Annotated in this window: 273 protein-coding genes, 4 tRNA genes, 1 rRNA gene and 1 pseudogene (1 of these 279 cut by a window edge); 132 read left to right on the top strand and 147 right to left on the bottom strand. The window is 38.9% G+C overall.

Annotated elements, in window-relative coordinates:
• A 16S ribosomal RNA gene (locus tag MED134_RS11680) occupies positions 1-1,377 on the bottom strand; it reaches 147 nt to the left of the window's first position.
• Positions 1,378-2,129: 752 nt separating this feature from the next.
• Positions 2,130-4,136, bottom strand: coding sequence for a putative porin (locus MED134_RS11675; protein ID WP_038599327.1), 2,007 nt, complete (start codon positions 4,134-4,136; stop codon positions 2,130-2,132).
• Between the two features lie 67 nt (positions 4,137-4,203).
• Here MED134_RS11675 and MED134_RS11670 point away from each other — a divergent pair, with 67 nt between their 5' ends.
• The gene (locus MED134_RS11670; RefSeq protein WP_038599324.1) at positions 4,204-4,842 is read left to right on the top strand and encodes a ribonuclease HII; all 639 of its coding nucleotides are present in this window, start codon (positions 4,204-4,206) and stop codon (positions 4,840-4,842) included.
• A gap of 94 nt (positions 4,843-4,936) precedes the next feature.
• Entirely contained in the window at positions 4,937-7,393 is a 2,457-nt protein-coding gene (locus MED134_RS11665) for a hypothetical protein (protein ID WP_038599321.1), read from the top strand.
• Between the two features lie 35 nt (positions 7,394-7,428).
• Here the strand turns inward: MED134_RS11665 and lipB are convergent, their stop codons facing one another.
• The 3 genes from lipB to MED134_RS14970 form a co-directional block, all read right to left on the bottom strand.
• Entirely contained in the window at positions 7,429-8,145 is a 717-nt protein-coding gene (gene lipB / locus MED134_RS11660; RefSeq protein ID WP_038599319.1) for a lipoyl(octanoyl) transferase LipB, read from the bottom strand.
• An 82-nt stretch (positions 8,146-8,227) separates the two neighbouring features.
• Positions 8,228-9,076, bottom strand: a complete 849-nt coding sequence (locus MED134_RS11655) for a hypothetical protein (RefSeq protein WP_038599316.1) — start codon at positions 9,074-9,076, stop codon at positions 8,228-8,230.
• A gap of 2 nt (positions 9,077-9,078) precedes the next feature.
• Positions 9,079-9,237, bottom strand: a complete 159-nt coding sequence (locus tag MED134_RS14970) for a YqaE/Pmp3 family membrane protein (RefSeq protein ID WP_081965011.1) — start codon at positions 9,235-9,237, stop codon at positions 9,079-9,081.
• Positions 9,238-9,375: 138 nt separating this feature from the next.
• Between MED134_RS14970 and lysS the strand changes: the two genes are divergently transcribed.
• The 3 genes from lysS (at position 9,376) to MED134_RS11640 (ending at position 12,431) form a co-directional block, all read left to right on the top strand.
• Positions 9,376-11,070, top strand: a complete 1,695-nt coding sequence (lysS, locus tag MED134_RS11650; protein WP_038599313.1) for a lysine--tRNA ligase — start codon at positions 9,376-9,378, stop codon at positions 11,068-11,070.
• A gap of 277 nt (positions 11,071-11,347) precedes the next feature.
• A complete protein-coding gene (locus MED134_RS11645) occupies positions 11,348-11,758 on the top strand; it encodes a carboxypeptidase-like regulatory domain-containing protein (RefSeq protein WP_038599310.1) in 411 nt (136 codons plus the stop codon).
• 4 nt (positions 11,759-11,762) lie between these two features.
• Entirely contained in the window at positions 11,763-12,431 is a 669-nt protein-coding gene (locus MED134_RS11640) for a transglutaminase domain-containing protein (protein ID WP_052084228.1), read from the top strand.
• A gap of 5 nt (positions 12,432-12,436) precedes the next feature.
• Here MED134_RS11640 and MED134_RS11635 read toward each other — a convergent pair whose 3' ends face one another.
• Both MED134_RS11635 and MED134_RS11630 read right to left on the bottom strand, forming a co-directional pair.
• Positions 12,437-13,600 carry a serine hydrolase domain-containing protein gene (locus tag MED134_RS11635; RefSeq protein ID WP_052084227.1) on the bottom strand — a complete coding sequence of 388 codons (1,164 nt, stop codon included), beginning with the start codon at positions 13,598-13,600 and terminating at the stop codon, positions 12,437-12,439.
• A 57-nt stretch (positions 13,601-13,657) separates the two neighbouring features.
• Positions 13,658-14,461, bottom strand: a complete 804-nt coding sequence (locus MED134_RS11630) for a helix-turn-helix domain-containing protein (RefSeq protein WP_038599307.1) — start codon at positions 14,459-14,461, stop codon at positions 13,658-13,660.
• Positions 14,462-14,568: 107 nt separating this feature from the next.
• Between MED134_RS11630 and MED134_RS11625 the strand changes: the two genes are divergently transcribed.
• Complete coding sequence (locus MED134_RS11625) at positions 14,569-14,955, top strand: thiol-disulfide oxidoreductase DCC family protein (RefSeq protein ID WP_038599303.1); 387 nt, start codon at positions 14,569-14,571, stop codon at positions 14,953-14,955.
• Positions 14,956-15,028: 73 nt separating this feature from the next.
• On the opposite strand, the gene yiaA is transcribed toward MED134_RS11625, so the two are convergent.
• Positions 15,029-15,490: an inner membrane protein YiaA gene (gene yiaA, locus MED134_RS11620; RefSeq protein ID WP_038599300.1), complete on the bottom strand. Its 462-nt coding sequence runs from the start codon at positions 15,488-15,490 to the stop codon at positions 15,029-15,031.
• A 153-nt stretch (positions 15,491-15,643) separates the two neighbouring features.
• Between yiaA and MED134_RS11615 the strand changes: the two genes are divergently transcribed.
• From MED134_RS11615 to MED134_RS11605, 3 genes are all read left to right on the top strand, one after another.
• Positions 15,644-17,116 carry a tetratricopeptide repeat protein gene (locus MED134_RS11615; protein WP_038599297.1) on the top strand — a complete coding sequence of 491 codons (1,473 nt, stop codon included), beginning with the start codon at positions 15,644-15,646 and terminating at the stop codon, positions 17,114-17,116.
• Positions 17,117-17,179: 63 nt separating this feature from the next.
• The gene (locus tag MED134_RS11610) at positions 17,180-19,657 is read left to right on the top strand and encodes a zinc-dependent metalloprotease (protein WP_038599293.1); all 2,478 of its coding nucleotides are present in this window, start codon (positions 17,180-17,182) and stop codon (positions 19,655-19,657) included.
• 240 nt (positions 19,658-19,897) lie between these two features.
• Positions 19,898-20,338 (top strand): hypothetical protein, encoded by a 441-nt coding sequence (locus MED134_RS11605; RefSeq protein WP_038599290.1) that lies wholly within the window; start codon positions 19,898-19,900, stop codon positions 20,336-20,338.
• Between the two features lie 76 nt (positions 20,339-20,414).
• Here the strand turns inward: MED134_RS11605 and hemL are convergent, their stop codons facing one another.
• The 4 genes from hemL to MED134_RS11585 are packed head-to-tail and all read right to left on the bottom strand — an operon-like array spanning position 20,415 to position 23,835.
• Positions 20,415-21,701: a glutamate-1-semialdehyde 2,1-aminomutase gene (hemL, locus tag MED134_RS11600; protein ID WP_038599287.1), complete on the bottom strand. Its 1,287-nt coding sequence runs from the start codon at positions 21,699-21,701 to the stop codon at positions 20,415-20,417.
• Between the two features lie 56 nt (positions 21,702-21,757).
• Complete coding sequence (locus tag MED134_RS11595) at positions 21,758-22,591, bottom strand: glucosaminidase domain-containing protein (protein WP_035327328.1); 834 nt, start codon at positions 22,589-22,591, stop codon at positions 21,758-21,760.
• A 4-nt stretch (positions 22,592-22,595) separates the two neighbouring features.
• Positions 22,596-23,504, bottom strand: coding sequence for a 1-aminocyclopropane-1-carboxylate deaminase/D-cysteine desulfhydrase (locus tag MED134_RS11590; RefSeq protein ID WP_052084226.1), 909 nt, complete (start codon positions 23,502-23,504; stop codon positions 22,596-22,598).
• 4 nt (positions 23,505-23,508) lie between these two features.
• Complete coding sequence (locus MED134_RS11585; RefSeq protein ID WP_038599280.1) at positions 23,509-23,835, bottom strand: hypothetical protein; 327 nt, start codon at positions 23,833-23,835, stop codon at positions 23,509-23,511.
• Between the two features lie 117 nt (positions 23,836-23,952).
• Between MED134_RS11585 and MED134_RS15280 the strand changes: the two genes are divergently transcribed.
• The 3 genes from MED134_RS15280 (at position 23,953) to MED134_RS11575 (ending at position 26,804) form a co-directional block, all read left to right on the top strand.
• Entirely contained in the window at positions 23,953-24,126 is a 174-nt protein-coding gene (locus MED134_RS15280; RefSeq protein ID WP_158407710.1) for a DUF5522 domain-containing protein, read from the top strand.
• A gap of 115 nt (positions 24,127-24,241) precedes the next feature.
• Positions 24,242-26,227, top strand: coding sequence for a urocanate hydratase (locus MED134_RS11580; protein ID WP_038599277.1), 1,986 nt, complete (start codon positions 24,242-24,244; stop codon positions 26,225-26,227).
• A 10-nt stretch (positions 26,228-26,237) separates the two neighbouring features.
• Complete coding sequence (locus tag MED134_RS11575; RefSeq protein WP_038599275.1) at positions 26,238-26,804, top strand: DUF4136 domain-containing protein; 567 nt, start codon at positions 26,238-26,240, stop codon at positions 26,802-26,804.
• A 71-nt stretch (positions 26,805-26,875) separates the two neighbouring features.
• Here MED134_RS11575 and MED134_RS11570 read toward each other — a convergent pair whose 3' ends face one another.
• The 3 genes from MED134_RS11570 to MED134_RS11560 are packed head-to-tail and all read right to left on the bottom strand — an operon-like array spanning position 26,876 to position 31,408.
• Positions 26,876-28,957, bottom strand: coding sequence for a thiamine pyrophosphate-dependent enzyme (locus MED134_RS11570; RefSeq protein ID WP_038599273.1), 2,082 nt, complete (start codon positions 28,955-28,957; stop codon positions 26,876-26,878).
• Positions 28,958-28,992: 35 nt separating this feature from the next.
• Positions 28,993-30,039, bottom strand: coding sequence for a branched-chain amino acid aminotransferase (locus MED134_RS11565; protein WP_038599270.1), 1,047 nt, complete (start codon positions 30,037-30,039; stop codon positions 28,993-28,995).
• 49 nt (positions 30,040-30,088) lie between these two features.
• Positions 30,089-31,408: a dihydrolipoamide acetyltransferase family protein gene (locus MED134_RS11560; RefSeq protein WP_237747112.1), complete on the bottom strand. Its 1,320-nt coding sequence runs from the start codon at positions 31,406-31,408 to the stop codon at positions 30,089-30,091.
• A 141-nt stretch (positions 31,409-31,549) separates the two neighbouring features.
• On the opposite strand from MED134_RS11560, the gene MED134_RS11555 reads away from it, so the two are divergent.
• Positions 31,550-32,020: an Lrp/AsnC family transcriptional regulator gene (locus MED134_RS11555; protein ID WP_038599266.1), complete on the top strand. Its 471-nt coding sequence runs from the start codon at positions 31,550-31,552 to the stop codon at positions 32,018-32,020.
• On the opposite strand, the gene MED134_RS11550 is transcribed toward MED134_RS11555, so the two are convergent.
• Positions 32,017-32,616: a transferase hexapeptide repeat family protein gene (locus MED134_RS11550; protein WP_038599264.1), complete on the bottom strand. Its 600-nt coding sequence runs from the start codon at positions 32,614-32,616 to the stop codon at positions 32,017-32,019. The two genes, MED134_RS11555 and MED134_RS11550, sit on opposite strands and share 4 nt — an antisense overlap.
• A gap of 91 nt (positions 32,617-32,707) precedes the next feature.
• On the opposite strand from MED134_RS11550, the gene MED134_RS11545 reads away from it, so the two are divergent.
• Positions 32,708-32,998, top strand: a complete 291-nt coding sequence (locus tag MED134_RS11545; RefSeq protein ID WP_038599261.1) for a hypothetical protein — start codon at positions 32,708-32,710, stop codon at positions 32,996-32,998.
• Between the two features lie 18 nt (positions 32,999-33,016).
• Here MED134_RS11545 and MED134_RS11540 read toward each other — a convergent pair whose 3' ends face one another.
• The 14 genes from MED134_RS11540 to MED134_RS11475 all read right to left on the bottom strand — a co-directional run bounded on the left by MED134_RS11540 (position 33,017) and on the right by MED134_RS11475 (position 46,071).
• Positions 33,017-33,769, bottom strand: coding sequence for an enoyl-CoA hydratase/isomerase family protein (locus tag MED134_RS11540; RefSeq protein WP_038599258.1), 753 nt, complete (start codon positions 33,767-33,769; stop codon positions 33,017-33,019).
• Positions 33,770-33,821: 52 nt separating this feature from the next.
• Positions 33,822-36,359, bottom strand: coding sequence for a phenylacetic acid degradation bifunctional protein PaaZ (gene paaZ, locus MED134_RS11535; RefSeq protein WP_038599255.1), 2,538 nt, complete (start codon positions 36,357-36,359; stop codon positions 33,822-33,824).
• 81 nt (positions 36,360-36,440) lie between these two features.
• Entirely contained in the window at positions 36,441-37,043 is a 603-nt protein-coding gene (locus MED134_RS11530) for a short chain dehydrogenase (RefSeq protein ID WP_038599252.1), read from the bottom strand.
• 12 nt (positions 37,044-37,055) lie between these two features.
• Positions 37,056-38,267 (bottom strand): 3-oxoadipyl-CoA thiolase, encoded by a 1,212-nt coding sequence (pcaF, locus tag MED134_RS11525; protein WP_038599249.1) that lies wholly within the window; start codon positions 38,265-38,267, stop codon positions 37,056-37,058.
• Positions 38,268-38,321: 54 nt separating this feature from the next.
• Positions 38,322-38,732, bottom strand: a complete 411-nt coding sequence (locus MED134_RS11520; protein ID WP_038599247.1) for a PaaI family thioesterase — start codon at positions 38,730-38,732, stop codon at positions 38,322-38,324.
• 13 nt (positions 38,733-38,745) lie between these two features.
• Complete coding sequence (locus tag MED134_RS11515) at positions 38,746-39,930, bottom strand: 3-hydroxyacyl-CoA dehydrogenase NAD-binding domain-containing protein (RefSeq protein WP_038599245.1); 1,185 nt, start codon at positions 39,928-39,930, stop codon at positions 38,746-38,748.
• A 92-nt stretch (positions 39,931-40,022) separates the two neighbouring features.
• A complete protein-coding gene (locus MED134_RS11510; protein ID WP_038599242.1) occupies positions 40,023-40,802 on the bottom strand; it encodes an enoyl-CoA hydratase-related protein in 780 nt (259 codons plus the stop codon).
• A gap of 28 nt (positions 40,803-40,830) precedes the next feature.
• Positions 40,831-41,331, bottom strand: a complete 501-nt coding sequence (gene paaD / locus MED134_RS11505) for a 1,2-phenylacetyl-CoA epoxidase subunit PaaD (protein ID WP_038599239.1) — start codon at positions 41,329-41,331, stop codon at positions 40,831-40,833.
• Positions 41,332-41,420: 89 nt separating this feature from the next.
• Positions 41,421-42,176, bottom strand: coding sequence for a 1,2-phenylacetyl-CoA epoxidase subunit PaaC (paaC, locus tag MED134_RS11500; RefSeq protein WP_038599236.1), 756 nt, complete (start codon positions 42,174-42,176; stop codon positions 41,421-41,423).
• A gap of 94 nt (positions 42,177-42,270) precedes the next feature.
• A complete protein-coding gene (gene paaB, locus MED134_RS11495) occupies positions 42,271-42,555 on the bottom strand; it encodes a 1,2-phenylacetyl-CoA epoxidase subunit PaaB (protein ID WP_035327289.1) in 285 nt (94 codons plus the stop codon).
• A 1-nt stretch (position 42,556) separates the two neighbouring features.
• Complete coding sequence (gene paaA, locus MED134_RS11490; protein ID WP_038599233.1) at positions 42,557-43,519, bottom strand: 1,2-phenylacetyl-CoA epoxidase subunit PaaA; 963 nt, start codon at positions 43,517-43,519, stop codon at positions 42,557-42,559.
• Positions 43,520-43,554: 35 nt separating this feature from the next.
• Positions 43,555-44,628 (bottom strand): 1,2-phenylacetyl-CoA epoxidase subunit PaaE, encoded by a 1,074-nt coding sequence (gene paaE, locus MED134_RS11485; RefSeq protein ID WP_038599229.1) that lies wholly within the window; start codon positions 44,626-44,628, stop codon positions 43,555-43,557.
• 138 nt (positions 44,629-44,766) lie between these two features.
• Positions 44,767-45,345, bottom strand: coding sequence for a TetR/AcrR family transcriptional regulator (locus tag MED134_RS11480; protein WP_038599225.1), 579 nt, complete (start codon positions 45,343-45,345; stop codon positions 44,767-44,769).
• A 126-nt stretch (positions 45,346-45,471) separates the two neighbouring features.
• Positions 45,472-46,071 carry a hypothetical protein gene (locus MED134_RS11475; protein WP_038599222.1) on the bottom strand — a complete coding sequence of 200 codons (600 nt, stop codon included), beginning with the start codon at positions 46,069-46,071 and terminating at the stop codon, positions 45,472-45,474.
• 349 nt (positions 46,072-46,420) lie between these two features.
• Here MED134_RS11475 and MED134_RS11470 point away from each other — a divergent pair, with 349 nt between their 5' ends.
• Both MED134_RS11470 and MED134_RS11465 read left to right on the top strand, forming a co-directional pair.
• Complete coding sequence (locus MED134_RS11470; protein ID WP_038599219.1) at positions 46,421-48,148, top strand: aromatic amino acid hydroxylase; 1,728 nt, start codon at positions 46,421-46,423, stop codon at positions 48,146-48,148.
• A gap of 3 nt (positions 48,149-48,151) precedes the next feature.
• Positions 48,152-48,463 (top strand): rhodanese-like domain-containing protein, encoded by a 312-nt coding sequence (locus tag MED134_RS11465; RefSeq protein WP_038599216.1) that lies wholly within the window; start codon positions 48,152-48,154, stop codon positions 48,461-48,463.
• Between the two features lie 20 nt (positions 48,464-48,483).
• On the opposite strand, the gene MED134_RS11460 is transcribed toward MED134_RS11465, so the two are convergent.
• Both MED134_RS11460 and alaS read right to left on the bottom strand, forming a co-directional pair.
• On the bottom strand, positions 48,484-49,428 hold the full coding sequence (locus MED134_RS11460) for a GSCFA domain-containing protein (protein WP_038599213.1): 945 nt from the start codon (positions 49,426-49,428) through the stop codon (positions 48,484-48,486).
• On the bottom strand, positions 49,428-52,040 hold the full coding sequence (gene alaS / locus MED134_RS11455) for an alanine--tRNA ligase (RefSeq protein WP_038599210.1): 2,613 nt from the start codon (positions 52,038-52,040) through the stop codon (positions 49,428-49,430). The genes MED134_RS11460 and alaS overlap by 1 nt, the downstream gene beginning before the upstream one ends.
• A 116-nt stretch (positions 52,041-52,156) precedes the next feature.
• Here alaS and MED134_RS11450 point away from each other — a divergent pair, with 116 nt between their 5' ends.
• Together MED134_RS11450 and MED134_RS11445 are read left to right on the top strand one after the other, a co-directional pair.
• The gene (locus MED134_RS11450; protein WP_038599207.1) at positions 52,157-53,128 is read left to right on the top strand and encodes a M23 family metallopeptidase; all 972 of its coding nucleotides are present in this window, start codon (positions 52,157-52,159) and stop codon (positions 53,126-53,128) included.
• The gene (locus MED134_RS11445; RefSeq protein ID WP_035327266.1) at positions 53,128-53,457 is read left to right on the top strand and encodes a MerR family transcriptional regulator; all 330 of its coding nucleotides are present in this window, start codon (positions 53,128-53,130) and stop codon (positions 53,455-53,457) included. Before MED134_RS11450 ends, MED134_RS11445 begins: the two co-directional genes overlap by 1 nt.
• Here the strand turns inward: MED134_RS11445 and MED134_RS15210 are convergent.
• The gene (locus tag MED134_RS15210) at positions 53,441-53,620 is read right to left on the bottom strand and encodes a hypothetical protein (protein WP_148305664.1); all 180 of its coding nucleotides are present in this window, start codon (positions 53,618-53,620) and stop codon (positions 53,441-53,443) included. The genes MED134_RS11445 and MED134_RS15210 overlap by 17 nt on opposite strands.
• A gap of 179 nt (positions 53,621-53,799) precedes the next feature.
• Between MED134_RS15210 and MED134_RS11440 the strand changes: the two genes are divergently transcribed.
• The 7 genes from MED134_RS11440 (at position 53,800) to MED134_RS11410 (ending at position 60,140) form a co-directional block, all read left to right on the top strand.
• Positions 53,800-54,408 (top strand): LemA family protein, encoded by a 609-nt coding sequence (locus MED134_RS11440; RefSeq protein WP_038599204.1) that lies wholly within the window; start codon positions 53,800-53,802, stop codon positions 54,406-54,408.
• The gene (locus tag MED134_RS11435) at positions 54,409-54,849 is read left to right on the top strand and encodes a TPM domain-containing protein (protein WP_038599201.1); all 441 of its coding nucleotides are present in this window, start codon (positions 54,409-54,411) and stop codon (positions 54,847-54,849) included.
• Entirely contained in the window at positions 54,849-55,679 is an 831-nt protein-coding gene (locus MED134_RS11430) for a TPM domain-containing protein (RefSeq protein WP_084811669.1), read from the top strand. The genes MED134_RS11435 and MED134_RS11430 overlap by 1 nt, the downstream gene beginning before the upstream one ends.
• A gap of 195 nt (positions 55,680-55,874) precedes the next feature.
• Positions 55,875-56,078, top strand: coding sequence for a dodecin family protein (locus tag MED134_RS11425; RefSeq protein WP_038599198.1), 204 nt, complete (start codon positions 55,875-55,877; stop codon positions 56,076-56,078).
• Positions 56,079-56,228: 150 nt separating this feature from the next.
• Positions 56,229-58,268 carry a thioredoxin domain-containing protein gene (locus MED134_RS11420; RefSeq protein ID WP_038599195.1) on the top strand — a complete coding sequence of 680 codons (2,040 nt, stop codon included), beginning with the start codon at positions 56,229-56,231 and terminating at the stop codon, positions 58,266-58,268.
• A 69-nt stretch (positions 58,269-58,337) separates the two neighbouring features.
• The gene (locus MED134_RS11415) at positions 58,338-59,183 is read left to right on the top strand and encodes a mechanosensitive ion channel family protein (RefSeq protein WP_038599180.1); all 846 of its coding nucleotides are present in this window, start codon (positions 58,338-58,340) and stop codon (positions 59,181-59,183) included.
• Positions 59,184-59,321: 138 nt separating this feature from the next.
• A complete protein-coding gene (locus tag MED134_RS11410; RefSeq protein ID WP_035327247.1) occupies positions 59,322-60,140 on the top strand; it encodes a mechanosensitive ion channel family protein in 819 nt (272 codons plus the stop codon).
• 71 nt (positions 60,141-60,211) lie between these two features.
• On the opposite strand, the gene tsaB is transcribed toward MED134_RS11410, so the two are convergent.
• From tsaB to MED134_RS11375, 7 genes are all read right to left on the bottom strand, one after another.
• Positions 60,212-60,889 (bottom strand): tRNA (adenosine(37)-N6)-threonylcarbamoyltransferase complex dimerization subunit type 1 TsaB, encoded by a 678-nt coding sequence (tsaB, locus tag MED134_RS11405; protein WP_038599176.1) that lies wholly within the window; start codon positions 60,887-60,889, stop codon positions 60,212-60,214.
• 4 nt (positions 60,890-60,893) lie between these two features.
• Positions 60,894-62,174, bottom strand: coding sequence for an efflux RND transporter periplasmic adaptor subunit (locus MED134_RS11400; RefSeq protein ID WP_038599173.1), 1,281 nt, complete (start codon positions 62,172-62,174; stop codon positions 60,894-60,896).
• Between the two features lie 5 nt (positions 62,175-62,179).
• Positions 62,180-63,637 (bottom strand): TolC family protein, encoded by a 1,458-nt coding sequence (locus tag MED134_RS11395; RefSeq protein WP_038599170.1) that lies wholly within the window; start codon positions 63,635-63,637, stop codon positions 62,180-62,182.
• 136 nt (positions 63,638-63,773) lie between these two features.
• Positions 63,774-64,940: an efflux RND transporter periplasmic adaptor subunit gene (locus MED134_RS11390; protein WP_038599167.1), complete on the bottom strand. Its 1,167-nt coding sequence runs from the start codon at positions 64,938-64,940 to the stop codon at positions 63,774-63,776.
• Between the two features lie 22 nt (positions 64,941-64,962).
• Positions 64,963-66,222, bottom strand: coding sequence for an ABC transporter permease (locus MED134_RS11385; protein WP_038599163.1), 1,260 nt, complete (start codon positions 66,220-66,222; stop codon positions 64,963-64,965).
• Between the two features lie 44 nt (positions 66,223-66,266).
• Positions 66,267-67,511, bottom strand: coding sequence for an ABC transporter permease (locus tag MED134_RS11380; RefSeq protein WP_035327234.1), 1,245 nt, complete (start codon positions 67,509-67,511; stop codon positions 66,267-66,269).
• Positions 67,504-68,205 (bottom strand): ABC transporter ATP-binding protein, encoded by a 702-nt coding sequence (locus tag MED134_RS11375; protein WP_038599160.1) that lies wholly within the window; start codon positions 68,203-68,205, stop codon positions 67,504-67,506. The genes MED134_RS11380 and MED134_RS11375 overlap by 8 nt, the downstream gene beginning before the upstream one ends.
• 273 nt (positions 68,206-68,478) lie before the next feature.
• On the opposite strand from MED134_RS11375, the gene MED134_RS11370 reads away from it, so the two are divergent.
• Positions 68,479-68,841 carry a hypothetical protein gene (locus tag MED134_RS11370; protein WP_148305663.1) on the top strand — a complete coding sequence of 121 codons (363 nt, stop codon included), beginning with the start codon at positions 68,479-68,481 and terminating at the stop codon, positions 68,839-68,841.
• A gap of 89 nt (positions 68,842-68,930) precedes the next feature.
• Positions 68,931-71,150: a TonB-dependent receptor gene (locus MED134_RS11365; RefSeq protein ID WP_038599154.1), complete on the top strand. Its 2,220-nt coding sequence runs from the start codon at positions 68,931-68,933 to the stop codon at positions 71,148-71,150.
• Between the two features lie 145 nt (positions 71,151-71,295).
• On the opposite strand, the gene MED134_RS11360 is transcribed toward MED134_RS11365, so the two are convergent.
• From MED134_RS11360 to cyoE, 9 genes are all read right to left on the bottom strand, one after another.
• Positions 71,296-73,761 (bottom strand): outer membrane beta-barrel family protein, encoded by a 2,466-nt coding sequence (locus tag MED134_RS11360; protein WP_038599151.1) that lies wholly within the window; start codon positions 73,759-73,761, stop codon positions 71,296-71,298.
• Positions 73,762-73,889: 128 nt separating this feature from the next.
• Positions 73,890-74,159, bottom strand: coding sequence for a hypothetical protein (locus MED134_RS11355; protein ID WP_038599148.1), 270 nt, complete (start codon positions 74,157-74,159; stop codon positions 73,890-73,892).
• Positions 74,160-74,705, bottom strand: a complete 546-nt coding sequence (locus MED134_RS11350) for a DUF420 domain-containing protein (protein WP_035327222.1) — start codon at positions 74,703-74,705, stop codon at positions 74,160-74,162.
• 1 nt (position 74,706) lies between these two features.
• Complete coding sequence (locus MED134_RS11345) at positions 74,707-75,441, bottom strand: SCO family protein (protein ID WP_038599145.1); 735 nt, start codon at positions 75,439-75,441, stop codon at positions 74,707-74,709.
• Positions 75,442-75,467: 26 nt separating this feature from the next.
• Positions 75,468-76,145 (bottom strand): hypothetical protein, encoded by a 678-nt coding sequence (locus MED134_RS11340; RefSeq protein ID WP_038599142.1) that lies wholly within the window; start codon positions 76,143-76,145, stop codon positions 75,468-75,470.
• 138 nt (positions 76,146-76,283) lie between these two features.
• Complete coding sequence (locus MED134_RS11335; RefSeq protein ID WP_038599139.1) at positions 76,284-76,667, bottom strand: cytochrome C oxidase subunit IV family protein; 384 nt, start codon at positions 76,665-76,667, stop codon at positions 76,284-76,286.
• 25 nt (positions 76,668-76,692) lie between these two features.
• Positions 76,693-77,670, bottom strand: coding sequence for a cytochrome c oxidase subunit 3 (locus tag MED134_RS11330; RefSeq protein ID WP_038599136.1), 978 nt, complete (start codon positions 77,668-77,670; stop codon positions 76,693-76,695).
• Between the two features lie 120 nt (positions 77,671-77,790).
• Positions 77,791-78,372 carry a heme-copper oxidase subunit III gene (locus MED134_RS11325; RefSeq protein ID WP_038599133.1) on the bottom strand — a complete coding sequence of 194 codons (582 nt, stop codon included), beginning with the start codon at positions 78,370-78,372 and terminating at the stop codon, positions 77,791-77,793.
• Positions 78,373-79,266, bottom strand: coding sequence for a heme o synthase (gene cyoE / locus MED134_RS11320; protein WP_038599130.1), 894 nt, complete (start codon positions 79,264-79,266; stop codon positions 78,373-78,375).
• 165 nt (positions 79,267-79,431) lie between these two features.
• Between cyoE and MED134_RS11315 the strand changes: the two genes are divergently transcribed.
• Both MED134_RS11315 and MED134_RS11310 read left to right on the top strand, forming a co-directional pair.
• Complete coding sequence (locus tag MED134_RS11315) at positions 79,432-80,319, top strand: MBL fold metallo-hydrolase (RefSeq protein WP_038599127.1); 888 nt, start codon at positions 79,432-79,434, stop codon at positions 80,317-80,319.
• A 4-nt stretch (positions 80,320-80,323) separates the two neighbouring features.
• A complete protein-coding gene (locus MED134_RS11310; RefSeq protein ID WP_038599125.1) occupies positions 80,324-80,692 on the top strand; it encodes a glyoxalase in 369 nt (122 codons plus the stop codon).
• Between the two features lie 2 nt (positions 80,693-80,694).
• Here the strand turns inward: MED134_RS11310 and MED134_RS11305 are convergent, their stop codons facing one another.
• From MED134_RS11305 to MED134_RS11190, 24 genes are all read right to left on the bottom strand, one after another.
• Positions 80,695-81,114, bottom strand: coding sequence for a hypothetical protein (locus tag MED134_RS11305; protein WP_038599123.1), 420 nt, complete (start codon positions 81,112-81,114; stop codon positions 80,695-80,697).
• Between the two features lie 82 nt (positions 81,115-81,196).
• Positions 81,197-83,320: a hypothetical protein gene (locus MED134_RS11300; protein ID WP_038599119.1), complete on the bottom strand. Its 2,124-nt coding sequence runs from the start codon at positions 83,318-83,320 to the stop codon at positions 81,197-81,199.
• Positions 83,321-83,415: 95 nt separating this feature from the next.
• The gene (locus MED134_RS11295) at positions 83,416-84,207 is read right to left on the bottom strand and encodes an energy transducer TonB (protein WP_052084225.1); all 792 of its coding nucleotides are present in this window, start codon (positions 84,205-84,207) and stop codon (positions 83,416-83,418) included.
• Between the two features lie 151 nt (positions 84,208-84,358).
• Entirely contained in the window at positions 84,359-85,087 is a 729-nt protein-coding gene (locus tag MED134_RS11290) for an energy transducer TonB (protein WP_035327197.1), read from the bottom strand.
• A gap of 54 nt (positions 85,088-85,141) precedes the next feature.
• A complete protein-coding gene (locus MED134_RS11285; protein WP_084811668.1) occupies positions 85,142-85,552 on the bottom strand; it encodes a VanZ family protein in 411 nt (136 codons plus the stop codon).
• A complete protein-coding gene (gcvH, locus tag MED134_RS11280) occupies positions 85,530-85,910 on the bottom strand; it encodes a glycine cleavage system protein GcvH (protein ID WP_038599116.1) in 381 nt (126 codons plus the stop codon). The genes MED134_RS11285 and gcvH overlap by 23 nt, the downstream gene beginning before the upstream one ends.
• Positions 85,911-86,020: 110 nt before the next feature.
• Positions 86,021-93,490, bottom strand: a complete 7,470-nt coding sequence (gene sprA, locus MED134_RS11275) for a cell surface protein SprA (protein WP_052084224.1) — start codon at positions 93,488-93,490, stop codon at positions 86,021-86,023.
• 7 nt (positions 93,491-93,497) lie between these two features.
• The gene (gene ruvA / locus MED134_RS11270; RefSeq protein ID WP_038599111.1) at positions 93,498-94,079 is read right to left on the bottom strand and encodes a Holliday junction branch migration protein RuvA; all 582 of its coding nucleotides are present in this window, start codon (positions 94,077-94,079) and stop codon (positions 93,498-93,500) included.
• Positions 94,080-94,302: 223 nt separating this feature from the next.
• The gene (locus MED134_RS11265; RefSeq protein WP_038599109.1) at positions 94,303-96,597 is read right to left on the bottom strand and encodes an NADP-dependent malic enzyme; all 2,295 of its coding nucleotides are present in this window, start codon (positions 96,595-96,597) and stop codon (positions 94,303-94,305) included.
• A gap of 88 nt (positions 96,598-96,685) precedes the next feature.
• Complete coding sequence (locus tag MED134_RS11260; protein WP_038599107.1) at positions 96,686-97,639, bottom strand: carbohydrate kinase family protein; 954 nt, start codon at positions 97,637-97,639, stop codon at positions 96,686-96,688.
• A gap of 13 nt (positions 97,640-97,652) precedes the next feature.
• Positions 97,653-99,509, bottom strand: a complete 1,857-nt coding sequence (locus MED134_RS11255; protein ID WP_038599104.1) for a trehalase family glycosidase — start codon at positions 99,507-99,509, stop codon at positions 97,653-97,655.
• A complete protein-coding gene (locus MED134_RS11250) occupies positions 99,493-100,719 on the bottom strand; it encodes an MFS transporter (protein ID WP_035327180.1) in 1,227 nt (408 codons plus the stop codon). Before MED134_RS11250 ends, MED134_RS11255 begins: the two co-directional genes overlap by 17 nt.
• Before the next feature lie 257 nt (positions 100,720-100,976).
• Positions 100,977-102,329: an MFS transporter gene (locus MED134_RS11245; RefSeq protein ID WP_038599101.1), complete on the bottom strand. Its 1,353-nt coding sequence runs from the start codon at positions 102,327-102,329 to the stop codon at positions 100,977-100,979.
• Positions 102,330-102,441: 112 nt separating this feature from the next.
• Positions 102,442-103,368 carry a tRNA epoxyqueuosine(34) reductase QueG gene (gene queG / locus MED134_RS11240; protein WP_410470302.1) on the bottom strand — a complete coding sequence of 309 codons (927 nt, stop codon included), beginning with the start codon at positions 103,366-103,368 and terminating at the stop codon, positions 102,442-102,444.
• 1 nt (position 103,369) lies between these two features.
• Positions 103,370-104,695, bottom strand: coding sequence for a cytochrome P450 (locus MED134_RS11235; RefSeq protein WP_038599098.1), 1,326 nt, complete (start codon positions 104,693-104,695; stop codon positions 103,370-103,372).
• 37 nt (positions 104,696-104,732) lie between these two features.
• On the bottom strand, positions 104,733-105,755 hold the full coding sequence (ruvB, locus tag MED134_RS11230) for a Holliday junction branch migration DNA helicase RuvB (protein WP_035327173.1): 1,023 nt from the start codon (positions 105,753-105,755) through the stop codon (positions 104,733-104,735).
• 180 nt (positions 105,756-105,935) lie between these two features.
• Positions 105,936-107,759 (bottom strand): cbb3-type cytochrome c oxidase subunit I, encoded by a 1,824-nt coding sequence (locus tag MED134_RS11225; RefSeq protein WP_038599095.1) that lies wholly within the window; start codon positions 107,757-107,759, stop codon positions 105,936-105,938.
• Between the two features lie 36 nt (positions 107,760-107,795).
• Positions 107,796-108,878: a cytochrome c oxidase subunit II gene (locus tag MED134_RS11220; RefSeq protein WP_035327169.1), complete on the bottom strand. Its 1,083-nt coding sequence runs from the start codon at positions 108,876-108,878 to the stop codon at positions 107,796-107,798.
• Between the two features lie 27 nt (positions 108,879-108,905).
• Positions 108,906-110,270 (bottom strand): hypothetical protein, encoded by a 1,365-nt coding sequence (locus MED134_RS11215; protein WP_038599091.1) that lies wholly within the window; start codon positions 110,268-110,270, stop codon positions 108,906-108,908.
• A gap of 29 nt (positions 110,271-110,299) precedes the next feature.
• A complete protein-coding gene (locus MED134_RS11210; protein WP_038599088.1) occupies positions 110,300-110,998 on the bottom strand; it encodes a c-type cytochrome in 699 nt (232 codons plus the stop codon).
• A 9-nt stretch (positions 110,999-111,007) separates the two neighbouring features.
• On the bottom strand, positions 111,008-111,538 hold the full coding sequence (locus tag MED134_RS11205; protein WP_035327164.1) for a DUF3341 domain-containing protein: 531 nt from the start codon (positions 111,536-111,538) through the stop codon (positions 111,008-111,010).
• A gap of 6 nt (positions 111,539-111,544) precedes the next feature.
• Positions 111,545-113,308: an NrfD/PsrC family molybdoenzyme membrane anchor subunit gene (nrfD, locus tag MED134_RS11200; protein WP_084811667.1), complete on the bottom strand. Its 1,764-nt coding sequence runs from the start codon at positions 113,306-113,308 to the stop codon at positions 111,545-111,547.
• A gap of 30 nt (positions 113,309-113,338) precedes the next feature.
• Complete coding sequence (locus tag MED134_RS11195) at positions 113,339-116,410, bottom strand: TAT-variant-translocated molybdopterin oxidoreductase (protein WP_038599085.1); 3,072 nt, start codon at positions 116,408-116,410, stop codon at positions 113,339-113,341.
• A gap of 81 nt (positions 116,411-116,491) precedes the next feature.
• Positions 116,492-117,790, bottom strand: coding sequence for a c-type cytochrome (locus MED134_RS11190; protein ID WP_038599082.1), 1,299 nt, complete (start codon positions 117,788-117,790; stop codon positions 116,492-116,494).
• A 221-nt stretch (positions 117,791-118,011) separates the two neighbouring features.
• On the opposite strand from MED134_RS11190, the gene MED134_RS11185 reads away from it, so the two are divergent.
• A complete protein-coding gene (locus MED134_RS11185; protein ID WP_038601211.1) occupies positions 118,012-118,401 on the top strand; it encodes an SPOR domain-containing protein in 390 nt (129 codons plus the stop codon).
• Between the two features lie 294 nt (positions 118,402-118,695).
• Here MED134_RS11185 and infB read toward each other — a convergent pair whose 3' ends face one another.
• The 3 genes from infB to rimP are packed head-to-tail and all read right to left on the bottom strand — an operon-like array spanning position 118,696 to position 123,238.
• Positions 118,696-121,476, bottom strand: coding sequence for a translation initiation factor IF-2 (gene infB / locus MED134_RS11180; protein ID WP_038599079.1), 2,781 nt, complete (start codon positions 121,474-121,476; stop codon positions 118,696-118,698).
• Positions 121,477-121,529: 53 nt separating this feature from the next.
• Entirely contained in the window at positions 121,530-122,762 is a 1,233-nt protein-coding gene (gene nusA, locus MED134_RS11175) for a transcription termination factor NusA (RefSeq protein WP_035327153.1), read from the bottom strand.
• An 11-nt stretch (positions 122,763-122,773) separates the two neighbouring features.
• Positions 122,774-123,238, bottom strand: coding sequence for a ribosome assembly cofactor RimP (gene rimP, locus MED134_RS11170; protein WP_038599076.1), 465 nt, complete (start codon positions 123,236-123,238; stop codon positions 122,774-122,776).
• A gap of 214 nt (positions 123,239-123,452) precedes the next feature.
• Between rimP and MED134_RS11165 the strand changes: the two genes are divergently transcribed.
• Positions 123,453-124,286, top strand: coding sequence for a universal stress protein (locus MED134_RS11165; protein ID WP_084811666.1), 834 nt, complete (start codon positions 123,453-123,455; stop codon positions 124,284-124,286).
• A 170-nt stretch (positions 124,287-124,456) separates the two neighbouring features.
• Positions 124,457-124,804 carry a hypothetical protein gene (locus MED134_RS11160; RefSeq protein WP_038599073.1) on the top strand — a complete coding sequence of 116 codons (348 nt, stop codon included), beginning with the start codon at positions 124,457-124,459 and terminating at the stop codon, positions 124,802-124,804.
• Positions 124,805-124,910: 106 nt separating this feature from the next.
• Here the strand turns inward: MED134_RS11160 and MED134_RS11155 are convergent.
• Positions 124,911-124,983 (bottom strand) — tRNA-Gln (locus tag MED134_RS11155).
• A gap of 256 nt (positions 124,984-125,239) precedes the next feature.
• On the opposite strand from MED134_RS11155, the gene MED134_RS11150 reads away from it, so the two are divergent.
• The gene (locus tag MED134_RS11150; protein WP_038599070.1) at positions 125,240-128,545 is read left to right on the top strand and encodes a DUF2723 domain-containing protein; all 3,306 of its coding nucleotides are present in this window, start codon (positions 125,240-125,242) and stop codon (positions 128,543-128,545) included.
• Between the two features lie 12 nt (positions 128,546-128,557).
• On the top strand, positions 128,558-129,223 hold the full coding sequence (locus tag MED134_RS11145) for a polysaccharide deacetylase family protein (RefSeq protein ID WP_038599067.1): 666 nt from the start codon (positions 128,558-128,560) through the stop codon (positions 129,221-129,223).
• A gap of 1 nt (position 129,224) precedes the next feature.
• On the opposite strand, the gene MED134_RS11140 is transcribed toward MED134_RS11145, so the two are convergent.
• The 3 genes from MED134_RS11140 to MED134_RS11130 all read right to left on the bottom strand — a co-directional run bounded on the left by MED134_RS11140 (position 129,225) and on the right by MED134_RS11130 (position 131,864).
• Positions 129,225-129,524: a thioredoxin family protein gene (locus tag MED134_RS11140; protein ID WP_035327138.1), complete on the bottom strand. Its 300-nt coding sequence runs from the start codon at positions 129,522-129,524 to the stop codon at positions 129,225-129,227.
• Between the two features lie 64 nt (positions 129,525-129,588).
• Positions 129,589-130,815 carry a metallophosphoesterase gene (locus MED134_RS11135; RefSeq protein ID WP_038599063.1) on the bottom strand — a complete coding sequence of 409 codons (1,227 nt, stop codon included), beginning with the start codon at positions 130,813-130,815 and terminating at the stop codon, positions 129,589-129,591.
• Between the two features lie 77 nt (positions 130,816-130,892).
• Positions 130,893-131,864 carry a type I phosphomannose isomerase catalytic subunit gene (locus tag MED134_RS11130; RefSeq protein WP_038599060.1) on the bottom strand — a complete coding sequence of 324 codons (972 nt, stop codon included), beginning with the start codon at positions 131,862-131,864 and terminating at the stop codon, positions 130,893-130,895.
• A 90-nt stretch (positions 131,865-131,954) separates the two neighbouring features.
• Between MED134_RS11130 and MED134_RS11125 the strand changes: the two genes are divergently transcribed.
• Positions 131,955-132,896 (top strand): ABC transporter ATP-binding protein, encoded by a 942-nt coding sequence (locus MED134_RS11125; protein WP_038599057.1) that lies wholly within the window; start codon positions 131,955-131,957, stop codon positions 132,894-132,896.
• Here the strand turns inward: MED134_RS11125 and MED134_RS11120 are convergent, their stop codons facing one another.
• Positions 132,897-133,355, bottom strand: a complete 459-nt coding sequence (locus MED134_RS11120) for a 3-oxoacyl-ACP synthase (protein ID WP_038599055.1) — start codon at positions 133,353-133,355, stop codon at positions 132,897-132,899.
• A gap of 44 nt (positions 133,356-133,399) precedes the next feature.
• Positions 133,400-134,515: an NAD(P)/FAD-dependent oxidoreductase gene (locus MED134_RS11115; protein ID WP_038599052.1), complete on the bottom strand. Its 1,116-nt coding sequence runs from the start codon at positions 134,513-134,515 to the stop codon at positions 133,400-133,402.
• A gap of 67 nt (positions 134,516-134,582) precedes the next feature.
• On the opposite strand from MED134_RS11115, the gene MED134_RS11110 reads away from it, so the two are divergent.
• From MED134_RS11110 to MED134_RS11095, 4 genes are read left to right on the top strand one after another with little or no spacing between them, the layout of a single operon-like run.
• A complete protein-coding gene (locus MED134_RS11110) occupies positions 134,583-135,065 on the top strand; it encodes a toxin-antitoxin system YwqK family antitoxin (protein WP_038599049.1) in 483 nt (160 codons plus the stop codon).
• Positions 135,066-135,069: 4 nt separating this feature from the next.
• The gene (locus MED134_RS11105) at positions 135,070-135,762 is read left to right on the top strand and encodes a glycosyltransferase family 2 protein (RefSeq protein WP_035327121.1); all 693 of its coding nucleotides are present in this window, start codon (positions 135,070-135,072) and stop codon (positions 135,760-135,762) included.
• Positions 135,762-137,252, top strand: coding sequence for a cellulose synthase family protein (locus MED134_RS11100; protein WP_038599045.1), 1,491 nt, complete (start codon positions 135,762-135,764; stop codon positions 137,250-137,252). The genes MED134_RS11105 and MED134_RS11100 overlap by 1 nt, the downstream gene beginning before the upstream one ends.
• Positions 137,249-138,676 (top strand): mannosyltransferase, encoded by a 1,428-nt coding sequence (locus MED134_RS11095; protein WP_038599030.1) that lies wholly within the window; start codon positions 137,249-137,251, stop codon positions 138,674-138,676. Before MED134_RS11100 ends, MED134_RS11095 begins: the two co-directional genes overlap by 4 nt.
• Here the strand turns inward: MED134_RS11095 and MED134_RS11090 are convergent.
• From MED134_RS11090 to MED134_RS11075, 4 genes are read right to left on the bottom strand one after another with little or no spacing between them, the layout of a single operon-like run.
• Positions 138,654-140,312, bottom strand: a complete 1,659-nt coding sequence (locus MED134_RS11090) for an ArnT family glycosyltransferase (protein WP_038599027.1) — start codon at positions 140,310-140,312, stop codon at positions 138,654-138,656. The two genes, MED134_RS11095 and MED134_RS11090, sit on opposite strands and share 23 nt — an antisense overlap.
• Complete coding sequence (locus tag MED134_RS11085; protein ID WP_035327115.1) at positions 140,309-140,929, bottom strand: lipid-A-disaccharide synthase N-terminal domain-containing protein; 621 nt, start codon at positions 140,927-140,929, stop codon at positions 140,309-140,311. Before MED134_RS11085 ends, MED134_RS11090 begins: the two co-directional genes overlap by 4 nt.
• On the bottom strand, positions 140,922-141,641 hold the full coding sequence (locus MED134_RS11080) for a glycosyltransferase (RefSeq protein ID WP_038599024.1): 720 nt from the start codon (positions 141,639-141,641) through the stop codon (positions 140,922-140,924). Before MED134_RS11080 ends, MED134_RS11085 begins: the two co-directional genes overlap by 8 nt.
• A 6-nt stretch (positions 141,642-141,647) precedes the next feature.
• Positions 141,648-142,538, bottom strand: a complete 891-nt coding sequence (locus MED134_RS11075; protein WP_038599021.1) for a pseudouridine synthase — start codon at positions 142,536-142,538, stop codon at positions 141,648-141,650.
• 203 nt (positions 142,539-142,741) lie between these two features.
• Between MED134_RS11075 and MED134_RS11070 the strand changes: the two genes are divergently transcribed.
• Positions 142,742-143,365 carry an ExbD/TolR family protein gene (locus MED134_RS11070; protein ID WP_038599018.1) on the top strand — a complete coding sequence of 208 codons (624 nt, stop codon included), beginning with the start codon at positions 142,742-142,744 and terminating at the stop codon, positions 143,363-143,365.
• A gap of 47 nt (positions 143,366-143,412) precedes the next feature.
• Here MED134_RS11070 and MED134_RS11065 read toward each other — a convergent pair whose 3' ends face one another.
• Complete coding sequence (locus MED134_RS11065; RefSeq protein WP_038599015.1) at positions 143,413-144,372, bottom strand: carbon-nitrogen hydrolase family protein; 960 nt, start codon at positions 144,370-144,372, stop codon at positions 143,413-143,415.
• Between the two features lie 178 nt (positions 144,373-144,550).
• Between MED134_RS11065 and MED134_RS11060 the strand changes: the two genes are divergently transcribed.
• Complete coding sequence (locus tag MED134_RS11060; RefSeq protein WP_038599012.1) at positions 144,551-145,837, top strand: putative DNA modification/repair radical SAM protein; 1,287 nt, start codon at positions 144,551-144,553, stop codon at positions 145,835-145,837.
• Position 145,838: 1 nt separating this feature from the next.
• Positions 145,839-146,609: a TIGR03915 family putative DNA repair protein gene (locus tag MED134_RS11055; protein WP_084811665.1), complete on the top strand. Its 771-nt coding sequence runs from the start codon at positions 145,839-145,841 to the stop codon at positions 146,607-146,609.
• Positions 146,610-146,655: 46 nt separating this feature from the next.
• Here MED134_RS11055 and MED134_RS11050 read toward each other — a convergent pair whose 3' ends face one another.
• On the bottom strand, positions 146,656-147,105 hold the full coding sequence (locus MED134_RS11050; RefSeq protein WP_035327102.1) for a nucleoside deaminase: 450 nt from the start codon (positions 147,103-147,105) through the stop codon (positions 146,656-146,658).
• 53 nt (positions 147,106-147,158) lie between these two features.
• Between MED134_RS11050 and MED134_RS11045 the strand changes: the two genes are divergently transcribed.
• Positions 147,159-148,922 carry a 1-deoxy-D-xylulose-5-phosphate synthase gene (locus MED134_RS11045; RefSeq protein ID WP_038599009.1) on the top strand — a complete coding sequence of 588 codons (1,764 nt, stop codon included), beginning with the start codon at positions 147,159-147,161 and terminating at the stop codon, positions 148,920-148,922.
• 54 nt (positions 148,923-148,976) lie between these two features.
• Here the strand turns inward: MED134_RS11045 and MED134_RS11040 are convergent, their stop codons facing one another.
• Together MED134_RS11040 and dgt are read right to left on the bottom strand one after the other, a co-directional pair.
• The gene (locus MED134_RS11040; RefSeq protein ID WP_038599005.1) at positions 148,977-151,679 is read right to left on the bottom strand and encodes a T9SS-dependent M36 family metallopeptidase; all 2,703 of its coding nucleotides are present in this window, start codon (positions 151,677-151,679) and stop codon (positions 148,977-148,979) included.
• Between the two features lie 83 nt (positions 151,680-151,762).
• A complete protein-coding gene (gene dgt / locus MED134_RS11035; RefSeq protein WP_038601204.1) occupies positions 151,763-153,094 on the bottom strand; it encodes a dGTP triphosphohydrolase in 1,332 nt (443 codons plus the stop codon).
• A gap of 230 nt (positions 153,095-153,324) precedes the next feature.
• On the opposite strand from dgt, the gene MED134_RS11030 reads away from it, so the two are divergent.
• Positions 153,325-154,587: a hypothetical protein gene (locus MED134_RS11030; protein WP_038599001.1), complete on the top strand. Its 1,263-nt coding sequence runs from the start codon at positions 153,325-153,327 to the stop codon at positions 154,585-154,587.
• A gap of 85 nt (positions 154,588-154,672) precedes the next feature.
• Positions 154,673-157,492 carry a TonB-dependent receptor gene (locus MED134_RS11025; protein WP_038598998.1) on the top strand — a complete coding sequence of 940 codons (2,820 nt, stop codon included), beginning with the start codon at positions 154,673-154,675 and terminating at the stop codon, positions 157,490-157,492.
• 104 nt (positions 157,493-157,596) lie between these two features.
• On the opposite strand, the gene MED134_RS11020 is transcribed toward MED134_RS11025, so the two are convergent.
• Entirely contained in the window at positions 157,597-157,962 is a 366-nt protein-coding gene (locus MED134_RS11020) for a toxin-antitoxin system YwqK family antitoxin (RefSeq protein WP_038598995.1), read from the bottom strand.
• A 330-nt stretch (positions 157,963-158,292) separates the two neighbouring features.
• Between MED134_RS11020 and MED134_RS11015 the strand changes: the two genes are divergently transcribed.
• Both MED134_RS11015 and MED134_RS15345 read left to right on the top strand, forming a co-directional pair.
• On the top strand, positions 158,293-160,530 hold the full coding sequence (locus MED134_RS11015; protein WP_038598992.1) for an inorganic phosphate transporter: 2,238 nt from the start codon (positions 158,293-158,295) through the stop codon (positions 160,528-160,530).
• Between the two features lie 200 nt (positions 160,531-160,730).
• Complete coding sequence (locus tag MED134_RS15345; RefSeq protein WP_169741093.1) at positions 160,731-160,883, top strand: hypothetical protein; 153 nt, start codon at positions 160,731-160,733, stop codon at positions 160,881-160,883.
• Positions 160,884-160,959: 76 nt separating this feature from the next.
• Here MED134_RS15345 and MED134_RS11010 read toward each other — a convergent pair whose 3' ends face one another.
• The 6 genes from MED134_RS11010 to MED134_RS10985 all read right to left on the bottom strand — a co-directional run bounded on the left by MED134_RS11010 (position 160,960) and on the right by MED134_RS10985 (position 172,078).
• Positions 160,960-163,584, bottom strand: coding sequence for a ribonucleoside-diphosphate reductase subunit alpha (locus MED134_RS11010; RefSeq protein WP_038598989.1), 2,625 nt, complete (start codon positions 163,582-163,584; stop codon positions 160,960-160,962).
• Positions 163,585-163,769: 185 nt separating this feature from the next.
• Positions 163,770-164,756, bottom strand: coding sequence for a ribonucleotide-diphosphate reductase subunit beta (locus tag MED134_RS11005; RefSeq protein ID WP_038598987.1), 987 nt, complete (start codon positions 164,754-164,756; stop codon positions 163,770-163,772).
• A 742-nt stretch (positions 164,757-165,498) separates the two neighbouring features.
• Positions 165,499-166,245, bottom strand: a complete 747-nt coding sequence (locus MED134_RS11000; RefSeq protein WP_038598984.1) for a succinate dehydrogenase/fumarate reductase iron-sulfur subunit — start codon at positions 166,243-166,245, stop codon at positions 165,499-165,501.
• 9 nt (positions 166,246-166,254) lie between these two features.
• On the bottom strand, positions 166,255-168,267 hold the full coding sequence (locus MED134_RS10995) for a fumarate reductase/succinate dehydrogenase flavoprotein subunit (RefSeq protein WP_038598981.1): 2,013 nt from the start codon (positions 168,265-168,267) through the stop codon (positions 166,255-166,257).
• Positions 168,268-168,278: 11 nt separating this feature from the next.
• On the bottom strand, positions 168,279-168,947 hold the full coding sequence (locus MED134_RS10990) for a succinate dehydrogenase cytochrome b subunit (RefSeq protein ID WP_038598978.1): 669 nt from the start codon (positions 168,945-168,947) through the stop codon (positions 168,279-168,281).
• Positions 168,948-169,204: 257 nt separating this feature from the next.
• Positions 169,205-172,078 carry a WD40/YVTN/BNR-like repeat-containing protein gene (locus MED134_RS10985; protein ID WP_038598975.1) on the bottom strand — a complete coding sequence of 958 codons (2,874 nt, stop codon included), beginning with the start codon at positions 172,076-172,078 and terminating at the stop codon, positions 169,205-169,207.
• Between the two features lie 165 nt (positions 172,079-172,243).
• Between MED134_RS10985 and MED134_RS10980 the strand changes: the two genes are divergently transcribed.
• The gene (locus MED134_RS10980; protein ID WP_038598972.1) at positions 172,244-173,536 is read left to right on the top strand and encodes an aminopeptidase P family protein; all 1,293 of its coding nucleotides are present in this window, start codon (positions 172,244-172,246) and stop codon (positions 173,534-173,536) included.
• A gap of 75 nt (positions 173,537-173,611) precedes the next feature.
• Here MED134_RS10980 and MED134_RS10975 read toward each other — a convergent pair whose 3' ends face one another.
• Positions 173,612-174,937 carry an aspartate kinase gene (locus MED134_RS10975; protein ID WP_038598969.1) on the bottom strand — a complete coding sequence of 442 codons (1,326 nt, stop codon included), beginning with the start codon at positions 174,935-174,937 and terminating at the stop codon, positions 173,612-173,614.
• Between the two features lie 99 nt (positions 174,938-175,036).
• Between MED134_RS10975 and MED134_RS10970 the strand changes: the two genes are divergently transcribed.
• Positions 175,037-175,693 carry a hypothetical protein gene (locus tag MED134_RS10970; protein WP_035327077.1) on the top strand — a complete coding sequence of 219 codons (657 nt, stop codon included), beginning with the start codon at positions 175,037-175,039 and terminating at the stop codon, positions 175,691-175,693.
• Here the strand turns inward: MED134_RS10970 and brnQ are convergent.
• Positions 175,690-176,958, bottom strand: a complete 1,269-nt coding sequence (brnQ, locus tag MED134_RS10965; RefSeq protein WP_316930961.1) for a branched-chain amino acid transport system II carrier protein — start codon at positions 176,956-176,958, stop codon at positions 175,690-175,692. The two genes, MED134_RS10970 and brnQ, sit on opposite strands and share 4 nt — an antisense overlap.
• A 41-nt stretch (positions 176,959-176,999) precedes the next feature.
• Here brnQ and MED134_RS10960 point away from each other — a divergent pair, with 41 nt between their 5' ends.
• Entirely contained in the window at positions 177,000-177,791 is a 792-nt protein-coding gene (locus MED134_RS10960; protein ID WP_038598963.1) for an alpha/beta fold hydrolase, read from the top strand.
• A 155-nt stretch (positions 177,792-177,946) separates the two neighbouring features.
• Complete coding sequence (locus tag MED134_RS10955; protein ID WP_038598960.1) at positions 177,947-178,201, top strand: hypothetical protein; 255 nt, start codon at positions 177,947-177,949, stop codon at positions 178,199-178,201.
• On the opposite strand, the gene thiL is transcribed toward MED134_RS10955, so the two are convergent.
• Positions 178,198-179,250 (bottom strand): thiamine-phosphate kinase, encoded by a 1,053-nt coding sequence (thiL, locus tag MED134_RS10950; RefSeq protein ID WP_038601201.1) that lies wholly within the window; start codon positions 179,248-179,250, stop codon positions 178,198-178,200. The two genes, MED134_RS10955 and thiL, sit on opposite strands and share 4 nt — an antisense overlap.
• A 146-nt stretch (positions 179,251-179,396) precedes the next feature.
• On the opposite strand from thiL, the gene MED134_RS10945 reads away from it, so the two are divergent.
• The 6 genes from MED134_RS10945 (at position 179,397) to MED134_RS10920 (ending at position 185,683) form a co-directional block, all read left to right on the top strand.
• Positions 179,397-180,824 (top strand): choice-of-anchor B family protein, encoded by a 1,428-nt coding sequence (locus tag MED134_RS10945; RefSeq protein WP_038598957.1) that lies wholly within the window; start codon positions 179,397-179,399, stop codon positions 180,822-180,824.
• A complete protein-coding gene (locus MED134_RS10940) occupies positions 180,821-182,062 on the top strand; it encodes a choice-of-anchor B family protein (protein WP_038598954.1) in 1,242 nt (413 codons plus the stop codon). The genes MED134_RS10945 and MED134_RS10940 overlap by 4 nt, the downstream gene beginning before the upstream one ends.
• A gap of 2 nt (positions 182,063-182,064) precedes the next feature.
• The gene (locus tag MED134_RS10935) at positions 182,065-183,513 is read left to right on the top strand and encodes a hypothetical protein (RefSeq protein ID WP_052084223.1); all 1,449 of its coding nucleotides are present in this window, start codon (positions 182,065-182,067) and stop codon (positions 183,511-183,513) included.
• 8 nt (positions 183,514-183,521) lie between these two features.
• A complete protein-coding gene (locus MED134_RS10930) occupies positions 183,522-184,271 on the top strand; it encodes an MbnP family protein (protein ID WP_038598951.1) in 750 nt (249 codons plus the stop codon).
• On the top strand, positions 184,272-185,339 hold the full coding sequence (locus MED134_RS10925) for a cytochrome-c peroxidase (RefSeq protein WP_038598949.1): 1,068 nt from the start codon (positions 184,272-184,274) through the stop codon (positions 185,337-185,339).
• A gap of 122 nt (positions 185,340-185,461) precedes the next feature.
• Positions 185,462-185,683 (top strand): hypothetical protein, encoded by a 222-nt coding sequence (locus tag MED134_RS10920; protein WP_035327058.1) that lies wholly within the window; start codon positions 185,462-185,464, stop codon positions 185,681-185,683.
• A gap of 8 nt (positions 185,684-185,691) precedes the next feature.
• On the opposite strand, the gene MED134_RS10915 is transcribed toward MED134_RS10920, so the two are convergent.
• Genes MED134_RS10915 through MED134_RS10905 form a run of 3 tightly spaced genes read right to left on the bottom strand, consistent with a single transcriptional unit; the run spans position 185,692 to position 189,616 of the window.
• Complete coding sequence (locus tag MED134_RS10915; protein WP_038598947.1) at positions 185,692-186,759, bottom strand: ThuA domain-containing protein; 1,068 nt, start codon at positions 186,757-186,759, stop codon at positions 185,692-185,694.
• 55 nt (positions 186,760-186,814) lie between these two features.
• Positions 186,815-187,573 carry a sulfite exporter TauE/SafE family protein gene (locus MED134_RS10910; RefSeq protein ID WP_038598944.1) on the bottom strand — a complete coding sequence of 253 codons (759 nt, stop codon included), beginning with the start codon at positions 187,571-187,573 and terminating at the stop codon, positions 186,815-186,817.
• 3 nt (positions 187,574-187,576) lie between these two features.
• Positions 187,577-189,616 (bottom strand): TonB-dependent receptor family protein, encoded by a 2,040-nt coding sequence (locus MED134_RS10905; protein WP_038598941.1) that lies wholly within the window; start codon positions 189,614-189,616, stop codon positions 187,577-187,579.
• 85 nt (positions 189,617-189,701) lie between these two features.
• Between MED134_RS10905 and MED134_RS14775 the strand changes: the two genes are divergently transcribed.
• The 15 genes from MED134_RS14775 (at position 189,702) to MED134_RS10830 (ending at position 203,349) form a co-directional block, all read left to right on the top strand.
• Positions 189,702-192,083 (top strand): hypothetical protein, encoded by a 2,382-nt coding sequence (locus MED134_RS14775; protein ID WP_148305661.1) that lies wholly within the window; start codon positions 189,702-189,704, stop codon positions 192,081-192,083.
• A gap of 139 nt (positions 192,084-192,222) precedes the next feature.
• Positions 192,223-192,552 (top strand): HesB/IscA family protein, encoded by a 330-nt coding sequence (locus MED134_RS10895; protein ID WP_038598937.1) that lies wholly within the window; start codon positions 192,223-192,225, stop codon positions 192,550-192,552.
• A 55-nt stretch (positions 192,553-192,607) separates the two neighbouring features.
• Positions 192,608-194,053 (top strand): Fe-S cluster assembly protein SufB, encoded by a 1,446-nt coding sequence (gene sufB / locus MED134_RS10890; RefSeq protein ID WP_038598934.1) that lies wholly within the window; start codon positions 192,608-192,610, stop codon positions 194,051-194,053.
• 29 nt (positions 194,054-194,082) lie between these two features.
• The gene (locus MED134_RS10885) at positions 194,083-194,967 is read left to right on the top strand and encodes an N-acyl homoserine lactonase family protein (protein WP_038598932.1); all 885 of its coding nucleotides are present in this window, start codon (positions 194,083-194,085) and stop codon (positions 194,965-194,967) included.
• Positions 194,968-194,969: 2 nt separating this feature from the next.
• Positions 194,970-195,389 carry a hypothetical protein gene (locus MED134_RS10880; RefSeq protein ID WP_052084221.1) on the top strand — a complete coding sequence of 140 codons (420 nt, stop codon included), beginning with the start codon at positions 194,970-194,972 and terminating at the stop codon, positions 195,387-195,389.
• Between the two features lie 23 nt (positions 195,390-195,412).
• Positions 195,413-196,165 (top strand): Fe-S cluster assembly ATPase SufC, encoded by a 753-nt coding sequence (sufC, locus tag MED134_RS10875; RefSeq protein WP_035327044.1) that lies wholly within the window; start codon positions 195,413-195,415, stop codon positions 196,163-196,165.
• Positions 196,166-196,223: 58 nt separating this feature from the next.
• On the top strand, positions 196,224-197,537 hold the full coding sequence (gene sufD, locus MED134_RS10870) for a Fe-S cluster assembly protein SufD (protein ID WP_038598930.1): 1,314 nt from the start codon (positions 196,224-196,226) through the stop codon (positions 197,535-197,537).
• Positions 197,538-197,662: 125 nt separating this feature from the next.
• Positions 197,663-198,877, top strand: a complete 1,215-nt coding sequence (locus MED134_RS10865) for an aminotransferase class V-fold PLP-dependent enzyme (RefSeq protein ID WP_038598927.1) — start codon at positions 197,663-197,665, stop codon at positions 198,875-198,877.
• A gap of 9 nt (positions 198,878-198,886) precedes the next feature.
• The gene (locus tag MED134_RS10860; protein ID WP_084811664.1) at positions 198,887-199,306 is read left to right on the top strand and encodes an META domain-containing protein; all 420 of its coding nucleotides are present in this window, start codon (positions 198,887-198,889) and stop codon (positions 199,304-199,306) included.
• Positions 199,290-199,838, top strand: coding sequence for a GNAT family N-acetyltransferase (locus MED134_RS10855; RefSeq protein WP_038598921.1), 549 nt, complete (start codon positions 199,290-199,292; stop codon positions 199,836-199,838). The genes MED134_RS10860 and MED134_RS10855 overlap by 17 nt, the downstream gene beginning before the upstream one ends.
• Positions 199,839-199,906: 68 nt before the next feature.
• On the top strand, positions 199,907-200,332 hold the full coding sequence (locus tag MED134_RS10850) for a SufE family protein (RefSeq protein ID WP_038598919.1): 426 nt from the start codon (positions 199,907-199,909) through the stop codon (positions 200,330-200,332).
• A gap of 77 nt (positions 200,333-200,409) precedes the next feature.
• Positions 200,410-200,727: a DUF59 domain-containing protein gene (locus MED134_RS10845; RefSeq protein WP_035327034.1), complete on the top strand. Its 318-nt coding sequence runs from the start codon at positions 200,410-200,412 to the stop codon at positions 200,725-200,727.
• Between the two features lie 10 nt (positions 200,728-200,737).
• Positions 200,738-201,247, top strand: a complete 510-nt coding sequence (locus MED134_RS10840; protein ID WP_038598916.1) for a DUF2480 family protein — start codon at positions 200,738-200,740, stop codon at positions 201,245-201,247.
• 65 nt (positions 201,248-201,312) lie between these two features.
• Entirely contained in the window at positions 201,313-202,269 is a 957-nt protein-coding gene (locus tag MED134_RS10835) for a DUF3078 domain-containing protein (RefSeq protein WP_038598912.1), read from the top strand.
• A 153-nt stretch (positions 202,270-202,422) separates the two neighbouring features.
• Complete coding sequence (locus MED134_RS10830) at positions 202,423-203,349, top strand: DUF3078 domain-containing protein (protein WP_038598909.1); 927 nt, start codon at positions 202,423-202,425, stop codon at positions 203,347-203,349.
• Between the two features lie 143 nt (positions 203,350-203,492).
• Here the strand turns inward: MED134_RS10830 and MED134_RS10825 are convergent.
• Both MED134_RS10825 and MED134_RS10820 read right to left on the bottom strand, forming a co-directional pair.
• Positions 203,493-203,567: transfer RNA gene (locus MED134_RS10825), tRNA-Pro, on the bottom strand.
• Between the two features lie 70 nt (positions 203,568-203,637).
• Positions 203,638-204,084, bottom strand: coding sequence for a hypothetical protein (locus MED134_RS10820; protein WP_038598906.1), 447 nt, complete (start codon positions 204,082-204,084; stop codon positions 203,638-203,640).
• A 134-nt stretch (positions 204,085-204,218) separates the two neighbouring features.
• Between MED134_RS10820 and MED134_RS10815 the strand changes: the two genes are divergently transcribed.
• Together MED134_RS10815 and MED134_RS10810 are read left to right on the top strand one after the other, a co-directional pair.
• A tRNA-Pro gene (locus MED134_RS10815) sits at positions 204,219-204,293 on the top strand.
• A gap of 120 nt (positions 204,294-204,413) precedes the next feature.
• The gene (locus tag MED134_RS10810; protein ID WP_038598904.1) at positions 204,414-205,307 is read left to right on the top strand and encodes a metallophosphoesterase family protein; all 894 of its coding nucleotides are present in this window, start codon (positions 204,414-204,416) and stop codon (positions 205,305-205,307) included.
• 24 nt (positions 205,308-205,331) lie between these two features.
• On the opposite strand, the gene MED134_RS10805 is transcribed toward MED134_RS10810, so the two are convergent.
• From MED134_RS10805 to trmB, 7 genes are all read right to left on the bottom strand, one after another.
• A complete protein-coding gene (locus MED134_RS10805; protein ID WP_038598901.1) occupies positions 205,332-205,664 on the bottom strand; it encodes a 2Fe-2S iron-sulfur cluster-binding protein in 333 nt (110 codons plus the stop codon).
• A gap of 28 nt (positions 205,665-205,692) precedes the next feature.
• Positions 205,693-206,745, bottom strand: coding sequence for an NAD(P)/FAD-dependent oxidoreductase (locus MED134_RS10800; RefSeq protein WP_038598898.1), 1,053 nt, complete (start codon positions 206,743-206,745; stop codon positions 205,693-205,695).
• Between the two features lie 33 nt (positions 206,746-206,778).
• Positions 206,779-207,021 (bottom strand): NifU family protein, encoded by a 243-nt coding sequence (locus MED134_RS10795; RefSeq protein WP_035327017.1) that lies wholly within the window; start codon positions 207,019-207,021, stop codon positions 206,779-206,781.
• Between the two features lie 2 nt (positions 207,022-207,023).
• Positions 207,024-208,160 carry an Mrp/NBP35 family ATP-binding protein gene (locus MED134_RS10790; protein ID WP_038598894.1) on the bottom strand — a complete coding sequence of 379 codons (1,137 nt, stop codon included), beginning with the start codon at positions 208,158-208,160 and terminating at the stop codon, positions 207,024-207,026.
• A gap of 180 nt (positions 208,161-208,340) precedes the next feature.
• Positions 208,341-208,679, bottom strand: coding sequence for an MGMT family protein (locus MED134_RS10785; RefSeq protein WP_038598891.1), 339 nt, complete (start codon positions 208,677-208,679; stop codon positions 208,341-208,343).
• Entirely contained in the window at positions 208,676-209,305 is a 630-nt protein-coding gene (locus MED134_RS10780; RefSeq protein WP_038598889.1) for a LysE family translocator, read from the bottom strand. Before MED134_RS10780 ends, MED134_RS10785 begins: the two co-directional genes overlap by 4 nt.
• A gap of 9 nt (positions 209,306-209,314) precedes the next feature.
• Complete coding sequence (gene trmB / locus MED134_RS10775) at positions 209,315-209,989, bottom strand: tRNA (guanosine(46)-N7)-methyltransferase TrmB (RefSeq protein ID WP_035327006.1); 675 nt, start codon at positions 209,987-209,989, stop codon at positions 209,315-209,317.
• Positions 209,990-210,624: 635 nt separating this feature from the next.
• On the opposite strand from trmB, the pseudogene MED134_RS15390 reads away from it, so the two are divergent.
• A pseudogene (locus tag MED134_RS15390) lies at positions 210,625-210,984 on the top strand (glycosyltransferase); the annotation flags it as partial.
• 105 nt (positions 210,985-211,089) lie between these two features.
• On the opposite strand, the gene MED134_RS10765 reads toward MED134_RS15390, so the two are convergent.
• Together MED134_RS10765 and MED134_RS10760 are read right to left on the bottom strand one after the other, a co-directional pair.
• Positions 211,090-212,145: a sensor histidine kinase gene (locus tag MED134_RS10765; RefSeq protein ID WP_038598886.1), complete on the bottom strand. Its 1,056-nt coding sequence runs from the start codon at positions 212,143-212,145 to the stop codon at positions 211,090-211,092.
• Positions 212,145-212,828, bottom strand: coding sequence for a response regulator transcription factor (locus tag MED134_RS10760; RefSeq protein WP_038598883.1), 684 nt, complete (start codon positions 212,826-212,828; stop codon positions 212,145-212,147). Before MED134_RS10760 ends, MED134_RS10765 begins: the two co-directional genes overlap by 1 nt.
• Positions 212,829-213,024: 196 nt before the next feature.
• On the opposite strand from MED134_RS10760, the gene MED134_RS10755 reads away from it, so the two are divergent.
• From MED134_RS10755 to MED134_RS10745, 3 genes are all read left to right on the top strand, one after another.
• Positions 213,025-215,355, top strand: a complete 2,331-nt coding sequence (locus MED134_RS10755) for a DUF5689 domain-containing protein (RefSeq protein ID WP_038598880.1) — start codon at positions 213,025-213,027, stop codon at positions 215,353-215,355.
• A gap of 83 nt (positions 215,356-215,438) precedes the next feature.
• Positions 215,439-216,416, top strand: coding sequence for an acyltransferase (locus tag MED134_RS10750; RefSeq protein ID WP_038598878.1), 978 nt, complete (start codon positions 215,439-215,441; stop codon positions 216,414-216,416).
• An 81-nt stretch (positions 216,417-216,497) separates the two neighbouring features.
• Complete coding sequence (locus MED134_RS10745) at positions 216,498-216,947, top strand: YHS domain-containing (seleno)protein (RefSeq protein ID WP_038598876.1); 450 nt, start codon at positions 216,498-216,500, stop codon at positions 216,945-216,947.
• A 97-nt stretch (positions 216,948-217,044) separates the two neighbouring features.
• On the opposite strand, the gene tyrS is transcribed toward MED134_RS10745, so the two are convergent.
• Positions 217,045-218,340 (bottom strand): tyrosine--tRNA ligase, encoded by a 1,296-nt coding sequence (gene tyrS / locus MED134_RS10740; RefSeq protein ID WP_038598873.1) that lies wholly within the window; start codon positions 218,338-218,340, stop codon positions 217,045-217,047.
• A 123-nt stretch (positions 218,341-218,463) separates the two neighbouring features.
• Here tyrS and MED134_RS10735 point away from each other — a divergent pair, with 123 nt between their 5' ends.
• Entirely contained in the window at positions 218,464-219,453 is a 990-nt protein-coding gene (locus tag MED134_RS10735) for an NAD-dependent epimerase/dehydratase family protein (RefSeq protein WP_038598870.1), read from the top strand.
• Here MED134_RS10735 and MED134_RS10730 read toward each other — a convergent pair.
• Genes MED134_RS10730 through MED134_RS10720 form a run of 3 tightly spaced genes read right to left on the bottom strand, consistent with a single transcriptional unit; the run spans position 219,450 to position 222,012 of the window.
• On the bottom strand, positions 219,450-219,947 hold the full coding sequence (locus MED134_RS10730; RefSeq protein WP_084811663.1) for a DUF4296 domain-containing protein: 498 nt from the start codon (positions 219,945-219,947) through the stop codon (positions 219,450-219,452). The two genes, MED134_RS10735 and MED134_RS10730, sit on opposite strands and share 4 nt — an antisense overlap.
• The gene (locus MED134_RS10725; RefSeq protein ID WP_038598864.1) at positions 219,947-221,287 is read right to left on the bottom strand and encodes a dihydroorotase; all 1,341 of its coding nucleotides are present in this window, start codon (positions 221,285-221,287) and stop codon (positions 219,947-219,949) included. The genes MED134_RS10730 and MED134_RS10725 overlap by 1 nt, the downstream gene beginning before the upstream one ends.
• A gap of 2 nt (positions 221,288-221,289) precedes the next feature.
• Entirely contained in the window at positions 221,290-222,012 is a 723-nt protein-coding gene (locus MED134_RS10720; RefSeq protein ID WP_038598861.1) for a polyprenol monophosphomannose synthase, read from the bottom strand.
• Positions 222,013-222,120: 108 nt separating this feature from the next.
• Between MED134_RS10720 and MED134_RS10715 the strand changes: the two genes are divergently transcribed.
• Positions 222,121-222,777 (top strand): DUF4271 domain-containing protein, encoded by a 657-nt coding sequence (locus tag MED134_RS10715; RefSeq protein ID WP_038598858.1) that lies wholly within the window; start codon positions 222,121-222,123, stop codon positions 222,775-222,777.
• Positions 222,778-222,805: 28 nt separating this feature from the next.
• Complete coding sequence (locus tag MED134_RS10710) at positions 222,806-223,552, top strand: uroporphyrinogen-III synthase (RefSeq protein ID WP_038598855.1); 747 nt, start codon at positions 222,806-222,808, stop codon at positions 223,550-223,552.
• A gap of 78 nt (positions 223,553-223,630) precedes the next feature.
• Here MED134_RS10710 and MED134_RS10705 read toward each other — a convergent pair whose 3' ends face one another.
• Positions 223,631-224,404 carry a DUF3050 domain-containing protein gene (locus MED134_RS10705; protein ID WP_038598852.1) on the bottom strand — a complete coding sequence of 258 codons (774 nt, stop codon included), beginning with the start codon at positions 224,402-224,404 and terminating at the stop codon, positions 223,631-223,633.
• A gap of 228 nt (positions 224,405-224,632) precedes the next feature.
• Between MED134_RS10705 and aspS the strand changes: the two genes are divergently transcribed.
• From aspS to MED134_RS10690, 4 genes are all read left to right on the top strand, one after another.
• Positions 224,633-226,381: an aspartate--tRNA ligase gene (gene aspS, locus MED134_RS10700; protein WP_038598849.1), complete on the top strand. Its 1,749-nt coding sequence runs from the start codon at positions 224,633-224,635 to the stop codon at positions 226,379-226,381.
• Between the two features lie 12 nt (positions 226,382-226,393).
• Positions 226,394-226,525, top strand: a complete 132-nt coding sequence (locus MED134_RS15435) for a hypothetical protein (RefSeq protein WP_262485468.1) — start codon at positions 226,394-226,396, stop codon at positions 226,523-226,525.
• Complete coding sequence (locus MED134_RS10695) at positions 226,526-226,792, top strand: hypothetical protein (protein WP_038598846.1); 267 nt, start codon at positions 226,526-226,528, stop codon at positions 226,790-226,792.
• 92 nt (positions 226,793-226,884) lie between these two features.
• Complete coding sequence (locus MED134_RS10690; protein WP_035326968.1) at positions 226,885-227,079, top strand: cold-shock protein; 195 nt, start codon at positions 226,885-226,887, stop codon at positions 227,077-227,079.
• An 84-nt stretch (positions 227,080-227,163) separates the two neighbouring features.
• Here the strand turns inward: MED134_RS10690 and MED134_RS10685 are convergent, their stop codons facing one another.
• Genes MED134_RS10685 through MED134_RS10675 form a run of 3 tightly spaced genes read right to left on the bottom strand, consistent with a single transcriptional unit; the run spans position 227,164 to position 230,156 of the window.
• Positions 227,164-228,069, bottom strand: a complete 906-nt coding sequence (locus tag MED134_RS10685) for a geranylgeranylglycerol-phosphate geranylgeranyltransferase (RefSeq protein ID WP_038598843.1) — start codon at positions 228,067-228,069, stop codon at positions 227,164-227,166.
• Positions 228,070-228,105: 36 nt separating this feature from the next.
• The gene (locus tag MED134_RS10680) at positions 228,106-229,044 is read right to left on the bottom strand and encodes a mevalonate kinase (protein ID WP_038598839.1); all 939 of its coding nucleotides are present in this window, start codon (positions 229,042-229,044) and stop codon (positions 228,106-228,108) included.
• A gap of 29 nt (positions 229,045-229,073) precedes the next feature.
• Positions 229,074-230,156: a diphosphomevalonate/mevalonate 3,5-bisphosphate decarboxylase family protein gene (locus MED134_RS10675; RefSeq protein ID WP_038598836.1), complete on the bottom strand. Its 1,083-nt coding sequence runs from the start codon at positions 230,154-230,156 to the stop codon at positions 229,074-229,076.
• Between the two features lie 92 nt (positions 230,157-230,248).
• Between MED134_RS10675 and MED134_RS10670 the strand changes: the two genes are divergently transcribed.
• Positions 230,249-230,725: a TspO/MBR family protein gene (locus tag MED134_RS10670; RefSeq protein WP_038598834.1), complete on the top strand. Its 477-nt coding sequence runs from the start codon at positions 230,249-230,251 to the stop codon at positions 230,723-230,725.
• Here MED134_RS10670 and MED134_RS10665 read toward each other — a convergent pair.
• On the bottom strand, positions 230,718-231,248 hold the full coding sequence (locus tag MED134_RS10665; RefSeq protein ID WP_038598831.1) for a DUF1697 domain-containing protein: 531 nt from the start codon (positions 231,246-231,248) through the stop codon (positions 230,718-230,720). The genes MED134_RS10670 and MED134_RS10665 overlap by 8 nt on opposite strands.
• A gap of 11 nt (positions 231,249-231,259) precedes the next feature.
• Positions 231,260-232,495 carry an NAD(P)/FAD-dependent oxidoreductase gene (locus MED134_RS10660; RefSeq protein WP_038598827.1) on the bottom strand — a complete coding sequence of 412 codons (1,236 nt, stop codon included), beginning with the start codon at positions 232,493-232,495 and terminating at the stop codon, positions 231,260-231,262.
• A 523-nt stretch (positions 232,496-233,018) separates the two neighbouring features.
• Between MED134_RS10660 and MED134_RS10655 the strand changes: the two genes are divergently transcribed.
• The 9 genes from MED134_RS10655 (at position 233,019) to MED134_RS10615 (ending at position 251,357) form a co-directional block, all read left to right on the top strand.
• Positions 233,019-236,156 carry a SusC/RagA family TonB-linked outer membrane protein gene (locus tag MED134_RS10655; protein WP_038598824.1) on the top strand — a complete coding sequence of 1,046 codons (3,138 nt, stop codon included), beginning with the start codon at positions 233,019-233,021 and terminating at the stop codon, positions 236,154-236,156.
• Positions 236,157-236,175: 19 nt separating this feature from the next.
• Positions 236,176-237,792, top strand: a complete 1,617-nt coding sequence (locus tag MED134_RS10650; protein WP_038598821.1) for a RagB/SusD family nutrient uptake outer membrane protein — start codon at positions 236,176-236,178, stop codon at positions 237,790-237,792.
• Positions 237,793-237,878: 86 nt separating this feature from the next.
• On the top strand, positions 237,879-241,169 hold the full coding sequence (locus MED134_RS10645) for a VCBS repeat-containing protein (RefSeq protein WP_038598818.1): 3,291 nt from the start codon (positions 237,879-237,881) through the stop codon (positions 241,167-241,169).
• A 4-nt stretch (positions 241,170-241,173) separates the two neighbouring features.
• Positions 241,174-244,515 carry a VCBS repeat-containing protein gene (locus MED134_RS10640; RefSeq protein WP_038598815.1) on the top strand — a complete coding sequence of 1,114 codons (3,342 nt, stop codon included), beginning with the start codon at positions 241,174-241,176 and terminating at the stop codon, positions 244,513-244,515.
• A gap of 2 nt (positions 244,516-244,517) precedes the next feature.
• Entirely contained in the window at positions 244,518-247,763 is a 3,246-nt protein-coding gene (locus MED134_RS10635; protein ID WP_038598813.1) for a VCBS repeat-containing protein, read from the top strand.
• A complete protein-coding gene (locus tag MED134_RS10630) occupies positions 247,763-249,118 on the top strand; it encodes a vanadium-dependent haloperoxidase (RefSeq protein ID WP_038598810.1) in 1,356 nt (451 codons plus the stop codon). Before MED134_RS10635 ends, MED134_RS10630 begins: the two co-directional genes overlap by 1 nt.
• Positions 249,119-249,128: 10 nt before the next feature.
• Positions 249,129-250,019 carry a GyrI-like domain-containing protein gene (locus tag MED134_RS10625; protein ID WP_038598808.1) on the top strand — a complete coding sequence of 297 codons (891 nt, stop codon included), beginning with the start codon at positions 249,129-249,131 and terminating at the stop codon, positions 250,017-250,019.
• A 1-nt stretch (position 250,020) separates the two neighbouring features.
• Positions 250,021-250,590: a pentapeptide repeat-containing protein gene (locus MED134_RS10620; RefSeq protein ID WP_038598805.1), complete on the top strand. Its 570-nt coding sequence runs from the start codon at positions 250,021-250,023 to the stop codon at positions 250,588-250,590.
• A 161-nt stretch (positions 250,591-250,751) separates the two neighbouring features.
• Positions 250,752-251,357, top strand: a complete 606-nt coding sequence (locus tag MED134_RS10615) for a DUF4230 domain-containing protein (protein ID WP_038598802.1) — start codon at positions 250,752-250,754, stop codon at positions 251,355-251,357.
• Between the two features lie 13 nt (positions 251,358-251,370).
• On the opposite strand, the gene MED134_RS10610 is transcribed toward MED134_RS10615, so the two are convergent.
• From MED134_RS10610 to MED134_RS10600, 3 genes are all read right to left on the bottom strand, one after another.
• Positions 251,371-253,665, bottom strand: coding sequence for a glycoside hydrolase family 65 protein (locus MED134_RS10610; protein WP_038598799.1), 2,295 nt, complete (start codon positions 253,663-253,665; stop codon positions 251,371-251,373).
• A 62-nt stretch (positions 253,666-253,727) separates the two neighbouring features.
• Complete coding sequence (gene pgmB, locus MED134_RS10605) at positions 253,728-254,384, bottom strand: beta-phosphoglucomutase (protein ID WP_035326923.1); 657 nt, start codon at positions 254,382-254,384, stop codon at positions 253,728-253,730.
• Positions 254,385-254,466: 82 nt separating this feature from the next.
• A complete protein-coding gene (locus MED134_RS10600; protein WP_038598796.1) occupies positions 254,467-255,507 on the bottom strand; it encodes a LacI family DNA-binding transcriptional regulator in 1,041 nt (346 codons plus the stop codon).
• A 206-nt stretch (positions 255,508-255,713) separates the two neighbouring features.
• Between MED134_RS10600 and MED134_RS10595 the strand changes: the two genes are divergently transcribed.
• From MED134_RS10595 to MED134_RS10585, 3 genes are read left to right on the top strand one after another with little or no spacing between them, the layout of a single operon-like run.
• The gene (locus tag MED134_RS10595) at positions 255,714-257,258 is read left to right on the top strand and encodes a glycoside hydrolase family 32 protein (protein WP_038598793.1); all 1,545 of its coding nucleotides are present in this window, start codon (positions 255,714-255,716) and stop codon (positions 257,256-257,258) included.
• Between the two features lie 38 nt (positions 257,259-257,296).
• Entirely contained in the window at positions 257,297-258,643 is a 1,347-nt protein-coding gene (locus MED134_RS10590) for a sugar porter family MFS transporter (protein ID WP_038598790.1), read from the top strand.
• Positions 258,636-259,574 carry a carbohydrate kinase family protein gene (locus MED134_RS10585; protein ID WP_038598787.1) on the top strand — a complete coding sequence of 313 codons (939 nt, stop codon included), beginning with the start codon at positions 258,636-258,638 and terminating at the stop codon, positions 259,572-259,574. The genes MED134_RS10590 and MED134_RS10585 overlap by 8 nt, the downstream gene beginning before the upstream one ends.
• Positions 259,575-259,597: 23 nt before the next feature.
• On the opposite strand, the gene MED134_RS10580 is transcribed toward MED134_RS10585, so the two are convergent.
• Genes MED134_RS10580 through MED134_RS10570 form a run of 3 tightly spaced genes read right to left on the bottom strand, consistent with a single transcriptional unit; the run spans position 259,598 to position 261,824 of the window.
• Positions 259,598-260,119: a DUF3124 domain-containing protein gene (locus MED134_RS10580; protein WP_038598785.1), complete on the bottom strand. Its 522-nt coding sequence runs from the start codon at positions 260,117-260,119 to the stop codon at positions 259,598-259,600.
• Positions 260,120-260,133: 14 nt separating this feature from the next.
• Positions 260,134-260,814: a LytR/AlgR family response regulator transcription factor gene (locus MED134_RS10575; protein WP_038598782.1), complete on the bottom strand. Its 681-nt coding sequence runs from the start codon at positions 260,812-260,814 to the stop codon at positions 260,134-260,136.
• Positions 260,811-261,824: a sensor histidine kinase gene (locus MED134_RS10570; RefSeq protein WP_038598779.1), complete on the bottom strand. Its 1,014-nt coding sequence runs from the start codon at positions 261,822-261,824 to the stop codon at positions 260,811-260,813. Before MED134_RS10570 ends, MED134_RS10575 begins: the two co-directional genes overlap by 4 nt.
• Before the next feature lie 191 nt (positions 261,825-262,015).
• Between MED134_RS10570 and MED134_RS10565 the strand changes: the two genes are divergently transcribed.
• The 6 genes from MED134_RS10565 to MED134_RS10540 all read left to right on the top strand — a co-directional run bounded on the left by MED134_RS10565 (position 262,016) and on the right by MED134_RS10540 (position 266,241).
• Positions 262,016-262,312, top strand: coding sequence for a hypothetical protein (locus MED134_RS10565; RefSeq protein ID WP_035326904.1), 297 nt, complete (start codon positions 262,016-262,018; stop codon positions 262,310-262,312).
• Between the two features lie 218 nt (positions 262,313-262,530).
• Positions 262,531-263,382, top strand: coding sequence for a YHYH protein (locus MED134_RS10560; protein WP_038598776.1), 852 nt, complete (start codon positions 262,531-262,533; stop codon positions 263,380-263,382).
• A 169-nt stretch (positions 263,383-263,551) separates the two neighbouring features.
• Positions 263,552-263,974 carry a toxin-antitoxin system YwqK family antitoxin gene (locus MED134_RS10555; RefSeq protein ID WP_052084280.1) on the top strand — a complete coding sequence of 141 codons (423 nt, stop codon included), beginning with the start codon at positions 263,552-263,554 and terminating at the stop codon, positions 263,972-263,974.
• Positions 263,943-264,608, top strand: coding sequence for an SCO family protein (locus MED134_RS10550; protein ID WP_202807057.1), 666 nt, complete (start codon positions 263,943-263,945; stop codon positions 264,606-264,608). The genes MED134_RS10555 and MED134_RS10550 overlap by 32 nt, the downstream gene beginning before the upstream one ends.
• A gap of 18 nt (positions 264,609-264,626) precedes the next feature.
• Positions 264,627-265,622: a YHYH protein gene (locus MED134_RS10545; protein ID WP_038598770.1), complete on the top strand. Its 996-nt coding sequence runs from the start codon at positions 264,627-264,629 to the stop codon at positions 265,620-265,622.
• Between the two features lie 10 nt (positions 265,623-265,632).
• A complete protein-coding gene (locus tag MED134_RS10540) occupies positions 265,633-266,241 on the top strand; it encodes a hypothetical protein (protein WP_148305658.1) in 609 nt (202 codons plus the stop codon).
• An 89-nt stretch (positions 266,242-266,330) separates the two neighbouring features.
• Here the strand turns inward: MED134_RS10540 and MED134_RS10535 are convergent, their stop codons facing one another.
• The 3 genes from MED134_RS10535 to MED134_RS10525 are packed head-to-tail and all read right to left on the bottom strand — an operon-like array spanning position 266,331 to position 267,832.
• Positions 266,331-266,963, bottom strand: a complete 633-nt coding sequence (locus MED134_RS10535) for a low molecular weight phosphatase family protein (RefSeq protein WP_038598752.1) — start codon at positions 266,961-266,963, stop codon at positions 266,331-266,333.
• A 23-nt stretch (positions 266,964-266,986) separates the two neighbouring features.
• Positions 266,987-267,454: a DUF6428 family protein gene (locus MED134_RS10530; RefSeq protein ID WP_038598749.1), complete on the bottom strand. Its 468-nt coding sequence runs from the start codon at positions 267,452-267,454 to the stop codon at positions 266,987-266,989.
• Positions 267,455-267,502: 48 nt separating this feature from the next.
• Positions 267,503-267,832, bottom strand: coding sequence for an ArsR/SmtB family transcription factor (locus MED134_RS10525; protein WP_038598747.1), 330 nt, complete (start codon positions 267,830-267,832; stop codon positions 267,503-267,505).
• A gap of 254 nt (positions 267,833-268,086) precedes the next feature.
• Here MED134_RS10525 and MED134_RS10520 point away from each other — a divergent pair, with 254 nt between their 5' ends.
• From MED134_RS10520 to MED134_RS10455, 14 genes are all read left to right on the top strand, one after another.
• Complete coding sequence (locus MED134_RS10520; RefSeq protein ID WP_237747109.1) at positions 268,087-269,052, top strand: polysaccharide lyase family 7 protein; 966 nt, start codon at positions 268,087-268,089, stop codon at positions 269,050-269,052.
• A 46-nt stretch (positions 269,053-269,098) separates the two neighbouring features.
• The gene (locus MED134_RS10515) at positions 269,099-271,402 is read left to right on the top strand and encodes a chondroitinase-B domain-containing protein (RefSeq protein WP_038598744.1); all 2,304 of its coding nucleotides are present in this window, start codon (positions 269,099-269,101) and stop codon (positions 271,400-271,402) included.
• A complete protein-coding gene (locus MED134_RS10510; RefSeq protein WP_038598741.1) occupies positions 271,402-273,621 on the top strand; it encodes a heparinase II/III family protein in 2,220 nt (739 codons plus the stop codon). The genes MED134_RS10515 and MED134_RS10510 overlap by 1 nt, the downstream gene beginning before the upstream one ends.
• 6 nt (positions 273,622-273,627) lie before the next feature.
• On the top strand, positions 273,628-275,925 hold the full coding sequence (locus MED134_RS10505; RefSeq protein ID WP_038598738.1) for an alginate lyase family protein: 2,298 nt from the start codon (positions 273,628-273,630) through the stop codon (positions 275,923-275,925).
• Between the two features lie 5 nt (positions 275,926-275,930).
• On the top strand, positions 275,931-276,278 hold the full coding sequence (locus MED134_RS10500; RefSeq protein ID WP_038598735.1) for a cupin domain-containing protein: 348 nt from the start codon (positions 275,931-275,933) through the stop codon (positions 276,276-276,278).
• 265 nt (positions 276,279-276,543) lie between these two features.
• Positions 276,544-279,612, top strand: coding sequence for a SusC/RagA family TonB-linked outer membrane protein (locus tag MED134_RS10495; protein ID WP_038598732.1), 3,069 nt, complete (start codon positions 276,544-276,546; stop codon positions 279,610-279,612).
• Positions 279,613-279,623: 11 nt separating this feature from the next.
• A complete protein-coding gene (locus tag MED134_RS10490) occupies positions 279,624-281,087 on the top strand; it encodes a RagB/SusD family nutrient uptake outer membrane protein (RefSeq protein WP_038598730.1) in 1,464 nt (487 codons plus the stop codon).
• 17 nt (positions 281,088-281,104) lie between these two features.
• Positions 281,105-281,941, top strand: coding sequence for a PKD domain-containing protein (locus MED134_RS10485; RefSeq protein ID WP_035326860.1), 837 nt, complete (start codon positions 281,105-281,107; stop codon positions 281,939-281,941).
• Between the two features lie 5 nt (positions 281,942-281,946).
• Positions 281,947-282,855: a polysaccharide lyase family 7 protein gene (locus MED134_RS10480; protein ID WP_038598726.1), complete on the top strand. Its 909-nt coding sequence runs from the start codon at positions 281,947-281,949 to the stop codon at positions 282,853-282,855.
• A 71-nt stretch (positions 282,856-282,926) separates the two neighbouring features.
• On the top strand, positions 282,927-283,628 hold the full coding sequence (locus MED134_RS10475) for a FadR/GntR family transcriptional regulator (protein WP_038598723.1): 702 nt from the start codon (positions 282,927-282,929) through the stop codon (positions 283,626-283,628).
• 136 nt (positions 283,629-283,764) lie between these two features.
• Positions 283,765-285,036, top strand: a complete 1,272-nt coding sequence (locus MED134_RS10470; RefSeq protein ID WP_038598721.1) for an MFS transporter — start codon at positions 283,765-283,767, stop codon at positions 285,034-285,036.
• Between the two features lie 14 nt (positions 285,037-285,050).
• Complete coding sequence (locus MED134_RS10465; RefSeq protein WP_038598718.1) at positions 285,051-285,815, top strand: SDR family NAD(P)-dependent oxidoreductase; 765 nt, start codon at positions 285,051-285,053, stop codon at positions 285,813-285,815.
• Between the two features lie 7 nt (positions 285,816-285,822).
• A complete protein-coding gene (locus tag MED134_RS10460) occupies positions 285,823-286,845 on the top strand; it encodes a sugar kinase (RefSeq protein ID WP_038598715.1) in 1,023 nt (340 codons plus the stop codon).
• 2 nt (positions 286,846-286,847) lie between these two features.
• A complete protein-coding gene (locus MED134_RS10455; RefSeq protein ID WP_038598712.1) occupies positions 286,848-287,522 on the top strand; it encodes a bifunctional 4-hydroxy-2-oxoglutarate aldolase/2-dehydro-3-deoxy-phosphogluconate aldolase in 675 nt (224 codons plus the stop codon).
• A gap of 265 nt (positions 287,523-287,787) precedes the next feature.
• Here the strand turns inward: MED134_RS10455 and MED134_RS10450 are convergent.
• Positions 287,788-287,869: transfer RNA gene (locus tag MED134_RS10450), tRNA-Leu, on the bottom strand.
• Positions 287,870-288,000: 131 nt separating this feature from the next.
• Between MED134_RS10450 and MED134_RS10445 the strand changes: the two genes are divergently transcribed.
• From MED134_RS10445 to MED134_RS10420, 6 genes are all read left to right on the top strand, one after another.
• Positions 288,001-289,389, top strand: a complete 1,389-nt coding sequence (locus tag MED134_RS10445; RefSeq protein WP_038598710.1) for a dipeptidase — start codon at positions 288,001-288,003, stop codon at positions 289,387-289,389.
• Positions 289,390-289,652: 263 nt separating this feature from the next.
• Positions 289,653-290,024 (top strand): BlaI/MecI/CopY family transcriptional regulator, encoded by a 372-nt coding sequence (locus tag MED134_RS10440; protein WP_035326836.1) that lies wholly within the window; start codon positions 289,653-289,655, stop codon positions 290,022-290,024.
• Positions 290,021-292,801 (top strand): M56 family metallopeptidase, encoded by a 2,781-nt coding sequence (locus MED134_RS14770; RefSeq protein WP_052084220.1) that lies wholly within the window; start codon positions 290,021-290,023, stop codon positions 292,799-292,801. Before MED134_RS10440 ends, MED134_RS14770 begins: the two co-directional genes overlap by 4 nt.
• A gap of 81 nt (positions 292,802-292,882) precedes the next feature.
• Positions 292,883-294,154 (top strand): mechanosensitive ion channel family protein, encoded by a 1,272-nt coding sequence (locus tag MED134_RS10430; RefSeq protein ID WP_038598706.1) that lies wholly within the window; start codon positions 292,883-292,885, stop codon positions 294,152-294,154.
• A 214-nt stretch (positions 294,155-294,368) separates the two neighbouring features.
• Entirely contained in the window at positions 294,369-295,472 is a 1,104-nt protein-coding gene (locus MED134_RS10425) for a DUF4407 domain-containing protein (protein ID WP_038598694.1), read from the top strand.
• Between the two features lie 52 nt (positions 295,473-295,524).
• The gene (locus MED134_RS10420; protein ID WP_038598691.1) at positions 295,525-295,959 is read left to right on the top strand and encodes a YybH family protein; all 435 of its coding nucleotides are present in this window, start codon (positions 295,525-295,527) and stop codon (positions 295,957-295,959) included.
• Here the strand turns inward: MED134_RS10420 and dinB are convergent.
• Positions 295,956-297,068 carry a DNA polymerase IV gene (dinB, locus tag MED134_RS10415; RefSeq protein WP_038598688.1) on the bottom strand — a complete coding sequence of 371 codons (1,113 nt, stop codon included), beginning with the start codon at positions 297,066-297,068 and terminating at the stop codon, positions 295,956-295,958. The two genes, MED134_RS10420 and dinB, sit on opposite strands and share 4 nt — an antisense overlap.
• 3 nt (positions 297,069-297,071) lie before the next feature.
• Here dinB and MED134_RS10410 point away from each other — a divergent pair, with 3 nt between their 5' ends.
• Genes MED134_RS10410 through MED134_RS10390 form a run of 5 tightly spaced genes read left to right on the top strand, consistent with a single transcriptional unit; the run spans position 297,072 to position 299,504 of the window.
• Positions 297,072-297,794 carry an NAD(P)H-binding protein gene (locus MED134_RS10410; RefSeq protein ID WP_237747108.1) on the top strand — a complete coding sequence of 241 codons (723 nt, stop codon included), beginning with the start codon at positions 297,072-297,074 and terminating at the stop codon, positions 297,792-297,794.
• Positions 297,778-298,146, top strand: coding sequence for a VOC family protein (locus MED134_RS10405; RefSeq protein ID WP_052084219.1), 369 nt, complete (start codon positions 297,778-297,780; stop codon positions 298,144-298,146). The genes MED134_RS10410 and MED134_RS10405 overlap by 17 nt, the downstream gene beginning before the upstream one ends.
• Positions 298,147-298,151: 5 nt before the next feature.
• On the top strand, positions 298,152-298,529 hold the full coding sequence (locus MED134_RS10400) for a VOC family protein (protein ID WP_038598685.1): 378 nt from the start codon (positions 298,152-298,154) through the stop codon (positions 298,527-298,529).
• Between the two features lie 23 nt (positions 298,530-298,552).
• Positions 298,553-299,020 (top strand): CYTH domain-containing protein, encoded by a 468-nt coding sequence (locus tag MED134_RS10395; RefSeq protein WP_038598682.1) that lies wholly within the window; start codon positions 298,553-298,555, stop codon positions 299,018-299,020.
• A gap of 1 nt (position 299,021) precedes the next feature.
• Positions 299,022-299,504: a YciI family protein gene (locus tag MED134_RS10390; RefSeq protein ID WP_038598680.1), complete on the top strand. Its 483-nt coding sequence runs from the start codon at positions 299,022-299,024 to the stop codon at positions 299,502-299,504.
• A gap of 7 nt (positions 299,505-299,511) precedes the next feature.
• Here the strand turns inward: MED134_RS10390 and MED134_RS10385 are convergent, their stop codons facing one another.
• Genes MED134_RS10385 through ruvC form a run of 4 tightly spaced genes read right to left on the bottom strand, consistent with a single transcriptional unit; the run spans position 299,512 to position 302,332 of the window.
• Positions 299,512-299,826, bottom strand: a complete 315-nt coding sequence (locus MED134_RS10385; protein WP_038598678.1) for an antibiotic biosynthesis monooxygenase family protein — start codon at positions 299,824-299,826, stop codon at positions 299,512-299,514.
• Entirely contained in the window at positions 299,826-300,584 is a 759-nt protein-coding gene (locus MED134_RS10380) for a cyclase family protein (protein ID WP_038598675.1), read from the bottom strand. The genes MED134_RS10385 and MED134_RS10380 overlap by 1 nt, the downstream gene beginning before the upstream one ends.
• Positions 300,585-300,627: 43 nt before the next feature.
• Positions 300,628-301,761, bottom strand: coding sequence for a radical SAM family heme chaperone HemW (gene hemW / locus MED134_RS10375; RefSeq protein ID WP_038601172.1), 1,134 nt, complete (start codon positions 301,759-301,761; stop codon positions 300,628-300,630).
• Positions 301,762-301,777: 16 nt separating this feature from the next.
• Positions 301,778-302,332 (bottom strand): crossover junction endodeoxyribonuclease RuvC, encoded by a 555-nt coding sequence (gene ruvC / locus MED134_RS10370; protein ID WP_035326806.1) that lies wholly within the window; start codon positions 302,330-302,332, stop codon positions 301,778-301,780.
• Positions 302,333-302,375: 43 nt separating this feature from the next.
• Between ruvC and MED134_RS14765 the strand changes: the two genes are divergently transcribed.
• Positions 302,376-303,338 carry a lysylphosphatidylglycerol synthase domain-containing protein gene (locus MED134_RS14765; RefSeq protein WP_052084218.1) on the top strand — a complete coding sequence of 321 codons (963 nt, stop codon included), beginning with the start codon at positions 302,376-302,378 and terminating at the stop codon, positions 303,336-303,338.
• Entirely contained in the window at positions 303,338-304,474 is a 1,137-nt protein-coding gene (locus MED134_RS10360) for a glycosyltransferase (RefSeq protein ID WP_038598672.1), read from the top strand. Before MED134_RS14765 ends, MED134_RS10360 begins: the two co-directional genes overlap by 1 nt.
• A 17-nt stretch (positions 304,475-304,491) precedes the next feature.
• Here MED134_RS10360 and MED134_RS10355 read toward each other — a convergent pair whose 3' ends face one another.
• From MED134_RS10355 to MED134_RS10335, 5 genes are read right to left on the bottom strand one after another with little or no spacing between them, the layout of a single operon-like run.
• Positions 304,492-304,983 (bottom strand): hypothetical protein, encoded by a 492-nt coding sequence (locus MED134_RS10355; protein WP_148305656.1) that lies wholly within the window; start codon positions 304,981-304,983, stop codon positions 304,492-304,494.
• Between the two features lie 54 nt (positions 304,984-305,037).
• The gene (locus MED134_RS10350) at positions 305,038-306,240 is read right to left on the bottom strand and encodes a tetratricopeptide repeat protein (RefSeq protein ID WP_038598666.1); all 1,203 of its coding nucleotides are present in this window, start codon (positions 306,238-306,240) and stop codon (positions 305,038-305,040) included.
• A gap of 3 nt (positions 306,241-306,243) precedes the next feature.
• Positions 306,244-307,692, bottom strand: a complete 1,449-nt coding sequence (locus MED134_RS10345) for a M56 family metallopeptidase (protein WP_038598663.1) — start codon at positions 307,690-307,692, stop codon at positions 306,244-306,246.
• A 31-nt stretch (positions 307,693-307,723) separates the two neighbouring features.
• Positions 307,724-309,325, bottom strand: coding sequence for a M56 family metallopeptidase (locus tag MED134_RS10340; RefSeq protein WP_038598661.1), 1,602 nt, complete (start codon positions 309,323-309,325; stop codon positions 307,724-307,726).
• Between the two features lie 2 nt (positions 309,326-309,327).
• Entirely contained in the window at positions 309,328-309,687 is a 360-nt protein-coding gene (locus tag MED134_RS10335) for a BlaI/MecI/CopY family transcriptional regulator (protein ID WP_038598658.1), read from the bottom strand.
• 133 nt (positions 309,688-309,820) lie between these two features.
• Here MED134_RS10335 and MED134_RS10330 point away from each other — a divergent pair, with 133 nt between their 5' ends.
• A complete protein-coding gene (locus MED134_RS10330; protein WP_038598656.1) occupies positions 309,821-310,339 on the top strand; it encodes a DUF456 domain-containing protein in 519 nt (172 codons plus the stop codon).
• Between the two features lie 92 nt (positions 310,340-310,431).
• Here the strand turns inward: MED134_RS10330 and MED134_RS10325 are convergent, their stop codons facing one another.
• From MED134_RS10325 to MED134_RS15205, 3 genes are read right to left on the bottom strand one after another with little or no spacing between them, the layout of a single operon-like run.
• Positions 310,432-312,384, bottom strand: a complete 1,953-nt coding sequence (locus MED134_RS10325) for an OmpA family protein (protein WP_084811662.1) — start codon at positions 312,382-312,384, stop codon at positions 310,432-310,434.
• Positions 312,385-312,417: 33 nt separating this feature from the next.
• Positions 312,418-313,359, bottom strand: coding sequence for a type IX secretion system membrane protein PorP/SprF (locus MED134_RS10320; RefSeq protein WP_038598653.1), 942 nt, complete (start codon positions 313,357-313,359; stop codon positions 312,418-312,420).
• A gap of 57 nt (positions 313,360-313,416) precedes the next feature.
• Complete coding sequence (locus tag MED134_RS15205; protein ID WP_038598650.1) at positions 313,417-327,204, bottom strand: Calx-beta domain-containing protein; 13,788 nt, start codon at positions 327,202-327,204, stop codon at positions 313,417-313,419.
• Positions 327,205-327,254 lie beyond the last annotated feature (50 nt).

Below are 327,254 nucleotides of genomic sequence, written 5' to 3'. Positions count from 1 at the left end.
CCGGGAACGTATTCACCGGATCATGGCTGATATCCGATTACTAGCGATTCCAGCTTCATGGAGTCGAGTTGCAGACTCCAATCCGAACTGAGATAGGGTTTATAGATTCGCTCCTTATCGCTAAGTGGCTGCTCTCTGTCCCTACCATTGTAGCACGTGTGTGGCCCAGGACGTAAGGGCCGTGATGATTTGACGTCATCCCCACCTTCCTCACGGTTTGCACCGGCAGTCTGGCTAGAGTTCCCGACATTACTCGCTGGCAACTAACCACAGGGGTTGCGCTCGTTATAGGACTTAACCTGACACCTCACGGCACGAGCTGACGACAACCATGCAGCACCTTGTAATCTGTCCGAAGAAAACTCTATCTCTAAAGCTGTCAGACTACATTTAAGCCCTGGTAAGGTTCCTCGCGTATCATCGAATTAAACCACATGCTCCACCGCTTGTGCGGGCCCCCGTCAATTCCTTTGAGTTTCATTCTTGCGAACGTACTCCCCAGGTGGGATACTTATCACTTTCGCTTAGTCACTCAGTCCGAAAACCAAACAACTAGTATCCATCGTTTACGGCGTAGACTACCAGGGTATCTAATCCTGTTCGCTACCTACGCTTTCGTCCATCAGCGTCAATATATTGTTAGTGATCTGCCTTCGCAATCGGTATTCTATGTAATCTCTAAGCATTTCACCGCTACACTACATATTCTAACCACTTCACAATAATTCAAGACATACAGTATCAATGGCAATTCTATGGTTAAGCCACAGACTTTCACCACTGACTTATATGCCCGCCTACGGACCCTTTAAACCCAATGATTCCGGATAACGCTTGCACCCTCCGTATTACCGCGGCTGCTGGCACGGAGTTAGCCGGTGCTTATTCTTATGGTACCGTCATCGATCTACACGTAGACCTTATTCTTCCCATATAAAAGTAGTTTACAACCCATAGGGCAGTCTTCCTACACGCGGCATGGCTGGATCAGAGTTGCCTCCATTGTCCAATATTCCTCACTGCTGCCTCCCGTAGGAGTCTGGTCCGTGTCTCAGTACCAGTGTGGGGGATCTCCCTCTCAGGACCCCTATCTATCGAAGTCTTGGTAAGCCGTTACCTTACCAACTAACTAATAGAACGCATAGTCATCTTATACCGCCGAAACTTTAATTATTTAATGATGCCAAAAAATAATACTATGGGGTATTAATCTTCGTTTCCAAAGGCTATCCCCCAGTATAAGGTAGATTCTATACGCGTTACGCACCCGTGCGCCGGTCGTCAGCAAATAGCAAGCTACTCCTGTTACCCCTCGACTTGCATGTGTTAAGCCTGCCGCTAGCGTTCATCCTGAGCCAGGATCAAACTCTTCATCGTGTGTTGTTAATAATATTAACTCCTCACAACTCGAAATATCCGGTCAATAATAAACTTCTAGTTTTCAAATTCTTTGTAATAATACCCGAAAGTATTAATACGCGCTGTCAATTCAATAAGTCAATGAACTTTTCCTAATTCCTAAAAACTAGAAAATCAATGTTAATGCAAGAGGAATCGAACCCCTTTTTACCCTTCCAAAACATTCAAAAAAAATTACCTGAACTTCGCTAGATATGTTACTGTTTCTCTAAGCGGGTGCAAATATACAACTGTTTTTAATACTGACAACTTTATTTTGAAAAAAAATTATTTTTTTCTGAAGCAATAAAACAACAATCTTTAAGAACAACTCTTACAAATAAACCTCCATTTGTTAGCGGCTGCAAAACTACAACCTTTTTTGACTTTACAAACTATCTTTTGAAAATAATTTGAAATAAATTTTAAAGCCAATTAAACAGACACTTATAAGAACTACCGCTCACATTTAAACGGACGGCAAAGATACACAGAAGTTCAAGCCTGACAAGTATTTTTTGATATTTAATTCAAATAAAAACCTAACCCTTTGACCTTGTTTAGGCTAGCTTTATTATTTTTTTATTGAAGCATTATTCTTACCCAATTTACCACTAAGAAAGATGCCCACCAATAGACCACAAAGACTGTTTTCTTCCTACAAATAGTAAAGATGTCTTATTATAGAGCTTTTTGTGAATCTACTTAAGCTTTCGCGAAAGCGTAATTATTTAGAGAAAGAAGTTCCAAACGATACCAAAACGTATATTAAAGTCTCTATATGGATACCCTGGTGCGCTATAAAAGTCGTTACCTGTAAAGCTACTATTAAAGTGTTCGGCCTTGAGAAAGATTCTGGTCTGGCGAACTTTCATATTAATAAAGAAGTCTAGTAGGGGAAAGTTTCCAAACTCTTGAGAGTTTTGCACATAAAATTCTGCAAGTATGGGGTCATATGCATTGAGATTATACTTTGTAAAGTAGTTTGCAGTAAACCCTGTTTGTAAAAAGAGTGCTTTTTTAAACAAACGGTCTGTGAAATATAAGCTTCCTCTACCCACAAAGTCTGGAACATTGAGTACACCATCTGCCCCACTCACGTTTTGATATGTGGCGGTGAGATCTAGATTAAACTTCTTATACTTGATATTTTTACTAGCTGTGACCTGAAGATGATTTATGGACTCACTGGTTTGAAAAGAGTTTACAAGTGAGTCTACAGGATCTAATGCAAAATATGCATAGTCTTTGATAGTAGCAGCAGAGGCTTTGAGGTTTACCCACTTTTTTGAATCTAACTGAGCCGTGAGTGTATTAGTCTTTACAGTTGCATAAGCTTCTTGATTAGACCAGTTATAGTTTATATAGTTGCTCTGAAAAAGTAGATGGTTAAATCCTGCTGGTCTTGCATTGCTCAATATACTTGCCGAAAAGCGCTTGTCTTTATCTATAGCATATCCTGCTTCTCCATATATATTGTATCCATCAAAATCTCCTGAGACATTTACTTGAGCATCTCCCAGTATATCAAAACCACCTATTTTATTTTTATACCCTCCTCCTACTGCAATTGTGGTGGTTTGTATTCTATTAGGTACTCTTACCGTTTGCTCGTCTATACCATCACCATCTTGATCTATACCTTGTATAAGTACTGCATCATAGCCATAATTAAAATACGTAGCATTTGCTTGAAACTTGAGCTGCCCTAGTTTTTTATCTTCATAAACAAGGTTAAGTTCGTTATAGGTTTCTTCGTGATCTGTTCTATCAGAAAAGTCGGTTTGTCTAAATGCTTCTCCAAAAAGATCATTTGCTGCATCTTGGCTATATCTATAAAATTTATTCTCGCTATTAAAAATGTGACCTACTCTCAAACTATAGTCCTTAAGACTATCTTGTTTTTGAATAATATTATAGTGATGGTTTACATACACTCTTGTACCATCTAGTATATTTTCGGCATCTTCAAAGTTTACTGGCAATCTTGATCTATCATCAAAATCTTCGTCACCACTATTAAACTGCTCTATACCTAAAGTGGTTAATCCTCCGTTTTCTTGATTACTTAAATCTTGAGCAACCCAGTGTGCCTTTATATAGTATCGCTTATTTTTTGTGTTATAGCTACCCGCAAATCTAAAATTACCCGAACTGGTTAATGCATTTTGATATTTACCTAAGCTACGCACTCCTTTATAAGCTATAGACATATTAAGTCTAGGGTGTATATTAAGGGTAAAGAAAGCATCTAGTTGTTGTCCTTGCTCAAAAGCGCTCTTATAAAACAACTCTGTGAGCGGTGTAGGTAGGTAGTGATACTTTATATCTTCTACCTCTTGATAAGCAAAGTGTCTAGCATTTGCAATATAGCCAGGCGTTGTGCGCCTGTTATCAAAATGATGTATAAGTGTATTGTTAGTTTGCCCGGTGTTTGCAAACGGCAATAAACCATACCGGTCTTTACGCAGGTAATTAAATTTATAATCCTTTTCTATAGTAAGAGTAGTATCGACATATAAGGTATCTCTTTTTACAGAGATAATCTTATAATCCTCTACAGGTGGTCTTTCAAACTCTTTAATATTTGTAGATTTTGCATCTCTAGCATTAAGCGGGTCGTTATTATCACCAAGACCTTCACTTCTTTGCAATGTAGGTGTTTGCTGTATAGGTGATGTTTGCCCAAAGACTGCTACTTGCGCTAGACAAAAAATAAACCCAAAAATCTTATTCATATAAACAATTTGATGTATCAAAATTACATTATTTGCACCGATTCTAGTATTTTGACCCGTTCAATATATGCTTAAACTTAAATATCATACTCATCTTATAGAATGTGGCACAGACGAGGCTGGTCGTGGCTGTCTTGCAGGACCCGTTACGGCAGCTGCTGTGATGCTGCCCGATAGTTTTATAAACGAGATTCTTACAGATTCAAAACAACTCACAGAGAAGAAACGTGATTTACTCAAACCTATTATAGAGCAACAAGCAATTGCCTACTCTTTTTCTCACGTGATGATGGAGGAAATAGACGACATTAACATCCTTAACGCCTCTATCACTGCTATGCATCGTAGTATTGAGGGTATGATAAGTACGCTTTCGCGAAAGCAAAAAAAACCGCAACACATACTTGTAGACGGTAATCGCTTTAAACCATTTACTGGCCTAGATCACACAACTGTTATTAAAGGTGATGGAAAATACCTCCCCATAGCAGCGGCATCTATCATTGCCAAAACAGAGCGTGACCTATTTATGGACCGCATACACGAAGAGTACCCAATGTATAACTGGAAAAAAAACAAAGGATATCCTACAAAAGAACATCGAGAAGCGATACGCACCTATGGTATTACAAAATACCACCGCAAAAGCTTTAAACTATTACCCGAACAATACTCGCTAGACTTTTCTTTTAAAGACCATAAGTAATATACTGTTGAAAAGGTGGTCAATAATATTATGACCACAAAGGCCGTAGGTCTCACACAAGACTGTATTTTTGAACAACCAGTCTTTACTATTTATGAAAATTCTATTATACCTCTCTGCCGTAGTTGTATTGCTAGCTAGCTGCACAACCTCAACAAAGAACTCGTCTTCACTCACAAAATACATTCCTCGCAAGGCATCTGTTGTTGTAAAAACTACAGATCTTAAAGATTTTAAAAGTGCGCTAGTCAATAATGATTTCATACAAGAGCTGGGCACCACTAGTCTATACAAAACACTAGTAGATAACCAAGCCGCATTTGCAGCTGTACAACCAGATGGAGAGACACTGTTTTGCTATACTAAGCTAGGTCGCAAAGCCTACGATTTGAGCATTATTACAAAAAACCACCTAGGCCTTTTTAAAAATGACTCAACGCTTATAAGAGAAGCCTCACTCAATGACAAAAAAATTAAGTCACTAGGAGCAAATGCTCATTACCTTATATATAACGATGTTTTTATAGCAAGCACCTCAAAAATTTTACTTGAGAATGTGCTAAGAGAGAAAAATAGAGAAACGTACACAGACCCTTTGTTTGACCGTGCCTATAATTCTTCTAGTAACAGTGCGACTGCTTCTATTTTTATAAAAGGATCTGAAGGAGGAGATTTATACAAAACACTCTTTCCTGCAGCTGGCGTAAATGCGCTTAAAGACTCCTTTACTTGGGCCACGGCAGATATTGACCTTGACCAAAATGATGTACGTCTCAATGGCGTGGTACTGGTACAAGACTCTACAAACTTGCGTCTCTCCCTACTCAAGAACACAAACCCTGTGGTAAACAGAATCACTAGTATCACTCCCACCGCTGCCGTAGCTGTAGAAGCTATAAGCTATGATAGCTGGGAACAACTTAAATCTAATAAAGCAGACTTGCTCAAGGTAGACCTTGCTCAATATAACATCCCGCAAGAAGACCTCTTTGCTAGTTTTACAGAGATAGGTGTTATTCATCTTGCAAAGAGTATGGTGATTGTGGGTGTTTCGGCAGATGTGAGTGTTACAGATAATGTGCTTGCAAGCGGATCAGAACTAGCGACCTTTAGAAAAGTTAAGATATATGAAGTTGGGAATGCTTCCGCTTTCGCGAAAGCGTACTCACCTCTACTCAACCTCTCTTCTCCAAAGATGTATGCCACCATAGATGACTTTTATCTCTTTGCCGAAAATCAAGAAGCACTAGAAACTGTTATTGCAAATTATCAAAACCAAGCAATATTAGCTACCAGTGCGGCATTTTCTCCTACAAAAAACGCATTGAGTCGTGCCTCAAGTTACTTGCACATCACAAATCTTGATAGCAAAAACTACCAGCAACTTGTATCAGAAAAGGGACAAAAAAACCTAAAGGAAACTACGCTAGAAGGCTATCACTATGCCGCTCTACAACTCGTGCAAGAGAAAGATTACCTACTGCTCAACACGACAATACTTAAAAATGAAGATAACACTACAGATGCTAGCATTGCACAAATTGCAAATGTGAAGCTTAGCGCACCTATTACAATGTCTCCACAACTGGTAAAAAATCATCGTACAGATGGACAAGATATTGTGGTACAAGACATAAATAATACCTTATACCTTATAAGTAATGCTGGCAAAGTATTATGGCAAAAGGATCTGGATGGTCAAATACTAGGCGATATGCAGCAGGTAGACATCTACCGCAACGGGAGATTACAGCTAGCCTTTACCACAGAGAAGTCTTTCTATATTCTGGACCGTAATGGTAATGATGTGGGACCATACCCACTGTCTTTTAAAGATACCATCACACAACCACTTGCGATATTTGACTATGATAACAATAGCAACTATCGTTTTGTAATTGTGCAGGGTGAAAAAGTACTTATGTATGATAAAAAGGCAAGCCCTGTTTCTGGATTTACCTTTAAAGAAGCTACGAGTACAGTTATATTTCCACCAGCACACATACGTATTGCAAATAAGGATTATATCGTAATTGCCGAAAACAATGGAAAACTCAACATCTTGAGTCGTACTGGTACTTCTCGCATAGAGGTGAAGAAAAAAATAAACTTTGGCGATGTGCCAGTTTATAGAAACAGAAATACGTTTGAAACATATACCGTAAACGGAGAGAAGATAAGAGTCACTACAAAGGGAGAAATCGTACAGACCATCTCAGATTTTGACTCAGACTCACGTATAGCGCTAGGCAAGTCTCTTGCGGTAGGACAGCGAGAGAATCTACTATTAATAAACGGTAAGAAAAAAGAAATAGCTTATGGTTCTTATAGTGCTCCACAAGTCTTTGAAGCTGCAAAAAAGCAATACATCACACTTACTAATACAGAATCTAGTGAGGTTTATCTATATGACAGCAAAGGAAATCTACTTCCTAACTTCCCTATTTACGGCACATCAAAAGCCTCTGTAGGTTTACTAGAAAAAAACAAGTCACTAGGTTTTGTCACACAGGGTGGTGACAAGTCTATCCTTATTTATAAAATAAACTAGTAAAATGGGTTTCAAGTAATTGAGAGATATGGAGATTACTCTGCAACTTCTGGAGTAACAAACTCCGCTTCAAAAAGGGCTGTAAAATGCTTTTTAAGCTTAGCCTTCACCTCCTCTTGATCTACTGTAGCTTTACCTAGCTCTACATTAAGTGAGGTAACGGCCTTATCTTTTATACCGCAAGGTATCATAAGATCAAAGTAACCCAGATCTGCATTTACATTAAGTGCAAAGCCGTGCATAGTAACCCAGCGGCTCGCTCTCACACCCATAGCACATATCTTTCTGGCAAATGGCGTCCCTACGTCAAACCAAACTCCTGTCTCCCCTGGAGAACGCTCGGCTTTGAGCCCGTATTCGGCTAGAGTGAGAATAACCATCTCTTCAAGTAGGCGTAAATATTTATGTATATCTCTAAAGAAGTTATCAAGATCTAATATAGGATATCCCACTATCTGACCCGGCCCGTGGTAGGTAATATCACCACCCCTATTTATTTTATAGAATGTAGCATTTTTTTCGGCTAGCTCTTTTTCACTCACAAGCAGGTTAGACATATCACCACTCTTACCTAACGTAAAAACGTGTGGATGCTCTACAAAGAGAAAATGGTTAGGAGTTACTAATCCTGCATCTTCTCTTCTGTTTGCAATTTTCATCGCAACCGTTTTCTTAAAAAGCTCATCTTGATAGTCCCAAGTTTCCTTGTAATCGCGATGTCCTAAATCCTGAAAAATGATATTTTTATTCACGCCGCAAAGGTAAGAATTACTTCACATTAAAAAACCTCCTACCAGATGGTAGGAGGTTATAAATTATAGTTAAAAACAGCTCTTACTGCTCTTCAAGAACCACCTCAAAATTTTCTAAAACCTTACTTTTATTATTAAGTAAGCTATGATAGTCTATTTCAAAAGTAACCGTCTTACCATCTGCTCCTATACTCGCTCCATCTGGCGTTACAGAAATAACTTTTCTAGGAAACACATACTCAAGTGTCATTGTAGACTTACTAAGCTCCTTATCCATCTGGGCGAGCATACCAGACATCATATCATTTTCATCTCCTCCTTCTCCGCTTGATCTTTGCCCTATAGTTTCTTGCGTCTTTTGTGACAAGACAACCTCTTCTCCTAGGTGTTCTGCAAGTGCTTTTGGGTCTGTTCTTCTAAAGGTATTATCTGTAAATGTATATATTACCTTATCTGTACTAAGCATACTACTTGCAGGACTGCTAGTAGCTTTCTCACTTCCTGGTGTTGTTTTCTTTGCTGTATCAAATACCTTCTCTATATCATAAGCGATACGCTCTATCTCATTAAACTGCTTGAAGTCCTTTATGATGGTAAGTACCATAACACCATTATCCTCATCTATATTCATTTGCATAGAGAAATCTCTTAGCGCTTTTATATCCTCTTGTTTAGCCGCTGGTAAGGTTGCAATACTATCTTTGTACGTCTCCAGAAAATCATTAAACACAACAAGTGTGTCCATCTTTTCCTTTTTCTTGTCTACAGATGCTGGTCTTCCTTGGGCTCCCAGCGCCATAAGTTGAGACAAGTCTACTACAGACTCATATCGACCACCCATATTTTCATTAAAGACAATACGCTCTTGCATACTACAACTCACCAGTAATACAAGTAGCACTACTAGTGATAGGTATTTTTTTTTATTCATTTTTAATTTTTGGGATTGTTTAAAATAACGAGTGCTGCAATCACGCCAGGCACCCAGCCACAGAGCCAAAGTAAGAAAACTATTAATACAGACCCACACCCTTTACCTATAACAGAAAGGGGCGGAAAAAAGATGGCTAGTAAGACACGCCAGATACTCATATAAATTGGTTTTGATAGATTACCACAAAGGTAACGCTTGATTGATGTACTTAATATGTCTACATATTATTAGAATTGTTACAAGCATTTCATTTCTGACCCTGCTATGACTATCTTTGCAAGCTTAAAAATTACCGTATGCAACTGTCAGAACAAGAACAAGTACGCCGCCAGAAATTATCTCGCTTACGCGAAATAGGAATCAACCCCTATCCCGCAGCACAATACCACGTGACTCACGCTTCCGCGAAAGCGAAAAATGACTACACAGAAGGTGAAAAAGTAGTAATGGCTGGAAGGCTAATGTCAAGACGTATACAAGGAAATGCCTCTTTTGCCGAAATACAAGACGGTGAAGGTCGCATACAAGTATACTTTAACCGTGATGAAATCTGCACAGGAGAAGATAAATCTAAGTATAACGAGGTTTATAAAAAGCTTCTTGACATAGGAGACTTTATAGGCATAGAAGGTGAGATGTTTACCACTAAGGTAGGAGAGATCACTGTGCTAGTAAAAGACTTCACGCTATTAAGTAAAGCACTCAAGCCATTACCACAACCACGTACAGATGATGAAGGTAAAGTGCACGATGCATTTACAGATCCAGAGATGCGTTACAGACAGCGATATGTAGACCTTACTGTAAACCCGCACGTAAAAGAAGTTTTTGTAAAACGTACAAAGCTCTTTAACGCAATGCGTAATTTCTTTAACGACGCAGGATACTTTGAGGTTGAGACACCAGTATTACAACCTATCGCAGGTGGTGCAGCTGCAAGACCATTTATAACGCACCATAACTCACTAGATATGCCATTATATATGCGTATTGCAAATGAGTTATACTTAAAACGTCTTATTGTAGGTGGTTTTGAAGGAGTATATGAGTTCTCAAAAAACTTCAGAAATGAAGGAATGGACCGTACGCACAATCCAGAATTTACCGCAATGGAAATTTATGTAGCCTATAAGGACTACAACTGGATGATGGACTTCTGTGAGCAATTACTAGAGACTTGTGCCATTGCAGTAAATGGCACAACAGAGGCTACCTTTGGAGAGCACGAGGTAGACTTTAAAGCTCCATATGCCCGCGTTACTATGGCAGATAGTATCAAGCACTTCACAGGTTTTGACATTAACGGTAAGACCGAAGATGAGATACGCGCCGCTGCAGAGGGTATGGGTATCGAGGTAGATGATACAATGGGTAAAGGAAAACTCATAGATGAGATTTTTGGAGAGAAGTGCGAGGGTAACTACATACAGCCTACCTTTATTACAGATTACCCTAAAGAGATGAGTCCGCTTTGTAAAGAGCACCGCGACAACCCAGAGCTTACGGAGCGTTTTGAACTTATGGTATGTGGTAAAGAAATTGCAAATGCATACTCAGAGCTTAACGACCCTATAGATCAAAGAGAGCGTTTTGAAGCACAGCTAGAACTTGCAAAGAGAGGTGATGATGAGGCAACAGCCTCTATAGATTATGATTTCTTAAGATCATTAGAGTACGGAATGCCACCTACATCAGGTATGGGAATAGGGATGGATCGTTTAATAATGTTCTTAACAAATAACCAGTCTATACAAGAAGTACTTTTCTTCCCACAGATGAAACCAGAGAAGAAAGCTCTTGACCTTAATGAAAATGAAAAAGCCATTTATGAACTACTCAAAAAGGAAAGTCCGCAGGAGCTTAGTGTTTTAAAGACAGCTGCCGGATTAAGTAACAAGGCTTGGGATAAAGGAATAAAAGGACTTACAAAAATGGGCGCCGCAAAAGTTTCAAAAACAGATGATGGTTTATTTGTAACCATCGCAGACTAAGGCAATCGCCTTTCTTACTATATAAAACCTCTGTCTATCGGCAGGGGTTTTCTTATTTTTAGTGATGTGCTCAATGTTATAATTGATAACTACACCTTCATAATATGAGTTTATGGGTATTTATTACGCTTTCGCGAAAGCGTACTTACACCTAGCAGCATTATACTTCCCTAAGTGAAAAGGACAGTTTACAGTCATATAACTGGCATTTGCGCATTTATAATTTTAAGAAAGGGCATCTCCCCATAGTTTTGATATAAACAAAAACACATTTATTATGAAAACAAAACACATCACAACAAAGAAGAAGGTAACAGGCGCCATTACGACTATCTGTATGATGCTAGCCCTCGTGTTTACATCTCAAACAGCACAAGCACAAGCTGTAGAGCGCACGGTATCTGGCGTAGTAAAAACACATAATAGCGTTGTACCGGGAGCGGCAATCGTTCTCAAAGGAACAAACATAGGTGTTATGGCAGATGACGATGGCGCTTTTACCTTTCCGCAACCGCTTAAGGATAATGATATTCTTATTGTAAGCTCAATGGCTTTTGAAGATATGGAGGTAAAAATTGAACGTGGCACTACGTACATCGAACCATTTTTAGAAGGTACAGCCATTGTTATAGTAGGGGCTTTGAGAACCGCACCTGCCCAAAAGAAAGCTATACCTAAATCTCTGTAACTTTATGTACAAGCTTACGTTCTTTATATTCTTCATCTTCACAACTGTGACAAGTGCACAGCGCTCAGACTTTGCACACATTGACTTTACAACTGCCGATTATAAGGCATCACTTCTTGAAGGTGAAGAATTATACAATCTCCCACTATTAAGCCACAAACTCACCTCAACGCTTACTACAGATGTTGAAAAATTTAGAGCAATCTATTACTGGGTTACTCATAATATAAAAGGCAATGATGCACTTACACGCAAGAGCAAGAAGATGTATCTGGATAAAAGTTACTCAGATGCCAAGCGTTCTTTATTTAAGCAAGAAGTTCTTACAACGTTAGTTAATGATAAGGAAACCCTGTGTACGGGATATGCCTATTTAATAAAAAAGCTTGCCCTATTATCTGGAATTACTTGTGAGGTCATAAATGGGTATGACCCTACAAGTACATTTAAATCAAATGGGAAACTTATTGCAAATCACGCGTGGAATAGCGTACGACTTGACGGGAAATGGTATGTATGCGATGCTACCTGGTCTAGTGGATATACTGATGTTAAAAGCCAGCTTTTTATTTACGACTTTGACCCTAGCTACTTTTTAATGGAACCAGAGGAGTTTTTAAAAAAGCATCACGCTATTAATCAACAATGGAACGACTTACTTGTAATGCAATAATGATATTACATTTTACCACTGGGTTGTTTATCTAGCCACTGCAGGTAATAAATTACGTTTGTTAACACATCACCATCTACATCACCATCTTGTGTATTATTTATTGCTATACTAGCATTAAAACTGGGGATATAAACAAACAGTGTTCCCCAAAAACCAGAATGCAAATAGGTCTCTACGTCTAGTTTTTTACTGTAATAGCTATCAAAACCTAGACGCTGCTTAGGGATATTTCCTTCCTTATACCTGCCATCTAGTAATAGCATTGTGTCTAAGGTATTTTTATTTTCAAAAACACGATTATTAAAAACCGCTTGAAGAAATACACTTAAATCTCTTGTAGTAGAAACCAGACCACCTCCTCCATATAAATCTACAGAGTTATGCCACTTTGTAGCATCAAGACTACCTACATAGCGATGTACTTCTTGTGGTAACTCTTGCGTAGGTTCTTCTAGACTTTGTAAATAGGTAGAAGTCATACCTAGATCGTCAAACTTAAGTAATGACCTAAGTGCAGCCGCAAGATCAAGCTTAGTTGTGCGCTCTATGATTTCGCCAAGTAAGATATAACCTGTATCGCTATAATTATTTTCTTCTCCGGGAGCAGCATAAGGACTCCCATTATCTATTGCAAATTGTATTTGCTCTGTACGGCTCCATATTTTGTTTGGAGTTTTTGAGGCGGCTTCTATATATTCTGGCCCTCCCTCTGCATAATCATATAAACCACTTGTATGACCTAGACAGTGGCGTATAGTTATTTTATCTGGGTCATAACCGCCCTTTTTAAGTAATGCGATATGCTCCTCAGAGATATATTTTGAGATAGCATCTTCTAGCGATACTTCTCCTTGCTCATACAGACGTAATATAGCCACGGCTACAAATACCTTAGTCACACTCGCTATTCTAAAAGGCTGGTTTGCCTTTAACAACGCATCCTTATCTATACTATCATATCCAGCCGCTCCAGAAAAATCTATTTCGGCAAAAGGGGCAATTACAGATAATGAGACACCGGTTACATCTTGCTTTGTATCAGTAAAAGTGTCATCTAGAAAAAATTGCAGCTGCTTATCAGTATCTTGAGTATAGTTTACCTCTTGTGTACTGTTACAGCTTAGGGTTATAAAACAAAGTGCAATTAGGTATGGGATATATTTCATTCGTGTTATTTTTTACAAAGATTACGCTTTCGCGAAAGCGGTCATTGTAAATTTTCGTCAAAAGTAGTTAGGTCTTACTTCTATAAAAGATGGTGTCTTTAAGAGTTGCGACGGTGTATGATTTGTATATCTTTTTATCTCTTTAATAAAATGACTCTGATCGTAATATCCATACTTTACTACATAATGCTGCCAGTCGCTATTGCGAGTGACATATAACTCTCGTATGGCTTTTTTATATCGCTGGAGTGATTGAAACTTTTTTGGAGTGAGACCTGTATCCCTCTTGAAGTGACGCTCTAGTGTAGAATAGGAGTAATTTGTAGCCTTTATAATAGTTTGTATATCACAACTAGCACTCACTTCTTGTGCCATTGCTACTACAAAACCTTCTCGCTCCTTTTTATACCTCTCTGCAAACCATTGATCTAATTCGCTTGCAATTTCTGAAGGTGATAATGTAAGTAGATGAATTTTAAGTAGCTCGACATCCATCCCAAAAACATCATCTGCAAAGGCGACGCTGTCTTTCATAATGGCTTCTGTCTTGAGATCTAAAAATGGTTTGAGCGAAGACAGTCCCCTGCTTTTAAATTTTATGATGATACAACTTTTAAGATGCGAGAGATCTACAACCACTTCCTTATGAATAAAGCTATACAGCTTGCTTCTATTAGATGTATAGGTTTTACCCATATAGCTCATTGTGTAATGACCATCTAGCACAATAATCATATCTGGAGTAATGCCAGGGTATGCATACATTGTGGGGCTTCCCATAGACAAGAGCGCAGCATCTTTTACAATCCAATAATGGTCTATGTGCTTTTTTACCTCTGCTATATGTGGCTCAAAAATCATAAGACCAAGCTACTCATTAAAAAATAGAAACCTACTCTTAAAAAACTGTTTTTGAAAAGTTTACTATTTTTTTTCGACTCAATGGTTAATTACAAAATTGATTTACTATGAAGAGTCCAGCTACTAAGAGCCTTATAATTTTTGACGGAGAGTGTAACCTTTGCAATGGCGTTGTGGGGTGGTTGTTAAAATTTGCTCCAGCAGATCTCTTTGAATTTGTAGCGTATCAATCTCCTAGAGGTCAACATATTTTGAGAGATAACAACAGACCTACAGATAGTCTAGACACGGTAATTCTTATAGATAATAATGTATTGCACACACACTCTGATGGATTTTTAAAGATTGTATCAAAAATACCAAAGTGGCAGCGTGTTGCCGCCTTACTCGCTTTTATACCTAGAATGCTTAGAGACTTTGTATACCGTACGGCTTCTCGCAATAGGGTACGATGGTTTGGCACATCTTCCTCTTGTACTATTAATTTTAAATAATAAACCCAACACTCCCTAGGGAGCATCGGGTTATCAAACAACAAAATGCGGTGCCCTAGAGCACCGCATTTTGTTACTTATCTTCTTGATTATCTATAAATTTTACATCTCTCGTGTTTTTTTGAACTGCAATAGCAGCAAAGAGACTTAGCGTAAATGACATCCCGTAAAAACCTTTTTCACTTAACTCTAGATCTGCGTTCCATAAACCTACTACGAGTAATAAGATTGAAATAATGGTCACAAACCAACTTATGCCATAATAAATGTCTGTAACAGGTACTCCCTCTAGCCTATCGCGTACACTTTTTTGCACAGAGACTACTGCAAAAAGACCCAAGAGTAAAATTGTAAAATAATATCCTTTTTCATTGAGATACATATCTGCGTTCCATAAACCTACACAGAACGATATCATCCCAACAAATAAGGCACTCCAAGATGCACTTATAAAAGCGCCGGTAGGCTTATTTGAAAATGAAGGTTTTTCTTTTACTTTCTTCTCAGTTACTGGTGTTTCAAATTGATTTTCCATAATGTTTTGTTGTTGTTTAACGAGGTCAAAGATGCAACCCAACCTCACATCAAAAAATCAATAATTTCATTATTGCTTACGATATATAATATACTAATATTACATTTATACAATTAAAATAAGCCTTTACCCACATATAACTTACGATATAAAATGTCATTATTCTCTATTATTACTAGTTTTTCTAAAGAAGAAAGTGATCTTTTTATACAATACATACGCTCCAGAAATAAAAGAAAGGACACAAAAAACATAGATCTCTATATGCTCTTGCGTAAAGGAGTACCTGTAAATGATATCATCACCACATTATATGGCTCGTCAAACAGAAATGCCTATCACGCATTATCAAAGCGACTGCAAGACTCACTCATAGATTTTATTGCTACACGCAGTTTTGAGACAGAAACCTCAGAAGATATGACCATCTTTAAGTGGATACTTACAGCACGTATACTTTATGAGCAAGACCAGATTGACCCTGCCCATAAACTACTCAAAAAAGCTATTAAAAAAGCAAAACAACTAGACCTCTACACAGCACTAGTCGAGGCATATCATACACAAATACAATACAGCCACCTTCACCCTGAGCAAGATCTACCTGAGCTTGTGGCAGCGGCACAGCAGTGTCACAAGCTCTTTTTACAGCAAGAAAGGCTCAATATGGCATATGCTCACATTAAGAGAACCGTCCAGTTTAACACAGCCCTATTACAACAAGGCGTACAAGAAACTATAGAACAAATTCTAGCAGATTTTAAAATAGACATACAAAAAGATCTTACCTATAAGTCCCTCTACCAACTCCTTGAGATTATTAATACAGCAGCACATCTAGATCATAACTTTAGCAAGGCATTACCGTTTATAACAAAGGTTTATAAACTTATAGAGCAGAAGGATCACGTTGCTGCAAAGCATCGTTTTTACCATATACAGGTCCTCTATTTTATGGCAAATGCACATTTTAGAGTGCGTGATTTTACACAGGCTCACTCATATCTCAAGCTTATGGACGAGCAAATAGGTGCAGATAGAAGAAAATGGGAATCCCGTTTTCGCGAAAGCTACCTACTCATACACAGTTTTGTTATGAATTATAGTGGCAGTTATACAACCGCCATCACCTCTTTAGAAGAATACATAAAAAATACTAAAGGAAAATCCCACCCAGACACCAGACTAGCGCTTGTTGTTTTTCTCACCCAGCAAGGTTTATATAAAGAAGCCTTAGGCCAGCTTAATAAATTAAAACACTCAGACCAATGGTATGAGACGCAATTAGGCAAAGACTGGTTAATAAAAAGAGATCTTATCACCCTTATTATTTATTATGAACTAGAGTATGTAGACCTAGCGCACGCTACTTTGAGAAGTTTTAAGCGCAAGCATAAATCTATTATTCGCTCTGAGGCGAGGTTACATTCTTTTATTGCAGTTTACACGGCTATGCATAACAATCCTCTCGTGATAGATGAAGACCGCTTTCGCGAAAGCGTAAAAAATAACTTTACCACCTCCACCCTCAAAGAAGAAGACATCTTTATGGTGAGCTTTTTTGCCTGGATAAAATCTAAGCTTGACAATACACCACTTTATGACACTACCCTTCACTTGTTATGATTTTCTTAACAAGATAGGCGGGTTCTGGGCAGTACCTTTTACCCTTGTAAAACATCCAATTGAATGAATAGAAAATTATCCTACGTAATTGCTACACTACTAGCTATTACAATTGCAAGTTGTGGCGCATCACAATCTAAAGTTGCCAGTAAGGCAAGTGCCTCAAAATCTGCAAAAAAAGACAAGAAAGGTGCCATAAAACCTTATGGCAAAGTAATCACAAAAGAAGCAAAAACAGACGAAGGTCTCTTTACCGTACATAAACTAGACGGCAAGTACTTTTATGAGATTCCAGACACATTGATGGGGCGCGAGATGCTTATGGTCACTCGTATTGCAAAGACTGCCACAGGACTTGGCTTTGGGGGAGGAAAACAAAACACCTCTGTACTACGCTGGGAAGTAAAAGATAAAAAGGTGTTACTACGTGTGGTGTCACATCAAATTTATGCCGCAGACTCTCTTCCTATCTCTGAGGCTGTAAAGAACAGTAATTTTGAGCCGGTACTGTATGCTTTTGATGTAAAGGCATATAAAAAGGACTCTGTTTCTGGCAATAAGAATATTGTGATAGACGCGAGCCCTTTATTTGAAACAGATGTTAAACCACTCGGTTTACCACAGAGACGTCGTAAAAGTCTTAAAGTGTCTAAGCTAGATGCAAAGCGCTCTTACATAGATACAATAAGAAGTTACCCGCAAAACATAGAAGTACGTACCGTAAAAACATACAGCGGTAGCGCATTACCGTCTAATAATGCTACGGGTACACTCTCACTTATGATGAGTAACTCTATGATTTTATTACCAGAAGTACCTATGCAACGCCGTATGTTTGATGAGCGTGTAGGGTGGTTTGGACGCGGCCAAACAGATTACGGTCTAGATTTACAAAAAAGTAAAACCATACGTTACTTAGACAGATGGAGATTAGAAGTTAAGGACGAAGATATGGCAGCCTTTAAAAGAGGCGAGCTTGTTGAGCCTAAAAAGCAAATCGTTTATTATATAGATAGAGCAACACCAAAAAAATGGGTGCCATATATCAAACAAGGTATAGAAGACTGGCAAGTAGCTTTTGAAGCTGCTGGATTTAAAAATGCCATTATCGCGGCAGATCCTCCTTCTGTAGAAGAAGATCCAGACTGGAGCCCAGAAGATGTACGTTATAGTGTAGTGCGCTACCTTGCGTCTCCTATTCCTAATGCAAATGGACCTCACGTGAGTGATCCTAGATCTGGAGAAATTTTAGAAAGTGATATAAACTGGTACCATAATGTTATGACCTTATTACATAACTGGTACTTTGTACAGACAGCAGCGATTAATCCAGAAGCAAGATCTAACGAGTTTAAAGATGAGATTATGGGACGATTAATTCGTTTTGTGAGTTCTCACGAGGTAGGTCACACACTAGGCCTTCCTCACAATATGGGAAGTAGTGTCGCATATGCTGTAGACGATTTACGTGATCCTGAGTTTACAAAAAAGTATGGAACAGCACCTTCTATTATGGATTATGCTCGTTTTAACTATATCGCACAACCAGGTGACGGTGATGTAGCCTTGATGCCTAACATAGGTATTTATGACAAGTATGCTATTAAGTGGGGATACCGTCCTATACTTGAGGCAAAAAGTGCCGAAGACGAAAAGAAAACCCTAGACAGCTGGATACTTGAGCACGCTGGAGATCCTATGTACCGTTTTGGGAGGCAGCAAAGAGGCGTTATAGACCCTAGCTCTCAAACAGAAGATCTAGGTGATGATGCTATGAAAGCTAGTGCTTACGGTATTGCAAACCTTAAACGTATTGTACCTAACCTTATCACTTGGACTGCCGAAGAGGGCCAAAACTATGATGAGCTAGATAAAATGTATGGTCAAGTACTCTCTCAGTATAACCGCTATATGGGTCACGTTGCCGCAAATGTAGGTGGTGTGTATGAGATGTATAAAACATATGATCAAGATGGAGCTGTATATACACACGTACCTAAAGAGAAACAAAAAGAAGCACTTACCTTCTTACAAAAAAATCTTTTTGAGACACCAGAGTGGTTACTAGACACAAATATTTTTGATAAAATAGAAAATGCAGGTAGTGTAGAACGTATAAGACGTTTCCAGACTAGAACGCTTAACAACCTTCTAGATTTTGGAAGAATGGGACGTATGCTAGAGAACGAAACTCTTAATGGCAACAGTGCATATACCTTTATGGATATGATGGAAGATACTCGTGATGGCCTCTTTAGTGAGTTAAAGTCAAGAAGCACCATAGACATCTACCGCCGTAACTTACAGCGTGCATATGTAGAGCGTCTAGCATACTTAATGACTAGAGAGCAAGGAGCTTCTAGCCGTTTTAGCACTAGAACTTCTATTGATGTAAGCCAGAGTGACATTAGAGCCGTAGTACGTGCAGAGCTTAAAGATCTTAAACGTGATTTACAAAACAGCAGACTGCGTGATCGTATGAGTCGCATTCACACAGAAGATCTTGTAGAGCGTATCAATTTAATACTTGACCCTAAATAAGGGATAATTTACCCCTAAGATTTCCCCTTCCCATATAAGCCGGCTGTTGTTGACAGTCGGCTTTTTTTATGTAAAAAATTCTCGTTACCAGACTACTCTAGAGTTCATAAATTAATGAAGATATATACGCTTTCGCGAAAGCGTAACAAATCACAAATAAATCCTAAAAATAAAAATGGATTAAACTTTGTGCATTTTACACAGTCATATAAGTGTTCAGTAATTAAAAAAATAAAGAATATGAAAAAGTTAATAATGGCATTTTTAGTACTAGCTACTATATCAATGTCTGCACAAAGAGGACCAAGAGGCGGAGAAGACAGAAAAGGAAAAGACCTTACTGTAGAACAAATGGCTACGCTTAAAACTAAGAAAATGACCCTAGCACTTGCTCTAGACGATAACCAGTCTAAAAAAGTGTATAATGTACTACTTGCACAAGCAAAAGACCGCAAGCAAGCGATGGAAGCTCGCAAAGCTCAAACAGAAAAACCTGAGCTTACAAAAGAGCAAAAATTTGCTAAGTCAAATGAACGTCTAGATAAGCAAATTGCTATGCAACAGGAGATGCAAAGTATCTTATCTGAAGACCAATTTAAGCAGTTTAAGAAGATGAGCGCAAAGCGCAAAGGTGAAGGAAGACGCGGTGGCAAACGTGGTAGAGGCCAGCGTGGTAAATAATGTTTTTATTGATTGATTAATTTGGTTTGAGAACGGCATCCTTTAGTTAGGATGCCGTTTTCTTTTTTATGTAAACTTATAAGGTTTTACTCACCTTTGCTACAGCAGCAATTGTATCATCAAGATCTTGATAAGACAGTGCATCGTTTAAAAACCAGCTCTCATAAGCACTAGGTGCTATATAAATACCCTCTGCAAGTAAACCGTGAAAGAATTTTTTAAAGGTATTATTATCTCCAGCGGCCGCAGTTTTAAAATCTACTACAGCGTCTTTTGCAAAGTGCACAGAGATCATAGACCCTAGTCTATTTATTGTAAAAGTCACCCCGCTTTCTGTAAGTGCCTGCTCTATACCCTTATGTAAATACTCGGTCTTGTCTTTAAGGCTTGTAAATACTTCTGGGTTCTCATTAAGTTCTGTAAGCATAGCAAGACCTGCAGCCATCGCTAGCGGGTTACCACTAAGTGTACCAGCTTGGTAAACGGGACCTTCTGGTGCGAGGTGACTCATAATCTCTGCTCGAGCTGCAAATGCTCCTACAGGGAGACCACCTCCTATTACTTTTCCAAAGGTTACAATATCTGCTTGCACATCCATAAGTTCTTGAACACCTCCCTTTGCAAGGCGGAAGCCGGTCATCACCTCATCAAATATGAGCAGTGTTCCATTTGCATCACACAGCTCTCGAAGTCCTTGTAAAAAGCCTTCGGCTGGGAGTATGCACCCCATATTACCTGCAACAGGCTCTATAATAATGGCTGCAATCTCTCCAGGGTTTGCTGCAAAAAGCGCTTTTACTTGATCAAGATTGTTATAGTCTGCTAGTAAAGTATCTTTTGCCGTACCGGTAGTTACTCCCGGACTATTAGGAGAGCCAAAAGTCACTGCACCACTCCCGGCTTGTATTAAAAATGAGTCAGAGTGACCGTGGTAGCAACCTGCAAATTTTATAATTTTCTCTCTTCCAGAAAACCCTCTCGCAAGTCGTACCGCACTCATACAAGCCTCTGTACCACTATTTACAAAACGTATTTTATCTATACCTGGTACCATTGAGATAGCAAGCTCTGCTATTTTTGTCTCTATCTCTGTAGGCATTCCAAAAGAGGTTCCTTTTTGAGCTTTTTGCACTACGGCATCTACCACAGGCTTATGCGCGTGACCTAATATCATAGGCCCCCACGATGCGATATAGTCTATAAGCTTGCGACCATCCTCGTCATATAAATAAGCTCCTTTTGCTTCTTTTACAAAAATAGGATCACCACCTACAGATTTAAAAGCTCTTACTGGGCTGTTTACTCCACCTGGTATTACTTTTTGAGCCGCTACAAATAACTCACTACTTCTCTTATAAATCATATGCTATATATTTCACTCTGCTAGAGTGCTTTTTTCCTTTATGCCTTACTAAAAATTTAATACCCTCTATCAAACGGCTTGATGTATAACACCTGCCCTTCAAAGATATTATCGCCATCGATACCATTCCATTCTTTAAGTTGGTCTACAGTTACGTCATACTTTTTTGCTAGACGATACAGCGTTTCACCCTTCCTTACAGTGTGCTGGTTATTATTATCTGTTACTTTCTTATAATCTTCTACAGGCTTACCTAGTACCTCGCCGTCGTACGTATATAACTTATAACGCTCTATAAGACTTATTAACTTTTGAGGATATTTTTTATCTGTTGCATACCCTGCTCTACGTAGTCCTTTTGCCCAGCCTTTATAATCGTCTTTTGGTAGTTTAAAGAGGTCTGTGTATCGCTTGCGTCCAGTTAAGAATAAAGAGTGATCCCTATATGAGAATTTTGGTAAGCTATATTTTCTAAAACACTCACCTTGCGTATCGTCATCGTGATATACTTTTTGACCTTTCCAGTCGTGACATTTTATACCAAAGTGATTATTTGCCTTTTTTACAAGCTCCCCTTTTCCTGCACCAGATTCTAGAATTCCTTGTGCTAGCGTAATAGATGCCGGGATGCCGTAAAGCTCCATCTCTTCTTTTGCAATGGCAGCATATTGTTCTATATAACCGTCTACACCACCCTTTGGAACAGGATTTACACCATTATCAAGATTATCATCTGGTGTGGCAGCTTCTTCTACATCTAGCTCTGAGTTAGTCCTCTCAACCGTGCGAATTTTTTTTGTGCGTTTTGTGCTGCGTGTCGCCTTTTTTGAACCACCGCAACCCACTGTAATAATTGCTATTACCAGAAGTACAGTTAATCTTTTTAACATAAATCTATTGTATGAGTGGGAGTCCCTTTTTTGCAAGTCGAGTATTCATACCCGAGATGCCTTGTAAACCTCCCGTATGAATGGCTAAAATACGAGAATTCTCTGGGAAATACCCACGATTCATCAAGTCTGAAAGCCCAAAAAGCATCTTACCCGTATACACAGGATCAAGCGGAATGCCGTATGCTTCCTTAAAGTCATTTATAAAAGTGATTAACTCTCTATTTACTTTTGCATATCCTCCACAATGATAGTCGGCTATGATTTCCCATTGCTCACTATCCACATATTGTGCTACCTCATCACGTACCCAATCTCCTTTTAGCGCGGGGAAACCAAGTACCTTTTGATGTTTACCAGCACTATTTATGATACCAGATATCGTACCCGCCGTTCCTATAGGGCAACTTATATAATCAAACTGACTGTCCTCTGTAGTTAGAATCTCTTCACATCCTTTTATTGCAAGCGCATTTGTACCTCCTTCGGGTATAATAAATGGGTTATTAAAGGTTTTTTTTACGCTTTCGCGAAAGCGTAATTTATCCTTCTCCTTATACTCAGCCCTAGTAACAAAATGAAATTCCATCCCACAAGAGTGGGCAAATGCAAGCGTAGGGTTTTGAGCTAGTGTTTTTTTAAGATCACGGCCCAACTCCTCACCCCTTATAACCCCTACAGTTTTAAAACCTTCTAGTTTACCCGCCGCCGCGGTTGCAGCAATATGATTTGAGTATGCACCACCAAAGGTGAGTAATGTATCGTGACCAAGTGCTCTGGCTTGAAGTAGGTTATACTTAAGCTTTCTAAACTTATTACCAGAAACGGTGGGGTGTAACTCGTCCTCACGCTTTATGAAAAGCGTACAGCCATTTTGCTCAAAGACAAATTGATTTTTTGAAGTAAAATTCACAAGTTTATAAATAAGCTATAAAGCTCCAGAACGGGCGTTCTCTAAGATAATTAATTTCACACTCACGAGCATAAGCCTCTCGCTCAAAACTTATATTAAGATATGCCACATAATTATCTCTATACTGTATAAGCCTGTATAGGTACTCTATTGCATACCATATAAAGAAAGGAATCACCAGCATCTCGGCTTGCTGTCTTATGTGTATTTTTTCGTGATTAATAAATACCTCATCCTTTTTAAGATCTGGTGTGCGCATAACAATAAATGGCCAGAGTGTAACTCCCACAAAGCGCCTGCGCAACAAGTATTTATTTACAACAAAAAACATAGGTCAAAAGTACTTTAATATCTTTTTTAAAGAACAACGCCAGCCATATATTTATCTACCGCATTGTTAACAGGTTAAGCTGTATTCAAAGTTTGTGCCGTATCCTTATCTTTGTATATGTCTTACTTAAAAAAACATATCCCTATAGAAGACGGCGACTATTACTTAACGCCAGAAGGCTATAGATGTTTTACACAACAGTATCATCTCAAAAGAGGATACTGTTGTGAGAGTGGCTGCCGTCATTGCCCTTATGGCTATAGTAAAAAGACAAATACTCAAAATGGATAGACTGCTACTCTTATATCGTAAGTGTGTTTATAGAAGCTACCATAGAGTAGATATACGTTATCCATAGTGTGTGAGTAAGAGTTTTTAAACTAGTACTTACTTAATATCACTACTTATGACATTTCAACAACAAATACTTGAAGGGATTCCTGCAGTACTTCCTACACAAAAGGAATATGACCCAGCTATAAACCACGCCCCAAAAAGAAAAAAGATACTCTCTCCCAGTGAAGAGAAACTCGCACTTCAAAACGCCCTGCGCTATTTTGAACCCCAGCATCACGCAACACTATTACCTGAATTCAAAAATGAACTAGAAACGTATGGCCGCATTTATATGTATCGTTTTACTCCAGAATATAAAATATATGCGAGACCTATAGAAGAATATCCGGCTCAATCTAAGCAAGCGGCAGCTATTATGCTTATGATTCAGAACAATCTAGATCACGCTGTGGCACAGCACCCGCTAGAACTTATCACTTATGGTGGTAATGGAGCAGTTTTTTCAAACTGGGCTCAGTATCGCCTCACGATGCAATATCTCGCTCAGATGACAGATGAGCAAACACTGGTTATGTACTCTGGTCACCCTATGGGCTTGTTCCCATCTCACAAAGAAGCACCTAGAGTAGTTGTCACAAACGGAATGATGATTCCTAACTACAGCGCACCAGACGACTGGGAAAAATACAACGCCCTAGGCGTCACCCAGTACGGCCAGATGACGGCTGGCAGCTATATGTACATAGGTCCTCAAGGCATTGTACACGGCACCACAATTACTGTTCTTAACGCTTTTAGAAAAATAGGCAAATCACCCAAGGGAGGGATTTTTGTCACTTCTGGATTAGGGGGTATGTCTGGGGCACAGCCTAAGGCTGGTAATATTGCAGGCTGTATCACCATATGTGCAGAGGTAAATAAAAAAGCGGTACACACTAGGCACTCACAAAGATGGGTAGATGAAATAATTAACAACACAACAGCTCTCGTTACCCGTGTACAGCAGGCACAACTTGATAAGGAGACGGTCTCCATCGCATATCACGGTAATGTGGTAGAAGTATGGGAGGCTTTTAATGAGCACAATATAAAGATTGATATAGGTAGCGATCAGACCTCTTTACATAATCCTTGGGCTGGTGGTTACTACCCTATGGGATACACTGTTGAGGAGGCAAATGATATGATGGCAAATGATGTAGAGCGCTTTCGCGAAAGCGTAAAAACCACCCTTTGTCGTCACGCCGCAGCAGTAAATGCACACACCGCAAAGGGCACCTACTTTTTTGATTACGGAAATGCTTTTTTACTAGAATCCAGCCGTGCAGGAGCAGATGTACTCGCCGAAAATGGCATTGACTTTAAATACCCCAGCTATGTACAAGACATAATGGGGCCTATGTGTTTTGATTATGGTTTTGGACCCTTTAGATGGGTTTGTGCTTCTGGAAAGGAAGAAGACCTTGCAAAAACAGATGCCATAGCCTGCGATGTTCTGGAAAAACTAGCAGTAAATGCTCCACCAGAAATAAAACAGCAATTACAAGATAACATTACCTGGATAAAAGGCGCACAACAAAACAAGCTCGTAGTAGGCTCACAAGCACGTATACTCTATGCAGATGCAGAGGGACGTGCAAAAATCGCACAAGCCTTTAACGGTGCTATTGCTCGCAACGAGATAGGATTAGTTATATTAGGTCGTGATCATCACGATGTATCTGGTACAGACTCTCCTTACCGCGAGACGAGTAATATTTATGACGGCAGTCGCTTTACGGCAGATATGGCAATTCACAATGTAATAGGTGATAGCTTTAGAGGTGCTACTTGGGTGAGTATTCACAATGGTGGTGGTGTAGGCTGGGGCGAAGTTGTAAATGGTGGTTTTGGTATGGTAATTGATGGTAGTAAGGAAGCCGAAAGACGCTTACAATCAATGCTTTTCTGGGATGTAAACAACGGAATTGCAAGAAGAAGTTGGGCTCGTAATGAAGGTGCTGTTTTTGCCATAAAAAGAGCAATGGAAATCGAACCAAATCTTAAGGTCACCATACCAAATATTGTAGAAGAAGATTTATTTAATAACATTTAAAAAAACTACTATGAAAGCATTAAGACTTTTACCCTTACTAGGAGCCGTATTATTACTCGCTTCTTGTAGCACCGTGCGCGTAGCATCAGACTACGACAAAGACACAAACTTTAGTGATTACAAAACATTTGCCTTCTACAAGCCAGGTATAGATAAAGCAGAGATATCTGATCTTGATAAAAAACGTGTGCTACGCGCCGTAGAGGCACAAATGCTCGCAAAAGGTTTTACAAAATCTAGCAACCCAGCTGTGCTTGTAAGCATCTTTACAAAAGCAAAAGAGCGTGTGGATGTATATCAAAACAACTTTGGCTTCAACGGTGGTTGGGGCTGGGGAGGCGGCTTCTGGGGCGGCCCTTGGGGATGGAATAACGGCTTTAATAGCAATACCGTCTCAAGAACTACGCAAGGAACATTGTACATAGACCTTATAGATGCAAATAAGAAACAACTTATATGGCAAGGGCAAGGTACAGCACCACTCGTATCTGGAGATGTAAACAAACGTGAGGAGCGCATTAACCTCATCGTACAAGAAATTATGGAAGTATACCCACCACAAGTTGCAGGTAACTAACTCATACTTTATTAGTAACAATAAGAAAAGCACCCATCTGGGTGCTTTTCTTATTACTCACGCTAGCTATACTAGTAAGCAATTAGCTCTTGTATCTTTTTCTTTACCTTCTCAGTGCTAGGTATCATCGTTTGTTCTAACACACTATTGAGCGGTATTGCTGGCATATTTTCAGATCCTATGAGCATTACTGGCGCATCTAGATATTGAAAACATTCTTCTTGTATACTTCCTTGCAATCCTCTGCTAAAGCCATTATTAGAAGGCTCTTCTGTTATAACAAGACATTTACCACATTTTTTTACAGACTTAAATACCGTCTCATAATCTAACGGATGTAATGTTCTTAAATCTACCACCTCAACGCTATCTTGTAGCCCTAGCTCTGCACTAGCATTCATAGCCCAGTGTACACCCATACCGTAAGTGATGATAGAAATTGTTTCTTCATCTTCTTGCTTCCAGATTTCTTGTAGCACATTTGCTTTCCCAAAAGGAAGCACATAATCTTCATCTGGCATTACAGATGTAGCGCCTTGTGTTCCTTTTACCTTAGACCAATAGAGCCCCTTGTGCTCAAAAATCACAACTGGGTTAGGATCATAATAAGCCGCCTTAAGAAGTCCCTTAAGGTCTGCTCCATTAGAAGGATATGCAATTTTAAGACCGCGTATGTTAGTCACCACACTCTCAACAGAAGATGAGTGATACGGCCCTCCAGAACCATAAGCTCCTATAGGTACTCTCAAAATCATTGAGACTGGCCATTTACCATTACTCAAGTAACACGATCGAGACACCTCTGTAAATAGTTGATTGAGGCCTGGCCATATATAATCTGCAAATTGAACTTCTACAATAGGCTTGAGCCCTACGGCGCTCATTCCTACTGTAGACCCTACGATAAAAGCTTCTTGTATAGGTGTATTAAAAACACGGTTATCACCAAATTTTTGAGCAAGTGTCGCCGCTTCTCTAAAAACGCCTCCCAGTCTACCTCCTACATCTTGACCATACATCAAGCATTCTGGATGTTTACGCATAAGCTCCTCTACGGCAAACAATGCACAGTCTACCATCACAACCTTTTCCCCATCCTTTGGAGAGCGCTCGCCACGCTCTTCGGTGATAGGTGTTGGGGCAAAATCGTGTGTAAATAAGTCTGCTGGAACGGGATCTTCGGCTTGTTGTGCTTTGTCAAAATCTTTTTGGACTTCCGCTTTCGCGAAAGCGGTCATCTCCTCAATCTCTTTTTTATCAAATCCATTATTGAGTAGTAGCTCAATCATTTTTGGATACGGGTCGCGGCTTTGTGCCTCTTCTAAATCATCTCTGTACCACTCCATACGCACGCCAGAGGTATGGTGATTAAGCAGAGGAACTTTTGCGTGTACTAAAAATGGTCTACGCTCTGTCCTGATGGTCTTAATGACCTTCTCGAGCGTTGTATAACTCTCTTCAAAATCTGTCCCGTCTATAGTTACTGCTTCAAGACCGTGAAAACCTTGTGCGTACTCAAATGCATTTTGAGCACGGGTCTCGGCAGCATTTGCAGAGATGTCCCAGCCGTTATCTTGTACTAAATATAAGATAGGTAACTGCTTGAGCGCTGCCATCTGGAATGCTTCGGCGATTTCACCCTCAGTCACAGATGCATCTCCTAGTGAGCAAACCACAAAAGGGGCTTCTGTGCTGGAACTTACATTTTCTGTCTCATTGAGCACTGTCGAAAGCTTTTCAGACAGTCCTTCTTTATAATAAAAACCCATTGCAACACCCGTTGCTGGTATGGCTTGCATACCTGTAGCACTACTCTGGTGTGGTATTTTAGGCTTATCATCATCTCGTAAACTTGGGTGCGAGTAATACGTACGCCCCGCCGAAAATGGATCATCCTTCTTTGCTAGCACTTGTAACATTAACTCATAAGGCTTCATCCCTATGGCAAGTAGCATACTATCATCTCTGTAGTAAGGAAAAGCATAATCTTGTGGTTGCAACTGCATCCCTATAGCGGTTTGTATCACCTCGTGACCACGGCTTGTAGCGTGTACATACTTTGATACCACCTTAAAATTTTCTTCATATAACTCTGTGAGTGCTTTCGCCGTACTTACGTTATGAAATGCTTTTTTTAATACCTCCTTATTCATCTTACAATGTATTAATGTGCTGTAGTAAACTATTATTAAAGTACCGGTGTCATCCAGTTAAAAGGATCTTCGCCCCCTGTTTTGATATCGTTAAGCATATCATTTACCGCCTTACCTACAGGGAACTCTGTAGAAACAGGTATTACATCATCACCCCAACCTATTTCTTGTATATGAGCAATACCTACTGCAGTACCTGTACCAAAAGCTTCTTCAAGCCTTCCCTGTGCTGCAGCTTCCTTTATTTCTTGTATAGCTATTTTACGCTCTGTAACCGTATAGCCTTTGTGCTTTAAAACATCTATCACACTTTTACGAGTGATACCGTGCAGTACAGAACCGTCTAGAGTAGGCGTTATAAAGTTGCCATCTACTTTAAAGAAAATATTCATTGTACCTACTTCTTGTATGTAGGCGTGCTCCTGTGCATCTAGCCATAGCACTTGATCATATCCTTTAGACTTTGCAATCTCTGTAGGGCGTATGGCGGCAGCATAGTTTCCTGCGGCTTTTGCCTCTCCAGTTCCTCCACTGGCAGCACGTATATAATGCTTTTCTGCCCAAAGCTTTACAGGCTTTGTAAAAAATGGTCCTGCTGGTGAGCCTATGATGATAAACTTATAACTAGTGGCTGCACGCATCCCTATAAAAGGTTCATCTGCATACATAAATGGTCTTAAATATAATGCACTACCATCTACCGGCGGAATCCAGTCTTGCTCCATACTAACTAGCGCTTTTAAACCGTCTACAAAAAGATTTTCTGGAAATGCCGGCATCCCCATACGCTCAGCACTCGCGTTAAGACGGGCAGCATTTTCATATGGTCTAAAAAGTAGGGGTTCACGCTTTCGCGAAAGCGTACTCTTCATCCCTTCAAAAATTGCTTGACCATAGTGAAGCGCCATTGCCGCGGGGTGTGTAGGTATCATTGCTAAAGGTTCTACACGGGGGTTTTGCCACTTACCATCTTCATAATCACAGATAAACATATGATCTGTAAAGGTTCTTCCTAGTGGGATGTTATCAAAATCTATACTCGCTAGTTTAGAATTTGTAGTTTTTATGACTTCTATTTTCATAGCAATAGGTGTTTACCACCGCGTTATGCAGTGGCGTGGTGGTTGGTTTTTATAATGCTCTAGTGGTATCAAACTGCTCGAGATGATCTGCTATTTTACGCAAGAAGCTCCCGCCCAGATAACCATCTACTATACGGTGGTCAAAACTTAGAGACAAGTACATCATCTGGCGTATCTCTATGGTATCACCTTCTGGGCGTTCCATTACCTCGGCTCTTTTCTTAATAATCCCTGTGGCAAGAATCGCAGCCTCCGGTTGGTTTATAATAGGTGTTCCCATCACACTCCCAAAGGTCCCTACATTACTTATGGTAAAGGTGCTTCCTTTTACATCATCACCCCCTAGTTTGTTTTCTCTAGCAAGTGACGAAAGTCTGTTTACCTCTGCTGCGATTTCTACAAGGTTTCTTTGATTTGCATTTTTTACTACTGGTACAATCAAGTTTCCAGAGGGTAATGCAGTCGCCATACCTATATTTATATCTTCTTTGACAATGATATTTTTACCATCTACAGAAACATTGATCATTGGGAACTCTTCGACGGCTTTTGCAACGGCTTCCACAAAAAGAGGTGTAAACGTAAGACGCTCACCGTGTTTTTCTTGAAAGGCAACCTTATTATCATTACGCCATTGTACCATCTCTGTTAAGTCTGCCTCTACATATGCGGTCACGTGCGGGCTGGTATGCTTACTGTAGACCATATGATCTGCAATCATCTGGCGCATACGGTCCATCTCTACTATTTTACCTTTACCCTTATCGAGTTTAAGATTTGGTATTTTATAAGCATCTGGATCTGGTTGAGCTACTGGCTGTGCAAATTGAAATGGCCTACCGTCATCTATATATTGCATTATATCTTTTTTTCTTAATCTGCCTTTAGTACCCGTACCAGGTATTCTAGCGATTTCTTCATAAGATATATGATGCTTGCGCGCAATACTATCTATAAGCGGACTCACAAAGACATTCTCGTTTGAGACAATTGCTCTTGTAGCTGGTGCTACTTTTGGTTTTGCTTGTTTTTTTGGTGTTTGCGCTTTAGTAGGCTGCGCTTCTTTCTTTTCTGAAGGGTTGATAGCTTTTTCTGCATCTCCTCCTTGTGCTAGATAGGTTGCGATAGGCTCGCCTACGGCAACAACGGCATTTGCATCATAAAGATGCTTTTGCATCACACCTGCGCTGGTAGCAGGCACCTCATTATCTACTTTATCTGTAGCAATCTCTACAAGGATATCACCTTCTTCAAAAGATTCACCCTCGGCAACAAGCCAGTTTATGATGGTTCCCTCAGTGATAGACTCTCCCATTTTGGGCATTAATAAAGATGTAGCGCTCATAAGTATAGGTATTTCTATATCCATACAAATTACTACAGAATAAGCTAATTTTATTAATAAAATCTACTTTATACTTTCATAATAGAATAAACCACTATCTTATCTTATTTATTGTTTTTTTATTCTAAATAGCTCATCTTTACAGTCTAAATAAAGTGATTTATTATGCGACTAGATGCTACAGACCAGCAATTACTCATATTACTACAAGAGGATTCTAACCAAACGGTAAAAGCCTTGGCAGAAAAGCTAGGTAAGTCTACAACGCCCATTTTTGAACGTATTAAAAAGTTAGAAAAAGAAGGATTAATAGATGGCTACTCTGCTCGTATAAATGCAAAAAAAGTTGGGCTTAAACAAACCGTCTTTATCGCTATATCGCTGCAAGGACACACGCGTAGTTACCTAGAGAAATTTGTAAATGAGATAAACAGCTTTCCAGAAGTAATAGAGTGTCACCGTGTGAGTGGAGGTTTTGACTACCTACTCAAACTTGTGGTTGAAGATATAGAAGCCTATGAGCGCTTTATCATCACAAAGCTTACCCTGCTCCCATACATAGGTAATTTACAAAGTCACATTGTACTATCAAGTAGTAAGGAAACTAATAGGCTAGACTTGAGTTCCTTGTTTTAGTTTTCTTTTCTAAAATCTTGCAGCGTTTTATAAAAATCTTCTTGCTCTGGTCTGTCTAGGGGTATCTCTCGTAAAGGCTCCACCTCTCTTAAACTCTCGTGACAATCTGCAGGTAACTGCTGGTATAACCTTGTTCCTGCAGTTTTCCAAGCTATCATTTGATCTGTAACCTCTTTAATAACCTTTGCAGGATTTCCTACGATGAGCTGGCGAGATTCAAAAACACTTTCGGCTTTTACAAATGCCATTGCACCTACTATACATTCATCACCTATAACAGCATCATCCATAATCACGCTATTCATCCCTATCAAGCAGTTACGCCCTAGGTTTGCTCCGTGTATGACGGCTCCGTGACCTATATGTGCGCTTTCGCGAAAGCGTATACTTTTACCTGGAAACATATGTACCGTACAGTTTTCTTGTACGTTTACACCATCTTCAAGAATGATCTCACCCCAATCACCACGTATTGCGGCACCTGGGCCTATGTAGCAATTTTTACCAATAATGACATTACCAGTAACCGCCGCCAGCGGATGTACAAAACTACTCTCGTGAACTATCGGTATATGTCTGTTAAAAGAATATATCATTATGCTAAAGTTGTTTTAAAGTGTGAATGGTACTCACTAGGACTTGTTAGTTTTATTATAAATATACGACGTATATAAAAAGAGAAGGATTATGAAAGGAGATACAGAAATATACCACACTACAAAAGAGCGACTACATTTACACCAATTTGCAGAAGACGAGGTAATCAACAACGAAACTGATAAACGTAGGAGGTCACTTGCGCTCATACGAGCAATGCGACTGGGAAACCTCTTTAAAAATAAAGTCTCAATTTATTTTAGAGATTCTTTAAACCGTCTTATAAGAGTACACACCACAATTTGGGGTGTTACTCAGAGGGATGTTATACTTAAAAAAGGTACATTGATCCCTATACACAGTATAGAGCGCATAGATTAAAAAAAAGCTCTCAAGCACTTATTTAAAGCGCTTGAGGGTCTCTTTTGTAAAATCTGATAACACAAGCTTTCCGGATATAGCTGCACGCTCTGCAAGTAGCTCATCCCAGTGCTCAGTACCAGCCCACATCATCTTTTTCATCTCACGCATTGCCTCTGGATTATACTTGCAAAGATTTTCGGCTGTGGCTTGTACGGCAGCATCTAGCTCTTCTGTACTATCATAAACGTGTGCATATAATCCTTTTTGCCTTGCCCACTCTGCATCGTAAAATGTATTTGCATCGATAGCGATTTGAGACATCCCTGTAAGTCCTAATTTACGCTCTACAGCTGGACCTACCACAAAAGGGCCTATCCCTATGTTTAGTTCGCTCAGTTTTATACTGGCAAATTTACTAGCCATACAGTAGTCTGTAGCACTAGCAACACCTACGCCGCCACCTACAGTTTTACCTTGCACGCGACCTATAATAAACTTAGGACACTTGCGCATTGCATTAATCACATTTGCAAAGCCCGAGAAAAACACACGTCCCGTCTCTTTATCGTTAATACTTATAAGCTCCTTAAAACTTGCTCCTGCACAAAAAGTACGGTCACCTCCAGATTTAAGTACAATTACTTTTACGTCATCATTTTCACCAGCTTCTTTTATAGTCAAGGCTAGTTTTGCAAGTATATCACCTGGCAAACTATTATGCGCTGGGTGAAAAAACTCAATGGTTGAAATTCCGTTTTCTATATGTTCTTTTACGTGTGGATCACTCATATTGTAAAATTACTATTATCGTTGCTTGTAAAAATCACAGGCAATACGTTTATTAATCTAAAAGGTTAAATTGTTCAAAGTGGTGATTAAGATGCTTGCGCTCCATTAAGTACCACTCATATTTGTTAAGCTTGCCAAAGACTGCATTGTTAGTCGTTGCCTTTTTATTCTTCTTGTAAAAATCTAGATATGCCTTTCTTGCGTTTAGCATCGCTTTTTTTGCTTCATCTAGGTCTTTGTGTTGTAAAGCCGGTTGAATTCCTGCTTCATATAGCGGGAAGTTGTAATCTCTAGGCATTTTATTATAATCCCAGAGTGTTGCAGCCACCTTGTCAAGTAATTTATCTGGTGTGGCCACCTCAAAATCTTGTATTTCACCAGCGGCTATACGGTAGGTTAACTCAAGGTGCTCTACCATTTGTTGTGGCGTCATTGCTCCCCAGACTGGCTTTGTATCTTGATTAAGTTTTGAGAGACAAGTATCAATGCGACTCTCTGTCATTTCAACAAAGGTAGTTTGTTTCTTTTCTACCATTGTAAGGATGGTCGCCACTGCTACTAGCGCCTCTGCCTCTTCATCTGTCTTTCCATTTTCATAATCTACTGGCTCTGCGTCAAACACCTCAACATACCATTTTACAATACCGCTAGGGTGCTCCCTACCGCTCACATCTCTCTCACGCTTTTCCTTACAGGTAAGGCGCACATAGATGGTATCATTGTGATATAACGGTCTCAAGAAGCGAATATCTTCAAGCCCATAGTTTGCACTCACCGGACCTTTGTTAGGATACACAAATAATCCTGCCGCAGCCGAAATAATAAAGTAACCGTGTGCCGTTCTTTTCTCAAATATACTCCCATCTAAACTTGTAATATCAGTATGTGCATAAAAGTGATCCCAGGTAAGATTTGCAAAATTCTGTATATCATTATCAGTAATCGTACGCTTATGAGTTTTTAAACTCATCCCTGGTTTAATATCTTCATAATGGTATGCAAAAGGATGCTGTTCTGCCTCCTTGTAATCTCCATTAGGCTGGTAGATACCTGTAATTTCAGTAAGGCTTGTAGGGCTTCCCTGCACGGCACAACGCTGCATATAATGTTTTATACCACGTATTCCTCCCATCTCTTCACCTCCACCGGCACGACCTGGACCTCCGTGTACCAGTAATGGTAATGGTGAGCCGTGACCCGTACTTTGTGGCGCACTGTCGCGGTTAAGTGTTAATATTCTTCCGTGGTGTGATGCTGCTTCTATGGTGTACGCTTTCGCGAAAGCGTCATCTGCAGTAACCACACTACTCACAAGAGACCCCTTACCCATCTGGGCGAGTTCAATTGCTTCTTCTACACCGTTATATGGCATAAGTGTCGTTACAGGGCCAAAGGCTTCAATCTCGTGCACCTGTGTATTTTTAAACGGATTATTTTCACGCATCACAATAGGGCTCATAAAAGCACCCTTTGCTCCGTCTGCACCCATCGCCTCTATGGTATCTGTAGATCCATACACCATATCTGCTGTTTGGGCTATTTTGGCAATTTGCGTTTTTATAGCATCACGCTGGTCATTATTAATGAGGGCTCCCATTCTTACCTCACGCAATTTTGGATCTCCTATAACCGTGCGTTCTAGCTGTTTGCCTAGAGCAATCTGTACATCTTCCATCAAGTTTTCTGGTACAATCACACGGCGTATTGCCGTACATTTCTGACCACACTTAGACGTAATCTCTTTACGTACCTCCTTAATAAAAATAGCAAACTCTGGTGTACCCGGTACAGCGTCTGGACCAAGTATTGATGCGTTAAGACTATCTGCCTCCATTGTAAAAGGCACACTCTCTTCTGTAAGTCTAGGATGTACTTTTAACTTTCTACCAGTATGCGCGCTTCCAGTAAAGGTTACCACGTCTTGACTATTTACGGTATCTAGTATAGATGTTGTAAGACCTGATAGTAATTGTAAAGACCCCTTAGGTAATATACCGCTGTTTATAATCTCTCTCACAACAGCCTCTGTTAAGAAAGCAGTTTGTGGTGCTGGCAATACGACTGCTGGCATACCTGCCATCCAGTTTACAGCACATTTTTCTAACATACCCCATACAGGGAAGTTAAAAGCGTTAATATGAACCGCAACACCTTTTTTTGGAACCAAAATATGGTGCGCCATAAAACGCCCTCCTCTTGATAAATCTATTGCATCACCTTCTACAGCATAGCTTTGATCTGGAAAGAGCTTACGCAGGCTAGCATTTGCAAAGAGGTTTCCAAAACCTCCTTCTATATCTACCCAGCTATCTGCTCTTGTTGCTCCGGTTTTGTAACTAATCTCATAAAACTGTTCCTTGCGCTTGTTAAGGTAAAGCGCCAGTTTTTTAATCATATTACCACGCTGCTGAAAGGTCATATCTCGTAACGCCTTTCCATTATCACGTCCAAATTGTAATGCACTGGCAATATCTAGACCTTCGGTACTTGTGAGGCCTATTACATCTCCCGTGATGGCGTCATACATATTACGTGTATTGCTGTCATCGCCTTTTACCCAATGGCCATTTATATAAGATTCTAAAATCATAAAACGCTCGTTTTTGAAATCGGAAACTGAAATAGATATCAGCGCCGATGTTATTCTTTTTTTTGCTTTCGCGAAAGCGGTCTACCCTCGTATACGAATGACAGCTCCATTAATTTTTCCTTTTACAGACTTTATGTAACCAGCAACCACTTTATCCATAGGTACTGGCGTATTGCCTGGGAAGAAATCTTTATACTTCTCAAACGCATCTTCTACAAGATCTGCAGAAACTACATTTACTCTCAAACCACGATCTAACTCTAATGCCACGGCCATTACAAAACTTTGGATTGCTCCATTAACCATTGCGGCACTTGTAGTCATATACACAGGCTCATCTGCAAGAATCCCTGTTGTTAAGGTTATGGATCCACCATCGTTAAGATATTTTCTCCCTAATCTCACAAGATTAACCTGGCCCATCATTTTACTTTTAATACCTATGTAAAAATCCTCTTCACTTAGGTTATCAAATGTATCCCACTTTGCATCTCCAGCTACGTTAATAATTGCATCTACTGTACCTACAGTTTCAAACATTTTTATGATAGAACCTGCAGATGCTATATCTACAGTGACATCTCCAGAACTTCGGCCAGCTACAACCACCTCATCTTCTTTAGAAAAGTGTGCTGTTATAGTTTTACCTATAGTCCCATTACCACCTATTATCAAAATTTTCATAAGATTTAATTATTAAACAGCCACATTTTCGATCACTGCGGCATAGCCTTGACCTACACCTATGCACATTGTCACAAGTGCATAGCGTTTCCCTTGTTCTTTAAGCTCTACAGCCGCCGAATATGCAATACGCGTCCCTGTTACACCTAGCGGATGACCTATTGCAATAGAGCCTCCGTTAGGGTTTATTCTCGCATCATCATCTGCCAGTCCCCACTCACGTATACAAGCTAGGGCTTGTGAGGCAAATGCTTCATTAAGTTCTATAACGTCCATATCTTCTAGTGTAAGACCGGCTTTTTGAAGCGCCTTGTTTGAAGCTTGTACTGGGCCTATTCCCATAATGCGTGGCTCGACACCTACCACTGCAGAACTTACAATTCTTGCAAGTGGTGTAAGGCCATATTTTTTTACAGCAGCTTCACTTGCTACAATGGTTGCAGCTGCACCATCATTAAGCCCTGAGCTGTTACCTGCGGTTACACTTCCGCCCTCCTTTTTAAAAGCTGGACGAAGCTTTGCAAGCACTTCCTTTGAGCTATTAGGCTTTATAAATTCGTCATCCTTAAAGATGATGGGATCTTTTTTACGCTGTGGGATTTCTACAGGTAAAATTTCCTTTGCTAGACGGCCACTTTTTTGAGCAGCTGCAGCTTTCATCTGGCTGTGATATGCAAAGGCATCTTGATCTTCACGTGAGATGTTATATTTTTCTACAAGATTTTCGGCAGTGGTTCCCATTCCATCTACTCCGTATAGCTCTTTCATCTTTGGGTTAATAAAACGCCACCCAAAAGTCGAGTCATACATCTTACTATCACCACCAAAAGCTGTAGAAGGCTTTGCCATCACATACGGGCCACGTGTCATATTTTCTACACCACCAGAGATAAATAGGTCTCCGTCACCAGCTTTTATAGCACGGTTTGCGTGTATAATGGCCGAAAGTCCAGAACTACATAAACGATTTACGGTCTCTCCAGGTACGGTAAAAGGTAGTCCAGCAAGTAGCAAACTCATACGCGCTACATTACGATTATCTTCTCCAGCCTGATTTGCACACCCCATAATCACATCGTCATATGCTTCTTTTGGGATATTTGGGTTACGTCTTACGACCTCGCGTATCACTTGCGCTCCCAAATCGTCTGTGCGCACAGCACTTAATGTTCCTTTATAATTTCCTATAGGAGTACGAACTCCGTCTATGATATATGCTTCCATATTTTGAAATTGAAGTCGAAATCGAAGTCGAAATCGAAGTTCTTTTTTTATTATTTAATCTATTTCCCAATCTTTTGAAGTACGATAAACTACCCCTTTAAAAAGTGCAACAAGCTCATCACCTCTTTTAATTTCAACAATATTAAAACCTACTTTAGTTTTCTGGAGGTTTACCGTTGCCTCTGCAGTGATGTAATCTCCTTCTTCTAAAGCTTCTATATGATTTATACTTGTCTCAATAGACACGGCATACTTTCCGTGGGTGTTTGCAGTAAATCCAAAAGCCGTATCTGCCAGTGAATAACTTATCCCACCGTGAGCCTTGCCCATACTGTTGAGCATCTCCTTGCGTATAGTCATCCCCACTTTTACAAAACCTACTTGTGCCTCTATAATCTCAATACCTAGCCAACTGCTGTATGCGTCTTGAGATAACATTTTATAAGGTATTTGCGCTCCAGTCATAACAGCATCTAGATTAGGTAAAAAATTGTTTTCCCTCTTTTTCCATCCTTCTTAAAAGTGGGCTGCATCTGTATCTATCTTCTCTATACTCATCATACAGAGCATCCATTTTTTGTACACACCAGCTTATTCCTTTCTCATCTGCCCAGGCTAGTAATCCTTTTGGATAGTTTACCCCTTTGGTCATCGCATTGTCTATATCTTCGGCACTTGCTACATTCCAGAACAAGGCATCTGCTGCTTCGTTAATAAGCATTATAAGAATACGCTCAAAAATTGCTTCTTTATCTTGAGTAGCTGTTACTGCTTGTGATGGCGCTTTCGCGAAAGCGTTATCTGCCTCCACATTTTTATAATCGTAATAACCGCGTCCCGATTTACGACCTAGATATCCCGCCTGGCTATATCGCTGTTGGGTAAAAGACGGCTTGTATCTTGGATCTTGATAAAAGGCATTAAACACGGTTTCTGTAACCGTATAATTTACATCGTTACCTATAAAATCCATCAACTCGAAAGGTCCCATACGGAAACCTCCCACACTTTTCATAGCTGCGTCTATAGTTGCAAAATTTGCCACACCTTCTTCATACATACGTAACGCCTCCCCATAAAATGGTCGTGCAACGCGGTTTACAATAAACCCTGGAGTATCTTTTGCGATGGCTACAACTTTTTTCCAACGTGTAATTTCGGCAACGCAAGTGTCTAAAACGTTTTGCGAGGTTTGTACCGCAGGTATCACCTCAACAAGCTTCATTAATGGCGCAGGATTAAAAAAGTGAATCCCAATGCAACGCTCTGGATTTTGCAATGATGCTGCAATAGATGCGATAGAAAGACTTGAAGTGTTTGAGGCTATTATCGCTGTGTCAGAAACGTAGGTTTCTAACTCTTGAAATACTTTTTTCTTGACCTCCAGATTTTCTACAATAGCTTCGATTGTGAGATCTGCGTTTGCTAACTCTTTAAGCGTAGTAACATACGTAATATTAGCTTGTATTCTATCTTTTTCTGAGGCGTCTATGCGTCCCTTCTCTATGAGACGTTTTAGTACTTTTTCTAGTGCTTCCTTTGCTTTATCAAGCGCCTCTTGATTTACATCAAAGAGTTTTACAGCACAACCAGCAGTTGCAGCTACTTGAGCAATGCCAGAACCCATTGTACCAGCGCCTATAATTCCTATGTTTTTTATCATAAACAATGCTTATTTTTTGAACACCGAATATCGATTAATGAATATCGAATGTAGAAGTTTTTCTCACTCGTATAAAAACGGTTCGTCAGTCTCTACTTCCCTTTAAAAACTGGGCGTCTTTTATTTACAAAAGCGTCTACACCTTCTTTAAAATCTTCACTCTCTGATGCTTCTATTTGTAATTTACCTTCTAGCGCAAGTTGATCTTCAAGATTATTAGTCATAGATACATTAAGTAATCTCTTTGTAAGACCTATTGCCTTTGTAGGCATTTGTGCTAGTGTCATTGCAGTCGTGGTTACAGTATTATTAAACTCGTCTAGCGTAGTTACTTTATAAATCATACCCATCTTCTCTGCCTCTGTTGCAGAGATTTTATCACCCAGCATCATCAATGCGCTTGCTTTACCAAAACCTATGAGCCTAGGCAAGAAAAACGTACCTGCACTATCTGGCACAAGGCCTATCTTGCTAAAGGCTTGTATAAAACTCACCTTTTCGTGTGCAATAACAATATCACAGGCTAGTGCAATATTTGCCCCAGCTCCAGCGGCAACACCATTTACAGCAGCAATGATAGGTTTTTCAATCGCTCGTATTTTTTCTATAATCGGGTTGTAGTGCTCTTCTAGTATTTTCTTAAACCCTGGATTTAATTCTGGATCTGTAATTTCTTTTAAATCTTGACCGGCACAAAATGCCTTCCCACTACCGGTGAGAATAATGGCTCTTACTTGTGTATCCTTATTACAAGCATCTAACTCATCTTGCAGTAAGAATGCCATCTCACGGTTAAAACTATTAAATACTTCTGGGCGATTAAAGGTGAGCGTTGCTACACCATTCTCTATTGATTTCTGTATACTACTCATATAACAAAGAATCCCGCTGCTGCGGGAATTATTTTAAACATTTAAAATAGTCAAAAGGTTCTTGACACGTATCACATTTAAACAATGCTTTACAGGCGGTAGACCCAAACTGACTGACCAGATGTGTCTCTGTAGAGCCACAGTTGGTACATTTTACTATCTTCTTATTTCCTAGCAGGGCTTCTTTATCTGCTTCTGGAGATAATGGTGCTGCAATACCGTATTTTTCAAGCGCTTCTCTGCCACGTGGAGTTATCCAGTCTGTGGTCCAGGCCGGAGCGAGTACGAGCTGGATTTTTGCGGTTTTTCCCGCTTTCGCGAAAGCGGAAACAATATCATCTCCTATAACATCCATTGCAGGGCAACCGGAGTAAGTAGGTGTTATTTTTACACTTACAATACCGTCTTGCTCTATTGCCTCGCGTACCACACCCATATCCATAATAGACAACACAGGAATCTCTGGATCGCTTACTCCTTCAAGGATTGCGATTAAATGCGGTTGTATGTTTTGCGTTTCTAATATCAATTTTTAAATATCGAATAAAGAATAACAAATATGAAACGCCGAAGTAATACTTCGATGTTCAAAATTCGATATTCTGTGTTCATAATTCTCTACCATTCCATATTTGGGTAGGTGCGTTGCATATATTGCATATCTGAAAGTATATATCCCATATGCTCTGTATGTATTCCTTGCTTACCTCCCTTGTGCCAGTACTTACTTTCTGGAATAGGTAATGTAGCTTCTTCAAGAACATCTCCTATCATTTTATAATAGGTCTCTTTAAGTGCTAAGGTATCTACTCCTACGCCTTGGGCTATCATAGCCTTATCTGCCTCTGTCTGGTGGAAAAGCTCATCTGTATACATCCACAATTCATTTACAGCTTCAAGAACACGAGTGTGACTCTCTTCTGTACCGTCACCTAGCCTGCGCACCCAGTCTGATGAGAAGCGCCAGTGATAGCTTACTTCTTTAATAGATTTTTTTGCAATAGCTGCTAGCGTCTCATCTTTGCTAGTTTCTAACGCTTTAAGAAACAAGAGATGAAAGGCATCAAAATAAAACTGACGTACAATTGTATATGCAAAGTCTGTATTGGGTTGCTCTACGAGTAACACGTTTTTATACTCTCTTTCTATACGTAAAAACGCAAGGGTATCTTCTGTAGCATTCTCATCACCTGAGACTTGTGCCGCATACTGAAAATAACTGCGCACTTGTCCAAACAAATCTAAAGAGATGTTTGTACCTGCAATATCTGTCTCTAGGCTAGGGCCGTGACCACATAATTCTCCCAGACGCTGCCCAAGTATCAAGCTATTATCTGCAATACCTATGATGTAGTTATATAAATCTTTGTTCATAATAAACTTTTAAAAATAAAACTGAAATTGAAACTATAATTGACCATCTTAGGTCTATGTCTTCATTTTTTGGGTTTCGATTTCGATTTCACTATTACATATGTTTTACCTCATCTGGCAAATCGTAAAATGTAGGGTGACGGTATACCTTATCTGCAGCTGGTTCAAATAGCTCTCCATTATTTTCTGGATTGCTTGCTGTGATATTATTACTTTCTACTACCCATATGCTCACTCCCTCACTGCGACGTGTGTATACATCGCGCGCGTTCTCCATTGCCATTTCAGCATCTGCAGCGCGTAGACTTCCAAAGTGTCTATGCTCCAATCCGTTCTTGCTTCTTACGAAGACTTCCCAAAGGGGCCAATTCTTGCTCATACTAGACTGCTTTCTTAGTTTGATTTTTTCTTTCTTCTTTCTTTTTGGCGTGTGCCATTGCTGCATCACGTACCCACTCACCACGTTCCCAAGCGCCTACTCTATCTTTCATACGCTTTTTATTACTTGGCCCGTGACCTTTTACTACTTGCCAGAACTCATCCCAGTCTATTTCTCCAAAATCGTAGTGTCCCGTCTCCTCATTCCATTTTAAATCTGGATCAGGTATGGTAAGTCCAAGCAACTCTGCTTGCGGTACAGTTTGATCTATAAATTGCTGGCGTAGCTCGTCATTAGTTTTACGCTTTAATTTCCATTTCATAGACTGTGCTGTGTGTACAGACTCTGCATCTGTAGGACCTAGCATCATAAGTGACGGCCACCACCATCTATTAAGTGCATCTTGCGCCATATCTTTTTGCTCCTGCGACCCGTTTGAGAGTTTAAGCATAATCTCAAACCCTTGACGCTGGTGAAAACTCTCTTCTTTACACACTCTTATCATCGCTCGTGCATAAGGACCATAAGAAGTACTACAAAGCGGTACTTGATTTATAATGGCCGCACCATCTACTAGCCAGCCTATCGCTCCCATATCTGCCCAAGTAACCGTAGGGTAATTAAATATAGAAGAGTACTTTGCCTTACCAGAGTGTAGTTGCTCATATAACTCCTCACGCGATACACCTAGAGTCTCACAAGCCGAGTATAAGTATAAACCGTGACCTGCCTCATCTTGCACCTTTGCAAGTAACGCCACTTTACGACGTAACGATGGGGCACGTGAGATCCAGTTGCCCTCTGGCAGCATCCCTACAATTTCAGAATGTGCGTGCTGACTTATCTGGCGTATGTGAGTTTTACGATACTTCTCAGGCATCCAGTCTTTTGGCTCTATCTTTTCGTCACGCGCAATGCGGGCCTCAAAAAGATCTTCTAGGTTTTTTACTTCTTTATCACTCATAGCAATTTGTATTAGATTTCCGCTTTCGCGAAAGCTTAAACATCAAAATTTACTTTTACACGCTCTGTTGTAGGTACTGCCTGGCAACTTAATACTAGGTTTTGTGCTACCTCGTCTTCTTCTAGCGCATAATTTATTTTCATCTCTACATTTCCTCCTTCTACCTTACACTTACAGGTAGAACACACTCCTCCTTTACAAGCAAATGGAAGATCTGCCCCAGCACCTAGTGCTGCATCAAGTATATTATCATATTCATCGGTCATTGTGAAGTGAAATTCTTTACCACCATCAATAATGGTAACTTCTACTCCCTCTACCTTTTGCTCTGCCAGTCGTGCAGCACGTTTTTTATCTTCTTCTGAGAGTCCAGTAACAAAAAGCTCATAGTGTACTTTTTCTTTTTCTAAACCTGCCGCCACTAGCTCATCACGTATTAAGAAAATCATCTCCTCTGGACCACAAATAAAAACCTCATCTGTACTACTTACATCGATAAGCGTTTTAGTAAGCGTCTGTAATTTTTCTGAATTAAATCTACCGTTAAAAAGCTCGATATCGCGTTGCTCTTTTGTGAGAAAATAAAATATCTCAAACCTTCCAAAATATTGATTACGAAGCTGTTCTACCTCTTCTTTAAAGATAATAGATTTAACCGTGCGGTTCAAATAAAACAGCTTGAAGGTCGCGTCTGGCTCTGCTGCTAGATGTGTCTTTATGATAGACAGCATAGGTGTTATACCACTTCCTGCTGCAAAGGCTACATAGTTTTTTTTCTTTTGTGTATCTACTGGCACTCCAAATTTTCCACTAGGCGCCATTACCTCTAGTGTGTCTCCGGCTTGCAACTCTTCATTTACATAGGTAGAAAAGAGTCCTCCAGGTATTTGCTTTACAGCTACCTTCCACTGCTGCTCCAGCGGACTAGAACAGAGACTATATGAACGTCTTACATCTTCTCCATTTATAATAGCTTTAAGAGTTAAATGCTGCCCAGCATTAAAACTAAAATCCTGATAGAGATCTACAGGTACCTCAAAGGTTACAACAGAACAGTCTGTGGTTTCTTTATAAATATCTTTTACTCTTAGAGAATGAAAAAGTGCCATAGTATAGTTTAGAACTATGTAAAACTAACGATTGTTAGTTAATATTACAACTATTTAACATAAACCACAAAAGCACAACAAGTTAACCCTAAAAAATAGTGGCTTATGATATGTATTTCAATAAAAGTAAAGAGTGAGTTATGCCGTTTTAACTCCATTAAGTAGGGTCTCACAGAGAGAATCTATGAGCTTTGATCGCTGTAAATCTGCCTTTTTAGGAATCCACAGATAGAGATTTCTTAAAGTTCCTAAGGTTGAAAAGAGAATTACTTCCTCATCTATATCCTTAAGTACATTTTGTGCTTTACCCTCTTTTATAATTTCCCTAAAGTGCTGCTCATAGCTACTACGTAAGGCAAGATACTTTTCTTTGCCCTCGCCAAGATGCATCCAGTCATTATTGAGCGATGCCATTCCATAAGGATTATCTGCTGTGAGGTGCACGTGCTGAGCTATAACGGCTTCAAGTTTTTCTGCCACCTTTGTATCTGCAAGGCGTATGTCTTTTATGCCTTCAGTAAAGCTTTCGGCTATGTTTACTATTACCTCGTTAAGTATTTCTTCTTTTGAGGCAATGTGATTATATAAACTTGCCGCTTTTACACCTACCTCTGCAGCGAGATCACGCATTGTTACAGCGCTATACCCCTTCTGTTTAAAAAGTCTAGCGGCTGTGATACAGATTTCTTGTTTTCGCGTAAGCGTAGTAGATTTCATTATGTGCAAGATAATGCACAACGACTTACTGTAAAAACATCTTACCTATTACAGCCAGATTATTACCCACTCAACATAAAAAAAGCCACCCTTAACGGGTGGCTTTACAATTATATCAAAATAATACTATTGGTTTGTTTTACCATCACGTATTTTCTTGAGGTTCTTAGTCTCCTCTTTATATTCTTCTTGACCATCTTTGCCATTCATCATTTTAGAACGGTTTTTTTCGATTTCTTCTTTATACTCTTTATTACCATCCATTACGGTCTTACGGTAGTCAATAAAAGTTTCCATCGCCTCTTCTCTTAGATCTTCATACTGCTCTGAGATTTCCTCAAGATTTTCTCTGAACTCATCATTATCTACACTCATCTCTGTAGTGAGTTCCATATACTCTTTCTTAAAATCTGCTACATCTTCATTAATCTCTTCTGTGTTCATCCACGTAGGCTTTGTAGCTTCTAGTGACATCACTGTAGGCTCCATAGCGCGTATCGTTTTAATAGTATTAAAGTAGTTTGCTCCTTTGAGTTTATACATCTGTGAGCTCAACTCATTAAAACTTGTCCAGCCGCTTATCCCTACCACGCCTGTCTCATTTATATCATCTTGGGTGCCGTTCATCTCAACTGGCGTACTATTTACTGCCATTGTTTCGGTTTGTGCTTGTATTCCTGTTGCTATTGCAATTGCAAATAACGATGTGATTATTGTCTTCTTCATAGTCTTATATTTTTGTTTGATACAAATGTATAAGGACATCGAGGCTACATAAAATATATAGTTATAAGCCTATGCTAAAGTCTGGAGACATACTTAACATAACCCTACCGTCTCTTAACAAACGCAAGAGCATTAGTATAATTTTTCCAAATATTAACGAGTACTTATGATACTCCTTATTCTTAAAATGCGGCTAATGGGCTTTATAACGCTTTCGCGAAAGCGAACTTATGAGATTCACTACCTAATGGAGAGCAAAGCGATAAAGCGCAACAACACTCCCCACAATTATCAAACAAATCTTGAAATTATATGAGGACAACCACGACTTATGAATTAATTTTACGCTATGCATACAAACGTCGAGAGTAATCCGCTATTAGACAGGCTTCCGCCGCACTTAAAACAATATATCAAAGCACAAGATTATGAGCAGTACACGCCCATAAATCAAGCCGTATGGCGATATGTGATGCGTAAAAACGTAGACTATCTAAGTAAAGTAGCTCACGAGAGCTATATAATGGGATTAGAAAAAACCGGTATCTCTATTGATAACATCCCTTCTATGTACGGGATGAATCGTATCCTTAAAGAAATAGGATGGGCAGCCGTAGCCGTAGATGGTTTTATACCACCTAATGCTTTTATGGAGTTTCAAGCATACAAAGTGCTTGTCATTGCCAGTGATATACGCCAGCTAGAAAACATAGAGTACACCCCTGCGCCAGACATCATACACGAGGGAGCCGGGCACGCGCCTATTATTGCAAGTCCAGACTATGCAGAGTACTTAAGAAGATTTGGAGAGATAGGTGCAAAAGCCATCTCTAGTGCCCACGATATGGAAATGTACGAAGCTGTACGTACACTATCTATTCTTAAAGAGGCAGATGGCATCACTCAAGAAGCGATAGATGCCGCCGAAAGAAGTGTAGAACAGTTACAAAACAAAGAGGTACAGCCTTCTGAAATTGCACTTATACGCAACCTACACTGGTGGACGGTAGAGTATGGAATGGTAGGCACTGTAGAAAACCCAAAAATTTACGGAGCAGGACTACTCTCTTCTATAGGTGAGAGCACCTGGTGTATGACAGACGAGGTAAAGAAAATACCTTACTCGATAGATGCTGCATACCAAGAATTTGACATTACAAAACCGCAACCTCAACTCTTTGTCACACCAGACTTTGCATACCTAATGCAAGTCTTAGAAGAATTTGCAGGTACAATGGCAGTACGTAAAGGTGGCTGGCGCGGACTAAAAAAACTCATAGAATCAAAGCAAATAGGTACACTAGAACTCAACACAGGTTTGCAAGTAAGTGGCATTTTTACAGAGATGATTCAAAATGACGATAACGAGGTGGTTTACTTTGCTACTCAAGGTGAAACAGCACTTTCTTATAGAGAGAAAGAACTTATAGGTCACGGAGTAAACCGTTACAAAAACGGTTTTAGCTCTCCTCTAGGTAAGCTTAAGGGCATAAATCTCTCTATAGAAAATATGGGACCAAGAGACTTAAAAGCTTATGACTTTTATGATGGTAAGCCTATCTCTTTTGAATATGAAAGTGGCATCACCGTAAGTGGATTAAATGTTACCGGGATGCGTAACCTAGGTGGGCAGTTAATGCTTATACAGTTTACAGATTGTACGGTAACTTATGGTGACAAAATTCTACACGACCCAACTATGGGAGACTTTGACCTAGTGATAGGTTCACAAATTGTCTCTGCCTTTGCCGGAGCGGCAGACTTCTTATCTTTTGATCTCATTACACACGTCGCCGAGACTAATACGGTAAAACCTACGCTCTCAGAAAAAGAAGACACGCTTAACAGGCTCTACCAGCAAGTACGATTACAAAGAGAAAGCAATCAAATAGACAAAGAAGCACTTCTTGAGGTATTTACAAGCTTACAAAAAGACTATCCTCAAGACTGGTTATGTGCCTTAGAAATTTATGAACTCACAAAAGACACCGCCGTACTCACACATCTTAAAGAGGTGCAAAAACATAAAGAGAAGGTAGCACACCTCATCACAAACGGCCTAGAATTAATACAGTAAACTATGGGATTTTTAAGTAAGCTCTTTGGTAATAAAAAGGATAAACTTAATGAGTACATCTCTCGTGGTGGCATCATTATAGACGTTCGCTCAAAAGCCGAGTATGATAGCGGCGCCATACCAGGCTCAAAGCACATACCTGTACAAAACATAGCCGCCCAAGCCACAACGATTAAAAAATGGAACAAACCTGTAATATGCGTTTGTGCCAGCGGTGGCCGCAGTGCTACCGCCGCAGCCGTCCTTAGATCAAAAGGTGTTGAAGCTATGAATGGAGGTGCCTGGATGAGTGCTTATAAGAAAATGAATGGGTAATCCTTTTTTACTTTAATTATCTAGAAGTTCATAAAAGGATAGACTTCAGTTAAGGCTTGCTGTTTTTTTGCAAGATCAGTAATAAATTTTTGATGCGCAGCGCTGTCTTCATTAAAAGGTTTGTGAGCCAACCCTTGTTGGACTTGAGCTACTTTTTTCATTGTTTGTTGCGCTTTCGCGAAAGCGTACACTTCTACAAAACGCTCCCATACATAGGTAACAGCCTGCTCAGATGGGTGTACCATATCACTTGCATAAAAGCGATAGTCACGTAACTCATCCATCACAATCTCATAAGCCGGAAAATAACTCGCCTCACGACTATCTACAAGTTGATGAACTGCTGTAAGTAAATGTGACTTGCTACGAGTATTTTCTACTATACCATCTTTAATATGACGCACTGGCGACACCGTAAAGGCAATCTCAATTTGTGGGTTAAGTGTTTTTACAAGCTCACAAATACGAGACAGACTCTCTTGAATTTCAGTGACAGAAAGGAGTTTTTTAGTAAATGCCTGTTGAGGAACCTTGTGACAGTTGGCCACCACCTCATCCCGTTCAAGATGTTTATAAACCCAAGCAGTACCTAATGTAACAAACAGATGAGAAGCCTCTATGAGCTGTTGCCTGAGCAGTTGCTGCGCCTCTTGTAAGTGTATCACAGCTCCTAGTCTCGTAAGGGCGTTTTTGTCACTATGTGCATAAAATGATTTCCAGACGCCGTCTAGTTCAAAGACATCTGCTTCTGTATAGGTTTTATTTGCAACAGCATCTGCTACTAACCGTTCTAGTGCGACGGGATTAAAAATAATTCCAAACGGATTTGTAACCGCTTGGAATTTATAATATGCTAGCTTGTCACCTATATTCTGCGCAAAGCAAGAACCTAACAACAATAATTTATGATCATACCCAAATTGACGAGCAGCAGGCTCTAGCGGTATTTGGGTCTGTAGTTTCATTATACAAGATAGTTCTTAACCTCTGCAATGGCAGCGTCTATACCTGCTGGATTTTTACCTCCTGCAGTTGCAAAGAAAGGTTGTCCTCCACCTCCACCTTGGATGTGCTTTCCTAGCTCACGCACAACAGTACCTGCGTTCAGATTTTTTGAAGCGACAAGCTCTTTTGAGATGTAGCAACTTAGCAATGCTTTACCGTTTTGCTCTGTTCCAAATAGCAAGAATACGTTGTCTTTATTCTCTCCTAATTTAAAAGCAAGATTTTTAATAGCTCCCGCATCTAGATCTACCTTTTTTGCTAAGAAATCTACACCATCTATGTCTTCAAATTCTTTTGCAAGATCACCACTTAGGTTTTGAGCTTTCTCTTTTATAAGTGCTTCTACTTGCTTTTTTAAAGCAGCATTCTCATCTAGTAGGCTAGTAATTGCCTTTACTGGATCTTGATTCCCTTTAAGGGTTGCTTTTACTTGATTATAGGCTTCAGTTTCTGATGTAAAGTAATCTTTGGCAGCATCGCTAGTAATTGCTTCTATACGGCGTATACCAGATGCCACTGCCCCTTCTGAAGTGATTTTAAAATGCCAGATGTCTCCTGTATTTTTTACGTGTGTACCACCACAAAGCTCCATAGACTTCCCGAAGCGTATGGTTCTTACAGCATCACCATACTTCTCTCCAAATAATGCTATCGCTCCTTCTTGAATAGCTTGATCATAAGGAATACCACGTTGCTCTTCTAGAGATAAATTTTCTCGTATGCGTGCATTTACAAAATCTTCTACCTCTTTTAACTCCTCGCTTGTCACTTTAGAAAAGTGGGAGAAGTCAAAACGTAGGTTTCTGCTATGTACCATACTTCCCTTTTGCTCCACGTGTGTTCCTAGTATCTTACGAAGCCCTTGGTGCAATAAGTGTGTTGCAGTATGGTTTGCAGCCGTACGGCTACGTTGCTTCACATCTACCACTGCCTTAAACGTTCCCTCGGTAGATCTTGGGAGGTTTTTGGCAAGGTGTATAATAAGGTTGTTTTCTTTCTTTGTATCTATGATATAAACCACCTCTCCGCTTGGAGTTTCTAGATATCCTTTATCACCTACTTGCCCTCCTCCTTCTGGATAGAATGGCGTAAGATTAAATACCAGTTGATATAACTCCCCGTCTTTTTTACTCTCTGTTTTACGGTAGCGAGTGATTTTTATAGATGCTTCCAGAGTATCGTAGCCTATGAATTCCTCTTCGCTATCTTCTTGTAAGATATTCCAGTCATCTGTTTCAACCTTAGTTGCAGCTCTGGATCTATCTTTTTGCTCTTTAAGCGCAGCTTCAAAGCCAGCCTCGTCTAGTTTTAGATTTTTCTCACTAAGTATAAGTGCTGTAAGATCTATTGGGAAGCCATAGGTGTCATAAAGCTCAAAAGCTTTATCACCAGAAACAGTATCTCCAGAGGTATTTGCAATTACATTATCTAATAAGATGAGTCCTTTATCAAGCGTGCGCAAGAACGAAGCCTCCTCTTCTCGTATCACATTTGTAATAAGATTTTTTTGTGCTTCCAGCTCTGGAAAGGCATCTCCCATCTGGTTTACAAGTGTAGAAACCAGTTTATATATAAATGGTTCCTTAGTATCAAGAAACGTAAACCCATAACGAATGGCACGACGCAGTATACGTCTTATCACATACCCAGCACCTGTGTTAGACGGTAACTGTCCATCTGCTATAGAAAATGAGACAGCTCTCACGTGATCTGCAATCACACGTACAGCGATATCTGTTTCTTCTGTCTCGCCACATTTTGATGAAGTAATAGTTTCTACCTCACGCATAAGCGGTGTAAACACATCTGTATCATAATTAGATTGTACACCTTGAAGAACCATACACAATCTCTCAAAGCCCATTCCCGTATCTACGTGCTGGTTAGGAAGCTTTGTGAGCGACCCGTTTGCCAGACGGTTGTATTGCATAAATACCAGATTCCAGATCTCGATTACGAGCGGGTGATCCATATTTACTAGTGACTTACCATCTACGGCTGCTTTTTCTTCGGCAGAGCGTATATCTACGTGTATCTCAGAGCAAGGTCCACAAGGGCCTTGAGCACCCATCTCCCAGAAGTTGTCTTTCTTGTTTCCGTTTATAATGCGGCTCTCGTCTATATGTTTTGTCCATATATCATATGCCTCTTGATCGCGCTCAAGCCCTTCAGACTCGTCACCTTCAAAAATCGAAACATATATACTGTCCTTATCTACCTTTACTACCTCTGTAAGAAACTCCCAAGCCCAAGCAATCGCTTCTTCCTTAAAGTAATCTCCAAAAGACCAGTTACCCAGCATCTCAAACATCGTGTGGTGATACGTATCTTTTCCTACCTCCTCAAGATCATTATGCTTACCAGATACACGTAAACACTTTTGGGTGTCAGTAAGTCGTGAATTTTTTGGCGTAGCGTTTCCTAAAAAGTATTCTTTAAACGGAACCATTCCAGCGTTTGTAAACATCAGGGTCGGGTCATCCTTCAAAACCATTGGCGCAGAGGCGACTATGGAATGATTTTTGGACTTGAAAAATTCTAAAAACTGTTTACGTACCTCTTGAGATTTCATACGATAGAAGGTGTGGATAATTTATTTTATATTTGACTGTTATGAAGTTGAGAAATCACGCTTTCGCGAAAGCGCACAGCTCCATAAATAAACCTCAAAAATAAGCATTTTAACTTATGTCTAAGGTAAAATATTACTATGATAGTGAGACACTATCTTACCGAAAAGTAGAGCGAAAAAAGGGACGCACCTTTGGAGCCGCACTTATATTTATTGCTTCTTCTGCTCTTATGGGGCTTCTTATAACAATTGCTGTATTTAACTCTGGTGTAGATACGCCTAAAGAACGTAAGTTAGAGAGAGAACTTGCAAATATGTCTCTACAGTTTGAGATGCAAGAAAAAAAACTCGATCAGATAGAACGCGTGCTTGCAAATGTAGAAGAGCGTGATAATAATGTATACCGCGTACTCTTTGAAGCAAGTCCTATACCTAATGATGTGCGTCTAGCCGGTTTTGGAGGAGTAAACCGTTATAAAAACCTTGAGGGTTATGACAACTCTGCTCTAATTACAAATAGCGCTAAGCGTATAGACCAGATTACAAAACGACTTGTTATACAATCTAAATCACTAGACGAGATTGCAAAGCTCGCCGAAGAAAAAGAAGCTCTTCTCAAAACTATACCAGCCATACAACCGGTACAAAACAAGGACCTCTCTAGAGTTGCCTCTGGTTATGGTATGCGCGTACACCCTATTTTAAAGTATAGAAAAATGCACAATGGGATGGATTTTACAGCCCCTCCAGGTACACCTATTTATGCAACCGGTGATGGTACTGTAACAAAAGTAGGATTAGGTAGCGGTTATGGTAAGATGGTTATTATAGAACACGGTTTTGGGTACAAAACCTACTATGCTCATATGAGCAAGTACAATACAAAAGTAGGACGCAAGGTAAAACGTGGAGAGATCATAGGTTATGTAGGTAACACAGGCCTCTCATCTGGACCACACCTACATTACGAAGTTTGGAAAAACGGTAAGGTGGTAAACCCAGTAAATTTTTATCACAATGATCTTACTCCTGAGGAGTATGATATTATGCTAGCTGCCGCTGCACTAGAAAATCAATCACTTGACTAATGCACATAGATCTTCCAGAAAAGCGATATTATAGTATAGGCGAGGTTGCAAAGGCCTTTGATGTAAACGCATCGCTCCTACGCTTCTGGGAGAAAGAGTTTGATGTGCTTCAACCAAAAAAGAATGCGCGTGGCACTCGTAAGTTTACTCCAAGTGACATTAAGAATTTAGAGCTTATATATCACTTAGTAAAAGAGCGTGGCTTTACACTAGAAGGCGCAAAAATCCATCTTAAGGAAGGAAAAAAGGAAATCTTGAGCAACTTTGACATTATACGCAAACTAGAAGGCGTAAAGGCGCAGTTACTAGAGATTAAAGGTGACCTCTAGACTGCCTTGCTATATCTATTATAGCGAGTATGATAAATAATGTACTTACTAACACAGCGCAAAAACTCATCACAGCATAGTCTCCATATACGAGATGGTATAGTCCAGTAAAAACACCGAGCAATCCCATAGAGCCGAGTATGTGTATTAGTTTTAAGGTCATAAACAATTTATTCATTAAGTCGATAAGAGTGCAAAAATCATACATAAAATGTTATGACTAGGCCCTCTTAACAAAACCTTATCCTTAATAGTTACATAAATTAGTACCTTGCTACTAGAATGGTAGTGTGTAACAAATACTACTATAAGACAACTAACAATCAAAACCAGTATTATATTATGAAAAAAGGACTTATTGCTGTCATTGCCATTATCGCTCTTATAGCTATCGTAGGATTTATGGTAGGGCCTAAATTTTACAACACCGCAATTGATTTACAAGAAAATGCAACTTCACAGTGGGCAAATGTTGAAAGCTCATACCAGCGAAGAGCAGACCTGATACCGAACATTGTAAACACTGCAAAAGGATATGCAGAGTTTGAGCAGTCTACACTTATAAAAGTAACAGAAGCACGATCTAAAGCTACCTCTATTCAAATAGATCCTTCTAACATTACACCAGCACAACTCAAGCAGTTTCAACAAGCGCAGCAAGGACTTACCTCTGCCCTATCTAGATTACTTGCCGTTTTTGAGCGTTACCCAGACCTCAAGGCAAATGAAAACTTTAAAGAACTCATAAACGAACTTGAGCGCACAGAAAACCGCATAAACGTGGAGCGCAACAGATTTAACGAGACGGTAAAACCATATAACAAACACCTTAAAACGTTTCCTAATAACGTGATAAACTCATTTATAGGAAACTTTGCAGAGATGGATTACTTTGAGGCAGACGCTGGATCTGAAGATGCTCCAAATGTAGAATTTGATTTTGGAAGCTAGATGGCATCTACGGTAGAAGACTTTTTAAGCAAAGAAGATGAGCAGGCTATCATTACAGCCATACGCGAGTCTGAGCAACAGACCTCTGGAGAAATAAGAGTGCACCTAGAGCATCATTCTAAAAAGGATGCTCTAGTACGTGCTCAAGAGTTATTTCACCTACTTAAAATGGACAATACTAAAGATGAAAATGGTGTGCTCATTTATGTAGCTGTAGATGATCATAAACTTGCCATTTGTGGCGACAGGGGGATTAACAACAAGGTCCCTGCAGACTTCTGGGAGTCTACAAAAGACAAAATAATTGCTCAGTTTAAGCAAGACAACTTCCGTGATGGACTTATAGATGGGGTGCGCTGTGCTGGTGAGAAGCTTGCACAATACTTTCCGTGGAAGCACGGAGATGTAAATGAACTTCCAGACGAAATAACGACTTCTTAATGCTAGAAAAAGAATTTTTTATGGGATTCCGCTTTCGCGAAAGCGTACTCACACTTCTTCTCTGTATTGTGAGTATGACGGCAGTTGCACAATACACAATACCAGATAAACCCACCAAGGCAAATCCAGATGCTGTTTATGACTACATAGGTTTACTCTCTGAAGGTCAAAAAAACGCTTTAGAACGTAAACTTATTAAGTATAGTGATACCACCTCAACACAAATTGTAGTTGCTGTAATCTCATCATCAAACGGTGAAGGTCTCGATATGCTAGGTGCAAAATGGGGGCAAAAATGGGGAATAGGCCAAGCAGATGAAGACAATGGGATTCTTATACTCCTAGCAAAAGACGACCGAAAGATTGATATCAATACTGGCTATGGTATTGAGGGTATTATCTCAGATCGTGACGCAGAGCAAATCATAAACCGCATAATGATTCCGCAATTTAAACAGGGTAATTTTTATGCAGGTCTAGACCAAGGTACAGATGCAATTTTTCAAGGGTTGCAGGGTAATTTTACAGGCTCTCGACCAGAGGATAGCGGTTTCCCCATACAACCTATCTTAATGTTTATCTTCTTTGTCATCATATTGATTATCATAAGTCGTAACAATCACCGTGGTGGTGGTCGTGACGGTGGTAATGGTACCAGAAGAACTGGCTCACTACTAGACGTTATTATACTCAGTAATATGGGGCGCGGCGGTTTTGGCGGCGGTGGCGGTTCCTTTGGAGGTGGCGGCAGCTTTGGAGGCGGCGGTGGCTTTGGGGGAGGTTTTGGCGGTGGCGGCTTTGGCGGCGGTGGTGCTTCTGGAGGTTGGTAAGTTCTTATTTTATCTACAAAGGCCTATTGCATCTTTTATTTAGAAAATGAACTGAGTATCGATAAGCTGCATAAACTCACGATGTAACTCACAATTAGACTAATCTTAATATTCTAAACACCTCGCACTCTTATTACTAACATATTGCTTAACTTTAAGGAAAACAACAATTTATTAATTCTTAAAACCAATAAAATGGCAGTATTAAAAGTAATAGAAGTATTAGCAAGTTCAGAAAAAAGCTGGGAAAACGCAGCAGAAAATGCGCTTAAGCACGCAAGCAAGTCTCTTAAAAACATACGCTCTTTATATGTAAATGAGCAAAACTGTGTAGTAGGTGAAGACGGAAAAATTAAAGAATACCGTATGAACTGTAAGATTACTTTTGAAGTAAAATAATAAGAGGCTTTTTAAATAGCTATATAAGGTCCCGCTCTAAAGTGGGACTTTTTTTGTTTGTATTTTTACCTTATGAAATTACATATCCCTGTACTTGCCTTTATTACTGCGATTCTCATTACAAGCTGTGAGGGGAAAACCGACACTACTATGCAACACGATTATACAAACGACCTTATAAAAGAAACAAGCCCTTATCTTTTACAACACGCCCACAACCCTGTAGACTGGAAAGCCTGGAACGACGAAACGCTCGCTCAAGCAAAAAAAGAAAACAAACTCATACTGGTAAGTATAGGGTACTCATCGTGTCACTGGTGTCACGTGATGGAGCACGAGAGCTTTGAAGATACTCTAGTCGCTCAGTTTATGAATGAAAATTTTATAAATATAAAAGTAGACCGCGAGGAGAGACCAGATGTAGATAATGTATATATGAATGCTGTACAGCTTATGACAGGTCGCGGTGGCTGGCCTCTTAATGCTGTAGCATTGCCAGATGGAAGACCAGTTTGGGGTGGCACTTATTTTTCAAAAGAAGACTGGCTCAACGCGCTAGGTCAAGTTGCAGACATCTACACATCAGACCCTAACAAGCTGGTGGAGTATGCAGATAAGCTAGGTACGGGGCTTGCACAAATGGACCTTGTAACACCTAACCCTAATAAACCCAGCTTTGTTATAGACACACTCCAAACATCTATTGAGAAGTGGTCACGACAATGGGACACACGTCAAGGTGGTCTCAACAGAGCGCCAAAGTTTATGATGCCTAATAATTATGAATTCTTACTGCGCTACGCACATCAAAATAATGATGACGAGATACTTGAGTATGTAAATACCACACTAGAGCAAATCGCCTTTGGCGGGGTAAATGATCAAGTGGGTGGTGGCTTTGCGAGGTATAGTGTTGACACAAAATGGCATATCCCCCACTTTGAAAAAATGCTATATGATAATGCTCAGCTCGTAAGTCTATACTCAAACGCTTACTTAAAGACTAAAAATCCGCTTTATAAAGAAACCGTGTATGAGACACTCGAGTTTATAAAGCGAGAGATGACTACTTCTCAGGGAGGTTTTTACAGCGCGCTAGATGCAGACAGCCTCACCCCAGACGGTGAGCTAGAAGAAGGTGCTTATTATGTATGGACAGAAGAGGAGCTTAAGAACCTTGTAGGAGATGATTTTAAACTCTTTAGCGCTTATTACAACATCAATGATTACGGTAAGTGGGAGAATGATCACTATGTGCTTATAAGGCAAGATCTAGATACAGATTTTGTAAAGGAGCACCAGATTTCGCTAGAAGAGCTTACTACTAAAAAGAGTAAGTGGCGTGAGGATTTATTACGCTTTCGCGAAAGCAAAAAAGAAAAACCGCGCCTAGATGACAAAATTCTCACCTCTTGGAATGGCTTAATGACCAAAGGTTATGTAGACGCCTACCGCGTTTTTGACGAAAAGGAATTTCTTGACGCAGCTCTTAAGAATGCAAATTTTGTGGTAGACAATCTGCTTCGTAAAGATGGGGGGCTTAATAGAACCTATAAAGATGGCAAGAGCACTATAAACGCATACCTTGAAGATTATGCTGCAACTATAGATGCTTTTATTGCCCTTTTTGAAGTCACTATGGATGAGCAATGGCTAGAGAAGGCAAAAAGTCTAACAGACTATACGTTTACTCACTTTCAAAACGCCGAAAATAAACTCTTCTATTTTACCTCAAATGAAGACCCTACACTGTCTTCTAGAAACACTGAGTTTTATGATAACGTGATCCCGTCATCAAACTCGATAATGGCAAAAAACATTTTTACCCTATCGCACTATTATCTAGATAAAACATATACAGATACCGCAGCTGCTATGCTCAATAATATGCAGCCTAACTTCACACAAAGCCCTACTAGTTTTTCTAACTGGATGGACCTTATGCTCAACTACACAAAGCCTTATTATGAGCTTGTAGTGGTAGGGCCAGATGCTCAAAACATTCTCGCAGAATTAGAGCAAGAATATTTGCCAAATAAATTAATTGCTGCCACTACTACCGCTAGCAAACAAGAAATTTTTGAAGGCAGATACCTAGAAGGTGAAACATTAATTTATGTATGCGTTAACAATGCGTGTAAACTACCAGTAAAAACAGTTAAGGAAGCCTTAAAACTCATAGAACTTTAACAGAAGTTTATCCCCACATTTTATAGAACCTTAGGGGTTATTTTCAACTTTGTAAAAAAATACATTGTTATGAACGACCCCTTAAGTACACTAAGCCAGTACGAAGAATATATAAAACGCGCTGCAAACTGGATATGGGCTTTTATCCCAGGGTTTATAAGTGCACTTATATTGTTATTTGTAGGTCTCTGGATTATACGCCTCATAAAACGTTTTACTCGCAAGTTTTTTGAGCATAGAGACTATGATCCTACTTTAGAAAAATTTGCACAAGACCTTATAAACTGGACACTTAAAATTATACTTTTTGTTACTGTAATCACTCAACTAGGAGTAAAAACCACATCGCTTGTTGCGATTATAGGTGCTGCAGGTCTTGCTATAGGTCTTGCGCTACAAGGGTCACTTGCAAACTTTGCTGGTGGTGTGCTCATACTATTACTTAGACCATTTAAAGTAGGAGATTTTATAAAAGCCCAAGGACAAGAGGGAACCGTAAAGGAAATTTCTATTTTCCAGACCAAGCTCAATACTTTTGGAAACCAACTTGCTATCATTCCTAATGGACAATTATCTAATGAAACCATTGTAAACTTTACAGAAGAGGGAATACGTAGAGAAGCCCTTACTTTTGGCATAGGTTATGACGACGATGTGAAGCTTGCAAAAAACATTCTACTAGATTTAGTAAATGAGCAAGAAACTGTGTTACAAATAGAAGGAAAAGAACCTATGATAGTGCTCGCAGAACTAGGCGATAGCAGCGTTAATCTCTCATTAAGATATTGGGCACATATAGATGATTTTTGGAACTTACGATGGACCGTGCTTGAAGAAGGAAAAGAAAGACTAGAGGCTCAAGGCATCACAATACCTTACCCGCAGCGTGATGTGCATCTGTACAAACAAGAATAGTTATAGATGAAAGACACATAAGTATAGACCTATGCTTATTATTAAATAATTACAAGAATATAACGCGCTCATAATTTTTATTATGAGCGTTTTTTTTAGTTTTAAAGTATCAAAACAACTTAAACTAAAAACATTGTAATGGAAGACTATCAAAAATGGATTGATCTAGCTATCGAAAAAGGATCAGAATACGGGCTTAAAATACTTATGGCCGTTGTCATATGGATTGTAGGTAAATGGGTTATTGGAAAACTTATGAAAGTTTTCAAAAAAATGCTCGAGAAGAATAAAAATATGGACAAGACCCTAGAAAAGTTCTTGTCTAACCTAGTAAGAACCATATTGCTAGTACTTCTTATCATTGCTATTTTAGGTCAGTTAGGTATAGACACCGCTTCTTTTGCAGCGATACTTGCTGCTGCTGGTCTTGCTGTAGGTCTTGCTCTACAAGGATCATTATCTAACTTTGCTGGAGGTGTACTTTTAATACTTTTTAAACCTTTTAAAGTAGGAGATCTTATAGAAGCTCAAGGCGAAATAGGTGTTGTGACAGAGATTCAAATCTTTACTACAAAAATATCTACACCAGGTAATAAGCTAGTAATCTTACCTAACGGCGCACTATCTAATGGTAACATAAAGAACTATACAGAGCTAGGAGAACTACGTGTAGACCTTACAATAGGTGTATCATACGATGCAGATATTAAAGCTACCAAAGAAGCCCTAATGCGTGCTATGGAGTCTCAAGAAAATGTACTTAAAGTACCTGCTCCATCTGTAAATATGGGTGAACTTGCAGAGAGCTCTGTAAACTATGAGGTACGCCCGTGGGCAACACCAGAAAACTACTGGGATGTGTACTTCCAAACTATTGAAAACTGTAAAATCGAGCTTGACAAAGCTGGAATTGAAATACCTTACCCTCACGCTGTCGAGATACAGAAAGAGGCATAATATCAAGTCCCTCATAATGACAACGCCCTTAATATTTACATTAAGGGCGTTTGTCATTTATAAAACTGTGCTTATTTTTTCTTAGGCTTGCCAGCAATAAAATCTTTAAGGTAATAAGGTTCAAAATAGGCTACATCTTCAAATAATCCTTCTTGAAACTTTTGGTTTGAAATCCCCGCCATTTGCGCAGCGCTAGGCAATTCACTAGTTACAAATCTCGCATTAGGGTGTGTACATACTTCTTGAAATTTTTCAACTCCATTACCTATAAAGTGTACAATGCTCTTATCTAAATATTCGGTAAATGAGGTTTCATCTAGTATTTGTGCTTCTGTACCTCTTATAACATTGCCCTCACTATCATAAATAGCGCTATACACTTCCATACGGCGGGCGTCTAGCATAGGTGCTACAAGCTCATTATGAGTAAGGTTTTGCTTTCGCGAAAGCGATCTAAGCGTCTCTACAGCAATTAAGGGTATGTCTAGCGCAGCACAGAGACCTTTTGCCGCCGAAACTCCTATGCGCAGCCCCGTATAACTCCCTGGGCCTTTACTTACCGCTATGGCATCTAGTTTTTCTTGAGCAACACCTGCTTTATCTAAAACTTCTTTAATAAAAGTGTGCAGGCGCTCTGCGTGAGAATACTTTTTTGCATTATCCTCCTGAATCATCACGACTTCTCCATTAATAGACAAAGCCACCGAACAATTTGTGGTGGCTGTCTCTAGACATAATATGTGTGTCATTCTTTTATTCTTCTGTATTCTTTTCTTCTTGATTTTCTAGCTCTACCTTATCGCCTGTTTTGAGTGATTTTGCTACTAAGCTATAAGGCCCTGTAATGATCTCATCTCCTTCTTCAAGGCCCGAGAGAATTTCAATTTTTGAATCATCTTGTATACCTGTAGTTACAACTTTAAGCTTTGCGGTGTCACCATCTTTTATAAATACGCACTCAAACTTCTCATCTGAGGTAACATCACTTGCTATTGCACTAGATCTCTTAGTCGCACTAGTATCACTTTTTACAACTATAGCGCTTATAGGAGCAGCTAGAATATCATTACGTTTTTTTGTTATAATATCTACCGTTGCCGTCATCCCTGGTCTAAACGGTGAGTAAGTATCTTTTTTACCCTCTAGAAGATCTTTATACGACTCCTCAAGGATACGTACTTTTACTTTAAAATTTGTAACCTGATCTGCTGTGAGAGTTGCTTGAGCAGAGTTTGCAATCTCTGTAACTACTCCTGCAAATTTCTTTTTAAGATATGCATCTACCTCAACAATGGTAGAGTCACCTACTTGTATTTTTACGATATCATTTTCGTTTACATCTACCTCTACCTCCATATTTTGAAGGTTTGCAACGCGCACAATTTCTGTACCTGCCATTTGTGCTGTACCCACTACTCGCTCACCTAGCTCAACATTAAGCATAGAGATGGTACCATCTCGCGGTGCAAAGATAGAGGTACGGCCTAAGTTATCTGTAGCTTGCTTCACTTGTGCAGCTACACTCTGTACATTATAAAAGGCACTCTGACGATTAGCCTGTGCTATCTGATAGTCAGACTCTGCACGCTCAAAATCTGCCTTTGAAATAACCCCTTTATCAAAAAGTGGTTTGTTACGTTCAAAAGTAAGTTTTGCCTGGTTGAGCGTGGCCTCTGCTTGTGATAAACCAGCACGACTATTTTGCAAAGCTGCTTGAGACTGGCTCACTTGTGCTTGTACTAAGTCTGGGTTGATTTTAACCAGCAGGTCACCCTTCTTAACATCTTGCCCCTCTTTAATAGGTAAATCTATTATCTCTCCAGATACTTCAGAAGAGAGCTTTACTTCTATTTCTGGTTGTATTTTACCTGTGGCTGCAACTGTTTCAATAATAGTTGCTCTCTCAATTTTTTGAGTCTCGACAGCCTTAAAGTTTCCGGTTTTACCGAACGCTCCAGATTTCTTGCCGGCTATTAATGCTACAATTACAATGGCAACAATACCTAGTAAGATGAAAAGTGTTTTTTTACTCATTTTGGTTAGAATTTTAGTTCGGTAACTGGCACTCCAAAATAGAGCTCCAATACCTTTATACGGAAAATATAATCATACTTAGAACGTGCAAGTTCTATCTGTGCGTTATCATAACGTAATTTACTCTGGCTAAAATCAAAAGCATTAGTAAGCCCTACATCATACCTATCTTTTGCATATTGATAAGCTAGCTCTTGCGACTCTACAGCAAGTTTTGCTGCTTCATAACTTTCTTTTGCAGCTTTTGCATCTGTATACGCTTGGTAAACTGCTGTTCTTAAGTTTTGCTCTGCAAGCTCTTTTTGATACTCTGCACGCATCACGTTTACCTTGCTACGCTTTATTTGATTTTTTGTACTCCATCCATTAAAAACAGGCACTCGCAAAGATAAACCATAAGAAATACCATCATTAAGATATAACTGCTCTATAAATGGTAGAGGACCTATCTCATTGCCTCCTATAATATTAGGCGTTAAGCTGGTTACCACATCTCCTGTAGCACCTACTACTCCTATAGGGTTACCAGAATCTATAACTGGATTATCTGGATCAAGAATCGTATTAAAACCACTTGCTCTGTTAGACTCTCTAGTATTATAATTAAAAAATGCATCTAGTGTGGGGTATAGACCAGTCTTGCTTATCTCAAGATCTTTTTGTGCAATCGCCTCATTTTGTTCGGCGATTTTTACGTCGTATCTATTGTCTTTTGCAGAACTTATAAGTACTTCTGGTTGTGTATCAAGTATACTCTCGCCTTGTACAGTATAATTACCATCTGCGATATCAAAATTTTCAAAATCTGATATATTTAGTAGCTGTGCAAGATTTACAAGTCCTATCGCTATTGAATTCTCGGCAGCAACGATACGTTGTCTTTCGCTTGCATTTGTAGCTCTTATCTCAAGTAAGTCACCTCTAGGTAACACACCTCCGTCTACCAGCTCTTGAGTACGATCTATTTGCTCTTGTGTAACCGCGTTTTGTGTGATTATCACCTTTGCACTTTCCTTTGCAAGTAGTACTTGTAGGTAAGCTACGGCAACATTAAGTGCTACATCATCCTTGAGCTTTGCAATATTATAGTCTGCCGCTATTTTACTAAGCTCTGCTCTATCTAGTACTTTATGGTTTCTAAAACCATTAATTAATCGTACTCCTGAGCTTACTCCAAAAGACGAGTTACGTGTTTGTTGTGACTCTAGTACCCCGGTAAGAACGTTTTGCGTTAGACCTGTCTGCCAGCTGTTACTAGCAGTACCATTAAGTGTAGGTAAAAATGCTCCTACGGCATCAGATTTATCTATAGCTGCTGATTCAAGGTCTAGCGTAGTTTGCTGTATGTTGATATTATTCTCTATCGCATACTGCACACATTCTTGAAGAGTCCACTTTCTCTCCTGCCCGAAGGTGGTAAGAGCTAGTAAGGCTGTGATACAAAATAAAATGGCTTTTTTCATAATCTAGATTGATGTCCAATATGACTATTGAAACGGTTATATGTTACAAAAACTGTTAATTATTTTTTTTCGGTATAGGTGTACGCTTTCGCGAAAGCGTAAAAAAGAAACTCCTACCCACTCTTAATCAAGGGTTTTATCCCCTTCCACCAAATCCTGCTGGTGCTTTAAGTTGATTCCAAACTTTGATATTATCATCTGCTGTGATACCGCTCTTTACCTCTACAAAGATGCCATCGCTTACTCCTACTTCTATATCACGTCTCTTAAACTCTTGATCTCCCGTTGCCACCTCAACATAAGGTGTTTTTGTTTTTGGGTCGTATTGTACAAGCGCTTCTTTTATAGAGAGTACATCTTCTGCCTTTTCTAAAATAATACTTGCATTTGCACTAAGGCCTGCACGTATGAAGGTATCGTCATCCTTCTTTGCTAGGGTTCCTTTTATTTCAAATTGTATGGCGCCATTTTCGGCAACGCCCTTTGGAGCGATGTAATCTAGGGTAGCATCAAAAACTTTATTTTCTATAGCTCCTACCGTAATCTCAAGTGGTAAATCTTCTTTTATTTTACCCACTTCGCTCTCGTCTACCTTACCTTCAAAGATCATCTTTTCAACATCTGCTAGCGTAGCAACGGTGGTACCATCATTAAAGTTATTTGCCTCTATTACCTGGTTACCGGCTTTTACTGGCACGTCCAGAATCATACCTGTAATAGTAGATCGTATTTGAGTAGTTGCTGCGTTACCTAAGCCACTGGTGGTTCCCGTTTTTATAATGTCATAATTTTGAGAAGCGCTACGCAGGTTTACCTGCTCTTGCTTGAGTCTTTGCTCTGCAGCGTTATAGGTATTTCTAATATTATCAAAATCATTTGCAGAGATAACACCTTTATCAAAAAGCGCTTTCTGTCTATCATAAATGCTCTTTTGATTTGCAAGTGCTAGTCTTGCTGTCTCTACGGTAGTTCTTGCTCCTGCAATATTATTTTTTGCATTAGTAAGTGATGATACATTAGGCACTACATCTATCTGGGCAATAAGGTCACCAGCTTTAATATTATCTCCAGCCTCTACATATACCTCTTTTATAATACCTGAGATATTAGGTTTTATGAGCACCTCTTCTTTTGGGACAATACTTCCTGTCGCAACTGTTTTCTTTACAATTGTACGGTTAGTCGCTTGCTCTGTGGTATACACCACTGGGTCCTGCTTATCTTTTGTGTAGATATACCAGATACCTATGGAGAAAAATACTGCGATTAGTACGAGCGTGAAAATGGTTCCTGTGCGTTTCATTCTATTATATGATTGGATTGTATTATTCTATTCTTAATGCGTCTATTGGTTTCATTTGTATAGCTCTTGTTGCAGGTATAAAACCAGCGAGTAATCCAGAGATGATGAGTATGGCGAGGGCGATAAAGATTACTGTAATATTTACAGAAGGATTTGCAAAGTTATCTACTTTACCTACTTGATCTAGTATACTATTCATCACCCATATAAATCCAGCAGCAACTGCAATACCTGCCATACCAGAAATTATGGTGAGTACTAGTGACTCCTGTAATATTTGAGATTTAATCTCCCAAGGTGTTGCACCTAGAGCGCGACGTACTCCTATCTCTTTGGTACGTTCTTTTACTACTATGAGCATAATGTTACTTATCCCGATCACTCCAGAAAGTAGTACAAGAGACCCCACGAAGTATCCTACAAAAGTGAGTATTGAGAATAGCCCCATCACTCTCCCAAACTCTTCGGCAAGGTCAAAATGGCCTATGGCTCTTTTATCATCTGGATGAATAGAGCGCTGCTCCCTCATTGTCGTAAAAACTTGTTCTTTTATGCTCGTGATACTTGTACCGTCGTGCGCCGTTATAGCCATCCACCCTACATTATCTGCACGATTAAAAGCTTGCGAAAATGTAGTAAAAGGAACAAAAATTGTATTTGCAGACTCCTCTGCATCTCCACTACTCTTTGGGTCTTTAAATGTCCCTACTACTAAGAAGTTGACACCATTTATTTTAATATAGGTATTAAGCGGTTCTTCACCTTTGTCATAAAGACCCTTTACAACATCTTCACCTATGATGCATATTTTTCTTTTCTCTTCTATATCAGAATAAGAGATGTAGCGACCAGAAGTAATATCTTGTGGTTGCTGTTTTATAAATTCTGGATAATCACCGTAAACGCTATAAGCGCCTGTCTTCTCTTTATAGGTAACATTATTTGCACCATTATAACCTCCTAGCTGATTTCTAGGTGAGATGTATTTTAACTGTGGGTACTTCTCCCGTAAAACATCTACATCTTCTAATTTGAAATTGAAATAACGTCCCTTAGGCAAACCCTTATATGACATCGAGGTTCCTTGTGACCACATAAACATCGAGTTTGTGGCAAAGTCACCAAAATCTGCCGAAACGCCATTCTTCAACCCATTAGTAAGTGCAAGTAGTAAAACTAAAATAAGTATACCCCAAAACACACCAAATGCCGTAAGCAGGGTTCTAAACCTGTTTGCGTTAAGTGCTTCTAGTATTTCGTTCCAACGATCTTTACTAAACATTATATTCTTTTTTTGCTTTCGCGAAAGCGGTATAGCTCTCCATACTACTCATCTCTTAATGCTTCTATAGGTCTAATATTTGCCGCTCTTCTTGCTGGTATGTAACCTGCAAGAGCCCCCGCTACAATAAGAATAATTACTGTTGACATCGCAGTCACAAAATCTACCTGAGGAAACTTGATGAAATCACTATCTATCTGTGGGCCAATTAACTCTAATAAACCAACACCTAAAAACAGCCCTAAGAAGCCAGCTATTGCGGTTATAAAAATAGACTCTTGCAATATCATCCCGATTATAGAGCTTGGTAATGCTCCTAGTGCTTTGCGCACACCTATCTCCTTAGTACGTTCTTTTACAATGATGAGCATTATGTTACTTACACCTACCACGCCTGCTATAATTGTACCTATGCCTACAAACCAGAACACCATACGTATGGTGTCTATGAGGCTATAAATTTTTTGTGCTTCTTCCAAATTATAACGCACACGCACGGCGCTACGATCATCTGGTGAGATTTGATATCTAGACTTAATCTCATCTTCTATACCTTGACTCACTGCTGCCGAAAGTGCTACGGCTTCGTCAAAATTATCAGACATTTTTACTGTAAATGCCATAGACCTTAACTTGTCTCCTGCATTAAAAACGCGTTGTGCCGTGCTGAGTGGTATAAAAATACGAGACTCCTCACGCTCTCCTCCAGGGTCTGTAAATACTCCCGCTACTAGAAAGTTTATACCCATAATTTTAATAGTTGCTCCTACTGCTTGCTCTGTTTTAAAAAGGTCGTTTTTTACCTTCTGGCCTATGATGGCAACTTTAACACCTTCTTCTTCGTCTTTTTGAGTTAAGAATCTACCTGCAGATAGCCCAGCATTCTCAATAAACTGCTGTCCATAGTTTGCACCTTCTATTCTATAATTACCAGTTTCGTTGCCATAGTTAACAAGTCCTCCCCAGATATTGTATAAACCAGTTTGATGTTCTATTGCTTCGCCAAATTTTTGATCTACATTTTCTAAATCACTATTGTGCATCTGGATACGACGGCCAGGATTGAGACCTGCGTACTCTTTTGTAGTAACACCTGTCCATACATTTACTCGGCTCTCTGCATCTTGAGCAAATTGTGTTTTTACCCCTTTCTGAATACCCGTACTAAAACCTAGAAGAATGACTAATATAAATATACCCGAAGCTACAGATAGCCCAGTGAGAAAGGTGCGAAGCTTGTTCTTACCTATAGTTTCAAATATTTCTTGCCAGCGCTCTACATCAAACATGTAAACTTGCTTTTACTTGATTTACAACAGAGTCATCTATGATACGACCGTCTTTTAGATTTACAATGCGCTTAGTCATCTCTGCAATATCTGGTTCGTGTGTTACCACAAGTATGGTCTTACCCTCATCATTTATACCTTGTATGAGATCCATTACTTCGTAAGAAGTTTTTGTATCGAGTGCTCCCGTAGGCTCATCTGCCAGTAGTACTTTTGGGTCACTTGCTAGTGCTCTCGCGATGGCAACTCTTTGCTTTTGACCTCCAGACATTTCACTAGGCAGGTGTGTTGCCCATTGTGCAAGGCCTACCTTTTCTAAGTAATGCATAGCTCTATCTGTACGCTCTGCGCGCTTCATACCTTGGTAATAAAGCGGCATAGAGACATTATCTAACGCATTTTTATAGTTGATAAGATTAAATGACTGAAAAATGAAACCTAGAAATTTGTTTCTATACTGTGCGGCAACCTTTTCATTAAGATTTTTTATAGGAACATTATCTAGGTTATATGTTCCCTCGTCTGCCTCATCTAGCATACCTAAAATATTGAGTAATGTAGATTTACCAGATCCTGAAGAACCCATAATAGAAACTAGCTCACCCTCCTTTACAGAAAAGTCTATTCCTTTTAAAACGTGAAGCGAGTTGCTCCCCATTTGATACGATTTATGAAGATCTTTTATTTCTATCATAGTCAACACTTTATGACAATATAGACAGATAATCTGTCACTAATTGTGAAATTCTTGTTAAGACTACTTCGGGTTGTTTTGGTTAGTCGTCGGTAGCGTATAGTCTTATAGACTATACAGATGATTATCTGTTACAGTTAAATTTGTTAGGGTTTTGTTAAAACGAAACCCTACCTAAGAAATAAACGTAGATTCAATAATTAACAACCAAACATTCTGAAACAAAAGCAACACATATCAAAATTATTAACCGCATTAATCTTGTGCATTGCAGTGATATGTTTTGTCTCTTCTACTAAGGATGCTTTTGTACAACTGACCCACACTATTGAGCACGCTATAGCACAAAGTGCACACCACGGTGCTCACCATCATAACGAGCACTCTAATCTGACAGGAAATAATATTCAACACAACCATCAAAGCATCGACTTACTCGTCAAGCTATTTGATACAGATTTAGACAAGGGGGCTCCTCAAAAAAAAGAAAATTATAATACAGAAAAAAGATTATCTATCTCTAGATATACAACACCTTCAAATCCACAAGCTCATACCAAAAAAGACAATTACTACTATCTTTTAAAACCATATACCTCTATGAGATGGTTGCCTTTTGAGCCCCCACAAGCATAAATCACCTTTTATCAAGCTTATCTCTAAACCCGCTCGGGACTGGGGAAGCTATATGCCATTCTCAAAATTCAATTATCAAATTATATTATATGAAATTCCTTATTGGAGCATTTGCTATGCTCTTTATTATACCGTTATACGGGCAATCTATAACAGGTGTCGTGTTAGACACTAACTCGTCTCCTCTAGAAGATGTAAACATTTTTAATAAAACCTCTGGACAACATAGTCATACTAACACTACAGGTTATTTTGCCATACCTAATACAAAAAAAGGCGACTCGTTATACTTCTCACGCATAGGTCACGAGACCCTGCTTGAAGTAATAAAAGATCAACAAACGTCGTTGCAAGTAATACTAACACCCTCATCGGTCTCTCTAGATCAAATTGTGATAGTTTCTGAAGTAGATCAACTAAGTCGCATTGTTGATATAGATGTAAAAAACAACCCTGTTAAGTCCTCACAAGAGATTTTAAGGAAAGTACCTGGCCTCATTATAGGTCAACACGCTGGTGGCGGTAAGGCAGAACAGATATTTTTACGAGGTTTTGACATAGATCACGGTACAGATCTCGCGCTTAGCGTAGACGGGTTACCCGTAAATATGGTCTCTCACGCTCACGGCCAAGGGTACTCAGATCTACACTTTGTCATACCAGAAACTATAAATAATATAGAATTTGGCAAAGGACCTTTTACTGCAAGTCAAGGTAATTTTGCAACAGCTGGATATATTGATTTAAAGCTAAAAGATGTTTTAGAAAAAATCCAAGTCACGCTAGAAGTTGGCCAGTTTAATACGCAACGCTTTACTGGTTTATTTCCTGTTATCAATAGTGAATATAATTCGCTATACCTAGCCTCTGAAGTTTATCTTACAGATGGACCTGTAAACTCACCTCAAAACTTCAACCGTATTAACCTTATGAGTAAGTACGTTTATGACCGCCCTGGTGAAGAAAAGCTAGACCTCACTGTATCGCACTTCCAAAGTAAATGGGACGCTTCTGGACAAATACCACAGCGCGCTGTAGACGCAGGGTTAATAGATCGTTTTGGAGCTATAGATGACACAGAGGGCGGCAACACAAGCCGCAGTAATGTGTCTCTAAGCTACACCAAGAACTTAAATGAAAACGACTCGTTTACCACAAATGCTTTTTTATCTAAATATGACTTTGAGTTGTTCTCAAATTTCACCTTCTTTTTAGAAGATCCTATAAACGGAGATCAGATAAAGCAATATGAAGATCGTTTACTAATGGGAGTTAATAGCACCTTTGAGAGAAAAGGGAAAGAACTTGCTAGTTTTGATCTAGATTATCAAGCTGGTGCTGGCTTTAGATATGATGACGTAAACGATGTTGAATTATCACGCACAAAAAATCGTCGTGAGACGCTTGAAAGACTTTCTTATGGCGATGTAGATGAGCTTAATGCGTTTGCATTTTTTAATGCCAAGTTTAAAAAAGGTAACTGGAATATTAACCCTTCACTACGTCTTGATTATTTTAAATTTGATTACAATAACAAGCTTAGCCCGGTTTATGACAACCGTAGCGAAAACAAAGTTGCTGTAAGTCCTAAGCTTAATGTAATTTATACACCCTCTAGCACCTTTCAATATTTCTTAAAAACAGGTGTAGGTTTCCACTCTAATGATACACGTGTCGTTGTGGCAAATGAAGGGGAAGATATATTACCCGCTGCTTATGGTATTGACATAGGTACAATTATAAAACCTGCGAGCAGGCTAGTGGTAAATGCAGCGCTATGGAGCCTTTTTCTAGATCAAGAATTTGTGTATGTAGGCGATGCAGGTATTGTAGAACCTAGCGGTCGCTCCCGTAGAGTGGGTGTTGAGCTTGGGGCTCGCTACCAGTTTAACGACTGGCTATATGCTTACTCAGATGTAAATTACACCTATGCTAGGAGTACAGATGAGCCAGACGGAGCAGATTTAATTCCTCTCGCACCAGATTTTACAGCTGTAGGGGGTATTAATGTAGATAACCTAGGAGCCTTTTCGGGTTCTCTAGCGTATCGATATATAGATGACAGAGCTGCAAATGAAGACAATTCTATTATTGCAGAGGGTTACTTTATTACAGATATGAACCTTAATTATAAAGTAAACAACTGGACTTATGGAATCATTATAGAAAACCTATTTGACACGGAGTGGAATGAAACACAATTTGCAACAGAAAGCAGACTTTTTAACGAGCCGGCTCCTGTAGAAGAGATTCATTTTACACCGGGTACTCCTTTCTTTATAAGAGGAAAAATAGCTGTGACTTTTTAGAATCACTAACTCACATTTTTTAAGGGAGATTTATATAATCGCCCTTTTTTATGGGTTTTATATACGCTTTCGCGAAAGCGTATATAAAAAAAATCTCCCGATAAACGCGGGAGATTTTTCTAATATCTTAATCTATTAACAACTGTTATCCTTCAAAATCACCATCATCATCACCACCACCGCGGTTACCTCTTGATCGTTGCTTTTTCTGATTAAAACGGTATGTAAATGCTAGGTTAAATGAACGCACTCTAAACTGAAATTCACTATCACTCACAAAGGAATCTGTTTGAGTTAATGATTGTCTCTTACTTGAGTTAAATACGTCACTTACGTTAAAAGCTATCGTAGCGTTATCATTAAGAATGTCTTTACTAAAAGCGAGGTTGGTAAACAAGAATCCTTTTGTTTCCGTTTGAGCATTGTTTCGTGGCCCTCTATAAAACACATTAGTTTGCCAGTCTATTTTATACGGTAATGTCACTTTTGCACTACCCCTTGTAAAGAAACTAAAGTTACTTGCCCCATAATCCACACCATTAAACTCACCCTCCGTTTCAAATAAAAATGCATTTGCACTAAAGTTAAGACGTAACCATTTTTTTGGGTTATAAAGAACGCCCATCTCCGCTCCATATCGCTGGTTTGTGCTCAAGTTAATAGGCAGGGTTCTAATAATAGGAATTCCGTTTGCCGTGACTAGTCCTGTATCTTCTTGTATACGCTCAAAAGAGTCTGTCTCATACTGATAATAGATAGATGAAGTAAGTGTTACTTTATCCCATCTTTTTAAATACCCTATATCATATGCACTTGCAAATGATGGTACGAGATCTGGATTACCTTGAAAAATGTTTGCCTCACTAGAACGTGACGGGAAAGGGTTTATAAAACGCCCTCTAGGTCTGTTTATCCTTCTATTATAACCTAGTGTAAGGTTCTCACGATCGTTAAACTCATAGGTTAAGTTAAGTGTAGGAAATAAACCATCTGTTTTATTATCAAAATCAAGATTAGTACCCAGATCGCTATCTTCTACAACAGCATCTACAGCTCCTTGCTGTCTTGTGTTCTCATAACGCAGACCAGCTAAAAATGAGAAGTCCCCAAATTTATTACCATACTGTGTGTATATAGCGTGTACATCTTCTTTATAGGTAAAGATATTAGAAAGACCATCATCACGTATAAAAGCGCCGCCGGCTTCTTCTTGTTCTAGTAGTGTATAATCTGTAACTGTTTCTTCAAAATTACCTCTGTAACCAAACTCAAACTGGGCATTCTCGCCTATAGGTCTTACATAATCTACCTGTGCAAGGTACTCTGTTTGATCTTCTATTTGAGTAATATCTTCTGCAGGAAGGGTTACATCTGTTGGAAAGGTGTTAAACTCTGTAATGGTAGAAAGTTCTGTTTCTTCATTTACTGCATATTGAAATGCAGAAGTAAGCTCGTGACCGCTCTCATCAAACTTTGTAATAGAGTTTAAAGATAACTGGTAGGTTTTATCATCTTCTATCTCGCGCTCTAGACGTGTTCTAGAGATAGCGAGGTCACCGTTTGTATCAAACTCATCTGTAAAGTTATCTGTTCCAGAAGAGTTATCGCTTAGTCTTAAAAATCCGCTTGCGGTAACAGAAGTCTTTTCTGTTAAGAAGTATTCTATCCCTAGGTTAGTGTTGAAACCACCACGGTTTCTATCAAATTCTCTTGTTTCTTCTATAAGAGGATTTGTCACATCATCAGAAAGGAATCTGTTTTCAAAAAATGCATTACCCGGCGATGTACGTTTACTATAGCCCGTTGTATTAAAGATATTAAACTTATCTGTACGTAAGTTTATATTACCTGTGATACCATAACGTTCTGGATCACCCACGTTAGTTTGTATAGATCCATTAAGACCTAGTGTTTTCTCTTTTCTTAGTATGATATTAAGTATACCTGCCGTACCCTCTGCATCATAACGTGCAGATGGTGATGTGATTACTTCTACACGCTCAATAGCATCTGCCGGTAGCTGGCTCAATGCATCTACAGAGCCAAAACCTGCAATAGCAGATGGACGACCATTAATAAGGATACGCACGTTTTCATTACCACGTAGCGCGATTGCCCCATCTACATCTACCGTAACAGAAGGTACATTACTCAAAGCGTCACTTACCGTGGCACCACTTGTAGTAAGATCTTTACCTATGTTATATATTTTTTTATCTAGTCTCACTTGCACCTCTGTAGTTTCGGCACGTACAATTACTTCATCTAGTGATTGTGAATCTATTGCCAGTGCTTGTGTAGGTAGCGTTGTGCTTTTAAATAGCTTTTGACCAGGTAGAACTTTGGTCTCAAAAGAGATAAACTCAAATTTTACATCATATACTCCAGCAGCTACTTCTATACTATAGTTTCCGTTTGGGTCTGTGATTCCTCCAGTTACAACTTTACCTTCACTATTTGTAAATGATACCGTTGCATACTCTAGTGGCACGTTAGTCTCTGCCTCTAGTACTTTACCAGTGATAGTTACATCTGGTCTTCCTCCCTCTGGTCTCTGTGCAAACACTAGCGTAGTAAATGCAAGTAAGGTGAGGGTAAATAAATATTTCATCTCTTTGATAATTTGGTTCTGTTATGAGACACGCAAATTACGGCTGGGTTTAGTCCAGTTATACTAAGGTTTTGTTAAAGAATAAAACCTTATCACAAAAGATGTAAATATATGGAGAGAACTATTGATTATTCATCTTCCCCATTCTCGGCAGGGACCTTCTTTTTTGACTTATAAATAAAGTAAAATACGCCTCCTACTAAGATGTACGGTATCACCATTAGATACTTGATACCGTTGTTTATTCCTTTTGCAGTACTATTATCTTCTTCAGACTCAAGAACGGCGCGACACATTGCACACTGTGTGGTTGCGGCAGTGGTGGTTGCCTGTAAGTCCGCTTTCGCGAAAGCGCAACAAAAAACAATTACAATAGCGATGTACTTAATATATTTCATCTAGTGCACGTAGTATGGAGATATCATAAGGTAAACGATTACGCCAGTTATGGCAACATATAACCATATAGGGTAAGTGATGCGAGCAAGTTTTTTATGCTTATCAAATCGCTCTGCAAGCGCACGAACATAGGTAAATAGCACAAGCGGAATGATAATAATAGATAGTGCGATGTGTGTGATAAGTATAAAGAAGTATACATATCTTATAAAACCTTCACCACCGTATGATGTAGAGTCTGACGTCATATGGTATGCCACATACATTAAAAGAAAAAGTACAGACAGACCTATGGCAGTCTTCATTAATCGCTCGTGTGTTGCTCTATTACCATTTTTTATAGCTCTTACTGCAAGAATAAGTACAAGTGCCGTAAGCCCATTAATACCAGCGTAGATAGGTGGCAAGAAGGTAAGTGGTTCTACATCTAGTCCAAAATCTTTGAGCTTGATGGTAAAAAGCACAGCGACAGCTACGGGTATCACTACAGAGAGTATAATAATCCAGTTTCTGTATTTCTTTTCGGTGGGGTTTTGGGTACTCATACTATTTTAATAATTTATTTATGTCTTCTATTAAGATATCTACTTCTGAGGTTTCGCCTCCTTCTGGAACGACTTTATCCATAGGTACAAAACCACGGTAATATGGCTTTGGGTTTCCATAAGGGTCCAGTCTAGATCTTATAAAACCGTTTTGATCTACAAGTGCAAAAAGTCCCGAGTGATATAAATCTGTCTCATCTCCTTCTTCATTTGTTGCTAGGTAAAAACCTTCATTAGACAACTTGCGTATCACAGATCTATCACCTGTCATAAAATGCCAGTTAGGGTTAGTTACCCCATAATCTTGTTGATATTGTTTAAGCACCTCTGGCTGGTCGTGCTCTGGATCTATAGAGAATGAGGCAATTCCAAAATCATCACGACCTTCAAACTTCTTTGCTATAGCCTGCAGGTTATGACTCATAGGGATACAGATATCTGTACACCTTGTAAAGAAAAACTCCACTAGATATACTTTACCCTTATAATCTGCATTGCTTATGGTATCGTTATCTTGATTTACAAACTTAAAAGGCGGCACTTTACGATCTACACCATTTTGAGTAATATACACAAGACCATCTGGTGCATCTTCTATAGGCACACCACCTTCTTGGTGCATTCTTCCGCCGCGAGATACATCATCATTTGCGAGGCGCTTGTATATTTTTGGGATTACAATAATTCCAAAAATTAATACGATGGCCGCGATGCCTATGTAGGTGTTTTTTCTCATTGGTTTTAAAAATCTATAAACGACTGTTAATCTCTGCGTTGTTCTATCTTAGGACTCGCATTGTTATTTTTCTTAAGCGCTAGTCTATACTCGGCTAGTAATATTTTAATATCATCCTTAAGGTATCCCATCTCTACAGCTTGCGTAAAATCATAGCCATAAGCATTTGCTTTTTTGTCTTCGTGACCAGAGCGTAGTGATAATGCTTTATCAATCAAGAACACATTAGGGTGACCTCCATCACTCATCATAGATAAACCTGTGTCAAGTGATTTAAAATGTGCTGCCGTTTGCTCCTTTGTTGCAACTACAAAACGCATTTTTGAGGTGTCAAAAATACGAGCAAGCTCTGTTTTAAGAGCTTCTACCACCTCTTCACTGCCTTTATTTACAAAGAGTACCATTTGAAAATCATCATACCTCTCAAAGTATTTAAAGATCATCAAATTAAGGTTTGCGGTATATCCTTCATTTTGCATTAAACCATCACCTAGGTAACCTACCAGTGTAATATGGTTATTTAATGTGAGTGGTACCTCTGCCGTTTGCACAACTTTGTATTCTTGACTTACATAACGGCTTACATCTTCCACCTTTTCTGTAACAAGTGGCAAGTTTGCAAAGTTATACACTCCAGATGCAAAGAAGAGGTAAGCAACTATAGGTAAGACAAAAAGCGATACCAGTACGAGTTTCTTTTTCATAATTACAAAGATAAATCCCAGACGGGAATAGAGCGAGGTATTCTTTTCAATATTTGTGAAATAACGCTTTCGCGAAAGCGGAATTAAAACGCATAAAAAAAGCGACCCGAAAGTCGCTTTATAAATACTGTTTGATTCTTAAAAATCCCAACTCTGGAAACCGTTGTTGTAAACCTCAAAGATGTAATCTCCTTCTGTAAGTAGTATAAATACTAAGTAACAAATAAGGAATATACCTGTCCAAACTACAGCTCTTCTTAATCCCTTAACCTCATCACGCATATGCATAAAGTCCCAAGTGATATAGTAAGCCTTAACTATAGTAAGTATAATGAAGATCCAGTTAAGAAGCTTCATTCTTATAAATGTAGTTTCTATTAAGAATTCTGGCTTAAAGATACCTAGCACAACCTCTACAGCTGTTACTAAGGTTAAGAATATAAGTACACCCCAGATTTTCTGAATGTTATTTTTGAACTTTAAAGTTCCTCTAAATATTGCAAGTTTATGTTCGTGTGCCATAATATATAACTGTCTGCGTGGTAAATTAAACTAGGTAGAAGAATGTAAATACAAATACCCATACAAGGTCTACAAAGTGCCAGTATAACCCAACCTTTTCAACCATCTCATAGTGTCCTCTTCTCTCGTAAGTACCTAACACCACATTAAAGAAAATAATGATATTAATTAGTACCCCAGAAAATACGTGGAAACCGTGAAAACCTGTAATAAAGAAAAAGAAATCTGCAAATAGTGGCGCTCCGTACTCGTTGTGTATAAGGTTTGCTCCTTCTACTACTTGCTTACCATCTTTGTTAAGCTTAGCAAGTGACGCTTCTCTAGAGAGTACCGTTTTCTCACCATCTTGTGTAAGTGTTTGTATACGTATAAGTGCATTAGGCGTAGCGGCAAATCCTGCTTTTACCTCCTCTATAGAGTATGTTGTAGGTGTAGCCTCTTGATCATACCAGATACCGTTTTTACCTAAGTGTTGCTCACGCTCGCTAGCCTGCTCAATAGCAAAGTCTGCAAGGGCAAGACGGTTACCTTCTGTATCTACAAACTGAAGGATTTTACCACCCTTAGTCTCTACTGCTCCAAAATCTCCCTTGATAAAAGTTGCCCACTCCCATCCTTGTGATCCTACGAAGATAATACCTCCTATAATCGTTAAGAACATATAGAATGCTACACTCTTATGCTTTAAGTGATGACCTGCATCTACGGCAAGCACCATAGTCACAGAAGACATAATTAATACAAATGTCATAAATGCCACATAGATCATAGGGAAGTTACCGTGTACAAAAGGTACGTGGGTAAAAACCTCATCTGCAATAGGCCAGGCATCTATAAATTTAAATCTTGAAAAACCGTAAGCCGCAAGAAACCCAGAAAAGGTTAATGCATCAGATACGATAAAAAACCACATCATTAGTTTTCCGTAGCTTGCTCTTAGTGGTTGATTTCCACCACTCCAAGTTCCTTCCTCAGAGTTATTATGTGTCACAGTCGTGTCCATTCGTAAGAATTGGTTAATTTAATGGTTGCAAAAATAAGTATTTTCTATTCGGAATTCAACACTCAGACTCCGATTTATAATGGTTTTAGATACGCTTTCGCGAAAGCGTTCTCACAATCTCTATTTTGTCACAAAGAGTAATACAAATAAAAAGACCCATAAAATGTCTAAAAAGTGCCAAAACGTGACTCCCAGCGACAATCCTAAATGGCTCTCTGCCGAATACTTACCTCTTAAATGATTGATAATTACAACCAAAAGAGCAATAAACCCAGCTACTACGTGTGCGATGTGAACCGCTATAATTAAAAATAAAAATGTCGTGGTAATATTACTAGAAGCTCCTGTAAAATAAAAGCCTTGCTCTTGAAATGATGCAAAACCAGCAAATTGCGAGGCCACAAAACCTAAGCCTAGTAAAAAAGTGATTAATAATAGCGCCGTACCCAGACTCTTCTTATTATTAATTATCGCATTTTTAGCTAAATGCATGGTCACACTACTTATCACAATAAGCACTGTAGATATGATAAGTGCCTGCGGAAAATCATAGGTTTCTAACCAATCCCGACGCTCCATACTCACTATGTACGCACTTGTAAGCCCAGCGAAAGTCATACATAAACTTATTATTCCAAACCAGAGCATTTGTTTTTTTGCACGCTCTTCTTTTAATCGTTCTCCTCCTTGAGTATAATCCATCTATCTTAAAAATTTATCTACAACAAAAACAATTTGAAGTAGTGTAATATACGTTACACTTGAAAGCATTAGTCGTTTGGCTGTTTTTGCATCTCTGTTCTGGTACAATTTTATTGCCCAGTACAGCATAAATAATCCCAGAGCACCCACTACAATAGCAGATATAGGTGATAAAAATAAATCTCCCGTCACTCCAAAGGCAGGAACAAGTGAGATAAGCACCGTCCAGACCGTGTATAATACGATCTGTAAGGCCGTACCCTTATCACGTTTTCCCGTAGGTAACATAGCAAAGCCTCCTTTTTTATAGTCATCAAAAAGAAACCACCCTATTGCCCAAAAGTGAGGAAATTGCCAGAAAAACTGTATCATAAACAGTGTGCCTGGCTCTATACCAAAATCATTTGTCGCAGCTACCCAACCCAGCATATATGGTATCGCTCCTGGAAAGGCTCCTACAAAAACAGATAATGGTGTTTTAGTCTTAAGTGGCGTGTATAATAGTACGTACATAAAAATAGAAATCCCACCAAACATTGCTGTCTGTGGGTTTACGTACCACAACGCACCTAGACCTAATATGGTAAATAGTATTGCTATTGCAAGCGCCGTACTTACAGACATACGCCCAGAGGCTACGGGTCTGTTTTTAGTACGATCCATAAGTGCATCAAGATCTCGCTCTAGCACTTGGTTATAAGCATTAGAGGCTCCTACCATAAAGTAACCACCTACAGACAAGAGTGCCACTACAAGCCAGTCTATAGTATCTGCCGCAAGAAAGTAACCAGCAACACTAGAAAAGACAACACTTATAGATAAGCGCATCTTTGTGATTTCCTTAAAATCGTACCAAGCCGAATAGGTTTCTGTATGTACTGCAACGTCGCTCAAAGACTGTAATTTTTGCTTTAATTTTTGTCGTGCAAAGATACCTCACAAAAGCAATCTGTACAACTCATAAAAAATGAAAGCTTTACACAAGGGATTGTTAAAATTGCGCTTTCGCGAAAGCGTAATTAATAACTTGCGACTACAAACAAAAATAGACTCACAATTATGAAGTATATTACGCTCTCGCTTGCCCTTTTACTCACAACGATAAGTGTCGCTCAAGGGCGCTTTGATAATGTAGAAATAACAGTAAAAGAAGTGTCAGACCACATCTATATGCTACAAGGTGCTGGCGGAAACATAGGCATATCTACCGGTGAAGATGGTGTATTTATGATAGATGACCAGTTTGCGCCACTTAGTGATAAAATTACCGCAGCTATAAAAACCATCTCACCACATCCTGTAAAATTTCTTGTAAACACACACTTTCACGGTGATCACAGTGGTGGTAATGCAAATTTTGAGGCGGCCGGCGCAATGATTGTTGCACACGACAATGTGCGTAAAAGACTATCAGAAAATGAAAATACTGCAAATGCAGGACTACCAGTAATCACCTTTAGTGAGGATGCAACCTTCTATCAAAATGGAGATGATGTGTTTTTAACACACGTGCACAATGCACATACAGATGGTGATGCTTTAGTTTATTTTGCACAGAGCAACGTACTTCACACAGGCGATACGTTCTTTAACGGGAGATTCCCATTTATAGATATAAACAGAGGCGGGAGCATAATAGGTGATATTGCCGCTGCAAAAAAAGGATTAATGCTCATAAATGATGAAACAAAAATCATCCCTGGTCACGGGGCACTCGCAACAAAGGCAGACTACCAGAAATATCACGATATGCTCGTTGCTGTATATAGTGAGGTAAAAAAAGCTGCTCAAAACAATGTATCTTTAGAGGAGATTACCGCAATGGAGTCTATAACCGGTCCGTTTTTTACAGATGCAGAAACAGCAAAAGATTTTATCTCTGGACCAAAATTTAGAAGTACAGTTTACAAAAGCATTCTACAAGAAACAGAAATCACTAAGCATTAATTATATGAGTTCAGAACTGAATATTAAATCCATAAGGCCTTTTATAGGCTCAAAAGACTTTAAAACCTCAAGTGCCTTTTACAAAACCATTGGATTTGAAGAACGTATGATCTCTCCAGATATGACACTGTTTACACGAGAAGGCTTTGGCTTTTATTTACAAGATGCCTATGTAAAAGACTGGGTAGATAACACAATGCTCTTTTTTGAAGTAATACAGCTTGATGAGTATCTCTCACACCTACAATCATTACAACTTGGTGAGCGATTTAAAAATGTAAAGCTCTCTAATATTGTAAATAACGACTGGGGACGCGAGTTCTTTTTACACGACCCCTCAGGTATACTATGGCACATAGGTGATTTTAAGTAAAATCAATCTACTAGATACTCCATAGAGTCATACACGAGACTCGATAAGGCATAAGCAGTTTCTTTCTTTTTATACTTTAGACCTATAAGCTGCGCGCCTTGATAACCTTTACTAGCGTCTATGGCTATGCGAGAAGCATCCTCTTCTGAGATGGCCAGGCAGAGCTTACCACAAAAAGCATCTCCATATGCACTCACTACAAGATACACTTGACCAAAAATCTCTTCCCTCATCTCATAGTAGTAATCTACATCTGGGCTTTCTTTTATAAGTCTATACAGCTCTGCTTGATATGCTTTGCTAGAGTAAATATTTGAGGCAAGTATTGGGTTGCGTTGGGTATTGTGACACTCTTTTTTTTGAGCACAAGAGACAAGAAGCACAACGACAACCACCCAGAGAAGGTTGGTTTTGGATAACATAGCACATTGGATTGATAAAGTAGTTTCTCGTCTTTACAAATAACGAGCACTTTTATTCAAATAGTATGTGCTACCTATTTATCTAGTAATCGTAATACCAGTTAAATAGATCTGTTCTAAAGCCCACATTAAACCATAGTGTTTTAGTATCAATTCCAAGTGGCGCTTCTTGAACATCTGCCGTTTGAGAGCGATATATTGGGTTTACATATACTTTTAAATTTGTTGCAGGGTTTATGAGATACCCTAGCTCCAGATCGCCATACACACTAGTTACCTTGTTTCCTTGAAAAAATGCAATCCCGTTATCTGAGGGTCTATTCTCATCATTACCATAAATGCTACCTCCATAATACACCTCGTTTATATCACCTATCTCAACTCCTCGAGCACCTACAATAAGCTTTGCAGTTCCATACCAGCGATCACGCTCGTATCTAGCAATACCTATGAGCTCCTTAAAGTTTGCTCCCCATTGATGTGCTAGTGACTGGTTAGTGTGACCATAGTTGAGCTGTATCTCATTATTAGAGTACACATATGGTCTCACTTGATTATACTCACCTTGTAGTGTAAGATTTTTAATTCCAAAGGCGTCATAATACTTTGCTCCTAGCTGAAAACCTTGCTTATTTTTATAACTCTGGCTACCATTCAAAACGTCTCCCGCCGAAAATTCGTCAATTACAATCTGCCCGTAAACGTTTACTCGGTCATTTACCTTGTATTTACCTGTAAGACCTATAAGTGCATTTCCTCCTCTTGACCCTGTAGAAAACTCAATGGCTCTGTAAAAAATTACTGGGTTTAAGAAATTAAAATCAAAACCTCTACCATTTTCATTTTCCCATATTACAGACTCAAAGAGACCTACGTTTAATCGTTTTGAGACATTCCAGCTTAGATAGTGGTTGCTCATATACTTTGTGCGGAAAGCACCATCTGCAGTCACCTCTGGTCGCACGTCACGCAGCGAGGTCCAAGTATTTGTATACTTAAACTTCCAGAATGTAGTATTGAGTTTTAAGTAAGGAAAGTAACTGGCATTATCACTAAGTAACAATGATCTATACCCATCTCCTATAAATTGCTTACCGTGCCCTAGCTGTATATTAAAATACTTAGACGGTGTGTATGACACATAGCCCTCTGCAACCGGATAATCAAGATCTCCATTTGTCCCCTCCTTTGCAATACCTCTTCCCGGTATAACAGCTGGGTTTCCTCCATCTGGTCGTAATGACCTAGCTATGGCGTCAAAATATCTTGGAAACCGCCCTTGACTCTCATACACGGCTGCAAAGAAATTTATCTTCTTACCAAGCCCTCCTTGCACGTAAACAGCCCTGGTGTTGTTATAAGTAAAGTCATTAATTTTTGCATCATCGGTTTCATAACCTAGTTGCAAATCTGCTGCAGGGTCTAGAGTGATCCAGTAATCTTCACCTTGTATTTGCACCATATGCTCGTTAGACCACTTTCTCCCAAACCACGTAGACTTCTCCTTAAGCAGTGCATCTTTCTTCTCTTTAAAATTATAATACGGGTTTACCGTGTTATATAAGAAAGGCTTGCTTGCCGTGTGTGCATTTGTCCCCACAAGATTAAGCTCCTGGTCAAACCTACTATATACTTGATGTGAGAAAGGGATATTTAGCCCACTCGTATATTCATTTTGATCATCAAACTTGAGGTTTTTAATGCGGTCATACTCTTGCTGCATAGGATTTACGGTTTCTTTTTCCGCTTTCGCGAAAGCGGAATTACCACCATCCTCCACGATCATCGTATCCACAACATTTCTATCTAGTGGTAATAAAACAGGCATTGTAAACTGCAGGTACGTAGGCTCTCCATTATAGGTAGCCGGAGCAACTTGAGGCAGCGTCTCAAAAACATCCTGAGCAGCGGTCTTAAGCTCTGGATACATCGCATCTGTATAGAGTAGCTTAAAATCACCTGTTTTAGTAACCTCAAAAAGGATTACCATTTTACCTTGAAAGTTATCTTGACTCACCACAGCTGGCACCTCAAAATTGTCAAGTATATGCGCAATAAACTTCTCATTAAAACAATCTTGCAGTTGTGCGATATCTATAGTCTCACAGCCTGGAAAAACAGGATATTTTTCAAAATCACTAGTCGTAACCTGAGCTGTTATAGTAGTTGCTATAAAAGAGACAAAAAGAAGGAGGTATTTATGCATAATAAGCCGTGATGTTTGCAGCCGAAAGATAGGGTTTATTGCACAAAAAATCCCGTCACCTCAGGTAACGGGATTCTTAACGTAAATTAATTCATTTAGTCTCTGATTTCAAAGATTATAGGTAATGAGAATAAGACAGCTACATCCTTCCCTCCCTGCTTACCAGGAGTCATATCTGGTAATGATCTTGCTACTCGCAACGCTTCCTTCTCTAGTTTAGGGTGCGGGGCCTTTGCCATTACATCTACCACTTTACCAAACTTATCTATCTTAAAGTTTACGTAAATACGGTTTACTCCCTCTAGACCTAAGCCCTCTCCTCTTTCGGCTCTAAACTTTTTAGAGACAAATTTTGAGATGTTTGCACTCATACAGTCACGGCGCTCGTCATTATCACTAAGACCTTCACAACCTGGAAAAAGCGGAACGGTCTCAATAGCAACAAAGGGAACCGTCTCCGGCTCTACAGGCTCCTCTACCTCTGTAACACTACCAGGTTCTACCATTTCTGTATCGTCTGGCTCTGAGTCTGATGTAAGATCTTCTACTAAGTCTTTTACATCATCTTCTTGCTTTTTGATATTGTCAAGTACTTTAGGTTCTTGCTGCTTTTTAGGCTGCACCTTTTTCTTGACTTTTACCTCCTTCTTCTCTACCCGGACTTCACCTATCGTATAGACTTCGTCATAACTTTCGGTAGGCTCAACTACTGCAAAATCCTTTTCTACAGTGCGCATTTCTATAAAGAAGATGGATGCGAGAAGTGCTAAGATTAACCCAATTTGAAAATGAAGCGTGGGATTTCTTCGTAAATTTGCCTCGTGTTCGCGGCTTGATGTGTACGTGCTGTTTTGGCGAACAGTCGTACCTTCTTTGGAATTTTCCATAAGATATGGTTTTAAAAATGTTGAACAATTCTTAAAACGAATCAAGAAGTAAGCCAAACTAAGAGATCACCTAGCGGTGGTCTCTTTTTTTTGACACAAAAAAAACTGCCTCATTGCTGAGGCAGTTTTTATATAAATTAAGTGGTATGGACTAGTCTTCTACTTTAAATGTAATAGGTAGAGAGTATAATACTCCTACTGGCTTACCACGTTGCTTACCTGGTGTCATTTTAGGTAACAATCTAATTACACGCTCTGCTTCTGTTTGAAGTCTAGGGTGCGGTGCACGTGAACGTATGTTTGTAATGTTTCCTTTTTTATCAATCTTGAAACTCACAAAGATTCTGTTTATTCCAGAAAGACCAAGGTCACTTCCTAATTCAGTATTAAACTTCTTATTTACAAGTTTACTTACCTTTTCAGACATACACTTTTTACGCTGGTCGTTGTTCTTCATAGACTCACAACCAGGGAAGATAGGCACGTTTTCAATAACTGCAAATGGTACATCTGCAATTTCTTCTTCTTCTTCTACTACCTCTACTTCTTCTACTTCAACGATTTCCTCTTCGGCATCTGTCTCTGTAGACTCAATTACGGTTTCCTCTATTTCTTCTTCATCTTCTACAACCTCGATAATTTCCGGCGCTGGTGGCGGTGGAGGTGGTGGTGGTGGTGGAGGCGTATTTAACTCCGTGATTGGAATTTCTTCGTCATCAAGATCATCAAGATCTAACTGCCCTATATCTACAGCAGCGTTGTCATACGTTTTCCACTCTATAGTGATATACGTAAGTGCTAGAACTGCGATGAGTCCTAACTGAAAAAAGAGCACACTCCTTTTACGAAGATCTGCTTTTGGATTTTTCTTGGGTTCCATAATTAATGTATTAAGTAGATAGCTAAAATAGCAAAATTATTATCACTATAGAAATTAATATCGCGTATTTAACGCTTTAAATTTCTTAAAAAACAAAGCAAAGCACAAACATCCACAAAGGACACCTATTGTATTTGCAAGCACATCCCAGCCATCTGGTTGTCTATAAATGGTTAAGCTCCCTTGCATCACTTCAATCACTATGCCGTAACCTATTAAAATTAAAGCGATAATGAGATAGCTCTTAAGCTGTGTACTCTTTTTTACTGTTATCTTCTTATACATAAAGTAATACAATAACCAGAGTAAGGCAAGACCAAAATAAGCTCCTGCGTGCAGGAGCTTATCAATGTTAGTTACTTTAGGAACTACATCTACAGGCTTAATAAGTGAGCCTATAGTTAATAGTATTGTATAAAGAGTAGCAACAACTCCTATAATTTTACCCACCGATGAGCTCTCCATAAGCTTCTGCACTTAAAAGCTCTTCTATTTCAGAAGCATCAGAAAACTTAATTTTTATCATCCAGCCAGCTCCATATGCATCACTGTTTACTGTCTCTGGTTCATCTTCAAGACCTTCATTAAAAGCAACTATCTCTCCAGAAAGTGGCAAGAAAAGATCAGAAACTGTTTTTACAGCTTCTACTGTTCCAAAAACTTCATCTTTATCTAAGGTCTCGTCAAGAGTTTCTACCTCAACGTATACGATGTCCCCTAGCTCTCCTTGAGCAAAATCTGTGATTCCTACTACGGCTACATCTCCTTCTATACGTACCCACTCGTGGTCCTTTGTATATTTCAACTCTGCTGGTATATTCATTTCTTGGTGGTATTAATTATGTGTTTAAAGTATGCTTACGCGAAAATAATTATAATCTTTTATTAAATATAAATTATATAGCATCTAGCTTTCGCGAAAGCGTAATTATTTTAGTTTCCAAAGTTATATCTCAAGGTAAATCCTGATCGAATGGTAGTTTGTGGAAATGCCGTTGATATAGCAAATGTCGAAAATGTATGGTCGTAATAGAAAAGCGCTGTTAAGTTTTTAGTGAGCGCATAGTCTGCTGTAAAGCGCAAGCCATATATGTCTTGACCCTGCGTGGTCTGACTATTATCGATATCTAGATATCTTATAATAGTCTCGTTTTGCCTAAGGGATAAATCTGCCTTAAAGTTTAAATCACTTTTAAGCACTCTACGTGAACCTCCAAAGTTTGTCACAAAACGAAGGTCTTTGATACGATACCCTAGTCCTAGTATGTACTCATTACCTTTAATCTCTGTGAGCAGGTTATTATCAAAGCTTAAGCCAAGTGCTCTATCGCGCTTAACCTCTGCAAGTATTTTGACTGAGTTTTTCATTTCAAAGTCTATACGTACTAGTGGTGTAAATTGCTCTGTGAGTGTAACGTTGCCTAGTAATGTTTGGTTTAAGAAGTTACCCGCTTGATCTCTCTGGGCTGTTTCTGGATCTCCATCTGTACTTCTATCATAAGCTAGGTTAGTCTGGAAATTATTTACAGAATACCCTGCTGTATAACCGTGTTGTATTGAGAACCTTTTAAACTTGCTTCTAAACCAGTCTAAGTTCATTAGTCCCGTGTACTTAATATTCCAGTTAGGAAGTGGCACATTTCTTAAGAAACCAGAATCTGTCTTGTTTACATCTTTACCTGTATAAGCAGATAAAAATGCTGGTAATAATACACGCTGGTTTGTTCTTCCAAAACCTTCTGGGAAACCGTTTTCATCTCTTTCAAAACCTGCTCCTCCATAAAAATCTGTGGCGAGTCTATCTGCAACTGCTAATCTGTTTTCTCTAAACGTATTAAATGTTTCAGAAAAATCTGATGTGCTCTCATTAAAGGCTGTTGCAATGAGTAACGTTGAAATATTAAATCTACCGAAGCTATTACCCGTAAGAGACTCATACTGCAATGTCTCTGGATCTACACGGTAATTTTCTTGATAATTTTCTTGATACACTCTATTCATATTAAGATCAATATCAAGATCTTTTAAGAGTCCTATTCTTGCCTGGACACCTAAGTTTCTACTCTCGACCTCACGATACTGCTCATTAAAATCTTGAAATAATGTAAGCCATCCATTACTAGCTGCTAGTTCTCGCACCTCTGCCTGACTACCAAAGATAAATCCTGGTGTAGGCTTTAAACTTCCTGTAAATCCAACAGATGGTAAATACCCTGGCAAGTAAATTCCATTATTTTCTTCGTAGTTGAATTGCACTCGCTTTATTGCTGTAAGTAAACTTACACCTGTGTTAAGGGCCTTATCTGAACCGCTTAAACCGCTACTATTCGAACCTTGGTCCTCGGCGATTTTACGTTCTCTATCTGATGTTTTGCGGGTATCTTCTGGTGATGGTAGCCCTCTAGGCCTAGAGGCTGTTGCTCGCTTCTTTTTCTTCTTATTAAGTCCTACATATTTATAGAGCTTTTCCATATCTAATGTACCATTTATGGCGTGGGTATTTGTGTTTTCTACACTATTCCCAATCTCTGGTATATTATCTAAAACTTGAAATTGCTGTGAGCCACGTTGCCATCTATAGTTTGCTGTATATGCATATGTAGCAGTTATCCACTCTGTAAACGGAAACTTCTCAAATGGTAAATCATAGTTAAGCTGTAAAACTCCAAAGTGTGTGTCTGGCGTACCTACATCTAAGAATCCATCATATATACCAAAACCAGCTACCTCTTGACCTTCATCATCTAGAAATGAAGGAGAACCATCACTATCGAGATAGTTTCTCACCACACGATTATGATTCATATTGTAGTTGAATCTTAGACTTTTTGTGATAGGAAAGTCAATGGCATACCCCCAGTCAAATAAATAATTGCGCTGAAATAAACGTGGTAAAGCTATATCACCATCATTTGCAAATACATCTCTGAATTTTTGCTCGTTACGCTGTCGCACTATGTTAGATTGCACTGCCACACTAGAAGGTAGGTAGTTAAAATTAAAATCCTTTAAGAATTTATAGTACTTCCCTGTAAAAAGGCTATCGTTCTTTGCAAATGGTTCGATAGGCTTTGAGTTAAAATTAAAATTGTACGTCCCTCCCAATCTCACATTTTGATCTAAAGATTCTTCAATCTCAAAATCCTTATGATCTGTCTGGCTATATGAATATGAGAAAGTAAGGTTTTCTATATCATATGGCATAGGTTTACGGTCTGTGTTTGTGCGCTCCTTACGCACACCTATTGCATTAAAGCTTTGACGCTTTGTATAGTCTATAGCATAGTCTTCTATCTGATCTCTCTGCTCTTGATCTGCCGCATTATCAAGCGAGGTATCTAGCTCAACATCTTCATAAAGGGGATCAAACTTAGGTGTGATACTCTGCTCTCCTATAGAATAGTTAAGTGGTAATTGCACACCCCATTTTTTAGGTAATAGTTGTCCAGCGTTTAGGTTTGTAACTACATCATACTGCATTACATCTTCCAGACTACGCTCTCCAGCATTTTGCTCAACACTTCCAAAACCAACTGTGCTTACTCTACCGGTAGCAGATACATTTGCAAAGTCTGCAATGTTACCATCAAGACTTACAATACCTGCATATCCTCCATCATTAGTAAGGTCAGACAAACGAAGTTCATTAAACCACACCTCGGCGCCAATTTCTCCAGGCGAACATCCCATTGCCTGATTACTGGTAGGGTTACCATTTTTAACCCCCAGCATTAATGTTCTTACATCTCCAAAACTAGGAAGACCCTGTATACCTATACGAAGTTGCCCTTCCTCATAACAAGTTTCTTCTGGATTAAGAATACGATCTCCATTTTGATCAAAATAAGTTATGTCATCTGGGTCTGATTCTACATCTCCTGCAATTACTTTAGACTTTATGGTTTGCAGCAATTCTAATGACAGATTTAATTCATTTGCCGCTGGCCAAATCGCCTCTCTATCTTGATTTGAAACATTAAATGGTGTAGGTGCGAGTGGCAGCTCTATTTGATAAAAATTAGAATTAAGGTCGGTTCCCATTCTAATAAACCCTACAACATTTTGATTATCTAGCCCATTTTCAATAATAGGCTCTGCGTGCATAAACATCTTAAGATTTTTATACTGTCGCATATCAAGCGAGTAATACTTATATACTCCTCGCGCATCTTGCTCTTCAAGGTTTTCAACTCTTAAAGAAAGAGACTGCTCGTTTTGTCTTATATTATTATTGTTGTTGTTAAGGCGCTCTCTTATTACACCTGGAGGTAATGCATAAGGAACAGGCTCTCTAGTTTCGTTTGCCTCAATATTTACGGCAGCAACTTCAAAAAGTGTGTTGTCACCATCATTTATCTCTGTATTTTCATTAGGATCTAATGAAAGTAAGTATCTTCTAAAATCTCCACGCACAAGATCTAATGTTCCAAAACGAAGTACAACATCTTCTTGCCACCCACTCATATACATACGCATAAAACGGATTGCTCTAAAATCATTAATACCTCCTACCACATTTGTGGCTTGATTTATAGGCACTCTAAACTGAACCCATCTCGTAGGTAATTGCGAACCATTTTGAGTTGTTACTGTAAGCTCTCTTACATCTGTAACAAATGGATTATTTTCAACACTAAGTGAGGAAGGGTTAATAGGTAATTCATACTCAAAATATGCATCTACCGTGTTCATTGTATTATCACGGTTTACATCTTCTACATCTGGAAAAGTAGTCGAGCCACGATTAGTTTGTGTCACCTCTACAGGTGAGTTCCCTTGATTATTATTATAATCTCTATAACGCTCTACAACTCCCCCCTCTGTATTAAGAAAGTAATTATAGTTATCACCAGCTGGGTCAGGTAAGTTTGCAAAGTTTGGAAACTCTATCATTTCTTCTGCATCACTAAGACCATCATAACCTATATCTTGATTTGCACGTTCTTGACCTTCTGTATCAAAAGCATATACTAATGACTGGTTAGTGGGTACTTTTCCCCATACAGTTTCTGAGGTTCCTACCTCACCACCATCGTTAGGTAATCCATTTTCATACTGTTTACGACCATCCTTAAGGATATCTTCAGAAATACTACCTAGGTTTATGGTTAGATTTCCTCCTGGGCTTGTTGTATCGCCATCTGCATAAAATGGATCTAGTAACCAGAACTCAACAAACTCAACATTTGCTTGCTCAAAATCTGTAGAGGTCAACTGTCTTGTTATACCTCCAAAATTCTCTTGAGGGTTAGATAATGTTCCGTCTACAGCATCTGGACTGAAGTTATAAGGCCCCCTTTGATCTGGAAAATAAGCTAAATCAAGTGTGAAAAGAGCTTGCGTTTGACCAGATATTATATCTTGTTGTGGGAAAATTTCATCTCTGAACACACGACGTGTTTCTGGTAACGACAAGTCATCATCAGAGATTCCATCAGGTCTCTGGTTGTTATAAAAAATAGGATCAATAGTATACCAAGCAAATTTTGCACGACGATATCCTGTTGCAAGGTCACCATTTGCAAATTCACCACCAAAACCTACTGGAGGTGATGACAAACTCCACTGCAATGGCCCTCCTACGTCTATTGATGTCTGCGCTCCTTCAAAGTCATCTATATAAGAAGTAGCCTCACCATTAAAATCTGTTCCTTTAGGTTGACCTGGGAGCAAGTAAGCAACTTCTCCTCGCACAGATAAGTTAGAAGGTACATCTGTATCAATGTTAGGCAACTTATTCACCCATCTCGTTAAGAAAGGGAGCTCAGTTGAGTAGCTTGCATTAAGACCTACAATAGTATTATTTATAGGCTCAAAGTTATATGTGGCTTTTTGCGTAAGCGGTCTTTCATTTAAATTTAAAAAAGTACCTCCTACTATGAAGTTTTCACTAAACTGGTGTTCTACATTAATTCCTGTAAAGCGCTTATTTTGCTGTCCAAAAATGGTGTTATTCTCAACAGATGCAGAAATAGGAATTCCAGATGCCTCAAGTGATTTGTCTAAAATAATAACACGCCCTAATTGATAATTTACAGTATAATCAAGACCTTCTACAAGTACACGGCCACCAGCCGTTACCCTAACAGAACCCTGAGGAATATTAAAAGCCCCTAATGGAATACCTTGCTCTTGTGCAGATTTATAGCGCCCCTTTAGTAAGAACTTATTTTTTTCTGCATTATCACGTGCTATTGTTTTTGTAGACTGATAGAGTGAGCTATAAACATACTTATCTTGGTGTGCATTATAGGTGTCTTCATTTTCATAATTTTCCGCACCATCATTAACACTAAGTAACTCAAATAGATTTTCTCCAAAAGGCTCAACCGTGGTAAATACTATACTTCCATTTTGAACGTGTACAGTAACACCCGGTACAAAATCAAAAAAACCATCTCCTCCTACTTGTGGATCACCAAAAGTGGTAAGTCTATCAAGATTAAAAAGTCGCAATAACGTATTGCTCTCAAGCGCGCCACGATCTTGACCTTCATCCATCGTATTGTCATTATTTACACCATCAAAGAGTGTAGGTAATGGCTCACCAGCGACTGGTGAGATAAAATTAATAGGCGAAGGATCTGCATAAACTATATTAAGTCTAAACCCATCTTGCTCTAATTGAAAAGCACCTAGTGGGTAAATATTCTTCATCATCAAGTCCCAAATAGGCTCCTCAACATTTGTGAGGTTACTCTTAAGCATTTTTACGACAAGATTTACAGGGCTTCCTGCTTGACCTGCGGGTATAACAGTATCTAGTATACCGTCACCATCTGCATCTTGACCGTTTAGAATACCATCCCCATTACTATCTGCATCTGCCTCATTTGCAATACCATCATTATCATCATCTGGTCGTGTAACCGGGCTATCTGCATCTGCGATATCTGGTATTCCGTCCATATCTGCATCTGGTCTATTACCCTCGGTAGCATTTACACCATCATTTGCAAATTCTCCTACTTGATACACTTGTCCTCCTACGGTATACTGGAAAGCGACTCCCAGCACCTCATCATTATTAAGGCGCTGGTTTAATGAGATATAACCAAGACCTGGATACAAAGTAAATTGTGAGTTATCTAGTTTACGAGCATTTTCTAAAAGCACATAATCTGTCCCATCTTGTACAGTTATATTCCCAAAACCTTGCCCTACTGTTGCAACATCTCGTATAGCTGGAGATAACTGCGACTGCACAGAAGCATCATTAATACCTCTCGGGTTGAAATCATTATTTGCATTATCTGGAAAAGCATTAAAACTACTGTTTATAAAACCAGGGTTTGCTCCAGCGTTAACACCTATATTATCTGGGTTAGACTCACCTATATCTTGTATTGCAACAATGTTACGTGCATTTGTAGTTTGATTTTGTCTATTTGTAATCCATACTTCTACTCGAGTTACTTGCACCCCACTGTTATCTATAAAGGGATAATTTTTAAGCGCGTCGTTATAACTGTCTCTAAAATAATGTGCTAAGAAGAAGTGACGATTCTCATCATAGTTAAGCGCCGGAACTTCAAACTCTTGCACCGTCGCACCACCCTCTGCAGTAACAGTTTTGGGTTGTGACTGATTTTCTGAGAATACTGCGGTCACCCTAGTTTTACCAAACTGCAACTCAGTCTTAACACCAAAAAGGCTTTGCGAACCCTGTATCAATGCACTATTAAGAGGCATAGACACGTTACCCACTTCTATCTTCTGGATGATGTCATCCTCAGTAGGCGTGTATTCTAGTTTTATTTGATTCTGAAAATTAAAGGTAGATTCCGTATCATAGTTTGCCGTAATCTGGAGACGTTCACCTACCTGACCTAATAAACTAAGACTTATACGCTGGTCAAAATCAAATGTAAAATTTCTTCTATTACGAGGAGAAAAGGCTGGATTATCTTGCTTTGTAAATAACAGTCCGAGATCCATCTCTACAGAACCTTGTGGTGTAAACGTAATCTCATCTCCTCCGAAAATAGATTCAAAAAGATCATTTTTTACATACAGAGATTTTACAAGACTATTTCTAGAGTCATCCTCATCTGCACGACCATCTATTGCTGTGATTTTTTCTCTAAAATATTGACGCATTTGTTCATCACGCACGCGTTTTTCATACTCTTCTGGAGTAAGTATAAGTGGGTAGGTTACATTAAAAGCACCTAGTTCTTCGGTATAAATGTATCTATCTAGTACAGGGTCATAGGTGTACTTTGCTACAATGCTATTTGGGTTAGGTAACACAAGGCTTCCTAAAGAAAAAGTAACAGGTGCGGTGCTCTCTTCACTTTCACTAGGGTCCTCTTCTTGTGCTATAGCACTTAGGTTACCTATAAAAATAACCGCAATAAACAATATCGCTACACGTAAATTCAAGTAATAATTTCGCTTCAAAATAGACCTACAGTTTTTTTAATGCCTCTTTAATAATAGTCTCTACGCTCGCGTCTGGCTTTTCTTTTGTGATAGCTAGACATACTTTCTCTGCCTGCTTACGCGCAAATCCTAAAGTCTCTAAAGCAGATAACGCCTCTTCTTTATTAGTATTGCTTTGCACAGCACTTTCAGTACTGATATCGTATACTTTAAGTATTTTATCCTTAAGATCTAAAATCACACGCTGCGATGTTTTTGCCCCTATTCCCTTTATGCTTTGTATGGTCGCCACATCATTTGAAGCGATAGCCTGCTTTATTTGATTAGGCTCAAGTGAAGATAACATTGTTCTTGCGGTACTCGCTCCTATTCCAGAAACAGAGAGTAATAGTCTAAATATCTCACGCTCCATCACCTCCATAAAACCATATAGTGTATGGCTATCTTCCTTAACCTGGAGATGGGTATACAGCTTGAGCGCCTCACCATCACCTAGTTGCCCAAAAGTATGCAAGGAGATGTTTATAAAATATCCCACTCCATTGCAGTCTAATACAACGTGTGTAGGATTCTTCTCAATAAGTCTACCGCTTAGGTGCGTAATCATTTAACAGTATTTTAAGGTGCGTAAATGTAAGAAATATATGTCTAGGAGAAATGTTATTTATATCCTTACGCTTTCGCGAAAGCGCACAACCCCACCACACCGAAAAATTAGGCACTTACACCGTCATTTCTATTCTATTTTCAAAACAAAAAAAGGTTCAGAAATAAATCTGAACCTTTAAATTATGAGGTATCATTACGCTTTCGCGAAAGCGTACAACCGCTTACTCCTGCTGCTTGTTAAAAAAGTTTTCCTTCTTTTGAGCATCAATTACTGTGATAGCAGTCATATGGACCATCTCGTCTACACTTGCACCCAGTTGCAAAATGTGCACAGGTTTGCGCATACCAAGCATTATAGGTCCTATGTTATCTGCATTTTCTAGCTCTTTAATCATCTTATACGTGATGTTTGCGCTATCTATATTTGAAAACACAAGCGTGTTTACTTTCTTACCGGCAAGTTTTGAAAACGGAAACTTACTTTGCAACATATCTCTATTAAGTGCAAAATCTGCCTGCACCTCTCCGTCTACAATAAGTTCTGGGAAGTTGCGGTGTAAGTAAGATACAGCGTCGCTTACCGTTTTTGCCTTCTCGTGTGTAGATGACCCAAAGTTTGAGTAAGACATCATCGCCACCACTGGCTCTAGTCCAAACATCCTTACAGCCGTCGAAGTCATCTGGGCAATTTTTGCCAGTTCCTTTGCATTAGGATCTATGTTTATAGAGGTATCTGCAAGAAAGAGTGGTCCTTTTGAGGTAACCATCAGGTTGCAAGCGGCTACTTTTTGCACACCAGGCGCAGTACCTATTACTTCAAGAACCGGTTTTATCACAGATGGATAACTACGGCTAAAACCAGAGAGCATACCATCTGCATCGCCCTGACTCACCATCATAGAGGCGAAGTAATCTCGCTGTCTAAGTAGTTTTTGTGCTGCATAGAGCGTGATACCCTTGCGCTTTCTTGACTCCCAGTATATCTCACCATACTTTGCCACGTGAGCTTTCTCTTCGTCAGATTTTGGATCTATAATCTCTACATCTGCATCAAAACCTATCTCTTCCTTAAGTTCTAATATCACATCACGGTTTCCTAATAAAACGGGTATTGCGATACCCTCTTCGTGAGCGATTTGTGCAGCTTTAAGCACATCTAGTTGATCTGACTCTGCAAAGACTATACGTTTTGGGTTGCGGCGTGCTCGATCCATTAGTAATCTTACAATCTTGTTATCTTCACCCAGTCGCTCTAGCAACTCATCGTGATAAACTGCCCAATCTTTTATAGGTTCTTTTGCTACTCCAGACTCCATCGCTGCTTTTGCAACCGCCGGCGGTATTGTAGTTATTAATCTTGGGTCAAATGGTTTTGGGATAATATAATCGCGACCAAAGGTAAATCTAGTCTCTCCATATGCGATATTTACCTGTTCTGGAACAGGCTCCTTTGCTAGTTGAGCCAGCGCTTTTACCGCCGCCATCTTCATCGCTTCATTTATTGCAGTTGCACGCACATCTAGCGCACCTCTAAAAATAAATGGAAAACCTAGCACATTATTAACTTGGTTAGGATGGTCAGACCTTCCCGTTGCCATTATTAAGTCTGGTCTTGATGCTATCGCAACATCATAATCTATCTCTGGAGTTGGGTTTGCCATTGCAAATACAATAGGATCATTTGCCATAGACTGTACCATTGTAGGTGTTACAATGTTACCCACAGAGAGACCTAAAAACACGTCTGCATTAACCATTGCCTCTGCTAGCGTGTTAAAACTCTCTTTACTCATAAACTTAAACTGCTCTGGAGATAAGTCTGTACGATCCTCTTTAAGAAGACCATTTATATCAAACATCGCAATATTCTCTAGCTTAGCACCAAGTAAATGATACAAGTTCATACACGAGATAGCTGCACTACCCGCGCCAGACACTACGATACGCACATCTTCTATGCGCTTACCTGCTATTTCTAATGCATTGAGCATCGCTGCGGCAGATATAATTGCCGTACCGTGCTGGTCATCGTGCATTACTGGTATATCTAGCTCTTCTTTGAGCCTGCGCTCAATTTCAAAAGCTTCTGGTGCCTTAATATCTTCAAGGTTAATCCCCCCAAAGGTCGGAGCAATATTTTTTACAGTTTCTATAAAAGCATCTACATCTTTTGTCCCCACTTCTATATCAAAAACATCTATCCCAGCAAATATTTTAAAGAGTAAACCTTTACCCTCCATAACAGGTTTTGATGCTTCTGGCCCTATATCTCCCAGACCTAGCACCGCAGTACCATTTGAGATTACAGCTACAAGGTTACCCTTTGCTGTATATTTATAAACGTTATTAATATTTTTTTCTATCTCTAGACACGGCTCTGCCACCCCTGGAGAATAAGCAAGCGCAAGATCACGCTGGCTTGAGTACTTTTTTGTAGGAACTACCGCAATTTTACCTGGTTTTGGCTTTGCGTGATATACGAGGGCTTCCCTCCGTCTTTTGTTCTGCTGACTCATAAAGTTGGTTATCTATTGACTTGCAAAAGTACTGAATTCCGTATCGGTTATACACCTAGTCTTGTTAACATCTACCTAATGGAAGTTATTATTTAAAATCTAGCAACTGGGTGAGTATATCAACATTTTGAGGTAATCTACCCACGTGCTGTAATTTTATAGCGGCCAGTGACAGCGCCACTTTGAGACATTTTTTGATGTCATACTCTCTTATGTAAGCAAATAAGAATCCACTCCAAAAAGCATCTCCTGCTCCCGTAGCATCAAGTATTTGCTCTACTCTTGCCGCTGGCTCAACAATCATTTCTGGAGGGTGATTTTTACGCTTTCGCGAAAGCTTAACCCCTTCTGATCCTAGGGTGAGACAAACAAGCTCTACTCCAAAATCATTGTGAAAGAAATCAAAAATAGCCTCGTGACTTCTTTTCTCACCAAAAAGGCGCTCCATATCATCCTCACTTATCTTCACGAGCGGATTATATGAGCAATACTCTCTAAAGGTTTTTATCGCCTTCTCCCTATTAGGATAAATACGAGGAGAGTAATTAAGATCTATGCTAAGTGTACAACCAGCTTCGTAAGCTTTTTTTGCTTTGGCTAAAATTGTAGTTCTTGCAGGCTTCTTACTTAGAGCAAATGCTGTGGTATGAAAAATAGTAGTTTGCGCTAGTAAAGCATCAGACACTTGGGTTTCTGAGATCTTAGTGTCTGCATATCGATAAGGTATAAAATCTGGTGTGCCCGTAGTTTTTGACACAAAAATTACACTCGTAGGATTTTCAGGATCTGTCGCAATGAGATCTGTTTGTACGCCATTTTCGGTAAGTTTATCTTTAATGTAAACGCCTAGCCCATCATCTCCTATGGTGGCGGCAAGTTTTACATTCATACCCAGTCGTGCCAGATTCATCGCTACATTAGTAGGACTACCACCTAAGTACCTGTGGTAATCACGTGTTTTATCTATACGCACTTCTTTTTGATGCCCTATAAAATCTATAAGCACCTCACCTACACATAAAATATCTAAGTCTCTTTTCACTTAAATCTAATTTTTAATTAAATACTTCTTCTGGATCTTCAAGGTTATCTAGGGCTTCTCTCAATTTAGGATTCAGTAATGAAAGCCCTAATTGATAACTAGCATTCATCCACCCAAAACCACTAGTTGTTATATAATCAAACTCGGTCCCCACGTTACCATACTCTGCAAAAACTTTATGCGTTGCAGACACGACATCGTACTTCTCAGGTATAACCCCATTATAGTCTACGGCATTTCTAGTAATCATCCACAACCACCTGTACACAAGCTCTTGTAATTCTTTATCAAAACCATATGCTTTAAGTCCTCGCCATATCATCATCTGGTGCGGAGCCCAGCCGTTAGGATAATCCCACTGGCGCTGTACTGCTCCTTCTGGGATAATTGTATTCATAGCGCGACTTGTACCTGCTACACCTCCCTTTTCTTTAAGATCTATCATAAGACGTCTTACGGTCTTCATTGCTTTATCATTATCTAGCAGACCTGCCCATAATGGAAAGTAATTTGAAGCACTTTCAAATTCAGTTTTCTGCTTTGTGACAAAATTATAATCAAAGTACTGACTCCTATCTTCATCCCACATAAGGGTATCCATACGCTCCTTGCGAGCTAGCGCACTTTCTTTATAATATCTAGATTTTTTGCCTTTAAAGTCACCCGCAAAATAAGTAGCAATGAGGTACTCAAAGTCTATCTCATATTTATATAATAAACTATTAAGATCTACCGTGTTTAGATCTGCACACACATCGTCAAGTCGCCACGAGGTGTCGTGACCGCTCTCACGTAAACTTCTATCGTGTGTAAAGTAACGATCTAACTCAGGTAAGTCTAGACTTCCATTTTGATAGTTGCTCACCAGTTCTTCTATACTACAACCTTCTTTCTTTGCCACAACGGCTAGATGCTCATCAAAATGACCTTCTTCTGTCTCTGGCGGCACTCCTACACCTTGTGCATAATAACGATTGAGACCATTATCTGTATATCTAGGCGCTCTCATCCATACAGTTTCATACTCTTGTATTGCAATAGCTAGAACACTTGCAAGCCACTCCTTACCTAGGCTTGGATCTTTTTCAAAAGTTTCTCTTATAAACGAACTCAAAAATGGAGGCTGTGTACGAGTGAGATAATAACTCCTATTTGCATTTAATATCTTACCATAATGTGTGATTTGATAGCAAAAATTATCAATCATAGCTTTAGCTAGATCTACACGGTTATCTAACAGTAACCCTACACCTTCAAAATAGCTATCCCATCCATACATCTCATTAAATCTTCCTCCGGGCACTACAAACGGAATTCCGTTTTTACCCTCAAGACCCAATGCCAGAATACCTGGCTTCTCATTTATAGACTTTACATACTCTGGAGTAATCTCTAGAGGAAGCACCACAACCTCTAGATTAGGAAAATCTGTCTTTAGATTATTATAATATGCTATACCCTCTTGATCTGTTCCAGGTACGTACATACGTTGCACGCTATCTCCAGCTTTTGTATCTGTGAGGATATTTGCAAGCCCCTTCTTATCTATTGTACGTGTAAGGTCGTCCCAGAAGTAATCACGTATCATTCGGTTAATGCGGCTAGTGGGTTGCTCCTCTATTTTCCACAAAGGAATTACAGCTTCGGTTTTACTAAGCGCTCTTTCTAAAGCGAGCTCCTGTAAAAAATTAGAAAGATGGTAGGTTCCTTTTATAGTATACGCTTTCGCGAAAGCGTTATCATCTCCATACAGAGATATGTCAAATTGCTTAGGCCCTTGATCTTCTACTGTGATTTTCTTATCTCCATCTGTGTCTTCTTGCTCTAGCAAGTGACGAAGTGTTTCTTTTATATTACCCTTGAAGTGCATCTTTTTCTGTAAGTTTTTTAAGAATAAAGTAAAATACAAGTAGCACCGTCATAGGAATAAGTGTAAAGTAGAAAGCGTTTTCTGGGCCTTTTGTTTCAAATAAATATCCTATAATCCTACTACCAAACGTCCCTCCCAGTGCCGAAAATATCACTATAAGCCCTGTCATAGGGCTGTGTACTCTCTTAGGCAGCGCACTTAAGACAACAGAGTTGAGCAACGGATAAATAGGCGCTATAAACAACCCTACTAATGGAAACGCAAAGCCTATAGCTGGTATGTCCCTTAATGAACTTATCTCACCCACATTAAGGCCAACGGTTTTAGGCAACACAAACACTACGAGAAGCATTGCTCCTATTGTACAGGCAGAGAGGACATAAATCCAAGATATTTTACGAGTAAGAACACCTGCAAGTAATCGTCCAGCAGCTAGAGATAACGCAAGAATACTAGACATCATAATCCCTAAATTTTCAGTTAGGCCTAACACTTTATTATTAAATGTAGGTAGCCACGACATTATACCTTGCTCTATCATTACAAATAGAAATGCACTTATAACAAAAACGATAATGAGCAATCTTGCTAGTAACTTAAACATCTCAAGAAAATCTTCTTTAAGATCTGCGCCAGGTATCTCTGCTTCTTTTTCAAATTTGGTAAATAATAAGATAACAAAAGACACCGCAGAGAGTGCTGCTAGTAGCCAGTAAACGTTAAGCCACGCGTCTGGTTCACCTTCTGTATTAAATGCAGGAAAAAGAAAATAAGCAAGCGCAATACCTACCATAAAAAAACCTTCTATAGAACTCATTAAACTATTATGCTCTTTTGTAGAGTTAGTCACAAGACCTATGGTAGAGTAAACAGAAACTTTTATGAGTGCAAATGCTGCTCCTACGGTAGCAAAAAGAATCTTTGCCGTATCAAATGTATTCCCATAATACATAGCGATACACGCTACGGTTACCATAGCTAGACCTATGAGCATTGCCTTTTTATATCCTATTCTAGGTAAAAAGGAAGCAATAGCAAATGAGACAATAGCTATAGGCAAATCCTTAAATGCTTCTAGCACACTAGCCGTAGTTTCATCTACACCATAATTGTTGAGTGACTTGAGTATAACAATACCCACACTATTAAGAAGAATAGCAAAGACAAAATAGTTGAGATACAATGAGAGTTTTACACCTATATGTTTCATAAAAAAGGGATTAAAGTATGAAAGCACCAGCGCGAGCCAGTGCTTTCAGTTGGGTATTAACCACTTATCAGCCTCAAACGCCATATGATTATTGGATTTAATCTTACGAACAAGATGCTGTAAATCTTAGCAATAATAGGACAGTTTTATAACTGTCATACAGTTCTTTTATAGTGGCTCAAGAAAAAGAACTTCTATTGTTCTACTAATATACTAATAAGTTATTAGTACTAGAGGGTTTAATGAAAACAAAGTGTTTATTCAACAACGCCCTCATTTTCTACGTCATACACTTCTTGTGCTTGTTTGGGTGTTAAACGCAATGCTAAAAATGCTGAGATTAAAAAGAATACTCCTGCAAAAAGAATAGCATTAATGGCGTTATCACCTAACAAATATTTATAGATAGGTCCAAATGTTACCGTCTCTATTGCCATAGGTATTACAATCATCATATTAAGAATACCCATATAGATACCACGTTTACGCTGCGGTACTATTTTTGAAACCATTGTATATGGGATTCCCATCATAGCTGCCCACCCTATTCCAAATAAAATCATAGGTGCCAGTACGAGATTTGCATCTGTTATATACGGTATTAAAAACATAGCGAGCGCAGTCCCAAAAAGACTAGCTGCATATATCTTTCTTCCTCCATATTTCAATGTTAGAGGTACTAATACAAGTGCAACTAGTATGGTTGCAGAGTTATAAGTCAAACTCATCTTAGCCGATTGTGAAGCAGCCTCACCTATACTAAAGTTAAGAGTATCTCTAAACATAGGCACATTAAACTGCCAGTAAACAAATAACGCATACCATTGAAAAAGGTATACTCCAGCAACCTTCCACATAAACTTAGGCATAGTTTTTACCGTACTAGCAATCTCTATAAATGGCTCTTTAAATTTTTCTGCAAAAGTGAGCCTTCTAAAGCCCTCTATTTCTTCCATTTCTTCTGGTGAAGGCGGTATCTCTTTAGTCTTATACACAGACCATAATATAGTCGTGATAGAAAGTACGGCTCCTATAAAGAATGAATAATACAACCATAGTGGGATACTTCCCGCAACTTCTTCTGCGAGACCTAGTATGTCTTGAAAATAAATAATTGAGATCATTGCTATTACTGTCCCTGCACCCACAAAAAGACTTTGCATCTGGTACCCAAGACTTAATTGAGTCTTTGGGAGCTTGTCTCCTACTAGTGCTCTATATGGCTCCATTGCCATATTATTCCCTATATCAAGTATCCACAATAAAGAAACCGCAACCCACAGGGCTGGACTAAAAGGAAATGCAAACAAGCAAAGACTACCCAGTAGAGCTCCTATTAGAAAGAATGGTTTTCTTCTACCAAATTTAGGAGACCACGTTTTATCACTTATAGCCCCAATTATAGGCTGTACAATAAGACCTGTAATAGGTCCTGCTATATTTAAAATAGGTAGCAAATCTTCGGCTGCGCCTAGGTATAAAAAGATAGGGTTGATGGCTGTTTGTTGTAGCCCAAAAGAAAATTGTATTCCTAAAAAGCCAACATTCATATTAAATATTTGCCAGAAGGACAGGTTGGGCTTTTTGATACTACTGAGTATTTTGTTCATAAAATATGCTGGATTTTAATTATGATTCAAGACAGTAATATCCGTAAAAATATTAAGATAACGTTAAGTGTCTGTAATTTTAAGGATTTCGCAATTGAGGCGTCAATTACGACTATTTTTTTAATGCATCGATATTTCGCTTCAAGCCAGAAAATTTGGTTCGCTTTACAGCAGATTTTCTAAATATTTCTGAGAACACCTCTTGAGTTATTTCTTCCCATTGTTTTTTATCATAAGTGAGCAGCTTAGGGTTTGGGTTAAATAACGGCTCACTATGTGCTTTTGAAAATCGATTCCAAGGGCATACATCTTGACATACATCACAACCAAATATCCAGTCATCTAGTTGACTCTTTGCATACTCAGGTATTTCATTTTTAAGCTCTATCGTAAAATAGCTTATACATTTACTCCCGTCTACCTTATACGGCTCCACAATAGCCTGTGTGGGACAAGCGTCTATACAAGCAGTGCAGCTCCCACAGTGATCTGTAACAGGTGTATCATACTCAAGGTCTAGGTCTACTACAAGCTCTGCAATAAAATAAAATGACCCTGCCTTTTTTGAAAGTAAATTACTGTGCTTACCTATCCACCCCAGACCACTCTTTGCTGCCCAAGCTTTATCAAGTATAGGAGCGCTATCTACAAAAGCACGGCCGTGCACCTCTCCTATCTGTTCTTGTATAACGTGCATAAACTCTTTGAGTTTATCTTTTATCACAAAATGATAATCACGGCCATAGGCATACTTAGAGATTTTATAAGACTCCTCATTCTGCAACTCGTGAGGGTAATAATTAAGTAGGAGTGATATTACACTCTTAGACCCTTCTACAAGTTTTGTAGGGTCAAGGCGCTTGTCAAAGTAGTTTTCCATATACTGCATCTCGCCGTGCATATTTTTATTGAGCCAAGACTCAAGACGAGGCGCTTCTTCTTCAAGAAAACCTGCTTTACTTATACCGCAAGACATAAAACCTAAGCGTTGTGCTTCTGCCTTAATAAATGCTGTATGTTTTGATCTATTCTCTATCACCCTATCTTGCAGTAAACTCTAATATTGCATTTTTTGGCTTGAGGGTAATGAGCGGTAATATTTCTATAGGTGTGTTTATAGGAGTGATTTTAAAACGGGATACCATTTCGGTAACCGCAAGAATCATCTCATACATTGCAAAGTTATTACCTATACACATTCTAGGTCCCGCCCCAAATGGGAAATAGGCATCGTGATACATCCCCGCATTGTCATCAAATCGAGTAGGGTTAAATTGTAATGGGTCTTCCCAAAAATCGTTATGCTTGTGAATCTCAATACACGAAAACAATAAATTAGAACCTGCAGGTATCTTCATCCCCATATATTCGTCTTCTTCGATATTTACTCTGTCTATGAAGTAGGCTGGTGGGTAAAGTCGCATTGTTTCCTCTAGCACTTGCTTAGTGACTGTACAATGTCTTAAAAACTCGTTTAATGATGTTGAGTACGCTTTCGCGAAAGCGTACTCCTCATAAATTTTATCTTGCCACTCTGGATGTCTTGCAAGTAATGAGACGGCAAATGTAAGCGCATTTGAAGTTGTCTCGTGACCCGCTGTAAAGAGTATGAGAATCTCATCTATGAGCTGCTCATCATCCATACCTGTGCCATCCTCATAAGTAGACTCCAGAAGCATATCTAGTAAGTCTCCTACCTTTTGTTGTGATGCTCGACGTTCTTCTACGAGCTCCATTAGTATGTCACGCGCCTCTTGAGTAAGAGCCAGGTGCTTGTCTATAGGCCCAGCATACTTAAAATACCAAGATTTATAAGGCTGTCTCAACTCTTTTACGAGCATCTTTTGGGCTTGCTCTGTAATGTATTGTAAGCGGTTTATCTTTTTACGATCTACCTCGGTCTGAAAGAGTGACTTTGCAACTGTATTAAAAGCAAGGTCATTAAATATCTCAAATACATCAAACGCCTCTCCTGTCTTTATGCTTTGTAACTCCTCCTTTATTACTGTATGCATAGCTTCTATAAGCTGTGCAAGCTGTTTTTTATGAAAGGCTGGCTGTATGAGTTTGCGTTGTTTTTTCCATAGAGAACCTTCTGAGGTTAAAAGTCCCTCGCCTACATACTTTGCAAGATCTTTAGTTTGAATGGGTGACTTTGTATAGTTGCGCTGGTTTTTTTGCAATGCATACTTTGCAAAGCCCGGATCTCTAGAGAAGACAACTTCATTGCCAAAGCCCAACTGCAACTTAAAGGTATCACCCTTACTCTCAAAATTATCGTGATGAAAAGGAAGCGGATTCTTTAAAATACTCCCAGCATTTGCCAGAAATTTTAAGACCGAAACTGCTGGAATATCATTAGACATAGGGTGCTTTTATATAATATTTTAAAATAGAATGTTCCTAAAACAGACCTCCCTGCACAGGGCCTTTTACTCTACCTAGATGCTTGTATGCATCCTCTGTAACTTCACGTCCTCTTGGAGTACGCATAATAAAACCTTGCTGTATTAAAAAAGGTTCATAAACCTCCTCAATAGTTTCGGCGCTTTCAGAAACGGCAGTGGCAAGTGTAGTGAGTCCCACAGGCCCGCCTTTAAACTTATCTATAATCGTAGCTAGTATTTTATTATCCATCTCATCCAGCCCGTGAGCATCTACGTGAAGTGCTTCAAGACTATACTTAGCAATCTTAATATCGATACTACCATTTCCTTTTATTTGTGCAAAATCACGCACTCTACGCAATAAGGCATTTGCTATACGAGGTGTACCACGACTTCTACCAGCTATCTCTATAGCAGCTTCCATAGAGATAGGCACTCCTAGTATACTAGAGCTACGCTGTACGATGGTTGTAAGAAGTTCTGTTGTATAATATTGCAATCTACTAGATATACCAAAACGTGCGCGCATAGGCGCTGTAAGAAGACCTGAACGTGTAGTTGCTCCTACGAGTGTAAAAGGCGCAAGGTCTATCTGAACGGTACGTGCATTTGGCCCGGTCTCAATCATTATATCTATACGATAATCCTCCATAGCCGAGTACAAATACTCTTCTACTATAGGACTAAGTCTATGTATCTCATCTATAAATAGCACATCGCGCTCATCTAGATTAGTAAGTAATCCAGCGAGATCGCCAGGCTTATCTAGAACAGGACCAGAGGTTATCTTAATATTTACCCCAAGTTCATTTGCAAGAATATTTGCAAGGGTAGTTTTACCAAGACCTGGAGGACCGTGAAAGAGGGTGTGATCTAATGCCTCTCCTCTAAGATTTGCCGCTTGTACAAAAACCTTGAGATTTTCAAGCACTTGATCTTGTCCTGCAAAGTCGTCAAACGACAAAGGTCTTAACGCTTTCTCAATATCTACTTCTTCTCTTGAGTAACCTTCGTTTGTAGGATCCAAGTGCTCATTCATACGTCTAGGTGATTTCTATCAAAGATAAGAAATTGTCTTGTTTGAAACTTTACAGCACCCTTCCATTTAAGACTAATAAAGGATAATGTTACGCTTTCGCGAAAGCGTAAAACTAAAAAACCCACTCGTTAAGAATGGGTTTTAAGTAATCATAAAAGTATGATATATGTTATGACATCTCTAGTGATGCATTTCTTCTTCATTGTCTTGAAGCGGAACTGTTTGCGGTACATAATCTTGACCAGCAATTACATAATCTGACTCATCCTTATTCAACTTAGAATAATCATATGGCCAGCGGTGTACTTCAGGAATTGCACCTGCCCAGTTACCGTGTATATGTTTGTGATCTGTTGTCCACTCTAATGTATTAGATTTCCAAGGGTTTTTAGAACCTACTTTTCCATAGAACATTGAGTGTATGAAGTTGTATAAGAATACTAACTGTGCAGCCGCTGTAATGAAAGCAAAAATAGATATCGCTTTGTTTACATCTACAAGATCATCAAAATACGGGAAAGCGGAGTTTGTATAGTAACGTCTAGGTAAACCTGCCATACCGATAAAGTGCATTGGGAAGAAAATACCATAAGCTCCAATAACTGTAATCCAGAAGTGAACGTAACCTAGGTTCTTGTTCATCATTTTACCTTCAAACATTTTTGGGAACCAGTGATACACACCTGCAAAAAGTCCATATAATGCAGAGATACCCATTACTAAGTGGAAGTGAGCTACTACAAAATACGTATCGTGTACGTTTATATCTAACGTTGAATCTCCAAGTATGATACCCGTAAGTCCACCAGAAATAAAGGTAGAAACTAATCCTACTGAGAAAAGCATACCAGGGTTGAACTGAAGGTTACCCTTCCACAAGGTTGTGATATAGTTAAAAGCTTTTACTGCAGATGGTATTGCAATTAATAGGGTTGTAAATGTAAATACAGATCCCAAGAATGGGTTCATACCTGAAATAAACATATGGTGACCCCATACAATAGTTGATAAGAACGCAATTGCTAAAATAGAAGCAATCATCGCTCGGTAACCAAATATAGGTTTACGTGAGTTTGTAGATATTATCTCTGATGAGATACCTAGTGCTGGTAATAATACAATGTATACCTCAGGGTGACCTAAGAACCAGAAAAGGTGCTCAAATAATACTGGTGAACCACCAGAGTTATGTAATACTTCTCCTCCAATATAAATATCAGATAAGAAGAATGATGTACCAAAGCTTCTATCCATAATAAGCATTAAAGCTGCAGATAGAAGTACTGGGAAAGAAACCACACCGATAATAGCTGTCACAAAGAAAGCCCAAATTGTAAGTGGTAATCTTGTCATAGTCATCCCCTTTGTACGAAGGTTAAGTACTGTAACAACATAGTTAAGTGAACCTAATAGTGATGATGCAATAAATATTGCCATCGCTACTAACCACAATGTCATACCCATTCCTGAAGCAGGTATACTGTTAGGTAGAGCAGATAGTGGTGGATAGATAGTCCAACCTGCTGCTGCTGGTCCTGACTCTACAAATAATGATAATACCATTATTACAGAAGAAAGGAAGAAGAGCCAGTAAGATACCATATTAAGGAATCCAGAAGCCATATCCCTCGCTCCAATCTGAAGTGGAATCAATAAGTTACTAAAAGTACCACTCAGACCTGCTGTAAGTACAAAGAATACCATTATGGTACCGTGTATGGTAATAAGTGCAAGATAAATGTTTGGATCCATCACACCGTCTTTACCCCAGTCTCCTAAGAGCACCTCATAGATAGTAAATTGGTGGTCTGGCCAAGCCAGCTGTAAACGGAATATCAATGACATCCCAATACCTATAATACCCATTATCAAACCAGTAATTAAATACTGCTTTGAGATCATCTTGTGATCAGTACTAAAGATATATTTCGTTATAAACGTTTGCTCGTGGTGGTGCTCGTGATCATCGTGACCGTGATCTGCTGTTGCTGCGTGTGCTGCCATACCTAGATTCTTTAGTTAATTTTTCTTTTTCTTTTTTTATTCTTGAGCTGCTGCTATAGAGCTGCCAAATGTTTTTTGAGTTGCAATCCAAGCGTCATATTCTTCTTGAGTTTCAACAACAATCTTCATCTGCATATTATAGTGTGATGCTCCACAAATCTTATTACATAGCAAGTAATAGTCAAATTCATCATAAGCGTCTATTGGACCATCTCCTGCCGCTATAGAAGCTTTATTTTTTTCTTTTCTAATCTCTTTGATAGTCGCCATCTTATCTTTCATATAATCCGTATCACGAATCTCTGCAGTAGTTTTAGATGGAGTAAAAGAGAATTGAGTTATCATACCTGGCACAACGTTCATTTGCGCTCTAAAATGAGGCATATAAGCAGAGTGTAATACATCTTGAGAACGTAATTTAAAGATTACCTGACGCCCTACTGGAAGGTGAAGCTCTGTTGTAATTTTATCATCCATTGCATCAGCATCACTTTCATCAACACCTACTGTGTTTGCTCCCTCAATAAAACGAACATTTGCGTTACCTAAGATATTATCCTCTCCGGCATAACGTGCTTGCCAACCGAAACGCTTTGCATATAATTCTACAACTATAGCATCCTCGTCCTCTTCAAAGTTCATTATATCTGACCAAGTAAAGAGACCATAGATAATAAGACCTGCAAGAACGATTACTGGAATAATAGTCCAGATAAATTCTAGCTTATCATTATCTGCATAGAATAATGCTTTTTGACCTTTCTTACCTGAGTACTTATATGCAAAGTAATGAAGTAATGCTTGTGTGATTACTTGTACGAACATTATAAGTGCAAGAGAGATAAATAACAAGGTGTCATAATCTGCTCCGTGCTCAGAAGATGGTTCTGGCAAATAAAACTTACTGTAATTCCAGAAACAGTAAATAGTTATGGCATATAAAAATGTGATAAACATCAACATCAATTTACCATTGATTCTGTTGTCTTTATCGTCTGCTACTTGAGCATTTTCACTATTGGTCTTCTTATTAAACTGAGATAGTTTAAAAATCTTTGACATTTGCCAAAGTGTGACTACAAATAGAATTACTACGATGAGTGCTAATAAACCTGTCATTGCTTTCTAACTTCTTTAATCTATATTCTAATAGTGAAAGTGTTTACTTTCTTCAATAAGCGGATTACGCTTAGGCTCTAAAGGACGTTTTGTAAGTGAACTGAAAACAATCAGTACAAACAATCCAAAGAAGAACATAAGTGATCCTATTTCTACAAATCCAAACGACCAAGCCTGTCCTACTGTACCTGGCATAACCATATTGAAGATGTCTACATAGTGACCTAATAAGATTACTATACCAGCCATTACTACAAACCAGTTAACTCGTTTGAAATCGCTATTCATTAATATTAATAATGGGAAAAGGAAATTCATTACTAACATACCAAAGAATGGTAAGTTATAATCTTCAATACGTTGTATGTAATACGTTACCTCTTCTGGTATGTTTGAGTACCATATAAGCATAAACTGTGAGAACCATAAGTACGTCCAGAAAATACTGAAACCAAACATAAATTTAGCAAGATCGTGTATGTGACTATCATTTACACTCTGTAAGTAACCTGCACCCTTAAGTATCATAGTTATAAGAGCGATGGTAGTTATACCACAAACCATCATACCTGCAAGTACGTACCATCCAAAGAGAGTACTAAACCAGTGAGGATCGATAGACATAATCCAATCCCAAGACATCATTGACTCAGTGTATAAGAAGAACACTAAGAATGCTGCAGCAAGTTTAAATGACTTTTTGTGTGATTTGTTATCAGATGCTTCATCCTGCTCTTTTGAGAACTTTACAGCAAAGAATCTATAGATGTTCCATCCAGCAATAAAAATTGCAGCTCTAATCAGTAACCAAGGCACATTTAACCATCCTGATTTACCAGCAATAAGCTTATCATAGTTATCACTTGCTGGATCAGTAATTCCATCTGCCATCCAGTGGAACATATGGTTAAAATGGAATCCAGATAATGCTAGCAAAACAAACATTATAATACTTCCAGGTAAAAGATATCCTGTTATACCCTCCATTACTCTAAGTAATAAAGGCGACCATCCAGCCTGAGCAGCATATTGTACTGCGTAGAATGCAAGACACCCTAGAGAAATCATAAAGAAGAAAAAAGCAGCGATATAAACAGCAGACCAAGGTTTATTTTGGTAACCCGCTAGTAAGTGCTCATTATGCTCTTCTTCGGTCATTACGTGACCGTCTTCTGCGTGTGCATCATCGGTTGCTACGTGGTGTGTATCTGCTTCGTGAGCATCTGCAACTGTTGCATCACCGTGACCACCTCCGTGAGAGTCACCTGCGTGCATTGCTTCAACATCTGCTATTGTCTTTGGTAAGAAAACGTAATCTACAGCAAATAGGACAAATCCTACTACCATAAAGATAATCGCTGATAATTTTAAGTTTTTAGATAATGTGTACATATCTTAAATATCGGTTGTTCCGTTAGTTATTAGTGTTCGTTACCTGCTGCATTCATTGGCTCAGACACAGGACCTGGTATAGCATCTACTGCACCTTCGTTAAGATCTGTATCAATCTTACCCTCTGTCATTTCCTCAATAATTTCTGCTGCTGTAAACGCTCTCTCAGGTTTTCCATCTAATGCATCTTTAAGACCCATTACGTAATGATCAACCATCCAAAGTTCGTCTTCTGTCATCTGCGACGCATAAGATCCCATAGAGTTAATACCGTAATACATCACGTGGTATACACTACCTTCTGTGATAGCTCTACCAGCATCGTTATATGCAGGGACACCTAGTATTTTCTCTCTTTTTGCTAATGTTCCTTTTCCGTCACCTTTTACACCGTGACATATAGAACAGTAAATGTTATATAACTCATTACCCTTAACATAATTCTCCTCTGTATAAGGTAATGGGTTTTTCAGGTTCGCTTTCGCGGAAGCTTTTCCTTCAATAGTATTTTCATAATCATATGGCAACCATCCTCTCATCACCGAACCTTCTGCCGGTTTTAAAGCTTCATACCCTTCAGGAAACACCTCGTACTTACCGTAAGTTTCATAACCTACAGATTCGTACATATTAGGCATATACTGATAGTTAGGTTTATTATCATCTTGACAAGAAATCATACTGCCAAAAGCGATAAACAAAACAGCTATTTTAAATATATTCTTCATTGCGTTGACTTATGCTTCGTTTGCAATTAAATTAATCTCTACAGCTCCAGTTGTTACTAAAAAGTCTGCAAGTTCCTTTCCATCTTTTCCAGTTGCATCAATCTCCATAAGGAAGTGATCATCTGTCGTGCGTACATCTGGATTTTCAGCTTTCTTAAAAGGCCATAATTTACTTCTCATATAGAAAGTAATAACCATTAAGTGAGCTGCAAAAAATACCGTAAGCTCAAACATAATAGGCACAAAAGCTGGCATATTCTCAATATAGCTGAAAGATGGCTTACCACCAATGTTTTGTGGCCAGTCTTCGATCATAATGAAATTCATCATTAATGTTGCTACTGTAATTCCCACACATCCATATAAAAAGGCAGTAATAGCAAGACGAGTAGGTGCAAGCCCCATAGCCTTATCAAGCCCGTGTACAGGGAATGGTGTATACACTTCATTAATATGAAGATGTTTTTTTCTAACCTCCTTAACAGCGTTCATTAGAACGTCGTCATCAGAGTATATTGCGTGTATAACTGTAGATGCCATACTTAATTATTTAAGATTGTTAGCTTGACCCGCCCAATCATCACGCTCTGCGCGACCAGGAAATGATCCAGTTAGATTATCTAATAAATTGTACTCAACAGAAGTCATTTTACCTACTTGCTCGTACGTATAAATTCCTAGCTCGTTAAGCTTCTCTTCCATTTTTGGTCCTATACCATTAATTACCTTAAGATCATCTGCCTTTTGAGTAGCAGCATCAAAGGTTCCTAAACGGCTCACTAATGAATCACTACCGTGGTTATCTTCTGGAATAACTGTTTCACCTTCGGCAACCTCTTGAGGTTTTGCAATGTATGCTCCATCAAGGTTAATCTTTACTGGCCCACCAGATGTACGAGGATCTGCTCCTGTACCTACTAATGATTGTCCAGACTCACGTAATTTTTTATAACGCTCACCAGATGACTTCATAATAGTTTTAACCTCTGCTTGTGCAATCACTGGGAATGTACGCGCATATAATAAGAACAATACAAAGAAGAAACCAATAGTACCTATGAAGATACCTATATCTACAAATGTAGGTGAGAACATTGTCCAAGAAGATGGAAGGTAATCACGGTGAAGTGATGTTACAATAATTACAAAACGCTCAAACCACATCCCGATGTTTACAACAATTGATATGATAAAAGAGAACATTATAGATCTTCTTAATTTCGGGAACCACATAAACTGCGGAGAGAAAACGTTACACGTCATCATTGCCCAGTAAGACCAAGCGTAAGGCCCTGTTGCTCTGTTTAAGAATGCATATTGCTCATATTCCACTCCAGAATACCAAGCCATAAATAACTCAGTAATATAAGCTACACCTACTATAGAACCTGTAATCATAATTACAATATTCATAAGTTCAATGTGCTGTATTGTAATGTAAGCTTCAAGACTTACAACTTTACGCATTATAATAAGAAGCGTGTTTACCATTGCAAACCCTGAGAATACCGCTCCCGCAACAAAATAAGGAGGGAAAATCGTGGTGTGCCATCCTGGTATAACAGACGTAGCAAAGTCAAAAGATACAATCGTGTGTACAGAAAGTACAAGTGGTGTTGCCAGACCTGCAAGAACAAGTGACACCTCTTCAAAACGCTGCCAATCTTTTGCTCTACCAGACCAACCAAATGAAAGTAAACTATAGATTTTCTTCTGGAAAGGCTTAACAGCTCTATCACGTATCATTGCAAAGTCAGGTAATAATCCAGTCCACCAGAAAACTAATGACACAGAAAGGTACGTTGATATTGCAAATACATCCCAAAGTAGCGGAGAATTAAAGTTTACCCATAAAGAACCAAACTGGTTAGGTATAGGTAATACCCAGTAAGCTAACCAAGGACGACCCATATGTATAATAGGGAATAATCCTGCTTGAACTACAGAGAAAATAGTCATCGCCTCTGCAGAACGGTTAATTGCCATACGCCACTTCTGACGGAATAATAATAGTACTGCAGAAATTAGTGTTCCTGCGTGACCGATACCTACCCACCATACAAAATTGGTAATATCCCAAGCCCAACCTACGGTTTTATTTAGACCCCAACTACCGATACCGTTTGTTACAGTATAGATAATACAGCCTATTCCCCATAAGAAAGCTACTAGTGCGATAGAGAATACGAGCCACCAAGATTTATTTGCACGTCCCTCCACTGGAGCAACGATATCTAATGTTACATCGTGATAGGTCTTATCTCCGGTAACTAGTGGTCTTCGTATAGGTGCTTCGTAATGCGCCATAATCCTATATAATTAGTCTTTAGATTAGTTGTTTTATACTTCTTCTGTATTACGTACCATTGTCTGGTAGAATACATTTGGTTTTGTTCCTACGTGCTCAAGTAAGTGATACATACGATCATCTTCTTTAAGCTCTGCAATCTTGCTATCCTTGTCGTTTATATCTCCGAAGGCAAGTGCTCCAGTTGTACAAGCATTAGAACAAGCGGTTGCAAACTCTCCGTCTTTAACCTTACGTCCTTCGCGCTTAGCATCAAGAATAGTCTTTTGTGTCATTTGCATACACATAGAACATTTCTCCATAACCCCTCTAGAACGAACAGTAACATCTGGGTTGATAACCATACGTCCAAGATCATTGTTCATATGATAATCAAACTCGTCATTACCATTATAAAGAAACCAGTTGAAACGACGTACTTTATAAGGACAGTTGTTTGCACAGTAACGCGTACCTACACAACGGTTATAAGCCATATGGTTTTGACCTTGGCGACCGTGTGATGTTGCCGCAACTGGACACACAGTCTCACAAGGAGCGTGGTTACAGTGCTGACACATTATAGGTTGGAAAGCAACCTGTGGATTTGCAGCTGGATCTTCAAGCTCTCCAAATCCTCCAAGAGAACCTTTATCACCACCTAATCCATCAAACTCTTCCTTCTTAGTATCATCTTGAGCAAATGTATCCTCAGATGAATAATATCTATCTATACGTAACCAGTGCATATCACGGCTACGACGTATTTCAGACTTCCCTACTACAGGAACATTATTCTCAGCGTGACAAGCAATTACACAAGCTCCACACCCAGTACAAGCATTAAGATCAATAGCAAGGTTAAAGTGATGCCCTACTGAGCGATCAAACTCCTCCCAAAGATCAACTTCTGGCGAAGTCACTTCGTACTCTACGTGTGCTTTACTCACCTCAGGAACCGCGTTCCAGAAATGCTTATCTTTTGTATTGAATATCTCAAGAGTCGTCTCTTTTACGATATCACCACGACCCATAAGTGTGTTGTGCTGTTGTACAGAAGCAAACTCGTGTACACCACCTACTTTTTCAATAGTAACACTTTGAGTAGTCTGGAAGTTTTGCATTAACGGGAATGCATTAACACCCGTTTGCATCTCCTCTTGTATGCTTTCTTTACGACCATAACCTACCGCAAGACCTACAGATCCTTTAGCTTGTCCTGGCTGTATCATTACCGGTACTTTCTCAATAGTAACACCGTTCACAGTAACGTTAGCATAGTGACCATTAAGACCACCATTTGCATCGTGACGTGCTTCTGTAAAGAATGAGCTTCTATCAAACCACAAACCAAGCTCTTTAGCATCTGCCTCAGACATTGTTAAGTAGTTATCCCAAGTACAACGTGTTAATGGATCTGGCATCTCTTGTAACCAAGGATTGTTTGCCTGAGTTCCATCACCCATTGAAGTTTTTGTATACAACGTAAGTTCAAAACCTCCATTACCCTCTTGCAATGTACTCGCAAGACCAGCATCTGAAGCTATAGAAGTGTTTGATGCGGTTACCGCTTTCGCGAAAGCGCTAGTCTCAACAACTCCTGCTTGAACAGACTTATTAAATGCGATACCTGCCGAAGACATAGTCTCTTTAAGGTAGCTGTAATATGTTTTATCTACACCCATCCAGTTAAGTAGACTTTGCTGGAACTGACGTGTATTAAATATCTCTTTTATTGTAGGCTGCTGTAAACTTACTTCACCCATTTTAATCTGCACATCTCCCCAAGACTCAAGGTAGTGTGGTACCGGTGCAATATGAGTAGAAAGTGCCGCTGTCTCATCTGCTCTTAATGAACAAGCTACAGAAACATCAACCTTTGCAAGACCAGCAACAAACTCATCTGCATTAGGAAGACTATAAGCAGGGTTTACTCCAGCCATAATAAGTGTTCCTACTTGACCAGCGTTCATCTCTTTCACAAGTTGCATCACTTTACGAGCATCTCCAGATCTTGTAAGCTTAGGCTTAGCAGTATCCATTACCACTTTACCTTCGTTAAAGTCAAGCGCGATTCTCTGCGTAGAAACATCTTGCACACCTGTTACAAGTAATCCTTTACTACCAGCAGCAAGAAGTGCCTTACGTGCTTGAGCAACTTTAGCCTTCACCCCTTCTGGAAGACCAGAAGCAGATCCACCTGCTAGTGCTTGCACTATTAATTTTTGTTGCGATGGTGTAGCTGGAACACGTACATCTGCATTTGCACCAGAAAGTGACATATTTGCCTCAAACTGGAAGTGCTTAGACATCTTTCCATTTTTAGGTACACGAGACTTACCATAAGAAGAGTCGTATCCACCACCATTCCAATCTCCTAAAAAGTCTGCCCCTACAGAGACAATCACTTCTGCATCACCAAAATTATAATCTGGTAATGCACGGAAACCGTATTTTATTTCAAAAGCATCTAAAGCAAATTGCTCTCCAGCAGCGTCATAAGCTACGTGAGAAACATTTGGATATTTTGCTATAAATTCTCCTATAAGTTTATCTGTAGATGGACTTGCAAATGTCTGAGTAAGCAATACTGCTTTCTTACCACTCTCAAGCGCAGCAACAACACCCTTATCTATATCTGTCCAAGAAACTTCTTCTCCTCCTGCTGTTGGAAATTGCGCACGCTTTGTATCGTACATTCCAAGAACAGATGCGTGTACACGAGCGTTTGCCCCAAAACCTGCTTTTGCAAGGTCATTGTTTTCTATTTTAATAGGGCGACCCTCACGAGTCTTTACAAGCACACTTGCAAAGTCAAAACCATCTGCAATAGTAGTCGCATAATAATCTGCAACTCCCGGTATTATTTGCTCTGGCTGCACCACATAAGGCACAGACTTTACAACAGGACCTTCACAAGCTGCTAGCGATGCTGCCGCTGTAGAGAAACCTACGTACTTCAAGAAGTCACGACGTGTAGTTTCTGTATTTTCAAGTGTTTCCTTATCACCTAAAAATTCATCTGTCGGAATTTCTTGTACAAACTCATTCTGTCTTAGTGCCTCGATAGATGCATCTCCGTGGAGCTCATCGACACTTTTCCAGTATTTCTTGTTTGATGACATATAATTGATTTATTAATTTGTGCCTCGACTACGCTCAGCAACCTTTATTAAGAGTTTCTTTCGAAACTTAAATTCTCTTTACTAGTAGTGACATTTACCACATTCCAGACCACCCATTTGAGCAGCTGTCACTTTTTCAACACCATACTTCTTTGCAAGTTGCTCGTGAATCTCTTCGTAATATGCATTACCTTCAATCTTCACATTAGTCTCACGGTGACAGTTTATACACCATCCCATAGTAAGAGGTGCGTGTTGATACATAATCTCCATCTCCTCTACAGGACCGTGACATTTTTGACACTCTATACCAGCTACACTTACGTGTTGTGAGTGATTAAAGTATGCAAAGTCAGGAAGGTTATGAATACGCACCCACTCTACCGCCTGCGTTTCCCCAGTATATGATTGTGTTGCCTCATCCCAACCTACAGCTTTGTAAAGCTTTTGGATTTCTTTATCATAAAACTCTTTAGAGTAATCTTCAGTAACAGAGCTAAACTCAGACTCAGGTCCAGCAACTTCTGCGATAGACTTGTGACAGTTCATACACACATTAAGAGATGGAATACCAGAATGCTTAGACACTCTTGCAGAAGAGTGACAGTACTTACACTCTATTGCATTCTCTCCTGCGTGAATTCTGTGCGAGTAGTGTATAGGCTGCACAGGCATATACCCCTGATCAACCCCTACTTGTGACATCCACCCGTAAGCAAAGTATGCACTTCCTAATAATAAGAAGATTACCGAAACTAACACTAAGAATTGATTTTCAACAAATGCTTTCCAAATAGGCTTGCGCTTCTCCGCTACCGGCATTTCAATTCCTTGAGCAGAAGCAAATTTGTTAAGTGTGTTGTTTACTAAAAACAATACAGCAACAAGAAGCAACAACACAAATCCAAGAATCGCAAGGATAAGGTTATTTGAAACTCCACCTCCTTGATTTCCATCTGCACCTCCAACAACAGCTGTTGGTGCTGGCGCTTCTGGTTTTGGCGTATCTGTATACGCAAGAATGTTATCTATATCTGCATTAGACAATGCAGGAAAAGAGTTCATCACTTTATTACCATTCTCCTCATATACTTTTACAGCAAGAGGGTCTCCAGACTTAATAAGTCCCTGGCTATTCTTGATCCACTTATATAACCACTCACGGTCGTACTTCTCAGAAACCTGATGAAGTAACGGCCCAGTCATAGGCTTATATAATTTGTGACAAGCTGCACAATTTGCTTTAAATAAAGCCTCACCAGCCTTAGCATCTGCCGCAGGTGCATCTTGTGCAAAAAGAGAACTAGATAAAGTGAGAAGCACTACCGCAGCTAGGGTAAGTATTCTCGAGAATGAATTTTGGCGTTTAACCTGTATCATATTAATATTGAATTAGCTTCAAAAAGATGGCACGGTTTTTATACTGTTAAGCTCGTTAAGAACCTGTTAAACCCGCGCACAAAATGGTATGCAAAAATACTACACAAACTGCATTTTTTGGGGCACCTTACAGGGGTTCTTACTAATTTATAATAGTTCTAAATAATAATATTAATTTGTTTAAGTTTTTATCTTTTACCTTTGTTCAAAATCAGCAAATTATGAGCGTACAACCGTTTCAACATATCGTAATTGCCATAGCAGTTACCATTAGTTTTTCCGCTTTCGCGAAAGCGCAAACTGCACAAGTAACCGTAAATCAAGACAATAGAATTACCGAATTACTTGATTTAAAAAGCAGCCTTACAAAAGACAACAAACTAGCAGACAGATATAAGATACAACTATACTCAGGGAGCTTAAACACTGCCAGCGCTACACTTAAGAAGTATCGTAACCGCATAGGCACCTGGACATCTGCCATTAAACACGAAACACCTAACTATAAAGTATGGATAGGAAACTTTAGAAATAGGCTAGAAGCAGATCGCGCTCTTATGGAAATAAGAAAGGAATTTTCTAGTGCTTTTATTTTTAAGCCAGATAACTAGCCCACACGTAAAGACCCTATAAAACATCCTCAATACCTTGTTGATATTGAGGATTTTTTTATGCTTTTAATTTAAACAAAACTCACACTCACAGCACATAATTTAACAAGCTCAAACTACCAAGCAAACGTGCTCTCACAAACGACAGTGCAATCCGTATGATAAAGCCATTTAAAAGGCCTAAAACTGCTCAAAAGGATGTTATTTAAGGTAATAATGCGCTTTCGCGAAAGCGCATAAAAAAATCGCCTTAGATATACTCTAAGGCGATTATATATTAAATATAGCTTTCTATTATTTAAGCTTCTTCTTTACAGCTACCTCTTGGAATGCTTCTATAACGTCATCCAGCTTGATGTCATTGTAGTTTTTAATCTGCATACCACAATCGTATCCTTTTGAAACTTCCTTTACATCATCTTTAAAACGTTTAAGGGCAGCAAGCTCACCTGTGTAAACTACTACACCATCACGTATAAGACGTATGTTTGAGTTTCTAAAGATCTTACCATTAGTAACCATACAACCTGCTATTGTACCAACTTTAGATATCTTAAATGTCTCACGTATCTCTGCCGTACCTGTAATCTCCTCACGCATCTCTGGTGATAACATTCCCTCCATCGCATCTTTAAGATCATTGATCGCATCATAGATGATAGAGTATGTACGGATATCGATTTCTTCCTTATCGGCTACCTGTCTAGCATTACCTGCTGGACGCACATTAAACCCGATTATAATCGCATCTGAAGCAGAAGCAAGTAATACATCACTTTCTGTAATAGCTCCTACACCTTTGTGTATAATATTTACAGCAATCTCCTCTGTAGATAATTTTTGGAAACTATCTGTAAGTGCTTCTACAGATCCATCCACATCACCTTTAAGGATAATATTAAGTTCTTTAAAGTCTCCAAGAGCAATACGTCTACCTATCTCATCAAGTGTTATGTGACGTTGTGTACGCACGTTCTGCTCACGTTGCAGTTGTGTACGCTTAGTAGCAATATCTTTTGCCTCACGCTCATCTGTCATTACAACAAACTTATCACCTGCTTGTGGTGCTCCATCTAGTCCTAAAACAGACACCGGAGTGGAAGGTCCAGCCTTCTTAATTTTCTTACCACGCTCATCGTGCATCGCTTTTACTTTACCAGAGGTAGTTCCCGCTAGTACGTAATCACCCACTTCAAGCGTTCCTGCTTGTACAAGTATGGTAGATACATATCCTCGACCTTTATCTAAGAATGCCTCTACAACTGTACCGTTTGCATTTCTATCTGGGTTTGCTTTAAGCTCTAAGAGCTCAGCTTCAAGTAATACTTTCTCGAGTAATTCTTTAACTCCCGTACCTTTCTTTGCAGATATTTCTTGTGATTGGATTTTTCCACCCCAATCTTCTACAAGAAGATTCATTTGCGCAAGTCCTTCTTTAATCTTCTCAGGGTTTGCCGCTGGAAGGTCAATTTTATTTATTGCAAAAACTATAGGCACTCCGGCCGCCTGAGCGTGAGAGATTGCCTCTTTAGTTTGTGGCATTATATCATCATCTGCAGCGACTACAATAACAGCAATATCTGTTACTTGAGCACCACGAGCACGCATCGCCGTAAAGGCCTCGTGACCTGGAGTATCTAAAAAGGCAACTTTTTTACCATCTTCTAGCTGTACACCATATGCACCTATGTGCTGTGTTATACCTCCACTCTCGCCTGCAATTACATTTTCCTTACGGATGTAATCCAGTAACGATGTTTTACCGTGATCTACGTGACCCATAACGGTTACAATAGGAGCTCTTTCTACTAAGTCTTCTGGAGAATCTTCAACATCTTCTATTGCATCTTCAAGATCTGCAGTTACAAACTCTACAGAGTATCCAAACTCATCTGCAACAATAGATAATGTTTCCGCATCTAGACGCTGGTTCATCGTTACCATCATACCCAGTGACATACACGCAGATATAATTTGTGTTACACCCACATCCATCATTGTAGCTACTTCACTTACTGTAACAAACTCTGTTACTTTAAGGATTTTGCTTTCTGCATCTTGTTGAGCTAGATCATCTTCTGTCTTTTGACGGTGCTGATCCCTCTTATCACGACGGTATTTTGCTCCTTTACCTTTATTAGACTTTCCTTGAAGTTTTTCAAGAGTCTCACGTATTTGTTTTTGTACTTCTTCTTCTGTAGGCTCTGCCTTAACAACACGCCCTCTACCCTTTCCAGAATTACCACGGTTGTTGTTATTATTGTTTCCGCCACGGTTATTTCCTCCCGGCTTACCTCCACCTGTACCAGGCTTTGTAATACGACGGCGACGTTTTTTCTTATCGTCTGAAGATGATTTCTTTTCTGGCTTCTTAAACTTAGAAAGGTCAATTTTTTGACCTGTGAAGTTAGGTCCGTCCAGTTTTTTATAGTCAGTCTTGATAACTTCATCACCTAGACCCACTTCTTTTTCTGGAGTATCAGCCTTCTTAGGCTCTTCCTTTTTAGCCGCAGGAGCCTGAACTTTCTTTGCTTCTTTTTCTATAGGAGCAGCTTGTTTTGGCTTTTCTTCTTTTTTCTTTTCTTCTACAGCAGGTTTTGGACTAGGTTTTATATCCTCTTTTACAGGAGCAGCAGGAACTTCTGGCTTTTTAACCTCTTCCTTCTTGACCTCTGGCTTTTTCTCTTCCTTAACAGGTGCTGGTTTTCCAGATCCCTTTGAAAGATCGATTTTTCCTACTTGCTTTGGTCCATCTAACTGTGCTTTAGCTTTAACGACCTCTTGCTTTTTAGGCGCTGCTGCTTTCGCTTCAGCTTTTGCCTCAATTTCTACTTCACGAGCGGCGCGCAATGCTTCCTTCTCCTTTTCTTTTGCCTCTGCAACCTCCTTAGAAGCTACTCTCTTGTTGGCATCCGTTTGAAACTCACCCGAAAGCACCTCGTAAATTTCAGTCGAAATTTTCGTAGTCGGACGTGCCTCTATCTCCACACCCTTAGAATTTAAAAATTCTACGGCACGATCAAGAGAAATGTTCAATTCCCGTAATACCTTGTTTAATCGCATTGTTGCTGCCATAAACTGCTCTAAATTATTATCTATACCTACTTTACTATTGAGAGTAGGATACTTTATTCTTCAAATTCTTCCTTGAGGATACGCATCACATCAAGTACTGTTTCTTCTTCTAGATCTGTACGTCGTACAAGATCACTAACTTCTTGCTCGAGTACGCTACGCGCTGTATCGAGTCCTATTTTCCCAAAAGCTTCGATTACCCACGCTTCTATCTCGTCTGAGAATTCTGTAAGCTCAACATCTTCTTCTACCCCTTCTCTGTAAACGTCAATTTCATAACCAGTAAGCTGCCCAGCAAGACGTATATTATGACCTCCACGACCTATTGCTTTACTCACCTCTTCTGGCTTAAGCACTGCTTGCGCAGTCTTATTTTCTTCATCTATCTTAATACTCGTGATACGAGCAGGACTTAAAGCCCTTGTAATATATAAATTAAGATTAGTCGTGTAATTAATAACATCAATATTTTCATTACCCAACTCTCTTACGATACCGTGTATACGAGATCCTTTCATACCTACACAAGCTCCTACTGGATCTATACGATCATCATAAGAATCTACTGCTACTTTTGCCTTTTCACCTGGGATACGCACTACATTTTTAACAGTAATTAAACCATCAAACACTTCTGGTATCTCTGACTCAAACAACTTCTCCAAAAACAATGGAGATGTTCTAGACATAATAATTGCAGGTTTATTACCCTTAAGTTCAACACTTTCTATCACCCCACGTACATTTTCTCCTTTTCTAAAGAAATCTGAAGGTATCTGACGGTCCTTTGGTAATATAATTTCGTTTCCATCATCATCAAGCAATATTATTGCTCTGTGACGTATATGGTGAACCTCTGCTGTATACAAATCACCTTCTAGCTCTTTAAACTGCTTGTATATGTTTGTATTATCGTGCTCGTGTATTTTACTTATTAAGTTTTGACGTAGTGCCAAAATAGAGCGACGGCCTAAATCTATAAGCTTCACTTCTTCCGATACATCTTCACCTACCTCAAAATCTTCTTCAATCTTACGTGCATCTGTTAATGAGATCTCTTCATTATCATCTTCCACCTCTCCATCTGCAACAACCACACGGTTACGCCAGATCTCTAGATCTCCTTTATCTGGGTTTATAATTATATCAAAGTTATCGTCACTTCCAAAACGCCTCTTTAACGTACTTCTGAACACCTCTTCTAAGATGGCCATTAGGGTCACACGATCTATTAATTTATCGTCCTTAAATTCTGAAAAAGAATCGATTAACGCTAAATTCTCCATATCAACTTTTGTTAAAATTTAATCATCACTTTTGCTTGCACTATCTCACTATAAGAAATCGTTTCTGTCTTTTGAACAGTGACTTTCCCCTTTCCAACAGGTTTTGGCTCTCTTGTTTTCCAAGTGAGCGTTACATCTGTATCTGTAGCATCGGTCATTAATCCTTCGATTTTTGTCCCATCCTCTTTCTTAACCTCAAGATGCCTTCCTACATTCTTTTTATACTGCCTAGGTATAGCCAAAGGGCTTGTAGCACCAGCAGACATTACCTCTAAAGAAAAATCTTCTTCTTCCCTATCTAGGTTATGCTCTACCTTGCGACTCACCGCAATACAATCTTCCACCTTTACACCATCATCTCCATCTATGATAATTTTAATCTCGTTATTCCCTTGAATATCAAGACTAATCAAAAACAAATTAGGATTTTCATCCAGTGCCTCTTGTAGTAAATTGGTTACTTTTTCCTTCAACATATAAGCCTATAAAAAGAGGGGACCGCTGTCCCCTCTGTATTCACTGCGTCTTTCAACGGTGCAAATATACTATAAATTATCCGTTATTAAAAGCCGTAATAGCTCCCTATTATTTTGTAAATTTAAGAGACCCTTCTTTTAAAGTATTTAAAGCCATATAACTAGCCTGCAAGGCATAGTACTATGGTATTGTTTAACTATAAACTATGCTCTTATGATCAAAAAAATACTTGTACCCACAGACTTTTCAGAACAGGCCGAAAATGCCCTAAGAGTTGCAGCAGATCTTGCAAGGAGACACAAGGCCTCCATAAACCTTCTTCATATGGTAGACTTACCTATGCAACTGGTAGATGCTGTGTCTGGACAACAAAGCGATTTACCAGAAGCTATTTTCTTTATGAAACTCGCACATCAAAAATTTGAAGCAATGATGAATGCTCCATATCTAGATGGTATCACTGTAGAAGAAACTGCCGAGTTTGATGGAGCCTTTGAAGGCATTATGGACTACGTAGACAAGTACAAATCTGATATAATCGTGATGGGATCCCACGGCGATAGCGGGTTACACGAATTTTTTATAGGCTCAAATGCCGAGAAAGTAGTAAGAAACTCAAAAGTGCCCGTTCTTATTATTAAACAAAAGCACGAATTGTTCAAACTAGACAAGTTTGTGTATGTATGTGATTTTAAAGAAGAAAATCATACTGCCTTTAAAAAAGCAGCTGCTTTTGCACAAGACAGCGATATAAAACTACATATGCTCTATGTAAACACTCCTAGCAACTTCCAAACAACCCACGACATAGAAGAGATAATGAAAGAATTTATGGCAAAAGAACCAGACATTAAAAATTACTCTCTAAATATTTATAATGACAATAGTGTTGAGAGTGGAGTTCTTCATTTTGCCGAAATGATTAATGCAGGAATAGTAGGCATAGGAACTCACGGCCGAAAAGGACTCTCCCATTTTTTAAACGGCTCTTTAAGCGAGGGGCTTGTAAACCACGCCAAAAGACCCATCATCACTTTTAGAATTTAACTTCAATAATTGTTATTATTTACAAGACACTTTCACTCCCTATGAAGGTGTTTTTTATGCTTTCGCGAAAGCGTAATCACACCACACAACAGTGTTAACTAATTGCTAATTAGCATTTTATTACGATTTTACAAAGAGAGATGTGAGTACTTTTATACAAAATATTGGTTATGAACAGATCATTAAAACACACCGTTCTCACAGAATTGCATAATCTTATAGATTATAGTTGCAAATCACACCCTAGCCAACCTGTAGATTTTACAAGTCTTCACAAAGCGCTTATTAAAAAATATTTTCAAGCAGAGGCAGTACATTTTGAACCAGAAAATCAAGTAGTTATCCTTGAAGTAATGGTAGACAGCGCTCTTAAGGAGACCGCACGTGTTCAAGTACCTGTAGATTACAGAAGATTTAATGACTTTTTAAAACCGTGTATAGAAGATACACATAGCGCATTACGCTTTTATAAAAATATGCTCACTTATTACCACGTGATACAGCCACTGTCTGCATAGACTTTTTGTCAGACAAGCCGCACGAATAACCGCTTAATTTCCCCAATTTATTTCGTGATTATTGAAATAAAAAAAACCCGACCTAATTAAAGGTCGGGTTTTTAAGTTGGCCCACTAGGTCTCGAACCTAGACTCTTCTGTACCAAAAACAGACGTGTTGCCAATTACACCATAGGCCACTATGTTTTTTCAATAGCGAGTGCAAATTTAAAGGAAAGTTTTACATTCACAAACATTATTTAAAAAAAAATAGCTCATTTTTCAAAAATTACTTTTCACATCACAAAAATCCTGCGATAACCAGCTATAAATGAAGCTCAGAGCATAATTGTTAAAATTTCAAATTTTTATTTTTAAGAAATAATTAATGCCCCACCTACGTTACCACAAATCAGGGGTATTGCTTAACTTCGTCCCTTTACAAAATATAACATAATGAGCGACTTCAACTTTGCGAAGTATAACAAGATTCTGGGCTGGACTGTATTTGCCATTGCCCTTATAGTATATTCTCTTACCGTAGAGCCTACGGCTAGTTTTTGGGACGCCGGAGAGTACATATCTACCTCGTCAAAACTTGAGATAGGTCACCCGCCGGGAGCACCTCTTTATCAAATACTAGGAGCCTTTGTTTCTATTTTTGCTCCAGATCCAACTTATATTGCCCTTGCAGTAAACTACCTATCTTGTTTAAGTAGTGCATTTACCATACTGTTTATGTTCTGGTCACTCACTTTATTGCTTACTAGAACACTTACAGAAGAAAAGGAACTCATCACAAAAACTAAGCAGCTTGCCATCCTCGCAAGTGCTGCCATAGGATCACTTGCATTTGCATTTACAGATAGTTTCTGGTTTAATGCTGTAGAGGCAGAGGTTTATGCACCTGCTGCAGTTGTACTATCCCTACTATTCTACCTTGGGCTATTATGGGAACGTGATATGCACAAACCTCGTGGTAACCGCTGGCTTATACTTATCTCATTTATTGTGGGACTCTCTTTTGGGATACACTTTATGGGATTACTTACCATACCTGCTATAGGTCTTCTTTACTTTTTTAAAAATACAGAAAAGGTTACCCCAAAAAACCTTCTTATCGCCCTAGTTATTGTGGTAGCCATATTGATGTTTATTTTTAAACTACTTCTACCTTATACCCTGTCACTTTTTGGATACCTAGAAGTATTCTTTGTAAACTCTATAGGGCTTCCGTTTAATAGTGGGACTATTATTGCTGGCTTACTTCTAGTAGGATTGTTTTATTATGGGTTAACCCTTTCGCGAAAGCGTAACAAACCCCTCATACATACAATGCTATTATGTATGTTATACATTTTTATAGGATTCTCAAGCTGGATGATGTTACCTATACGTGCAAATGCAGGAACAACTATAAATGAAAACAATCCTTCTAATGCACGATCACTGCTCTCTTACTATAATCGTGAGCAGTATCCAGAAACAAAACTGTTTTACGGACCACAGTTTACAGCAGACTATGCTGGACTAGATCCAGATACTCCCTACCTAGATAAGCCAAAACTTTATGAGAAAGATGAAAAACTAGGCAAGTATGTAGTTGTAAACCAGTGGCGCAATGCAAAGCAAAATCTTGATGATGCACACAGTGCCATTTTACCAAGAATGTGGAGCCCAGAAAATAATGCAAACTATATGCAGTATACAGGGCCACTTAAGTTTAGCATTAAGTATGACCCTAGTATGCCAGAAGAAGATCGCCAGTATCTTCAAGATGTCGTAACTCAGTTTAAAATAGATTATAGAGAAGGTAAAGTAAATTATGAAGGATATGATGCTTTCTTAAAGAGCCAGATAGGTCAATATCTTGATGTAGAAAAACCATCTTTTGGTGATAATATGAACTATATGTTTAGCTTCCAGTTTGGGTATATGTACTGGCGCTACTTTATGTGGAACTTTGTAGGTCGCCAGAACGATATACAAGGTAAAGGAGACGACTTTAATGGTAACTGGATTTCTGGTATAGACTGGCTAGATGGTATCTTTTTAGGCCCGCAAGAGAACCTACCGTCTGATGTTGAGAACAACAAGGCGCGCAACACGTACTACTTCTTACCATTATTATTAGGATTACTAGGTCTACTCTTTCACGCAACTAAAGACTGGAAACGCTTTGCAGTGTTACTCGTGTTTTTCTTGTTTACAGGCCTTGCCTTAAAAGTATACCTCAACGAGCGTGCTTTTGAACCTCGTGAGCGCGACTATGCGCTTGTAGGTTCCTTTTATGTGTTTGCAATGTGGATAGGTTTTGGCGTTTATGCTCTCTTTGATATTGTAAAAGATTTTATAAAACCTAAAATAGCAATGCCTATTGTGGCTGTAGTATGCTTACTAGCTGCACCTGTACTTCTAGCATCTCAAAACTGGGATGACCACGATCGTTCTGGCAGAAAGACAGCGCTAGCAATGGCTAGAAAATATCTAGACTCTGTAGATGAGAATGCCATCATATTTACCATAGGTGATAATGACACCTTTGCCCTATGGTATGTACAAGAGATAGAAGGCTATCGTACAGATGTGCGTATTGTAAATACAAGTTTAATAAACACAGACTGGTATTTTGACCAGATGAAGCGCGCTGCATATAAAAGTCCGCCGGTGCCTAGCACCCTCACTCACGACAAGTATGCGGCAGATAATAGAGAGGCGCTGTTTTATCAAGAGACAAAAGACTCCATTATCCCAATCGCACAATGGATGAACTTTATCGCAAGTGATGACCCAAGGACTAAGGTTGAGTATGCAAAGGGACAGTTCTTTAATACCTTCCCTAGTAAGAAAATAAGAATCCCAGTAGATAAAGAATCTGTACTTAAAAACAAGATTGTCCCTATAGATGATGCAGATGAGATTGTACCTTACATAGACATTGAGTTAAGTGGCAATGTGCTTTACAAAAACAGACTGCTTATGCTAGATATAATAGCAAGTAACAACTGGGAGCGTCCTATCTACTTTACGGGTGGAAGCTTTGGTGATGATGATTACTTATGGATGAAGGATTACCTGCAGCTAGATGGTGTTACCTACAAGCTCATCCCTATACGCACACCTATAGACCCTCGTAACCCGTATGATATGGGTCGAGTAGATGCAGATAAGATGTATGATATTGTAAAGAAATGGTACTGGGGTAATAGCGGTAGTCCAGACATTTATCACGATCGTGAGACGCGCACAAACGCAATTACCTACAGAGGTAATATGGCACGTCTAGTAGAGCAATTACTAGCCGAAAATAAGCCAGAAAAGGCTAAAGAGGTTATGGATCTCGCGATGGAGAAAATGCCAGTAGACATCTTTGAATTCTACACACTGGTTGAACCATACATCACTGGCTATTATGAGATAGGAGAAAAGCAGCGCGCTCAAGCCATATGGCAAGAAGTAGCTACAAAGTACCAAGAGCAACTCAAATACTTTAGCGCGCTAGATGCAGAGCTACAATACAAGTACTATGAAGAGATACTTACAAACATTGAGAAGTATAGAAGCCTTGTAGACCTACTTATCATAAATGATGATAGAGAGCTCTTTGAAAAAGAGGCTCAAATTTATGACAACTATATGCGCTCGTTCCCCTATCTACTAGGAGACGATGAGGAGCCAGAAAATGGTGCTGTAGAAGCGCCATTAGAAACTGTACCAGCAACAGGTGGTGCAATTAATGCAGACTCAATTATAGAGGAGTAGAGATATTAGCACGTGTACTTAAAACTGTCCAGAGTCCCAGCATTCCTTAAGTGGTTATATCCACAATGGTATGTTTGGGACAAAAAGACTAGTAAGAAAACGGTCTATCTCACTTTTGATGATGGCCCGGTACCGGAGGTGACAGAGTTTGTTTTAAATACGCTTTCGCGAAAGCGTAAAAAACCCATCTCCGCTACCTTTTTCTCTATAGGAGATAATGTACGGAAGCATCCAGCAATTTTTAAACGCATATGCCAAAGCGGTCACTCCGTAGGAAACCACACCCAACATCACTTGAATGGTTGGAAAACAAGCACAGAAGCATATATAGATAGCGTTAGGCTCGCCGAAGAGGAAATATCGACATATCTGCCTAAGACAATAAACACCCCTACTACGCCGCTCTTTAGACCACCCTACGGAAAGATAAAACGCAAGCAAGCTAGAGTCTTAAAAAAACTTGGTTATACAATTATAATGTATCGCGTGATTGCCTTTGACTGGGATGCGCATACTTCTCCAGAACAGTGTCTTGATAATGTAATTAAGAAGGCAAAAAATGGAGATATTATCGTTTTTCACGACAGTGTAAAAGCCTTTGAAAATATGAAATATGCACTACCGCGCGCTATAGCGTATTTTGAAAAAGCGGGCTTTACTTTTGGAAGGTTAAAATAATCTAAGAGGCATATTCTTGCATAATACCTATAATGGTATTTGCATCTAGCTCACCACTCTGGCGCCATATCATCTCGCCGTTTTTATAGATAATGAGCGTAGGCAAGCTTTTGATGCGTAGCGCATCTGCTAGTTCATTGTTCTTATCTACATCTATTTTTATGACTTTACCCTTATCTCCTACTGCTGCAGCAACATCTCTTAGTATAGGATGCATTGAGACAGAGTCTTCATTCCACTCTGTGTAGAAGTCTAAAAGAACCGGAATATTAAGATCAATAAGTTCACCAAATTTTGACATACCCTACAATTTTAATTAAACAATCAGGCGTTTCAAGCTTCGTAAAGATAGTATATTCTCCTTACTATGCGTTTTTACCACTTTTTTTCAACTCTATAACAGTTATCTCTGGCCAGATCCCTACCCTACCCGGAAAGGCTAGATACCCAAATCCTCGGTTTACATTTATATACTGTTTTGCATCTTCATAAATACCTGCCCAGTACTTGTAACGCCACTTTACAGGGCTCCACTTAAACCATCCAGGTATCTCAATACCAAACTGCATACCGTGGGTATGACCGCTCAATGTAAGGTGAAAATGTTCTGGGTGATCTTTTACCTCATACTCCCAGTGTGATGGGTCGTGACTCATCAATATTTTAAAGTCATCTTGAGCAAGACCAGAGATTGCTTTGTTAAGATCTCCAGCTTTTTTAAATCCGCCTTCACCCCAGTTTTCTACACCTACTATAGCGAGACGTTGCCCATCTTTTTCAATATAATGATGCTCATTAAGGAGAAGCTTAAACTCCATCTCTTTTTGAATTTCTTTAAGTCTATCAAGATTTGCAATCTTAGCTTCTGGCGTAGGCCAGTCTATGTAATCTCCATAGTCGTGATTTCCTAGAACAGAAAACTTTCCGTCACGTGCCTTGAGTCTTGCAAAGGTCTCTTTCCAAGGCTCCATCTCTGCGGCTTCATTATTTACCATATCTCCAGTAAATAATATAGCATCACTTGCCTGCTCATTTATTAAATCTATAGCGTAGTCTAGCTTTTCGGCATTATCAAAACTACCACTGTGCACGTCACTTATTTGAGTAATCTTGTATCCATCAAACGCTTCAGGCAAATCATCAAAACTGAGTGTATACTTAAGTACCTTAAAGTTATAACGCCCCTTAATCACACCATATAGAATAGATGCAAAAGGTATCGCTGCTAGACCAAGTGCAATCTGGCTTACAAACTTACGTCTGGATGGAATTGCACCGCCCTGTGTGTTTCCAGTAAGCTTATTGAGGCCTCCCTTTATAAGTCTGAATATATCCTCGCCAAACATTGTCGCGATAATGACCAACTTACAAACTATCAAAATAACAAAAGAGACAATAAAGAACTGTGTAAGTGGGCTCATATTGCGCCTACCTCCTGTAGAGAATTGATAAATCATCCCTCCTATTATAAATAAGGTAATAAGAAAGTATAGTATCGTACCCCATCTTCCTTTTACTAGGAATCTGAATGCTTGGTAAGCATAAATATCTAGGGCTATAATAAAGGCAATAAAAAATATGAGTCTAAGCACAAATAAAGAATTTTAACAAAAATAGCTGGTCACAACCTCCCAATACTGTATTTCACTTTTCTTTAACTATTAGTGAGCTATACAGTCACTTCAAGAATAGTAGCGCGGGCACTTATAAATTGTACAGTATCAACCTTAGCTGGAAGCACAACTGTCTGACCTTGCTTAAAATCATAGGTCTTATCATCATACATAAAAGAAGTACTTCCTGCCACACACATTAGTATGGTAAAAGAATCTTGATGACTATAATCTCTAAGTAATTCACCTTCTAGATCTAACACAGCTGTCGTAAAGTAATGATCTTCTATAACTGGAACAGAAGTATTAAGCTTAGCCTTATAAGGAGTCTTGTAATATTCACACCCATTATAATCTAGCACATCTGTAGCCTGCTCTGTATGTAGGTCTCGTTTTTTACCAGTCTTTACATCTACTCTATCGTAATCATACACTCTGTATGTCACATCTGAGGTTTGCTGTATTTCGGCTAGCATAATACCAGCTCCTATTGCGTGTATTCGTCCTGCAGGAATATGAATAATATCACCTTTAGAAACATTTTCCTTGTGAAGTAAATCGATTAAAGAACCCTCACTAACTGCCTTAGTATAATCTTCTGGTTTTGTATCATTCTCAAAGCCCACTATAATCTCTGCATCTGGCTCTGCATCCATAATATACCACATCTCATTTTTACCATAAGAGTCGTGACGCGCTTTTGCTATCGCATCTCCAGGATGTACCTGCACCGAAAGTGGCTTTTCTGTATCTAAAAACTTTATGAGTAGCGGAAAATGACTTCCAAATTTATCAATCACTGCTTCCCCTAGAAAATCTGCACCATAACTAGCTATCAACTCATTAAGCGTTTTACCTGCAAGTGGCCCATTTGAGACAATAGTCTCACTGCCAGTAACACCAGAAACTTCCCAAGACTCACCTATATGATCTCCATCAAATTCTTTATGAAGAACCGTACGTAATTTTGTACCACCCCAAAGGCGATACTTAAAAAGCGGAGTAAAAAATAAGGGGTATAAATTCATAATAGTATAAGACTGCAAATATACGTATAGCTTACTAAAGTCGCTCTCTGCGTTTATATCTTGTCGGTGATCTGTATTTTTGTAAACGCTATGCTTATACTTACAGATGTCTTATTTTCTATTTCTGAACGCTTTAATGTGGGACCTATACAACTTCAAATTGAAAAGGGTACACACGCAGCTATTATAGGCGAGAGTGGTTGTGGCAAGACCACTCTATTGCAAATGATTTACGGTCTTTATGATTTAGACCAAGGCTCTATAACTTTTGACAATAAAAAGGTCACTGGTCCCGAAGAAAATCTTATTCCAGGGATGCCATATATCAAATATCTTTCGCAAGATTTTGACCTAATGCCTTATACATCTGTGACAGAAAATATTCATAAATATTTAAGCAGACTAGAGCCAGAAACTAGTCAGGCCAGAACCGAAGAATTACTAGAAGTGGTAGAAATGACTCCCTTTGCCTCTGCTCACGTAAAAACGCTCTCTGGAGGACAAAAACAACGGGTAGCACTGGCACAAACACTAGCGAAAGAACCAGAGCTCCTATTACTAGATGAGCCATTCTCCCACATTGATAACTTTAGAAAAAACAAGCTGCGCAGGCGTCTCTTTGCATACCTAAAAAAGCAAAACATTACCTGCCTAGTTGCTACACACGACAGCACAGACGTTTTATCATATATGGATAAGACTATTGTTATGCGAGATGGAACTATAATCGCTCACGAGCAAACTCAAAGGCTATATGACAACCCTCCTTCATATTATGTAGGCTCCCTTTTTGGAGATCTTAATAAGGTACCTAAGCAATGGTTTTTTCCAGATGCACAAAAAGATGAGCAGCTACTGCGCTACCCACATCAGCTCACAATCTCTCCAGAGGGTATAAAGGTTGAGATTACCAAAAGTTATTTTATGGGAACCCATTATTTGATAGAGGCTTTGTGTGACGGGCAATCTATACTTTTTAATTCTGAAAGCAACCTTGTTAAAGGAGACACTACATACATTAATCTCAAGTAACTAGTAAATTGTAGTGATCTTTATTACGCTTTCGCGAAAGCGTACTTCATCACCTTCTCGTTTACCCATTAGTAATTGACCTATAGGTGAGCCTATACCTATAGCATAAAAAGTGAGACCATCTACTTTTATAGCTCCTACAGGAATAGAAATAAAATAGCAAGCCTGCGAAGTAACGACAACGCTACCCAAGTGCACTGGACCTTCTGAAAGATCAAGCTTTATTCTAAGAAAGATTTGTTCTAGTTTTTCTATAGCTGCCAGTTGCTTGCCGGCATTCTCACGTTCTAATTGCAACATCGCTCTGCCGGTCTCGTGTTTATCTCCAGCTGTACTCTTAGTTTCCTCTCTTAATGAAGTCGCTACATTATCTAGAATTTGCTGCACCACATCTCTGCGTTGCATAAGATGTTCTTTACAAGCTTTGAGAAGTTCTTCTTTTATTTCAGGATGGGTCATAAGTGATATTACGGTCTGTAAAAATAGTCTATTATAAACCTACACTACGCAATAAGATTTGCCAAGTCTTCTCCCACCGTTGCGCCTATGGCAACGCCCATACCTCCTAGCCGAACCCCACAATACGTGTGGTCTGATAATTTTTTAAGTAAAGGCTGTTTCTGGCTACCTACTCCCATAATACCACTCCACCTATGTGCTATTTCAAACTTAGTATGTGGCAGTATAACTTCTTTAAGTAAGCGTTCTAGCTCTTGCTGTATGACTTCTGTTTGTGCGATTACAGTAGTTTCCTCTCCTTTAAAATCGAGGTTGCGACCACCGCCTAAAAGTATCCTGCCATTTATATTTCTAAAATAGTAATACCCTCTATCAAGATGAAAAGTCCCTTTAAGATGCAAATCAGGTATTTTATTAGTTATTAAAACTTGTGCTCGTGCAGGTTTTACTTGAGTAAGACCTAGCTTTTTTGCAAAGCCATTTGTAGCAATAAGGAGCTTTTTTGTTTTGAACTGTACAGAGCTAGTGACAACGGTTACTTCACTAGCATTTTCGGCATAAGAAATTACGTTTGTATTATTCAAAATCAAGACACCTTTAGACTGAGCGAGTTGCAAAAGTGATTGCATCATACGCCCAGTATCTATTTGCCCCTCACTATTATTAAAGATAACTTGGTCGTGGATTCCATCACATTGCAGGTCATTTGATTTTAAGCTATATACTTCCTTTTTAAAAATAGGGAACAGCAATTTATTTATAGTAGGTATGGCTTCAATACATTGCTTATAAAGACTGTTGTCCTTCTTTAAAAATAGCTCGTAGCCTCCGTTTTCTTGATAGTCGATACTCTTATCAGTAAGCAACGCTCGCAGTTTTGTGAGGCCTTGTATTCTTTTTTTTACAAGCGCTACGACCTCATCTTCTGAGTGTGATGTTAGATCATCTAGTATTTCTGAAATACTACCAAAACAGGCGAAACCCGCATTTTTTGTACTTGCACCATTAGGAAGCACTCCTCTTTCTAACACGAGTACCTTTGCTTTTGGAAACCTTCCGCGTAAGCGTAAAGCACACGTAAGCCCTACAATACCGCTTCCTACTACGGTATAATCTACATTAGTAAACCACGTTTCTTGCTCCCAAAAACTAAACTCCATACATCTGTTTTTGTATAAAAATACATTTTATGTGTTAGTGACTCTAACTTCTCTCGTCTAAGGTGCTATGACAGCCAAAGGTTTTATCATCTTTATTTTTACAACTCAACTGCTTTTTATAGCAGAACCAAATAGTTACCATAAGGAGTATTATAACAATGGTACTATTAAGGCCGAGGGCTGGGTTATGGGTGAGCAAAAGATTAAGTACTGGAAATTTTACCATAGTAACGGCGAGCTTATGTCTCAAGGTCACTATGCAAACAACCTTAAAACCGACTATTGGTATTTTTACAATTCCCAAGGAAAACTAGTGCGCGAGGGGCATTATGAGCAGGGAAAAGCGCAAAATTGGTGGATTTTTTACGATATTGCGCGGCAAGAAACACGCAAAACTCAATATGTTAATAATGAGCAAGAAGGTTTTTGCTTAGTCTATAAAAACAACAAACTCATCAAAGTAGAAAAATACGAAGCAAATCAATTAAAAGGTGAATGGACAAGTGTAAGAGCTTTTCGCCGTGATAATCCAGACATCTCTTTCTACTAGCATTATGGAGCCCCTTATAAAAGTTATTATACCAGCCTACAATGAACAAGATTCTATAGGACTTGTTCTGCAAGACATTCCCGCTATTGTTAATGAAGTAATTGTAGTAAGTAATGCCTCTACAGATAACACAGAGCAAGTAGCTCAAGAAAATGGAGCTACCGTTTTAAGAGAAGAGCAAATGGGTTATGGCTATGCTTGCCTTAAAGGGATGAATTATATTGCGAGCCATACTCCTAAGCCAGACATCGTTGTTTTTTTAGATGGTGATTATAGTGATTACCCAGAAGAGCTTACTAAGATAATAGCACCTATTGTGCAGGACAACTGTGATATGGTGATTGGTGCTAGAGATAAACGCTTTCGCGAAAGCGGGTCTATGACAGGACCACAAATTTTTGGAAACTGGCTAGCAACAACGCTTATGAGTCTATTTTTTGGCGCACGTTTTACAGATCTTGGCCCGTTTAGAGCAATGAAATATGATAGCCTCCTCGCCTTAGAGATGGAAGATAAAACATATGGCTGGACTGTAGAGATGCAACTTAAGGTCTTAAAAAAGAAAATGAAATATACCGAAGTACCCGTAAACTACAGAAACCGCATAGGCGTTTCAAAAGTATCTGGTACTGTAAAGGGCGCAGTTATGGCAGGAGTAAAAATATTAGGGTGGATTTTTAAATACAGTTTTAAGTAATGATTTTAGAAATATCTATCATAGTTATCTACACGATATCGCTAGTTATCATATTTGCCTACAGTCTATCGCAACTCAACTTGCTTTTTAATTACCTAAGAGCGCAGCGCATTAAAGACGATGCCCCAAAGTTTAATTTTAAAGACCCGGCTCAAATCCCACTAGTTACTATACAGCTACCTGTATATAATGAACTCTATGTGATGGAGCGATTACTAGACAATATTGCGTTGCTAGACTACCCAAAGGAAAAGCTGGAGATACAAGTACTAGACGACAGTACAGATGAGTCTTTTGAGCGTACAAAAAATCATATTGAGAGACTTAAAAATCAAGGTTTAGACATAAAGCACGTTACTCGTGAAGACCGTTCTGGCTTTAAGGCTGGTGCTCTTAAGGAAGGACTTAAGGTTGCAAAGGGAGAATATATAGCCATCTTTGATGCAGATTTTCTTCCCGAGCCCAACTGGCTGCAACGCACGGTGCCTTACTTTAAAGACCGAAACATAGGTGTAGTACAGACTCGCTGGGGGCATATTAATAGAGAGTACTCACTACTTACTCGAGTACAAGCTTTTGCTCTAGATGCTCACTTTACACTAGAGCAAGTAGGTCGCAACAGTAAAGGTCACTTTATAAACTTTAACGGTACCGCAGGGCTATGGCGCAAGCAGTGTATAGAAGATGCTGGCAACTGGGAAGGAGATACACTTACAGAAGACCTAGACCTAAGTTATAGAGCACAGCTTAAAAACTGGAAATTTAAGTACCTAGAGGACGTAAAAACTCCAGCAGAATTACCTGTGGTTATAAGTGCAGCACGCTCACAACAGTTTAGATGGAATAAAGGTGGTGCAGAGAACTTCCAGAAGATGTCTAAAAAAGTGGTCACAAGCAAGAGCCTTTCTACAAAAACAAAGATGCACGGCATACTGCACTTACTCAATAGCACAATGTTTTTAAACGTGCTCATTGTAGCGATACTTAGCATCCCTATGTTATATATAAAGAACGAGTATGCACACCTTAAGCCTTACTTTTACGTGATGTCTTTCTTTGTCATAAGTAGTGTGATATTCTTTATATGTTACTGGTTTATGTTTAAGAGTATTTACGGTGGCGGTTTAAAGCAATTTATACGTTATATAGGGATGTTCTTTACATTCTTTAGTATCGCAATGGGCTTCTCATTGCATAACTCTATAGCAGTAATAGAAGGGCACTTAGGGAAACGTAGTGACTTTATACGCACCCCAAAATTCAACATAAGTGAACTCAAGGAATCTTGGAAAGGCAACAAATACATCAAGAAAAACATCTCTATAAATGTGATTTTTGAAGGGCTATTAATGCTATACTTTGCCTTTGGGATGTACTCTGCCTTTGTGGTAGGAGATCAAGGAGGAGATTTTGGATTATTCCCTTTTCACCTAATGTTATTTATAGGTTTTGGGTTTGTATTCTTTAAGTCGTTAACGAGCAAAGCGTGATAGCAACCCTGTGGAAATATCAAAAAACCTCATTGCTTCTTGCAGTTGTTTCCCTTGTTGTTTACCACCTATTTGCACATCACTTACAACGATCAGATTTTCCTCTTCTAGTAAGTCTTTACAGCATCTTATTTGCCTCTTTTTATCTAATCGTAAAGAGAAGTAAAAATGATTTTGGCTTCCTCTTTTTAATTGCCATTCTAGCTAGATTAATTTTTATAAATGCCACGCCTAACCTCTCTCAAGACTTCTATAGATTTATTTGGGATGGCCGTATGCTCATACAGGGTTACAACCCGTATTTAAGTACTCCACAGAGTTATATTGATGCGGGCACAACAAGCATAGTAGCACAAGCTCAAGAGCTCTATTCAGGTATGGGCACACTCAATGCTAGTCATTTTACAAACTACCCACCAGTTAACCAGCTCATATTCTTAGTTGCAGCACTTTTCTCAAGTAAAAGTATCCTAGGAAGCGTTATCACATTTAGAATAGTAATTATACTAGCAGACATAGGCACAATCATCTACGGTAAAAAATTACTTACCAAGCTAGGTTTACCCATTTATAACATCTTCTGGTATGCCTTAAATCCTTTTATCATCATCGAGATGACGGGCAACTTACACTTTGAGTCTGTGATGCTTTTTCTTGTTGTACTATCCCTTTACAAGTTATCGCAAGGCAAATGGATTTTGAGTGCTGTGTTCTTAGCACTCTCCATATCAACTAAGCTATTACCGCTGTTATTTTTACCCCTATTTATGCAATACTTCTTAACCAGAGGTGGCGGTAAGACAACCCACTTTAGAAGTTCATATCCTTGGAAAGTCCGCTTTCGCGAAATAAAAACAAACACACCTAGACTCATTTACTTTTACGTCATCACTCTAGGAGTTGTGGTGCTTACATTTATACCATTTTTAAGCGGTGCTTTTGCTGAAAATTTTGGCACCACCATTGCCTTATGGTTTCAAAAATTTGAATTTAATGCAAGCATCTATTACATCATAAGGTATATAGGCTATCAAGTTATAGGCTGGAATATTATAGGAGATGTAGGTCCCTTGTTACCCAAAATTGTAGTTGTACTTCTTGTACTACTCGCTTTTATACGCAACAATCGAAGCTTGCAGGCTATGATAACAGCCATCCTCATAGGGATGTTTTTTTACTTCTTATTATCGACTACCGTACACCCTTGGTATGTAGCGACACCATTATTACTCTGTGTGTTTACTCGCTATCGCTTTCCTTTAGTCTGGAGCGCTACAATCATATTAAGCTACGCCGCCTATGGTGCAGATGGCTTTAATGAAAACCTATGGCTTGTCGCTATAGAGTATATCACTGTTATAGGATTTTTTGTTTGGGAAGTGTTTTGGAAGCCAAAACCCGCTACTCAACTAGATAAACACTAGCCACTTTTCTATCTGTATAATTGCGACTAGCTGGGTCTGCTGTATTAAGTTCTAAAGTAAACATAAACTTATGTTGCATATCTGGAAAGGTTTCAGATACGAGCCAATCGTCATCAAAGAAAACAAGTGTATAAAACCTATCTTCACCTGGCATCACAAGCTCATCATCTTTACAAAGCCTTGGGATTTTTTGACCTGCAGCCCACACCATTTCTGGAGTGGCGCCATTAAGTCCATACACAGCTAGTGCCGGTAAGTTCTCAAAGGCTTTAAAAGAAGTCTCAACTCGATTATCTAGTGAGCTACTCTTGACAGACTGGTGCGCATACTCTTTAAATTGAGATCGTTCATTAAAACCGACATTTACGAGGAATACAAGAGCAATAACAAGCGATAGTAAGCTCTTATAGAGCTCCTTTTTTACTAGAAAGTAAATGATACAAACCCCAGCTAAAACAACAAAAACACCGGGTAGGATATCTAATACAGAGAGGTAAGCCAATTGCCACCCCAGTGTAAGCAACGCTAAACCTCCCAGTATAATTAAAGTACCTATTAACCCAATATTGAAATAAACCGGCAAGATCTCTCTTCTATCTGTAAGCTTACTAAAGCTCCTTACCAGATAATGTATATAAAAACCTATTGTAAATGCAAGCGGTATTAAAACAGGCATCAAGTAACGCGACTTTTTCTCTGGTATGATAGAGAGTAAAACGACAGCCAGTAAGGTCCACAACAAGGTAAATGTGTACTCTTTACGGTGTAACACACGCGTTTTTAAATAAGGATAAAGGAGACTTATAAAAGCAGGTATCGTCCAGAGACCACTTTGTACAAAAAAGCTCCAGTAGTAATAAAAAGGACGCACATTATAACTTGTCCAGTTACCTGTCTCCCTTTCGGCGATTCTTGCAAAGGTTACGGGATCTGCACTTCTTACATAAATATACCAAGAGAAACCTATCACGAGCCCCATACATATGGTTATTATAAAGGGCAACCACTTTTTACAACTCGTTTCTCTCCTATATTGTATTAGGTAAGCTATCACAAAGGGTAAAAACAGTGCATAAAGCGACACAGGCCCTTTGCTTAATATAGATGCACCTATGCATAATGCTGCGACTACCCACTTCAAGGTGTTACTTTCTCCAGATGGACTTCTTAAATTACTAAAAAGGCAATAAATCCCAGAGAGCATAAATGCGTGTGCATAAATATCCCAAGGAGCCTCAAAAATGATGAGTACCACATAAAGAGATGTAACACTTATCAATCCATTAAGTAAACTATGACGAGGAGAAAGAGTAAGCTTTCGCGAAAGCGTAATAACAACACTCCCTAATAATACAACCATAAGTACTGCAGGAAGTCGCATTGCCCAGACACTTTTTATGCCAAACACATAGCCTGATAATGCTGTAAGCCAGGTAGGCAATGGTGGCTTTTCATAACGGGGCTCTCCGTTCATTGTAGTGAGTAGCAAGTTATTATCTGTGAGCATCTCTCTTGCAGAGATAAAATTGCGCGCCTCCATTATGGTTACTTCTAGCGCATCTAGAAAAGGCAATAACATACCAAGCACCACAAAGGTGATGACGAGTACAGGACGCTTTTCTAATTGCTCTATCACGCTGTTTTTGATGTATAATAAAGGTAAATATTACGTGCGTAAATGAAAGTACCTAGCGAGTAAGAGAGAACCATCACATAATCTACCCGGTATAAAAAGTATACGAGTGACAGCAGTCCTCCAGTAAAAGAAAATAGCCAAAAGCCTAAAGGTAGTGTCGCCTCTTTATTCTTTTCTGCATAAAACCATTGGTATACAAAGCGCAGGGTAAATAATACTTGTGCTACAATACCTAAAGTAAGTAGCCAGGTAGCCATCTCATCTTTTGAGAAGAGAGCGGCTAGATCAAACTTTCCATTATTCCAGCCATATGCAATGATGCCTATGGGTATAGCTATTATGAGAAACTGAGACCATTTAGGCAAGAGTTTCCACTGCTTTTGTATCTGTAGGTTTCTTATGTAAATGATGTATCCCAGCACTTGCCCCAGCATAAGCGGGAAGTCTGTACGGAAGTAACCATATATAAACAGTACAAAAGATCCAGAAAGACTAAGCCACCAGAAGGTTAAAGGTGTTACTACCTTCTTGCTCTTTTCTGAAAGTAACCACTGCGAAAGCATTCTTCCTCCAAAGAGGATTTGGGCAAGCACAGCAAGTAACGACAGACTATCCACGGCTGGAGTTTCCTACTTTATAATTAATATACTTTTTCTTCATCCATAGATAAGCAAAGCAATCCATAAGCGGCCCTAGAAGGCGGTTCCAAACCCCAAATTTTGCCTCACCCGCCACTCGCGGAAAGTGACGCACTGGCACTTGTTTTACTTTACCTTCTTGTAATAATATCATTGCAGGCAAGAAGCGGTGTAATCCCTTAAACATAGGGATGCGCTGTGCATAATTTGTTTTGATAATTTTGAGCGGGCAACCTGTATCATCCATCCCATCGTGAGTAAATGAACGACGTATGCCGTTTGCAATTTTTGAAGACATATTCTTAACAAAAGAGTCTTGCCTATCTGCACGTACACCCGTAACTAGATCGTAAGGTCCTATCTCTTCAATAAGTATATTAAAATCATCTGGAGCCGTTTGTAAATCACTATCTATATAGCCTACTAGCTCTGTATCTGCGTGATCAAAACCTGCTTTTATAGCGGCACTTAAGCCACAGTTTTCTGTAAAGGCAATGTACTCAAAATCTGTGCTGCGTGTACAAATGTCTTTTATGATATCTAGACTCGTATCCTTAGACCCATCATTTACAAAAAGTACTTTACTCTTTGCTTTTGCGGTTTTAAAATAGGCGTTAAATTCAGATTCTACTCGTAAGAGATTATCTTCTTCATTATACACAGGTACAACAATGGTGAGACGATACTCCATAGACTATTAACCGTTTTTAAGATTGATCACCTCTTGTTTTGTAAGGTGACGCCAGTGACCACGTGGTAAGTCTTTCTTAGTTAATCCTGCTATAGTAACACAATCTACACGCACCACCTCATAATTAAGGTGTTCAAAAATAGTACGTATAATACTATTACCTGTATTTTTAATACGAAGTCCTACTTCTTTCTTAGGAGCTCCATCTACAAAGCTTATTTCCTCTACCATTATCGTCTTACCTCCTATTTTGAGGCCTTCTCTTATACGCTCTGCATCTGCAGCTTTAAGGTTATTAGATAATTCTATATGGTATAATTTATCTACTCCCTTTTTTGAGTTTGTAAATCGTTGTACAAGCTCATCATCGTTAGTAAAGAGTAGTAACCCCATTGCGTTGCGCCCTAGTCTACCTATAGGTTGTATACGTGATTTTGTAGATCCCGCTACGAGGTCCATCACCGTATTACCTTTATCATTACTTGTAGTGGTTGCAAACCCTTTAGGCTTATTAAGTAACACATATGCCTTTGCCTCTGGGTTAATACGACGCCCGTCAAAACGCACATCATCTTCAATTTTTACTTGGTAACCCATCTCATTAATCACTTTACCATTTACGGTAACTTGACCTATAGATATATACATATCTGCCTCTCTACGAGAACACACTCCAGAGTTTGCTATATATTTATTAAGACGCATCGTCCCATCATCTTTCTTACGTTGCGTTTGTTTTTTTGGTGCATCAAAGGCTTTATCTTTTGCCTTTGCGGTAGGTCTTCCTCCTTGTTTACGTACGGGTTGTGTACCACGAGAACCGCTTTTTTGCTTTCCTCCTGCGCCACTGCGTCCAGATGGTTTTCCTTTTCCTCGATTATCTGCTCCTCTGCTCATTACATTTTATTTAAGCTACAAAGGTAAGATTTAGTCTGTTGTGATTAGTAGTATGTGTGTAGAATGTTGTGATAACCGCTTTCGCGAAAGCAATATAAGCCCACCACACCGCCTCAATATCATAAGTCACTCATTTTAAAACAGCTGCTTCGGCACAGAACTTGATTCTGTATAGGTGTTCAACATTTTTAAAACTTTATATTATGAGAAGACGTACTACTCCAGAAGTAAATGCGGGGTCTATGGCAGACATTGCATTCTTATTACTTATTTTTTTCTTAGTCACCACCACCATCGAAAAGGACAAAGGCATCGCCAGGCAGCTACCACCAGCACTCACAGATGCTACCGAAGCTCACGTAAAAGAAAAAAATCTATTACAAATTATGGTCAATCCTGAAAATGAAATTCTTGTAGAAGAAAAACGAGTCTCTATTACAGATCTAAAAGAGGTGGTAATTGCATTTTTAGATAACGGCGGCATACCACTGGGTATGGAAGGCCATTGCGACTACTGTCTAGGTGAGCATAGCCTACTCTCTTCAGATAATCCTCAAAAGGCAGTAATATCCATCGCTCCAGATAGACTTACAGACTATAACACCTATATACAGGTGCAAGCTCAACTCACTGCGGCTTATGAAGATTTGCGCCAGAGAGCATACAAGCGATTATACAAACAAGACTATTCATCTATTAACAAAGCGGTGCGAGAAGGCACCTATGATGGCAATCTAGAGAAAGTAAAAATGCAACTTAAAAAAGTGCGTTCCCTTTACCCGATGCTCATCTCTGAAGCTACTACAAAAAGAGAGTTAAGGTTGTAAACTCACAAAAGAGGTGTAATCATAATCTGGATTACACCTCTTTTACATTAATCATTAAACTTAACTACCCGCTGGCGTTCTCTGTTTACTGTAAGCTGAGTTACATCTGGACGTGAGTAGTGACCTGATGGGTCAAAGTTTTGTCGCTCTTCATATACCTTATTAAAATCCAGCGTGTGATAAATATTACCTTCTGTTGTGATATCTGGTGGCAGTATAAACTCTCCATCTGGGCCGGCAATACAAGAACCTCCATTTGAAGAAACTTCTGGAGCACGTTTTAAAACTTCTTGTAAATGAGGTGTCTCCTTTGGAAAATCTGTTGCGATTGCCATTCTACTTGATACAGATATAACATAACTGCGCGACTCGCGAGCAATGAATCGTGTGATGTCTTTTGTATTATAATCACTGCCTGGCCATACGGCTATGTGCAAGTTTTCTCCTTGTGCATACATTGCAGCACGCGGTAGCGGCATCCAGTTCTCCCAGCAATTAAGTGCACCTACAGTAAATTGTTTAAGCGGGTGTACTCGTAAACCGTGACCATCACCCGGAGCCCAGGTAAGGCGCTCATCATACGTAGGCTGTAACTTGCGGTGTACAGATTGTATAACGCCTTCTTGATCTATATACACAAGAGAACAATATAGACTAGCTCCACCCCTGTCCATTGGTTTTTCTATAATTCCAAGATATATTGCAATATTATAATTTTGAGCAAGATCACATATCTCTTGTAAATCCCCTCGTTCTATATCTACCGCATTTCTAGTATAGTGTGCGTGAAGCTCTTTTACCACCTTTGTATCCCAAGCGGCTCCATCTGTAAGTGATAACCAGTATGGGTAACCTGGCAAAAGCCCCTCACCAAAAACGATGAGCTCTGCATCATTTGAAGCCGCTTCTATTATAGCTGTTTTTATTTTCTCAATCGTGGCATCTCGATCTCCCCAGACTGGAGCGATTTGAGCAAGAGCAACTTTAAGGTGGTTAGGCTGTGACATATAGTGGTTATGGTTTGTTTAAATAGGTTATCATCATTAAAAATACATAATAGTAGTCGATGATAAGTGATTACGCTTTCGCGAAAGCGCACAAAAAGATTTCAATATCGTTCACTATAATTAGGAATTTACCTCATTGTTAGGAATATTTCCATAATTTTGACATAAATCCCAAATTATGAATTTTGAACGTATTAAAGAAAAACTAAACATCCTCGCAGATGCTGCAAAGTATGATGTCTCTTGCTCCTCTAGTGGTAGTAAGCGTGCAAATAAAAATAAAGGTTTGGGAGACTCAAGTGGTATGGGCATTTGTCACACGTACACAGAAGATGGTAGGTGTGTGTCTTTACTTAAAATTTTACTTACCAACCACTGCATCTTTGACTGTGCATACTGCGTCACTCGCAAGAGTAATGATATAAAACGAGCTGCATTTAAAGTTCAAGAGGTGGTAGATCTTACCATTAACTTTTACCGCCGTAATTATATAGAAGGATTGTTTTTGAGCAGTGGCATTTTTAAAAATGCAGACTATACAATGGAGCGACTTGTTGCTGTGGCAAAAAAGTTGCGCGAGGAAGAAAACTTTAATGGGTACATACATCTCAAATCTATACCAGGAGCCAGTGACGAGCTTATGCGAGAGGCAGGCCTGTATGCAGATAGATTATCTGTAAACATAGAGATTCCATCAGAAAAGGGATTAAAACTACTTGCGCCAGATAAGAAACGGGAAGATTTTATAAAACCTATGCAAAAGGTAAAAAATGAAATCATACAGTACAAAAGCGAGAAGAAACTCATAAAAAGCACACCTATTTATGCACCGGCAGGCCAGAGCACACAAATGATTATAGGTGCAAGCGGCGAGACAGATGCAGAGATTATGTATACCAGCGCATACTTTTATAAACAGTTTAAAATGAAACGCGTGTACTACTCTGGCTACATACCTATAAGTTATGACGAGCGTCTACCATCTATAGGCACAGAGGTACCTATGATGCGAGAAAGCAGATTATACCAAACAGACTGGCTGTTGCGTTTTTACGGGTTTGATATACGTGAGTTACTCAATAAGGAGCACCCTAATCTTGAGACAGACATAGACCCAAAGCTAAGCTGGGCACTACGTAATCTAGAACACTTTCCCGTAGATATTAATAAGGCAGACCGGAGAATGCTCGCACGCATACCAGGTATAGGGATGCAATCTGTGCATAAAATTATACAAGCACGCCGCTATAGAAAACTAAACTGGGAGCACCTTAAAGCGATAGGCATCTCTATGAACAGAGCGCAATATTTTCTCATATGTGACTCTGCAACTTTTGAGACCAAAGACCGTACTGCCGCACAATTAAAGAGCTTGATTATGGGTGCATCTGGCAGCAAGTGGCGTGGTGCATATAGTAACCAGCTCAACCTTTTTGGCTCAAATGCTCCTTTAACCACCTCTTAATATGGGAATGATAGATCAATACATATATGATGGCACCTTTGAAGGTTTTCTTTCGGCGGTGTTTGAGGTATATGAGCGCAAACCTTTGGTGGTAAAAATAGTAAGCAAGCGCATCGCTACCGAAAATTTCTTTGATGAAGAGCACACTATTTACACAGATCAAGTAAAAGCAGACCGCGTATGGAAAGGCATACAAACCAAAATAGGCAAAAAAGCAGGCGACTGGATTTATCGAGCTTTCCTCAGTGAAAAACCAGATCGTGAGCGCGTGCTTCTGCGCATTATAAAAAAAGGTTTTTTAGGACATCGGGTTACAGAAGATTATGCAGATGTAGATGTTCTGAGACTGAGCAATCTTGTAAAAATGGTGGGTCGAGAAAAACACAGAATGGATGCCTTTGTACGGTTTAAACTCACAAAAGACAATGTTTACTTTGCAGAGATAGAACCAGATTTTGACACGCTACCACTTAATGCGATTCACTTTAAAAATAGATATGCAGACCAAAAATGGCTCATTTATGACAGGTGCAGACATTATGGAGTGTACTACGACCTGCATAAAACCTCATACGTAAAGCTAGAGATTTCAAAAGATATAAATACGAGTGAGGCAGCACCTTTTTATTTCACCCACGACGAGATGCACTATCAAGATCTTTGGAAAAACTATTTTAAGAGCACTAATATTCCTTCAAGAAAGAATATGAGACTGCATTTACAACACGTACCTAGAAGATACTGGAAGTACCTTAGTGAGAAGCAGCCATAGCGATGGTTGCAATACTTAGTTCGCTTTCGCGAAAGCATAACTACTACTAGTTGAGTCCGCGTTTATCAATAAAGAAGCGTTTCATTATTTGCTCACACTCGTGCGCGAGAATACCGCGCTCTACTTTAGTTTTAGGATGCAAAGTTGTGCCCATTTTCTCATAACCACGACGTTCATCACTCGCTCCATACACAATACGACCTATCTGGCTCCAGTACAATGCTCCAGCACACATCTGGCAAGGCTCCAGTGTTACATACAAGGTGCACTGCTGCAAATATTTACCTCCTATATAATTTGAAGCACTGGTAATAGCCTGCATCTCTGCGTGCGCAGTTACATCTGTGAGACGCTCTGTAAGATTATGGGCTCTCGCAATAATCATATTATCTATCACAACAACAGCTCCCACGGGTATCTCACCTTGATCAAAAGCGGCTTGAGCCTCTTGTAGTGCTTTTTTCATAAAGTAGGTATCGTCGTATGGTTCTAGCATCTGTTGTGTTTTATAGGATATAAAAATACAGATTCAAGACGTACCTTTGTGCGATGCAAAAAAGTATTCTAGATACCATTTTAAGTCCAGCGGACTTGCGCGCTTTAACTCCGGAGCAATTACCAGTACTTGCCCAAGAGTTACGTAGGTTTATCATAGATATTATTGCTACCAAAGAAGGGCACCTAGGTGCAAGCTTAGGAGTTGTAGAACTTACCATAGCACTACACTATATATTTAACACACCTAGCGATAACCTGATTTGGGACGTAGGTCACCAAGCTTACGGGCATAAAATCCTTACAGGTCGTAAAGGCATCTTTCATACTAATAGACAAAAAGATGGTATAAGTGGTTTTCCAAACAGAGGTGAGAGTATTTATGACACCTTCGGCACAGGGCACAGTAGTACATCAATAAGTGCTGCACTGGGTATGGCGATGGCTGCTGGTCTCAAAGGAGCGCATAACCGTCATCACATAGCGGTAATAGGCGATGCATCTATAGCCAGTGGAATGGCTTTTGAAGGGCTTAATCACGCTGGAGTTACAGACGCAAACTTGCTTGTAATACTTAATGATAATGCTATAGGCATAGACCCTAGCGTAGGTGCTCTCAAGAGGTATCTTACAAACGTAAAAAAAGGTACCGCTCGTGAAGAAAATATTTTTGAGGCGCTTAATTTTAGTTACTTTGGGCCTGTAGATGGGCACGATTTAAATGCCTTAACTGAGGTTTTACAGGAGTTAAAGAAAACTAAAGGCCCTAAATTTTTACACGTAATCACTACAAAAGGTAAAGGTCTCGCTCTAGCAGAGCGTGAGCAAATCACCTATCACGCCCCAGGCAAGTTTGATGCTACAACAGGCATTAGAGTGGTAAAAGATAGCACTCCGCAGCCTCCTAAATATCAAGACGTTTTTGGCCGCACCATCGTTGAGCTTGCTACTTTAAATAAAAGAATTATAGGTATCACACCAGCAATGCCTACTGGCAGCTCTCTCAAGTATATGATTGAAGCATTTCCAGATAGAGCTTTTGACGTGGGTATTGCAGAGCAACACGCAGTAACACTTTCGGCAGGACTGGCAACGGAGGGTATGGTGGTTTTTTGCAATATATACTCAACGTTCTTACAACGTGCTTATGACCAAGTGATACACGATGTAGCGCTTCAAAACCTACCTGTTATCTTTTGTTTAGACAGAGCTGGGCTTGTGGGGCAAGATGGTGGCACACATCAAGGAGTTTATGATCTAGCCTATCTCAACTGTATTCCTAATCTTATTATTTATGCGCCTAGCGATGAGATTGCTTTGCGTAATATAATGTACACTGCCCAGCAGGGTCTCGACCATCCTATTGCGATACGTTACCCTAGGGGGAGAGGTGTTCATATAAACTGGCAATTACCATATAAAGAAATCACTATTGGTAAAGGTTACAACGTTATCAAAGGAAAGAAGACTGCAGTTGTAACTCTAGGTAGCATTCTCAAAAATGTACTGGCTGCGGTAAACGAGGTAAATGCAAGTTGTAGTGTCTATGATATGGGGTTTTTAAAACCGCTAGACACGTTTCTACTAGACACTATTTTTACTACTTATGACCATATCATTACTGTAGAAGATGGTTCAAAAATAGGCGGTCTAGGTAGTAGTGTGGGTGATTACGCTTTCGCGAAAGCGTACAAAGGATCCCTTACCATCTTAGGCATACCCGATACTTTTATAGAACACGCTACGGTAGAGCAGCAATATGAAGAAGCTGGTATTTCTGTAGCTTCACTTTCTTTACTTCTTAAAAACTTAGCATAAAAAAATCGGCAGGCTTGTGACCTACCGATTTCAAATAATCTGGACTTAACGCTACTACTCAATAATAAGTTTTGTAGTCTCCGTCCCTAGGTCTGTCTGTACTTGTAGTAAGTATATACCTGTTGCTAGACCTTCTGCCTGTAATCTTACTGTATCTTGAAGAACAACATCTTTTGAGTATACTGTACGACCATTAATATCTACAATCTTCACCGTACCTGCTCCTTGAGGAGCTGCTACTGCAATATTTATCTCTCCATTAGTAGGGTTAGGGAAGATACTAAATACACCTTCTCCTAGCTCTGCAACAGAAAGTGGACCATTACAAGGGTTTAAGTTATCTGGTGGTAGATCTGTAGCAGACGTACCATCTTCTCTTTCTCTCCAGTCTCCTTGATCTGCAGACCATCCTAAACCTCTATTTGCAAAAGAATTCCAGATGATACAACCCACGGCTGCTTTTTCATCTTCATCTGCTAGGTAAGGACTCATCTCTACGGCTGCTAGTATGGCATCACGACCATCTACAAATCCTGGGTTACAAGGTTGTAACTTAAGACCGTCTATCACTAATTGTAATGCGATATTATTACCACCAGTACCGTTGTAAATATCTGCATCAAAACCATATTCTTCTATAAGATTCCACGTCATATCCCAGATCATAGTCGTCCAAACATAACCTACTGGGTGAGGTGCTGTAGTACTTTCAAAAACAGCAACGCTATCATAAGTTGAGTTGTTTACCGCAAAGTCTGTACTATAAGGAGTAGGTCTTATTCCTCCCCCATCTGTATCTTCTCCTATTGCAAAGGTCCCTATACCACGAACATCTGCCCCAGTATCTCCTTCTTCCATTGTAAGCATTAGCCCGAAATAATCTGACCATCCTTCACTCATCACCTCTGTAGCCTTACCAGCAACACATCCATTTGCGTCAAACTGAACGCAGGTACGCATACAGTTGGAATTATTTCTTCCCCCTGTAAGTCTGTTAGACACACCGTGCCCATACTCGTGCGCAATTATACCATTATCAAGATCACCATCTACTTGGTAAGGCCCTGCAAATAAAACAGATGCATTAATAGTTTCGCCAGCAATTAGTGCTGCTATAATCGCCTCACCATCTTCTAATGACACCATCAGGTTAGGTATTGTTACCTGATCTCCTACGGCTCCAGGAGCCATTGCAATAGGTGCATCTGCGACATTATTTACTACAATAACGGCTACAGCACCAGCATTTTCGGCAGCAAGAACTTTTACCCCGAATTCACAAGCGCCTCTTCTTAATACAGCAATTTTACCTGCTAGGTCTGCCTCATTTGTAATAACATCACAAGCATCTAACTCATCTGTAGACTCTCCTCCAGAGTTATCATCTATGGCAAGAGCAAGGTCTGCGACAAGGGCCTCCTCTTCTGGAATAGGCGCTCCAAACTGTGAAGGAACTCCCACATAACCTCCAGCTAGGGGTCCTTCGGCAATAGTAACTAGATCACCAGGAGGGCCTGATGCAGAAAATAAGAACATTTGCATTCTTGGATTAATTCCGTCTGGAGGCGTTGCAAAGTTTGCGTTATTTAATCCAGATCCATCTTGTGCATCTGCAACTACAAAGTCGTCACCATCTGCCATACCCGTATAGTTGGTTTGTTGAAAATTTCCATTTTCTTCATCAAAACCATATTGATATAATATATCGTGTACGATGTTATTCCAATAAAACAAGTTAGTTGTCGCTGCATCTAACATATTTACAGGGTTTGTATCAAAGTTGTAAGGAAAGTCAAAATTAAGGGCATCACCTCCGTCTGGTGACGCTCCTATGGTTTCTTCATTATCTCCTGCGGTATCATCAAGTGCATATACATTATTACCTCTTGTAATTGTAAACTCTGCACCCTCTACTCCATCTGTATCGTGCCACCCGAAAGGTGATGCAACAGGGTCTTGAGGTTCTACTACTAAAGCAGCGTCTCCGTGGTTGGGGCTTTCTAAAGGAAGTGGATATACAAAATACTGTTCTCCAGCTAAGGCTGCATTTGCTTCATTTGCCTTAAAAAGTGTAAAGTTGTTTTCTTCTTTTACTTTTCGGCTTGTAACAGCTTTGTGGTTATGCGTTCCAAAAGAACAAGACACCACCCAGTCATTCTGGTCAAGAATCTCTCCGCTGCTTGCATCTATGCGCACACTCCACCAGTGTTTACCATCTAGTGTATGGATGTTAAGGTCCCAAGCAAGCACAAGTGCATCACCTACCGGCACGTAAACAAGCTCTACAGGTACATCTTCTAGAGAAACATTACCCGTATTAAGTAAGAACTCCTTGGTAGTAACGGTTTCAATTATTGAGAAAGAACCTGTACCTAATCCTAATCTCGTTGCTGCAGATGCTGCCGCTTGCAAAGGATTAAGTTGTGGAACTGTTGCATTAACACGTGAAGCTACGTTTGCCTCTAGTGTATTTGTCATATAAATGAGCTCTTGACCATTAAAAGCACCGTTTACAGCAGCATTAAAAATAGAAATATCATTGTATTTCTGTCCGGCATACACGTGTGTGATGCCTGTTTTTTGCGTTCTAGACTGACTGTATACATACAAGTCGTCTACATCTGAGGTTGTAATTCCAGACTCAGATCTTTGATTGATTAATTGTTCTTGCAATAGGGATACATAATCTTGGGCCTGCAAACCAGCAGCACCAAACAAGAAAAGAATAGCAAGAAATTTTGAGTAATGTTTAAGCATATATTTAGGATTTTAGTAAGCTGGGTAAAGTTATGTTATCAAATGTGTTAATACAAATGCAAAATAATGATTAACAGTCTTGTTTAACTAGAAATATTCATTCCCTTAAGCTGTTCAAAAATTTTCAACGACTTGCTATCTGTCATAACAGATACCTGATTGCATATTTCCAATAATTCTTGATAAAGAGAATTATCTTCTCCAGTACGTGTTTTAAATAATTGTATCACCAGCTTATCGTAGTGTGTCGGCTTTTCTGTAATAGCCTTACAACGCGCTGTTAATAATGTATTTAAAATTTCATATCCAGCAATCTCTTTTGAGATCACCTCGTCACTCTGGTAAATATTTGAGACACTTATTTTAAGTACGTCGTTAATTTGTGCCTCATAACTAGATTTATCTAATAAGCCTTTTGCAAAAGTACCATTGAGTATAGCCTCTTCATTATCCATAAATATAGAAACGGCTTCATCTATTAAAGTTCCTATAGCAAGCGCACGCAAGTAACCTACTCGTGCAGACTTCTCAGAAAGTGCCGCATACTTAGACCTATTAATATGAGGAACTAATTTAATAAGATACTCTAATGCATACTCTTCTGGTATGAGTCCAAGGTTTATACCATCCTCAAAATCTATAATTGTATAGCAGATATCATCTGCCGCCTCTACTAGAAATGTAAGTGGGTGTCTTGCATAACTTATATCTTCTCCTGTACGAGTCTGGATAAGTCCCAGTTCCTCTGCAACTTCTTTAAAAGCTTCCTTATCTTCTTGAAAGAAACCGTATTTCTTATCGGCTATATGCTTCGTAGGTTTATGAGGTAGTGACTCTTTTGGATATTTCATAAAAGTACCCAGAGTCGCATAAGAGAGTCTCAAGCCACCATCTGCACCAGGTCTTGACTCGGTGAGAATTTTAAATCCATTTGCATTACCTTCAAAGCTACAAAGGTCTTCATACTCCTTTTCTGTAAGCTCAGACTTAAATCGTTTACCATCTCCATTTTTAAAAAAATCACCTATAGATTTCTCTCCAGAATGACCAAAGGGAGGATTACCTATATCGTGAGCAAGCGCAGCCGCAGCGACTATAGCACCAAAATCATTCATCTTATAACCGTGTACTTCTGCCAGATGCGGGTATTTTTCTAAAATACGCTTCCCCACCTGCCTTCCTAAAGATCTTCCCACAACAGCAACTTCTAGACTGTGTGTGAGACGTGTATGAACAAAATCTGTTTTAGACAAAGGGATTACTTGTGTCTTGTCTTGTAGACTCCTAAAAGCCGATGAAAATATAATACGGTCATAGTCTACCTCAAAACCCAATCTAGTTTCATCTTGCTCTGCTCGTAATCTTTTATTTGTATCTCCCTGTCTTTTGAGTGAAAGCAGGCGTTCCCATTGCATCATAGTTATCTATTTCTTTAAGGTAGACAAGATAGTGGGTTTTACGCTTTCGCGAAAGCGTAATCTACATCTCCTCACAAATGTTAAGTAAAACAAACCCTCTTAACATTTAACTAACATAAATATTACCTGTTAATAAAGGAAGCGTAACACACCCATAACTCACCCGCTAGAAAATGTGATGATATTTGCAGCGAACAAAACAAGATTCAAAACTAACTCGATTAACAATGAAAAAATTCTTTTTAAGCGTAGCATTCGCAAGTGCACTACTAGTAAGTTGTGGAGATGATGACCAGCCAATAGTTATCACTGAAACTCCAACTGAAACTCCAACGGATACACCAGATGATACTGTAGATGCTACACTTTCTGGTGAGATTAATGAAGATCTTACGCTTACAGCAGATACTATCTGGGAGCTAGACGGTCGTGTAACGGTTACTGCTGGTAACACGCTTACTATAGAGCCGGGTACAATTATAAAAGCTTTTGCAGGACAAGAGGCAAACGCATCTGTTCTTGTAATCGCAAGAGGAGGAAAAATTGAAGCAAACGGAACTGCAGACGCACCTATCATTATGACATCTGCTGCAGATGGTATTGCAATAGGACAAACTGTAGGAACTCTTGATGAAAACACTCGTGGTTTATGGGGAGGTCTTATCGTACTAGGAAGAGCACCTATCTCTGAAGATGGTGATATAGAAGCAACACAAATTGAAGGTATCCCTGCAGATGACACAAACGGGCTTTACGGAGGTACTGATGCTGCAGATGATTCTGGAACTATATCTTATGTTTCTATCCGTCACGGAGGAACTTTAATAGGAGAAGGAAACGAAATTAATGGTCTTACACTAGGTGGTGTAGGTACAGGTACAACTGTAGATCACGTAGAGGTTGTAGGAAATGTAGATGACGGAGTAGAATTCTTCGGAGGAACAGTAAACGCTTCTAACCTATTAGTATGGGCACAAGGAGATGACGGTCTTGATATCGACCAAGCTTACTCTGGAACTATCACAAACTCTGTAGTAGTAGCTGGAAACATTTCTGACCACGCACTTGAAATAGACGGACCAGAAGGATCTTTAAACGGTGCTTTTGTAATAGATGGTCTTACTATCATAGGTAGCGCTGATGCTTCAAATGGTGAGTATGCAGATTACCGTGATGGTGCTCAAGGAGCAACAAACAACGTATATGCTACAGGATTCCAAGATGGTAAAGATGTAGAGCTTGACAACAATGGAGTTGCTCAAAACTACATAGACGGTTTAGTAAGCTTCTCAAACTGGGTAGTAAACGGACCAACAGAGGCAAACAGCATCTTTGTAGAAAAAACTGGAGACGGTGAGTCTACAATAATCACTCCTTCATTTACAGATCAAGCTGCAGACTGGGCAACAACAGGAGCATCTGGTGGTGCAGACCTTACAGTATTTGGATGGACATTTGCAGCAGCAAGTACATCTGGTGTGATTGACTAATTAATATAATATCACAATACACCAAAATTATCAATTGAGATTTGCCCGCTAGCTATAGCGGGCAATCTTATGAATTATAACACCTATGAAAACTTTAATTTATTCATTCTTTCTTTTAGTAACTGCCATAAGTTTACAAGCTCAAACTGGTACCATTGCAGGTACTGTAAATGACGGTCAACTTAATGACATTTTACCATTTGCAAACATCCTCGTTCAAGGAACTACTAAAGGAACCACCTCAGACTTTGATGGTAAATACACACTGGATGTCGAGCCAGGAACGTATGTAATCGAATTCTCGTTTGTGGGATACACTACACAACAAATTTCTGAAGTTGTGGTAAAAGAAGGAAAAACCACTGTACTAGACGTAACACTTTCTGGAGCGTCACTAGACGAGGTTGTCATCACAACTACTGCACGTAAAAACACAGAACAATCTGTTTTGAATCTACAGAGAAAATCTGTGCAGTTACTAGATGGTCTTTCATTAGAAAGCATCAAGAAAAGTGGAGCAAGTAACGTAGCCTCTGCTGTACGTAATGTACCAGGGGTATCTGTACAAGGAGGTAAATATGTATACGTACGTGGTCTTGGAGATCGCTACACAAAAACAATACTTAATGGTGTAGATGTACCAGGTTTAGATCCAGACCGTAATACACTACAACTAGACATCTTCCCATCGTCACTACTTGAAAACATTATCGTAGTAAAATCATCTACTGCAGATCAACCTGCAGATTTTACAGGTGGAGTTGTAGATATCGTAACAAAAGACATTCCTAACGGAAAACAGTCTAGCGCATCTATTGGGTTAGGTTACAATCCAGACTTTCACTTTAACAGTAATTATATCACTAACGAGTCTAGTGGTACTGACTTTTTAGGTTTTGATGACGGTTTACGTAGCAACCCTTTTAATGAGAACCAAGAATTCAACTTTCCTACGACTACGCCAAATACGGCAGAGTTTCTTGCTGGAAGACTTAACCCTACCCTGGCAGCAGCACGTGAAAATAGTGGTGCAGATATGAGCCTGTCATTTACCACAGGTAACTCTTATGATGTAGGTGACAACAAACTCGGTTTCCTTGCTTCTGTTTCTTATAAGAACGAAACTACTTATTATGATAATTATGTAGATGGACAACGTTTTAGAAAAGATACAGATCCTAGTATTTTTGAGTTAAATACTGATAGAACGCAACAAGGTGAAAGAGGAGAAAACAATGTACTAATAAGTGCACTAGGAGGCCTATCGTACAAGACAGACCGCTCTAAGTATCGCTTTAATGTACTACACATACAAAATGGTGAGTCTGGAGCATCTCTCTTGACACAAACTAACCGTATAGATAACAGTAACACGGTTAAAAAAGACGTTCTTATTTACACAGAGCGTGCTCTTACTAACCTCTTTTTTAGTGGTAAACATACTAATGAAGATGCGAGCTGGACAACAGAGTGGAAATTATCTCCTACGTTTTCAAATGTAGATGATAAAGATTTCAGATCAACTCCTTTCTTAATTAATGAAGATTCTGGAGATTTTATTATAAGTCCATCTGAGTCTGGTGATGCTTCACGTTTTTTTAGAGAACTAGATGAAATAAATGTAGCAAGTAAATTAGACTTAACACGCAAGCACCAACTTTTTGAAAAAGATGCTAAGCTTAAATTTGGAGGAGCATTTACATACAAACAACGTGATTTTGCCACAATACGTTTTTCTACACCATTTAGAAACTTTGACTCTACTTTATTAAACGGAGATCCAAATGCTATTTTAGGGCAATATGCTTACAGCGCTACAGATGATTCTGGATTTTTTGTAAGAAAAGATTCAAACGAAAATGATTCTTTTGATTCTAATATGAATATTGCTGCGCTTTATGCGTCAGAAGAGTTTAGACCTTCTAGCTGGTTTACAGCAATTGTAGGTTTACGTGCAGAGAAGTTTGATCTTATTTATTCAGGACAAAACCAGAATGGACAAATCTTTGATGGTGAGAAAATTTTAGACAAATTTGATTTTTATCCGTCTGCAAACTTAATCTTTGATATGAATGAAGAAGGTGCTCAAAAACTGAGAGCTTCTTTTGCAAGAACAACGGCGAGACCATCATTTAAAGAAGCGTCTAATGCACAAATCTTTGACCCGATAAATAGTCTCTTGTTTATAGGTAACATAAATCTACAGCCTTCATATATAAACAACTTCGACCTTCGTTATGAGATTTACGGAGAAGAAGAAAAGAAGTTTGGACTAGGTGACTTCGTAGCACTTTCTGGGTTTTATAAGGAATTCAAAGATCCTATAGAACTAACATTCATTAAAGAAGCGACTGGGCAAATAACACCCAGAAACCTTGGTGACGCAGAGGTCTATGGTATAGAGCTTGAGGTACGTAAAAGTCTTGATATTATAGGACTTGACAATTTCTCTCTTAACGTAAACACATCTATCATTGAGTCTAATGAAACTTACAATGCTGATGAACTAATTTTTAGAGAAAACCTTTTAAGAGAAGGTGAAAGTCTAGGAGATGGCCGTGTACTACAAGGACAATCACCTTATTTACTAAATGCAGGTATTGCTTTTGAATCTAAAGAAACAGGATGGAAATCAGGCCTTTTTTACAACGTACAAGGTAAAACACTACAAATTGTTGCATCTGAAGAAGTACCAGATGTATATACACTTCCATTTAACGATCTTAAGTTTAACCTTTCAAAGTCCTTTGGAGAAGATCAAAATCAAACTATCACCTTTAAAGCTGGTAACTTACTTAATGATGACCGTGAGAGTGTTTTCCAATCGTTTGGAGCAGAAGACCAGTTATTCTCTAAGTGGAGCCCTGGACAAGATTTTAGCTTAAGCTACAGCTTTAAGTTTTAATCAACAATTATTTGAATTAGCCACAAAAAAAAGGTCTCCATAGCGGAGACCTTTTTTTTATAATATATGGGGAAAATATGTTCGCTTTCGCGAAAGCGTAAATATTATCTATTGCTTACTACTCGTGTCCCTTCGTTTTTCCAAGTGTTTACCTCTGCAACTCTAGAATCTCTGTAATTAACCTCTGTAAGCTTCTCTGATGACCAGAAAAACCAAGTACCTACTTTTTGTCCCTTATCGTATTGAGCTGTTGCTGTTTTGTTTCCATTACGATCAAAACTTGTCCATTCTCCTGTAATTTTACCATCCTTTGTAAAGTAACCCGTCTGACTTACCTCTCCTGTATCAAAATGAATTGTCGCTTCAATGACATCTCCATTTTCTACGTATGTGTTTTTTACAACATCATCTTGTGCCTGTACAGAAACTACCATTAAAAGTGCCGCCGCTATCATCATTATCTTTTTCATATTCTTCGCTTTTTAATTATTTACCCTGTAAAGATAACTTAAACTTTACCATTAATCAACAATAAGGTAACTTTTTATTTACATAAAGTTTACATTAAATCTATATTTATCTCATTTTCAATGATTTATATAATTTTTTTTAACAATTATAATTTACATACAGACAGATAGTTAGCATTAAAAAAGTCCATTTTACCATCACATTAGTAATAGTAATATTGTTCTTCACGCTATAAAACTTCTTATCTTTCGCACGACTTAACCTTTAGATAATACCTAGGGTTTTTAGATTTAAGATTTTTGCACTTTTAGTCTTTTCAGTACGTTTTTATGGATAACATTTACATATTTATGATTGCCGCTCTTGCAATTCTTGCCATTGCAGATCTTGTAGTAGGAGTGAGTAATGATGCGGTAAACTTTTTAAACTCGGCTATAGGATCAAAAGCTGTCACGTTTAGAACAGTGATGATTGTTGCTAGTGTAGGTATTGCCTTTGGGGCTTTATCATCAAGTGGTATGATGGAGGTTGCTCGTAAGGGTATTTTTGACCCTAGTCAGTTTTACTTCAATGAGATTATGATCATATTTATGGCAGTAATGATTACAGATATCATACTGCTAGATATTTTTAATAGTCTAGGTATGCCTACCTCTACTACTGTATCTATTGTATTTGAGCTTTTAGGTGCAGCCGTAGTAATGTCTATTATTAAGATTTCTAACAATAGTGACTCACTCTTACAACTGGGCGAGTATATTAACACTGATAAGGCTACAGAGATCATTTTAGGTATTTTACTCTCCGTCTTTATTGCATTTTCTGTGGGAGCTATTATACAGCTCATTACAAGAGTACTCCTTACTTTTGATTTTCAGAAAAAGGCATCTTGGGTTGCAGCTGTTTTTGGTGGTATTGCGGTATCTGCAATTTCTTATTTTATCATCATAAAAGGGCTTAAAGGTGCAGATATACTTCCTCCTGCTTTTAGTAGCTGGGCAAATGAAAACCTTATACAATTTCTAGGTGCAAACTTTATTGTGTGGACCATACTATCTTGGGTATCTCACGCAATATTAAAACAAAACATTTATAGACTTGTAATCATACTAGGAACCTTTGCTCTTGCAATGGCATTTGCTGGTAATGACCTAGTAAACTTCATAGGTGTCCCTATGGCAGCTTATAACTCTTTTGGGGCGTGGTCTGGCTCAGGTATTTTACCAGAAGCTTTTAGTATGGAGCAACTAGCCGAAAAAGTACCTACACAACCTATACTCCTCCTCATTGCAGGACTTATAATGGTGTTAACACTCTGGTTTAGTAAAAAGGCTAGACGCGTAGTAAAAACCTCTGTAGATTTATCACGTCAAGACGAGGTAAAGGAGCGTTTTAAACCTAACTGGGTTTCTCAAAATCTAGTACGCCTAGTTATCATCGCAAATACCGGGGTTAATAAAATATTACCTGCTCCTATTAGAAATAGAATAAACAAAAGCTTTACCCCTGTCTTAATGACAAGCACAAAAGCAATAGACGCTCCAGCTTTTGATATGGTGCGTGCAGCAGTAAACCTAGTTGTTGCGAGTGTACTTATCTCAATAGCTACGGGTCTTAAATTACCATTATCTACCACCTACGTTACGTTTATGGTTGCAATGGGAACTTCTCTTGCAGATCGTGCGTGGGGAGCAGAAAGCGCCGTATATCGTGTTGCGGGAGTACTTAATGTAATAGGAGGATGGTTCTTAACAGCATTTAGCGCATTTACAGCGGCTGGTATATTTGCATACCTAATGTACTTAGGTGGCAACCTAGCTATAATAGGTCTTTTTATACTCGCCATAGCTATGCTCGTACGTAACTATATAGCAACAAAAAAGAGTAATAAGGAAGCGCAGATAGAAGAAGACTTACGTAAAGCAGAGAGTCACACCATCTCTGGAATTATAGAAGAAAGTGCAGACAATATTGCAAAAACAATCTTACGTACCAATAAGATCTACACTGGTACTCTTAAAGGTCTTGCAAAAAATAAAGTGGGCAGCCTTAAGAAAAGTAGAGGCACCGTAGAGAAGCTCAATGATGAGATAGATGAACTGCGCAACAACATCTTTTACTTTATAAAGAATCTTGAAGAAACCTCTGTACGTGGCTCTAACTTCTACATTGAGATATTAGGCTATCTAGAAGATATCACGCAATCACTTGAGTACATCGCAAAGTCTAGTTACAAACACGTAAATAATAACCACAAGCCACTGCGCTTTACTCAAATTAAAGACCTACAAGAGATAGATAACAAGCTTAGTGAGTTTTTACAAGAAACAGCCACTGCCTTTAATGATCGTAACTATATGCGTATAGAAGCTCTTTTAGGTAGAAAAGATGAACTCTATGGCCAGGTTACAGATAAGATTCAAAAGCAAGTAGAGCGCACACGCTCTGAGGAGTCTTCTCCTAAGAATACCACTCTTTACTTTGGTTTACTACTAGAGACAAAAGACCTAATTGAGGAAATTCTAAATCTTCTTGATTTATATAATTCAGAGCATAAGAGATCTTAATCTCATAATTTAGTTTACAAAAAGCCCTATACATCGCGTATAGGGCTTTTATTATATAGGAGACAAGTACGCTTTCGCGAAAGCGTAACGCCTCTAAAAACGTTAATGATACGTCAAAACTCTTGTTAATAATACTTAACACACATCATATGCCGGACACCTCATTGTAACTTACGTATCTAACCAAAATATAGATAGATATGTCAGATATAATAAAAGATAAAGAAGACCCAACTGAAGAGTATTTACTTCAAGATAATAAGAAAACTCGTTTTGGAGCTACGTTTATAATTATCACATTAGTGATTCTTATAATCGCCGTAGCAGCGACCTATTTTGTATTAGGATTCTAAAATTAAAACTGTTTAAATAAAAAACGGCTCTCTATAAAATAGAGAGCCGTTTTTTTGGTTAGTTATGTTTGACGGTTTATGATCCGCACATTAAACAATCGTCATCACCTTCGGCAGCTTTTGCTTGTGCTATGATAGCCTTCATTTCTTCTGGCGTCATAGGGGCTGTGTTAGGCTGCTGTGCAGTAGTTTGCTCTTTAAGTTGTGCTTGCTGTGCTTCATAAGCAGGAGCTGGCTCTTCTAAGCTCATTTGCACTTGCATATCTGCAACGTTTTGCGCGTGTTGAGCGATAGCATCTACCTTAGATATCTCTGCTTGTGGAGCAGGTATAGGTGCTGGTGCTGGCGCTTGAGTTGCTGTAAGCGTTTGTGCAGCTCTTGCCGCTACTTGCTGTTTTGGCGCTGTAGGTGCAGTAACCGGAGCTTCTTTTTTCTTTGCAGAAAGTGTAAACTTCTTAGCATCTACCGCAGATTTTGTACGGAGGTAATACATACCTGTTTTTAATCCGCTTTGCCACGCGTAGAAGTGCATAGAGGTAAGCTTTGCAAAGTTTGCCCCTTCCATAAATAAGTTAAGAGATTGTGACTGGTCAATAAAGTACCCTCTCTGGCGAGACATATCTATAATATCTTTCATAGACATTTCCCATACAGTTTTATACAGTTCTTTTAAGTCTGCAGGTATCACATCTATCCCTTGTATAGATCCATTTGCACGCATAATAGCTGCTTTAAGATCATCATTCCAAAGGTTAAGCGCTACAAGGTCTTCTAGTAAGTGCTTGTTTACCACAATAAACTCTCCAGATAGTACACGACGTGTATAAATATTAGAAGTATATGGTTCAAAAGCTTCGTTATTACCAAGTATTTGAGAAGTAGATGCTGTAGGCATAGGTGCTACAAGTAGCGAGTTACGCACACCGTGCTCCATTACTTCTTTACGAAGTGATGCCCAGTCCCAACGACCACTTAATTCCTCATCTTTTATATTCCATAGGTTATACTGGAACTCTCCTTGTGATATAGGTGATCCTTCAAAACTTTGGTAAGGTCCTTCTACCTTAGCCATATCTTTTGAAGCTGTTACCGCTGCAAAATATAGTGTCTCAAAAATCTCTTGGTTAAGCTTTTTAGCCTCGTCACTTGTAAAAGGTAAACGCAGTTTTATAAATGTATCTGCAAGACCCTGCACGCCAAGTCCAATAGGACGGTGACGCATATTAGAGTTTTCTGCCTCAATTACTGGGTAGTAGTTACGGTCTATCACCTTGTTAAGGTTCTTAGTAGCGCGTACTGTGATATTGTAAAGTTCTTGGTGGTCAAAAGCACCATTCTTTACAAACATAGGCAGTGCAATAGATGCAAGGTTACATACTGCCACCTCGTCTTCTGATGTGTACTCAAGAATCTCTGTACATAAGTTTGAAGAACGTATGGTACCAAGATTTTTCTGGTTAGACTTACGGTTTGCAGCATCCTTGTAGAGCATATATGGTGTACCTGTCTCTATTTGAGACTCCATAATTTTCTCCCACAGTTCACGTGCTTTTATAGTCCTGCGACCTCTTTCTTCTTGCTCGTACTTTGTATAAAGCGCTTCAAACTCTTCACCGTGTACGTTAAAAAGGTCTGGACATTCATTAGGACACATAAGTGTCCACTTTCCATCCTCTTGTACTCGTTTCATAAACAAGTCTGAGATCCACATTGCATAAAAAAGATCACGGGCTCTCATCTCTTCTGCTCCGTGGTTTTTCTTAAGATCTAAGAAGTCAAAAATATCTGCGTGCCAAGGCTCCATATAGATTGCAAAAGAACCTTTACGTTTTCCTCCTCCTTGATCTACATAACGTGCCGTGTCGTTAAACACTTTAAGCATAGGCACAATACCGTTAGACGTACCATTAGTACCTCCTATGTATGCTCCCTTTGCACGTATGTTGTGTATAGATAATCCTATACCTCCTGCGCTTTGAGAAATCTTTGCTGTTTGCTTAAGTGTATCATATATACCTTCTATACTGTCATCCTTCATTGTAAGTAGGAAACAAGATGACATTTGAGGCTTAGGTGTACCTGAGTTAAATAATGTAGGTGTAGCGTGTGTAAAGTACTTCTTAGACATTAACATATATGTCTCCTTTGCTGCCTCTAGATCGTTAAGGTGAATCCCTATAGATACACGCATTAACATATGTTGAGGACGCTCTGCTATCTGGCCATTGATTTTAAGTAGGTATGAACGCTCAAGTGTTTTAAAACCAAAGTAATCATATCCAAAATCACGGTTATAGATAATTGTTGAGTCTAGCTCATCTTTGTTGTCCATTATGACTTTATACACCTCGTCTGCAACCATAGGTGCTTTTTTACCAGTACGTGGGTTAACGTATTGATAAAGGTCTGTCATCACTTCAGAAAATGACTTCTTTGTGTTCTTATGTAGGTTTGATACAGAGATACGTGCTGCCAGCTTTGCATAATCTGGGTGACTTGTAGTCATAGACGCTGCAGTTTCTGCTGCAAGGTTATCTAGTTCACTTGTAGTAACACCGTCGTACAACCCTTCTATAACACGCATTGAGATCTTTACCGGATCTACAAAATCACTTAGCTCGTAACATAACTTCTTTACCCTTGCGGTGATTTTGTCAAACATAACCGGTTCCTGACGGCCATCTCTTTTTACTACATACATAGACTTAAAATATTGTGAATTCTCATAAGTTTCCCCCTTTTTGAGAATTCGGTTAGAATTAGGGATGACAATCTCTCTTGGAGAATGTATCCATTGGTTAATGTTATGGCGATTACGTGTTGTTACGCTTTCGCGAAAGCGGAAAAGAAAACCTCTTCCACCTATTAATTATTTATTATAATGCTTTAGAAAGATGCATCAAAGCTTATAGACTGACCACTACCGTCGTCATCTTTATCTTTTACAACTCCTGCTTTTTGATACTCTCCTACTCGCTTCTCAAAGAAGTTAGTTTTACCTTGAAGTGAAATCATATCCATAAAGTCAAATGGATTTGCCGTATTGTATACTTTCTCACAATCTAGTTCTGTAAGTAAACGGTCTGTCACATACTCTAAGTACTGTGTCATTAAGTTTGAATTCATCCCGATAAGACTTACCGGAAGTGATTCTGTGATAAACTCACGTTCTATATCTAGTGCATTTACAATAATCTCTGTAATACGCTCTTTTGGCACTTTATTTACAAGGTGGTGATTGTGCAGGTGTACGGCAAAATCACAGTGTACGCCCTCATCACGAGAGATAAGCTCGTTTGAGAATGTAAGTCCTGGCATAAGCCCTCTTTTCTTTAACCAGTATATAGAACAAAATGCTCCTGAGAAAAAGATTCCCTCTACAGCTGCAAATGCAATAAGACGTTCTGCAAAGCTTGGTGAGTCTATCCATTTAAGAGCCCAATCTGCTTTTTTCTTAATTGCAGGGAAGTTCTCAAGTGCGTTAAAAAGTTTGTCTTTCTCTACTTCGTCTTTTACGTAGGTATCGATAAGTAATGAGTAGGTTTCTGAGTGTATGTTTTCCATCATAATCTGGAAACCGTAGAAGAATTTTGCCTCAGAGTACTGTACTTCGTTTACAAAATTTTCTGCAAGGTTTTCATTTACAATTCCATCTGATGCGGCAAAAAATGCGAGAATGTGTTTTATAAAGTAACGCTCATCATCTGTAAGTTTTCCTTTCCAGTCTACGAGATCTTGGTGAAGGTCTATCTCTTCTGCAGTCCAAAAACTAGCCTCAGACTTTTTATACCACTCCCAAATATCGTCGTGCTGTATAGGGAATATCACAAATCTATCTTTATTTTCTGCCAGGATTGGTTCTACGAAGCTCATACTTTTTCTTTTAACTATTAATCTTTTTCTTTCTACTTGGGACTAACAAATATCAAGAAAAAAGAGCCGGAGGCTTCAGAATTAACAGTGTCGTTATTCACAAAGTTTTCAACACAGCCTAATTTTTACTTTTCATAAAAATTTCTAAAAATTAATACGTAAAATACTGATATTTAGATAATTAAACTCTGCAATAAATCTTATTAACAATTATAATTTTAACGGTTCAAAACTAGCCTAGCAAGGGGTTTTAGGCTTGCTTAGAGCTGTTTTTAATAACGTCTTAATAAGAATTTGCAGAACCCATTTGTAGGTCTGACTAAAAAGAATCATGACAAAAAAAAATTCCGTTCAAGAACGAAATTTTTAAAATCTTTTAAGGGTTATTTAATTAATAAAATGAGCAATGAAATCTCATATTATACTTTGCCAGGCAGTCTTAATAAATCCTTTATTTAAGAAATGAAAGCAAGTGCAAGCAGTAGAATAACAATAATAATGATCGTAATTTTCATAAATAGGTAAGTGTTTATTGGGGTTGCTTATACTACAAATATCGTCTTTACTAACTTTTTCTACTAGGGTCAAAAGCCCCCTTTTTAAAATATGCCTTAAACCACAACTACCTAAAATGCAAGGAGTTGTGTTTATTTCGCTTTCGCGAAAGCGCAAAAAAAATCTCAAACCTATATAGTTTGAGATTTTTATATCAATAATTTGTTAGGCTATAACACCTTATATATTATCCTTTTAGACTAGCAGAAAGATACTCACGATTCATACGTGCAATGTTCTCAAGAGAAATCCCTTTAGGACACTCTACCTCACAAGCTCCTGTGTTTGTACAGTTTCCGAATCCTTCTTCGTCCATTTGTTTTACCATATTAAGAACACGATCTGTAGCCTCTACCTGACCTTGTGGTAATAAAGCAAACTGGCTCACCTTTGCAGATACAAATAGCATTGCACTGGCATTTTTACAACTTGCAACACAAGCACCACAACCTATACAAGTTGCTGCAGCAAAAGCGTCGTCTGCATCTGCCTTTTCAATTGGAATTGAGTTTGCATCTTGTGTATTACCAGAAGTGTTTACAGAAATAAATCCTCCAGCGTGCTGTATACGATCAAAAGCCGAACGATCTACCATAAGATCTTTTATCACTGGGAATCCATCTGCTCTAAAAGGCTCTATTGTGATAGTCTCACCATCTTTAAACTTGCGCATATGCAATTGACACGTAGTTACAAGACGATCTGGCCCGTGTGCCTCACCATTAATAAACATAGAGCAAGACCCACAGATACCCTCACGACAGTCGTGATCAAACACTACTGGCTCTTCTCCTTCATTAATGAGCTTATTGTTAAGCACATCCATCATCTCTAAGAAAGACATATCTCCATCGATACCATCGATAGGGTATGTCACCATTTGTCCTTTAGCTTGTGCGCTTTTTTGACGCCAAATTTTTAACGTTAGTTTCATATATCTTTCTTATTTATAGCTTCTTTGTTTTACTTCAATATTCTCATAGTTGAGCTCTTCTTTATGCAATACTGCATCTTTTGGCGCTCCTTTGTATTCCCAAGCAGATACGAATGTGAAGTTTTCATCATCACGTAGTGCTTCGCCTTTTTGTGGTCCGTCTAGCTCTACAGATTCTTCTCTAAAGTGACCTCCACAAGACTCATTACGAGTAAGTGCATCTTTTGCAAATAGCTCTCCTAACTCTAAGAAGTCTGCCACACGCAGTGCTTTTGCAAGCTCTTCGTTAAACTCATTTTGAGTACCTGGCACTCTTACTTCTTTATAGAACTCATCACGTAATGCAGAAATCTCATCTATGGCGCTCTGTAGGTCTGTCGCGTTACGAGACATACCACATTTGTTCCACATAATCTTTCCAAGCTTTTTGTGGAAATAATCTACCGGTTTAGATCCTTCATTATTAATAAGCGCACCTACCTGCTTACGCACGTTTTGCTCTGCTTCTTCAAACTCTGGAGTATCTGTAGAGATAGGTCCCGTACGTATATCGTGTGATAAGTAGTCACCTATTGTGTATGGTAATACAAAGTATCCATCTGCAAGACCTTGCATAAGTGCAGAAGCTCCTAAGCGGTTTGCACCGTGGTCTGAGAAGTTTGCTTCTCCTATTGCATATAGTCCCTCTACAGTAGTCTGTAAGTTATAATCTACCCAAAGACCTCCCATTGTGTAGTGTACCGCTGGGTAAATCATCATAGGCGTGTTGTATGGATCTTGATCTACAATCTTGTTGTACATCTGAAATAAGTTACCATACTTTGTTTTTACAACTTCTTGACCTAGCTTCTTTACAAGTGCTTTATCATTTGCACCAAGGTGTTGTACATATGCTTGCTCTTTACCATAACGCTCTATTGCCGAAGCAAAGTCAAGGTAAACAGCCTCTCCTGTTTTATTTACTCCAAAGCCTGCATCACAACGCTCTTTTGCCGCTCTTGAGGCAACATCACGAGGTACAAGGTTACCAAATGCTGGGTAACGACGCTCTAGGTAGTAATCTCTATCTTCTTCCTTAAGATCTGTAGGCTTAAGACGCCCCTCGCGTATTGCGATTGCATCTTCTTTCTTTGCAGGTACCCATATACGACCATCATTACGTAATGACTCAGACATAAGGGTAAGCTTAGACTGGTGATCACCAGATACTGGGATACACGTAGGATGTATTTGAGTATAACAAGGATTTGCAAAGTAAGCACCACGTTTGTGAGCTTTCCAAGCAGCAGTTACGTTAGACCCCATCGCGTTAGTAGAAAGGTAGAACACATTACCATATCCTCCAGTTCCTAATACAACGGCGTGCGCACTGTGACGCTCTATCTCACCTGTTATTAAGTTACGTGTTATAATACCACGCGCTTTACCGTCTACTTTTACGATGTCTAGCATCTCGTGACGGTTATACATTTTGATCTTACCACGACCTATCTGGCGGTTCATCGCAGAGTAAGCACCTAGTAATAATTGTTGTCCTGTTTGACCTTTTGCGTAGAAGGTACGACTCACAAGCACCCCTCCAAAAGAACGGTTGTCTAATAGCCCACCGTAATCACGTGCAAAAGGAACTCCTTGTGCGACACACTGGTCAATAATATTTGCCGAAACCTCAGCAAGACGGTATACGTTAGACTCTCTAGAGCGGTAATCACCACCCTTTACCGTATCATAAAATAAACGGTATGTTGAGTCTCCATCTCCTTGATAGTTTTTTGCGGCGTTTATACCTCCTTGTGCAGCAATAGAGTGTGCACGACGAGGTGAATCTTGAAAACAAAAAGCTTTCACGTTATACCCAAGCTCTGCAAGCGTTGCTGCTGCAGATCCTCCGGCAAGACCCGTACCTACAACGATTACATCTATAAGACGCTTGTTTGCAGGGTTTACAAGATTAATGTCATTTTTATGTTTTGTCCACTTATCAGCTAGTGGTCCTTGAGGTATTTTAGAATCTAATGCCATAGCTATATTTTTTAGTGAGGGATTTGGTTAAGGTGTAAGTACACAGCAATAAGTATAAAACCTACTGGTATTGCAACTGCCCAAACCTTTGCAAATTTTGAAAGTGCTTTTGAGTATGCATTATTAAAACCAACAGACTGAAAAGTAGAAGCAAACCCGTGCCATAAGTGTAAAGCAAGTAATACAAATGATATTACATAAAGTGCCACTCGCACTGGGCTTTCAAATTTATGCACAGTCTCTGCATAATATCTTGTAGGATCTTCTGGTGCAAACTCAACATATTTATGAATCATCTCTGGAATCCAGAAATCATAAAAGTGAAGACCTAAAAACGCAAGAATCACAAGTCCTGATAAAATCATATTACGAGAAGTCCAAGGCGCTGCTTCTCCTCCTTTGTAGTTTGCATACTTAACAGGACGCGCTTTTCTGTTTTGTAATTCTAACACAAAGCCCATCACAAAGTGAAAAACCACTCCAAAGATTAATACAGGTTGCAACGCAAACTGTACTAATGGGTTTGTACCCATAAAGTGGGACCAAGCATTAAACGTATCTGGATCAATTACAGCTGTACTGTTGATCACGAAGTGTTGTGTCAAAAAGATCACAAGAAAGAGTCCGGAAAGTGCCATTGCTACTTTACGCCCTATTGAAGATTTTAATAATCCGCTCATTTAGTTTTAGTTTGGAATAATCCCAACAAAAATACGGCGCAAACGTTGTTTTGGCAACCTTAGAGCGTTTGTATTCTTACTATTTAGAATCATTATAAAAACCTTAACGCAGCTGTTCAAGATTTAACAATCACCTCCTACCTAAACCTATATATGATTAAACACTTTCAAAATTTTTGAAAAGGACTTACGAGACATTAAAAAACCCATTACATCTTAAGAGGCAATGGGTTCTAAAAAAGATTTTAAAAGTGCTACTAATCAACTAACAGCGTGGTAGTTGCAACTTCTGTATTACCACCTCCACCGTCTAAAACGACAGTATATGTTCCTTTAGGGAGATAATATTTCCCGTTTTTAGTTTTCTTAATATTAAGAGAACTATCTGCTTTTTCAAGATATTTTTTTCCTTTTTCAGTAATCGTTAAGTCATACGAGACTTGGTTAATTCCCGCTGCTGGATTTAACGCCATACGGTTTAACTCCTTTCCTTCTGTACTTTTTACGACTAACTCGTATTTACCTGCGTTGCTCGTGTAGTAACTTATAGGCGTAGATGGCTCAAAAGGATCAGACCAGTTACTCCAGCTTGTTCCCCATCTTCGGCTATGCTCAACTTCGGCGATATCAAAAATCTCTGCCGTTTTATCAAGAGACACGTTTTGAATGGCACTAAGATCTGTTCTGTAGATGCTTCTTCCGTGGGTTCCTAGCAAGAGATGGTTTGCTTTCTTTTGGATTTTCATATCGTGTACGGCTACAGCTGGAAGTGGTGCTGTGCTGTCTCCAGATTCCGCTTTCGCGAAAGCGTGATAAGAAGTACCACCATCTAGACTCACATAAGCACCATTATCTGTACCTACGTAAACGATATTATCCTTTACTGGGTCTTCTACAATAACATTTACCGGAGACATAGGGATGTTTGCCGAAATGTCTTTCCAAGTTTCCCCATAATTATCAGAAACATAAACGTAGGTTTTAAAATCATCCCATCTATAACCGTTAAGGGTTACGTATACACGCTCTTTTTTATGCTCACTTGCGACAATGCGAGATACCCATAAGTCTTTTGGCAATGTACCTGTAATGTCTTTCCAGTCACCACCACCATTAGTCGTTACGCTTACCTTACCATCATCACTACCTGTATAAATAAGTCCAAACTCAAACGGAGATTCTGAAACTGTAGCGAGTGTACCGTAAGCGACATTACCCGGCTTACCGCCGTTAGTAAGATCTGGGCTTATAGCTACCCAGTCATCACCTTGATTCATAGATCGCATTAACTTGTTCCCACCCAGATATAAGATGTCTTGGTTATGACTACTTAGTAAGATAGGCGTCTGCCAGTTAAAACGATAAGGCGTTTCTCCTAACTCGTGCTTGATATCAAATCTCTTGTTTTCACCCGTCTCACGGTTAATACGATAATAACTCCCAAATTGAAATCCAGTGTACACAATATTTGCATCTCTATTATCTACCTGCACTTGCATACCATCTCCTCCCATAATCATCTCCCAAGGGTACTGCCCTCTTTGCAACCAAGATTTATCTTGTGATGCATTGCTAGGTGCAACCCATACTCCATTATCTTGAAGACCGCCATACACGTTGTAAGGCTCTTGATTATCTACCTGTATGTAATAAAACTGCCCTACTGAAGGGTCGTTTGCTTTTATCCAGTTTGCACCATCATCATAACTTATGTTTACACCACCGTCATTACCATTTATAAGGTGATTTTCATTTTTTGGGTTAATCCATAATGCGTGATGATCTGAGTGTACATTTTCTGCACTTATGCTTGTAAAGGTTTTACCTCCATCTTTGGACTTTACAATAGGTACTCCGTATATATAAATATCTTCCTTATCTGACGGATTTACATTAATCTCTCCAAAGTAATAGCCGTAACTATAGTAAAGAGCGTCTATGTATCCTTTATGTGTTTTTTTCCAGGTCTTCCCTCCATCATTAGATCTATATACCTCTGCCCCCACTACAGGTGTGTCAAAAAGCTGTGTGTTTGCCGTTTGTAAATAGGTTGCAATATCTGCAGGCACAGCATCACCTTGTCTCACGATAGACTTTACATTTGCAGCTCTGTACTTTTCTTGAAACCCGTTAGACTTTAAAAAGTTATCGAGTCGCTTGTTATCTAAGCTTAAAAACTGAGCAACACTCATTGTCTTAAAATCATCTTTATATAAAGCATCAGATTTTTGTGGTCGTTTTTTACCCTCTTCTCTTCTAAACTGGCTATCGTGCACAGCATATACCGTATTTTTATCATACACTGCAAGACCTATACGACCTACTCCTTTACCAGCGGGAAAGCTATATAACTTTGTCCAAGTGTCACCAGCATCTGTACTCTTGTAAATACCAGAGCCACTACCAGAACCTTCAAAATTCCACGCCTTTCTATCCTTCTCCCAAGAAGAGGCATACATCAGGTTAAAATCATTGGGATCATTATCTATATCAATAATACCAGAGGCATCATCTACATACAGGGTCTTTTTCCAGGTGAGGCCACCATCTGTAGTTTTATAAATTCCACGTTCTTCATTTTTTGAGTATAAGTGTCCTACAGCACCTACCACAACCTCATCTGGATTTTCTGGATTAATAAGGATGCGCCCTATATGGTGCGAGTCTGTAAGACCCATATTTTTCCAAGTCTTGCCACCATCTGTAGATTTGAGAAGACCTATCCCTGCATAACTAGAGCGCGATGCATTATTTTCTCCCGTACCTACCCAGATAGTATTACTAGGCCAGTGTACTGTTACTTCTCCTACGTTTTGTGTGGGAGCATTATCCATCACTGGGGTAAATGTGGTCCCATTATTATTAGTATACCACAACCCTCCAGAAGCATAACCTACATAAAACTCTGATGGCATATCTGGATTAATTGCTAGATCTACCACACGGCCACTCATAATAGAAGGACCTATGTTTTCAAAAGGAATATTTTTTACAAGACTATTTTGAGCTGCTAGCATTTTTTCTTTAACAGCCTGCTCTTGTTGTTGCGTTGTAGATGCAGCTTGCTGTGAGTTTCCATTTGCAAGCGCAAAAAGCAGCGCTCCAGATGCTAGAAAGTAACGTATGTTCATTTGGTTTGGATTTTATAAGGCAATGAAAATACGCAAAGGACTTATTTTAAGAAAACTTTTGGATTTAGTTTAACAAGTAGAAGTCCTTTTTTGGGGTTATGAGTTGTTACGCTTTCGCGAAAGCGTACCCAAATTTGTATTTTTACATTCTAATCTAGAGTTACAATGAAATACGACCTTATAGACAACGCACTTTTTATAAAAAATCGCAAGAACTTTATGGCACAAATGAAGCCAAATAGTCTAGCCGTTTTTAATAGTAATGATATTTACCCCGTGAGTGCAGATAGTACACTCCCTTTTGAGCAACACCGTGATATTTTTTATCTAAGTGGTGTAGACCAAGAAGAGTCTGTGCTTGTTATGTTTCCGGACTGTCCAAAAGAGAAGTATCGCGAGATTCTTTTTGTAAGAGAAACAAATGATCATATTGCTGTCTGGGAAGGTGAAAAACTTACCAAAGAAAAAGCCACAGCTACTTCTGGGGTTAAAACGGTATTATGGCTGCAAGACCTAGAAAAAGTATTTACAGAACTTATGACCTATGCAGAGACAGTATATGTAAATACTAATGAGCACTACAGAGCAAGTGTTGAGACAGAGACTCGTGAAGATCGCTTTACAAAATGGTGGAAAGCAAAGTACCCTGCTCACTGTGTAGCAAAGAGCAACCCTATCTTACAACGCCTGCGCTCTGTAAAAGATCAAATAGAGCTAGACCTTATGCAAAAGGCTTGCGATATTACTAATAAAGGTTTCCGTCGTGTGCTTGGATTTGTAAAACCTGGTGTATGGGAATATGAGATTGAGGCAGAATATATACACGAGTTTTTAAGAAACCGTTCTAAAAAGTTTGCCTACACACCTATTATTGCTTCTGGAAATAATGCAAACGTGCTACACTACATAGAAAACAACCAGCAGTGTAAAGCTGGAGATCTTATCCTTATGGATGTAGGTGCAGAGTATGCAAATTACTCTAGTGATATGACGCGCACCATACCTGTGAGTGGTCGTTTTACAGATAGACAAAAAGCCGTTTACAATGCTGTTTTAAAAGTAAAAGACGAGGCAACAAAACTCCTAGTACCAGGAACTTTATGGGAGCAATACCACGTAGAGGTAGGTAAGATTATGACTTCTGAGTTACTAAGCTTAGGACTACTAGACAAGGCAGATGTACAAAATGAAAACCCAGACTGGCCAGCATACAAGAAGTACTTTATGCACGGCACTTCTCACCACATAGGTCTTGACACCCACGACTATGGTTTACTACACGAACCTATGCAGGCAAATCAAGTCTTTACCGTAGAGCCAGGAATTTATATTCCAGATGAAGGTTTTGGGATTAGACTAGAGGATGATGTAGTTATCCAAGAGTCTGGCGAGCCTTTTAATCTTATGCGTGATATCCCTATCACGGTACAAGAAATAGAAGATTTAATGAATAGCTAGACACGCTAGTTACATCATATTAAAAGCCCATCATTTTTATAAATGATGGGCTTTTGTTTTTATTAGATTCTCTAATTAAGCAACTGGGGTTGCAAACATATATTCTTGTAATAAAGAAAGTGCTCGTTTTTTATCTTCTGTGGCAACCAGTATAGATATGTTATGATCACTCCCTCCAAAGGAAATCATACGCACTTGCACATCTTGCAATACTTGGAATAGTTTATGCGTATCTGGATGACGGTTTACCGCATTACCCACTAAGCATATTATACTTTGCTTATCATCTACCACAACTTGTGAAAATTGCACAAGCTCAGTTAAAATGGCATCAAGATTACTCGTGTTATCTATGGTAAGTGACACTGCGATTTCTGATGTAGTAATCATATCTATTGATGTCTCGTAGCGTGCAAATACGTCAAACACTTTGCTTAAAAAACCGTGGGCGAGTAACATCTTACTCGACTTTATTTTGAGTGCGGTTATACCATCTTTGGCAGCGATTGCTTTGATTCCTTCACCTTGTGATCTGTGCGTTATCACAGTACCAGACGCATCTGGCTCCATTGTATTTTTTAAACGTAACGGGATGCGCGCTTCTCGCAAGGGTTGTACAGTCTGAGGGTGTAATATTTTTGCGCCAAAGTAAGCGAGCTCTGCCGCCTCATCATAACAAAGGGCACCTATTGCTTTTGTCTCCTCTACAAACCGCGGGTCGTTGTTATGAAAACCGTCTATATCTGTCCAGATCTGCACCTCGCTAGACTCAATTGCAGCACCTACAATGGTTGCTGTATAATCGCTTCCTCCTCGTTGTAGGTTTGATATCTCACCACTATAGTTGCGACATATAAAACCCTGAGTGATGTAAATGGTATGCTGACCCGCATTTTCTATCACGCGCTCAAGGTTTTGACGTATATAAAACTGGTCTGGTTCATTATCCTTATCTATTCTCATAAACTCTAATGCTGGTAATAAAGCAGCACTAAGCCCTTCTTGTTGTAAAAAGTGACAAAATATAAATGTAGATAGCAACTCACCTTGAGCGACAATAGCTTCTTCCATTTGCAAGGTGATCTCCTTCTCTACCGTGATTCTCTCTACCTCTGCAAACACCTCATCTACATATCCTATAACCAGAGATTTAATATGTTTATCTGTAAACAATTGCTCAATAACATCATCATATCTAGATTGTAAATCTCCTCTTGTTTTATGTGCTGTAGCTACGTCACCTTCTCGTGCTGCAGTTGCAATAGCAACAAGAGCATTTGTAGTACCAGACATTGCAGATAGTACAACAATCTTAGGTTGTGGTGAGTCTATGATATGACGCACAGAGATCATATTTTCAATAGATCCTACTGAGGTTCCTCCAAATTTTAATACTTGCATAGGTTACATTTTTATACAAATGTATTTCTGTGACTCATTCTAACCGCATAAATGAAGAAAATAGACTAATTTTGAACAAAATGTTAATTATATAACGATTTGAATACAATATCAGATTGCGTAGCGGCCATTATTGCAAAGCAGCCCTACCTAGAAGAAGCATTATCTCAAAAGATAATAAACTATGCCGCACTGGCCGAAAACTTAAATCCGCTAGTGTCTAAGATGCTTAAAAAGCCTGTAAAAGACGGCGCTATACTTATGGCGTTGAGACGATATGCTTCTCCTACAGATACTCAAAAATCATTACGACTCAAGGAGGTCCTTAATGGACTAGGTGATATCACGGTACGATCAAAACTAATCGTTTTTACATTTCAAAACTCTGGCACTCTCATCCAAAATCACGCTCAGATACTTAGTACCATCGCTACAAATCAGCAGGTGTTTTACACGTTTACTCGCGGTATACACGAGAGCACACTCATAAGCTCTGCTAGTGAAGAGGCACACATAAGAGATCACTTTAAAACAGAAAACATACTCAATTTTCAAGGCAACCTTTCGGCTATAAGTATACGATTGCCACAAGGTAATACAGCTGTTGCTGGCTTATATTATCAGATTTTTAAACGCCTTGCTTGGGAAGGTATATCGCTTCAAGAGGTGATTTCAACTACCAATGAATTTATAATTCTGGTAGAAGATGAGCTTGTAGACAGAGCATTTTCTGCCATTAAAAAATTACAATCTTAAGTAGTACGCTTTCGCGAAAGCGTAAAAACATTTACCGCAATAAGTGTTATCACAGCAGGCAATAACCAGCCTAAGCTTACCGTGCCTAGGGGTATAAATTCTTTTATACCCTTCATTTGCTCACTAAAGCCTAATGATGCCCAGAAATCTGGCGCGCTAAATAAAATAGTCGCAATCACTACAGACCTAAACACAAGTACCGTTGTCCATTTATCTGGTAAGGCATTGAGTATAATCAACACAATGGTTATAGGATAAATAAACATAAGTGCAGGTACGGCTACGGCAATAATAGACATTACATCTAGCTGTCCCATTACCACGCCCAGCACACAACCTAGTACGGCAGTTATGTTATATGCAAGTTGCGAATTATTAAAAATCCCTTTTACAAAGTCTGATGTACCTGTGACAATACCTACTGCCGTTGTAAAACAGGCAAGACTAACTAATACTGCAAGTACTCTACTACCCACGGCTCCTAGTGTGTCTACACTAAGCATAGATAATAAAGCCGTGCGATCTGTCACTTCTGCACCCCCGCTACGCAAAGCTCCTAGATAGATGAGGCCGCCATAAATAAATAACAATCCTAAGCCAGCAATGATTCCTCCTTGTGTGATGATTCTCTTATTTTCGGTAGGGGTGCTGTTTTTAAAACCTAATGATATGACAATTACACCTCCTACTACAACACCTCCTATAGCATCAAAAGTTTGATAACCTTCAAGTATACCGCTCGTAATTGTATTGTCAAAAATAGAAGCGCGCATAGGCTCATATTCTCCAAAAAGACCTACACCTATTACAATAGCTAGAATAATTAATATTGCTGGAGTGAGATACTTACCTACAATGTCCATCATTTTTGATCTATTGAGCACAAAAACTAAAACAAGAATAAAATAGAGGCTACTTAAGGTTAAACTAGAGATATCAAAATATGGCCGTATGGCCATCTCATAGGTCACAGATGCGGTGCGAGGCGCTGGCAGTGCAATAGAGATTGCGTAAATGATTATACCGTATAGTAAGGCAAATAGTGGCGATACCTTTTTTGCAAAGTCCAGCATTGTACCTTGTAATCTAGCGTGCCCATATATGGCCAGTATAGGTATCACCACTGCAGATATAATAAAACCTAAAAGTACTAGCCACCACGAGCTGCCGGCGTTATAACCTAAAAATGGTGGTAAGATTAAATTACCCGCGCCAAAAAAAAGAGAGAACAGCGCAAAAGCTGTAATGAAGGTTTGTTTGGTCATTCTCATAGGTTGCTTGATATTTGCCCTCCAATATAGAACTAATGACCATTAACCACAAAGGTGCTTCCATTTTTTATACAGATACAGGATCTGGCACACCTATTATTTTACTTCACGGTTTTCTTGAAAATCATACTATGTGGGACGCTATACAAAGTAAACTTAGATCTCGACATAGAGTCATTTGCATTGACCTTTTGGGACACGGTGCTTCTGGTCATACTGGATATGTGCACACTATGGAAGATATGGCGGCCGCTGTACAAACAGTGGTTGACACACTAGCAATCACAAAAATGCATCTAGTAGGCCACTCTATGGGTGGTTATGTGGGTCTCGCTTTCGCGAAAGCGCAACCAGAACGTATCACATCACTTTGTTTACTTAACTCAACACCGCTACCAGATGACAATGAGCGCGTAGCATTGCGCACAAGGGCAAATAAAATGGCAAAAACACAGTACGAGCAGCTAGTACGTATGTCTTTTACAAATCTTTTTGACCCCAAGACAAAAGCAAACCACCGCAATCAAATAAGTGAAGCTCTAGATCACGCATTAAAAACTCCTGTACAAGGATACATTGCAGCAAATAGTGGAATGCAAGTACGTGAGGACCTCAGCGCTTTTTGGAAAAAAGCTCCCTTTGCACAAGGAATGATACTAGGAGCTAAAGACTGGATTATAAATGCAGAAACTCATAAAGATCACTTTGAGAAAAACATTGCATTTTTTAAAATCATAGATAGTGGTCATATGTCTCATATCTCACACACAGAGCTAGTAGCGAAGCTTCTGGAAGAATTTGTAACAACATCTGCAGGTCTGGATTAGACCTAAAGTAGGTAAAACTAATAGGGAATTTTACACTTTCCCTACTTGTAAATCCTTAAAACTCTTTAACATATAAATTAATGTCAGTGCTTTTAGTCGATATATTTGTGTATTTCATAGATATTTATTTACTTTGATATCCCAAATCATAAGAAATGAAATCCATAGAAATTACCCCCCTACAACCTAAAAGAAATCAACTAGCCGCTGTTGCTTGTAAAATTTTTGGACACAAGTATCGTCTTACGAAGCGTTACCAGTCACATTTAAAAGAATTTGAATGTACGCACTGTAAAAAACAATATACACTAGATGGTTATGGTCACTACACCCCACTTACTCCAAAAATGCGCCGCATTAATGAGGTATACGAAAATTTTTACATCACAAAAATGTCACGTACTTCCTAGTCTTCATTAGAAAGTGCATTCCAACCACGAGCTATAAGAGGTATCTTAGTATTTGCTCTTGTAATAAGGTGAGCTCCTTCTTTTTCTTCGGTCATATGGCCTATGATTGAAAAATTAGGGTTTGCCTTAATTTTTGGAAAGTCTTCCTGTTTAATAGTAAACAGCAGCTCATAATCTTCTCCGCCACTTAATGCGATGGTTGTGCTATCAAGTTCAAACTCTTCACAGCTACTTATCACTTGTGGATCTAGCGGAATTTTATCCTCATACAGATTACATCCAACACCTGAATTTTTACAGATGTGCAATATCTCTGATGACAATCCATCACTCACATCTATCATAGATGTAGGCTGTACTTCTAGGGATTGTAAGATAGATTTTACATCCTTACGTGCTTCAGGCTTGAGTTGTCTTTCTATAAGATAACTATATTGCTCAAGGTCTGGCTGGCTACTTGGGTTTACTTTAAAAACTGCTTTCTCTCTTTCTAAGATTTGTAATCCCATATATGCTGCTCCTACATCTCCAGATACTACAAGTAAATCACCAGCCTTTGCTGTAGATCTTTTAGTTAATTCTTCTGGTATTGCTTTACCTACTGCAGTAACACTTATAACGAGACCTACATTAGACGAGGTTGTATCTCCTCCCACTAAGTCTACCTTATAATTATTACACGCAGTTTGTATACCCGCATATAACTCCTCTATTGCCTCTAGGGGAAATCTATTAGAAACTGCTATAGATACGGTTATCTGTGTAGCCTCTGCATTCATCGCATATACATCAGATAGATTTACCATTACTGCTTTGTACCCAAGGTGTTTTAAAGGCACATAGCTTAGATCAAAATGCACCCCTTCTACAAGCAAATCTGTAGTAACCACAACCTGCTCATCTGGAAAATTGAGAATTGCAGCATCATCACCCACACCTTTTACTGTAGATGTATGGTGTATTTTAAAGTGTTTTGTAAGGTGGTCTATAAGTCCAAACTCACCTAATTCTGATAATGATGTGCGCTCTTGATTTTTATCTTCTAACATAGCCGCAAAGATAATCAAACCTAATTCTAAAGATCAATAAAAACTAACTTGACAGCTAGGTAAGTGTTAAATAGAGTAATCCTTTGTAGGGAATTACTCATCTCACTTGTTGCATTAGTATATTTATCTATTCTAATCCTCCACCTATGAGATTACAAATTACTCTAAATATTCTACTTGCAATTCTTTTTACACTTTTTCAGGTAACGCTATTATCTAGTCAAACTCCTTGTGAGAATGGAATGGCGGGTGAGTTTCCTTGTTTTGGTTTTGATCTTCAAGACAGACTTACAGAGGCAGACCTCAACACTACATTTGTAAATGACAGCTGGGGATGGACTAATCCTGATGATGGTAAAGAGTACGCCATTATAGGCTTACGCAACGGTACTGCTTTTGTAGACATATCAAATCCAAATGAAATTGTTCTTATAGGTACTTTGCCTACGCACACAACAGAAAGTGTATGGAGAGATATTAAGGTTTATGAAAATCACGCTTATATAGTAAGTGAAGCAAATGGCCACGGTATGCAAGTTTTTGACCTCACAAGACTTACAGATATAACTGCTACTCCTGTAACTTTTACAGAAGACGCTCACTATGATGGCTTTGGTAATGCACATAATATTATAATCAATCCTGAGAGCGGATATGCATATGCAGTGGGTACACAAACCTTTAACGGAGGCCCTCATTTTATAGATATTTCTGACCCCACGAACCCTACAGCAGCTGGAGGTTATGGGCTCAATAATTACAGTCACGATGCACAGGTAGTAACCTATAGCGGTCCAGATACAGATTATACAGGTAGAGAAATACTAATAGGAAGTAATGCAAATATTGTTGCACTTGTAGATATAACAGATAAAGCAAATCCTGTTGAGATTTCTACAATTAGCTACCCTACCATAGGCTATACACATCAAGGCTGGTTTACAGAAGACCAGCGCTACTTCTTACTAGGTGATGAAACAGATGAGATAGACTTTGGTTTTAATACCAGAACTATCGTTTTTGACTTTAATGATCTTGACAACCCTGTATTGTCTTTTGAGTATGAAGGACCCACAGAAGCGATAGATCATAATGGCTACGTACTAGGTGATCTCTTTTATTTATCAAACTACCGCGCAGGGATGCGCCTCATTAATATTTCGGGTATAGAAAATGGTAGTATAGAAGAGATGGGATTCTTTGACACCTATCCTGCAGATGATTCGGCGGGATTTGGTGGCGGACTTTGGAATGTCTATCCTTATTTTGAGAGCGGTAACATCGTGCTAAGTGGAGGCGGAGGTTTTTTTCTTGTAAAACAAAACAGCTCTCTGGGCGTTGATAGTATAGACAGCAAAGACATCTCTGTAGCTATGTATCCTAACCCAGCAATAGATGAAGTACATCTTTCTAGTAAAGAAATCATAGGTGATGTAAAGATTTACAATGTTCTTGGACAAATAGTTATTGCAAAGAAACTCCCTAAAGAAGGCACAATATCTGTTAGAGAGTTAAACAAAGGGGTCTACTTTGTTAAAACAGATTACAGCACAACACGACTTATTATTCAATGAAAATAACATCTTACATACTCATTCTAGCACTTCTAATTCTCTCTTGTAAAGATGATGATGCTACTGGGTTACCAGAACCCGAAGAGCCTACAGCACCAGAACAAGTAGTTACAGATATACTTGTACGTACACCTTGTACTAATGGATTTGCAGACATCTATCCCTGTGCAAATTATGATCTTATGTCCCATCTATCACAAGAGACTATAGGAGAACCGGGCTTTAATGATATCTGGGGCTGGACAGATGCTACAACATCACGTGAATATGCTATTCTAGGAGGCCAGGCAAGCACCATTTTTATAGATATAACAAATGCCCAAAACCCATCTATTATAGGTAAACTCCCCACGGCATCTATAAACTCAAGATGGAGAGATATAAAGGTATTTAATGACCACGCATTTATTGTGAGTGAGGCGGCAAACCACGGGATGCAAGTTTTTGACCTCACAAGATTACGTGATGTACAAAACACACCCATAACCTTTGATGCAGATGCATTATACACAGACATAGGCAACGCCCATAATATTGTAATAAATGAAGATTCTGGATTTGCTTATGTTGTGGGTACTGAGACATTTTTAGGCGGTCCACATTTTATAGATATAAGCACCCCATCTGCTCCTATTGCAGCAGGCGGTTATGAAGGGTCTGGCTATACGCACGATGCACAAGTGGTAACTTATAACGGTCCAGATATGGATTATGTAGGCCGAGAAATTTTGCTAGCTAGTAATGAAGATGTCGTGGTTATAGCAGATGTAACAGATAAAGAAAATCCACAACTCATCTCTACGGTGAGTCAAGATAACGTAGGATACATACATCAAGGCTGGTTTGATGAAAGTCATACGATTTACTATGCAAATGATGAGTTTGATGAAACCGAATTTGGATTCAACTCAAGAACACTCGTCTTTGATCTTACAGACCTAGACAACCCTGTTTACACCGGTCCTTATTTTGGACCTACACAAGCTATAGACCACAATCTCTATGTAAAAGATTTTGATTTATACCTAACAAATTACACCGCAGGGTTACGCATCGCAGATATAAGCGGCAATAGCCTTGACAACATAACAGACATTGGTTCTTTTGACACACACCCAGAAAATGATGCTACAGAGTTTAATGGAGCCTGGAGTGTATACCCGTATTTTGATAGCGGCAATATTATTATTTCAGACATCACACGTGGCTTATTTGTCATTCGTAAATCTGGTACTTAAAAATGAAAAAATATAACTTTATAAATATGATGTGGTTTACGCTTTCGCGAAAGCGTACCTACTCCCTTTGTATACTTCTCCTCATCGCCATTGCTTGTAAAGATGATGAAGAGCTTCTTACAGACGATGTCACGATAACAGATGATGTTGTAAATACAGACGACACCTCAACTCCAGAAGAAGGTTTTACAGTACAATACACAAGCATTTATGGCGGAAGCCAGGTAGATACCTTTCAAGCCATTACAGCTACTCCAGATGGAGGATTTGCTTCTCTAGGCCACACACAAAGTGTAGACGGTGACGTGACAGATAATGACAGCCAGATTAACAAACTGTGGCTTGTTAAAGCAAATCAAGATGGTGCCATACAATGGTCAAAAACTTATGGCGGAAGTGAGGATAGCCGAGGCACAAAAGTAATTACAACCACAGATGGAGGATATGCCGTACTAGGCTACAGCGAGAGCAGCGATGGTGATATGACAGAAAATGCCGGTTTTTATGATCACTGGATTGCAAAACTTGATGCACAAGGCAATATACTCTGGCAGAAGAGCTATGGCTTTTCGGGTTCAGATCAGGCATATGGACTCATACAGACTACAGATGGTGGCTTCTTTACCTCAGGATTTCTAGACGTAACAGCATCTCAAGGAGAAGGTAATGACGGTTTACAGGACACAGATAACACAAACGATAATACGCGTACTACGCTACACGGCGTAGGAGAGTTTTGGGGTCATAAACTGGACGCAAACGGTAACCTAGTGTGGAGAAGGTATTATGGAGGCACAAATAACGATAGGTCATATGTGGCGCTTCAAGCACCAGATGGTGGGATACTTATGGTAGGTAATTCAGAGAGTAACGACTTTGACATATCAGACTCGCAAGGAAGTTATGACTTCTGGGCAGTGAGACTTAGCGCTAGCGGAGATTTACTCTGGGAGCGATCGCTAGGAGGTAGCCAGATAGAAATTGCATATACAGCTACCACCACACCAGATGGAGCCTACCTACTAGCTGGAGATACGAGAAGTAGTGATGGAGATGTAACAAACTTTCGCGGAAGCGCAGATGTATGGCTCGTAAAACTAAGCGACCAGGGAGAACTACTCTGGCAAAAAACACTAGGCGGCTCTAATTTTGAAACCACTCGTAGCATCACACAAACACCAGATGGGTATGCTATAACGGGTGCCTCGCGTAGCCTAGATGGACAGGTAACGACTAACAATGGCCAAAACGATATCTGGGTAGTCTCTATAGATCAAAACGGCGAGTTGCTCAAGCAACAATCCTTTGGCGGTAATGGTCAAGATTTTGGCTATGGCATCACCGCCACTACAGATGGAACTTTAATTATCGCTGGAGACACAGATAGCACAAGTGGACCCCTAGTTGCCTCAAAAGGAGCAACAGATGCCGTAATTATAAAACTTAACTAAATAGTACTATGAAACAGATAATCGCTTTATGTACAATCGCACTCCTCTTGCTATCGTGCAATGAAGATAATGATGATATGGATACGGCTTATGGATCTTTAAACCTAGTCTTTGAGAACACCGTTGCGTCATCTCCACTTACACTCAACACGCAAACGTATGCAAACCTAAGTGGCGAAGGTTACAGCGTTTCAGAACTAAAATATATTATCTCAAACATACAGCTTACAAAGTCAGATAATACCGTTCATACAATACCGGTAGATAAAAGTTACTTTGTCATAAACGAGGCAGGTATAAAAACGGCGCTACTAGATAGCATTCCCGTAGGTGACTATACGGGTATAAACTTTGGTTTTGGTGTAGACCCTACACGCTACCCTATTGAGTCTGGCGCTGTAAACTTTATTCCTACGGCAGAGGAGGCTGGTATGTTATGGACGTGGTCTGCAGGATATAAATTTTTGAAATTTGAAGGTACTTATTCAACCACAGTAGATACAGATGATGCAAACCCGTTTACTTATCACGTAGGGAGTCACGGTGCAAATCTGGATAATTATAAGGAAATTAATCTCGCTTTCGCGAAAGCGGTAACCGCATCAACCACCACAACTCAAACTATTAATTTTGATGTGGCTAAGATTTTTGACAGCACAAACACAATGTCTCTTGTAGCCAAAGATGATATACAAGTAGACCCAGAAAATGCTCCAAAAATTGCCGAAAATGTACGCACAGCATTTAGTATAGAATAAATGAAACAACTATTATACATACTGCTTTTCATCTCAATCTCCTGCTCTACAGAAGGCACAGATGACACTAGCGTAATGACAGATGATGGCTACACGCCGTTACCAAACCCTGCGCTTAATTTTGAGATCCCTTCAAATTTTCCGGAGAGTACGTATGACGTTACCCAAAACCCACCTACAGAGCAAGGCTTTGAGCTGGGTAAGAGACTATTTTTTGATGGCAGGCTCGCTTCAGATGGAGTCGTTTCTTGTGGTTTTTGTCACATTCAAGAGTTTGCATTTACCCATCATACACATATCACCAGTCACGGTGTAGATGGGCAAATAGGTAGTCGCAATGCACAGCCGTTACATAACCTAGCATTTATGGCAGACTTTACTTGGGATGGTGCCGCAACGTTTTTAGACTCACAATACATCATACCCATAACTGCAGAAAAGGAAATGAACGAAACCATCTCTAATGTGCTTAATAAACTGCGTGATGATGACAACTATCCGCAGTTATATGCAAATGCTTTTGGTGACCAAGAGATTACTACAGAGCGCACATTTAAGGCATTATCACAATTTATAGTGATGATGATAAGTGCAAACTCAAAATATGATAAGTGGGAACGTGGTGAGGCCGTCACACTCACCCCAGATGAAGATGCGGGTCGTATTCTCTTTGATGCTAAGTGTGCTAGCTGTCACGCAGGCACCTTGCAAACAGACCAGACATATCGCAATAATGGGCTGGCGATAGACCCAGCATTTAATGATACAGGTAGGGAGCGTGTTACGGGTTTACCAGAAGATAATAGAAAGTTTAAAGTACCCAGTTTACGTAATATTGAGATCACCTTTCCATATATGCACGATGGTAGATTGCAGTCACTACAAGATGTATTAGATTTTTATACAGACGGTATTACAGCTAGTGATAATCTAGACCCACTTCTTGTACGCCCAGATGGCACACTAGGCTTAGACATCACACAAGATGAAAAAGAAAAAATCATTACTTTTCTTAAAACACTTACAGATAACGACTTCTTGCTAGACAACAGGTTCAAAGAATTTTAACAATGCTTTTGGTTTGGCTTGCATATAAGGCTTTTAAATCATAAAATAATCATAAATGATTCAGATTTCTAGCCAAATAGAAAATGTTTAATTAATTTAACCTAAAATTAAACAAATTAGTTATGGACCTCTTACAACAAGCTGAAGTTTATGAAAATAGAACAATGAGTCATATGTCTACAAGCGACAGAGTTGCCGCTTCTAGAGAAGGAAAGAAACTCATTCTTGCCATAAACGAGATTTACAAAAAAACAAAAGATAGCCACCTTATGGAGGTTATGAAACGTCTTACTGTAAAAAAGAAAAAAATAGAGAAACGTATTAAGGGGAGACTTGCCGCTTAATTACATTTTTATAAAGGATTATAAGAGCGCATTTTTGCGCTCTTTTTTGTTGGAAAATCTTTTGGTGCCTCTTGGGTCACCTTTCCTGTAGCTGCCCACTCTGCTCCTCTTTGTAGTGTTGTAATAAACCCAACACCCTCCATAGAGTAATCCATATGTCCTAGCGCTGTATGAAACACGCGACCCTCCTCATAGTTAATAGCCATAAGTAATGGCTCTGTACGGCCAGACCCCTTATTTTCTGGTGCCCAGGGTTGTGCATTACCGTCTACATCTGAGTATGCAGTGGCTAGCACCGTAACATTTTCTGCAGGACCACGCAGGCGGTCATATAATTCGTCTTTAGTATGTAACCACTCTGCAGGTAGATCTTTCATAATAGGATGCTCTGGTGCTCTGGTCGTAATTAAAAACTCAACCTCTGGGCCGTGAGAAGATTCCTCCCCGTTTGCAGGAGCGATAACTTGCTCATCATTTTCATTATAATAGATCTGCTTTCCTTTGGTAAGGTCACGATGACCCCAGCCACCTACACCTATCATCTTGTTATATGCCTCCCAGTTTCCAAAAGAATTATTTGCCGCGTGTACAACTACCAGTCCTCCACCGTTTGCCATATACTGCTCAAAATTAGATTTCACCTCATCTGTCCACTCGCTTGAGTCCATCCCAAAATTTGAAATAACCACATCATACTTATTAAATTTTGGATTAAAACTTGGGTCTGGCGTAATGGTGTCTGTAGAGGTATGTACTCTATAATCTTCCCATCTATATAGATCTACCAGCTTTGTTATACTATCGTGATTGATACCATCTACAGTGCCGTGGTGTGGCCCTTGATACAAGTATTTTGCACGATGAAGGTCTACTATAAATAGGCCTGTTTCTTCAAGGTAAGATTTCATCATCACCGAAGTTTTAGGCCATACTCCGTGATTATTCTGACCATCTATTACGAGTGCACGCAACTTTTTGGGCTGCATCTCTTCTTGCTTTTCTGTTTGACCTTGCCCTCCACATCCTATTACTATAATGGACATAAAAGTGACTGCTGCTAGATAGAGATTTTTCATATAAATAGTTTTTTGATAATGTGAGTAGGTATCACGCTTTCGCGAAAGCGGACACTTAAAATAAAAATAATTTTGCAATGGCCGCTATGAGCACTACTATTAAAACATAGTAAGCCACCTTATCTGCTCCCTTATACTTTGTGGCAAAGCGAGCGGTGAGAAAGCCTCCTATAGTTTGTCCCACAGCCATAATAAACCCTAGTTTCCAGTCAATAAGACCTTGATAATGAAAGAGGCCTATCACTAGTAACGTATAGAGACCTATGACAAATCCTTTAAGCGCATTACTTTCTATGATATTCATACGCATACCCAGCACCATAATAATAAGAAAGAAGACTCCCATCCCCATCTGTATAAACCCGCCATAAAAGCCTAGTGCAAATAATAGCGGAATGTAGATATACCACTTAGGTCTAAACTCAAGATCTGTCTCTCGCAACCAGCGTTTAGGTCTTACGAGTACAGCAACAAGCATAAAGAGCATCATAAATTTAAACACAGCTCTAAACTGCTCATTACTTACATTTATCGCAAGCAGGCCTCCCGCAACCGCGCCTATAAAAATGGGAATAATGTACTTTTTATGACGAGCGATATTAAGCCTCCCGTTTTTATGAAACACCCACGAGGTTGCTGCACACTGTGTAAAAATGCCTATTCTGTTTGTGCCGTTTGCTACATTAGGAGGTAAGCCTAGCACCTCGGTTAATATGGTGAGTGTTATGGCGCTACCGTTACCTGCAAGGGTGTTAATCCCTCCAGCTATTAAGGCTCCTATAATGGCGATAGCATATGTTTGTAATTCTGTCACTTTTTAAAAATTTAAGATCACCCCTCCATACATTGTAAATCCAGGTGCTGGCTCATAAAATCTGTTGCCAAAAGCATTGATACGCACATTATCTGTGTATTCTTGATCGAGTGCATTATTGATCCCAAGATACGGTTTGATTTGTATTTCTCTAAACAGTGTCTGGTAACTAAGCTGTACGTTTACCAGCTCGTAGCCGTCTATAGCTGTGTCATTACTATCTTGTGCAAACTGTGACCCAATAAAGTTTGCACTCACCCGTGCACTAAAACCTGCCTCTGTATCATATAATAATCCCAAAGTAGACATATGCTTTGCAATACCAGGCAACGCATTACCCGCATAATCTGCATCTCCCACAGTAAACTCATCATAAGTAAAATCTGAGTAGGTATATGATGCTCTGGCTTGCAGGTTTTTTGAGAAGGCATACTGCCCCTCTACCTCAACACCTAGCCTGTTAGTTTTACCTGCATTTCTATAAAACTCGCGATCTGGAAAAGCTTCTAGTTCAAAAGGGACAAGGTCGTCACGTGTGTTTATACTAAAAGTGGTTACTTGATAACGCAGCTTGTTACTTAAGGCTCCCTTTACACCCACCTCAACGCTTGTTGCTTTTTGAGGGGCTAAATTTTCATTAAAGCCTGAAAGACCATCTGGACTCGTAGACACCTCAGATAATGATGGAGTTTCAAAACTGGTTGACGCATTTACAAAGGGTATAAACGCTTTCGCGAAAGCGTAACTCACACCCACACTTGGATTAAAAGAATTTAAAGTCACACTCCCAGAGTCATCTCCATCACTAAGAAAATCATCATCTGCCGAAAGTTTATTGTAATCAAATCTAGCCCCGGCGGTAAAAAGCCATTTATCAATATTGAAGTGATCTGTGAGGTAAACTCCAAGGTTTGTAAACTTTTCCTTTTGACTAAGGGAAAGATCTCCTTGCTCGCCTTCAAGGTTTTGAAACCTGCGGCGCCTGTCATTTTGAAAAGCAAAATCATACCCTACTTGTAAGGTGTTATGACCCTTAGTATATCTATAGGCTGCTCCCTGACCCATATAATTACGATTGAGGTCTACTATACCACCATTTTCAAAAGGAAGTAGCCCATCAAAAAGCCTATTGCTATAAAACCCATAGGTGGTGAAGCTGCTCTTTTTATTTATTAACCACTCTAAACTCGCTCCCACTTTAAGCTGTGAGATAGCTTCTCCTGTTTTAAAAAGCTGATTGCGATCGCGGGCTTGTCTTCTATTTGTATTTACCTCTTCTAGTGTTAACCCTCCTGGGTCATCTGCCTGCGGTGCATCTGTGTAATTAAGTATAGTAGTTAGGTAAAGGCTGTCTGCAAGTGCAAATCTTCCTTTAAAATTAGTATTAATTTGCTCAAAACCACTTTGATCTCTGTATCCATCAGACTGTATATAATTTGCGTGAAAGATATAACTCGCTAGTGAGTCTCCTATAGCTGCTGTAGCTTGATAATTTTGAAAACCGAAGGCACCAGCGCCCACCTTTATTTCAGTCCCTAGATTTTCTGAATCATAAGACCTCGTTTTTATATCAATAACTCCTCCAGAGGCATTTCCGTAAAGACTCGAGCTAGGTCCTTTTATAACCTCTATACGATCTATAATTCCTAAAGTGAGGTTATCTAATTGCCCTTGACCATCTGGCGTAGTCTCAGGTATGCCGTCTACAATAAGTTTTATCCCTCGTATCCCAAAACTAGACCGCGCTCCAAAGCCACGTATTGATACTCTTAAATCTTGGGCAAAGTTTGTCACATTCTGAGTAAAAACTCCAGGAACTCCCTGTACATATTCTTGTAATGATAATTGCTGTCGCGTTGCATCTTGTGGTACTGTTTTAATTACAGAAACAGCGGCAGGAATTCTATCTAGGGTACTTTGTATTCTAGTAGATTGTATGATTACAGTATCTATAGTTTGCTCAGGTATTGCCCCCGTCTGACTGTAACAAATTGATGCAAAAGCTAACAAATTGATAAGCGTTACGATGCGTGTCTTTTTCAATGGCTTAATTTTTACCGAAAAGTACTGCCTACCAGAAGAACATCAAAATAAAGCTACCTTTACTTATACCAATCATACAATTAAGATGAAAAAAATCAAGCAGTTAAAAAAATGGTTTTATAAAATTCTCGCAAAAGTAACTCCGGGCAAAACAAGCACGCGAGGAGCAGCGATTGCCTTGCTCATAGTAAGTGCCATTTTATTTACTATAGCAGCTATCGCTTCTGTCACAAAATCAAAAGACCCTTGGTTTTTACTCTTCTTTGCGGTCTTTGTGATAATCATAGTGCTTAGCGCATATTTCTTTTTATGGATTCTAAAGAAATACAACCGTATGCCCAAAATATTGAAGCTAGCGCTGCTCATTGCAATCCCTCTATTATTTGTAGCACTCGCCTTTGAGGGTGTCTATGTATTTTTTGCTTTTTGTATTATCTCCTTAATAGGTGGAGTTATTGCATTATTTACCACAAATGTATTTTCATCCTTATCTAAGGTTAAAAAAGGAATTGCACTTCTGTGCCTGCTAGTTGGCATCATAAGTGTGGTAAGTGTTATTAGTGGATTACTCCCACGCGGTTTTGACATAAAACCAGTACTTAATGCTGCTGCACTGCATAAAAGTGCAGTACAAAAAATAGAAGCTCCGTCACCTGCAGCACGAGGAGATTATACTGTAAAAAAGATAACATACGGTAGTGGTAAGGACAAACATAGACCAGAATTTGGCAAAGATGTCACCTTTACTACAAAACCCGTAAGTGGTGTTCCTTTTTTAGATAATTGGGAGGGTCTCAGTGGCTGGTATAGGGAGCACTTTTGGGGTTTTGATGATAAAGAGTTACCACTTAATGGATATGTATGGTATCCAGAAGGAGAAGGACCATTCCTGCTCGCGCTCATTGTACACGGTAATCACTTAATGTCAGACTTCTCAGATGTAGGTTATGAGTATCTTGGGGAGCTACTCGCTTCTAGAGGTATTATTACTGTATCTGTAGATCAAAACTTTCTTAACGGCTCTTGGGCAGATGTTACGGGCGGACTTGATGAGGAAAACGATGCCAGAGGCTGGATGCTATTAGAACACCTGCGTGTATGGCACGAGTGGAACAAAACTGAGGATCATCCTTTTTATCAAAAAATAGACACGACTAGTATTGCTCTTATGGGACACTCTAGGGGTGGAGAAGCTGTGGGTCACGCCGCTTTTATGAACACCCTACCCTACTACGCTGATGATGCGTCCATACCCTTAGACTATAATTTTAATATCAAATCTATAGTTGCTATTGCACCTGTAGATGGGCAGTATCAACCCGGCAATGCGCCTAATGAACTAAAAGATGTGAGCTACCTTACCATACACGGTTCTCAAGATGGTGATGTGACTTCCTTTGCTGGATCAAAACAATATGAGCGAATCACCTTCTCAGACAGCACATCACATTTTAAATCTGCGGTGTATGTACAAGGAGCAAATCACGGCCAGTTTAACACCAGCTGGGGAGAAAATGACACCTCAGATGCCAGCACTTATTTTCTTAATAATAAGCAGCTGCTATCTGGAGAGGAGCAACGCGAGATTGCCCGCGTTTATATAAGTGCTTTTTTAGAAACAACACTTACAGATAAGATGAGCTATAAACCGCTATTTGCAGATGCTCGAACAGGCGCAGACTGGCTTCCAGAAACAATCTATTTAAGTCAGTATGAAGATAGCTCTTTTACTCCGCTAGCAACATATGACGAAGATTTTAATGTAACCACAGGTACAAAAGACAGCACTACAATTAAGAGTACAAATGTCACTGTATGGCGAGAGCAAGAAATTAGTCTTAAATGGGGAGAAAAAGGTTCTCGAGCGGCTTATGTGGGCTGGCACTATAAAGATATAGAGGAAGGTGATCCTATACCAGACTCACTAGTGGGAAGCTACGAGTATACTTTTAAGCCAGAGCCATTAGATAGCACAATGGCACTCACTTTTACCCTCGCAGAGTCTACAGAAAGTACAAACCCTAAGTCTAGCGGAAAATGGAAAGATAATGAAGATGAAGATGACCTTGAGTCTGAAAATGAAGATACTACAGAAAACGAGCTCGAAAATGAAAATGAAAATGAAGATGAAACAGATGATAAAAAGCTTGAGGACGACATCCCAGATTCACCTATAGATTTTAGTATCATCATTTCAAACAGCGATGGTCAAAAATTCACCTTCTGTCTTAGTGATTTTTCTGCATTGCAACGCGAAATAGAAGTACGCATATGGAAGTCACAGTTTATCACAGATGATAGCGCCTCAGAAAACATTTTTCAAACCTTTATGTTTCCATTTGCAGAGATTCAAGAAAGGAACCCAGACTTTGACATCTCCTCTATAAATCATCTAGTATTTCGGTTTGACAAAACCCCAGAAGGAGTAATCATTATAGACAATTTAGGGTTTATGAAAACCCTATAAATCACACACATAACACAGCAAAAACTATAAACTAGACTTCACTATAGAAAACACCTATCTCACCATCTGTTAGTTATATGTTAGGATGCGTTGAAAAACGCGACCTAAGCCGTATATTTGCAAACTATTTAGACCGATTATGATTAAAGTAGATCCAGCAGCAAAAATTAAGATCGCCAGCCTTATGCAGGAGGACGGTTTTGATGTAACCACAGACTATGTGCGCGTAGGTGTAAAAAGTGGTGGTTGCAGTGGCTTGTCATATGACCTTCATTTTGATAAAGCTCATAAAGAAGATGATAAAGTTTTTGAAGACAACGATGTAAAACTAATCGTAGACAAAAAAAGTTTTCTCTACCTCATAGGTACTACGCTAGAGTATAGCGGAGGACTTAATGGTAAAGGTTTTGTGTTTAACAATCCCAACGCACAACGTACTTGTGGTTGCGGAGAAAGTTTCTCACTATAAATAAAAAATGTTAGTACGCTTTCGCGAAAGCGTACCCTAGCTAGAAAAAGATACAATGGCATATACTGAAGACGATTTAAGGGAAGAGTTAAAAACCAAAGAATATGAGTATGGTTTTTTTACAGACATCGAGACTGAGACATTTCCTGTAGGATTAAATGAAGACATCATTCGTGCAATTTCTAAGAAAAAGGAAGAACCACAATGGATGACAGACTGGAGGCTTGAAGCTTACAAAGTGTGGCAGTCTATGGAAGAACCAGACTGGGCAAACGTAAATTATGAAAAGCCAGATTTTCAATCTATCGCATATTACTCTGCACCAAAATCTGTAGATCCAAACAAGACTCTAGATGATGTAGATCCAGATTTACTGGCGATGTACAAAAAACTAGGTATCTCTATAGATGAGCAAAAGAGAATGAACAATGTCGCGATGGATATTGTTGTAGACTCTGTATCTGTGGCAACTACATTTAAGAAAACACTAGCCGAAAAAGGGATCATCTTTATGAGTATCTCTGAGGCAATAAAGGAACATCCAGAACTAGTGCGTAAGCACCTAGGCACCATTGTTCCTGTAAAAGACAACTACTATGCAGCTCTTAACAGTGCTGTGTTTTCTGACGGATCTTTCTGTTACATTCCTAAAGGAGTGCGTTGTCCTATGGAGCTCTCTACTTACTTCCGTATAAATCAAGGAGGTACTGGACAGTTTGAAAGAACATTACTCGTGGCAGATGAGGGTAGTTATGTAAGTTACCTAGAAGGTTGTACAGCGCCTAGTCGTGATGAAAACCAACTACACGCCGCAGTCGTAGAGCTTATCGCTCTAGATGATGCAGAGATTAAGTATAGCACCGTGCAAAACTGGTACCCTGGTAATGCAGAGGGTAAAGGAGGTGTTTACAACTTTGTAACAAAGCGTGGTCTTTGTGAGAAAAATGCAAAAATCTCTTGGACACAAGTAGAGACAGGATCTGCCGTAACGTGGAAGTATCCTTCTTGTATCCTAAAAGGTGATAACTCAATAGGAGAATTTTACTCTATCGCTGTGACTAATAATCACCAGCAAGCAGATACGGGTACAAAAATGATACACTTAGGTAAGAATACTAAAAGTACGATTATCTCAAAAGGTATCTCTGCCGGTAAATCTCAAAACTCATATAGAGGTCTTGTAAAGATTAACTCTGGAGCCACAAATGCGCGTAACTTCTCGCAATGTGACTCACTACTTATGGGTAATGAGTGTGGAGCTCACACCTTCCCATATATTGAGACAAAAAATAAGACTGCTCAAGTAGAACACGAGGCAACTACCAGTAAAATAGGTGAAGACCAGATTTTTTACTGTAACCAGCGTGGTATTGATACCGAGAAGGCAATTGCCCTTATCGTAAACGGGTTCTCAAAAGAGGTGCTTAACAAACTCCCTATGGAGTTTGCTGTAGAAGCTCAGAAGTTACTTGAGATAAGTCTAGAAGGATCTGTAGGATAGATTATCATAATATTAAATCAAACTTAGAGATGAAAAAACTAGTTGTTATAGCAATCATTGCTGGCCTTTTTACTTCGTGTGAGGAGTTTAAAAAAGGGGGTGAAGATGGCAATAGAGATGCTCAAGAAAAAACGGAAGCTGATACTAATGAAACACCAGAAATAACTCTTTACAAATTTTCTGGAGGTACTGTACAAGCAAATAACCTTAATCTGTTTGCTCAAGGAGACACGTATAAAGGAGAGTCAAAAGAACTTGCAGATGCCTTTTATGTAATAAAGCATCCAGATGGGGTGTTACTTTGGGATACAGGTTTACCTGAGATGCTAGTAGGTCAAGAGCCATATACACCAGAAGGTGGTGCTTTTACCATCTCTCGTAAAGATTCTATAAAGACGCAACTTGCGAGTGTAGGTATGACAACAGAAGATGTTGATATGATTGCTTTTTCTCACATACATTTTGACCACACAGGAGCTGCAAATCATTTTCCTAAGGCCAATTGGTTTGTACAATCTACAGAGTATGACTTTGCAAACAGTGAGGAGATTAAAGGAAATAGTTTTTATGCACCAGCTAGCTTTAACCAGCTTACCAATGTAGAAAAGCTAGATGGAGACAAAGATGTTTTTGGTGACGGTACAGTTATCATAAAATCTATGCCTGGTCACACTGCAGGACACCAAGTATTGTTTTTACAACTTAAAAACAATGGCCCTACCCTATTATCTGGTGATATATATCACTTTGAAAAAAATAGACAAAACGCTGTTGTACCGCAGTTTAACTACGACATCCCAACAACAGAGGAGAGTATAAAGGAATTTGAAGCTTTCGCGAAAGCGCAAAACGCAACGGTAATCATACAGCACGAAGCCGAAGATTTTGCAAAAACACCAGCAATACTCAATTAAGAATGAAAAAATTTCTCCTCTTAGCGATAGCGATAACAGCATTTATTTCTTGCAAGGAAACCCCAGCAAGCGATAAAGTTGCTGCCGAATTTGAAACACTAGAGGGAGAATTTATTTATCTAGCAGATGCTGCTGTACTTAAAGGAGATACTTTTATTTATGGCGTAACACTAGATGAAAAAATGCACGAGCTGGCAACTATTATAAAACCTTTACAACGTGATGAGTTTGATATGGTGCCAGTAATCATAAAAGGAGAATTACACTCAAAAGCAGCTGGAGAAGAAGGTTGGGATGAGATTGTAACGATAAAAGAAATACTTGAAGTCAAGGCACCAACAGGTGAGGCTCCATTAAAATTAGAAGCAGGAGACAAACTCAAAACAGAGGGCGGATCTTTAAAAGTAGAAAGCGGTAAATAATCGCACAATTAGAACGTAGAACTATGTTATCAGTAAAAAATCTGCACGCAGGCATTGAAGAGAAAGATATTCTTAAGGGAATCAACCTTGAGATGAAGGCCGGAGAAGTGCACGCAATTATGGGACCTAATGGTTCTGGTAAAAGTACACTCGCTTCTGTTATTGCAGGAAAAGAAGAGTATGAAGTAAGTAATGGAGACATAGACCTTAATGGTGAATCTCTATTAGAAATGGATCCAGAAGAAAGAGCTCACGAGGGTGTTTTCTTATCTTTTCAATATCCTGTTGAGATACCTGGTGTATCTGTAACAAACTTCATCAAGACTGCTATAAACGAGACTCGCAAAGCAAAAGGACTAGAAGATATGCCAGCTAGCGAGATGCTTAAGAAGATTAAAGAAAAAGCAGAACTCCTTGAGATGGACCGTAAGTTCTTATCTAGATCTCTTAACGTAGGTTTCTCTGGAGGAGAAAAGAAACGTAACGAGATTTTCCAGATGGCAATGCTTGAGCCTAAGCTTGCTATTCTAGACGAAACAGATTCTGGACTTGACATTGACGCACTGCGCATTGTTGCAAATGGCGTTAACAAGCTTAAGAGTGAAGATAATGCAGTACTAGTAATCACTCACTACCAGAGACTTCTTGACTACATCGTGCCAGATTTTGTACACGTACTTATGAACGGTAAGATTGTACGTTCTGGAGGAAAAGAACTTGCTCTAGAACTAGAAGAAAAAGGGTACGACTGGCTCAAAGAAGAAGTAGGTGCATAACTAGACCTGTTACGGTAGTGATTTAAAATCACAAAAACAGATCTTACAACAGAACAATATGAGTTTAAAAGATAAATTAGTAAGTAACCATATCGTCTTACAAGAAAGTATAGATGCAGACTCGCCTATCTACGGGATACGCAATGAAGCTATCAAAACTTTTGAGGCAGAAGGGTTTCCTACCAAGAAGTTAGAAAACTGGAAATACACCTCACTTAACAGCATTCTTAAAGAAGACTACAACATCTTCCCTAGCAAAGAAGCTGCTCTTGATTTTAAGGATGTAAAGCAGTATTTCTTAAATGATATAGACACCTATAAAATTGTTTTTGTAGATGGTGTTTACAGTTCATACCTCTCTGAAACTACGCACGATGGTATAGATGTGTGTACAATGGGTGCTGCACTTACAAAACCTAAGTACAAGCAAGTAATAGATGTGTACTTTAATAAAATTGCAAAAGGAGAGTCAATGGATGCATTGAACACTGCTTATGCAAAAGATGGTGCATATATCTATATCCCTAAAGGAAAAGTAGCTCAAAAACCTATACAGATAGTACATTTCTCTACTGGAACAAATGATGCTATGATGTTACAACCACGTAACCTCATTGTAGCCGAAGAAAACTCTGAAGTACAAATTATAGAGCGTCACCAGAGTCTCTCTGAAAAGAAGGTCTTAACAAACGTCGTTACAGAAATTTTTGCAGATAAAAGAGCCCTTGTAGATTACTATAAGATTCAAAATGATAAGCTTGATGCTTCTCTTATAGACACCACAGAAATTGAACAACATAAAGAAAGTATTGTATCTGTACATACATTCTCTCTAGGTGGTAACATCACTCGTAACAACCTTAACTTTTACCAGAAGGGTGAGTATATGGATTCTATCCTTAAAGGTGTTACGATTATAGAAGGAAAACAACACGTAGATCACAACACGCTTGTGCACCACATCACACCTAACTGTGAGAGTCACCAAGATTACAAAGGCATCTTTGCCGAAAAATCTACAGGTGTCTTTAACGGAAAAGTTGTTGTGGAGAAAGAAGCTCAAAAGACTAATGCATATCAGTCTAATAACAACATCTTACTAGATGACACAGCGACCATAAACTCAAAGCCTCAGCTTGAAATCTTTGCAGATGATGTACGTTGTTCTCACGGTTGTACAATTGGACAACTAGATGAAAGTGCATTGTTTTATTTACAATCACGTGGTATAGGTGAAAAAGAAGGACGCGCATTACTTATGTATGCCTTTGCAAACACTGTACTTTCTAGTGTTAAGATTCCACAGCTTAAAACAAGAATTACAAAACTTATTGCAAAGAAAATAGGTGTAAACATCGGTTTTGATCAATAGGATTGATTTCAAATAATTACAAAAGCCGTTACCTAACCGTAACGGCTTTTTTTATACCCAGAGATAAGCAGCTGTAAGTAATTAAAACACCTCCAGTTTGTATCTTTGTAACAAAGAAAAATTCTATGCTAGACATAAAAAAAATACGTGAAGACTTTCCTATTCTCAAAAGAGAAGTAAATGGAAAACCGCTTATTTATTTTGATAATGCAGCAACCTCACAAACACCACAGGTTGTTATAGACGCCATTGTAGATTACTATGCTAACTATAATGCAAACATACACCGCGGGGTTCACTCGCTCTCGCAAGAAGCCACAGATGCTTATGAGGAAGCACGTATAAAAATCCAGAAGCATTTTAACGCAGCACAGCCTTATGAGATTATACTCACCGCAGGCACGACGCACGCCATAAATCTAGTTGCGAATGGTTTTGCAAGTATTCTAAAAAAGGGCGAAGAGGTACTTGTTTCGGCATTGGAGCATCATAGTAATATTGTACCGTGGCAAATGCTTTGTGAGAAGACGGGCGCAATACTTAAAGTTATACCACAAACTGAGAGTGGAGAACTGGATATGGACGCTTTCGCGAAAGCGTTATCACCACAACTCAAACTGGTCTTTGTAAATCACGTATCAAACGCATTAGGAACCATAAACCCTATAGAAGAAATCATTACCGACGCTCACAAAGTAGGTGCAGCGGTACTAATAGATGGCGCACAAGCAACACCACACATAAAACCAGATGTACAAGCCCTAGATGCAGACTTTTACGTATGCTCTGCTCACAAAATATGTGGCCCGACGGGCGTAGGCGTGTTATATGGTAAAGAAGAATGGCTTACTAAACTCCCTCCTTATCAAGGCGGTGGTGAGATGATAGATCAGGTAAGTTTTGAAAAAACAACCTACGCAGGTCTACCACATAAATTTGAAGCAGGAACACCTAATATTTGTGGTGGTATTGCTACAGGTGTGGGCCTAGATTATATGAATGGGCTAGGTTTTGATAATATTGCAGCTTATGAAGATGAGCTTTTACAATATGCCACAAAGCAGCTCCTCGAGATTGAAGGGCTTAAAATTTACGGCACCTCTACACATAAAACTGCAGTAGTTTCTTTTAATGTAGGTGAGATTCACCCTTATGACATTGGCACCATACTTGATAAATTAGGTATAGCAGTGCGCACAGGGCACCATTGTGCTCAACCCATTATGGACTTTTATAAAATACCAGGTACAGTACGTGCCTCATTTTCTTTTTACAACACAAAAGACGAGATTGATACATTTATAGATGGAGTAAAACGCGCAGTTGCGATGTTATCTTAAAATAAGAATATGAAATTACTACTTTCTTTATTATTGTGCATAGCCGGCGCATTTACTAGTCAGGCTCAATTATCACAAACCGTTATGACCTTTGATGGTGATTTTATCATTACAACCATCGCTGGCGAAGATGTCTCAGAAAATGAAATATCACTCACTATAGATAATAGAAAACGATCAATAAATGGGACTACAGGTTGTAATAACTATATGACAGACTTTGCAAATAAAGGAACCATACTCCAATTTTCATATATAGCCAGCACAAAGAGAGCTTGCCCGCACGACGATATTGAGCAATTATATTATGATAATCTAAGCGAGGTAACCTCTTTTCTAAAAAGTGGTGATACGATTACCCTTTATCGAGATAGTGAAGCGCTCATAGAAGGAATTTCTAAAAAATCTCTTGTTGATAACGATAAATAGTCATCTAAGTCTACAACCTATAACGCTTGATGATCAAGAGCGGTTACTTGAGTTAATGCAAGAGGTTTATCCAGCTGCATACGGGCATTTCTGGAAAGACGACTGCTCTTGGTACTTAAACCATATTTACAGCTTAGAAAGCCTTAAAAAAGATCTTGCTACACCACAAAGTCACTACCACTTCATACTTTATAAAAATGAAACTGTAGGTATTTTTAAGTATATCTATAATCAAACATACACACCTCTCTCGCCACTTAAAGGCTTAAAACTACATAGATTATATCTCCACCCATCTGTGCAAGGTAAAGGGATAGGTCGTGGTATAATGCAATATGGAGAGCAGCTCGCTAGAAAGTTAGACTATAAAATAATATGGCTTGATGCAATGCACACACATACCCAGGCTCAACTGTTTTATAAGAAAGCAGGATATGTAAAAACCGAGTTTCAGTTACTTCCTTTTGACTTACTCAAAGATGAACATCGTAAAATGTGGTATATGCACAAAATGCTCCCCTCGCCAAAATGACAGTTAATCTTCTGGGCATTATCTTTGTAAAGTAATAATAGAATACAACACATATAGATATCATAATTATGGCTAGCATACAAGAAATACAAGACGAGATAGTAGATGAGTTTTCTATGTTTGAAGACTGGATGCAGCGTTATGAATATATGATTGATCTAGGTAAATCACTGCCACTTATAGATGAAGCATTTAAAACAGATGACTACATTATAAAAGGATGCCAGAGCAAGGTATGGGTACACGCCACTATGGAAGATGGTAAAGTGACCTTTACGGCAGATAGTGACGCCATCATTACAAAAGGTATTATTGCGATACTCATACGCGCTTTTTCAAATCAAGCACCGCAAGATATTATAGAGGCAGATACTGCGTTTATAGATGAGATAGGTCTTAAAGAACACCTCTCACCTACTAGGGCAAACGGGCTCGTAAGTATGATAAAGCAGATAAAACTGTATGCCGTAGCATACCAGACGCAACTTAATTAAGAGTTATATCACGCTTTCGCGAAAGCGTAATAAGATAATTTAAAAACAACCCTGCGCAAGCAGATTATATAAAACATATGGAAATCAACACCGAAGAGCTAGGCGACAAAATTGTACGCGTTCTTAAAACAATATATGATCCAGAAATCCCAGTAGATATTTATGAACTAGGACTTATTTACGATGTTTTTGTAAATGAAGATATGGATACTAAAATCCTTATGACACTCACAACGCCTAACTGTCCCGTAGCAGAAACTTTACCACTAGAGGTAGAAGAAAAGGTAAAGTCACTTAAAGATGTAAAAGACTGTGAGGTTGAGATCACTTTTGACCCACCTTGGACACAAGACCTTATGAGTGAAGAAGCAAAACTAGAGTTAGGAATGCTATAATTACCCAAATATGGCTGAAGAAATTATAAATAGAGTTGCAAATAGCAAGTTAATAACTTTTGACCTTGAGGATCTATATCGTCCAGGTAATAGACAGCTTGTAGATATTTCTCAATGGCTAGATCAAGGTTTTATACTGCGCGAGAGTGAGTTTAGAAAAAGCATAAAGGAACACGACTGGAGTCAATATACTAATGCATTTGTAGCGCTACATTGTAGCACAGACGCCATTGTTCCAGCTTGGGCATATATGCTTGTAACCACTCATATGCAAGGCATTGCAAAAAAAGTAATTACAGGTGACTTAGCATTACTAGAGACCATATTATACACAGAAATTATACAAGGTATAGATGTGACTCCTTATGAAAATCTACCTGTTATTGTAAAAGGGTGTTCTAACAAACCCGTTCCAGAAAACGCCTATTTACTACTCATAGAAAAATTACAGCCCGTTGCTCGTAGTTTAATGTTTGGAGAGGCCTGCTCCTCTGTGCCTCTATATAAGAAGGCAAAATAGCCATTGTTGAAAAATACAGATAGGCTCCGTATATTAGACTGCTTAATCCCTAAGAAGTTTTACTAATGCAACGCACACTCCTACTCTTTTTATTTTTATGCAGTACCATAGCACTTGGTCAGAAAAGTGACAAAAAGAAAGACTCACTTCCAGATGGCTGGAAAAGTAAAGGTCTTATGGAGTTGCTATTTAGTCAGAGTGCATTTAACAATGACTGGCAAGGCGGAGGAACTTCAAATGTAGCTGGAAACTTTAATGTTAATTGGGACCTCAATTACAAGCGAAATAAACTAACGTGGGATTCAAAGCTTACCGCGATACTAGGACTTGCCGCTACAAAAGATCAAGTATATGTTAGAAAAACTACAGACAGGCTAGAACTTAATAGCTTAGTAGGTAGCCGTATTGAAAACTCTAAATGGTACTACTCGGGACTATTTAATTTTAGAACACAAATGGCACCTGGTTATGAGTTTTTTGACAGACAAGTGCTTAATGAAGCCGGTGAGGTCACAGAGACCGTGCAAGATCGTAAACTTATTACGACTACTTTCTCTCCTGCCTACTTACAACTAGGACCTGGTTTTTTATGGAAGGAGAGTAACGATTTTAAAGTAAACCTAGCTCCTGCAACGGCTCGATTTATATTTGTTAACTCTAGATTTACTAATGTAGACGAGACAGATCCTGCTGCGATAGCAGCCTACGAGCCATTTTTTGGAGTAGAAGCAAATGAAAATGTTCGTTTTGAGCTGGGGGCATCTGTGAGTGCTTATCATAAAGAAGAATTTTTTGAAAATGTTGTTTTCGAAAACACGCTTAATTTATATGCAGACTACCTAGAAAACACAAAAAATGTAGATATAGACTACACACTTAATGTAGCTATGCAGGTAAATAAATATATAACCACAAATCTTGCAGTGCAGCTCATTTATGACGAAAATGCAATAAGTGGTTTACAAGTAAGGGAAGTGCTAGGTGTAGGCCTTAAATATGCCTTTATTGAATGGAAGTCTTAAATAGCTTCAAGGTTTTTATAAAATCACGATAACTACTACGATAAAAACCACATTTACTCGACAAAAGGAGCTGTATTCATAAAAATATCTGAATAATCTGCTAGTTTTTTATTAGTTATATATTTGTAACACAAAACTTAACTATAAATAATTATGAAAAGACTTATTGTATTAGGAGCCGCTATGTTCCTCGCAATCAGCTTACAAGCACAAACTGAAGAAGAGCTTAAAGCACAACAATCACCTAAAAAAGCAGAAATTGCAAAATTACAAGGAGAAGTTGACGCTCTACAAGCTCAAATAGACGCGCTACCAGGATGGAAGTACGGTGCTTTTGGAACTATAGGAGGAAATATCTCTAAATTTAACGACTGGTTTTCACAAGGAACGCCTAACGTATCTTCTGGTAATATCACTGTTACAGGTAATGCTTTTGCAAATAAACTAGAAGATAAATACTTCTGGAGAAACAGTCTTAACGTAAACTTAGGATGGGTAAAATTTGATGACCAGGATGATGCAACAGATGACGATAGCTTTAGAGAAGCAACAGATGTTTTTAACATATCATCACTTTACGGTTACAAACTAACTGAAACACTTGCTGCATCTGCTTTAGGAGAGTACAGAACTACTATTTTAAACAACTTTAATGATCCTGGATACCTTGACCTAGGTATAGGTGCTACTTGGACTCCTATAGAAAATCTAGTAGTTGTAGTACACCCACTTAACTACAACTTTGTGTTTTCTGATAATGACGCAGTATTTGAATCTTCTTTAGGTGCAAAAATCGTTGCAGACTACACACGTCAGATTGGACAAATTGCTTTTAAGTCTAACTTATCTGCCTTTGCTAGCTACAAGTCTTCAGACCTATCTAACTGGACTTGGACTAACGGATTTGCTTACACATTATGGAAAAAGATAGGTGTAGGATTTGATTTTGGTCTTAGAGGTAACAAGCAAGAAGCACTTAACTTTGCTCAAGCTACCCTAGGAGATACTACACTCAGCTTTGATGATATAGACAATCAAGTACAGAGCTACTGGGTTTTAGGACTTAGCTACTCTTTCTAATTATATAGAAAACGTTGTTTTAAACAACTATAATAACTCAAAAGCGAGTCCTAATGGACTCGCTTTTTTTATGTCTAAACTCCAAGATAAAATTTACACAGTATCTTAAAATAAAAAAACCAGCCTAAAAAGGCTGGTTTTTGTCGGGGTAGCAAGATTCGAACTTGCGACCTCCTCGTCCCAAACGAGGCGCGATAACCGGGCTACGCTATACCCCGAGCGTTTATCGGGGTGCAAATATACTAAACTCTAATAGATAACCACAAACTTTATCACATATAATTACAGTTATTCTATTCTTTTATAACTCTCACCCTCTGTAGGGTTGCCATCTTCATCCATCTGTCGTTGCTGGTAGCTATTTGCACCTAGTAAAAGTTCAAATCTAAATACCCGTGTTGTGTCTACAATCCTCATCATAGGCCCAGAGGCATACTCTAGCCGTTCTTCCAGTATACCATCTTTGACTACATAAGTACCATAACCAAACCACTCATTTGTATCTGCAGGATCATTACGGGTCCACATCACGCGACCTTTACTGTACATCTTGACTTGCCTATAACCATTTTGGTTAGGTAGTGTCTCAGAGATCATACCGTTCTCATACATCTGCTGGTTCTCTAGCTCCCAGACACCCTCTAGTGTAAAGGAATCTTCATTATTTAATAATCCATCACCTGTAAAAAGTGTAGCACCCATCACATAAAAGCAAACTAAAAATAAGGTCTTCATAATTGTAGGGTTTAAGTTAAAAATTTGACTTACAATACTTTAAGATACAAATTTTTTCAATCAATTGAGGTAACACATTTCTAAAATCACTATATCGCTATGCCAGTGGTTTTAGTATATTTACCCCTCACAAACGGGTAGTAGCTTAGTCCGGTTAAAGTGCTGGTCTGGGGGACCAGAGATCGGAGGTTCGAATCCTCTCTACCCGACTAAAACCACTAGCATTCTAGTGGTTTTTTATTTTTTTCTTAATGATTATATATACGCTTTCGCGAAAGCGTTATGACCACCACACCCATTATCTCAGTCTTTTTTAAGATATTTAAAGAGTGAAAACAAAACAGCGCCTAGATAGAGCTTACAAGCAAGCAAAAGAAATAGCATTTTCTAACGAGGACAAGCTCATTTTCTTTTCTGATTGTCACAGGGGAGACAAGAGTTTTGCAGATGACTTTGCTCGTAATGAAAATATCTATTACCACGCACTTAAACACTACTATAATGAGGGATTTACCTATTGTGAGCTAGGTGATGGAGATGAGCTCTGGGAGAATAGTTCTTTTGAGAGTATACTACGCGCTCATAAAAATGTATACCGTCTTTTACAAAAATTCCATTTTGAAAATAGGCTTCATTTAATATGGGGAAATCACGATATGGTATATAGGGATAAAAATTACGTAAAAAAGCATCTAAGCACGTATTTTGACCCTAAAGACGGTCGTGAAGAGGTGTTATTTAAAGATCTTGAATATCACGAGGCCATTGTATTAAAACATAAAGAAAGTCACCAAGAGTTGTTTTTATGTCACGGGCATCAAGCAGACTGGATGAATTATCACGGCTGGCGCTTTAATAGATTTCTGGTGCGTGTGCTCTGGAAGCCATTACAGATCTTTGGTATTTCTGACCCCACAAGTCCGGCAAAAAATTATAAGGAACTTATTAAAGTAGAGCGCCGTATAAAAAAATGGATCATAGAAAATAATAACCTTCTCACCATTGTAGGTCATACGCATAGACCACGTTTTCCTGAGCCTGGCGACATTGCATTTTTTAACGACGGGAGCTGTGTACACCCTAGAAGTATTACCGGTTTAGAAATTGAGAATGGTGCAATATCACTTATTAAGTGGCACATAGCGACCTCAGAGAGTGGTACTTTACAAGTAGTAAGGGAGCTACTAGAAGGTCCTACCGCACTACACGCCTATCAGGCATAAAAGCAAATGTAAAGCGCTACTATTTTAAGATTCTGGGGCAAGACGTACCTGTAAACCCTCCATCTCTGGTGAGATATGAAGCTGGCAACCTAGTCTACTATTATCTTCTACGTAAAAAGCTTCGGCGAGCATTGCATCTTCATCATCACTCATTTCTGGGAGCTCGTGATCACTCTCTACATAACACTGGCAAGAAGCACACATAGCCATACCACCACATACCCCTATTGTACCTTCTGGAGCAAGCTCATATGAACGTACAATCTCCATAAGATTCATATTCATATCTGTGGGAGCGTCTATCGCGTGAGAAACTCCCTCGCGGTCTATTATAGTTATCTTAATATCTGCTGACATTGCTAGTATTTACTTCTTACTTAAAAGCTTACTCTATTGCTTTTACAACTGCTTTTGGCGCTTCCTTTTTAGTACCATCAAAACCTGTTACACCACCTACAGTGGTGTACTTCATTACGTAACGCTTGTCTGGAAATATGCGCTGGTACGCACTCTGGCACATAAGCGTAGCTTCGTGAAAACCACAGAGTATAAGTTTAAGCTTACCTGGGTATGTATTTACATCTCCTATGGCATAAATACCAGGTATGTTGGTTTGGTAATCGAGCGTGTTATCTACCTTGATGGCATTTTTTTCTATCTCAAGACCCCAGTCTGCAATAGGTCCCAGTTTAGGCGCTAGCCCAAATAATGGTATAAAGTGATCACAATCCTTAGTAAACACTTCTGCACCTTGTTTTATAGAGACACCACTTACAGCGCCCTCACCTATCACCTCAACAACCTCTGCAGGTGTGATAAGTTTTATTTTACCTTGGTTTTTGAGGTCTTGTACTTTTTCTACACTATCTAGCGCACCTCTAAACTCGTTGCGACGGTGTACAAGTGTCACTTCACTCGCCACATCTGCAAGGAAGATACTCCAGTCAAGAGCACTATCACCTCCACCAGCAATAACCACACTCTTATCACGATATAACTCAGGATCGCGTATGATGTACTCTACTCCTTTGTCCTCGTAGCTAGCTATATTTGAAATAGGTGGTTTACGAGGCTCAAAACTCCCTAGACCTCCTGCAATTGCAACTACAGGCGCGTGGTGTTTTGTTCCTTTATTAGTCGTTACAATAAAGCTACCGTCTTCTTGTTTATCTATAGTTTGCGCACGTTCTCCAAGTGTAAACCCAGGTTGAAAAGGCTCGATTTGTTTCATCAAGTTATCTACAAGATCACCAGCAAGTACTTCTGGGAAAGCTGGAATGTCATAGATAGGTTTTTTAGGATATATCTCTGCACACTGTCCTCCCGGCTGTGGTAGGGCATCTATAAGATGGCACTTTAACTTCAATAATCCTGCTTCAAAAACGGTAAAAAGACCTGTAGGCCCCGCACCTATTATAAGAATATCTGTTTTAATCATTTACTTATCTATTTACGCTTTCGCGAAAGCGTACTACGCAACAACATTTATTACTTGCTCAATTTGCGGAGCGTGTTTTTTTATGGTCATCTCAACACCGCTCTTTAAGGTCATTTGATTAACGGAGCAACCTACGCAAGCGCCTTGCAGCTGCACGCGCACCACCCTATCATCATCTATCCCGAGAAGGCTTATATCACCTCCATCACTCTGTAAAAAAGGACGAATCTCCTCAAGAGCATCCTCTACTTTTTGTGTTAACTCTGCTGTGCTCATACTTAATTCTTTACGGCAGAACATCCTGCCATTGTGGTAATCTTAATTGCTTCGGTAGCTGGTAGGTCTGTGTTACGACGCACAGTCTCCTCAACAACGTTTTTTGTCAAGTTATCAAAAGCTTCCATAGTAGGCGTGTTAGCCTGTAATGCCGCTGGGCGACCTACGTCTCCTGCCTCACGAATACTTTGTACTAATGGAATCTCACCTAGTAACCGTACACCTAAATCTTCGGCGAGGTTTTTTGCCCCTTCTTTACCAAAGATGTAATATTTATTATCTGGCAACTCATCTGGTGTGAAGTAGGCCATATTTTCTACAATTCCTAAAACAGGAACATTTATACTCTCTTGCTTAAACATAGCTACACCCTTCTTTGCATCTGCAAGTGCTACGTTTTGTGGTGTACTTACTACTACAGCTCCCGTGATAGGTAATGACTGCATTATACTTAAATGTATATCACCCGTACCAGGAGGTAAGTCTAAAAGCAGGAAGTCTAACTCTCCCCAGGCTGCGTCAAAAATCATCTGGTTAAGTGCCTTTGCTGCCATAGGTCCTCTCCATATAACTGCTTGATCTGGTTTTGTAAAAAATCCTATCGAGAGTACTTTTACCCCGTAGCTTTCTATAGGTTTCATTTTAGACTTTCCGTCTACATTTACAGAGAGTGGCCTCTCATTTGCCACATCAAACATAATAGGCACAGATGGTCCATAAATATCTGCATCAAGAATACCTACTTTAAAGCCCATTTTTGCAAGCGTCACTGCAATGTTAGACGTTACAGTAGATTTACCCACACCTCCTTTACCAGAGGCTACAGCTACGATGTTTTTTATACCAGGTATCGCTTTCCCTTTAATCTCTACTTCATCTTCCTTAGGCGGAGCAGTAACTTTTACATTTACCTTTACTTGTGCTTTATCAAAAACCTTATCGTGTATGGTTTTCATAATATCAACCTCTGCTTTTTTACGAGCTTGTAGTGTAGGGTTGTTTATAGTGATATCTACAATTACCTCATCGCCAAATGTTAGCACATTAGTAACTGCGCCACTATCTACCATATTTTCTCCAGCACCAGGAGCAGTAATAGTTTTTAAAGCCTCGAGAATATCTTTCTTTTGTAATTTCATCTTTTAATAAGCAATTCAAAATCAGCCTTTAATTAGACTAATTCTAAATGCAAAGATACAACTGCAAAGGGGTAAATACCAATACTTCAATTTTCAAAATATTTGACAATTTCAAAAAGAAAACAACACGCACATTCCTTAGAACATTCTGAGCTTTATAGAGCGCCAGCAATCGCTATTTTAGAGTTCAATTACGGGATCCCAAAAGTGTTTTTTAAAATCAACAACCTTATCATCCTTGATTACTACACCTTCATTTTCAAGCAATTGTTGCATTAAGTTGGTTTGCGGGAAATGGTGTTTACCAGTAAGCAGCCCTACTCTATTTACGACTCTATGTGCTGGCACTTCTGGATGGTTACTAGCACCATTCATAGCCCAGCCCACCATACGACTACTGCGTGCAGCTCCAAGATACTTTGCAATCGCTCCATAACTCGTCACTCTACCATAAGGAATTAAAGCAGCTACGGCATACACCTTTTGAAAAAAGTTTTCTGTCTCTGGTGCGTAATTCATTCAAAGTAGATAGTGCGCACCAGCGTGATTAACATTAATATGACCATAAGGCCAGCCATAAAATAATTTGAGAATCGTGTAAAAGAAGTTTCTCTGTTTTGAATACGAGCAAAGAAGAGCACGTAAAGATATAATGCACTAAAAGTACCTACAGCGGCAGCAACTACAAACAGTACAATTGCCACTACATCATACTCTACCTTACCGCTTACATTAAGCGCAGCACCCAGCGCACAGAAATAAGGAATAGGCAACACATTAAGTGCAGAGATAGCCATCCCTTTACCTAAGCTTTTTAAACCTCTGTTTTTTGAAATTTTAACCTTAGGGACTTTACTTTGCTTTGCTTTCACAAAGAAAAAAATGGCCATTATTAAAAAAATCACAAGACCTGTGCGCAATAGCATACTCTGTACGTATGGATTTCCAAAAATATAGCGTGCAAGTAATACGGCTATAAGTGCCTGAAATACTACAACAAAAGAAGCCCCAAGAGCCACTATGAGCCCGTTATTACGGCCTCGCTCTACGCAGGTCTTTGCCACAGACATATTGATTAGTCCGGGAGGTATTACTCCGGCTAGCGCTGCAAAATAGGTTATTAAAAAAAGTTTGGTTGTCTCCAAGGGTGCCCGTTACTTGACTCTAAATTTAATATAAGTAATTGGTTTTCCCTGTTCTAGATATTGTTTTTCATAAAAAGTTTGAATCCCCACAACCTCTTCTGGCGAGTATTCATTTTTATACACATTATGATTTGCTTCTAAAATCTCGTGACCCTCACCGTGTAGTAATCCCAGTGTGTAACCGTGCATAAACTCTGAGTCTGTCTTAAGATTTACGCAACCTCCCTCCTTCAAAACATTCTTATATTTTTGGAGGAATTCTGTATTTGTCATTCGGTGTTTTGTGCGCTTGTACTTAATTTGAGGGTCTGGAAAGGTAATCCATATCTCATCTATTTCCGCTTTCGCGAAAGCGTACTCTATAAGCTCTATTTGCGTGCGCATAAAACCTACATTGTCAAGATTATCTTCTAGAGCAGTTTTTGCTCCTCGCCAAAATCGAGCCCCTTTGATGTCTATACCTATAAAATTCTTGTCTGGATACTTCTCTGCAAGACCTACAGAATACTCACCTTTACCACAACCTAGCTCTACGACGATAGGGTTATCATTTTTGAAAAAATCCGAATTCCACTTACCTTTAAGAGGAAAAGTTCCATCTACCAGTTCTTCTCTAGACGGTTGTACAACATTTGAGAATGTCTCATTCTCACGGAATCTCTTAAGCTTATTTTTACTTCCCACAGGTATATTTAATGTTTTGGTAAAATTAAGGAAACTTTTACTACGGCTAAGAGATAGATATTTGCAATGTGAAAAGAAATAAGCACATACTAGTTGCTCCTCTTAACTGGGGATTAGGACACGCTACGCGCTGTATCCCGATTATTAATGCGCTTTTATCGCAAAATTACAAGGTCACCATAGCAAGTGATGGTGATGCGCTTAGATTACTTAAAAAAGAGTTTCCTAAACTTTCTTTTGTATCACTACCCTCTTATAAGATTGAATATGCAGAAAAGGGTAAAAACTTTAAACGCAAGCTTATATCAAATTTACCATCAATACGTAAAAGTATACGTAGTGAACATAAAGAGCTCAAAAAACTCATTCCAGCATTAAATATAGATGGAGTTATCTCAGATAACCGTCTTGGACTATATACAAATCAAGTGCCTTGTGTGATCATAAGTCACCAGTTACAGGTGCTAAGTGGCAGCACTACAAAGATCTCTACTGCAATACATAAAAAGTATATAGAACGTTTTAATGAATGCTGGGTGCCAGACTTTGATGGCACTTTTAACCTAAGTGGCATATTAGGTCATCCTGATAAAAATCTATCAATCCCTACCCGTTATATAGGACCATTGAGTAGAATGAAGTCAAAACCTGAAGAAATAAAATACACAGCAACAGCTGTGCTTTCTGGTCCAGAGCCACAGCGCTCTATGCTAGAAGAAATTATCACAAAGAACTTTAAAAAACTTAATGGACAGTTTTTAATTGTACGTGGTAAACCTGAAGAAGAAAAAACCATCACTCAAACTAAACCTAATATCAAAGTAATTAATTTTCTTACTACAAGGGAACTTGAAAAGGTGATTAATCAAAGTGGGTATATCATAGCAAGATCTGGTTATACGACTATTATGGACCTAGCCGTGATGAAGAAAAAAGCTTTTTTTATTCCTACACCAGGGCAGTCTGAACAAGAGTATCTTGCGGCCTTATTAAAAGAGAATAAAATTGCTCCCTTTGCCGTGCAGGATGAATTTAAAACCAAAGATTTATCAAAAATGTCTGTTTATCCCGGATTTGAACAGGCTATTGAGTCTAGTTGCTTACTCGATAACTTCGGCCTTTTCGAGCGTGAAAGAGAATTCAGACCCCACACCAAATTCGCTTTCAACATAAACTTTCTCCTCGTGCGCCTCAATGATATGTTTAACAATAGAGAGCCCCAGACCTGATCCTCCTACTCTGCGATTACGAGACTTATCTACTCTATAAAATCGCTCAAAGAGTCGTGGTAAATGATCTGGCTCAATACCTTCTCCATTATCTGTAATTCGTATAAGTAATTTGTTTTGAATCAAATCTTGTATACTTACCTCTGTTGTTCCATTTTCATTACCATACTTAATAGAATTACCTATTAAGTTTGTGAGTAACTGCTGTATGCGCTCTTGATCTGCATTTACCATAACCTCCTTTGCATAAGAATCATCAAAAGCAAGGGTTATATTGCGCTTTGCAGCTTCCATTTCTAGCATCTCAAAGGTGGCATAAATGAGTTTTACTAGATCAAAGTATTCATAGTTTATATTAAGATCACCCACCTCAAGCTTAGTAATCATATCAAGGTCATTTACGAGATAGATCAAGCGGTCTACGCCTTTTTCTGCCCTTGAGAGGTATTTTTTTCTAACAGATTTATCTTTTATAGCGCCGTCTAGTAAGGTGAGTATATATCCTTGTACGGTAAACAAAGGCGTTTTTAGCTCGTGAGCCACATTACCTAAAAAGTTACGACGATATTCCTCTTGGACTCTTAAAGATTCTATTTCTATTTTTTTACTCTTAGCATAACGCTCTACTTCTTCAGAAAGAGAGGCCATATCTGTAGTAATATTATCTGCTGTGAGGCTTACATCTTCTAAGAGCTTTACGTTATCATAAATCTCTCTTACCTTTTTAAAAATAAATAGTTGGGTTCTAAAGTGTATGAGTAAAAATGAAAGTATATAACACCCCAGTACTCCAAGACCCACAAGCCACCATACAGGCTCACTGTCTTGAATAAACTCAAGTAGTATAATAAGGAGTGCAAATAGCACAGTAATATAAGCTGCCGTGATGAGTGCAAATGAGTACGGCTGTTTTACATCTGAGGCCATTAGATCACAAATTTATAACCTACACCTTTTACAGTTTTAAACGATTCATCACCTATTTTTTCTCTAAGCTTACGTATATGTACGTCTATGGTGCGTCCTCCTACCACAACTTCAAGACCCCATACTTTATCAAGTATATCTTCTCTTGTAAAAACCTTACCAGGCTTTGAAGTAAGTAATGATAGTAGCTCAAACTCTTTACGAGGCAAAGAAAGCTCTTCTTTACCTTTAAAAACTTTGTACTCTTCTCTATTGATAATAAGTTTACCCACCTTAGTTATCTGAGAAGGCGCTTCTTCATTTTTAAATCTGCGCAGCAAAGCCTTTACCTTGCTCAAAAGCACCTTAGGCTTAATAGGCTTAGTAATATAATCATCTGCACCTGCGTCAAAGCCCGCAACCTGTGAGTAATCTTCTCCTCGAGCCGTAAAAAATGTGATGATTGTTTGCTCCAGGTCTTTATTAGAACGTATAATCTCACAAGCCTCTATACCATCCATCTCTGGCATCATCACATCTAATATGATGAGGTGCGGCTGATGCTTTTTTGCAAGTTTTACAGCCTCAAGACCGTTAGACCCTGTAATTACTTGATATCCTTCGTTTGATAAATTATACCCGACGATTTCTAAAATATCCGGTTCATCGTCTACTAGTAAAATTTTAAGGTCCTTTTTTTTCATTGTAATTACGGTTATATCGTATGGTAAATATACGTTGTTTTGAAGTTTTTGTTGTCACTAGAATTAGCTTGCAAAATATATTGTAATTATTTGAACCATATTAACATTGCGTTAAATCTTACGCTTTCGCGAAAGCGTAATCAATTATCACCTTCAATTTTATCTAAATTTATGGTCTAATCTAATCATATAAAGTATGAAACAAATTACTCTTTTAATTACCTTATTTCTAGCATCGTGCACAGTTTTTGCACAAGACCTAGTAATCACAGGTATTTTCGACGGAAACCTTACGGGAGGTACTCCAAAAGCAATAGAAATTTATGCACTAAATGATATTGCCGACTTAAGCACATACGGTTTTAGCAACTCAAGTAACGGAAATGGAATTTCTGAAGTTGAGTTTGCCTTTTCTGGATCTGCTACCGCTGGAGACTATTTTTACATCTCTACAAACGAAGAAGATTTTATGACCTTTTTTGGGTTTACTCCAGACTTCATCTCAAATAGCGCAAATAATAATGGAGATGATTCTATAGCAATTTATGATAGTGTGGCAGATGACGGTTCTGGAACACTTCAAGGAACACAAATAGATGTTTATGGAGATCTAGATACAGATGGTACAGGTGAAGCTTGGGAATATCAAGACGGATGGGCTTATCGTGTAAGCGGTACTGGACCTGACGGCACTACATTTATGGTAGGTAACTTTACATACAGTGGGACTAATGCAAATGATGATGACACTACTCAAGCAGACGCTACAAACCCTTGGCCAATAGGTACGTACTCTACTACACCTCCAGCTTGCTCATTAGTACTTGGCACTGCTACAGCTACTTGTGATACTGAGACCACAGCTGTAGATGGTACAACAGTTATGATACCTTATACAGGTGGTGGAGACGCTACTTATACTGTCGCCATTACAAGTGGGGGAGGCGTTGTAGGAGGTGATGACCCTACGACTACGGCAAACGGAACAATCACACTTACAGAAGTTTCTGAAGACGTAACAATAACACTTGAAGTAACAAGTACAGACTGTATGCTCTCTATAGATGTTACAACACCAGCTTGTGAGCCAGCTACAGAAGTTGCAGATATTGCAGCACTTAGAGCGGGAACAATAGGTGAAGAGTACACCCTTACCGGAGAAGCTGTACTTACATTTCAACAAGATTTTAGAAATCAAAAATTTATTGAAGATGCCACAGGTGCAATTCTAATAGATGACAGCGCAGGAACTATTACTACTGCATATAATGTTGCAGATGGTATTACTGGTATAATAGGAGTACTAGGAGACTTTAATGGGATGACACAATTTATACCAAGTGTAGATCCAGGTGCTGCAACTTCTACAGGAAACACTATTACACCACAAGAAGTAACAGTAACTGAACTCGCTGCAAACCCTAATGACTATGAGTCTGAGTATGTAAGAATAACAGGTCTTACTATAGACAACTCTACAAATGCATCTTGGGTAAATGGTCAAGAGTACCCAATGACTAATGCAGATGGATCTTATATTTTTAGAACTACATTTTTTGATGTGGACTATATAGGTGAAGTAGTACCAACTGATGAGGCAAATATCTCTGGTATCATTAATGAACGTAATAATGGTGAGTACTTCATTACGGCTAGAGATGCAGCAGATATTGAGGCAGATGCAGTAGAGGCTACAGAAGTTGCAACACTAGCAGATCTAAGAGCAGGTACAGAAGGAACACTCTACACGCTTACAGGAGAAGCAATACTTACTTTCCAACAAGATTTTAGAAATCAAAAATTTATTGAAGATGATACAGCTGCTATCTTAATAGATGACAGCGCAGCAACTATTACTACGGCATATAACGTAGGTGATGGTATAGTAGGTCTTACAGGTACGTTAAGCTCTTTTCAAGGAATGCTACAATTTGTTCCTAGTGAAGATCCTGGAGATGCATTTTCTACCGGAAACACAATTACTGCGCAAATGGTAACTGTAACAGAACTCACTGCAAATCCTAATGATTATGAAGCAGAGTATGTAACTCTTACAGAAGCTACAATAGACACTGCAACAAATGCAGACTGGGTAACTGGCACAGAGTACGGACTTACTACTCCAGAAGGTGCATACACTTTTAGAACGACATTCTTTGATGCAGATTATATAGGTAACGCAGTACCTACGGAGGCTCAAAACATATCTGGTATCATCACAGAGCGCAATGATGGAGATTACTTTATCACTGCTCGTGATGTAACAGATTTTGAAGAGTTTTTAAGCATAGGAGAAACTACCGCTGTAACTATCGCTATATTTCCTAACCCTGCGAGTGATCAAATCACGATAAGTACTGGGGTTAATACAGCAATGAACGTTTCTATTTTTGAGATTACAGGTAAGAAAGTAATTGAGACAACTACTGCAAACCCTATAGACGTAAGTGCGCTTGCCTCTGGAGTATATGTAGTACAAGTAGCAGATGCTACAAGCTCAACTACTGCAAAGCTTGTAATTAAATAAAGAATACACTTATACAACCTTTATAAAGCGCTCTCCGTATGGAGGGCGTTTTTTCTTTTATATCTTTGCTCAAATTCTAATAAATGCCTCAGCAAACCTTTTTAAATATCACGAATAATGAGCAATTTGAGAAGGAGGCGCTCGCTACATTCAGGTATCAGTTTGAGCATAATAGCGTGTATAGGTCTTTTTGTGATTTACTCTACAAACACCCCAGTGAGATAACATCAAGTAGAGACATTCCTTTTTTACCTATACAGTTTTTCAAGTCCCGCTCTATCATTTCTGGTAATGCAGAGCCGGCTATCACCTTTAGCAGTAGCGGCACTACTGGCAGCATCACCAGCAAACATCACGTGACAGATCTAAGCCTGTATGAAAATAGTTTTAGAACCGCTTTCGCGAAAGCGTACGGAAACCCATCAGACTTTGTAATACTAGCCTTGCTACCGTCGTATTTAGAACGATCTGGATCATCGCTTATTTATATGGTAGATGATTTAATTAAAAGTAGCAATCATCCAGACAGTGGCTTTTACCTTAACAATCTTGACGAGCTGGCAAAAAAATTAGTATCACTTGATACCTCTGAGAAGAAAGTCCTTCTTATAGGTGTCTCATTTGCACTTTTAGACCTTGTAGAAAAGCATACTTTTAACCTCAACAACACCATTATTATGGAAACGGGCGGTATGAAAGGAAGACGTAAAGAAATTATTCGCCCAGAACTTCATAAAATACTGAGCACAGGTTTTGGGGTAGAAAAAATACATAGCGAGTATGGTATGACAGAGCTACTAAGTCAAGGATATTCTTCTGGCGATGGGGTTTTTACCACACCGCCGTGGATGAAAGTCTACACACGCGATACAGAAGATGCACTCACCCTACTCACAGATTCAAAAAGCGGAGGACTCAACATAATAGATCTCGCAAATAAAAATTCGTGTTCATTTATAGCAACTCAAGATCTGGGTAAAGTTTATGAGGATGGCAGTTTTAGCGTGATAGGCAGGTTTGATAATTCAGACATACGCGGGTGCAATCTTATGGCGCTTTAAAGATTATCTATATATACCGTGTAATTATCCCAAAATTTTTGCGACCTAACTTACGTATATATAACCAGATAAACACTTTATATGAGAACAATTGCATTTTTTATTATCGCATTAATAAGTCTCACAGCAAGCGCACAACAGACGGATTACAATCTTAAAAAAGGCTATGCTGCCGAAGGTTATGACGTAACCGAATATTTTAACAATAAAGCTACAGAGGGCGATAAAAAGTATACAACTACCTATGATGGAGCTAAGTTTAAGTTTGCTAGTCAAGCTAACCTAGATCGCTTTAAAGCAGCTCCAGAGGACTTTGTACCACAGTATGGTGGCTATTGCGCCTATGCAATAGCAGATAAAGGTAAAAAAGTAAGTGTAGATCCAGAGACCTTTGAGATAAGAGATGGCAAGTTATACCTGTTTTACAACTCTTGGGGAGTTAACACCCTTGATAAGTGGAATGAAGAGGGCGCAGAAAGCCTAAAGAAAAAAGCAGATATAGAGTGGCAATCTGTAAGGACTAAGAATTAAATACGACTTAATGATAGATTGGTTAGTTAGTTAGAAAACCCCAGATGCTCTTTTAAGAACACTGGGGTTTTCATTTATATAACTATTCTATTAGATACTATACAGCACGTATTAAGAAGTAGTTTTTCTTACCTCTTTGTAGTAGTATAAATGTATCATTTATAAGATCTGAAGATTGTATAGTACGATCTTCTCCCACCTTCTCCTTATTAAGAGATATAGAGTTTTCTTTAAGCGCACGCCTAGCTTCTCCATTAGATTTTAAAAAACCTGTTTTTTCGGCAAGAGCGGCAATCATATCAAGACCGGCTTCAATCTCTGTTTTTGCAATCTCTGCTTGAGGCACTCCTTCAAAAACATCTAGAAACGTAGCTTCGTCTAGGGATTTTAAATCCTCACTCGTACTTTTTCCAAAAAGCATATTTGAAGCTGCAATTGCTTTTGTAAGAGCCTCTTCATCGTGTACCGTAGTTGTCACCTCTTCTGCAAGTCTCTTTTGTAAAGCTCGCTGGTGTGGTGCTTCTTTGTGAGTCTCAATAAGAGCCTCTATCTCCTCACGATCTAAAAAAGTAAATATCTTAATGTACTTAGCCGCATCTTCATCACTTGTATTAAGCCAGTACTGGTAAAATTTATAAGGTGATGTTCTATTTGCATCTAGCCATACATTACCACCCTCAGACTTACCAAATTTGCTTCCGTCAGACTTGGTAATAAGTGGGCACGTAAGCGCGTAGCCCTTACCTCCAGCTATACGACGTATAAGCTCTGTACCTGTAGTGATATTACCCCACTGGTCACTACCACCCATCTGTAACGTACAATCATTATTTTTATATAGATGCAAGAAGTCAAACCCCTGTACCATCTGGTAAGTAAACTCTGTAAATGACATACCGTCTGCACTCTCACCTGTAAGGCGATTTTTTACAGAATCTTTTGCCATCATATAGTTTACTGTAATATGCTTCCCTACATCACGTATAAAGTCTAGAAAAGAAAACTCCTTCATCCAGTCATAGTTATTTACCATAAGAGCTTGGTTCTGTGCCCCAGATGTAAAGTCTAAAAACTGTGATAACTGTTTGCGCACACATTCTTGATTGTGTCTTAGAGTCTCCTCATCGAGAAGATTACGCTCAGAAGATTTTCCAGATGGGTCTCCTATCATACCCGTAGCACCACCTACTAAAGCAACAGGTCTATGCCCAGCTCTCTGAAAATGTGCAAGTAGCATAATAGGCACAAGGTTACCTATGTGCAAAGAATCTGCAGTAGGGTCAAAACCTACATAAGCAGAGCGCATAGCCTCCATTAAGTGTTCTTCTGTTTGTGGCATTGCATCGTGTACCATACCACGCCACTTTAATTCTTCTACAAAATTCTTGATCATCTTATCGTTTTAACTGCAAAGGCAAATATAAAAATAAGCCATCACCTGTGATCATCCTTTTTCTGGAAAAAGACATTATATAAGAGGCGCCCTCATTACCCTCGTGTCGCGTATCTTTACAATATGATTTTAATCACCGGAAGCACAGGTCTGGTAGGTAGACACCTACTCCTCTCACTTATAGAAAGTGGCAAACCCGTGCGTGCATTATATCGCAGCGAGCACAAAAAGGAAGAAGTGCTTGCGTATTACGCTTTCGCGAAAGCGGAATCACACATACACCTTATAGAATGGACACTGGGAGATATTACAGACATACCTGCCCTAAGTGCTGCCTTTGTGGGTATTACTCACGTTTATCACTGTGCCGCATTGATATCTTTTGATCCTTATCGATTTGATGAACTCACAAAAGTAAATGTAGAGGGAACCGCAAATGTTGTAAACTTAAGCCTAAGTAATAACGTAGAAAAACTCATTCACCTTAGCTCTATTGCTACACTAGCCAGCACACCGAATAACCCGATTACCGAAGAAAACTACTGGGACCCAGATGCCGAAAACTCTGTTTATGCACTCACAAAAAATGGTGCCGAGATGGAAGTGTGGCGAGGCACCGAAGAGGGACTCAATGCTGTCATTTTTAACCCTGGCATCATACTGGGAGAGGGAGATTACACCTCTGGTAGCGGCTCCTTATTTACTTATATTCTTAAAAAGAAGCTATACTACCCTACTGGATCTACCGGTGTTATAGATGTTAAAGACCTTATCGCTTTAATGATAAAAGCAATGGCCAGCTCGATACAACAAGAACGTTATATCGCTGTAGGTCATTCTATATCTTACCAACAACTACTAGACACAATTGCAAAAACTCTTAAGACCAAAGCGCCTCAAAGAGCAATCTCTACAGGTTTTCTTAAAATCTTGAATATGCTTGATGCGATGAGAGGGCTTTTTACTCGTAAAAGACAAATAACAAGTTTAAGTTATAAGTCTTTACAAAGCAATAGTGTTTACAGTAACCAAAAGCTTTGCGAAGGTTTTGCATACACCCCTACTCCTCTTGTCGAAACTTTAGCACGCGTAGCAAAGCATATAAACTCCTAATTCTGTTTACGATATCTCCTGGCAAATGAGTCTGTAACAGTGCGAGTAGGTAATCCCGAATTACCCTCTATAGTACGCTCACTTTGTTTCTCTTTCTGAAGTTCCTTTGCTCTAGCTGTTCTTAAAGAGTCTTTAAGCTTGCGCTCTGCAGTTTCTATAGAGTCGTCTACAGCTAGCTGGGCCTTTATCCTATCGAGTACTTTTGCATTCATTTCCCTATAAGCATCTATATCTGTGGTATAGTATGCTACATTTTGAGCATAGGTAGCACTATCTATATCAAACTTATCATACACATAAGTGTCTGGTTTGAGACCTATAAGTTTAAGCTTTGCAATGTTATATCCTTGAGCTGCATTAATTAATATAGACTCATAAAGAATCTCTTCCATCACGGGCTGCTCTATAAAACTTTCTGGCTTTTGAACCTCTGGAATTTCTTGACAACTAGCGCCAATAATCACTATGGATATTATTAGAAAAAGTTTTTTCATTACCTATCAAACGTAAGACGTTCTCCAAAAAGTTCATCATACACCTTAAAGTTTTTGTAAGCTAGACGCCCATTTACAAAAGTGTGTGTGATACGTGACTTAAAAGTAGTCCCCTCAAAAGGCGACCAGCCACATTTATAAAGAATGTTATCTTTTTTAACCGTCCAAGGAGCATTAAGATCTACGAGCACTAGATCTGCCTTATAACCTTTTCTAATATAGCCTCGCTTTTCTACTTGAAAAAGTATCGCTGGATTGTGACACATCTTTTCTACAATTTTTTCTAAAGATATTTTACCCTGGTGATAAAACTCTAACATAGCGGGCAAGGCGTGTTGAACTAAAGGACCACCACTCGGGGCCTTTGTGTAGACGTTATCTTTTTCTTCAATAGTATGAGGAGCGTGATCTGTAGCAATCACATCGATCTTATCATCTAGTAATGCTTGAAAAAGCATATCACGATCTTGCGCGGTTTTTACAGCTGGATTCCATTTGATTCTAGATCCTTTTTCGTCATAGTCTGCATCAGAAAACCATAGGTGATGTATACAAACCTCTGCTGTGATTTTCTTTTCGGCCAGTGGGATGCTGTTATCAAACAACTCTGTTTCCTTACCTGTAGATAAATGAAAGACGTGAAGTCTGGCTCCAGTTTTTTTCGCTAGCGCTATCGCTCTGGAAGATGAGATATAACAAGCTTCTTCACTTCTAATAATAGGGTGAAGATTCATAGGTATATCATCACCATAACGCTCTTTATATATTGCTAGATTCTCTCTAATGGTCTCTTCGTCTTCACAGTGGGTTGAGATAACCATATCTGTAGACTTAAAAATCTTTTCAAGTACAGCCTCGTTATCAACCAGCATATTACCCGTAGAGCTTCCTAAAAATAATTTAAGACCCGCAACACTTTTCTTATCAACTTTTAAGATTTCGTCAAGATTATCGTTAGTCCCTCCAAACATAAAAGAATAGTTTGCAGCAGATGTTTTACTAGCAATCTCAAACTTCTCCTCCAGTTTCTCAACAGTAGTAGTTTGTGGGTTTGTATTAGGCATTTCTATAAAAGAAGTAATCCCTCCAGCAACAGCTGCTCTAGACTCTGTAGCTATGTTTGCTTTGTGGGTTAAGCCAGGCTCTCTAAAGTGCACTTGGTCATCTATAACTCCCGGTAATAAGTATTGCCCTTCAGCATCAAAAATATGCACATCTCCAGATTTTGCACTTATACTCTCTGCAATTTCCTCTATCACCCCATTGTGAATAAGTATATCTCCTCTTAAGATAGATCCCTCATTAACAATATGTGCATCTTTAATTAATATTTTTTCCATACTTATTTTTTAAATAAATGCTGTAATCGCATCTTTATAACTCCAAAAATCGCTTCTGAAATAATACCAGAGCTCATCTTACTTTCTCCTTTTGTTCTATCTGTAAAAACTACAGGCACTTCTACTATTTTAAATTTCTTCAAGTAAGCTTTATACTTCATTTCTATTTGAAATGCATATCCTACAAATTTAATATTATCTAAATCAATAGTTTTAAGCACTTTACTCCTATAGCATATAAACCCAGCAGTTGTATCATAAATATCCATACGCGTTATAAAACGCACATACCTTGAAGCTCCCCAACTTAGTAGCACTCTACCCATAGGCCAGTTTACAACATTTACACCCGTCACATACCTAGAGCCTATAGCAACATCTGCACCATCTTTTGCACAAGCGTTATAAAGCCTTATAAGATCGTTAGGGTTATGAGAAAAATCTGCGTCCATCTCAAATATATAATCGTATTCTTGGTGCAGCGCCCACTTAAAACCAGCTATGTATGCTGTTCCCAGACCATTCTTCTTTTCTCTATTAAGAAGAAATAGCTTTTCTTTATAAAAACCTTGAAGTTCTTGTACCTTTTGGGCGGTACCGTCTGGAGAATTATCATCAACCACAAGAATATGAAAGGCCCTCTGTAAGGCAAAAATATTGCGTAACAGCCTCTCTATATTGTCAATCTCGTTGTAGGTGGGTATAATAACTACAGCGTTTGCCATATAATCTTGTTTACGCAAATGTACTTATTTTAGAGTGTTCATTACTTGTACAAGCGGCCTTTTGAAAGAATTTGTAGTATTTTTAACGGTCTATAAAGACTGTATATTTTGGAAACCATACTTCGCGAAATTACCTACCAAAACTGGATTACCATTTTACTGGTGACCTCCTTGGTCTTTTTAGCCGTTGCAAAGTTTTTATATGCACAACGTTTTGAAGACTTTATAACCATAACAGGAGCAGATCGATTTATTGTTACAAGATCAAGAGGTGTATATATATTCCACCCATTACAACTTATTCTTGCAACCATACAATGTATAGGAATATCCTTATTACTCTATGTTGCTTTTTGTATTACTACTGAGAAGCTCATACGTGATAATTATGACGTTTTTCTCGTCATCCTTGCGGGATACTCAACCTTTGAAATTGCGAAATTCTTAACAGAACGGCTTTCAACTTATGCATTTGACATTCATAAAAAGATGCAACCTTTCATTTATAAGCGTCTTAATGTTAAAAATATGTTAGGGTTATTTGCATTAATCAGTAGTGCATTTATAGTCTATCAACTAGAACCTCCTCATATACTTATCTATAGCCTCATTATAGTCATTATTGTGATTTATACGATATCACAATTTTTACTTTTAAGACAGTATAGAGAACAAATTTTTAAACATCCTTTTTATTTTATTTTGTATTTTTGCACTCTCGAAATTGGACCCTACTTCATTTTGTATGAATTCATTACAAAGTAAAAGGGCTAATTAAAAAAATGGAGTCAATATGAAAGTGAAAACTATACTTGTTTCGCAGCCTAAGCCTAAGGTTGATAACTCACCATATTTTGAGCTCGAAGAAAGGCAGCGTGTAAAAATAGATTTCATACCCTTTATACACGTAGAGGGCGTTTCTGGAAAAGAAGTAAGATTACAAAAAGTAGATCTTAAAGATTATACGGCTATTATTTTAACTAGTCGTAATGCCGTAGACCACTTTTTTAGAATCGCAGAAGAAATGCGTTTTAAAGTGCCAGATACTTTAAAATATTTTTGCCAGAGTGAGGCTGTAGCATATTACCTACAGAAATATGTAGTATATCGTAAGCGCAAGATCTATGTAGGTAAACGTACCTTCCCAGAGCTTATCCCGCTTATCAAAAAGCATAAAAACGAAACCTTTTTACTTCCATCTTCAGATAAGTTTAAGCCTATCGTACCAGAATTGCTTGATGAGCTAGGTGTAAAGTGGATGCAATCTACATTTTACAAAACGGTAGTAAGCGACTTATCACAATATGAAAATGTTTTCTATGACATCTTAGTATTCTTTAGTCCAAGTGGGATTGACTCTTTATTTAAGAACTTCCCTAACTTTGAGCAAAAGAATACTCGTATAGCGGTTTTTGGAAACACGACAGTAAAAGCAGCCGAAGAAGCAGGGCTAGAGATTAATATTATGGCACCTACTCCAGAAACTCCATCTATGACGATGGCTCTAGAGAAGTATATAAAATCTGTAAACAAGAAGTAAACACTTCTACTTACTATATAAAAAAAGCCTGCTAGATGCAGGCTTTTTTATGTGTCTCATTTACACTTTCCCATCTCACTATGAAACCAGTGATGGCGCCTCAATCGCTTCTAAGATACCATCCCACAAAATAAGTCGCACCTCTAGCGCACGTTTCGAAACCGAAATCACTTCTTGCCACTTTATTTGATCACCACCACAGAGTTGTCTCACCATCTCAAGAGCCATAGGCCCGTGCTCATCTTCATCTAGCTCTATGTGTCTATCAAAATAGTATTTAAAATCTGCAAGGTCCTTTTCTGGAAAGTGCGTTTCTATTTCACCTATGATAGCTGTAAACATAGATGGTATTAAATCTTCTCGCCCAAAGGTAAAAGCTGCGGCAATCTCGTGTAAATTACCACCCTTTATAACCTCAAAGGTAAATTGCAAAAATTGCTGTACACTTTCTGGCAAGTGACCTGTAATATCTGCCAGTGTCTCCGTCCTATAATCTGCATTAACAACTCCTGTGATTGCTGTTGTATCTGCACCCGCCTTTCTCATTGCATCTAGATACATCTCATAATGGCTCACCCTTTTCCCTTGTGCATTAATATCTGTCTCCTCTGCAAGCACAATCTCGTTTATAAGGTAGCGGGTTTCTGGATTGCCAACCGGCTTCCAAGGTAAGGTTGTACAGGTTAATCCACGTTGCAGTGCTTTAAGTAGTGACATAAAATCCCACACCGCATAGACGTGATGCTCCATAAAAACAACAAGATCCTCAGGAGTATGTATGCGTTTATAAAGTGGGTGGTTGAGTAATTGTTTCTGGAGTGATTCTATTTCTTTTTCGACTGTTGTAATCATAGCGTGATTTATTTTACAAAAATAAATACGCAGCAATTATAAATAGGGTTTTTGACTCTAAAGAAAATGTGAAAATTCTCCAGCAAATCTTCTTTGAGGGTTCTTATTACGCTTTCGCGAAAGCGTACTCATCACCCCACCACTTTATGAAACAACATTTATAGCTACTTATCCTTAAAATGACCTGTTATATTTCTATTTTTGCACATCTCAAACTGAGCAAGAATTATGTACAGAACGCACAATAACGGAAGCCTACGCGCCGCCGATGTAAATAAAGAAGTAACCCTAGCAGGATGGGTACAAAAATCTAGAGATAAAGGTTTTATAATCTGGGTAGATCTACGAGATCGTTACGGGATGACACAACTTGTTTTTGACCAAGAACGTACAGATGCTGCTCTTATGGAAGAAGCACGTAAACTGGGACGCGAGTTTGTAATACAAGTTACTGGTACCGTAGTTGAGCGTGATTCAAAAAACCCTAATATCGCTACTGGAGATATAGAGTTATTAGTATCAAAACTAGAGATACTTAACGCTTCTCTCACTCCTCCTTTTACGATAGAAGATGAGACAGATGGTGGAGAAGACCTACGTATGAAGTATCGCTACCTAGACATACGCCGTAAGCCGGTACGTGAGAGTCTTATCTTTAGACACCGCGTGGCTCTTGAGGTACGTAAATACTTATCTGAGCAAGATTTTATTGAAGTTGAGACTCCTTACCTTATAAAATCTACACCAGAGGGAGCGCGTGATTTTGTAGTGCCTTCTCGTATGAATGAAGGACAATTTTATGCACTACCACAATCACCACAGACCTTTAAGCAATTGCTTATGGTGGGTGGTATGGATAAATACTTCCAGATTGTAAAATGTTTTAGAGATGAAGATTTACGTGCAGACAGACAGCCAGAGTTCACACAGATAGACTGTGAGATGGCCTTTGTAGAGCAAGAAGACATTTTAAACATCTTTGAAGGACTTACTCGTCACTTACTTAAAGAAGTAAATGGGGTAGAGATTGAGAAGTTCCCACGTATGCTATATGATGATGCAATGCGTCTGTATGGTAATGATAAGCCAGACATTCGTTTTGGGATGAAATTTGGCGAGCTCAATGAGGTGGCACAGCATAAAGACTTTGGCGTTTTTAATAATGCAGAGCTTGTAGTAGGTATAGCCGTACCAGGAGGTAACTCTTATACTCGTAAAGAGATTGACAAAATTATAGAGTGGGTAAAACGCCCGCAAGTAGGAGCGTTAGGAATGGTGTACTCTCGTTGTAATGACGATGGAAGCTTTAAATCTTCTGTAGATAAATTTTATGATCAAGAAGACCTTGCAAAGTGGGCAGAAGTAACTGGAGCTCAAAAAGGTGATCTAGTTTGTATACTCTCTGGTGATACTAATAAAGTACGTGCACAGATGAGTGCACTACGTATGGAGCTTGCAGAGCGCTTAGGACTACGCAAGCCAGATGAGTTTGCACCGCTGTGGGTCATAGACTTCCCGCTACTTGAGCTAGATGAAGAGACAGGACATTACCACGCAATGCACCACCCATTTACATCTCCAAAACCTGGTCAAATAGAATTACTTGACACAAAACCTGGTGAAGTAAAAGCAAATGCCTACGACCTTGTACTTAACGGTAACGAGATAGGTGGAGGTTCTATACGTATACACGATAAAGAAACACAGGCTATAATGCTACGTCACCTAGGCTTTTCTGAAGAGGAGGCTAAAGCACAGTTTGGCTTCCTAATGGACGCTTTTGAGTATGGAGCACCTCCACACGGTGGTCTTGCTTTTGGACTAGACAGGCTTGTAGCTATACTAGGTGGTCAAGAGACTATACGTGACTTTATTGCTTTCCCAAAAAACAATAGCGGTCGTGATGTAATGATAGACGCTCCTGCTCCACTTGACAATGAGCAGCTGCAAGAATTGAATTTGAAGCTTAACAACTAAGCCTATATAATTTTGGAAACCGAAGAATCACAAAGCAATAGCAAAGTCTTTAAGACTGTTCTTAAAACGATAGCTATCACTATGGTAAGTATATTAATACTAGCTATTATTGCTTTCTTTATAACCATTACATTTTTTGACTAGATGGATAAAGTGAGGCGTATTTTTATCATCGTATTATTCTTTATTCTTGCGGGTATGCTTGCTTATGGGTTTTACTGCAAAGCAAACATAGATGAAGCTCTAGGTCATAAGTTTATAGGACTATCTATCGCTGGAGGCTTCTTTATCTTGATGCCTACATTTATCTACCATAGATGGAAAGATCGCAAAGTTACCGACTATATGCTTACAGATGACGCCTTTAAGAGAATGAAAGAATTTAACAACTCCAAGGATAAAAAGCACTGAATTTAAAGAGTTTACATTAATATAATCTTGGCACGAGTATTGGTTAACAAATAAAAGTGTAAGTTTGCACTTTATTAATTACATATTTTATAATGGAAGGAACAGTAAAATTTTTCAATGAGTCAAAAGGTTATGGTTTTATAACTAATGACGAGACTGGTAAAGACATCTTTGTACACGTTACAGGTCTTAACGGGGAAACTATCAACGAAGGAGACAAAGTTGAGTACGTAGAAGAAGAAGGAAGAAAAGGATTGACTGCTGCACAAGTAAGTGTACTGTCATAATTAAGATAGATACTTTTTTACGATTACAAAAAAGCTCGCCTATGGCGGGCTTTTTTATTGACTTTACTTTTACAATAAGTAGTTCTAAAAAATTCGATTAAGGACAACGCTAGCATCCAGCAGTATGATACAGAATACACCAGCCACTATAATAAACTTCAAGATATTATGGAGTAGTACATAATGAGGCCTTGCTTTAGACTGCCATAAAATAGCAAGAAAAAGGAGTAACAACACCACACTACCATAAAAATAATAGCTCATATAACCCAGCTTAAAATGGTTTATAAGAAAGAATACAGGTATAACTGTAAGACCAGCTAGCAACGACAGTAGCCACTTTGAAGTAACAGCTCCGTACATTACGGGTATAGTACGATATCTTTGTGCAAAATCTCCCTTAAGATTCTCTAAGTCTTTTACCATCTCTCGCATAGCTATCACTAAAAACAAAAAGGACCCGTGTACAAATATCACTGGAGCTAGATTTCCATAATAGATAAACACAGCAAAGAAGGGTGTGATAGCAAGTGTTGCCGCTACGAGATTTCCTAAAAAAGGAATCTTCTTAAGCTTATGTGAGTAAATCCAAATACCAAAAATATAAAGCGCATAAAAAACAACTGCCTTAAAAGAGACATAACTAGCCGCTATAACTGCAAGAAAATTAAGAGTGAAGTAAATAGACAGCTTTGTGTTTTGACTCACTAAGCGGTCTAGCATCGTTTTCTTAGGCCTGTTTATGAGGTCTTTTTCTGAGTCGTAAAAGCTGTTTATTATATATCCAGAGGCTATTGTAAAAACACCTGCAAGCACTAAAAAGAAAAGGTTAGGGTCAAATAATATCTCACTAAGCCTCTTATCTGGCGCAAGTATAAATATAGATGTAAGGTACTGAGCAAGTACAATAATAAGAATATTGTAACCTCTTACTACAGAGAATAGACTTACTAACTTAAGGATAAAACGTTTGTTTTTTCGCGAAAGCATAAGCTATCTCGTTTAATAAAAAATGTATGAAATTAATTAGAACGTGTAAACCACTTCTAGCTTGTGATCTTTAAGAGCCGCTTGTGCTTTTTCAAGATCTTCTGTAAAGCCTAGCATATAACCACCACCTCCAGAACCGCAAAGTTTGAGATAGTAATCATTAGACTCAATACCTTGTTTCCATAGGTCGTGAAACTTTGCAGGAATCATTGGTTTGAAGTTACTTAAAACTACTTTAGAAAGCTGCTTTACATTTCCAAAAAGTGATTTTACATCTCCTTTTAAGAAATCATCTATACAGGCATCTGTATGCTTTACAAACTGATCTTTAAGCATAGACCTAAAACCGTCTTGCTTCATATTTTCCATAAATATGTTTACCATAGGTGCAGTTTCACCTACAATACCACTATCTAAAAGGAATACGGCTCCTGTACCCTCTTCTGCTTGAGAAGGAATACCTGCAGCTTCAATGCTATCTTTACTATTAATAAGTATAGGAAGACTTAAGTAACTATTAAGAGGGTCTAATCCAGAAGACTTACCGTGAAAAAATGACTCCATTCCACCAAAAATTGTTTTTAGCGTGAGCAACTTCTCTCTTGTAAGGTTTTCTAAAACGGTAATTTTATCTACGGCATATTTATCATAAATAGCTGCAACTAGTGCACCGCTACTTCCTACACCATATCCTTGTGGAATGCTTGAATCAAAGTACATACCCGCAGCTACATCTTGATTCATTTTATCAATATCAAAAGAAACTAACTCCGGCTGCTCTGTTTGTAAATCATTAAGATAAGTAACAAACTTTGCAAGCTTCTCATTTGAGTCCTTTGCCTCTTGTGAAGGGTTCTCCTCTATCTTTAACGCTCCGTTATAGAAGTTATAAGGAATAGCAAGTCCTTTTGAATCTTTTATAATTCCGTACTCGCCAAAAAGTAAAATCTTAGAATAAAATAACGGGCCTTTCATATGGGGTGCTCTTAATACCAGTTACAAATTTACAATTTTTTTGCTCCATTACCCACAAAGTCATTGATATAGTGGCCGTTTTGGCAAAATTTTGAAAGTTTAGCAGCTATAAAGTCTTGTACACTATACTTCTCATTTTCGGGATAAAGCACGTGTACGTTTGCGCCAGCATCTAGTGTAAAGCACACCTTTGAGCCCGTTTGTTGTCTATAATCCCATATTTCATTTATAATCTCGAGCGTTTTAGGCTTCATCAATATAAAATAAGGGTGGCTGGTCATCATCATTGCGTGTAGCGTGAGTGCTTCACTTTCAACTAGTTTTATAAACGCATCTACATCTCCTGCCTCAAAAACACGCATAAGCTCAGATAAGTTATCGTGAGCCTGGGAGAATCTCGCTTTCGCGAAAGCGTGACCGTGCATAAGGCCGTGACCTACTGTACTACTTACTTGTTTCTCTCCTTTATCTACCAGTAAGATGGTGTCTTGATAATTTTTAAAATTATCGTGTACATTGCTATTATAACTTGTGCCAAAAATATCGCTACTATTGGATATCTCTTTATGATTACCCCATACCACCAGAGGTCCATCTAAACTTCTACACGCGCTACCAGAACCAAGTCTTGCAAGAAAGCTAGCCTTTTGTAAAAAATAGGCGGGCGTCATATCTGGATTGCTCTGTCGCTCTATCTCCATAAGGCATAAAGCAAGCGCACTCATACCAGAAGCAGAACTTGCAATACCTGAGCTATGCGGGAAAGAGTTTGCCGTGTCTATCACATACGAGTACTCCTTAACAAAAGGTATATACTTCTCTATACGTTCAAAAAACTTTGCGATTTTAGGTTTAAAATCTGGTTCTGACTTGCCGTCTAGCAGTACATCAAACTCAATCTCACCAGTAGCACTAGCAGTCTTTTTATAAGTAAGCGTGGTCGTAGTGTGACAGTTAGAAAGCGTAAAACTTATACTAGGATTTTGTGGTAATTGCTCACCGTGTTTACCCCAATATTTTACAAGGGCTATATTACTAGGAGACTGGTAAGTGACAGATCCTTGTGTAAGTACTTTATAATTTTCTGAGGGTATAAAATCGCTTTCGGTCATAGAGTGATTATAGATATATGGGCAAAGATAGCAATATCAACGCTTAGACACGTCTAAGAATATTTACTACCTTTAAGACCAATCCTTTCCTTATGAACAAAGATTTACTAGTTCGTATAGTGCTTAGCATTATTATTTGCCTACTTGTAGGTACCATAGGTTCTCTAGCTACTCAATCTAGCATAGATAACTGGTATGTTAGTCTTATGAAGCCTAGCTGGAGTCCTCCTAACTGGGTATTTGCTCCCGTGTGGATCACTTTATACATTCTTATGGGGATTGCCGCCGGTATAGTTTGGAATCGAGGATTTTATCACAAATGGGTAAAAACGGCCCTTTATCATTTTGGGTTTCAGCTCATCCTTAATGGAATGTGGAGTATTATATTTTTTGGGTGGCAGGAGCCGTTTCTTGCCTTACTAGCAATTTGCGGACTGTTTATCTTAGTGATATTTACTATAAAGTGGTTTAAAGTAGTAAATCGATGGAGCGCTGCATTACTTATTCCTTACCTACTATGGCTTGCCTTTGCAACTGCCCTTAATTTTGAAATCTGGCGTCTCAATTAGAAAGTGCTAGCAATTTTACGATGGTCTTATAATTGCGGGTTGTAGCAAGCACGTTTAATCTTTTTTCAAAAAAAGTGTTTGTCGCCTTTGCTTTTCCGTATCCTTTCTCTGGATATATGTAAACACAATTTTCTGTAGCTATAAAGTGCTCGTTAGGTAACTCTAGATTATTTACAAGGGCTATCTCTTCAGTGCTGGGCAGGGTGTGCAATAATGTAAAGTAACTTGAGGCTATACATTCTGGTGGGAGCGCATAGTTCTCATAAACCTGAGTGAGCATTTTACGAGTGAGCACAAACACTGGGACCTCAAAACCGAATGCACCTACAATAGCTTTCTTTATAACAGCTGTTATCTCATCTATACTTTTCTCGTGAGATTTAAATATTATATTTCCACTCTGTATGTAAGTCACCACATCATTATATCCAAGCGAAGTTAAGAGAGTTTTGAGGTCTGCCATCTTGATTTTTTTATGACCTCCTACATTAATCCCGCGCAGTAAACATATATACGTATTCATAAATCTACTCTTTAAGAATCTATAGCCTGAGCAATGAGATAGCCTCCCGTCCAAGCATTTTGAAAATTAAACCCACCTGTGATTGCATCTATATTGAGTACCTCTCCAGCGAGATAAAGATGATTTACTTTTTTACTCTCAAAGGTTTTAAAGTGTACTTCTTTAAGATTTACACCTCCAGCGGTCACAAACTCTTCCTTAAAGGTACTCTTACCATCTACCTTGTATCTGGATTGAGTAAGTTCTCTACTAAGAGATTGAAGCTGGCTTTTTGTAAGCTCTGCCCACTTTATGACGGGCTGGACACCAGCTGCAATAAGTAAACTTTGCCATAGGCGCTTAGGCAAGTCTAACTGCGCGTAGGTGTGAGGCGACTGCTTTGCGTGAGCCATTTTGAGCTCCACAAGCATCTCTAGTGCCTCTTCTTGCGAGTAATGCTGCAGCCAGTTTACCTGTATGTCAAATTTATAATTAATAGCAGCAAGATCTCTCGCTCCCCAGGCAGACAGTTTTAATATAGCCGGGCCACTCATCCCCCAGTGTGTAATAAGTAATGGCCCTTCAGACTTTTGCTTTGTGCCAAGTACTTTTATAGTGACATCTTTTGCAACACCCATTAACCCCTCAATACGTTTATCTTTTATATTAAAAGTAAAAAGTGACGGTACAGCGTTAGTAATTGTATGACCTAGTTTTTCGAGGAGTTTCCACATTTTAGGGTTGCTACCAGTGGTCATCACTAGCTTATCGCAAGTAAACACCCCCTTACTGGTTTTTACAAAAAAAGTATTGGTGGTTTGCGCTTTCGCGAAAGCGTCATCAAAACCTACATCTTGCACGGCGTGGTTAGTAAGCACTTCAATGCGATGCTTTTTTGCCAGAGAGATAAAACAATCTACAATAGTGCCCGAAGAATCTGTCACTGGAAACATTCTTCCATCTTCTTCTATCTTGAGCTCGACACCACGTTCTTCAAACCAGGCTATGGTATCTCCCGTCATAAAAGTATGAAATGGCCCAAGCAGCTCTTTCTCACCTCGAGGATATTTTTTTGAAAGCTCCTTAGGTATAAACTCTGCGTGGGTGACATTGCAACGACCACCACCAGAAATTTTAACCTTAGTAAGAACATCTTTACCTCGCTCAAGTATCGCAATCTTGAGTTGCGGGTTTTTTTCGGCAAGATTAATAGCTGTAAAAAAACCGGCAGCCCCACCTCCTACTATGAGTATATCAAATCTATTCATCTTAACATCTGGAATAATACGTTTGTAAAGATAGGTTTATTAAAGCCTTTGCTATACAATTTACTTTGCTTCTATATTAGTGTGGCCCCATCATTAAATACGTTTTTTAAAATAGCAACTTAAGGAGCTCTAAGGATATTAAACAAAGTGACTAATAATATGAGTACGCTTTCGCGAAAGCGTAAACCTAATTATAGGACCCGCATCACTTATTTTACGAGTTGAAATTTTAACATTTACTAATGTTACGAAAACATTACGAAAAGGTGTTTTAAATAGCTAGATTTTAAAAAATCATTTTGCATTTAGAGATTACACCCATAAAATTATGCGGAAACACGAATTTTGACTACCGTTTTTTACTGAATTCCTACTAAAACGGGTTTGTTCACACGAAATCGTTTTCGTAACTTTAACGGGCAATGTGTATGGTCTTAACATAAAATTTACATATTTTTAGCTTTTAAAATGAGGTAATTACTCATAAAAAAACTAAGCAAACTAATTTTTAAACAAGATTCTTATGAAGAAAGTAATACTTAAAAGTATGCTCTTGTTTGTCGCAATTCTCTTTGTAGGGATTGCCCAAGCCCAAACAGTAACAGGTACAGTTACTGAAGAAAATGGCCCGCTACCGGGAGCAAACGTAATTGTAAAAGGTACCTCAAATGGTGTTACAACCGATTTTGACGGCAACTACAGTCTTAACAATGTTCCTAGCGATGCTACCCTAGTATTTAGCTATGTGGGATTTGCTACTCAAGAAGTAGCTGTAGGAGGTAGAAGTGTTGTAAATGTTTCTTTGGCAACAGATAACGCACTAGACGAAGTTGTACTTATAGGGTACGGTTCTACTACTATTAAAGATGCTACAGGATCTGTAGACAACGTAGGGTCTGAAGATTTTAACCAAGGGGTTATACAATCTCCAGAACAACTTATACAAGGTAAAACTGCCGGTGTACAAATCTCAGAATCTTCTGGTGAGCCAGGTGCGGGTATTGCGATACGTATACGTGGTAATAACTCTATACGTTCTGGAAACGATCCATTATTTGTAGTAGACGGTGTGCCACTTGCAGGTGGAGGCGCTCCTACTGTAGGTGTTGGTGCTGGAGTACAAGGTGGTGCTACTGGTGGTAACCCACTTAGTTTTATTAACCCTAACGATATTGAAAATATCTCTATACTTAAAGATGCATCTGCCACAGCAATCTATGGGTCAAGAGGTGCAAATGGTGTAATCATTATACAGACTAAAGCTGGACGTGGTGCTTCAAAAGGTGTATGGGAGCTTACTTCTTCTGTAAGTTCTGCAAAGCCACTAAATAGTTTTGACTTACTTAATAGACAACAATTTCTTGATGCTACAGATGCCATAGGTGCAACTCCTCTTGTGGAGGGTAGCAATACAGACTGGCAAGATTATATTACTCGTAATGCTTTCTCGAGACAAACAGATTTAAGCTACTCAAAAAGTTACACAGGTGGTAATGTGCGTGCATCTTTTGGGTACGGAAATAACAATGGTGTAATAGAAAACTCTAGCCTTGAGCGTATCGCAGGAAGATTAAACTTCTCACAACGCTTACTTGATGACAAACTTTTAATCACTGGTCAAGGTAGTATCTCTCGTATAAACAGAGAGAATCCTGCACTAGATGGTACTGCTGGTTCTACAGGAGATTTAATAGGTGCTGCCTTAAGAGGTAACCCTACTTTTCCGGCAGATCCAGATTTTAACCCTGGTGGAGGGGTTCTTAACCCAGCAAGTTTACTTCAGTACTTTGAAGGTAGAACAAATAGTAGAAGAATTCTAGCAAACTTATCTGCAGATTACTCTTTTACAGACGAGTTTAGCGCAAAAGTAACTGTAGGTTATGACAAGACAGATGCAGAGGGTAGCGCAATTTACTCTTCTAGCATAGTAGGTCTTCCTAACACTTCTGGAATAGGTCGTGGAGGTTTTACAGAGACTGAAAATAAAAACTCACTACTTGAAGCTACACTTAACTACAAGAAAGACTTTGGAAACTCATCTTTAGATCTTTTAGCCGGTTATTCTTACCAAGAGTTTGACAATAGCGGTTATTTCTCAAATGCTGCTGGTTTTGGATCTCAAACATTAGAGCAAACTAGAGACGCTTTAAGTCGTCAGTTTGGATTAATAGATGATGTACTTGATGGAGGATATGCTGTATTTGGATACGGTGCAGATGGTACGTATTTAACAAGATTAACTCCAGAGGTACAAACAGGTCTTGAGTTACCTACAACTTTTGATCGTCTAGTACCAGCTTATACTGCAGGTATATTTGATACGGTAGATGAGCTACAATCTTATTTTGTAAGAGCAAATTATACAATTGCAGATAAGTACTTATTTACAGGTACCTTTAGAGCAGATGGTTCTTCTCGCTTTGGTGATAACGAGCGTTATGGTTACTTCCCTTCTGGAGCTTTTGCTTGGAAAATATCTGAAGAAGATTTTATAGGAGATAATATTTCTACTTTAAAACTTAGACTAGGAGCTGGTATTGTGGGATCACAAGAAGGTCTTAATTTTGGACAATTCTTGCAAATTGAGAGAGCTGGTGGAGCTGGTATAGATAACAACCTAAACGTGCTAGCAGGAGGTGTTCCTGGTACATTTATAGACGGAGCATTTACAAACCCAGATCTTAAGTGGGAAGAAACTACAGATCTTAACGTAGGAGTCGACTTTGGGTTTAATGATGATCGCCTTAACGGTTCTGTAAACCTCTACCGTAAAGAAACTCGTGATTTATTACTTAATCAAGCTGTTGCTGCACCAGCAGGAAGTGGCGGTACAGTTTTCCAAAACCTATCAGACGGCATTGTACTCAACCAAGGTATTGAGTTTTCTTTAAACTACGATTTCTTTGATACAGATGATTTTGGATTTGGAGCTAGCTTTAATATAGCTTACAACAAGAATGAAGTTCAAGATACACCTCTAAGCATCCCAACAGGAGCTATACGTGGTAATGGTCTTACAGGTGCATTTGCACAGCAGCTCGAAGCTGGACAGCCTTTATTCTCATTCTTTATGGCTGAGTTTACAGGATTTGATGGAGACGGTAATCCTACCTACACAGATTTTAATGGTGATGGTGTAGGTGACCCAGATTCTGACAAGTTCTTTGTAGGTGAAAATGCAGTACCTCAGGTTACTTCAGGTCTATCACTTAATGCTCGTTACAAGAACTTTGACCTTGCAACATACTTCATCGGCCAGTTTGGATTCTCAGTTTACAATGCTACTGCAAATGCTTTCTTTAATAAGTCTGCACTATCTATAGGTGGTAACGTAACCCAAAATGTCGTAACAAGCAACGAAAATCCAAATGCTACAGTTGCTGTGTCTACTAGATTCCTTGAAAAAGGAGATTTTATTAGAATGCAAACCGCTTCTTTAGGCTATAACTGGCCTCTAAGTGGTGAAGGTATGTTTGACTCGCTACGTTTAAGCCTAACAGGTCAAAACTTATTCTTAATAACAGATTACAGTGGTCTTGACCCAGAAACTAGTCAAAACACTGGTTCACTTAATGCTTCTGCCCTTCCTACTGCGGGTATAGACTATGGTTCATACCCTAGAGCTCGTACATTCACACTTGGTGTAAATGCAACATTTTAAATAAAAAAAAAGAAGAATTATGAAACACAACAAAAATTTATCAAAGATGATACGCAATATTGCGGGCATCTTTGCGGTAGCAGCACTCGCTGTAGGCTGTACCGACCTCGAAATTGAAGGAAACGAAGCAGGGATTGTAACAGACGCTAGTTTTGCTGGTGTTACAGATCCAGATTCTTTCATAGACAATATGTACGGATCACTTAATGGTTATATAGGAGATCAAGCAAATTTATTTGCTCTTTCTGAAGTAACTACAGATGCGGCACTTATCCCTACACGTGGAGCAGACTGGGGAGACAATGGTATATGGAGACAGTTACACCAGCACAACTGGTTAACAACTCACACGTTCATTCTTAATACATTCGTACAGTGGAACTCATTACATTTCCAATCTGCACAAGTACTATCAAGTCTAACTAACTCGTCTACTCAGAACAAAGCAGATGCTTACTTTTTAAGAGCATTAGGTATGTGGGTGATTCTTGATAACTTTGGACAGATCCCAGTAAGAGATCCAGAAGAAAACCTATCTGTTAACCCTGTTGTTTTAACTGGTGCAGAAGCTGTAGATCAAATCGTTTCTGACCTTAACGCTGCAATCACAGATCTTCCAGCTGGTGGACCTGGATCAGGTAACTCTAGAGCTACAAAAGCGGCAGCAAGATACCTTCTTGCAAAAGTGCTTCTTAACAAGCATATATACTTGGGTAATGAAACTGCAGATAGTGCAGATATGAACCAAGTAGTATCATTAGTAGACCAAATACAGGCAGAAGCTTATGGTCTTGAAGATGGATATTTTGATATTTTCAGAGAAGAACTTGATGACGAAACAATCTGGTTTATCCCTACGGGTGTAGGTAACCGTATCTGGAATGGTCTTCACTACAATATGTCACCAGAAATTGCTGGAGGAGGATGGAATGGATTCTCAACACTTGCATCTTATTATGACTTATTTGAAGGAGATCCTAATAATAATGAGCCAGGAAACGGTCAAGAGGAAAGAAGAGGTTTTGTACCAACATCAGGACTTACTCTTGCAGAATTCCCAGAAGGAACAGATAGTAATGACAATGGTATTGCAGATGGAACAAGTATTGGTTTTGGATTCTTAATTGGACAACAATATGCAGATGATGGGACTCCATTACAAGATCGTGCAGGTAACGCACTCTTCTTTACAAGAGACTTTACTGATGCAGATGGAAACATAAGCCTTATTAACAACAACGAAGTTACAGGTATACGTGTTCAAAAATATGCTGCTCGTTATGGAGGATTTACTCCACACGAGATATTCTTCAGATATTCTGATGCACATATGATGAAGGCAGAAGCAATCTTCCGTTCTGGAGGTGATGCAACACCACTTGTAAATGAATTAAGATTATTAAGAGGAGCTACAGCCTTAGGTTCTGTTACTGCTCAAGATATTATAGATGAGAGAGGTCGTGAGTTTTATGCAGAATTCTGGAGACGAAATGATTTGATCCGTTTTGGTCAATTTACTTCAGACTGGCAACTTAAAGACCCTGCTGCTGTAGGAAATACTGATAAGAATTTATTCCCTATTCCAGCAAGTCAGCTTATTTTAAACCCTAACCTTACCCAAAATCCAGGCTACTAAACTTGGTACAATAATTAGCTTAAAAGAGGGTTAGAGTTTTCTAACCCTCTTTTTATATATTACATTCTCATAAGTAATTTATCTAAGTGAAAACTTCATTACCCTTACTCCTACTATGTATATTTCTTTTCTCCTGCTCACAGCCAGAGAAAAATTACCGCTTTGTACATAAAATAGATACTGGAATCACTTTTACAAATGAGCTTACAAAATCACCAGAGCTTAACATACTTAATTATCTCTACTACTATAACGGTGCTGGCGTTGCTACAGGCGACTTTAATAACGATGGCCTAATAGACATTTACTTCACTTCAAATCTTCAACAAGATCATCTATATTTAAATCTAGGGAACTTAAAATTTAAAAATATAACCGCCTCCTCTGGTATAAACAACAGAGACGGCTGGACCACTGGCGTTACTACAGTAGATATAAATAATGATGGATATCTAGACATATACGTGTCTAAAGTCTCAGGACACTTACATCTCAAAGGGTCAAATTTACTTTACATTAATCAAGGCCTTACAGATGGTGTACCTACTTTTAAAGAAGAAGCGTCCAAGTATCAATTAGACGTTAAAGGCCTCAACACTCAGACTGCCTTTTTTGACTATGACCTTGATGGAGATCTTGACGCTTACCTACTATCGCACTCACTCTACCCCAATGCTTACTTTGGCAGAGGGAGCCAGCGAGAAACTAGGGATACTATAAATGGCGATAGACTGCTAGAAAATAGAAACGGTGTTTTCTATAACGCTTCCGCGAAAGCGAATATATATGCATCAAAAATAGGCTACGGCCTAGGAATTAGTATTAGCGATATTAATAACGACGGTTATCCAGACATATATATTGGGAACGACTTTTTTGAAGATGACTATTTGTACCTAAATCAAAAAAACGGCACCTTTAAAGAAATACATAGCAGTGCAGGAGTTTTAGGTCACACTTCGCACTTCTCTATGGGAAATGATATAGCAGATATAAATAATGATGGCCTTTCTGATATCATATCTGTAGATATGTTACCAGAAGATCCATATACTTTAAAAACATCTGGTGCCGAATATAACTACCCTATATTTTCAAATAATCTAAAGCAAGGCTACAAACCGCAATTTATGCAGAACACGCTACACATAAATAGCGGCGCTGCTACCTTTACCGAAACGGCATTTTTGAGCAACGTAGCGAGTACAGAATGGAGCTGGTCTCCCCTCTTTGCAGACTTTAACAATGATGGTCATAAAGACCTTTATATTACAAACGGCATAGTAGGAGCTACTAACGATATGGACTTTATCAATTTTATCTCTAATGATAATATTCAGAAACGTCTAGGTAAAAATATGACTGATGGTGAACTTCCTTTTATAGAAGAAATGCCTAGCAAAAAAACAGAAAATTACTTCTTTAAAAATAATAGAAACGCAACTTTTACAAACACCTCATCAGACTGGATAGCTCCTAAAACATCATATAGTAATGGAAGCTCATATGCAGATCTAGATAATGATGGAGATTTAGACCTCATTGTAAATAATGTAAATGAAGCTGCTTACATACTGGAGAATAAGACACAACAAATAGACACCACAAGAAACTATCTTAAAGTGGCCTTTAATGGTCCGCATCACAATAAATTTGGTATCGGTACAAAGGTGGAGGTATACACTACGCAAGGTAAACAGTATTTTGAAAATTATACTACGCGTGGCTTTCTGTCATCTGTTGCTCCAGAACTATTTATAGGTCTAGATACTGTGAATACCATAGACTCTTTAAGAGTGATATGGCCAGGCGGAAAAACACAAAAGCTAAACACTATTATTTCTAACCAAAAGATAACTCTAGATTATAAAAATGCCTCTGGCGATTTATATGATAGTATACAAATAACACCTATAACACGTTTTATAAATGACACCCTAATTCCTTTTCGTCATAATGAAAATGCTACCGTAGAGTTTAGTCGCAATCCTTTAGTGCCATATAGTTCTACTAATCTTAGCAAAGCCATACGTATAGGTGATATAAATAATGACGGCCTAGAAGATTTTATAACCCTAGGTGCAAAATCTCAAATAACTTCGTTACAACTACAAACCACTTTAGGAAATTTTACTCAAAAAGAACTTCCTAATGATCGCACACACGCAATTGCCGAAGATATAGACGCTATCATTTTTGATGCAAATGGTGACGAGCTCAACGATCTTATCATTGTGAGTGGTGGTAATGAAATACAAACCGGTAGTGCGCTACAACCTAGGTTGTATCTCAATACTCAAGAAGGGCTTAAACAAGTTGAAAATGCTTTCGACAACATCTTTGTAAATGCATCTACTGTTCGCGCAGTAGATCTAGATCAAGATGGTGACCTAGATCTTTCTATAACAAGTGACGTTATCCCTCAAAAGTTTGGGACAACACCTCAACAATATCTTTTTAGTAATAATAGTGCAGGTAACTTTAGTAATATCACACAGAGTTATAGCTCAGACTTCGCAAACATTGGTAATGTGCGTGACATACAGTGGCAAGATATAGATAATAATGGTTATCCAGACGCAGTAGTTGCAGGTCACTGGATGGCTCCCACAATTTTACTCAATGACGGTAAAGAGCTTTCAAAACAACAAAACAATGGCTTAGAAAACGCTACAGGGTGGTTTAATTCATTAAAAGTAGTAGACCTTGACAATGATGGAGACCTTGATATAATAGCTGGTAACTGGGGACTCAACACCCGCCTCAAGGCTTCGGAGGGAGCGCCAGTACAGTTATATATCCAAGATTTTGATGATAATGGTAAACTTGACCCTATAGTAACCTATTTCTACAAAGGAGCAGAGACGACTATCGCCACAAAAGACGAACTTGTAAAACAGCTACCACAACTCAATAAAAAGTATCTTTCTTATAACGCTTTCGCGAAAGCGGAATTTAAAGATTTACTACCTAGCAACAAGCTTACAACCGCAACAGTAAAAAAAGTCACGGAACTTGCCTCTGTTTATTTTGAAAACAAAGGAGATGGCACCTTTACCAAAAGACAATTACCATTACCCGCACAAGTCTCATCTGTACACGACATACTTGTAGATGACATAAATAATGATGGTTATAACGACCTCATTCTAGTAGGTAATGATTACCAGATAAGTACACAATTAGGCAGGTTAGACGGCTCAAAAGGTATTGTCCTTTTCAATGATAAAAAAGGCTTTTTTAACGTGGCAGAAAAGACAAAAATCAATATTTTAGGTGCTTCCAGAAGCATTGACACAACTACGATATCTGGAGAAAAATACATCATCGTTGGTAGAAATAATGACACTCCATTGTTTCTTAGAAAAGAAGAATAAACTTATGGACATTTTAAAAACATACAGGCTTTTTGTCTTAGTAACTTTTACCATTTTTCTATGCTCTTGTAATAAAGAAAGTGCAAGTCTGGATATTGACACTAAGGAGACACTTTTTACACAAATGTCGCCAGACAGCACAGGTATTTCTTTTATAAATAGCATAAAAAATCAAGCAGATTTCAACATTTTTAAATACCGTAATTTTTATAATGGTGGCGGTGTTGCTATAGGTGATATAAATAATGATGGGCTTGCAGATATTTACCTAACGGCAAATATGGGGAAGAATAAATTGTATCTCAATAAAGGTGATTTTAAATTTGAAGATATTTCTAAAAGCGCTGGTATTGAGGGTAACAAACCTTGGTCTACTGGGGTGACAATGGCAGATGTTAATGCAGATGGACTTCTAGATATTTATGTAAGTAATGCTGGCAACCTTAAGGAAAACAGTCACGATAATGACTTGTACATTAACAATGGTGACCTCACTTTTACTGAGCGCGCAAAAGAGTATAATCTCGCCACCTCTGGCTTTACAACACACGCGACCTTCTTTGATTATGATAAAGATGGTGATCTAGATGCATATATCCTTAACAATAGTAATGTCCCTGTAAGTAGTCTAGGTAACAAAGGACAACGGGACAAACGTGCACAAGATTGGGCAAATGTAGATAGCGATACTAGAGGTGTAGGTGATTTACTTATGCGCAACGACGGTGGAGTATTTACAGATGTAAGTGAAGAGTCTGGCATATATGGCTCTCTTATAGGTTTTGGGCTAGGCGTTGTAGTTACAGATATAAATAAAGATCTCTGGCCAGATATTTATATATCAAACGACTTCTTTGAGCGTGATTATTTATATATAAATAACCAAGACGGCACTTTTACAGAAGAGATTAAAGAGTGGACCTCTCACCTGTCACTCTCTGCGATGGGTATTGATATCTCAGACATAAATAACGATGGGCTTCAAGATATTTTTATCACAGATATGCTTCCCGATGGAGAGGAGCGCGTAAAGTCTGTAATGGAATTTGACGGTTATAATGTGTATAAACGTAAACAGCGTGATGACTTTTACCAGCAATTTATTCAGAATACGCTGCAAATAAATAACGGCAATGGTTCATTTTCTGAAACAGCATACTTTAGTGGTGTTGAGGCCACAGACTGGAGTTGGTCGGGTCTTGTTTTTGATATGGATAATGATGGTTATAGAGATATTTATATTACTAACGGTATTAACCACGACCTCACAGATCTAGACTTTGTAGACTTCTTTGCAAATGAACTTATACGTAGTAAGGTCAATGGTAAAACCCATCCAGTAGATTCTATCATTAATAAAATGCCTGTAAAACCACTACCTAATTATGCCTATCAAAACCAGAAGGACTTAACATTTACAAACAAGGCTCAAGACTGGGGCCTAGGCCTAGAGAGTATGTCTAATGGTGCTGCTTATGGCGACCTAGATAATGATGGTGATCTAGATATTGTGGTTAATAATGTAAATATGGATGCATTTGTTTACAGAAACAACTCTGTAGTAGATGAATCTCATAATTACATAAAAATAAACTTTGAGGGTAGTGATAAAAATAGATTTGCAGTGGGTACTACTGTACGTCTATATCACGACAATCAATCTATTTTACAAGAACTTGTTCCATCTAGAGGTTTTCAATCTTCTATGGAGTATGGTATGACCATAGGTCTAGGAGCTTCAAAAACTATAGACTCATTGCGTATTATATGGCCTAATGACAAGACACAACTACTCAAAAACATTAATGCGAACCAAACACTTACGGCTAAAATTAGTGAGGCCTCTGAAGTATATAAATACCCCATCAAAGAGTCTAACACCATACTTAGAGAATTAGATAATACACTCCTTACTTCACATCAAGAAAATGAGTACAATGATTTTGACTACGAGGGGCTTATTGCAAAGAAACTCTCACAAGAAGGTCCTGCCCTCGCAGTAGGTGATGTAGATGGAGATGGCAATGAAGATATCTTTATAGGTGGAGCAAAAGATCAAGCTCCTACCTTGTACTTACATAAGGGAGATGGGAAGCTTGTACCTTCTTCTATAAATTTTGATAAGTCTGCAATTTTTGAAGATACTGCGGCTTCTTTTGTAGATGTAACTGGTGATGGCGCCTTAGACCTCATCGTAGCTACTGGAGGAAACCAGATAGATGGCGCTCCATTTTACAGGCCACGTTTATACGTAAATAAAGGTGACGGCTCATTTAATCCGGCTCAATTACTACCAGCTGTAAATCAAGGTGCCTCTGTTATTGCTCCTTATGATTATGACCAAGATGGTGATGTAGATTTATTTATAGGTTCTAGAAATACAACAAGCACCTACGGTATTAACCCAAAGCATTTGTTATTACAAAACAATGGTAAAGGTAGCTTTACAAATGTAACATCTCAACAAGGAGCTGTCCTTAATGATGCTGGTATGGTTACAGATGCTGTATGGACAGATATAGATGGTGACACTATAAAAGAACTAGTACTCACTGCAGAGTGGGATACCGTAAAAGCATATAAACTAGAAAATGGAAAACTTGTGAGACACAACTCGAGTCTTGATAATGCTTACGGCTGGTGGCAGAGTATTGAAAGTGCAGATATAGATAATGATGGTGATCTAGATTTAATACTAGGTAATGAAGGAACAAATATTCATTACAAACCTACTCAAGATGCACCTATGAAGTTATTTATAAATGATTTTGATGCAAATAGTACGATAGAACAAATTACTACCATAACTCAAAATGGTAAAGATTACCCCCTACACCAGAAAAAAGAAATAATGGGACAAATCGTATCACTAAAAAAACAGAACATAAAAGCCTCAGATTATGCAAAAAGATCTATAGATGAGTTATTCTCTGCAGAGGTACTGGCAAACTCTAAAGTAAAGAAAGTTAACACCTCTGAGTCTGCTATTGCCATAAATGATGGAAAAGGAAACTTTACCTTAAAAGCACTACCTGCTGGCGTACAATTATCTTGTGTGTGCGGCATAAGCTGTACCGATGTAAACAATGATGGACTGCTTGATCTTGTTATGGGTGGTAATAACTTTGAGTACAAACCACAGTACTCTCAACTAGATGCAAGTTTTGGCAGTGTATTACTAGGTGATGGCTCTGCAAACTTTGAGTGGCAACCCTATACCAAAAGTGGGTTTTATGTGCGCGAAGAGATGAAACACTTACAGACTTTTACAGATGCAGCTGGTAACACATACTTTATAGCCGCGCTTAATGACAGTAAACCACGAGTTTTTGCGCTTAACAATTAACTATGAGAAGAGGTGCACTAGTACTTTTATGGATCGCACTTATCATTGTCTCGTGTACACACGAGACTGTAGATGAGAGCTTGCCGCTTTTCAAAACTCCATCTGGACACAGTACTGGAGTCACCTTTGCAAATACACTTGCAGAGAGCGATTCCCTTAACATACTAGATTACCTCTACTTTTATAATGGTGGTGGCGTAGCTGTGGGTGACATTAATAATGACGGCCTACAAGACATTTACCTATCTGGCAACCAAGTACAAAACAAACTCTACCTCAACGAGGGTAATCTCAAGTTTACAGACATCACAACTAGCTCCAAAACTAGAGGAAATAACTCTTGGAGTACCGGTGCTATTATGTTTGATGCAAATGCAGATGGATACCTAGACATCTATGTGCGTGCTGTGGTGGGTATAAATGATTTCACTGGTCACGATGAGTTATTCATAAATAATGGTGATGGTACTTTTACAGAACAGGCAAAAACCTATGGGCTTGATTTTAAAGATTACGGGACTACAGCCGCAGTGCTAGATTATGATCTTGATGGAGACCTAGATATTTATTTACTCAACCACGCCATACACACAGAGTCCTCTTTTGGCAAAGCATCCCTGCGCAACAAGCGCACAGAAAAGACAGGCGACAAACTTCTCAGAAACGATGGTAACCACTTTACAGATGTAAGCGAGCAGATGGGTATTTATGGCGGCATAAATGGCTACGGCCTCGGCATTTCGGTGGCAGATTTTAATCAAGATGGATGGCCAGATATCTATGTGGGTAATGATTTTCACGAAGATGATTACTACTACATTAATGAAGGAGGTGTACGCTTTCGCGAAAGCTTAAAAGAACACTTCCCACATACCTCGAGATTCTCAATGGGTAATGACAACTCAGATCTTAACGGTGATGGCTTCCCAGATATCATCTCATTAGATATGCTTCCAGATGATGAAGTTGCTCTTAAAGCGTCTGAAGGTGATGATAATATCCAAACGCAAAAGTTACGCACAGAGCGCTTTGGGTATCACTACCAGTTTACCCGTAATATGCTCTTTATGAATCAACCGGGATATCAATTTAAAGAGCAAGCACTATCTTCTGGAATTGCTGCTACAGACTGGAGCTGGAGCGCTCTTTTTGCAGATTTTGATCACGATGGTGTACAAGATTTATTTATTGCAAACGGTATTCCTAAGCGACCTAACAATCTAGATTTTATAAACTTTATCTCTAGTGATAAAATTCAAAATCGCATTAACGAGTCCCGACTACTGGATAATGAAGCTCTAGACCTTATGCCCAGCGGGGCAACACCTAACAGGTTATTTAAGGGTGATGGAGATTTGAACTTTACAGATAAATCACAGACGTGGCTAGCATCTCAACCATCTGTTTCTGGCGCATCTGCCCTTGCAGATTTAGATAACGATGGAGACCTAGACATTGTAGTTAATAACATAAACAAAGAAGCAACGCTCTACATCAACCAGACAGATACTACAGCTGCATCTGTCCAACTCAAACTTGAGTACACAGCTAAGAATCCTTTTGGGATAGGTACTAAAATATTTGCATATGCAGGAGGTAAGACCCAGTACAAAGAGCTTTATACCGCCAGAGGGTTCCAAGCATCGTCACAGCCTGTAGTGCATTTTGGCTTTCCTAAAAACACGACTATTGATTCTCTCAAGGTTATATGGCCAGATAACACTTACCAAACTGAGCGCAACATAGCTACTAATTCATTGGTAAAGCTGTCGCCACGGGCTTCAACACCTTTTGATCACCATAGTTTATTGCCAAAAAATGAAAAACTCTTCTCAAAAACACCAGGAAATCTAGGCATAGATTACACACACAAGGAAGATGCTTATATAGACTTTAACCGTCAAAAATTAATTCCTTATCAACTTTCAGATCGGGGTCCAGCTACCGCAGTGGGTGATATAAATAATGATGGGGTGGATGATATTTATTTTGGTAGTTCAAAATTTACTACGTCTCAAATATACTTGGGTGGAGATTCCGCTTTCGCGAAAGCGTATATAGAACCCTTAAAAAAACATAGTAAATCCGAAGATAAAACAGCAATCATTCAAGATGGTGAGATTATAGTAGGCACCGCTGGCGCAGATTTTGCACAAACTAATAGTGCTCTTGATGATTATATCTTAAAACTAGATGATAGCCTCTCAAAGCAACCTCTCAACTTACTAGGCAACACTTCTGTTATTGCTCCAAACGATTATGACAATGACGGTGATATGGACTTGTTTATAGGTCATCAAGTAATTACTGGCGATTTTGGTACAGCACCAGAAAGTGTGCTCCTCAAAAACATTAATGGCAAATACACTGTAGATAAAAATAACAACCTAGGTAATATAGGTATGGTTACAGATGCCGTGTGGACAGATCTTAACGATGATAACCAGAAAGATCTCATTGTAATAGGTGAATGGATGGCGCCTCAATTTTACATAAATAATGATGGCGTGCTGTTTAAAGAGAAGTTAACAACAGAGATGCTTACTGGCTTATGGCAAACCATAGCGCCTTTTGATATAGATGATGATGGTGATCTGGATTACTTGCTAGGCAACTGGGGAACTAACAGCAAGTTTACAGCTACAGAAGGTGAGCCGCTCAAAATGTATCACGCAGACTTTGATAACAACGGTCAGACCGAAACGCTGGTTGCTACTTCTAGAAATGGTAACTACTACCCTATTCAAAATCTTCCTGAACTAGCGACACAACTTGTATCTCTTAAAAAGAAATATAGGACGAATAATGATTTTGCCGGTAAAACTATCTCAGAGATTATAGGTGCCGAGAGTTTATCTAAGACTCAAGAATTAAATGTTACCACTCTAAAGTCTGGGTACTTAAAAAATGAAAAAGGTTCCTTTACTTTTGTACCTTTCCCATCATCATTACAAGTTGCTCCTCTACTAGATTTTGTAGTGTTTGACTTTACTAATGATGGAGAAAAAGAAGCCCTTGTAGGGGGAAATTATTTTGGCACAAAACCGTATCACGGTAGGTTAGATTCTTTTTCTGGTGCTCTTATAAAGTCAGAACAACAAATAATAGATGGGTATACCATCGGATTAGATTTTGCTCAAAAATCTGTTCGTAAGCTATCTATCATAACACATAATAACACAAATTACTTGCTCGTTACTTTTAATAATGAACCAGCACAGGTATATACAATAGAAACTACACAATAATGAAAACACAGTACACACTCATAGTCCTACTTACTGCTTTAATTACTTTAAGCTCTTGTTCAAAAAAGAGTGAGCCTATTGTGATTACTCCAGATCACTTTCATAATGCGATAGATAAAGTTACAGAAGTAATTATACACGATATCTTCTCGCCTCCAGTAGCTAGTAGAATTTATGCATATCCTAATATTGCTGCCTACGAGATACTAGCTGTAAATAACCCATCATTTACATCACTTTCTGGCCAGCTTACAAACTTTACAGCCATCCCAGCGCCAGCAAAAGATGCATCTATTAATTATGAGCTTGCAGCGCTAGTAGCACATATGGATATGAGTAAACGCCTTATATTTTCTGAGCAAGATATAGAGGTATATAGAGATAGCCTTTATGCAGGATGGCAAGAGCTTAATGAAGAGGAGTTTGTACAGTCAAGAGATTATGGTCTACAAGTGTCTAATCATATTGCAGCGTGGATGGATGGTGATAATTACAAACAAACTCGCACAATGCCTAAGTTCTCTGTGCGTTCTGACGAGCCTTCTAGATGGCAACCTACACCACCCGCTTATATGGATGGAATTGAACCACACTGGAATAAAATAAGACCATTTGTAATTAATACGGCAGACCAATTTAAACCTGTACCACCACCAGCATTTTCACTAGAAGAAGATTCAGATTTTTATAAAGAGCTTAAGGAGGTTTATGACATAAGCCAGCAAATAACAAAAGACGGAGATACCTCTGAGGAAATTGCCATAGCACAGTTTTGGGATTGTAATCCATATGTATCTGTTACACGAGGTCACTTAATGTTTGCTACAAAAAAGATAACCCCTGGCGGTCACTGGGTGGGTATTACAAAAATTGCCTCAAAAAAGGCTGGCCTAGATGTAGTACATACTTTGCACGCCTATACAAAAACAACCATAGCAATGTATGACGCTTTTATATCTTGTTGGGATGAGAAATACCGCTCTAATTTAATACGTCCAGAGACGCTTATAAATGATCATATAGATGACTCTTGGAAACCTATTTTACAAACACCTCCTTTTCCAGAGTACGTAAGTGGCCACTCAGTAGTGTCTGGTGCTGCGGCAGAGAGCCTCACTAGTATTTTTGGAGACAACTTCTCTTTTAATGATGACACAGAGATTGCTTACGGTTTACCTATACGTAATTTTAAATCCTTTAGAGCAGCAGCGCAAGAAGCTGCTATAAGTCGTATGTATGGTGGCATACACTATCGTGCGGCTGTAGAGATAGGTCTTAACCAAGGAAAAGACCTTGGGCAATATGTCGTATCTCAACTTGATATGAAAACAGAAACAGGCGTTACTTCAAACTAAATCATCTATTATGAAAAAGATTATCGCACTCATAATAGTAAGTATCATAGCAACAGGCGTATGGTACCTATATCTTAAACCAGGAGACTTTACTGCAAAGATTAAGGCAAAAACTACTCTAGGTACTATAGAGCAATCTATAAAAAACTGGAAAGAAGGCGCGCCAGTCACAGAGGTACAACTGGGTGATGAACACACACAAATCATTCAAGAATTTACAGTACAAGACTCTACTCACATATATGAGTGGCAACTTAACAAAGTGCACGATTCACTTACGGAGGTTACGGTACACGTAATAGATCCCACACACTCTATAAACAATCGTATAAATGGGCTTTTTAAGGACACAGACTTTAAAAAAAGCGCTACTAGAACTGTACTAGAATTTAACGAGTTATTACAAGATCATCTAGATAGAATTACAGTAACTATAGTAGGTGAAGAAGAACTCCCAGCCAAGTTTTATGCCTATACAGAGCTTGAAGGGCTACAAATTCTCAAAGCAGACGGAATGATGCGCGATATAGGGCATCTGCAAGGCACAATGGCTACGTATGATATTGAGCTAGATGGACGCCCCTTTGTACAAATCACAGACTGGAACAGAGCAACCGATAGTATAAAATATCACTTTGCATTCCCTATGATAAAAAGGGATTCTTTACCAGTAGTAAAAGACATTAAATATGGGTCAAGACCTGCACAAAGAGCACTTAAAGCTATTTATAATGGTAACTATATTACATCAGATCGTGCTTGGTATGCGCTTCTTAACTATGCAAAGAGCAATAATATTAAAGTAGATCTAAAACCTACTGAGGTCTTTTATAACAATCCAAATATGGCTGGTGACGAGAGCAGGTGGAAGACAGAAGTTTACTTACCCATTGTAGAATAATATGAGCTCATATTACAGTGATCAAGAGTTTACAGGTATAGATTACACTCAGCAACCTTTAGACAAAGGCGAGTATGATAATTGCACATTTAGGGAGTGTAATTTTGAAAGCCTCCATCTCTCAAACAGGACTTTTTTAGAGTGCACATTTATAAATTGCAACCTCACTAATGTAAAGTTTGGTGGCACTAGTCTCAATCAAGTTTTATTTGACGGCTGTAAACTGCTAGGAGCAGATTTTAGTGTTTGTAATATCTTTATGTTGGGATTACGCTTTCGCGAAAGCGTTCTAAACCTCTCAAACTTCACCGCATTACCTCTCAAAAAAACTACCTTTATAGACTGCCCTATGACCGAAGTAGATTTTACTGAGGCAGATCTGAGCGAGGCTAGGTTTGACAAATGTATATTAACCAAAACCAATTTTGAAAACTCAAAATTACTTAGAGCAGACTTTAGGACAGCTATAGACTACACAATAAACCCTACGCAAACGATACTTAAAGGAGCACTTTTTTCAAATGACAATCTTGCTGGACTTTTACGCTATTCTGGAATAATAATTAAGTAACATTACTATAAAGGGGCATTTACCCCTACCTAAAACTTAAAGAAGCAATTACATTTACATCATTAGAATGAGAATCGAAATTGGGGGATTTAGAAACTCATTAAAGCCGCACTTATGTGCGGCTTTTTATTTTGTGTACCTTGGTTATATAATAAACTATTATGCGTAAAATACTTTTTGGGGCAGCTCTTGCACTTGTGATTGTTTTTGGTGTGCGTTATTGTGAACACACAAAAGATGAAAGTGAGCAACTTAGAGCAAATACCGCGCTCATTGAGAAACAAATAAAAAACGTAGGGAAACTCATCGTTACAGAAGGTAACTATGCCCAAGTCTTTACCTATGAAGATTCAAAAAAATTCTATGTAGATGTGCTTTCTGCTACAAAAAAGGCACTAGTAGTCGTAAATGCCGAAGCAACTATCGCTTACGATCTTTCTAAGGTTGCTACAGAGATTGATGAACTCACAAAGACGGTACGCATTACCTATATCCCAGAACCTGAATTAAAGATTAATCCTAATATAGAATATTATGATGTGCAACAAGACTACCTCAACCAGTTTAATGCTCGAGATTATAATATCATAAAATCACGCGTGCAAAAAGGGCTTGAAAAGGAGGTTAAAAACTCTACCCTTTACTCAAATGCACAAAACAGACTTATCTCAGAACTTTCTAAAATATACTTTCTTACTAACTCACTAGGGTGGACCCTTGAATATAATGGGAATGCAGTTACAGATAGTACACCTATAAAATTATAGGCTTACCAGCTCTTTAAGCTGGTAATACCTCTCTCTTTTCTCCGTTTACAAGAATACTTAAGCCTTCTCCACTCACCAGTGTAAAGTTGGTTGCATTATTAGCCACTTCTACTTTTAAAATCTGGCCTCTAAAGTTTACTTTAAAACTGTAACCCGTCCAGGCATTAGGTATTTTAGTATCAAAAGATAACGTGTCATTCTTTACACGCATCCCTCCAAAGCCTTCTACTACACTCTGCCAGGTACCCGCCATACTTGTGATGTGCAGTCCCTCTTCTACCTCCTTATTATAATCATCAAGATCTAAGCGTGATGTGCGTAAGTAAAACTCATATGCTTGATCCATCCTACCTAATTTTGCGGCTTGTATAGCGTGCACACAAGGAGATAATGAACTCTCGTGTACGGTAAATGGCTCATAAAAATCAAAATGCTTTTCTAGTTGCTCCTTAGTAAAGTGGTCTTCAAAAAAGTAGAACCCTTGTAACGTATCTGCTTGCTTTATGTATGGAGAGCGCAGTATGCGGTCCCAAGACCATTTTTGATTAATAGGTCGGTTTGATTTTGGTAAATCTGCTACGGTGATTAATTCCTTGTCTAAGAAACCATCTTGCTGTAAGTACACACCATTTTCTTCTGAGTATGGAAAGTACATCTGCTCTGCTGTAGACCTCCAAGAAAGCATCTCGTCGTAAGAAAGATGCGTTTTTCCAGAAATACGTGACCAATCTTCTTTGGCAGTATCTCTTAGCAGCTCTGCTTGTTCAAAAGCGTACTCAAGGCACCACTTTGCGATATAGTTTGTAAACCAGTTATTATTTACATTATTCTCGTACTCGTTAGGACCTGTAACTCCTAGAATCACATAAGCATTCTTAGCCTTAGAAAAAGTCGCCCTCTGTCTCCAGAATCTCGCTACACCTATAATTACCTCAAGCCCCATTTCTGGAATGTAGCTCGTATCTCCTGTATAACGCTCGTAATTATATATAGCATAAACCATAGAGCCGTTACGGTGTATCTCTTCAAAGGTAATTTCCCACTCATTGTGACATTCCTCCCCGTTCATAGTAACCATAGGGTATAGTGCTGCTCCGTTTGTAAAACCTAGTTTTTGAGCATTTTCTATAGCCTTATCAAGCTGGTTATACCTATAGGTGAGTAACTGTCTTGCAACACTTTGATCTTTGGTAGCCATATAAAATGGAATACAGTAAGCCTCGGTATCCCAGTAAGTAGATCCTCCGTATTTTTCGCCAGTAAAACCTTTTGGACCTATATTGAGACGGCTATCTTGCCCTGTGTAGGTTTGATTAAGATGAAAGATATTAAAACGTATACCCTGCTGTGCTTTTGTGTCACCCTCAATTGTGATGTCAGACATCTCCCAGGTTTTTGCCCAGGCTTCCTTTTGAGAAGCTAGCAAAGCATCATATCCTAAGCCTGTTGCTTTATTAAGTACGTCTGTTGCTACTGCAACCAGACCATCTTTATCGTGATTAAGGCTACTTACATAACCTCCTATTTTTTGTATGGCAAAAGTTTCTCCTTTGGCAACATCTGTCTCATACTCGTGACCTAAGTAGGTTGCAGTTTTTTGAGAACGCTTTCGCGAAAGCGTAATCTCATCACCATCTATAAAAAGCTTGTTTTGCATCATCGTACATACGTGAAACTCCGTCTTCATAGTATGTGCGGTGATGAAAGCCATATCATCATTTTCTGAAACTTCTAGCGTGTTCCAAAACTTGTCATCCCAGTTTGAATCTTCATTAGTGATACCGCTATCTAAATACGGCTCATAACTTATTGTAGCGTCTACATTAATAGGTGTCACTTCGTACTTAATTGCACCTACCTCATCCATCTCCATACTTAAAAAACGTGTTGCTTTTACTGCAATCTCAACGTCATTTTGTAGGGTGGCTTTAAAACTTCTGTACAATACACCAGCTTTCATATCAAGCTCACGACGAAAATCGTTTACCTCTTTACAGGTATGTAAATCCAGACTCTCTCCGTTTACTGTTACTTTTATACCTATCCAGCTAGGCGCATTGAGCACTTTTGCAAAGTACTCTGGATACCCATTTTTCCACCAGCCTACGCGGGTTTTATCTGGGTAATACACACCTCCTATATAACTTCCTTGAAAGGTCGCGCCACTATAATCTTCTTCAAAATTTGCGCGTTGCCCCATTGCACCATTACCTAGCGCCATAAGACTCTCTGATGATTTTACGTTATTTGGGTTCCATCCATCTTCTATAATGGACCAATCATTTGGAGTGATATAATCTATATGCATATTATGGTAGTCTTACGTATGAGCTTATCTCATACTTGATGATAGTTCTAGTTAGATTAAATTTATGCTTCTATAAGTTCTAGAAGGAAAGCATTACTCATCTCTGTAAAGTCTTTAAAAACGTAGTTTGCCTCGTGTAGCACATCTTGCTCTCCTATACCTATGCTTATCATACCTGCGCTGTTTGCAGCTTGTATACCCGCAATAGAATCTTCAAAAACGATACAATCTGTACGTTCTATTTTTAAAGCTTCTCCTCCTTTTAAGAATACTTCGGGATCTGGCTTTGCTGCTGTCACATCATTACCATCTACAATCGCCTGAAATTTATCTAACAGGTCTAATTTAGTCAAGATAGGTCGCGCATTTTTACTTGCGCTACCTAGTGCAATACCTTGATTTTTTTCTTCTAAAAAATCGAGTACTCTCACCACATCTGGTAAGATCTCACTGTCATCCATCCCTTTGATGTACTTAAGGTACTCTTCATTTTTCTGGATGAGCCACCTGTCTTTTTGTTCTTGAGTTGCATCATATGAGGCTAGGTCTAGTAGTATCTCTAGCGATCGCACACGGCTTACCCCTTTAAAAAGTTCGTTTTGCTCTTCTGTGAAGTCAAAATTCATCTCTTTGGCAAGGTTACGCCAGGCGAGATAGTGAAATTTTGCAGTGTCTACTATAACTCCGTCTAGGTCAAAAAGGAATGCTTTCTTTTTCAATTTTAATATGTTTTCGGTCATCAGAGTTGTTTCGTTATAACTCGATGTGTTTTTATTTAATTTTCGCGAAAGCGTAATAGCCCTATTTTACTCTCTTTGTGCTCTCACGCTCTATGAGACTTGTATCTATATATGCGGTGGTATATTGCTCTACCTCTTCTTCTGGTCGCTCTAGTTTATTGATAAGTAACTCTGCTGCCTTACGTCCCATCTCTTCTCCGTGCTGGCTTACTGTAGTGAGGCTAGGTACAAAGTGTTGAGATAACTCACCATCTGAGAAGCTCACGATACTCACATCTTCTGGAATGGTTTTATCTGCTTCCATAATATATTTGGCAGCGGTCACGGCAAAAATTTCATTTATCGTAAATACACCGTCTATGTCCTTCCCTTTTAAGAAATGTTTGATACGAGCCTTTGCCTTATCATTAAGCTCATCTATAGCATCTAGTTTTAAAATGAGGTCTTTATCTACCTCAATTCCAGCAGACTCAAGGGCTTCCATATATCCCTTAGTACGCAACTTTCCTACGGTGATATAATCTTCTGTAGTGATGATGGCTATCTTTTTACAGCCTGTTTTAATCAAGTGGTTTACGCCTAGCTTTGCCCCCTCACGGTCATCTATAAGCACTTTATCACAAGGTATCTCATCTACTATACGGTCAAACATTACAACAGGCATCCCTTGGTCTATAGCCTCGGTGAGGTGTCTAAAGTCGTCCTTTTGCATTGTTTCTTTTGATAAAGAAAGGATAAATCCATCTGTACTACCATTTGCAAGTAGCTCCATATTAAGGACCTCTTTATCAAAATCATTATTAGAAAGGGTGATAATCACATTATAATTATGCTCCCTCGCCATTTGCTCAACCCCACGTATTACAGTGGTAAAAAAGTGATGTACTATTTGCGGTATAATAATCCCGATGGTGCGCGTCTTCCTGTTTTTAAGACTTAACGCAATATTATTAGGCTTATAATTATACAGCTTTGCAAAGGCTTTAATCTTCTGGCGTGTGTCTTCACTTATCTCTGCACTATCACGCAGTGCTTTTGAGACAGTAGAGATAGAAACATCAAGTTCTTTGGCAATTAATTTTAAGGTGAGTTTTCTTTTCATAATGGTATCGTAAAAATAGGCTTACTAAAAGCTATAGTACAATTTAAACAAATCCTTTTGGGTACGAAAACGATGTATTCTTAATAAGTTATTATATTTATTATCAAAATGTGAATTTTTGACCTATTTTAGGATGCTTTAACTAGTCCACCTATGAATTAAAATTAAACTAGGAGAGCCTTAAAGTTCTAAAATCATAGTAAAAAATGAAGCAGCTTCTTATCATTCTTGCACTTTTCACTCTTATAGGTTGTAAAGAAAAAACAACTCCTGTAAATGAAGTGGCTGTGGTAGAAGACCGCTTTCGCGAAAACTATCGTCCTCAATACCACTTCACTCCACCCACAATGTGGATGAATGACCCAAACGGGCTTTTATACCACAACGGCACTTATCACTTATTTTACCAGCATTACCCAGAAGACATAGTCTGGGGACCTATGCACTGGGGTCACGCCACCTCAAAAGATCTTATCTCTTGGGAACACAAACCCATTGCCTTGTATCCAGATGAGCTAGGTCTTATATTTTCTGGTAGCGCTGTGATGGATATACATAACACCTCTGGCTTAGGGACAAAAGACAATCCTCCTATGGTTGCTATTTTTACCTATCACCTTATGGATGGTAAAAAAGCAGGACGCAAGGATTTTCAAACTCAGGGTATAGCTTATAGTCTAGATGAAGGTGAAACTTGGAAAAAATATAGTGGCAACCCCGTTATAAGTAATGACGGAAACATCAAAGACTTTAGAGATCCTAAAGTATTCTGGGATGACAATACTGAGCAATGGGTGATGACACTTGTCGCTGGCGATCACGCCAAATTTTATAGTAGCCCAAATCTTAAAAACTGGACTCTTATGAGTGAGTTTGGAAAAAACATAGGAGCTCACGGCGGCGTCTGGGAGTGTCCAGACTTATTTCCGCTCAAAGTTGAGGGAAGCGATGAGACTAAGTGGGTCTTGATTATAAGTATTAATCCTGGCGCGCCAAATGGTGGATCGGGGACTCAGTATTTTGTAGGTGACTTTGACGGGACCACCTTTACTACAAACCAAAAGGAAATAAAATGGCTAGACTATGGTACAGATAACTATGCCGGCGTTACCTTTAATGGACTGCCAGATACAGAACGTACGTTTATAGGCTGGATGAGCAACTGGAACTATGCCCGTGACACCCCTACAGAAGCTTGGCGCAGTGCAATGACGCTTTCGCGAAAGCTTACTCTACATAAAAACAAGACAAATGGCTTTTACCTTAAAAACTATCCCGTCACCTCTCTAGATAAATATGCTTATGCAACCGTAGTACACGATACGATGAAGAATGGAATGTCTCTCTCTAGTAAAAATTATAATGAGCAACGCCTAGATTTTAAAATACCCGGTAAACTAGATGACTTTAAACTCAACTTTACAAATGTCAATAAGGAATCAGTAAAATTTGGTTATGATAGCAGCACAAAAAACTACTATCTAGACCGGAAAAAATCTGGCATTATAAGCTTTGAACCATCCTTTGGCGATAAAGTTCACACAGCACCAGCAATTCTTGACAGCCCTACTGATGTAGCTTATAGTATTGTAATGGATGCATCATCTATTGAGATTTTTATAGATGGCGGGAGCACTGTATTTACAGATCAAATTTTTCCTACCACACCCTTTACCGCACTCACATTTACAAGTGAGAATACTACAATCGCAAATTTAAAAGTGAGTAAAATAAAACGAATATGGAAGTAGTGTAGAAGCACGCGACCTCATCACCCAAAACAAGGCATATGAAAGAAATTACAAAATGGAGTATTACCGTAGCCCTCGCTGGCTTTTTATTTGGTTTTGACACCGTAGTTATAAGTGGTGCAAACTCACCCATAAAGGAGTTATGGAATTTATCGCCATTTATGCACGGTACTTTTATAATGAGTATGGCATTATGGGGGACCGTGGCTGGATCTCTACTAGGTGGTTTTCCTACTAAAAAATTAGGACGTAAAAAGACACTCTTCTGGATAGGAATCCTCTTTTTTGTTTCAGCCGTAGGTTGTGCACTTGCACAAGACCCGTATTCATTTTCGGCTTTTAGATTTATAGGAGGCATTGGTGTGGGAGTCTCATCTGTGGCGGCACCTATTTATATATCTGAGATAAGCTCTGAGTCTAACCGTGGTAAACTGGGAGGTCTCTATCAGTTCTGGCTCGTCTTTGGTATCCTCATTGCCTTTGTGTCAAACTGGCTGCTTAAAGGTGTAGACGGTACAAACGACTGGCGATGGATGCTAGGTGTAGAAGCTATACCTGCGCTTATATATACTCTTATGGTGATGAAAGTGCCTAACAGCCCGAGGTGGCTCGTACTACAGAAAAAAGATGATGTAGGCGCAATGCTTGTTTTACAAAAAATATATGAAGGAGCTGGGGCTGCACAGTCAAGACTAGAAGAAATAAAACTAGACTTACAGCAAACTAAAACCTCAGAAAATCTTTTCCAAAAGAAATATTCAAAAGTATTATGGTTAGGTTTTCTTATCGCCTTTTTTAATCAGTTATCTGGTATCAACTTTGTGCTCTATTATGCTCCACAAATATTAGAACAAGCAGGTCTTGGTGGGTCTGAGTCGCTCTTTAACTCTATTGCGATAGGTATTGTAAACCTCATCTTTACATTTATAGGCGTGCGATTACTAGACAAGCTAGGAAGAAAACAACTTATAATAATAGGATCTGTAGGCTATATTGTGAGCCTTATTATGGTAGGTATTTGTTTCCAAATGCAATTAAGTCCTGCCCTCTTGCTTACTTTCATATGTACCTTTGTAGCGTCACACGCTATAGGACAAGGTGCTGTTATATGGGTTTTTATCTCAGAAATTTTTCCAAATCGCGTGCGCGCTTATGGGCAATCTTGGGGTACGAGTACACACTGGGTTTTTGCAGCTGTCATAACGCTCGTAACTCCATTTTTTATAGATGATAAAGAAGGCATAATGAGAGACCATCTTTGGAATATTTATTATTTCTTTGCAGGAATGATGGTACTCCAACTATTATGGGCAATTATTGCTATGCCAGAGACCAAAGGACGTACCCTAGAAGAACTAGAAAAAGAGCTTGTTACAGATGCCTAATACACCACTTAAAATAGCCAGTTACGGCGAGATATTATGGGATGTTTTCCCAGATGAGAAACGATTAGGCGGCGCGCCACTTAACGTTGCGCTACGTTTACACTCCTTTGGAGTAGATGTATCTATGATCTCATCTTTGGGAAATGACGCTTTAGGTAAAGAAGCCCTGGCGCTTATAAAGGAAAAGGGGCTCGACACGGCTCTGATACAACGCAATGACAAACCTACAGGACAAGTAAAGGTCACCTTAGACAAAGCTGGAAGTGCCTCATATGAGATTGCTCAAGACACTGCTTGGGATGCCATCGCTTGGAATGAGAAAAATGCCGAAGCAGTGACCGCTGCAGATGCTCTTATTATCGGTAGTCTCGCTTTTCGCGAAAGCGGAAATATACTTGAAGCCCTTGATGAAGATAGCACTATGGCTGAAACTGCTGTAAATCTTGAAGCTATTGAGGTACTTGCCGAACGATCTAAGTTTACTGTTTTTGACCTTAACCTGCGTGCTCCTCATTATGATCTTGAGATTGTGGCGGGCCTAATGGAAGCGGCAGATATGATAAAGCTTAATGATGAAGAGCTTGAGCTCATCGTGATGGCAATGGGCATAGAGGGTGACACACTAGAGGATGAGTTAAAAATGCTCAGTGCAATGACAGAGACTCCTACAGTTTGTGTAACGCTAGGGTCTGAAGGTGCGATGCTCTATCATAAAGGTGGCATACATACACAAGTAGGTTTTCCTGCAAAGGTGGTAGATACTGTAGGTGCTGGAGACAGCTTTCTGGCAACATTAGTTTTTGGGCTTCTCTCTGGCGAGACTGCCGAAGATGCGCTAGAAGTTGCTTGTGCAGTAGGTAGCCTGGTTGCTGGTAAAGCAGGTGCAAACCCTATAGTTACTAATGATGAGATTAATAACCTATTAAGCTAGAGAGTAATTTTATAGCTACTCCCCTATTTGATTCTTTTTCCTTGGGTGGTAAAAGATAATCCTTGTTGACCCATAGTAGAGCTCATTACACCCTCAAAAAGCGGCTCTGATGCTCCTGCAGGTGTACTCCACTCAAATATAAAATTAGACCCCGTACCGCCAGTGACATCTTTTTCATCTATCACAATCTCTGTAGTTTCAAGTGGTGATAGATATATTGCATTATCAAAATATGTACGTACTAACTTGCCGTGTGTATCATAATATGATGCATTGTTTATGTATACCGTATCTGTATCACTAGTATTACGTAAGCTTACCATAGCCGTTAAGTTATGCGTTTTATGCTCTGAGTAACTAAAAATTTGAGAGTAGATAGACAGATATGTCTTCCCTTGAGCTAGCGTATCACCAGTGGGTAATGTAGCCGTTCTTGCTCCCCAGTTTTCTGGGTTTACAGAACTTACTTGAGCTTGCTCATTGCAGCTTATGACACTTAGTGCCAAAAGCAAAGTGCATAATATATGTACAGCAGTTGTTTTCATAGTACTTAAAAGTACTAATTAAATAATGATTTCTTCACCGTATCGTAGTAGCTATCACTTACTGGTATTCTTTTATCTCCTATAATAAGATCGCGGCCCTTTAACCCCGTGACTTTATTACCATTTACTATAAAAGACCTATGTACTCTTAAAAATGAAGTTGGTAAGGTTTTTATAAGTTTACTTAGTGACTGGTTTGCGATTATCTTTTTACCTGTTTCTAGATGGTAGTTTACATACTCGCTATCACTCTCGATGTAGCGCACTTCGTCTGGAACAATTTTATAAAGATCATATCCAGATTTTATGACTAGATGTGTAGGGTCTACTAGTACTTCTTGTAACGGAAACTTCTCTACTGCGCTTAAAAACCTGTTAAAGGTAATGGGTTTGAGCAGGTAATCTAGAGCATTAAGCTCAAAACCCTTTAATGCATATTCAGAGTAGGCTGTTGTAAATATCACTTTACTTTTACTTGTAGCGATGATGCTCGCAAATTCTGTTCCTTTGAGCTCAGGCATTTGTATATCTAAAAAGATAAGATCTACAGGGTTTTCTTTTATAAATGACAAGGCTTCTATTGGGTTTTGAAAAGAACCAAAACTATGGAGGTTGGTCACCTTTTCTACATAGGTTTCTAGTAGCGTTCTTGCTAGCTCTTCATCATCTATTATTATACAGCTTATGGTGCTCATTGTAAGTTTACTTTTAAAGCTACTCTAAAGGTATCAGATTTTTTTATAGTAAGCTTGTGCTTTTGAGGGTATAAAATCTCTAGTCTCTTTTCTACATTTTGTAAACCTATACCACCGGCTCCGTCTGTAACTAGCGGTTTTGAAGGCATACTGTTTTCTATATAAAAGTCTATGTGATTTTCTTTCGCTTTAAGCGAAAGAAATACGTAGTTACTACCTCCTAATTCTATCCCACTATGCTTGAAAGCGTTTTCTATAAAAGGAACAAATAGCATAGGAGCTACTTGTATATTTTCATTTGTGATATCTTGTTCAAAACGTATATTAAACTCTTTACTGCTTTTGAGTTTAAAGAGGGCAATGTAATGCTCTATATACTCCACTTCTTTACCAAGTGATACCTCTGGTCGTTCACAATCGTACAGCACATATCGCAACATTTGAGAGAGCGTGCTTATTCCTTCTTGCGTTTTATCTGAGTTTGTAACAGAGAGTGCATAGATGTTATTTAGCGCGTTAAAGAGAAAGTGAGGGTTGATTTGCATTTTTAAAAACTTAAGCTCTGCTTCTTTTAGCTCTGCTTGAGCATATGCATAACTCTTTTCTTTTTCTTGAGCATAAATAAATGTCTCTAGTAAAATAGCTGTAACACTTGAGATAGTAAGGACTAATAAGTGTATAAAAAAACGAGAAGGCAACTTGCCAGGAGCTCCTCCTTGAAGTCCCATAGGTGGCGGTCTTCTAACAGGTGTAGGTGCAAACTCTGATGAGATATAAGCACATAGTATCACTACAGGTATTGTGGCAAAAATAAAGTAGAGGTACTTCTTTTTAAACAATAAGCGAGGCACTACATAATATACAAGACCAAATAAAATCAATACTTGTAATACAAATGCGAGACCGTTATCTCTTATAAATATAGCATCGCGACCGCCAGATATCCAGAGCGTACTCCAGACTCCTAGCCATAATAATACCTGAGAAATATATCTTCCTAATAGATTCATAGCGCAAATAACGTAAATAAAAATTCATACAATCGCTGTTTTGAGGCAATTACAGCTATTGTTTTATCTCATTTATAGATATAAATACGTCACTCGCAGAAAACCAAAGGTAACTGGCAGAAAACAGCCCATTTACAATTAACTAATTGCCAACTTTGGAGTCAAATAAGCGTAACACAAAAACAATTATTATGAAAAAGATAAATTTTAAAATGAGCGCACTAGCGATTGTATTTACGCTAGGTATTGTATCTGTTTCTTGTGCTCAAGGGCAAAGAAATAATGACAGAAAAGAGCCGCCTACATTTGCACAATTACTTAAAGATATGGATGCAAATGAAGATAACAAGCTCGACAAGTCGGAAATAAAAGGACCACTTAAAGAAGCTTTTAAAGAAGTAGATACTAATGAAGATGGTTTTATCACAGAAAAGGAGTTCAAAAAAGCTCCAAAACCTAAAAGAAGAGAACCGAGAGGTAAGAAATAGTATATAAATTGTTTGATTGATGTTTGGTTAGGGAGCTCCATAAGAAATTATGGAGTTTCCTTTTTTTCACTTATTCAACAATTAATCATCTACATTAAAAACCTGTGATACAGCTTTTAGGACCATTCACTTAAAACTAACTAGCATTCACAGAATATTAAAAAACAGCATATACAAACAGGGTACATTTATAAAACAAACCCTTTAAAAACTTGATTATGAAATCGACCATCAAAAAAAATCTCGCAGCACTTTCACTACTACTATGCGCTGCAATTGTCATACTTGTAGCTTGTAGTAATGATGATAGTAATGACACAACTACAACGACAGATGACGGCGATACAACCGCAGAGCTTCACGCAGCCTTTGCAGCGTTTGATCAAGATAATGTTTCAGTCCTACTAAGCGGTCCTAATGTTATTATAGAGAGCAATGGTTACCCTAACCATACCTCTCCCTACTGGTCTAATACTACAGAGCGTACAGCTACAGACCCTATGGGTAATGTACTCGTAACACCAGCAGCAAATGAGAATCACCCACTCTTTGTAGAGCCCACTCTCACAACTTATGAGATGATGGCACCTGGTAATATAGATGATTTTAATGGTTCATACTCTCTTACCGTTTCTTCATCACCACAACTAGCAAGTACTACTACCGCTACAGGTCTTGGCCCTATAGGTATTGCGGTAAGTGGCGCGATGATTTATGATGATCAAGAAGGCCCTAACGTACCACTAGATGATGCCGTACCATCACTAGACTACACAGCAGCACACACGGGTCCACAAAGTTATCACTATCACCTAGAGCCAAAGGCTTTTAGCAACAATGATGACAACCTTATAGGGATTATAAGCGATGGTTTTTTTGTGTATGGTCGTATTTGTGCAAGTACTGGTAGCTATCCCGAAGATTTAGATGCATCTGGTGGGCATACCTCAACTACACAACACACAGATCAGGAGGAGTATCATTACCACATACAAGATGATCTTTATCTTAACCAGTACTATATCATATTTCCTGGAGATTATCAAGGTACCCCAAATGCGATACTATAGCCTAACACTCATAATATGCCTGTTCATTATAAGCTGTAACCGTAATACTGAGGCAAAAGTCACAAACTATACACCCTCAGTAAACTCAAAGTTTGAATTAGCCGTCACACTAAACGAGTTAAACCTCCACAAAGGGCTTTTCTATTATAAGGGAGAGCCTTTTACAGGGGTGGCAACAAGCATATATCTTGATGGAACAATCTCTGAGAAGACCGCTTTCGCGAAAGGAAAAAAACACGGCGCTCAAGAAAAGTATTTTCCAGACGGCACCTTAAGTTTTAAAGCAAATTATAATAATGGCATACGTGATGGAAAGACCAGTACCTGGTGGCATAATGGAAACAAAAGATCTATAGCAAATTATGAAAATGGGGTTCCCCACGGCAAGCAATATCAATGGTATACAAGCGGCGTTAAGTTTAAGGTAATTACCCTTGTAAACGGTCAAGAAGAAGGACTACAACAATCTTGGAGAGAAAACGGAAAAATTTATAACAACTATGAAGCAAAAAATGGAAGAATATTTGGGCTCAAAAGAGCAAATCTCTGCTTTCAGTTGGATGATGAGCAAGTGCAACTTGTGGAGCGCTAGCCTTATCATTATACTAAGCATTATAAGCTGTACAGATACAAACATAGCCTCAAGTCGTGTAGAAATCCTCCCGTATTATAACGAAGCCACATTTACTCCATTATGGCCAGATGCATCTTATACCACTAGCGACACCTTACATACAGTACCGTCATTTAAATTATATAACCAATATAACGACACTATCACACAAGATACTTTTAAAGATAAAATATATGTAGCAGATTTCTTCTTTACATTCTGTACAGGCATATGTCCAAAAATGACAAAAAATATGGCTTCAATTCAGCAAGCCTTTATAGATGATCCAGAAATACTATTAATCTCACACTCTGTAACCCCTCAACACGACACAAGCGAAGTCCTACAAGACTATGCAAGTCAAAACGGAGTTGTAAAAGATAAATGGCACCTTTTAACAGGGTCAAGAGATGAAATATATGACCTAGGTAGAAATCAATACTTCATAGAGGAAGATTTAGGTCTCAATAAAACCGAAGATGAGTTTCTACATACTGAGAATTTTGTCCTCATAGATAAAGACAAACATATACGAGGTATTTACAATGGTCTCAATACAACATCTGTACAGCAACTTATAGCAGATATAAACACTTTAAAAGAAGAAAAATAACCCAGCAAAACTATTCTTATGAAACATTCTAAAATCTACCTAAGCGCCATTATTATTCTTTGTTTGGGAATGATGAGCTGCACATCTTGTTCTAATGATGACAATTCTAATCAGGATAGTGATAACAATAGTGACGAAATAGTTATAAATGTGAACCCAGAAAATTTCACAACAAACGGTGTTTACTTAACCATTGTTCCCTGTACACTCTCAGATGGCACAAATACAGATTGCTATCAGATTATCACAAACAGTACTCCGTCTGACCACGAGATGGGGCCTTGGTGTCCAGATAACATAGCAGATGGAGCAGATGCGGGAGGGATCTGGTTAGAAAATGGCGAAGTTTATGATGTTGATGGCGCTTTTATAGAAAATATGGCAGCCTTTTATGAAGATGATAACTGGTTAATGTATGATGAAAATGGTGACATATACGTCACAGACACGGAGCAAGATTGTATAAATGCAGCAAACCCTGCTGTGGGTGAAGAGTATGAAAATTTTTGTGTAGAATGTTTACCTTCTTATATCACAGATATATCTCAAACATACCTAATACCTATAACTCCAGTATTACAAAATACTTCTACACTTTTTGCTACAGGCCCAGGAAGACCTCCTGGACAAAATAGTGCACCGTCTACGCGAGGTATCGCCCTTAACGGAGTTGAGTTTTCTGCACCAGCACCAGTAGATAATATTTTAGGAGCTTATACATTAGCCCCATTTGATGATGCGGGGGGTCATATTAATGTACACCAAGGATATCACTATCACGCAGCAACGGGCATTAGCCTAAAAGTAGAACAAGAAGATGGTCACTCCGCACTTATAGGATATGCACTAGATGGACACAGAATCTATGAAAATAAAAATCAAGAAGGAATCGCTGCTTCAGATCTTGATGAGCTTCGCGGACATACAGATGTTACTAGAGGTTATCACTATCACGTAGATAACGCAGGCAACAACAACTTCATAAATGGTCTCAAAGGGGCTTATGCAAACTAAATTTAGAATTATGAAAAAGTTTCTTCTTTCGACTCTAGTGATTTTTATAACATCAGTGAGTTTTGCACATCAAACAGAGGCCTCCACGATTATCTTAGCAGAAAAGCAAAATGATGTATGGGTATTACAAATTAATGCTTCTCTCACTGCATTTCAGCAAGAAATAAAGCAAGCATATGCCAGCACTCCATACAAGACTCCAGAGGAGTTTAGAGAAATGGTTTTAAATCATATTGCACAGAATCTTAACCTAAGTTTTAATGAGAATCAAAATTACATCCTTACTAATGGTAAAGTGCAACTAGGTCACGAGACAAAGGTATTATTTACGTTAACTAAGGTGCCTTCTGATCTTGAGACTATAGACTTAACTAACACGCTATTTAAGAATATACATAACAGTAAGAGTGCCCTACTTATACTTAAAGAAGACTTTAAAAAAACAAAGTTTGTACTTAATAAGGATAATAATTACTCGCTATCGCTTTCGGTAACTGAAGATGAGTTTATAGATATAAATATTCAGAAAGCTTCGATGGGACCTGTATCATTTCTTTCTATACTTGGCCTCGTCATAGCTGTAGCTCTCCTAAGCAAGAAAGTATACAAGCGCGCTTAGACCTAAGGGTAAAAAGCGTTATTAATAAGAAATCCTCTTAGTATAAAACTAAGAGGATTTCTTTATTGAATAAATATGACGCATCAATTCTATCCTTTCACTTGAGAAAACACATAAAGCATTTCTGTTGCAATTTGTGTACTACGCTCTAGGTATTTTTCCTTTTGCTGTGGAGTGCCGTCATACACCTTAGGATCTTCAAATGTAATAGGCACACGCTTTTCTGCACCAGCTACAAAGGGACATCCGCCATCTGCTTGTGAGCAGGTCATTATTGCTGCAAAGCCTGCACTAGGGTTAAAAGTATCATCCAGCTTTTTCGAAAACCCTATAACAGGATGCTCATTTTCTGCAAACTTTATTGTGTAAACAGGGTTATCACCACTAGAAATAGTCTTTACTAAAAAACCTGTGTTTTCTAATGTTGTGGCAACTACCGGAAAAAGAGCTGTACGCTCCGTTCCGCCAGAATAACTATACACCTTCCCTATCTCAAAATAGTAAGCCATAACCTGTGCCCACACTTGAGCAAGATGACTTCTTCTAGAGTTATGTGTACATATAAAATTGAGTCTTATAATCTCCTGCTGCCTGTGCTTTTCTTTAACAAACGCTATTAACGGTTCAAGGGTCTCCTTACGCTCTTTTGTAATACTATGTATATCTAAACCCTCAATAAAATCATTGATTTTTGGGTATAGCGTTGATACTGTTGTGGTCATATAGGTTTCTTTTTAAAATCTGATTAACAACACGTACTATTAGGCCCACAGCAAGAAGAGCTTGTCTCTGCGACAGTCTCAACAGCCGGTTCTGCGCCAGGTATACCGCATTGATCTTTTGCTAGACAATCTGTTTGTTTTGAAGTAAGTAAAAAACTTGACCCATTAAAATCAAGCCCATATTTACCTATGGTGCTCGCTTGATACTCTACTTCTATCTCCAGATCTTCTATACCTAATATCTTTTCTGAAAGCTCAATAATATTTACCAGTTTTTCTGGATGTAGTCTATGGTCATAATCATCTGCATTCCATAGTTGGAAGTTTACTACTTCCTCTTTTCGCACGGTACCACCGCAGTCTATAAAGTGCTTTGACACCTTACCTACCTCAGTCACGTGAAAATGACTTGGCACTAATTCTCCACTTGGTAGTTGGAAAGAAATTGTCTCCAACCCATTAAGTACATTTTTTACTTCTGACAGTTTCATAATTCTATTTGTTTATTGCGATTATACGATTAATGAGAATAATTTTTTTTAGCAACAATCTGTTGCGAGAATATCTTGATCCAAAAATTGCTGCATTACTTCTTTCATACGTGTCCAATTTTCTGAATTAATACAGTAGCAAACACTCGTACCCTCTACATTACCTTTTATTAAACCTAAATTTTTGAGCTCCTTAAGGTGTTGTGAGATGGTAGGTTGTGCAAGACCTATTTCATTTACAAGGTCGCCACATACACAACTATTTATTTTAAATAAATGCTGCAATATCGCTACACGAGCAGGGTGACCAAATACTTTTGAGAAAAGTGAAATCTGGTTTTGCTCATCTGTAAACATTTCGGTTTTTGTTAATCCCATCTTATTATATTATTTGATTGCAATATTACGATTAATAAATAATACAAACTCATTATACTAAGTTAAAATTCCTTTTAGTGTAAAATTTAATTATGGCTTCAACAAAATCACAAACTCAAATTAAACAATTATAGTAGGTAATAATTTGCAATAGCGTAAAATTTACGCCAAAATATTGCGAGTCTTATAATTATATCTATATTTGAGATGTAAAACTGGTAAACCAATTTGGAAAACCAGTTTAAAAAATTTAAATGCAAACAGTAATCACCCTACAATGTATGCTACAATCTACACAATATAGGTTTGTTATTACCCTCTTATTATGTGTAGCTAGTATCTCTTGCTCGTCTACAGATGAGGGAGATGACACCCCTTTTACACCTACACCACAAGTAGAAGATACACAAGGCACTACAGATGGGGAGACAGATACTAGCCAGTATGCCCCAATAGATTTTTCTAACTGGAAAGTGACACTAGCTGTTGATGAAAATAATAACGGAAGCCCAGACGAATATCAACCAGCACAACTAGTTGATTTTGGGTATCAAAACATAGAGGCAATTACACCATTTATGTATGATGATATTGAGGACACGTCACTTGTTTTTCACGTGTATCCAGCTTCATCTACAGCAAATAGTAGTTATTCTAGAACAGAGTTAAGAGAGCTCATAAACCCTTCTAACTCGAGAGAAAATTGGACTCTTGCACAAGGAGGTATACTTTCTGGCAGTCTTAAAATGGAAGACATATCTCAAGATGGTAACTCAAGTAACGACTATCATCGCACTATCGTAATGCAAGTACACGGTATTATATCTGAAGAAGATATGGAGACCCACGGCTTTAGTTCTAATAACGGGCCACCTCTCTTAAAAATGTATTGGAAAGACGGTTACATCTGGTCTCATAAAAAATCACTAGTAGATGAGTCTACAGAGGGAGATGCTTTACTAGAGACCTCAAGCGATACTTGGGAAGACATAAAAGACAATATGGGTTATGTGGGTTTTGAACCTTTCAGTTTGAGCATTACAGCTAGTGACGCCCGTTTAGAAATACAGCTCAACGATCAAAGTCCATTAATCTATGAGGACGTGAGTCTAGAGAAATGGCCTTTTGAAAACTACTTTAAAGCAGGTAATTATTTAACCAGTACAGACGCACAGGCATTTGCAACGCTTAAGTACTATAATATAGAGGTTACACATTAATAGTACGCTTTCGCGAAAGCGCTCTTAAAACACCAACAATCACATTATGTATAAACATCTCATACTTCTTTGCTCACTCGTACTTTTAAGCGCCTGTAAAGAGGCAGCACTAGACGCAAGCCAGACCGTGGCTACCATAGACGAGCTCAACACAGCTATTAAAAATGCAGAACCCGGAGATCATATTGTGCTTAAAAACGGTGTCTGGACAGATGCTGCCATAAAATTTTATGGTGAGGGTACAGAAGCAAATCCCATATCTCTTACAGCCGAAACTCCAGGTGAGGTTATCTTAGAGGGTAACTCTTCACTCAAGCTGGGCGGGTCGTACTTGCACGTGAGTGGTTTACATTTTAAAAACGGATTTACGACAGAAAAAGCTGTAATAAGATATAAAATAGATGATTCAAAAATTGCTTACCACTCTAGAGTGACAGACTGTGTGATAGAAGATTTTACAAACCCAGATCGAGATAGTAAAAACCACTGGATAGAACTGTGGGGGCAACATAACAGCTTTGACCATAACTACATCACTGGTAAAACAAACCAAGGTCCTACCCTGCGTGTGATGCTTAAGGGTAATGAAAATGTAAATACCTATCACCAGATTAAAGACAACCATTTTGGCCCGCGCCCTAGAAAAGGAGGTCCACGTGCAGAGACGCTACAACTGGGAGACAGCTATACCTCTATGACACCAGGGTATGTAAATGTAGAACACAATTATTTTGAGCGTTGTAATGGTGAGGTAGAGATTATCTCTAGTAAGAGTAACTACAATACATTTAAAAACAATGTGTTTTTTGAATCTGAGGGTTCACTGGTATTGAGACACGGTAATTATGCTACTATAGATGGCAACGTCTTTATAGGTAATGACAATTCAGAATTTATAGGTGGTATACGTGTTATAAACACGGGCCACTGGATTGTAAACAACTACTTCTATAACTTAAAAGGAAACGAGTTTAGGGCTCCGCTTGCCGTGATGAATGGTATCCCAAAATCTCCTCTTAATCGTTATAACCAAGTGACAGATGTTGTGGTTGCACATAACTCTTTTATAAACTCAAAGACGCCTTGGCATTTTGGTGTAGGTGCAAATTTGAGTCAGGCAGAGGTGTTACCCGCTTCAGAGATTAGATCTGCAAGAGCAGAGCGTATGGTGGTAGCAAATAATCTTATATACACAGATACGCCCACTGCGAGTGTTGTAAAAACATATGACTCCATAACGGGAGTGACTTTTAAGAGCAACTTTATAAATGTAAAAAACACGAGCGATTATACGACAGATGGTATTATTACAAAAACACTAGACCTATCACAAGGTGACAACATATTTTCTGCACCTCAAGGAGCGCAAAATGAACTTTACAACGGTTTTGATTTTGACCGTATAGATCAAGATTTATTAGGCAACAGCCGTGATGAGTCTAACAGTGCCGGAGCTATTGTTTCGGTATCAAGTAATCATAAAGAATTGCTAGATATCTCAAACTACGGGACCTCTTGGTTTAACACCAGACCAGCACAAAACACCCCAGAAACAATAACAGTTTCGACAGAAGCAGAGCTTGCAAAAGCTATAAAAAATGCAAGCCAAGGCACTACCATAAATATAGCTCCTGGCACTTATGGGGTGGATGGTAATTACGCTTTCGCGAAAGCGGTAACCCTACAATCTACAGCAACGACTAACAGACCCGTGATTACTTTTAAAAACGCTACCAAAGGTTTTGAACTACAACCCAGAGCAAAGCTTAAGCTATCAAACATTATACTTAAGGGTGATAAAGGTACAGACGCGTTTGCAACCCTAGAAAAAGGGATGGGCCAGGCATATGAATTATGGCTAGATAATGTTGAGATAGATGGTTTTAAAAGTGTGTTAGAAACTAGTAAAGCTTCGTTTGCAGATACAATCTCAATTAAAAATAGTACCATAAAAAACACTGCAAGAGGTATCCAACTTAATAAGGAAACTAATGACAAAGGAGATTATAACGCGGCTTTTGTTTTTGTAGAGGATAACAACTTTACAAACGTAGGGATGAATGTGCTAGACTACTACCGTGGTGGTTATGACGAATCTACTATAGGCGGTAGCCTTGTCGTGCGTGGCAATACATTTACACAATGTGGCGCTCAAGAGAAGAGTAGTATTTTATTAAAAACAAGAGGGATCGTAAACGTAACTCTTGCCGAAAATACCTTTACAAATAACCCTATAAAAACTATTGCAGTACTGTGGGGTGAAAAAGGACAAGAACCTGTGGATAATAAGATTTTAAACTCTGGAGAGATTAAAGTGGTGCAAAACTTAAAACTTAAGTTAGTTTACTAATGTTGCAGCGTTTTAAAAAATATGGGGTCCAGCTATGCTTTTTATTACTTACTCTATCGGGATATGCACAGCATATTCCTTCTGAACGGGTAATTGCTATAGATGATATATACCCATATCTCAAAACTAGCGTACAAAAAGATCTAGGAGAAGTTTCTCAGGCTGGTCTCGCCCTACATTTTAGAACTGTTTTTGCCTCTCGTTATTTTTATGACTGGCACGAGATAGACACGCGTTTTGAAGAGTACAAACGTCTTTACCCAAAGATGGAGACATATCACAAGGCTAGAGCTCAAGATCACCTAGATAAATTTGATGATAGCACGTTTTGGAAATTACCTTTTAACTATAAAAATGGAACTCCTATTAATGCATATGGTTTAAGACACCTTGCTAGGCAACATAAAATGGTAGACATTGCCTTTTTATACCGCTATGAGAATAAAAACCCATCTTACATAGACTATTACACATCGCAACTAGCATCTCTTAATAATGCTTTAATTACTAATAGTTTTGAAACCATAAATGATGGTAATGGCGTGTATGAGTCTTTTAGATCTGGTTATCGCATTTTAAACTGGCTTCAAATACATAATGGATATCTGGGAGAAGCAGCATACACAGACAAAAATCAACTTACTACTATAGCCACACTACTTCAACACGCAGCTCATTTATATAAAAACAATAAAGAGTTTAAGGCTGGCAATCACCAGACCAGAGGTCTCTCTGCACTGGCTATGCTTGCTATAATATTAAATGACTTTAAAGATGCAGATGTGTGGTATACACACGCTATGTCACTTCTAGAGGAGCATCTTAAAAGAGAGATTAATGAAGATGGGTTTCAGTTTGAACGTACTATACATTACCACCAGAGCGATATAGACAACTATTTTTATGTGTACCAATTGGCTCAAAAAAGTAATATGCCCGTAAGTGCACTATGGGAAGACAAGCTCAAATCATTATTTACAACGCTCACCAAAATTGCCTATCCAGACGGAAGCGCTCCTGTACTCTCCGATGATACAGATACGCCTTGGGCAGAAAAAAATGACATCTCTGGGACACTTACACTAGGCTACCTATTATTTGATGATCCAGCAATGGGACATTTTGCAAAGCAAGCAGTACAACCTAAGTATTTATGGTATCTAAGCCGTAATCAACTAGAAGGATTAAAATCTATAAAAGCAACACCACCAGAAACAAAGTCATATGCTTTTACAGACACAGGTTATTATATAATGAGAGAAGGCTGGAAGGCTAGTGATAAAATGCTCATAATATCTGCAGGTCTAGATAAAGACAAGCCAGACCACCAGCACGGAGATATGCTAGGTATTCAAGCAATGGCAAATGAGCACGTAGTTTTACCTAATTACCAGGTACGCTACTCACTAGATGACCTAGAACTATTTAAAAATAGTGAAGTAAAAAATGTTGCACTTGTAGACAATATACTTCAAGGTAAAGACTACACATCTAATAAAGGAGGAAGTGGTTTTGGGAAATTTAAAAGTCTTCCAGAGCCTAAGGTGCTGGGGTGGCTTTCTAACGAATCTATAGATCTCTTTATAGGTAGCCACGATGGCTTTGAGGAAAAAGGGGTTGCATACACAAGACAAGTAATCTCTGTAGAAGATGATTTTTGGATCGTGAAAGACAATTTTTACGCTAAAGAAGCACATATCTATAAGCAACAATGGCAAGGTCACTACACCACAGAAAATGGTGACGAACTCTTACGTTCTAATTTTTCTAACGGAAGCGGTCTAGATATTTACCAACTCAATAAGGTGGATCGTGTAACTACATCTGGAAAAAGAGGAAAACAGTGGTCTACCGTTTCTAAAGAAGGAGAAGCATCACATAGTTTTATTACTGTACTTTATCCTTATAGCACTTATGACACCCGCATACTAGAGACTGATAAAAACCCCTCTTTAAAAGGGTGGTCACTTCATAATGGCAGTATAAAAATACTATCTAAAGGAAACACCTCCATTTACTTTAATATATCAAAAGCAGTTGTTGACACAGTAACTATAGATATTCCGGAAGGGGCAGACATAATGACTCAAGTAAACAATCAAGAATTAACCATCACACTACTAAGTGGCAAAAAAGTAGCAGTTATTGTCACTCAAGATGGTATTGATACAAACTACACATTACAACCTGCAACAGAGGTAACTTATAAGATAAAGTAACTATTTATGACACACTTTAAACACTTAAAAAAAGCTATACAGCTCATCGCAATTGTAATGGTTGCTCTCTCTTGTAAAAATCAAGATCAAACTAATATAGTAAGTGACTCAGAAAATGTTGCAGATCACCCTAAACTAATGCTTACCTCAAAAAGTGTAGATGATATCAAAAGTGCATTAGGGAGTGTACCATTATTTGACAAATCGCTTGAGCGAGCAAAGCAAGAAGTAGATGCAGCAATGGCAGAAGGTATACAAGTGCCCATACCAAAAGATATGGCTGGAGGCTACACCCATACTCAACACAAAAAAAATTATGCCACTTTACAAAAAGCAGGTGCCCTGTTTCAAATTACAGGCGACACCAAATATGCAGCGTTTACCAGAGATGTACTACTAGCATATGCAAAGATGTACAAGTCACTCCCTCGTCACCCGCAAGAACGCTCATATGCTCGCGGTAAAATCTTTTGGCAATGTCTAAATGACGCAAACTGGCTCGTGTATATGAGTCAGGCGTATGACGGTATAAGAGGATGGATCACAGAAGAAGAACGACAGACCTTAGACAATGAGTTATTCCGCCCCTTTGCAGATTTTCTATCTGTAGAAACGCCACAGTTTTTTAATAGAGTACATAATCATAGCACTTGGGGAACTGTAGCTGTAGGGATGATAGGCTTAGTGATGAATGATGACGAGCTTGTAGATAGAGCTTTATACGGAATAAAGGACGACGGAATAGACAGTGAAGCCCTTGACAATGATGGCGGAACGATAAAGACAGAAGGACAGAAAACCGGGTTTTTGGCAAATCTAGATGAGCCATTTTCGCCAGATGGTTATTATACAGAGGGACCTTACTATCAGCGTTATGCGATGTATCCCTTCTTAGCTTTCGCGCAAGCGTTAGAAACTAAAAAACCAGAGCTCAAGATATTTGAATACAACGGTGGTGTACTTATTAAAGCGGTAGATGCCCTACTAAACCTTACAGATGCAGATGGTGAGTTCTTCCCTCTTAATGATGGTCAGAAGGGAATGTCATACCAAACGGCGTCCTTAGTTTCTGCTGTAGATATTGCATACTACTACGGTAATCAAGATCCAAGACTACTATCTGTTGCACTACAACAAGATAATGTACAGCTGGATGCCACAGGTCTTGCCGTCGCTCAAGGCATACATCAAGGCAAAGCACAACCTTTTATAAAAGAGTCTATGCTCTTACGTGACGGGGCAAAAGGTGATGAAGGTGGCGTAGCAATATTACGTGCAAACTATAAGGGTGGTACAATGGCGCTTGTTATGAAGAATGCCGCTCACGGGTTAAGTCACGGTCACTTTGATAAATTATCGTACTCCTTATATGAAGATGGTGAAGAGGTATTACAAGATTATGGCCTGGCGCGTTTTGTAAATGTAGAGCAAAAAAATGGTGGAGGATATCTTAAAGAAAATACAACTTGGGCAAAACAAACTATAGCTCACAACACCCTCGTACAAGATGAAACCTCTCATTACAAAGGTATATTTAAAGAAAGTTCAAAACATCACCCAGAGGTGACCACTTTTGAAACAAGCGACCCAAAAATTCAAGTTGTAAGTGCGGTAGAGGCAAATGCCTACCCCGGCACAGAGTTTACTCGTACTATGATGATGGTAACGCTAGACCATCATAAAAAACCGTTGCTTATAGATATTCTTAACGTGACCAGTGATGGCAATCACAAATATGACCTACCACTCTATTATAAAGGGCAGGTAGTAGCGACAAATCTTGATTTAAACACTCCACCTCAACTCAGCCCGCTAGGCACAAAAGCAGGTTACCAGCATATCTGGAAAGAGGCTACAGGCATCCCTAGTACAGAAAACACACAGTTTACCTGGCTAGATAACAAGAAGTTTTACTCGGCAACTGTTCTCACAGAGGGTAAAGACCAGTTCATTTTTGGTCGTGTAGGGGCGAGTGATCCAGAGTTTAATTTACGTCGTGACCCTATGCTTATACATCGTCGCAACAATATGAAGAATGGTCTTTTTGTGCAAGTAATAGAGTCTCACGGCACGTATAACCCAGTGACCGAAAAAGCAGAAAATGCCTATGCAGCCGTTCAACATATTAAATCACTAGCGTCACCTCAAGGGTATACAGTCCTAGAGCTAACCTTACAAAACAAAGACCGTTATGTAGTGATTGTGGTAGATTCCGCTTTCGCGAAAGCGCAACACAAACTAGAATTATCTAACAATACATACACCTGGAAGGGTACATATTATTTCAAACAACTTAAAAATTAAACATTATGGAATCATTTGGATCAAGTAAAGAATTTATACAAGGCGCAGACATTGAGTGGGAAGTAGTAGGTGAAGGCGTAAAACGCAAAATAATGGGCTATGACGATAAGATTATGCTCGTAAAGGTACATTTTGAAAAAGGAGGAATAGGACCTATGCACGAGCACTACCATTCTCAAGTAACTTATGTAGAGAGTGGATCTTTTGATGTTACCATAGACGGAAAGACTCAGACCCTTAAAGCTGGAGATTCTTTTTACATTCCGCCACACGATTTACACGGAGCTATTTGTACTGAAGCAGGGGTACTTATTGACGTTTTCTCACCAATACGCGAAGATTTTATGAAATAGTTAATATTTTAACACTCTTTTTTTTGCATTAACAATTTATTATCATCATATTTGGTTTTCCAAAGTGGTAAACCAGTTTGGAAAACCAATAAAAAAAGGACAGCTGCGACACTGTCCTTGATAATCACTTCTGGTAGGAAGTATAAATAAACTTAGAAAGCCTATTTGCTGTAAAAGTAGTAAAACGCATACAGAACCTATAGCACTTAATGTTTTTCTGAGGATTATTTAAAAAACAAATTAATTAAATCTTAAATCATTAATTATGAATGTAAAAACTAAGTTTTCCTTAGCCTTTTTTCTTTTATGTGGTGTATTGCTTTTTGGGCAAGACGCATATATTATAAAAGGTACCGTAGTCTCGGAGGAAGACAATGCTCCTATTCCTGGAGTGAGTGTAATTGTACAAGGTTCTCAAAACGGAGTCTCAACAGATTTTGATGGTAATTACCAGCTGTCTGTATCGGTTGGTGATGTCTTACAGTACTCGTATGTAGGCTTTGCTACTAAGATTGTTCCTATTACTGGGCAAACTGAAGCAAACGTGAGTCTTAAAGTAGATGCAAATGCTCTTGAAGAGGTAGTTGTAATAGGTTATGGTACACAATCTAGAACAAAAATTACTGGAGCTGTAGGTAAAGTAAAAAATGAAGATCTAGACCAGATAGCTGTAGGTACAGCAAACGAAGCCCTCGTAGGTCAAGTTGCCGGTCTTAATATACAGGCTACCGAAGGCGAAGCTGGATCTAATGCTACAATAAACATTAGAGGTGTAGGATCTATTGCTGGAGACAGCGGGCCTCTTCTTGTAGTAGATGGCGTAGTTCTCGATGCAGACTTCCTAAACACGGTAGATGTAAACGACATAGACTCTGTAGAAGTTCTTAAAGATGCAGCATCTGCTGCTATTTATGGTTCTAGAGCTTCTGGTGGGGTTATTATAATAACCACTAAGCAGGGTAAAGAAGGTAAAACGGTTTTTAGTTACAACACCTTTACTGGTTTTAAAGAAGCAAGACAAAGTGATGCTTATGATATAAGCGTAGCAGCATCTCACGCTAGAGAGCTTGCAAATACTGGAGAACTTTCTCTAAGGTCTCAATATAGAGAGCTTCTAGGTATAGATGAGTCTTGGCAAGATCGCATTTTTGACGGTGGACAGATAGAAAGTCACTCACTGAGCGCGAGAGGTGGAAGTGAGAAAACAAAATTCAACACCTCACTTTCTTATGTACACGATGAGGGAGTACTTATTACAGATGACTTTAAGAAATATAACTTTAGACTTAAAGTAGATACTAAAGTAAATGACAACTTCTCTTTTGGGGCTAACCTTGCTCCTTCTTATACAAATAGAAGACGTTTTGATGGATCTACTCACGATATTTTAAGACAACAACCGTGGTTACCTATTTTTCACGATGCAAACTCTATTCAATATGTAGACCGCAACGTATATCCAGATGTACAAATAGGTGATTATGCTAGAGAACGTCACTTTGATAATTATGATCTCTTTGGAGATGGAAGTGAGCTAGTAGATATAAGTACTACAAGTAACCAAAACCCTGCTGCAAAAGTATTAGAGAGAGATCGTACAGATAAGCAGTTTAGAATGTATGGTAACTTTTACGGAAAGTACAAGATTGCAGAAGGATTAAACTTTAAAGCTACTCTAGGTGGTGATTACCAGTCAAGAAAGCAACGTCGTTACCAAGGAGTAGAAGCTAGCCGTAACGGTGCATCTGCCGCACAACTAGATTTAGACAACTTCGAGCGCATACACATCCTTACTGAAGCATTACTTACTTATGATAAATCTTTTGGGTCGCATAACTTAAGTGCACTTTTAGGAGCATCTGCTGAGAAGTGGGATCGCGAGTATACTGCGGTTGCTGTAAACGGATTTTCAAATGACCTTTTACAAACTCTAGGTGGTGGAACAACGGTAATAGAAAATGTATCATATAATACTGAAGAGCGTTTACTTTCGTTTTTTGGACGTGTAAACTATTCTTATGAAGACAAATATCTTGCCTCTGTAAGTTTAAGAGCAGATGGACACTCTTCTTTTGGAGTAAATAACAAATATGGTTACTTCCCAGCGGTATCATTAGGTTGGAACCTAGCGAGAGAAGATTTCCTTAGCGAAAGCGATGTAATAAGTAACTTAAAACTTAGAGCTAGTTACGGTTTTACAGGTAACAAAGACTTAAGCTTAGGTAGCAGTCTTATATCTGATAACATTGAGTTATACCCATCACTACAATTATATGGGCCTAATTCCAGTGTCTTTAACAATGAGGTTGTAAATGGTCTTGCTCCTATAAATGTTGCAAACCCAGATTTACAGTGGGAACGCTCAAGTGAGGCAAACGTCGCTGTAGACTTTGGGTTATTCCAAGGAAGAATTTCTGGGTCTATAGATGCCTATAACAAAACATCAGACCAGTTATTACTTAATGTACCTGTCTCTACAACTACTGGATTTAGTGAAGCACTAGCAAACAGAGGAGAAGTTGTTAATAAAGGTATTGAGGTTGAGCTACGCACACGTAATATTACAAATGAAAACTTTACGTGGAGTACAACCATACTAGCATCTACTAATAAAAATGAACTAACGGACTTTGCTGGAGCAAGTGGACTTATTACAAATGTGGATAGCAAACGTGCTGCAGAGTGGATCACTCTTGAAGGACAGCCTATCTCTTCTTTTTACGGTTATGTAGTGGATAGAGATATCCCGCTTGAATTTATAAATGATCCTTATGCAGTAGTAGGTGGTGAAGCACAAGATGTTTATGTAAAAGATTTAAATGGTGATGGACTTATAGACGATGAGGATAAAACAATCATAGGTGATCCATTCCCAGATCTCATCTGGAGTGTTGCAAATGATTTCCAAATAGGTGATGTAGATTTTAGCTTCACACTACAAGGAAGCTGGGGTGCAGAGGTAAGAAACATTGCAGACCAGTATATCTTTAATCAATTTAGTAGTCGTGAGGATTTCAATACTGAAACAACTCCAGATCAACAATTTATTAAAGAGAAAATTTTTACTGATGATATTATTTCTGACGCATCATACGTAGCACTACGTACATTGAGCCTTGGATATACATTTGATAAAGATCTTATCTCACGTGTAGGTTTATCTCGTGCTCGTGTATATGCTTCAGGGCAAAACTTAATGTACATCACTGCAGATGGTTACACGGGATGGAACCCAGAATCATACCAAAGTGAAGGAGCTCTCAATGTAGGATACCAACGTGGAGGATCGCCTATCGCTCGAACAATTTCGCTAGGAGTTAATTTAGAATTTTAAGAAAGACAACTATGAAAACATTTAAAAGATTATTGATGTTATTGATCGTAGTGAGCACTGTCTCTTGCGGCGATGACTTTTTAGAGCCAGTACCAACAGCGGTACTTGTGGGTGAGACATTCCCAAATAATGCAGAAGAGCTTGAATCTGTTTTAGTATCAGTTTATGACGCACTACAAGGTGTTAATAGCCTTGAGCTTACAGATGCAAGTCTTAATCACGCACAACAAATTGAGTTCTATGTAACAGAGATGCTCAGTGACAACACAAGATCAAAAAGTGGTGAAGGTGAAGCTGGTCAATTTGACAACTTTACTGTACAACCTACTAATGGTTTTGTATTTGATTACTACCGTAGTATGTATGATATTATTACGAAAGCTAATCTAGTTTTAGATAATATCGACTTAGCTGGAGAGGATGCTGCAACTATAGAAGGTGAGGCTAGGTTCTTAAGAGGGCTTGCATATTTTAACTTAGTACGCTCTTATGGTGATGTACCACTTATAGATGGGCCTATACTTATCTCTGATTCTGAAGCGCAATTTACAAGAGTAGCTACAAGTGATATTTATGACTTTATTGTTACAGATTTTCAAAATGCAATCGGTTCTCTAGATGTTACGAGTACTCCTAATAGAGCTTCAAAAGCTGCTGCACAAGGTATGCTCGCAAAAGTATATTTAACACAAGGAACTAATTATGGTGAGGCTCAAGGTTTACTTGAAGATATCATAAACAGTGAGCAATATGCACTAGAAGCAGATTTTAGAGATGTATTCTTTAATGAGGCAAATGGTGAAAACATTTTTACTGTAGGTTATGTAGCAAGCAACTCTCTTGAAAGTCAAAACTTCTCTGCAGAAATGCTTAACGGTGTAGGTCGTACAAGTGGAGTAAACTATGTGACAGATGAGGCTATTGCAGCTCTAGATGAATTTGGTGGAGATAGAGCACAATACTCAAAGCGAGTAGATGCACAACAACCTACACAAACTCAAGTAGTAAAATGGATTCCTAATGGCGATGCAGATTTAGGTATTGCAGAAACGAGTAGTGACCCTACGAGTGCGGGTAATGACTGGATTATATTGCGTTATGCAGATGTGCTTTTAATGCACGTAGAGGCTATACTAGCTGGTGGTGCTCAGACTACCTCGTCTAATGCTCTCGCCTCTTTCCAAGCTATAAGAGATAGAGCTGGACTAGCAGATGATCCAGATAATCCAGATGATGATGCAAATACAGTAACTGTAATTACAAGAGATGATTTACTTATCGAGAGACGTGTAGAGCTTGCTTTTGAAAATCACAGAATACACGACTTAAGAAGGTTTGGAGTGGCTCAAGATGTTCTTACTGCATTCTCAAATGCAAATGGACATAGCTTTAGCGCTACAGATTTATTATTACCTATTCCTCAGTTTGAAATTAACCTTAGTAATGGGTTATTATCACAAAACCCTGGGTACTAATCTAAAAAAATAAGAAGATGAAATATTTTTTAAAAACAAGCAAGATTGCCCTTTTACTTTTAGGGATGGTGGCGGCCATTTCTTGTGAAAATGAATTAGACCTTCCTGAGGCAGGAAGTCAAGAAGACACAACACCACCAGAAGCAAACTTTATTGCTACGGTTGATATAAATAATTTTGCACTTTACAACTTTGCAAATTTATCTACTAGTGCCACTACGTACTCTTGGGATTATGGTGATGGAAACACCTCTACAGAAGTAGACGGACAAAATGAATATGCGGCAGAAGGAACTTATACTATAACACTTACAGCATCTGATGCCTTAGGAGTAGTGAGTACTTTTTCTGACACAATAGAGGTAATCGAACCAGAAGAGCCAGAGGCTATTATTCCAGTAATTATAGAACCTAGCTTTGAAGACAATACCCTTCCAGATGGAACTGGTGATGGTCGTGACTCGTGGCGTAACTCAGACTTAGGTGGGGTGATTCAAATCAATACAAGTAGTACTGTGCCAGAAGGTGGCCAGGCAGCAAAACTGCCAAGTGATGCCTCTAGAATAGGATATCAAGAACTTACAGTTACACCAAATACAGATTACAGAATTACATATTCTTACAGAATAGAAGATCCAGGAGGGTCTGCAACAGTATCTGTTTTACCTGGTGGTGGTTATGTAGATCGCGCTACTGCAGAAGCATCTGCAATAGTTGAGTTTACAGGATCTGATGAAAGTTACACATTAGTTACACTTGATTTTAATTCAGGTGCAGATAGTACAGTAAGTATATTCTTTTATAACGCAGGTGTAGAAGCACGTATAGACAACTTTACGGCGGCATTACAATAATATATATTTTGAAGAAAGCCACATTTTTCATATTACTATTACTTTCTACCACGCTGTCTTTTGGACAGCTGGTAGAAAGCAGTGGTAATAACACAAACGAATTACTAAAAGAAAAGAAAACGAAAAAGAAGAAAAAGAAACGAAAAAAATATAAACTGCCAGATATAGACCTAAACAATTGGAAGGTTACAATCCCTATAGGTGATCCTAAAGTAATTGAAGTAAGCCCTCCAGAAATTTTAGACTATGCAACAAATGAAACTTTAAAGCCCTATATGTACAATGATAGTACCCGAGGGGCTATTGTTTTTCACGCCTACCCTAGTAAAACTACCAGAAATACAAAATACTCCAGATCTGAATTAAGAGAACAAATGGTCTCTGGAGAAAATAATGTAAACTGGACATTTGAACAAGGTGGTAATATGAAAGTCAAGATGGCTATGGATGCTGTCTCAAGAGCAGAAAATGGCAAATACCACAAAGTAATTATTGCACAAATACACGGTAGACTAACTAATGAGCAAAGAGACAGAATAGGTCAAAAGGATAATAATGCACCACCTATTTTAAAAGTATACTGGCAAGATGGTAAAATAAGAGTTAAAACCAAGGTTTTAAAAAGTCAAAATGTGATCGATGATGCCATATTACTTGACGAAGCTTGGGATGATGATAAAGGGTATACTTTTAAACAAAAAGTAGGATTTGGAAAATTCACATTAGAGGTAGATGTAGAAGATGGTAAAATGGTAGTATCGTTAAATAACCAAGAGTTTGCAGTTTATGACAGCACATCTATAAAAAGATGGAATATCTTTGAAAATTATTTCAAGGTAGGCAACTATTTACAAACAAGAGACGAAGGGGCCTTTGCAAAAGTACGAGTCTATAAGCTTGATGTAAGCCACTAGTTTAAAACACACTAAAGTCTTATATTACTGTTACTCCCGTATAGTAAAGGTATAACTATAAAGTAAAAAATATGAATCTAGACATACGTACAAAATCTGAAAACGCTGAGGTCGAAAAGTCTATAATTGCTCAAATCAAAGAATTGATCAATTATAAAAACCTAGAGCCTGGAGATAAACTTCCTTCAGAGCGTATGCTTTCAGAAAAGTTTGAAGTATCTCGCGGCAATGTGAGAAGCGCTATTCAAAAACTTGAATTTTACGGTTTACTTAAATCTATTCCTCAGAGTGGTACGTTTGTAGCAAACATAGGTGTGATTGCTATGAATGGTATTATAGATGACATTTTAAGTCTAGAGACTCCACACTTTAAATCACTAGTAGAAACTAGAATTTTATTAGAACTCAAAACCGCACGTCTAGCAGCAATGCGCCGCACAGATGAAGATCTCAAAGCAATGCGATCTGCACTTGATGCATATAACGAGAAAGTGCTTAATGGAGAAGATGCCGTACAAGAAGATTTACTCTTTCACCTAGCAATTGCAAAAGCTTCTAGAAATAGTACAATGAACACTTTTATGCTTATGATCACACCAGAGATTATCACAAATTTTGAAAAATATCACGTGTGTGATAGCACAATGGCACAAACCAGTATAGGAGAACACGAGCGTATTTATGAAGCCATACGAGACCAAAAAACAAAGGTTGCAAAACAAATGATGAAAGAGCACTTTAAAGCACTATATCAATACTGTTACGATCTATAGTTTATGAGTATATACGCTTTCGCGAAAGCTTAAAAACAATCAAAAAATATTACAAATTTAGAATAGCTATTAAAAAATAGCCAGGGCGCACACTTTCTTATATGAAATAAGCAAGAGCCCAAAAAACAAAAAGATTATGAAACTTAAAGGACTAAGGTGGTGGATTATAGCGCTCATATGCCTTGCAACCATTATCAACTATATTGATCGTTCTGCCTTTGGAATTATGTGGCCAGAGATGGGTAAAGATCTTGGTATGGATGATTATGATTATGCCTTGATGCTCAACATCTTTATGGTAACCTATGCCGCCGGAAAATTTCTGTCTGGTAAACTTATGGACATTATAGGTACCAGATTAGGATTTGCTTTTTCTATCATACTATGGTCACTAGCCTCTGTCTTTCACGCATTTTCAAAAGGACTGGTTTCATTAGGTGTTTTTAGAGGATTACTAGGCCTAGGAGAAGCGGGTAACTGGCCTGGAGCTGTAAAAAGTAACGGCGAGTGGTTTCCGGTAAATCAAAGAGCGCTTGCTCAAGGTATTTTTAACGCTGGAGCATCTGTAGGTAGTATTATAGCTCCTGCCCTTATAGCATTACTATACGGTACTTATGGGTGGAGAAGCACTTATATTATTATTGGAGCTCTAGGTATCTTATGGGTTATTCCTTGGTTTATTATCAATAAAGCTGCTCCAAAACATCACTCGTGGATCACAGATGAGGAAAAAGCCCTCATTATGGAAGGTAGAGCTATTGTAGATGAAGAAACAAAAAAAGAAAAAGGACTCTCATTATTAGAAATTTTAAGTTATAAAGAATCTTGGGGTGTACTTGCTGCGCGATTCTTTATAGAACCTATCTGGTGGTTATTTGTAGGCTGGATGCCACTATACCTTAACAGTCAGTTTGGTTTTAGTGTAGAAGAAATAGGATCTACTATGTGGATCTCATACGTAGGTGGTATGATAGGTAGTCTTGCTGGTGGATGGTACAGCGGTAAATTAATGGCAAAACATTCGGTTGACTTTTCGCGTAAGCGTACGATACTAATAGGAGCTACACTTATATTTTTAGGCCTTTTAGGTATCATTTTCTTAGTAAATGACAATAACCCTATGACGTTTATTTTTATAACAGGTCTCGTACTCTTTGGATTTCAGTTTGCCATTGGAAATATACAGACCCTCTCTACAGATTTATTTAGAGGACCTTCTGTAGGGACACTTGCAGGGCTTGCAGGTACTGTTGGTGCCATTTCTGTTATTATAATGAACTGGTTAATACCTACCATAGCAGCTACATCATATACACCTGCATTTATTGTAATTGCAGTACTAGCGCCTATGGTTGTGATATCAATCTTTGGGCTAATCAGAAATATAAAAATTGTTGAAAATAATTAATTAATTAAAAAACTATGAGTAAAAATAAAGGTAAAGTGGCTATCGTAACTGGTGCCACAGGAGGGATAGGATTTGCTGTTGCAAAGAGACTGGGAGAAGAAGGATATACGGTTATCATAAACGGTATTCAAGATGAAGATGGTGCGCAACGACTAGAGGAGCTTAAAGCTGCTGGAGTAACTGCAGAGTACTACGGTTTTGACGTAACTAAAGAAGAAGAGGTTACAGCAAACATCAAAAAAATAGGTGAAAAATACGGTAAGATAGACGTACTTGTAAACAATGCAGGAGGTCTAGGTGGTAGATCACGTTTTGAAGAAATGACAACAGAGTTTTACAGGTTTGTAATGGCTCTTAACCTTGACAGTGTATTTTTTGCCTCCAGAGCGGCGATCCCTTTCTTAAAGAAAGGTGACCACCCTACTATTATTAACTATACGTCTAACGCAGGATGGAATGCTGGAGGACCAGGTGCTGGTATTTACGGTACGTCTAAGGCTGGAGTGCATACTATTACAAGAGCGCTTGCAAAAGATCTTGCCGAGTATGGTATACGTGTAAACGCTGTATCACCAGGTACGATAGATACACCTTTCCACAAGCAAATTAAAGAGACAAAACCAGAAGTGTTTGCTTCGTGGGCAAATAATATTATGCTAGGTAGATTAGGACAACCAGAAGATGTTGCAGGTGTTGTATCATTTTTAGCAAGTCCAGATGCAGCTTTCTTAACTGCCGAAACTATTCAAGTAGGTGGTGGTCAAGCATTAGGTATATAACTAGCATATGAGCAAAGTAGTCACCTTTGGAGAAATAATGTTGCGTCTCTCTACAGAGCGCTTCTTGAGATTCTCACAAGCCAAAACCTTTGGAGCTACCTACGGTGGTGGTGAGTTTAATGTAGCAGTATCGCTTAATAACTTAGGTGTTCCTGCAGAGTTTGTAACACGTCTTCCTTACAATGAGATAGGCGATACTGCGCTGCAAGAAATAAAAAAACTAGGTGTAGGTGACACACATATACACAGAGGTGGAGATCGATTAGGTATTTACTTTTTAGAAACAGGAGCCGGAACAAGAGCCAGCAACGTCGTTTACGACCGTGCTCGCAGTTCTATGGCTACCGTTACAAAGGGAGCTTTTGACTGGGAGACCATTTTTAAAGGAGCATCTTGGTTTCACTGGAGTGGTATCACTCCAGCCATATCTGAGCAAGCTGCTCTAGAATGTCTTGAAGCAGTTAAAATGGCAAAAAAGATGGGACTTACCATTTCTACAGATTTAAATTACAGATCTAAATTATGGAAATGGGGAAAAGAACCTCACGAAGTAATGCCAGAACTACTCAAGTATAGCAACCTTATACTAGGCGATATAGACACTGCATATTTTATGCTAGGAGAACCTAAAGTACAGCCCAATTATCACGACGAAAAGTCGTTACCTGTGCTGTATGATAAACTCTTTAAAATGTGCCCAGACCTAAAGCAAGTTGCGACCACACTGCGCTACTCTGTAAGCGCCTCTCACCAGCGCATAGGAGGAATACTATATGACGGTGATCAAATTTATAAAGCACACGTGCAAGAGGTAACCCCTGTGGTAGATCGTGTAGGTAGTGGAGACGCCTTTATGGGTGGTCTTGCATATGGCCTCATAGATAAACCTATGGAAAAACAACGCGCAATAGATATTGCCGTGGCTTCTTGTTGCCTTAAACATACTATTTACGGCGATTACAACCTCGTATCTTTACAAGACATAGAGCGATTTATGGACGGAGATCAAACAGGTAAAGTTTCAAGATAATTATGGCAAGATTTACAAGAATAGAAGTAGCTCAAGCAATGAAAGATACAGGCATCGTGCCTTTGTTTTATAACGAGTCTATTGAGGTGGGTAAAAACATTCTCAAAGCCTGCCATAGTGCAGGTGCTCGCGTGATAGAGTTTACAAGTAGAGGTGATAATGCCCACAAAGTGTTTGATGCGTTGTGCGCTTTCGCGAAAGCGGAATTACCAGAACTCATACTAGGTGTAGGTAGTATTACAGATGGTGCTGCAGCATCGCTTTATATGCAACTAGGCGCAAACTTTATTGTAACACCAGTGTTACGAGAAGATATCGCCTTAGTGTGTAACAGAAGAAAAGTACTCTGGTCACCAGGCTGTGGGTCTCTTACAGAAATTGCTCGTGCAGAAGAGTTAGGTTGTGAGGTAGTAAAACTTTTTCCTGGAGGGATATATGGAGCTCAGTTTGTAAAAGCTATAAAGGGCCCGTGTCCTTGGACATCTATAATGCCTACAGGTGGGGTATCTCCTACTCAAGAGAGTCTGGAAGAATGGTTTAACGCAGGTGTTACTTGCGTAGGTATGGGATCAAAACTTATCGCTCCAGATGCGACAACAGGTGTTTGGGATTATAAAGCTATTGAACAAAAAACCAAAAAAGCGCTAGATATTGTAGCTTCAATTAAAAAAGCATAATAAGATTTTACAACACTCAAAATATTTGAATTAGTTTGCTTACTACAAAAATGAGTGTATAATAAAGAGTGTCGGGGGATGCTCTTTATTTTTTTGCCTTTTATTGAACGTTAGGAGGTTTCTAAGAAGCTAATATCAGCATTACAACGTCTTACGTACAAAGACTTCCTGAAGCAACAAAAAGAGCCTTAAAAAGCCTTTTAATGACTCCCTAGAATTTATCGCATAAAAAAAGCTGACTAATTAAAGTCAGCTTTTCTCGTTGTACAGGCGGAGAGACTCGAACTCTCACACCGTAAGGCACTAGATCCTAAGTCTAGCGTGTCTACCAATTCCACCACGCCTGCATTTCAATAAATCGTTACTCGTTTACTTCGTAACGGGGTGCAAATATAATACATTTTTTCAATTGCAAAATATTTTTTTAATAAAAATTGCAATTCGTTATTCGTATTTTTACTTCAAATATGAGATTACAATGCAAGATCCAAAAGAATATATAGCACAACACAAAGACAGATTTCTTAACGAGCTTATAGAACTTCTTAAAATACCGAGTGTTAGCGCAGACTCTGCCTATGCAGAAGCCACACATCAAACTGCCGCTACCGTTGCCGAAAGCTTACGTAAAGCTGGTTGCGATACGGTAGAAATTTGTGAGACACCAGGCTACCCGATTGTGTATGCAGATAAGATTATAGATAAAAACTTACCTACAGTACTCGTGTATGGTCACTATGACGTACAACCACCAGATCCTATTGATCTATGGGACTCACCACCGTTTGAGCCTGTAATTAAAAAAACAGAGAAGCATCCAGAGGGTGCCATCTTTGCACGTGGCGCTTGTGACGACAAGGGGCAAATGTATATGCACGTAAAAGCGCTTGAGTATATGGTTGCAAATGACAAGCTCCCTTGCAACGTAAAGTTTATGATAGAGGGTGAAGAAGAAGTAGGAAGCGCAAACCTTGCTTGGTATGTAGAGCGTAACCAAGAAAAGTTAGAAAATGACGTCATCCTTATTTCAGACACGGGGATGATTGCAAATGATATTCCTTCTATTACAACAGGCCTACGTGGCTTGAGCTATGTAGAAGTAGAAGTTACAGGACCTAACCGTGACCTTCACTCTGGTCTTTATGGTGGTGCCGTAGCAAACCCTATTAATGTGTTATCAAAAATGATTGCCTCACTACACGATGAGAATAATCACATCACGGTAAAAGGGTTTTATGACAAGGTAGAAGAACTCACACAGGCAGAGCGTGATAAAATGGGGGAAGCACCCTTCTCACTTGATGAGTATAAAAAAGCGCTAGATATAGACGCTGTGTATGGAGAAAAAGGTTACACTACAAACGAGCGCAACTCTATACGCCCTACACTAGACGTAAACGGTATCTGGGGAGGATATACTGGAGAAGGAGCCAAAACCGTGATTGCAAGCAAGGCATATGCAAAAATATCAATGCGACTAGTCCCACACCAAGAGTGGGAAGAAATCACAGAACTATTTAAAACGCATTTTGAGGGTATTGCTCCAGCAGGCGTAAAAGTTAAGGTAACACCACATCACGGAGGTCAAGGTTATGTTACTCCTATAGATAATGTGGCTTATCAAGCTGCCGAAAAGGCGTATGAGCAAACTTTTGGAAAAACACCTATACCTCAACGTAGTGGAGGTAGTATTCCTATTGTGGCGCTTTTTGAGAAAGAGCTTAAAAGTAAAACAATCCTTATGGGCTTTGGTCTCGACAGTGATGCAATACACTCACCAAACGAGCATTTTGGTGTATGGAATTACTTAAAAGGAATAGAAACTATCCCTTATTTCTATCAGTATTTTACAGAGATGAGTAAATAGTACTACATCTTATTTAATAAAAAGCGCTTTGGTAATCTAGTAATTACTAAGGCGCTTTTTTTATATCAATATTTTTCAAAAAACGAAGCCAGACAATAGACAGAAGCCTATCCCCTACTCATATATAGAGGATAATTACGCTTTCGCGAAAGCGTAAAAAGTCACACTTACAGACAGTTATCCTAAAATATTTTAACTCTACATTTGTAGAATTAAAATATTATTCTACATTTGTAGAGTACATTCTAACACTGTAGAACATTATGGCACTATCCACTTCTGAAGAACAGCTTATGCAATTGCTCTGGAAACAGGAAAAGGCTTTTATGAAAGATCTCATAGAAGCATATCCAGATCCAAAGCCAGCGACCACAACAATCGCAACGCTACTTAAGCGTATGCAAGACAAGAAGTTTGTAGATTATAAACAGTACGGCCGTTCTAGGGAATACTTCCCGCTTGTAAAGAAGACAGACTACTTCTCAAAACACGTAAATGGGCTGATTAAAAATTTCTTTAACGATAGCGCTGGGCAGTTTGCTTCATTCTTTACCCGTGAGACAGATCTCTCACAGCAAGAACTAGAGGAGTTAAAACAAATCATAGATAACCAACTTAAAGCCAAAAAGAAATGATACTCATCTATCTCTTAAAAAGCGCTTTATGTTTAGGCATCCTATTTGGCTTCTATAAGCTAGCGCTAGAAGGAAAAGCGATGCACCACTTTAAAAGGTTTTATCTCCTGGCAAGTCTTGTGTTTTCATTTACCATACCGCTTATCACCTTTACATACCAAGCAGCAGAAGCCCCACAGATTACTCCCATATTTCAAGAGTATATAGAGACAGTTTCTGCTCCAAACCAAGTGCCTCAGGTTACCGAAGTAGATTACACAAACACCGTTATCTGGGGAATATACCTTCTAGGGGTATTCATTTTTGCAATACGTTTTATTGTAAATCTTGTGCGCTTAAAGCGAAAGGTACATCAGGCAGAGCTTCACCCTTCATCACACTTTACGCTTGCCCTATTAGAGCAAGTGATGGTACCACACTCTTTTCTCAAGTGGATTTTTGTAAATAGACAATCATACACACAACAGGAAATAGCCCCAGAAGTACTTGCTCACGAGGCAACTCACGTGCGCCAAAAGCACTCTCTAGATATTATTGCCATAGAGTTTATACAGGTCATTTTCTGGTTTAATCCGCTGGTGTGGCTCTTTAAAAGTTCTATAAAATTAAATCACGAATTTCTAGCAGATCAAGGTGCTATAGTAGATAAAAGTAATATTGCTATATATCAAAATATACTCTTAAGTTATGCAAGCAGTACTCATCACACTGCGCTCGAGAGTCCTTTTAATTATTCATTAACCAAAAAACGAATCGTTATGTTATCACAATCATTTAGTCGTAAAAAAGTAGTGCTGCGCGCATTACTACTCATTCCTATCATAGGTTTGTGTGTTCTCTTTTTTAATCAAGCTATTGTTGCTCAATCGGGACCAAATGCCATATCTGGTATTATGTCATACGAGAATAGTGCAACAAACACTCTAGAGCTAGAACTAGACACCGAAGGTAATTTCTATTACAAACTAAAACCTATCTCTATACAAGGCATTGAGAACCTTATTAAGGAAACGGTTTACGACTACTTATCTATACAAGGTAGACCAGGAGTATCTAGCAAGTTAGGAAGAGAAAAGCAACTACTCGTAGCAGAGCTATGGAATTTTAGTAGAGTTACTTTTTGCACTTCAAATTTAGTTGATGACCAAAATGCAATTTTTGATCCTGAGGCAAATGCACTTGTAAGAGCAAATTTTGTAAAATCAAAAAAACCAAACTATGAAGACCTCGTCAAGTGGCAAAACACTTCGTTGTTTGCCATATTTTTAGACAACGAGGAAATTTCAAATAAAACTATTTTAGATTATCATCCAGATGATCTCCCTTACTACGCTATTGGCGATCGCACAAATGGTAGATATAGAGTAGATGTATGGACTAGTCCATACTGGCAAAGTCAAAAAAACGTAACTACCAAGGCACCTCAAACCTCAACCTACGCCACAAAATTTGTAGAAGGGGCTGCACGTAATGGTAAAAACGCACTAGTTATAGAGGTACGAAATGATAGTATTTATGTAAATGGCAGTTACACACCGCTTGACAGCTTTCGCGAAAGCGTAGATAATATCACCGCCCGGTGGACAAAAGAAGAGTTTGCAGCGCCTGTGAGGTCTATGATTTTTAAGGGCAACTCAAAAGAGTTTATAAATAAAGCCGAAGCTGTTTTCAGAAAAACGCAATTGTATAAGGCAAATAACAGTTTACGCCTTATTCCGCCAGCGCCTCCTGCTCCACCAACACCTAGCGGAGAGCTTCCGCCACCGCCACCGCCGCCATCTCCAGAAGAACATTTACTCAAAATGCACAAACTGGGTAGCCTTTTTATCTATAATGGCAAAGAAGTAACCTATGAAGAAGCTGTACGCCTTGCAAAAGGTGGTGTAACAGAAATTAAAACACCGTATCCTTACAGCAACCCGCCCAAAACTTTCATAGGAAGTACAGAGCCAATTAAACCTAAGGTAAGTAAAAAAGTAAGCGCTACCCTCTCAAATAAAAAAGGGCAGGGCAACGTTTTTAAAGATCCTAATACGTACCAGACTATTCATCAAGAAGTGATAGATCTAGCTAGCAGCCTATCGCAAGAGTCGTACCCTAAGAAGGTTGGTTTTACAGTGAGTACAATAGACGAGGTGTCAGAAAAAATACGATCTACAGAGGCAACAGACAAAGCAGTCGCTTCTTTTTTAGAAGAAAACAATATTGATAGTAAGAATGTTACTCCTATTAGTACTAGTTACAGCAAACCCAACAAATCAACACGCGTAATGCAACGAACTAGTGTTATTAAAGCTAAAGTAGCTGGAGAACAAGCCGCTGTTACAACTCAAAAAAGCAACCCTTGGAATGTTACCGTTAATACACCCTCAGGCTATAAAAAAGATAGCACACTACAAAAAAATAATCCGTGGAGTGTTTCGGTTGGCGCTTACTCAAGTGATGGAGGAAGTGGCTCACTCGCATCATTGATTGAAAAACACGCATTGAATGGAGGTACTTTTGAATACAAAGAAAAAGTTATTACAAAAGAAGAGGCAATATCACTGTCTAAACAACCTAGTATGACCTTAGAGACATCTACTAGTCATAATAAAATGATTATCCATAATGATTTACTTTCTTCAAAAATAAATTACTATCATAATGGTAAGCTACTATCAGAAAATGAGATTATCAAGTTATCTAAAAATGCTATGTACTCTTTAGAAACCATCTCTATGGGGTCTAAAAAAGAAAAGCCCTCGGTAAGATTTGTTAAAAAGAGCAGTAACTAGAAGCCATACTTCACACAGCTTATTTCTTAAAACAAAGCCAATAGCAAAGCCATTCATATAGATATATGTAGCTTTGCGGCAATGGATTATAAAAAGGAAATAAGCTGTTTTTTCTTTGATCATTTTATTGATTGGGGATTATCAGAAACCTTCTCTAAGTATCTCAATGCCTTTGTACTAGGTGTTATCGTGCTAGTGTTGGTTTTTCTGGCAGATATGCTCGTGCGCAAAGTACTGCGCAACCTCGCTGCATATATTTCAAAAAGTTCAAAAACAAACTTTGATGATCTCCTCATCAAAAACCGCGTACCTAGAAGACTAGCACACATACTCCCGTTATACTTACTTATAGGAGCGCTTCCATTTGTACTAGATGATTTTCTTGAAATTGAACACGTCTTTAGTGTCATACTCAATCTTATAGGAGTCATTCTTGCGCTACGTATTATAAGAGCCCTTTTACACACCCTTAGAGATTACTTTAAAACAGTACCAGGTTTACGTGATAAACCTATAGATAGCTACATACAGGTCTTTATGATTTTTGCGTGGGTGTTTACTATATTCTATGCAATAAGTCTTCTCACACCTGTATCACTAGGGCAAGCCCTGGGGACTTTTGGTGCCGCCTCAGCCATTATATTACTCATTTTTAAGGATACTATTCTTGGGTTTGTAGCAAGCATTCAAGTTGCTATTAATGATATGGTGCGCATAGGCGACTGGATCACTTTTGAAAAGTATGGAGCAGATGGTGATGTGGTAGAGATTAACCTCGCAACGGTAAAGGTTCAAAACTTTGATATGACCATCACAACCATACCTACCTACGCGCTTATCTCAGACTCTTTTAAGAACTGGCGTGGTATGACAGACAGTCCTGGTCGTCGTATAAAACGTTCTTTATATATAAAACAAGACAGCATAAAGTTTCTTACAGACGAGGATATACAACGCTTTAAGAGAATAGGACTCATCACAGATTACCTCACAAATATGGAGGAAAAACTGGCTCGCATTAACGAGCGAGATGATTCTGATAAGTCTATACAGATTAATGGTAGCAACCTGACTAACGTAGGTCTTTTTAGAAAATATATGGAGACCTATATTCAAAACCACAGCGCCATACACAAAGAAATGCTTCTTATGTGTCGCCAGCTGGCTCCTACTGCACAAGGTATCCCACTAGAGGTGTATTGCTTCAGCAAGGACAAAAAATGGGAAAACTACGAGTACATAATGGCAGATCTTTTTGACCATTTTTTGGCCGCTGTACCTTACTTTGATCTTGAGCTCTTTGAGTACCCTAGTAGTCCTAATCGTGATAACTTTATAGACGTTTCTCAGTAGGCTTTTTACGCTTTCGCGAAAGCTTAACACACACAACTGCAACAATCTCATATTTTATGAGTCTCTTAAAGCAAGAGACTCACCTACGCCTGCATCTTGTTTTGTAATACATACGAAAAAGCAGGAAACCGTCGTTGTAGTACTCCACGCCCTCATCAATCAGCCGGTTGCATAACAACCACCTACTCAAAAAACTAACTAAACGAACCGTATTATGATTCAATCCTTTTTTATTCTCTGCTCTGGTGCAGATCGTGACGTTTTAGACACCTGCTCTCGCGGAGAGAAGAATAAATATGCTGGCATAGGTGCTACCGTATTTTTTACAGCCGTATTAGCCACCATCGCAGCAACCTATGCGCTTTTTACCGTTTTTGATAATGTGTATAGAGCCATACTTTTTGGTTTATTATGGGGACTGGTTATTTTTAATCTAGACCGTTTTATTGTTTCTACACTCAAAAAGCGAAACAATTGGTGGAAAGAATTTGGGATGGCAATACCGCGTCTTATTCTTGCGGTAATTATTGCTGTGGTGATTTCAAAACCCTTAGAGCTTAAAGTATTTGAGAAAGAGATAGACCGCGTGATGCTCAGTCAAAAAAATGAGTTTACCGTGCAAAATCAAGGCGAGATACTCGCACAATACACCCCAGAAATCAATAAACTGGATGCCCAAATAGCTGTCGCAAAACAAGAAATTGCTACCAAAGAGACAGAAGTAAATAACTTATATGAAATCTACATAGATGAGGCAGAAGGTACTGCTGGCACAGAGCTACTAGGCAAAGGCCCAGTCTATCAAGAAAAGCGAGATAAACACGATGCCGCTCTTGCAGAACTCACTACTCTCAAAGCCACAAATGCAGAAAAAATAGCACAAGCCGAAGCGCAAAAAATACAACTGCGCGACGAGTTCAACACTGCTGTAAGCACGAGTCAGCCCATTATAAATAACTTTGACGGATTAATGGCGCGCATAGATGCGATGAAAGAACTCCCGTGGCTACCGTCGCTGTTTATTTTCTTACTCTTTCTTGCGATAGAGACGGCACCTATATTTTCTAAGCTTATCTCGCCTATGGGTGAGTATGATATAAAACTTGCAGACCACGAGCTCACCATAAAAGAATGGAGTGCACAAAAAGCCCTACAACGCAAGATCCTTACCGAGACAGATCATATTGTAAATGATCGCGTTTACACAGATATTGCTCAAGATGAGGAGCTATACAACTACAAAAAGAAGATGGCAAAAGAGATTTTAAAACGACAGCAAGATGCCTTTTATAGACGGCAGACTAAAATTTTAGGATAGTCACATTTAGTCCTATTTCCTATAATGTATCTTTATAGGAAATAGGCCTATTATGAAAATCGTTATCACGCTCCTGCTTGCTAGTTTCTTATTAATAAACTGCCAGCAACAACCTACAGTTGCTCAAAATAAGGCAGCCATTACAGCTATCTTAAAAGCACAACAAGAAGCCTGGTCACAGGGAGATCTAGAAACTTTTATGCAAGGCTACTGGAAGAGTGATTCCTTAAAGTTTTATGGAAGTAAAGGCCTTACCTATGGGTGGGACAAAACGCTAGCTAATTATAAAAAAGGATACCCTACGCTAGATCACACAGGTGAGTTGCAATTTGTAATAAATGATATGACACTCATAGAAGAAAACGCTTATTACGTTATGGGAGAATATCATCTTAAACGTAAAGTAGGAAATGCAGACGGTGTTTTTATCATCATCTTTAAGCGTATAAACGGCGCCTGGAAAATTGTAGCAGATATGTCTTGCTAGAAGGTAAAGCGCATCTGTACATCTATCTCTTCTTCCTTTACAGCTTTTGCTGCATCCTTCTTTTTACGGTCTTCGGTATTGAGGTTAGATAGTGAGATGCCTAAAAGACGTACGCTATTTTTCATTTTTTCTTGATACAGTAAGTCCTTTGCGGTTTCTAGTATGATTTCTTTAGACCGCACGTATAAGTCTAGCGTTTTTGAACGGGTCTGGAGTGTAAAGTCTGAGTATTTTATTTTGAGAGTAATGGTCTTCCCTGCTACTTTGCTTTTTTCTAATCTTCTCTCCACTTCTTCGGCTATGTGTTCTAGCTTTTCAAGCATAAAAATCTCTGAGGTGATGTTTTCTCTAAAAGTACGCTCAGCCGCAAGTGACTTGCGTATGCGGTTAGGTTTTACTTCGCTATGTTGTATACCTCTCACAATATCATAGTAGTACGCTCCACTCTTTCCAAAGTTGTCACTCAGATATTCTTTTGATTTTAATTTGAGATCCATCCCTGTAAAAATGCCGTGTAGATACATTTTTTCGGCAGTCTTTTTTCCTATGCCATAAAACTTTTTGATGTCTAGTTCCTCAAGAAAGGTGATTACCTCCTCTGGCGGTATGGTTTTCTGGCCGTTGGGTTTATTAATATCACTAGCAACTTTTGCTATAAACTTATTGATGCTTATTCCTGCGCTGGCATTTAGCCCTGTTTTTTCCTTTATGCATTGTCGTATCCACGAGGCAATAACGGTTGCGCTAGGCATTCCTACTTTGTTTTCGGTGACATCTAGGTAGGCTTCATCTAGTGATAAGGGTTCTACAAGATCTGTAAACTCGTGAAAAACGGAGCGTATCTGAGCAGAGACCTCTCGGTATCGCTCAAAGTTAGTCTTTACAAATATGAGGTCGGGACACAGTTTTCGCGCAAGCGCACCCGCCATAGCAGACCGCACGCCATACTTACGAGCCTCATAACTCGCTGCACTTACCACACCACGCTCACCACCGCCACCTACAGCAATAGCTTTACCTCGTAAATCTGGGTTGTCCAGCTGCTCTACAGATGCATAAAATGCATCCATATCTACGTGAATTATCTTTTTTATAGGCAGCTCAGACATTGTATGCAAGTTACAAAGTACTCAGAAGGTTTTGTAGTATTAATCGTAACTTTGAGTATGTCTAAAACAGCAATCATACTCGGCGCCACAGGTCTTACTGGCGGACTTTTAACAGAGTTACTCATAAAAGACCCAGCATTTTCTAAAGTAAAAATCTTTACAAGGCGGCCTACCTCTTTTACACACGAGAAAGTAGAAGAGATTATTTGTGATTTACTAGACACAAGCACCTTCAAGGAGCAATTTACCGGAGATGTCGTTTTTTGCTGCATAGGCACAACGAAAGCTCAAACACCAGATAGATATAAGTATCGCGCTATAGACTACGGCATCCCGATTGAAACGGCACAACTAGCAAAGCAACAAGGGATAGCAAGTTATATGGTCATTTCTTCGGCGGGAACTTCGGCTAAGAGTCCGTTTTTCTATGTGCGTACAAAAGGTGAGATGGAGCGCGACTTGAGTAAGGTGGGAATTGAGAACACGTACATTCTCAAACCTGCTTTTATAAATGGTCGCCCAGATGACGCTCGCAAAGGCGAGAAAGCTCTCAAAATGATGATGGCCGTTATGGACTTCTTTATGGTAGGACCGCTCAAAAAGTGGAAGTCTACACAGGCAAAAGACATTGCTAGAGCAATGGCACAACTTGCAAAACAAACAGTAACCCACACAGACATCACAAATATTGAGATTAAAGAACTAAGCAGTGCCTACCACGTTTAACCACATCACCGTACCCTCCCGAGATCTTAAAGCGGCGATTGCATTTTATAAAGGCATTGGTATGGAACTTATTGAGCACGAGCCTCAGCATCACGCACATTTTGAAAACAAGGAGCACGAAGTCATTTTTACAGCTTATTTTAATCCCAAGCTTCCAGAACAACCCGTAACCGTTTACTTTGAAACAGACGGTATTGAGGTGTTTGAATTACGCTTTCGCGAAAGCGTACTCAGCCCCACCATATACAGAGACTGGGGTGGCAAGGACTTAAAACTACAAGATCCCGATGGGAATAACGTGGTGCTTTACCAAAAGGACACTCCTACGACCGTAACTCCCTGGCAAAAATAAACGCTATGAACCTCAACCAAATCACCGTACCGTCACTAGATCTTGAAACTTCCATTGCTTTTTATGAGCAACTAGGATTGCGTCTCATTGTAAAAGCCTTGCCACATTATGCACGCTTTGAGTGCCTGGAGGGAGATGCTACGTTTTCTATACATCTTGTAGATGAGCTACCTGCAGGTGCTGGGGTAACGGTATATTTTGAAACAGAGCGTTTAGACCAAGAAGTGGCACGATTACAAGGGGAGAATGTTACTTTTGACCTATTGCCCACAGACCAGTCGTGGTTGTGGCGAGAGGCAAGACTTAAGGATCCAGATGGGAATCAAATTATTCTTTACTATGCTGGTGATAATCGCAAAAACCCGCCGTGGCGCATTAACTAAAGGCTAGATATAACAGCAACATTATGTTAGAAATAGAACGAAAATTCCTAGTAACCTCAGCGGCTTATAAAGAAGTTGCTCAAAAGGCAACTCGTATTACCCAAGGCTATCTAAGTACAGATCCTGAGCGAACTGTAAGAGTGCGAATCAAAGGCGAGAAAGGCTTTCTTACCATTAAAGGAAAATCAAACGATAGCGGTACTACGCGTGTAGAAATAGAAGAAGAAATCGCAGTAGACAAGGCGCAAACGCTTCTATCACTATGCCTTCCCGGAGTTATAGATAAAACACGTTACGAGTATACCGCAGGTAATCACACTTGGGAAATAGATGAATTTTATGGAGATAACGAAGGACTAACCATCGCCGAAATAGAACTCAACGCTGAAGAAGAAGATTTTACAACACCAGAATGGATAGGCAACGAAGTGACAGGAGATAATAAGTACTACAACTCGCAGCTATCTAAGAATCCTTTTAAAAATTGGTAAAATGAAAATTACATTCACTTTCTTAGTACTCGTACTACTAATAAGTTGTCAATCTAAGGTTGAGACAAATACGAGCCCTGTAACCGCCACAGCTAGCAAAGCACAACAAATTGCAGATCTAAAAGCCAATGGTTTTGAGATATTCGATTATTACGATAATGATATTCAGGACACGGTAATTATGCAAAAGTATTTTTTAGCTTTTCTCAATACGGGACCTAATAGAGCGCAAAGTGAAGATGAGGCGGCAGAGATTCAAAAAGGACATCGCGCGCATCTAGGTCGTATGTACGAGCTAGGCTATGCAGATATATCTGGACCTCTAGAAGATAGCTTAGGTATTACACAGGGAATAACCATTTACAACGTCCCTAACCTTGCCACAGCAGATAGTCTCGTACGCCTAGATCCCGCAGTACAAAGTGGCCGACTGGTAGTAGATATAAAACCATTTTGGGCTGGAAAAGGTTACGGCTTGAGATAGGAAACACTTACTTTTTATCAAAGCTATATTCTCTTTCCACCTTGCATATTCTCACCGTATAGTTATCATACCAGTCTGACTTTCCCATACGTTGCGCACCTTGATGCTCTGCTTGGGCTTTCCATCTTGCAATGTCTTCTAGCGAGCGCCAGTATGATACCGTAATCCCTAGGTGGTCACTATCATTTCTAGCTCCCTCTACTCCCAGAAAACCAGGCATTGTTGCGGCCAGCTCCTCCATAAGATCTGCTGCTTGTTTATAGCCTCTTGTGCTACTGGTTTGTGTAGACGTAAAGATTACAGCGTAGTAAGGTGGTTGCATTATTCTGTTTCGATTTTATATAAAATGGGTTTACTAGGTGTGGCATCATTTTCAAAAGAGGCAATCTGGAGATTAAGAAGATACGTCCCGTCTGGAATTTTATGCGGCACATAGATCATCTCTGTAATGGTTGCATCTAGTCGTATCTCACCATTTACATCCCAAAACGCGTGATGCCCCTTGAGCTCTCCGCCATCTTTTTCTTTATCTACACTAGGTAAATCTATGAGGAGGTGTTTTATACCGCTTTCGCGAAAGCGTACCATCGCCCTATCATCTACAAATGGCCAGTTTGTGTTAGACCAGTTCATTGTTTTCTTTTCGCGTGCGTTAGGCAATGTGCGTATCACCAAAGCTTCTGGTGATTTATCTTTAAGTAGGTTTTTAAACTGCTTATCACTTAGTATAAAATCATCATCTTCATTATCAAGCGGCTCTGGTATGACTGTCACCACCTCTGCGATAAAGAAAAATGTTTTGAGATTTTTATTAATGCTATGCACCTTTTCTGTGATATGACCAGCGGTCTCTGTATGCGTGCCGTGAGAATGTGGGTTAAAGGTGATGGTAGTAAAATTTACATCGCCTCCCTTGCGCACGCTACCTACCCACTCGCCATCTGTGACTGTCTCAAACTTAGGCGGGTCAATATACCAAGCCAGCGGATTTTTTTTATCTGTAAGCGGGATTGAGATATCAATAGGTTTTGATAAATCTACGTTGTATGTTTTTTTATTGTGGGTAATAGTGGCTAGCATAACAATGGCAATGAAGCTTAAAGATACCAAATACTCTGCGAGATTACTGCAAGTTTAAAAGAAAGAGATCACTCGCAATACCATCACTTAAAAACTTTCCTTTTTTACTCACATAGACTCTATCTTCTTCTATAAAAAGTAAATGTTCCTCTATGTGTTTCTGAGCGTGTTCTAAGAAGTAGTTATAAAAACGCTCGCCATATTGTGTTTTTATCTCAAGTAAAGAAACTCCATACTGCGTGCGCAATCTCGTCATTACATACTCATTATACTGATCTGTGAGCGAGAGCTCTTCTACCTCTTGAGGTAGCTCTCCAGCCGTGATTGCTTTTATGTACTTTGGGTTGTTATTTATATTCCACGCGCGGCGCTTACCATCATAGCTATGTGCAGAGGGACCTATACCTATGTATTTTTTTCCTTGCCAGTATGCCGTATTATTTCTAGAATGATAACCTGGTTTTGCAAAGTTTGAAAACTCGTAATTTTCATAACCAGCAGCTTCCATCTTACGTATTAATAGCTCGTGATGCTGTTGTGCCACCTCATCTTCTACCGGAGGTACAATTCCTTTTTTAATGAAATTTTCTAAGGCCGTCTTAGGCTCTACCGTAAGCGCGTAGGCAGATATATGAGGTAGGTCTAGTGCTAGTACTTTATCTATATTCTGCTCCCAGCGCTCATTACTCATCCCAGGGATTCCATAAATAAGATCTAGCGAACTGTTAGGAAAGGTTGCTCTTGTTAATCTCAGGCAGTCTATTGCCTCTTGAGCGTTATGAGCACGGTTCATTAATTTAAGATCTTCTTCATAAAATGATTGCACGCCTATACTCAATCTATTAATGGGCGATGCTGCGAGCTCTCTTATTTTTTGCTCAGTAAGATCGTCTGGATTTGCTTCTAGGGTAATCTCTGGATCTTTTTCAATCTTGTAATGTGTGTAGCAAGCATCTATAATTTGTTCAATCTCTTCAGTGTTTAAGACAGAAGGTGTCCCGCCGCCAAAATAAAGATTAGACACCTCATCATTTTCAAACTCGGCTTTACGCATCTCAAGTTCGCTTATGATAGCCGTTATCATTTCCTCTTTTTTACCCATCGTGGTCGAAAAGTGAAAATCACAATAGTGACACGCCTGCTTGCAAAATGGTATGTGGATGTAGATGGATGCCATATGTTTTAAAGAAATATCACTTCTTAACTCGTTTTTCATTTTGCTTTACAAAGCTCTCCCAGCCCGAGTAACTCTTACCTATTTCTACTTTTCCAGAATTATAAAAGTGACACACTGCTGCGGCAAGACCATCTGTAGCGTCTAAGTTTTTAGGCAAGGTTTTAAGTTTTAGTAAAGACTGTAGCATTCTTGCCACCTGCTCCTTACTTGCATTACCATTTCCAGTAACGGCCATTTTAATCTTTTTAGGAAGATACTCTGTGATAGGGATTTCTCGAGATAAACCTGCTGCCATCGCCACTCCTTGCGCTCTACCTAGCTTGAGCATACTTTGTACATTCTTGCCAAAAAACGGTGCCTCTATCGCAATCTCATCTGGGTGATACGTATCTATAAGATGTATGGTGCGCTCAAAAATGAGTTTGAGCTTCACATAAGGGTCATTATACTTTTGTAACAATAACTCATTGAGTTGCATAAACTCCATCTTTTTACCCACAACCTTGATAAGTCCAAAACCCATAATAGTGGTTCCTGGATCAATACCTAATATGATTTTTTCGTCTGCCAATGCTTTTATTGTTACTTTGTGCTCATCCTTAACAAAGAAATGAATGCCTAGATTATCTCACAAAGCTACGCAATTACTCTGGGCGACTCTTAAGATTCTCATTGTACTACTGGCTGGCTATTTTATTTATGACAAACTAGATCGCGGTGATTTACGGTCACTACAATTTCAGCTTTCTGAAATTAGCACATCATCGTTATATCTCTATATTATAATCATACTATTACTTACCGCTGCCAACTGGTTTTTTGAAATCAAGAAATGGCAAACTCTAGTGAGTATATATAGACTAGTACGCTTTCGCGAAAGCGCAATACAAACCCTCACCGCTCACCTCGTAGGGTTTGTAACTCCTGCCAAAGCTGGAGACTATGGTGCAAAGGCGCTCTATTATCCGAAAGAGCAACGCAAGCAGATACTCTTCTTAAACTTTATAGGCAATATGTATCAGCTGCTGGCGACGCTTATTTTTGGGAGCATAGGTTTAGGGATTATTGCCTTTTTTACTAGTGGAACAGCGATATTCTTTTGGAGTTTAAGCATATTTATGGCACTCGTATTGTACCAGATACTCCCAAAAATACTACGAAGTGTACACTGGACACTCAAGGGAAATCCTTGGTATAAAATCAAGAAGTACTGGAAATCTATTGCTGCACCTATTAAAAAGAAGGTGCGCCTGTTTTCCATTATACGATATATCATATTTGCACATCAGTTTTACCTCATTCTCTACCTGCTAGGTGCTACCACAAGTTATCCTTTTGTAATGGCGTGCATTTGTGCTACCTACCTTGTGAGCTCGCTCATACCTGTAATGCAGTTACTAGATGTAGTGGTGCGCGGTGGTGTGGCTGTTCTCATTTTTGGCTGGTTTAATGTACCCGAAGAGATTGTATTAAGTACTGTACTTTTAATGTGGCTGCTCAATGTAGTAATACCGCTATTACCTGGCGCCTACTTTTTGCTAGTGCAAAAGCCTACTAGCACCATAAAGAGCGTATAATGATCTGGATGCTGTTTTTTGTATTCTTGCTCTATGGAATTATCATCCTCGGCTTTGCGCTTGAGATTAATCGCGCTGGTACGTTCTCACAAACTTGTGACACCCCAACTACCACATTTACTGTTATTGTACCCTTTAGAAATGAAGAAGCGCATCTTACTAACTTGCTGCAATCACTAGCCGAAGTTGACTATCCACAAAACAGCTGGGAAATCATCTTAGTAAATGACGCCTCTACAGACAACTCTCTCGAGGTCATAAATAAGTGCATATCGCAATATGCGCTTACAAATATTGATGTCATAGACAACGTGCGCACCTCTGCATCGCCAAAGAAAGATGCACTCCAGACCGCCATCCATACCAGTAAACACCAGTGGATTGTGACCACAGATGCCGACTGTACCGTGCCCGTAAATTGGCTCAACACATTAGACGCTATTATCCAGCAACAATCACCACTTATGGTGATTATGCCCGTTGCTATTGGCACCACGGTTCAGCCTTCATTTTTAACTGCCTATGAGCAATTGGACTTTTTAAGTCTTATGGGCGCAACCGCCGGAAGCTTTTATATGGGCTTACCATTTTTATGTAACGGAGCAAATCTCGCTTATGATAAAGAAGCATTTACAGCCGTTCAAGGCTTTGCAAATAATAATCATATCGCTAGTGGAGATGATCATTTTTTACTCGAGAAATTTCAAGAGAAATTTAAAAATAGGATAAGCTATTTACGCTCTCCAGATGCTATTGTAACCACACAGCCTCAAGAGCAGTGGAATATATTTATAGCACAGCGCACACGCTGGGCGGCAAAGTCTAGTGCTTATACCTTTTGGTTCTCAAAACTAATGGGGATTCTTGTTTTGGGTGTTAATCTTTTAAGTGTTGTGGGAGTTCTTTATTACGCTTTCGCGAAAGCGGAAACCCAATCCATCATATTAATGAGCTTAGTCATAAAACTTGTAGTTGATGTTATCCTCATTGCCACCGAAGCTTTTTTTTATAACCGAAAAAGGTATTTAAAATGGTATCCAGTAGTGATGGTTTGTTACCCTTTTATAAGCACCTTTATAGCCTTAAGATCGCTTACTACTGGGTATCAATGGAAAGGTCGCAACTACAAGCAATAGTTTATGGTGCCTTACAATTACTCCACCTTTAAAACCACGGGGATTTTAAATCGTGTCTTTACGGGTACTCCTTCTTTAGTTGCAGGTTTTGCTTCTGGTAATTGTCTTGCGGCTTCGTGTATCCACTGTTCTAGGCGAGGGATTTCTGTGCGGATTTCTTGAGCGATTTTGAGTGTATCTATGCAGTACTTCCCTTTTTCGTTTACTACAAAGTCTACAAATATAGTGTCGTCTAGAGCGCGTTGCACTACGATGGTATGTTTTCCAAATGACTCGTAAAAGGTCTTTGTAACCGTCTCTTGAAAACAAGCCTTAAGCGGCTCCCCTTCTGGCAATGTAGCACAGGTATCAAAAGTGGGATACCCATCTACTCTATGTAGATCTATTGCCTTCCAACTCTCAGAAAGGTACTGCGAAGAAGATATTTTTTTGGTTTCAATCTGGTCGCACGAAGTCATCACAACTACTGCTGTGATTATCAATAAGCCACGATGTAAAAACCATTTCATACGTAGCTCGAAAATACAATATTTAAACCGCTCCAAAAAGCGACCATCGCTGGCCTACTGTTTCTTCTCTTGTGCCTCAAAAATTTCTCTTTTGAGTAGTGTCATTCGCTCTTGAGCAATTCTTGCTAAGTAAGGACGCTTTTCTAATTTCTTAGACTGTGCCACAAACTTCTCATAGAGTTTGAGTACCTCTTCCTTATCTTCATAATAATTATCTGCAGCGACAGCGGTTGCATAGACCGCATCAAGGTTATTTGCATCTTCCTTAGTAGAATTTCTGTAGTACTTCATCGCCTGCTCATAATTCTTCTTAAATTCATACGCTCGACCCATTGTGTAATACACATCATCTAGTGGTAGATCTTTGAAATACAAGGCTTTTTTTCCATACTCTAAGGCCTTGTCATACTCACGATTAAAGTTATATAACCTAGCAAGGGTGATAAGTGTACCCCAGTCTTCGTCATCATAAGCAAGTACTTCTTCATAAGCCTCAATAGCCTCTGGATACATTCTTTTCTCGTAGTAGGCACGCCCTAGTTTATTTCTCACAAATAAGGTATCTACTCCCATATCGAGCAACTGGTTAAAAAGATCTATTGCCTCTATCCACCAGCCTTTGTAATAATAACTTTGAGCCAGCACGCCTATAATCTCAATATTTTCTGGCTCGCTTTCAAGTGCTTTTTTACAGATCGTCTCTACCTCTGGATAGTTTTTATGACCCAAGTGATACTTTGCCAGTTCAAACATTGCCTTTTGATGTGTTGAGTCCAGCTGGACTGCTTTTGCAAAAGCCTTTTCTGAGGTATCTATCTTTTCATTATCTACTTTTTTATTTAAAACTAAGGTGTCCTTTACCGCGGTCTTTTTAAGTGCTCGACCCCATTGATAGTGATACTCGGCATTTGTGGGGTATATCGTTGAAAGTATAGAAAAAACACTGTCTGCTTCTTTAAATTTTGATTTTGTGAGGAGTAACCTTCCATACTCGGTTGCGGCGATGGGTTGCTTATCGTTAAGCTCTAGTGAATTTTTATAAAAGTTAAGAGCAGCTGTTTTTGCTCCCTTTCCTTTATATGCTCTGGCTATTTGTAACCATATACGTGCCGTAGGTTCTTGAATCTTCTCATACTGGGCTATTGCCTTTGTATACTCACCAGTAGCGTATAAACTATCTGCAACAGCCAAAGCCGGAGCTTGCGCCCCGACTTTTGATATCATTCCAATTACAATTACTATAAATAGTTTTTTCATAGGTTACTCTGCTATTTGAAACGTGATAGGGAGACTGTAGAGAACGCCTACTACTTCGCCATTATGCTTACCAGGTTTCATTTTTGGTAACATAGAAATCACACGCTGTGCTTCAGCATCAAGATCTGGGTGTGGCGAGCGTGTTCTTAAGTTTGTGATATATCCGTTTTTATCAATTTTAAAGCTTGCAAAAATTCTGTTAGTACCCTTGAGATTTAGCTCCTTACCTAATGTAATATTAAAGTTAGCGTTAATTAAAGCGCTTACCTTTTGAGACATACATTTCCTTAATTGCTCGTTTGAGGTAAGAGACTCACATCCTGGAAAAACTGGAACTTCATCTATCACAGCAAATGGGATATTTCCGTTCTCATCTACATCATAAACACGTTCTACTTCGAGCACTTCTACTATTTCATCATCTTTTGCTCCCATATCGTAAGTATAGACACTCTTGTTACCACCTTTTTCTAATAACGTTTTATTAAGTTGATTAAAAAGTTTTCTCTCGCTCTCTGTAAGTTCTTCTTTTTGCTCTAGTGCAATTTGTAATTCTGCAATCTCTTGTTCTAAGGTTCGCTCACTCTCTACGCTATTATCTTCAGAGCAAGAAACATACACGAGCATTCCAAGTACAAGTGGAATTAAGAGTAAATACTTTGCTAATGCGCTTTTTTGTGATTTTGATTTTTGTAACATAACGATTCGTTTTTTGATTAATGATTGATTAAAAAATGTATTTGTAAATGAGAGTTTACTTGTGCCAAAGGCTGTGTTAAGCAACTCTTCATAATAGGTGTATTTTGAGATACCTTCGGTTGCTTTTTGATCTGCTAGGTACTCGTGTACGATACTTATATTTTTTTGATATAAATAGGTAATAGGGTTAAACCACAGTACTACTTTCAAAATCTCAAAAAAGATGAGATCCCAAGTATGCCCTTGCTTTGCGTGTATCTGTTCGTGGGTAAGTATTTGCTTTCGCGAAAGCGTATCTATATCTGCCCCAATAAATATGTAATTAAAAAATGTAAAAGCCTCTGTAGATGAAGGAATCTCGATGATGCTAGACCCTTTCTGTTTATAGGAAAAGTAGCTCGTAAATTTTTTAATCTTTATGGTGAGCACAACTAGACTAATCACCACACCAGCCATATAAATTTGTAACCACGGTATGGTAAAAGACTTTGTAACGGGAGCCGCATCTGTAGGTGTAGCAACTGCCGCATCACCTATTACAACCTCAGGGAGTACACTGGCAAAGGTATCTACAGGCACCACCGTTTGTAACATTGCGATTTTTATAAATGGCAATGCTAGTGCAATTACGGGAGTGACTAGCAGGTATATTCTGTTATAAGAGAAAAAGGTCTCTTTTCTTAAAAGCAGGTAATACACTGCCAGAAATAATGCTTGAAAACAGATAACTTGTATAATGTATTGTAAAGCCATAAAACCAATGGTTTCTGTTTTTTATTAAAAATTATTTAGCTATTTGAAATGTGATAGGTAGACTGTAGAGAACGCCAACATTTTCTCCTCCTTGCTTGCCAGGCTTCATTTGAGGTAGGTTATAAATAACTCTTCTCGTTTCTTCTTCGAGAGCTTCGTGAGGCGCTCTTACTCTTACATTATCTACTTGCCCTGTTTTATTTATTCTAAAAGAAACAAAGATTCTATTAACTCCTGTAAGTCCTAAATCTTTAGCAATATTCATATTGAAATTACGGTTTACGTACTTAGACACATTATTAGACATACACACTTTTTGAGCATCATTACCTACTAAATCTTCACAACCAGGATAGGTTGGGACATTTTCTATCACTGCGTAAGGAATACCAACAACCTCCTCTTCTTCTTCAACAACTTCAACCTCTTCTCTATAAGTGATCTGAGAAGCATAAGTGTTTTTTAAGTTATATTTTGTCTGTAGTTCCTGAAGTGTATAAGATTTTATGTCAAATTTTTCTTTGAGCTCAATAATATCCTCCTTACTTGAAAACGTAAGAAATTTATTTATGGTTTCGAATACTGGCTCATTCCCTTTTGCTGGATCAAAATCTTTTGAATCTAAAGATTTATCGTTTTTTACAGCTGTTATAAACGCATTCTCATTATCAGTCAATTTTAAAGTATCTATAACAATAATAGAGTAGTGTATTTTCTCATTATGCAGGTTATTTTCCATCAATGTGAAATTCTCTCTTTCTACTTCACCTGACTGATTTGAGTTTTGTGCCCAAGAGACTTGTACAAGCATTGCTAAAATGAGCGGAACTATTACAATGTATTTAATAAGCGCACTTTGTTTCGACTTGGATTTTTGTAACATAACGATTCGTTTTTTGATTAATGATTGATTAAAAAATGTATTTGTAAATGAGAGTTTACTTGTGCCAAAGGCGGTGTTAAGTAACTCTTCATAATAGGTGTATTTTGAGATACCTTCGGTTGCTTTTTGATCTGCTAGGTACTCGTGTACGATACTTATATTTTTTTGATATAAATAGGTTATAGGGTTAAACCACAGTACTACTTTCAAAATCTCAAAAAAGATGAGATCCCAAGTATGACCTTGCTTTGCGTGTATCTGTTCGTGGGTAAGTATTTGCTTTCGCGAAAGCGTATCTATATCTGCTCCAATAAATATGTAATTAAAAAATGTAAAAGCCTCTGTAGATGAAGGAATCTCTATGATGCTAGACCCTTTCTGTTTATAGGAAAAGTAGCTCGTAAATTTTTTAATCTTTATGATGAGTACAACTAGACTAATCACCACACCTGCAATATAAATTTGTAACCACGGTATAGAGAAAGAACCTGTAACGGGAGCCGCATCTGTAGGTGTAGCAACTGCCGCATCACCTATTACAACCTCTGGGAGTACACTGGCAAAAGTCTCTACAGGCACCACCGTTTGTAACATTGTGATTTTTATAAACGGTAATGCTAGTGCAATTACGGGAGTGACTAGCAGGTATATTCTGTTATATGAGAAAAAGGTCTCTTTTCTTAAAAGCAGGTAATACACTGCCAGAAATAATGCTTGAAAACAGATAACTTGTATACTGTAAGATCCCATAATTACTTGTCTTTATTAATTTCGCTCAGAATAGATTCCAGCTCTTTTACATCTAGATCATTCTTTTTTACAAAGAAGCTTACCATACTTTTAAAACTACCATTAAAGTAGCTGTCCATCATTTTATGCATAGAGGCGTTGCTGTAAACCTCCTTAGTCACAAGAGGGTGATAGATATAACCTCTTCCCTCCTTCTCGTGACCTACAAAGCCTTTATTTTCTAAAATCCGTATGATGGTAGATATGGTATTGTAAGCAGGCTTAGGCTCTGGCATTTGCTCGATGAGTTGTGCCACGTTTGCCTTTTGTGCTACCCATAATAATTGCATTACCTCTTCTTCTGCCTTTGTAAGTTGTTTCATAAATACTGGAATTGAATAGTCTGTATGTCAATATATTGAGCATCGACACATCAAATATAACTAAATATTTAGTTTAAACTAATGTTTTAGTTTAAAAAATGTAACATTATAACATTTTGACGTCTTATAGGCGATGAATTATGTAGATCTTTTTTTAGTTTTTGTAGGCCTATTGCTGGTTATAGCTGGTATAGTGGGCAGTTTTTTACCCGTGATACCTGGCCCGCCTTTAAGTTGGCTAGGTTTGTTAACCCTTCACTTAACAGATGCTGTACCGCAAGACTGGACATTTTTAGGCATTACGCTAGCTGTGGCGGTTGCAATCACCATACTTGATTATATCATCCCTGCAATGGGCACAAAACGATATGGGGGTAGTAAAGCAGGTGCCATAGGTACTACCGTAGGCCTTGTTGTGGGATTACTTAGCCCCATACCCTTGGGCTTTCTTATAGGGGCATTTATAGGCGCTTTTATAGGTGAACTCAGCTTTAATAAGACTAGTACTCAGGTTGCCCTAAAAGCAGCGCTAGGGTCCTTTATAGGCTTTATAGCTTCTACATTTATAAAAGCTGTGGTTACAATGGTATTCTTAGTCTTGTATGTGCTACAAGTTATTGAGCACAAAGGTGTAATTTTTTCTTTAGGGTAGTGCTAACAAGTGTATGAGTGCGCTTTCGCGAAAGCGTAAAAAAACCCCTCTCCGTAAGAAAAGGGGTTTTAGATATAAGTAGTAAGTTTCTTCTAGTTACTTATTACAATAAATTCTGAACGCCTGTTAAGCTGGTGTGCTTCTTCAGAACATTGTACTCCGTTAGAACATTCATTAGTAAGTTGTGTCTCTCCGTATCCTCTACCTGAGATTCTAGATGAAGAGATTCCCTCTGCAATGATATAGTTTACAGTAGATTTTGCTCGCTTGTCTGACAGACTTAAGTTGTATGAATCATTACCTCTACTATCTGTATGAGAACGTACATCTATAACCATATTAGGATACTCACGCATAACTGCAAGGACTTTTTCTAGCTCTAAGGCTGCATCTGGACGAATATTAAATCTATCAAAATCAAAATAGATTGGGTTGAGCTCAAGTATTTTTGCAAGGTCATCACCTACTTTAATAGGTTTTTGTAATAGGGATAACTCAAGGTCATTAGTCACTGTGCCAGAAACATCTGGTGTCTTTGTGATTGCCTCTGCTCCACTATAAGTCTCTTTTGCTCCTCGTATAATGTATTGTGTATCACAATAAGAGTTATCAAAGGCATAATATCCGCTAGCTGTAGTCGCCACTGTAGTCACAACGTTTCCTTCATAATCTAGAAGTGTAACTGTTGCCTCTGGAATGGGTTCTCCAGAATCTTTATCTGTAACAACGCCTACAAGCTCAATCTCACAAGGTATTTCTTCTTTTGTAAATTTATAGATATCATCACTACCTACTCCTTGTTTACGGTTTGAGGCAAAATAACCCACTTTAGTATCCTCGTTTACAATAAATGTAAAGTCGTCATAAGAACTATTAATAGGCTCTCCTATATTATCTATAACATCTTGAGCATTACCACTTGCATCTGGTGCTGTAGCAAATACATCAAGACCTCCAAGACCTGGATGCCCGTCTGACGAAAAGTAAAGCACTCCGTTGTCACTTAAAAATGGAAAGGTCTCTCTTCCTTCTGTATTAATGGGTCTTCCTAAGTTTACTGGCTCACTTACTACATCTGTACTATCTACATTTACTACCCAGATATCTGACAAACCTAGTGTACCTGGCATATCTGATGCAAAATACAGCTTTGTATTATCTTCATTTAATGCTGGGTGTGCCGTAGAGTACTCATCACTATTAAAAGGCATTTCTACTGGTGTGCTCCAGCGACCATTCTTTTTACGTGATTTATAAATCTTAAGTTTATTAGTTCCTTCCTTAGACTTCTTATACGTTCCTTTATTATAATTGTTACGTGTGAAGTATACAGTTTGACCATCCTTTGTAAAGGTGGTAGTACTTTCGTGAAATTTTGAGTTGAGTTCTCTACTATAATTTTTTGGCTTACTGTAGCTTTCTGTCTGCTCTCCTACCTTAGTTTCATAAAGGTCTAAAAATGGTTCATTATTCCATTTATGTATTTTTTTTGAAACACCTCCTGTATCTCTCGAAGAAGCAAAAATGAGTTTGCCTTCATACTCAGTAGGTGCAAAATCTGAGTAGCGCGAATTGATACTACGTATATCCTGCACAGTGTATGTGCTTTTTTTGTAATCTATGTTCTTCAAGTAATTAGGCTCTGCTTCAAAAAGTACCGCTCTAACATCATCTCCGTTGAGGTCATTAAAAGTAGCCATCATATCATCTGCCTTATCATAATTTTTTAAGGCACGTAATGTTTGTGAGTACCTAAAGTAGTACTCTGGCTTTATCTCATCTGGAAAGGTTGATATTAACTTCTCATACCAAACTTGAGCATCTGCATAACCAGCATTGAAGTAATAACTATCTGCAATTTTCTGGAATAAATCTGCAGACTCATATCCTTTGTCTGCTACTTCAAGATAAATTTTACGTGCATCTACAAATGCGTATTGGTCAAACTTCTTATCTGCTCTATCTATTTTACCTTCTTGGGCATAAAGTCCTACTGCTCCTAAGAAAAGGATACATAAACAAATATTAATCGTTTTAATCATCATAATTGTAAGTTTGAATAAGTCAAAAATAACTTATTAAAAGAATCTAGGGGTTAACATTCTATCATACTCATTAAATAGCTCAAATCGTAAAAATACTTCAAAGCTACCATCGTTATAAAAGGTATCACCTAAATCTGTACTCTCTCTATCGTAGGCAAGACCTATTAACATACTGTCTGAAACTTGGAAACCTACCAGGCCGCTAAGTGCTGCACTCCATCTATATGCAGCTCCTAAGTGTAATTTTTCCATCACTAAGAAGTTTGCTGTAAGATCTACTTGCAATGGAGCTCCAGCAACCATTTTAACAAGTGTACTAGGCTTAAATTTAAGTTGATCACTTATATCAAAAGTATAACCCATAATACCATAATAATGTATACGCTCTCTAGCTATTACACTTGATGAGTTATTACTTAAATCAAAGTGCTCGGTCTCTATAAGGTTAGGAACACTTACACCTGCATAAAAATTTTCTGTGTGATAATACAGTCCTGCACCTATTATAGGAGAAAGCTTATTATCTATATTTTGAGAAAACCTTGGATCTGTTACATCAAAAAGCGTAAGCTTAGTAAAATCTACATCTAGAATATGTCCTCCAGCTTTTAGTCCAAAGCTAAGTTTCCCATTTTCTGAAGTGTTGATTGTATAACTAAAATCTGCACCAACGTAAGTCTCTTGTGATGGGCCTAAGGCATCATTTACAATAGATAGCCCTAAACCTACTTTACCTTCTCCAATAGGAGAATGAATACTTAAACTTTGTGTTCTTGGGGCTCCATCGAGTCCTACCCATTGACTTCTATGTAATCCTACAATACTAGTTACACCTCTATTACCAGCATATGCTGGGTTAATAGCTACGGTATTATACATATACTGCGTGTACTGAGGATCTTGCTGCGCAGAAAGGGACGTTGTACCAAGCGCTAAAATCAATAAGAATCCAAAAACTGAAACTACCTTTTTCATAAATCATTTAATTAAAATCACCGGCTGTTTTAAAAACTACCGGCTATTTAACATCTTTTATCTTGTTATATATAAGTATCCTGATTCATTAACTGTATCTCCTACTGCATTTACGTATTCTAAAATCCAATAGTAGGTCCCTACAGGTAAATAATCATCTTGGCTTATAGTTGTTCTACCGTTAGATAAACCTCTGAATTCATTACCATCTACACCATAACGCTCTGCAGTGTACACCTCAATACCCCATCTGTTAAATATGGTTAAGGTATTATCAGGGAAATTCTCAAGTCCTTGTATTCTAAAGCTATCATTGCGGCCATCTTGACCTATTGATATACCATTATTTACAATAAGACCTGCTGTCTGACTTAACACTGTAACAGTTGGATCATCAACATCTGTTGTTGGATCTTCTGGATCATCAGAAACATCTATCACTTCAACACCAAACGGTGCTAAAGCAACTGCTGTTGCAACGTTTACAATCTCTCCATTGGCTACATCCTCTTCGGTAATTATATAAACCGCAGTAAAAGTAGCACTTTCACCAGGAAGTAACGTTACCGGATCACCTGCAACGATAACCATCGGGTCATCTACGTGAACATCAGTTAAAGTGACGTTTCCAGTGTTCATTACAACAAAAGTATAAATAATCTGATCACCTGCATTTGCAAAACCATCGGCATTAAAGTCCTGATAAGAAGCTGTTTTAGTGATGTTAAGACTAGGTAATTGGTCTATCAAAGTAATTGTAGGATCTTCTCCATCTCCATCTCCATCTGTATCTACATCTGTTGTATCCATTGGGTCATCAGACTGATCTACTACAATATCTCCAACAGGATCCACTCCTTCTGCAAAAGCAATATTTATAACTTCTCCTGTGTCAATATCATCTTGTGTGATTGTATAGACACCTGTAAACACAACACTATCTCCCACTATAAGCAATGCTACTGTATTTTCTTCTAGAATAATCATTTCATCAGAAACAACTACATCTGTAAGATCTACTGAACCATTGTTAGTTACCGTTAGTGTATAGTTAATTTGGTCTCCTGCATCAATAACACCATTTTCGTTAAGATCTACAATCTCACTAGACTTTGATAAATCAAGATTCCCTGTTATATCATTATCTACGATAGTCACAGTTCCGCTTGGATCTGTATTGTCAGTGTTACCACTAGTCACTGTTCCATTTACAGTGAAGATTTCATCCTCTTCATCAAGATCATCATCTTCAATAGGAATTACAACTTCTCCAGTAGTTTCTCCAGCAGGGATTATTACAGTTACAATTGTTTCTTCATAATCATCCTCACCAGCTGTACCCGTCGTAGTTACTATCTCTATAACAGTATCTTCATCACTTGGGTTACTTAGGGTTACAGGAATGGTTACTGTACCAGCATCTTCATCTACGATCACATCTTCGATAGTCACTGTAGGCGCATCATCGTTATCTACAATTGTAATTTCGCCTTGAGCGGTGTCATTATCTGTGTTACCACTAGTCACCGTTCCGTCTACTGTGAAGATTTCATCATCCTCATCAATCTCATCATCTTCAATAGGAAGTACAACCTCACCCGTAGTTTCTCCAGCAGGGATGGTTACCGTTACAATTGTTTCTTCATAATCATCCTCTCCAGCTGTACCCGTTGTAGTTACTATCTCAATAACAGTATCCTCATCACTTGGGTTACTTAAGGTTACAGGAATGGTTACTGTACCAGCATCTTCATCTACTATCACATCTTCGATAGTCACTGTTGGAGCATCGTCATTATCGATAATGGTTACCGTTCCGCTAGGATCTGTATTATCAGTATTACCACTTGTTACCGTTCCGTCTACTGTGAAGATTTCATCATCCTCATCAATCTCATCATCTTCAATAGGAATTACAACCTCACCCATAGTTTCTCCAGCAGGGATTATTACCGTTATAATTGTTTCTTCATAATCATCCTCTCCAGCTGTACCCGTTGTAGTTACTATCTCAATAACAGTATCCTCATCACTTGGGTTACTTAAGGTTACAGGAACCGTCACCGTTCCAGCATCTTCATCTACAATGACATCTTCGATAGTCACGGTTGGAGCACCATCATTATCAGTAATGGTTACTGTTCCGCTAGGATCTGTATTGTCAGTGTTATCACTTGTTACCGTTCCGTCTACTGTAAAGATTTCATCACCCTCATCAAGTTCATCATCTTCAATAGGAATCACAACCTCACTCGTAGTTTCTCCAGCAGGGATAGTTACCGTTACAATTGTTTCTTCATAATCATCCTCACCAGCTGTACCCGTCGTAGTTACTATTTCAATAACAGTATCCTCATCACTTGGGTTGCTTAAGGTTACAGGAACCGTTACCGTTCCAGCATCTTCATCTACAATGACATCTTCGATAGTCACGGTTGGCGCATCGTCATTATCTACAATTGTAATTTCGCCTTGAGCGGTATCATTATCTGTGTTACCACTAGTCACTGTTCCATTTACAGTGAAGATTTCATCATCCTCATCAATCTCATCATCTTCGATAGGAATTACAACTTCTCCAGTAGTTTCTCCAGCAGGGATTATTACCGTTACAATTGTTTCTTCATAATCATCCTCTCCAGCAGTACCCGTTGTAGTTACTATCTCAATAACAGTATCCTCATCACTTGGGTTGCTTAAGGTTACAGGAATGGTTACTGTACCAGCATCTTCATCTACTATCACATCTTCGATAGTCACTGTTGGAGCATCGTCATTATCGATAATGGTTACCGTTCCGCTAGGATCTGTATTATCAGTATTACCACTTGTTACCGTTCCGTCTACTGTGAAGATTTCATCATCCTCATCAATCTCATCATCTTCAATAGGAAGTACAACCTCACCCGTAGTTTCTCCAGCAGGGATAGTTACCGTTACAATTGTTTCTTCATAATCATCCTCTCCAGCTGTACCAGTTGTAGTTACTATCTCAATAACAGTATCCTCATCACTTGGGTTGCTTAAGGTTACAAGAACCGTTACCGTTCCAGCATCTTCATCTACTATCACATCTTCGATAGTCACGGTTGGAGCACCATCATTATCAGTAATTGTTACTGTTCCGCTAGGATCTGTATTGTCAGTGTTATCACTTGTTACCGTTCCGTCTACTGTAAAGATTTCATCTTCTTCATCTGTCGTGTCTTCTGTAATTGGAACTACAACTTCTCCTTCAGTCTCTCCTGCAGGAATCGTTATCGTTACAATTGTTTCTTCGTAATCATCCTCACCAGCAGTACCAGTCGTAGTGACTATTTCAATAACAGTATCCTCATCACTTGGGTTGCTTAAGGTTACAGGAACCGTTACCGTTCCAGCATCTTCATCTACAATTACATCTTCGATAGTCACGGTTGGAGCACCATCATTATCAGTAATGGTTACTGTTCCGCTAGGATCTGTATTGTCAGTGTTATCACTTGTTACCGTTCCGTCTACTGTAAAGATTTCATCACCCTCATCAAGTTCATCATCTTCAATAGGAATCACAACCTCACTCGTAGTTTCTCCAGCAGGGATAGTTACCGTTACAATTGTTTCTTCATAATCATCCTCACCAGCAGTACCAGTCGTAGTTACTATCTCTATAACAGTATCCTCATCACTTGGGTTGCTTAAGGTTACAGGAACCGTTACCGTTCCAGCATCTTCATCTACAATGACATCTTCGATAGTCACGGTTGGCGCATCGTCATTATCTACAATTGTAATTTCGCCTTGAGCGGTATCATTATCTGTGTTACCACTAGTCACCGTTCCAGTTACAGTGAAGATTTCATCATCCTCATCAATCTCATCATCTTCGATAGGAATTACAACTTCTCCCGTAGTTTCTCCAGCAGGGATTATTACCGTTACAATTGTTTCTTCATAATCATCCTCACCAGCTGTGCCCGTCGTAGTTACTATCTCAATAACAGTATCCTCATCACTTGGGTTACTTAAGGTTACAGGAATGGTTACTGTACCAGCATCTTCATCTACTATCACATCTTCGATAGTCACTGTTGGAGCATCGTCATTATCAGTAATGGTTACTGTTCCGCTAGGATCTGTATTGTCTGTATTGCCACTTGTTACCGTTCCGTCTACTGTGAAGATTTCATCATCCTCATCAATCTCATCATCTTCGATAGGAATTACAACTTCTCCAGTAGTTTCTCCAGCAGGGATTATTACCGTTACAATAGTTTCTTCATAATCATCCTCACCAGCAGTACCCGTCGTAGTTACTATCTCAATAACAGTATCTTCATCACTTGGGTTACTTAAGGTTACAGGAACCGTTACCGTTCCAGCATCTTCATCTACAATTACATCTTCGATAGTCACGGTTGGAGCACCATCATTATCAGTAATGGTTACTGTTCCGCTAGGATCTGTATTGTCTGTATTGCCACTTGTTACCGTTCCGTCTACTGTGAAAATCTCATCTTCTTCATCTGTCGTGTCTTCTGTAATTGGAACTATAACTTCTCCTTCAGTCTCTCCTGCAGGAATGGTTACCGTTACAATAGTTTCTACATAATCATCCTCACCAGCAGTACCAGTCGTAGTTACTATCTCAATAACAGTATCTTCATCACTTGGGTTACTTAAGGTTACAGGAACCGTTACCGTTCCAGCATCTTCATCTACAATGACATCTTCGATAGTCACGGTTGGAGCACCATCATTATCGGTAATGGTTACTGTTCCGCTAGGATCTGTATTATCAGTGTTACCACTTGTTACCGTTCCGTCTACTGTGAAAATCTCATCTTCTTCATCTGTCGTGTCTTCTGTAATTGGAACTATAACTTCTCCTTCAGTCTCTCCAGCAGGAATGGTTACCGTTACAATAGTCTCTTCATAATCATCCTCACCAGCAGTACCCGTCGTAGTTACTATCTCAATAACAGTATCCTCATCACTTGGGTTACTTAAGGTTACAGGAACCGTTGCAGTTCCAGCATCTTCATCTACGATCACATCTTCGATAGTCACGGTTGGAGCATCATCGTTATCTATAATCGTTACTGTTCCGCTAGGATCTGTATTGTCTGTATTGCCACTTGTTACTGTTCCGTCTACTGTGAAAATCTCATCCTCTTCATCTGTCGTGTCTTCTGTAATTGGAACTATAACTTCTCCTTCAGTCTCTCCTGCAGGAATGGTTACCGTTACAATAGTTTCTTCATAATCATCCTCACCAGCAGTACCCGTCGTAGTTACTATCTCAATAACAGTATCCTCATCACTTGGGTTACTTAAGGTTACAGGAACCGTTGCAGTTCCAGCATCTTCATCTACGATCACATCTTCGATAGTCACGGTTGGAGCATCATCGTTATCTATAATCGTTACTGTTCCGCTAGGATCTGTATTGTCTGTATTGCCACTTGTTACTGTTCCGTCTACTGTGAAAATCTCATCTTCTTCATCTGTCGTGTCTTCTGTAATTGGAACTATAACTTCTCCTTCAGTCTCTCCTGCAGGAATGGTTACCGTTACAATAGTCTCTTCATAATCATCCTCACCAGCAGTACCCGTCGTAGTTACTATCTCAATAACAGTATCTTCATCACTTGGGTTACTTAAGGTTACAGGAACCGTTGCAGTTCCAGCATCTTCATCTACGATCACATCTTCGATAGTCACGGTTGGAGCATCATCGTTATCGATAATAGTTACCGTTCCGCTAGGATCTGTATTGTCTGTATTACCACTTGTTACCGTTCCGTCTACTGTGAAAATCTCATCCTCTTCATCTGTCGTGTCTTCTGTAATTGGAACAATTACTTCTCCTTCAGTCTCTCCTGCAGGAATGGTTACCGTTACAATAGTCTCTTCATAATCATCCTCACCAGCAGTACCCGTCGTAGTTACTATCTCAATAACAGTATCTTCATCACTTGGGTTACTTAAGGTTACAGGAACCGTTACCGTTCCAGCATCTTCATCAACGATCACATCTTCGATAGTCACGGTTGGAGCATCATCGTTATCGATAATAGTTACCGTTCCGCTAGGATCTGTATTGTCTGTATTGCCACTTGTTACCGTTCCGTCTACTGTGAAAATCTCATCCTCTTCATCTGTCGTGTCTTCTGTAATTGGAACAATAACTTCTCCTTCAGTCTCTCCTGCAGGAATGGTTACCGTTACAATAGTCTCTTCATAATCATCCTCACCAGCAGTACCCGTCGTAGTTACTATCTCAATAACAGTATCTTCATCACTTGGGTTACTTAAGGTTACAGGAACCGTTACCGTTCCAGCATCTTCATCAACGATCACATCTTCGATAGTCACGGTTGGAGCATCATCATTATCAGTAATGGTTACTGTTCCGCTAGGATCTGTATTGTCTGTATTGCCACTTGTTACCGTTCCGTCTACTGTGAAAATCTCATCCTCTTCATCTGTCGTGTCTTCTGTAATTGGAACAATTACTTCTCCTTCAGTCTCTCCTGCAGGAATGGTTACCGTTACAATAGTCTCTTCATAATCATCCTCACCAGCAGTACCCGTCGTAGTTACTATCTCAATAACAGTATCTTCATCACTTGGGTTACTTAAGGTTACAGGAACCGTTACCGTTCCAGCATCTTCATCTACGATCACATCTTCGATAGTCACGGTTGGAGCACCATCATTATCAGTAATGGTTACTGTTCCGCTAGGATCTGTATTGTCTGTATTGCCACTTGTTACCGTTCCGTCTACTGTGAAAATCTCATCTTCTTCATCTGTCGTGTCTTCTGTAATTGGAACAATTACTTCTCCTTCAGTCTCTCCTGCAGGGATGGTTACCGTTACAATAGTCTCTTCATAATCATCCTCACCAGCAGTACCCGTCGTAGTTACTATCTCTATAACAGTATCCTCATCACTTGGGTTACTTAAGGTTACAGGAACCGTTGCAGTTCCAGCATCTTCATCTACAATTACATCTTCAATAGTCACGGTTGTTGAATCGTCATTGGTAATTGTTCCAGTTCCTGTTGTGGCAGCAGGATCAATCGTACCGTTTGTGGTATTAGCAATCGTTACTTCAAATTCTTCATCTGACTCTACAACATCATCACCATTTACCGTTACTGGGAATACAGCACTCGTCTCGCCAGCAGGGATTGTTACGGTTAACTCTGTTGGTGCTACATAATCTGCATCACCAAGCGTTCCTGTTCCATCAGCAACGGTGAAAGTTACTACTGTATCTGTATCGGCAGGAGCACTTAAGGTTACTGGGAATTCAGCTACCACCGTAGTTCCATCATTTCCTTCTGTAACTGTTACATCGCCAATACTTACGACAGTAGCGTCGTCATTGGTAATTGTTCCAGTTCCTGTTGTGGCAGCAGGATCAATCGTACCGTTGGTAGTATTAGTAATCGTTACTTCAAATTCTTCATCTGACTCTACAACATCATCACCATTTACCGTTACTGGGAATACAGCACTCGTCTCTCCAGCAGGGATTGTTACGGTTAACTCCGTTGGTGCTACATAATCTGCATCACCAAGCGTTCCTGTTCCATCAGCAACGGTGAAAGTTACTACTGTATCTGTATCGGCAGGAGCACTTAAGGTTACTGGAAATTCAGCTACCACAGTAGTTCCGTCATTTCCTTCTGTTACTGTTACATCGCCGATGCTTACGACAGTAGCATCGTCATTGGTAATTGTTCCAGTTCCTGTTGTGGCAGCAGGATCAATCGTACCATTAGTAGTATTAGTAATCGTTACTTCAAATTCTTCATCTGACTCTACAACATCATCGCCATTTACCGTTACTGGGAATACAGCACTCGTCTCGCCAGCAGGGATTGTTACGGTTAACTCTGTTGGTGCTACATAATCTGCATCACCAAGCGTTCCTGTTCCATCAGCAACGGTGAAAGTTACTACTGTATCTGTATCGGCAGGAGCACTTAAGGTTACTGGGAATTCAGCTACCACCGTAGTTCCATCATTTCCTTCTGTAACTGTTACATCGCCAATACTTACGACAGTAGCGTCGTCATTGGTAATTGTTCCAGTTCCTGTTGTGGCAGCAGGATCAATCGTACCGTTGGTAGTATTAGTAATCGTTACTTCAAATTCTTCATCTGACTCTACAACATCATCACCATTTACCGTTACTGGGAATACAGCACTCGTCTCTCCAGCAGGGATTGTTACGGTTAACTCCGTTGGTGCTACATAATCTGCATCACCAAGCGTTCCTGTTCCATCAGCAACGGTGAAGGTTACTACTGTATCTGTATCGGCAGGAGCACTTAAGGTTACTGGAAATTCAGCTACCACAGTAGTTCCATCATTTCCTTCTGTTACTGTTACATCGCCGATGCTTACTACGGTAGCATCGTCATTGGTAATTGTTCCAGTTCCTGTTGTGGCAGCAGGATCAATCGTACCGTTGGTAGTATTAGTAATCGTTACTTCAAATTCTTCATCTGATTCTAAAACATCATCACCATTTACCGTTACTGGGAATACAGCACTCGTCTCGCCAGCAGGGATCGTTACGGTTAATTCCGTTGGTGCTACATAATCTGCATCACCAAGCGTTCCTGTTCCATCAGCAACGGTGAAAGTTACTACTGTATCTGTATCGGCAGGAGCACTTAAGGTTACTGGGAATTCAGCTACCACAGTAGTTCCATCATTTCCTTCTGTAACTGTTACATCGCCAATACTTACGACAGTAGCGTCGTCATTGGTAATTGTTCCAGTTCCTGTTGTGGCAGCAGGATCAATCGTACCGTTGGTAGTATTAGTAATCGTTACTTCAAATTCTTCATCTGACTCTACAACATCATCACCATTTACCGTTACTGGGAATACAGCACTCGTCTCTCCAGCAGGGATTGTTACGGTTAACTCCGTTGGTGCTACATAATCTGCATCACCAACCGTTCCTGTTCCATCAGCAACGGTGAAGGTTACTACTGTATCTGTATCGGCAGGAGCACTTAAGGTTACTGGGAATTCAGCTACCACCGTAGTTCCATCATTTCCTTCTGTTACTGTTACATCACCAATACTTACTACAGTAGCATCGTCATTGGTAATTGTTCCAGTTCCTGTTGTGGCAGCAGGATCAATCGTACCATTAGTAGTATTAGTAATCGTTACTTCAAATTCTTCATCTGACTCTACAACATCATCGCCATTTACCGTTACTGGGAATACAGCACTCGTCTCGCCAGCAGGGATTGTTACAGTTAACTCTGTTGGTGCTACATAATCTGCATCACCAAGCGTTCCTGTTCCATCAGCAACAGTGAAAGTTACTACTGTATCTGTATCGGCAGGAGCACTTAAGGTTACTGGAAATTCAGCTACCACAGTAGTTCCGTCATTTCCTTCTGTTACTGTTACATCGCCGATGCTTACGACAGTAGCATCGTCATTGGTAATTGTTCCAGTTCCTGTTGTGGCAGCAGGATCAATCGTACCATTAGTAGTATTAGTAATCGTTACTTCAAATTCTTCATCTGACTCTACAACATCATCACCATTTACCGTTACTGGGAATACAGCACTCGTCTCGCCAGCAGGGATTGTTACGGTTAACTCCGTTGGTGCTACATAATCTGCATCACCAAGCGTTCCTGTTCCATCAGCAACGGTGAAAGTTACTACTGTATCTGTATCGGCAGGAGCACTTAAGGTTACTGGGAATTCAGCTACCACAGTAGTTCCATCATTTCCTTCTGTTACTGTTACATCGCCGATGCTTACGACAGTAGCATCGTCATTGGTAATTGTTCCAGTTCCTGTTGTGGCAGCAGGATCAATCGTACCGTTGGTAGTATTAGTAATCGTTACTTCAAATTCTTCATCTGACTCTACAACATCATCACCATTTACCGTTACTGGGAATACAGCACTCGTCTCGCCAGCAGGGATCGTTACGGTTAATTCTGTTGGTGCTACATAATCTGCATCACCAAGCGTTCCTGTTCCATCAGCAACAGTGAAAGTTACTACTGTATCTGTATCGGCAGGAGCACTTAAGGTTACTGGGAATTCAGCTACCACAGTAGTTCCATCATTTCCTTCTGTTACTGTTACATCGCCGATGCTTACTACAGTAGCATCGTCATTGGTAATTGTTCCAGTTCCTGTTGTGGCAGCAGGATCAATCGTACCGTTGGTAGTATTAGTAATCGTTACTTCAAATTCTTCATCTGACTCTACAACATCATCACCATTTACCGTTACTGGGAATACAGCACTCGTCTCGCCAGCAGGGATCGTTACGGTTAATTCTGTTGGTGCTACATAATCTGCATCACCAAGCGTTCCTGTTCCATCAGCAACGGTGAAAGTTACTACTGTATCTGTATCGGCAGGAGCACTTAAGGTTACTGGGAATTCAGCTACCACAGTAGTTCCATCATTTCCTTCTGTTACTGTTACATCGCCGATGCTTACTACGGTAGCATCGTCATTGGTAATTGTTCCAGTTCCTGTTGTGGCAGCAGGATCAATCGTACCATTGGTAGTGTTAGTAATCGTTACTTCAAATTCTTCATCTGATTCTAAAACATCATCACCATTTACCGTTACTGGGAATACAGCACTCGTCTCGCCAGCAGGGATCGTTACGGTTAATTCTGTTGGTGCTACATAATCTGCATCACCAAGCGTTCCTGTTCCATCAGCAACGGTGAAAGTTACTACTGTATCTGTATCGGCAGGAGCACTTAAGGTTACTGGGAATTCAGCTACCACAGTAGTTCCGTCATTTCCTTCTGTTACTGTTACATCGCCGATGCTTACTACGGTAGCATCGTCATTGGTAATTGTTCCGGTAGCGTTCATACCTCCAACAGATATATCATAAAACTCATCATCTTCTAGCGTTGAATCTGAAATTGTAGGCGTTGTAATTGTAAAAGAAGTTACTCCAGCAGGTACGATAAGCATATCTCCTGCCGCATTTAAAGTAACACCGTTGCTAAAAATAGGGGTAGCCACATAATCGTTATCTTCTGTCGTGTTATTTACAAGTGAAAATGGATACATCTCTGTATTTATACTTCCATTACTAAGCACCACGTTATGAACTAAATCATCTCCTTCATTTTGAGAGTCGCTAGTTATTGAACCTATTACTGGGTCTTCAACAACAACCGTTACTGTGGCAGTATCACAATTTGGTGGAGTTATAGTCGTACTATTTTGGCAAATTGTATATTCAACTGTATACGTTCCCGATGGAGTTCCTGGCAACACATCTACAGTACCATCGCTATTTACAGTAAGCGGTCCATTTGTGTTTGGTGTTATAGTAAAGTCTGAAGGAGTTAAAACTTCTCCTAAATACTCATCATTATCAAAAACATTTCCAACAGTTCCTCCAACCACACCATCTATTGGCGTTGAACTATAATCATCGTTTATTGCATCAACAGAGCATTCAGCGGCAATAACCGTGTCATCTTGAGAAGAACCTACAGTCTGACCGTTACCAGAATCTGCAAGTACAGGCACACCATTAGCATCAACTCCACCATTTATTGGAGATGAAACTGTACCCACATTGATACTACCATCTTCGTTTACATCTTCTACACCTATATTTGTCGCGCCACCTTCTAGGGCATCGGGACAGCCATCATTATCACTATCTAAATCGTTATAATCTGGCAAGGCATCACCATCTGTATTTGGACAAATAACCGCCGTGGTGATTAATACCGCAGCACTAAAAGAGTTAATAATATTATCTCTAACGCCGTTTTGTGTTAAATCTTCATACAGTAGCGAGGCAACAGTAAAAGGAGCTTCTGCTACAAAAGTTGCATCTGCATCATTTGTTTCACCTCCAGGCGTACCCCTCAACAACGCACTTCCAAAACCACCACGAAAAACAAATTCTTGAGTGGAGGCACCACCTACTGAAACATTTGCAGCTGCATTTCCTGCTTGATTATTTGAAGTAAGCGCCCCTGTAGTAATATCATAGGCTGCCATATCACCAACTATATTATTCCAGTTGCCTGGAATTGTAAAACAAATTGCATCAGTGGGATCACCTATTCCTGCGCCATTATTATCTCTATCGTAATTATCAAGGTTTGGTAAACGAATTGATTCCAAAGGGATTGTAGAAGTAAAAGTAATAGCACTCTCAGCTACCACTTCACCACCCGCTAGGCCAACACCATCTACTGCATCAATAGTAGGAAAATCAGGACCAGCCGTAAGAGTAACCCCTTCTGGTTCAACAGTACCATTACTACCTATAAAATACACAGGATTAGTCGCTACTGTAACTGTAACTGTTTCCACGTTTCCATTAACAACGGCTGACCAAACAATTTCATTTGAACTTGAAAGGCTTTGGCTATATTGAAACTGTACCGGTTGTATTTCACATTCAACCTCATCTAATATCCCATCATTATCATCATCGAGATCACAACCATCTGGCACCCCGTCACCATCAAAATCGGCTGAGTCATCATAGCCATTACATACATCTTCAGAATCTGGCACACCATCATTATCACTATCCAAAATGGCAAAACCAAAATTACCAACAGATGTGTTTTGACCTTCTGTCACATTAAATACAGCGCCATCATTAGAAGACCCTTCAAAGAGAACAGCGCCATTAGGAACATTAGGGTCATTCTCATCAATATTTACTGTAGTATTTCCGCCACTTACAAAAGCAGAAAAATCTCCAGAGGAGTCGCTTAAAAGAATTTGATCAACCCCATTAGAATCTGTAACCGCTACACTAACCCCTACTAGATCTGGTTCTCCAGCATCTTGTATACCATTTGCATTAGAATCCTCATAAATATGTCCACTTATAGTGGCTAAAGATGTAACAATAGCTCCTAAACCTCCATTAATATCTGCCCCACCACCATTTGCATTTGGAAAATCATTAACATCAGTAACATCTAATAAATCCGCATTAAATGGTACGTTATTATCAAAGAAAGATATGCCATAAACTGTATCTCCTGCACTGTATCCCAAATCTGCGAGTGTAATAAGAGATATTCCAACAGGCTCATTACTTCCACCTATTCTATAAGGGTTTACCGTTCCATCTGTGTTATTTGCTAAAAAACTCCACTCAACAGAGTTCGTTACAATCCCAAAATCTGTTGCTCCATTTATTTCTATGACCGGACCGAAGGCAGTAGGCTCTCCAGTAACTGGGTCTACTGCTAAAATTGGAGCCGCTCTATAACTACTGTTACCATTTTTTTCTGGAGCTATAAAGCCTACTTGATTTAAACTAGCTGTCGAAGGAACCTCAAATGCCTCATAGAGAACATCTATTCTTTCAATATTTTGAGCGGTAGCTGTTGCGTTTTTAAACACATCATTTGCCCCTCTCGTAACGATTGGATCTCTTAGCACCTCCTGCATAGAGCAATCATTTAAAGCTCCAGGAAAGCTGGATTGATAATTAAAATTATCAGTGTCTTCCAGAACAAAAAAGCTACACCTATCACCTGTAACACCACCATTACCACTTACACGGACAATATTGTAGTTTATTTGCGTAAAATCGTTATCTAAAAAATAGGTTTCTGTTCCTAAAGTTACAGTTGCAAGACGAAAATCACTTCCCTGTCCCCAAGAATAAGTCTCTACCAAGCCATTAGTAGGGTTTGTCTCAGAATAAACTAATGGAGTAGCTCCTTGAGCGGTAAAAGTTGCATTATTTACTGCATTTTGCCCATAGATTAACGAAGAAGAAACAAGAAATAAAAGAAGACTAAGAATTACCTTCTGACTGAATGTAGTTGTTCTCATAAACTATTAAAAGTGAAAGACAAGCTTTCGGGTTTGATTATCAATTAAGA

The organism is Dokdonia sp. MED134 (assembly GCF_000152925.2).
Classification (GTDB): Bacteria; Bacteroidota; Bacteroidia; order Flavobacteriales; family Flavobacteriaceae; genus Dokdonia.
The sequence above is the reverse complement of the archived record's forward strand: the minus strand, read 5'-3'. Positions and strand labels throughout refer to the sequence as shown.

Bases quoted from the DNA above. Each gene is read 5' to 3' on its own strand.
- MED134_RS11675 (WP_038599327.1), bottom strand. From the start codon at position 4,136: ATGAATAAGATTTTTGGGTTTATTTTTTGTCTAGCGCAAGTAGCAGTC.
- MED134_RS11670 (WP_038599324.1), top strand. From the start codon at position 4,204: ATGCTTAAACTTAAATATCATACTCATCTTATAGAATGTGGCACAGAC.
- MED134_RS11665 (WP_038599321.1), top strand. From the start codon at position 4,937: ATGAAAATTCTATTATACCTCTCTGCCGTAGTTGTATTGCTAGCTAGC.
- MED134_RS11655 (WP_038599316.1), bottom strand. From the start codon at position 9,076: ATGAATAAAAAAAAATACCTATCACTAGTAGTGCTACTTGTATTACTG.
- MED134_RS14970 (WP_081965011.1), bottom strand. From the start codon at position 9,237: ATGAGTATCTGGCGTGTCTTACTAGCCATCTTTTTTCCGCCCCTTTCT.
- lysS (WP_038599313.1), top strand. From the start codon at position 9,376: ATGCAACTGTCAGAACAAGAACAAGTACGCCGCCAGAAATTATCTCGC.
- MED134_RS11645 (WP_038599310.1), top strand. From the start codon at position 11,348: ATGAAAACAAAACACATCACAACAAAGAAGAAGGTAACAGGCGCCATT.
- MED134_RS11640 (WP_052084228.1), top strand. From the start codon at position 11,763: ATGTACAAGCTTACGTTCTTTATATTCTTCATCTTCACAACTGTGACA.
- MED134_RS11635 (WP_052084227.1), bottom strand. From the start codon at position 13,600: ATGAAATATATCCCATACCTAATTGCACTTTGTTTTATAACCCTAAGC.
- MED134_RS11630 (WP_038599307.1), bottom strand. From the start codon at position 14,461: ATGATTTTTGAGCCACATATAGCAGAGGTAAAAAAGCACATAGACCAT.
- MED134_RS11625 (WP_038599303.1), top strand. From the start codon at position 14,569: ATGAAGAGTCCAGCTACTAAGAGCCTTATAATTTTTGACGGAGAGTGT.
- yiaA (WP_038599300.1), bottom strand. From the start codon at position 15,490: ATGGAAAATCAATTTGAAACACCAGTAACTGAGAAGAAAGTAAAAGAA.
- MED134_RS11615 (WP_038599297.1), top strand. From the start codon at position 15,644: ATGTCATTATTCTCTATTATTACTAGTTTTTCTAAAGAAGAAAGTGAT.
- MED134_RS11610 (WP_038599293.1), top strand. From the start codon at position 17,180: ATGAATAGAAAATTATCCTACGTAATTGCTACACTACTAGCTATTACA.
- MED134_RS11605 (WP_038599290.1), top strand. From the start codon at position 19,898: ATGAAAAAGTTAATAATGGCATTTTTAGTACTAGCTACTATATCAATG.
- hemL (WP_038599287.1), bottom strand. From the start codon at position 21,701: ATGATTTATAAGAGAAGTAGTGAGTTATTTGTAGCGGCTCAAAAAGTA.
- MED134_RS11595 (WP_035327328.1), bottom strand. From the start codon at position 22,591: ATGTTAAAAAGATTAACTGTACTTCTGGTAATAGCAATTATTACAGTG.
- MED134_RS11585 (WP_038599280.1), bottom strand. From the start codon at position 23,835: ATGTTTTTTGTTGTAAATAAATACTTGTTGCGCAGGCGCTTTGTGGGA.
- MED134_RS15280 (WP_158407710.1), top strand. From the start codon at position 23,953: ATGTCTTACTTAAAAAAACATATCCCTATAGAAGACGGCGACTATTAC.
- MED134_RS11580 (WP_038599277.1), top strand. From the start codon at position 24,242: ATGACATTTCAACAACAAATACTTGAAGGGATTCCTGCAGTACTTCCT.
- MED134_RS11575 (WP_038599275.1), top strand. From the start codon at position 26,238: ATGAAAGCATTAAGACTTTTACCCTTACTAGGAGCCGTATTATTACTC.
- MED134_RS11570 (WP_038599273.1), bottom strand. From the start codon at position 28,957: ATGAATAAGGAGGTATTAAAAAAAGCATTTCATAACGTAAGTACGGCG.
- MED134_RS11565 (WP_038599270.1), bottom strand. From the start codon at position 30,039: ATGAAAATAGAAGTCATAAAAACTACAAATTCTAAACTAGCGAGTATA.
- MED134_RS11560 (WP_237747112.1), bottom strand. From the start codon at position 31,408: ATGGATATAGAAATACCTATACTTATGAGCGCTACATCTTTATTAATG.
- MED134_RS11555 (WP_038599266.1), top strand. From the start codon at position 31,550: ATGCGACTAGATGCTACAGACCAGCAATTACTCATATTACTACAAGAG.
- MED134_RS11550 (WP_038599264.1), bottom strand. From the start codon at position 32,616: ATGATATATTCTTTTAACAGACATATACCGATAGTTCACGAGAGTAGT.
- MED134_RS11545 (WP_038599261.1), top strand. From the start codon at position 32,708: ATGAAAGGAGATACAGAAATATACCACACTACAAAAGAGCGACTACAT.
- MED134_RS11540 (WP_038599258.1), bottom strand. From the start codon at position 33,769: ATGAGTGATCCACACGTAAAAGAACATATAGAAAACGGAATTTCAACC.
- paaZ (WP_038599255.1), bottom strand. From the start codon at position 36,359: ATGATTTTAGAATCTTATATAAATGGCCATTGGGTAAAAGGCGATGAC.
- MED134_RS11530 (WP_038599252.1), bottom strand. From the start codon at position 37,043: ATGAAAATTTTGATAATAGGTGGTAATGGGACTATAGGTAAAACTATA.
- pcaF (WP_038599249.1), bottom strand. From the start codon at position 38,267: ATGGAAGCATATATCATAGACGGAGTTCGTACTCCTATAGGAAATTAT.
- MED134_RS11520 (WP_038599247.1), bottom strand. From the start codon at position 38,732: ATGACTGGAGCGCAAATACCTTATAAAATGTTATCTCAAGACGCATAC.
- MED134_RS11515 (WP_038599245.1), bottom strand. From the start codon at position 39,930: ATGATAAAAAACATAGGAATTATAGGCGCTGGTACAATGGGTTCTGGC.
- MED134_RS11510 (WP_038599242.1), bottom strand. From the start codon at position 40,802: ATGAGTAGTATACAGAAATCAATAGAGAATGGTGTAGCAACGCTCACC.
- paaC (WP_038599236.1), bottom strand. From the start codon at position 42,176: ATGAACAAAGATTTATATAACTACATCATAGGTATTGCAGATAATAGC.
- paaB (WP_035327289.1), bottom strand. From the start codon at position 42,555: ATGAGCAAGAATTGGCCCCTTTGGGAAGTCTTCGTAAGAAGCAAGAAC.
- paaA (WP_038599233.1), bottom strand. From the start codon at position 43,519: ATGAGTGATAAAGAAGTAAAAAACCTAGAAGATCTTTTTGAGGCCCGC.
- paaE (WP_038599229.1), bottom strand. From the start codon at position 44,628: ATGGCACTTTTTCATTCTCTAAGAGTAAAAGATATTTATAAAGAAACC.
- MED134_RS11480 (WP_038599225.1), bottom strand. From the start codon at position 45,345: ATGAAATCTACTACGCTTACGCGAAAACAAGAAATCTGTATCACAGCC.
- MED134_RS11475 (WP_038599222.1), bottom strand. From the start codon at position 46,071: ATGAAGAAGACAATAATCACATCGTTATTTGCAATTGCAATAGCAACA.
- MED134_RS11470 (WP_038599219.1), top strand. From the start codon at position 46,421: ATGCATACAAACGTCGAGAGTAATCCGCTATTAGACAGGCTTCCGCCG.
- MED134_RS11465 (WP_038599216.1), top strand. From the start codon at position 48,152: ATGGGATTTTTAAGTAAGCTCTTTGGTAATAAAAAGGATAAACTTAAT.
- MED134_RS11460 (WP_038599213.1), bottom strand. From the start codon at position 49,428: ATGAAACTACAGACCCAAATACCGCTAGAGCCTGCTGCTCGTCAATTT.
- alaS (WP_038599210.1), bottom strand. From the start codon at position 52,040: ATGAAATCTCAAGAGGTACGTAAACAGTTTTTAGAATTTTTCAAGTCC.
- MED134_RS11450 (WP_038599207.1), top strand. From the start codon at position 52,157: ATGTCTAAGGTAAAATATTACTATGATAGTGAGACACTATCTTACCGA.
- MED134_RS11445 (WP_035327266.1), top strand. From the start codon at position 53,128: ATGCACATAGATCTTCCAGAAAAGCGATATTATAGTATAGGCGAGGTT.
- MED134_RS15210 (WP_148305664.1), bottom strand. From the start codon at position 53,620: ATGACCTTAAAACTAATACACATACTCGGCTCTATGGGATTGCTCGGT.
- MED134_RS11440 (WP_038599204.1), top strand. From the start codon at position 53,800: ATGAAAAAAGGACTTATTGCTGTCATTGCCATTATCGCTCTTATAGCT.
- MED134_RS11435 (WP_038599201.1), top strand. From the start codon at position 54,409: ATGGCATCTACGGTAGAAGACTTTTTAAGCAAAGAAGATGAGCAGGCT.
- MED134_RS11430 (WP_084811669.1), top strand. From the start codon at position 54,849: ATGCTAGAAAAAGAATTTTTTATGGGATTCCGCTTTCGCGAAAGCGTA.
- MED134_RS11425 (WP_038599198.1), top strand. From the start codon at position 55,875: ATGGCAGTATTAAAAGTAATAGAAGTATTAGCAAGTTCAGAAAAAAGC.
- MED134_RS11420 (WP_038599195.1), top strand. From the start codon at position 56,229: ATGCAACACGATTATACAAACGACCTTATAAAAGAAACAAGCCCTTAT.
- MED134_RS11415 (WP_038599180.1), top strand. From the start codon at position 58,338: ATGAACGACCCCTTAAGTACACTAAGCCAGTACGAAGAATATATAAAA.
- MED134_RS11410 (WP_035327247.1), top strand. From the start codon at position 59,322: ATGGAAGACTATCAAAAATGGATTGATCTAGCTATCGAAAAAGGATCA.
- tsaB (WP_038599176.1), bottom strand. From the start codon at position 60,889: ATGACACACATATTATGTCTAGAGACAGCCACCACAAATTGTTCGGTG.
- MED134_RS11400 (WP_038599173.1), bottom strand. From the start codon at position 62,174: ATGAGTAAAAAAACACTTTTCATCTTACTAGGTATTGTTGCCATTGTA.
- MED134_RS11395 (WP_038599170.1), bottom strand. From the start codon at position 63,637: ATGAAAAAAGCCATTTTATTTTGTATCACAGCCTTACTAGCTCTTACC.
- MED134_RS11390 (WP_038599167.1), bottom strand. From the start codon at position 64,940: ATGAAACGCACAGGAACCATTTTCACGCTCGTACTAATCGCAGTATTT.
- MED134_RS11385 (WP_038599163.1), bottom strand. From the start codon at position 66,222: ATGTTTAGTAAAGATCGTTGGAACGAAATACTAGAAGCACTTAACGCA.
- MED134_RS11380 (WP_035327234.1), bottom strand. From the start codon at position 67,511: ATGTTTGATGTAGAGCGCTGGCAAGAAATATTTGAAACTATAGGTAAG.
- MED134_RS11375 (WP_038599160.1), bottom strand. From the start codon at position 68,205: ATGATAGAAATAAAAGATCTTCATAAATCGTATCAAATGGGGAGCAAC.
- MED134_RS11365 (WP_038599154.1), top strand. From the start codon at position 68,931: ATGAAATTCCTTATTGGAGCATTTGCTATGCTCTTTATTATACCGTTA.
- MED134_RS11360 (WP_038599151.1), bottom strand. From the start codon at position 73,761: ATGAAATATTTATTTACCCTCACCTTACTTGCATTTACTACGCTAGTG.
- MED134_RS11355 (WP_038599148.1), bottom strand. From the start codon at position 74,159: ATGAAATATATTAAGTACATCGCTATTGTAATTGTTTTTTGTTGCGCT.
- MED134_RS11350 (WP_035327222.1), bottom strand. From the start codon at position 74,705: ATGAGTACCCAAAACCCCACCGAAAAGAAATACAGAAACTGGATTATT.
- MED134_RS11345 (WP_038599145.1), bottom strand. From the start codon at position 75,441: ATGAGAAAAAACACCTACATAGGCATCGCGGCCATCGTATTAATTTTT.
- MED134_RS11340 (WP_038599142.1), bottom strand. From the start codon at position 76,145: ATGAAAAAGAAACTCGTACTGGTATCGCTTTTTGTCTTACCTATAGTT.
- MED134_RS11335 (WP_038599139.1), bottom strand. From the start codon at position 76,667: ATGGCACACGAACATAAACTTGCAATATTTAGAGGAACTTTAAAGTTC.
- MED134_RS11330 (WP_038599136.1), bottom strand. From the start codon at position 77,670: ATGGACACGACTGTGACACATAATAACTCTGAGGAAGGAACTTGGAGT.
- MED134_RS11325 (WP_038599133.1), bottom strand. From the start codon at position 78,372: ATGGATTATACTCAAGGAGGAGAACGATTAAAAGAAGAGCGTGCAAAA.
- MED134_RS11315 (WP_038599127.1), top strand. From the start codon at position 79,432: ATGAAGTATATTACGCTCTCGCTTGCCCTTTTACTCACAACGATAAGT.
- MED134_RS11310 (WP_038599125.1), top strand. From the start codon at position 80,324: ATGAGTTCAGAACTGAATATTAAATCCATAAGGCCTTTTATAGGCTCA.
- MED134_RS11305 (WP_038599123.1), bottom strand. From the start codon at position 81,114: ATGTTATCCAAAACCAACCTTCTCTGGGTGGTTGTCGTTGTGCTTCTT.
- MED134_RS11300 (WP_038599119.1), bottom strand. From the start codon at position 83,320: ATGCATAAATACCTCCTTCTTTTTGTCTCTTTTATAGCAACTACTATA.
- MED134_RS11295 (WP_052084225.1), bottom strand. From the start codon at position 84,207: ATGGAAAATTCCAAAGAAGGTACGACTGTTCGCCAAAACAGCACGTAC.
- MED134_RS11290 (WP_035327197.1), bottom strand. From the start codon at position 85,087: ATGGAACCCAAGAAAAATCCAAAAGCAGATCTTCGTAAAAGGAGTGTG.
- MED134_RS11285 (WP_084811668.1), bottom strand. From the start codon at position 85,552: ATGGAGAGCTCATCGGTGGGTAAAATTATAGGAGTTGTTGCTACTCTT.
- gcvH (WP_038599116.1), bottom strand. From the start codon at position 85,910: ATGAATATACCAGCAGAGTTGAAATATACAAAGGACCACGAGTGGGTA.
- ruvA (WP_038599111.1), bottom strand. From the start codon at position 94,079: ATGATTACGCACCTAAGCGGTAGACTTATTGAGAAGAATCCTACACAC.
- MED134_RS11265 (WP_038599109.1), bottom strand. From the start codon at position 96,597: ATGAGTCAGCAGAACAAAAGACGGAGGGAAGCCCTCGTATATCACGCA.
- MED134_RS11255 (WP_038599104.1), bottom strand. From the start codon at position 99,509: ATGCACTTCAAGGGTAATATAAAAGAAACACTTCGTCACTTGCTAGAG.
- MED134_RS11250 (WP_035327180.1), bottom strand. From the start codon at position 100,719: ATGAAACATATAGGTGTAAAACTCTCATTGTATCTCAACTATTTTGTC.
- MED134_RS11245 (WP_038599101.1), bottom strand. From the start codon at position 102,329: ATGAACAAAATACTCAGTAGTATCAAAAAGCCCAACCTGTCCTTCTGG.
- MED134_RS11235 (WP_038599098.1), bottom strand. From the start codon at position 104,695: ATGTCTAATGATATTCCAGCAGTTTCGGTCTTAAAATTTCTGGCAAAT.
- ruvB (WP_035327173.1), bottom strand. From the start codon at position 105,755: ATGAATGAGCACTTGGATCCTACAAACGAAGGTTACTCAAGAGAAGAA.
- MED134_RS11225 (WP_038599095.1), bottom strand. From the start codon at position 107,759: ATGGCAGCACACGCAGCAACAGCAGATCACGGTCACGATGATCACGAG.
- MED134_RS11220 (WP_035327169.1), bottom strand. From the start codon at position 108,878: ATGACAGGTTTATTAGCACTCATCGTAGTAATTCTATTTGTAGTCACA.
- MED134_RS11215 (WP_038599091.1), bottom strand. From the start codon at position 110,270: ATGTACACATTATCTAAAAACTTAAAATTATCAGCGATTATCTTTATG.
- MED134_RS11210 (WP_038599088.1), bottom strand. From the start codon at position 110,998: ATGAAGAATATATTTAAAATAGCTGTTTTGTTTATCGCTTTTGGCAGT.
- MED134_RS11205 (WP_035327164.1), bottom strand. From the start codon at position 111,538: ATGGCATCTACAGTTATACACGCAATATACTCTGATGACGACGTTCTA.
- MED134_RS11195 (WP_038599085.1), bottom strand. From the start codon at position 116,410: ATGTCATCAAACAAGAAATACTGGAAAAGTGTCGATGAGCTCCACGGA.
- MED134_RS11190 (WP_038599082.1), bottom strand. From the start codon at position 117,790: ATGATACAGGTTAAACGCCAAAATTCATTCTCGAGAATACTTACCCTA.
- MED134_RS11185 (WP_038601211.1), top strand. From the start codon at position 118,012: ATGAGCGTACAACCGTTTCAACATATCGTAATTGCCATAGCAGTTACC.
- infB (WP_038599079.1), bottom strand. From the start codon at position 121,476: ATGGCAGCAACAATGCGATTAAACAAGGTATTACGGGAATTGAACATT.
- nusA (WP_035327153.1), bottom strand. From the start codon at position 122,762: ATGGAGAATTTAGCGTTAATCGATTCTTTTTCAGAATTTAAGGACGAT.
- rimP (WP_038599076.1), bottom strand. From the start codon at position 123,238: ATGTTGAAGGAAAAAGTAACCAATTTACTACAAGAGGCACTGGATGAA.
- MED134_RS11165 (WP_084811666.1), top strand. From the start codon at position 123,453: ATGATCAAAAAAATACTTGTACCCACAGACTTTTCAGAACAGGCCGAA.
- MED134_RS11160 (WP_038599073.1), top strand. From the start codon at position 124,457: ATGAACAGATCATTAAAACACACCGTTCTCACAGAATTGCATAATCTT.
- MED134_RS11150 (WP_038599070.1), top strand. From the start codon at position 125,240: ATGAGCGACTTCAACTTTGCGAAGTATAACAAGATTCTGGGCTGGACT.
- MED134_RS11140 (WP_035327138.1), bottom strand. From the start codon at position 129,524: ATGTCAAAATTTGGTGAACTTATTGATCTTAATATTCCGGTTCTTTTA.
- MED134_RS11130 (WP_038599060.1), bottom strand. From the start codon at position 131,864: ATGAATTTATACCCCTTATTTTTTACTCCGCTTTTTAAGTATCGCCTT.
- MED134_RS11125 (WP_038599057.1), top strand. From the start codon at position 131,955: ATGCTTATACTTACAGATGTCTTATTTTCTATTTCTGAACGCTTTAAT.
- MED134_RS11120 (WP_038599055.1), bottom strand. From the start codon at position 133,355: ATGACCCATCCTGAAATAAAAGAAGAACTTCTCAAAGCTTGTAAAGAA.
- MED134_RS11115 (WP_038599052.1), bottom strand. From the start codon at position 134,515: ATGGAGTTTAGTTTTTGGGAGCAAGAAACGTGGTTTACTAATGTAGAT.
- MED134_RS11110 (WP_038599049.1), top strand. From the start codon at position 134,583: ATGACAGCCAAAGGTTTTATCATCTTTATTTTTACAACTCAACTGCTT.
- MED134_RS11105 (WP_035327121.1), top strand. From the start codon at position 135,070: ATGGAGCCCCTTATAAAAGTTATTATACCAGCCTACAATGAACAAGAT.
- MED134_RS11100 (WP_038599045.1), top strand. From the start codon at position 135,762: ATGATTTTAGAAATATCTATCATAGTTATCTACACGATATCGCTAGTT.
- MED134_RS11080 (WP_038599024.1), bottom strand. From the start codon at position 141,641: ATGGAGTATCGTCTCACCATTGTTGTACCTGTGTATAATGAAGAAGAT.
- MED134_RS11075 (WP_038599021.1), bottom strand. From the start codon at position 142,538: ATGAGCAGAGGAGCAGATAATCGAGGAAAAGGAAAACCATCTGGACGC.
- MED134_RS11070 (WP_038599018.1), top strand. From the start codon at position 142,742: ATGAGAAGACGTACTACTCCAGAAGTAAATGCGGGGTCTATGGCAGAC.
- MED134_RS11065 (WP_038599015.1), bottom strand. From the start codon at position 144,372: ATGTCACAGCCTAACCACCTTAAAGTTGCTCTTGCTCAAATCGCTCCA.
- MED134_RS11060 (WP_038599012.1), top strand. From the start codon at position 144,551: ATGAATTTTGAACGTATTAAAGAAAAACTAAACATCCTCGCAGATGCT.
- MED134_RS11055 (WP_084811665.1), top strand. From the start codon at position 145,839: ATGGGAATGATAGATCAATACATATATGATGGCACCTTTGAAGGTTTT.
- MED134_RS11050 (WP_035327102.1), bottom strand. From the start codon at position 147,105: ATGCTAGAACCATACGACGATACCTACTTTATGAAAAAAGCACTACAA.
- MED134_RS11045 (WP_038599009.1), top strand. From the start codon at position 147,159: ATGCAAAAAAGTATTCTAGATACCATTTTAAGTCCAGCGGACTTGCGC.
- MED134_RS11040 (WP_038599005.1), bottom strand. From the start codon at position 151,679: ATGCTTAAACATTACTCAAAATTTCTTGCTATTCTTTTCTTGTTTGGT.
- dgt (WP_038601204.1), bottom strand. From the start codon at position 153,094: ATGCAATGGGAACGCCTGCTTTCACTCAAAAGACAGGGAGATACAAAT.
- MED134_RS11030 (WP_038599001.1), top strand. From the start codon at position 153,325: ATGAAAAAATTCTTTTTAAGCGTAGCATTCGCAAGTGCACTACTAGTA.
- MED134_RS11025 (WP_038598998.1), top strand. From the start codon at position 154,673: ATGAAAACTTTAATTTATTCATTCTTTCTTTTAGTAACTGCCATAAGT.
- MED134_RS11020 (WP_038598995.1), bottom strand. From the start codon at position 157,962: ATGAAAAAGATAATGATGATAGCGGCGGCACTTTTAATGGTAGTTTCT.
- MED134_RS11015 (WP_038598992.1), top strand. From the start codon at position 158,293: ATGGATAACATTTACATATTTATGATTGCCGCTCTTGCAATTCTTGCC.
- MED134_RS15345 (WP_169741093.1), top strand. From the start codon at position 160,731: ATGTCAGATATAATAAAAGATAAAGAAGACCCAACTGAAGAGTATTTA.
- MED134_RS11010 (WP_038598989.1), bottom strand. From the start codon at position 163,584: ATGTATGTAGTAAAAAGAGATGGCCGTCAGGAACCGGTTATGTTTGAC.
- MED134_RS11005 (WP_038598987.1), bottom strand. From the start codon at position 164,756: ATGAGCTTCGTAGAACCAATCCTGGCAGAAAATAAAGATAGATTTGTG.
- MED134_RS11000 (WP_038598984.1), bottom strand. From the start codon at position 166,245: ATGAAACTAACGTTAAAAATTTGGCGTCAAAAAAGCGCACAAGCTAAA.
- MED134_RS10995 (WP_038598981.1), bottom strand. From the start codon at position 168,267: ATGGCATTAGATTCTAAAATACCTCAAGGACCACTAGCTGATAAGTGG.
- MED134_RS10990 (WP_038598978.1), bottom strand. From the start codon at position 168,947: ATGAGCGGATTATTAAAATCTTCAATAGGGCGTAAAGTAGCAATGGCA.
- MED134_RS10985 (WP_038598975.1), bottom strand. From the start codon at position 172,078: ATGAACATACGTTACTTTCTAGCATCTGGAGCGCTGCTTTTTGCGCTT.
- MED134_RS10980 (WP_038598972.1), top strand. From the start codon at position 172,244: ATGAAATACGACCTTATAGACAACGCACTTTTTATAAAAAATCGCAAG.
- MED134_RS10975 (WP_038598969.1), bottom strand. From the start codon at position 174,937: ATGCAAGTATTAAAATTTGGAGGAACCTCAGTAGGATCTATTGAAAAT.
- brnQ (WP_316930961.1), bottom strand. From the start codon at position 176,958: ATGACCAAACAAACCTTCATTACAGCTTTTGCGCTGTTCTCTCTTTTT.
- MED134_RS10960 (WP_038598963.1), top strand. From the start codon at position 177,000: ATGACCATTAACCACAAAGGTGCTTCCATTTTTTATACAGATACAGGA.
- MED134_RS10955 (WP_038598960.1), top strand. From the start codon at position 177,947: ATGAAATCCATAGAAATTACCCCCCTACAACCTAAAAGAAATCAACTA.
- thiL (WP_038601201.1), bottom strand. From the start codon at position 179,250: ATGTTAGAAGATAAAAATCAAGAGCGCACATCATTATCAGAATTAGGT.
- MED134_RS10945 (WP_038598957.1), top strand. From the start codon at position 179,397: ATGAGATTACAAATTACTCTAAATATTCTACTTGCAATTCTTTTTACA.
- MED134_RS10940 (WP_038598954.1), top strand. From the start codon at position 180,821: ATGAAAATAACATCTTACATACTCATTCTAGCACTTCTAATTCTCTCT.
- MED134_RS10935 (WP_052084223.1), top strand. From the start codon at position 182,065: ATGAAAAAATATAACTTTATAAATATGATGTGGTTTACGCTTTCGCGA.
- MED134_RS10930 (WP_038598951.1), top strand. From the start codon at position 183,522: ATGAAACAGATAATCGCTTTATGTACAATCGCACTCCTCTTGCTATCG.
- MED134_RS10925 (WP_038598949.1), top strand. From the start codon at position 184,272: ATGAAACAACTATTATACATACTGCTTTTCATCTCAATCTCCTGCTCT.
- MED134_RS10920 (WP_035327058.1), top strand. From the start codon at position 185,462: ATGGACCTCTTACAACAAGCTGAAGTTTATGAAAATAGAACAATGAGT.
- MED134_RS10915 (WP_038598947.1), bottom strand. From the start codon at position 186,759: ATGAAAAATCTCTATCTAGCAGCAGTCACTTTTATGTCCATTATAGTA.
- MED134_RS14775 (WP_148305661.1), top strand. From the start codon at position 189,702: ATGAAAAAAATCAAGCAGTTAAAAAAATGGTTTTATAAAATTCTCGCA.
- MED134_RS10895 (WP_038598937.1), top strand. From the start codon at position 192,223: ATGATTAAAGTAGATCCAGCAGCAAAAATTAAGATCGCCAGCCTTATG.
- sufB (WP_038598934.1), top strand. From the start codon at position 192,608: ATGGCATATACTGAAGACGATTTAAGGGAAGAGTTAAAAACCAAAGAA.
- MED134_RS10885 (WP_038598932.1), top strand. From the start codon at position 194,083: ATGAAAAAACTAGTTGTTATAGCAATCATTGCTGGCCTTTTTACTTCG.
- MED134_RS10880 (WP_052084221.1), top strand. From the start codon at position 194,970: ATGAAAAAATTTCTCCTCTTAGCGATAGCGATAACAGCATTTATTTCT.
- sufC (WP_035327044.1), top strand. From the start codon at position 195,413: ATGTTATCAGTAAAAAATCTGCACGCAGGCATTGAAGAGAAAGATATT.
- sufD (WP_038598930.1), top strand. From the start codon at position 196,224: ATGAGTTTAAAAGATAAATTAGTAAGTAACCATATCGTCTTACAAGAA.
- MED134_RS10865 (WP_038598927.1), top strand. From the start codon at position 197,663: ATGCTAGACATAAAAAAAATACGTGAAGACTTTCCTATTCTCAAAAGA.
- MED134_RS10860 (WP_084811664.1), top strand. From the start codon at position 198,887: ATGAAATTACTACTTTCTTTATTATTGTGCATAGCCGGCGCATTTACT.
- MED134_RS10850 (WP_038598919.1), top strand. From the start codon at position 199,907: ATGGCTAGCATACAAGAAATACAAGACGAGATAGTAGATGAGTTTTCT.
- MED134_RS10845 (WP_035327034.1), top strand. From the start codon at position 200,410: ATGGAAATCAACACCGAAGAGCTAGGCGACAAAATTGTACGCGTTCTT.
- MED134_RS10840 (WP_038598916.1), top strand. From the start codon at position 200,738: ATGGCTGAAGAAATTATAAATAGAGTTGCAAATAGCAAGTTAATAACT.
- MED134_RS10835 (WP_038598912.1), top strand. From the start codon at position 201,313: ATGCAACGCACACTCCTACTCTTTTTATTTTTATGCAGTACCATAGCA.
- MED134_RS10830 (WP_038598909.1), top strand. From the start codon at position 202,423: ATGAAAAGACTTATTGTATTAGGAGCCGCTATGTTCCTCGCAATCAGC.
- MED134_RS10820 (WP_038598906.1), bottom strand. From the start codon at position 204,084: ATGAAGACCTTATTTTTAGTTTGCTTTTATGTGATGGGTGCTACACTT.
- MED134_RS10805 (WP_038598901.1), bottom strand. From the start codon at position 205,664: ATGTCAGCAGATATTAAGATAACTATAATAGACCGCGAGGGAGTTTCT.
- MED134_RS10800 (WP_038598898.1), bottom strand. From the start codon at position 206,745: ATGATTAAAACAGATATTCTTATAATAGGTGCGGGGCCTACAGGTCTT.
- MED134_RS10795 (WP_035327017.1), bottom strand. From the start codon at position 207,021: ATGAGCACAGCAGAGTTAACACAAAAAGTAGAGGATGCTCTTGAGGAG.
- MED134_RS10790 (WP_038598894.1), bottom strand. From the start codon at position 208,160: ATGAAATTACAAAAGAAAGATATTCTCGAGGCTTTAAAAACTATTACT.
- MED134_RS10785 (WP_038598891.1), bottom strand. From the start codon at position 208,679: ATGAATTACGCACCAGAGACAGAAAACTTTTTTCAAAAGGTGTATGCC.
- MED134_RS10765 (WP_038598886.1), bottom strand. From the start codon at position 212,145: ATGGCCTCAGATGTAAAACAGCCGTACTCATTTGCACTCATCACGGCA.
- MED134_RS10760 (WP_038598883.1), bottom strand. From the start codon at position 212,828: ATGAAAAAAAAGGACCTTAAAATTTTACTAGTAGACGATGAACCGGAT.
- MED134_RS10755 (WP_038598880.1), top strand. From the start codon at position 213,025: ATGAAACAAATTACTCTTTTAATTACCTTATTTCTAGCATCGTGCACA.
- MED134_RS10750 (WP_038598878.1), top strand. From the start codon at position 215,439: ATGCCTCAGCAAACCTTTTTAAATATCACGAATAATGAGCAATTTGAG.
- MED134_RS10745 (WP_038598876.1), top strand. From the start codon at position 216,498: ATGAGAACAATTGCATTTTTTATTATCGCATTAATAAGTCTCACAGCA.
- tyrS (WP_038598873.1), bottom strand. From the start codon at position 218,340: ATGATCAAGAATTTTGTAGAAGAATTAAAGTGGCGTGGTATGGTACAC.
- MED134_RS10735 (WP_038598870.1), top strand. From the start codon at position 218,464: ATGATTTTAATCACCGGAAGCACAGGTCTGGTAGGTAGACACCTACTC.
- MED134_RS10730 (WP_084811663.1), bottom strand. From the start codon at position 219,947: ATGAAAAAACTTTTTCTAATAATATCCATAGTGATTATTGGCGCTAGT.
- MED134_RS10725 (WP_038598864.1), bottom strand. From the start codon at position 221,287: ATGGAAAAAATATTAATTAAAGATGCACATATTGTTAATGAGGGATCT.
- MED134_RS10720 (WP_038598861.1), bottom strand. From the start codon at position 222,012: ATGGCAAACGCTGTAGTTATTATACCCACCTACAACGAGATTGACAAT.
- MED134_RS10710 (WP_038598855.1), top strand. From the start codon at position 222,806: ATGAAAGTGAAAACTATACTTGTTTCGCAGCCTAAGCCTAAGGTTGAT.
- MED134_RS10705 (WP_038598852.1), bottom strand. From the start codon at position 224,404: ATGATTACAACAGTCGAAAAAGAAATAGAATCACTCCAGAAACAATTA.
- aspS (WP_038598849.1), top strand. From the start codon at position 224,633: ATGTACAGAACGCACAATAACGGAAGCCTACGCGCCGCCGATGTAAAT.
- MED134_RS10695 (WP_038598846.1), top strand. From the start codon at position 226,526: ATGGATAAAGTGAGGCGTATTTTTATCATCGTATTATTCTTTATTCTT.
- MED134_RS10690 (WP_035326968.1), top strand. From the start codon at position 226,885: ATGGAAGGAACAGTAAAATTTTTCAATGAGTCAAAAGGTTATGGTTTT.
- MED134_RS10685 (WP_038598843.1), bottom strand. From the start codon at position 228,069: ATGCTTTCGCGAAAAAACAAACGTTTTATCCTTAAGTTAGTAAGTCTA.
- MED134_RS10680 (WP_038598839.1), bottom strand. From the start codon at position 229,044: ATGAAAGGCCCGTTATTTTATTCTAAGATTTTACTTTTTGGCGAGTAC.
- MED134_RS10675 (WP_038598836.1), bottom strand. From the start codon at position 230,156: ATGACCGAAAGCGATTTTATACCCTCAGAAAATTATAAAGTACTTACA.
- MED134_RS10670 (WP_038598834.1), top strand. From the start codon at position 230,249: ATGAACAAAGATTTACTAGTTCGTATAGTGCTTAGCATTATTATTTGC.
- MED134_RS10665 (WP_038598831.1), bottom strand. From the start codon at position 231,248: ATGAATACGTATATATGTTTACTGCGCGGGATTAATGTAGGAGGTCAT.
- MED134_RS10660 (WP_038598827.1), bottom strand. From the start codon at position 232,495: ATGAATAGATTTGATATACTCATAGTAGGAGGTGGGGCTGCCGGTTTT.
- MED134_RS10655 (WP_038598824.1), top strand. From the start codon at position 233,019: ATGAAGAAAGTAATACTTAAAAGTATGCTCTTGTTTGTCGCAATTCTC.
- MED134_RS10650 (WP_038598821.1), top strand. From the start codon at position 236,176: ATGAAACACAACAAAAATTTATCAAAGATGATACGCAATATTGCGGGC.
- MED134_RS10640 (WP_038598815.1), top strand. From the start codon at position 241,174: ATGGACATTTTAAAAACATACAGGCTTTTTGTCTTAGTAACTTTTACC.
- MED134_RS10635 (WP_038598813.1), top strand. From the start codon at position 244,518: ATGAGAAGAGGTGCACTAGTACTTTTATGGATCGCACTTATCATTGTC.
- MED134_RS10630 (WP_038598810.1), top strand. From the start codon at position 247,763: ATGAAAACACAGTACACACTCATAGTCCTACTTACTGCTTTAATTACT.
- MED134_RS10625 (WP_038598808.1), top strand. From the start codon at position 249,129: ATGAAAAAGATTATCGCACTCATAATAGTAAGTATCATAGCAACAGGC.
- MED134_RS10620 (WP_038598805.1), top strand. From the start codon at position 250,021: ATGAGCTCATATTACAGTGATCAAGAGTTTACAGGTATAGATTACACT.
- MED134_RS10615 (WP_038598802.1), top strand. From the start codon at position 250,752: ATGCGTAAAATACTTTTTGGGGCAGCTCTTGCACTTGTGATTGTTTTT.
- MED134_RS10610 (WP_038598799.1), bottom strand. From the start codon at position 253,665: ATGCATATAGATTATATCACTCCAAATGATTGGTCCATTATAGAAGAT.
- MED134_RS10600 (WP_038598796.1), bottom strand. From the start codon at position 255,507: ATGAAAAGAAAACTCACCTTAAAATTAATTGCCAAAGAACTTGATGTT.
- MED134_RS10595 (WP_038598793.1), top strand. From the start codon at position 255,714: ATGAAGCAGCTTCTTATCATTCTTGCACTTTTCACTCTTATAGGTTGT.
- MED134_RS10590 (WP_038598790.1), top strand. From the start codon at position 257,297: ATGAAAGAAATTACAAAATGGAGTATTACCGTAGCCCTCGCTGGCTTT.
- MED134_RS10585 (WP_038598787.1), top strand. From the start codon at position 258,636: ATGCCTAATACACCACTTAAAATAGCCAGTTACGGCGAGATATTATGG.
- MED134_RS10580 (WP_038598785.1), bottom strand. From the start codon at position 260,119: ATGAAAACAACTGCTGTACATATATTATGCACTTTGCTTTTGGCACTA.
- MED134_RS10575 (WP_038598782.1), bottom strand. From the start codon at position 260,814: ATGAGCACCATAAGCTGTATAATAATAGATGATGAAGAGCTAGCAAGA.
- MED134_RS10570 (WP_038598779.1), bottom strand. From the start codon at position 261,824: ATGAATCTATTAGGAAGATATATTTCTCAGGTATTATTATGGCTAGGA.
- MED134_RS10565 (WP_035326904.1), top strand. From the start codon at position 262,016: ATGAAAAAGATAAATTTTAAAATGAGCGCACTAGCGATTGTATTTACG.
- MED134_RS10560 (WP_038598776.1), top strand. From the start codon at position 262,531: ATGAAATCGACCATCAAAAAAAATCTCGCAGCACTTTCACTACTACTA.
- MED134_RS10550 (WP_202807057.1), top strand. From the start codon at position 263,943: ATGATGAGCAAGTGCAACTTGTGGAGCGCTAGCCTTATCATTATACTA.
- MED134_RS10545 (WP_038598770.1), top strand. From the start codon at position 264,627: ATGAAACATTCTAAAATCTACCTAAGCGCCATTATTATTCTTTGTTTG.
- MED134_RS10540 (WP_148305658.1), top strand. From the start codon at position 265,633: ATGAAAAAGTTTCTTCTTTCGACTCTAGTGATTTTTATAACATCAGTG.
- MED134_RS10535 (WP_038598752.1), bottom strand. From the start codon at position 266,963: ATGACCACAACAGTATCAACGCTATACCCAAAAATCAATGATTTTATT.
- MED134_RS10530 (WP_038598749.1), bottom strand. From the start codon at position 267,454: ATGAAACTGTCAGAAGTAAAAAATGTACTTAATGGGTTGGAGACAATT.
- MED134_RS10525 (WP_038598747.1), bottom strand. From the start codon at position 267,832: ATGGGATTAACAAAAACCGAAATGTTTACAGATGAGCAAAACCAGATT.
- MED134_RS10520 (WP_237747109.1), top strand. From the start codon at position 268,087: ATGCAAACAGTAATCACCCTACAATGTATGCTACAATCTACACAATAT.
- MED134_RS10515 (WP_038598744.1), top strand. From the start codon at position 269,099: ATGTATAAACATCTCATACTTCTTTGCTCACTCGTACTTTTAAGCGCC.
- MED134_RS10510 (WP_038598741.1), top strand. From the start codon at position 271,402: ATGTTGCAGCGTTTTAAAAAATATGGGGTCCAGCTATGCTTTTTATTA.
- MED134_RS10505 (WP_038598738.1), top strand. From the start codon at position 273,628: ATGACACACTTTAAACACTTAAAAAAAGCTATACAGCTCATCGCAATT.
- MED134_RS10500 (WP_038598735.1), top strand. From the start codon at position 275,931: ATGGAATCATTTGGATCAAGTAAAGAATTTATACAAGGCGCAGACATT.
- MED134_RS10495 (WP_038598732.1), top strand. From the start codon at position 276,544: ATGAATGTAAAAACTAAGTTTTCCTTAGCCTTTTTTCTTTTATGTGGT.
- MED134_RS10490 (WP_038598730.1), top strand. From the start codon at position 279,624: ATGAAAACATTTAAAAGATTATTGATGTTATTGATCGTAGTGAGCACT.
- MED134_RS10485 (WP_035326860.1), top strand. From the start codon at position 281,105: ATGAAATATTTTTTAAAAACAAGCAAGATTGCCCTTTTACTTTTAGGG.
- MED134_RS10475 (WP_038598723.1), top strand. From the start codon at position 282,927: ATGAATCTAGACATACGTACAAAATCTGAAAACGCTGAGGTCGAAAAG.
- MED134_RS10470 (WP_038598721.1), top strand. From the start codon at position 283,765: ATGAAACTTAAAGGACTAAGGTGGTGGATTATAGCGCTCATATGCCTT.
- MED134_RS10465 (WP_038598718.1), top strand. From the start codon at position 285,051: ATGAGTAAAAATAAAGGTAAAGTGGCTATCGTAACTGGTGCCACAGGA.
- MED134_RS10460 (WP_038598715.1), top strand. From the start codon at position 285,823: ATGAGCAAAGTAGTCACCTTTGGAGAAATAATGTTGCGTCTCTCTACA.
- MED134_RS10455 (WP_038598712.1), top strand. From the start codon at position 286,848: ATGGCAAGATTTACAAGAATAGAAGTAGCTCAAGCAATGAAAGATACA.
- MED134_RS10445 (WP_038598710.1), top strand. From the start codon at position 288,001: ATGCAAGATCCAAAAGAATATATAGCACAACACAAAGACAGATTTCTT.
- MED134_RS10440 (WP_035326836.1), top strand. From the start codon at position 289,653: ATGGCACTATCCACTTCTGAAGAACAGCTTATGCAATTGCTCTGGAAA.
- MED134_RS14770 (WP_052084220.1), top strand. From the start codon at position 290,021: ATGATACTCATCTATCTCTTAAAAAGCGCTTTATGTTTAGGCATCCTA.
- MED134_RS10430 (WP_038598706.1), top strand. From the start codon at position 292,883: ATGGATTATAAAAAGGAAATAAGCTGTTTTTTCTTTGATCATTTTATT.
- MED134_RS10425 (WP_038598694.1), top strand. From the start codon at position 294,369: ATGATTCAATCCTTTTTTATTCTCTGCTCTGGTGCAGATCGTGACGTT.
- MED134_RS10420 (WP_038598691.1), top strand. From the start codon at position 295,525: ATGAAAATCGTTATCACGCTCCTGCTTGCTAGTTTCTTATTAATAAAC.
- dinB (WP_038598688.1), bottom strand. From the start codon at position 297,068: ATGTCTGAGCTGCCTATAAAAAAGATAATTCACGTAGATATGGATGCA.
- MED134_RS10410 (WP_237747108.1), top strand. From the start codon at position 297,072: ATGCAAGTTACAAAGTACTCAGAAGGTTTTGTAGTATTAATCGTAACT.
- MED134_RS10400 (WP_038598685.1), top strand. From the start codon at position 298,152: ATGAACCTCAACCAAATCACCGTACCGTCACTAGATCTTGAAACTTCC.
- MED134_RS10395 (WP_038598682.1), top strand. From the start codon at position 298,553: ATGTTAGAAATAGAACGAAAATTCCTAGTAACCTCAGCGGCTTATAAA.
- MED134_RS10390 (WP_038598680.1), top strand. From the start codon at position 299,022: ATGAAAATTACATTCACTTTCTTAGTACTCGTACTACTAATAAGTTGT.
- MED134_RS10385 (WP_038598678.1), bottom strand. From the start codon at position 299,826: ATGCAACCACCTTACTACGCTGTAATCTTTACGTCTACACAAACCAGT.
- MED134_RS10380 (WP_038598675.1), bottom strand. From the start codon at position 300,584: ATGCTAGCCACTATTACCCACAATAAAAAAACATACAACGTAGATTTA.
- hemW (WP_038601172.1), bottom strand. From the start codon at position 301,761: ATGGCATCCATCTACATCCACATACCATTTTGCAAGCAGGCGTGTCAC.
- MED134_RS14765 (WP_052084218.1), top strand. From the start codon at position 302,376: ATGCCTAGATTATCTCACAAAGCTACGCAATTACTCTGGGCGACTCTT.
- MED134_RS10360 (WP_038598672.1), top strand. From the start codon at position 303,338: ATGATCTGGATGCTGTTTTTTGTATTCTTGCTCTATGGAATTATCATC.
- MED134_RS10355 (WP_148305656.1), bottom strand. From the start codon at position 304,983: ATGAAATGGTTTTTACATCGTGGCTTATTGATAATCACAGCAGTAGTT.
- MED134_RS10350 (WP_038598666.1), bottom strand. From the start codon at position 306,240: ATGAAAAAACTATTTATAGTAATTGTAATTGGAATGATATCAAAAGTC.
- MED134_RS10345 (WP_038598663.1), bottom strand. From the start codon at position 307,692: ATGGCTTTACAATACATTATACAAGTTATCTGTTTTCAAGCATTATTT.
- MED134_RS10340 (WP_038598661.1), bottom strand. From the start codon at position 309,325: ATGGGATCTTACAGTATACAAGTTATCTGTTTTCAAGCATTATTTCTG.
- MED134_RS10335 (WP_038598658.1), bottom strand. From the start codon at position 309,687: ATGAAACAACTTACAAAGGCAGAAGAAGAGGTAATGCAATTATTATGG.
- MED134_RS10330 (WP_038598656.1), top strand. From the start codon at position 309,821: ATGAATTATGTAGATCTTTTTTTAGTTTTTGTAGGCCTATTGCTGGTT.
- MED134_RS10325 (WP_084811662.1), bottom strand. From the start codon at position 312,384: ATGATGATTAAAACGATTAATATTTGTTTATGTATCCTTTTCTTAGGA.
- MED134_RS10320 (WP_038598653.1), bottom strand. From the start codon at position 313,359: ATGAAAAAGGTAGTTTCAGTTTTTGGATTCTTATTGATTTTAGCGCTT.
- MED134_RS15205 (WP_038598650.1), bottom strand. From the start codon at position 327,204: ATGAGAACAACTACATTCAGTCAGAAGGTAATTCTTAGTCTTCTTTTA.